At 68.7% G+C, this 461,373-nt stretch carries 394 protein-coding genes, 7 tRNA genes and 2 pseudogenes (1 of these 403 only partly in view); 237 read left to right on the top strand and 166 right to left on the bottom strand.

Annotated features, from left to right (window positions below; translation table 11 throughout):
- Positions 1-176: the 3' portion of a hypothetical protein gene (locus I4U41_RS18275; protein ID WP_242524979.1), read on the top strand. Its footprint begins 268 nt before the window's first position; the window shows 176 of its 444 coding nt (coding positions 269-444); its start codon lies beyond the left edge, outside the window; its stop codon occupies positions 174-176.
- 87 nt (positions 177-263) lie between these two features.
- On the opposite strand, the gene kbl is transcribed toward I4U41_RS18275, so the two are convergent.
- Positions 264-1,457, bottom strand: a complete 1,194-nt coding sequence (gene kbl / locus I4U41_RS03690) for a glycine C-acetyltransferase (RefSeq protein WP_206859780.1) — start codon at positions 1,455-1,457, stop codon at positions 264-266.
- Positions 1,458-1,468: 11 nt separating this feature from the next.
- Positions 1,469-2,503 (bottom strand): L-threonine 3-dehydrogenase, encoded by a 1,035-nt coding sequence (gene tdh / locus I4U41_RS03685; RefSeq protein ID WP_206859779.1) that lies wholly within the window; start codon positions 2,501-2,503, stop codon positions 1,469-1,471.
- Positions 2,504-2,662: 159 nt separating this feature from the next.
- Here tdh and I4U41_RS03680 point away from each other — a divergent pair, with 159 nt between their 5' ends.
- The gene (locus I4U41_RS03680; protein ID WP_206860395.1) at positions 2,663-4,816 is read left to right on the top strand and encodes a S46 family peptidase; all 2,154 of its coding nucleotides are present in this window, start codon (positions 2,663-2,665) and stop codon (positions 4,814-4,816) included.
- Positions 4,817-5,032: 216 nt separating this feature from the next.
- Entirely contained in the window at positions 5,033-7,129 is a 2,097-nt protein-coding gene (locus I4U41_RS03675) for a S46 family peptidase (RefSeq protein WP_206860394.1), read from the top strand.
- Between the two features lie 121 nt (positions 7,130-7,250).
- Here I4U41_RS03675 and I4U41_RS03670 read toward each other — a convergent pair whose 3' ends face one another.
- Complete coding sequence (locus I4U41_RS03670) at positions 7,251-7,649, bottom strand: DUF3224 domain-containing protein (RefSeq protein ID WP_206859778.1); 399 nt, start codon at positions 7,647-7,649, stop codon at positions 7,251-7,253.
- A 142-nt stretch (positions 7,650-7,791) separates the two neighbouring features.
- Here I4U41_RS03670 and I4U41_RS03665 point away from each other — a divergent pair, with 142 nt between their 5' ends.
- From I4U41_RS03665 to I4U41_RS03635, 7 genes are all read left to right on the top strand, one after another.
- A complete protein-coding gene (locus tag I4U41_RS03665; RefSeq protein WP_206859777.1) occupies positions 7,792-8,433 on the top strand; it encodes a histidine phosphatase family protein in 642 nt (213 codons plus the stop codon).
- Between the two features lie 150 nt (positions 8,434-8,583).
- Positions 8,584-9,891, top strand: coding sequence for a bifunctional tetrahydrofolate synthase/dihydrofolate synthase (gene folC / locus I4U41_RS03660; RefSeq protein ID WP_206859776.1), 1,308 nt, complete (start codon positions 8,584-8,586; stop codon positions 9,889-9,891).
- An 81-nt stretch (positions 9,892-9,972) separates the two neighbouring features.
- Positions 9,973-11,004: an SPOR domain-containing protein gene (locus I4U41_RS03655; protein ID WP_206859775.1), complete on the top strand. Its 1,032-nt coding sequence runs from the start codon at positions 9,973-9,975 to the stop codon at positions 11,002-11,004.
- Between the two features lie 25 nt (positions 11,005-11,029).
- Entirely contained in the window at positions 11,030-11,608 is a 579-nt protein-coding gene (locus I4U41_RS03650; protein WP_206859774.1) for a CvpA family protein, read from the top strand.
- Positions 11,609-11,648: 40 nt separating this feature from the next.
- Positions 11,649-13,115, top strand: a complete 1,467-nt coding sequence (gene purF / locus I4U41_RS03645) for an amidophosphoribosyltransferase (protein WP_206859773.1) — start codon at positions 11,649-11,651, stop codon at positions 13,113-13,115.
- Position 13,116: 1 nt separating this feature from the next.
- The gene (locus tag I4U41_RS03640; RefSeq protein ID WP_206859772.1) at positions 13,117-13,473 is read left to right on the top strand and encodes a ribonuclease E inhibitor RraB; all 357 of its coding nucleotides are present in this window, start codon (positions 13,117-13,119) and stop codon (positions 13,471-13,473) included.
- Positions 13,474-13,477: 4 nt separating this feature from the next.
- Positions 13,478-14,281, top strand: a complete 804-nt coding sequence (locus tag I4U41_RS03635; RefSeq protein ID WP_206859771.1) for a ferritin-like domain-containing protein — start codon at positions 13,478-13,480, stop codon at positions 14,279-14,281.
- A gap of 89 nt (positions 14,282-14,370) precedes the next feature.
- Here the strand turns inward: I4U41_RS03635 and lpxH are convergent, their stop codons facing one another.
- Positions 14,371-15,111, bottom strand: coding sequence for a UDP-2,3-diacylglucosamine diphosphatase (gene lpxH, locus I4U41_RS03630; RefSeq protein ID WP_206859770.1), 741 nt, complete (start codon positions 15,109-15,111; stop codon positions 14,371-14,373).
- A 108-nt stretch (positions 15,112-15,219) separates the two neighbouring features.
- Here lpxH and gltX point away from each other — a divergent pair, with 108 nt between their 5' ends.
- Together gltX and I4U41_RS03620 are read left to right on the top strand one after the other, a co-directional pair.
- Positions 15,220-16,626 (top strand): glutamate--tRNA ligase, encoded by a 1,407-nt coding sequence (gene gltX, locus I4U41_RS03625; RefSeq protein ID WP_206859769.1) that lies wholly within the window; start codon positions 15,220-15,222, stop codon positions 16,624-16,626.
- A gap of 30 nt (positions 16,627-16,656) precedes the next feature.
- Complete coding sequence (locus I4U41_RS03620; protein WP_206859768.1) at positions 16,657-17,145, top strand: transcriptional repressor; 489 nt, start codon at positions 16,657-16,659, stop codon at positions 17,143-17,145.
- 23 nt (positions 17,146-17,168) lie between these two features.
- On the opposite strand, the gene I4U41_RS03615 is transcribed toward I4U41_RS03620, so the two are convergent.
- From I4U41_RS03615 to I4U41_RS03600, 4 genes are all read right to left on the bottom strand, one after another.
- Positions 17,169-17,543, bottom strand: a complete 375-nt coding sequence (locus tag I4U41_RS03615) for a cupin domain-containing protein (protein WP_206860393.1) — start codon at positions 17,541-17,543, stop codon at positions 17,169-17,171.
- A gap of 2 nt (positions 17,544-17,545) precedes the next feature.
- Complete coding sequence (locus I4U41_RS03610; protein WP_206859767.1) at positions 17,546-18,796, bottom strand: MFS transporter; 1,251 nt, start codon at positions 18,794-18,796, stop codon at positions 17,546-17,548.
- Positions 18,793-19,233 carry a MarR family winged helix-turn-helix transcriptional regulator gene (locus I4U41_RS03605; protein WP_206859766.1) on the bottom strand — a complete coding sequence of 147 codons (441 nt, stop codon included), beginning with the start codon at positions 19,231-19,233 and terminating at the stop codon, positions 18,793-18,795. The genes I4U41_RS03610 and I4U41_RS03605 overlap by 4 nt, the downstream gene beginning before the upstream one ends.
- 100 nt (positions 19,234-19,333) lie before the next feature.
- Positions 19,334-21,505: a TonB-dependent receptor gene (locus tag I4U41_RS03600; RefSeq protein WP_206859765.1), complete on the bottom strand. Its 2,172-nt coding sequence runs from the start codon at positions 21,503-21,505 to the stop codon at positions 19,334-19,336.
- An 88-nt stretch (positions 21,506-21,593) separates the two neighbouring features.
- Between I4U41_RS03600 and I4U41_RS03595 the strand changes: the two genes are divergently transcribed.
- Together I4U41_RS03595 and I4U41_RS03590 are read left to right on the top strand one after the other, a co-directional pair.
- The gene (locus I4U41_RS03595) at positions 21,594-22,004 is read left to right on the top strand and encodes a MerC domain-containing protein (protein WP_206859764.1); all 411 of its coding nucleotides are present in this window, start codon (positions 21,594-21,596) and stop codon (positions 22,002-22,004) included.
- Between the two features lie 205 nt (positions 22,005-22,209).
- A complete protein-coding gene (locus I4U41_RS03590) occupies positions 22,210-22,401 on the top strand; it encodes a 30S ribosomal protein THX (protein ID WP_206859763.1) in 192 nt (63 codons plus the stop codon).
- A 228-nt stretch (positions 22,402-22,629) separates the two neighbouring features.
- Here the strand turns inward: I4U41_RS03590 and I4U41_RS03585 are convergent, their stop codons facing one another.
- Entirely contained in the window at positions 22,630-23,829 is a 1,200-nt protein-coding gene (locus I4U41_RS03585; RefSeq protein ID WP_206859762.1) for a dipeptidase, read from the bottom strand.
- Positions 23,830-23,859: 30 nt separating this feature from the next.
- The gene (gene hutI / locus I4U41_RS03580; protein WP_206859761.1) at positions 23,860-25,086 is read right to left on the bottom strand and encodes an imidazolonepropionase; all 1,227 of its coding nucleotides are present in this window, start codon (positions 25,084-25,086) and stop codon (positions 23,860-23,862) included.
- Positions 25,087-25,162: 76 nt separating this feature from the next.
- Here hutI and I4U41_RS03575 point away from each other — a divergent pair, with 76 nt between their 5' ends.
- A complete protein-coding gene (locus tag I4U41_RS03575; RefSeq protein ID WP_206859760.1) occupies positions 25,163-26,512 on the top strand; it encodes a formimidoylglutamate deiminase in 1,350 nt (449 codons plus the stop codon).
- A gap of 137 nt (positions 26,513-26,649) precedes the next feature.
- On the opposite strand, the gene I4U41_RS03570 is transcribed toward I4U41_RS03575, so the two are convergent.
- Positions 26,650-27,150, bottom strand: a complete 501-nt coding sequence (locus tag I4U41_RS03570; protein ID WP_206859759.1) for a methylated-DNA--[protein]-cysteine S-methyltransferase — start codon at positions 27,148-27,150, stop codon at positions 26,650-26,652.
- Positions 27,147-28,703 (bottom strand): DNA-3-methyladenine glycosylase 2 family protein, encoded by a 1,557-nt coding sequence (locus tag I4U41_RS03565; protein ID WP_206859758.1) that lies wholly within the window; start codon positions 28,701-28,703, stop codon positions 27,147-27,149. Before I4U41_RS03565 ends, I4U41_RS03570 begins: the two co-directional genes overlap by 4 nt.
- Positions 28,704-28,867: 164 nt before the next feature.
- On the opposite strand from I4U41_RS03565, the gene I4U41_RS03560 reads away from it, so the two are divergent.
- Positions 28,868-30,583, top strand: a complete 1,716-nt coding sequence (locus I4U41_RS03560) for a methyltransferase regulatory domain-containing protein (RefSeq protein ID WP_206859757.1) — start codon at positions 28,868-28,870, stop codon at positions 30,581-30,583.
- Positions 30,584-30,628: 45 nt separating this feature from the next.
- On the opposite strand, the gene I4U41_RS03555 is transcribed toward I4U41_RS03560, so the two are convergent.
- Positions 30,629-31,864: an alkaline phosphatase family protein gene (locus I4U41_RS03555; RefSeq protein ID WP_206859756.1), complete on the bottom strand. Its 1,236-nt coding sequence runs from the start codon at positions 31,862-31,864 to the stop codon at positions 30,629-30,631.
- A gap of 127 nt (positions 31,865-31,991) precedes the next feature.
- On the opposite strand from I4U41_RS03555, the gene I4U41_RS03550 reads away from it, so the two are divergent.
- The 3 genes from I4U41_RS03550 to I4U41_RS03540 all read left to right on the top strand — a co-directional run bounded on the left by I4U41_RS03550 (position 31,992) and on the right by I4U41_RS03540 (position 33,525).
- Complete coding sequence (locus tag I4U41_RS03550; RefSeq protein ID WP_206859755.1) at positions 31,992-32,558, top strand: YybH family protein; 567 nt, start codon at positions 31,992-31,994, stop codon at positions 32,556-32,558.
- 99 nt (positions 32,559-32,657) lie between these two features.
- A complete protein-coding gene (locus I4U41_RS03545; RefSeq protein ID WP_206859754.1) occupies positions 32,658-33,032 on the top strand; it encodes a hypothetical protein in 375 nt (124 codons plus the stop codon).
- A 16-nt stretch (positions 33,033-33,048) separates the two neighbouring features.
- Positions 33,049-33,525, top strand: a complete 477-nt coding sequence (locus tag I4U41_RS03540; RefSeq protein ID WP_206859753.1) for a hypothetical protein — start codon at positions 33,049-33,051, stop codon at positions 33,523-33,525.
- 219 nt (positions 33,526-33,744) lie between these two features.
- On the opposite strand, the gene I4U41_RS03535 is transcribed toward I4U41_RS03540, so the two are convergent.
- Positions 33,745-34,341 (bottom strand): TetR/AcrR family transcriptional regulator, encoded by a 597-nt coding sequence (locus I4U41_RS03535; RefSeq protein ID WP_206859752.1) that lies wholly within the window; start codon positions 34,339-34,341, stop codon positions 33,745-33,747.
- Between the two features lie 158 nt (positions 34,342-34,499).
- Between I4U41_RS03535 and hutU the strand changes: the two genes are divergently transcribed.
- From hutU to I4U41_RS03510, 5 genes are all read left to right on the top strand, one after another.
- Positions 34,500-36,164, top strand: a complete 1,665-nt coding sequence (gene hutU / locus I4U41_RS03530) for a urocanate hydratase (protein ID WP_206859751.1) — start codon at positions 34,500-34,502, stop codon at positions 36,162-36,164.
- Positions 36,165-36,271: 107 nt separating this feature from the next.
- Entirely contained in the window at positions 36,272-37,336 is a 1,065-nt protein-coding gene (locus I4U41_RS03525; RefSeq protein ID WP_206859750.1) for a phosphotriesterase family protein, read from the top strand.
- 97 nt (positions 37,337-37,433) lie between these two features.
- Positions 37,434-38,867 carry an MATE family efflux transporter gene (locus I4U41_RS03520; protein WP_206859749.1) on the top strand — a complete coding sequence of 478 codons (1,434 nt, stop codon included), beginning with the start codon at positions 37,434-37,436 and terminating at the stop codon, positions 38,865-38,867.
- Between the two features lie 4 nt (positions 38,868-38,871).
- Positions 38,872-39,555, top strand: a complete 684-nt coding sequence (locus tag I4U41_RS03515) for a GNAT family N-acetyltransferase (RefSeq protein WP_206859748.1) — start codon at positions 38,872-38,874, stop codon at positions 39,553-39,555.
- A 74-nt stretch (positions 39,556-39,629) separates the two neighbouring features.
- Complete coding sequence (locus tag I4U41_RS03510) at positions 39,630-40,148, top strand: hypothetical protein (RefSeq protein ID WP_206859747.1); 519 nt, start codon at positions 39,630-39,632, stop codon at positions 40,146-40,148.
- Positions 40,149-40,227: 79 nt separating this feature from the next.
- On the opposite strand, the gene I4U41_RS03505 is transcribed toward I4U41_RS03510, so the two are convergent.
- Positions 40,228-41,121, bottom strand: coding sequence for a c-type cytochrome (locus I4U41_RS03505; RefSeq protein WP_206859746.1), 894 nt, complete (start codon positions 41,119-41,121; stop codon positions 40,228-40,230).
- 276 nt (positions 41,122-41,397) lie between these two features.
- Here I4U41_RS03505 and I4U41_RS03500 point away from each other — a divergent pair, with 276 nt between their 5' ends.
- The 3 genes from I4U41_RS03500 (at position 41,398) to I4U41_RS03490 (ending at position 46,382) form a co-directional block, all read left to right on the top strand.
- The gene (locus I4U41_RS03500; RefSeq protein WP_206859745.1) at positions 41,398-43,062 is read left to right on the top strand and encodes a PQQ-dependent sugar dehydrogenase; all 1,665 of its coding nucleotides are present in this window, start codon (positions 41,398-41,400) and stop codon (positions 43,060-43,062) included.
- Between the two features lie 133 nt (positions 43,063-43,195).
- Positions 43,196-44,950 carry a DUF885 domain-containing protein gene (locus I4U41_RS03495; protein WP_206859744.1) on the top strand — a complete coding sequence of 585 codons (1,755 nt, stop codon included), beginning with the start codon at positions 43,196-43,198 and terminating at the stop codon, positions 44,948-44,950.
- 268 nt (positions 44,951-45,218) lie between these two features.
- Positions 45,219-46,382 (top strand): COG3904 family protein, encoded by a 1,164-nt coding sequence (locus I4U41_RS03490; RefSeq protein WP_206859743.1) that lies wholly within the window; start codon positions 45,219-45,221, stop codon positions 46,380-46,382.
- A 211-nt stretch (positions 46,383-46,593) separates the two neighbouring features.
- Here the strand turns inward: I4U41_RS03490 and I4U41_RS03485 are convergent, their stop codons facing one another.
- A complete protein-coding gene (locus I4U41_RS03485; protein ID WP_206859742.1) occupies positions 46,594-48,309 on the bottom strand; it encodes an alkaline phosphatase in 1,716 nt (571 codons plus the stop codon).
- Positions 48,310-48,451: 142 nt separating this feature from the next.
- On the opposite strand from I4U41_RS03485, the gene I4U41_RS03480 reads away from it, so the two are divergent.
- From I4U41_RS03480 to I4U41_RS03470, 3 genes are read left to right on the top strand one after another with little or no spacing between them, the layout of a single operon-like run.
- Positions 48,452-49,750 carry a dicarboxylate/amino acid:cation symporter gene (locus tag I4U41_RS03480; protein WP_206859741.1) on the top strand — a complete coding sequence of 433 codons (1,299 nt, stop codon included), beginning with the start codon at positions 48,452-48,454 and terminating at the stop codon, positions 49,748-49,750.
- Complete coding sequence (locus I4U41_RS03475; protein WP_242524978.1) at positions 49,750-50,175, top strand: GNAT family N-acetyltransferase; 426 nt, start codon at positions 49,750-49,752, stop codon at positions 50,173-50,175. Before I4U41_RS03480 ends, I4U41_RS03475 begins: the two co-directional genes overlap by 1 nt.
- A 28-nt stretch (positions 50,176-50,203) precedes the next feature.
- The gene (locus I4U41_RS03470; protein ID WP_206859740.1) at positions 50,204-50,749 is read left to right on the top strand and encodes a hypothetical protein; all 546 of its coding nucleotides are present in this window, start codon (positions 50,204-50,206) and stop codon (positions 50,747-50,749) included.
- 3 nt (positions 50,750-50,752) lie between these two features.
- On the opposite strand, the gene I4U41_RS03465 is transcribed toward I4U41_RS03470, so the two are convergent.
- From I4U41_RS03465 to I4U41_RS03455, 3 genes are all read right to left on the bottom strand, one after another.
- On the bottom strand, positions 50,753-51,241 hold the full coding sequence (locus I4U41_RS03465) for an NUDIX hydrolase (RefSeq protein WP_206859739.1): 489 nt from the start codon (positions 51,239-51,241) through the stop codon (positions 50,753-50,755).
- Entirely contained in the window at positions 51,241-52,119 is an 879-nt protein-coding gene (gene bla / locus I4U41_RS03460) for a subclass B3 metallo-beta-lactamase (RefSeq protein ID WP_206859738.1), read from the bottom strand. Before bla ends, I4U41_RS03465 begins: the two co-directional genes overlap by 1 nt.
- 79 nt (positions 52,120-52,198) lie before the next feature.
- Complete coding sequence (locus I4U41_RS03455) at positions 52,199-52,624, bottom strand: hypothetical protein (RefSeq protein WP_206859737.1); 426 nt, start codon at positions 52,622-52,624, stop codon at positions 52,199-52,201.
- Positions 52,625-52,758: 134 nt separating this feature from the next.
- Here I4U41_RS03455 and I4U41_RS03450 point away from each other — a divergent pair, with 134 nt between their 5' ends.
- Together I4U41_RS03450 and I4U41_RS03445 are read left to right on the top strand one after the other, a co-directional pair.
- On the top strand, positions 52,759-53,370 hold the full coding sequence (locus I4U41_RS03450) for an NADPH-dependent FMN reductase (RefSeq protein ID WP_206859736.1): 612 nt from the start codon (positions 52,759-52,761) through the stop codon (positions 53,368-53,370).
- The gene (locus I4U41_RS03445) at positions 53,367-53,867 is read left to right on the top strand and encodes an acyl-CoA thioesterase (protein WP_206859735.1); all 501 of its coding nucleotides are present in this window, start codon (positions 53,367-53,369) and stop codon (positions 53,865-53,867) included. Before I4U41_RS03450 ends, I4U41_RS03445 begins: the two co-directional genes overlap by 4 nt.
- A 150-nt stretch (positions 53,868-54,017) precedes the next feature.
- Here I4U41_RS03445 and I4U41_RS03440 read toward each other — a convergent pair whose 3' ends face one another.
- On the bottom strand, positions 54,018-54,608 hold the full coding sequence (locus I4U41_RS03440) for a C40 family peptidase (protein ID WP_425492503.1): 591 nt from the start codon (positions 54,606-54,608) through the stop codon (positions 54,018-54,020).
- Positions 54,609-54,831: 223 nt separating this feature from the next.
- Complete coding sequence (locus I4U41_RS03435) at positions 54,832-55,386, bottom strand: C40 family peptidase (protein ID WP_425492468.1); 555 nt, start codon at positions 55,384-55,386, stop codon at positions 54,832-54,834.
- A gap of 92 nt (positions 55,387-55,478) precedes the next feature.
- Here I4U41_RS03435 and I4U41_RS03430 point away from each other — a divergent pair, with 92 nt between their 5' ends.
- The 5 genes from I4U41_RS03430 to hutG all read left to right on the top strand — a co-directional run bounded on the left by I4U41_RS03430 (position 55,479) and on the right by hutG (position 60,907).
- Entirely contained in the window at positions 55,479-55,958 is a 480-nt protein-coding gene (locus I4U41_RS03430) for an FKBP-type peptidyl-prolyl cis-trans isomerase (RefSeq protein ID WP_206859733.1), read from the top strand.
- A 216-nt stretch (positions 55,959-56,174) separates the two neighbouring features.
- A complete protein-coding gene (locus tag I4U41_RS03425) occupies positions 56,175-57,443 on the top strand; it encodes a DUF418 domain-containing protein (protein ID WP_206859732.1) in 1,269 nt (422 codons plus the stop codon).
- Positions 57,444-57,453: 10 nt separating this feature from the next.
- On the top strand, positions 57,454-58,710 hold the full coding sequence (locus tag I4U41_RS03420; protein WP_206860390.1) for an NAD(P)/FAD-dependent oxidoreductase: 1,257 nt from the start codon (positions 57,454-57,456) through the stop codon (positions 58,708-58,710).
- Between the two features lie 24 nt (positions 58,711-58,734).
- Positions 58,735-60,084, top strand: coding sequence for a glutathione-disulfide reductase (gene gorA / locus I4U41_RS03415; RefSeq protein WP_206859731.1), 1,350 nt, complete (start codon positions 58,735-58,737; stop codon positions 60,082-60,084).
- 22 nt (positions 60,085-60,106) lie between these two features.
- The gene (gene hutG, locus I4U41_RS03410) at positions 60,107-60,907 is read left to right on the top strand and encodes an N-formylglutamate deformylase (protein ID WP_206859730.1); all 801 of its coding nucleotides are present in this window, start codon (positions 60,107-60,109) and stop codon (positions 60,905-60,907) included.
- A 155-nt stretch (positions 60,908-61,062) separates the two neighbouring features.
- Here the strand turns inward: hutG and I4U41_RS18270 are convergent, their stop codons facing one another.
- Complete coding sequence (locus I4U41_RS18270) at positions 61,063-62,706, bottom strand: outer membrane protein assembly factor BamB family protein (protein ID WP_206859729.1); 1,644 nt, start codon at positions 62,704-62,706, stop codon at positions 61,063-61,065.
- A gap of 85 nt (positions 62,707-62,791) precedes the next feature.
- Positions 62,792-64,699 carry a DNA topoisomerase IV subunit B gene (gene parE / locus I4U41_RS03400; RefSeq protein ID WP_206859728.1) on the bottom strand — a complete coding sequence of 636 codons (1,908 nt, stop codon included), beginning with the start codon at positions 64,697-64,699 and terminating at the stop codon, positions 62,792-62,794.
- Positions 64,700-64,984: 285 nt separating this feature from the next.
- On the opposite strand from parE, the gene I4U41_RS03395 reads away from it, so the two are divergent.
- The 9 genes from I4U41_RS03395 (at position 64,985) to I4U41_RS03355 (ending at position 72,591) form a co-directional block, all read left to right on the top strand.
- Entirely contained in the window at positions 64,985-65,215 is a 231-nt protein-coding gene (locus I4U41_RS03395; protein WP_206859727.1) for a hypothetical protein, read from the top strand.
- A 205-nt stretch (positions 65,216-65,420) separates the two neighbouring features.
- On the top strand, positions 65,421-67,085 hold the full coding sequence (gene pyrG / locus I4U41_RS03390) for a CTP synthase (protein WP_206859726.1): 1,665 nt from the start codon (positions 65,421-65,423) through the stop codon (positions 67,083-67,085).
- A 134-nt stretch (positions 67,086-67,219) separates the two neighbouring features.
- Positions 67,220-68,053: a 3-deoxy-8-phosphooctulonate synthase gene (gene kdsA, locus I4U41_RS03385; protein WP_206859725.1), complete on the top strand. Its 834-nt coding sequence runs from the start codon at positions 67,220-67,222 to the stop codon at positions 68,051-68,053.
- A gap of 183 nt (positions 68,054-68,236) precedes the next feature.
- Positions 68,237-69,523, top strand: a complete 1,287-nt coding sequence (gene eno / locus I4U41_RS03380) for a phosphopyruvate hydratase (protein ID WP_206859724.1) — start codon at positions 68,237-68,239, stop codon at positions 69,521-69,523.
- A gap of 18 nt (positions 69,524-69,541) precedes the next feature.
- Entirely contained in the window at positions 69,542-69,886 is a 345-nt protein-coding gene (ftsB, locus tag I4U41_RS03375; RefSeq protein ID WP_206859723.1) for a cell division protein FtsB, read from the top strand.
- The gene (gene ispD / locus I4U41_RS03370; RefSeq protein ID WP_206859722.1) at positions 69,883-70,584 is read left to right on the top strand and encodes a 2-C-methyl-D-erythritol 4-phosphate cytidylyltransferase; all 702 of its coding nucleotides are present in this window, start codon (positions 69,883-69,885) and stop codon (positions 70,582-70,584) included. The genes ftsB and ispD overlap by 4 nt, the downstream gene beginning before the upstream one ends.
- A gap of 83 nt (positions 70,585-70,667) precedes the next feature.
- A complete protein-coding gene (ispF, locus tag I4U41_RS03365; protein WP_206859721.1) occupies positions 70,668-71,147 on the top strand; it encodes a 2-C-methyl-D-erythritol 2,4-cyclodiphosphate synthase in 480 nt (159 codons plus the stop codon).
- Positions 71,144-72,196: a tRNA pseudouridine(13) synthase TruD gene (gene truD / locus I4U41_RS03360; RefSeq protein WP_206859720.1), complete on the top strand. Its 1,053-nt coding sequence runs from the start codon at positions 71,144-71,146 to the stop codon at positions 72,194-72,196. The genes ispF and truD overlap by 4 nt, the downstream gene beginning before the upstream one ends.
- Positions 72,197-72,348: 152 nt before the next feature.
- Positions 72,349-72,591, top strand: a complete 243-nt coding sequence (locus I4U41_RS03355) for a hypothetical protein (protein WP_206859719.1) — start codon at positions 72,349-72,351, stop codon at positions 72,589-72,591.
- A gap of 31 nt (positions 72,592-72,622) precedes the next feature.
- On the opposite strand, the gene I4U41_RS03350 is transcribed toward I4U41_RS03355, so the two are convergent.
- Positions 72,623-73,192, bottom strand: coding sequence for a Smr/MutS family protein (locus tag I4U41_RS03350; RefSeq protein ID WP_206859718.1), 570 nt, complete (start codon positions 73,190-73,192; stop codon positions 72,623-72,625).
- Between the two features lie 179 nt (positions 73,193-73,371).
- Between I4U41_RS03350 and surE the strand changes: the two genes are divergently transcribed.
- The 5 genes from surE to I4U41_RS03325 all read left to right on the top strand — a co-directional run bounded on the left by surE (position 73,372) and on the right by I4U41_RS03325 (position 77,235).
- A complete protein-coding gene (gene surE / locus I4U41_RS03345; RefSeq protein ID WP_206859717.1) occupies positions 73,372-74,175 on the top strand; it encodes a 5'/3'-nucleotidase SurE in 804 nt (267 codons plus the stop codon).
- Positions 74,172-74,849, top strand: a complete 678-nt coding sequence (locus I4U41_RS03340) for a protein-L-isoaspartate(D-aspartate) O-methyltransferase (RefSeq protein WP_206859716.1) — start codon at positions 74,172-74,174, stop codon at positions 74,847-74,849. The genes surE and I4U41_RS03340 overlap by 4 nt, the downstream gene beginning before the upstream one ends.
- A 48-nt stretch (positions 74,850-74,897) precedes the next feature.
- Complete coding sequence (locus tag I4U41_RS03335) at positions 74,898-75,512, top strand: YqaA family protein (protein WP_206859715.1); 615 nt, start codon at positions 74,898-74,900, stop codon at positions 75,510-75,512.
- Between the two features lie 23 nt (positions 75,513-75,535).
- Positions 75,536-76,345, top strand: coding sequence for a peptidoglycan DD-metalloendopeptidase family protein (locus I4U41_RS03330; RefSeq protein ID WP_206859714.1), 810 nt, complete (start codon positions 75,536-75,538; stop codon positions 76,343-76,345).
- A 68-nt stretch (positions 76,346-76,413) separates the two neighbouring features.
- On the top strand, positions 76,414-77,235 hold the full coding sequence (locus I4U41_RS03325; RefSeq protein ID WP_206859713.1) for an endonuclease/exonuclease/phosphatase family protein: 822 nt from the start codon (positions 76,414-76,416) through the stop codon (positions 77,233-77,235).
- On the opposite strand, the gene I4U41_RS03320 is transcribed toward I4U41_RS03325, so the two are convergent.
- Entirely contained in the window at positions 77,232-77,606 is a 375-nt protein-coding gene (locus I4U41_RS03320; protein WP_206859712.1) for an Mth938-like domain-containing protein, read from the bottom strand. The genes I4U41_RS03325 and I4U41_RS03320 overlap by 4 nt on opposite strands.
- 95 nt (positions 77,607-77,701) lie before the next feature.
- On the bottom strand, positions 77,702-78,007 hold the full coding sequence (gene yhbY / locus I4U41_RS03315; RefSeq protein WP_206859711.1) for a ribosome assembly RNA-binding protein YhbY: 306 nt from the start codon (positions 78,005-78,007) through the stop codon (positions 77,702-77,704).
- Between the two features lie 72 nt (positions 78,008-78,079).
- Between yhbY and rlmE the strand changes: the two genes are divergently transcribed.
- The 10 genes from rlmE to I4U41_RS03265 all read left to right on the top strand — a co-directional run bounded on the left by rlmE (position 78,080) and on the right by I4U41_RS03265 (position 89,275).
- Positions 78,080-78,727, top strand: a complete 648-nt coding sequence (gene rlmE / locus I4U41_RS03310; RefSeq protein WP_206859710.1) for a 23S rRNA (uridine(2552)-2'-O)-methyltransferase RlmE — start codon at positions 78,080-78,082, stop codon at positions 78,725-78,727.
- An 86-nt stretch (positions 78,728-78,813) separates the two neighbouring features.
- Complete coding sequence (gene ftsH / locus I4U41_RS03305; RefSeq protein WP_206859709.1) at positions 78,814-80,715, top strand: ATP-dependent zinc metalloprotease FtsH; 1,902 nt, start codon at positions 78,814-78,816, stop codon at positions 80,713-80,715.
- Between the two features lie 232 nt (positions 80,716-80,947).
- On the top strand, positions 80,948-81,847 hold the full coding sequence (gene folP / locus I4U41_RS03300) for a dihydropteroate synthase (protein WP_206859708.1): 900 nt from the start codon (positions 80,948-80,950) through the stop codon (positions 81,845-81,847).
- Between the two features lie 799 nt (positions 81,848-82,646).
- Positions 82,647-83,621 (top strand): tRNA (adenosine(37)-N6)-dimethylallyltransferase MiaA, encoded by a 975-nt coding sequence (miaA, locus tag I4U41_RS03295; RefSeq protein ID WP_206859707.1) that lies wholly within the window; start codon positions 82,647-82,649, stop codon positions 83,619-83,621.
- A gap of 134 nt (positions 83,622-83,755) precedes the next feature.
- Positions 83,756-84,031: an RNA chaperone Hfq gene (gene hfq / locus I4U41_RS03290; RefSeq protein ID WP_206859706.1), complete on the top strand. Its 276-nt coding sequence runs from the start codon at positions 83,756-83,758 to the stop codon at positions 84,029-84,031.
- A gap of 114 nt (positions 84,032-84,145) precedes the next feature.
- Positions 84,146-85,471, top strand: coding sequence for a ribosome rescue GTPase HflX (gene hflX / locus I4U41_RS03285; protein WP_206859705.1), 1,326 nt, complete (start codon positions 84,146-84,148; stop codon positions 85,469-85,471).
- A gap of 101 nt (positions 85,472-85,572) precedes the next feature.
- The gene (gene hflK / locus I4U41_RS03280; RefSeq protein ID WP_206859704.1) at positions 85,573-86,685 is read left to right on the top strand and encodes an FtsH protease activity modulator HflK; all 1,113 of its coding nucleotides are present in this window, start codon (positions 85,573-85,575) and stop codon (positions 86,683-86,685) included.
- Complete coding sequence (gene hflC / locus I4U41_RS03275) at positions 86,682-87,545, top strand: protease modulator HflC (RefSeq protein ID WP_206859703.1); 864 nt, start codon at positions 86,682-86,684, stop codon at positions 87,543-87,545. The genes hflK and hflC overlap by 4 nt, the downstream gene beginning before the upstream one ends.
- Before the next feature lie 8 nt (positions 87,546-87,553).
- Positions 87,554-87,742, top strand: a complete 189-nt coding sequence (locus tag I4U41_RS03270; RefSeq protein WP_425492466.1) for a DUF2065 domain-containing protein — start codon at positions 87,554-87,556, stop codon at positions 87,740-87,742.
- Positions 87,743-87,982: 240 nt separating this feature from the next.
- Positions 87,983-89,275, top strand: a complete 1,293-nt coding sequence (locus I4U41_RS03265; RefSeq protein ID WP_206859702.1) for an adenylosuccinate synthase — start codon at positions 87,983-87,985, stop codon at positions 89,273-89,275.
- A gap of 89 nt (positions 89,276-89,364) precedes the next feature.
- On the opposite strand, the gene I4U41_RS03260 is transcribed toward I4U41_RS03265, so the two are convergent.
- Entirely contained in the window at positions 89,365-89,763 is a 399-nt protein-coding gene (locus I4U41_RS03260) for a hypothetical protein (RefSeq protein ID WP_206859701.1), read from the bottom strand.
- A gap of 84 nt (positions 89,764-89,847) precedes the next feature.
- A complete protein-coding gene (locus tag I4U41_RS03255; RefSeq protein ID WP_206859700.1) occupies positions 89,848-91,956 on the bottom strand; it encodes a methyl-accepting chemotaxis protein in 2,109 nt (702 codons plus the stop codon).
- Positions 91,957-92,205: 249 nt separating this feature from the next.
- On the opposite strand from I4U41_RS03255, the gene I4U41_RS03250 reads away from it, so the two are divergent.
- Positions 92,206-92,394 (top strand): hypothetical protein, encoded by a 189-nt coding sequence (locus I4U41_RS03250; RefSeq protein ID WP_206859699.1) that lies wholly within the window; start codon positions 92,206-92,208, stop codon positions 92,392-92,394.
- Positions 92,395-92,409: 15 nt separating this feature from the next.
- Here the strand turns inward: I4U41_RS03250 and I4U41_RS03245 are convergent, their stop codons facing one another.
- Entirely contained in the window at positions 92,410-93,054 is a 645-nt protein-coding gene (locus I4U41_RS03245; protein WP_206859698.1) for an exopolysaccharide biosynthesis protein, read from the bottom strand.
- Positions 93,035-94,375 (bottom strand): hemolysin family protein, encoded by a 1,341-nt coding sequence (locus tag I4U41_RS03240; RefSeq protein WP_206859697.1) that lies wholly within the window; start codon positions 94,373-94,375, stop codon positions 93,035-93,037. Before I4U41_RS03240 ends, I4U41_RS03245 begins: the two co-directional genes overlap by 20 nt.
- 251 nt (positions 94,376-94,626) lie before the next feature.
- Between I4U41_RS03240 and I4U41_RS03235 the strand changes: the two genes are divergently transcribed.
- Together I4U41_RS03235 and I4U41_RS03230 are read left to right on the top strand one after the other, a co-directional pair.
- Positions 94,627-95,253, top strand: coding sequence for a DUF47 domain-containing protein (locus tag I4U41_RS03235; protein WP_206859696.1), 627 nt, complete (start codon positions 94,627-94,629; stop codon positions 95,251-95,253).
- A gap of 12 nt (positions 95,254-95,265) precedes the next feature.
- A complete protein-coding gene (locus I4U41_RS03230) occupies positions 95,266-96,393 on the top strand; it encodes an inorganic phosphate transporter (protein ID WP_206859695.1) in 1,128 nt (375 codons plus the stop codon).
- Positions 96,394-96,508: 115 nt separating this feature from the next.
- Here I4U41_RS03230 and I4U41_RS03225 read toward each other — a convergent pair whose 3' ends face one another.
- Positions 96,509-96,919 (bottom strand): hypothetical protein, encoded by a 411-nt coding sequence (locus tag I4U41_RS03225; RefSeq protein WP_206859694.1) that lies wholly within the window; start codon positions 96,917-96,919, stop codon positions 96,509-96,511.
- A gap of 38 nt (positions 96,920-96,957) precedes the next feature.
- Between I4U41_RS03225 and I4U41_RS03220 the strand changes: the two are divergent.
- Both I4U41_RS03220 and I4U41_RS03215 read left to right on the top strand, forming a co-directional pair.
- Positions 96,958-97,290 (top strand): annotated as a pseudogene (locus tag I4U41_RS03220) (MGMT family protein); the annotation flags it as partial.
- Between the two features lie 213 nt (positions 97,291-97,503).
- Entirely contained in the window at positions 97,504-98,160 is a 657-nt protein-coding gene (locus I4U41_RS03215; RefSeq protein WP_206859692.1) for a rhomboid family intramembrane serine protease, read from the top strand.
- A 198-nt stretch (positions 98,161-98,358) separates the two neighbouring features.
- Here I4U41_RS03215 and I4U41_RS03210 read toward each other — a convergent pair whose 3' ends face one another.
- The gene (locus I4U41_RS03210; protein WP_206859691.1) at positions 98,359-100,374 is read right to left on the bottom strand and encodes a M13 family metallopeptidase; all 2,016 of its coding nucleotides are present in this window, start codon (positions 100,372-100,374) and stop codon (positions 98,359-98,361) included.
- 165 nt (positions 100,375-100,539) lie between these two features.
- Entirely contained in the window at positions 100,540-102,639 is a 2,100-nt protein-coding gene (locus I4U41_RS03205) for a M13-type metalloendopeptidase (protein ID WP_206859690.1), read from the bottom strand.
- A gap of 290 nt (positions 102,640-102,929) precedes the next feature.
- Between I4U41_RS03205 and I4U41_RS03200 the strand changes: the two genes are divergently transcribed.
- From I4U41_RS03200 to I4U41_RS03180, 5 genes are all read left to right on the top strand, one after another.
- The gene (locus I4U41_RS03200; protein ID WP_206859689.1) at positions 102,930-104,042 is read left to right on the top strand and encodes an alpha/beta fold hydrolase; all 1,113 of its coding nucleotides are present in this window, start codon (positions 102,930-102,932) and stop codon (positions 104,040-104,042) included.
- A 26-nt stretch (positions 104,043-104,068) separates the two neighbouring features.
- Complete coding sequence (locus I4U41_RS03195) at positions 104,069-104,392, top strand: thioredoxin family protein (RefSeq protein WP_206859688.1); 324 nt, start codon at positions 104,069-104,071, stop codon at positions 104,390-104,392.
- A gap of 143 nt (positions 104,393-104,535) precedes the next feature.
- Positions 104,536-105,612 carry an ROK family protein gene (locus tag I4U41_RS03190; RefSeq protein WP_206859687.1) on the top strand — a complete coding sequence of 359 codons (1,077 nt, stop codon included), beginning with the start codon at positions 104,536-104,538 and terminating at the stop codon, positions 105,610-105,612.
- 90 nt (positions 105,613-105,702) lie between these two features.
- On the top strand, positions 105,703-106,008 hold the full coding sequence (locus I4U41_RS03185; RefSeq protein WP_206860441.1) for a hypothetical protein: 306 nt from the start codon (positions 105,703-105,705) through the stop codon (positions 106,006-106,008).
- Between the two features lie 154 nt (positions 106,009-106,162).
- Complete coding sequence (locus I4U41_RS03180; RefSeq protein ID WP_206859686.1) at positions 106,163-107,551, top strand: MBL fold metallo-hydrolase; 1,389 nt, start codon at positions 106,163-106,165, stop codon at positions 107,549-107,551.
- A 73-nt stretch (positions 107,552-107,624) separates the two neighbouring features.
- Here I4U41_RS03180 and I4U41_RS03175 read toward each other — a convergent pair whose 3' ends face one another.
- Complete coding sequence (locus I4U41_RS03175; protein ID WP_206860388.1) at positions 107,625-109,451, bottom strand: monovalent cation:proton antiporter-2 (CPA2) family protein; 1,827 nt, start codon at positions 109,449-109,451, stop codon at positions 107,625-107,627.
- Positions 109,452-109,795: 344 nt separating this feature from the next.
- Between I4U41_RS03175 and I4U41_RS03170 the strand changes: the two genes are divergently transcribed.
- The gene (locus I4U41_RS03170) at positions 109,796-111,103 is read left to right on the top strand and encodes a DEAD/DEAH box helicase (protein ID WP_206859685.1); all 1,308 of its coding nucleotides are present in this window, start codon (positions 109,796-109,798) and stop codon (positions 111,101-111,103) included.
- 81 nt (positions 111,104-111,184) lie between these two features.
- Here I4U41_RS03170 and I4U41_RS03165 read toward each other — a convergent pair whose 3' ends face one another.
- Positions 111,185-111,610 (bottom strand): YybH family protein, encoded by a 426-nt coding sequence (locus tag I4U41_RS03165; RefSeq protein WP_206859684.1) that lies wholly within the window; start codon positions 111,608-111,610, stop codon positions 111,185-111,187.
- Positions 111,611-111,624: 14 nt separating this feature from the next.
- Positions 111,625-112,662: a L,D-transpeptidase gene (locus tag I4U41_RS03160; RefSeq protein WP_206859683.1), complete on the bottom strand. Its 1,038-nt coding sequence runs from the start codon at positions 112,660-112,662 to the stop codon at positions 111,625-111,627.
- 184 nt (positions 112,663-112,846) lie between these two features.
- Between I4U41_RS03160 and I4U41_RS03155 the strand changes: the two genes are divergently transcribed.
- Both I4U41_RS03155 and I4U41_RS03150 read left to right on the top strand, forming a co-directional pair.
- Complete coding sequence (locus tag I4U41_RS03155; protein ID WP_206859682.1) at positions 112,847-113,608, top strand: FkbM family methyltransferase; 762 nt, start codon at positions 112,847-112,849, stop codon at positions 113,606-113,608.
- A 32-nt stretch (positions 113,609-113,640) separates the two neighbouring features.
- Entirely contained in the window at positions 113,641-116,724 is a 3,084-nt protein-coding gene (locus tag I4U41_RS03150; protein WP_206859681.1) for a hypothetical protein, read from the top strand.
- A 99-nt stretch (positions 116,725-116,823) separates the two neighbouring features.
- Here the strand turns inward: I4U41_RS03150 and I4U41_RS03145 are convergent, their stop codons facing one another.
- From I4U41_RS03145 to I4U41_RS03130, 4 genes are all read right to left on the bottom strand, one after another.
- Entirely contained in the window at positions 116,824-117,600 is a 777-nt protein-coding gene (locus tag I4U41_RS03145; protein ID WP_206859680.1) for a murein L,D-transpeptidase catalytic domain family protein, read from the bottom strand.
- A gap of 573 nt (positions 117,601-118,173) precedes the next feature.
- Positions 118,174-119,991: a DUF885 domain-containing protein gene (locus tag I4U41_RS03140; protein WP_206859679.1), complete on the bottom strand. Its 1,818-nt coding sequence runs from the start codon at positions 119,989-119,991 to the stop codon at positions 118,174-118,176.
- A gap of 201 nt (positions 119,992-120,192) precedes the next feature.
- Positions 120,193-122,019: a DUF885 domain-containing protein gene (locus I4U41_RS03135; protein WP_206859678.1), complete on the bottom strand. Its 1,827-nt coding sequence runs from the start codon at positions 122,017-122,019 to the stop codon at positions 120,193-120,195.
- An 84-nt stretch (positions 122,020-122,103) separates the two neighbouring features.
- Positions 122,104-123,030, bottom strand: a complete 927-nt coding sequence (locus I4U41_RS03130) for a TolB-like translocation protein (RefSeq protein WP_206859677.1) — start codon at positions 123,028-123,030, stop codon at positions 122,104-122,106.
- A gap of 147 nt (positions 123,031-123,177) precedes the next feature.
- On the opposite strand from I4U41_RS03130, the gene I4U41_RS03125 reads away from it, so the two are divergent.
- Both I4U41_RS03125 and I4U41_RS03120 read left to right on the top strand, forming a co-directional pair.
- Complete coding sequence (locus I4U41_RS03125; RefSeq protein WP_206859676.1) at positions 123,178-124,257, top strand: sensor histidine kinase; 1,080 nt, start codon at positions 123,178-123,180, stop codon at positions 124,255-124,257.
- A complete protein-coding gene (locus tag I4U41_RS03120) occupies positions 124,254-125,039 on the top strand; it encodes a LytR/AlgR family response regulator transcription factor (RefSeq protein ID WP_206859675.1) in 786 nt (261 codons plus the stop codon). Before I4U41_RS03125 ends, I4U41_RS03120 begins: the two co-directional genes overlap by 4 nt.
- A 3-nt stretch (positions 125,040-125,042) precedes the next feature.
- Here the strand turns inward: I4U41_RS03120 and I4U41_RS03115 are convergent, their stop codons facing one another.
- The 5 genes from I4U41_RS03115 to trxA form a co-directional block, all read right to left on the bottom strand.
- Positions 125,043-125,813 (bottom strand): queuosine precursor transporter, encoded by a 771-nt coding sequence (locus I4U41_RS03115; protein WP_206860387.1) that lies wholly within the window; start codon positions 125,811-125,813, stop codon positions 125,043-125,045.
- An 87-nt stretch (positions 125,814-125,900) separates the two neighbouring features.
- Positions 125,901-126,608 (bottom strand): DUF502 domain-containing protein, encoded by a 708-nt coding sequence (locus I4U41_RS03110; RefSeq protein WP_206859674.1) that lies wholly within the window; start codon positions 126,606-126,608, stop codon positions 125,901-125,903.
- A 66-nt stretch (positions 126,609-126,674) separates the two neighbouring features.
- Complete coding sequence (locus I4U41_RS03105; protein WP_206859673.1) at positions 126,675-128,687, bottom strand: bifunctional serine/threonine-protein kinase/formylglycine-generating enzyme family protein; 2,013 nt, start codon at positions 128,685-128,687, stop codon at positions 126,675-126,677.
- Positions 128,688-128,858: 171 nt separating this feature from the next.
- Positions 128,859-129,329, bottom strand: a complete 471-nt coding sequence (locus I4U41_RS03100; RefSeq protein WP_206859672.1) for a DUF4442 domain-containing protein — start codon at positions 129,327-129,329, stop codon at positions 128,859-128,861.
- Between the two features lie 247 nt (positions 129,330-129,576).
- Positions 129,577-130,452, bottom strand: coding sequence for a thioredoxin (gene trxA / locus I4U41_RS03095; RefSeq protein WP_206859671.1), 876 nt, complete (start codon positions 130,450-130,452; stop codon positions 129,577-129,579).
- A gap of 102 nt (positions 130,453-130,554) precedes the next feature.
- Here trxA and I4U41_RS03090 point away from each other — a divergent pair, with 102 nt between their 5' ends.
- Entirely contained in the window at positions 130,555-131,175 is a 621-nt protein-coding gene (locus I4U41_RS03090) for a DUF998 domain-containing protein (RefSeq protein ID WP_206859670.1), read from the top strand.
- Between the two features lie 114 nt (positions 131,176-131,289).
- Here I4U41_RS03090 and I4U41_RS03085 read toward each other — a convergent pair whose 3' ends face one another.
- On the bottom strand, positions 131,290-132,612 hold the full coding sequence (locus tag I4U41_RS03085; RefSeq protein WP_206859669.1) for an amidohydrolase family protein: 1,323 nt from the start codon (positions 132,610-132,612) through the stop codon (positions 131,290-131,292).
- Between the two features lie 180 nt (positions 132,613-132,792).
- Here I4U41_RS03085 and leuS point away from each other — a divergent pair, with 180 nt between their 5' ends.
- The 5 genes from leuS to rsfS all read left to right on the top strand — a co-directional run bounded on the left by leuS (position 132,793) and on the right by rsfS (position 138,778).
- Positions 132,793-135,558, top strand: coding sequence for a leucine--tRNA ligase (leuS, locus tag I4U41_RS03080; RefSeq protein ID WP_206859668.1), 2,766 nt, complete (start codon positions 132,793-132,795; stop codon positions 135,556-135,558).
- Between the two features lie 358 nt (positions 135,559-135,916).
- Complete coding sequence (locus I4U41_RS03075) at positions 135,917-136,549, top strand: LPS-assembly lipoprotein LptE (RefSeq protein WP_206859667.1); 633 nt, start codon at positions 135,917-135,919, stop codon at positions 136,547-136,549.
- Entirely contained in the window at positions 136,549-137,616 is a 1,068-nt protein-coding gene (holA, locus tag I4U41_RS03070) for a DNA polymerase III subunit delta (RefSeq protein ID WP_206859666.1), read from the top strand. Before I4U41_RS03075 ends, holA begins: the two co-directional genes overlap by 1 nt.
- A gap of 14 nt (positions 137,617-137,630) precedes the next feature.
- A complete protein-coding gene (nadD, locus tag I4U41_RS03065) occupies positions 137,631-138,308 on the top strand; it encodes a nicotinate-nucleotide adenylyltransferase (protein ID WP_206859665.1) in 678 nt (225 codons plus the stop codon).
- 38 nt (positions 138,309-138,346) lie between these two features.
- Positions 138,347-138,778, top strand: a complete 432-nt coding sequence (gene rsfS, locus I4U41_RS03060; RefSeq protein ID WP_206859664.1) for a ribosome silencing factor — start codon at positions 138,347-138,349, stop codon at positions 138,776-138,778.
- Positions 138,779-139,263: 485 nt separating this feature from the next.
- On the opposite strand, the gene I4U41_RS03055 is transcribed toward rsfS, so the two are convergent.
- On the bottom strand, positions 139,264-140,805 hold the full coding sequence (locus tag I4U41_RS03055; RefSeq protein WP_206859663.1) for an alkaline phosphatase PhoX: 1,542 nt from the start codon (positions 140,803-140,805) through the stop codon (positions 139,264-139,266).
- Positions 140,806-140,935: 130 nt separating this feature from the next.
- Between I4U41_RS03055 and rlmH the strand changes: the two genes are divergently transcribed.
- On the top strand, positions 140,936-141,406 hold the full coding sequence (gene rlmH / locus I4U41_RS03050) for a 23S rRNA (pseudouridine(1915)-N(3))-methyltransferase RlmH (protein WP_206859662.1): 471 nt from the start codon (positions 140,936-140,938) through the stop codon (positions 141,404-141,406).
- Positions 141,407-141,570: 164 nt separating this feature from the next.
- Here the strand turns inward: rlmH and I4U41_RS03045 are convergent, their stop codons facing one another.
- The 4 genes from I4U41_RS03045 to I4U41_RS03030 all read right to left on the bottom strand — a co-directional run bounded on the left by I4U41_RS03045 (position 141,571) and on the right by I4U41_RS03030 (position 147,258).
- Positions 141,571-145,311, bottom strand: coding sequence for an autotransporter outer membrane beta-barrel domain-containing protein (locus tag I4U41_RS03045; protein WP_206859661.1), 3,741 nt, complete (start codon positions 145,309-145,311; stop codon positions 141,571-141,573).
- Positions 145,312-145,509: 198 nt separating this feature from the next.
- On the bottom strand, positions 145,510-146,181 hold the full coding sequence (locus tag I4U41_RS03040) for an energy transducer TonB (protein ID WP_206859660.1): 672 nt from the start codon (positions 146,179-146,181) through the stop codon (positions 145,510-145,512).
- A 130-nt stretch (positions 146,182-146,311) separates the two neighbouring features.
- Positions 146,312-146,509: a hypothetical protein gene (locus I4U41_RS03035; protein ID WP_206859659.1), complete on the bottom strand. Its 198-nt coding sequence runs from the start codon at positions 146,507-146,509 to the stop codon at positions 146,312-146,314.
- Positions 146,510-146,511: 2 nt separating this feature from the next.
- Positions 146,512-147,258 (bottom strand): SIMPL domain-containing protein, encoded by a 747-nt coding sequence (locus I4U41_RS03030; RefSeq protein ID WP_206859658.1) that lies wholly within the window; start codon positions 147,256-147,258, stop codon positions 146,512-146,514.
- 140 nt (positions 147,259-147,398) lie between these two features.
- Here I4U41_RS03030 and I4U41_RS03025 point away from each other — a divergent pair, with 140 nt between their 5' ends.
- From I4U41_RS03025 to tldD, 4 genes are all read left to right on the top strand, one after another.
- Entirely contained in the window at positions 147,399-147,983 is a 585-nt protein-coding gene (locus I4U41_RS03025; protein ID WP_206859656.1) for a Maf family protein, read from the top strand.
- Positions 147,980-149,473 carry a ribonuclease G gene (gene rng, locus I4U41_RS03020; protein WP_206859655.1) on the top strand — a complete coding sequence of 498 codons (1,494 nt, stop codon included), beginning with the start codon at positions 147,980-147,982 and terminating at the stop codon, positions 149,471-149,473. The genes I4U41_RS03025 and rng overlap by 4 nt, the downstream gene beginning before the upstream one ends.
- A 206-nt stretch (positions 149,474-149,679) precedes the next feature.
- Positions 149,680-153,540 (top strand): YhdP family protein, encoded by a 3,861-nt coding sequence (locus tag I4U41_RS03015; RefSeq protein WP_206859654.1) that lies wholly within the window; start codon positions 149,680-149,682, stop codon positions 153,538-153,540.
- A gap of 190 nt (positions 153,541-153,730) precedes the next feature.
- Positions 153,731-155,173, top strand: a complete 1,443-nt coding sequence (gene tldD, locus I4U41_RS03010) for a metalloprotease TldD (RefSeq protein ID WP_206859653.1) — start codon at positions 153,731-153,733, stop codon at positions 155,171-155,173.
- 149 nt (positions 155,174-155,322) lie between these two features.
- Here tldD and yjgA read toward each other — a convergent pair whose 3' ends face one another.
- On the bottom strand, positions 155,323-155,898 hold the full coding sequence (gene yjgA, locus I4U41_RS03005) for a ribosome biogenesis factor YjgA (RefSeq protein ID WP_206859652.1): 576 nt from the start codon (positions 155,896-155,898) through the stop codon (positions 155,323-155,325).
- Between the two features lie 154 nt (positions 155,899-156,052).
- Between yjgA and pmbA the strand changes: the two genes are divergently transcribed.
- Positions 156,053-157,438 (top strand): metalloprotease PmbA, encoded by a 1,386-nt coding sequence (pmbA, locus tag I4U41_RS03000; protein WP_206860386.1) that lies wholly within the window; start codon positions 156,053-156,055, stop codon positions 157,436-157,438.
- A 94-nt stretch (positions 157,439-157,532) separates the two neighbouring features.
- Positions 157,533-157,973: a DUF4870 domain-containing protein gene (locus tag I4U41_RS02995; RefSeq protein ID WP_255541974.1), complete on the top strand. Its 441-nt coding sequence runs from the start codon at positions 157,533-157,535 to the stop codon at positions 157,971-157,973.
- 424 nt (positions 157,974-158,397) lie between these two features.
- Here I4U41_RS02995 and I4U41_RS02990 read toward each other — a convergent pair whose 3' ends face one another.
- The 3 genes from I4U41_RS02990 to tilS are packed head-to-tail and all read right to left on the bottom strand — an operon-like array spanning position 158,398 to position 160,916.
- Positions 158,398-159,273 (bottom strand): polyprenyl synthetase family protein, encoded by an 876-nt coding sequence (locus I4U41_RS02990; RefSeq protein ID WP_206859651.1) that lies wholly within the window; start codon positions 159,271-159,273, stop codon positions 158,398-158,400.
- Complete coding sequence (locus I4U41_RS02985; protein ID WP_206859650.1) at positions 159,266-159,565, bottom strand: exodeoxyribonuclease VII small subunit; 300 nt, start codon at positions 159,563-159,565, stop codon at positions 159,266-159,268. Before I4U41_RS02985 ends, I4U41_RS02990 begins: the two co-directional genes overlap by 8 nt.
- Positions 159,566-159,596: 31 nt before the next feature.
- Positions 159,597-160,916: a tRNA lysidine(34) synthetase TilS gene (gene tilS / locus I4U41_RS02980; RefSeq protein WP_206859647.1), complete on the bottom strand. Its 1,320-nt coding sequence runs from the start codon at positions 160,914-160,916 to the stop codon at positions 159,597-159,599.
- Positions 160,917-161,031: 115 nt separating this feature from the next.
- Between tilS and I4U41_RS02975 the strand changes: the two genes are divergently transcribed.
- Positions 161,032-162,093 (top strand): NADH:flavin oxidoreductase/NADH oxidase, encoded by a 1,062-nt coding sequence (locus I4U41_RS02975; protein WP_320415136.1) that lies wholly within the window; start codon positions 161,032-161,034, stop codon positions 162,091-162,093.
- Positions 162,094-162,220: 127 nt separating this feature from the next.
- Here the strand turns inward: I4U41_RS02975 and I4U41_RS02970 are convergent, their stop codons facing one another.
- Entirely contained in the window at positions 162,221-163,180 is a 960-nt protein-coding gene (locus I4U41_RS02970; RefSeq protein ID WP_206859643.1) for an acetyl-CoA carboxylase carboxyltransferase subunit alpha, read from the bottom strand.
- A 180-nt stretch (positions 163,181-163,360) separates the two neighbouring features.
- On the opposite strand from I4U41_RS02970, the gene I4U41_RS02965 reads away from it, so the two are divergent.
- Positions 163,361-165,817 carry a glycoside hydrolase family 31 protein gene (locus I4U41_RS02965; protein WP_206859641.1) on the top strand — a complete coding sequence of 819 codons (2,457 nt, stop codon included), beginning with the start codon at positions 163,361-163,363 and terminating at the stop codon, positions 165,815-165,817.
- A gap of 170 nt (positions 165,818-165,987) precedes the next feature.
- Here I4U41_RS02965 and dnaE read toward each other — a convergent pair whose 3' ends face one another.
- The 3 genes from dnaE to I4U41_RS02950 form a co-directional block, all read right to left on the bottom strand.
- On the bottom strand, positions 165,988-169,566 hold the full coding sequence (dnaE, locus tag I4U41_RS02960; RefSeq protein ID WP_206859639.1) for a DNA polymerase III subunit alpha: 3,579 nt from the start codon (positions 169,564-169,566) through the stop codon (positions 165,988-165,990).
- Between the two features lie 150 nt (positions 169,567-169,716).
- Positions 169,717-170,343, bottom strand: a complete 627-nt coding sequence (locus tag I4U41_RS02955) for a YkvA family protein (RefSeq protein WP_206859638.1) — start codon at positions 170,341-170,343, stop codon at positions 169,717-169,719.
- A gap of 304 nt (positions 170,344-170,647) precedes the next feature.
- Positions 170,648-171,286 (bottom strand): DUF1232 domain-containing protein, encoded by a 639-nt coding sequence (locus tag I4U41_RS02950; RefSeq protein ID WP_206859636.1) that lies wholly within the window; start codon positions 171,284-171,286, stop codon positions 170,648-170,650.
- Between the two features lie 141 nt (positions 171,287-171,427).
- On the opposite strand from I4U41_RS02950, the gene I4U41_RS02945 reads away from it, so the two are divergent.
- The gene (locus tag I4U41_RS02945) at positions 171,428-173,653 is read left to right on the top strand and encodes a tetratricopeptide repeat protein (RefSeq protein ID WP_206859634.1); all 2,226 of its coding nucleotides are present in this window, start codon (positions 171,428-171,430) and stop codon (positions 173,651-173,653) included.
- A 55-nt stretch (positions 173,654-173,708) separates the two neighbouring features.
- Positions 173,709-174,170, top strand: a complete 462-nt coding sequence (locus I4U41_RS02940) for a hypothetical protein (RefSeq protein WP_206859632.1) — start codon at positions 173,709-173,711, stop codon at positions 174,168-174,170.
- A 7-nt stretch (positions 174,171-174,177) separates the two neighbouring features.
- On the opposite strand, the gene I4U41_RS02935 is transcribed toward I4U41_RS02940, so the two are convergent.
- The 13 genes from I4U41_RS02935 to pyrH all read right to left on the bottom strand — a co-directional run bounded on the left by I4U41_RS02935 (position 174,178) and on the right by pyrH (position 187,961).
- Positions 174,178-174,831, bottom strand: coding sequence for a ribonuclease HII (locus I4U41_RS02935; protein ID WP_206860384.1), 654 nt, complete (start codon positions 174,829-174,831; stop codon positions 174,178-174,180).
- Between the two features lie 25 nt (positions 174,832-174,856).
- Positions 174,857-176,059, bottom strand: coding sequence for a lipid-A-disaccharide synthase (lpxB, locus tag I4U41_RS02930; protein WP_206859630.1), 1,203 nt, complete (start codon positions 176,057-176,059; stop codon positions 174,857-174,859).
- 187 nt (positions 176,060-176,246) lie between these two features.
- Positions 176,247-177,032, bottom strand: a complete 786-nt coding sequence (gene lpxA, locus I4U41_RS02925) for an acyl-ACP--UDP-N-acetylglucosamine O-acyltransferase (RefSeq protein WP_206859628.1) — start codon at positions 177,030-177,032, stop codon at positions 176,247-176,249.
- Between the two features lie 4 nt (positions 177,033-177,036).
- Positions 177,037-177,492 (bottom strand): 3-hydroxyacyl-ACP dehydratase FabZ, encoded by a 456-nt coding sequence (gene fabZ / locus I4U41_RS02920; protein WP_206859627.1) that lies wholly within the window; start codon positions 177,490-177,492, stop codon positions 177,037-177,039.
- Between the two features lie 138 nt (positions 177,493-177,630).
- Positions 177,631-178,647, bottom strand: a complete 1,017-nt coding sequence (gene lpxD, locus I4U41_RS02915; protein ID WP_206859624.1) for a UDP-3-O-(3-hydroxymyristoyl)glucosamine N-acyltransferase — start codon at positions 178,645-178,647, stop codon at positions 177,631-177,633.
- Between the two features lie 11 nt (positions 178,648-178,658).
- On the bottom strand, positions 178,659-181,142 hold the full coding sequence (gene bamA, locus I4U41_RS02910; RefSeq protein WP_206859622.1) for an outer membrane protein assembly factor BamA: 2,484 nt from the start codon (positions 181,140-181,142) through the stop codon (positions 178,659-178,661).
- An 86-nt stretch (positions 181,143-181,228) separates the two neighbouring features.
- Positions 181,229-182,593: an RIP metalloprotease RseP gene (rseP, locus tag I4U41_RS02905; protein ID WP_206859620.1), complete on the bottom strand. Its 1,365-nt coding sequence runs from the start codon at positions 182,591-182,593 to the stop codon at positions 181,229-181,231.
- A 27-nt stretch (positions 182,594-182,620) separates the two neighbouring features.
- Positions 182,621-183,787, bottom strand: a complete 1,167-nt coding sequence (locus I4U41_RS02900; RefSeq protein WP_206859616.1) for a 1-deoxy-D-xylulose-5-phosphate reductoisomerase — start codon at positions 183,785-183,787, stop codon at positions 182,621-182,623.
- 47 nt (positions 183,788-183,834) lie between these two features.
- The gene (locus tag I4U41_RS02895; protein WP_206859613.1) at positions 183,835-184,686 is read right to left on the bottom strand and encodes a phosphatidate cytidylyltransferase; all 852 of its coding nucleotides are present in this window, start codon (positions 184,684-184,686) and stop codon (positions 183,835-183,837) included.
- Positions 184,683-185,450 (bottom strand): polyprenyl diphosphate synthase, encoded by a 768-nt coding sequence (gene uppS, locus I4U41_RS02890; RefSeq protein ID WP_206859612.1) that lies wholly within the window; start codon positions 185,448-185,450, stop codon positions 184,683-184,685. Before uppS ends, I4U41_RS02895 begins: the two co-directional genes overlap by 4 nt.
- A 21-nt stretch (positions 185,451-185,471) precedes the next feature.
- Positions 185,472-186,029 (bottom strand): ribosome recycling factor, encoded by a 558-nt coding sequence (gene frr, locus I4U41_RS02885; protein WP_206859608.1) that lies wholly within the window; start codon positions 186,027-186,029, stop codon positions 185,472-185,474.
- Between the two features lie 105 nt (positions 186,030-186,134).
- Positions 186,135-187,094, bottom strand: a complete 960-nt coding sequence (locus tag I4U41_RS02880; protein WP_206859605.1) for a cation diffusion facilitator family transporter — start codon at positions 187,092-187,094, stop codon at positions 186,135-186,137.
- Positions 187,095-187,235: 141 nt separating this feature from the next.
- Positions 187,236-187,961 carry a UMP kinase gene (gene pyrH / locus I4U41_RS02875; protein ID WP_206859603.1) on the bottom strand — a complete coding sequence of 242 codons (726 nt, stop codon included), beginning with the start codon at positions 187,959-187,961 and terminating at the stop codon, positions 187,236-187,238.
- Between the two features lie 422 nt (positions 187,962-188,383).
- Between pyrH and I4U41_RS02870 the strand changes: the two genes are divergently transcribed.
- From I4U41_RS02870 to I4U41_RS02850, 5 genes are all read left to right on the top strand, one after another.
- Complete coding sequence (locus tag I4U41_RS02870; protein ID WP_206859601.1) at positions 188,384-191,323, top strand: TonB-dependent receptor domain-containing protein; 2,940 nt, start codon at positions 188,384-188,386, stop codon at positions 191,321-191,323.
- A 64-nt stretch (positions 191,324-191,387) separates the two neighbouring features.
- Positions 191,388-192,935: a tetratricopeptide repeat-containing sulfotransferase family protein gene (locus I4U41_RS02865; RefSeq protein WP_206859600.1), complete on the top strand. Its 1,548-nt coding sequence runs from the start codon at positions 191,388-191,390 to the stop codon at positions 192,933-192,935.
- Between the two features lie 54 nt (positions 192,936-192,989).
- Positions 192,990-193,859, top strand: a complete 870-nt coding sequence (locus I4U41_RS02860; RefSeq protein WP_206859599.1) for an RNA polymerase sigma factor — start codon at positions 192,990-192,992, stop codon at positions 193,857-193,859.
- Positions 193,856-194,833 carry a FecR family protein gene (locus tag I4U41_RS02855; RefSeq protein ID WP_206859598.1) on the top strand — a complete coding sequence of 326 codons (978 nt, stop codon included), beginning with the start codon at positions 193,856-193,858 and terminating at the stop codon, positions 194,831-194,833. Before I4U41_RS02860 ends, I4U41_RS02855 begins: the two co-directional genes overlap by 4 nt.
- Before the next feature lie 144 nt (positions 194,834-194,977).
- Entirely contained in the window at positions 194,978-197,818 is a 2,841-nt protein-coding gene (locus I4U41_RS02850; protein WP_206859597.1) for a TonB-dependent receptor, read from the top strand.
- 576 nt (positions 197,819-198,394) lie between these two features.
- Here the strand turns inward: I4U41_RS02850 and tsf are convergent.
- Positions 198,395-199,276 (bottom strand): translation elongation factor Ts, encoded by an 882-nt coding sequence (gene tsf, locus I4U41_RS02845; RefSeq protein ID WP_206859595.1) that lies wholly within the window; start codon positions 199,274-199,276, stop codon positions 198,395-198,397.
- 135 nt (positions 199,277-199,411) lie between these two features.
- Entirely contained in the window at positions 199,412-200,218 is an 807-nt protein-coding gene (gene rpsB / locus I4U41_RS02840) for a 30S ribosomal protein S2 (RefSeq protein WP_206859594.1), read from the bottom strand.
- A 334-nt stretch (positions 200,219-200,552) separates the two neighbouring features.
- Between rpsB and map the strand changes: the two genes are divergently transcribed.
- The 5 genes from map to dapE all read left to right on the top strand — a co-directional run bounded on the left by map (position 200,553) and on the right by dapE (position 206,482).
- Positions 200,553-201,347 carry a type I methionyl aminopeptidase gene (gene map / locus I4U41_RS02835; RefSeq protein WP_425492461.1) on the top strand — a complete coding sequence of 265 codons (795 nt, stop codon included), beginning with the start codon at positions 200,553-200,555 and terminating at the stop codon, positions 201,345-201,347.
- Complete coding sequence (gene glnD / locus I4U41_RS02830) at positions 201,344-203,980, top strand: [protein-PII] uridylyltransferase (protein ID WP_206859591.1); 2,637 nt, start codon at positions 201,344-201,346, stop codon at positions 203,978-203,980. Before map ends, glnD begins: the two co-directional genes overlap by 4 nt.
- Positions 203,981-204,877 carry a 2,3,4,5-tetrahydropyridine-2,6-dicarboxylate N-succinyltransferase gene (gene dapD, locus I4U41_RS02825; RefSeq protein ID WP_206859590.1) on the top strand — a complete coding sequence of 299 codons (897 nt, stop codon included), beginning with the start codon at positions 203,981-203,983 and terminating at the stop codon, positions 204,875-204,877.
- A 98-nt stretch (positions 204,878-204,975) separates the two neighbouring features.
- Positions 204,976-205,341 (top strand): Spx/MgsR family RNA polymerase-binding regulatory protein, encoded by a 366-nt coding sequence (locus I4U41_RS02820; protein ID WP_206859589.1) that lies wholly within the window; start codon positions 204,976-204,978, stop codon positions 205,339-205,341.
- Positions 205,334-206,482 (top strand): succinyl-diaminopimelate desuccinylase, encoded by a 1,149-nt coding sequence (dapE, locus tag I4U41_RS02815; protein ID WP_242524976.1) that lies wholly within the window; start codon positions 205,334-205,336, stop codon positions 206,480-206,482. Before I4U41_RS02820 ends, dapE begins: the two co-directional genes overlap by 8 nt.
- 209 nt (positions 206,483-206,691) lie before the next feature.
- Here dapE and I4U41_RS02810 read toward each other — a convergent pair whose 3' ends face one another.
- A complete protein-coding gene (locus I4U41_RS02810) occupies positions 206,692-209,040 on the bottom strand; it encodes a penicillin acylase family protein (RefSeq protein WP_206859585.1) in 2,349 nt (782 codons plus the stop codon).
- 332 nt (positions 209,041-209,372) lie between these two features.
- Between I4U41_RS02810 and asnB the strand changes: the two genes are divergently transcribed.
- From asnB to bfr, 3 genes are all read left to right on the top strand, one after another.
- Entirely contained in the window at positions 209,373-211,064 is a 1,692-nt protein-coding gene (gene asnB, locus I4U41_RS02805) for an asparagine synthase B (RefSeq protein ID WP_206859583.1), read from the top strand.
- A gap of 67 nt (positions 211,065-211,131) precedes the next feature.
- Positions 211,132-212,301, top strand: coding sequence for a threonine aldolase family protein (locus tag I4U41_RS02800; RefSeq protein WP_206859580.1), 1,170 nt, complete (start codon positions 211,132-211,134; stop codon positions 212,299-212,301).
- 96 nt (positions 212,302-212,397) lie between these two features.
- Positions 212,398-212,886, top strand: coding sequence for a bacterioferritin (gene bfr / locus I4U41_RS02795; RefSeq protein ID WP_206859578.1), 489 nt, complete (start codon positions 212,398-212,400; stop codon positions 212,884-212,886).
- 203 nt (positions 212,887-213,089) lie between these two features.
- Here bfr and I4U41_RS02790 read toward each other — a convergent pair whose 3' ends face one another.
- From I4U41_RS02790 to rnk, 3 genes are all read right to left on the bottom strand, one after another.
- Positions 213,090-213,749: a thiopurine S-methyltransferase gene (locus I4U41_RS02790; protein ID WP_206859576.1), complete on the bottom strand. Its 660-nt coding sequence runs from the start codon at positions 213,747-213,749 to the stop codon at positions 213,090-213,092.
- A gap of 195 nt (positions 213,750-213,944) precedes the next feature.
- Positions 213,945-216,188: a DNA topoisomerase IV subunit A gene (gene parC / locus I4U41_RS02785; protein ID WP_206859574.1), complete on the bottom strand. Its 2,244-nt coding sequence runs from the start codon at positions 216,186-216,188 to the stop codon at positions 213,945-213,947.
- An 81-nt stretch (positions 216,189-216,269) separates the two neighbouring features.
- Entirely contained in the window at positions 216,270-216,683 is a 414-nt protein-coding gene (gene rnk / locus I4U41_RS02780; protein WP_206859572.1) for a nucleoside diphosphate kinase regulator, read from the bottom strand.
- 252 nt (positions 216,684-216,935) lie between these two features.
- Between rnk and I4U41_RS02775 the strand changes: the two genes are divergently transcribed.
- A tRNA-Leu gene (locus I4U41_RS02775) sits at positions 216,936-217,020 on the top strand.
- A 264-nt stretch (positions 217,021-217,284) separates the two neighbouring features.
- Here I4U41_RS02775 and I4U41_RS02770 read toward each other — a convergent pair.
- A complete protein-coding gene (locus tag I4U41_RS02770) occupies positions 217,285-217,446 on the bottom strand; it encodes a hypothetical protein (RefSeq protein ID WP_206859570.1) in 162 nt (53 codons plus the stop codon).
- A 118-nt stretch (positions 217,447-217,564) separates the two neighbouring features.
- Here I4U41_RS02770 and I4U41_RS02765 point away from each other — a divergent pair, with 118 nt between their 5' ends.
- Genes I4U41_RS02765 through I4U41_RS02755 form a run of 3 tightly spaced genes read left to right on the top strand, consistent with a single transcriptional unit; the run spans position 217,565 to position 220,737 of the window.
- Positions 217,565-218,890, top strand: coding sequence for an inositol-3-phosphate synthase (locus I4U41_RS02765; RefSeq protein ID WP_206859569.1), 1,326 nt, complete (start codon positions 217,565-217,567; stop codon positions 218,888-218,890).
- 20 nt (positions 218,891-218,910) lie between these two features.
- On the top strand, positions 218,911-219,795 hold the full coding sequence (locus I4U41_RS02760) for a glycosyl hydrolase (protein ID WP_206859568.1): 885 nt from the start codon (positions 218,911-218,913) through the stop codon (positions 219,793-219,795).
- Positions 219,796-219,804: 9 nt separating this feature from the next.
- Complete coding sequence (locus I4U41_RS02755) at positions 219,805-220,737, top strand: glycosyltransferase family protein (RefSeq protein WP_206859567.1); 933 nt, start codon at positions 219,805-219,807, stop codon at positions 220,735-220,737.
- Here the strand turns inward: I4U41_RS02755 and I4U41_RS02750 are convergent.
- Positions 220,715-222,022, bottom strand: a complete 1,308-nt coding sequence (locus tag I4U41_RS02750) for a Coenzyme F420 hydrogenase/dehydrogenase, beta subunit C-terminal domain (RefSeq protein WP_206859566.1) — start codon at positions 222,020-222,022, stop codon at positions 220,715-220,717. The two genes, I4U41_RS02755 and I4U41_RS02750, sit on opposite strands and share 23 nt — an antisense overlap.
- A gap of 59 nt (positions 222,023-222,081) precedes the next feature.
- Positions 222,082-223,152, bottom strand: a complete 1,071-nt coding sequence (locus I4U41_RS02745) for a polysaccharide pyruvyl transferase family protein (RefSeq protein WP_206859562.1) — start codon at positions 223,150-223,152, stop codon at positions 222,082-222,084.
- A gap of 55 nt (positions 223,153-223,207) precedes the next feature.
- On the opposite strand from I4U41_RS02745, the gene I4U41_RS02740 reads away from it, so the two are divergent.
- The 20 genes from I4U41_RS02740 (at position 223,208) to I4U41_RS02645 (ending at position 246,867) form a co-directional block, all read left to right on the top strand.
- Positions 223,208-223,807: a histidine phosphatase family protein gene (locus I4U41_RS02740; protein ID WP_206859561.1), complete on the top strand. Its 600-nt coding sequence runs from the start codon at positions 223,208-223,210 to the stop codon at positions 223,805-223,807.
- A gap of 549 nt (positions 223,808-224,356) precedes the next feature.
- Positions 224,357-225,394 carry a UDP-glucuronic acid decarboxylase family protein gene (locus I4U41_RS02735; RefSeq protein ID WP_206859560.1) on the top strand — a complete coding sequence of 346 codons (1,038 nt, stop codon included), beginning with the start codon at positions 224,357-224,359 and terminating at the stop codon, positions 225,392-225,394.
- Complete coding sequence (locus I4U41_RS02730) at positions 225,381-226,538, top strand: NAD-dependent epimerase/dehydratase family protein (RefSeq protein ID WP_320415135.1); 1,158 nt, start codon at positions 225,381-225,383, stop codon at positions 226,536-226,538. The genes I4U41_RS02735 and I4U41_RS02730 overlap by 14 nt, the downstream gene beginning before the upstream one ends.
- On the top strand, positions 226,535-227,638 hold the full coding sequence (locus I4U41_RS02725; protein ID WP_206859556.1) for an SDR family NAD(P)-dependent oxidoreductase: 1,104 nt from the start codon (positions 226,535-226,537) through the stop codon (positions 227,636-227,638). The genes I4U41_RS02730 and I4U41_RS02725 overlap by 4 nt, the downstream gene beginning before the upstream one ends.
- A complete protein-coding gene (locus tag I4U41_RS02720; protein ID WP_206859554.1) occupies positions 227,635-228,594 on the top strand; it encodes an MDR/zinc-dependent alcohol dehydrogenase-like family protein in 960 nt (319 codons plus the stop codon). Before I4U41_RS02725 ends, I4U41_RS02720 begins: the two co-directional genes overlap by 4 nt.
- Positions 228,591-229,604 carry a Gfo/Idh/MocA family protein gene (locus I4U41_RS02715; RefSeq protein WP_206859552.1) on the top strand — a complete coding sequence of 338 codons (1,014 nt, stop codon included), beginning with the start codon at positions 228,591-228,593 and terminating at the stop codon, positions 229,602-229,604. The genes I4U41_RS02720 and I4U41_RS02715 overlap by 4 nt, the downstream gene beginning before the upstream one ends.
- The gene (locus I4U41_RS02710) at positions 229,594-230,733 is read left to right on the top strand and encodes a glycosyltransferase family 4 protein (protein WP_206859551.1); all 1,140 of its coding nucleotides are present in this window, start codon (positions 229,594-229,596) and stop codon (positions 230,731-230,733) included. Before I4U41_RS02715 ends, I4U41_RS02710 begins: the two co-directional genes overlap by 11 nt.
- Positions 230,730-231,866 (top strand): CgeB family protein, encoded by a 1,137-nt coding sequence (locus I4U41_RS18545; protein ID WP_206859550.1) that lies wholly within the window; start codon positions 230,730-230,732, stop codon positions 231,864-231,866. Before I4U41_RS02710 ends, I4U41_RS18545 begins: the two co-directional genes overlap by 4 nt.
- The gene (locus I4U41_RS02700; RefSeq protein ID WP_206859549.1) at positions 231,859-232,953 is read left to right on the top strand and encodes a CgeB family protein; all 1,095 of its coding nucleotides are present in this window, start codon (positions 231,859-231,861) and stop codon (positions 232,951-232,953) included. Before I4U41_RS18545 ends, I4U41_RS02700 begins: the two co-directional genes overlap by 8 nt.
- A complete protein-coding gene (locus I4U41_RS02695; protein WP_206859548.1) occupies positions 232,950-234,110 on the top strand; it encodes a CgeB family protein in 1,161 nt (386 codons plus the stop codon). Before I4U41_RS02700 ends, I4U41_RS02695 begins: the two co-directional genes overlap by 4 nt.
- Positions 234,107-234,385: a hypothetical protein gene (locus I4U41_RS02690; protein WP_206859547.1), complete on the top strand. Its 279-nt coding sequence runs from the start codon at positions 234,107-234,109 to the stop codon at positions 234,383-234,385. Before I4U41_RS02695 ends, I4U41_RS02690 begins: the two co-directional genes overlap by 4 nt.
- Before the next feature lie 2 nt (positions 234,386-234,387).
- Positions 234,388-235,155: a TIGR04290 family methyltransferase gene (locus I4U41_RS02685; RefSeq protein ID WP_206859546.1), complete on the top strand. Its 768-nt coding sequence runs from the start codon at positions 234,388-234,390 to the stop codon at positions 235,153-235,155.
- Between the two features lie 137 nt (positions 235,156-235,292).
- Positions 235,293-237,752, top strand: coding sequence for a ribonuclease R (gene rnr / locus I4U41_RS02680; protein WP_425492459.1), 2,460 nt, complete (start codon positions 235,293-235,295; stop codon positions 237,750-237,752).
- 324 nt (positions 237,753-238,076) lie between these two features.
- Entirely contained in the window at positions 238,077-238,823 is a 747-nt protein-coding gene (gene rlmB / locus I4U41_RS02675) for a 23S rRNA (guanosine(2251)-2'-O)-methyltransferase RlmB (protein ID WP_206859536.1), read from the top strand.
- Between the two features lie 53 nt (positions 238,824-238,876).
- Positions 238,877-241,891 carry a ligand-binding sensor domain-containing diguanylate cyclase gene (locus I4U41_RS02670; RefSeq protein ID WP_206859534.1) on the top strand — a complete coding sequence of 1,005 codons (3,015 nt, stop codon included), beginning with the start codon at positions 238,877-238,879 and terminating at the stop codon, positions 241,889-241,891.
- Between the two features lie 120 nt (positions 241,892-242,011).
- Entirely contained in the window at positions 242,012-242,329 is a 318-nt protein-coding gene (gene sugE, locus I4U41_RS02665; RefSeq protein ID WP_206859533.1) for a quaternary ammonium compound efflux SMR transporter SugE, read from the top strand.
- 98 nt (positions 242,330-242,427) lie between these two features.
- A complete protein-coding gene (locus tag I4U41_RS02660) occupies positions 242,428-243,183 on the top strand; it encodes a sterol desaturase family protein (RefSeq protein ID WP_206859531.1) in 756 nt (251 codons plus the stop codon).
- On the top strand, positions 243,180-244,082 hold the full coding sequence (locus I4U41_RS02655) for a fatty acid desaturase (RefSeq protein ID WP_206859529.1): 903 nt from the start codon (positions 243,180-243,182) through the stop codon (positions 244,080-244,082). Before I4U41_RS02660 ends, I4U41_RS02655 begins: the two co-directional genes overlap by 4 nt.
- Complete coding sequence (locus I4U41_RS02650; protein WP_206859527.1) at positions 244,082-245,974, top strand: iron-containing redox enzyme family protein; 1,893 nt, start codon at positions 244,082-244,084, stop codon at positions 245,972-245,974. The genes I4U41_RS02655 and I4U41_RS02650 overlap by 1 nt, the downstream gene beginning before the upstream one ends.
- Positions 245,971-246,867, top strand: a complete 897-nt coding sequence (locus I4U41_RS02645) for a DUF6999 family protein (protein WP_206859518.1) — start codon at positions 245,971-245,973, stop codon at positions 246,865-246,867. Before I4U41_RS02650 ends, I4U41_RS02645 begins: the two co-directional genes overlap by 4 nt.
- 8 nt (positions 246,868-246,875) lie before the next feature.
- Here the strand turns inward: I4U41_RS02645 and I4U41_RS02640 are convergent, their stop codons facing one another.
- The 12 genes from I4U41_RS02640 to pstS (I4U41_RS02585) all read right to left on the bottom strand — a co-directional run bounded on the left by I4U41_RS02640 (position 246,876) and on the right by pstS (I4U41_RS02585) (position 258,335).
- Positions 246,876-247,934 (bottom strand): lipid A deacylase LpxR family protein, encoded by a 1,059-nt coding sequence (locus I4U41_RS02640; protein WP_425492458.1) that lies wholly within the window; start codon positions 247,932-247,934, stop codon positions 246,876-246,878.
- A gap of 275 nt (positions 247,935-248,209) precedes the next feature.
- Positions 248,210-248,770 carry a sugar O-acetyltransferase gene (locus I4U41_RS02635; protein WP_206859514.1) on the bottom strand — a complete coding sequence of 187 codons (561 nt, stop codon included), beginning with the start codon at positions 248,768-248,770 and terminating at the stop codon, positions 248,210-248,212.
- Complete coding sequence (gene rnt / locus I4U41_RS02630; RefSeq protein WP_206859511.1) at positions 248,767-249,411, bottom strand: ribonuclease T; 645 nt, start codon at positions 249,409-249,411, stop codon at positions 248,767-248,769. The genes I4U41_RS02635 and rnt overlap by 4 nt, the downstream gene beginning before the upstream one ends.
- A gap of 83 nt (positions 249,412-249,494) precedes the next feature.
- Positions 249,495-250,268: an HvfC family RiPP maturation protein gene (locus tag I4U41_RS02625; protein WP_206859509.1), complete on the bottom strand. Its 774-nt coding sequence runs from the start codon at positions 250,266-250,268 to the stop codon at positions 249,495-249,497.
- Entirely contained in the window at positions 250,255-251,118 is an 864-nt protein-coding gene (locus tag I4U41_RS02620; RefSeq protein WP_206859501.1) for an HvfB family MNIO-type RiPP peptide maturase, read from the bottom strand. Before I4U41_RS02620 ends, I4U41_RS02625 begins: the two co-directional genes overlap by 14 nt.
- A gap of 72 nt (positions 251,119-251,190) precedes the next feature.
- Entirely contained in the window at positions 251,191-251,547 is a 357-nt protein-coding gene (locus I4U41_RS02615) for an EF-hand domain-containing protein (protein ID WP_206860382.1), read from the bottom strand.
- Positions 251,548-252,052: 505 nt separating this feature from the next.
- Positions 252,053-252,757, bottom strand: a complete 705-nt coding sequence (gene phoU / locus I4U41_RS02610) for a phosphate signaling complex protein PhoU (protein WP_206859499.1) — start codon at positions 252,755-252,757, stop codon at positions 252,053-252,055.
- 110 nt (positions 252,758-252,867) lie between these two features.
- Positions 252,868-253,683 carry a phosphate ABC transporter ATP-binding protein PstB gene (gene pstB, locus I4U41_RS02605; RefSeq protein ID WP_206859498.1) on the bottom strand — a complete coding sequence of 272 codons (816 nt, stop codon included), beginning with the start codon at positions 253,681-253,683 and terminating at the stop codon, positions 252,868-252,870.
- Between the two features lie 40 nt (positions 253,684-253,723).
- On the bottom strand, positions 253,724-254,623 hold the full coding sequence (gene pstA / locus I4U41_RS02600; protein WP_206859497.1) for a phosphate ABC transporter permease PstA: 900 nt from the start codon (positions 254,621-254,623) through the stop codon (positions 253,724-253,726).
- Entirely contained in the window at positions 254,623-255,594 is a 972-nt protein-coding gene (pstC, locus tag I4U41_RS02595; RefSeq protein ID WP_206859496.1) for a phosphate ABC transporter permease subunit PstC, read from the bottom strand. Before pstC ends, pstA begins: the two co-directional genes overlap by 1 nt.
- A 305-nt stretch (positions 255,595-255,899) precedes the next feature.
- Positions 255,900-256,994 (bottom strand): phosphate ABC transporter substrate-binding protein PstS, encoded by a 1,095-nt coding sequence (gene pstS / locus I4U41_RS02590; RefSeq protein WP_206859495.1) that lies wholly within the window; start codon positions 256,992-256,994, stop codon positions 255,900-255,902.
- A gap of 321 nt (positions 256,995-257,315) precedes the next feature.
- Complete coding sequence (gene pstS / locus I4U41_RS02585) at positions 257,316-258,335, bottom strand: phosphate ABC transporter substrate-binding protein PstS (RefSeq protein WP_206859494.1); 1,020 nt, start codon at positions 258,333-258,335, stop codon at positions 257,316-257,318.
- 228 nt (positions 258,336-258,563) lie between these two features.
- Here pstS (I4U41_RS02585) and I4U41_RS02580 point away from each other — a divergent pair, with 228 nt between their 5' ends.
- Positions 258,564-259,607, top strand: coding sequence for an acyltransferase family protein (locus I4U41_RS02580; protein WP_206859493.1), 1,044 nt, complete (start codon positions 258,564-258,566; stop codon positions 259,605-259,607).
- Between the two features lie 84 nt (positions 259,608-259,691).
- Here the strand turns inward: I4U41_RS02580 and I4U41_RS02575 are convergent, their stop codons facing one another.
- The 4 genes from I4U41_RS02575 to I4U41_RS02560 all read right to left on the bottom strand — a co-directional run bounded on the left by I4U41_RS02575 (position 259,692) and on the right by I4U41_RS02560 (position 262,975).
- Complete coding sequence (locus I4U41_RS02575; protein WP_206859491.1) at positions 259,692-260,852, bottom strand: OprO/OprP family phosphate-selective porin; 1,161 nt, start codon at positions 260,850-260,852, stop codon at positions 259,692-259,694.
- Positions 260,853-261,087: 235 nt separating this feature from the next.
- On the bottom strand, positions 261,088-261,804 hold the full coding sequence (nth, locus tag I4U41_RS02570; RefSeq protein WP_206859490.1) for an endonuclease III: 717 nt from the start codon (positions 261,802-261,804) through the stop codon (positions 261,088-261,090).
- Positions 261,801-262,193, bottom strand: coding sequence for a hypothetical protein (locus I4U41_RS02565; protein ID WP_242524974.1), 393 nt, complete (start codon positions 262,191-262,193; stop codon positions 261,801-261,803). The genes nth and I4U41_RS02565 overlap by 4 nt, the downstream gene beginning before the upstream one ends.
- Positions 262,193-262,975, bottom strand: a complete 783-nt coding sequence (locus I4U41_RS02560; protein ID WP_206859488.1) for an enoyl-CoA hydratase/isomerase family protein — start codon at positions 262,973-262,975, stop codon at positions 262,193-262,195. Before I4U41_RS02560 ends, I4U41_RS02565 begins: the two co-directional genes overlap by 1 nt.
- A 219-nt stretch (positions 262,976-263,194) precedes the next feature.
- Here I4U41_RS02560 and I4U41_RS02555 point away from each other — a divergent pair, with 219 nt between their 5' ends.
- From I4U41_RS02555 to I4U41_RS02535, 4 genes and pseudogenes are all read left to right on the top strand, one after another.
- Positions 263,195-263,878, top strand: a complete 684-nt coding sequence (locus I4U41_RS02555; RefSeq protein WP_206859486.1) for an FKBP-type peptidyl-prolyl cis-trans isomerase N-terminal domain-containing protein — start codon at positions 263,195-263,197, stop codon at positions 263,876-263,878.
- Positions 263,879-264,195: 317 nt separating this feature from the next.
- A pseudogene (locus I4U41_RS02545) lies at positions 264,196-265,016 on the top strand (CoA pyrophosphatase).
- Positions 265,013-265,876 carry a sulfurtransferase gene (locus I4U41_RS02540; protein ID WP_206859480.1) on the top strand — a complete coding sequence of 288 codons (864 nt, stop codon included), beginning with the start codon at positions 265,013-265,015 and terminating at the stop codon, positions 265,874-265,876. Before I4U41_RS02545 ends, I4U41_RS02540 begins: the two are co-directional and overlap by 4 nt.
- A 143-nt stretch (positions 265,877-266,019) precedes the next feature.
- Entirely contained in the window at positions 266,020-267,324 is a 1,305-nt protein-coding gene (locus I4U41_RS02535) for a substrate-binding domain-containing protein (protein WP_206859478.1), read from the top strand.
- Between the two features lie 99 nt (positions 267,325-267,423).
- Here the strand turns inward: I4U41_RS02535 and I4U41_RS02530 are convergent, their stop codons facing one another.
- Positions 267,424-268,197, bottom strand: coding sequence for an enoyl-CoA hydratase/isomerase family protein (locus tag I4U41_RS02530; protein ID WP_206859477.1), 774 nt, complete (start codon positions 268,195-268,197; stop codon positions 267,424-267,426).
- Positions 268,198-268,289: 92 nt separating this feature from the next.
- On the opposite strand from I4U41_RS02530, the gene I4U41_RS02525 reads away from it, so the two are divergent.
- Positions 268,290-268,733: a copper chaperone PCu(A)C gene (locus tag I4U41_RS02525; protein ID WP_206859476.1), complete on the top strand. Its 444-nt coding sequence runs from the start codon at positions 268,290-268,292 to the stop codon at positions 268,731-268,733.
- Positions 268,734-268,821: 88 nt separating this feature from the next.
- On the opposite strand, the gene I4U41_RS02520 is transcribed toward I4U41_RS02525, so the two are convergent.
- The 4 genes from I4U41_RS02520 to I4U41_RS02505 form a co-directional block, all read right to left on the bottom strand.
- The gene (locus I4U41_RS02520) at positions 268,822-269,205 is read right to left on the bottom strand and encodes an acyl-CoA thioesterase (RefSeq protein ID WP_320415145.1); all 384 of its coding nucleotides are present in this window, start codon (positions 269,203-269,205) and stop codon (positions 268,822-268,824) included.
- Between the two features lie 152 nt (positions 269,206-269,357).
- On the bottom strand, positions 269,358-272,366 hold the full coding sequence (uvrA, locus tag I4U41_RS02515) for an excinuclease ABC subunit UvrA (protein ID WP_206859474.1): 3,009 nt from the start codon (positions 272,364-272,366) through the stop codon (positions 269,358-269,360).
- A 313-nt stretch (positions 272,367-272,679) separates the two neighbouring features.
- Positions 272,680-273,516 (bottom strand): OmpA family protein, encoded by an 837-nt coding sequence (locus I4U41_RS02510; RefSeq protein ID WP_206859469.1) that lies wholly within the window; start codon positions 273,514-273,516, stop codon positions 272,680-272,682.
- Between the two features lie 79 nt (positions 273,517-273,595).
- A complete protein-coding gene (locus I4U41_RS02505; RefSeq protein WP_206859468.1) occupies positions 273,596-275,674 on the bottom strand; it encodes a S8 family peptidase in 2,079 nt (692 codons plus the stop codon).
- Positions 275,675-276,336: 662 nt separating this feature from the next.
- Here I4U41_RS02505 and rplU point away from each other — a divergent pair.
- From rplU to obgE, 3 genes are all read left to right on the top strand, one after another.
- A complete protein-coding gene (gene rplU / locus I4U41_RS02500; protein WP_206859467.1) occupies positions 276,337-276,645 on the top strand; it encodes a 50S ribosomal protein L21 in 309 nt (102 codons plus the stop codon).
- A gap of 16 nt (positions 276,646-276,661) precedes the next feature.
- Entirely contained in the window at positions 276,662-276,916 is a 255-nt protein-coding gene (rpmA, locus tag I4U41_RS02495; protein WP_115840783.1) for a 50S ribosomal protein L27, read from the top strand.
- A 185-nt stretch (positions 276,917-277,101) separates the two neighbouring features.
- Positions 277,102-278,187: a GTPase ObgE gene (gene obgE / locus I4U41_RS02490; protein WP_206859466.1), complete on the top strand. Its 1,086-nt coding sequence runs from the start codon at positions 277,102-277,104 to the stop codon at positions 278,185-278,187.
- Positions 278,188-278,308: 121 nt separating this feature from the next.
- Here obgE and rpsT read toward each other — a convergent pair whose 3' ends face one another.
- Positions 278,309-278,578 (bottom strand): 30S ribosomal protein S20, encoded by a 270-nt coding sequence (gene rpsT, locus I4U41_RS02485; RefSeq protein ID WP_115840781.1) that lies wholly within the window; start codon positions 278,576-278,578, stop codon positions 278,309-278,311.
- Positions 278,579-278,715: 137 nt separating this feature from the next.
- On the opposite strand from rpsT, the gene murJ reads away from it, so the two are divergent.
- The 8 genes from murJ (at position 278,716) to radA (ending at position 287,948) form a co-directional block, all read left to right on the top strand.
- Positions 278,716-280,308 carry a murein biosynthesis integral membrane protein MurJ gene (gene murJ / locus I4U41_RS02480; RefSeq protein ID WP_206860380.1) on the top strand — a complete coding sequence of 531 codons (1,593 nt, stop codon included), beginning with the start codon at positions 278,716-278,718 and terminating at the stop codon, positions 280,306-280,308.
- 61 nt (positions 280,309-280,369) lie between these two features.
- On the top strand, positions 280,370-281,320 hold the full coding sequence (locus tag I4U41_RS02475) for a bifunctional riboflavin kinase/FAD synthetase (RefSeq protein WP_206859465.1): 951 nt from the start codon (positions 280,370-280,372) through the stop codon (positions 281,318-281,320).
- Positions 281,321-281,392: 72 nt separating this feature from the next.
- Positions 281,393-284,206, top strand: a complete 2,814-nt coding sequence (gene ileS, locus I4U41_RS02470; RefSeq protein WP_255542010.1) for an isoleucine--tRNA ligase — start codon at positions 281,393-281,395, stop codon at positions 284,204-284,206.
- Positions 284,206-284,712 carry a signal peptidase II gene (lspA, locus tag I4U41_RS02465; protein ID WP_206859456.1) on the top strand — a complete coding sequence of 169 codons (507 nt, stop codon included), beginning with the start codon at positions 284,206-284,208 and terminating at the stop codon, positions 284,710-284,712. Before ileS ends, lspA begins: the two co-directional genes overlap by 1 nt.
- Positions 284,713-284,722: 10 nt before the next feature.
- Positions 284,723-285,673 carry a 4-hydroxy-3-methylbut-2-enyl diphosphate reductase gene (ispH, locus tag I4U41_RS02460; RefSeq protein WP_206859453.1) on the top strand — a complete coding sequence of 317 codons (951 nt, stop codon included), beginning with the start codon at positions 284,723-284,725 and terminating at the stop codon, positions 285,671-285,673.
- 136 nt (positions 285,674-285,809) lie between these two features.
- A tRNA-Thr gene (locus I4U41_RS02455) sits at positions 285,810-285,885 on the top strand.
- 295 nt (positions 285,886-286,180) lie between these two features.
- Positions 286,181-286,468: a hypothetical protein gene (locus I4U41_RS02450; protein ID WP_206859448.1), complete on the top strand. Its 288-nt coding sequence runs from the start codon at positions 286,181-286,183 to the stop codon at positions 286,466-286,468.
- Between the two features lie 76 nt (positions 286,469-286,544).
- On the top strand, positions 286,545-287,948 hold the full coding sequence (radA, locus tag I4U41_RS02445) for a DNA repair protein RadA (RefSeq protein WP_206859447.1): 1,404 nt from the start codon (positions 286,545-286,547) through the stop codon (positions 287,946-287,948).
- Positions 287,949-287,951: 3 nt separating this feature from the next.
- Here radA and I4U41_RS02440 read toward each other — a convergent pair whose 3' ends face one another.
- The 7 genes from I4U41_RS02440 to I4U41_RS02410 all read right to left on the bottom strand — a co-directional run bounded on the left by I4U41_RS02440 (position 287,952) and on the right by I4U41_RS02410 (position 295,379).
- Positions 287,952-288,398, bottom strand: a complete 447-nt coding sequence (locus I4U41_RS02440; RefSeq protein ID WP_206859440.1) for a hypothetical protein — start codon at positions 288,396-288,398, stop codon at positions 287,952-287,954.
- A gap of 49 nt (positions 288,399-288,447) precedes the next feature.
- The gene (purU, locus tag I4U41_RS02435) at positions 288,448-289,299 is read right to left on the bottom strand and encodes a formyltetrahydrofolate deformylase (protein ID WP_206859437.1); all 852 of its coding nucleotides are present in this window, start codon (positions 289,297-289,299) and stop codon (positions 288,448-288,450) included.
- Between the two features lie 239 nt (positions 289,300-289,538).
- Positions 289,539-291,095 carry a DHA2 family efflux MFS transporter permease subunit gene (locus I4U41_RS02430; RefSeq protein WP_242525032.1) on the bottom strand — a complete coding sequence of 519 codons (1,557 nt, stop codon included), beginning with the start codon at positions 291,093-291,095 and terminating at the stop codon, positions 289,539-289,541.
- Between the two features lie 211 nt (positions 291,096-291,306).
- The gene (locus tag I4U41_RS02425; RefSeq protein ID WP_206859430.1) at positions 291,307-292,497 is read right to left on the bottom strand and encodes an HlyD/EmrA/EmrK family protein; all 1,191 of its coding nucleotides are present in this window, start codon (positions 292,495-292,497) and stop codon (positions 291,307-291,309) included.
- Complete coding sequence (locus I4U41_RS02420) at positions 292,494-294,026, bottom strand: efflux transporter outer membrane subunit (RefSeq protein WP_206859429.1); 1,533 nt, start codon at positions 294,024-294,026, stop codon at positions 292,494-292,496. Before I4U41_RS02420 ends, I4U41_RS02425 begins: the two co-directional genes overlap by 4 nt.
- A gap of 2 nt (positions 294,027-294,028) precedes the next feature.
- On the bottom strand, positions 294,029-294,487 hold the full coding sequence (locus I4U41_RS02415) for a MarR family winged helix-turn-helix transcriptional regulator (protein ID WP_206859427.1): 459 nt from the start codon (positions 294,485-294,487) through the stop codon (positions 294,029-294,031).
- Between the two features lie 100 nt (positions 294,488-294,587).
- Positions 294,588-295,379 (bottom strand): cytochrome C assembly family protein, encoded by a 792-nt coding sequence (locus I4U41_RS02410; protein WP_206859425.1) that lies wholly within the window; start codon positions 295,377-295,379, stop codon positions 294,588-294,590.
- 119 nt (positions 295,380-295,498) lie between these two features.
- Between I4U41_RS02410 and ffh the strand changes: the two genes are divergently transcribed.
- From ffh to I4U41_RS02380, 6 genes are all read left to right on the top strand, one after another.
- Positions 295,499-296,866, top strand: coding sequence for a signal recognition particle protein (ffh, locus tag I4U41_RS02405; protein ID WP_206859422.1), 1,368 nt, complete (start codon positions 295,499-295,501; stop codon positions 296,864-296,866).
- 271 nt (positions 296,867-297,137) lie between these two features.
- Positions 297,138-297,395 (top strand): 30S ribosomal protein S16, encoded by a 258-nt coding sequence (gene rpsP, locus I4U41_RS02400; RefSeq protein ID WP_115840765.1) that lies wholly within the window; start codon positions 297,138-297,140, stop codon positions 297,393-297,395.
- Positions 297,396-297,432: 37 nt separating this feature from the next.
- Complete coding sequence (gene rimM / locus I4U41_RS02395) at positions 297,433-297,972, top strand: ribosome maturation factor RimM (RefSeq protein WP_206859420.1); 540 nt, start codon at positions 297,433-297,435, stop codon at positions 297,970-297,972.
- Positions 297,973-298,043: 71 nt separating this feature from the next.
- Positions 298,044-298,838 (top strand): tRNA (guanosine(37)-N1)-methyltransferase TrmD, encoded by a 795-nt coding sequence (gene trmD, locus I4U41_RS02390; protein WP_206859418.1) that lies wholly within the window; start codon positions 298,044-298,046, stop codon positions 298,836-298,838.
- A 115-nt stretch (positions 298,839-298,953) separates the two neighbouring features.
- The gene (gene rplS / locus I4U41_RS02385; protein WP_206859416.1) at positions 298,954-299,337 is read left to right on the top strand and encodes a 50S ribosomal protein L19; all 384 of its coding nucleotides are present in this window, start codon (positions 298,954-298,956) and stop codon (positions 299,335-299,337) included.
- A gap of 169 nt (positions 299,338-299,506) precedes the next feature.
- Positions 299,507-300,469: a Mut7-C RNAse domain-containing protein gene (locus I4U41_RS02380; protein WP_206859414.1), complete on the top strand. Its 963-nt coding sequence runs from the start codon at positions 299,507-299,509 to the stop codon at positions 300,467-300,469.
- A 32-nt stretch (positions 300,470-300,501) separates the two neighbouring features.
- Here I4U41_RS02380 and I4U41_RS02375 read toward each other — a convergent pair whose 3' ends face one another.
- A complete protein-coding gene (locus I4U41_RS02375; protein WP_206859412.1) occupies positions 300,502-301,983 on the bottom strand; it encodes an MATE family efflux transporter in 1,482 nt (493 codons plus the stop codon).
- Between the two features lie 154 nt (positions 301,984-302,137).
- On the opposite strand from I4U41_RS02375, the gene I4U41_RS02370 reads away from it, so the two are divergent.
- On the top strand, positions 302,138-302,548 hold the full coding sequence (locus I4U41_RS02370) for an RNA-binding S4 domain-containing protein (RefSeq protein ID WP_320415134.1): 411 nt from the start codon (positions 302,138-302,140) through the stop codon (positions 302,546-302,548).
- Positions 302,549-302,604: 56 nt separating this feature from the next.
- Here the strand turns inward: I4U41_RS02370 and I4U41_RS02365 are convergent, their stop codons facing one another.
- The 3 genes from I4U41_RS02365 to mutS form a co-directional block, all read right to left on the bottom strand.
- Positions 302,605-303,225 carry a DUF937 domain-containing protein gene (locus tag I4U41_RS02365; protein WP_206860378.1) on the bottom strand — a complete coding sequence of 207 codons (621 nt, stop codon included), beginning with the start codon at positions 303,223-303,225 and terminating at the stop codon, positions 302,605-302,607.
- A 164-nt stretch (positions 303,226-303,389) separates the two neighbouring features.
- Positions 303,390-304,907 carry a catalase gene (locus I4U41_RS02360; RefSeq protein ID WP_206859411.1) on the bottom strand — a complete coding sequence of 506 codons (1,518 nt, stop codon included), beginning with the start codon at positions 304,905-304,907 and terminating at the stop codon, positions 303,390-303,392.
- Positions 304,908-305,252: 345 nt separating this feature from the next.
- The gene (gene mutS, locus I4U41_RS02355) at positions 305,253-307,829 is read right to left on the bottom strand and encodes a DNA mismatch repair protein MutS (RefSeq protein WP_242524972.1); all 2,577 of its coding nucleotides are present in this window, start codon (positions 307,827-307,829) and stop codon (positions 305,253-305,255) included.
- Positions 307,830-308,002: 173 nt separating this feature from the next.
- Between mutS and I4U41_RS02350 the strand changes: the two genes are divergently transcribed.
- From I4U41_RS02350 to I4U41_RS02315, 8 genes are all read left to right on the top strand, one after another.
- The gene (locus tag I4U41_RS02350; protein ID WP_157029775.1) at positions 308,003-308,503 is read left to right on the top strand and encodes a CinA family protein; all 501 of its coding nucleotides are present in this window, start codon (positions 308,003-308,005) and stop codon (positions 308,501-308,503) included.
- A gap of 78 nt (positions 308,504-308,581) precedes the next feature.
- Entirely contained in the window at positions 308,582-309,238 is a 657-nt protein-coding gene (lexA, locus tag I4U41_RS02345; RefSeq protein WP_206859409.1) for a transcriptional repressor LexA, read from the top strand.
- Between the two features lie 215 nt (positions 309,239-309,453).
- The gene (gene recA / locus I4U41_RS02340) at positions 309,454-310,488 is read left to right on the top strand and encodes a recombinase RecA (RefSeq protein ID WP_206859407.1); all 1,035 of its coding nucleotides are present in this window, start codon (positions 309,454-309,456) and stop codon (positions 310,486-310,488) included.
- Positions 310,489-310,525: 37 nt separating this feature from the next.
- Positions 310,526-311,029 carry a recombination regulator RecX gene (recX, locus tag I4U41_RS02335; RefSeq protein ID WP_206859405.1) on the top strand — a complete coding sequence of 168 codons (504 nt, stop codon included), beginning with the start codon at positions 310,526-310,528 and terminating at the stop codon, positions 311,027-311,029.
- 292 nt (positions 311,030-311,321) lie between these two features.
- Positions 311,322-313,955: an alanine--tRNA ligase gene (alaS, locus tag I4U41_RS02330; protein WP_206859403.1), complete on the top strand. Its 2,634-nt coding sequence runs from the start codon at positions 311,322-311,324 to the stop codon at positions 313,953-313,955.
- 141 nt (positions 313,956-314,096) lie between these two features.
- The gene (csrA, locus tag I4U41_RS02325; protein WP_206859401.1) at positions 314,097-314,303 is read left to right on the top strand and encodes a carbon storage regulator CsrA; all 207 of its coding nucleotides are present in this window, start codon (positions 314,097-314,099) and stop codon (positions 314,301-314,303) included.
- 65 nt (positions 314,304-314,368) lie between these two features.
- Positions 314,369-314,461: transfer RNA gene (locus I4U41_RS02320), tRNA-Ser, on the top strand.
- Between the two features lie 201 nt (positions 314,462-314,662).
- Positions 314,663-314,739: transfer RNA gene (locus tag I4U41_RS02315), tRNA-Arg, on the top strand.
- A 266-nt stretch (positions 314,740-315,005) separates the two neighbouring features.
- Here I4U41_RS02315 and I4U41_RS02310 read toward each other — a convergent pair.
- Both I4U41_RS02310 and tviB read right to left on the bottom strand, forming a co-directional pair.
- On the bottom strand, positions 315,006-316,064 hold the full coding sequence (locus I4U41_RS02310) for an NAD-dependent epimerase (RefSeq protein ID WP_206859399.1): 1,059 nt from the start codon (positions 316,062-316,064) through the stop codon (positions 315,006-315,008).
- Between the two features lie 2 nt (positions 316,065-316,066).
- Positions 316,067-317,335: a Vi polysaccharide biosynthesis UDP-N-acetylglucosamine C-6 dehydrogenase TviB gene (tviB, locus tag I4U41_RS02305; protein ID WP_425492502.1), complete on the bottom strand. Its 1,269-nt coding sequence runs from the start codon at positions 317,333-317,335 to the stop codon at positions 316,067-316,069.
- Between the two features lie 341 nt (positions 317,336-317,676).
- Here tviB and I4U41_RS02300 point away from each other — a divergent pair, with 341 nt between their 5' ends.
- Both I4U41_RS02300 and I4U41_RS02295 read left to right on the top strand, forming a co-directional pair.
- Complete coding sequence (locus I4U41_RS02300; RefSeq protein WP_206859397.1) at positions 317,677-318,441, top strand: 4'-phosphopantetheinyl transferase family protein; 765 nt, start codon at positions 317,677-317,679, stop codon at positions 318,439-318,441.
- A 149-nt stretch (positions 318,442-318,590) separates the two neighbouring features.
- Positions 318,591-319,985 (top strand): TIGR03013 family XrtA/PEP-CTERM system glycosyltransferase, encoded by a 1,395-nt coding sequence (locus I4U41_RS02295; protein ID WP_242524971.1) that lies wholly within the window; start codon positions 318,591-318,593, stop codon positions 319,983-319,985.
- Between the two features lie 121 nt (positions 319,986-320,106).
- Here I4U41_RS02295 and I4U41_RS02290 read toward each other — a convergent pair whose 3' ends face one another.
- Entirely contained in the window at positions 320,107-320,805 is a 699-nt protein-coding gene (locus I4U41_RS02290) for a J domain-containing protein (RefSeq protein ID WP_206859396.1), read from the bottom strand.
- 443 nt (positions 320,806-321,248) lie between these two features.
- Here I4U41_RS02290 and I4U41_RS02285 point away from each other — a divergent pair, with 443 nt between their 5' ends.
- The 5 genes from I4U41_RS02285 to I4U41_RS02265 are packed head-to-tail and all read left to right on the top strand — an operon-like array spanning position 321,249 to position 337,827.
- The gene (locus I4U41_RS02285; protein WP_242524970.1) at positions 321,249-328,502 is read left to right on the top strand and encodes a polyketide synthase; all 7,254 of its coding nucleotides are present in this window, start codon (positions 321,249-321,251) and stop codon (positions 328,500-328,502) included.
- A complete protein-coding gene (locus I4U41_RS02280) occupies positions 328,499-334,618 on the top strand; it encodes a non-ribosomal peptide synthetase (RefSeq protein ID WP_206859395.1) in 6,120 nt (2,039 codons plus the stop codon). The genes I4U41_RS02285 and I4U41_RS02280 overlap by 4 nt, the downstream gene beginning before the upstream one ends.
- Positions 334,615-335,424 (top strand): hypothetical protein, encoded by an 810-nt coding sequence (locus tag I4U41_RS02275; protein WP_206859394.1) that lies wholly within the window; start codon positions 334,615-334,617, stop codon positions 335,422-335,424. The genes I4U41_RS02280 and I4U41_RS02275 overlap by 4 nt, the downstream gene beginning before the upstream one ends.
- Positions 335,421-336,326: a serine aminopeptidase domain-containing protein gene (locus tag I4U41_RS02270; RefSeq protein WP_206859393.1), complete on the top strand. Its 906-nt coding sequence runs from the start codon at positions 335,421-335,423 to the stop codon at positions 336,324-336,326. The genes I4U41_RS02275 and I4U41_RS02270 overlap by 4 nt, the downstream gene beginning before the upstream one ends.
- Before the next feature lie 4 nt (positions 336,327-336,330).
- Positions 336,331-337,827 (top strand): oligosaccharide flippase family protein, encoded by a 1,497-nt coding sequence (locus tag I4U41_RS02265; RefSeq protein WP_206859392.1) that lies wholly within the window; start codon positions 336,331-336,333, stop codon positions 337,825-337,827.
- 216 nt (positions 337,828-338,043) lie between these two features.
- Here I4U41_RS02265 and I4U41_RS02260 read toward each other — a convergent pair whose 3' ends face one another.
- Entirely contained in the window at positions 338,044-339,888 is a 1,845-nt protein-coding gene (locus I4U41_RS02260) for a right-handed parallel beta-helix repeat-containing protein (RefSeq protein WP_206859391.1), read from the bottom strand.
- Positions 339,889-340,005: 117 nt separating this feature from the next.
- On the opposite strand from I4U41_RS02260, the gene I4U41_RS02255 reads away from it, so the two are divergent.
- Positions 340,006-340,761, top strand: coding sequence for a YdcF family protein (locus I4U41_RS02255; RefSeq protein ID WP_206859389.1), 756 nt, complete (start codon positions 340,006-340,008; stop codon positions 340,759-340,761).
- A 124-nt stretch (positions 340,762-340,885) separates the two neighbouring features.
- On the opposite strand, the gene I4U41_RS02250 is transcribed toward I4U41_RS02255, so the two are convergent.
- The 11 genes from I4U41_RS02250 to I4U41_RS02200 form a co-directional block, all read right to left on the bottom strand.
- Entirely contained in the window at positions 340,886-342,133 is a 1,248-nt protein-coding gene (locus I4U41_RS02250; RefSeq protein ID WP_206859387.1) for a glycosyltransferase family 4 protein, read from the bottom strand.
- Between the two features lie 9 nt (positions 342,134-342,142).
- Complete coding sequence (locus tag I4U41_RS02245; RefSeq protein ID WP_206859385.1) at positions 342,143-343,291, bottom strand: glycosyltransferase; 1,149 nt, start codon at positions 343,289-343,291, stop codon at positions 342,143-342,145.
- Complete coding sequence (locus tag I4U41_RS02240) at positions 343,288-344,052, bottom strand: polysaccharide deacetylase family protein (protein ID WP_206859382.1); 765 nt, start codon at positions 344,050-344,052, stop codon at positions 343,288-343,290. Before I4U41_RS02240 ends, I4U41_RS02245 begins: the two co-directional genes overlap by 4 nt.
- A 22-nt stretch (positions 344,053-344,074) precedes the next feature.
- On the bottom strand, positions 344,075-345,115 hold the full coding sequence (locus I4U41_RS02235) for a polysaccharide deacetylase family protein (RefSeq protein WP_206859380.1): 1,041 nt from the start codon (positions 345,113-345,115) through the stop codon (positions 344,075-344,077).
- Complete coding sequence (locus I4U41_RS02230; RefSeq protein ID WP_206859379.1) at positions 345,112-346,473, bottom strand: O-antigen ligase family protein; 1,362 nt, start codon at positions 346,471-346,473, stop codon at positions 345,112-345,114. Before I4U41_RS02230 ends, I4U41_RS02235 begins: the two co-directional genes overlap by 4 nt.
- Positions 346,454-347,623 (bottom strand): glycosyltransferase, encoded by a 1,170-nt coding sequence (locus I4U41_RS02225; protein WP_206859377.1) that lies wholly within the window; start codon positions 347,621-347,623, stop codon positions 346,454-346,456. The genes I4U41_RS02230 and I4U41_RS02225 overlap by 20 nt, the downstream gene beginning before the upstream one ends.
- A 15-nt stretch (positions 347,624-347,638) precedes the next feature.
- Complete coding sequence (locus I4U41_RS02220; RefSeq protein WP_206859376.1) at positions 347,639-348,844, bottom strand: glycosyltransferase; 1,206 nt, start codon at positions 348,842-348,844, stop codon at positions 347,639-347,641.
- A complete protein-coding gene (locus I4U41_RS02215; RefSeq protein ID WP_206859375.1) occupies positions 348,810-350,171 on the bottom strand; it encodes an outer membrane beta-barrel protein in 1,362 nt (453 codons plus the stop codon). The genes I4U41_RS02220 and I4U41_RS02215 overlap by 35 nt, the downstream gene beginning before the upstream one ends.
- Before the next feature lie 64 nt (positions 350,172-350,235).
- A complete protein-coding gene (locus I4U41_RS02210; RefSeq protein ID WP_206859374.1) occupies positions 350,236-351,018 on the bottom strand; it encodes a P-loop NTPase family protein in 783 nt (260 codons plus the stop codon).
- Positions 351,015-352,619, bottom strand: coding sequence for an XrtA system polysaccharide chain length determinant (locus I4U41_RS02205; protein WP_242524969.1), 1,605 nt, complete (start codon positions 352,617-352,619; stop codon positions 351,015-351,017). Before I4U41_RS02205 ends, I4U41_RS02210 begins: the two co-directional genes overlap by 4 nt.
- A 5-nt stretch (positions 352,620-352,624) precedes the next feature.
- Positions 352,625-353,263 carry an XrtA/PEP-CTERM system exopolysaccharide export protein gene (locus tag I4U41_RS02200; protein WP_242524968.1) on the bottom strand — a complete coding sequence of 213 codons (639 nt, stop codon included), beginning with the start codon at positions 353,261-353,263 and terminating at the stop codon, positions 352,625-352,627.
- Positions 353,264-353,525: 262 nt separating this feature from the next.
- On the opposite strand from I4U41_RS02200, the gene galE reads away from it, so the two are divergent.
- Entirely contained in the window at positions 353,526-354,614 is a 1,089-nt protein-coding gene (gene galE / locus I4U41_RS02195) for a UDP-glucose 4-epimerase GalE (RefSeq protein WP_206859373.1), read from the top strand.
- Between the two features lie 191 nt (positions 354,615-354,805).
- On the opposite strand, the gene I4U41_RS02190 is transcribed toward galE, so the two are convergent.
- The 7 genes from I4U41_RS02190 to I4U41_RS02160 all read right to left on the bottom strand — a co-directional run bounded on the left by I4U41_RS02190 (position 354,806) and on the right by I4U41_RS02160 (position 362,527).
- Entirely contained in the window at positions 354,806-356,599 is a 1,794-nt protein-coding gene (locus I4U41_RS02190; protein ID WP_206859372.1) for a sulfatase-like hydrolase/transferase, read from the bottom strand.
- 153 nt (positions 356,600-356,752) lie between these two features.
- Complete coding sequence (locus I4U41_RS02185; RefSeq protein ID WP_206859370.1) at positions 356,753-357,610, bottom strand: alpha/beta hydrolase family protein; 858 nt, start codon at positions 357,608-357,610, stop codon at positions 356,753-356,755.
- The gene (gene thiD / locus I4U41_RS02180) at positions 357,603-358,424 is read right to left on the bottom strand and encodes a bifunctional hydroxymethylpyrimidine kinase/phosphomethylpyrimidine kinase (protein WP_206859368.1); all 822 of its coding nucleotides are present in this window, start codon (positions 358,422-358,424) and stop codon (positions 357,603-357,605) included. Before thiD ends, I4U41_RS02185 begins: the two co-directional genes overlap by 8 nt.
- Positions 358,421-359,101, bottom strand: a complete 681-nt coding sequence (locus I4U41_RS02175) for a YoaK family protein (RefSeq protein WP_206859366.1) — start codon at positions 359,099-359,101, stop codon at positions 358,421-358,423. Before I4U41_RS02175 ends, thiD begins: the two co-directional genes overlap by 4 nt.
- A gap of 795 nt (positions 359,102-359,896) precedes the next feature.
- On the bottom strand, positions 359,897-361,294 hold the full coding sequence (locus tag I4U41_RS02170) for a PhoH family protein (protein ID WP_206859365.1): 1,398 nt from the start codon (positions 361,292-361,294) through the stop codon (positions 359,897-359,899).
- A 160-nt stretch (positions 361,295-361,454) separates the two neighbouring features.
- Complete coding sequence (locus I4U41_RS02165) at positions 361,455-361,937, bottom strand: peroxiredoxin (RefSeq protein WP_206859363.1); 483 nt, start codon at positions 361,935-361,937, stop codon at positions 361,455-361,457.
- A gap of 29 nt (positions 361,938-361,966) precedes the next feature.
- Entirely contained in the window at positions 361,967-362,527 is a 561-nt protein-coding gene (locus I4U41_RS02160) for a glycine cleavage system transcriptional repressor (protein WP_206859362.1), read from the bottom strand.
- A 225-nt stretch (positions 362,528-362,752) separates the two neighbouring features.
- On the opposite strand from I4U41_RS02160, the gene dapA reads away from it, so the two are divergent.
- A complete protein-coding gene (gene dapA, locus I4U41_RS02155) occupies positions 362,753-363,658 on the top strand; it encodes a 4-hydroxy-tetrahydrodipicolinate synthase (protein WP_206859360.1) in 906 nt (301 codons plus the stop codon).
- An 18-nt stretch (positions 363,659-363,676) separates the two neighbouring features.
- Entirely contained in the window at positions 363,677-364,177 is a 501-nt protein-coding gene (locus I4U41_RS02150; RefSeq protein WP_206859358.1) for a hypothetical protein, read from the top strand.
- 168 nt (positions 364,178-364,345) lie between these two features.
- Here the strand turns inward: I4U41_RS02150 and fdxA are convergent, their stop codons facing one another.
- Both fdxA and I4U41_RS02140 read right to left on the bottom strand, forming a co-directional pair.
- A complete protein-coding gene (fdxA, locus tag I4U41_RS02145; RefSeq protein ID WP_206859357.1) occupies positions 364,346-364,669 on the bottom strand; it encodes a ferredoxin FdxA in 324 nt (107 codons plus the stop codon).
- A 149-nt stretch (positions 364,670-364,818) separates the two neighbouring features.
- Positions 364,819-364,894: transfer RNA gene (locus tag I4U41_RS02140), tRNA-Glu, on the bottom strand.
- Positions 364,895-365,008: 114 nt separating this feature from the next.
- Between I4U41_RS02140 and pcnB the strand changes: the two genes are divergently transcribed.
- From pcnB to pgi, 6 genes are all read left to right on the top strand, one after another.
- Positions 365,009-366,337: a polynucleotide adenylyltransferase PcnB gene (gene pcnB, locus I4U41_RS02135; protein WP_206859356.1), complete on the top strand. Its 1,329-nt coding sequence runs from the start codon at positions 365,009-365,011 to the stop codon at positions 366,335-366,337.
- Between the two features lie 9 nt (positions 366,338-366,346).
- On the top strand, positions 366,347-366,877 hold the full coding sequence (folK, locus tag I4U41_RS02130; protein ID WP_206859355.1) for a 2-amino-4-hydroxy-6-hydroxymethyldihydropteridine diphosphokinase: 531 nt from the start codon (positions 366,347-366,349) through the stop codon (positions 366,875-366,877).
- Positions 366,878-366,901: 24 nt separating this feature from the next.
- The gene (gene panB, locus I4U41_RS02125; RefSeq protein WP_206859354.1) at positions 366,902-367,720 is read left to right on the top strand and encodes a 3-methyl-2-oxobutanoate hydroxymethyltransferase; all 819 of its coding nucleotides are present in this window, start codon (positions 366,902-366,904) and stop codon (positions 367,718-367,720) included.
- A 145-nt stretch (positions 367,721-367,865) separates the two neighbouring features.
- Positions 367,866-368,714, top strand: a complete 849-nt coding sequence (gene panC, locus I4U41_RS02120; protein ID WP_206859353.1) for a pantoate--beta-alanine ligase — start codon at positions 367,866-367,868, stop codon at positions 368,712-368,714.
- A gap of 146 nt (positions 368,715-368,860) precedes the next feature.
- Entirely contained in the window at positions 368,861-369,241 is a 381-nt protein-coding gene (panD, locus tag I4U41_RS02115) for an aspartate 1-decarboxylase (protein ID WP_206859352.1), read from the top strand.
- A gap of 8 nt (positions 369,242-369,249) precedes the next feature.
- Entirely contained in the window at positions 369,250-370,764 is a 1,515-nt protein-coding gene (gene pgi, locus I4U41_RS02110; protein WP_206859348.1) for a glucose-6-phosphate isomerase, read from the top strand.
- A gap of 110 nt (positions 370,765-370,874) precedes the next feature.
- Here pgi and queG read toward each other — a convergent pair whose 3' ends face one another.
- Positions 370,875-371,945 carry a tRNA epoxyqueuosine(34) reductase QueG gene (queG, locus tag I4U41_RS02105; protein WP_206860371.1) on the bottom strand — a complete coding sequence of 357 codons (1,071 nt, stop codon included), beginning with the start codon at positions 371,943-371,945 and terminating at the stop codon, positions 370,875-370,877.
- Between the two features lie 52 nt (positions 371,946-371,997).
- On the opposite strand from queG, the gene I4U41_RS02100 reads away from it, so the two are divergent.
- The 6 genes from I4U41_RS02100 to I4U41_RS02075 all read left to right on the top strand — a co-directional run bounded on the left by I4U41_RS02100 (position 371,998) and on the right by I4U41_RS02075 (position 379,775).
- Positions 371,998-373,512: an NAD(P)H-hydrate dehydratase gene (locus tag I4U41_RS02100; protein ID WP_206859347.1), complete on the top strand. Its 1,515-nt coding sequence runs from the start codon at positions 371,998-372,000 to the stop codon at positions 373,510-373,512.
- Positions 373,509-373,985 (top strand): tRNA (adenosine(37)-N6)-threonylcarbamoyltransferase complex ATPase subunit type 1 TsaE, encoded by a 477-nt coding sequence (tsaE, locus tag I4U41_RS02095; RefSeq protein ID WP_206859346.1) that lies wholly within the window; start codon positions 373,509-373,511, stop codon positions 373,983-373,985. The genes I4U41_RS02100 and tsaE overlap by 4 nt, the downstream gene beginning before the upstream one ends.
- 87 nt (positions 373,986-374,072) lie before the next feature.
- Positions 374,073-375,731 (top strand): N-acetylmuramoyl-L-alanine amidase, encoded by a 1,659-nt coding sequence (locus I4U41_RS02090; RefSeq protein ID WP_206859345.1) that lies wholly within the window; start codon positions 374,073-374,075, stop codon positions 375,729-375,731.
- A 188-nt stretch (positions 375,732-375,919) separates the two neighbouring features.
- Positions 375,920-377,776, top strand: coding sequence for a DNA mismatch repair endonuclease MutL (mutL, locus tag I4U41_RS02085; RefSeq protein ID WP_206859344.1), 1,857 nt, complete (start codon positions 375,920-375,922; stop codon positions 377,774-377,776).
- A 36-nt stretch (positions 377,777-377,812) separates the two neighbouring features.
- The gene (locus tag I4U41_RS02080; RefSeq protein ID WP_425492501.1) at positions 377,813-378,721 is read left to right on the top strand and encodes a DUF1684 domain-containing protein; all 909 of its coding nucleotides are present in this window, start codon (positions 377,813-377,815) and stop codon (positions 378,719-378,721) included.
- A 16-nt stretch (positions 378,722-378,737) separates the two neighbouring features.
- Positions 378,738-379,775: a TraB/GumN family protein gene (locus I4U41_RS02075; protein ID WP_206859340.1), complete on the top strand. Its 1,038-nt coding sequence runs from the start codon at positions 378,738-378,740 to the stop codon at positions 379,773-379,775.
- 103 nt (positions 379,776-379,878) lie between these two features.
- On the opposite strand, the gene rnfB is transcribed toward I4U41_RS02075, so the two are convergent.
- The 4 genes from rnfB to I4U41_RS02055 form a co-directional block, all read right to left on the bottom strand.
- Positions 379,879-380,280 (bottom strand): Rnf electron transport complex subunit RnfB, encoded by a 402-nt coding sequence (gene rnfB / locus I4U41_RS02070; protein ID WP_206859338.1) that lies wholly within the window; start codon positions 380,278-380,280, stop codon positions 379,879-379,881.
- 91 nt (positions 380,281-380,371) lie between these two features.
- Complete coding sequence (metG, locus tag I4U41_RS02065; protein WP_206859337.1) at positions 380,372-382,465, bottom strand: methionine--tRNA ligase; 2,094 nt, start codon at positions 382,463-382,465, stop codon at positions 380,372-380,374.
- 206 nt (positions 382,466-382,671) lie between these two features.
- A complete protein-coding gene (locus I4U41_RS02060; protein WP_206859333.1) occupies positions 382,672-383,106 on the bottom strand; it encodes a DUF2147 domain-containing protein in 435 nt (144 codons plus the stop codon).
- Positions 383,107-383,243: 137 nt separating this feature from the next.
- Entirely contained in the window at positions 383,244-386,069 is a 2,826-nt protein-coding gene (locus I4U41_RS02055) for a TonB-dependent receptor plug domain-containing protein (RefSeq protein ID WP_206859331.1), read from the bottom strand.
- Positions 386,070-386,237: 168 nt separating this feature from the next.
- On the opposite strand from I4U41_RS02055, the gene apbC reads away from it, so the two are divergent.
- The 4 genes from apbC (at position 386,238) to I4U41_RS02035 (ending at position 389,527) form a co-directional block, all read left to right on the top strand.
- Positions 386,238-387,320 (top strand): iron-sulfur cluster carrier protein ApbC, encoded by a 1,083-nt coding sequence (apbC, locus tag I4U41_RS02050; RefSeq protein ID WP_206859329.1) that lies wholly within the window; start codon positions 386,238-386,240, stop codon positions 387,318-387,320.
- 132 nt (positions 387,321-387,452) lie between these two features.
- Positions 387,453-388,025 carry a dCTP deaminase gene (gene dcd, locus I4U41_RS02045; RefSeq protein WP_206859328.1) on the top strand — a complete coding sequence of 191 codons (573 nt, stop codon included), beginning with the start codon at positions 387,453-387,455 and terminating at the stop codon, positions 388,023-388,025.
- 75 nt (positions 388,026-388,100) lie between these two features.
- On the top strand, positions 388,101-388,601 hold the full coding sequence (locus tag I4U41_RS02040; RefSeq protein ID WP_206859327.1) for an RDD family protein: 501 nt from the start codon (positions 388,101-388,103) through the stop codon (positions 388,599-388,601).
- Between the two features lie 146 nt (positions 388,602-388,747).
- Positions 388,748-389,527, top strand: a complete 780-nt coding sequence (locus I4U41_RS02035; RefSeq protein ID WP_206859326.1) for a M48 family metallopeptidase — start codon at positions 388,748-388,750, stop codon at positions 389,525-389,527.
- A 76-nt stretch (positions 389,528-389,603) separates the two neighbouring features.
- Here the strand turns inward: I4U41_RS02035 and pcp are convergent, their stop codons facing one another.
- From pcp to I4U41_RS01990, 9 genes are read right to left on the bottom strand one after another with little or no spacing between them, the layout of a single operon-like run.
- Positions 389,604-390,263 carry a pyroglutamyl-peptidase I gene (gene pcp / locus I4U41_RS02030; protein WP_206859324.1) on the bottom strand — a complete coding sequence of 220 codons (660 nt, stop codon included), beginning with the start codon at positions 390,261-390,263 and terminating at the stop codon, positions 389,604-389,606.
- Complete coding sequence (locus I4U41_RS02025; protein ID WP_206859323.1) at positions 390,260-391,225, bottom strand: DUF979 domain-containing protein; 966 nt, start codon at positions 391,223-391,225, stop codon at positions 390,260-390,262. The genes pcp and I4U41_RS02025 overlap by 4 nt, the downstream gene beginning before the upstream one ends.
- Positions 391,212-391,946 carry a DUF969 domain-containing protein gene (locus tag I4U41_RS02020; RefSeq protein ID WP_242524966.1) on the bottom strand — a complete coding sequence of 245 codons (735 nt, stop codon included), beginning with the start codon at positions 391,944-391,946 and terminating at the stop codon, positions 391,212-391,214. The genes I4U41_RS02025 and I4U41_RS02020 overlap by 14 nt, the downstream gene beginning before the upstream one ends.
- Positions 391,943-392,698, bottom strand: a complete 756-nt coding sequence (locus I4U41_RS02015) for a 5-oxoprolinase subunit PxpA (protein ID WP_206859320.1) — start codon at positions 392,696-392,698, stop codon at positions 391,943-391,945. Before I4U41_RS02015 ends, I4U41_RS02020 begins: the two co-directional genes overlap by 4 nt.
- Positions 392,699-392,718: 20 nt before the next feature.
- Positions 392,719-392,883, bottom strand: a complete 165-nt coding sequence (locus I4U41_RS02010; protein ID WP_181902663.1) for a LiaI-LiaF-like domain-containing protein — start codon at positions 392,881-392,883, stop codon at positions 392,719-392,721.
- A 27-nt stretch (positions 392,884-392,910) separates the two neighbouring features.
- Positions 392,911-393,855 (bottom strand): 5-oxoprolinase/urea amidolyase family protein, encoded by a 945-nt coding sequence (locus I4U41_RS02005; protein ID WP_206859318.1) that lies wholly within the window; start codon positions 393,853-393,855, stop codon positions 392,911-392,913.
- Positions 393,852-394,610: a 5-oxoprolinase subunit PxpB gene (gene pxpB / locus I4U41_RS02000; protein ID WP_320415133.1), complete on the bottom strand. Its 759-nt coding sequence runs from the start codon at positions 394,608-394,610 to the stop codon at positions 393,852-393,854. The genes I4U41_RS02005 and pxpB overlap by 4 nt, the downstream gene beginning before the upstream one ends.
- Positions 394,607-395,035, bottom strand: coding sequence for an HIT family protein (locus I4U41_RS01995; protein WP_206859309.1), 429 nt, complete (start codon positions 395,033-395,035; stop codon positions 394,607-394,609). Before I4U41_RS01995 ends, pxpB begins: the two co-directional genes overlap by 4 nt.
- A complete protein-coding gene (locus I4U41_RS01990) occupies positions 395,032-395,700 on the bottom strand; it encodes a dienelactone hydrolase family protein (RefSeq protein ID WP_206859308.1) in 669 nt (222 codons plus the stop codon). The genes I4U41_RS01995 and I4U41_RS01990 overlap by 4 nt, the downstream gene beginning before the upstream one ends.
- A 185-nt stretch (positions 395,701-395,885) precedes the next feature.
- Between I4U41_RS01990 and rimO the strand changes: the two genes are divergently transcribed.
- Positions 395,886-397,217: a 30S ribosomal protein S12 methylthiotransferase RimO gene (gene rimO, locus I4U41_RS01985; protein ID WP_206859306.1), complete on the top strand. Its 1,332-nt coding sequence runs from the start codon at positions 395,886-395,888 to the stop codon at positions 397,215-397,217.
- Positions 397,218-397,256: 39 nt separating this feature from the next.
- Here the strand turns inward: rimO and I4U41_RS01980 are convergent, their stop codons facing one another.
- The 5 genes from I4U41_RS01980 to I4U41_RS01960 all read right to left on the bottom strand — a co-directional run bounded on the left by I4U41_RS01980 (position 397,257) and on the right by I4U41_RS01960 (position 401,692).
- A complete protein-coding gene (locus I4U41_RS01980; RefSeq protein WP_206859304.1) occupies positions 397,257-398,492 on the bottom strand; it encodes an MgtC/SapB family protein in 1,236 nt (411 codons plus the stop codon).
- Between the two features lie 34 nt (positions 398,493-398,526).
- The gene (locus I4U41_RS01975; RefSeq protein WP_206859302.1) at positions 398,527-399,009 is read right to left on the bottom strand and encodes a GNAT family N-acetyltransferase; all 483 of its coding nucleotides are present in this window, start codon (positions 399,007-399,009) and stop codon (positions 398,527-398,529) included.
- Positions 398,996-399,508, bottom strand: a complete 513-nt coding sequence (gene greB, locus I4U41_RS01970) for a transcription elongation factor GreB (protein WP_206859301.1) — start codon at positions 399,506-399,508, stop codon at positions 398,996-398,998. Before greB ends, I4U41_RS01975 begins: the two co-directional genes overlap by 14 nt.
- Positions 399,509-399,619: 111 nt before the next feature.
- A complete protein-coding gene (locus I4U41_RS01965; protein ID WP_206859299.1) occupies positions 399,620-400,123 on the bottom strand; it encodes a copper resistance protein NlpE in 504 nt (167 codons plus the stop codon).
- A 39-nt stretch (positions 400,124-400,162) separates the two neighbouring features.
- The gene (locus tag I4U41_RS01960; protein ID WP_206859297.1) at positions 400,163-401,692 is read right to left on the bottom strand and encodes a helicase HerA-like domain-containing protein; all 1,530 of its coding nucleotides are present in this window, start codon (positions 401,690-401,692) and stop codon (positions 400,163-400,165) included.
- Between the two features lie 220 nt (positions 401,693-401,912).
- On the opposite strand from I4U41_RS01960, the gene I4U41_RS01955 reads away from it, so the two are divergent.
- From I4U41_RS01955 to I4U41_RS01945, 3 genes are read left to right on the top strand one after another with little or no spacing between them, the layout of a single operon-like run.
- Complete coding sequence (locus I4U41_RS01955) at positions 401,913-403,466, top strand: transglycosylase SLT domain-containing protein (protein ID WP_206859295.1); 1,554 nt, start codon at positions 401,913-401,915, stop codon at positions 403,464-403,466.
- A gap of 57 nt (positions 403,467-403,523) precedes the next feature.
- Complete coding sequence (locus I4U41_RS01950) at positions 403,524-404,162, top strand: DUF6891 domain-containing protein (RefSeq protein WP_206859293.1); 639 nt, start codon at positions 403,524-403,526, stop codon at positions 404,160-404,162.
- Entirely contained in the window at positions 404,159-404,812 is a 654-nt protein-coding gene (locus tag I4U41_RS01945) for a lysoplasmalogenase (protein WP_320415132.1), read from the top strand. The genes I4U41_RS01950 and I4U41_RS01945 overlap by 4 nt, the downstream gene beginning before the upstream one ends.
- Before the next feature lie 91 nt (positions 404,813-404,903).
- Here the strand turns inward: I4U41_RS01945 and asd are convergent, their stop codons facing one another.
- Positions 404,904-405,749, bottom strand: a complete 846-nt coding sequence (gene asd / locus I4U41_RS01940; RefSeq protein ID WP_206859291.1) for an archaetidylserine decarboxylase — start codon at positions 405,747-405,749, stop codon at positions 404,904-404,906.
- A gap of 92 nt (positions 405,750-405,841) precedes the next feature.
- Complete coding sequence (locus tag I4U41_RS01935) at positions 405,842-406,510, bottom strand: SCO family protein (protein ID WP_206859290.1); 669 nt, start codon at positions 406,508-406,510, stop codon at positions 405,842-405,844.
- Between the two features lie 91 nt (positions 406,511-406,601).
- Between I4U41_RS01935 and prmB the strand changes: the two genes are divergently transcribed.
- The 8 genes from prmB (at position 406,602) to I4U41_RS01895 (ending at position 415,248) form a co-directional block, all read left to right on the top strand.
- Positions 406,602-407,543, top strand: a complete 942-nt coding sequence (gene prmB, locus I4U41_RS01930) for a 50S ribosomal protein L3 N(5)-glutamine methyltransferase (RefSeq protein WP_206859289.1) — start codon at positions 406,602-406,604, stop codon at positions 407,541-407,543.
- 198 nt (positions 407,544-407,741) lie between these two features.
- On the top strand, positions 407,742-408,845 hold the full coding sequence (gene aroC / locus I4U41_RS01925) for a chorismate synthase (RefSeq protein ID WP_206859288.1): 1,104 nt from the start codon (positions 407,742-407,744) through the stop codon (positions 408,843-408,845).
- The gene (locus I4U41_RS01920) at positions 408,838-409,932 is read left to right on the top strand and encodes a 2-hydroxyacid dehydrogenase (RefSeq protein ID WP_206859284.1); all 1,095 of its coding nucleotides are present in this window, start codon (positions 408,838-408,840) and stop codon (positions 409,930-409,932) included. Before aroC ends, I4U41_RS01920 begins: the two co-directional genes overlap by 8 nt.
- Positions 409,933-410,019: 87 nt before the next feature.
- Complete coding sequence (locus tag I4U41_RS01915) at positions 410,020-410,388, top strand: NIPSNAP family protein (protein WP_206859283.1); 369 nt, start codon at positions 410,020-410,022, stop codon at positions 410,386-410,388.
- Between the two features lie 85 nt (positions 410,389-410,473).
- Positions 410,474-411,499 carry an aspartate-semialdehyde dehydrogenase gene (locus I4U41_RS01910; RefSeq protein ID WP_206859282.1) on the top strand — a complete coding sequence of 342 codons (1,026 nt, stop codon included), beginning with the start codon at positions 410,474-410,476 and terminating at the stop codon, positions 411,497-411,499.
- A gap of 216 nt (positions 411,500-411,715) precedes the next feature.
- Positions 411,716-413,551: a motility hub landmark protein FimV gene (locus I4U41_RS01905; RefSeq protein ID WP_320415131.1), complete on the top strand. Its 1,836-nt coding sequence runs from the start codon at positions 411,716-411,718 to the stop codon at positions 413,549-413,551.
- Between the two features lie 225 nt (positions 413,552-413,776).
- Positions 413,777-414,613 (top strand): tRNA pseudouridine(38-40) synthase TruA, encoded by an 837-nt coding sequence (gene truA, locus I4U41_RS01900; RefSeq protein WP_320415130.1) that lies wholly within the window; start codon positions 413,777-413,779, stop codon positions 414,611-414,613.
- On the top strand, positions 414,610-415,248 hold the full coding sequence (locus tag I4U41_RS01895) for a phosphoribosylanthranilate isomerase (protein WP_320415129.1): 639 nt from the start codon (positions 414,610-414,612) through the stop codon (positions 415,246-415,248). Before truA ends, I4U41_RS01895 begins: the two co-directional genes overlap by 4 nt.
- Before the next feature lie 43 nt (positions 415,249-415,291).
- On the opposite strand, the gene I4U41_RS01890 is transcribed toward I4U41_RS01895, so the two are convergent.
- The gene (locus I4U41_RS01890; RefSeq protein WP_206860367.1) at positions 415,292-416,179 is read right to left on the bottom strand and encodes a LysR family transcriptional regulator; all 888 of its coding nucleotides are present in this window, start codon (positions 416,177-416,179) and stop codon (positions 415,292-415,294) included.
- Between the two features lie 79 nt (positions 416,180-416,258).
- Here I4U41_RS01890 and trpB point away from each other — a divergent pair, with 79 nt between their 5' ends.
- The 4 genes from trpB to glmM all read left to right on the top strand — a co-directional run bounded on the left by trpB (position 416,259) and on the right by glmM (position 420,768).
- Positions 416,259-417,467: a tryptophan synthase subunit beta gene (gene trpB / locus I4U41_RS01885; RefSeq protein ID WP_206859278.1), complete on the top strand. Its 1,209-nt coding sequence runs from the start codon at positions 416,259-416,261 to the stop codon at positions 417,465-417,467.
- 161 nt (positions 417,468-417,628) lie between these two features.
- Positions 417,629-418,444: a tryptophan synthase subunit alpha gene (trpA, locus tag I4U41_RS01880; protein WP_206859277.1), complete on the top strand. Its 816-nt coding sequence runs from the start codon at positions 417,629-417,631 to the stop codon at positions 418,442-418,444.
- A 99-nt stretch (positions 418,445-418,543) separates the two neighbouring features.
- The gene (gene accD / locus I4U41_RS01875; protein ID WP_206859275.1) at positions 418,544-419,431 is read left to right on the top strand and encodes an acetyl-CoA carboxylase, carboxyltransferase subunit beta; all 888 of its coding nucleotides are present in this window, start codon (positions 418,544-418,546) and stop codon (positions 419,429-419,431) included.
- Positions 419,428-420,768, top strand: a complete 1,341-nt coding sequence (gene glmM / locus I4U41_RS01870) for a phosphoglucosamine mutase (RefSeq protein ID WP_206859272.1) — start codon at positions 419,428-419,430, stop codon at positions 420,766-420,768. The genes accD and glmM overlap by 4 nt, the downstream gene beginning before the upstream one ends.
- Before the next feature lie 189 nt (positions 420,769-420,957).
- Here the strand turns inward: glmM and I4U41_RS01865 are convergent, their stop codons facing one another.
- Entirely contained in the window at positions 420,958-422,808 is a 1,851-nt protein-coding gene (locus I4U41_RS01865; protein ID WP_206859270.1) for a DUF3413 domain-containing protein, read from the bottom strand.
- Between the two features lie 178 nt (positions 422,809-422,986).
- On the opposite strand from I4U41_RS01865, the gene I4U41_RS01860 reads away from it, so the two are divergent.
- Positions 422,987-423,937, top strand: a complete 951-nt coding sequence (locus I4U41_RS01860) for an isopenicillin N synthase family dioxygenase (RefSeq protein WP_320415128.1) — start codon at positions 422,987-422,989, stop codon at positions 423,935-423,937.
- Here I4U41_RS01860 and I4U41_RS01855 read toward each other — a convergent pair whose 3' ends face one another.
- On the bottom strand, positions 423,938-424,489 hold the full coding sequence (locus tag I4U41_RS01855) for a DNA-deoxyinosine glycosylase (RefSeq protein WP_206859268.1): 552 nt from the start codon (positions 424,487-424,489) through the stop codon (positions 423,938-423,940). It lies immediately after the preceding gene.
- A gap of 91 nt (positions 424,490-424,580) precedes the next feature.
- Here I4U41_RS01855 and tpiA point away from each other — a divergent pair, with 91 nt between their 5' ends.
- From tpiA to I4U41_RS01715, 28 genes are all read left to right on the top strand, one after another.
- Entirely contained in the window at positions 424,581-425,333 is a 753-nt protein-coding gene (gene tpiA, locus I4U41_RS01850; RefSeq protein WP_206859267.1) for a triose-phosphate isomerase, read from the top strand.
- Positions 425,334-425,383: 50 nt separating this feature from the next.
- Positions 425,384-425,863: a preprotein translocase subunit SecG gene (gene secG / locus I4U41_RS01845; RefSeq protein ID WP_206859266.1), complete on the top strand. Its 480-nt coding sequence runs from the start codon at positions 425,384-425,386 to the stop codon at positions 425,861-425,863.
- Between the two features lie 138 nt (positions 425,864-426,001).
- Positions 426,002-426,086: transfer RNA gene (locus I4U41_RS01840), tRNA-Leu, on the top strand.
- A 159-nt stretch (positions 426,087-426,245) separates the two neighbouring features.
- Entirely contained in the window at positions 426,246-426,602 is a 357-nt protein-coding gene (locus I4U41_RS01835; protein ID WP_206859265.1) for an NADH-quinone oxidoreductase subunit A, read from the top strand.
- Positions 426,593-427,165 carry a NuoB/complex I 20 kDa subunit family protein gene (locus I4U41_RS01830; protein WP_206859264.1) on the top strand — a complete coding sequence of 191 codons (573 nt, stop codon included), beginning with the start codon at positions 426,593-426,595 and terminating at the stop codon, positions 427,163-427,165. Before I4U41_RS01835 ends, I4U41_RS01830 begins: the two co-directional genes overlap by 10 nt.
- Positions 427,166-427,187: 22 nt before the next feature.
- Positions 427,188-427,910 carry an NADH-quinone oxidoreductase subunit C gene (locus I4U41_RS01825; RefSeq protein ID WP_206860366.1) on the top strand — a complete coding sequence of 241 codons (723 nt, stop codon included), beginning with the start codon at positions 427,188-427,190 and terminating at the stop codon, positions 427,908-427,910.
- Between the two features lie 23 nt (positions 427,911-427,933).
- Complete coding sequence (locus I4U41_RS01820) at positions 427,934-429,214, top strand: NADH-quinone oxidoreductase subunit D (protein WP_320415127.1); 1,281 nt, start codon at positions 427,934-427,936, stop codon at positions 429,212-429,214.
- A gap of 30 nt (positions 429,215-429,244) precedes the next feature.
- Complete coding sequence (nuoE, locus tag I4U41_RS01815; protein ID WP_206859260.1) at positions 429,245-429,772, top strand: NADH-quinone oxidoreductase subunit NuoE; 528 nt, start codon at positions 429,245-429,247, stop codon at positions 429,770-429,772.
- A 12-nt stretch (positions 429,773-429,784) separates the two neighbouring features.
- Positions 429,785-431,152, top strand: a complete 1,368-nt coding sequence (nuoF, locus tag I4U41_RS01810; RefSeq protein WP_206859257.1) for an NADH-quinone oxidoreductase subunit NuoF — start codon at positions 429,785-429,787, stop codon at positions 431,150-431,152.
- A complete protein-coding gene (gene nuoG, locus I4U41_RS01805; protein ID WP_206859255.1) occupies positions 431,149-433,377 on the top strand; it encodes an NADH-quinone oxidoreductase subunit NuoG in 2,229 nt (742 codons plus the stop codon). The genes nuoF and nuoG overlap by 4 nt, the downstream gene beginning before the upstream one ends.
- A gap of 3 nt (positions 433,378-433,380) precedes the next feature.
- Positions 433,381-434,430: an NADH-quinone oxidoreductase subunit NuoH gene (gene nuoH / locus I4U41_RS01800; protein WP_206859254.1), complete on the top strand. Its 1,050-nt coding sequence runs from the start codon at positions 433,381-433,383 to the stop codon at positions 434,428-434,430.
- Between the two features lie 9 nt (positions 434,431-434,439).
- Complete coding sequence (gene nuoI, locus I4U41_RS01795) at positions 434,440-434,928, top strand: NADH-quinone oxidoreductase subunit NuoI (protein ID WP_206859253.1); 489 nt, start codon at positions 434,440-434,442, stop codon at positions 434,926-434,928.
- Between the two features lie 12 nt (positions 434,929-434,940).
- Positions 434,941-435,573 carry an NADH-quinone oxidoreductase subunit J gene (locus I4U41_RS01790; protein WP_206859252.1) on the top strand — a complete coding sequence of 211 codons (633 nt, stop codon included), beginning with the start codon at positions 434,941-434,943 and terminating at the stop codon, positions 435,571-435,573.
- Positions 435,574-435,593: 20 nt separating this feature from the next.
- Positions 435,594-435,896: an NADH-quinone oxidoreductase subunit NuoK gene (gene nuoK / locus I4U41_RS01785; RefSeq protein ID WP_206860365.1), complete on the top strand. Its 303-nt coding sequence runs from the start codon at positions 435,594-435,596 to the stop codon at positions 435,894-435,896.
- A gap of 13 nt (positions 435,897-435,909) precedes the next feature.
- Complete coding sequence (nuoL, locus tag I4U41_RS01780; protein WP_206859251.1) at positions 435,910-438,102, top strand: NADH-quinone oxidoreductase subunit L; 2,193 nt, start codon at positions 435,910-435,912, stop codon at positions 438,100-438,102.
- 51 nt (positions 438,103-438,153) lie between these two features.
- A complete protein-coding gene (locus I4U41_RS01775; RefSeq protein WP_206860364.1) occupies positions 438,154-439,650 on the top strand; it encodes an NADH-quinone oxidoreductase subunit M in 1,497 nt (498 codons plus the stop codon).
- 12 nt (positions 439,651-439,662) lie between these two features.
- A complete protein-coding gene (nuoN, locus tag I4U41_RS01770; protein ID WP_206859249.1) occupies positions 439,663-441,117 on the top strand; it encodes an NADH-quinone oxidoreductase subunit NuoN in 1,455 nt (484 codons plus the stop codon).
- Between the two features lie 78 nt (positions 441,118-441,195).
- A tRNA-Met gene (locus tag I4U41_RS01765) sits at positions 441,196-441,272 on the top strand.
- A 305-nt stretch (positions 441,273-441,577) separates the two neighbouring features.
- The gene (gene rimP / locus I4U41_RS01760) at positions 441,578-442,153 is read left to right on the top strand and encodes a ribosome maturation factor RimP (RefSeq protein ID WP_206859247.1); all 576 of its coding nucleotides are present in this window, start codon (positions 441,578-441,580) and stop codon (positions 442,151-442,153) included.
- 60 nt (positions 442,154-442,213) lie between these two features.
- Positions 442,214-443,701 carry a transcription termination factor NusA gene (gene nusA, locus I4U41_RS01755; protein ID WP_206859245.1) on the top strand — a complete coding sequence of 496 codons (1,488 nt, stop codon included), beginning with the start codon at positions 442,214-442,216 and terminating at the stop codon, positions 443,699-443,701.
- Between the two features lie 89 nt (positions 443,702-443,790).
- Positions 443,791-446,397, top strand: a complete 2,607-nt coding sequence (gene infB, locus I4U41_RS01750; protein WP_206859243.1) for a translation initiation factor IF-2 — start codon at positions 443,791-443,793, stop codon at positions 446,395-446,397.
- A gap of 111 nt (positions 446,398-446,508) precedes the next feature.
- Complete coding sequence (gene rbfA, locus I4U41_RS01745; RefSeq protein WP_206859241.1) at positions 446,509-446,889, top strand: 30S ribosome-binding factor RbfA; 381 nt, start codon at positions 446,509-446,511, stop codon at positions 446,887-446,889.
- A 195-nt stretch (positions 446,890-447,084) separates the two neighbouring features.
- Positions 447,085-448,053: a tRNA pseudouridine(55) synthase TruB gene (truB, locus tag I4U41_RS01740; protein ID WP_206859238.1), complete on the top strand. Its 969-nt coding sequence runs from the start codon at positions 447,085-447,087 to the stop codon at positions 448,051-448,053.
- A 197-nt stretch (positions 448,054-448,250) separates the two neighbouring features.
- On the top strand, positions 448,251-448,511 hold the full coding sequence (rpsO, locus tag I4U41_RS01735; protein WP_206859236.1) for a 30S ribosomal protein S15: 261 nt from the start codon (positions 448,251-448,253) through the stop codon (positions 448,509-448,511).
- Between the two features lie 193 nt (positions 448,512-448,704).
- Entirely contained in the window at positions 448,705-450,813 is a 2,109-nt protein-coding gene (pnp, locus tag I4U41_RS01730; RefSeq protein ID WP_206859234.1) for a polyribonucleotide nucleotidyltransferase, read from the top strand.
- A 268-nt stretch (positions 450,814-451,081) separates the two neighbouring features.
- Entirely contained in the window at positions 451,082-451,723 is a 642-nt protein-coding gene (locus tag I4U41_RS01725) for a DUF5671 domain-containing protein (RefSeq protein WP_206859230.1), read from the top strand.
- Complete coding sequence (locus I4U41_RS01720) at positions 451,720-452,154, top strand: hypothetical protein (protein WP_206859229.1); 435 nt, start codon at positions 451,720-451,722, stop codon at positions 452,152-452,154. The genes I4U41_RS01725 and I4U41_RS01720 overlap by 4 nt, the downstream gene beginning before the upstream one ends.
- Before the next feature lie 88 nt (positions 452,155-452,242).
- On the top strand, positions 452,243-453,115 hold the full coding sequence (locus I4U41_RS01715; RefSeq protein WP_206859228.1) for an RNA polymerase sigma-70 factor: 873 nt from the start codon (positions 452,243-452,245) through the stop codon (positions 453,113-453,115).
- 621 nt (positions 453,116-453,736) lie between these two features.
- Here the strand turns inward: I4U41_RS01715 and I4U41_RS01710 are convergent.
- The 4 genes from I4U41_RS01710 to I4U41_RS01695 all read right to left on the bottom strand — a co-directional run bounded on the left by I4U41_RS01710 (position 453,737) and on the right by I4U41_RS01695 (position 456,762).
- A complete protein-coding gene (locus I4U41_RS01710) occupies positions 453,737-454,186 on the bottom strand; it encodes a carboxymuconolactone decarboxylase family protein (protein ID WP_242524965.1) in 450 nt (149 codons plus the stop codon).
- A gap of 88 nt (positions 454,187-454,274) precedes the next feature.
- Entirely contained in the window at positions 454,275-454,694 is a 420-nt protein-coding gene (locus I4U41_RS01705; protein ID WP_206859222.1) for a hypothetical protein, read from the bottom strand.
- 95 nt (positions 454,695-454,789) lie between these two features.
- Positions 454,790-456,061 (bottom strand): ATP-binding protein, encoded by a 1,272-nt coding sequence (locus I4U41_RS01700; protein WP_206859221.1) that lies wholly within the window; start codon positions 456,059-456,061, stop codon positions 454,790-454,792.
- Positions 456,058-456,762, bottom strand: a complete 705-nt coding sequence (locus I4U41_RS01695; RefSeq protein ID WP_206859220.1) for a response regulator transcription factor — start codon at positions 456,760-456,762, stop codon at positions 456,058-456,060. The genes I4U41_RS01700 and I4U41_RS01695 overlap by 4 nt, the downstream gene beginning before the upstream one ends.
- 276 nt (positions 456,763-457,038) lie before the next feature.
- Here I4U41_RS01695 and I4U41_RS01690 point away from each other — a divergent pair, with 276 nt between their 5' ends.
- The 3 genes from I4U41_RS01690 to I4U41_RS01680 all read left to right on the top strand — a co-directional run bounded on the left by I4U41_RS01690 (position 457,039) and on the right by I4U41_RS01680 (position 461,134).
- Positions 457,039-457,782, top strand: coding sequence for a phosphatase PAP2 family protein (locus I4U41_RS01690; protein WP_206859219.1), 744 nt, complete (start codon positions 457,039-457,041; stop codon positions 457,780-457,782).
- Complete coding sequence (locus tag I4U41_RS01685) at positions 457,779-459,455, top strand: phosphoethanolamine transferase (protein WP_206859213.1); 1,677 nt, start codon at positions 457,779-457,781, stop codon at positions 459,453-459,455. The genes I4U41_RS01690 and I4U41_RS01685 overlap by 4 nt, the downstream gene beginning before the upstream one ends.
- Positions 459,456-459,628: 173 nt before the next feature.
- Positions 459,629-461,134 (top strand): ComEA family DNA-binding protein, encoded by a 1,506-nt coding sequence (locus I4U41_RS01680; RefSeq protein ID WP_206859211.1) that lies wholly within the window; start codon positions 459,629-459,631, stop codon positions 461,132-461,134.
- Positions 461,135-461,373 lie beyond the last annotated feature (239 nt).

Genomic DNA, 461,373 nt, shown 5'->3' with positions numbered 1-461,373 from the left:
ACACGCCGTACCGCTTCAACATGCACCAGAACGGCAAGAAGATGACGGCCGACGAATTCGATGCCTGGATGAAGTCGCGCGGCTTCCGCGTGGCGAAGGGCAACGGCGGCGGCGCTGCGGCGGCCGGTGCCGCTCCGGCGGGTAAGGAAGTCGCGGCGGAAGCGAAGGGCAAGTAAGCACCGCGCGCCAACCGGCTCGCAGGCACAAAGAAAAAGGCCGGTCATCGACCGGCCTTTTTCGTTTCCCGCGACGTGCGCGAAGGCTCAACCCTTCAGCACGCCCAGTTCGCGACCGATCTTCACGAAGGCCGCGATCGCGCGATCCAGATGTTCGCGCGTGTGCGCCGCAGACATCTGCGTGCGGATGCGCGCCTGCCCCTGCGGCACGACCGGGAAGAAGAAACCGATCGCGTAGATGCCCTCTTCGAGCAGGCGCGCGGCGAACTTCTGCGCCAGCGGCGCGTCGTACAGCATCACCGGCGCGATCGGATGCACGCCCGGCTTGATGTCGAAACCGGCCTTCGTCATCTGCTCGCGGAAGTACGCGGTGTTCTCCGCCAGCCGCTCGCGCAGCTCGCCCGCGGACGAGAGCATCTCGAACGCCTTGATGCCTGCCGCCACGACGTGCGGCGGCAGCGAGTTCGAGAACAGGTACGGACGCGAACGCTGGCGCAGCAGTTCGATCACTTCGCGCTTTGCCGTCGTGAAACCGCCGAGCGCGCCGCCCATCGCCTTGCCGAGCGTGCCGGTGAAGATGTCGATCTTCTCCATCACGCCCTTCACCTCGGCCGAGCCGCGGCCGTTCGCGCCGAGGAAACCGGTCGCGTGGCATTCGTCGATGTGCACCAGCGCGCCGTACTGCTTCGCCAGACGCGTGATTTCGTCGAGCGGCGCGATGAAGCCGTCCATCGAGAACACGCCATCGGTGGTGATCATGATCGTGCGCGCGCCGTCGGCCTTGGCCTGCTGGAGCTGCTTTTCCAGATCGGCCATGTCGCAGTTGGCGTAGCGGTAGCGCTTGGCCTTGCACAGGCGCACGCCGTCGATGATCGAAGCGTGGTTGAGCGCGTCGGAGATGATCGCGTCCTTCTCGTCCAGCAGCGGCTCGAAGAGGCCGCCATTGGCGTCGAAGCAGGCGGCGTAGAGGATGGTGTCCTCCGTGCCGAAGAAGTCGGCGATCGTCTTCTCCAGTTGCTTGTGCAGGTCCTGCGTGCCGCAGATGAAGCGCACCGACGCCATGCCGAAGCCGTGCGTGTCCAGCGCGTCCTTCGCGGCGGCGATGACGTCCGGATGATCGGCCAGGCCCAGGTAGTTGTTGGCGCAGAAGTTCAGCACCGTGCGGCCGTCGGCGAGCGTGATCTCCGCCGACTGCTTTGATGTGATGATGCGCTCGGACTTGAACAGGCCGGCGTCGCGGATTTCCTCGAGCGTGCGCTCGTAGCGTTCGGTCAGGCTCATGTGCGCTCCGGTCAGTTCCAGCTCAGCACGACCTTGCCGGCCTTGCCCGCTTCCATCAGGTCGAAGCCCTTCTGGAAATCCTCGACGGGAAGCTGGTGCGTGAGCACCTTGCCGAGCGGGAAGCCGCTGAGCACCAGCTGCGTCATCTTGTACCAGGTCTCGTACATCTTCCGGCCGTAGATGCCGTGGATGGTGAGGCCCTTGAAGATGATCTTGTCCCAGTCGGCGCCCGCGCCCTTGGGCATGATGCCGAGCATCGCGATCTTGCCGCCGTGGTACATGCAATCGAGCATGTCGTTGAACGCGCGCGGATTGCCGCTCATCTCCAGGCCGACGTCGAAGCCTTCCATGTGCAGGTCGGCCATCACGTCCTTCAGCGACGTATTGGCGACGTTGACGACGCGCGTGGCGCCCATGTCGGCGGCGAGCTTCAGGCGGAAGTCGTTGACGTCGGTGACCACCACGTTGCGCGCACCGATGTGCTTGCAGATGCCGGCGGCGATGATGCCGATGGGGCCAGCGCCGGTGATCAGCACGTCCTCGCCGACGACGTCGAATTCCAGCGCGCAATGCGCGGCGTTGCCGTAGGGATCGAAGAACGCGGCGAGTTCGGACGGGATCTGGTCCGGGATCGGCCACAGGTTGCTGGCCGGCATCACGATGTATTCGGCGAACGCGCCGTTGCGGTTCACGCCGATGCCGGTGGTGTTCGGGCACAGGTGCTGGCGGCCAGCGCGGCAGTTGCGGCAGTGGCCGCAGACGATGTGGCCTTCGGCCGAGACGCGCTGGCCGACGGTGTAGCCGGTCACGCCCGGGCCGAGCTCGACCACGCGGCCGACGAACTCATGGCCGATCACCAGGCCCGGCTTGATCGTGCGCTGGCTCCATTCGTCCCACAGGTAGATGTGCAGGTCGGTGCCGCAGATCGCGGTCTTCTCCAGCTTGATCAGCACCTCGTTCGGGCCGGGCGAGGGGATCGGCACCTCTTCCATCCAGATGCCCTTGCCGGCTTCGCGCTTGACCAGCGCCTTCATCGTTTGCGTCATGTGGGATTCGTCCGCGGAGTGGCGGTAAAGAAGGGCGAATTATACGCGCCGGCCCGGCCTTGACCGGGCGCGCCGTTTGCCGCAGGCGGGCGCCTTCGCCTATCGTCGCCCGCTTCCCCGAGCCGCGAAGACCCCGTCCATACCATGCGCCGCCGTCTGTTGAGCCTGTCCGTTTCGATCCCGCTGGCCCTTGGGCTGGCACCCGCCGGCGCCCGCGCCGACGAAGGCATGTGGATGCCCTCCCAGCTGCCGGACATCGCCGCGCAGCTCAAGGCGGCCGGTTTCAAGGGCGACGCCCGCGACCTGGCCGAACTGGCGAAGCCGCCGATGAACGCGGTGGTGAAGGTCGGCGGCGCCAGCGGCGCGTTCGTCTCGAAGGATGGCCTGGTGCTGACCAACCACCACGTCGCGTTCGGCGTGATCCAGTACAACTCCAGGCCCGGGCGCGACCTGATCCAGGACGGCTACATCGCCGCCGACCGCGCCGCCGAACTTCCGGCCAATCCCGATTACCGCGTGCTGGTGACCACCGGCTTCGACCGCATCACCGACCGCATCCTCGAAGGCGCGCGCGGCAAGCAGGGCCGCGCCTATTTCGATGCGGTGGACGCGGCGAGCAAGGCCGCCGTCGCCGAGTGCGAACGCGAGCCCGGCACGCGTTGCAGCGTCGCCAATATGTACTACGGCACCGATTTCTACCTGGTGCGCCAGTTCGAACTGCGCGACGTGCGCCTGGTCTACGCGCCGCCGAACGCCATCGGCAACTACGGCGGCGAGATCGACAATTTCATGTGGCCGCGCCACGCCGGCGATTTCACCCTGCTGCGCGCGTACGTCGGCCGCGACGGCAAGCCCGCCGACTACGCGCCCGACAACGTGCCCTACGTGCCGCCGGCGCACCTGCAGGTGTCCACGCGAAACGTGAAGGAAGGCGACTTCGCGATGCTCGCCGGGTATCCGGGCGTGACGTTCCGCCATCGCATGGCGTCGGAATTCGCCAACCAGATCGATTGGCAGCTGCCCTCGCGCGTCGCGCTGTACCAGACCATGATCGACGTGGTCGAAGGCACCGCGGCGAAGGACGAAGCCGCGCGCGTGGCCTACGCCTCGCAGGTGCGCGGCTTCAAGAACACGCTCAAGCGCGCGCAGGGCGAACTCGACGGCCTGCGTCGCAGCGACGCCACGCGCGTGCGCCGCGAGGACGAGGCGGCGATGTTCGCCTGGCTCGCCAGGCAGCCCGGTGCCGCCGCGACGCGCGCCGACATCGCCGCCGCGCAGGCGGTGCTCGACAAAACCGTGGCCACGCGCGAACGCGACCAGCTGGTCGGCCTGATCCAGTCGCAGACACAGCTGCTGCGCGCGGCGCTCACCGTCCAGCGTCTCGCGAACGAACGCACCAAGCCCGATGCGCAGCGCGAGAGCGGCTACCAGCAGCGCGACGAAGTGCTCATCACCGGCCAGCTGAAGCAGGCGCAGCGCCGCTATGCGCCGCAGGTCGAAAAGGCGCTGCTCACCGAGCTGCTCACGCAGTACCAGGCATTGCCGCCCGCACAGCACGTGCCCGAATTCGACGCGGTGTTCGGCACGACGCCGGCGCAGCTGAAGCAGAAGCTCGATGCGATGTACGCCGGTACGCAGCTGGGCGATGAAGCCCGGCGTCTGGCCGCCATGCAGGCCGATCGCGCGACGCTCGCCGCATCGAAGGACACGCTGCTGCAAGCCGCCGCCACGCTGCTGCCCGCACTGCTGCGGCTGGACGACGAAGCCAAGACCAGCGCCGGCGAGCTGCTGCGCCTGCGTCCGGCGTACATGCGCGCGCTGATCGCCTACCGCAAGTCGCAGGGCCGCGCGGTGTACCCGGATGCGAATTCCACCCTGCGCGTGAGCTACGGCCGCATCAGCGCGATGGATCCGCGCGACGGCGTGCATTACCGGCCGCTCACCACCGTGCAGGGCATCGTCGAGAAGCACACCGGCGAGGATCCGTTCGACGCGCCGAGGCCGCTGCTCGATGCGATCTCGAGAGGCGATTTCGGCAGCACCGCCGAGCCGAGCCTGGGCACGCAGACGGTCAACCTGCTCACCAACCTGGACACCACCGGCGGCAATTCCGGCTCGCCCGTGCTCGATGCGGAAGGCAAGCTCATCGGTCTGAACTTCGACAGCAACTGGGAAGCGGTCAGCGCGAGCTGGATGTACGACCCGCGCTTCAAGCGCGCGATCCACGTCGATGCGCGCTACCTGCGCTGGCTGCTGGCGAAGGTGTATCCGGCGCCGCATCTGCTGGAGGAGATGAACCTGCCGGCGGAGTGATCCGCCGGCGTTCCGCGGCGCCCGTTGCACCATGAACGGGCGCACGCCTTGCACGATCCGGCGCTGTGCGCCGCAGCATGGCGGCGCCGCGCGAACGCAGGCTAGACTCGGCCGCTCACCTTGAGCGAGGAGTTGCGCATGCGTCATATGGGGTTGGCGACGGCGGTGTCCTGTGCGTTGGTCGTGGCCGCGGGCATGGCCCATGCCGGCGAGGGCATGTGGGTGCCGCAGCAGTTGCCGGAGATCGCGGGGCCGCTGAAGAAGGCGGGCCTGAAGCTCAACCCCTCGCAGCTGGCCAACCTCACCGGCGATCCGATGGCCGCGGTGGTCTCGCTCGGCGGATGCACGGCGAGCTTCGTCTCGCCGCAGGGCTTGGTGGTCACCAACCACCACTGCGCGTACGGCGCGATCCAGCTCAATTCCACGCCCGAGAAGAACCTGATGCAGGACGGCTTCAACGCCGCCACGCAGGCGCAGGAAGTCTCCGCCGGTCCGAACGCGCGCATCTACGCGCTCGACACGATCCAGGACGTGACGAAGCAGGTGAAGGACGCGATCGCCTCGGCGCCCGATGCGCTCGGGCGCACGAACGCGCTGGAGACGATCGAGAAGCAGCTCGTCGCCTCGTGCGAACGCGAAGCGGGTTTTCGCTGCCGCCTGTACAGCTTCTCCGGTGGCAACGAATACCGCCTGTTCCGCAACCTCGAGATCAAGGACGTGCGTCTGGTCTACGCGCCTCCGGGCAGCGTCGGCAACTACGGCGGCGAAGTGGACAACTGGATGTGGCCGCGCCACACCGGCGATTTCGCGTTCTATCGCGCCTATGTCGGCAAGGATGGAAGGCCCGCGGCGTACTCCACGGACAACGTGCCGTACCAGCCGAAGCATCACCTGCAACTCGCCGACAAACCGCTGCGCGAACGCGACTTCGTGATGGTCGCGGGCTATCCCGGCCGCACCGCGCGCTACGCGCTCGCCGAGGAATTCGACGAGACCGCGAACTGGACGTATCCGACCATCGGCGAGCATTACAAGAAGCTGGTCGCGCTCGTGCAGCGCGAAGGCAGCCGGAATCCCGACATCGCGGTGCGTTACGCCAGCACGATTCGCGGCTGGCAGAACACGATGAAGAATTACGACGGCCAGCTGGCGGGCTTCGAACGCATCGGCGCGGCGGAGAAGAAGCAGGCCGAGGAAGCGGCGGTGCTCGACTGGCTGCGCTCGGAAGGTGCGGAGGGCGAGGCGGCGCTCGCCGCGCACGCCAAGCTCGTCGCGCTGGACGAAGCCGCGCGCACGCATCGCGAACGCGACCTCGTGTTCGGCCAGCTGCGCAGCACCGGCACGCTCGGCGCGGCGACGCAGCTGTACCGCTTCGCGCTGGAACGCGCCAAGCCCGACGCGCAGCGCGAGCAGGGCTACCAGGAACGCGATCGCCCGACGATCGAAGGTGCGATGCGCCAGATGGAACGTCGCTACGTGCCGGCGATGGATCGCGAACTGCAGGCGTACTGGCTGCGCGAATACCTCAAGCTTTCCGATTCGCAGCGGGTGCCAGCGCTCGAAAAGTGGCTCGGCGGACGCGACGAGAAGGCGATCCAGGCCGCACTCGACAAGCTCGCCAAGACCAGGCTCGGCAGCACCGAACAGCGCGTGTCGCTGATGGGGGCCGACAAGGCCGCGTTCGAGAAGAGCAGGGATCCGGCGGTGCAGTTCGCCGTGGCGATCATGCCGACCGTGCTGCGGCTGGAACAGGAAGGCAAGGCGCGCGCGGGCGATGCGCTCGTCGCGCGTCCGGTGTACCTGCAGGCGGTGGCCGACTACAAGAAGAGCAAGGGCCAGTTCGTGTATCCCGACGCGAACTCGTCGCTGCGCATCACCTTCGGCAACGTCATGGGCTACACGAAGACCGACGGCACGAAGCAGGTGCCGTTCACGCGCCTGGAGGAAGTGGCGGCGAAGGCCACCGGCGAGGCGCCGTTCAATGCGCCGCAACCGCTACTGGATGCGATCGCCGCGAAGAATTACGGCGGCCTCGCCGATCGCAAGCTCAAGACGGTGCCGGTGAATTTCCTGTCGGACCTCGACATCACGGGCGGCAATTCGGGCTCGCCCGTGCTTGATGCGCGCGGCAGGCTCGTGGGCCTCGCGTTCGACGGCAACTGGGAATCGGTGAGCAGCAACTGGGTGTTCGATCCGGCGATGACCCGCATGATCGCGGTCGACCAGCGCTATATGCGCTGGATCATGCAGGAGGTCTTCCCGGCGCCGCAGCTGCTGGAAGAGATGGGCGTGCCGGAGAAGGCGGGGAAGTAGCGGCGCGGAAACCCGCTGGCGATCGAAGCTCTTGCAGCCCGGGTAAGCCAAGCGCACCCGGGGTCCTGTCACGCTCACCCGGGTGCGCTTGGCTTACCCGGGCTACAAAGGCGTGGCGGACTCAACCTTCCGCGATCTCGTAATCGAACGTATAGAAGTGCTTGCCCTCGACGATGTCGATCTGCATCCGTCCGCGCAGGCCTTCCAGTTCGCCCGTCGCCGAATCCGGCACCACCGTCAGCGACAGCGTCGGCGCGCCGCGATCCAGCGTGCCGTTGTGCTGGGTGAGGAAGGCGCCGCGCAGTCCGTCGAGCGTGCCGTCGATGCGTTCGACCGCGACGTAGGCCGCCGAGCCGTCGACCTGCGTGCCGACCGCGAGCATGTGCACGATGCCGGTCGCGTCCAGCGCGCCATGGAACTGCTTGTCGAAGCGGAAATGCCCCGCGACCGCGCCGCCGCCCAGATCGAAACCGCCTTCCGGCGTGCGCTTCACGTCGAACTCTCCCTTGACCTGTGCCATCGCCGTGCCTCCTGTGGTGAAGCGCGCATGGTCCCGCAGCGGCGCGGCGGTTGCCAGTGCAACCGTTGTGCGAGGCGCCGCTTTTGCTAGGCTGGCCCATTCGGCGCGACGCCTCCGTCGGCCGCCCCACACGGACCCGATCATGCGCATCCTGCTTGCACGCCACGGCGAAACGCCCTGGAACGCCGAAGGCCGTTACCAGGGCCAGGAAGACATTCCGCTGTCCGACGTCGGCATCGCGCAGGCGCGCGCGCTGGGCGAACGCCTGCGTGAAGTGCCGATCACGCGCGCGGTCGCCTCGCCGCTGGGTCGCGCGCGGCAGACGGCGGAATTCGCGCTCGGCGATCGCGACCTGCCGCTGACGCTCGATCCGGGCCTGATGGAAATCGCGCACGGCACGTGGGAAGGCCTGCTTGCCACCGAGATCCGCGAGCGCGATCCCGACCGCCTGCAAGCCTGGCGCGACACGCCGCACGAGGTGCTGATGCCGGAAGGCGAATCGCTGCAGCACGTCTTCGAACGTGCGTGGCCCGCGTTCGCGCGCGCGACCGAAGGCCTCGGCGCGAGCGACACGTTGCTGGTCGTCGCGCACGACGCGGTGAACCGCGTACTGCTGTGCCACGTGCTCGGCATTCCGCTCTCGCGCCTGTGGACCTTCCGCCAGGCCCCGACGACGATCAACCTGCTCGAAGGCCCCGACGTTGATCATCTGGAAGTGGTGCGGCTGAACGACTGCAGCCATCACACGGCGTTCTTTGGCGAGGCGGTGCATCGGGCGTTGTGAGAAGGGCGGCGGTAGCGCGGCCGTTGTAGCCCGGGTAAGCGAAGCGCACCCGGGGGCGGGGCTCGCCGGACGTGCGCAACCCGGGTGCGGCCTTCGACCTTACCCGGGCTACAGAAGCTACAACGGCGGGTCCCCGGCGATAATGCGCGGATGACCACCCGCACGCTCGCCGACTGGCTCCAGTACATCGAACGCATCCACCCCAGGTCCATCGACATGGGGCTCGACCGCATCCGCGTCGTCGCGCAGGCGCTGAAGCTCGGCAAACCGGGCAGGGCGGTGATCACCGTCGGCGGGACGAACGGCAAGGGCTCGACCGTCGCCTTCATCGAGTCGATCGCGCGCGCGGCGGGGTGGAAGGTCGGTGCGTACACGTCGCCGCACCTGCTCGCGTACAACGAACGCGTGCGCATCGACGGCGCCGACGCATCCGACGACGCGCTGATCGAAGCCTTCGAAGCGATCGAGGCCGCGCGCGGCGACACGCAACTGACCTACTTCGAATACGGAACGCTCGCCGCGTTGTGGCTGTTCGAACGCGCGAAGCTCGATCTGGCGATCCTCGAAGTTGGCCTCGGCGGACGGCTGGACGCGACCAACCTGATCGACGCGGACGTCGCGGTGATCACCACGGTGGACCTGGATCACCAGGACTACCTCGGCGACGAGCGCGAAGCCATCGGCGCGGAAAAGGTCGGCATCGCACGCGCATGGAAGCCGCTGGTGCTGGGCGACGACGATCCGCCGTCGAGCGTGCTGGGCCATGCGTATCGCATCGGCGCGCCGACGTGGCGCATCGCCAACGATTTCTTCTTCAAGCCGTTGCCGCCCATGCTGGACGCCGACGGCAACGCGCAGCCCGGGCGCTGGCAGTGGCGCGAGATCGGCAAGCGGCTCGAACTGCCCATGCCGCGGCTCGCCGCGCCGGTGCAATTGCGCAACGCGACGGTCGCCATCGCGGCGCTGCGCGCGCTGAAGAATCGGCCGAAGCCGCTGCCGCGCGAGGCCTACGGCGACGGCATCGCCAACGCGCACATCGGCGGGCGGCTGCAGCGGTTCGAACGCGATGGCGTGGAGATCCTCGTGGACGTCGGCCACAACCCGCAGGCCGCGCGCGCGCTCGCCGACTGGCTCCGCGCCGCGCCCGCGCGGGGTCGCATGATCGCCGTGTACGCCGCGCTGTCCGACAAGGACGCCACCGGCGTGGTGGAGGCGCTGGCGCCCCGCGTCGACGAGTGGCACCTGGCCGGGCTCGCCGATGCGGGGCCGCGCGGCGCCGACGTCGATGCGCTCGCCGCGCGCCTGGCCGGTACCGCCGCGGCGAACGGCGCGAGGCACGCGGACGTCGCGCAGGCGCTCGACGCGGCGCGAGCCGGGGCGGAGGCGGGTGATCGCGTGCTGGTGTTCGGCTCCTTCCACACCGCCGCGACCGCGCTGGCGTCGCTCGCCCGCGACTGAACGTGACCGCCGCCGCGCCGGTCCCGGCGGGTCGCGAGGGTATAATTCGCGCGGCAATCCGCCTGCGGTAAACGAGAACCGATGGAACCTGCCCTGAAACAGCGCGTCATCGGTGCGGTCGTGTTGATCGCACTGGCGGTGATCTTCCTGCCGATGCTGATCAAGGGGCCGGCGCCCGAAAGCGGGGCGTCCAATGTCCCGCTCGAACTGCCCAACGCGCCCGGCGGCGACTTCGAGACCCGCGAACTGCCGCTGGTGAGCCCCGGCCAGGCGCCGGCCGGCGGTGCCGTCGGCATGAACGCCGATGCCGGTGAAGACGCCGGCGACACGCTCCCGACCGTCGACACCACCGCGACCGCGCCCGCGCCGACCCAGGATGCGATGCCGGCCGCCACCGGCGGCGGCAACTACGCCGTGAGCTTCGGCAGCTACGCCTCGGCGGCCGACGCCGACCGCGTGATCAAGGCGCTGCTGGGCGCGCAGCTGCCCGCCTACCAGGAACCCGTCCCCGGCAACGGTCGCACGCTGCACCGGGTGCGCATCGGGCCGTTCGCCACCCAGGCGCAGGCCGAGGGCGCGCGCCTGCAGTCCGGTCGCGTACGCAGCGATGTCGGCGCGAAGGTCGTCGTGCTGGACGCCGAGGCCGCCGAGCCCGTCGCCAGCGCGTCGCAGCCCGCTCCCGCCCGGACGGCGCCGGTGTCCGCGCCGGTCCCGCTGTCGGAGGCTTCGGCGGCCGCTCCGCGCCCGTCGACGTCGGCCCCCTCGCCGCTGCCGGCGGAACCCGCCAGGCCCGCGGCCAGCAAACCCGTTGAGAAGCCCATCGCGAAGGTCGAAAAGCCCGCCGGGACGCCGGCCCCCGCGCGCCCGAGCGCGCCCGGTGTGGGCTTTGCCGTCCAGCTGGGCGCCTTCGGCAGCGCCGCGGATGCCGACAAGCTGCGTGATCGCGCGCGTGCGTCGGGGTTCAGCGCGTTCGTCGAGCAGGTCCGCACCGACAAGGGCGTGCTGAACCGCGTTCGCGTCGGGCCGGTGGCCAGCCGCGGCGAAGCCGACCAGCTCAGGGCGCAGGTCGCGGCGAAGCTGGGCGTGAGCGGCATTGTCCGCCCGCACCCCTGACCCCATCTCGGCGGTGAGCTGACGCATGGGCGCGATCGACTGGGTGCTGCTGGCGGTGGTCGCGGTATCGGCGCTGTTCGGGCTGATGCGCGGCTTCGTCGGCGTGCTCGCCTCGCTCATCGCGTGGTTGCTGGCGGGCTGGGCGGCGTTCCATTTCGGCGCCGACGTCGGGCTGATCCTGTCGGGCGACGGCGACATCGGCCCGGGCGAGCTCTTCGGCGGTTACGCGTTGTGCTTCATCGGCGTGCTGGTCGTGGTCGGCCTGGTCGGCTGGCTGGTGCGCAAGCTGGTGCAGTCGGTCGGGCTGTCCGGGCTCGACCGCATGCTCGGCCTGGTGCTCGGCATCGCGCGCGGGGCGTTCGTCGCCTGCGTGCTGGTGCTGCTGGCCGGCCTCACCGCGATGCCGCGCGAGCCGGAATGGCAGCGCTCGCAGGTGGTGCCGGTGTTCGTGCCGGGTGCGCGGTGGATGCGCGCGTGGCTGCCCGAATGGGCCGCCGAACACGTCGACCTGGACGGTCATGCGCCGGCGGATTCCGGCGGACTTCCCCCGGCGGTGACGCCGGAGACCACGCCGGCCCTGCCGGCGCCGGTCAGCGAGGCCTGACGGCCGCGCACCAAACAACTTCACAGCAGGACTCATCATCATGTGCGGCATTCTCGGTATCGTCGGCCACAACGACGTCGCGGCGCAGCTCTACGACGGCCTGACGGTGCTGCAGCATCGCGGCCAGGACGCCGCCGGCATCGCCACGGCGAACGGCAGCAAGCTGCGCGTGCACAAGGGCAACGGGCTGGTCAGCGACGTGTTCGACGAGAACTCGATGTCGCTGCTGGAAGGTCGCGTCGGCATCGCGCACTGCCGCTATCCCACCGCGGGCAGCGAAGGCTCCGACGAGGCGCAGCCGTTCTACGTGAACTCGCCGTTCGGCATCGCGCTGGCGCACAACGGCAACCTGATCAACACCGACACGCTGCGTCGCGAGGTGTTCGAACAGGATCGCCGCAACGTCAACACCGAATCCGATTCCGAAGTGCTGCTCAACGTGTTCGCGCACGAGCTGGACGCGACCAAGGCGCTGAACCCCGACGCCGCGTTCCGCGCGATCGAAGGCGTGCACCGTCGCTGCGTCGGCGGTTTCGCCGTGGTCGCGACGGTGCTGGGCCTGGGGCTGGTGGCGTTCCGCGATCCCAACGGCATCCGTCCGCTGGTGCTGGGCAAGCGAAACAGCGGCGGGCAGGACGAATATGCCGTGGCGTCGGAATCGGTCGCGCTCGACCTGCTCGGTTTCGAACGCGTGCGCGACGTGCGCCCCGGCGAGGGCATCGTCGTCACGCCGCGCGGCGAGCTGTTCACGCGCCAGTGCGCCGAGCCTCGCGAGCACACGCCGTGCATCTTCGAATACGTGTACTTCGCGCGTCCGGATTCGATGATGGACGAGGTCTCGGTGCACAAGGCGCGCATGCGCATGGGCCAGAAGCTCGGCGAGAAGATCCTGCGCCTGCGTCCGGACCACGACATCGACACGGTCATCCCGATTCCCGACACCTCGCGCGATGCGGCACTGGAAATCGCCAACGTCATCGGCGTGAAGTACCGCGAGGGCTTCATCAAGAACCGCTACGTCGGCCGCACCTTCATCATGCCGGGGCAGGGTGAGCGCGCGAAGTCGGTGCGCCGCAAGCTCAATCCGATCCCGCTGGAATTCCGCAACCGCGTCGTGCTGCTGGTCGACGACTCGATCGTGCGCGGCACGACGTCGAAGCAGATCGTGCAGATGGCGCGCGACGCCGGTGCGCGGAAGGTGTATCTCGCCTCCGCCGCGCCCGCCGTGCGCTATCCGAATGTGTACGGCATCGACATGCCGTCGGCCGAGGAGCTCGTCGCGCACGGCCGCACGGACGACGAAGTCGAGAAGCTGCTCGGCGTGGACTGGCTGATCTACCAGGACCTGTCGGACCTGGAAGAAGCCGTGTCCGGCCCGAAACAGCGCATCAGCCACTTCGATTCGTCCTGCTTCAACGGCGAATACGTCACCGGCATCGAGCCGGGTTATTTCGAGCGCATCCAGCAGCTGCGTTCGGACGAGGCGAAGAAGACGCGGAGGGCGTGAGGTGCGCGAACTGCAGCGGGCGATGATTCCGGACGACGAAAACGGCGAAGTCCTGCGCCGCATGCTCGACGACGGCGACGACCTCACGCTGGAACGGCCGATCGAGTTCTTCCACGTTTTCGACGACGAATCGCAGGCGGAGGCGTTCGCGGCAGCCGCGGCGGAGAAGCCGTTCGTGTCGGTGGACGAACCCGAGGTCGACGAGGAAGACGTGTGGCAGGTGTGCGTGGTGCGCATCATGGCGCCGTCGCATGCGGCCATCACCGCGATGGAGCGCGAATTCGCCGATCTGGCCGGAACCTTCGGCGGATTCGCCGACGGCTGGGGCTGCTCGCCGGCCGATCCCGCCGCGCACTGACGCCATGACGTCGCTGTTCGACGCCGCGCGCGCCTGCCTCGATGCGGCGTCGCCGGACGCGAAGGTCGCGGCGACGTTCGCAGCCGCCGAAGCGTTCTCGCGCGGAGAACTCACGATTCCCGGCGATGCGCCGGAACCGGAGGCGATCCGCATGCCGGGCCGCCCCGGGCGTCCGCTGCTCGTGCATCCGCGCGATCTTCCCCGGCGCGGCTTCGGCAGCAACGAAGGACGCGCGGCGTTCATCCACGCCATCGCGCACATCGAGTTCAACGCGATCGACCTGGCGTGGGACGCGGCGTACCGCTTTCGCGGCCTGCCGCATGATTTCTATGCCGACTGGGTAAGCGTCGCGAACGACGAGGCGCGGCACTTCACGATGCTGCGTGCGCGGCTGCGCGAGTTCGGCCACGACTACGGTGATTTCGACGCGCACAACGGCCTGTGGGAAATGGCCGAGAAAACCGCGCACGACGGCCTGGCGCGCATGGCGCTGGTGCCGCGCGTGCTGGAAGCGCGCGGCTTGGACGTTACTCCGGGCATGATCGTGAAGCTGCGCGCGATGGGCGACGAAGCGACGGTCGCGATCCTCGAAGTCATCCTGCGCGAGGAAGTGGCGCACGTCGCCGCGGGTTCGCGCTGGTTCCGCTGGTATTGCGAACGCGCGGGCGTGGATCCGGTGCCGCGCTTCCGCGAATTGCTGGCCGAGTACGCGCGCGCGGTGTTGTACGGGCCGTTCAATCATGAAGCGCGCAGTGCGGCGGGCTTCGGGCCTGAGGAACTGGAAGCGTTGGAGAAGCTGGCGGGCTGATGCGGCGGCTGGTTGCCGGGCTGATCCCGGCGAAGACGTCACGTCATCCCGCCCTTTACCGGGACGACGCTGTCAGGGCGACAAACCTGTCACTGCATCGCCAACCCGCATAACTCGAACCCTTTCCGGCTCACCCGCAGCACGGACCCGTGGTCGTACCAGTCGCCGAGCACGATGCGCTCGCACGGGCGACCTTCGATCATCAGCTCATGCACCGCCGGGCGATGCGTGTGGCCGTGGATGATGCGCGACAGTCCATAACGGCCGAACGTGCTTTCCACCGTCGCCGGCGAGACGTCGGTGATGGTTTCCATCGTGCCCTGCTGCTTCAGCCCGCTCTGGTGCGCGCGGCTCGCGGCGCGGGCCTGTTGCGCGAAGGCGACGCGCGCCGCCAGCGGCTGCGCGAGGAACTGCGCCTGCCACTGCGGATTACGGGTCTGCGCGCGGAACTGCTGGTAGGCGAGATCGTCGGTGCACAGCGTGTCGCCGTGCATGATCAGCGTCGGCTCGCCGTAGAGCATCACCACCGACGGGTCCGGCAGGATTCGCATGCCGGCGCGTTGCGCGAAGTCCTCGCCAAGCAGGAAATCACGGTTGCCGCGGATGAAATGCACCGGCACGCCGGAGGCCTGCAGTTCGTGCAGTTCGCGCGCGACGAAGGCGCCGGTTTCGGACGGGTCGTCGTCGCCGACCCACGCCTCGAACAGATCGCCCAGGATGTACAGCGCGTCGGCGCCGTAGGCTTCGGAGCGGAGGAAACGGCCGAACAGTTCGGTAATCTGCGGACGCTCGGCGTCGAGGTGGACGTCGGAGATGAACAAGGTCGTCATGCCGCGATTCTAGGGCCTGCCGCCGGAGCCCGTCCCGTGACCGCCGGCATCCGGCCCCGGCGGGCCGGCTCCGGTTAAAATCGCCGCTTTCCGCCGCACGAACGCCCCATGACCAGCCGCACCCGCTTCGCCCCCAGTCCCACCGGCTACCTGCACATCGGCGGCGCCCGCACCGCGCTGTACTGCTGGCTGGAAGCGCGTCGCCACGGCGGGCAGTTCGTCCTGCGCATCGAGGACACCGATCGCGAGCGCAGCACGCAGGCGGCGATCGACGCCATCCTCGAGGCGATGGCGTGGCTCGGCCTGGATTACGACGAAGGCCCGATCTACCAGACGCAGCGCCTGGAGCGTTACCGCGAGGTCGCCGAGCAGATGGTCGCGGCCGGCACCGCGTACTACGCATACGAAACCAAGGAAGAACTGGAGGCCATGCGCGAGAAGGCGATGGCCGCCGGCGACAAGCCGCGCTACAACGGCGCGTATCGCGATCGCAACGAAGGCTTCCGCGACGATCCCAACCGCGTCATCCGCTTCAAGAACCCGCAGGACGGGACCGTCGTGTGGGAAGACAAGGTGAAGGGCCGCATCGAGATCGCCAACAGCGAACTCGACGACCTGGTGATCTTCCGCTCCGATGGCTATCCGACCTACAACTTCGCCGTGGTCGTCGACGACATCGACATGCGCATCACCGACGTGGTGCGCGGCGACGACCACGTCAACAACACGCCGCGCCAGATCAACATCTATCGCGCGCTGGGCGCCACGGTGCCGCATTTCGCGCACCTGCCGATGATCCTGGACGAGCAGGGCGCCAAGCTGTCCAAGCGCACCGGCGCGGCCGACGTCATGCAGTACCGCGAGATGGGCTACCTGCCGCACGCGCTGCTCAACTACCTCGTGCGCCTGGGCTGGTCGCATGGCGACCAGGAGATCTTCTCCATCGCGGAGATGACCTCGCTGTTCGACCTGAAGGACGTGAACGCCAAGGCCTCGCGCCTGGATCCGGCCAAGCTCGGGTGGCTCAACCAGCAATACCTGAAGAACGACGCGCCGGCCGACGTCGCCACGCATCTGGAATGGCACCTGCGCGCCGCCGGTTACGACCTTGCGAAGGGCCCCGCAGCCGGCGACCTCGTCGTCGCGCTGCGCGACCGCGTGCAGACGCTGAAGGAGATGGCCGAGCGCTCGGCCGTGTGGTTCCAGCCGCTCACGCAGTACGACGATGCAGCCGTCGCCAAGCACCTGACCGCTGCCGCGCGCGCGCCGCTGGCCGACGCGCGCGAGCGTCTGGCCGCGCTGGGCGCGTGGAGCGCCGATGCCGTCTCCGGCGCGCTGCATGCGACCGCCGAGGCGCTGGGCATCGGCATGGGCAAGGTCGCCCAGCCGATGCGCGTGGCGATCACCGGCACGCAGGTCTCGCCGGACATCTCGCACACCGTCTACCTGGCAGGGCAGGACGAAGCCCTGGCGCGCATCGACGCGGCCCTTGCAAAAGTGCCGGCCGGGGCCTAAATCCTCGGTATCCCGAGCGGGAACGCGCCCATGAGCCACCATCACGCCTGCACCGACCCGACCCACCACGTCCACGACGGCGACGCCTTCGTGCACGAGGTCGAGCGCGCGTGCGAGGCCCGCGGCCTGCGCCTGACTCCGATCCGCGCGCACGCGTTGCGCCTGATCGCCGATGCCGGCCGCCCGGTGAAGGCCTACGAGCTGCTCGACCAGATGAAGGCCACGCACGACGCCGCGGCGCCGCCGACGGTGTATCGCGCGCTGGATTTCCTGCTCGAACACGGCTTCATCCACAAGCTCGCCTCGATCAACGCCTTCGTCGGTTGCCACCACCCGGGCGCGGCGCAGCATGCGGTGCCGTTCCTGATCTGCGACCGCTGCCAGTCGGCGACGGAGCTGGAGGACGAGCGCATCGTGGAAACGCTGGACCGTCGCGCGCGCGAACTGGGCTTCACGCCGCAGGCGCAGACGCTGGAAGTGCATGGCGTGTGCGCGGCGTGCGCGCGCGCCGAGGCCTGAGTCGCCGGGAGCGCAAAGCGCCCCTAGATCACCCGACGCTGCGCCGCCGTGGCTGCATTGCCCGTGTTCGGCGTGCCGGTCGGTTCGATCAGCATCAGGTGCGCTTCCTCGACGGCGACCGGACGATGCTCGACGCCGCGCGGCACGACGAACAGCTCGCCCGGGCCGAGCTCGACGTGGCGGTCGCGCAGTTCGATGCGCACGCGGCCGTGCAGCACCAGGAAGAGATCGTCGGTGTCCGCGTGCGAGTGCCACACGAACTCGCCCTTCACCTTCACCACCATGATGTCGTGGCCGTTGAAGGTCGCGACGGTGCGCGGCCGCCAGTGTTCGTCGAACGTGGCGAGCTTCGCCTCCAGGTCGATCGCGCCTTCATCGCGTCTGTCTTCGTCATGCATGCTCACGTGGCCTCCGGTTGCGGCGCGGGGGCGCGCATCGTCATCGGCGCGGCCTCGCGGATGGGCAGGTTCGCGGCGGCGGCGATCAGCGCCAGTGCCATGTCGGCGTACCACATCCAGCTGTAATCGCCGAAGCGCTCCAGCACCAGTCCGCCGACCCACGCGCCGAAGAAGCCGCCGAGCTGGTGCGACAACAACGTCAACCCGAACAGCGTGCCGAGATAACGCGCGCCGAACAGCTTGCCGACCAGGCCCGCCGTCGGCGGGACCGTCGCCAGCCAGGTCAGGCCCAGGCCGGCGGAGAACAGGAAGAACGTCAGTGGCGTCGGCGGCGAGACGAGGTAGATCGCGATCAGCAACGCGCGACTGGCGTACATCGCGGCGAGCAGGGTCTTCATGCGGAAGCGCTGGCCGAGCCAGCCCGCCGCGAGGCTGCCGCCGACGTTGAACAGCCCGATCAGCGCGAGCGACACGGCCGAGACGCTCGCCGGCAGGCCGCACAACGCGATCTCGCCCGGCAGGTGCGTGACTAGGAACGCGATGTGCACGCCGCAGGTGAAGAAGCCCAGGTGCAGCATCCAGTAACTGCGATCGCGCGCGGCGATGCGCAGCTGTTCGCGCAACGAAATGCCGGGCGCCGCCGCGCGCGCGACGTGCACCGCATCGCCCGCGCGGCGACGCAGCGGCCATGCGAGCGGCAAGGTCGCCAGCGCCGAGACGGCGAGCGTCCACATCGCCGCGGCCCATCCGGCGGCGCTGATCACCGCCTGCACCAGTGGCGCGAACAGGAACTGGCCGAACGATCCGCCGGCGTTGATCACGCCCGCCGCCATCGAGCGTTTTTCCGCCGGCATGTGCTGGGCGGTGGCGCCGATCAGGATGGAAAAACTGCCCGCGCCCGCGCCGGCCGCGCTGAGCACGCCCAAGGTGAGCAGCAGTCCCCATTCCGATGCGAGCGCGGGCGCCAGCACCATGCCCGCGGCCAGCAGCACGCCGCCGGCGACGAGCACGCGACCGGGGCCGCGCTGGTCGGCGATCGCGCCGAACACCGGCTGCACCGCGCCCCAGACGAACTGTCCGATCGCCAGCGCGAAACTGATCTGCGCGACGGTCAGGCCCGTGCTGCGGCCGATCGGCGCAACGAACAGGCCCATCGATTGCCGCACGCCCATGGTGATCATCAGCATCGCCGTGGCGGCGAGCACCAGCGGCCAGTAACGCATGGCGTGCGGCGCGGCGTGGGACGTGTTCATTCGGCTTCCATCCGCGCCATCGCGCGATCGAGGTGGGAGTGCAGCGCCGCGACGGCGGTGGCGCCGAGACGCGTGTCGATTTCGTCCTGCGCCCTGCGCCACAGCGGCTGGGCGCGTTCCAGCAGACGTTTTCCGGCCGGTTTGACGCGCACCAGCTTCGCGCGCGCGTCCTCGCCGCTGCTGGCCAGGTCGATCCAGCCGGCGGCGATCAGCGGCTTGAGATCGCGGCTGAGCGTGGTGCGGTCCATGCCGATCTCGCGCGCCAGTGCGCCGACCGTCTGCGGCGTGCGCGCGGCGCGGCGCAGGATCGAATACTGGTTGAGATTGATGCCGGCCGCGGCGAGCTCGCGGTCGTAGCGCTGCGTCACCAGGCGCGAGAGTTTGCGCAGGCGGAAGCAGGTGCACAGGCTGGGGGGCGGGGGGGAAGCTTCTGGCATAAGCGTGTATATACACCTATTCCGGCAAAAGAAAAGCGCCGCGGGTGAGGCGGCGCTGTTCAGGCTCGATCGCGAGGCTGTGGTACGCCCGCTCACGTCATCAGAAGAACGCCCGGACCCCGAAGCCCACGCCACGGCCCGGCAGCGGCGCCACGTCCTTGAGGAAGGAGGTGTGCACGCGCGCTTCCTCGTCGAGCAGGTTGCTGCCGTCGAGGAACACTTCCCACGCATTGCCCGCCGGCGTGTCCCTGTGCCATGCGATGTGCGCGTCGACCAGCGTATAGCCCGGGGTTTCCGTCTCGTACGCGGCGACATCGTCCTGGCGTGCGTAACGCACGGCACCGAGCGAGGCGCGCCAGTCGCCGAGTTCCCACCGCACCTCGCCGCCCACGCGATGCGGCGCGATGCGCGGCAGGTTGCCGCCGCGCGCGAGCTGCGCCGTGTAATCGTGCGAGTGGTCGCCATGCGGCACGGCGAACGCGACCTCGCGCGTGCCGCTGCCGGTGAGCTCGCCGCGCACCATGTCGCCGAACACGCGCAGGTTCCAGCTGCCGCTCGCGTTGTCGGCGAAGTTCCAGTCCACTTCCGCTTCGGCGCCGTTGAACCGCGCATCGTCCTGCGTCCACAGGCGCACCGGGCTGCCGTCCTCCACCACGCCGGTGTCGGCGAGATAGATGAAGTCGTCGTACTTCACGTGATAGATCGACGCGCTCGCCTTGAACGGGCCGCCATGCCAGTGCAGGCCGATCTCCGCGCGGTTGGCGGTTTCCTCGTCCATCGTCGGCGTGCCGAGTTCGATGCTGCTGGTCGCCACGTGCAGGCCGTTGGAATACAGCTCCTCCGCGGTCGGCGCTCGCTGCGCGCGATCCAGGCCGAAGGAGAGGTGGAAGGCCTCGTTGATGTCCCACTTGAACGCCGCCGACAGGCTCGTCGTGTGGAAATCGCGATCCGGACCGATCGCCTCCGCTTCGTTCACGTCGATCTTGTTGCGATCCACGCGTGCGCCCAGTTCGGTCTTCACCGGGCCGAAGTTGCGTTCGCCGAGCCAGAACACGCCCGCATCGTTGCCCTTGGACGGCGGCACGAAGGCTTCCTCGCCGATCGCCTCGAAGTCGCGCTGGGCCCATTGGGCGCCGATCGCGCCATCCCAGCCGAACAGCGGCTTGTGCACGAGTTCCACGCGCGCCTCGGTGCTGGTGTTGTCGAAGACGGTGCCGGTTTCCTCGCCTTCGTATTCGGTGTGCGTGTATTCGGTGCGCGCGACCTTGGCGCGCAGGGACTTGAACGCGCCCAGGTCGTCCAGCCCGCCACGCACTTCGTAGCGATGCTGGGTCATGCCGATGGTGACCGGGCCTTCCTCTTCGTGCGCTTCTTCCTCTTCGCCTTCGTGCTCGTGGTCTTCCTCGTGCTCGTGTTCGTGCGCGCCGGCCGGCACGCCGTAGCGGGTGTCGAACAGGCTCGCGCCGACGCCGATGAAGCCGCGTTCGCCGATCCAGCTCACGCCCAGCGCGCCGGCGTCGGTGCGCACGAAGCTGTTGGGCAGCGTGCCCTTTTCCGACGGATCGGGCGTTTCGCCTTCTTCTTCCATCAGGCGGCGGCTTTCGGGATAGCCGGGGATGTCGTAGTCGCCGGTCTCGCGATGCAGGCCGTCGATGTGGAACACGACGTTGCCCGAGGCCGACGTGCCGTCCATGCGGAACATGCCGGTGCGTTCGTCGTTGACGGTGTTGCCGCGCAGTTCGGCGCGGCCCTGCAGCGGTTCGTCGGTGACGGCTTCGGGAATGCGGCCGTCGACCACGTTCACCGCGCCGCCGATCGCGCCGCTGCCGTAGAGCAGGGTGGCGGGGCCCTTGAGGACTTCGATCTGGTCGGCGAGGAAGGGTTCGATGCTGACCGCGTGGTCGACGCTGACCGTGGACACGTCGCCGGAGCCCAGGCCGTCGCTCAGCACCTGCACGCGGGCGCCGTCGAAGCCGCGCACGATCGGACGGCCGACGCCGGGGCCGAAGTAGGACGACTGCACGCCGGGGAGTTTTCCGACGGTCTCGCCGAGGGAATTCGCCTTGACCTCATCGAGCCTGGCGCCGGCCAGTATCTCGACGGGGCGGACCAGATCCTCGGCCGTGCCGACCAGCGGGGTGGCTTTGACTTCGACGCCGGCCAGATCCTTGGGCTGGTGGGCATGGTCCTGGTCGTCGGCCTGGGCGGCCAGGGGGAGGGCGGCGGCGAGGGCGAGGGCGAGCGGGAGGCGATTCAGCAGGCGCTTTGACATCGGTCGGGTTAAAGTAGGTGGCTCGAGTTGCGCAATGTTATATTATAACGAAGTCGGATCCACCCCCTCCCAGAAGTCACGTTCGCGCATGTCTTCCAACCGCCCCCGCAGCCTGCTCGACCGGATCGGCGCCACCGGCTCGCTGCTGTGCGCGATCCACTGCGCGCTGTTGCCGCTGGTGATCGCCGTGCTGCCGTCGCTGGGCGTCGCGGCGTGGCTGGGCGACGGCTTCGAGGGGGGTTTCGTGCTGTTCGCCACGGGGCTGGGCCTGTTCAGCATGATCGGCGGCTATCGCCGGCATCGCGCCGTGCAGGCCCTCTCGCTGATGGTTCCGGGCCTGGCGGTGCTGTGGTTCGGCGTGCTGTACACGCCGCTGCACCACAGCGTGATTCCGCATGCGATCGCGATGACCTTCGGCGGCACCCTCGTCGGGCTGGCCCATCTGGCGAACCTGCGGCTCAGCCATGGGCACGTGCACGACGCCAGTTGCGCGCACTAGCGCGTCGATCGGACGCCGCGCGTCCGATCGATCCCGAAACGTGCCGCGCGAGTTTCCGGGCCCGCCGGGCGCCCCTTGCCAGGGAGGCTCGTCTCCAGACGACGAGAGGGTGCGGCGCCCGTGCTAGACTTCGCGACCTCGCGCGAACGCGATTCTCGTAACCCCCGCACTCCGGTGCGGATCCGGACAGTTTCAGGAGCACAACATGGGCAAGGGCGACCGCAAGACCGCCAAGGGCAAGCGCTACAACTCCAGCTACGGCAACGCCCGCGGCAAGGCCACGACCAAGGCCGCCGGCACCGCCGCCGCGCCGGTCGCGAAGAAGGCGACCAAGACCGTGGCCAAGGCCCCGGCCGCCAAGAAGGTCGCGGTGAAGAAGGCCGCCACCAAGGAGTAAGCGCCCCGGCGCTCCTCCGAATGCAGAAAGCCCCGCTCCGGCGGGGCTTTTGTTTTGGCTTGTTGCTCCCTCCCCTGCGAATGCAGGGGAGGGCTGGGGAGGGATGAAGTGTCCGCGCCGAGCGCTCCGCCGCAGGATGGGTTCTGCTGACCTTGGGCACGCGTCAGTGGCTTACGAAAGCGGGTCGCCCGGATATTGCGCCTTACTGAAAGGAGATGGACTCGAACCTCAGCCCTTCGCCGCCTTCTCCACCTCGCCCCACACCCGCAACAGGTTGCCGCCCAGGATCTTGCGGATGTCCGCATCCGAATATCCGCGCTTTTGCAGGCCTTCCACCAGGTTCGGGTAGTCGGCGACCGAGCGCAGCTCCACCGGCAGGTTGCCGCTGACGCCATCGAAATCCGAACCGATGCCGACGTGGTCCGCGCCAAGCAGCTTCACCGCGTGGTCGATCTGGTCCAGCACCGCATCGATGTGCACGACCGGCACCGGGTGCTCATCCTTCCACTGCTTCTCGAACGCATCCTTCGACTTCACCGGCTTGCCGGCCGCGGCGAGCTTCTCGTTTTCCTCGTCGAACGCCGCGGACGCCGCGAAATATGCCTGCATGTCGGCCGCCGCCTTCGCGCTCACGAAGCCGGTGCCGAACACCAGCTGCACCACGCCGCCTTCCTTCGCCACCGCCAGCGCGAGTTCGTCGCTGATGTTTCGCTCGAAGCCCGGGGTGAAGTGGCGCATGCCGGAATGGCTGGCGATCACCGGCACGTCGGTCACGCGCAGCACGTCGCGGATGGCGTCGTCGGAAATATGCGAGACGTCGACCATGATGCCCAGACGGTTCATCTCGGCGACGACCTGCTCGCCGAACGGACTCAGCCCGCCCCACTTCTTCTTCATCGCATAGGACGAATCGGCGATGCGGTTGTTCTCGCTGTGGGCGAGGGTGACGTAACGCACGCCGCGCGCGTGGAAGTCCGCGAGCCTGGACAGGTCGTCGCCGATCGGCGCGCCGTTCTCCATGCCCGGCGTCAGCAGCACGCGACCGCCCTTGCGCAGCTTCTCGACATCGCCCGGCGAGCGCAGGATCGCGAACTTGTCCGGATGCCGCGCGACCATCGCCTCGACGGCGTCGAGCTGCGTGTTCGCGGTCTGCCACGCCGTGCCGGCGGCGTCCTCCTCGGGCGAGGTGTAGATCGACATGAAGGCCACGTCGAGTCCGCCTTCACGCGCGCGCGGGTAGTCGAACTCCTTCTTCGGCGCGGCCACGCCGAGGTCGTCCCAGTGCGAGAGCAGCTCGCCCGGCGCGTCGATGTGCGTGTCGACGATGATCGCGTCCTGCGCGAGTCGGCGCGCCGCATCGTTCGCGGCGGATGCGGAGGTGACGGCCATCGACAGCGACAGGCCCAGAACGGCGTAACGCAAGCGCATGCTTTCTCCCCTTGGCAGGTGTTCGTTCGATCAGATGACGCGATGGCCGCCGGCGTGCACCGCCTGGGCGAGGCGACCGCCGAGCCAGTAGCACAGTTCGGCCGGATGCTGGATGTTCCACAACACGAAGTCGGCGCGCGCGCCCACGCGCAGCACGCCGCGATCGTGCAGGCCCAATGCGCGCGCGGCGTTGATCGTCGCGCCGCGCAGCGCTTCTTCCGGCGTGAGGCGGAAATGCGTGCACGCCAGCTGCATCGCGTGGCGCAGCGATTGCAGCGGCGAGGTGCCGGGGTTGCAGTCGGTGGCGACCGCCATCGGCACGCCGTGCGTGCGGAACGCCTCCAGCGGTGGCAGCTTCGTTTCGCGCAGCACATGGAACGCGCCCGGCAACAGCACCGCGACGGTGCCGCGACGCGCCATCTCGCGCACGCTGTCCTGGCTGGTGTGTTCGACGTGATCGGCCGAAAGGCCGTCGAACGCCGCCGCCAGCGCGCCGCCGCCCAGGTCGCTGAGCTGGTCGGCGTGCAGCTTCACCGGCAATCCGAGCGCGCGCGCGGCTTCGAACATCCGCCGCGTCTGCTCCGGAGTGAAACCGATGCCTTCGCAGAACGCGTCCACCGCATCGACCAGGCCTTCGGCGTGCAGGCGCGGCAGCCATTCGATCGCCGCGGCGATGTAGTCGTCGGCGCGACCGGCGTACTCCGGCGGCAGCGCATGGGCGGCGAGGTACGTGGCGCGCACGCCGATGCCGAGCTGCTCCAGCCGGCGCGCCACGCGCAGCATCTTGCGTTCGTTGTCGAAGTCCAGGCCGTAGCCGGACTTGATCTCCAGCGTCGTCGCGCCATCGGCGATGAGCGCGTGCGCGCGCGGCAGCGACTGGCGCAGCAGTTCGCCTTCGTCGGCCATGCGCGTGGCGCGCACGGTCGACAGGATGCCGCCGCCGGAACGCGCGATCTCCTCGTAGCTGGCGCCGAGCAGGCGCAGCTCGAACTCGCGCGCGCGGTCGCCGGCGAAGACCAGGTGCGTGTGGCAGTCGACCAGGCCGGGCGTGATCCAGCCCTTGGTCTCGATCACTTCGCGTGCCAGCCGTTGCGGCGCGTCGGGCAGGCCCGAACGCGGGCCGACGTAGGCGAGCACGCCGTCCTTCCACGCCAGCGCGCCCTCCAGGATGTCGGCATAGCCGTCCGGCGCATCGAGGGTGGCGAGGGAGGCGCCGAGGATCAGTCCATCCCAGGCCGGATGCGCGTTGGAGGTCATGGGGTCCGATTCTAGCCGTGGCCCGGCGTCCGCGGGGCCATCGCCACGGCCGTCCCTGCGGGCGACAATGCGGGCCATGAAGACCCTCGACGCCGCGATGCTCTGGACCCCCGAAGGCTGGCGTTCCGACGCCGGCTTCGACATCGACGACCACGGCCGCATCCGCGCGCGGGTGGCCGCCGAACCGACCGGCAGTTCCAGCTGGGTCGTGCCGGGCGTGGCGAACCTGCATTCGCATGCGTTCCAGCGCGCCATGGCGGGCATGGCGGAGCGGCAGACGAACGCCGCCGATTCGTTCTGGACCTGGCGCGAGACCATGTACCGCTTCGCCGCGCGCTTCACGCCGGAGCTGCTGCAGGCGGTGGCGACGCAGCTCTACGCGGAGATGCTGGAAGCCGGCTACACCACGGTGTGCGAATTCCACTACCTGCACCACGCGCCGGACGGCCGCGCCTACGACGATCCGGCCGCGATGTCGCGTGCCTTGATCGCCGCCGCGCGCGAGGCCGGCATCCGCCTGACGCTGTTGCCCGTGCTTTACATGACCGGCGGTTTCGACGGCCGCGCTCTGGGCGAACGCCAGCGCCGCTTCGGCCACGACCTCGACGCCTACCTGCGCCTGATCGACACGCTGTGCGAGGACGCCGGTCCGATGCTGCACGTCGGCTGCGCGCTGCACAGCCTGCGCGCCGTTCCGCCGGATGCGATGCGCGCGGTGCTCGACGCGTTGCCGCCGTCGATGCCGGTGCACATCCACATCGCCGAGCAGGTCGGCGAGGTGCAGGACTGCCTGGCGCTGCGCAATGCGCGGCCGGTCGAATGGCTGCTCGCGAACGCGGACGTCGATGCGCGCTGGACGCTGGTGCACGCGACCCACCTCACGCCCGCGGAAACGCAGGGCATCGCACGCAGCGGCGCCACGGTGGCGATCTGCCCGACGACGGAAGCCAACCTCGGCGACGGCCTGTTCCCGCTGCGCGATTACCTCGATGCGGGCGGACGCTGGGGCATCGGTTCGGATTCGCACATCTCCGTCTCGCCCGTGGAGGAGTTGCGTTGGCTCGAATACGGCCAGCGCCTGGCCACGCGCCATCGCAACATCGCCGTGCGCGCGGATTCGCCGAGCGTCGGCGAGACGCTGCTGCGCGATGTCGCGCGCAGTGCGCGGCATTCCAGCGGCCATGCGATCGGCGCATTCGCGCCGGACGAATACGCCGATGCGGTGGTGCTGGACACGGATGCGCCGGCGCTGTTCGGCCTGGCGCCGGAGGATGCGATCGATCGCTGGATCTTCAGCGGGAATCGTCCGCTGGTGCGCGACGTGTACGTGGGCGGGCGGCGCGTGGCGGAAGGCGGGCAGCACCGGCAGCGTGGTGAGATCGCGCTGCGGTATCGCGCGGCGATGGCGGAGTTGATGCGCGACTGACGCGATGGCATCCACGCCTTTGTAGCCCGGGTAAGCGAAGCGCACCCGGGTTGACGCATCCGCGATGATTACGTGTCCCCGGGTGCGCTTCGCTTACCCGGGCTACAGGAGCTACAGGAGCCCGTTCGCAGCGAGATTCAGCCGAACAGATCCACCGTCGCCGGCAACGCGCCTTCCATCCGCAACAGGAACACCTTCGTCGGCAATCCACCGCCGAAACCGGTCAGGCTGCCGTCGCTGCCGATCACGCGATGGCAGGGCAGCACCAGCGGCAACGGATTGCGGCCGTTCGCCGCACCCACCGCGCGCATCGCCGACGGCTTGCCGACGCGCTGCGCGAGTTGCGCGTAGCTGATCGTCTCGCCGTACGGAATCGTCGCGAGCGTGCGCCACACGTCCAACTGGAACGTCGTCCCGCGTGGCGCGAGCGGCAGTTCGAAGTCGCGCCGTCCGCCTTCGAAATACTCGTGCAGCTGCGCGGCCGTTTCGCGGATGACCTCGCATTCGCGCGGCTCCCACGAGTCGCAATGCGACATCGGATGGCGCGGGTTCTGGAATTCGATCTGGTGCAGGCCATCGTCGCTGGCGGCGAGCAGCAGCGGGCCGACCGGGCTGGGCATATGCGCGTAGCGGATCATGCGGTCGCATCCACGACGCCGCCGCGCACGGCGCCGCGCTTCGCCCGTGCGGGTTTCTCCGCACGCATCGCGGGCGCAGGCACCGAATCGCGCCAGAGATGGATCACCGCATAACCGCGCCACGGCCGCCACTGTTCCGCACGCGCCGCCAGCGCCTTCGCGGTCATGCGCGTGCCATCTGCGGGCAAGGCCTTCTGCAGCACCAGGTCCTCGACGGGGAACGCGTCCGGATGCCCCAGCGCACGCAGCGCGATGTACTGCGCCGTCCACGGCCCGATGCCGGGCAGCGAGACCCATCGCGACACGAAATCCTCCAGTGTGCGCTCGGCGCGGAAATCCACGCGGCCTTCGAGCAGCGCCCGCGCCACGCCGCGCACGGTCTGCGCGCGCGAACGGATCAGGCCGATGGATTCCAGCTCGGCATCGACCAGCGCCTCGGGCGTCGGGAACAGGTGCGCGAGGCCCTCCGCGAACGGTTGCGGCAACGCCTGTCCGTATTTCTGCGCGAGGCGCGAGGCGAGCGTGCGCGCCGCGGCGACGCTGACCTGCTGGCCGATGATCGCGCGCACGGCGATCTCGAAGCCGTCCCAGCCGCTGGGCAGGCGCAATCCGGGACGCTGCGCCAGCAGCGGCGCCAGTCTCGCATCGCCCGAGAGCGTCTCGGCGATCGCCTGCGGATCGGCGTCCAGGTCGAACATGCGGCGCAGGCGCTGGACGATCTCCAGCAATCGCGACGATGCGGGCCCGTGCAGTTCGAGTTTCAGGGCGTGCTCGCCGCCCGGCCATGCGCTCACGCGCAGCCAGCCGGGGCGTTCGATCGGACCGATCACGCGCGCGTAGCTGCGATCGTCCACGACCTCCACGCCGGGCAGCGCACGGCCGCGCAGGAAATCCAGCATCGCGGCGAAGTCGTACGGCGGCCGGTAACCGAGCCGCAGCGTGAGCACGTCGCCGGCGTCGCTCGCCTCGCGCCGGCTCTTGCGCAGATCGCGCGGCGCCATCCGGTAGGCGGTGCGGAATGCGTCGTTGAAGCGGCGCAGGCTGGCGAAGCCGGACGCGAGCGCGACCTGCGTGATCGGCAGGTCGGTTTCGGTCAGCAACTGCTTGGCGAACAGCAACCGGCGCGTGCCATGCACGCCCATCGGCGCGACGCCGACGCGTTCGACGAACAGGCGGCGCAGCTGGCGCTCGCCGACGCCCACGCGCTGCGCCAGCGCCGCCAGCGGCTGTTCGGCCAGCGCGCCGTCGTCGATTAGCTTCAACGCGCGCGCCAGGGCCGCGTCGCCGCGCCGCCAGCTGCCGTCGTCGGGCGAAAGCTCCGGCCGGCAGCGCAGGCACGGGCGATATCCGGCGGCTTCGGCCGCCGCGGCGTGGCGGAAATACACCACGCGCTTGGCGGTCGTCGCCGGGCAGACCGGACGGCAGTAGATGCGCGTGCTGAGCACGGCGGTGAAGAACAGCCCGTCGAAGCGCGGATCGCGCGTGCGGCGGGCCTGTTCGCACACCTGGAAGGCGGGCAGGGCGTCGGCGTGGATGTGGTCGGAGGCGGGCATGGGGTCAGGCTAGCACCGTCGGGCGGGGCGAACTGGCCGGATTCGGACATGCACGTGGACGGCTCCGGCCCCGCAAATCCGGCCCGCCCAAATTCAGATGCATCTGATTCCGGCGCGCCGGTCGCGCTACCCAGAATGCGGGCCTCTTCGAACAGGCCATAACCATGACAGCTCTGATTGACCGCATCGGTAAAACCTACGATGAAGTGCCATACACCTCCGCCGCCTTCGCCGGCAGCGCGCCGGAGCACCTGCGCGCGGTGGCGCACCTGTTCGGACTGGAGGCGCCCGTGCCCGGTCGCGCGCGCGTGCTCGAACTGGGCTGCGCGGCCGGCGGCAACCTGATCCCGTTCGCGGTGCGTCACCCGGAGGCCGACGTGGTCGGCATCGACCTCTCGCCGGTGCAGATCGACGCCGGTCGCCACATCGTCGAAGCGATGGGCCTGTCGAACGTCCGCCTGATCCAGGGGAGCCTCGCCGACCTCGATCCGGCGCTGGGCAGGTTCGACTACATCGTCTGCCACGGCGTCTACAGCTGGGTGCCGGACGACGTGCGCGCGGCGATCCTGCGCGTGTGCAACGAGTTCCTCGCGCCTGACGGCATCGCGTACGTCAGCTACAACACGTATCCGGGCTGGAAGGCGAAGGAGATCGTGCGCGACGCGATGCTGCTGCGCGGCGGCGATCGCGCCAGCGCGCAGGAACAGCTGGCCTACGCGCGCGGGATGATCGAGTTCCTGCACGAGCAGGCGGCGCAGGGCAGCGTGCTGTCCACCGTCATGAAGGAACACATCGACATGATCCGGGGCGGCGAGGACTTCTACCTCAGCCACGAGTACCTGGAGCTGTGCAACGCGCCCTGCTATTTCCGCGATTTCGTGGCCGGTGCGCGCGCGCAGGGGCTGGAATACCTCGGCGATGCGACGATCGCCTCGATGTTCGCCAGCAACTACGGCGTCTCCGCGGCACCGGCGCTGCTGGCCGAATGCGGCGGCGACCAGGTCGTGCTGGAACAGCTGATGGATTTCCTGCAGAACCGCACGTTCCGCCAGACCCTGCTGGTGCATGCCGACCGCGCCGCGCGGATCCGCTACCAGCTCGATCCCGAACGCACCGTCCGCCTGCACGTCGCCGGCCGCTACGTGCGCGACGAGGCCGACGCCAACGGCGCCGACCGCTGGACCTACATCGGCGGCGCCACCGTCACCACGTCTTCGCCGGTGACGCGCGCGGTGATCGAACGCCTCAACGCCGCATGGCCGGCGACCGTGCCGGTGGCCGAACTGCTGGCCGATTTCACGATGGAAGACGCCGCCCGCGCGCTCGACCTGGTCACCAACCTTCTCATCGGCAATGCCGTGCGTTTCCGCAGCGAACCGGTGGTGGCGGGCGCGTTGTCCGGGCGCCCGTTCGCGCGTGCGCCGCTCCGTGCGCTGGCCGCGGCCGGTGCGCAGCCGATGGCGCTGTTCAACGAATGGCACCAGTCGGTGCAACCGGGCCCGCTCGAACGCTTCGTGTTGCCGCTGCTGGACGGCAACGTCGACGTCGAGGCGATGGTGGGCGCCGTGCTGCAGGCGGTGGCGCAGGACGGGCTCGCCGTCATGCGCGATGGCCAGCCGCTGGAGGATGCCGATGAAGTCGCCGCGTCGGTGCGCAGGCAGGTGGATGCGGCGCTGGAGTCGCTGAAGCTCAACGCCATGCTGGCGACGCCGCCGGCGCAGGCGGCCGAGGTCGCGAAGCCGGCCGCGAAGGCCGCGACGAAACCGGCCGCGAAGAGCGTCGAGAAGGAAGCGGCGAAGCCCGCCAAACCGGCGGCGAAGGCCAAGCCGCCGAAGGCCGAAGCCTCGGCCGAAAAGCCGGCGAAGCCGCGCGGTAAGTAAACCACTGGCGACGTCCACGCGGCCCATCGCCGCGTGGACGCGCACTCAGCGCCCGCGCAACGCGGGCAGCAGCGGCGCGACGTCGCCGTCGTTCGGCGCGGCTTCGATATCGAGCAGTCGCGCCAGCAGCGGGTACACGTCCACGTTGTCGAACGCCGGCAGCCGCGTGCCCGGCACGAACGACGGCCCGCGTGCGACGAACAGCGCACGCATCGACGGCAGCGCCGGATCGTAGCCGTGCGAACCGCGCGTCGCCTCCGGCGAACGCCTGGCGAGTTTCTGCGGATACAGCGCGTCCCAGCCTTCGTGCATCTGGCACACGATCGGCGGTATGCGCGGGTTCGTCCCGTAATGCCAGCGCGCCGGCAATTCCTCGCGCCTGTAGCAATCGTAGTGCGCGTGAGCGCCAAGCAGCCGTGCTTCGGCCTCGCGCTCGCGGCCGGGCAGCGGTTGCACGCCGATCGACTGGCCATCCGACACCACCGTCGCGATCGACGGCGCGATCATCTGCTCCACGCCGATCGCGCGACCCGGACCGACCTTCGCCATGCCGTGGTCGGAAACGACGACCAGGTCCGTCCAGTCCAGCAGCCCGCGTGCGTCCAGCCCGTCGCGCAGCCGGCCGATCACCGCATCGAGTTCGCCGAGCGTGCGGCGCACCTGCGGCGAGTCGGGGCCGTGGTCGTGGCCGGCCTTGTCGAGCTGTTCGAAATACACCGTGACCAGGCGCGGGCGCTGCGCGGGCGGCGCGTCGAGCCAGACGAGTACGTCGTCGATGCGGCGCGCCGGCGACACCGTGTCGTTGTAGGCGACCCACTGGCTCGGACGGATGCCGCCGATCGGCGCGCTGCTGCCCGGCCACGCCCAGCTCGCGCTGCGCACGCCCTGTTTCTCGGCGGTGACCCAGATCGGTTCGCCGCCCCACCAGCGGCTGTCGTCCACGGCGCTGCGGTCGGCCACCGCGAAATCGCCGATGTCCGCATCGCTCATGCGGTTGTGGATCACGCCATGCCGGTCGGGGCGCAGGCCGGTCGCCAGCGTGTAGTGGTTCGGGAAGGTGAGCGAGGGGTACGACGGGTTCATCCACTCCGCCCGCACGCCTTCGTCGGCGAGGCGCACGAGATTCGGCGTGGCGTCCTTCGACAGGTAATCGGCGCGGAACGCGTCGATGGAAACCAGCACCACGGTGCGCGGCGCCGCTTGAGCGGGGCGCGGAGCGTGGGCGCTGCAGGCGGACAGGACGAAACAGGCGGCGACGGCCGCGGCACGAAGGAAAGGCATCCGCCGATGATAGCGAGCGTGTGTTGCGGCATGACTTTAGTCGCTGGCGCCGCCGCGCCGCCTTGCCAATAGTGGCCGCAATCCAGTGGCCGCAAGCCGGCGACGTCCGCCGGCACCGGAGCCCGCCATGCGCCAGCCTGCCGTGATCCGCCTGTCCGCCGCCGTGTCGCTCGCCGTGTCCGCCGCGGCATTCGCGCAGACCGCGCCGAAGCCCGAGCCGGCGCGCATGAGTTCCGCCGAATGCGAGGTCTGGGCGCGCGAGCTGAGCTTCGCGCAATCGGTCGCCGATCACGACGCGGCGGCGTTCGCTTCGCACATCGACGCCAACGCCGCGTTCGGCGCGAGCCAGGCGCAGCCCACGCGCGGGCGCGAGGCGATCGCCAGGCGCTGGGCCGGCATCGTCGAAGGCAAGCGGTTCAGGCTGTCGTGGTATCCGACCCGGACCACGATCGGCGCGGCCGGCGGGGACGGCGTCGCGAACGTGGCCTGGTCGAGCGGCCCGTCGCTGTTCGAGGACCTGGACCCGAAGACGACGCAGCGTTTCCGCATCGGCGCCTTCCATTCGGTCTGGCACCGGGGTGCCGACGGCGTCTGGCGCGTGCTGTTCGACGACGGCATCGACCCGCGTCCGGCCACGGAGGCCGAGGCGACGGCTTTCCGCGAGGGCCGCCAGGTCGCGTGCCCACAAGCCTGACGATGGCCTAAATCCGGTCGTTTCCGCTCACTTTCCGCTTGGGATGGTGGGCGTATGGTGGAGGTACGGCGATGACGCCGTTCCATGCCAGGTGACGTCATGAACTCCAGCAACCGCAATCGCAGCCCGGCGATCGCCGCGCTCGCGGTCGTGCTCGGCATGTGCGCCTTCGGTGCGACCGCGCAGACGGCGGTCGACGCCCAGGCCCAGGCCCAGGTGCAGGCGGCCCCCACGCAGGTCGACGCGGCCGTGTCGGCCGACGCGCAGGCCGCATCCGACCCGCCCGCGAAGGAGCGCAACTCCAACGTCGGCTGCGTCAAGAACACCGGCACCAACATCCGCCCGCGCGATCCGAAGACCGGCAAGGCGTTGTGCATCGGCCCGGGCCGCAGCTACAGCCGCGAGCAGATCGACCGCACCGGCGAGACCGACCTGGCCGACGCGCTGCGCCGACTCGACCCGTCGGTGCGCTGATCGCATGAAGCGTTCGATGCGCGCATGGCGATCCGTGCCGGCGCTCGCGCTGGCGCTGGCCGTCGTGCCGGCGCTGGCGCAGCAGCCGCCGGTCAACACGCTGCAACCGCCGCCGCGCATGGCGCCGATCTCGCCGTCCTCGCAGCCGCGTTTGCCGCGCGGGGTGGACAGCTCGCGCGACACCTCGTTGCAGACCTTGAACCGCCAGCTCGATGCGTCGAGCCGCCGCGTGCAGGTAGACACACTGCGCAGCCAGATCGACCGCCAGGACCGCCTGATGGAAGCCGACCGCGCGCAGACCGACGCCCGCCGCGCCGCCGCGGCGACGCCCGCCGACTCGGCGCGCATCCTGCAGGATTACCAGGCCCGCCGCGCCACGCACGAAGCCTGGCGCGCGGGCAAGGAAGCGCAGGCACAGCGGCTGGAAACGATCGAGATCCCGCCTCCGCCGCCGGTGAACGAGCTGAAGCCGGCGATCGAGCCGCGGCGTTGAGTTCCCGCGTGCGAGTGGAGGGGCGGAAGGTGGGGCATCCGTCATCCCGGCGAAGGCCGGGATCCGGCCCGTAACCCCCGGGCACTCCCGCTGGGGCAAATCACCTCACCGTCGTTCCAGCTTTGGGGACCGCGTGTCAGCCTGGATCCCGGCCTTCGCCGGAATGACGGATGCCACGACAACGATCGGGCGTCCCTGCATCGCCGCCGCACACGTCACTCACCCCACCAACCCCCGCAACAACCGCTGCAACGACGCCTCGTAATACCGGCGAAACGCAACCTCGTCGAAGTTGAACCGCCCCGCGCGATACAGCGCGATCAGTCCGTGCGTGTGCGCCCACAGCGTCACCGCCACGTCCCACACGTCGTCCTCGCGCAGCACGCCCGCGCGCATCGCGTCCTCCACCGCATCGGCGACCACGTTCAGCGTGGGCGAACGGCGCGCGTGGAAATCCTCGGGAAAACGCCGTGCATCCGTGCGCGCGGTGGAGAACGCGTGATCGAACAGGTGCGGATGCGCGAGTGCGTAATCCAGATAGATCCGCTGCACCGCGAGCAGGCGTTCGAGCACGTCGCCGCCGCGCGCACGCGCATGCCAGTGCCGGGCGATCGCATCGAAGCTGTCGTCGCCGATGCGCTTGAGCAGCGCCTCGCGATTGGGAAAATGCCGATAGATCGCCATCGGCGTCACGCCGACCGCCGTCGCCACCCGCCGCATGCTCACGCCCGCCGCGCCCTCGCGTTCGAACAGCGTGCGCGCGGCGCGCAGGATGCGATCGGCGGTGTGCTCGGACGGGGTGCGGCGACGGCTCATGTGTACAGCGTATACAAAACGGTCGCGGCAGACGGGAATTCGCCCCGGATCGCCGCCCCGCAGGCCCGACGGCGCTTCCGGCCGCAAGGCGCGGCGCGATAATTCCGGAGCCTGTTCCGCGCGTCGCGATCGCGACGCCCAGCCGACGGAGTTGTCCGATGTCGACCCGCAAAGATCCTTCCCGCGTCATCCGTGCCCCGCGTGGCACCGAGAAATCCTGCAAGTCGTGGCTCACCGAGGCCGCGTACCGGATGATCCAGAACAACCTCGACGCCGAAGTCGCCGAAAGCCCGACGGACCTCGTCGTGTACGGCGGCATCGGCCGTGCCGCGCGCGACTGGGAAAGCTTCGACGCGATCCTTGAATCGCTGCGCGAACTCGACGACAACGAAACGCTGCTCGTGCAGTCCGGCAAGCCCGTCGGCATCTTCCCGACGCATCCCGATGCACCGCGCGTGCTGCTCGCCAACTCGAACCTCGTGCCGCACTGGGCGACGTGGGAACACTTCAACGAGCTCGATAAAAAGGGCCTGATGATGTACGGCCAGATGACGGCCGGATCGTGGATCTACATCGGTTCGCAGGGCATCGTGCAGGGCACGTACGAAACCTTCGTCGAGATGGGCCGCCAGCATTACGGCGGGAACCTCACCGGCAAGTGGATCCTCACCGCGGGCCTGGGCGGCATGGGCGGCGCGCAGCCGCTGGCCGCGTCGCTGGCCGGTGCGTGCTCGCTCAACATCGAATGCCAGCAGAGCCGCATCGACATGCGCCTGCGCACGCGCTACGTCGACGAACAGGCGACCGACCTCGACGACGCGCTCGCGCGCATCGAGAAGTACACGGAAAGCGGCGAGGCGAAGTCGATCGCGCTGCTCGGCAATGCGGCGGAAATCCTGCCGGAACTCGTGCGTCGCGGCGTGCGCCCGGATGCGGTCACCGACCAGACCTCCGCGCACGATCCGGTGCACGGCTACCTGCCGATCGGCTGGACGGTCGAGCAGTGGCAGCGCATGCAGACCGAGGATCCGGCGCGGGTGCGCGACGCGGCGAAGAAGTCGATGCGCGTGCACGTCGAGGCGATGCTCGCCTTCGAGGACATGGGCATTCCCGTGTTCGACTACGGCAACAACATCCGCCAGATGGCGAAGGACGAAGGCTGCCAGAACGCCTTCGATTTCCCGGGTTTCGTGCCGGCGTACGTGCGCCCGCTGTTCTGCCGCGGCGTCGGTCCGTTCCGCTGGGTCGCGCTGAGCGGCGATCCGGAGGACATCTACAGGACGGACGCGAAGGTGAAGGAGCTCATTCCGGATGATGCGCACCTGCACCGCTGGCTCGACATGGCGAAGGAGCGCATCAGCTTCCAGGGCCTGCCCGCGCGCATCTGCTGGGTCGGCCTGGGCCTGCGCCACAAGCTGGGCCTGGCGTTCAACGAGATGGTGCGCAATGGCGAGCTGAAGGCGCCGGTCGTCATCGGCCGCGATCACCTCGACAGCGGCAGCGTCGCTTCGCCGAACCGCGAAACCGAAGCGATGCGCGACGGTTCCGATGCCGTGTCCGACTGGCCGCTGCTCAACGCGATGCTCAACGTCGCCGGCGGCGCGACGTGGGTGTCGCTGCATCACGGCGGCGGCGTCGGCATGGGCTATTCGCAGCATTCCGGCGTGGTGATCGTGTGCGATGGCAGCGAGGAAGCCGACAGGCGCATCGCGCGCGTGTTGTGGAACGATCCGGGCACCGGCGTGATGCGTCATGCCGATGCGGGCTACGACATCGCGAAGCAGTGCGCGAAGGAGCAGGGATTGAAGCTGCCGATGGTGTGATCGTCGGCGAGCTGTGGCCCTGATGCGACGAACGGCCCGGGAAACCGGGCCGTTCGCGTTCTTGAGGGCGCTAACATCGGGCGTCCATCGGTACGGAGGTCCGCGCCATGCATCGCAGGGAATTCCTCGGCACCGTGGCGGCATCGGCGTTCGCGATGGCATTGCCGGCGTGCAGCGGTCGCGGTGCAGCGGGTGGCGGCGCCACGGTGATGACGGTGCGCGGACCGATCGACGCCGATGCGATGGGCGTGACGCTCGCGCACGAACACCTCTACGCCGACCTGCGCCCCCATGCCGAACAGGCCGCAACGCCTTTGCCGCCTGACGCGAATGCCGTCGTCGCGACGTTGCTGCCGCACCTTCGCGCACTGCGCGAGGCGGGCTGTCGCACGCTGGTCGATTGCACGGCGACCACGCTGGGTCGCGATGCCGCCTTGATCCGGCGTCTTTCCGAAGCGAGCGGATTGCACATGCTGACCGTCACCGGCGCCTATCTCGCCGCCGGCGGTCGTTTCATTCCGCCCTATGCGATGCGCGAAACCGATGCGCAACTCGCCTCGCGCTGGACCCGCGAATGGCGCGAGGGCATCGACGGCACCGGCGTGCGTCCAGGACTGATCAAACTAGGCATCGAGAACGACCCGCTCGCCGAACTCGATCGCAAGGTCCTGCGCGCAGCGGCACGCACGCACCTGGAAACCGGGCTGGTGATTGCCGCCCACACCGGTCCGTGGGGCGAGGTGGAGCCCGGTCGCAACGCGCGATGCGCCTTCGCCCAGCTTGAAACGCTGGACGCCGCCGGGCTCGCTCCGTCGGCCTGGATCTGGGTGCATGCGCAGAACGAGGTCATGGGGGAGCACCACGTGCAGGCGGCGAGGCGCGGGGCGTGGGTATCGTTCGACGGCTTCCGCCCCGGTCAGGAAAGCCAATACCTCTCAATGCTCGGGCGCATGCGCGAGGCCGGGCTGCTCGAACACGTACTGATTTCGCAGGACGCCGGCTGGTACAACGCGGGCCAGCCGGGCGGCGGCGAGTTCAAGCCTTACGATCCGCTGTTCACCGTGCTGGTGCCGGCACTGCGCGGCGCCGGATTCGACGAGGACGCGATCGCGACCCTGCTGGTCCGCAATCCGGCGCGTGCCTTCGCCATCGGCGTGCGGAAACGGGCGTGATGTGCCGCAGTGCGCATCACGAAGATTCATGCGGATGTCGATCGGGAGCGGCCCCGTTCGTCGTTTAACATCTCCGCACACGAGAATGGACGCCCCGATGAGCACCGAACCGCAGTCCCCCACGGCCGCGATGCCGGCCGATGCCACGCATTCCCTCTGGTCCGAACTCCGCGACGCGATCCGCGGCACCAACGCCGACTACACGAAGATCCCGCTGCGCCGCGCGGTGTTCCTGCTCGCGGTGCCGATGGTGCTGGAGCTGGTGCTCGAATCGACCTTCGCGGTCGTCGACATCTGGTTCGTCGCGAAACTCGGGCCTTCGGCGGTGGCGACGGTCGGTCTGACCGAAACCTACCTCTTCTTGCTGTATTCCATCGCGATGGGCCTGGCGATGTCGGTCACGGCGATCGTCGCGCGGCGCATCGGCGAGAACCGGCGCGAGGACGCGGCGATCAGCGCGGTGCAGGCGATCCTCATCGCGTTGCTGGTGTCGGTGCCGTTCGCGGTGGTCGGCATCGTGTGGGCGAAGGACCTGCTGCGCCTGATGGGCGCCGATGCGTGGAGCATCGAGCACGGGTATCGCTACACGCAGTGGATGCTCGGCGGCAACGCGATCATCATGCTGCTGTTCGTGATCAACGCGATCTTTCGCGGCGCCGGCGATGCGGCGATCGCGATGCGCGTGCTGTGGCTGGCGAACGGATTGAACATCGTGCTGTGCCCGCTGCTGATCTTCGGCTTCGGGCCGGTGCCGGCGCTGGGCATCGAAGGCGCGGCGATCGCGACCAACATCGGCCGCGGCGCCGGCGTCGCGCTGCAGCTGTACGTGCTGTTCCATGGCGGCAAGCACATCCGCGTGGCGTGGTCGCAGATCGCGGTACAGGGCGCGGTGCTTTGGAACATCGTGCGCACCTCGCTGGGCGGCATCGGCCAGATGATCGTGTCGATGACCTCGTGGATCTTCCTGATGCGCATCCTGTCGAGCATGGGCAGCGAGGCGGTGGCCGGCGCGACCATCGCCATCCGCATCATGATGTTCACGCTGATGCCGGCGTGGGGCATGTCGAACGCGGCGGCGACGCTGGTCGGCCAGAACCTCGGCGCGCAGCAGCCCGAACGCGCGGAAGCGGCGGTGTGGCGCATCGGCTGGTACAACATGGCCTTCACGATGGCGATCTCGGTGGTGTTCTTCTTCTTCCACCACGATCTCATCGCGCTGTTCACCAGCGACGCCAAAGTGATCGATGTCGGCGGCGAATGGCTGCAGATCCTGTCGTACTCGTACTTCGTCTACGGCTGGTGGATGGTGTCGGTGCAGGCGTTCAACGGCGCGGGCGATACGGTGACGCCGACCAAGATCAACGTGGTGTTCTTCTGGCTGATCCAGATCCCCCTGGCGTACGCGCTGGCGGTGTCGATGGGCTGGCAGGAACTGGGCGTGTTCTGGGCGGTATTCGTGTCCGAAACCTCGGTGGGCCTGTTCACGCTGTGGCTGTTCTCGCGCGGAACGTGGAAGACGGTCAAGGTGTAACGGCATGACGAGCGACGACGTGCTCGACAACCCGATCTGGGAAGCGCTGCGCAGCCGGCATCGCGATCTCGCGCTCGCGCGCGGCGAAGTGGCGCGTTACCCCGCGCAGGTCGCGCCGTTCCTCGGCGTGCCGCGCGAAGGCCTGGACGTGTCCGATGCGCTGGCGGCGCTGATCGAGCCGGGCGAGACGACGCTCGTGCTCGACCGGATGCCGCGGGTGCCGCCGGGCTTCGAGGCGAAGAAGCTTGCGATGCTGGCGCAGATGGTGTGCACGCAGCCGGTGGAACGTGTCGATGGGCCGGAGATCGTCGAGCTCGACGAATCGCACCGGCAGGACGTGCTGGCGCTGACCGCGCTCGTGTACCCGCATTACTTCCGCCCGTACACGATGCGGCTGGGACGGTACTTCGGCATCTACCAGGAAGGACGACTGGCCGCGATCATCGGCGAACGCATGGGCATGGATGGCTGGCAGGAAATCAGCGCGGTGTGCACGCATCCGGATTTCCTCGGCCGCGGTTACGCGCGCCAGCTGCTGGCGATGCTGGGCAACGACAACCTCGCGCGCGGGCGAACGCCTTTCCTGCACGTCGCGCACGAGAACTCGCGCGCGAAGGAGTTGTACCTGCGTTGCGGTTACACGTTGCGGCGCGACATCGCGTTCTTCTCGCTGCGGCGCGGGGATTGACGCATCGCGGACGGTGTCACGCGTCTGTCACGAAATTGCAGCATCGTGGCGCGATCGAAGCCCGGGATCCGCCGATGAAGTTCACGCTCCTGTCCGCCCTGGCGCTGGCCTTCGCGACGCTGTCGCCGGGCGCGTTCGCGCAGTCGTCCTACGTCGGCATCGAGGAGCGATTGACGCCGGAGCAGCTGCGGTCGGTGGGGCTCACCAGCGAGCAGATCGAACAGCTCGATCGCATGCTGCGCAAGGCGCACGAGCGGCAGGGGGCTTCGGCGGTTGCGAATGCGTCGGTGCCTTCGGTGGCGAACGACGCCGGCGCCTCGCGTCGCGACGATGACGGCCGCGACGAGACCACGCTCATCGGCTTCAGCGACAAGCCCATCGAGAGCCGGCTGAAGGGTTCCGTGAGCGGATGGGAACCCGGCACCGTGTTCGAACTGGAAAACGGGCAGCGCTGGAAGGTGCTCAAGGGCGCGCTGAAACTGTCCGCGACGCTGGAGTCGCCCGAGATCGTCGTCGTGCCGGGCATCGCCGGGCGCTGGTTCCTCCAGGTGGTCGAGGAGTTGCCGAAGGCGCGGGTGTATCGCATCGATTGATGCATGGGTACCTGAAACACACGCCTTTGTAGCCCGGGTAAGGCGAAGCCGCACCCGGGGCGCGTTCCGGCAGTGAGCCTCACGAGCGGGTTTTCCCTTCCGCTGGCGGCAACGACTGCAGATACGTCCACACCGCGCGCAGCTCCACCTCCTGCATCGCACTGTAGGACTTCCACGGCATCATGCGGTGCAGATGGCGACCATCGGGGCGCTGGCCGGTGCGCATCAGGCGCATGAAATCGGCTTCGTTCCACGCCTGCAATCCGTTCGCATGCGGGGTGAGGTTGGCCGACGGTGGCGTGCCGGGTTCGAGCACGAAACCGCCCGCGAAGTCGTTGCCGTGGCAGCCGGTGCACACCTGCGCCACGTACTTTCCGTAAGCGACGCTCACCATCGCCGGTGGCGCGCGGCGTTCGCGCGGCGTGTGGTCGACGCGTTCGGCCGGCACCAGCGGGAATTTCCCGAACATGTAGAGCACGCGCCCGAGCGGACGCACCTGCGTGAGCCCCGGATCCGCGTCCACCGCCGGCAGCGTGCGCAGGTAGGCGAGGATCGACGCGATGTCGTGGTCGTCCATGTCGGTGTAGTCGCCGGTGGGCATGATCATCAGCGGCGTGCCGTCGGGACGCACGCCATGGCGGATCGCCGCGGCGAGGCGGTCGTCGGTCCAGGCTTCGTCGCGAACGCTGCGCGTGAGGTTGCTCGGCACGATGCGCACCACGTGCGGCGCATCGACCAGCAGCTTTCCCGCGCCGTCGGCACCGTGGCAGTCGGCGCAGCCACGCGTCGCGTAGAGATGGCGGCCGTGTTCGAGCGAGGCGGACCCCATCGCGTCGGCGATCGGCGGGTCCTGCACGGCCCAGGTGCGCGACAACGCGCGTTCGCTCAGCGCCCAGGCGGTGGCGAACACGCCGCCCACCAGCACCGCAATCACTACCACGCTCCACCCCAGCCATTTCGCGACACGCCGCATTGCCCTGCACTCCGGTGATGTGAACACCGGATACGGGAAGCGGACGCGGGGGAGGACATCGCGGGCCGGGCAGACCGGGTGAATGCGTGTTTCCGGGGCGCAAGCGGAACGACATCCGCCCCGACCACGGCCGCACCGACGAACGGAGCCGCCCCGCCGATCACCGAATCGTGAATCCCGCAGCCCTTCACGGACCGCCACGCCGGCCTCTGACACGCTGTCGGCCGCCCGCAGGCGCGCCGCTCCGGCGTGTCGCGAAGGTCCGGGAGCGTACGCATGGAGCTCGCACGACTGGCAGTGACCGGCGTCCTGGCCGCGATGCTCGCGGCCTGCGGCGGCGGTGGGGGATCCGACGACAACGAACAGATTCCCGGCGCGCCGACGGACGATCCGCCGACCTTCACCTCGGCCGCCGCGGCGACCGTGCCGGAAGGCACCGCGGGCGTCTTCTACACGGCGACGGCGAACGACCCCGAAGGCAGGCCCGTGTCGTATTCGCTGGGCGGCGGCGCGGACCAGGCGCGCTTCATCCTCAGCGCGGCCGGCGCGCTGCAGTTCCTCTCGCCGCCGGATTTCGAGGCGCCCACCGACGCCAATGCCGACAACGTCTACCTCGTCTCGATCACCGCGAGCGACGGCGCCAGGACGGCCACGCTTCCGTTGAGCGTCACCGTCACCGACGTCACCGGCGCGCAGCTGCGCGTGCGGCGCGTGGTGTCGGGCATGGACTTCCCGACCTTCCTCGCCCCCGTGCCGGACGCGACCGGCCGCGTGTTCGTGGTCGAACGCGCCGGGCGCATCCGCATCCTCACGCCGGCCACGGGTGCGATCGCGGCGACGCCCTTCCTCGACCTGACCGGGCAGGTGTCCACCGATGGCGAGCGCGGCCTGCTCGGCTTCGCGACGGCGCCGGACTTCGCCACCAGCGGACGCTTCTACGTTTACCTGACGGTGCTCGATGGCACGATCGAACTGCGCCGCTACGACACGCTGTCGAACAATCGCGACCAGGCCGACGCCGCCAGCGGCGACACGATCCTTCGCATCGCGCACCCGCGCAGCAACCACAACGGCGGCTGGATCGGCTACGGTCCGGACGGGATGCTCTACGTCGGCGTGGGCGATGGCGGCGGCGAAGGCGATCCCGACAACAACGCACAGGACCGCGCGTCGCTGCTCGGCAAGATGCTGCGCATCGACCCGGCGACCGATGACTTCCCGAGCGATCCCGCGCGCGATTACGCGATTCCCGACGGCAATCCCTTCACCGCGCCGGATGCGCCGGAAGTGTGGGCGTACGGATTGCGCAATCCGTTCCGCAACAGTTTCGATCCGCTCACCGGCCACCTGTACATCGGCGACGTGGGGCAGGGCGCGGTGGAGGAGATCGACCTGGCGCGCTCGGGCGAAGCCGGGGTCAATTTCGGCTGGCCGATCATGGAAGGCACGCAGCCGTTCCGCGGCGGTTCCACCACCGGGCTCACCGCGCCGATCGCCGAATACCTGCACGGCAGCGGTCCGCGCGAGGGCGACTCGGTCACCGGCGGCGTGGTGTATCGCGGGCCGCTGGAATCGCTGCGCGGCGAGTACCTGTTCGGCGATTTCGTGCAGCCGAACCTGTGGTCGATCCAGACCGGCGTGATCCAGCAGGGCACGACGATTCCGTCCTCGCGCTTCCAGCTGCGCAACGCGGATTTCGCGCCGGACGCGGGCGTGATCGACAACGTCGTCGCCTTCGGCACGGACTCGGCGAACAACGTGTACATCGTCGATTTCGACGGCGAGATCTTCGTGATCGAACCAGTGCCGGGCACGGGCGGCGTGTTGTCGGTATCGCAACCGGCACCGGCGGCGACGTCGCAACCGGAGCCCGCGATGTCGCGCGAGCAGATGGTGCGCCGCGCGCGCGAGGCGCTGCTCGAAAGCCTGCGACGGCGCTGACAGGGTCACGATTGCGCCCCTCGCGAGCGGGCAGGCCCGCAACGTCGTGTCGAAGAGACCTGACCGTGCGGCACATCCGCCCGCGCCCGCCACCCACTACCATCGCGTGACTTACCACGGCAGGAGGCAGGTCATGCGGATGGCAGGCGGTTGGGGCAGTGCGGCGGTGTTGGGGCTGGCGGTGGCGATGCCCGCCATCGCGGCGGAAGGAATGGCGAACGACGAGGTCATGGCGATGGCCGACGAAATGGTCGCGCTGTCGCTCCAGTACGATCCCACGCCGGCGTATTACGAGATCCTCCCGCTCAAGCGCCACGACTACCTGCCGCGCAATTCGGCCGCCGACCACGCGCGGCTGGACGAACGCGAGGACGCGTTGTGGACGCGGTTGCAGGCGGTGGATCGCGATGAACTCGACGATCGCGGCGCGCAGCTCGCCTACGCGCAGCTGCGCGAGATCCTCGAAACCAACCGCGCGCTGCGCATCTGTCGGGCCGAGCAGTGGAACGTGAACCACATGTTCGGCTGGCACACCGCGTTCACCGATCTGGCCGACCGCCAGCCCGTCGCCACCGCCGACGAACGCCAGCAGGCGCTGGCGCGCTGGCGCACGCTGCCGGCGTACGTCGATCACGAGATCGCCAACCTGCGCGCCGGCATCAAGGGCGGCTACACCGCGCCCAAGGCGGTGGTGGCGCGCGTGGTGAAGCAGCTCGACGGCATGGTGGATCTGGAACCGCGCAAGTCGCCGTATTTCGCGCCGGGCGAAAAGGCGAAGGACGAGGCGTTCGCGAAGGCGTTCGAGGTGGTCGTCGCGCAGCAGGTCCAGCCCGCGCTGCGTCGCTATCGCGATTTCCTGGTGAACGAATACCAGGGCGCGGCGCGCGAGACGATCGCCCTGTCCGCGTTGCCCGATGGAGCGCAGTGCTACCAGGCGATGCTGCGGTCGTACACGACGCTCGACCGTTCGCCGCGCGCCGTGTACGAACTGGGGCAGCGCACCGTTGCCGACAATCTCGCCTACGTGCAGACGCTGAGCCGGGAGATGTTCGGCACCACGGAACTGGACGCCATCGTCAGGCGCGTGGACGAAGCGCCGGACAACCGCTTCGCCTCGGCGGACGATCAGCTGCGATTCTCGCGCGGCCTGCTCGAATCGGCGCGCGCGAAGAGCGCGAAGTATTTCGCGACGATGCCCGTGCAGCCGGCCGTCGTCGAACCGCTCAAACCCGAGCAGCGCGGCACCGGCGTGAGCTCGCATTACGAGCCCGATCCGGACGACCGCAAGCCGGGCGTGTATCGCATCAACCTGGATCATCCGGACGCGGATCGTCGCGGCGCGGCGGAAATCACCCTCGTGCACGAAACCTGGCCGGGGCATCACCTGCAACTCGCGCTGGCGCGCGGCCTGGGCAAGCGCCATCCGCTGTCGGCGCTGGCGTTCAATTCGGCCTATGCCGAGGGCTGGGCGCGCTATTCCGAGGCGCTGAGCGAGGAAGCCGGCATCTACACCACGCCCTACGCGCGGATCACCCGTCGCCTGTGGCCGGCGCGCGGCATGGTGGTGGATCCGGGCATCCACGTGTTCGGCTGGACGCGCGAGCAGGCGGTGAAGTTCATGGCCGAGAGCGGCCGGTTCCCGCCGGAAACCTCCGCGGACATGGTCGATCGCATCGCCGCGATGCCGGGACAGCTCACGGCCTACGATTCGGGCGGGCTGGAGATCGTCGCGCTGCGCAGGGAAGCGGAAGCGGCGCTGGGCGATCGCTTCGACCTCAGGCAGTTCCACGAGCGCGTGCTCGGCGACGGCGTGGTGCCGCTGGCGTTCCTGCGCGAGCGCGTGCAGGCGTGGATCGCGGAACGCGAGGCCGCATCGAGCGGGAAGTGACGTCGTGACGAGGATGCGGGAGCGTTGAGGGAACGGCGCTCCCGCGCTGCACGCGCCGGTGCGGAACCGCTTCGCCGATCTGCCGACGCCGGAGAGAATCGCGTGCGGCATTGATGAATGCGCGCGATGAGCCCGCTTCGTCGGGCATCGTGGGCCCGCGCCGCGCGCGGTCCGCGCAGAGTCAGCACGCACGCCGTAAGCTGTGGTTTCGTCTTTCGCGGTACGCCCGTTCAGGCGCACGCCGCCCCAGCTTCGAGTCTTTTCCCGCATGTCCCTCCGTGCCGTCGCCCTGCTGTCGCTCTGCCTCGCCACCATCGCCTGCCAGCGTCCGTCCGAACCGGTGACGCACGGCATGGTGATCGAGGAGAACGTCGGCCCGCAGGACGGCGGCGCGATCAGCACCGCGCCGGTGAAGGTGGTGCCGGTCGAGCCGGAAACCCGCCAGCGGATCCTGCGACCGCGTGCGGCGGCGCGCCCTGAACCCGTGGCCGAGCCGCGCAAGCGCTGGGATGGGCCGCTCGAGCTGACCGCCGGCGCGGCGTCGATCAGTTGCGAGCTCGATTACGCGCAGCAGGGCGATGGCGAGGTGCTGGCGAAGTTCGACCGCGAGGGCCTGGAGGCCGCGCTGAAGCCGTGCGAGGACGCCGGCGTGGCGCGCCTTCGCTACAAGGGCAAGATCACCGGCGAATTCGGCACCCTGGTGGAGCGCGTCACCGACGTCGCCGACGAACTGGACATCCACAAGCGCGTGCTCGACATCGACTCGGCCGGCGGCCAGGTCGAGGACGCGATCCAGGTGGGCGATTTCATCGCCGAATCGCGCTGGACGATCTGGGTGCGCGAAGGCGCGATCTGCCACAGCGCCTGCGTGTTCATCCTCGGCGCGGGCGACACGCGGATGATCGCGGGGCAGGTGGGCATCCACCGCATCATCCGCATGAGTTCCACGGCGACCACGCGCGCGCAGCTCAACGCCGAACTGCGCGTGGTCTACGACCGCGTGCGCGAGTACCTGGAGCGCAACGGCGCGGCGACCGCCGTGGCCGACCTGATGATGGCGGTGCCGAACCGCAGCCTGCGCCTGCTCACGACCGAGGAACTGGAGCTCTACGGCCTGGACGGCGTGAACCCGGCGCAGGACGACCTCGACCGGCTGCGCCTGATGCGCAAGTGCGGCGAGGATTTCGTCAGCCGCCGCGATTCGTTCGTGCGCGCGTTCGACAAGCGCTGCAAGACGCCGGACACCGATCTGGATGCGCTGAACGACTGCGGATTGAAGCTGCGCACGGATTACGGCTTCCCCGACAAGGCGTGCCCGGCGGAAAGCCCGCTATCGGAATTCGACCGGGATACCGCGGCACTGGAACCGCCGAAGGGCGCTGCGCGGAGCGTGTCGAAGGCGGGCGAGGGGAAGCGGGACGGGGATAGCTGAGGGGTGTTGCGGCGCGGTCACTTCCTCGCCGGTGGCTTATCTGTCAGCGGAGTGCCCGTGCGTTGCGGGCCTGGATCCCGGCTTTCGCCGGGATGACGATCCCGTCGGGACGACGGTGTTCTCGGACGGCGATGTTCTTCGTAGCCCGGGTAAGCCAAGCGCACCCGGGTTTGAGAGTCGAGCCCGCCACCGGACTACAACGACAACAACATCACCCCCGGAACTTCCCGGGCTCCGGCAAGCCCACCGGCACGCCGTGGTCGTCGCAGTCGCCGACCTTGCACAGCTCCTCGCGCAACGCAGGCATCGACTGCAGGAGGAAGTGGAAGATCGTGTTCTGTTCGACGCTGCCGCGCACCGCTTCGCTGCCCGGACCGCGCGCCCAGATGCCGACGTCGTCGCCGCCGTGCGTTTCGCTCCCGGTGGGCACCAGTGCTTCCTGCAGGTAATCGGGGTCCTGGGTGTCGACGTTGCGGAGGTCCGGGCGGCCGTGCTTCGGGATCTGCACACCGCTGGGCGAGTGCAGGAAACGCTTCGGGCCTTCCGGCTGCTGCGCGCCGCCGCCGACGTAACCGGGGCCATTGCTGTAGCTGAGCGTGGTGTACGGCAGGCCGAGCTGGTCGAGTGCGTACTCGCCGAAGCCGCCGTCCTCGCCGCTGCTGCCGCGCACCTTGTCCAGGATCGGATTGCCGCGCGTGGGATAGCCGACGAAGCTCAGCGTGTGCGAGTGGTCGGCGGTGACCAGGATCAGCGTGTCCTGCGCCGAGGTCGCATCCACCGCGGCCTGCACCGCTTCGCTCAGCGCGATGGTGTCGGTGAGCGCGCGGTAGGCGTTGCCGTAGTGGTGGGCATGGTCGATGCGACCGCCTTCGACCAGCAGCACGAAGCCCTTGTCGTTCTGCCGCAGGCGGGCGATGGCGGCGCGCGTCATCTCGGCCAGCGTCGGCTCGCCCGCGCCATCGCGCGGACGATCGGCGGAGAACTGCATGTGGTCGGGTTCGAACAGGCCCAGCAGCGGGCCGCTGGACGGCGCATCGATCAGCTGCTGCGCGTTCCACACATAGGTGCCGCCGGGATGGCGCTGTTTCCACTGCGCGATGAGGTCGCGGCCGTCGAGGCGTTCGCCGACCTTGTCGTCGTACTCGGGATCGCGTTCGGACACCGGCATGAAGTTCTTGCGACCGCCGCCCATCAACACGTCGGGACCGTGGCCGAACGGCGTTTCCACCAACTGGCGCGCAATGTCGACGCAGCCGGCGGCACGCGCCTGGTCGCTCAGTTCGGTGTCGTTTTCCCAGTTGCGCTCGGAGGAATGGGTGAACGTCGCGCCCGGCGTCGCGTGGGTCACGCGCGTGGTGGTGACCACGCCGGTGGCGAAGCCGCGGCTGGCCGCGATCTCCCACAGCGTGAGCGTCGGCGCGGCCTGCGCGCCGGCGCAGTCGCCGCGCCGCGGCTGCTGGGCGACGCTGAGAACGCCCGCGCGCGTCTTCACGCCGGTGGCCATCGCACTCATCGTGCCGGCCGAGTCGGGCGTCTGCGAATCGGTGTTGTAGGTCCGGCTCAACGCCGTGGCCGGGAAATTTTCCCAGCTCAGGCGATTCTCCTCGCCCGGGCCGCCCTTGCGCTGGCCGTCGAGGATGCGCGCGGCGGCGACGGTCGTCAGGCTCATGCCGTCGCCGACAAACAGGATCACGTTCTTCGCGCGTCCGCCCATCGCGCCGCGCCGGGCGGCCTGCGCGGCGCCGTCGCGGAACCACCACTGCGGGGTCTCGTCGGCCGGATGGCGGATCGACGGGACGTCGACGTCCACTGCGTTGGGCTTTGCCGGATCGGTCGTCGTGCCGCCGGTGGCGCAGGCGGTGGCGAGCAGGGTGGTGGCGAAGGCGAGGGCGGCGTGCTTCAAGCGGATCTGGGACAGTCGGTGCATCGAGGGGCGTCGTGGAAAGGCGAACCGCAATTATGGGCCGCGTTATTGCAGCCACGGGACACCGGCGTTGCATTCGCGGGGTCGTCACCCCCTTCGGGGTCCGCTATCGTGCCAAGCCGACAGTTTGGGTAAAGAGGTCCGGATGAAGCTGGTCACCGCCTGGTTGCGAATCCCGTTCTGGCAGCGCGTGCTGGCGGGCTTCGTATTGGGCGCGCTGGCGGGCTGGGCCTTCGGCCACTCCGCCGAAACCTGGTTCGGGCCGCTGGGCACGATCTACGTCACGCTCATCAAGATGATCGCCGTGCCGCTGGTCTTCTTCGCGGTGATGAACGCCATCGGCAGCCTGCACGGGCAGAAATCGGTCGCGGCGCTCGGCGGACGCACGTTCGTGTGGTTCGCGATCACCGCCGCGCTGGCGGTCGGCGTCGGCCTGCTCATCGGCTGGCTGCTGCAGCCCGGGCACGGCGTGAGCGGCCTGACCATGGCCGCCGATTACACCGTGCGCGTGGTGCCGTCGCCGAAGGACGTGCTGCTCGACGTCATTCCGACCAACCCGTTCAAGGCGTTGAGCGAAGGCAAGATCCTGCAGGTGATCGTGTTCGCCGGGCTGGTCGGTTTCGCGCTGGTGAAGCTGGGCGAACGCGTCTCCGGCCTGCGCAAGCTGGTCGGCGAAGCCAGCGACACGATGGTGCAGGTCACGCGCTTCGTGCTGGAAATGACGCCGCTGGGCACCTTCGGCCTGATCGCCTCGCTGGTGGGCGCGTACGGATTCGAGAAGCTGCTGCCGCTGGGCACGTTCGTGTTCGCGCTGTACCTGGCGTGCGCGATCCACATCGTGTTCGTCTACGGCAGCCTGATCGCGCTGCACGGGCTCAATCCGCTGAAGTTCTTCCGCGGCGCGGCGCCGGGCATGCAGGTGGCGTTCGTCGCCTCGTCGAGTTTCGCGGCGATGCCGGCGGCGATCCGCTCGGTCACGCACAACCTCGGCGTCGACAAGGACTACGCGGCGTTCGCCGTGCCGCTGGGCGCGAGCATCAAGATGGACGGCTGCGGCGCGATCTATCCCGCGCTGACGTCGATGTTCGTCGCGCAGTACTTCGGCCTGCACCTGGAGCCGGGGCAATACGCGACGATCCTCATCGCCTCGGTGCTCGGCAGTTTCGGCACGGCGGGCGTGCCGGGCACGGCGATCGTGATGGTGACGCTGGTGCTCTCCGCCGCGGGATTGCCGCTGGAAGGCATCGGTTATCTCGTCGCGATCGACCGCGTGCTCGACATGATGCGCACGATGACGAACGTGACGGGCCAGATGGTCGTGCCGGTGATCGTGGCGAAGGAATCCGGCCTGCTCGACCGCGACGTGTACGAAGCCGCATCCAGCAACCTCGGCGTGGCCGCGGGCGAGAAGGCCGAGGTCCACGCGACGCGGGACACCGCCTGATGGACGCCGCCCGGGTCGAACTGGTCGAACTGGTCGAACGTTTCCCGGGCGCTGCGGACTACTGCCGCCTGCGCGCGGAGGCCGGCATGGCGCCGCGCACGCTCGAAGCGGCGCGACGCGGGCTGCCGAACACGCTGTACGGCGTGAGCCTGCTGCTCGACGGGCAGGTGGTCGGCATGGGCCGCGTGATCGGCGACGACGGCTGCTTCTTCATCGTGGTCGACATCGCGGTGACGCCGGCGCTGCAGGGGCAGGGCCTGGGCAAGCGGATCATGACCGCGCTCGATGGCTGGCTCCGCGCCAACGCGCCGCCCTCGGCGGTGGTCTCGCTGGTGGCCGATGGCGACGCGAAGCACCTTTACGCCAGATTCGGCTTTGTCGAAACCACCCCGTTTTCGGTAAACATGGAGTACCAGGCCGGATAGCCCGGCCGCGCCTTCACGGAGGAAGCCCATGCGTCACCGCTGCTGGATCCTGTCCACCCTGCTGCTCGCCGGATGCGCGACGCAGGCGCCCATCGCGAACGACGGGGCCACGCGTTCCGGCCAGGTCGGCATGAACGAGATCAGCGCGCTGATTCCCCAGCCCTCGCGCATGGAGCTGGCGGACAACGAATCCTTCCTGATGCCGATCGAGGACGACGCGAACCCGATGCCGGCGTATCCCGAAACGTTGCTCGCGCGGCGCCTGCCGCTGCAGGCGGTGTGCGTGCGCGTCGGCGTGGATCGCGACGGCGGCGTGCTGTCGTCCGCGCCGGCCATCGCGCCGCCGAATTGCCCGGAACCCGCGGACCCGGCGTTCTTCGAGGCGGTGCGCGGCGCGGTGGCCGGCTGGCGCTACGATCCCGCGCTGCGCTGCGTGTTCCCCGATGCGAAGACGAAGGACGACACCGTGGGCAGCTGCGGCGGTTACACGGAGATCCGCGAGGCGGTGACGCTCACCTACCGCTTCATGTTCGAGCAGAAGGACGGGCGCGGCAGCGTGCGGATGGCGAAGTAGCGATCACACCCGCGAGTACGACCACGACACCATGCGCCCGTCGCGGTACGGCATCACGCCGTGGAACGCGCGCGGGTCGTCGTCGAACACCAGCGGCAGGAAGTTGCGGTCGCCTTCCCACATCGGCAGTTCGTCGAGCTTTTCGATCGGCACCCATTCCAGCGTGCCTTCCGGATTGCTCGAATGCGGCGTGCCCCGATAACGCGTGACCACGAAGACGAAGCCGAGCCAGTCCTCGCCGTGCTTGCCGAAGCCCGGCCAGCTGATCGTGCCGCGCAGCTGCATCGCCTCGCATTCGATGCCGGCTTCCTCCAGGATCTCGCGCCGCATGCCGGCGACGACGTCCTCGTCGGCTTCGAGCTTGCCGCCCAACCCGTTGTATTTGCCGAGCTGGTGGTCGTCGGGCCGCGCGTTGCGATGGACCATCAGCACTTGGCGGCCGTCGGGCGAGAGCACGTAGCCGAGCGTGGCGACGATGGGCGTGTACGGCATCAGCGTGCGCCCTTGCCGGCGGCGGCCTGTTGTTCCTTCAGCGTCCTGTCGAACGCGGCCTGCGCGCGGTCGGCGTAGGCGCGGCAGGTGAGCGTCGTCGGCGTGGTCGATTCGCCGAGCTTCCAGCCCGACGCATCCGGATGCGGCGTCAGCAGCAGGTCGCACGGAAGCGTGCGCACTTCGGCGAACGCGCGGCGGTAATCGTCGACGATGCGCGGCTGGCGCGGATTGCCGACGAGTTTGTAGCCCGGTGCGCTCAGGCTGTCGACGTAGGCGATGCGCAGCGGCTTGCCGGCCTTCGCGTCGGTCCAGGTCCAGCTCAGGCTTCCCGGCGTGTGGCCGGGCGTGAAGTGCGCGGTGAATGCGACGCCGCCGAGTTCGACCACCTCGCCATCCATCACGATGCGATCGGCATGCACCGGCGGGAACAGCATGCCGTCGCCGAAATGCAGGTCGTCGAAACCGCCACGTTCAAGCAGTGCGGCCGATTCGGCGTTCGTCGCGACCCGCGCGCCGGTCGCGCGCCTGATCGCGGCGATCGGGCCGGCGTGATCGATGTGCGCGTGGCTGTGCAGGATCAGCTTGAGGTCCGACGGCGCGACGCCGAGATCGCGCATGTGCGCGAGCAGCATGTCGGCCGCTTCCGGCAGGCCGCCGTCGATCAGCACGGCGCCGGCATCGGTCTTCACCAGCACCGCACTCAGGCCTTCGGTGCCGATGTACCAGCTGCGATCGCCCAACGCGAACGGCGCGATGGGACGGCGCCAGGCGTCGGGGGATTCGTACGCGCGCGCCTTCGGCAGCAACGGTTCGGCAGCGTGCAGCGGCAGGGAGGACAACGCGGTCAGCAGGACACAAAGCGCGGTGGGCAGGCGCATGGCGAAGTCGAAGCGTGGGAAGCGCACAGTGTAAGCGCCCGCGTCGCGCGGACGATCACGCCGGGCGCGGCGGCGCGCGTCAGGACACGCGCGGCAATGTCGAACGCCGGTACACCAGCCGCACCGCGAGCAGCGCCGCCGGAATCGGCAACAGCAGGCCGGCCACCGCGAGCCAGGTCGGATGCGGCACCTTCATGATCATGCCCACCACGCCGGACATCACCACCAGCGCGACCAGCAGCGCGGCGGCGGTCTGATGCCGCGCGAGCTTCGCGCCCGCCAGCGCGCCGACGAAGGTGCCCAGCACCCACGCGATCAGCACCAGCAGCTTCGCGCCGAACGGCATTGCCGCGACGAACGCGGCGAAGGCGGCTTCGTTGGCCGGATCGGTGGGATCCAGTCCGGTCGGCGGCGGCCACGCGCGATGTCCGAGCGCCTCGACCGCCGCGATCACCGCGATCGCGACCACCACGCCGACCAGCATCCCAAGGATCGTGCGTCCCATCGCGCTGCCTCCCTCGAAGCCGGCGCGCGGGCGCCGGCGGTGCGGCGAGGATCGCGCGCGCGCGTTGCCGCCGCAAGCGCGCGCCGGCCGCGCATAATCGAACGCCTTGGTATCGATGCCACACGGAGCCCGCGATGACCGATTCACCGCCCCGCCTGCTCGCTTTCGCCGGCAGCCTGCGCCAGGGCTCCTACAACCGGCGCCTGGTCCACGTGCTGGCCGAAGGCGCGCGCTCCGCGGGTGCGCAGGTCACGCTGATCGAACTGCGCGATTACCCGCTGCCGGTCTACGACGGCGACATCGAAGCCGACGGCATGCCCGCGCCCGTGCGCGAACTGCAGGCGCTGATGGCGAACCACGACGGCCTGCTCATCAGCACGCCCGAGTACAACGGCTCGATGCCGGCGCTGGTGAAGAACACGCTGGACTGGATCTCGCGACCGCTCGAGTCCGGCCGTTCCGGCGTGACGCTGTTCCAGGACAAGGTGGCGGGCATCGTGTCCGCCTCGCCCGGCCCGCTGGGCGGATTGCGTTCGCTGCTGGTGCTGCGCGACGCGCTTGCGAAACTCGGCCTGCTGGTCGTGCCGCAGCAGGTCGCGGTGGGGCAGGCGGCCGACAAGCTGACCGACTACGGCGTCCTCAACGACGACCGCCTGCGCACGGGCGTGCACGGCGTGGGCGCGGCGGTGGTGCGCCACCTGGGCGTGATGAACCGGATGGACGATCGGAAAGGAGCGACGGCATGAGCGGACGTCAGCGCGAACTCAACCTGCGGTTCCTCGCCGAACCGACCGACGTGAACTACGGCGGCAAGGTCCACGGCGGCATGGTGATGAAGTGGATCGACCAGGCCGGCTACGCGGCGGCGGTCGGCTGGAGCGGCACCTACAGCGTGACGGTCGCCGTTGGCGGCATCCGCTTCGTCGCGCCGATCCGCATCTCCGACCTGGTGACCGTGCACACCAAGCTGGTCCACACCGGCACCACGAGCATGCACTTCGCCGTCGACGTGAAGGCGCGTGATCCGATGGAAGGCCCCGAGCAGGAGCGGCTGTGCACGCACTGCATCATCGTCTTCGTCGCGCTGGACGCGGTGGAGGGCAAGCCCACGCCGGTACCGCCGTGGACGCCGGTGAACGAGGACGACAAGCGCCTGGCCGAGTACGCGCTCAAGGTGATGGACCTGAGCAAGGGCATCGAGCAGACCGTCGAACGCCTCGCCGCGGTGAACGAAGGCGCCTGAGCCCCGCTGTCGTAGCCCGGGCAAGCGAAGCGCACCGGGGATTGACCTTCAGCCGCGCTTGAACCCGCACCGGTCCATCCAGGACGAGGTCCACCTCCAAACAAAAAAGGCCGCCAACGGCGGCCTTTCCTTCACGCGCTTGCCGACGGATCAGATCCCGTCGATACGGCGCGCTTCCATGAACTTCTGGCTCCAGTAGCCCGTCTCCAGGCTGGACACCTGCACGTCCTTGCCACGGCTGGGCGCGTGGACGAAGCGGCCTTCGCCGACGTAGATGCCGACGTGGTCGACGCGGCCACGGCGGCCGAAGAACACCAGGTCGCCGGCGCTGAGCTTGGCGCGATCGGAGACCAGTTCGCCGGTCTTGGCCATCTCGCGCGAGACGCGCGGCAGTTCGATGCCCAGGGCGTTGCGGAACACGTAACCGACCAGGCCGCTGCAGTCGAAGCCCTTGTTCGGATCGCTGCCGCCCCAGCGATACGGCGTGCCCAGCAGGGCCATCGCGCGCTGCAGGACGGTCTTGATCTTGCTCTGCTCCTCGGCCGGCAGGTGCGCCACCGGATCGGCGGCAGCGGCGGCCGGTGCGACCACGCGGTTCATGTCGGTGGCGAGCAGCAGCGCGCGGTCGGACAGGCTCATCGCCTCCGTCAGCGTGTGGCGTGCGACCGGGGCCGGGGCGTCGGCGGAATCGCCGGCCAGCGAGGACGACGGCATCTGCTGCGCGAAGGCGGGAGCGGCCATCAGGGCCAGCGCGGCGGCGATCGCGAACCGGATCGAGGTCCGGTGTCGGCAGGTCGGGGCGGCGGTGGCGCCAATGGTCGGAAGGGACATCACGCAGTCATCACGCAAAAGAATCGCGGGGATGATGCCTGCGTGAGCGACGAATGTCGTTCGAATTTCGTAAGTTTTTCGTTATCTGAACTCGCCGCCTGTCACAAATCGTGCCAACGGGTTCACCCGACCTTCACCGCAGGATCCGTTTGGCCCCGGTGTAGTGGTCGCGCCAGTAGCTGCCGTCGAGGTGATCCAGGCGCACCGTCCCGCCGGTGCTCGGGGCATGCACGAAGCGGCCTTCGCCGACGTAGATGCCCACGTGGGTCACGGTTCCGCTCTGGCCGAAGAACACCAGGTCGCCCGCGGCGAGGCGCTCGGGCACGATCCTGGGACCCTGGTACGCGGCGAGGTCGCGCGAGGTCCGGGGCAGGCTCAGCGACAGCATGTCGCGGTAGACGTAATTGACCAGCCCGCTGCAGTCGAAGCCGCCCTCGGGGGTGTTGCCGCCGTAGCGATAGGGCGTGCCGACCAGGCTGATCGCCCGCATCAGCACGGCGTTCGCCGCCGCCGGATCGGCCGGCTCGACCACCGGCCAGGCGCGCTGCTTCGGCGGTGCCTGGCGCACGGTTTCGCGACCGCCGCCGCAGCCGGCGAGCGCCGCCGCGAGGCCGATCGCGAGAAAGAGGCGGAGGCCGCGCGCTGGCGCGGGAATGAGCTTGCCGGGATAATGCCGAGCTTTCGTCACGGCCGGTACTTTGGCCGTTCATGTCGCCGACGGCAAGCCTGCCGCCGCATCCGCGCCGCCGCCGTCGCGGCCACCAGCCGAGTTCCAGTCCTATGAAGATCGAGAAAGACCGCGTCGTCCGTTTCCATTACACCGTCTCCGAAGTCGGCCAGGAGCCGCTGGAAACCTCCGAGGGCCGCGATCCGCTGGCGATCCTGATCGGCCACGGCAACATCATCCCGGGCCTGGAGAAAGCGATGGATGGGCGCGAGGCCGGCGAAAAGTTCGAAGTGGACGTCCCCGCCGCCGAAGCCTACGGCGAGCGTCGCGAAGGCCTGACCCAGCGCGTGCCGAAGAAGCACTTCAAGGGCGCCCGCCTGGAGCCGGGCATGCAGGCCGTGCTGCCGACCAACTTCGGTCCGCGCGCCGTCACCATCCAGAAGGTCGGCATGAGCGTGGTCGACGTCGACCTGAACCACCCGATGGCCGGCAAGGACCTGCACTTCGCCATCGAGCTCGTCGACGTGCGTGAAGCCACGCCGGAAGAAATCGAGCACGGCCACGTGCACGGCGACGGCGGTCACCACCACTGATCCGCGCTTCGATCGATCCGGAAGGCCCGCGCAAGCGGGCCTTTCTTTTTCGGACGAAGGTGACGCACCGGCGGACGCGGCCGGTTCCGATCCACGCGTGCGGCGTTCTCCGACCGCGTGCTTGCCGTCTTTCGCAGGATCGCCGACGCACCGCATGCTCTAATCGTTCAGCGGCAAACGGGGGAGACCGATGCAGGGGAAGGACGGATGCTGACCATGCGATCCGGCGAAGACGCGCGACCGGCCGTGCCGGTCGCCGCCGGCGAGCGTCTGGTGTCGCTGGACGTGTTGCGCGGACTCGCGCTGCTGGGCATCGGCCTGATGAACGTGGAGTACTTCGGCCGCCCGTTGCGCGACATGGGGCAGGGACTCGAACCGGGGCAGGCGCCGTTCGACCACGCGCTTTCGTGGCTGGTGTACGTGTTCGTGCAGGGCAAGTTCTGGATACTGTTCTCGCTGCTGTTCGGCATGGGGTTCGCGCTGATGGACGAACGCGCGCGGGCCGCCGACACCGACTTCCGGACGCTGCACCTGCGCCGGGCGACGGGGCTGCTGGTGATCGGGCTCGCGCACGCGCTGCTGGTCTGGGCGGGCGACATCCTCGTCCCGTACGCGCTGGGTGCGTTCGTGCTGCTGTGGTTCCGCGATGCCGCGCCCGAACGGCAGGGGGCCTGGGGCGCGGCGCTCTACGGACTGCCCGCGCTGGCGATGGTCCTGATGGGCGCGTTGTGGATGTGGGTCGATCCGGCGTCGGTCGCGGATACCGGCAACGTCACCGATACGGCGCGGCGTGCGCTGGAGGAATCCCGTCGCGCCGGAGAGATCGCCGCGTATACGACCGGCTCTTGGCCGGACGCCGTGCGGGAGCGTGCGCGTTTCCTGGTCGGCAACCTGGACGAGACGCTCGTGTTCGAGGTCTTCGCCATCGGCGTGTTCCTGCTGGGCGCATGGCTGCTGCGCAGCGGGGCGATCGCCGAGCCCGCCGCGCACGCCGGTCTGCATCGCGCACTGCGGTTCGTCGCGTTGCCGGCCGGCGTGGCGCTCGCGTTGGCGAGCGCGTCGGTCGCGGTCCAGTTCGACCTGGAGGCCAATGCCGGCCGCGCGCTGCTCGCGATGTCGCTGATGCTGGTCGCCTCGCCGCTCATGAGCCTGGGCTATCTGTCGTGGACGCTGCGCGCGCTGCACACGCGCACGGGGGCGCGCCTGCTGGGAGCGCTCGCGCCGGCCGGCCGCATGGCGCTGACGAACTACCTGCTGCAGTCGCTGGTCGGCACATGGGTGTTCTACGGCTACGGCCTGGGGCGGTGGGGGCAGGTGCCGCGTCGCTGGCAGTTGCTGGGCATGGTGGCGCTGTTTCTCGTGCAGGTCGTCGCGAGCCGGGCCTGGCTGGCCCGGTTCCGCTTCGGTCCGGTGGAATGGCTCTGGCGGGCTTGCACGTATGGGCATCTTCCGCCCATGCGGACCGCGACGGCCCGGAGCCCCTAAACTCATGCCCATGGAACAGCGCGAAGATGTGGTGATCGTCGGCGCCGGCGTGATCGGTCTGGCCAGCGCCCTGGCTCTTCTGGAGAGCGGACGAAGCGTCCGCGTGATCGACGCCGGCCGCGTCGGCGGCGGCAGTTCGCACGGCAATTGCGGCACCATCACGCCCAGCCACGCACCGCCGCTGGCCGCGCCCGGCGTCGTCCTGCGCGCGCTGCGCTGGATGCTCACGCCCGACGCGCCGCTGTACGTCGCACCGCGTTTCGATCCCGCGCTCTGGTCGTGGCTGCTGCGCTTCGCGGTCCGCTGCAACGACCGCGACTGGCGCAGCAGTGCGCGTGCCAAGTCCGCCATCCTCAACGACTCGCGCGATCGCCTGGCCGACTGGGTACGCGATTACGGCCTGGCCTGCGAATTCGCCCATTCCGGCGAGGATTACGTCTTCCGCGATCCGCACGAGTTCGAGCATTTCCAGGACGAAGTCGGATTCCTGCGCGAGCTGGGCGTGCGCGTGGACGTGGTGGACGGCCCGACATACGAACTGATGGAGCCGGCGCTGAAGCCCGGCGTCGCCGGCGCGATCCGCTTCGATGGCGATGCGGTGCTGCGACCCGACCGCTACGTCGGCGAACTCGCGCGCGTGGTGCGGGCGCGCGGCGGCACCATCGTCGAACACTGCGCGTTCACCGGCGTGCGCGAGGACGGCGACGGCGTGCGCGTGTCCACCTCGCAGGGCGAGCTGGCGGCCCGCGAGATGGTGATGGCGCTGGGCGCGTGGTCGCCGAAGCTCGCCGATGCGATCGGCGCACCGGCGTTGAAAGGCGCGATCCAGCCCGGCAAGGGCTACTCGATCACGTACTCCACGCCCTCGCGCGTGCCGCGCCGGCCGCTGGTGCTGCGCGAGCGCCAGGTCTGCGTGACCGCGTGGGAAAGTGGCTACCGGCTGGGCAGCACCATGGAATTCAGCGGCTACGACGACACGCTCAATCCGCGCCGCCTGGCCGCGCTGGAGCGCGGCGCGAGCGAATACCTGCACGAGCCCTACGGCGCGCAGAAGCAGGAGCAATGGTTCGGCTGGCGGCCGATGAGCTGCGACGACGTGCCGATCATCGGCCGCGTGCCCGGCAACGACCGCATCGTCGTCGCCACCGGTCACGGCATGATGGGCGTGAGCATGAGCGCGGCGACCGGCCAGCTCGTCGCCGACCTCGTCATCGGGCGCCGGCCGGACATCGATCCGGCGCCTTACGCGCTCGAGCGCTTTTCGTGAGCGCGCACGCATGAGCCTTCGCACATGAACATCGACGCGACCGGTTTCGACCTGATCGTCATCGGCGGCGGCTCCGGCGGCCTCGCCGGTGCGTTCCGCGCGGCCGGGCATGGCGCGCGCGTCGCGCTGCTGGAACCGCACCTGCTGGGCGGCACCTGCGTGAACGTGGGCTGCGTGCCGAAGAAGGCGATGTGGCTCGCGGCGGACGTCGCCGGCCGGCTCCGGCTGGCGCAGACGCTCGGCTTCGACATCCCGCCGGCGACCCTCGACTGGCCGGAGTTCATCGTCCATCGCGAGCGCTACATCGCCAACATCCACGCCAGCTACCGTCGTCGGCTCGACGAGGCCGGCATCATGGTCGTGCCGAGCTTCGCCCACTTCGTCGACGCGCAGACGGTCGAATGCGAGAACGGCACGCGGTTGCGCGCACCCCGCATCCTGATCGCCACGGGCGGTCGGCCGCATCGTCCCGCCATCCCGGGGGCCGAATGGGGCGCGGTGTCGGACGATTTCTTCCAGTGGCGCGCCGCGCCCGGACGCGTGGCGATCGTCGGCGGTGGCTACGTCGCGGTCGAACTGGCCGGCCTGCTGCAGGCGCTGGGCAGTCGCGTCGAGCTGTTCGTGCGCGGTGATCGCCTGCTCAACGGCTTCGATCACGAACTGGCACTGCAACTGGGCGAGGACTACCGGCAGTCGGGCATCCACCTGCATTTCGGTCATTCCGTCGCGGCGCTGGAAGACGACGGCAAGCGCGTACGCTGCGACGACGGATCGCTCAGCGGGCCGTTCGACGCGGTGCTGTTCGCCACCGGCCGCAAGCCCAACAGCGAGCGCCTCCAACTCGACCGCGCGGGCGTGGCCACCGACGTCGGTGGCCACGTCGCCGTGGACGTGCGGCACGCGACCAACGTCGAGGGCATCTTCGCGGTGGGCGACATCACGCCCGATCCGCCGCTCACGCCCGTCGCCATCGCCGCCGCGCGCCGGCTGATGGACCGCCTGTACGGCGGCGCGACCGCGTTGCTGGATCCGCGCGACATCCCGACCGTGGTGTTCTCGCACCCGCCGATCGGGCAGGTCGGGCTGACCGAACGCGAGGCGCGCGAAGTGCATGGCGATGCGGTGCAGGTCTATCGCGCGGGATTCCGCCCGATGCTCGCCGCGCTCGCCGACATTCCGCAGCGCAGCCTGTTCAAGCTGGTGTGCGTGGGCGACGAGCGCCGCGTCGTCGGCATCCACCTGCTCGGCGAAGCGGCCGACGAGATCCTCCAGGGCTTCGCCGTCGCGCTCAAGCGCGGCATCACCCTGGACCACCTGCGCGACACCGTCGCCATCCATCCGACCAGCGCCGAGGAAGTGGTGCTGATGCGCTGAGCGCGCGCACCGAGACCCTACGATGAACGTTTCGCACGACACCGACGTCTTCACCCTGCATCGCGGCACCGCGCCGCTGCTGGTGAGCCTGCCGCACGACGGCAGCCACATTCCCGAGGAACTGGCCGCGCGCATGGTGCCGGCGGCACGTCGCGCGCCCGACACCGACTGGCACGTCTCGGTGCTGTACGACTTCGCGCGCGAACTGGGCGCGTCGATCATCGTGCCGCGCCACTCGCGCTACGTGGTCGACCTGAACCGCCCGCCGGACGACACCTCGCTCTATCCTGGCCAGAACACCACCGGCCTGTGCCCGGCGGTGCAGTTCACCGGCGAACCGGTCTACCTGGACGGGCAGGCCCCGGACGAGGCGGAAGTGGCGCAGCGCGTCGAACGTTACTGGCGCCCGTACCACGAGGCGCTGGCCGGCGAGATCGAACGCATCCGCGCCCTGCACGGTCGCGTCGTGCTGTGGGAAGGTCATTCGATCCGCGGCAGCGACCTGCCGTTCCTGTTCGAAGGCCGCCTGCCGGACCTCAACCTCGGCACGTCCGGCGGCGCGAGCTGTTCGCCCGCTCTGCAGCAGCGACTTGAAGCCGTGCTGGCGGGGCAGATCGACTTCGACCATGTCGTGAACGGCCGCTTCAAGGGCGGCTACATCACGCGCCATTACGCTGATGTGGCGCGCGGCATTGAAGCGGTGCAACTGGAAGTCAGCCAGCGCAACTACATGGACGAGGACAGCTTCGCGTACGACGCCGGCAAGGCGGCGGTATTGCAGGCGGTGATCCGCAACCTGCTGCTGGCGACGCTTTCGCGCTGAGGCAGACGCCGCGGACTTGGAACGGGCGACGCATGCTGCGTCGCGTGGGGAGATGCCGCTCGGCCGGGTTCCCTGGCGCCTGATCTCGTGACGTCACCGCGCAGCCAGGCATCCATCCGGAACGCCCCGCCGCCTGCGCGGCGGGGCGTTTGGGCTCACCGCATCCGCAACGCGCGCACGCGGTTCATGAGGCCGCCCGGCGGGCCGGAGCACAGGTACACCGTGCGGCTGCCGGAGATCACGATGTAGCCGGCGCCGGGCGTGCGCCAGACGTCCTTGCGCTGCGCGGTGTCGACCGCCCACACCCAACTCGTGCCGCCCGTGTTGTCCTGTGTGCCGAAGAACACCATGCCTTGCGTCGCCACGACGTTCCCGAGGGTGTTCTTCTGGGTGGCGTACTCCGCCGGCGGGCTCCACGACCACAGCACCTGTCCGTTGCGTTCGTCGATCGCATCGAGCGTCAGCGAATAGCCTCCGCGAAGCGCGTAGATCACGCCGTCCGCGACGGCGAAGAACTGGTTGTAGTTGGAGGTGGTGGTCCATTCCCAACTGCGGTCGGCGATGCTGAAGCTCGACAGGCGTGCACCGTAACCGTCGCGGTACGAGCGCGCGATCAGATTGCCCCGCCCACCGAGCACCACCGCACCCGATCCCGGAAGCGGCGTTCCGTCTGCCGACGGGTCGAAGATGCTGGCGACGTGGGCGCCAGTCCTGCGATCCAGCATCTCGATCGTCTGCCCGGCCGGGTAATACACGTACGTATCGTCGATCGTCGGGGTGGCCGACAGCAGGCCCACGCGCGGCATCGCCCAGTCGCGCACGCCGGTTTCGGCGTTGGCGGCGTGGAGTTCGTCGCCGTTGTAGCCCGCGAAGAAGTACATGGTGCCGTCGCGACGCGAGGGAGCCAGCGTGGTCGCGAGCGGCTGCGTCGTCTCGGCGTAGGTGAAGGCCACTGCGCCCGTTTTGCCGTCGAGTGCGGTGATCAGCTCGTTGCCGCCCACCTTGGCGAGGTAGACCAGTTTCCCGTTGCTGCCGGGCGCGACCCCGTGCAATTCGTCCGAAATCGGACGGTTCCAGCGCGAGGTGCCATCGGCTTCATCGAACTGGACGACCGTGGAGCCGCGCTGGCTGCCATCGCTCATGGTGTTGCCGCTGATGACCAGCAGCGAGCCGCTCGTGGTGGTCGGACGAGCGATGTAGCTCTCAACGGCCGAGGGCGCCATCGGCGCCGTCCATTCCCACGCCAGCTTCAATCGCGCCGGATCGATCCGGGTGGGCACGTAACTGGTGTGCGAGGCATCGCGCATCAGCGTTTCCCACTCGCCGAGCGATGTGATCTCGATGCGGTAATCGACCTGGACCGGCGTGCCATACGTCTGCGAGCAGGCTGTGTCGGCGCACGCGGTGATCTGCAGCCGGTCGGCGTGCATTCCCGCGATCAGGTCGTTCCGGATCGCGAGCTCGTAGCGGAAGGTGCCGTTCGTTGGCGCCGGTTTCACGCCGGGCGCGTTGAAGGCGTCACCGAGGTCGACCACCTTCAGGTGCACCGGCGCGCCGGCGGCGCCGTCGCTCGCCTTCCACGTGCCTTCCAGGATCGCCGTCGCCGTTTCCCCGACGGTGGCGGTCGCGGTGACCGGCCCCCTGGGCGTGATCGTCACCGTGCCGCTCGGGCCCGGCGCCGGCGGCGGGGTCGACGAGCCTCCGTCGTCTCCGCTGTCGCTGCCACCCCCGCCACCACAGCCGGCCAGCGCGAAGCCGACCAGTACCGCGGCCAGAATCCCTGCGTGTCTCGAAGCCACGACTCCCCCTTGTGTCCATGAGTTTTCGCGCCGGCGTCGTGCTCGGCGCGTTGTTGCCCGGGGCTCCCCAGCCCCGTCTACCGCATCAGACTTCCAGCGTCGCCAGGTCGCCCTTGGTTTCGAGCCACTGCTTGCGATCGCCCGCGCGCTTCTTGGCGAGCAGCATGTCCATCAGCGAATGCGTCTGCGTGTCGTCGTCGACAGTGAGCTGCACCAGCCGGCGCGTGTCCGGATGGATCGTCGATTCGCGCAGCTGCGAGGGGTTCATCTCGCCCAGGCCCTTGAAGCGGGTGACGTTGACCTGGCCGCTCATGCCCTTCTTGCGGTCGCCCTTCTCGCGCTCGATCTTCTCCAGCAGGATGCGCTTTTCCTCTTCGTCCAGCGCGTAGAACACGTGCTTGCCCACGTCGACGCGGAACAGCGGCGGCATCGCGACGAACACGTGCCCGGCCGCGACCAGCGACGGGAAATGCTTGAGGAACAACGCGCTGAGCAGCGTGGCGATGTGCAGGCCGTCGGAGTCCGCGTCGGCCAGGATGATCACCTTGCCGTAGCGCAGGCCCGACAAATCGTCCTTGCCCGGATCGCAACCGATCGCGACGGCGAGGTCGTGCACTTCCTGCGAGGCGAGCACGCTGCCGGAGGCGACTTCCCAGGTGTTCAGGATCTTGCCGCGCAACGGAAGAATGGCCTGGAAATCCTTGTCGCGGGCCTGGCGCGCGCTGCCGCCCGCCGAGTCGCCTTCGACCAGGAACAACTCGGTGCGCGAGAGGTCCTGGCTGGAGCAGTCGGCCAGCTTGCCCGGCAGCGCGGGGCCCTGCGTGATCTTCTTGCGGACGACCTGCTTTTCGGTCTTCAAACGCGCTGCGGCGCGCTCGATCGCCAGCTGCGCGATCTTCTCGCCCAGTTCGACGTGCTGGTTGAGCCACAGCGAGAACGCATCGTGCGCGGCGCCTTCGACGAACGCGGCGGCCTGGCGCGACGACAGGCGTTCCTTGGTCTGCCCGCTGAACTGCGGGTCGGTCATCTTGATGCTGAGCACGAAGGCGACGCGGTCCCACACGTCTTCCGGCGCGAGCTTCACCCCGCGCGGCAGCAGGTTGCGGAAGTCGCAGAACTCGCGCAGCGCATCGGTGAAGCCGGTGCGCAGGCCGTTGACGTGCGTGCCGTGCTGCGCGGTCGGGATGAGGTTGACGTAGCTTTCCTGCACCAGCTCGCCTTCCACGACCCACGCCACCGCCCAATCCGCGGTCTCGGTGTCCTTGGTCAGCTTGCCGACGAAGAGTTCGGGCGGGAGCAGTTCGCGTTCGGCGAGTTCGCCCCGCAGGTAATCGCGCAGGCCGTCCTCGTAGTACCACTCGTTGCGCTCGTCGGTCGCTTCGTCGAACAGCTTCACCGTGAGGCCCGGGCACAGCACGGCCTTGGCGCGCAGCAGGTGGCGCAGCGCGCGCGCGTTGAACCTGGGCGTGTCGAAGTACTTCGCGTCCGGCCAGAAATGCACGCGCGTGCCGGTGTTCTTCTTGCCGACGCTGCCGACGACTTCCAGGGGCGTGGCGCGGTCGCCATCCTTGAACGTCATGCGGTATTCGTTGCCGTCGCGCTTGATGCGCACTTCCACGTGCTTCGACAGCGCGTTGACCACGCTCACGCCGACGCCGTGCAGGCCGCCGGAGAAGGTGTAGTTCTTGTTGCTGAACTTGCCGCCCGCGTGCAGGCGGGTGAGGATCAGCTCGACGCCGGGGATCTTCTCCTCCGGGTGGATGTCCACCGGCATGCCGCGGCCGTCGTCGGACACCGAGCAGCTGCCGTCGCTGTGCAGCGTCACCTCGATGGTGCGCGCGTGGCCGGCCAGCGCCTCGTCGACGGCGTTGTCGATGACTTCCTGCGCCAGGTGGTTCGGGCGCGCGGTGTCGGTGTACATGCCGGGGCGGCGCTTGACGGGGTCAAGGCCGGAAAGGACTTCGATGTCTGCGGCGTTGTAACGGGAACTCATTCTTCGACGACTTCTTCGACGACGTGCAAGGCGGAGCGGGGATGGTCGGTGGCCCGGGCCGGAAATTCAACACGGCGTGTAATGCCGGCAGGGTCGGTCAGCATCGCCGGCGTCCGTCACGCCGGGTGAGACGCGCCTGGGCGCCCCTTGTGTTGGCGCGGCGGCCACCCCACATCGGGTCCGGCGCCCCCGTTCAGTGCAGGCTCGGCGCCGCGAGGGTAGGGTGCCCGCCAGCGTCGCGGGCCCGCCCGCTGCGCCGTTTCTCTCCCCCTGGAGGTCGTACCGATGAACATCCGCAAGCTCGTCCTTCCCGCCGTGATCGCCGCCGCGCTGGCGACGCCCGCCTTCGCCCAGCAACAGCCGCCGCAGGCCGACAAGGCGAAGAGCGCGCAGTCGCAGGAGCCGCGCGGCAAGGCCGGGCAGAAGGCCGACGCGCCCAAGTCCGACACCGGCAAGTCCGGCAAGGACCGCAAGCCCGATCCGACCCGCGAGCCGGAGGAAGAGGACGATCGCTGAGAAGATCGCGAGCCGTTCGCGTCCGTTTGCAGGAAGAACAACGCCCCGCCTCGTGCGGGGCGTTTTCGTTGGCGGCTCCGCGACGCGACGACGGATACGCTTTTCGCGGCGCCATCGTGCCGCCGGCCGGCCATCGTGAACGCCGCCCGGCTCGCCCTGGCCGGGCCGAGCCGGTAAACTACGGCTTTCCAGCGGCAGTAAAACCATGACTCCCCTGATTTTCGTCACCGGCGGCGTGGTGTCCTCGCTTGGCAAGGGCATTGCGGCAGCCTCGCTGGCGGCTGTCCTCGAAGCGCGCGGCCTGCGCGTGACGATGATGAAGCTAGACCCCTACATCAACGTCGACCCGGGCACCATGAGCCCATTCCAGCACGGCGAGGTGTACGTCACCGACGACGGCGCCGAGACCGACCTGGACCTGGGCCACTACGAGCGCTACCTGCGCACGCGCCTGTCCCGCAAGAACTCCATCACCACCGGCCGGATCTACGACAACGTGATCCGCAAGGAACGCCGCGGCGATTACCTAGGCGGCACGGTGCAGGTGATCCCGCACATCACCGACGAGATCAAGCGCTGCATCGTGGAGGCCACCGACGGCTTCGACGTGGGCCTGGTCGAGATCGGCGGCACGGTGGGCGACATCGAGTCGCTGCCGTTCCTGGAGGCCATCCGCCAGATCCGCTCCGAGCGCGGTCCGGACGGGGCCATCTTCATGCACCTCACCCTGGTGCCGTGGATCGCCGCTGCCGGCGAGCTGAAGACCAAGCCCACGCAGCACTCGGTGAAGGAACTGCGTTCGATCGGCATCCAGCCCGACATCCTGCTGTGCCGCAGCGAGCAGCCGCTGCCCGACAGTGAGCGCCGCAAGATCGCGCTGTTCACCAACGTCCCCGAACGTGCGGTCATCTCGGCCGTCGACCTGGACAACATCTACAAGATGCCGCGCCGCTTCCACGAGGAAGGACTGGACGCGATCGTGCTCGACCGCCTGCGCATCGAGGCCGGCCCGGCCGACCTGTCGCAGTGGGACGAGGTCGTCGATGCCAGCGAGCATCCGGTGGATACCGTCACTATCGCCGTCGTCGGCAAGTACGTCGACCACCAGGACGCGTACAAGTCCGTCGGCGAGGCGCTCAAGCACGGCGGCCTGCGCCAGCGCACGCGCGTGAAGCTGAAGTGGCTGGAATCGTCCGACATCGAGCAGCAGGGCGTGGACGTACTCAAGGACGTCGACGGCATCCTGGTGCCGGGCGGCTTCGGCGATCGCGGCTTCGAGGGCAAGGTGCTCACCGCGAAGTTCGCGCGCGAGACGGGCCTTCCGTACTTCGGCATCTGCTACGGCATGCAGGCGGCGGTGGTCGATTACGCGCGCCACGTCGCGGGCCTGCCCGGCGCCAACAGCACCGAGAACGACAAGGCCAGCCCGCATCCGGTGATCGGCCTGATCACCGAATGGCGCACCTCGTCGGGCGAGATCGAACGCCGCAGCGAGGAGAGCGACCTGGGCGGCACGATGCGCCTGGGCCTGCAGGAGCAGCGCCTCAAGCCCGGCACGCTGTCGCGCGAGATGTACGGCCGCGACGTCGTCGCCGAGCGCCATCGCCATCGCTACGAATTCAACAACCGCTACCGCACGCAGCTGGAAGACGCCGGCCTGACCATCAGCGCCAAGTCGATGGACGACCTGCTGGTGGAGATGGTCGAACTGCCGCGCGACATGCATCCCTGGTTCCTGGCCTGCCAGGCGCACCCGGAATTCCTGTCGACCCCGCGCGACGGCCATCCGCTGTTCGTCGGCTTCATCCGCGCCGCGCGCGAGCGCAAGGCGCAGGCGGGCGGGCGGTTGCTGAAGGAAGCGACGGCTTGATGTTTTTCTCCTTCCCCTTCAAGGGGAGGGCGGGGGGAGGGGAGGGTGCTTCCCTCCCCGCCGGAAACGCGACAAGCAACACCCTCTCCACCCAACCCTCCCCTTGAAGGGGAGGGCCAAGAGCGAAGAAGCGAATGAACCTCTGCGGATTCGAAGTCGGCCTCGACCAACCCTTCTTCCTGATCGCCGGTCCGTGCGTGATCGAGTCGATGCAGCTGCAGCTCGACACCGCCGGCAAGCTGAAGGAAATCACCTCCGAGCTCGGCATCAACTTCATCTTCAAGTCGAGCTTCGACAAGGCCAACCGCACCTCGGGCACGAGTTTCCGCGGCCCGGGCCTGGAGGAAGGCCTGAAGGTGCTGGCCGAAGTGAAGCGCCAGATCGGCGTGCCGGTGCTGACCGACGTGCACGAGTACACGCCGATGCAGGAGGTCGCCTCCGTCGTCGACGTGCTGCAGACGCCGGCCTTCCTGTGCCGACAGACCGATTTCATCCAGAACGTGGCCCGCGCCGGCAAGCCGGTGAACATCAAGAAGGGCCAGTTCCTCTCCCCGTGGGAGATGAAGCACGTCACCGACAAGGCCAAAGCCACCGGCAACACGCAGATCATGGCCTGCGAGCGCGGCGTGTCGTTCGGCTACAACAACCTGGTGAGCGACATGCGCTCGCTGAGCGTGATGCGCGACACCGGCTGTCCGGTGGTGTTCGACGCCACGCATTCGGTGCAGCTGCCCGGCGGCGCCGGCGGCAAGAGCGGCGGCCAGCGCGAGTTCGTGCCGGTGCTGGCGCGCGCGGCAATCGCGGTCGGTATCGACGGCATCTTCATGGAAACCCATCCGGTGCCGGACGAAGCGTTGTCCGACGGCCCCAACGCCTGGCCGCTGCCGAAGATGCGCGCGCTGCTGGAGACGCTGATGGAGCTGGACCGCATCACCAAGAAGAACGGCTTCCTCGAATCGAGCGTCTGATGCTCCGCTCCCTCCGCTGCGCGCAGGGGCGGGTTGGGGAGGGGTGAGAGCCGCTTCGCGGCGAGCTCGGCGCTTGTGCGCCTCACGCCCCCTCCCGACCTCCGCTGCAAGCAGGGGAGGAGCAGAGCATCCAGTTCTGCTTTAATCCGTGTCCAAACCGCTTTCGCCCCTACGACGAAACCCATGACGACCATTGCCAAGATCCACGCCCGCGAGATCCTCGACAGCCGCGGCAATCCGACCCTCGAAGCCGAGGTCACCCTGGTCGACGGCAGCTTCGGCCGCGCCGCCGTTCCCTCGGGCGCCTCGACCGGCACCAAGGAGGCCGTGGAATTGCGCGACGGCGACAAGACCCGCTACCTCGGCAAGGGCGTGCGCAAGGCCGTGGAGAACGTCAACACGACGATAGCGAAAGCGCTGGAAGGCTTCGACGCCGCCGACCAGGCGGGCCTGGATCGCCGCATGATCGACCTGGACGGCACGGAGAACAAAGGCCGCCTCGGCGCGAACGCGCTGCTGGGCGTGTCGCTTGCCAACGCCCACGCAGTGGCGGCGTCGAAGAAGCTGCCGTTGTGGAAGTACCTCGCCGGCAACCGCGAGGCCGTGCTGCCGGTGCCGATGATGAACATCATCAACGGCGGCGCGCACGCCGATAACAACGTTGACCTGCAGGAATTCATGATCCTGCCGGTCGGCGTGGACAGCTTCGCCGAGGCGCTACGTGCCGGCACCGAGGTGTTCCACGCGCTCAAGTCGGTGCTCAAGGGCCGCGGCCTGAGCACCGCCGTCGGCGACGAGGGCGGCTTCGCGCCGGACCTGCGTTCGAACGAGGAAGCGCTGGAAACCATCCTGGAAGCCATCGGTAAGGCCGGCTACAAGGCGGGCGAGGACATCCTGCTCGGCCTGGACGTCGCCTCCAGCGAGTTCTTCGACAACGGCAAGTACAACCTCACCGGCGAAGGCAAGCGCCTGACCAGCGAGCAGTTCGTCGACTTCCTCGCCAACTGGGCCGCGCAGTACCCGATCGTCACCATCGAGGACGGCATGGCCGAGCACGACTGGGCCGGCTGGAAGCAGCTCACCGACAAGATCGGCAAGAAGGTGCAACTGGTCGGCGACGACCTATTCGTGACCAACCCGAAGATCTTCAAGGAAGGCATCGACCAGGGCGTGGCGAACGCCATCCTCATCAAGATCAACCAGATCGGCACGCTGACCGAGACGCTGGAAGCCATCGCGATGGCCGACGCGAACCGCTACGCGGCGATCGTCTCGCACCGTTCGGGCGAGACCGAGGACACGACGATTTCCGACATCGCCGTGGCCACGACCGCCACGCAGATCAAGACCGGCTCGCTGTGCCGCAGCGACCGCGTCGCCAAGTACAACCAGCTGCTGCGCATCGAGGAAGCGCTCGGTTCGGCCGCGAAGTACGCCGGCCGCGACGCCTTCGTTTCCCTCAAGCGCTAAGGCACGGGGCACGCGCGCATGCGCTGGTTGCGACTGCTGCTGGTGCTGCTCGCCGGATTGCTGGCGTTCCTGCAGTACCGCCTCTGGGTAGGCGAGGGCGGCAGCCGCTCCGTCGCCCGCCTGGACCGGCAGGTGCAGCAGCAGACGCGCGAAAACGCCGGCCTGCAGCAGCGCAACGACGCACTCGCGGCCGAGGTCGAGGACCTCAAGTCCGGCGAAGCGGCCGTCGAGGAACGCGCGCGCAGCGAGCTGGGCATGATCAAGCCCGGCGAGACGTTCTACCGCGTGGTCGAGCCGGAAGGTTCGACCGCGCCGGCCACCGACACGCCGCCTGCCGAAGACGCGCAGGCCCCCGCGCCGTGACACCGCGCATCTGGGCGGTGTTGCCCGCCGCCGGCCGCGGCACACGATTCGGCGGCGAGGTTCCCAAGCAATACCTCGAAGCGGCCGGCAAGCCGCTGATCGCGCACGCGCTCGACGCGCTGCTCTCCCATCCGCGCATCGACGGCGCGATGGTCGCGCTGGCGGCCGACGATCCGCGCTGGCCGGGTTGGACTTCGCGCCAGGGCAAGCCGCTGCTGCGCTGCACCGGCGGCGGCGAACGCGCCGATTCGGTGCTCGCCGCGCTGCACGCGTTGCCGACCGATGTTGGCGACGATGCCTTGATCCTCGTGCACGATGCCGCGCGTCCGAACCTGCGTGGCGCCGATCTCGACCGTCTCATCGACATCGCCAGCGCGCACGCCGACGGCGCGATCCTCGGCGCGCCGGTGCGCGACACCCTCAAGCGCGCCGACGCGGACGCGCGCATCGTCGCGACCGAACCGCGTTCGGCGCTGTGGCGCGCGTTCACGCCGCAGGCGTTCCGCCGCGGCGCGCTTACCGCCGCGCTGGAACGCGCCCGCGCCGCCGGCATCGTCGTCACCGACGAAGCGATGGCGATGGAGCGCATGGGCGTGCATCCGGCGCTGGTCGAAGGCCGCGAGGACAACCTGAAGGTGACCACGCCGGCGGATCTCGCGCTGGCGGAGTATCTTCTCGCGCGAGGCAGTGCGGGCTGACGCGTTCGTCCTTCGCGGACGCATCGTCTTCGCCCGATTTTTCTCATGCGCGCCCTGCGCGCGAACGTTCGAAAGGCAACTTCATGAACATCCGCATCGGCCAGGGCTACGACGTGCACGCGTTCGGCGACGGCGACCACGTCGTGCTTGGCGGCGTGCGCGTGCCGCACGATCGCGGCGTGCTCGCGCATTCCGACGGCGACGTCGTGATCCACGCACTGTGCGATGCGATCCTCGGCGCGCTCGCGCTGGGCGACATCGGCAAGCACTTCCCGCCCAGCGATCCGCAGTGGAAGGGCGCCGACAGCCGCGCCTTCCTGCGTCATTGCGATGCGCTCGCACGCGAACGCGGCTGGCAACTCGGCAATGCGGACGTGACCGTGGTGTGTGAGCGTCCAAAAGTCGGTCCGCATGCGACGGCGATGCGCGAGGCGATCGCGCAGGAACTGGGCGTGGACGTGGACGCGATCAGCGTCAAGGCGACGACCAGCGAGCAGCTCGGTTTCACCGGGCGCGGCGAAGGCATTGCGGCGATGGCGGTGTGCCTGCTGGTGAAGCCGTGAACGAGCCCGCCCTGGCCCGCGCGCATGGCGACGCCGTGCTGTCGGCGAACATGCGCGCCACGCCGGAGGATTTCGCCGTCGAGGAACTGCCGGGCTTCGAAGCCTCCGGCGCCGGCGAGCACCTGCTGCTCACCGTCGAGAAGCGCGGCATGAACACCGCGTTCGCCGCGAAGCGCATCGCGCAGTGGGCGGGCGTGGGCGAGGTCGCGATCGGCTACGCGGGTTTGAAGGACCGCCATGCGGTCACGCGTCAGCGCTTCAGCGTGCACCTGCCGAAGAAGGTTGCGCCGGACCTGTCCACGCTGGATTTCGCCGAAGGCGAGGAGCGCCTCACCGTCGTCGAACACGCCTGGCACGCGAAGAAGCTGCCGCGCGGCGCGCTCGCCGGCAACCGCTTCGTGCTGACGCTGCGCGCCGTGAACGGCGATCGGGGCGCGATCGAACAGCGCCTGCAGGCGATCTGCGAACGCGGCGTTCCCAACTATTTCGGCGAACAGCGCTTCGGCCGCGACGGCGACAACGTCGCCAACGCGCGCGCGATGTTCGCCGGCCGCCGCGTGCGGCGCGAGCAGCGCACGTTGCTGGTGTCGGCCGCGCGCTCGGAACTGTTCAACCGCGTGCTCGACGCGCGCGTGCGTCGCGGTTGCTGGGATTCGCCGCTCGAAGGCGAGGTGTGGATGCTCGACGGCAGCCGCAGCGTGTTCGGGCCGGAGCCGTTCGACGAGGCACTCGCGCAGCGGCTCGCGTCGTTTGACATCCATCCCACCGGCCCGCTGTGGGGACGCGGCGAACCGCGCACGACAGGCGAGGCGGCGCAGCTGGAAAGCGACGTGCTGTCCGACGGGGAAGCACTCGCGTTGCGCGCGGGACTGGAGTCGGAAGGCTTGCGGCAGGAGCGCCGCGCGTTGCGCCTGAAGCCTGTCGACCTTGCGTGGTCGTGGCGTGAAAGCGATGTCCTCGAACTCGCGTTCGCGCTGCCGCCGGGAGCGTACGCGACGGTCGTGCTCGCCGAACTGGGCGACGTGCGTGCGGTCGGTCGCGTCGGCTGAGCACGCTCGCAGGCGACTCACGACCGTTCGTCGGAAAGGATCGGCCGGCACTGGCCCCTTGTGGGCGCCGGCGTATAAGCCGGAATTGCAGCGTCGCAACGCGCTGCCGCCACGCCGCATGGCGTCGCGGAAAACGTCATGGAGATGTCGTCATGAACGCATCGCTTCGCATGATTGTGTTGCTGTCCGTCGTGGGCCTGTCGGCCTGCGCAGGCATGGAGGCCAGGTCCACCTACAGCCCGGAACCGCGCTCGCCGACCATCATGGACGCCGACGAGGAATACATCGCGTACGTCGAACGCGTCGCGCGTCGTCGTGGACTGGAAGTGGTCTGGGTGAACGTGCCGCGCGTGTCGGCTGAACAGGTCGAGCAGACCGCCGGAGAGCCCAAGTAAACCCTGCCGACGCCCTGCGTCGGCGCTCCGCTCAGGAGCGCAGGCGACGGGGCGCGAGCAGCACCAGCACCGCACCGGTGCCGCCCTGCGCCGGCGGCGCGGAGTGGAACGCCAGCACGTCCGCGCGATGCCGCAGCATGCGGTCCACCAGGTTCTTCAGCACCGGCTGCCCGCCCGATGCGATCGAGGCGGCGCCGTGCAGGCCCTTTCCGTGCACGATCCGCACGCAGCCCACGCCGTGCTGGCGGGCATCGTGCAGGAAGGCGCGCACCAGTTGTTCGGCCTCGCGCGTGTCCGCGCCGTGCAGGTCGAGTTCCTCCTGCACCGCGATTTCGCCGCGCTTGAGCTTCTGCAGCAGGCGCGGCGTCACTTCGTCGCGCCGGTAGCTCAGCGCATCGCCGGCTTCCAGCAGGCTGTCCTCCAGCGCATGGCGGAACTGCTCGCGCGCGTGCGCCTCGTCGCGTTCGGCCATGCGCGCGCGCGGGCGCGGCTTCGGCGCGGATGGCGGCGGCGCCGCGGTGTCGCGCATGGGCCGCACCGGTCCGATCGCGGAGCGGAACAGCTCGGCGTCGTCTTCGTCATCGTCGCGTCGTTCGGACATGCGACAAGCCTAGCGTCGCGAGTCCGTTCCGCAACCGGGTAACGCCACGTTCGCAAGCCGTGCACGCCGTCCCCGGGCGCGCGGGCGGCATCGGCTATCATGGGCCTTCGCGCGGCGCGGGCCCGACCCGCGCCGGCGCCGTGTTCCGGCAAGCACCAAAGGCATTCACAAGGGAGTCCATGCGAGTACTGGTGAGCAACGACGACGGCGTCGACGCGCCCGGCATCCGCGTCCTGGCCGATGGCCTGCGCGCGGCGGGGCACGAAGTCCTGGTGGTGGCGCCCGACCGCGACCGTTCCGGCGCCAGCAATTCGCTCACCCTGGACGCGCCGGTGCGCGTGCAGCAGCTCGACGACTCGACCTGGCGCGTGTTCGGCACGCCGACCGACTGCGTGCACGTGGCCATCACGGGGATGCTCGAGGTCGAACCGGACATCGTCGTCTCCGGCATCAACAACACCGCCAATCTCGGCGACGACGTGATCTATTCCGGCACCGTCGCCGCGGCGATGGAAGGCCGCTTCCTCGGCCTGCCGGCGGTGGCGATGTCGCTGCAGACGGTCGATCACACCGGCCGGCACTACGAGACCGCGGCGCGCGCGGCGGCGGAGATCATCGCCCGCCTGCGCGTAGATCCGCTGCCGGCCGACACCATCCTCAACGTGAACGTGCCCGACATCCCGTGGGATGAAGTGCGCGGCTTCGAGGTCACCCGCCTGGGCAACCGCCATCGCGCCGAGGCCTGCATCCCGCAGCAGGATCCGCGCGGGCGGCAGTGGTGGTGGATCGGTCCCGCCGGCGCCGAACAGGATGCCGGTCCCGGCACCGATTTCCACGCGCTGCGCACCGGGCATATTTCGATCACGCCGATCCAGGTGGACCTCACGCGCTACCACGCGCTCGACCAGGTCGCCAGCTGGGTCGACGGGCTGGCGACGTCGCTCGGCCATCGCGCGTCGCGCAAGCCGGAGCAGGCGGCATGACCCTGCGCATGCGCCTGCAACCCGAGGCGATCGGCTCGGGCATGACCTCGCAGCGCGTGCGCGACCGCCTGGTCGATCGCCTGCGCGACAACGGCATCCGCGACGAACGCGTGCTCAACGCGATCCGTACCGTGCCGCGCCACCTGTTCGTCGACGAGGCGCTCGCCACGCGCGCCTACGAGGACACCGCGTTGCCGATCGGCCACGGCCAGACCATCTCGCAACCGTGGGTGGTGGCGAAGATGACCGAGGCGCTGCTCGAATCCGAACCGAAGAAAGTGCTGGAAATCGGCACCGGCTCGGGCTACCAGGCCGCGGTGCTGGCGGCACTCGGCCTGGAAGTGCACACGGTCGAACGCATCGGCGAACTGCTGCGCACCGCGCGCAAGCGCTTCCGCCAGCTCGGCATGAATGTTCGCAGCAAGCACGACGACGGCCGCATCGGCTGGCCGGAGAACGGTCCCTTCGACGCGATCATCGTCACCGCCGCCGCACCCGCGCTGGTCGATGCGCTGACCGACCAGCTCGCGCCGAACGGCACGCTGATCGCCCCCGTCGGCGGCGCCGGATCGCAATCGCTGCTGAAGCTGCACAAGGACGCGGACGGAAATGTCACGCAGCAGACGCTCGCGCCGGTAGTCTTCGTGCCGCTGCTGTCGGGCATGGTCGATTGACCGCCGCGCAGCGCCCACACCGCACAACCTGAAGGACAGAGGCCCGCGTTGAAGATCTTCGGACCGTTGTACGAGCGCACCATCGGCTGGGCGCGTCACCGCCGCGCGCCCGCCTTCCTCACCGGGTTGAGCTTTGCCGAAGCGGTCGTGTTTCCGGTTCCGCCGGAAGTGATGCTGGCGCCCATGTGCCTGGCGCAGCCCAAGCGCGGGTTCTGGTTCGCGACGCTGAGCCTCCTGGGCTCCCTCGCCGGCGCGGTGGTGGGCTACGCGCTGGGCCACTTCGCCTACGAACTGGTCAAGCCGCTGCTCGCCGCGCTGGGCTGGATGGAGCGCATCGACGCGCAGGTGCAGCAGTTGCGCGAGATCGCCGCCCATTCGCCGTGGCAGGCGTTCTGGCTGCTGGTTCTCGCAGGGTTCACGCCGATTCCGCTGAAGATATTCACCTGGGCGTCGGGCATCGTCGGCGTGCCGTTGGTACCGTTCCTGGCCAGCATGTTCATCGGCCGCGGCAAGCGCGTGTACCTGGTCGCGCTGGCCATCCGCCTGGGTGGCGTGCGCGCCGAGGCGGCGCTGCGACGCTACATCGAGCCGATCGGCTGGATCGCCTCGGTGCTCCTCGTGGCGGCGATCGGCTGGCTGGTATGGAAGGCCCAATTTGGATGAGAGCGGGTCGGATGAGAGGACGCATGACCGGAACATGGCGATTTGATGGGGCGCGACTCGATGCGGCGCGACCGGATGCCGGCCGAAGGGCCGCGCGATTCGCTGCCGCTGCCGCCATCGCGGCCTCCGTCCTCCTGCTGGGCGGCTGCTGGAGCACCAAGGTCTACCGCGAGCCGGGCGCTTCGTCGCAGGCACCTTCGAAGGTCCGTCCGGGCGCCAGCACCACGGTCCGCCGCGGCGACACGCTGTTCGCGATCGCCTCGCGCAACAACGTCCGGCTGCAGGACCTCGCGGCATGGAACGGCATCGATCCGCCGTACACGATCTACCCCGGCCAGAAGCTGCGCCTGTACCCGGCGGGGAAGGGCGGCAGCACGGCGTCCACGCGTCCCGCAAGCAGTCCGGGCAAACCCGCGACGCCCGCCGCCCCCGCGCCGAAACCCGCCGCGCCTGCCGCGAGCGACATCAAGTGGCGCTGGCCAGCGGACGGTGAGCTGATCGGCCGCTACGTCGCGGGCGAACCGACCAAGCAGGGCATCGACATCGCCGGCGCCAGCGGCGCGCCGGTGCGCGCGGCGGCGGACGGCGTCGTCGTGTATTCCGGCTCGGGCCTGGTCGGCTACGGTGAGCTGATCATCATCAAGCACAACGAGCAGTGGCTTTCCGCCTACGGGCATAACCGCAACCGCCTGGTCAACGAAGGCCAGCTGGTGCGCTCGGGCCAGCAGATCGCGGAAATGGGCCGCAGCGGCGCGCCGCGCGAGATGCTGCACTTCGAGGTGCGCTACAACGGCAAGCCGGTCGATCCGCTGACGTACCTGCCGAAGCGATGAGCGCGACGTCCGCGCGATGCGGACGTGCTGGACGTGGCGCGGATCCGGCGCGGCACGCGTGGCGGTGGATGCTGCTGGTGTCGGCGGCGATGCTTGCCGGTTGCGCCACGCATGCGCCGCGCGAAGCGACGCCCGCGCTGGAGATCGTCACGTTGAACCTCTGGCACGACCGCGAGGACTGGCCGCATCGCCAGTCAATGATCGAAGCCGAACTGCGCCGCCTTTCGCCGGACGCGATCGTGCTGCAGGAAGTACTGCAGGACGACGGCCTTCCGAACCAGGCGCGAACGCTGGCGGAGCGGCTGGGCTATCACGCGTTCTTCGTGTCGGTCGATGCGACCGACCGCACGCGCCGTTACGGCAATGCCATTCTCACGCGCGAACCGGCGACGCAGCGCGGCTTCCGCAGGTTGCAGCCGCACGAGGCGTACCGCATTGCCGGCTGGGTGCGCGCGACGGTGCACGGCCGCGAAGTGAACCTTTATGTCGTGCATCTGGATTTCGAGGATCGCAGCGGCGTGACGCGTGGGCGGCAGATCGCGGATCTGCTTTCGTTCGTCGAAGCCACGCGCGGCGATGCGCCGGTGGTGATCGCCGGCGACTTCAACGTCGTGGCGGATGCACCGGAGATGGCGCCGCTACGCGCGGCGTTCGTCGATGCGTACGCGGCGGCGCATGCGGGCGAGCCGGTCGACACCCTCGCGCACGCCACGCTGAACCCGCGCTTCAATCCGCCGGCGCGGATCGACCGCATCCATGTCGGAAAGGGCGCCTTCGCGACACCGGAATCCACGCGCATCCTCGCCGCGCCCGACGCGGACGGCCGCTGGGCATCGGATCATTACGGCGTGTGGGCGCGGCTTCCGTTCCTGCCGCGCGAAGGCGACTAGCCCGGCAGCACGAACGCGGCGACCACGCGGCGGCCTTCGCCGGCCAGCACGTTGAACGTGCGCGCGGCGGCGGCGTTGGTCATCGTTTCCAGCCCGACCCCGGCACGCAGGCAGTGCGCGAGCACCGCCGCCGGCGGGAACACCTGCGTGGCGCCGCTGCCTAGCAGCACGACTTCCGGTTCCAGCGCGAGCACCGCGTCGAGATCCTGCGGCGTCATCGACTTCACCTCGCGCACCGGCCAGTGTTCGACCAGTTGGCTCGGCGCGAGCACGAAACTCGCGGACAGGCGACGTTCGTTCACCAGCGCGGATTCGCCGTCGGCGGCGCGCAGGAAGAATTCGTGGTCGGGGTGTTCGAGGTTGAGCTGCATGAGCGGCGGGATCGGGGATGCGGGACTGGAGATTCGCAGAAGCGCCGCGAGCGTCGCGGGAGATGGCCGTTAAGAATCCCGAATCCCGGAAGCGCTCAGGCCCGCGGCAGCACGATCTGGCGCTTGTCCCGGCTCGGGCGGTACAGCACGGCCGTGTGGCCGATGCGCTGCACCAGCGCGGCGCCCGTGCGCTGGGCGATCTCGCCGATCATCGCGTCGCGGGCGTCGCGGTCCTCGGCGCCGACCTTCACCTTGATCAGCTCATGGTGTTCCAGCGCCAGGTCGATCTCCGCCACCAGCGCGTCGGTGATGCCCTTGCCGCCCACCTGCAGCATCGCCTTCAGGTCGTGGGCCTGGCCGCGCAGGAAGCGGGTCTGGGCGGCGGTCAGGACGGTCTGCATCGGGGTACGGAAAACCTCTGGGGGGCGCGCAGGGTATCATGACCACCCCCACGCCCACCTCGACGCCGGCCGATGGCGAGCCGCAGCAAATCCAGCCAACGCTGGCTCAAGGAACACTTTTCCGACCCCTTCGTGAAGAAGGCCAAGGCCGAGGGCCTGCGTTCGCGCGCGGCCTACAAGCTGGAGGAACTGGTCGAACGCGACCGCCTGCTCAAGCCGGGCATGGTCGTGGTGGACCTGGGCGCCGCCCCGGGCGGCTGGTCCCAGTGGGTCCGGCAGGAGCTCGATCGCCTCGATCCGGCGCGTCCGGGCCGGGTCATCGCCCTGGACATCCTCGACATGCCGTCGCTCGCCGGCGTCGAATTCCTTCATGGGGATTTCAGGGAAGATGAGGTCCTATCCCGCCTGGTAGCGGCGCTGAACGGACAGCAGGTGGACCTTGTCCTGTCGGACATGGCCCCCAATAAGAGTGGCGTGGACGCGGTCGACATGCCCCGGGCGATGTACCTCTCGGAGCTGGCGATGGACTTCGCCGACCGGCACCTGCGCACCGGGGGCAACTTCCTGATCAAGTTGTTCCAGGGGGTCGGCTTCGACGAGTACGTGAAGGAGCTGCGCCGGCGTTACGACCGGGTCGTGATCCGCAAGCCCGAGGCCTCGCGCAAGCGGTCGCCCGAGGTCTACGCGCTGGCACAGGGCAAGCGCGCGGTAATGAAGTAAGGTTCGAAAGGTTGTACGGCGACGCGCCCGGGACGGGTGCGCGCCACCCCCGCTGCAATGCGCCAAGGGCGCCAGGTAGGAACTGAATGAACGATTTGGCCAAGAATCTGCTGCTCTGGGTGATCGTCGCCGTCGTGCTGATGGTGGTCTTCCAGGCATTCGGGCCGCGCGCGGGAGTTGCCGAAACGCTCCAGTACGACCAGTTCGTCCACCAGGTCCAGCAGGACCGGGTGAAGGAAGTGAAGATCGCCGACGACGGCGCCACCATCACCGGTGAGCGCAACGACGGCTCGAAGTTCACGACCTACAAGCCCAAGGACGACAAGGACCTGATCAACGACCTGATCAACCACAAGGTCGCCATCGACCAGCAGCCGCCGCAGAGCGGCCCGTCGATCCTCTACATCATCATCAACGTCCTGCCCTGGTTGCTGTTCATCGGCATCTGGGTCTATTTCATGCGCCAGATGCAGCAGGGCGGCAGCAAGGGTGCGATGAGCTTCGGCCGTTCGCGCGCCAAGCTGCAGGGCGAGGACCAGGTCAAGGTCACGCTGGCCGACGTCGCCGGCTGCGACGAGGCGAAGGAGGAAGTCGGCGAACTGGTCGAATTCCTGCGCGATCCCTCCAAGTTCCAGAAGCTGGGCGGCAAGATTCCGCGCGGCGTGCTGATGGTCGGCCCGCCGGGCACCGGCAAGACGCTGCTTGCGCGCGCCATCGCGGGCGAGGCGAAGGTGCCGTTCTTCAGCATCTCCGGTTCGGATTTCGTCGAGATGTTCGTCGGCGTCGGCGCCAGCCGCGTGCGCGACATGTTCGACCAGGCCAAGAAGCACGCGCCCTGCATCATCTTCATCGACGAGATCGACGCTGTGGGCCGCCATCGTGGCGCGGGCCTGGGCGGCGGTCACGACGAGCGCGAGCAGACGCTCAACCAGCTGCTGGTCGAGATGGACGGCTTCGAGGGCGGCGAGGGCGTGATCGTGATCGCCGCGACCAACCGTCCGGACGTGCTCGATCCGGCGCTGCTGCGTCCGGGTCGTTTCGACCGACAGGTCGTGGTCGGCCTGCCGGACGTGAAGGGCCGCGAGCAGATCCTGCGCGTGCACATGCGCAAGCTGCCGCTGCACGACGACGTCGATCCGATGACGATCGCGCGCGGCACGCCGGGCTTCTCCGGCGCGGACCTGGCGAACCTGTGCAACGAGGCGGCGCTGTTCGCCGCGCGCGAGAACGCCAAGGACGTGCGCATGGAGCACTTCGACCGTGCGCGCGACAAGATCCTGATGGGTGCCGAGCGTCGTTCGATGGCGATGAGCGAGGACGAGAAGAAGCTCACCGCCTACCACGAGGCGGGCCACGCCATCGTCGGCCGCATCGTTCCGGAGCACGACCCGGTCTACAAGGTCACCATCATCCCGCGCGGTCGCGCGCTGGGCGTGACGATGTACCTGCCGGAAGGCGACAAGTACAGCTACAACAAGACCGCGATCGAATCGCAGCTCTGCTCGCTGTACGGTGGCCGCGTCGCCGAGGAGCTGATCTTCGGTGCCGACAAGGTCACCACCGGTGCGTCCAACGACATCGAGCGCGCCACCAAGATGGCCCGAAACATGGTCACCAAGTGGGGCCTGTCGGACGAACTGGGTCCGATCGCCTACGGCGAGGAAGAGGACGAGGTGTTCCTGGGCCGTTCGGTCACGCAGCACAAGAACGTGTCGAACGAGACCGCGCGCAAGATCGACGAAGTGGTGCGCGGCATCCTCGACAAGGCCTACGGCCGCACCACGCAGATCCTCAAGGACAACCTCGACAAGCTACACATGATGGCCGACGCGCTGTTGCAGTACGAAACCATCGACGCGCACCAGATCGACGACATCATGGCCGGCCGCCGTCCGGGCCCGCCGGCCGACTGGTCGAAGTCCGGCAAGACGCCGAAGGACGACGGCGAGCGCCCGGGCACGATCGGCGGCCCTGCGGCGCAGACCTGATCCGCAGCCATCGCGAAGTCGTTCGAAGAGCCGGCCTTGCGCCGGCTCTTTTCTTGGTCGGGACGACGCGGCTCTTGCAGCCCGGGTAAGCGCAGCGCACCCGGGGACCTGGTCATTCACCCGGGCGTGCCGCGCTTACCCGCGCTACAACAACAAGGCGCGAGACCGGCGCCGCCGACCTCGCATCGCGCGGAGCCGTAAGATCACACCTTCCCCGCGACGACAGCCCGCCATGTTCGACACCACGCCCATCCTCGACTGCAACGGCCGTCCCCTCGCGCTGGATCGCGCGCGCGTCATGGGCATCGTCAACGTCACGCCGGACTCGTTCTCCGACGGCGGCGCGCACGACACGTTCGAGGCCGCGGTGGCGCACGGCCTGAAGCTGGCCGAGGAGGGCGCGGACATCCTCGACATCGGCGGCGAATCCACGCGGCCCGGGGCGGCCGACGTACCGGTCGAGGAAGAACTGCGTCGCACGATTCCGGTGATCGAACGTCTGGCGAAGGAAACCTCGCTGCCGATCAGCATCGACACCTCGAAACCCGAAGTGATGCGCGCCGCCGTGCAGGCCGGCGCGGGCCTGGTCAACGACGTCTACGCATTGCGCCGCGAAGGCGCGCTCGACACGGCCGCCGCGCTCGGCGTGCCGGTCGTGCTGATGCACATGCAGGGCGAACCGCGATCGATGCAGGAGGCGCCGCACTACGACGATGTCGTCGCCGACGTGCACCGCTTCCTCGCCGAGCGCATCTTCGCCGCGGAAATGGCCGGCATCGCGAAGAAGAAGATCGTCGTCGATCCGGGTTTCGGCTTCGGCAAGAACACGCAGCACAACCTCGCCTTGCTCGCGCAGCTGGAGCGTTTTGCCGAACTCGGCGTTCCGGTGCTCGCGGGACTTTCGCGCAAGCGCACGATCGGCGAGATCACCGGACGCAACGAGCCGCGCGACCGCGCGACCGGTTCCGTCGCCGCGCACCTGATCGCCGCGCAACGCGGCGCGAAGCTGCTGCGCGTGCACGACGTGGCCGCCACCGTCGACGCGCTGAAGGTGTGGAACGCGATCGCCTCGCAGGCGATGCCGCGCGCGAAGCCGGCGCCGTCGATGCCGAAGTGGCCCGACGACGATTGACATCGCGACATCGCCGCGTGGCGATTTTTTGATCAAACATGCCGCGCGCCTTGTGGCGCAAGGGCTGCGACGCGATACGCACACCGCTGTCCGCATGCTTGTCCACAGCTTGTGTGGATACCGCGCGTTTCGATGCCCGAATCGCCCTCCCCGTCAAGCGATTCGAGTGGTCAATTTCTAGCCAGATCCCGGAAACGCTTGCGCTGCAAGGCTTGCGGCATCGTCTCCACAACGATGTCCGCATGCTTGTCCACAAGCGGTGTGGATATCGAAATGCATCGTGCGCGAATGCGATGCGGCGCGATGCCGAAATGGACGCGCAAGTCAAACGTTTCCTGCGGTCAGTTTTTCGCCAAACCCCTTGCGGTGCTTGCACCGCAAGGGGTGCAGCCACGTCTCCACATCGATGTCCGCAGGCTTGTCCACAGGCGATGTGGATAGTTGCGATTGTGGCGTCGGGACCTGTTCCCGGAGCATGGGGCGGTGATGCCGAAACGGACGCCGTCGTCAAGAAGAATGTGTGGTGATTTTTTGTCCAAACCTGCGGCAAGCCCCGTGACTGCGAGCGATGCGGGGACTCTCCACACCGCTGTCCGCAGGCTTGTCCACAGGCGGTGTGGATAGCCGCGGCGGGCTGGCCAAAATTTCGCCATTCACCCGGGAACGCTTGCGACGTCTGGGCTGCGGCGTCTTATCAACAGCCTTGCCCCAGTGGTTCTCCACACCTTGTGTGGAAAGCGGCGAGTTTCGCGCGCGGTGCCGCTGTGCGAGGCTACGCCCCCGAGTTGCCGCCTCCGACATGCCCGCCGACACGCGCCCCATCGCGATTGCCCTGATGGGCCCGACCGCCTCGGGCAAGACCGCGCTCGCGCTCGACTGGGCCGAACGCTTCGGCGGCGAGATCGTCAGCGTCGATTCCGCGCTCGTGTACAAGCGGCTCGACATCGGTTCGGCCAAGCCGACGCTGGCGGAGCAGGCGCGCGTGCCGCACCACCTGATCGACCTGCGCGAGCCGTGGCAGCCGTACTCGGCGGCGGAGTTCGCGCAGGACGCGCGCCGTGCGGTGGACGACATCCTCACGCGCGGGCGCCTGCCGATCCTCGCCGGCGGCACCGGCCTGTATTTCCATGCGCTGCTGCGCGGCCTCTCGCCGATGCCCGAGGCCGACGCCCGCGTGCGGGCGCAGCTGGAAGCCGAGGCGCAACGCCACGGCTGGACGGCGCTGCATGCCGAACTGGCCGGCATCGACCCGGAGGCCGCCGCGCGCATCCACGCCACCGACGCGCAGCGCATCCAGCGGGCGCTGGAGGTGTTCCGCCTCTCCGGCCGCACCATCAGCGACTGGCGCCGCGAGCCGCCACCGCCGCGCCTGCCGGTGCGGGTGCTCAGGCTGATCCTGGCGCCGGCCGATCGCGCGACGCTGCACGAGCGCATCGCGCGGCGGTTCGACCTGATGCTGGCGGATGGCTTCCTGGACGAAGTCCGTGCGCTGCGGGCGATTCCGCAGCTGCGCGACCATCCGGCGCCGCTCGACCTGCCGGCCCTGCGCGCGGTGGGGTACCGGCAGGCGTGGGAGCACCTGGAGGGCGATACCGAGGCCGCGGAGTTCCGCGATCGCGGCGTGTACGCCACCCGGCAGCTCGCCAAGCGCCAGCTCACCTGGCTGCGCGGGGAACTCGACGCGCTCTGGTTCGACCCACTGGTCCAGCGCGACGCGCTGGAGGCGGTGCTGTCGGCCTTCATGCGACCGCCCGGCGGACCGGCCGGGCGTTGAATCCGGTGCGCGTGCACCGTGGCGGGTTTGCGCTACCATCGGGCGGTCGCCGCTGTGGGGACGGACCGGCGATGCGCCCCCGTCTGACGCCGGGCTGCAACACCACTGATAACTAGAACGAGTTGGGGAACAACATGTCCAAAGGACAGTCTTTGCAGGATCCTTTCCTGAACGCGCTCAGGCGCGAACGCGTGCCGGTGTCGGTCTACCTGGTCAACGGCATCAAGCTGCAGGGCACGATCGAGTCCTTCGACCAGTTCGTCGTCCTCCTGCGCAACACCGTCAGCCAGATGGTCTACAAGCACGCGATTTCCACCGTGGTGCCGGCGCGCAACGTGCGCGTGGGGCCGGGCGGCGGCTACGTCCAGTCGTCCGAATCCGGCGCCGAGGGTGCCGACGATGCCGAGTAAGGCCCCGCGACCGGCCGGGTCGCACCCGGCCGGCGGCGCGATGACCTGCGGCCCTTGTGCCGCCGCGGGTCGGCGCCCATCTTGTCTTCCTGCCCCCGTACAGGTCGACCTGGTTTGTTCGAACGATCCCGCAAAGGCGAGCACGCCCTCCTGATCCAACCCCATGCCGGCGGTCCGCCGGACGAGGGATTGCTGGAGGAGTTCGCCGATCTCGCCCGTTCCGCGGGCGCGACGGTCGCCGCGGTGCTCACCGCGCGCATCGACCGCCCCAACGCCGCCATGCTCATCGGCAGCGGCAAGCTGGAAGAGGTGAAGGCCGCGGCCGATGCGACCGGCGCCGACCTCATCCTCGTCAACCATCCGCTGTCGCCCGGCCAGGAACGCAACCTCGAACGCGCGCTTCAGCGCCGCGTGGTCGACCGCACCGGTCTGATCCTGGACATCTTCGCCCAGCGCGCCCACAGCCATGACGGCAAGCTGCAGGTCGAACTGGCCCAGCTCAAGCACATGGCCACGCGACTGGTGCGCGGCTGGACCCACCTTGAGCGCCAGCGCGGCGGTTCCATCGGCTTGCGCGGTCCCGGCGAAACCCAGCTGGAAACCGACCGCCGCCTGCTGCAGAAGCGCCTGGAGCAGCTGCAGAAGCGGCTGGAGAAGGTCGAAGTCCAGCGCACCCAGATGCGTCGCGCGCGCGTGCGCAGCGAACTGCCGCGCGTGGCGCTGGTGGGCTACACCAACGCCGGCAAGTCGACCCTGTTCAACGCGCTGACCGGCGCGGAAGCCTATGCCGCGGACCAGCTGTTCGCGACGCTGGACCCGACGGTGCGGCGCATCGAGCTGTCCGGCGGCGGCGTGGTGCTGGCCGACACCGTCGGTTTCGTGCGCGATCTTCCGCACGAACTGGTCGCCGCGTTCCGTTCGACCCTGGCCGAGGCGCGCGAGGCCGACCTGCTGCTGCATGTCGTCGATGCCGCCGATCCGCTGCGCGACGAACGCATCGCGCAGGTCGACGAAGTGCTCAAGGACATCGGCGCGGGCGATCTGCCGCAGGTGCTGGTGTTCAACAAGATCGACCGGCTCGGCAACGACGGCGAGGCGGTCGCGCCGCGCATCGACCGCCCGGCCGAAGGGCGCTTGCGCGTATGGCTGTCGGCGCGCGACGGCTCGGGCCTGGACCTGCTGCGTCAGGCGCTCGCCGAAGCGCTGGAGCTGCGCCACGTCGTCGGCGAAGTGCGCCTGCCGCCGCAGGCGGCGAAGCTGCGCGCGCGCCTGCACGACCTGGGCGCGGTGCGTGGCGAGGAGCACGACGAACACGGCTGGCGCATCCGCGTCGACCTGCCGCTGGCCGACGCGCAACGCCTGTTCGTGCAGGCGCACGGCGAGGCGCTGCGTCCGCTGTTGCCCGAGCAGGAAGACGAGGACGCGGCCTGGGCGAGTTAGGCGCTTCGGCCGCCTTGCTTGAGGCACATCGCACCCCCACCTAGAATCGACGCACGTCCGCGCGGCTGAATGCGGACGCGGATCCTTCCTTTGGAGCAGGCATGGCCTGGAACACCCCTGGCAGTGACAATTCCGGCGGTTCGAACGGACGAAACCCCCGCCGCAGGCCCGGCGGGCGCGGCCTCGACGCGCTGCTCGATCCGCTGCGCGGCATCTTCGGCGGCGGTGGCGGCAGCGGCGGCATCCTGCGCTGGGTCGGCATCGTCTTCGCGCTGTGGCTGGCCTTCAACTGCTTCGTGCTGGTGACCGAACAGGAACGCGGCGTGGTCCTGCGCTTCGGCCAGTTCTCGCGCGTGCTGCAGCCGGGCCCGCATTTCAAGATGCCCTGGCCGATCGAGCGCGTGACCAAGGTCAACGCGACCCAGAGCAACGCCTACAGCGACACCGTGCCGGTGTTCACGCGCGATGCGAACATCGTGAACGTCGACATCAACGTGCAGTACCGCATCGGCGATCCGCAGATGTACCTGTTCGGTTCGCGCGATGCCGACCGCGTGCTGAAGGAAGCCGCGCAGAGCGCCGTGCGCGAGCAGGTCGGCCGTTCCGATCTCGACACCGTGCTCAACGCGCGCGCCGAACTCACCACCACCGTGCGCGAGCGGCTGCAGTCCTCGCTGCAGGCCTATCGCACCGGCCTGGTGGTCACCGAACTGAACCTGCCCAACGCGCGTCCGCCGGACGAGGTGAAGGACGCGTTCGACGAAGTGCAGCGCGCCGCGTCCGACAAGACCACGCAGATCAACCAGGCCCAGGCCTACGCGAAGCAGATCGTGCCGGAAGCCCGAGGCGAGGCCGCGCGCGTGCGCGCCGGCGCCGAGGGTTACAAGACCGCGACGGTCGCGCGCGCGCAGGGCGATGCCGCCCGCTTCTCGCTGATGGTCGACCAGTACAAGGCCGCGCCGGACGTCACGCGCAAGCGCCTGTGGCTGGACACGGTGCAGGACGTGCTGTCCGACAACCGCACGATCGTCGGTGCCGATTCCCGCCAGATCCTGTACGTGCCGATCGGCGAGCGCCGCACGCCGGCGCCGGCACCGAATTCGCCGCTGCTCACGCCCGACCTGCTCGCGCCTCCGGCCAGCACGGAACCCGTCGAGACGCCCCGACCCGCTCGTTCGCCCCGGCCGTCCGGCCGTGAGGAGGTGACGCGATGAAATTCTCCCTGTGGATCGCCGCCGTCGTCGCGGCCCTGTTCGCGCTGCTCGGTTCGGTGTTCGTGGTGAGGGAAGGGCACAGCGCGATCGTGCTCAACCTCGGCCGCGTGGTGCGCACCGACATCGGCCCGGGCCTGCACTTCAAGTGGCCGCTGGTCGAAAGCGCGCGCGTGTTCGACCGCCGCCTGCAGGTGCTCGACGCCGAACCGGAGCGCTACCTCACCTACGACAAGCAGAACGTCAGCGTCGACTTCTTCGCGCTGGGCCGCATCCAGGACATGCGCACGTTCTACCGAGCCACCGGCGGCGACGAGACCACCGCGGTCGAGCGTCTGGCGCCGATCATCCGCGACTCGCTGCGCAACGAGATCAACTCGCGCACGCTGCAGCAGGTGGTGTCGGGCGACCGCACGTCGGTGATCGGCCGCCAGCTCGACGCGATCAACCAGGGCGCGCAGACGCTGGGCGTGAAGATCGTCGACATCCGCATCAAGCGTATCGACCTGCCGCAGGACAGCAACGTCGTCGGCTCGGTCTACAACCAGATGCGCAGCCAGCGCCTGCAGGTCGCCAGCCAGCTGCGCGCCGAAGGCCTGGAGCAGGCGCAGGCGATCCGCGCCAAGGCCGATCGCGACAAGGCGGTGATCGTCGCCGAGGCCGAGCGCGACGCGCAGAAGCTGCGTGGCGAAGGCGATGCCGAGGCCACGCGCCTGTTCGCCGAGGCGGCGAACAAGGATCCGGGCTTCTTCGCGTTCCAGCGCAGCCTGGATGCGTACCGCAAGTCGTTCGCCAATGGCGACGGCGTGATCGTGCTGAGCAAGGACGACCCGTTCCTGCAGTACCTGCGTTCGGATCGCTGACCGCCCGCATGCTGGAACAACTGGTGTCGGCCCTGTGCCTGGTCGCGGTGCTGGAGGGCCTGTTCCTCTTCGCCGCGCCGCGCGGCTGGAAGCGCGCCGCCGAGCAGCTCCACGCCCTGCCGGACCGGCAGCTGCGCGTGGTCGGCGGGGTGGTGGTCGGGATCGGACTGCTCTCGCTGTGGCTGGTTCGCGGTTGAGTCACGCCCGGAGCGTGCCGATCGAGGCCATTGGACGTTGATCGCGGCCTGGGCCGGCCAGGGTGAAGGCCGGCCATCGCGGCGGGGTGGTCCCGCCGACCCAAAACCCGGATAATGCACAAAAGCCGGACGGGGCCCAGCGCCCCGCCGGCTTTCTTGCTGTTTGCGGGCCCCATCCGGAGTCCCCGCGAGCGGCCCGGCCGTGCGGCCATCCAAAGCAACGGAGTCAGGAGCTTCGAAATGGGTCAGTCAGTCGTCGTTCTCGGTGCCCAATGGGGCGATGAAGGCAAGGGCAAGATCGTCGATCTGCTCACGCAGGACATCGGGGCGGTGGTGCGTTTCCAGGGCGGCCACAATGCCGGCCACACGCTGGTCATCGGCGGCAAGAAGACCGTCCTGCACCTGATTCCTTCCGGCATCCTGCGCGAAGGCGCGCTGTGCCTGATCGGCAACGGCGTCGTGCTGTCGCCGGCGGCGCTGCAGAAGGAAATCGCCGAGCTGGAAGCCAACGGCGTGGAGGTCCGCTCGCGCCTGAAGATCAGCCCGGCCACGCCGCTGATCATGCCGTACCACATCGCGCTGGATCAGGCCCGCGAGAAGGCCGCCGGCGGCAAGGCCATCGGCACCACCGGCCGCGGCATCGGCCCGGCGTACGAGGACAAGGTCGCGCGTCGCGGCATCCGCGTGGCCGACCTGCATTACCCGCAGCAACTGGCCGACAAGCTGCGCGCGACCATGGACTACCACAACTTCGTGCTGACCAAGTACCTGGGCGTGGACGCGGTCGACTTCCAGCAGACGCTGGACGAAGCGCTGGCCTTCGGCGAATACGTCGAGCCGATGAAGTCCGACGTCGCCGGCATCCTCCACGAGCTGCGCAAGCAGGGCCAGAAGGTGCTGTTCGAAGGCGCGCAGGGCTCGCTGCTCGACATCGACCACGGCACCTATCCGTACGTGACCTCCTCCAACACCACCGTCGGCGGCGCGTATGCCGGCACCGGCGTGGGCGCGGACGCGATCGACTACGTGCTCGGGATCGCCAAGGCTTACGCCACGCGCGTCGGCGGCGGTCCGTTCCCGACCGAACTGGACGACGACATCGGCCAGGGCCTGCGCGATCGCGGCCAGGAATACGGCGCCACCACCGGTCGTCCGCGTCGCTGTGGCTGGATGGACATCGTCGCGCTGCGTCGCGCGGTGGCCGTCAACGGCATCACCGGCCTGTGCATCACCAAGCTCGACGTGCTCGACGGCATGGAGAAGCTGAAGATCTGCATCGCCTACGAATACCGCGGCAAGCGCACCGAGTACGCGCCGCTCGATGCGGCGGGCTGGGAAGAGTGCACGCCGGTGTACCTGGAATTCCCGGGCTGGGAAGAGAGCACGCACGGCATCACCGAGTGGGACAAGCTGCCGCCCGCCGCACGTGCCTACCTGCGCGCGCTGGAGGAACTGGCCGGCTGCCCGATCGCCATCGTCAGCACCGGTCCGGACCGCGACGCCACGATGGTGCTGCAGGATCCGTTCGCCTGATACGCAGTTTCAACGTCTAAGGAAAAGGCCCCGCACCGCGGGGCCTTTTCGCTTCCGTCCCCTCGGCGAGGCGTGAAGAGGACGTCGGATCAGCGCCCTTGACCGTTCATGCCGCGCTCGATGATCTCCAGGATCGTGGCCAACGGCACGCCGAACGAGCCCGCGCGGCCCGCATCGAAGGCCTGCTTCCATTCCCGGTAACCTTGCTGGAAGATCGGGTCGATCGGTCGCGTGCCTTCCAGCGCCGTGGTGCTCTGTTCGAGCACGTCGCGCGTGACCGGCACGTGCATCAGTTTGTCCATGATTCCGCCCGGCAGGCGCGGATTACGTACACGCACGCCGTAGACGGTCGCGTGGAAGATCTGGCCGCCGAGCGGATGCTCGTCGATGCGGTTGATCAGCAGCTTCGGCGTCTCGACGAGCGAGCGGCCAGTGCAGCGCCAGAGCTGGCCGACGGCGAAGTCCGGGGTGGGGGCAGGCGTGTTCATGCAGGCACGTCGTGCGGAAAGGAGGCGATCATGATGCCTCGCGCTCCCGTCGCGCGAACGTGCCGAAGCGGTCGCTTCGACGTGTCACGCTGCCGCGGCGAATGCGTGGGTGCCCTGCGTGCGGAACACCGACACCGCGCCGCCCAGCTGCGCCGCCTGGTCGACCATCGACTTCGCCGTCGCCGAAGCTTCCTCCACCAGCGCGGCGTTCTGCTGCGTCGCCTCGTCCATGTGGACGACGGTGCGGCTGACCTGCTCGATGCCGGCGGCCTGTTCCTGCGAGGCCGCGGCGATTTCGGTCACCAGTCCGGTCACGCGCTGCACCGACTCGACGATGCGCTGCATCGTGCCGCCGGCCTGCGACACCAGCGCCGAACCGGTCGTCACCTGGCTCACCGAATCCTCGATGAGGCCCTTGATCTCCTTCGCCGCGCTCGCCGAACGCTGCGCGAGCGCGCGCACTTCACCGGCGACCACCGCGAAGCCGCGGCCCTGTTCTCCCGCGCGCGCCGCTTCCACGGCCGCATTGAGCGCGAGGATGTTCGTCTGGAAGGCGATGCCGTCGATCACGCCGATGATTTCGGCGATGCGGCGCGACGACTTCTCGATGCCTTCCATCGTCGCGACGACGTCGCCGACGACGCGGCCACCGTCGCGCGCCACGTCGGCCGCTTCGCCGGCCTGCTGGCTGGCCTCGCGCGCGCTCTGCGCATTCTGGCGCACGGTGGTGGTCAGTTCCTCCATAGACGCCGCGGTTTCCTCCAGGCTCGCCGCCTGCTGTTCGGTGCGCTGCGCCAGGTCGTTGTTGCCGGCGGAAATTTCGGCGGCGGCGCCGTTGATCGCGCGCGTCACCTCGACGATGCCGCCGACGATTTCCAGCAGCCGTTCGACGGTCGCGTTCGCGTCGTTGCGCATCGTCGCGAACACGCCGTGGTGTTCGCCCTGCATGCGCGCGGTGAGGTCGCCGTCGGCGATCGCGCGCAGCAACGTCGAGAGCTGCTGCAGGTTGCCGTGGGTGCCGGCCATCAGGCGGTTGAGGCCCGCTACCATGTCGCGGAAATCGTGCTGGAACGCCGCTTCGTCGCCGCGCGTGGCGAAATCGCCTTCGGCCGCGCAGGCCACCAGGCGGCGGATTTCCGCGTTGATCGCGCCGAGGTTGCGCTTGGAGGCGGCCATCGCGCGCGTGATCGAAGCCTTTTCGCCCGGTAGTTCGTCCATGTCGACCGACAGGTCACCCACCGCGTAGCGCTGCATCACGCCGAGCATGCGTTCGATCAACGACACCTGCGCGCCGACGAGCGCGTTGGTGTCCTCGACCATGCGGCCGTAGGCGCCAGGGAAACGCGCGGCATCCATGCGGAAGCCCATTTCGCCGGCGTCGTGGCGCGCGGCCATGTCGGCCTGCGCGGCGGAGACCGCGGTCAGCGTGCCGGTGACGTCGAGCATCGCGCGGGCGAGGGTGCCGATCTCGTCGCGCGTGGTCACCGAGAGACGCGAATCCAGTTCGCCGCGCGACACCGCCTGCGCGGCGAGCGCGACCTGCACGATGGGCTGCACGATCGAGCGGCGCACCCACCAGGCGATGGCGATCACCAGCGCCAGCGCGGCGAGCACGGTGAGCGCGGCGGCGACGACCAGCCCGCGACGGGCGTCCTGCGAGGTCTTCAACACCGCCGCGTCGGCGAGCGTCTTGGTGCGATCGATCAGCGACTCCAGGACGCGCGTGGGCTCGCGATCCATGCCTTGCACCGCGGCGTCGCCGACGTGCGTGTCGTAACCGGATTCGGCGAACGCCTCCAGCGCGTCGAGGTAATTCGCCTGCAACGCCGCGTGCTGCTGCACGAACTCGCGGGCGATCTTCGCCGCGTCCGGATCGTCGATGCCGTCGGCCAGCTGGGTCGCGAGCGTCTGCACCTGCGCGCCGTTGTCCTTGAAGGCCTTTAGGTGTTTTTCCAGCATCGCCGGGTCATTGCCGCGGATCAGCACGTTCTTCCATTCCTGCACCTGCGCGCGGAACTCGCGGCCGACGCGTTCGGCGTCGGCGGCGCGCTGCACCTGTGGCGGCACTTCGGTGGACAGGCTGAGCCACGCGGAGGCGAGACCGCCGAGCGCGCAGAAGAGGATGACGGTGAGGCCGAGCGCGAGCGCGCCCAGCAGCTTGGTTTGCACGCTGGTCGAACGTGAGGTGGACATGGGAGTTCCGGAGGCCAAGGGACGCGGGACCTCCGTTCCCCGCGATGCTTCTATCGGCGCGGAATGTTGCGTCTTGAGGCGTGTGCGCTGTTCAGTTCGCGCGGCAAGCGCGCGTCGCGGTACGGCCTGTCAGGCCACGCCCGACAGCCGGAGCCAAGCGACTTTTTCCCGACCGTTATTTGACCCGGCGCATCACCGCGCCGTCCGCGGCGCGCGACCCTGCCGGCAGTCCATCAGGTGGAGAGTGCCGTGATCGAGTTCAGCGACGCCGATCTGATCATCGGCGGCGACGTACGGGTGACGAATCCGCGCCGCGACCAGTTCGGCCAGACCGGCCAGGTGATGAGCATCCATGCCGACACGCACCCGACGATGATCGAGGTGTGCTTCGACGGCGATGCGCACTTCTTCGAGTGGGCGGATCTGGTTCTGGCCTGAGCGCGTCACCGCGCCTCAGAACAGCATGTCGATCCAACCCGCAGCCGCCGTCGCAAGGCTTCCCGACAGCACGCCGAACACGGTGATCGCCACCGCGCCCGCTGCCCAGGCGACGGCCATCAGCCAGCCGTCGCGCTCCAGCAGCGCGAAGGCGAACAGCAGCAGCAACGCGCCGAACAGGTAGTTGGTGAACGGAATCGGCAGCGAAAGCAGCAGTCCGAGCAGCACCAGCAGCGCGCCGGTGAAGAAGTCCGCCAGGCGATGGTCGAGCAGCACCGGCAGGCGCGGTTTCACGACCTTCTCCAGCCGGGTCAGCCACGGCGCGAGCAGGTCGCGGAAGCGCTTCATCGCGTGGCGATGCGGCCCGCGCCGGGCGAGGAACTTCGGCAGCCACGGCTGGCGCAGTCCGATCAGCAACTGCAGTCCGATCAGGATCACCAGCGGTCCGCTGATCGCACCGCCGACGCCGGGAATCGGAATGAACGCCGGAATGGTCGAGACGAACAGCAGCATCCCGAACGAACGGTCGCCCAGGCCGTGCAGCACGTCGCCCATGCGCAGCTGTTCGTCGGGATCGCCCGCCGCGAACACGTCCAGCAGCAGGCGCGTTCCCGCCTCGCGGGGCTTGTCGCGGTCGTGGTCAGCCGGAGGTGGCGTCATCCGTCACCGGCTCCGGCTCGGGCCGCCTGTACAGCAGCAGTTTGTCGATGCGCGGACCGTCCAGGTCCACGACTTCCACGCGCCACTGCGCCCAGTCGAAATGCTCGCCGACGTAGGGAATGCGGCCGAAATGCGCGATGACCATGCCGGCGGCGGTATGGAAGTCGTGCTCGTCCTCGTCGGGCAGGCGCCCGCCGCCGATGAGTTCGCGCAGGTCTTCCACCGGCAGCGAGCCGTCGATCAGGAACGAGCCGTCCGCGCGCTCCACCACCGGCGCATGGCTGTCGTCCTCGGCCTCGCCGAGCACACCGCCGATGGCGTGCACGCGGCCGACGATGGCATCCATCAGGTCGGCGACGGTGACCATGCCGGTGACGTCGCCGTATTCGTCAACCACCAGCGCGAGCGATTGCTGCTCCTCGCGGAAGATCTCCAGCAGCTTCATCGCATGCGTGGATTCGGACACGAACAGCGGCTCGCGCAGTTCCTTGAACAGGTCCGGCGCCTTCTCGTCGAGGCGGTCGAGGAGCGACTTCACCTCCAGGATGCCCAGCACCTCGCTGTCGTTCTCGCGGTAGACCGGATAACGCGAGAACGGCGTCTCGCGCATGGTCGCCAGGTTCTCGGCGAACTCCACCGCCGCATCCAGCCAGGTGATGCGCGTGCGCGGGGTCATCAGGCTGTCGGCGGTGCGGTCGCCCAGCCCGAGCACGCGGTTCATCATCTTGCGCTCGTCGGCGTCGATCACGCCCTGCTCGTGGCCTTCGCTCACCAGCAGGCGGATTTCCTCTTCGCTGATGGCGCTGCGGGCGTCGTCCTTCACGCCCAGCAGGCGCAGGAAGAAGCGGTTGATCATGCCCAGCATGGCGACGATCGGCCGCGCGATGCGCGACAGCCAGTACAGAGGGATCGACACCGTGCACGCGATGCGTTCGGACGCGGTGAGCGCCAGGCGCTTGGGGATCAGCTCGCCGAAGATGACCTGCGCGGCGGTGATCAGGCCCACGGCGGTGCCGATGCCGATGCCGCGCGCGTATTCGCGGGCGTTGGGCAGCACGCCTTCCAGCCAGCCGGCGATCGCCAGGCCGATCGCTTCGCCGCCGAACAGGCCGGTCAGCACGCCGATCAGCGTGATGCCCACCTGCACGGTGGACAGCAGGTTGTCGGGGTGCTCGGCCAGCTCCAGCGCGACCTGCGCGCCGCGGCTGGACTCGGCCATCTGCTTGAGCTTGATCTTGCGCGAGGTCATCAGCGCCATCTCCGACATCGCGAAGAAGGCGTTGAGGAAGATCAGGGCAATGACGATCAATAGTTCCAGCATGCGCTCAGTCCGTCAGGATGGCAGGCTGGGGTGCAGGGGCCGTGAGGGCATGCGAAGGCGGGGGCGGGCGGCCTTTCCGGGTCGTCGTCCATTGCGTGGAGGCAGGGTGAAATGGGGGATCAGGCCTCAGGATGGTAGCAGCCCGACCGAAATCAACCCGTACCGGGCGCGCGACTTCGTCGCCAAACCGTCATAATTCGCCCCGCAGACCCACCGAGCCGGGCGTTCCGGCAACACGAGGCCCCCTCCGCATGTTCTCCCTGCAAACGATCTTCGGCCAAGGCAACCAGTTCTACACGCTGCTGGAGGAGGCCGCCGTCGCCGCCCACGACAGCACCAAGGCCCTGCACGCCATGCTCAAGGCCGCCGATCGCCAGCCCGCGCTGGACGCCTTCAAGCTGGCCCGCCAGCGCGAACGCGAGGCGTCCGACAAGATCAGCCACGAGCTGGTCAACAGCTTCATCACGCCGATCGAGCGCGAGGACATCGAGGCCCTGGCCTCGGCGCTGTACAAGATTCCCAAGCAGGTCGAGAAGTTCGCCGACCGCTATTCCCTGGCCACGCGCCACCTGGAGCACATCGACTTCGCGCCGCGCGCGGCGATGCTCGAGCAGGCGTCGGCGGTGGTGGTGAAGATGGTGCACGAGCTGCGCAACCTGAAGCTGGAGCCGATGAAGGCGCTCAACGACCAGCTGCGGGCGATCGAGAACGAAGCCGACCGCCTGATGCTCGAGCTGTACCGCGACATCTACTCCGGCCAGCTCGACAACCTGCAGATGTTCCTGCTCAAGGAGTTCTTCGAGATCCTGGAGAAGGCCATCGACCGTTGCCGCGAAGCCGGCGTGGTCGCCTACGAAATCGTGTTGAAGAACTCGTAAGGGGCCGGGCCGATGCTGACCCTGGTCCTGGTCGTGGTGTTCGCGGCGCTCGCGTTCGAGTACATCAACGGCTTCCACGACACCGCCAACTCGATCGCCACGGTGGTGGCGACCAAGGTGCTCTCGCCGATGCAGGCGGTGATGCTCGCGGCGACCACCAACCTGCTTGGCGCCCTGTGGGGCACCGCGGTGGCCAAGACGATCGCCTCGGGCCTGCTCGACACCGGCGTGGTCGAAGTCACCTCGCAGCTGATCCTGTGCGCGCTGCTGGGCGCGATCGTGTGGAACCTGATCACGTGGTGGAAGGGCCTGCCGTCCTCGTCCTCGCACGCGCTGATCGGCGGCCTGTGCGGCGCGGCCGTGGCCGCGGCGAGCAACAACTTCCATTCGGTGATCTGGTCCAAGCCCACCGAGCCCCTCTACAAGAGCGCCGGCGTGCTGTGGAAGGTGATCGTGCCGATGGTGTCCTCGCCGCTGCTGGGCTTCGCGGCGGGCTTCCTGGTGATGGGCATCCTGTTCGCGATCATCTCCTTCATGGCGCGCAGCGGCGGCGTGCTGGCGCGCATGGCGCGTCCGCGCTGGGTCAACGCGTTCTTCGGCAAGGCGCAGTTGGCCTCCGCGGCCGGCATGGGCTTCGCGCACGGCATGAACGACGCGCAGAAGACCATGGGCATCATCGCGCTGGCGCTGGTCGGCGCGCAGTCGGCCGGCACGCTGGACAACCTGCCGTCGTGGCTGGCGTTCCTGCATCCCTCGCCGGCGGCGCTGGAGAACAACGACATCGACCTGTGGATCAAACTCACCTGCGCGATCGTGATGGCCGCCGGTACCGCCGCGGGCGGCTGGCGCATCATCAAGACGCTGGGCCACAAGCTGGTGAAGCTGCATCCGATCAACGGCTTCGCGGCCGAAACCAGCGCGGCCTCGGTGATCATGGCCGCCTCGACGCTGGGCATCCCGGTCTCGACCACGCACAACATCTCCTCGGCGATCATGGGCGTTGGCACGGCCAAGCGCTTCAACGCGATCAAGTGGACGGTCGTGGAGAAGATGATCTGGGCGTGGATCCTCACGATCCCGGCGGCCGGCGGCATCGCCTACGCGTTCTTCGAGCTGTTCCGGTTCTTCGGCTGGGCTTGAGTAGCCGGGATTCGTGATTCGGGATTCGTGATTCGCAGGATCACAAGCAAAAGCAAAGGCCCGCCGATCGGCGGGCCTTCTTGTTTCCACGACTTTTCGTATCCCGAATCCCGAATCAGAACAGATCACCACCCGCCGACAGCATCCGTTCCATCCGGTCGCCCAGCCCGCCGATCTCCAGCACGAGGCGGTCGATTTCGGCCGGATCGAGCCCGTCGTACGGACGGTTCTCGCACAGCTGCAGGTGCGGCACGCCGTCGAGGTCGCCGATCGCGAGGTAGCCCACGCGGCTTTGCCAATTGAAGATGAGCGCCCGTTTCGCGTCCAGGCCGGTGATCGGCGACACCGCGGTGCTCACGCGCAGGTAGGGGCGGCCGTCGTCGTCGTCCAGTTCGGACAGGAAGATCGCCTGGTGGCGGGTGCCGTGTTCGAGCGACAGTTCGATGCACAGCACATCGACGTCGTGGTCGGTCAGGCGGAATTTCGCGGCCTGCAGATGGCGGCGGATAGAGTCGAAGTTGCGCACGGGCGGCTCCTTCCGGGGGAGACCGGTATGCTACCGCGATGAGCAAGCCCGCTGCCGACGACGCACATGGACGGATTCTCGCCGCGATCCGGGCGATCCCGGCGGGCGAGGTCGCAGGCTACGGAGAGGTCGCCCGTCGCGCGGGCCTGCCGGGTCGGGCCCGCCTGGTCGCGCGCCTGCTCGGCCAGAACGACGACCCGCGCCTGCCGTGGCATCGCGTGCTGCGTTCGGATGGCCGCATCGCCTTCCCGGAGGGCTCGCGCGGCTTCCGCGAACAGAGCCAGCGGCTGCGCGCCGAAGGCGTGCATGTGGAAGCCGGCCGCGTGAAGGGCCAGCGCGCCGCGGCGACGCTGGACGAGCAGATGTGGGGCATGCCGATGTCGCCGCCCGACGCGCGCAAGCGCCGAGCTTCCACGCCGAAGTCCGCGGGAGCCGCGCGCAAGCCGCCCGCCAGGGGCGCGGCACGGCGCGGCGCCGGCCGCTGACCGGTCGCGCCCGACGGTCCAGGGCGCGGTGCGTGTATCGCGCGCGAACGCAGTCGCCCGTCGCGGCGGCTACCATGTAGCGCACTTGAAGGAGTCGCGATGTTCTCCAACCTTCCCCCCGTCACCAAGGCCCTGCTGATCGCGAACGGACTCGTGTTCGTGCTGCAGCTGATCATCGGTGACGTCGCACTCGCGCAGTTCATGCTCTGGCCGCCGAACAGCGATGCCGACCTGTACGGCGTCGGCTTCATGCCGTGGCAGCTGGTCACCTACGGCTTCATGCATGGCGGTTTCGCGCACCTGTTGTTCAACATGCTCGCGCTGGCGATGTTCGGCGCGCCGCTGGAACACGTCTGGGGCGACCGCCGTTACCTCACGTACTACCTGGTGTGCATTGTCGGCGCGGCGCTGTGCCAGCTGGCGGTGGGCATGTGGACGGTGTCGCAGGGCTCGGCGGCGTACCCCACGGTCGGTGCGTCCGGCGGCATCTTCGGCCTGCTGCTCGCCTACGGCATGCTGTTCCCGAACCAGCGCGTGATGCTGCTGATCCCGCCGATCCCGATGAAGGCGCGCACGCTGGTGATCGTCTACGGCGCGATCGAGCTGCTGCTGGGCGTCACCAACACGATGCCGGGCGTGGCGCATTTCGCGCATCTGGGCGGCATGCTGTTCGGCTGGTTGCTGATCCGTTACTGGCGCGGGCAGCCGCCGTTCCGGCGCAAGGGCGGGCCGCCGCGGATGCGGGTGGTGAGGTGATTTGATTGGGATGGGTGGGATGTTGCTGTTGCTCGTCATCCTGGCTTTCGCCGGGATGACGGATTTGCTCGGAAAGACGATGCCGCTCTTGTAGCCCGGGCAAGCGAACGCATCCGGGTTGAAGAGGCGACCGCGTCCCGGGTGCGCTTCGCTTACGCGGGCTACAACGTCAACATCGACCGCCCGCGATCCGCAGGCTCACGGAAACAGCCGTATCTGCTGGTCCGCCGCGAGCTGCATCGCATTGCCCGCCTTGCACGCATTCGCTTCGCCGAACGACGCCTGGTTCCGCAGCGGTCCATTGGTGCGCCATTGCCCCGGCGCATGCACGCTCGTGGCGGCGCGCTGGCGTGCGATGTCCTCGGTCATGCGCTGCGGCCACAGCGAGGCCCAGCCCTTGTAGAACGATTGCTGCGCCGGCTTCGCGGCAGCCGGTTCGGCCGCGCGGAAGGCGGACCACGCCAGTTCGACGCCGGCGAGATCGGCGATGTTCTCGTCCGCCGTCTGCGAACCGTTGACCTTCACGCCTTTCAGTTCCGGATAGTCGAAGGCGGAATACTGCGTCGCGACGCTCCGGCTCAGCCCGTCCCACGCGGTCGTTTCGGTCGGCGTCCACCAGTCGCGCAGTTCCTGCTTCGCATCGACGTAACGCCCGCGATTGTCGAAGCCGTGGCTGAGTTCGTGCCCGACCAGCGCGCCGTACGAACCGTACAGCCACGCGGCATCCTTGGTCGTGTCGAACACCGGCGGCTGCAGCATCGCGGCGGTCACGATCAGGCGGTTCTGCGTGATGTCGTAGGCCAGCGACGGATCCTGCGGCAGCACGTCCCAGCGGCGGTCGGCGTTGCCGCGGCCGATGCGTTTCATTTCCTCGCGATGGCGCCACGTCGAGGCGATCAGCATGTTGCTGCCGAAGCTGCCGCGACCCATCGGCTGCACGGTGTAGTCGAGATCGCGGTTCGGCGTGCCGACCTCGATCTTGACCTTCTCCAGCTTCGCCTTGGCTTCCGCCTTCGCCGCCGCGCTGAAACGCGTATCGCGATCGAGCGCCTGTCCCAGCGCGTCGCGCACCTGCGCGGCGATGTCCTCGGCGCGTTTGTCGGTCGCGGGCGAGTAATGGCGCGCGGCGTACTCGTGGCCGACCATCGGGCCGGCCGCCAGCGTGATCGCATCCAGCACCTGCTGCGGCCGCGACGGCGGCGCGGCAAGGCCGCGCAGCACACGGCCACGGAATTCGAACTCCGCGTCGCGGAAGGACTTCGCCAGATACGGCGCCATCGCATCGCCCACGCGCCAGCGCAGGTACGCCTTCCACTGCGCGGGCTTGAGGCCGCCGATGAGCGTGTCGAGCTGCGCGAACAACTGCGGGTTCGCCATCGAAACGCGATCGTCGGCGACGGCCTGCACCTTGAGGAAATCGCCCAGCTGCAGGCGTTTGTACTGCTTGGCGAGCGTCTTCGTCTCGACCGGCGCGTAGTTCGCGCGCGGATCGCGCAGGTCCACCAGCGGTTTTGACGCACGCGCAATGCGCGCTTCCAGGTCGAGCACCGCCTGCGCATCGGTCTTGATCTGCGCTTCCGGCGTGCCGGTCAGCGCGAGGATCTTCTCGATGTAATTGCGATAACGCCCCATCAGCGCCTGCGTATCCGCATCGTTGCGCGTGTAGTACGCCGGATCGGGCAGGCCCAGGCCGCCCTGCGCGAAATAGCCGATATGGCGGTCGAAATCCTGCAGGTCCACGTCCGCGCCGAAGTTGAACACCACCGGGATGCCCACCTGGTGCAACGCGGCGATCGACGGCGGGATGTCCTTCGCATTCTTTATCGCGTCGATGCGCGAGATCAGTGGCGCGACCGGCTGCGCGCCATCGCGCTCGACCGCCGCTTCGTCCAGGCCGCTCGCCCAGAAATCGCCAAGCAGTTTCTGCACGTTGTTCTGCGGCGACCTGGATGCTGCATCGAGCAGGTCGAGCTGCTGCTGGCGCGAGCGCGCGGTGAGCTGCTCCAGCGCGGACGTCGAACCCGACGCGGGCGGCGTCGTGTTGGCGCGCAGCCAGTCGGCGTTGGCACTGGCGTAGAAATCGCTGCACGCGGTCGGGGCGGCCGGCGCCTTGGATCGGGCGCGCTTCTTCTGCGCCTCGGCATGGGGCACGGCGATCAGGCAGGCGATCAGCGCACAGGCGAGCGGACGCAGGTTCATGACGGTACGGTTCATGGCGGCTCCGGACCTGGGGGGCAGGGTGGCCGGAGTCTAGCAACGCCGACGTGAGGATCCGCGCTCACGGCGATGGGCCAAGGCCAAAGAAAGAAGGCCCGGGGAAACCCGGGCCTTCGGCGGCCGACGACGAGAGCGGCCGTGTCCTGCGGTGTCGCTAGCGGATTACCAGATCACCACCTGCTTGTCGCCTTCGCGCACCATCGGCTGGCCCGGCTTGCACTCGAACGCCGCGGCGAACGCCGGCATGTTCGACGGCGCACCGATCGCGCGGAAGTTGGCCGGCGCGTGCGGGTCGGTCTTCAGGCGGACCTGCAGTTCTTCCGGCTTGAAGTTGCGGCGCCACACGGTGCCCCAGTTGAGGAAGAAGCGCTGGTCGCGGGTCAGGCCGTCGGTCTTCGGGTCTTCCTTGCCTTCGGTCGCCTTCTTCATCGCGTCGTAGGCCGTCGCCAGGCCGCCGAGGTCGGCGATGTTCTCGCCCAGCGTCAGCTTGCCGTTGACGTGCGCGCCCGGCTGCGCCTCGTAGCCGTTGAACTGCTGCACCAGCTTGTCGGTGCGGCCGGTGAAGCCCTTCGCGTCGGCATCGGTCCACCAGTTCTCGAAGTTGCCCGAGGCACCGAAGCGGCTGCCCTGGTCGTCGTAGCCGTGCGTCATCTCGTGGCCGATGACCGCACCGATGCCGCCGTAGTTGGTGGCGTCGTCGGCGTTCGGATCGAAGAACGGCGGCTGCAGGATGGCGGCCGGGAAGACGATCTCGTTCTGCAGCGGGTTGTAGTAGGCGTTCACCATCTGCGGCGGCATGCCCCATTCGGTGCGGTCGACCGGCTTGCCGATCTTGCCCAGGTTCCACTTGTAGTTGAACTCGTTGGCCGCCAGCACGTTGCCGATGTAGCTGTCGCGGCTGGTCTCAAGGCCGGTCCAGTCGCGCCACTTGTCCGGGTAGCCGATCTTCGGCGTGAAGGCGGCCCACTTCTCCATCGCCTTCTTCTTGGTGTCGTCGGACATCCAGGCGAGGTTCTCGATGCGCGTCTTGAGCGAGGCGGAGAGGTTCTTCACCAGCTCCTCCATGCGCGCCTTCGATTCGGCCGGGAAGGCGACCTTCACGTACATCTGGCCCATCGCTTCGCCGGCTTCGCTCTCGATCGTGTCGAGCACGCGCTTGCCGCGTTCCTTCAGCTCGGACTGGCCGCGCAGGGTCTTGTTGTAGAAGTTGAAGTTCTCCTGCACGAAGGCGTCAGACAGGAACGGCGAGGCGCTGTCCACGGTGTGGAAGCGCAGGTAGCTCTGCCACTGCTGGGCCGGCACTTCGGCCAGCATCTTGCTGACTTCGGCGTGGAATTCGGGGATCGACAGCGAGAACATCGCCGGCACCGCGACGCCCTGCGATTCGAAGAACTTCGTCCACGGGAAGTTCGGCGCGAGCTTGTCGGCGTCGGCCGGGCTGACCGGGTGGTAGTACAGCGAGACGTCGCGCGAGAGTTCCTCGCTCGACTTGGACACCTTCGCCAGGCGGGTTTCGAACGCGATCACGTCCTGCGCCTGCCTGGCGGCATCGGTGGCCGGCACGCCCGACAGTTCGAGCACCTTGGCGACGTGCGCCTGGTAGGCATCGAGCTTCTCCTTGTTGTCGGCCTTCGTGTAGTACTCCTTGTCCGGCAGGCCCAGGCCGCCCTGCGAGGCGTAGGCGATGTTGTTCCTGGAGTCCTTGAAGTCCGCTTCGGCGCCGAAGCCGAACAGGTAGTTCTCGCCCTTGGCGGCGCTGGTGCGGATGTAGTCGGCGATCTTCTCCGGGGTGTCGAGCGCGGCGATCGCGTCGAGCTTGCCCTGGATCGGCTTGATGCCCTGTTCGTTGATCTTCGCCGCGTCCATGCCGGTGGCCCAGAAGTCGCCGACGATCTTCTCCACTCCCTTGGCGCCGGTGTCGGCGGCGGCCTGCTCGGCGAGCTGGCGCTGGATGGCGGTGGAGCGCTCATCGAGCATCTCGAACGCGCCCCACGAGGTGCGGTCGCCCGGGATCGCGTTGGCCGCCAGCCACTTGCCGTTGACGTAGCCGCCGAAGTCGTCGCACGCGTTCTTGGAGGTGTCCAGGTCGGCGACGGTGAAGCGGTTCACGCCCGGGAGCTTGCTCTCGTCGAGCTTGTACGCGGTTTCGGCCGGCTTGGCGGCGTCGGCGGCCGGCGCGGCGTCTTCCTTCTTGCCGCACGCGGTCAGCGCGGCGGCGACGGCCAGGGACAGGACGAGGACTTGGGGTTTCTTGAGGCTCACGTAAGGGCTCCAGCCGGAAGGCGTATGGGAGTTGGGACAACCCCGGACGGGGCATCGGGCGACATTAGACCCGATTGTCCCAACCCGAGGGTGTCGAAGGTCACGTTGACGGGGCCGGCAGCAACTCCCGTTCGGGACCGGTTGGCCCGGAACGGCAAAGTCGGGCGCGGGGGCCGCGCGGCGCGGCCTCGCGGCGCACGGGCCCGCGCTGCAACCGCCCGGCCGCTGGGGGTATCCCTTGCGCAAGGTCGGAGCGATCGCCAGGCTCCGCCGATCAAAAAGGGGACCGCATGAACAAATTTCTCATGACACTGCTGCTGGCCGTGAGCGCCTTCGCCGCGAACGCACAGACCTGCAAGGACACCGCCGCCTACGAGCCGGCACGGAAGATCATCGCGGACCTGGGCCGCATCGAGACACCGAACGGCGTGCAGGAGTCCTACAAGGTCCACCTCAACGGCATCGACCAGTGGGTGAACGTGCGCGGCCAGGATCGCGCCAATCCGGTCGTCCTGTTCGTGCACGGCGGGCCGGCCTCGCCGCTGACGCCGACGCTGTGGCAGTTCCAGCGTCCACTGGAGGAGTACTTCACGATGGTGACGTACGACCAGCGCGGCGCCGGCAGGACCTTCGTCGCCAACGACGCAGCGAAGGTCGCCGACACCATCCACATTCCCAACTTCGTCGACGACGTCATCGCGATGGCCGAAGACGTCCGCACGCGCTACGGCAAGCGCAAGCTGATCCTGATGGGCCACAGCTGGGGCACGATCATCGCGATGCAGGCGGCGCTCAAGCGGCCGGATCTCTTCCACGCGTACATCGGCATCGGCCAGGTCATCAACGTGCGCGAGAACGAACGCATCAGCTTCGATTTCGCGATGGCGACGGCGAAGACGAAGGGCAACGCCGAGGCGGTGCGCGAGATGGAAGCGATCGCGCCGTATCCCGGCAACACGCCGATCACGCGCGAACGCATCATCGCCGCGCGCAAGTGGGCGCAGCATTACGGTGGACTCACCGCGTATCGCGACGAATCCACGTACTTCTACCGCGCGCCGCTGCTGTCGCCCGAATACACCGACGCCGAACGCTGCGCCGTGGACGGCGGCAACGTGTTCACGCTGGGGCGCATCCTGCCGGAGTTCCTCGAGGTGGACATGTCGGGCGTGCGCGAATTCCCGATCCCGGTGCTGATGTTCATGGGCCGCCACGACTACACCACGCCGTCCGAGCCGACCGACGCGTGGCTCGGGCAGGTGAAGGCGCCGTACAAGCAGGGCGTGTGGTTCGAGCACGCCTCGCACATGGTGCCGTGGGAAGAGCCCGGCAAGCTGCTGGTGAGCCTCGTGCAGTACGTGCGTCCGCTCGCGGCGGAGCCATCGGACGTCACGGCGAAGTAACGCCGCATCGCGTCTGCTTTGCGCCGATGGCTTACGCGCGTACCTACACTGCCGATGAACCCGCCCGCGCCGACGTGGACGCGTGGGCGGGCATCTCGGTGCTGGAATTCGGCACGAACTGGTGCGGCTTCTGCACCGGCGCGCAGCCGGCGATCGAAGCGGTGCTGGCGCCGCGCGACGACGTGCGCCATGTGAAGGTCGAGGACGGCCCCGGTCGGCCACTCGGTCGCTCCTATCGCATCAAACTCTGGCCGACGCTGGTCGTGCTGCGCGACGGCGAGGAGGTCGCGCGCGTCGTGCGGCCTTCGAATGCGGAAGAAGTCAGGCAGGCGTTGGCGGCAGTCGGCTGAATAATCCGCCTTGGTAGCCCGGGTAAGAGAAGCCGCACCCGGGGAACGCTTCCGTCACGTCACCCCGGGTGCGCTGTGCTTACCCGGGCTACCAAAGCGTCTGCTTTGACGTGGCGTAACCGTCGCGCGCCGGAAAATGGCGCATGGCCGACAAATCCGCTCGAAAACGCCCAGCATCCCGCCGCACGAACACGAGCGGCCCGCACGGCGTTTCGCGCATCACGGGCCTGACGATCGACAGCTACAACCTCGCGATTCCCGATCCCGACGGCGAGGGGTTCCTCGGCGATCGCGCGAGCCAGACCGCGTTCCGGCAGGTGCTCGACACCGTGCGCAAGGTGCACGCGACCGGCAAGGATCCGTTCGGCCGCGCACGCAGCGACGAGCTGTCGAAGAAGGACATCGACCTGGTGCTGGTGGGAGGCGACGCCGACGCCTCGCACGTGACGCACCTTGCAGTGGAGGAGTTCTCGCGCAGGCTCGTGCACGTCGTGCAGTGCTTCCGAGCGCAGCCGTCGTGGCAGGACGTGAAGCGCATCGTGCTCGGCGGCGGCCTTCCGGAAAGCCAGTTCGGCCAGCTCGCGATCCGTCGCGCGCAGCGCATGCTGCGGAGCGCGCGCAGCGGCGTGGAGCTGCACGTGATCAGCCACGATCCCGACGAAGCCGGCCTGATCGGCTGGACGCAGCTGCTGCCGGCGCGTTTCCGCCGTTTCGATGCGTTCCTCGCGGTGGATGTCGGCGGCACGAACATCCGCTGCGGCATCGTCGAGCCGCGCCGGGATGCGTCCGACGACGGCGCGAAGGCGCGCGTGATCGAAAGCATGCAGTGGCGCCACGCCGAGGACGACCCCGAACGCGGCGAAGCGATCGCGCGCCTGTCGGCGATGCTCAACGGACTGTCGGCGTTCTCGCGCACGCTCGGGCTGCGGCTGGCGCCGTTCGTCGGCATCGCGTGTCCGGGGCTGATCGAGGCGGACGGCAGCATCCCGCAGGGCGCGCAGAACCTGCCGGGCGACTGGGAGGCGCCATTCCACCTGCCGGACGAACTGGCCAGGCGGCTCGATCGCGTTGCGGGGCGCGCGATCACGGTGGCGATGCACAACGATGCGGTCGTGCAGGGTTTGAGCGAACGCCCGCGCATGCGCAACGCGGAGCGGTGGGGCGTGCTCACGATCGGCACCGGCCTGGGCAACGCAAGTTTCACCAACCTGGGCGGATGACGCGCCGTCACGCGCGTATCACGCGAAACTCCACATCGGAATCACGCCGGCTCGCCAAGACTTCCGTCGTCATCCAACTCGGAGCGCACGATGGACAGCACCGTCGCCAATGCCGCCTATGGCGCCAATACGTTCCTGTGGTTCTGCATCTTCGCCTTCGGCCTGATCCTGTCGATCCTGTGGATCCTGGTGCCGTTCGCGGTGTTCGGCATCAAGGGTCTGCTGCGACGCATCGCGCGCAGCCTGGAAGTCATCGAGAAGCAGAACGTCGACCTGCTCGCCGCATGGCGCGACACGCCGCGCGATTACGGCCGCGCGGGCGAAAGCGTCGTCTATCGCGACGTGCGCCCGGATGGCACGGTGGTGCGCGAGGAGCGCGTCGTTCCGCCGCGGTAAGCGGAACTGGAAGGCAGGAACGGGAAGAGACAGGAACGAGAAACGAGTAATGCCTCATCGACGCGTTTCCCGCTCCTCTCCACTCGTTTCTGCGCCGCCTCCACTCCCCACGTCCCCGGCTTCCTGCTAGCGTGCGCGCACGAGGAGGAATCCCATGCGCGTCCATTTCCACGGTGCGGCCGGCGAAGTCACCGGTTCCCTGCATGAAGTCGAGGCGGCGGGTCGTCGCGTGCTGCTCGATTGCGGGATGATCCAGGGCAGTCCGGAAGCCGAACGCCGCAACACCGATCCGTTCCCGTTCGAGCCCGCATCGCTCGACGCGCTCGTCGTCAGCCACGCGCACATCGACCACATCGGCCGCGTGCCGCTGCTGGTCCGACGCGGATTCCGTTCGCCGATCTATGCGCAGCAGGCCACCGCCGACCTGATGCCGGTGATGCTGATGGATGCCGCGTCGATCTCGGAAAGCGATGCCGAACGCCACAACCGCTACCGCCGCGCGGGCGAGCCCGAGGCGCAGCCGCTGTTCACGCGCGAGGACGTGGCGGCGGCGCTCGACCTCGTGCGTCCGCTGCCCTACGACACGCGCACGGCGATCCTGCCGGGCGTGGAGATCGCGTTCCGCGAAGCGGGCCACATCCTGGGTTCGTCCAGCGTGGAGCTGTGGGCCGATGACCGAAAGCTGGTGTTCTCGGGCGACCTCGGGCCGAAGGGGACGCCGATCCTGCGCGATCCGGCCAGCATCGACCGCGCCGACCTGGTGATGATGGAATCCACGTACGGCGACCGCCTGCATCGCGATCGCGCCGAGACGATCCGCGAACTCGGCGAGATTCTCGATGCCGCATGGCGCGGCGGCGGCAACGTGCTGATTCCCGCCTTCGCGGTGGGCCGCAGCCAGGAACTGCTGTACTGGTTCGCGCGGCATTGGGACGAATGGCACCTGTCGCGCTGGCGCATCTTCCTCGACAGCCCGATGGCGGCGAAAGTGGTGTCGATCTACGACCGCCACGCCGACCTGTTCGACGAGGACGCGCAACGGGTCTGGCGCGACAAGCCCAATCCGTTCCGCCTGCCGAACCTGCATTTCACGCAGACGCGCGAGGAATCGATGGCGATCAACCGCATCGAACGCGGCGCGATAGTGATCGCCGGCTCGGGCATGGCGAATGCGGGGCGCATCCTGCACCACTTCCGTCACCGGCTGGACCGGAAGCAGACGCACGTGGTGTTCGTCGGCTACCAGGCCGAAGGCACGCTCGGGCGGCGCCTGGTCGACGGTGCGAAGTGGGTGCGCATCCACGGCCACGACGTGCGCGTGAACGCGCAGCGCCACACCGTGGGCGGCCTGTCGGCGCATACCGACCAGCGCGGCCTGATGGCGTGGTACGGCGGGATCGGCGGCAGCGATGGCGCCGCGCATCCACCCCTCGCGCTGGTGCACGGCGAGGATCGCGCACGCGAGGCGCTGGCCGGCGAGATCGGCGAAAGCTTCGGCGTGCAGGCGGTGCTGGCGCGGCCTGGGCTTGTGCTGGATGCCTAGACGCGGGAAACGAGCGGAGAGAAGCGAGAGGCTAGTAAAGGCCGCTTGGCTCCTGCTCGTTTCTCACTCCTCCTCACTCGTTCCTGCCGTGCGTCGCTTCGGCCGTTTCCGCCGACAACGGCGTAGCCGCATGGCGCGGTCGCGTGAACGGCGTCGGCGTCGGGCCCGGCGCGAGGTTGCCGATGAGCAGCCGCGTCCCCGCCGTCAGGCCTTCGGACAACTCCAGCTGCACGCGTTCGGCATCGCGGCGGCGGACGTCCTCGACGATCTCCAGCGCCTCGTCCTTCGGCACGCCGAGCTGGCACAGCGCGTGGTGGCCGAACTTCATCGCCGATTCGAAGGTCTCGCGCACCTGCACGTCGACGCCGGCGTTGATCAGCTCCAGCGAATGCTCGCGATCGAACGAACGCACCAGCAGCTTCGCCTGCGCGAACTCGGACTTCGCCAGTTCGACGATGCGGTTGGCGGCGTGCTTGTTGTCGATGCACACGGCGATCACCTGCGCATCGTGCGCGCCGGACGCGCGCAGCACGTCCAGCCGCGTGCCGTCGCCGTAGTAGATCTTGAAGCCGAACGTGCCGGCGCTGCGGATCATTTCCACGTCGTTGTCGATGATCGTCACGTCCACGCCGCGCGCGAGCAGCGACTGGCTCACGACCTGGCCGAAGCGGCCGAAGCCGATCATCAGCACGTTGCCGGACAGGCCTTCGGCGACGTCGAGGTCGTCGGTTTTTTCCATCGCGCGCTTGAGCCACGGACGCACCGACAACACCACCAGCGGCGTCAGCGCCATCGACAGCACGACGATCGCGGTGAGGTTGGCGTTCTGCGCGGCGGCGATCACGCCGCTCGCGGCGGCCGTGGAATACAGCACGAAGGCGAATTCGCCGCCCTGCGCCATCAGGGTGGCGCGGTCGAGCGCTTCGCGGTGGCTGGACTCGGTCAGGCGCGCGACGGCGTAGATGCACAGCGCCTTGACCAGCATCATCGCCAGCACCGCACCGAGGATCGGCAGCCAGTTCGCGGCCACCACCGACAGGTCCAATGCCATGCCCACGCCGAGGAAGAACAGGCCGAGCAGCAGGCCGCGGAACGGTTCGACGTCGGCTTCGAGTTGATGGCGGAACGTCGATTCGGACAGCAGCACACCCGCGAGGAACGCGCCCATCGCCATCGACAATCCGCCCAGCTGCATCAGCAGTGCCGATCCGAGCACGACCAGCAACGCGGCGGCGGTCATCACCTCGCGCGCCCGCGCGGCGGCGAGCAGGCGGAAGAGGGGATTGAGCAACCAGATGCCCGCGGCGACCAGCGCGACCAGCACGCCGGCGGCGATGCCGATCGACGCCCAGCGTGACGCGGTGCTGCTCGCCTCGCCCGGCGCGAGCAGCGCCACCAGCACCAGCAGCGGCACGATCAGCAGGTCCTCGAACAGCAGCACCGAGACGATCTTCTGGCCGTGGGGCAGGGCGGTGTCCCCGCGTTCGGACAGCAGCTGCATGACGATCGCGGTGGAGGTCAGCACGAAACCCATCGCACCGATGAATGCGACGACCGGCTCGTAGCCGAACAGCAGGCCGACGCCGGTCAGCGCCGCGGTGCAGGCGGCGATCTGCAGCGTGCCCAGGCCGAAGATCTGCCGGCGCAGGCTCCACAGGTGCGAGGGGCGCATTTCCAGGCCGATCACGAACAGGAACATCACCACGCCCAGTTCGGCCACATGCAGGATCGCCTGCGGGTCGGAGAACCAGCCCAGCCCGAACGGCCCGATCGCCAGGCCGGCGGCCAGATAGCCCAGCACCGATCCCAGGCCCAAGCGCCTGAACACCGGCACCGCCACCACCGCCGCGCCGAGCAGCGCGACCACCTTGACCAGATCGTTCGATCCCGCATCCGCCATTTCCGTCCCCAATCGCATGAACCGCACCGGCCGACAAAGCCTACACGGCTGGCAAGAACGGACGGTTTCGCGTAGAGTCCGCCCCGTTCAGCGCACGGCTGCCTCCCCGCAAGGGTACGTTTCCCAGGTATGCCCGCCGTGGACCGCAGTCCGGTCCGAGCCAACGGCTTCTATCCCGCACGTCTTTCGTAGCGCAGACACGGCCCGGATCGTCCGGTCGCCGTCCAATCAGATCGCCGCCGGCGCGGTTCGAGGGAACGCCGGGGCCATCACGCGACATGACTTCGTCGCCGCCTTTCCGTGGCGGTGCGACGCGATGGCGCGCGACAAGGAGCAACACCCGCATGACGTTCGAAACTCTCGGGCTTTCGCCCGCGCTGCTGCGCGCCCTGGCGGAGCAGAACTACACCACCCCGACCCCGATCCAGGCGCAGGCCATCCCGCTGGCGCTGGCCGGCCACGATCTGCTGGGCGGCGCCCAGACCGGCACCGGCAAGACCGCTGCGTTCGGCCTGCCGCTGCTGCACCGCCTTTCGAAGCAGACCGCGCCGAACGGTTACCGCCGCCCGCGCGCGCTGGTGCTCGTGCCCACGCGCGAACTGGCCGTGCAGGTCGGCGACAACCTGCGTTCGTACGCGAAGCACCTGCGCATGAACGTCAGCGTCATCTTCGGCGGCGCCGGCATGGGCCCGCAGGTCGAGATGTTCCGCCGTGGCATCGACGTGCTCGTCGCCACGCCGGGCCGCCTGATCGACCATCTCGATCGCGGCACCGCGAAGCTCGACGCCGTCGAGCTGCTGGTGCTCGACGAAGCCGACCGCATGCTCGACATGGGCTTCCTGCCGGCGATGAAGCGCATCCTCGGCAAGCTGCCGCGCGATCGCCAGACGATGATGTTCTCGGCCACCTTCGAAGCGCAGCTCAAGGCGCTGGCGGTGGAATTCATGCGCGAGCCGAAGCAGGTGCAGGTGGCCGCGCAGAACACCATCGCGCAGACCATCAGCCATCGCGTGCACGTGGTCGATGCCGGTCGCAAGCGCGATCTGCTGGTGAGCGTGCTGAGCTCGCGCCATACGGACCAGGCGATCGTGTTCGGCCGCACCAAGCACGGCTGCAACCGCCTGGCCGAACAGCTGGAAGAAGCCGGCCTCGCCGCGGTCGCCATCCACGGCAACAAGAGCCAGGCGCAGCGGCAGAAGGCGCTCAACGCGTTCAAGGCCGGCAAGGCCCGCGTGCTGGTCGCCACCGACGTCGCCGCGCGCGGCCTCGACATCCCGAACCTGCCGCTGGTGATCAACTTCGAGCTGCCGATGGTGGCCGAGGACTACGTGCACCGCATCGGCCGTACGGGCCGTAACGGCGCCAGCGGCGAAGCGCTGTCGCTGGTCGCGCCGGAAGAGGGCGGCCTGTTGCGCCAGGTGCAGCGCATGTTGAAGGCCGACGTGGAGATGGTGGAAGTGGAAGGCTTCGCGCCGAGCCGTCCGATCCAGCTCAACGCGCCGCTGCCGAATCCGCGCCAGAAGGCACCGGCCCGCCGTCCCACGAACCGTCCGCACGGCAAGCCGGCGCAGCGCCACGCGCATGCCGGTCCGAAGCAGCATCGCGGCGGCGGTCAGGGTCGCGGTTCGCGCAGCGGCGTCGCCAACGGCTGACGTTCGACATCGCACGGTTCGGCACCTGCGTCGACATCAGCTCCAGAACGAAGCCCCGGCCCAGCCGGGGCTTTCGTCTTTTCAGGCGGGCCAGTTCAGCACGGCCTTCAGCGTGGCGTGTTCGATCGGCGCCGAGGTGTGCTCGTGCACGACCTTCCAACCATCGCCGTGCTGTTGCAGGACCACGGTCATCCGGTTCGACAGCGAGCGCAGGATCGCGCCATCGGCTGACTGTGCGCTGTAGGTCACCGTCGCATGCCCACAGGTCATCGCGTCGCCGACGATGGATTCGACGTCGTCGAACGTCACCCGCACGCGTTCGTCGCCCAGCGATCCGAACCAGCCTTCCGCCATGCGTCGCCATGCCGCGATGCCCCGCAGCGACCACTCGCCCCACATGTCGAACACGTGGACGTCCTGGTCGTACAACGCGGCGAACGCATCGACATCCCGCGCGAACACCGCGTCGCGGTAGCCGTCGAGCATCTGGACGAACGGATCGTTCATGGCGGTTCCCGGAATCAGGTCTGCGGAGGATCGGAATCGAGCACCTGCACGGGCGCGCCGCCGGTCGTCTCCGGGCGCACGCGCGCGTCGGTGACCAGCATGACGACGCCCGGCGTCAGCAGCGGCAGCACGGCGGCGACGAAATCGTGCGGGATCACCACGCGGTCGATCGTCTCCGGCCCGAGCAGGCGACCGGCGTCCGGCCCGCTGCCGGGAATGCCGATGGTGCTCCAGTTGGGCATCCGCGTGCCGGGCAGCAGCGGATTGTCGCCGTCGATGAAACCGTCCTTGACGATGTAGGCGCGCGTGCCCAGCGGCTGGCCGGGATTGCGCACCAGCACGCGCGAGCGGCCGATCTCGATGCCGTTGCGGAACACGATGATCTCCCCGTCCGCCGCGCTGAGCAGGATCGACACCGGCCCTTCGGTCGAAAGCTCCGGCCGCCAGCGGTACTTCTGCCCGGCCTCCAGCGGTGGGATCGCGGCTTCGGCGCCAGTGTGGGGATCGATCGGGATCAGCGCGCCCGGATGCGTCATGTCCTCCGGCGATCTGCCTTCCTGCGAGACCACCACGACCATGCCCATGTTCGACGAATCGAACAGCAGGCGCGCGAATTCCGACGGAAGGTGCACGCAGCCGTGAGACTCGGGATATCCGGGCAGGCCGCCCGCGTGAAGCGCCACGCCATCCCAGGTGAGCCGCTGCATGTAGGGCATGGGCGCGGCGTTGTACTTGTTGGAGCGGTGGTCCTTGTCCTTCTGCAGGATCGTGAAGACGCCGGTCGGCGTCTCGTAGCCCTTGCGCCCCGTGCTGACGGTCGTGACGCCGATGGGCAGACCGTTGCGATAGACTACGGCGCGTTGCTCGGTCAGGCTCACGATCACCGCCAGAGGTCCCGCGCGGTTGTCCCCGCCCCAGATCCACTCCCCGGGCTTGAGCTGCGACGGCGGCGTATTCGCCGGACTGGATTGGCGGGCTCCCCAGACGGGGACCGCGGCATCGGCGATGCCGCACAGCAACGACAGCGACAGCGTCAACAGGAGGCGGGTCATTGCGGAATCCATTCTCAGGGTCCGATCCAGCCTAGCCTGAAGAGAAGCCGCCCCGCCATCGGGCGAGTGAGGTTTTTTCAGACGGTTCTCATTCTGCGGGACGAGACCGGCCGCCAAGATTCCACACATGACGCAGGGCTTGTGGGCTCTGTCTTCCAGTGGCTTTCAATCGAGGCGCATCATCATGAACAACCTGCACAATCCGGCCGAGGTGGTCCCACAGTTGTGGAAGACCCGCTACGGCGTCATGAATTCCGTGCCCGGTCGCTGCCCTGCCTCGCGCTCGCTCGCGCAGTACGGGGAGTGGATCGAACAGGAACTCGACCAGCTCAGCGAAATCGTCGCCGACGACCAGCACGTGCTCGAATTCGGCAGCGAATACGGCGCGCACGCGCTGTGGTTCGCGCGCGCCGTGGGCGATCGCGGCAAGGTGCACGTGATCGAACCGCGCCGCATGGTGATGCAGCAGCTGTGCGCCAACGTGGCCCTCAACGGCCTGCAGAACGTGCACACGCATCCGATGTGGCTGGGCCGCAGCAGCGGCATGGTCGAACTCGGGTCGGTGCTGCCGGGTCTGGAAAGCGCGACCGAGCGCAAGGAGCGCGTGCCGGTGCGCACGCTCGACGACCTCGACCTGGAAGCGCTGCACCTGGTCAAGATCAACTACCCCGGCGAAACGATGCCGGTGCTGGAGGGCGCCGCCGGCACCATCCGTCGCCTGCGTCCGAACCTGTACTTCCGCATGGGCGAACAGGACGTCGCGGAAGAGGAAGTGCGTCGCGTGAAGGACCTGGGCTATCGCGTCTGGTCGCACCTGCCGTACCTGTACTCGCGCAACAACCAGGTCGGCAATGCCAACAACATCTTCCCCGGCCGCGTGTACCAGAACGTGATCGCGACGCCGCAGGAAGGTGGAGTCGCCTTCGACCGGCTGATCGAGCTCTGATCTCGCGCGCGGCGTCGGGACGGGCGGGCATCATGAACCGGGAGAGCAGGCGCGCGACCGGTGCCGCGCGCGGACGCATCCTCCGCTGGCGGTTGTCGGCCGTGGCGGTCGTGCTGCTCGCCGCGTGCGCGCGCTGGCCGATGCCGCTGCCGGGCGTGTCGCCGGCCGATGCAGCGCCGCAGCTGGTTGCGAAGTCCCGGGTGCCGCATGCGCCGGGCGTTGCCGCCCCGACGTCGGTTGCCTCAACGCAGGTCGATCACACCGACGGTTTGCGCTCGTCCGGTGCTGCGCGTGGACGCGGCGGCGTCGGCGATGGCGTCGCGTCGAAGCGGGGCGTCCCTGTTGGCGCACCGGATGCGCGGTCCGCGAATACCGCCGTGGGCGCAGGCGCGTCGGCGGCGCCGCCGGGTGCCGCGGATGCCGTGGACACTGCGGGCGTCGCTGGCGTCGCTGGCGATGAGATGGACCGCTCGTCGGCGGCCGTCGCCGGGCGGGACGAAGCGATGGGAGCCGAAGCGGGATCCTTCGCGTCGGGCGGAGCCGAGCGGCCACCGGTCGCCGAAGTCCAGGAAGTCCAGGTGTCATCCGCCGGGCAACGGGCGTTGTCCCGGCCGGTCGCGGCGTCGGTCTTCGGCGCGGGCGCGATCGCATCCGGGCGTCCCACCAAGGAGGAGATCGACGCGCGCGCCGCATGGTGGCTGGCCGGCATCGCCGCAGTGCTGCTGCTGTTATTCACCGTGGGCCGGCGCAAGCGCCGACCGCAGAGGGTCATCAAGATGAACACGCATCGAGCCGAACCGGTCGGGCCGCTGCCGCCGGCATCGCCCCAGCGCCTGTGCGCCAGCGAGAAGCCGCAGGTTCGCATGTTCTCCGCGTACGAGATCTACGCGCCCACGCACGCCCTGCATCGCGCGCCGTGGGAGGCGCCGGTGACGATGGACGGCGGTTTCGCGCATCGTTACCAGCTCGGCGATGAGGTCGGGGATGGGCTGTTGTTCGTTCCCGAGTCCGAATTCGAATCCGGCTTCGAAGCGGGCCGTGACTTCGGATTGAGTCCTGCAGCGTTCCTGCCGCACGGGGCCGATCCGGCGTCGCTGGCGATGGCGCCGCAGTTCCACGGCGATGGCGTGCCCGTGAATGCCTCCGGAGAGGCGGAAACACTTGCGGAAGCGCAGGTCACGAGCGAAGGCGCTGCGATGGCGCCGGTGTTCCCGGTCGAACCCGTGGTGCCGATCGCAGCGACGCCCCACGACGATGGTGGCGCCAGGGGAACGTCCGTGTTGCCGATACGACACCTGGTGACCGAAGGGTCGTCCAACGCCGAGTCGCCCCCGCCTCACGCCGAAATCCTGCCGAACGCCGGCGCGCCGCTGCTTCCGGCCGAAGCCGCCATCGCCGCACTGGGCGCGATCGCCGGCACCCACCGCGAAGCGACGGTCACCAATGCATCGTCGCCGCCGGTGGTCATGCAGCCGACCGGTGTGGCGATGCTGCATCCCGCCGAAATGGGGCTCTCCCCGAACATGGCGAGCGCGCCTTCCGTCGAAACGCGCGCCGCCGCGCCTGCCAGCGAACCGGTACCGGTCGCGACGACCGAACCGCGCCGGGAACAGCCCCCGGTCGCGAGCAGGCATGACGCGATCGCACACGCCCGCAAGCTCGTCGAAGCCGGTGCGTACGCCGAAGCGCTGACGCACCTGGACGAGGCGATGCACTCCGCGCGCCCGCCGGTCGAGGTCTGGGTGCTGGCGGCGCTGTGCTGGTGGCAGATCGCGCGCGCGGACGGTGGTCCGAAAGCCTACGCCAACGCGGCCGAGGCCATGGAACGCCTGCTCGAACGCGATCCCTCGCAGGAAGACATCTGGTACCGCGCGGGCAGCTGCCGCCTGCTGCAGGCGGCGGGCGAACGCGGCGCGGCACAACGCGCCACGCTGGATCTCGCCATCGCCGCGCTGCGCCGTGCGGCCATGGAAGGCGGGCAGGCCGATCCGCTGCGCGGCACGACGCTGGGCGATGCACTGTTCGAACGTGCCCTTGCCGCAACCGACGAAGACACCGCGTCGCGCGCAAAGCGCATGGCCGAAGCCGTGCACGTGCTGCGCGATGCCGCCCGCGTCGCTCGCGATCCTGCTTCGATGGCGGCGTGGAAGCTGCAACAGGCATTGCAGGCGCAGGCGCGCTTGTTGTCGAACACGCAGGCATCGAAGGTGCGCCTGGATGCCGACGCCGTGCTCGCCGCCGGCGTGGATGCCGCCAGCGAGCAGGACCGACCGGCGTGGTACGCGGCGAAGGTCGAGAACGAACTCGCGCACGCCGAACTCGCCGAAGGCGCGACGCGCACGCTGCACCTGCGCACGTTCCGCGAAAGCTATCGCGACGTGCTGACCGGTCCCGATGCGGCACCGGAACTGCTGCTCAGCTGGCTGGAACTGCTGGCGCTGGAAACCGCGCACCTGCGCGGCGACGCCGCGCGCTCGCGCTTCGATGAAGGCGAGGCGATCCTGAAACGCCTGGACGACCTGTTGCCCGGCAACACGCACGTCGCGATGGCGCGCTCGCGGATGCTGCGGCGTCGTGCCGCGCAGTCCAACGCGGTGTCGCGTCCTGCCGCGCTGGGCGATGCGATCGCCGGCCTCCTGCCGCTGGTCGAACGCGGCGATGCCCCGCAGTTGCGGATCGAAGCCGCCGAGTTGCTGCTCGAACGTGCCGCATCCCTGCCGACGGCGCAGGCCGGCGACGAATACGCGCGTGCCGAGTCGATGGCGTCCGGACTGCTGCAGCACCCCGCGTTCTCGCTGGCGGCGCTGCGCTGCGTGATGCAGGCGCGGCTGGGCCAGTCGTCGGCTGCGGTCGATCCTGCGTTGTATCGTCGCCTTGAAGAACTCGCGGGCAACGACGCCCGTTCGCGCGGGCTGCTGGCGCAGGCCGCACTGCGCAATGGCGCACCGCGTGATGCGTGCGTGCATTGCGAAGCGGCGGCGCGTTCGGGCGCGCGCCTCGACCAGGCGCTGGTGCAGTTGTGGGATCAGGCGAGCCGCCAGTGGAGCGCGACGCTTCACAGCCAGAAGGATCCGGCGTGGCTCGCCAACCGCCAGAGCCTGCGTTCGGCGAGTTGAGCCGACGCAGGCCGGTCGGCCCGCTCGTTTGCGCAGTCGGGCGCGTTCGTTTGATCGGAACGCGCCATCAACCAACCGGCGCCAACGGCAGCCGGTCGATCACCCAGAAGCGGACGTTCCCGCAGCGGGTTCGCGTGCGAGTGCCTTGCGAGCCGCCGGGCACTTGAGCAGCGCCGAACGCGACAGCCACGCCTGGTCGGGGTAGTACGAGAAAACGAACTGGCCGTCCTTGAGCAGGTCGATCATCGGCCGCGCGACCGCGCTTCGTACCGCCGGGCATCCCCAGCTTCGCCCCAGACGACCCATGCGCTGGCCCTGCGACGGATCGACGTAAGGCGCGCCGTGCATGACGATCGCGCGCGCTTCGGCGGCATCGTTCACGCCGGGCTCCAGCCCACGCATGCGCAGCGAGTAGCCGTTCCTGCCGACGTAGGTATCGGCCGTGACGAACAGGCCCAGGCTCGACTGATGGCTGCCATCACGATTGGAGAACCGCGTCGCCATGTTCTCGCCGGAACCCTGCCCATGCGCGACGACTTCCTCGTACAGCAGCCGGCCCGCGGCAAGATCGAACACCCACAGCCGTGGCATCAGCGACGGCCGGCTGTAATCGATGACAGCCAGGCGCTTCGCATCCGTACCGACACCGCTGGCCTGCGCGCACTCCATCGCCGCGACGGCCATGCCGAGCACCTGTGGATTTGCCGCGGGAGCGAGGCGCGCCAGCCAGCGTCCTCCGGCATCAGGCACGGAGGACGCGTGCGAAGGCGTCGATATGGCGACGGCGCGCGACCGGGCAGGTCGGTCCGCCTGCACCACCGCGGGGACGGAGAGCATCAGGGCGGCGACGGTGGCGATGCGCAGGACGGCGGACATGGCGGCTTCGGAAGTGCGGGGCCGGATCGGCGATCCGGCGGGGCACCCGATGCGGGCAGCCGCCCAGGCGCAGAGACCTTCCGAATATAGGGCGCGCGGCATCCGAAACAACCCGGAAGGGGGGCGTCGCCCCGGGCACGTTCAGCTCAGACCCTATGCGCGGGGGCCGTGCGGATCGGCCCCGCTCGTTCCGCTGCACCTCCGTGCCGGACGCATTCCGCAGCTTCGATGCTCTCCTTGCGCACGCTCTGTTCGAATGCCTCGCATCCGATGGCAAGCATGTAGAGAAGGGACAAAACCCGTGCGAGCTTCACCGAACGACTCCGACAAGAAACGTCCCCGGTCGACGGCCTGCGCCGCATCGCGAACGCGCATCGCAAGCGTTGCACAACGGGTCTACTGCCGACATCGACCAACGACGACGTGGGCGTGATGCGCCGTCGCGAGCAACGCCACGCGCGGGAAGCCCAGTCGTGAGGTCAACGCCGTCGCGCACACGAAATGAAGCTCGGCAAAAGGAAAGGCCGGGTCCGCAAGGACCCGGCCTTTCGATGCTGCGTCGAGGATTCGAACTCAGCCCTTCTTCGACGCGATCCAGCGATCGATCTTCTGCTCCAGCACCGCCAGCGGTACGGCGCCGTCCTTCAGCACTTCGGCGTGGAACTCGCGCACGTCGAACTTGCCGCCCAGTTCCTTCTCAGCCTTCGCGCGCAGTTCCTTGATCTTCAACTCGCCGATCTTGTACGCCAGCGCCTGGCCCGGCCACGCGATGTAACGCTCGGCTTCGGCCACGGCCGTGGTGTCGCTGACGGCCGAGTTTTCCTTCATGTACGAAATGACCTGATCGCGCGTCCAGCCCTTGCTGTGCAGGCCGGTGTCGGTGACCAGGCGGATCGCGCGCCACAGCTCGTTCTGCAGGTAGCCGAAGTACGAGTACGGATCGGTGTACACGCCCAGGTCCTTGCCGAGCGATTCGGCGTACAGGCCCCAGCCTTCGGCGAACGCGCTCTGGATGCTCCAGCGACGGAATGCCGGCAGGTCCTTCAGCTCGATCTGCGTGGCGATCTGGAAGTGATGGCCCGGAATGGCTTCATGCAGGTACAGGTCTTCCGCGTCCCAGATCTTGCGCGAGGGCAGGTCGTAGGTGTTCACGTAGAAGATGCCCGGGCGCGTGCCGTCCTCGCTCGGCGGGTAGTACTGGCCGCCGGCCGCGGACTTCTCGCGGAACGGTTCCACCGGACGGATTTCGAACGGCGACTTCGGAATCAGCGAGAACTGCGTCGGGATCTTCTCGTTGATCTTCGCTTCCAGGCCGCGGTAGTACTTGAGCAGTTCTTCCTGGCTCTTGAACTCGAACTTCTTGTCGGTCTGCACGTACTTGAAGAAGTCCTGCAGCGAGCCCTTGAAGCCCACGTCCGTCATCACCTTCTGCATCTCGCCATGGATGCGCGCGACTTCGTCCAGGCCGATCTGGTGGATCTGCGCCGGCGTGAGGTCGGTGGTGGTGCTCTGCTTGGCGTTGAAGGCGTACCACGCCTGGCCGTTGGGCAGCTTGTCCAGGCCGAAGGTATCGCGCGTCTTGGCCAGGTATTCGTCGTTGATGAAGGCGCGCAGCTTCCTGTACGCGGGCATCAGCTGGTCGGCGATCATCGTGCGGTAGGCGTCCGTCAGACGCTTTCTGTCGGCGTCGCTGAACTCCTTGGGCATGTTGGTGATCGGGCCCCAGAACAGCGTGTCCTCGGGCTTGTCCTTGATCAGCGCGTCCAGCTGCGGGACGACCTTCTCCATCAGCACGCGCGGCTGCGCGACGCCAGCGGCGATGCCCTGCTTCATGTTGGCGATCTCGGTGTCGAACAGCACCGGGATGCGCGCGCCGCGCTTGAGCCAGTTGTCGTAGTCCTGCACGGTCTTGAACGGCTGCGCGCCGCCGCCCGAACCGAACTGCACGGCGAGGCTCGCGGTGCTGTCCATCTGGTTCACCGGCACCATCCAGCCCGGGAACTGGAAGGATTCGATCTGGTCCTTCGCGTCCTTGGTGAAGATCTCGTAGTTCAGCAGGTCCTGCCCGGCCAGGCCTTCGGAGCCGATGGCCTCGGCCTTCGCCAGCCAGTCCTGCAGGAACTTCTTCGACTCGTCGCGATACTGCTGCGAGCCGAAGTCGGGCAGTTCGGCGTTGTAGCGCGTGTCGCCGGTGTAGGTCGCCAGCACCGGGTTGTGCTTCAGGTACGCCTCCCAGAAATCGGCGTAGAGCTTGTTCAGCTGGTCGGCCTTGGCCTGCGCGGTCTGCGCGGCGGCGGGCTTGTCGGTCGCGGCGGTGTCGGTGGCGGGCTTGGAGCAGCCGGCAACCGCGGCGGAGACGGCGAGGGCGAGCAACAGCGGGCGGAGCTTCATGCGGTTCTCCTGGTGGATGGTGTGCGTCTGGCCGATGGAGCGGGCACGTGGCGGAGCGTACGGCGGGCGGGCGATGGGAGCAAAGATCGCATTGCCTCCAGGCTCCTGTAGCCCGGGTAAGCGAAGCGCACCCGGGGAAGCGCCCCGGATGCGGCCTTCGGCCTTGTCCGGGCTACAAAAGCGCGACGAAGTGGACGAACCTCAGCCTTGCTTCTCCCCGATCCAACGATCGATCTTGCGCTCCAGGATCTCCAGCGGCACCGACCCGTCCTTCAGCACTTCGGCATGGAATTCGCGCACGTCGAACTTCGGGCCCAATGCCTTCTCGGCCTTCGCGCGCACCTGCTTGATCTTCAGCTCGCCCATCTTGTATGCCAGCGCCTGGCCCGGAATCGCCATGTAGCGCTCGGCTTCGGCGGTGGACTGCGTTTCGCTCTCGGCCGAGTTGTCGAGCATGTACTTGATGACCTGTTCGCGCGTCCAGCCCTTGCTGTGCAGGCCGGTGTCGACGACCAGGCGGATCGCGCGCCACAGCTCGTTCTGCAGGTAACCGAAGTAGTTGTACGGATCGGTATACACGCCCAGGTCCTTGCCGAGTGATTCGGCGTACAGGCCCCAGCCTTCGCTGAAGGCGATCTCGCTGCCGAAGCGGCGGAACTTCGGCAGGCCCGTCAGCTCCTGCTGCAGCGCGAGCTGGAAGTGATGGCCCGGAATCGCTTCATGCAGGTACAGGTCTTCGGCGTCCCACGTCTTGCGCGTCGGCAGGTCGTAGGTGTTGACGTAGAAGATGCCCGGGCGCGAACCGTCCTGGCTCGGACGCATGTACGAACCGCCCGCGGCGGACTGCGCGCGGAACGGTTCCACCGGACGGATCTCGAACGCCGCCTTCGGGATCAGCGAGAACTGCTCGGGGATCCTGCGGTTGATCTTCTCTTCCAGCCCACGGTAGTGCGCCAGCAGCGCGGGCTCGTCGGCGAAGGAGAAACGCGGGTCGGTCTGCATGAACTTGAAGAAGTCCTGCATCGAGCCCTTGAAACCGACCTGCTTCATCACGCCCTCGATCTGGCCGTGGATGCGCTTCACCTCGTCCAGTCCGATCTGGTGGATCTGCGCCGGCGTCAGGTCGGTGGTCGTCGAATTGCGCGCGTTGAACGCATACCACGCCGCGCCGTTCGGCAGCGCGTCCAGGCCCGACGTCGTGCGCGTCTTCGGCAGGTATTCGTTGGCGACGAAATCGCGGAGTTCGCGATACGACGGCATCAACTGCGTTTCGATCACCTGCCGGTACTGCGTGGTGAGGCGTTGCTTGTCCGCATCGCTGAAGCCGGCCGGGAAGTTCTTGATCGGCCCCCAGAACAGCGTGTCCTCGGCCTTGTCCTTGATCAGCGCGTCCAGCTGCGGGATCACCTTCACCATCAGCGCGCGCGGCTGCACGACGCCGTTGTCCATGCCTTCGCGCGAATTGGCGATGGCCTGGTCGAAGATCGCCGGCGCCTGCGCGGCGCGCTTGAGCCAGTTGTCGTAATCGGCGACGGTCTTGAACGGCTGTGCGCCGGTGCCCGAGCCCAGCTGCACGAACGTCGAGGCGAAGTTGTAGAACTGGTTGATCGGCTGCTGCCAGGTCGGGAATTTCTCCGCTTCCAGCGAATCTTCGCGATCGCGCACGAAGATCTCGTAGCTCAGCAGATCCTGCCCGCTCAGGCCGTCGCTGCCGACGTCCTTCACCTGCTTGAGCCAGCGCGTGTTGAAATCGTGCATCCGCTGGCGGTACTGCGCCGAAAGCGTGTTCGGCAGCTGGTCGTTGTAGCGGTTGTCGCCCTGGAACGTCGCCTGCAGCGGATTGAGCTTGAGCAGCTCTTCCCAGTACTGCTCGTACATCCGGTTCAGGCGCGCGGCTTTCGCATCCTGGACTGCATCAGCGGCGACGGGCGCCTGCGCGAACGCAGCGGAGGGCAGGGCGGTGGCGGCGCCGAGGACCAGGGCAATGGCGAGCGGAAGGTGGAGGATCGGACGCGCAGGGTGCGGCATGGGAAAAATCCGGGTTGACGGGCGACCCCGAAGGCTCGCCCGCCCACCCGGGGGCGGCATGGGCCGAAGGTCATGCGCGGGGCGTCAGTCGTCCAGCTTTGGCAGGCGCAGTGGCGTGACGTAGAAATCGCTCGGCTGGCCGATGTCGCGGGCATAGAACAGCAGGCCCCGGTCCCACAGCACGGTCGGATGGAACTCGTCCCATTCGGTGTTCACGCAGGGGCCGAGGTTCCGCGCCGGCGTGAACGTTCCGTCGCGCAGGCGGCTGACGTGCAGATCGCCGAAACCGTAGCCCAGGTCCGGCAGCGGGTCGCCGGGGAAATCCAGACGCGTGAACACCAGCGTGCGTCCGTCGGGCGAGATCTCCGGATTGAACTCCCAGCGCTCGGCGCTGTTGACGCCGTCGCCGAGCGGCTCCGCCGGCGCATGGAGGCCGTTGGCGAGGCGGCGCGCGCGATAGATGTTCCATTCGCCGCTGCGGTCGCTGCCGAAGTACAGGTTGCCGTGACGATCGGTGCTGGCGTACAGCTCATCGCCCGCGCTGTTCACCGCCGCGCCCAGGTACATCGGCTGGCTCCAGCCGCGACGTGTGCGTTCGACCTTCCACAGGTCCATCCGGCCGCCGCTGTTGTCGGGCGACGGGCGTTCGGAGGAGAACACGATCGTGCGCCCGTCCGGCGAGACGTGCGGGTCCATGTCGCTGTGGATGCCGGAGAACGGGGCGACTTCCGGTTCGCCCCAGCCCCATGGCGACCATCGCGCGGTGAGGATCGTCGCCTGCTCGCGGGTGCCCGGCCACCAGCCGGCGGTCGTGGACCAGTATGCGCGCAGCCGGTTCGGGGCGAAGCTCAGCCGCCATTCCCAGCGATCGGTGGAAATCGTCCCTTCGGCGTACTTGCGAACGGGCGGGCAGCGATCCCCGCCGTCGCCCGCGTGAACGGGGAGGGCGATGCAGGCGAGCAGGGCGAAGACCAGGGCGGACGTGCGCGAATGCGGTGTGCGTTGCGGCATGACGGACTCCTTCGTCGGGGATGGCGGGGCGACTGTGCCGCGTCCGCGCGATGCGATGCGCACATGCGGGACGAACCCGCCGGATCGCGGGACGAACGCGCCGCCTGCGATTGCAAGCGCCCCCGCGCGGGTCTAGCTTCGCTGTCCATGCGCATCCGATCGCCCCTGCTCGTGCTGCTGGTGACGGCCTGGTGGACCTTGAACGCCCTGGTGTGGTCCGGCCAGGTGCTGAACATGCGCGAGGCGACGGGGCAGGCGCTCGATGTGGCGCAGGTCCTGCGGCTCGAACTGGCGAGCGCGTGGTTGTGGATTCCGATCACGTTCGGCCTGTTCTGGTGCGTCCGGCGCTGGCCGATCGAATGGCCGGGCGCGCGCGGACGCATCGCGAAGGCGCTGTTCGTGCATGCGCTGGCGGTCGCGCTGGTGATCGTCGCGCGTGCGCTGGCGGTGGTCGCGCTGAACGGCTTCATCGGCTGGTACGCGACGCTGCCGTCGTTCGGCGCGGTGCTGGCGACCAGCGCGCTCAACAACCTGTTGATGTCGTGGATGATCGTCGGCATCGCGCACGCGCTGGTGTACGCCGAGCGCGCGCGGCATCGCGAACGGCAGGCGATCGAGCTGGAATCGCGCCTCGCGCAGGCGCGGCTGGGAGCGCTGTCGGCGCAGCTCAACCCCCATTTCCTGTTCAACGCGCTCAATTCGATCGCCGAGATGATCCACCGCGACGCCGAAGTCGCCGACCGCATGCTGGTCGACCTCGGCGCGTTGCTGCGCCACAGCCTGGGCGCGTCGCAGCAACAGGAAGTCGCACTGCGCGAGGAGCTGGTCGCGCTCGACCACTACCTCGGCATCGAGAAACTCCGCCTGGGCGAACGGCTGCGGATCGAATGGGGCATCGATTCGGCCTCGCTCGATGCACGCGTGCCGCACCTGGTGCTGCAGCCGCTGGTCGAGAACGCGATCCGGCACGCGATCGCCACGCGAACCACGCCAGGCGCGCTGTCGGTGCGCGCCGAGCGCAATGCCGATCGCCTGATCCTCGAAGTCCGCGACGACGGCGGTGCGCATCCGACGCCGCACGGCGCGGGCATCGGTCTGCGCAACACGCGTGCGCGGCTGGCCTGCCTGTACGGCGCCGACCATCTGCTGGAGATCGTCGCGCTGGTCGCCGGCGGAACGCTGGTGCGGCTGGATCTTCCCTATCGCGCGGCGGGTGTCGCGCCATGACCGCACGCCTGCGCGCCATCGTGGCCGACGACGAAGCGATGTCGCGCGCGCGGCTGTGCCGGCTGCTCGGCCAGATGACCGACGTGGACGTCGTCGCCGAATGCGCCGATGGCGACGCGGCGGTCGCGTCGATCCGCCGGCTGCGACCGGATGTCGCATTCCTCGACGTGCGCATGCCGGCCCTGCACGGATTCGGCGTGATCGAGGCGCTGCCGGCGGACGTGCGGCCCCGCGTGGTGTTCGTCACCGCGCACGCCGAACACGCGCTGCGCGCCTTCGACGCGGACGCCGCGGATTACCTGCTCAAACCTTTCTCTGCCGAACGCCTGCGCGCGGCGCTGGCACGGGTGCGGCGCGCGCTGGGCGATGCGTTGCCGAGCGGGATCGACGCCTCACGCGTGCAGGCGTTCGCGGGAACGCCGACGGAGCGGCCCACGCAATGCGTCGAACGCATCGCGGTGCCGGTGGGCGCGCGCCTGCAGATGCTGAACGTGGACGAGATCGACTGCGTGCTGGCGCAATCGAACTACGTCGAACTGTGCGTCGGTCCGCAGCGTTATCGCCTGCGCGAAACGCTCACCGCGCTGGAAACGCGCCTGGACCCGCGCAGTTTCGTGCGCGTGCACCGCTCGCGGTTGGTGCGCCTGCAGGCGATCCGCGACGTCGAGGTGCTCGGCGGCGGCCGCTACCTGCTGCGCCTGCACGGCGGCCTGCGCGTGGGCACCGGCACGCGCTATCGCGAACGCGTGCGAGGCATGCTGGGCCTGTGCTCGACGCCGTGACCCTCAGGCCGCGGCCTGTTCGCGCAGCTCCCGCGCACGCGCTTCCCCGAGGTAATGCGTGATGCCCGCGCGCACCAGGTAGATCAGCGGGATCAACGCGATCGCCGCGAGCATCTTGTACGCGTAGTTCACCGTGCTCACCGCGAGGAACAGCGAGGTCGGCCACTTCTGCGGCCCCAGCACGAAGGCGATGTAGAGCACGACGAAGCTGTCCACCAGCTGCGAAACGGCGGTCGAACCGGTCGCGCGCAGCCACACGTGCTTCTCGCCGGTGACGCTGCGGATGCGGTGGAACACCGCCACGTCGATCAGCTGCCCGATGATGAAGGCGACCAGCGAGCCGGCGATCGTCCACATGCCCTGGCCGAACACCGCCGCGAACGCCGCCTGGTAATCGGCCACGCCCTGCGCCTGCGCGGCCTTCACCCACCAGTCCGCCGGTGCGATCGCGATGGCCGCGAAGGCGAACAGGAAGCCGTACACGATCAGCACGGCGGCGAGCCACGAGATCATCCGCACGCCGCGCCGGCCGAAGAATTCGTTGATGACGTCGGTCATCAGGAACACCACCGGCCACAGCAGCGTACCCGCGGTGAAGCTCAGCGAACCGGTCTGGCCGAACAGGTTCCAGTGCAGCGGCGCGATGCCGAGGGTTTCCTCAAGCGCGAAGATCTTCACGCCGATGAACTCCGCCAGTACCGCGTTCACGCAGAAGAACGCGCTGAGCACGATGAACAACCGCAGCGCGCGGTCGTCGATGGTGCGAGCGGGCATGGGGGCGATGGACGGCGACGCGGCTTCGTTCACGGTGCGCTTCTCCCCTTCGGCGCGGACGCGGTGGTGCGGATCAGGAATGGCGGATCACGGACGGTCGTCTCCGACCGGCGGCGGCGAGAACGGAATGCTCTCCGGCGACACCGCGCCGCCGGAAATGATGAAGCTCATCGCCTGGTCGACGCTCCAGTCGGTCGGCGTGATCTTCTCCACCGGCACGATTTCCAGGTAGCCCGACGTCGGATTCGGCGTGGTCGGCACGTACACGGCAGCGAGTTCGCGGCCGGTGCCGTGTTCGCGGATCACGCGCGTGACGAAGCCGATGGACTTCATCTCCCTGTGCGGAAAATCCACCAGCACCACGCGCTGCGTGCCGTCGGGCTTGGTCTGCAGGATGTCGAGGAGCTGCCGCGCGCTGGAATACACGATGCTCGCCAGCGGAATGCGCTGGATCAACGCCTCGAACCAGCGCAGCAGGCGCTGGCCGATCACGCGGCGCGCCATCATGCCGGAGAACAGGATCACGGCGACCGTCGCCAGCAACGCCAGCACGGTGCGCACCCATGGTTCGTCGAGCCAGCCCAGCTGGCGATAGCTGTCCGCCAGGTTCTGCAGCACCGGGCCGATCAGCGGCGCGCTGATGTCCGACAGCAGCACGAACACGAACTTGACCACGACCCACGTCAGCCAGATCGGCAACAGGGTCAGGAGGCCGGTGAGGAAGAGCTTCTGCAGGCTCGGCTTGGGCGCCGCGGGCCGTGGCGCGACGGCGGGCGATTCGGGGGCATTGGGCATGGCGCGGATTGTAGAACCGAACGGGCGCGCAATCGCGGCCCATGCGCCGTGGAAGCGCGATGGACCTCAGCGCTCGCGGACGAGGCGGAACCCCACGTCGTCGTAGCCGCGCGAAGCGGCCAGCGTGCGCTGGTCCTCGCGGTTGCGCCACGAGCTGCCGGCGACCTGCCGCTGCTGGCAGTTCTGGCCGCAGTCGCGCAGCCACAGCGACACCGTGCGACCGTCGATCTCGACAGGCGACTGGCCGATTTCCTCGGCGCTGGGCAGGCGATAACGGCGGCCGGTCTGCGCGCTGTACCACCGCGCGTACGCCTGCGCATCCTCCAGCGAGATGCACACCACCGGGTCGTTGTCGGCCTGCTTGAAGCCGGGCTGCTGCCAGTCGCGCGGATCGAGCACGCGCAGCAGCGAGGCGCGTTCGCGGCACAGCGCCGGCTCGCGGCCATTGGCGGCGGCGAAGCGCGCGTACTCGCGACGGCTCACCGGGCGTGGCGTCAGCGCGACGCTGACCTTCGCGCTGCTCTGCGAAGTGGTGTCGAGCGTCGCGCCGCGCGCGAGGCCCTTCGGCATCGCCTTGGCCTGCGCGAGAAGGCGGGCGTCGAACTTGTTGCGCGGCAGGTCCAGCTGATGGGCCAGCGCGGTAAGGCGCTGCACGTCGGCGCCGTCGCGGCGCTTCACGGCCAGTTGCAGGCGCGCTTCCACCGCGTCGCCGGTGGCCTCGCGCAGTTTCTGCTGCGCGGGCGAATTCGCGGTGCCGGTCTGCTGGCCGAGCGCGATCGCGCGCGAATGCAGGTCGCGTGCGCGTTCGTCCTTGCCATCCTTCACCGCGCGCACGATGTGCTCGGAGAACGCGCCGGTGAGCTGGTCGATGGCCTTGGCGACGTCCGGATGCGTGCTGTCGGTGTGCCAGGCGAGCAGCACGCTGTCGAAGGCGTTGGCGTCCTGCGGTTCGGTCAGGCGGCCACGTGCGATCTGCTGGCGCGCGTCTTCCAGCGCGTGCTGCAGCGGCGCCTCGGGCAGTGGCTGCAACATCGCGGCGGTCGGATCGACCGACGGCGTCGCTTCCGGCGCGGTCGCCATCGGCACGGCCGGCACGGGCGCGGGCGTGCCGTCATCGTCGCGATTGAAACTGAAGGCGAGCACCACCAGCGTCACCGCGGTCACGCCGACGCTCGCCCACACCGGCATCGCCCAGCGCTGTGCGGGGCGCAGGCGCCGCACGGCTTCCAGCGCGGGCGTCCACGGCTTGCGCTGCTGCACCGCGCGGATCGCGTCGGCCATCTGCGCGGCGTCCTGGAAGCGGTGGGCCGCCTGCTTCGACAACGCGCGATTCATGAAGCGCTGCCAGTGGCGCAAAGGGTGCGGCAGCTTCGGAATCGGATCCTGCGCGTGCATCACCGCCATCGACAGCGCGTCGGCGGCTTCGAACGGCAGGCGCCCGGTGAGCATTTCCCACAGCAGCACGCCCATGCTGTAAAGATCGGCGCGGCCGTCGACGTCCTCGCCGCGCGCCTGTTCGGGTGCCATGTACGCGGTGCTGCCCACCGCCAGTCCGGCCGTGGTCACGCGCGGACCGAAGCCGCGGCGCAGCGCGATGCCGAAGTCGGCCAGCAGCACGCGTTCGCTTTCGTCGAACAGCACGTTCTCGGCCTTCACGTCGCGATGCACGACGCCGCGCGCGTGGGCGTATTCCAGCGCCGACAGCAGCGTCAGCGCGATCTCGATCGCGCGCGGCTCGTCGCGGCTCAGGTCGCGCTGGCCGAGATGGCCGCGCGGCAGGTACGGCATCGCGTAGTAGGGCAGGCCGTCGAAGGTGCGGCCGACTTCGAAGATGCCGACGATGTTGGGGTGTTCCAGGCGCGCGATCGTGCGCACTTCGTTCTCGAAGCGGCGACGGCTGACTTCGTCCGCGAGTGCGACAGGCAGCATGACCTTGATCGCCACCTCGCGCGCGAGCGCAAGCTGGTGACCCAGGTACACGGTCGACATGCCGCCGTGGTTGATCACCTTGTGCAGGCGATAACCGGCGATCTCCGGCAATGGCGATGCGTTGTCGTTGTTGCTTGCAGAACCGGACATCGCGGCCCCCTGTCGCGAAGCAGGAGCATACGCCGTGAGAGGGGAAAGCTCACGACGTGCCCATCACAACAACGATGTGCGCACAATCGTTGGTTCAGCGTGATGACGCGTTGTGTCAGTTTTTGCCGGAATTGGCTTGTTTTGGGCCGTGTTCACGGCCATCGGCCACGCTCAATCGCCGTTGCCGTTGTCGCGATGCGCCGGCTTTCGACGCACGTACAGCTGCTTGCGCACGCGCGCGACGACCTCGCCCTGCGCGTCGGTGACATCGGTGTCGAACCAGCGCAGCGCCTTCCCGCCGTTGGCGGTCGCGGCGCGAAGTTCGTCGAGGACGTCCCCGCCCAGGCGGAAGTCGGCGTGCACCGTGCCGCGGCCGGGCTTGACGAACTCGATCGCGCCGGCCTTGTCCCACACCCAGTACTCGCGACCCAGCGACTGCATCGCCAGGAGCATCCAGAACGGATCGGTCATCGCGAATAGGCTGCCGCCGAAGTGCGTGCCGACGTAGTTGCGGTTCCAGGGCCGCATGCGCAGTTCGACGTGCGCGTGGCGGTAGTCGTCGGAAATCGTGGTGACGTGGATGCCGCTGAAGAGGAACGGCGGCCAGAGGTTCAGGCCGCGGCGCAGGACGCTGGCTTTCATGCGGTGGGGCGTGCGTGAGGGATGCACAGCCTGCCATACGGATGCGTATTGATCCAGGCCGGCGCTCCCTCTCCTGCGAATGCAGGGGAGGGTTGGGGGGGGAGAGAGCGACGTAGACGCCGGATACGACGTGGTGGCGAGCCCTGGTGGCCCGGGTAAGCGAAGCGCACCCGGAGGAGCGGCGCGACGTCCCCGGGTGCGCTTCGCTTGCCCGGGCTACAAGAGCATCAATGCCGAATCCCGAAAATCAGAACAACAACGACGACATCTTCCGCCGATACCGCCCCACCAGGTCCTGGTCCTCGACCACGCGGAAGGCGTCGATCAGCGTCTTGCGCGGCAGGCCGTCCTCGTAGGTCTTGTCGCGGCGAAGCATCTCCAGGAACTGCTCCAGCCCCGCTTCGGCGTCGCCATCCACCAGCTTCAGCGCGCCGAGCAGGTGACGGGCGCGCAAGTCGTCCGGGTTGCTGGCGATGGCCGCCTCGAGCACCTCCGCCGGCGGCGCATCCTTCAGCAGCGCCGCGAAGCCCAGCCGCGAGCGGGCGCGGACCGAGCGGTCGTCGGTGGCGAGGTTCGCCGGAAGCGCGTCGAGCAGTTGCTCGGCTTCCTGCGCCGCGCCGATGCGCAGCAGGGCGAGGGCGAGGTCCAGGCGCAGTTCGGCGTTGTCCGGCGCGGCTTCGGATTCGTGGCGCAGGCGCACGACCTCGGCGTGCGGATCGAGCGGCGCGGTAGCGGCTTCCGGCACCTCTTCGATGGCTTCGGCCGGCTGGATGCCGTGATGCGTCAGGAATTCACGCAGCTGGCCCTCGGGCAGCGCACCGGGGAAACCGTCCACCAGCTGCCCGTCCTTCACCAGGAACACGGTCGGGATCGAGCGGACCTGGAAGGCGCCGGCTAGCTGCGGCTCCTTGTCCACGTCGACCTTCGCCAAGCGGAACGCGCCGTGGTAGTCGGCGGCGAGCTTCTCCAGGATCGGGCCCAGCGTCTTGCACGGCCCGCACCATTCGGCCCAGAAGTCCACCAGCACCGGCGTCTGCAGCGATTTCTGCAGGACTTCGGTCTCGAAGTTGTCGGCCGTGGCGTCGAAGACGTGGGCGTTGGCGGTGGCGTCGGAAATCGTCATTCGGATGGCTCGCGGGGCTCGTTCGGCGATGCTGGGGAGATGGGGGCGGCGCGCGCGCCTGCCAAGCGGGCGCAGAGCGGGTCGTCACGCTAGCATGCCGGGATGAACCGTCCGTTCCCGTCGCGCCTCGCCGCGTTCGATCGCCATGCCGGCTGGCTGGCCGCCGCATGCTGCGTGCTCGCGGCGCTGGGTTTCGGCGCGGCGCTGCCGGAGTTCTCGCACGCGCTGCATCCGCTCGGATTGCTGGGAGCGGCCGGCGTTCCAGGTGCGGCGCCATTCAACGTGCTGGGCTTCGTGGTGCCGGGGCTGCTGGCGGCGTGGGTGTTCGTGCGCGTGCGCGGGCGGTTGCCGGTGGGCGCCGAGCGGTGGGCGGGCATCGGCTGCTGGATGCTGGCGCTCTCGGCGCTGGCGTTCGCGGCGCAGGGCGTGTGGCGGCTGGATCCGTCGGACCTGGATGGCCCAATCAGCCAGCGTCACGCCACGATGTGGCTGCTGTGGTGGCTGGCGTTCGCAGCCGGTGCGCTGATGCTGGGGCTCGGCCTGTTGCGGGACCGGGCATGGCGGAATGGGGCGATCGCGTTCGTCGTCGCAGGCGCGATCGCGGTGTTGTTGAACGTCTTCCCGGTAATCGCCGGGCCGATCGCGCAGCGCGTGGTGCTGCTGGCATGGCTGGCGTGCGTGGTGGTCGCTTCGCGTTGCGGCGGAATCATCCGCATCGCGTGATCGCGATCCGCACGGCGCCTTTGTAGCCCGGGTAAGGCGTAGCCGCACCCGGGAGGCCCTTGCCGGCGGCTCCCGGGTGCGCCTCGCTTGCCCGGGCTACAAGGGCATGACGCATCAGGCCTCCGGTGCGCGGTACACCGTGCCGTCCTTCATCACGAAGTCGACCTTCATCACCTGCTGGATGTCCTCCAGCGGATTGCCCGGCACCGCGACGATGTCGGCGCGCTTGCCCGCTTCGATCACGCCCTGGTCGTCGGCGCCGAGCACCTCGGCGGCGCGGATGGTCGCGGCCTGGAAGGCCACCGGAGCGGGGATTCCCGCCTCGACCATGTAGATGAACTCGCGCGCGTTGTCGCCGTGCGGGCCCACGCCCATGTCGGTGCCGAAGGCGATCTTCACGCCGTTCCTGTAGGCCTTGCCGGCGGTTTCCTGGATCAGCGCGCCGATGCGCTGCGCCTTCGGGCGCACGACGTCGGGGAAGTAGCCGTCGATCTTCGCCTTGTCGGCGACGAAGCGGCCGGCATAGATCGTCGGCACGTACCAGGTGCCGTGCTGTTTCATGAGCTTCATGACGTCGTCGCTCATGTACGTGCCGTGCTCGATCGTCGTCACGCCGCCGAGCACCGCGCGCTTCATGCCTTCCTCGCCGTGCGCATGCGCGGCGACGCGGTAGCCGTAGTCCTTCGCGGTGTCGACGATCGCCTTTACCTCGTCGACGGTGAACTGCGGCGCGTCGCCGGATTTCGCGTACGACAGCACGCCGCCGGTCGCGGTGATCTTGATGACGTCGCTGCCTTCCTTGTAGCGCTGGCGCACGGCCTGGCGCGCGTCGTCGATGGAGTTGATGACACCTTCGGTCGGACCCGGCGGGCCGATCAGGTGCGAGAGCGCGTCGTTGTAGCCGTTGGTGGGATCGGCGTGGCCGCCGGTCGTCGCGATGGACTTGCCCGCCGCCCAGATGCGCGGGCCGGACACCAGGCCCTGGTTGATCGCGTCGCGCAGGTGTGGGCTGACTTCGCCGCCGAGGTCGCGCACGCTGGTGAAGCCGGCCATCAGCGTCTTCTTCGCGTAATCGACCGAACGGAAGGCGTAATCGACATCGTCGAGGCGGAAGCCTTCGGAATAGCTCTGCGGGCTCGACTGGCTGCCCAGGTGCACGTGCAGGTCGGTCCAGCCGGGCATGCAGGTGTGGCCGCCCAGGTCCACGCGCGTGGCGCCGGCGACGTCCGCACCGGTGCCACCGATGACCTGTTCGATCTTCCCCTGGCGCACGATCAGCGTCGCGGGACCGGTGAGCCTGCCCGTGCGGGCGTCGAACACCTGTCCGCACTGCAGCGCCTGGGTCGCATCCTTCGCGGGCGTGGCGGTCTGGGCATCGGCATGGACCGGAAGGCTGGCGATGGCGGCCAGCAGGGCAAGATTGAGCGGCTTGAACACGTACGACTCCCCGAATGGTTCGGATCCCCTGGAGGGCCGATTGAAGCACACGTCGCCCGGGCCGAAGGGCGACCGGTGACGCAGCTTTCGCGTCGGACCGGCCGCTGCGGCGCGCTCGCATGGCGGCCCTTGCTGCGCTGCGGTAGGCTTGACGGTCTTTCCCCACGCCTTCCGAACGCCGTGTCCGCCGAAGCCGCAAACGAAACCCGTCCCTACGACCCGCAGGCCATCGAGGGTGATGCGCAGCGCTTCTGGGAGGGCACGCGCGCCTTCGAGGTGAACGAAGCGTCGGACAAGCCCAAGTACTACTGCCTGTCGATGCTGCCGTACCCGTCGGGCGCGCTGCACATGGGCCACGTGCGCAACTACACGATCGGCGACGTCATCAGCCGCTACAAGCGCATGACCGGGCACAACGTCCTGCAGCCGATGGGCTGGGACGCCTTCGGCCTACCGGCGGAAAACGCCGCGATCAAGAACAAGACGGCGCCGGCCAAGTGGACCTACGCCAACATCGCGCACATGAAGGCGCAGCTGCAGCAGATGGGCTACGCGATCGACTGGTCGCGCGAGTTCGCCACCTGCCAGCCGTCGTACTACGTGCACGAGCAGCGCATGTTCGTGCGCCTGATGAAGCAGGGCCTGGCGTACCGCAAGAATTCGGTCGTGAACTGGGATCCGGTCGACCAGACCGTGCTCGCCAACGAGCAGGTGATCGACGGCCGCGGCTGGCGCACCGGCGCGCTGGTGGAAAAGCGCGAGATCCCGCAGTGGTTCCTCAAGATCACCGACTACGCGCAGGAACTGCTCGACGGTCTGGACGCGCTGCCCGGCTGGCCGGATGCGGTCAAGACGATGCAGCGCAACTGGATCGGCCGCAGCGAAGGCCTGGAAATCCGCTTCGACGTGGTCGACGGCGACGGCAACGCGCTCGAGCCTCTGCACGTGTTCACCACGCGCCCGGACACGCTGATGGGCGTGACGTTCGTGTCGATCGCCGGCGAGCATCCGCTCGCACGTCTGGCCGCGCAAAAGGATGCCGAACTCGCCGCGTTCCTCGACGACCTGAAGAAGGGCGGCGTCACCGAGGCCGAACTTGAAACGCAGGAAAAGCGCGGCCGCTACACCGGCCTGAGCGCGATCCACCCGATTACCGGCGAGAAGATGCCGGTCTACGTCGCCAACTTCGTGCTGATGAACTACGGCACCGGCGCGGTGATGGCGGTGCCGGGCCATGACGAACGCGACTGGGAATTCGCGCGCAAGTATTCGCTGCCGGTGCGCATGGTGATCGTGCCGCCGGAAGTGCGCGACGCGGTGAACGAGATCGCCGGCGACCTCGCCAAGCACGAGGACGCGATGAGCAGCGCGCTCGGCGAAGGCGCATCGGCCGACGTGTACGGCACGACGGCCGCGGTGCAGGTCGTGAAGGAATTCGAACGTCGCATCCAGGAAGAGGGCGCGTACACCGAACGCGGCTGGCTGGTGAATTCGGGCGAATTCGACGGCATGGATTTCCAGCAGGCGCTGGACGCGTTCGCCACGCGTTTCGAAGCCGACGGTCGCGGCCAGCGTCGCGTGAACTACCGCCTGCGCGACTGGGGCGTGAGCCGCCAGCGCTACTGGGGCTGCCCGATTCCCGTCATCCTGTGCGCCAAGTGCGGCGACGTCCCGGTGCCGGAAGACCAGCTGCCGGTCGTGCTGCCGGAAGACGTCGCGTTCTCCGGCGTCACCTCGCCGATCAAGTCCGACCCCGAGTGGCGCAAGACCACCTGCCCGCAGTGCGGTGGCGCGGCCGAGCGCGAAACCGACACCTTCGACACCTTCATGGAGTCGAGCTGGTACTACGCGCGCTACACCTCGCCGGGCGCGCAGCAGCAGGTCGACGAACGCGCGAAGTACTGGACGCCGGTGGACCAGTACATCGGCGGCATCGAGCACGCGATCCTGCACCTGCTGTATTTCCGCTTCTACCACAAGCTCATGCGCGACCAGGGCCTGGTCAACAGCGACGAGCCGGCGACGAACCTGCTGACGCAGGGCATGGTCATCGCCGAAACCTTCTATCGCGATCACGAAGACGGCTCGAAGGACTGGATCAACCCCGCCGATGTCGAGGTCATCCGCGACGAACGCGGCCGCATCACCGGCGCGACGCTGAAGGCCGACGGCAAGCCCGTCGTCATCGGCGGCACGGAAAAGATGTCGAAGTCGAAGAACAACGGCGTCGATCCGCAGCTGATGGTCAGCAAGTACGGCGCGGACACGGTGCGCCTGTTCTCGATGTTCGCCGCGCCGCCGGAGCAGTCGCTGGAGTGGAACGAAGCCGGTGTCGAAGGCATGGCGCGTTTCCTCCGCCGCTTCTGGCGCGAAGTGGTCACGCACGTGTCGCAGCCGGATCACCCGGATATCGCCACGCTGCTCGCCGGCGGCGTGCAGCTGGATGCCGCGCAGAAGACGCTGCGTCGCCAGCTGCACGAGACGATCCAGAAGGTCGGCGACGACTACGGCCGCCGCCACAGCTTCAACACCGCGATCGCCGCGCTGATGGAGCTGCTCAACCACGTGTCGAAGTTCGACGACATGAGCGATGCCGGCCGCGCCGTGCGCCACGAGGCGCTGCAAGCGATGGTGCTCCTGCTCAATCCGGTGACGCCGCACGTCTGCCACGCGCTGTGGCAGGCGCTGGGTCACGCGGAAACGCTGCTGGAGGACGTGCCGTTCCCGGTTGCCGATCCCGCCGCGCTCACGCGCGACGCGGTGACGCTGGCGGTGCAGGTCAACGGCAAGCTGCGCGGCACGATCGAGGTGCCGGTGAACCTGGACAAGGCCGAAGTCGAGCGCCTCGCGCTGGCCGAACCGAACGTCGCCAAGTTCATGGAAGGGCTGTCGGTACGGAAGGTGATCGTGGTGCCTGGGAAGATCGTCAACGTCGTCGCGGGCTGACCGCGTGCGGCGAGGCGCCGTCTCCCCCTCACCGTCTCCCCCTCACCGTCATCCCCTCACCGTCATCCCCTCACCGTCATCCCGGCGAAGGCCGGGATCCAGGCCCGTACCGCACGTGCACCGCTGCTTTTGTAGCCCGGGTAAGCGAAGCGCACCCGGGGGCTGTCACGCTCACCCGGGTGCGCTTCGCTTACCCGGGCTACAAGGGCGGCCGTTGCTGTCCACGCGGGATGCGCTCAGCGCATCGGCCGGGTCGCGTGCGCTCTGTCCGACCCATGTGTCTGTCGTGCCCATGTGAATGAATGAAACCGCCCCTCCGCGGCTTGCCCGCGCTGGCGGCGTCCTCCAGACTTCCCGCATGACCCTTCGCACCCTGCTCAAGCGCGCCATCCCCGTCGCCCTCGCGCTGACCCTGACGGCCTGCGGCTTCCATCTGCGCAGCGCGCTCGTCCTGCCGCCAGACCTCGGCCCGGTCCGCGTCGTGTCCGTCGATCGCTACAGCCCGCTCGCCGAGTCGCTCGCGCAGGCGCTGACCCGCGCCGGCGCCGTGCCGGCCACCGAGGAAACGACCGATGCCACCGTGCTCGACCTGATCGCCGAGCGCTGGGGCGACCGCCCGATCAGCCTCGACGAACTCGGCCGCGCGCAGGAGTACTCGCTGCGCTACGCGGTCACCTTCGAACTGCGTCGACCCGATGGGAGCGCGATCGTGCCGCGCCAGACCATCGAACTGGCACGCGATTACGTGTCCAACCCGGTGCAGGCCATCGGCACCGAAGGCGAGCGCGAGATCCTGCAGGGCGAGATGCGCCGCGAGATGGTCGCCTCGGTGCTGCGCCGCCTCGACGCGGTCGCGCGTCGCGCCACCGAGCAGGCCGCCACCCAGGCCGATCAGGCCGTCGCGCCGGGAGCGGAAGCAGCGCCCGACGATCCGACTGCAACGCCGGCCGAGCTGACGCCGCCGCCGACCTCGGACACCACCACGCCCTGATGGAACTGCGTCCGGAGCAACTCGTCGCCCAGCTCGGCCTGGATCGGCCCGAGCCCGCATCGTTGCATCCGGCCTACCTGATCGCCGGCCCCGAACCGCTGCGCGTGCTCGAAGCGGCCGACGCCGTGCGCGCCGCGGCGCGTCGTGCCGGCATCGCCGAACGCGAAGTGTTCGAGGCCGAAGGCAACCAGCGCGAACCGGACTGGAACGCGATGTCCGCCAGCTTCCGCGCCCCGAGCCTGTTCGCCAGCCGGCGCCTGGTCGAGCTGCGCCTGCCCAGCGGCAAGCCGGGCAAGGAAGGCGCGGAGGTGATCGCCGATTTCTGCGCCGACCCGCCGTCCGACGTGACCCTGCTCATCACCGCCGGCGAGTGGAGCAAGCAGCACGGCGGCAAGTGGAGCGAGGCGATCGGCCGGATCGGCCAGATCGCCATCGCGTGGCAGATCAAGCCGCATGAACTGCCCGACTGGATCGAGCGTCGCCTGCGCGCGCGCGGACTGCGTGCGGACTTCGATGCCGTGCAGAGCCTGGCCGAGCGCGTGGAAGGCAACCTGCTCGCCGCCGCGCAGGAAATCGACAAGCTCGCCTTGCTGTCCGATGGGCAATCGCTCGATCGCGATCGCATGGCCGAACTCGTCGCCGATGCGGCGCGGTTCGACGTGTTCCGCCTGGTCGATGCGGCGATGAACGGGCAGGGCGCCCAGGTCTCGCGCATGCTCGCCGGATTGCGCGCCGAAGGCGAAGCCGTGCCGGGCCTGCTCGGCATGATCGTGATGGAACTGCAGCGCGCCGCCTCGCTGGCGCGCGTGCAGGCGCGCGGCGGCAATCTTTCGGCCGAGTTCAAGGCCCAGCGGATCTGGGATTCCAAGCAGCCGATGTACAAGCGCGCGCTGGCGCGCCATGCGTCGCCGCGCTGGGACGCGTTCGTCGCCGAAGCCGGACGCGTGGACCGCATCGCCAAGGGGCGCGTGCGCTACGGCGAAGAACCGGCGGACGCGTGGCTGGCGCTGGAACGCCTGCTGCTCGCCGTCGCCGAACCGCGCGCGACGCGGCTGCTCGCCGGCTGACGCGCGGGCGGCGCATGGCACTGCGCATCCATTACGGCGGCACCTTCGACCCGGTGCACGCGGGACATCTGTCGGTTGCGCGCGAGGTGCGCGATGCGCTGCAGGCGCAGGTGTTCTTCGTGCCGGCCGCCGATCCGCCGCACAAGGACGCCACGCATGCCGACGCCGACGCGCGTGCGCGCATGCTCGACCTTGCCATCGCGGGCGAGCCCGGGCTCAAGGTCGATCGCCGCGAACTGCATCGCGCAGGCCCGTCCTATACCGTCGACACGTTGCGCGAACTGCGCGCCGAAGCCGGCCGCGACGTGCCGCTGGTGTGGATGATCGGCGGCGATTCGCTGCTGCAACTGCACACCTGGCACCGGTGGCGCGAGCTGTTCCAGCTGGCGCACGTACTGGCGGTGGCGCGTCCGGGATCGCACCTGGAGCCGGTCGCGGTGGCGGCGCTGGCCCCGGAGGTGGAGGCGGAGATCGGGCCACGACGTCGCGCTCCGGCCGACCTGAACAGCAGCGCGGCGGGCGGGCTGGCGATTTTCCCGCTGCAGCGTGAACGCCCGGAGTCGTCCACGGAGCTGCGCCGGCGCATCGCCACCGGAGAATCGTGGGAGGACGGCGTCGCACCGGCCGTCGCCGAATACATCCGCCGCCATGGCCTGTACGGCGTCCGGGGCGTCACGCCGGCTTCGTTATAATCCCCGGGCACCGCAATCCCCCAGAGAGTCCCCGCCCCTTGAGTACCGAAGCGCAAGTCATCAAGACCCGCCTGCCCAACCCGCCGCCGCCGGTGGATGCCCTGCTGAAAACCGTGCATGCGGCCGTGGAGGAACTCAAGGCGCGCGACGTCACCGAAATCGACGTACGCGGCAAGAGCAGCGTCACCGACTACATGGTCATCGCTTCGGGCACCTCGACCCGTCACGTGAAGTCGATCGCCGACGAAGTCGTCAAGTTCGCCAAGAACCTCGACGTCCAGCCGCTGGGCGTGGAAGGCGAGCGCGAGGCCGAATGGGTGCTGGTCGACCTGGGCGACGTGGTCGTCCACGTCATGCTGCCGCGCGTGCGCGAGTTCTACGCCCTGGAGCGCCTGTGGACGGTGGGCGACCAGCCGCCGGAAGCGGATGAGGACGATGAGGTCGAAACGGACGCGGAAGAGCGGTTCTAGTTCGCTGCCTCTCTTACGTCGGCCGCGTTTGGTCGCGGTTGAAACGATGCGGATTCTGGACGGCGCCTTCGGGCGCCGTCTGCGTTCTGGTGGATGTTTGAGTAACGCGCGGGCACTCCCTCATCGGTGACCAATTTCACCGTCGATGACGGTGTCGTCGCGGCGACGATGTTCTCGGACGACGATGCTCTCTTGTAGCCCGGGTAAGCGAAGCGCACCCGGGGAGGGAGGCGACCGCGCTCCCGGGTGCGCTTCGCTTACCCGGGCTACAAGGGCAACGACCACAACAACCTGTCTTGCAGTTTTCGCTGGAATGATGGTGGCTGTTTTATCGGTAGCGGAGTGCCCGTAGCGCCACGCGCTCCCATCAGCCCGCGCAACTTCACTTCTCGAAGCAGCACGCAGGCGAAGACCGCAACGCCAAAGCGGCGCGCGTCACCGGCATGGAGAAGAGCGGCCCGCCCCTGCAGGCCGCTCCAACCGCCTCACAGATGCCCACGCTCCCACGGCCCCGTGATCGCGAACGTGATTCCCGGCGTCTGGATGTTCACGAACAGCGTCCGGCTCCACGGATCCCAGCACGCGCCGCAGAACTCGCTTTCGCGGTAGTCGCCTTCGGCGATCGTCTTGTCCGCGTTGGCGATCTGCGTGGACGTCAGCTCGATGTTGTTCTTGCAGAAGTAGAACGACTCGCCGCGTCGCGTCAGCCCGATCAGGCGCGCGCCCGGGCCGTATTCGTCCGGGCTCTCGCCGCCGTCCTCGCACAGCAGCACGCCGCCGCGCGCGCTCACGGTGATGTTGTCGGGATTGTGCGCGGCCAACTGGTTGCCGCTGACGAACAACGCGCGGATGCGCTGCGTGAGCAGGTCGAGCACCCACACCGCGCCGTTGCCGCGGCCACGGCGGCCCTGATCGTCCACGCCGGTGCTGGTGTCGACGATGAACATCTTCCCGTAGCTGTGCCAGATGCCTTCGCCGCGGCTCATGCGCAGCGCGCCATCGGCCCACGCCTGGGCGAACGGGCCGCTGAGCGTTTCGCCCGCGGAGATGTCGGGAAAGCCCGCCGGAGCCGCGATGGTGTCGAGGTCGGGATCGGCGATGTCGATCCATTCCAGCGCGTATTCGTCGCCGATCTTCGCCACCGTGAGGTCCGCGTTGCGCCTGCCGCGCACGCGCGCGGCCTGCAGGCGACCGCCGTGTTCGAGCGAGCCGTAGCGGCCGGCGCGATCGTTCGGGATGAAGCGGTACAGGCCGGCCTTGTTCCGGTCGTCCTCGGTCAGGTAAACGATGCCGGTGCGCGGATCGACCGCGACCGCCTCATGGCTGAAGCGTCCCAGTCCGACCAGCGGACGCCCGCTGGTGCGTTCCGCGTCGGCATGCACTTCGAACACGTAACCGTGCTTGCGGCCGGTGCTGGACGCGTCGTCGGTCTTGATCTCCTCGCAGCTCAGCCACGTGCCCCACGGCGTCGGGCCGCCGGCGCAGTTGACCAGCGTGCCGCCGAGGCTGGCCTCGATGCTGTGCCAGTCGCCGTTGCGATGGATCAGCGTGGTGGTGCCGCCGCCCGCGCGCTGGCCGCCGCCGATGTCGCCGGTGTCGTACATGCCCGGCGCGTTGATCGGCGTGGCGCCGCCGCGCTCGTGGTTGCGGATGAGCACGAGCTCGTGCCCGTGGCCACGGCCCGGATGACGATCGAACCTGCCGCGGCCGGGCTTGCGCACGGCGACCACGGCCATGCCGTCGTGGCGGTCGGGGCAGGGCTGGCCGTCGCTCATCACGTCGCCCGACCAGCCGAAGGAGCGATAGCTGAAGCCGCGCGGCAACTGCAGCAGCGGCAGGCCCGTGCTGCGATCGGCGACCGGCGCGAGCGGGCCGTAGCGGCTGGGGATCGGGGCCAGGCGGGTCGGATCGCCACCGGCGAGCGCCTGGCGCGTGTAGAGCGCGCCAAGGCTGCCGATGGCGCCGACCGCCATCGCGGCGGCGCTGCCTTTGAGGACCTGGCGGCGGGAGGAACCGAATGCGTCCATCTGCGTCTCCTGCGGGGCTGGGGGAAGCCCGAATGCTGGGAGCGCGGCATGGCCGTTCGATGACACCTGCGCGTCAGCGCGCCGGATCGTGACCGTGCGCGGTTACCATCTCACCGATGGAAGCGAAACGATGAAAGCCAAGCTCATCGCCGTGGGCGAACGCGCGCCGCGCTGGGTCGCCGAAGGTTTCGGCGAGTACCAGAAGCGCCTGTCGCACTGGCTGCCGCTGGAACTGGTCGAGGTCGAACCCGGCCTGCGCGGAAAGGGTCGCGATGCCGCACGCGCCATGCAGGACGAAGGCGCGCGCGTGATCGCCGCGCTGCCGAAGAACGCGCTGGTGGTGACGCTCGACGGACGCGGCAAGCCTTGGTCGTCCGAACAGCTGGCGCAGCGCCTCGAACACTGGCGCGCGCAGGGGCGCGACCTGGCGTTCCTCATCGGCGGACCCGAAGGCCACGCACCGGACGTGATCGCGCGCGGCGACGAGTCCTGGTCGCTCGGCCCGCTCACGCTTCCGCACATGCTGGTGCGGCTGGTCGCCGCGGAGCAGTTGTATCGCGCGGCGGCGTTGCTGGCCAATCATCCGTATCACCGGGCGTGATGCCGCTTCGGTTCTGAAGCGAATCCCGCCGGGCCTCCGGCTTCGCCTGCATGACGGAGTGAAGCGGACGTTCGCGATGGGAGCGCATGCGTGATGCGTTGAAGCCCGACAAAAAGCCACCCCGATCGCTCGGGGTGGCTTCGATGCCGCGATGACGCGACGGCTTACCAGCGATAGTTCAGCCCAAGCTGGCCGGTGACATCGTGGTAGTCGCCTGCGCCGTACGCGAGGCCGAGGTTGCCCCAACCCGTCCAGCCGCTGCCGAGCTGCGTCTGCAGGCCGAGCTTGGCTTCGTAGCGGTCGCGCGGCAGTTGCAGTTCGAGCGTGGTGGTGTTGAACGCCATGCGGTTGCGGTCGTCGTCGTGCCACCAGTTCAACGTGACGAACGGCTGCACGAGGTTGCGCTGCGCACTGGCCGCATGCCCGTAGAACCGCACGCCCAAACGCGTGGTCAGGCCACCGGCATCCACGTCGTCGATCAGCGTGCCGTTCTCCTCGCGGTGCTGCGACATGGTGTAGTCGGTGAAGATCGCCTGCGCCTGCGGCTCCACGAAGAAGCGCGTGCTGTCGCCGTCGTTCAGCGCGAACGCGTAACCGGCTTCGATCGAGCCCGCCCAGGTCGACGAGTCGTAACGCTCCGACGCGAGGTAATCGCCCTGCACCTTGTTGTCGTAGCGGCCGTACTGCAGCCAGCCGTCGAGGTACAAGCCGGTGGTCGTATTCGCGTTCGCGAACCACGTGCCGTACAGGCCCAGGTTGTAGCCGACGACCTTGCCCTTGGCGCGCCAGGGCAGCGGGTTCGACGTCACGTCGGTGTTCGCGCGACCGGTGCCGCCCATCAGGCCGACATGGAAGCGGCGGTCACCGGTCCCGCGTGCGATCTCGCCGCCGATCTGCAGCACCGAGGTATCGGTGCCGGCATCGAGCTGGCCTTCGCCCGTGACGCCGTCCATCTGGTTGCGCACCACGCGCACCCACGCCGCCGACGTGCGCCCGTCGTCGCCAGGCGCGCCGAGGTTCGGCTCGCCCATGCGATCGTGCATGGAGTGCTCGAACATGCCCACGGCCGCGGCCTGGTTGGCAAGGTAGGCGGCGGGTTCGGGGCGGTAGAGCGGGGCGGTCGGGACGACGGGGGCGACCGGCGCGGGACCGGGAGCCGGATCGTTGGTATCGGTCGGATCGGGCGTTACCGGCGTCGGGACCACCGGAGTCGGAACGACCTGCACCTCGGAGCGCAGGTACCAGTCGCCGTCGGTCGGCGTCGCGACACCGCCCTTGTAGAGGAGGTACTCGTACGCGCCGGCGGTCGCACGCTTCGCGAGCGCAAAGGTGCCGTTCGATGCACCATCGACCTGCACGACCTGGATGCCATTCGACGTCTGCGCGCCGGCGCCGCCCACGTTATTGACGGTGACGGCAGTGGCCCCTTCGGTATCGCCGTGGACGATGAGCTTGTCGGTGGCGGACGCGTCTCCGCCGAGGGCGGTGTTCAGCACCAGGCGACCGCCGTCGCCCACGTAATCGCCGGTGACTTCCAGCGTCTTGAAGCCCGCGCCTGCCGGTGCGGCGAACCCGATGGTGCCGCCATTGCGCATGGAAGCGACCACCGAGTTGCCGGTCAGCGTCCACAGGCTCGTCGAATCGATGGTGGCGTGGCCCGCGTTCGTCGCCGTGCCCGTGAGCGCCGAGCCGTTCGACAGATTGAAGTCCAGCGTTGCGGAAGGACCGGCGATCAGATCGCCTGCCGTCCGTACGTTGTCCATGTTCAGGGTAAGGGCCGCATCCGGGTTGACCTGCGCGAGCACGCCGTTGTCGCTGGTGATCTTCACGCCGTTGGAGAGCGTCACCGAGCCCTTGCCCGACACCACGCCGATCGTGGCTTCGGCCGAATGCAGGCGGCCGCCATCGACGGTGATGGTGGCGGGGGCATCGAGCGGTGCCGGCGGAGCTTCGTAGCCGAGGGCGTTGCGACCCGCCTCGACGGTCGTGTTCGTCAGCCGCGCGGTGGCGCCGCCGTTGATCGCGACACCGGCGCCATGGGCACTGACGAGCGTGGAATCGGTTGCTTCGAACGTGCCGCCGGGTGCGTTGGCCGCGGTGGTGATGGCCATGGCAGCGTGGCTGTAGGGCGTGCTGCCGGTGCTCTCGATTCGCGAACCATTGCTTACGCGGACGGTGCCTCCCGACACGGCGGTGGCGCCGGCCGCATCGGCGCCCGACACCTTCACGTTCACGTTATCGCCTTCCACCAGGCTGTTCTGACGAACTGCGCTGAGACCATCCGCCGCTTCGCCGCTGGTGGTCACACTGCTGTTGCGGATGCGCACTTCGCCGCCGGTGTTCGCGGTCGCACCGTCTGCCAGCGGGCCATCGGTGACGATGGTGGCGCCGTCGACGTCGATGCGGCTTCCAGCACCAAAGGCCGAGACCGCCATCGATTGCTCGCCATGCGTGGTGACGGTGACATCGTTCGCCGTCACCGTGGCGCCGAGGTAGGCGTCCAGGCCGTTGGCTGTCTTTCCTGCGGTAGTGATGCTGCCGCCGGTGATCGCGACGCGGCTGTCAGGGTCGACAGCACCGATGCCGTATGCGAGCTCACCCTGCGTCGCGATGTTGGTGTTGTCGAGGGTTGCCGAGCCCGCGTCGTAAACGTACACGCCATAGGCGTCGTCCTTGCTCGTCTCGAGCGTCAGGTCCGTGCCGTTCACGACCGCCTTCCCGCCGACCTGCACGGCGTCTGCGAGTACGCCCGAAGTCGTGATCTTCGTCCCGGTCAAGGTCACCTGCGCCGAGTCCGTCGAGTGGACGCCGTCGGAATGGTCGCCGCTGGTGGCAATGCTCCCACCCTGGAAGTCGACCTTGCCGGATTGCGTGGCATACACGCCATACGCGGTTTCTCCCGAGGTCGAAACGGTGGTTCCGTCAGCCTCGATGCTACCGCCCTCGAACGCACGGAGACCGTCCGCATCGGCGTTACTGGTGGAAAGGGTCGCGTCATCGAGTACGACGGTGCCTTCGTCACGCGCAAGGACGCCGACCGCGCTTGCGCCCTCGGTCGCGATCGTGGTTCCGGACGCCGTGATCCGGCTGCCGCCGCCTTCAGACCACAGGCCATTCGCGTAGCTGCCATAGGTGTGCGCGTTGGCGCCCTCGAGCGCCACCTGTCCACCGGACTGGGCGACGGCGACGGCGTTGGGCGCCTCGAGCGTACCGCTCCCGAACGCCTCGATGGCGACGCCGTTCGCATCGATGCGGCTGCCTTCGCCTGCGGCGTGCAGGACCGCGGCGTAGTTGCTGCCGTTCGACTCGATGGAGCCCCCGTTGATCGTGACGCGGCCTGAGTCGACGCTCGACACGACCGCCTGTCCGTTGCCGCTGCCCACGATTGTCGTGTCCTGGGTCGTGATCAGGCTGCCGGCTCCCGACGCCACAAGAGCGGTTCCCTGCGAGCTGCGTACCGTGCCGCCTTCGACCAGCACGCTGCCGCCCAGCGCCACAATGGACGCCGTACCGGTGTTGGTGGTCGTGACCCTGGTGTCGCGAAGCTTCAGCGATCCGCCATCTGCGGCGATCGCACCAAAGCTGGATGGGCCGCTCGCGACGATTTGGGAGTCGCTCAGTTCGATGGTGCTTCCATCATCTGCCACCACGACGGTAGCGGTGTTCTCGCCACCGGAGCGCGCGACGACATCGCTGCCGGTGATCTTGCCGCCGGACAATGCGAGCACCGCGACGCCAGCGTCCTCGGCCTCGATCCCGGTATCGAACGTCTTGCCGTCGGCATTGGCGGCCGGTTCGCCAATAACGATCAGTTGTTCCGCATAAGCGACGGAAGGCGCGCCGACAGCGATGGCCAGATGCAACGCGAGAGCGAGAGGCCGCTGCCTCAGGGGATGAAGCTTCATTGACACTTCCTGGTGAGTTAGGACGAGAGGTGCACGCCCCAACACGGGAAGCCAGGCGTGCGCGATGGACGTCGTGCCGACGTCCGGTCGCGCAGTCTGAAAGTCGTCGGAATGCTGCGAAATAAGAAAAGATCAGCGAGAAAGATTCATGAGTAAGGATTTTCTGACAGCGGTTCTGCGGCCTTTCCGATGCAGTTTCTACAGCGTGAACACCACCGGCAGCCGCCCCAGTGCCTCCACCGCACGTCCGTCCCGCATCGCCGGCACGAAGGTCCACTTCGACAACACGGTGCGACGTGCCGCCTGGTCGAGCATGCGATGGCCGCTGCTGCGCACGATGCGCACATCGAGTGCACGGCCGTCGGTGCCGACGAGGATTTCCAGCTCGACCGTGCCGCTCAGGCCAGCGCGCATCGCTTCGGCGGGATAGGGCGGCGGCGGTGCGCGCAATGCCTGCAGTTGCGCGATGGGCGAAGTCGTCGCAGGTTCGATCGTGGCGGGTCCTTCATCGACAACGTTCGCGGGCGCCTCGATCGCCATGTCGCCCGGCTGCGCATCGACCACCGGTTGTTCGAGTTGCGCGACGACGGGCCGCGTCTGCGGCGAGGGGCGCGTCACCGGCGTCGGTGGCCTGCGCGTGATCTCGACGCGTTCCGGCGGTGGCGGATCGACCGGACGGATCTTCGGCAACTGGATGATCGTGATCGCTTCGTGCGGTGTGGCGGGCGCGTCGGGCGCGCGCTGCGAGAGCGGCACCAGCAGCGCGAGCAGCAACGCGCCGTTGATCAGCAGCGTGCCGGTGTTCGCGGCGATGCGTCCGCCGTCGATGGACTCATGGGCAGCGGAAGGAAGGTGGATCGCGTGTGCCATGGCGGAACCTCCTGGGGTGTGCCATGGCGTCGAACGCGCGGAGGCGTCCGTCGGGGTTCCGCGTGTGTATCGACGCAAAAAAAATGGACCCGCCGAGGCGGGTCCATTCGTGAGGCGCGATGTGTGCCGCTCAGTCCGGCGTCGGTCGCTCGCTCAGGTCGTCGTTGCCGCCGCCCTCATCCGGGTTCGGCTTCTCGCGACGCTTCGGGTAATGCGCGTCGTCGCGATCGCGCGGCTCGGTCTCGGCGTAGCCGGGATTGCGGCCGGATTTCGGATCGGCAGCGGGCGGAGCGTTTTTTCCGGACGCGTTTCTTCGCAGCGGGGACATCGTCAGTTTCCGAGTTCGAACACGACGTCGAGATTGACCGAAAGGACGTTTTCGCCGGGTGAGATCGGCGTGGACTCGGCGCGATCCATCGCCTTCATCGCCATCATCGGCATCGGACGCGGCGGGGCGAAGCTGCCGCCCTCGCTGATGCTGACGATGCGGCGCACCTTCCTGCCCAGCGTCTTGGCGTACATCTCGGCGCGGGCCTGGGCCTTTTCGACCGCCGCACGGCGGGCTTCGTCGTAGGCGGCTTCCTTCTTGGCGTCGTCCAGGTCGAAGGTCGGGCCGTTGATCTGGTTGGCGCCGGTGGCGACCAGCGCATCCATGATCTTCCCGAGCTTGGCGATGTCGCGCACGGTGATGTTGACGTTGTTGATCGCCTGGTAGCCGGTGATCGTCGGCGGCTGGTTCTCGCCGTACTTGTACTGCGGGTTGAGGTTGACGCCGCTGGTCTGCACGTCGCGCTCGGCGATGCCGGCGGCCTTGATCGCCGCGACGACCTTCGCCATCTGCTCGGCGTTGGCGCGCATGGCGGCGTTGGCGTCGGCGGCCTGCGTGACCACGCCGGTGGACAGCGTGGCGATGTCGGGCGCGCGGCGGGCCTCGGCCTGGGCGGACACGTTGAGCAGCGTGCCTTCGGTGGCTACGTAGGGCGTGGTCTGGGCGGGGCTCACGGCGGGGACGGCTCCGAGGGCGAGGACGGCGGCAAGGACGAGCGGACGCAGGGAGAGGCGGGACAGCTGGGGCATGACAACTCCTTGGGTTGGAAGGGCCGTCTGCGTGACGGACCCTAGGGTCTGGACGATCCGGTGAACGATTCGTGAGCTTCGTCGGGGTTGCAGATGATGCCCCACCCTGTGCCCCAGTCAGCGCGGGTTATGCTTCGCCGATGCTGTATCTCGCCTCCAAATCCCCTCGTCGTCGTGAACTGCTGGGCCGGCTCCTGTCCGGCCGGCCGGGTGCCGAATTCGGCCTGCTCGACATCGACATCCCCGAACATCCGCAGCCCGGCGAGCCCGCCGAGGACTACGTGCGCCGCGTCGCGCGCGAAAAGGCAGGCGCCGGCCTGCTGCGGGTGATGTCCAACCCGTCGGCCGTCGTGCTCGGCTCCGACACCGAGGTCGTGCTCGACGGCGAGGTCTTCGGAAAACCCGTCGACGACGCCGATGCCGCATCGATGCTGCGCCGGTTGTCCGGCCGCACGCACGAGGTCGTCTCGGCCGTGTACGTGGTCTCGGCCTCGCGCGAACTGCACGCCGTGTCGCGTTCGGAGGTCACCTTCGCCGAACTCACGCCGGCACGGATCGACGCCTACGTCGCCAGCGGCGAGCCGCACGGGCGTGCCGGCGCGTATGCGATCCAGGGCCTGGCCGAAGCCTTCACCGTGCGGCTGTCGGGCAGCTATTCGGGTGTGATGGGCCTGCCGCTGTACGAGACGGCCACGCTGCTGCGCGAATTCGGGGTCATCGAGTGAGCGAAGAGATCCTCGTCAACGTCACCCCGCGCGAGACGCGCGTCGCCGTCGTCGAGAACGGCATGCTGCAGGAACTGCACATCGAACGCGGCTGGCGTCGCGGCGTGGTGGGCAACATCTACAAGGGCAAGGTGCAGCGCGTCATGCCCGGCATGCAGGCGGCGTTCGTCGACATCGGGCTGGAACGCGCGGCGTTCCTGCACGCGGCCGACATCGTCAAGCCCGTGCCCGTCGCCGAAGGCGAGAACGCCGGCGAGGAAGCCCCGCTGCCGCCCGCGCCGACGCGGCCCATCGCCGAACTGCTGCGCGAAGGCCAGGAAATCGTCGTGCAGGTGGTGAAGGACCCCATCGGCAGCAAGGGCGCGCGGCTCACCACGCAGCTGAGCATTCCCTCGCGGTACCTGGTGCTTCTGCCGCGCACGCGCGTGGTCGGCGTGTCGGCGCGCATCGAGGACGAAGCCGAGCGCGCGCGCCTGAAGAACCACATCACCTCGCTCTCGCCCTCGGGGGAAACCCACGGCTACATCGTGCGCACCAACGCCGAGGGCCAGCCGGAGGAGCAGCTCGCCGAGGACGTCGCGTACCTGGGCCGCGTGTGGGGGCTGATCGAAGAACGCGCCCGCAGCGCGAAAGTCGGCGAGCGCGTGTACGAGGATCTCAACCTCCCGCTGCGCGCGGTGCGCGACCTGATGCGCAAGGACGTGGAGAAGGTGCGCGTGGATTCGCGCGAGACCTGCGAGCGCCTGCGCGTGTTCGCCGCGCAGTACATGCCGGGGCTGGACGAGAAGATCGAGCACTACACCGGTGCGCGTCCGATCTTCGACCTGTACGGCGTCGAGGACGAAATCCAGCGTGCCCTCGACAAGGAAGTGCCGCTGAAATCCGGCGGCTACCTGGTGATCGACCAGACCGAGGCGATGACGACGGTGGACATCAACACCGGTTCGTTCCTCGGCCAGCGCAACCTCGAGGAGACGGTGTACCGCACCAACCTCGAAGCCGCGCAGTCGGTCGCGCGCCAGCTGCGCCTGCGCAACCTGGGCGGCATCATCATCATCGACTTCATCGACATGACCGACGCCGAGCACAAGCGGCAGGTGCTGCGTCAGCTGGAGAAGTCGCTCGCGCGCGACCACGCCAAGACCACGGTGTACGACTTCTCGCCGCTGGGCCTGGTGGAGATGACGCGCAAGCGCACCACCGAGAGCCTGGAGCGCCAGCTGTGCGAGCCATGCCACGAATGCGGCGGTCGCGGCACGCTGAAGACGCCGGAAACGGTGACGTACGAGATCTTCCGCGACATCGTCCGCCAGGTGCGCCAGTTCGACGCGCAGCGGCTGATGGTGATCGCGTCGTCCAAGGTGGTCGCGCGCATCACCGACGAGGAGTCGGCGGCGGTGGCCGAGCTGGAGGAATTCCTGGGCAAGTCGATCCGCTTCCAGGCGGACGACCAGTACGCGCAGGAGCAGTTCGATGTCGTGCTGCTCTGAGCGGAACGGTAACGGCGAGGCGGGAGAGGACGGTCCAGTAACGCTGCGTTGGCGCGGCCGGTCGGACAATGGCGGGCGCCATCCGTCCCGCCGTGCGATGTCCCGCCGCCCGTGCGCGTCCGCATCGCCGGATCGCGCGGCCGGGGCGTTCCCCGGTTCCCGCCCTCGCACCCGCATCCCGCGCCATCTGGAAAGCCGCTGATCCCATGCCCACCCCGCTGCGTCGCCGCATGCGCATGGCCCGTCGTGGACTGGGCTATCTGGTCGCGCTGTCGCTGGTGCTCATCGCGCTGGTGCTGGCCGTGGCCAGCCAGGTGTTGCCGCTGGCCGAGAGCAATCCGCAGCGCGTCGCCGCCTGGCTGAGCGAGCGCGCCGGGCGACCGGTCGCGTTCGATCGCGTGGAAACCGCCTGGACCCGTCGCGGCCCGCTGTTGCGCCTGGACAACCTGCGCGTGGGCGCCGGGGATCGGGCCTTCACGATCGGCGACACGGAAATGCTCGTGTCCGTCTACGCCGGCCTGCTGCCGGGGCATGCGTTTTCCGAACTGCGCCTGCGCGGGCTCGACCTGACCCTCGAACGCGCCGGCGACGGTCGCTGGCAGGTGCGCGGCCTGCCCGGACAGGCGCAGCCGCAGCAGGCCGATCCGTTCGCCGCGCTGGAAGGGCTGGGCGAACTGCAGGTCATCGACGGCAAGATCACCGTGATCGCGCCGAGCCTGGGCATCGACGCGCACGTGCCGCGCATCAACCTGCGCCTGCGCGTGGACGGTCCGCGCGTGCGTGCCGGCGTGCGTGCGTGGCCGAGCGTGAACGTGCCCGGCGCCGCGTCCTCGCCGCTGGACACGGTGCTCGACTTCGATCGCGTGAAGGGCGACGGCCGCGCCTATATCGGCGCACGCCGCGCGGATCTGGCCGCGTGGGCGCCGCTGCTGCAGATCGCCGGCGTCGGCAGCGAATCCGGCGAAGGCCGCGCCGAAGCCTGGGCCGACCTGCGCGACCACCGCATCACGCAGGTGATCGCCGACGTCGCGCTCGATCGCGTCGGCCTGCGCGGCGCGCCGCTCGCCGGCGGCGCGGTCCCGCGCGTGCAGTTCGCGCGCGTAGCGGCGCTCGCGCGCTGGCGCACGATCGACGGCGGCTGGCGCGTGGACGCGAAGACCCTGCGCATCGAAACCGGCAAGGACGCGCAGAAGCTCGACGGCCTCGTCGTTGCCGGCGGCACGCGCTACGCGCTGCTGGCCGACCGCATCGACGCCGGCCCGCTGCTCACCGCCGCCTCGCTCAGCGACCGTCTCGCGCCGGGCCTGCGCGTGTGGCTGCACAACACCCGTCCGCGCGCTTCGCTGCGGGAGGTCGAAGTCACCGGCGTGCGCGGCGGTGCGCTGCGCGCGCAGGCACACATCGATGCGTTCGGTTTCGATGCGGTCGGCAATTCGCCCGGCCTGAACGGACTGGCCGGGCAATTCCTCGGCGATGCGGACGGCTTCGCGCTCCAGTTCGATCCCGCCTCGCCGATGCGCTTCGACTGGCCGCGCGGTTTCGGCATGTCGCATGCGGTGACGCTGCAGGGTTCGGTCGGCGGCTGGCGCGAAGGAGAGGGCTGGCGCATCGGCACGTCCTCGCTGGCGGTGAAGGGCCAGGGCTTCGGCGTGCACGCGCGCGGCGGGCTGTGGTGGCAGGGCGACGGCTCGCGTCCGCGCATCGACCTGGCCGCCGACATCGACGAAGCGCAGGTGCCGGTCGCGAAGGGCTTCTGGATCCGCCACGTGATGGCGCCGAAAGTCGTGGCATGGCTCGACAACGCGCTGCTCGGCGGGCGCCTGCACGACGGCCGCGCGGTGGTGTCGGGCGATCTGGATGACTGGCCCTTCCGCGACCGCAACGGTCTTTTCGAAGCGAGCGCGAAACTCGACGGCGCCGTCATCAAGTTCCAGCCCGACTGGCCGGCAGTGGAAGGCTTGAACGCCGATGTCGCCTTCGTCGCCGACGGCTTCACCGTGCAGGGGCAGGGGCGTCTTGCGGGCGTCGCGATCCCGCAGATCCGCGCGGGCATCGACCACTACAAGGGCGGCGCGCTGACCGTGCAGGCGCAGGGCAATGCCGATGCGGCGCAGCTGCTGAACCTGCTGCGACACAGCCCGTTGCAGAAGGAACATGCCGACACGTTGAAGAACGTCGTCGCCAGCGGGCCGGCCAAGGTCGGCTTCGACATGGAGATGCCGCTGCGGCCGAACCAGGTCACGAAGATCGCCGGCACCGTGCAGCTCGACCGGGCGAAACTCGCCGATCCGCGCTGGAAACTCGCGTTCGAACAGGTCAGCGGCAAGGCCGAATACGCACGCGGCGGCTTCCGCGCCGATGGCCTGAAGGTGCTGCACGAAGGCCAGCCCGGCGCGCTGTCGCTGCGCGCGGGCAACGAGTTCGTGCGCGACAAGGGCAACGTGTTCGAAGCCGGGCTCGATGCGCAGATGTCGGCGAAGGAACTGCTCGACCGCGCGCCGGAAATGGCATGGCTGAAGCCGCATGTCGACGGACGTTCGGCGTGGACGGTCGGCATCGCGATCCCGAAAGCCGCGCCGGGCCGGACCGCGCCGACGCTTCTGCAACTTCAGTCCAACCTGGTCGGCACCGCGCTCACGCTGCCCGAGCCGCTGGAAAAGCCGGCCGGCGAATCGCTCGCGACGTCGGTCGAAACCCCGTTGCCGATGGGCAGCGGCGACATCCGCGTGAACCTCGGCAACGTGATCGCGGTGCGCGCGCGCACGGCGACCGACGCGGCCGGCAAGAGCCAGACCGGCGTGCGACTCGCGCTCGGCACCAACCGCGTCGACGACGTGCCGCCCGCGCACGGGCTGGTCGCGACCGGGCGCGCGGCGCAGCTGGACGCGATCGACTGGATCGCGCTGCTGGAAGGCGGCGGCAGTGGCGGCGACGGCCTCTCGCTGCAACGCATCGACGTCACCGCCCAGAAGTTGAACCTGCTCGGCGGCGTGTTTCCCGACACGCATCTGGTCGTCGTGCCGGCCGCGAACGGCGCCACCGCCGTGCAGGCCGAAGGCGCCGCGTTGCAGGGCGCGGTGCTGGTTCCCGCGGGCGAGGGCGCGACCATCGCCGGGCGTTTCGACCGCATGTACTGGCGCGCGCCGAAGCGGGCCACGCCGGGTGCCGCATCGCGGGCGTCGCCCGTCGCGGCGCCCGCGGACGATGCGTTCAACCCGGCGAAGATCCCGCCGCTGACCATCGACATCGCCGACCTGCACGTGTCCGACGCCCGCCTGGGCGAAGCGAAGCTGCGCACCCGACCGACCGCGACCGGCATGCGCATCGAACAGGTGCAGATGCGCGCGCAGAAGCAGCGCATCGACGCGAGCGGCGACTGGGACGGCCGCGGTGCGTCCGCGCGCACGCAGCTGGACGTGAAGATCGACAGCCAGGACCTGGGCAGCCTGCTCGCCGGCTTCGGCATGGGCCAGCAGCTTGGCGGCGGCACCGGCACGATGCATTTCGCCGCCGGCTGGGCGGGAAGTCCGGCGGCGTTCAACGTCGCCTCGCTCGACGGCAGCCTGGAGGCCGACATCCGCGACGGTCGCCTGCTCGAAGTCGAACCCGGCGCCGGACGCGTGCTCGGCCTGCTCAGCCTCGCCCAGCTGCCGCGCCGGCTGATGCTGGATTTCCGCGACTTCTTCAACAAGGGCTTCGCCTTCAACCGCGCCGGCGGCAAGGTGAACTTCGCCGGCGGCATGGCGCGCAGCGACAACCTCTCCATCGACGGGCCGGCCGCGTCCATCGGCATCCGCGGCACCGCGAACCTGCGCGCGCAGACGTTCGACCAGACCATCGAGGTGCGCCCGAAGGCCGCGAACCTGCTCACCGTCGCCGGCGCGCTGGCGGCTGGCCCGGTGGGCGCGGCGATCGGCGCGGCGGCGAATGCGGTGCTGCAGAAGCCGATCGGCGAGATGGCCTCGCGCACGTACCGCGTGACCGGGCCGTGGAAGGAGCCGAAGGTCGAGGTGGTGAGCGGGCAATCCGGCCAGGCGAAGGCCGAGGAACCGCCGCCGGAAACGTGAGGTCCGGCCGCCGGAACTCGCCTGAATCCCGCCCCGGCCGTGCCGCGCGAGCCGTTGCGTTCGCCCGTTGTGCCACCATCTCCTTCCTGATCATCCCCCATCGCCGCCGGGGATTTCCCCGGCTGGATACGCAGTGCCATTGCCGGCCGCATGCCCGCTGCCGGCCGGCGTTCCACTCCAGAGAGCCCGCATGACCCTTCCCATCCAGATCGCCGAAAACCGCCTGTTGTTGCCCGCCGGCCTCGATGCGGGCGGCCTCGAACGCACCTTCGGCACGCTGCTCGGCCCGGGCGTGGATTTCGGCGATCTGTATTTCCAGCACGCGCGCCGCGAGAGCTGGACGGTCGAGGACGGCATCGTCAAGGACGGCGCGCATTCGATCGAGCAGGGCGTCGGCGTGCGTGCGATCAGCGGCGAGAAGACCGGCTTCGCGTATTCGGACGAAATCAACACGCAGGCGCTGCTGACCGCGGCGAAATCCGCGCGCGCCATCGCGCGCGACGGTTCGGTGCAGGCGCCGCATTCGCTGGTGCGCGGCGGCGGTCGCGAGCTGTACGTGCCGGAAGACCCCATCGACGGCTACGCGAACGAAGCCAAGGTCGAAGCGCTGCGTCGCGTCGACCGCATGCTGCGCGCCGCCGATCCGCGCGTGAAGCAGGTGATGGTGTCGCTCTCCGGCGGCGTCGACACGATCCTGGTCGCGCGCAGCGACGGCGTGCTCGCCGCCGACGTGCGCCCGCTGGTGCGCCTGAACGTGCAGGTGATCGTCGAACACAACGGCCGTCGCGAAAGCGGCTACGCCGGCGGCGGCGGGCGTTACAGCTATTCCGAACTGCTCGACGGCGACAAGCCGGAAACGCTCGCGCGCGAAGCGCTGCGCCAGGCGCTGGTGAACCTGGAGGCGATCGATGCGCCGGCCGGCGTGATGCCGGTGGTGCTCGGCAACGGCTGGACCGGCGTGCTGCTGCACGAAGCCGTCGGCCACGGCCTGGAAGGCGACTTCAATCGAAAGGGCACCTCGACCTACGCCGGCCGCCTCGGCCAGCGCGTGGCATCGCCGGGTGTGACCATCGTCGACGATGGCACGTTGCCGGGACGTCGTGGTTCGCTCAACGTCGACGACGAAGGCACGCGGACCAACTGCACCACGCTGATCGAGGACGGCGTGCTCGTGGGTTACATGCAGGACACGCTCAACGCGCGCCTGATGGGCATGGCGCCCACCGGCAACGGTCGTCGCGAATCGTTCGCGCATTTGCCGATGCCGCGCATGACCAACACCTACATGCTCGCCGGGCAGGACGACCCGCAGGACATGATCCGCTCGGTGAAGAAGGGCCTGTACGCGGTGAATTTCGGCGGCGGCCAGGTCGACATCACCAACGGCAAGTACGTGTTCTCGGCGACCGAGGCCTACCTGATCGAGGACGGCAGGATCACCGCGCCGGTGAAGGGCGCCACGCTGATCGGCAACGGCCCGGAAACCATGCAGCGCGTGAAGATGATCGGCCACGACCTCGCGCTGGACGAAGGCGTCGGCGTGTGCGGCAAGGACGGCCAGAGCGTGCCGGTCGGCGTGGGCCAGCCGTCGCTGCTGATCGACCAGTTGACGGTGGGCGGGACGCAGGCGTGAGCCTGCGGACACCGGGAGCGTCGAATATCCGAGCGTTTGTGGCCCGGGTAAGCGCGGCGCACCCGGGTGCTTTCCGCCGCTCGCCGTGCATCGTTCGAGCAATGCGTTCCCCGGATGCGCTGCGCTTATCCGGGCTGCAAGGGCAGGCCTCAGCGCGCGTCGTCGAACGTCTCGTCCGCACCCTCGAGGTCGTCGTCCCCCGACGCGCCGCCCACGATCAGTTCGCGCAGCGCCCGGTACAGCTCTCGGAACGCGCGCGGCGGCTTGTTCTTCCGGCGTTCGTCCAGCGCGCTGCGCACCAGTGCGCGCAGGTGCTGGCGATCGGCGGTGGGATGTTCGTCGAGCAGCTGCGCCAGCGCCGCGTCGCCATCGGCGAGCAGGCGCTCGCGCCAGGCTTCCACGCGATGCATCGCCGCGACTTCGCGCCGCGCCGCTTCGCCGCTTTCGTCCAGCGCGTCGCGGATCGCTTCGAGCACCTCGTCGTCCTCGCGGCGCATCTGCTTGGCCAGGTACGCCAGCTGGCGCTTGTGCGCGATGTGCGAGGTGATGCGCCTGCATTCGCGGATGTGCGGCAGCAGCGATTCGGGCACCGGCAGTTTCGCCAGCTGCGCCTCGGTCAACGCGACCAGCTTTTCGCCCAGCGCCAGCACTTCCAGCGCGTCGCGCCGGTTCTGGCTCCGGCTGGGGCTGAAGAACTCGCCGGTTTCCTCGTCTCTACCGCGCATGGCGCACCTGCCGCAAACAAAAGATCGGACGCGGATTTTCGCGGATGCCCGCGCATAAAGCACGTTTGAACCGCCATCCCGCTCCCGCATTATCCGCATTCATCCGTATGGATCCGCGTCAAGAAAGCATTCCCAAGGAACGACAGTGAGCCAGATCGCCGCCCCGAACCTCCCCGCCTACGCCGCCTCCCTTGGCGACAGCCACGCGCGCCTGGACGCGCTGGCGGACCTCTCGCAACGCCTGCTCGAGCGCGCCCGCGCGCGCGGCGCCACGCAGGCCGAGGTGTCGTGCTCGGAGGAGTCGGGCCTCAACGTCAACGTCCGCATGGGCGAGGTGGAGACCGTCGAGTCCACTCGCGACCGCGGCATCTCCGTCACCGTCTATTTCGGCCAGCGCAAGGGCAGCGCGAGCACCGCCGACCTGCGCGAGGAAAGCCTCGACGCCACGGTCGAGCAGGCCTGCGCGATCGCCCGCCACACCGAGGACGATGCCGCCGCCGGTCTCGCCGAGGCCGCACTGATGGCGACGGACCTGCGCGAATTCGACTCCTGGCATCCGTGGCCGATCGACGCCGACCGTGCGCTGGACCTCGCGCTGGCCTGCGAACAGGCGGGCCGCGATTCGGATTCGCGCATCGGCAACTCCGACGGCGCCTCGCTCGGCACCGGCGAAAGCATCAGCGTCTACGCCAATTCGCACGGTTTCATCGGCCGCGAGCGCAGCACCCAGCACAGCCTGGGCTGCGCGCTGATCGCCGGCCGTGGCGACGCGATGCAGCGCGACGGCTGGTACAGCATCGGCCTGTCGGCCGACGACCTGGAGCCGGCCGCGAGCATCGGCCGCAAGGCCGCCGCGCGTGCGGCTTCGCGCCTGGCGCCGCGGCAGATTCCGACCGGAGACTACCCGGTGCTGTATTCGGCCGAGATGGCGCGTTCGCTGATCGGCCATCTGCTCGGCGCGGTGTCCGGCGGCGCGCTGTACCGCCGCGCGAGCTTCCTCGTCGACAGCGCCGGGCAGACGCTGTTCCCGGACTGGTTCGGCATCGAGGAACTGCCGTTCCTGCCGCGCGGCTTCCGTTCCGCGTCGTTCGACGCCGAAGGCGTGGCCACGCGCGAATCGCCGCTGGTGAAGGACGGCGTGCTGCAGCGGTACATCCTGGGCAGCTATTCCGCGCGCAAGCTCGGACTGCAGACCACCGCCAACGCCGGCGGCGTGCACAACCTGCAGGTCGCCGCGAACGCCGGCGACTTCGAGTCGATGCTGCGCGGCATGGGTCGCGGCCTGCTGGTCACCGAGCTGATGGGGCAGGGCGTCAACAACGTCACCGGCGATTATTCGCGCGGCGCGGCGGGGTTCTGGATCGAGGGCGGCCAGATCCAGTACCCGGTCGACGGCATCACCGTCGCCGGCAATCTCCGGTCGATGTTCGCGGCGATCGAGGCGGTCGGCACCGACGTGGACCCGCGTTCGCACGTGCGTACCGGCTCGATCCTGATCGGCCGCATGACCGTGGCGGGCGAGTCCGAATCGGACGATTGATCGGTTTGGTGCTGTTGCGCAGGTTTGCTTGACCTGCTCGACGGCTCGGCGGAAAGTGGCCTGGTCCATTCAGGAAACCCCTGGGAGCCAGGCCATGAGCGAGAACCCGATCGACCCGAGCCAGTCCTCCGCACCCCCGCCGCCGCCGGGCCATCCGAGCGGCGTGGCCGCCGACCAGCGCCAGTGGGCCATGTTCGCGCACCTGTCGGCGATCGCCGGCGCGGTCCTGACCTCCGGCGTCGGCGGCTGGGGCACGTTCCTCGGCCCGCTGATCATCTGGCTGGTCAAGAAGGACACGATGCCCTTCGTCGACGATCAGGCGAAGGAAGCGCTGAACTTCAACATCACCGTGGCGATCGTGTTCTTCGCGCTGTGGGTGCTGGTGTTCGTGACGCTGGGCATCGGATTGCTGATCGCGATCCCGGCGTGGTTCGTCATCGGCATCGCGTGGCTGGTGTTCACGATCATCGCCGCGATCAAGGCGAACGATGGGGTGACGTACCGGTATCCGTTCGCGCTGCGGCTGGTGAAGTAGCGCCCGCCTTGAGGTCTTCGCGATGCAGGACGCCCGCTCTTTGAGCGGGCGTTTTGTCTTGGGTAACCACGGGCACTCCATTGACGGTTCCCCGGCTCACCGTCATTCCAGCGAAAGCCGGAAGCCATTTTGCTGTTGCTGTTGCCCGTCATCCAGGCCTTCGACGGGATGGCGGTGAACGTGGTTCACCGATGCGGGAGTGCCCGTGCGTTACGTGGCCTGGATCCCCGTCGTCGGGATGACGATCTTCTCCGGAAGGCGATGCTTGCTCTTGTGGCCGGGTAAGCGAAGCGCACCCGGGTTTGGAGAAGGGGTCGCGCCCCGGGTGCGCTTCGCTTACCCGGCCTACAACAGCAACGGCGACGCCGTCAGCAGCACCAACGCGGACGCCATCGCTGCCGCCGCAACGCAAGCGCAGCAGACCTCAACGATCCCGTTCGATCGCCATCCGCCCCAGCGCCGCCAGCGCATTCGTGCGTTCCCCGAACGAAGACAGCGCTTCATCCATCCCGCGACGCAGCTCTTCCAGCCGCGCACGCGACGCGTCCAGGCCGATCAGCGCCGGGAACGTCGCCTTGTCCTGCGCGACGTCCTTGCCGGCGGTCTTGCCAAGGGTGGCGCTGTCGCCTTCGATGTCGAGGATGTCATCGCGCACCTGGAAGGCCAGGCCGAGCGCCGCCGCATAGCGGTCGAGGGCATCGAGTTCATCGGCGCGAGCGCCGCCGCACAGCGCGCCCATGCGCACCGCCGCGCGGATCAGTGCACCGGTCTTGAGCGAATGCAGGCGCTCCAGCGCCTGCACCGACAGCGAACCGCCGTTCCCCGTCGCGGCAAGATCCAGCGCCTGGCCGCCGCACATGCCGGCAGCGCCGGACGCCGTCGCCAGCGTGCGCAGCAGTTCCACGCGCGTGGTCGCGGCGACGTCCGCATCGGCGAGCACTTCGAAGGCCAGCGATTGCAGCGCATCGCCGGCGAGCACCGCCGTGGCTTCGTCGAAGGCGATGTGCACCGTCGGCTGGCCGCGGCGCAGCGCGTCGTCGTCCATCGCGGGCAGGTCGTCGTGCACCAGCGAATAGGCGTGGATCAGCTCGACCGCCACCGCCGGCGCGTCCAGCACGTCGGCGTCCGCGCCGAGTGCGGAACCGGCCGCGTACACCAGCAGCGGGCGCATGCGCTTGCCGCCGAGCAGCACCGCATGCCGCATCGCCGCGTGCAGGCGTTGCGGCGGCGAATGCGGGTCGGGGAGGGCGCGTTGCAGCGCGGCGTCGGCGCGTTCGCGCCAGCGCGCGAGGTCAGACATCGCCGCGGTTCGACGAGCCGGCATCCTGCGGCGGGGGCGCGGAGAACGGTTCTCCGGACGCCGGATTCTGCGGATCGCTGAGCAGGCGCACGCGCAGTTCGGCTTCCTCCAGCGCGCTCTGGCAGCGGCGGTACAGGCCGACGCCGCGTTCGTACGCGGCCAGCGAGTCTTCCAGGCTCATCTCGCCGTGTTCCATCTTCTCGACCAGCTGCTCGAGCGCGTCCAGGGACTGCTCGAAATCGCTGACGGGCGAGGTGGACGGCGTGTCGTCTTGGGCGGGTGTGCGTGCCATGCGGGAAGTGTGCGACCCGCCCCGGCGAGGGTCAATTGCCGGCCACGGCGGTTGCGGCGTGCGTCGCGTCTTCGCGGCGCCAGGTGAGCCGCGCGCCGCGTTCGCGCAGCCAGATGTCGAAACGGGCCGAATGGACGAGGTCGCCGGCGGCGAGCAGTTCGCCGTCCGGATCGCCCAGCAGCGGCAGGCGCTCCCGCTCCCACGGCGGCACGCCGAGCTCCTGCAGCACGTGCTTGAGCGCGTGCGAATGCGTGCGGCCGGGGCGCACCAGCCGTTCGCCGCCCTGGCGGGTGTGCACCCGCAGCGGGGTGTCGAATCCGGTCGCCCCTTCCAGCATCAGCACGTCGCCGCCGGGAAGCGCGAGCGGCGCGCGTCCGTCCCATTCGATCTGCCACTCCTCCGGCAGCGGCGGACGTGCCACGTCGGCATGCAGCAGGTCGCGCCACGCGCGCAGCACGGCGCCATGCCAGTGGAAGACGGGATCGGCATCGTCGCGTGCGGCGAGGATCTCGCGTTCGACGCGTTCGATACCGTTGCCCGGCAACGGAGGCAGGGCGAGCGTGTCGATCCACCGACGCAGCACGCGCGCACGCCGCGCCGGTGGCAGCGCGAGCAGGCGCGTGCGCGAGAGGCAGTGCGGATCGGCGGTGGCTGCGTCGGCGAACGCCTGCGCATCGCCGTCGTCGAGCAGCGCGTCGGCCTGCCCGCACAGCATCGCCGAACGCGCCAGCGCATCGGAGGCGTGCGGCCAGCGTTCGCGCAGCAGGGGCATCACCCGTTGACGCAGGAAATTGCGATCGAACGCGGTGTCGGCGTTGCTGGGATCGTCGATCCACGAGAGCGCATGCGCCCGTGCGTACGCGAGCAGCGCGTCGCGGTCGACCTCGAGCAGTGGTCGCCACAGATGCCCGGGCCCGAACGCACGCCAGCGTCGCATCGCCGCGAGCCCGTCCGGCCCGGACGCGCGAAGGGCGCGCAGCAGGAAGGTTTCGGCCTGATCGTCGCGATGGTGCGCCAGCACCAGCACTTCACCCGGCGCGAGCGCGCGTGCGAACGCGTCGTGGCGCGCCGCGCGCGCGGCGGCTTCCGGGCCGTCGCCGCGCATCGCGACGTTCACGCGGATGACCGTGAGCCGAACGCCAAGCGCTTCGCAGGTGCGCTCGCAATGAGCGGTCCAGCGGTCGGCGTCGGCGTGCAGGCCGTGGTGGACGTGGATCGCGCGCAGCCGGTCCAGCGCCCCGGTGCCCGCCAGCAGATGCAGCAGCACCGTGGAATCGAGGCCGCCGCTGTAACCCACGCAGACGGGCGCCGCCGGGCGGTCGTGCAGGGCGGTGGCGAGCGGGGCGGGCATCGCGCGATGGTGCCACGGTCGTGGAATGCAGCAACCCATCGATGGGGGCTGCATCGCCCGCGTCGCGGACGCACCATTCCTCCATCCCCCGCATTGGTCTTCACAGGAGTTGCCCGTGTCCCGGCTTTTCACCCCGTTCGAGCAGCGCTCGCTCACCCTGCGCAATCGCCTGGTGGTGGCGCCGATGTGCCAGTACTCCGCGGTGGACGGCGTGCCCAACGACTGGCACCTGGTGCACCTGGGCAGCCGCGCGGTGGGCGGCGCGGGCGCGATCATCGCCGAGGCCAGCGCGGTCTCGGCCGAAGGGCGCATTTCCCCGGCCGACACCGGCCTGTGGAACGACCGCCAGGCCGAGGCCTGGTCGCGCATCGCGCGCTTCGTCGCGTGCCAGGGCACGGTGCCGGGCATCCAGCTGGCGCACGCCGGGCGCAAGGCAAGCGTCGCGCCGCCGTGGCTGGGCGGCATCGGGGTCACGCCGGACGACGGCGGCTGGACGCCGGTCGCGCCGAGCGCGGTGGCCTTCAGCGAAACCTCACCGCATCCGCGCGCGCTGGAAACCAGCGAGCTGCGCAACGTCGTCGACGATTTCGCCTGTGCGGCGTGGCGCGCGCAGGCAGCGGGATTCCAGATCGCCGAGATCCATGCGGCGCACGGCTATCTGCTGCACCAGTTCCTGTCGCCGTTGTCGAACCATCGCACCGACGAGTACGGCGGTTCGTTCGAGAACCGCACGCGCCTGCTGCTGGAAGTGATCGACGCCGTGCGCAAGGTGTGGCCGGAGCGCCTGCCGCTGTGGCTGCGCGTGTCGGCGACGGACTGGATCGAGGGCGGCTGGGATATCGAGGAAAGCGTCGAACTGGCGCGCCTCGTGAAGCAGCGCGGCATCGACCTGATCGACGTGTCCACCGGCGGCGTCGCGCTGGGCGGGAAGATTCCGCTGCATCCGGGCTACCAGGTGCCGTTCGCGTCGCGCATCCGGCGTGAGGCGGGCATCGCGACGGGGGCGGTCGGGTTGATCACGAAGTCGGATCACGCCGAAGCGATCGTCGAGGAAGGTGACTCGGACGTCGTGCTCATCGCACGCGAGCTTTTGCGCGATCCGTATTTCCCGCGGCGTGCGGCGAAGGAGCTGTCCGGCGAGCTGCATGGGCCGGAGCAGTATTTGCGGGCCTGGTGAAGCGCGCGCCGGCAGCTTGCTTGATCCGAAAGCTGCTTTCGTAGCCCGGGTAAGCGAAGCGCACCCGGGGACGGTCACGTCCAACCCGGGTGCGCTGCGCTTACCCGGGCTACCACAACAGCCAGCCTTACGCCGCCTCGTACGCCCCGTAACTGCGCAGCCGCTGATAGCGGCGTTCCAGCAGTTCGTCGACCGGCAGCGGCGCCAGCGCGTCGAGTTCGTTGAGCAGCACGGCCTTCAGGCGCGTGGCCATCTGCTTCGGGTTGCGATGCGCACCGCCGATGGGCTCGCGCACGATCTTGTCGATCAGGCCCAGGCCGAGCAGGCGCTTGGCGGTGAGGCCGAGTTGTTCGGCCGCATCCTTCGCCTTGGCCGCGTCCTTCCACAGGATCGACGCGCAGCCTTCCGGCGAGATCACCGAATACGTGCTGTATTCCAGCATCAGCGTGCGATCGCCCACGCCGATCGCGAGCGCGCCGCCGGAGCCGCCTTCGCCGATCACGGTGCAGATCACCGGGACCTTCAGCTCGCTCATCTCCAGCAGGTTGCGGGCGATGGCCTCGGACTGGCCGCGCTCCTCCGCGCCCACGCCCGGGTACGCGCCGGGCGTGTCGATGAAGGTCAGCAGCGGCAGGCGGAAACGTTCGGCCAGCTTCATCAGGCGCAGCGCCTTGCGGTAGCCCTCGGGGCGCGGCATGCCGAAATTGCGCTTGATCTTGCTCTTGGTGTCGCGGCCCTTCTGGTGGCCGATGATCACCACGCTGCGGCCGTTGATACGGCCCAGGCCGCCGACGATGGCGGCGTCGTCGGAATAGGCGCGATCGCCGGCGAGTTCCTGGAACTCGTCGCACATCACGCGGATGTAGTCGTTGGTGTACGGGCGCGCCGGGTGGCGGGCCAACTGCGAGACCTGCCACGGGGACAGGTCGCGGAAGATCTGCGCGGTGCGGATGCGCAGCTTGTCCTGCAGCGCGTGCACTTCGGCATCCACGTCCACGGCCGGGCCATTGCTGGCGTGGCGCAGTTCCTGGATCTTGGCTTCCAGGTCGGCGATGGGCTGCTCGAAGTCGAGGTAGTTCGGATTCATGCTCGGGCCGGTGGCCGGAAAGTGGGACAGTCTAGCCGAGGCCGGGTGACCGTACCGAGAGGTGTGTTGCTGGTATGGAGTTCCGGGAGAAGCCGACCGCTGCCCACTGAAAACGACTTCATGGACCGGCCCCGCCACCCGCGTGCTTGAATCCGGGCTGGGCATCGGAGGGGAGAGGGGATGAAGGCCACGCATTGGGCGCTCGTCGCCGCACTGCTATTCGCGGTCGCCGGGCCGGCCGCCGCCGCCGGCTGGCGCCACCTGGGCGATGCCGACAGGGTCGAGCGCCGCCCCGACGGCGTCGTCGTCCACAGCGGCACCGCGCGGCTGGAGGTGAGGGTCCATGCCGGCGGCGTGTTCCGCGTCCGCCTCGCCCCGGACGGCACGTTCGACGCCGATCCCTCCTGGGCCGTCGTGCAGGGTGCCGAGCCCGTGCGCGTGCGGATCGACGAAACCCGCGCCGCCGTCCGCGTCGTCGGCGATGGCGTCGCCGCGATCGTGCAGCGTTCGCCGCTGCGGGTGGATTTCGTCGATGGCAACGGCCGCACTCTCCTCGCCGACGAAGCGTCGCTGCCGCTGGCCTGGCTGCCCGGCGAACACGGCACGCGCGTGCGCGTGTGGAAATCGATGCCGGAGGACGAGCATTACTACGGCCTGGGCGACAAGGCCGGGCCGCTCGACCGTCGCGGCCGCGCGTTCGCGATGTGGAATCGCGATGCGTATTCGTGGCAGGGCCATACCGATCCGCTGTACAAATCGATCCCGTTCTTCATCGGCCTGCGCGGCGGCATCGCGTATGGCGTGTTCTTCGACAACACGCATCGCAGCAGCTTCGATTTTGGCACGGAATCCGACGGCGTGCTGTCCTTCGGCGCGGAAGGCGGTGCGCTCGATTACTACTTCATCGCCGGCCCGCAGCCGGCGCAGGTGATCGAACGCTACACCGCGCTGACCGGCCGCACGCCGTTGCCGCCGTTGTGGTCGCTGGGGTTCCAGCAGTCGCGCTACAGCTACAACCCGGAAGCGAAGGTGCGCGAAATCGCGAAGCAGTTGCGCGAACATCGCATTCCGGCGGACGCGATCTACCTCGATATCGACTACCAGAAAGGCTACGCGCCGTTCACCGTCGATCGCGCGCAGTTCCCCGGGTTCGAGCGGATGATCGCCGACCTGCGTGGCGAAGGGCTGCGCACGGTGCTCATCACCGACCTGCACATCAAGCACGATCCGGGCAACGGCTACGCGGCGTTCGATTCGGGACTGCGCGCGGACGCGTTCATCCGCAATCCCGACGGCTCGCTGTACGTCGGCGAAGTGTGGCCGGGCGACGCGGTGTTCCCGGACTTCACGCTGTCGCGCGTGCGCGGCTGGTGGGGCGGGCTGTATCGCGATTTTGCGGCGATGGGCGCCGCCGGCTACTGGAACGACATGAACGAGCCGGCGGTGTTCGACGGTCCCGGCGGCACGATGCCGCTGGATACGCCGCATCGCATGGACGACGGCACGACGCGCGAGCATCGCGAGATCCACAACGTCTACGGCATGTTGAATGCGCGTGCCACCTACGAAGGGTTGCTGGAACTGCAGCCGGCGCGGCGGCCGTTCGTGCTCACGCGCGCGGCCTATGCGGGCGCGCAGCGTTACGCGGCGACGTGGACCGGCGACAACACCGCGAGCTGGCACCACCTCGCGCAGAGCACGCCGAACCTGCTGAGCCTGGGGTTGTCGGGCATGGCGCTGGCTGGCGACGACGTCGGCGGCTTCATCGGCTCGCCGCCGCCGGACCTGCTGACGCGATGGTTCCAGCTGGGCGCGTTCAACCCGGTGTTCCGGAATCACGCCGCCACCGACACGCGCCCGCACGAAGCATGGGTCGACGGCCCGCAACACGAAGTGCTGAGGCGCGAGGCGATCGAGCTTCGTTACCGCCTGATGCCGTATCTCTACACCGCGGCCGAGGAGAACGCGCGCACCGGCATGCCGATCATGCGGCCGGTGTTCCTGCGTTATCCGCAGGCGGAGGCGTTCTACAGCAACGATCGCGATTTCCTGTTCGGCGGCGATCTGTTCGTCGCGCCGGTGGTGGACGAACGGCTGGATGCGCATGCGGTGTCGTTGCCGCCGGGTGCGTGGTATGCGTTCGGAACCTCGCAGCGATTCGTCGCTTCGAAGGAGCCGGTGAGGATCGATCCGCGCCCGTCGCGCACGCCACTGTATGCGCGTGCCGGCGCGATCGTGCCCATGCAGGCGCTGGTGCAGCATACGGGCGAGGTGCCGGCGGGGCCGCTGGAATTGCAGGTGTATCTGCCGGAGGCGGGTTCGGAGGAGTGCCGGGGCGCGTTGTACCAGGACGATGGCGAGACGTTCGGGTATCGCGACGGGAAGTTCCTTCGCGTGACCTATGCGTGCTCGGCCGAGGCGGCGGTCGCGTCGGTGAGCGCGCAGGTCGCGCATGACGGATTCACGCCCTGGTGGAGTGCGACGCGCGTGACGATGTTCGGCGTGCCGCAGCGGCCGTCTGCCGTGCGCGTGGATGGGAGGGCGATCGCGGGGTGGAAGCACGACGCGTCGGCGAAGACGGTCACGCTGGAAGTGCGGGGTGGGGTGCGCGATTGGACGGTCGAGGTTCTGCGCTGAGCGGTTGCGACGTCCGGCGAAGGCCACGTACACGAGCTGCGAAGCTTCATCGAGCGCACGCGGCCACATCGTTGCATCGCGTGTCCCGACCCCAACCCCTCTCCCGAGGGAGAGGGGCTCAATATCGGGTGCTCAAGCGTTCCGGCAAAACCACGCGTTCCCGCTAGCGATCAATTCGCCCAAGGCTTGGAAAGCGCCAGCTTCACCGCCCGCACCCCCGGCGTCGCGCGCAGGCGCGAGGGTAACTCCGCGTCGGCGCGGATCGACTGCGTGCCGTTGAGGTCGAGCGAGCCGGCGGCGCCGCGGCGCACCAGCAAATCCATCCGGATCGGCGTCGAGCCCGGGCGGAACGACGACAACAGCGCGTCCACGCGCTGCATCGTGCCCGGTTCGCGCAGGTCCAGGCGCAGCATCAGCCGTTGCGCGTGCTTCTCGCAGATCTGCTCGAAACTCCAGCAACGCGACGCGCGCAGTGCGAAGCCGCCGCTGAAGCTGTCCTCGCGCAGGCCGCCCTGGATCACCAGCAGGCGATCGCGCACCAGCAGCTGAGCGTACTCGCTGTAACTTTCATTGAAGAACGCGCATTCCAGACGACCGCGACCGTCCTCGATCTGCACGAACATCTGGCTGTCGCCCTTCTTGCGCAGGCCGACGACGAGTCCGGCGACGATCGTCTCGACTTCCTGGCGCCAGCCGCCGCGTTGTTCGGGGCGGTTTTCCCAGATCTTCTCCAGTGCGCTCAGGTCGTTGCCGATCAGCCCGCGCACTTCCTCGCGATACGGGTCGAACGGATGGCCGCTGAGATAATGGCCGAGCGTTTCGCGCTCGCCGTGCAGGATCTGCGTCAGCGGCCACTCGTCGGTTTCGGGCAGGTCCAGGTGCAGCGCGGGCGCGGCGGTTTCGAAACCGCCGAACAGCGACACCTGTCCGGCTTCGCGTTCCTTCGCGAGTTGGTCGGTCGCCTTCAGCACTTCCGGCAGCTGCAGCATGATGCTCGCGCGGTTCTTGCCGAGCTTGTCGAGCGCGCCCGCCTGCGTCAGCGCTTCCAGCGCACGACGATTGAGCTTGCCGCTGTCCACGCGCTTGCAGAAATCCAGCAGGTCGGCGAATTCGCCGGCGCGGCGCGCCTCGACGATCGCCTCGCACGCGCCGCGGCCGACGCCCTTCACCGCGCCCAGGCCGTAGCGGATCGTGGCGGCGTCCTTCGCCTCGAACATGTACGCCGACGCGTCCACGTCCGGCGGCAGCACGTTCAGGCCCATCACGCGGCATTCGTCGAGGAAGCTGGTGACCTTCTCGGTGTTGTCCATGTCGGACGACAGCACCGCGGCCATGAATTCGGCCGGGTAGTGCACCTTCAACCATGCGGTCTGGTAGGCGACCAGCGCGTACGCCGCCGAGTGCGACTTGTTGAAGCCGTACTCGGCGAACTTCTCCATCAGGTCGAAGATCGGCGAGGAGGTCTTCGGATCGATGCCGCGCTCCTTGCAGCCGGCCTCGAACTTGGCGCGCTCCTTCGCCATCTCCTCGGGCTTCTTCTTGCCCATCGCGCGACGCAGCATGTCGGCGCCGCCGAGCGTGTAGCCCGCCAGCACCTGCGCGATCTGCATCACCTGTTCCTGGTACACGATGACGCCGTAGGTCGGCGACAGCACCGGTTCCAGCAACGGATGCGGGTAGGTGACCTCGGTATGCCCGTGCTTGCGATCGACCCATTCGCGATCCATCCCCGAGCCCAGCGGGCCGGGGCGGAAGAGCGCGGCGAGCGCGATGATGTCCTCGAACGTGTCGGGCCTGGCGCGCTTGAGCAGTTCGCGCATGCCGCGCGATTCGAACTGGAACACCGCCACCGTGTCGCCGCGCGCGAACAGCTCGTAGCTCAGCTTGTCGTCGAGCGGCAGCGCGGTGATGTCGAACTGCGGCGTGGCGACGTTCTTGAACGTGTGGTTCATCGCCGGGCCGGCGTCGATGCCCTTCGCCGCGGCATCGGCCAGGCGCTTGTTGATCGCCTTCACCGCCCAGTCGATGATCGTCAGCGTGCGCAGGCCGAGGAAGTCGAACTTCACCAGGCCGACCGCTTCGACGTCGTCCTTGTCGAACTGCGTCACCGGGTTGCGACCGCGGCCCTCGCCGTCGTGTTCGGCGAACAGCGGGCAGAAGTCGGACAACGGGCTCGGCGCGATCACCACGCCGCCGGCGTGCTTGCCGGCGTTGCGCGTGAGGTCTTCCAGGCTGCGTGCCAGGTCCAACAGGTCGCGCACGTCTTCTTCGGCGTGGTAGCGCTGGATCAGGTCGGCCGAAGCGAGCGTGTTGTCGGACTTCGCCGCATCCGATTCGCCCAGCGCGTCGTCGAGCGAAATGCCGAGCGTGTTCGGGATCAGCTTGGCGATGCCGTCGACGAAGCCGTACGGGTGGCCGAGCACGCGGCCGGAGTCGCGCACCACCGCCTTCGCGGCCATGGTGCCGTAGGTGATGATCTGCGAGACGCGATCGCGCCCGTACTTGCGCGCGACGTAGTCGATGACTTCATCGCGCCGGTCCATGCAGAAGTCGATGTCGAAGTCGGGCATCGACACGCGTTCGGGGTTGAGGAACCGCTCGAACAGCAGGTCGTACGGCAGCGGGTCCAGGTCGGTGATGCCCAGCGCCCACGCGACCAGTGAACCGGCACCCGAACCACGGCCCGGACCGACCGGGATGTCGTGGTCCTTCGCCCAGTTGATGAAGTCCGCCACGATCAGGAAGTAGCCGGGGAACCCCATCTTGATGATGACGTCCAGCTCGATTTCCAGGCGCGCGTCGTAATCCTCGCGCGACTTGCCGGGCGCGAGCGGGTTCTTCTCCAGGCGCCGGGCGAGGCCGTCGCGCGCGCTGCCACGCAGCCAGCTCTCGATGGTGTGCTCGCTCGGCACCGGGAAGGCGGGCAGCGCGTATTCGCCGAGCTTCATCTCGACGTTGCAGCGCATCGCCAGCGAGAACGCGTTGTCGATCGCGTCGGGCACGTCGTGGAAGAGCGCCTGCATGTCCTGCGAGGACTTCAGGAACTGCTCGGCGCTGTAGTCCTTCGGCCGCTTGGGATCGTCGAGCACGCGGCCCGACGCGATGCACACGCGCGCTTCGTGCGCGTCGAAGCCTTCGGCGTCGATGAAGCGCACATCGTTGCTGGCGACGACCGGCATCGAGCGCGCGACGGCGGCGTGCAGCGCGAACGCGTTGAACGCGTCCTCGCCATCGCGGCCGGTGCGGGTGAGTTCCAGGTGCAGTCGTTCGCCGAACACGCCGCGCCAGTCCATCAGCCAGGCTTCGGCGAGTTCGTGGCGGTTGCCGATCGCGAGGCGTCCGGCAAGGCTCTGCCGTCCGGCCAGCGCGAACAGGCCGCCGTTGTCCTCGCGCAGCCATTCCGGGCGAAGCGCGACGCCATCGGTGCGATGGCCCTCCATCCACGCGCGCGTCAGCAGGCGCGAGAGCGTGAGGTAGCCGGCGCGATCGCGGCACAGCAGCGTCATGCGCGAGGCGGCTTCGTTGCCGTCGGCGAGGCCGACATCGGCGCCGATGATCGGCTTGATGCCGGCGCCTTCGGCGGCCTTGTAGAACTTGACCGCGGCGAAGAGGTTGTCGAGATCGGTCAGCGCGACCGCGGGCTGCGAAAGCGCGACGCAGCGCTTCACCAGCTCGCCGATCCGGATCGTCGAGTCGGCGAGCGAGTATTCGCTGTGGAGATGGAGGTGGACGAAGGGGACTGCGGACATGCTGACGGCAGGTTATCAGCACCGGCGCGTGCTGCGCAGACTTGCATTTGCGCGGGACCGGGGACCCGGGACGGGGACCGGGAACAATCAGGAGCGCCGCGCGCTTTTCGCCTTTCCACGAGTCCCGGGTTCCCGGTCCCCGGTCCGGCTTCATGAAACCCTGAACAACCCCCGCGGCAGATTCCACGGCGCGTAATGCTGCTCGCGCACCCACATCGCGTGCTGCCACAGCGCGACCTCGTCCAGGCGTTCGCGGACCCAGGCGGCGCGGCGTTCGTCGGCGCGGCCGGCGGGGTGGTGGGCGTAGCGGTAGGCGGTGAAGTCGCGGTAGTCCTCGGCTTCCTCGGCGAAGGCCGGCCAGGCCAGTTCGATCAGCAGCACGTCGTCGAGTTGGCCCAGCACCGGGATGCGGTCGGCGATCAGGTCGTCCTCGCGGTCGATGTACGCCAGCAGCTTGCCGATGCGCGCATGCGCGGCTTCGTCGGCGTCCCAGTCCTCGTCCTCGAGCAGGGCGCGCAGTTCCTGCACGCTCTGGAGGCGACTTTCGATCACCTCGCGCGCCTGTTCGGTCGGAAGCTTCAGCAGCCAGGCGGCGAGCTGCTGGAGACGGTCGGCGTTCACGCGCGGGGCGTCGGCGTGGATCTCGTGCAGGAGCTGGTCGAACTGGACGACGGCGGCGTCGGAAAGCGGAATCGCGCCGGCGTTCTCGCGCGCGCCCATGCCGCTGTACATGTGGTCGAAGGGCAGCGGCTGCGCGGTGGGAGTGGGATGGAACATGCGCATGGCACACCTCGCTCGCCGGCCAGGGCCGGACCCGCGCCGCGGCCGGCGACGTCGCGCGGGCCGTCCCGCCGCAGGGAAGGCGGGATGCAGGGCAATGATGCGCCTGATGGTGCGGTGCGGGGAACGGTGGTTTTCGCTTGATGTGCGTGTTTATCCGGGTGAATCCGTCTGATGCGTGGTGCGCAAGTGGTTGCCATCCATGGCGCGACGATGTGGGCTTCGGAAAGCCCCGCCCGGCCATCCATGGCCGGGCGTTCAGCGGGTCACGCGGCGGTGCGTCGCAGGCGACCTGCTTCACTCAATGCACCCGGAAGATCGGCGCCGCGACCGGCAGGAAGCTGGTTTCGCGGATGCGCTTCTCGTACTGGGCGAGCACGGCTTCCTCATAGCGGACCTCTTCCCAGTCGGCGCGCGAGAAGGCGAACGCCGACGGCGTGCGGTCGCGCCGGTGCGCCTGGTGGCTGCGCACGCGGACGTAGTCGAGGTAGTCGTCCACTTCCGCGGCCAGCTTCGGCCAGGCCGTCTCGACCACGATCGCGTCGTCCAGCCGGCCGACCTGCGGCAGCCAGTCGGGGATCAGGTCGTCGCGGCTGCGCGCGTAGCCGACGATGGCGGCGGCGGTATCGACCGCATCGTTCGCCGGCTGCCAGCGGCGATCGGCCAGGAGCTGCTCGACCGCGGCGATCCAGCGCAGGCGCTGGCGGATGCACGGCGGGGCCGCGTCGGTCCGGCCGGGGCGGGACAGTTCGCGACCGGCGGAGGCGAGCTGGTCGGTCTCCAGCGCGTGGCCACCGACGCGGGCCAGCAAGGTGTTGAAGCGATCCACTTCGGCCGGGCTGAGCTGGAAACCGTTGATCGAGCGGCGGCGGGTCGGGCCGTCGAACGGCGTCAGCAGGATCTTCGGGAGCGGGTTGGCGGTGGAGAACAGGGCGTTCATGGCGGGACTCCGGGGGAGGGTGGCACCGTTTTTTCCGGTGCGGGGTCAGGTTCCACCCCCGCCTCCCATGAGTCATGATGGCCGTGCACGCCTTTGCGCATCGTCCGCTCCGGATGATGAGGGAACCATGAGGTTTTCCCGATGACCCCCCACGGGAACGCAGGCCACGGCGGGCCGAACGGCGAACGGTATCGATTCGGCGACATCCTCGTCGATGCGGCCGCGCACACCCTGTCCCGCGCCGGCGCGCCGCAGACGGTCGAACCCAAGGCGTTCTCGGTGCTGCTGATCCTGTTGCGCCACGCCGGCGAACTGGTCGGCCGCGACGACCTGCTCGATCAGGTCTGGGGCCATCGCCACGTCACGCCGGGGGTGCTGACGCGGGTGATCGCGCAGCTGCGCCACGCCCTGGGCGATGACTCCCAGCACCCGCGCTACATCCAGACCCAGCACGCGCTGGGCTACCGCTTCATCGGCGACCTGCACGAGTCCGTCGCGCCCGTTCCAGCGGCCGAGCCGGAGGAGCACGAGGAGGTCGCCGTGCTCCGTCACGCGATGCCCGAGGCGGCGGCCGTCGCCGCCAACGAAGCGATCGCGCCGTTCGCCGCGCCCGTTCCGACCGCCGGCGCCGACTTCACCACCCGCCGCAAGACCTCCGACCAGCGACGCTGGTGGCTGGCTGTCGCCGCGTTGCTCGCGATCGCCGCCGCCGGCTACTGGTTCGGCCAGCGCGATACGGGCGTGCTGGCGCCCTCCGCCGCTTCGGTCGCGGTGCTGCCGTTCGCCAGCCTGGGCGAGCGGCAGGGCGGGGACTACTTCGCCGAGGGCCTGGGCGTGGAGATGATCGACGCCCTGGCCGGCGTGCCGGGGCTGAAGGTGGTGGCCGCGCCGAGTCCGGGCGGCCGGGGCGAGGTCGACGTGAAGCGACTCGGCGCGCAGCTCGGCGTGGCGACGGTGCTGGGCGCCAGCGTGCGCCGCGAGGGCTCGCGCGTGCGGATCAGCGCGCGTTTGTCCGATGCGCGCACGGGTTTCACGTTGTGGGCCCATAGTTACGATCGGGAAACCGGCGACGTGTTCGCACTGCAGAGCGACATCGCGAACGAAGTGGTGCAGGCGCTAGTCGGCGTGCTGCCGGCGGGCGAGATCGAGGCCGCGCGCCAGTCGTTGGCACGGCGTTTGACGCCGACCCGCAACGTCGCCGCCTACGACGCCTACCTCAAGGGCGAGCAGCGCATGCGCGAGCAGGCCGGCGGCGATGCGCGCGGCGCCGACAGCGCGATCAACTTCTACCGCGGCGCGCTGGCGATCGACCCGGGCTTCGCGCGCGCGCAGGCGGGCATCTGCCAGGCGGAAATCACCCGGTTCGAGGATGCGCGCGACAGCGCCGCGTTCGCGCGCGCGCAGTCCGCGTGTGAGCAGGCGTCGAAGATGGACCCCTCGCTGCGCGAGGTCAGCCTGGCGATGGGCGACCTCTACCGCACGCAGGGCAACGCGAAGGAAGCCATCGGCTACTACGAGCGCGCGGTGTCCGATCCGGCGCTGCGCGTGCACGCGTACCTGGGCCTGGCCGCGGTCGCGAGCACGCAGGGCCACGGCAAGCAGGCGATGGCGTACTTCGAACGCGCGCGCCAATGGGCGCCGCGCGATCCAAGGGTCGCGCAGAAGCGCGGCTACCACCTGATGGTCAACGGCGACCTGGCCGGCGCGATCGCGTCCTATCGCGAAGCGCTGGAATACGCGCCCGACAACCCGGACCTGTGGTCGAGCCTGGGCGGCCTGTACGCGATCAGCGGCGAGGCGCAGCAAGCGAGCCGGGCGTACGAACGTTCGCTGGAAATCAAACCGAGCTACGAGGCGCTGAACAACCTGGGTTCGCTGAAGTTCGAACAGGGCGCCTACGAGCAGGCCGCCGCGCTGTTCCGCCACGCGAGCGAGATCGATCCCGGCGACTTCCGCACCTGGGGCAATCTGGGCGATGCGCTGACCGCCAGCGGCAGCACGGCCGCGCAGACGCGCGCGCAGTACGAGCAGGCCGCGACGCTGGGCCGGCGCTATCTCGAACTCAAGTCCGACGACGCACAGAGCCTGGCGCTGGTGGCGTGGTACGCGGCCAATCTCGACCGCGCGGGCGAGGCGCGCGCGCTGCTGGGCAAGGCCGAATCGCTGGGAACCGAACGCGGCGAGGTCGCGCTGCTCGGCGCGCAGACGATGGCGCGTTTGGGCGATCCGGCCGCCGCACGCCGGCACATCGATTTCGCACGGAAGCACGGCATTCCGCAGCAGCGCATCGAGGCGTTGCCGCTGCTGCGATCGCTGACCGCGACGGTGGAGCCGTCATCCGAACGCGAACCCGGCGCGGCGCGGTAGCCGTCCGTCGATCCCCGCCCGTTCCCCCCGGGCGCCATCCCCAAGGAGAAGAACAATGAAAACGATCCCGTCAGCGCTGGCGGTCGCCGCCGTCGCTGCGCTCACGTTCGCGGCAGGGTGCAGCACCAGCTCGGCCATGCAGGCGTCCGTCAGCCCCGCCGCGCTGCCCGCGGACGACGGCGTGCTGTGTCCGGACCAGAAAGAGGGCAAGGGCGGCCCGACGGTCTACGTCGACGTGAAATACGCGGCCGACGGCACGCCTTCGGCCGAGCCGAACAAGTGCTTCATCGACAGCGGCACGATCGTGGTGTGGCGCGATCCACCGGACCGGACGACGATGTTCAATCTCGTCTTCAGCGAGAGGAGAACGGGAAGGAAGATCGCCAACCTGAGGTCGGCGAAGGCGACCACCCGCTACAAGCTCTCCAGCGAGATCACCGGCAATCCGGGCGACGAGATCAAGTACGGCATCCAGGCCAACGGCAAGACCGTCGATCCGGCCGTGATCATCAAGTAACCGCGCGTCAGGTAAGCGCGGCCAGCGGCAGTTCGTCGACGGTCGGCGGCGCGGCCTCGCCGCGGCAGGCCGCCTGCACCGGCGCGAAGCTGCGCCGGTGTTCCGGGCAGGGGCCGTGCTCGCGCAGCGCCGACAGGTGCACGGGCGTGCTGTAGCCCTTGTGCTGGTCGAAGCCGTACAGCGGGAAGCGCGCGTGCAGCGACTGCATGTAGCGGTCGCGCGCGACCTTGGCGAGGATCGACGCGGCCATGATCGAACGATCGCGCGCGTCGCCGTTCACCCACGCCTCGGCGGCGCACGGCAGGCCGCGCGGCAGCGCGTTGCCGTCGATGCGCACGACGTCGACGCGATGGTGCAGGCACGCGATGGAGCGGCTCATGCCGGCCATCGTCGCGTGGTAGATGTTGAGGCGGTCGATTTCCTCATGCGTGACGAACTCGATGTGCCAGGCGAGCGCGCGCTCGATGATGCGCTCGTACAGCACTTCGCGACGCTGCGCGGTGAGTTGCTTGGAATCGTCCAGCCCGTTGATCGGCGTGCGTCCCGGCGCGAAGACCACCGCCGCCACGACCACCGGCCCCGCGAGCGGGCCGCGTCCGGCTTCGTCCACGCCCGCCACGCGCAGCGTCGCGCCGTCGCGTGCGGCGAGTCCCAGTGCCATCTGCGGACCCGGCTGCGAGACGTCGTCATGCGACATGGCGCGCTCCGATCAGTTCGGCGACCGCATCGGCGGCGCGCGCGGACGCGTCCTGCCGCAGTTGTTCGTGCAGTTCGCGGAAACGCGGTTCGAGCGCGGCGCCGGCGGCGGGATCGCGCAGGAACGGCGCGATCGCGGCGACGAGCTTGTCCGGCGTGCAGTCGTGCTGCATCAGCTCGGGCACGAGCGGCTCGCCCGCGAGCACGTTCGGCAGCGAGTAGTGGTCGACCTTCAACAGGCCGAGCCCCTTCACCAGCGAATAGGTCAGCGGCGCGACCTTGTAGGCGACGACCATCGGCCGCTTGGCGAGCATGGCTTCCAGCGTGGCCGTGCCGGAGGCGAGCAGGATCGCGTCGCTGGCGATCATCAACGTGCGCGCCTGGCCGTCCAGCACCTGCAGCGATGCGCTCAGCGAGAGGCTGTCCGGATGCGCCGCCAGCACGCGCTGGAAGGCCGCGCGCGCATGCTCGTTCGCCATCGGCACCACGACCTGCAGCGCCGGATCCTGCGCGAGCAATTGCGAGGCGGCGGAAAGGAAATCGGGGCCGAGCCGCTCGATCTCGCCCACCCGCGAACCCGGCAGGAGCGCGAGCAAGGGGCGTGCCGCATCGAGGCCGAGCCGATGGCGGGCGGCGTCACGGTCGGGTTCCAGCGGCATCTCGTCGGCGAGCGGATGGCCGACGAAACGCGCGTCCACGCCGTGGCGTGCGTAGATCGCCGGTTCCATCGGGAACAGGCACAGCACGCGGTCGGCGGAGCGGCCGATCTTCCCGGCACGCTTCTCGCGCCACGCCCACACCGACGGACTCACGTAATGCACGGTGCGCAGGTCGCGTTCGCGCAGCCAGCGTTCGACGCCAAGGTTGAAGTCGGGGGCGTCGATGCCGATGAACACATCCGGTTTCCACGCCAGCAGGCGTTCGCGGAACTCGCGGCGCAGGCGCAGCAGGCGCGGCAGGTGGCGCAGCACTTCGGCCAGGCCCATCACCGCCAGTTCGGAGGCGTCGAACCAGCTGTCGAATCCGGCCGCGCGCATCTGGTCGCCGCCGATCCCCGCGAATTCGGCGTCGGGGAAGCGCTCGCGCAGTTCGGCGATCAGGCCCGCGCCGAGCAGATCGCCCGACGCTTCGCCCGCGCACAGGGCGATGCGGACGGGGCGGTCGACGGGAGCGGGAGATTCGGAGCGGTTCAAGGCGTTCGGACGATGGTGCGCGGCGGCGCCGCGATCACGTCGGGATGATAGCGGCTGTGGGCGCGATTGGCCTGAAGCGGCGTCGCGAACGAAGTCAGCCCCGGTAGCCCGGGTAAGCGGAGCGCACCCGGGACACGATCACTCCTCCAACCCGGATGCGCTTCGCTTATCCGGGCTACGAAACCGATCAGCGCAACAGCGGACGCTCGCTGCCCTCGATGAACGCCAGGAACGTCCGCGCGTCCTCGCTGCCCTGCGCCAGTTCCGCCAGCTTCGCCCGCGCGTCGTCCAGCGAACCGCCGGACATGTACACGGCGCGGTACGCGCGCTTGATCGCGCTGATGCGGTCGGCATCGAAACCGCGACGCTTCAGGCCTTCGCTGTTGATGCCGCGCGGCCGGCCGTAGCCGTCCTGCGCGACCATCAGGAACGGCGGCACGTCGCCGTTCACCAGCGCGCCCATGCCGACGAACGCATGCGCGCCGATGCGGCAGAACTGGTGCACGCCGGCGAAGCCGGACAGGATCACGTGGTCGCCGATGGTGACGTGGCCGGCGAGCGTGGCGTTGTTCGAGAACACGCAGTGGTTGCCGACCATGCAGTCGTGCGCGACGTGCGTGTAGGCGAGGAACCAGTTCTCGTGGCCGATGCGCGTGACGCCGCCGCCGGTGCCGGTGCCGCGGTTGATCGTGGTGAATTCGCGGAACAGGTTGCGGTCGCCGATTTCCAGCTCCACGCGTTCGCCACGGAATTTCTTGTCCTGCGGCTCGCCGCCGATCGCGCAGTGGCCGATGAAGCGGTTCTCGCGGCCGATGCGGGTCGGGCCGTGCACGCTGCAATGCGGGCCGAAGGTGGTGCCGTCGCCGACCTCGACCTCCGCGCCGATGTAGCAGAACGCGCCGACTTCCACGCCGTCGCCCAGGCGGGCACCGGCTTCGACGACGGCGCTGGGATGGATGCGCGGCGCGGTCATGGCCTCAGCCCTTCGCTTCGGCGCAGACGACTTCCGCGCAGGCGACCTGCTCGCCGTTGACGCTCGCGATGCCGGTGTAGATGGCGACGTTGCGGATCACGCGCTTGATCGACACTTCCAGGTCGAGGCGATCGCCCGGCACGACCATCTTGGAGAACTTCGCGTTGTCGATCTTCACCAGGTAGAACAGCCGGCCATCGGCGGTGGCGTTGTTCGACAGCTGCGTGAGCACGCCGCCGGCCTGCGCGAGCGCCTCGACCACCAGCACGCCCGGCATCACCGGGTGGCCGGGGAAATGGCCCTGGAAGAAGGGCTCGTTGCAGGTGACGTTCTTGTACGCCAGCACGCGCTTGTGCGGCTCGAACTCGACCACGCGATCCACCAGCAGGAACGGATAGCGGTGCGGCAGCAGCTTCTGGATCTCGGTGACGTCGAGCGGGAGTTGCACGTTGTGGCTCATGGAAAATCCTGGCAAGCGCATCCCGCGCGTAAGGGCCGCGCCTCGTGCGCGGCGTGTCCGGTGCCGGCGTCGGCCGGCCTTCGTGAAGACCGAATCGTACCGCGACTGGTGCGCCGACGCCCGGACTGCCGGGTACGGTCAGTCGGTTCCGCCGCGTCCGACGCGGCGGGCGAGGGCGTCGAGCTGCTTGAAGCGCGCGGCGTTCTTGCGCCAGCTGCGGTTGTCCATCAGCGGCGTGCCGGAGGAGTATTCGCCCGGCTCGCGGATCGAACTGGTGACCAGGCTCATCGCCGTGACGACGACCTTGTCGCAGATTTCCAGGTGGCCGACCACGCCGGCGCTGCCGCCGATGAGGCAGTAGCGGCCGATGCGCGCGCTGCCGGCCACGGCCGCGCAGCCGGCGATGGCCGTGTGCGCGCCGATGAAGACGTTGTGGCCGATCTGGATCTGGTTGTCGAGGCGGACGTCCTCTTCGAGCACGGTGTCCTCGATCGCGCCGCGGTCGATGCAGGTGTTGGCGCCGATCTCGCAGTCGTCGCCGATCACCACGCCGCCCAGCTGCGGCACGTTGAGCCAGCGTCCGGCTTCCATCGCCAGGCCGAAGCCCGCGGCGCCGAGCACCGCGCCGGGATGGATCACCACACGCTTCCCCAGCCGCACGCGTGCGACGAGCGTGACGCGTGCGATGAGTTCGCTGCCGGCACCGACGACGCAGTCCTCGCCGATCACGCTGCCGGGCCCGACGATCGCGCCGGCCTCCACGCGGCTGCGCGCGCCGATGCTGGCGAAGGGGCCCACGTGCGCGGACGGATCGACGCTCGCGGAGGCATCGATGACGGCCGACGGATGCACGCCGGCGTCGCGCACCGGGCGCGTTTCGAACAGGGCGGAGATCTTCGCGAACGCGGCGTAGGGATCGCGCGCGATCAGCGCGGTGCGATCAAGGCCGGCCGCGTCGTCCTCGCGCATGACCACGACGCCGGCCTGGCTCTGCGCCAGCTGGCCGCGGTACTTCGGATTGGCGAGGAACGCCAGCTGCGAGGCGCCGGCGCGCGCGAGCGTGCCGACACCGTCGACGCGGCGCGCGCCATCGCCGTGGAGGCGCAGGCCGAAGCGCTGCGCCAGTTCGTCTGCCGTGTACGCGACGGACGCCATCGGCGGCGCCGTCAGAACGTACCGCCGAAGGTGAACTGCAGGCGCTCCAGCTCGTCGCCTTCGCGCAGCAACGCGCCGTTCGGGGCGTACTCGGTCTCCTGCTTCTTGATCGGGAACGCGTAGCTGATCGAGATCGGTCCCATCGGCGAACGCCACATCAGCGCGATACCCGTCGACATGCGCAGCTCCCCGGCGTCGAAGGCGTCGTAGTCCTTGTAGACGTTGCCGACGTCGAAGAACGCGGAGACGCGCGCGGCCGGCGTGTCGAGCAGGGTCGGGAAGTACATTTCCAGCGAGCCCACGGTCTTGAACGCGCCGCCGATCGGCTGCTGGTAGTTCGGGTTGCCGGCCGGCGAGTCGCGCGGACCCAGCGTGTTGTCGGTGAAGCCGCGCACCGAGCGCACGCCACCGGCGTAGAAGTTCTCGAAGAACGGCAGGCCCGTCGCGGTGATCGTCCGGATGAAGTCGTCGTCGCCTTCCACGCAGCTGTAGTTGCCCGGCGTCCTGCAGAGATTGCGGGTCTTGTCGTTGCCGTAGCTGTCGCCGTAGCCCAGTTCGGCGCGCGTGTTGAGCACGAAGTGGCGCGACAGCGGCCAGAACTTGGAGATGTTGTAGTTGAGCTTGTAGTACTCGGCGGTCGAGCCGGGCAGCGTGGTTTCCAGCCACACGCGCTGCTGCATGCCGCGCGTCGGGGTCAGGTAGCTGTCCAGCGAGTTGCGGCCCCAGCCCACTTCCGCGCGCCAGGCGTGGAAGGTCTGCTGGTCCATCGCGAGGATGTAGTCGACGATGCTCTGCGGCGTGGATCCCGGGAAGACCAGGATCTCGTTGGTGTCGATGCCGAGCATCGCGGTGACCGTGTCGGTCTCGGTGATCGGCAGGCCGAACACCGCCTGCGCGGCGCCGCTGTTGGTCGAGTACTGGGCGGTGTTGAAGTCGGAGTAGTCGAGTTCGCGCCACCACAGGTTGTAGCCCAGCGACAGCCCGTTGTCCGTGAAGTACGGATTGCGGAACGAGAAGTCGTAGCGCTGCATGTAGTCGTTGCGCTGCGCCTGCACCGACACCTGGTTGCCGCTGCCCAGGAAGTTGGACTGCGACAGCTGGATCTGCGCGGTGAGGCCCGACAGCTGCGAGAAGCCCAGGCCGAACACGAAGCTGCCCGAGGTGGTTTCCTTGAGGTTGTAGACCACGTCGACCTGGTCGTTGGTGCCCGGCACCGGCACGGTCTCGACGTCGACGGTCTCGAAGTAGCCCAGCTGCTGCAGGCGGATCTTCGAGCGGTCGATCGCGGCCTGCGAGTACCACGAACCTTCGAACTGGCGCATCTCGCGACGGATCACTTCATCGCTGGTGCGGCTGTTGCCCTTGTAGGTGATGCGGCGCACGTTGACGCGCGGGCCCGGCACGACCTGCATGTTGATGCCGACGGTCTTGTCCTCGCGGTTGACGTCCGGGATCGGATTGACCTGCGCGAACGCGTAACCGACGTTGCTGAGCGTGTTGATGATCGCGTCGGAGCTGATCTCCAGCAGGCGGCGCGAGAAGATCTGGTCGGGCTTCACCAGCACCAGGCGCTCGATCTGCTCCTTCGGCAGGACCGTGTCGCCGGTGACCTGCACGCTGGCGATCTTGTACTGCTCGCCTTCGGTCACGCCGGCGGTGATGAACATGTCCTGGCGGTCCGGGCTGATCGCGACCTGCGTGGAGTCCACGCTGAAGTCGACGTAGCCGCGGTCCAGGTACCAGGAGTTGAGCTTTTCCAGGTCGCCGGAGAGCTTCTCGCGCGAGTACTGGTCGTCGCGGCGGTACCAGCTCAGCCAGTTGTGCTCCTTCGACTCCCAGGTGTCGAGGATGTCCTCGTCGCCGAACTTCTCGTTGCCGATCAGGTTGACGTGGCGGATCTTGGCCGCCTTGCCTTCCTTCACCGCGATGGTGATGTCGACGCGGTTGCGGTCCAGTCGCGAGACCGTCGGATTGATCTCGACGTTGTACTTGCCGCGGTTGTTGTACTGGCGCGTCAGTTCCTGCGTCACGCGGTCGAGCGCGAGGCGGTCGAAGGTGTCGCCTTCGGACAGGCCGGCTTCCTTGAGGCCCTTGAGCAGGTCCTCGGTCTTGATGTCCTTGTTGCCGGTCAGGGTGAGCTTGTTGATCGCCGGACGCTCGGTGACGGTGACGACGAGGATGTCGTCCTGGCGGCCGATGTTCACGTCCTCGAAGAAGCCCGTCCGGTACAACGCGCGGATCGCATCGCCGACGCGCGAGGCGTCGATGGTGTCGCCGCGCTCGATCGGCAGGTAGGTGAACACCGTACCGGCGGCGATGCGCTGCAGGCCGTCCACGCGGATGTCGCGAACGGTGAAGGAACCGATCGCCGTGGTCTGCGGCGAGCCTGCGAGCGCGAACGGATCGGCCGACTGCGCCAGCGCGGGCAGGGCGGTCGTGCCCATCGCCGCGATCAGGGCGAGGGCGAGCAGGCGGCGGGTCGGCGTTGGCGTCATTGATACGTCCGGTTGGGGGTCGTGGAGGCCCGGGTCCGGGCGTCGGGTCGAGGCGGAAGCGAGTCTGCGCAAGCAGGTGTCCGGCATCAGCGCACCAGGTTGTTCATGATGTCGTTGTAGAACGCCAGGCCCATCAGGCCGGCGATCAGCGCCAGGCCCACGTACTGCCCGGCGGCCATCGCTCGTTCGCTGACCGGGCTGCCTTTGACCAGCTCGATAAGGTAATACAGCAGGTGACCGCCGTCCAAGATCGGGATCGGCAGCAGGTTCAGGATGCCCAGGCTGAGCGAGAGCATCGCGAGCATCTGCAGGAACCACGCCGTGCCGTGCTGGGCCGACATGTTCGCTGCGCGCGCGATGGTGATCGGGCCGGCGACGGTGTTCTGCACCGACACGCGGCCGGTGAAGGCGCGGCCGATCATTGCGAACAATTCGTGCGCCTGGTGGACACTTTCGCGGAACGCGGCCGGGACCGCGGCGACGGGGCCGTAGCGCAGCACCGCGTCCTTGGCCGGTTCCGGCGGGCGCGCCGCGCCCACGCCGAGGCCCCAGTATTCCTGCCCGGTCTCCGGCTGCTTCATGCGCTGCGGGGTGATCTCCAGCGCGAGGCGGTCGCCCTTGCGCTCCACCTCGATCATCGCCGGGCCGTTGCGCGCGCCGAGCGTCTGCACGCGCGGGCCGATGTCGTCCCACGCGGCGATCGGCTGGCCGTCGATGGCGGTGATGCGGTCGCCTTCGGCGAGCACGCCCCAGGCGGGCGTCTGCGGCACGACGCGTCCCACGAGCGCCGGCACCAGCATGTGGCGCGGCGTCAGGCCGATGACCTCCACCGCGCGCCGCTCGTCGAACGTGGCGGGCAGGTCGGACAGGGGCAACTGGCGCGTGGCCTCGTCGCCGGCGGCGGTACGCACGCGGACCTTCGTGTCGGCGTGGTCGAGCGCGGCGGGGATCAGCGCCAGCACCGCCTCGCTCCAGGTCGGCGTGTCGCGTTCGCCCACGGCGAGGATCGTGTCGCCCTGGCGCAGGCCGGCGGAGGCGGCGATGCCCGTGGCGTGGCCGACGACCGGCGCGTAGTCGGCGCGGCCGACCACGAACATCGCCCAGAACAGCGCCACGCACAGGATCAGGTTCGCGATCGGGCCGGCGATGACGATCGCAATGCGCTTCCACACCGATTGCCGGTTGAACGCCTGCGCAAGCAGCGCGGCCGGCACGGTGGACTCGCGCTCGTCGAGCATCTTGACGTAGCCGCCGAGCGGGATCGCGGCGATCACGTACTCGGTTCCGTCCTTGCCGCGGCGCATCCACAGCGGCTTGCCGAAGCCGACCGAGAAGCGCAGCACCTTGACCCCGCAGCGGCGCGCCACCCAGTAATGGCCGAACTCGTGGAACGTGACCAGCACGCCGAGGGCGACGATCAACCACCAGATGGAGCCGAGGAACTCACTCATGACGATGCGGGCTCAGGCGGGCGGTGATCATGCACGGGCGGCGACGGCCTGCGCGGCGTGGCGTCGTGCCTGGGCATCGGCATCGCGCAGGGCCGCCAGCGACGTCGCCGGGGTGGAAGGAAGCGCGGCGAGGGTGTCCTCGACCAGCGCGGGTATCGCTAGGAAACCGATGCGGCGCTGAAGAAACGCTGAAACCGCGACTTCGTTGGCGGCGTTCAGGACGGCCGGCGCGGTGCCGCCCGCCGACAACGCCTCGAACGCCAGGCGAAGGCAGGGGAAGGCGTCCAGGTCCGGCGGTTCGAAATCGAGCCGGCCGTGCGCCAGCATGTCCAGCCCGGACACGCCGGACTCGATGCGTTCGGGCCAGCCGAAGCCCACGGCGATCGCCGTGCGCATGTCCGGCAGGCCGAGCTGGGCGAGGGTGGAACCGTCGACGAATTCCACCAGCGAATGCACCAGACTCTGCGGATGCACCAGCACCTGGATGCGGCCGCCGTCGACGCCGAACAGGTGGTGCGCCTCGATGACCTCCAGGCCCTTGTTCATCAGCGTGGCCGAATCGACCGAGATCTTCGGCCCCATCGACCACTTCGGATGGGCGACGGCCTGCTCGGGCGTCACATCGCCCAGCGTCTCGCGACGGCGACCGCGGAACGGCCCGCCCGAAGCGGTGAGCAGGATGCGTCGCAGGCCCGCGTGCGCGTGCGCGTCGGGCAGGCACTGGAAGATCGCGTTGTGCTCGCTGTCCACCGGCACGATGGTCGCGCCGCCGGCGTGCGCGGCCTGCATCAGCAGTTCGCCGGCGAGCACGAGGGATTCCTTGTTCGCCAGCAGGATGCGCTTGCCCGCGCGCGCGGCCGCGAGCGTGGACGGCAGCCCGGCCGCGCCGACGATGGCCGCGACCACGATGTCGCAGGCATCCCCGGCGACGAGCTGCTGCAGCACGTCGTCGCCGCAATGCGGCTGCGTCGGCAGTTCCGCATCGCGCAGGCCGTCGCGCAGCGCGGCGAAGCAGGCCTCGTCGGCGATCACGGCGTGCTCGGGACGATGGCGGCGGCACAGTTCGACCAGCGCGCCTGCATTGCTGCCGGCGGCCAGCACCGTGGCGCGCAGGCGCTGCGGATGGCGCGCGATCACGTCCAGCGCGGACGTGCCGATCGAGCCGGTGGCTCCAAGGACGGCGACGCGACGCATGTCAGTTCACGCTCATGTGCAGGGCACGTTTCATCGCAGGCCGATCATCAGAAACCGAACATGGCCTTGCCCACGGCGAACACCGGCAACGCCGCGAGCACGCCGTCGATGCGGTCCAGGATGCCGCCGTGGCCGGGGATCAGGTTGCCCGAGTCCTTCACGCCGGCGTGCCGCTTGAGCAGGCTCTCGAACAGGTCGCCGATCACCGAGAACAGCACCGCCACCAGCGCCACCAGCGCGACGGCTGGCAGCTGGTTCGGCGAAGCGCCGGCGATCAGCGCGAACGCGATGCCCACCGCGATGCCGGCGACCACGCCGCCGAGCAGTCCTTCCAGTGTCTTGTTCGGGCTGATCCGCGGCGCGAGTTTGCGGTCGCCGAACAGCTTGCCGCCGAGCTTGCGGCCGGCGAAGTAGGCGCCGCTGTCGGCGGCCCAGACGATCGCCAGCGCGGTGAGCAGCCAGCGGTGGCCGGCGGGTTCGCTGGCGTGGATCCAGGCCAGCGCGCACCACGCGGGAATCACGCTCAGCGCGCCGGCGGCGAGCTTGAAGACACGCGCGTAGGTGTCGTGGTCGCTGGCGAACCCGTACCGCCCCAGCCACGCGAGCGCGAGGAGCCACCACACCACGCCGATCACGCAGGCGAGCTGGAACAGCACCATGCTGTAGCCGGTGCTCGAACGCGACGCCCACACGATGGCGACCATCACCGCCAGGTTGGCCACCAGCAGCACGGTGCGGGCGAGGGTGTCGTCGATCTCGGCCAGGTCGAACCACTCCCACAGTCCGGCCAGGAACAGCACCGCCGCCACCGCGACCATCCAGGGGGTGGGCAGCAGCAGGATCGCGGCGATCGCGACCGGCGCCATCACCAGTGCGGCGAGCAGGCGGGTTCGGGTCATTCGGAAATCTCGTTGGTCGGGGCCGGCGCGACCTGCGCGCCAGTGAGGCCGAAGCGGCGCTGGCGGCCGGAATAGTCGTCCAGGGCGCGTTGCAGTGTGGCCGCATCCAATTCGGGCCACAACAGGTCCGTGAACCACAGCTCGGTGTATGCCAGCTGCCAGAGCAGGAAGTTGCTGACGCGCGTCTCGCCGCCGGTGCGGATGAACAGATCCGGCGGCGGGAGTTCGGCCAGCGACATGCGCGAGGCGAGCGCGCGTTCGTCGATCTCGTCCGGATCCAGGTGGCCGGCGGCGACGTCGCGCGCGAGCGAGCGCGCGGCCTGTGCGATGTCCCAGCGACCGCCGTAGCTGGCGGCGATGGTCAGGTGCAGGCGAGTGTTGGCGCGCGTGCGGTCCTCGGCGGCGCCCATCTGGTTGCGGATCGCTTCGCTGAAGCGTTCGCGTTCGCCGATGAAGCGCACGCGCACGCCGCGACGGTCGAGTTCGTCGACCTCGCGCTCCAGCGCGCCGAGGAACAGCTTCATCAACGCGCCGACCTCATCCTCGGGGCGGCCCCAGTTCTCGCTGGAGAACGCGAACAGGGTGAGCGCCTCGATGCCGCGTTCGAGGCAGAAGTCGATGCACACGTTGACCGCGCGCGCGCCGGCGCGGTGGCCGATCGCGCGCGGGCGACGACGACGCTCCGCCCAGCGGCCATTGCCGTCCATGATGACGGCGAGGTGGCGCGGGACGCGTGCGTCTGCGGTGGCGGGTTCGGATGACATGGCGCGACGGGGTCTGACCCGTCAGACGGCCATGAGTTCCTGCTCTTTGGCCTTGACCACTTCGTCGACGTCCTTGATCGCCGCGTCGGTGATCTTCTGGATCTCGGTCTCGGCGCGGGCGACGTCGTCCTCGGTCACCTGCTTTTCCTTCAGCAGTTCCTTGACCTGGTGGTTCGCGTCGCGACGGATGTTGCGGATCGCCACCTTGGCGTTCTCGCTTTCCGAGTGCACGAGCTTGGACAGTTCCTTGCGGCGCTCTTCGGTCAGCGCGGGCAGGTTGAGGCGGATGACGGTGCCGGCGGTGTTCGGGGTCAGGCCCAGGTCGGAGGCGAGGATCGCCTTCTCGACCGCGCCGACCATCTGCTTCTCCCACGGGGTGATGGTCAGCGAGCGCGCGTCGGAGACGGCGACCGTGGCGACCTGCGAGAGCGGCATGTCGGAACCGTAGTAGTTCACCTTGAGGTGGTCGACCAGCGCGGTGGAAGCGCGCCCGGTGCGGATCTTGATCAGATCGTGGCGAAACGCTTCGACGCTCTTGGCCATGCGGGTCTGTGCGTCTTTCTTGATGTCGTTGAGCATCGCCGGCTCCGGTCCTGTTGCGGTAATCGCGGGATTATATAGGCAGGGCGCGCGTCCCCGCCCGGGGCGGGGGCCGGGCGCCGGGAGCGTAGCGTTCAGACCCGCCTAGTGGGCGTGACGGTGGCCGTCGTGGTCATGATCGTGGTCGTGGCCGCCGTGCGGCGCGCGATCGTGGCGATCGTGTTCGCAGGCGCGGCCCAGTTCGACCTGCAGGGTCGGATGGTTGATGCCGAAACGCTGGTCGAGCTCGCGGTTCAGCCGGTCGATGAAGGCGTCGTGGTCGCCGCCGTCGGACGCCGTGGTCGGACGCACGAGGTGCGCGGTCATGGCGATCTCGCCCGCGCCCAGCGACCAGATATGCAGGTGATGCACGGCCTGCACGCCGGGCTGGGACGCGAGGAAAGCCTGCACGTCGGCCTGGCGGATGCTCGGCGGCACGGCGTCCATGGCGGCATTGAACGCATCGCGCAGCAGGCCGAAGGCGCCGACCGCGACCACCACGCTGATCAGCAGCGCGATCGCCGGATCCAGCCATTCCCACCCCAGCCACCACATGCCCATGCCGGCGAGCACCGCGGCCAGCGAGACGGCGGCGTCGGCGATCAGGTGCAGGAACGCGCCGCGCCGGTTGAGGTCGTGCTCATGGCCCTCGCGCACCAGCCAGGCCGCGCCGAGGTTCACGACGATGCCGACGGCCGCGACGACCATCACCGGCAGCGCGGGGATTTCCGGCGGCGCATCGAAACGGCGCACCGCTTCCCACATCAGCGCGCCGGAGAAGCCCACCAGCAGCAGCGCGTTGGCGAGCGGCGAAAGCAGCGTCGCGCGGCGCCAGCCGTAGGTGTGGCGATCGGTCGGCGCGCGCCGGGCGAGCACCGCCGCGCCCCAGGCCAGGCCAAGGCCGAGCACGTCGCCGAGGTTGTGCAGCGCATCGGACAGCAGCGCCAGCGAATTGGTCGCGAAGCCGTAGCCCGCTTCGAGCGCGGTGTAGGCGAGATTGATCAGCGTGACCGCGGCGAAGGCGCGCGTGCTGCTGGCGTGGTGGTGGTGATGTCCGTGGCCCATGCGGCGGATGGTGGCATGGGCGTTGTGGCGGACGCTATTACGCAAAGCGAGGAACGAGTGGCGAGGAACGGGAAAACAGTGGGACACGCCGGCCTGGAGCGGGCCTGACCCCCCGTTCTTTCGTTCCTTTTCCCTCGTTCCTCAGCCGTTACGTCCTTGCACCAGCGTTCCGATGTGCTCGCCGCGCAGGATCTTCAGCAACTGGCCCGGCTGGCCCATGTCGAAGATGCGCAGCGGCAGGTCGCTGTCGCGGCACAGGGCGAAGGCGGCGGTGTCCATCACCTGCAGGTCGCGGGCGATGACCTCGTCGTAGCTGAGCTTCTCGAAACGCACCGCATCGGCGTGCTTCTTCGGGTCCTTGTCGTACACGCCGTCGACCTTGGTCGCCTTCAGCAGCAGGTCCGCGCCGATCTCGATCGCACGCAGCGCCGCGCCCGAATCGGTGGTGAAGAACGGGTTGCCCGTGCCGGCGGCGAAGATCGCGATGCGGCCCTTTTCCAGGTGTCGGATGGCGCGGCGGCGGATGTAGTCCTCGCACACGTCGTTGATCTTGATCGCGCTCATCACCCGGCACTTGGCGCCGAGCTTCTCCAGCGCGTCCTGCATGGCGAGCGCGTTGATGACCGTGGCGAGCATGCCCATCTGGTCGCCGGTCACCCGGTCCATGCCGCCGGCGGCCAGGCCGGCGCCGCGGAAGATGTTGCCGCCGCCGATCACCAGGGCGACCTCGGCCCCGGCCTGCTGCGCCTCGATCACCTCGCGGGCGAGGCGGCCGATCATCTTCGGGTCGATCCCGTAATCCTCGTCCCCCATGAGCGCCTCGCCGGAAAGTTTGAGCAGGACACGGCGATAGGCGAGCTGGGACATGGGGGCCTCGGAAGAGAGTGGGCAAACGGCGGAATTGTACGGGATCGGGGGTGAGGCCCGCAGGCGCGGCGACGGGACGCGCCCGGACCCGATCGAGAGGCGGTAATGCAATCGCAACGTACGGGCAAGTGCGTTTTTGACCGGATGGCCATTGTGAACTTTGCTGACTTTGCCTTCAGATCTTTCCAGATCCGCCGGTTATGGCTCGATTAAGACAATTTCACGTCGCGTGGATTGAACGGGCGGGATGCCGAAAGTCATATTCGGCTCGCCTTCGGGGGGAAGGCACCCAACTCCATTAGGGGATCCAAAACGTGGCAAGAACAACGATGAATCGTGCGCTGCGACGCAGCGCGCTGACGGTAGCGCTTGGCCTTTGTTTTGCGACGAATGTTCACGCCCAGTCGAACACGGCCGGTGCCGTGTTCGGCCAGGCAGCGGCCGGCGACACCGTGGTGGTCGAGAGTCCTTCGACCGGCTTCAAACGCGAGATCCGCGTCGGCAACGACGGCTCGTATCGCGCTTCCGCACTGCCGACCGGCAGCTACCGCGTCACCCTGCAGCGTGCCGACGGCACGACCTCGGTACGCGAGAACGTCACCGTCAACGTCGGCACCGGCACCTCGGTGAACTTCGCGGCGGCCGCCGCGGGGGCGACCACGCTGGACGCGGTGCAGGTCACCGCCGCGGCGATGGTGAACCCGATCGACGTGTCCTCGGTGGAGTCCACCACGATCCTGACGGCCGAGCAGATCGCCAAGATCCCGGTGCCGCGCGACGTCACCAGCGTCGCGCTGCTGGCGCCGGGCACGGTGAAGGGCGATGCGGCCTTCGGCAACCTGGCGTCGTTCGGCGGCGCGTCGGTGGCCGAGAACGCCTACTTCGTCAACGGCTTCAACATCACCAACTCGTTCAAGGGCCTGAACTTCGCCACGATCCCCTTCGAGGCGATCGGCGAGCAGCAGATCAAGACCGGCGGCTACGGCGCCGAGTTCGGCCGCGCACTGGGCGGCGTGGTCAACCTGATCACCAAGCGCGGCACCAACGAGTTCCACGCCGGCGGCAACATCTTCTACACCGCCAGCAGCCTGCGTGCGACCGGGCGCGACATCTATTCGCCCGACGGCCAGCTGATCTCCGACAACTCGCGCGACCGCGACCCGACCGAGACCATCGTCTCCGCGTGGGCCAGCGGCGCACTGGTGAAGGACACGCTGTTCGGCTACGCGCTGGTGCAGTACGGCCGCGAGAGCGGCCAGCGCAGCTTCGGCAACAACCTCAGCGTCGCCAACGACAGCACGACCTCCAAGAACCCGAACTGGCTGGTCAAGCTGGACTGGAACATCAACGACTTCAACCTGCTCGAATTCACCGCGTTCTCCGACAAGGAGGAATCCGAGCGCGACGTCTACGCCAACCCGCAGGGCGTGAGCGAGCGCCAGAACTTCCTGGGCACCGTCCACGACGAGACCGGCGGCGACAACTACGTCCTGAAGTACACCGGCTATCTCACCGATACCTTCACGCTCAGCGCGCTGTACGGCATGGGCGAATACAAGCGCAACAACTACGCGGTGAACGCCGACGGCCAGCGCCTGGTGTACGACGGCCAGGTGAGCCCGGACAACGCCACCGGCATCATCGGCGCCGCAGGCTGCCCGGTGGTGACCGACGGCCGTCCGGACGCGGTCGCCGGCCTGATCCCGGCGTACACGAGTTCGTGCGCCTTCCTCACCGGTTCGTCCGACACCGCGCGCAACCTCGGCCTGGCCGACGCGCGCGACAAGCGCGAGCAGTTCCGCATCGACGCCGAATGGCAGTTGGGCTCGCATCTGCTGCGCTTCGGCTACGACACCGACACGTTCAAGTCGCGCGACGGCGAGGCGAGCGAGGGCGGCGTCGCGTGGCGCTACGTCACCCGTCGCGGCGAGGACATGGTGCGTCGCCGCGTGTTCCAGACCGGTGCGGACGTCGAGGTCGAATCCGAGGCGTTCTACATCGAGGACAGCTGGAGCATCACCGACAACTTCATCGCCTACGTCGGCCTGCGCTGGGACAGCTTCGAGAACAAGAACGGCGAGGGCCAGACCTACGTCAAGCAGGACGACCAGTTCGGCCCGCGCCTGGGTTTCTCGTGGGACGTCAACGGCGATTCGTCGCTGAAGATCTTCGGTAACGCCGGCCGCTACGCGCTGCCGATCGCCGCCAACGTGGCGGTGCGCGGCTCCAGCCCGTCGCTGTACAGCCAGGAATACCTGCACTACGACGGCGTCGATCCGGTGACCGGCGCACCGATCAACCCGACCGCCACGGGCGACGCGCGCGACGAACTGTCGTACCTCAACAACGAGTTCGGCACCGCGAAGGACCCGCGCACGATCGCGTCCAACAACCTGGACCCGCAGTACCAGGACGAATACATCCTGGGTTTCCAGAAGGCGCTGACCGACAACTTCTCCGGCGGCGTGCGCGCGATCTACCGCGAGCTCAAGCGCGGCATCGACGACCACTGCGATTACCGCGTGTTCGAGGAGTGGGCGTCCGACAACGGCTACGCGATCGACTCCTACAACCCGGCGTTCACCTACTGCCACATCTACAACCCGGGCAGCGACCTGGACGTGCAGATCGACATCGACGCCGACGGCACGCTGGAGCACGTGGTGATCCCCGCCGACAAGCTCGGCCCGAAGGCCAAGCGCACCTACACGGCGGTGGAACTGTTCGCCGAGGGCCAGCTGACCGACAAGTTCTTCCTGCAGGGTTCCTACACCTGGTCGAAGAACAAGGGCAACGCGGAAGGCGGCGTGAAGTCCGACATCGGCCAGGATGACACCGGCGTCACCCAGGACTTCGACTACCCCGAGCTGATGGTCGGCGCCGACGGCTACCTGCCGAACGACCGCCGCCACACGCTGAAGCTGTTCGGCAACTACGAGTTCAGCGACCAGTGGTCGATGGGTGCGAACTTCCTGTTCCAGAGCGGTCGCCCGATCAACTGCTTCGGCGTGTACGCCGATGATCCCACCGGCTATGGCGCGAGCTACTTCTCTTGCGATACCGGCCCGGTGGATCCGGAGACGGGCAGCAACGGCACGACGATCGTGCGCCGCGGCTCGGCCGGCCGCACGCCGGACATCTGGAACGTCGACCTGAACGTGGCCTACCGGCCGTCGTTCGCCGAGGGCCGCCTGGCGTTCAAGATGGACGTGTTCAACGTGTTCAACCGGCAGAAGGCGCTGGCGGTGGACGAGTTCGGCGAGGACAGCACGGGCAATCCGCTGTTCGGCATCACCTACCTGACGCCGACCGTGTACCAGGCGCCGCGCGCGGTGCGTTTCATGGTGCAGTACGACTGGTGACAACCGCAGCACGCCGTGGCCGTCCCGTGCGGAAGCACGGGGCGGTCGCGGCCTTCCGGATGAAATGGACCAGAACATAGATTCGTTGCTGGAACGCGCCGAAGGCCTCGCCGCCACGCGCGATTTCGCCCACGCCCGGCAGGCGTTGCAGGCCGCCGAAACGCTCGCGCCGGACGATGCGCGGGCGCCGTTGCAGTTGTCCTATGTCGAATCGCTGGATGGCCGATACCGCGCCGCGCGCGAGGCCGCGCTCCGCGCGCATGCGCTGCGCCCGCGCGGCGACGCCGTCGTGCAGGAACTCGTGCGCCGGCTGCGCACGTTCAACGAAGCCGGCGCGCTTCGCGAATGCATGCAGCGTCTTCCGCCGTTGCGTGAAGTGAGCATCCCGCTGCTGCTGACCTTCGCCGCGCAGCTGAGCTACCTCAATCGCCAGGAAGAAGCGCTGGCGCTGCTCGACGAGGCGTATCGAGGCGATCCCGATTACCCGCCGACGCTGGCCTCGCGCGGCCAGGTGCTCACGTATCTCGGACGGTTCGACGAGGCCGAAGCGGACCTCATGCGCTGCGTGCGGCGCGCGCCGGAACTGGCCTCGGCATGGTGGTCGCTGTCGCGCCTGCGCAGGCAGACGCCGGAGTCCAACCACGTCGATGCGATCCGCACGCAGCTTTCGCGACCGGGCCGCCGCGCGGAAGATGTCGCGCTGCTCGCCTTCGCGCTGCACAAGGAATTCGACGACCTCGGCGACGTGCCGGCCGCGTGGCAGGCGCTGGAGCTGGGCTGCCGTGCGAAGCGGTCGACGCTGCGTTACGCGGCGTCCGAAACGCGTGCGGTGGTCGACGCGCTGTTCGCAGCGCCGACGCCCGCCGTCGCGGAACGCGATGCCGAAGGCCCCACGCCGATCTTCATCGTCGGCATGCATCGCTCCGGCACCACGCTGCTGGAGCAACTGCTCGCCGGACATCCCGGCGTCGCCGCGCTGGGCGAGCTGTACGACTTCACCTCGCGCATGCGCGAGGCGACCGATCGCCACTGTCGCGGCGTGATCGACACGACCGTCGTCGTGCGCGCGGGAGCGGTCGATTTCGCGCAGGTCGGGCGCGGTTATCTCGACGGCGTCGCGTGGCGGCTGGAGGGCGCAACCGCCTTCACCGACAAGCTGCCCACCAATTTCTTCCACGTTGGACACATCTGCCGCGCGCTGCCGCACGCGAAGATCCTGCACATGCGGCGCGACCCGATGGAGACGTGCTTCTCCAACCTGCGCGAGCTGTTCTCCGACGCGAATCCGCATTCCTACGGGCAGCACGAACTGGGCGATTACCACGCGCAGTACCGGCGGCTGATGGCGCACTGGCACGCGCGGTTCCCGGGCCGCGTGCTCGACGTGGACTACGCCGGGCTCACCACGCACCCGGATGTCGAAATGCGCCGGGTCGCGGCGTTCTGCGAGCTGGAGTTCACGCCGGCGATGCTGGACCCGCGCGGGCGGGATCGCGGCGTCGCGACGGCGAGCGCGGTTCAGGTCCGTGAAGGCGTGCGCGCCCGCGCCGAGCCCAAGTGGCGCCGGTACGCGTCCTGGCTGGAGCCGCTGCGAACCGCGTTGCAGTCCTGAACGGACGCCGGCCGCGCCGGGTGGGGTAGGGCCGGCCGCCTGCGTTGATGAGGCATGGACGGACGCTCGTACCACGCGCTCGCGACGGATGCCGTCGGCCCCTTGGCCGGCGAGGGCTCCGCATGGGCCGTGCGCGCGTGCTACAAATTCGCATTGCAGCAAGCGCAGTCCGGTGTTTGCGGCTCGGTTTCGGAGGACGAAACCGGCCTGGAGTGGGGCGATCCGGACCGCGTCGAGCTCGATGCCGCCCCCGCAGGAGCCCCCGGTCCCTACCATGCGTTCGAATCGTTTTCGGCCTTCGGGCTGGCCCTGCCCACGGGCGAGGCGATCGGCATGACCCCCTCGGGCGCGACGACCCACGCCAGCCCGCCGGACGAGGACGTGCCGCCCGCCGTGGGCGAGGGCGCGGACGGCTTCGACCGGTTCCTGCGCGAGCACCGGCCGATGCTCGTCGCCTGGCTCAGTCGACGCATCGGCGAGGACGACGCGCAGGACGTGGCGCAGGAAGCGCTCGTGCGCCTGATGCGCTACCGCGAGCAGCCGGTCGAACAGCTGCGCCCGCTGATGTACCGCATCGCCATCAACGTGATCCACGATCGCGGCCGGCGCGATTCGACGCGGCAGGTGTTCGCGCACGTCAGCCTCGACCAGGATTTCGTCGGCCTGCCGTCGCTGGAGCCCAGCCACGAGACGCGCATCGGGCACGAACAGGAGCTGGCGCTGGTGCGCGCGACGATCCTGCAGCTGCCCGACCGCTGCCGCCAGGTGTACCTGCTCAACCGCATCGAGGGCCTGAGTTACAGCCAGATCGCGCAGCACTGCGGGATCTCGGTGAAGGCCGTCGAAAAGCACATCGGAAAGGCGCTGTCGCTGCTTCGTTCGAAGCTCCGCGACGAGGGCGCCGATCGCGAGGAACGCACATGAACACACGGACGTCGCAACCCGCCGACGGCCAGGCCGAAGCATGGATGGCGCGCCTGATGGCGCCCGACTGCACGCCGGCCGACCGCGCGGCCTTCGAGGACTGGCTGGCGCAATCGCCGCGGCACATCGAGGCCTGGCTGGAGGTCGAACGCGTGCAGGCGCTGTCGGCGCAGCTGCAGTCGGACGAGATGGTCCGCGCCGCCGCCCGTGCGGTGCGCCGCGCGCCGGCGATCACCGCACGGCGCGCGTGGATCCCGGCCGCCGCCGCCGCGATGCTGGTCGTCGCCGTGGCCGCGATCTGGTGGCGCTACGAGCCTGAATCCACCGTGGTTCCGCAGCATTACGCCACCGCGATGGGCGAGCAGAGCGAAGTCACGCTGGCCGACGGCACCGTCGTGCTGCTCGATACCGGCACGCAGCTCACCGCGATGTTCGATTCGCGCGAACGTCTCGTCGAACTGGCGAAGGGCCGCGCGCAGTTCGTCGTCGGGCACGACGAGCAGCGGCCGTTCCGGGTGAAGGCCGGGCCGAGCACCGTGCGCGACATCGGCACGACGTTCCAGGTCGCGCACCGCGACGGCGCGGTGGACGTGGGCCTGCTCGAAGGCCGCGTCGACGTGAGCGCGAAGGGCGATCGCAACGTCGCCACGCTCTCGCCGGGCGAGCAGGTGCGCGTGGACGCCAACGGCCGCATCGGCCCGAAGGCGCCGCTCGACGTGACGGGCGCGCGCGCCTGGCCGCAGGGCGACCTGGTGTTCAGGGAGCGTCGTCTCGACGAGTTGCTGATCGAAATGAACCGCTATTCGAAGCAGCAGGTGCGCCTGGCCGATCCCGCTCTGGGCGGTCTGGTGGTCAGCGGCGTGTTCCACGCCGGCGACCAGGACGCGCTGGTCGCGGTGCTCGAACGAGGCTGGTCGCTGCGCGCGGAACGTCGCGGCGCGGACGAGATCGTGCTGCATCGGCGCGATCGCTGAGCGGTCGGCCGCGCGTCGCATCTTTCCCGCGCGAAACCACAGATCCGGCAAGGTATGGCGCCGGATCGTTAAGCAAACGTTGCGTGGCGGAGCCGCGCTCTCGTATCGTGTGAGCAACTTTCACGTTGACTCGCGCAAGCAACAATGGCCAGGAAGTTCCGACTCGCCCTCGCCATTGCCGGTGCGCTTTCGCTCGCCTGCGCCGCCGCACCGGCGCTCGCCGCCGAATCCGCTTCATCGGCCGTGCGCTTCGTCATCCCGGCGGGCACGCTCGACCACGCATTGCAGACGCTCGCCACGCAGGGCCGCGTGCAGCTGATGTATGCGCCGGGTCTCGTCGCACAGCGGCGTTCGTCCGGCATGCAGGCGGACCTGCCGCCCGCGCGCGCGCTCGAAATACTGCTGCGCGACAGCGGCCTGCAGGCGGTGCAGGTCACGCCCAACACGTTCCTGATCGAACGCGCGCCCACGCCCGACATCGCGCCGCCCACGCCCGTGGTTTCGCGCGAGCCGGTCGAACTGGCGACGGTGGAAGTCACCGGCACGCACATCCCGCGCGCGTCCATCGACGTGGTGACGCCGGCGCCGCTCACGCGCATCAGCCGTGCGCAGATCGAGGCCAGCGGCTACCAGACGGTGTTCGAACTGCTGAGCTACCAGCCCGGCATGATCAGCCACCACCCGGTGGACGTGGCGACCGATGGCGGCTTCAACTCGCAGCAGCCGTTCGCCGCCGCGGCGACGACCAGCCTGTACGGACTGGGTCCGCGCGCGACGCTGATCCTGATCGACGGCCGGCGCGTGGCGAACTACGGCCTCGCGTCGGCGGACCTGGGCGGACTCACCGATCTCAACGGCATTCCGCTGACGATGGTCGACCGCATCGAAGTGATGCGCGGCGGTGCGTCGGCCATCTACGGCGCCGATGCGATGGCCGGCGTCATCAACATCATCCTGCGCAAGGAACAGCAGGGCGCCGAGGTGACCGCGCGCTACGGGCTGTCGGAGCAGGGCGATGCGGAGCAGCGCCGGCTGTCGCTCAGCTACGGCCAGGCGACCAGGAACGACGGCAATTTCTTCCTCGGCGCCGACTATTTCCATCGCGACGCGCTGCAGGGCGACGCGCGCGACTGGCGCACCGCGGACCAGAGCCGCATGGGGTTGACCGATCGCCGCATCCCGCTGGGGTACTTCAGCCTGATCGACCTGACGATCGTGCAGCCGGCCTGCCCGGATGCGGTGCGCGATGCCGAAGGCGGGTGCTTCCTCGACGTGCCGCAGTACCTCACGCTGCAACCTGAAATGGAAAGCGGCGCGGTCTACGCGCGCCTGCGCCAGCCGTTGGGCGGCACGCTGGAGTTCGATGGCTCGTTGCGCCTGGGCCAGGTGCAGCAGCGGCTGCAGGGCGCGCCGCTGTACGGATCGATCCGGTTGCCGGCGGTGCATCCGGACAATCCGTTTCCGCCCGAGACGCCGGTGCAGCTGGACTACGCGTTCTTCGACGTCGGGCCGATCCGCAGCCGCAGCAGTTCGCAAAGCGCCGACCTCGACCTCGGCCTGTCCGGCCTGTGGGGCGACTGGGAATGGCGCGCGGGCGCGTCGCATCATCGCAACCGCGTCGACAACCAGATCGACGGCCTCATCAGCACCGCGGCGTTGTCGCAGGCGCTGGCGGATTTCAGCTATCGCTTCAACTCGCCGGACAATCCGCCCGAGGTGATCCGCGCGATGTCGCCCCGGATAGAAGTGGAGGGCGACGCGCGTTTCGACCAGGTCACCTTCGCCACCAACGGCGCGTGGTTCACGCTGCCGGGCGGGCAGGCGCAGGTCGCGCTGGGCGTGGAGTGGTCGCGCGATGCGCTGCGCAACGCGCCGGACCAGCGCATGCTCGACGGCGACGTGGCACTGGGCGCGCAGAAGAGCCGGCTCGACGATCATCGGACCAGCTCGGCGTTCTATGCCGAGATGAGCCTGCCCATCACGACCTGGCTGCATGCCGATGCCGCGTGGCGCATCGATCATCGGCAGGGATATGGCAGCGAAACCTCGCCGATGTTCGGCCTGAAGTGGATGCCGCTGGATACGTTGACGGTGCGTGCGACCTCGGCGACCGGTTATCGCGCTCCGTCGCTGTTCGAACTGCGCCGCCCGAGCATCGGCGGCGGCACGTTCGAGGTGGTCGAAGCCACGCCTGCGCTGGCGCCCTGCGCCGTGCCGGTCAGTTTCATGGGCGTGGATTACTGCCTCGTCACGCATGGCGCGATCGAGAATCCCGACGTGCAGCCGGAAACCTCGCGCAGCCAGACGCTGGGACTGGTGTGGGCGCCGACGGCGTCGTTCGACGTCAGCCTCGACCGCTTCCGCATCCGCCGCCGCAACGAGATCGTCACCACCGATGCGTTGTCCGATCCGGAGTCATTCCCGCTGTCCTGGCAACGCGACGCCCAGGGTGGGCTGATCGCGATCAACGACTACTTCACCAACGTCGGTCGCACGCAGGCCGAAGGCTGGGAACTGCAGTCCGAGTACCGCCTCGACACTGCCGGCGCCGGACGTTTCACCTTCCGCCTCGCCGCGAGCTATCTGTCGTCGCTGGAGCGGCAGGCGAGTCCGGATGCGCCGGTGCTCGATTACGCCGGCCACGGCTCGCCGAAACGCTCGGTGCTGGCGGGGATCGAATGGCTGTACGGCGACTGGATCTCCACGCTCAACGTGCACCAGCTCGGCCCGGTGGAGATCGCATCGCCCGGCCGCCCCTGTCCGGCCCCGAACGCGGAGGCGGGGAAATGCCGTACCCCGGCTTCGACGACGGCGGATGTGTACCTGGCGTACGTCGGTTTCGAACACTGGCGCCTGTCGCTGAACATCGACAACGTCACCGACCGCGAACCGCGCAACTACGACCCGTTGAAGGGCGGCTACGACATCGCCTACGACGACCCGCGCGGGCGCTATTACCTGGTGAGTGCGACGTACCGGTTCTGAGGCGGGGACGTACGTCGCTCGCCGTTCCATTCGTCATTCCCCGCCGGCGCGGGGCCAAGCGCTTGTAGCTCTTGTAGCCCGGGTGCGCTTCGCTTGCCCGGACTGCAACAGCTGGGCGCTTCGGCTTTCTCGCGCGCTGACCCTCCGCTGCCCCAACCCCTCCGCACTCCCTCCGGTCGCCGATGGGAGAAGGGCTTGGGAAGCCCGCCCATGACGAGCCCCGAAAAAATATGTCCGCCGGGGGTAGGGGGGAGGCGCCCCGGCCCCGTTATGGAGGTCGTAACGGGATCAGGACGACGGATACGGATGTCTCCGCGCCATGGATGGCGCACTTTTTCGGCGGTCCATCCGGGCAGCCACGTTTCATGCGTACCAGGAGGGTGCGTACCTGGCGGGAACCACGGGACTCGCCTGCGGATCGAAGCGGACCCTGCCGCGGAGATCCCTTCTGGAGAAGCCCCGGACGGCTTCTCCAGACCTTCCCCCGCGGCGCGCTCCTCTCTCCCCTCGCGCCGCAGAAAAGGAAAAGGCCGCGATCGCTCGCGGCCTTTTCTCTGTCCGAAGGGACCGGAGGCTTTACGCCAGGCCGGCCTGCTTCATGACTTCGGCGGCGTAGTCTTCCACCACCTTCTCGATGCCTTCGCCGACGGCCAGGCGCTGCATGCCGACCACTTCGGCGCCGGCGGCCTTCAGGACCTGCTCGACGGTCTGGTTGGTGTCCAGCACGTACGGCTGGCCGTACAGCGTGACCTCGTTGACGATCTTGGCGATCTTGCCGCTGATGATCTTCTCGAGGATGTCGGCCGGCTTGGCCTTGTCCTTGTCGGACATCTTGGCCAGCTCGATTTCCTTTTCCTTCGCCACGAAGTCGGCCGGGACGTCCGACGCCTTGATGTGCGGCGGGTTCATCGCGGCGACGTGCATCGCCAGGCCGCGGGCCAGGTCGGCGTCGCCACCCTTGACCTCGACCAGCACGCCGATCTTGCCGCCGTGCACGTAGGCCGCGACGTTGTTGTTGCCGTCGACCAGGGCGAGGCGACGCACCTGGATGTTCTCGCCGAGCTTGGCGATCGCGGCGGCGCGGGCTTCCTCGACCGTTTCGCCCGAAGCGAGCTTGGCGGCCTTGACGCCTTCGACGTCGGTCGCGCCGGAGCTCAGCGCGGCGTTGGCGACGGCGTTGGCGAAGGCGAGGAAGTTCTCGTCCTTGGCGACGAAGTCGGTCTCGGAGTTGATCTCGACCAGCACGGCCTTGCCGCCGTTCTGGGCGACGGCGATGCGGCCTTCGGCGGCGACGCGGTCGGCCTTCTTGTCGGCCTTGGCCAGGCCCGACTTGCGCAGCCACTCGGCCGCGGCGTCGATGTCGCCGTTGTTCTCGGTGAGCGCCTTCTTGCACTCCATCATGCCGGCGCCGGTGCGCTCGCGCAGTTCCTTGACCAGGGAAGCGGTGATTTCTGCCATGGGGGTACCTCTATGGTGTAGGGCGGGTCGCGACCCGCCTTTTGCGATTCCGGACATCGCGGCGGGACCTGGCCCGCGCGACGCAGAAACTTCGGACGTGGCCGCGCAGCTTGGCGCGGCCACATGACGCGGTCCTTACTCGGCCGCTTCGGCCTTCTTGCCGGCGGCCTTCTTGGCCGGGGCGCGGCGCGGAGCCTTGCCTTCCTCGCCCTCGGCGGCTTCGGCGAAGTCTTCCTCGCGAACCGACGCGGCCGACGGAGCGGCGGCCTTGCCTTCCAGCACGGCGTCGGCGGCGGCACGGGCGTACAGCTGCACGGCGCGGATGGCGTCGTCGTTGCCCGGGATGGCGTAGTCGACCAGGGCCGGGTCGTAGTTGGTGTCGACGACGGCGATGACCGGGATGCCGAGCTTCTTGGCTTCCTTGATCGCGATGTCTTCGTGGCCGATGTCGATCACGAACAGCGCGTCGGGCAGGCGGTTCATGTCCTTGATGCCGCCCAGCGAGGCTTCCAGCTTCTCGCGCTCACGGCGCAGGCCCAGCACTTCGTGCTTGACCAGCTTCTGGAAGGTGCCGTCGGTCTCGGCCGCTTCCAGCTCCTTCAGGCGCTGCACCGACTGCTTCACCGTGCGGAAGTTGGTCAGCGTGCCGCCCAGCCAGCGCTGGGTCATGTACGGCATGCCGCAACGCTCGGCCTCTTCCTTGATCGCCTCGCGCGCGCTGCGCTTGGTGCCGATGAACAGGATCATGCCGCGCTTCTGGGCGACGCCCGAGATGAAGTTCATCGCGTCGTTGAACAGCGGAACGGTCTTCTCGAGGTTGATGATGTGGATCTTGCCGCGCGCGCCGAAGATGTACGGACCCATCTTCGGGTTCCAGTAGCGGGTCTGGTGGCCGAAGTGGACGCCGGCTTCGAGCATCTGGCGCATGGTGATCTGGGGCATTGCTTTGACTCCAGGCAGTGGAACCGGCCGCCCGCGTGAACAAAGCACGGTGTGAAGGGCGGTGCCGCCGGCAGGGCCGGGGGCAGGGGTTCCGGGGTTGGGCCTCCCCGCAGCGTTCGTGGCCGAACCAGACGTCCTGGTGGACGTCCGGCACCCCGGCACGACGTGTGGCTGCGGGTGTGTATTCGCCTGCGTTCCGGACGGGGCCGGTGCGCTCTCGCCCTGGCGTGGGCGGTCAGGATCGGACGGAGCCGGTCGCTGAGCCGCGGGATTGTAGCCGTAACAGTGCGTTACGGGCAACTTCGGGCGTCGGGAAAGCCTGAACGGACCGCGGATGGGCCATAATGCCGCCATGCCCATCACCATCAAGACCCCCGAAGAGATCGAGAAGATGCGCGTCGCCGGCCGCCTGGCCGCCGAGGTGCTCCAGGTCGTCGCCCCGCACGTCAAGGCGGGCGTGACCACCGAGGAACTGGACCGCATCTGCCACGATCACATCGTCAACGTGCAGAAGGCGATCCCGGCCAACGTCGGCTACAAGGGATTCCCCAAGACCGTCTGCACCTCGGTCAACAATGTCATCTGCCACGGCATCCCGAGCGAGGCCAAGGTCCTGAAGGACGGCGACATCGTCAACATCGACGTCACCGTCATCAAGGACGGCTGGCACGGCGACACCAGCCGCATGTACGTCGTCGGCACGCCGTCGGTCATGGCGAAGCGCCTGGTCGACGTGACCCGCGAGGCGATGTTCCGAGGCATCCGCACGGTGAAGCCGGGCGCGACCCTGGGCGACATCGGCGCGGCGATCCAGCAGTACGCCGAAGCCGAGCGCTTCAGCGTGGTGCGCGAATACTGCGGCCATGGCATCGGGCGGATCTACCACGAGGATCCGCAGGTCCTGCATTACGGCCGCAACGGCGAAGGGCTCGTGCTCAAGCCGGGCATGACTTTCACCATCGAGCCGATGATCAACGAGGGCACGCGCTACACCAAGCTGCTGCCCGACGGCTGGACCGTGGTCACCAAGGACCGCAAGTTGTCCGCGCAGTGGGAGCACACCGTCGCGGTGACCGAGAACGGCGTGGAGATCCTCACCCGCGTGCCGGGTGACGACAACGACCTATGAGCGACCGCTCCGCCGCCGTCGATGAGCCTTCGGCGGCGCAGGGCAGTGCCGACCCGGCCGCGGCGATCCGCGCGGCCCTCGCCACGGTGGACGCCGGCCTCGCCAAGGCCTTCGACGGGGACCCCAACGCCGACATCGACCGCCTGCTCGCCGCGCGTGCAGGCGCGATGGATGCGCAGGTGCGCGCCGCGTGGAAGGCGTGCCTTCCGGACGACGCCCCGCTGGCGTTGTTCGCCGTCGGCGGCTACGGCCGCGCCGAACTGTTCCCGCAATCCGACGTCGACCTGCTCGTGCTCGCCGAACCCGACGCGCAGGCCGCGCACGCCGAAGCGCTGTCGCGTTTCGTCGCGCTGCTGTGGGACGGCGGCGTGCCGGTCGGCCATGCGGTGCGCTCGCCGGTGCAGTGCACGGAAGCGGCGGCCGACATCACCGTGCTCACCGCGATGCTGGAAGCGCGTCCGCTGGTCGCGCAGGTCGAACACCTGCACGCATTGCAGGCGGCGATCGCGCCCAGCCTGGTGTGGCCGGCGCGCGAGTTCTTCGCCGCCAAGCGCGAGGAACTGCGCCTGCGCCACGCGCGCTACGAAGACACCGCCGACAACCTCGAGCCCAACCTGAAGGAAGGCCCCGGCGGACTGCGCGACGTGCAGACGCTGCGCTGGATGGCGCTGCGCATCGTCGGCACGGGCGATCTGGAGTCGCTGGTCGCCATCGGCCAGTTCGGCGCGGACGAACTCGCCACGCTCGAACGCGAACGCCGCGCGCTGTCGCGCCTGCGCTTCGGCCTGCACCTGGTCGCCGGCAAGCGCGAGGAACGGCTGCGTTTCGATTACCAGAAAGTGCTGGCCGAGCGCCTGGGCCACGTCGACAACGCCGACAACCTCGCCGTCGAGCAGATGATGCAGGGGTTCTATCGCAGCGCCGCGCTGGTGCTGCGCATCGGCGAGCGGCTGCTGCAGCGTTTCGAGGAACAGATCGAAGGCGAAAGCACGCCGGTCGCGATCGACCACGCGTTCGAGCTGCGCCGCGATTACCTGTGCGCACGCGATCCGCACTGGCCGCGCGACGCCTACGACGTCTTCGCGCTGTTCGCGGTGTGGGCTTCGCACGATGCCGTCCGCGGACTGCATTCGCGCACGGCGCGCGCGCTGGCCGAATCGCTGTCGCGCGTGCCGGCGTTCCAGCAGGCCGAACCGGCCTTGCGCGAGCGTTTCATGGCGCTGCTGCGCGGCCCGCATCCGGTGCACGCGCTCGAACGCATGGCGCGCCTGGGCGTGCTCGGACGCTGGATCCCGGCGTTCGCGAAAGTCTCCGGCCGCATGCAGTTCGACCTGTTCCACGTATTCACGGTCGATCAGCACACGCTTGCGGTCCTGCGCAATCTCGCGCGCTTCGCATCGGGTATCGCCGACGAGCGCTTCAGCATCGCGCACGAGGTCTGGCCGCGCCTGCGCAAGCCGGAACTGCTGCTGCTCGCCGGGCTTTTCCACGACATCGGCAAGGGACGCGGCGGCGATCACTCCGAACTCGGCGCCGAGGATGCACGCATCTTCTGCAGCACCATGGGCCTGTCGCAGGCCGACGGTGCGCTGGTGGAATGGCTCGTCCGCCAGCACCTGCTGATGTCGGTGACCGCGCAGAAGCAGGACATCGCCGATCCCGAAGTCATCCACCGTTTCGCCGGCAAGGTCGCCGATCGCGAACGCCTCGATCATCTCTACCTGCTGACCTGCGCCGACATCGCCGGCACGTCGCCCAAGTTGTGGAACGCGTGGAAGGACCGGCTGCTCGCCGATCTCTACACCGCCACGCGCCTGGCGCTGCGACGCGGGCTCGAACATCCCGTCGCCGGCGACGAACGCGCGAACGAAACGCGCGACGCCGCGCGCGCGATGCTCGCCACGATGGGCATCGGCGACGAACAGGTCGATGCGCTGTACGCGCGCATGCCGCAGATCGGTTTCGAGCGCGGACGTCCCGACCAGATCGCGTGGCAGGCCGCTTCGCTGCGCGGCGTCGAACCGGGGCAGACGCGCGTTCGCGCTCGTGCGCTAGGCGAGCATGCCGGTGCGCTGGAAGTCTTCATCCATTCGCCCGATCGCGACGGCCTGTTCGCCGCGATCGTCGCCACGCTCGACCGCCTGGGCCTGGCAATCCAGCAGGCGCGGGTGCTCGACGGCCCGAACGGCATGGTGTTCGACAGCTTCGAAGTCGTGCCGATCGATCCGCGTTGCCCGCCGACGAGCGAAGAGGTCGAACAGCGCCTGGGCGCCGCGCTCGCCGGCGACCTGGATCGCATCCGGCCGGCGCGTCGCGCGCAGCCGCGTCATCTCAGGCATTTCCGCATCGCGCCGCAGATCGGTTTCGACACGCTGGAAAGCGACGCCGGCACGCGCACGATGCTCAGCCTGGTGTGCACCGACCGCCCCGGCCTGCTTGCGGACGTGACGCACGCGATCCGCAGCCAGGGCCTGCGCGTGCACGATGCGCGCATCGCGACCTTCGGCGAACGCGCCGAGGACGTGTTCCAGATCACCCATCCCCATCACGACGGGCGCGACGGCGCGCTCGATGAAACAAGGCGGCAGGCGCTGCGCGAAGCCTTGCTCGCCTGCCTCGAAGGAGACTGTTGAATGGCCCTGCAGAAGAAGACCGCCCGCAAGACCGCGCGCAAGAAGGCCGTGCCCGCCGGGCCGGGCGTGGACGAGCTGAAGTTCATGATCGACAGCGCCTTCGAGCGCCGCGCGATGCTGACGCTGGACGAGATCGAAGGCTCCACGCGCCCGACGGTGGAACGCGTGATTTCCGGCCTGGAGACCGGCGAATTCCGCGTCGCCGAGCCGGACGGCAAGGGCGGCTGGACGGTCAACGAATGGCTGAAGAAGGCGGTGTTGCTGTACTTCCGCGTGAACGACATGCAGGTCGTCGACGGGTATCCCGCGCCGTACTGGGACAAGGTGCCGGCACGTTTCGCCGGCTATGGCGAGTCGGACTTCCGCAAGCTGGGCGCGCGCGTCGTGCCGGGCGCCGTCGCGCGTCGCGGCGCGCACATCGGCAAGGACGTCGTGCTGATGCCGAGCTTCGTCAACATCGGCGCGCACGTGGGCGAGGGCACGATGGTCGACACGTGGGCGACGGTCGGTTCGTGCGCGCAGGTCGGCAAGCACTGCCATCTTTCCGGCGGCGCGGGCATCGGCGGCGTGCTGGAGCCGCTGCAGGCGAGCCCGACGATCATCGAGGACCACTGCTTCATCGGCGCGCGTTCGGAAGTCGTCGAAGGCGTGGTCGTGGGCCACCACAGCGTGATCGGCATGGGCGTGTTCCTCGGCCAGAGCACGCGCATCTACAACCGCGCGACGGGCGAGATCTCCTACGGTTTCGTGCCGCCGTACAGCGTCGTCGTCTCCGGCCAGCTGCCGGCGAAGGACGGCTCGCATTCGCTGTATTGCGCGGTGATCGTGAAGCAGGTGGATGCGAAGACGCGCAGCAAGACGAGCATCAATGATCTGTTGCGCGGGTTGGCGGAGTGACGCGGGAGCGGGGTTGAGGAAGTGAGGAGTGAGTTCGCTCCGCCTTCCGATATCACACTGCATCCTGCGCCCACTTCTCACTCTCGAGTCTTACTCCCATGACAACGCTCTACGGACTCAACAACTGCGACACCTGCAAGAAGGCCCGCAAGTGGCTGGATCGCTTCGGCGTCGCGCATTCCTTCGTCGATTACCGCGACCAGCGCCAGGCGCCGGACACGCTGGTGGAGTGGAAGGACCGGCTCGGCGGCTGGGACGCGATGATCAACAAGTCGTCTACGACCTGGCGCACCCTGCCAGACAACCGCAAGACGCCGGGCTCTGACGCGGAATGGAAGCTGCTGCTGAAGGAGTATCCGCAGCTGATCCGCCGCCCGGTGGTGATCACCGGGGACGGCGCGATCGCGCAGGGCTTCAGCGACAACGGCTTCAAGAAGCGCTTCGGAGTGGGCACCCTTGGCTGATGCATCCGCTGCCGACGAGGTGCTGGCGCTGGCGCTGGACCTGATCGCGCGTCCATCGGTCACGCCCGACGACGCCGGCTGCCAGGCGTCGATCTCGCGTCGCCTGGCGGCCGCGGGTTTCCGCTGCGAATCGCTGCGCTTCGGCGACGTCGACAACCTCTGGGCAGTGCACGGCAGCGAAGGCCCGACGCTGGTGCTGCTGGGTCACACCGACGTCGTGCCGCCGGGGCCGCGCGAGGCGTGGAGCAGCGATCCGTTCGTGCCGGAGATCCGCAACGGCGTGCTCTACGGGCGCGGCGCGGCCGACATGAAGGGCAGCGTGGCGGCGTTCGTCGTCGCGCTGGAGCGTTTCGTCGCCGCGCATCCGGACCATCCGGGCCGCGTCGCGCTGCTGGTCACGTCCGACGAGGAAGGCGATGCGGTCGACGGCGTGCGCCAGGTCGCCGAGGTCTTCCGCAAGCGCGGCGAGCGCATCGACTGGTGCATTACCGGGGAGCCGTCGTCGAAGGCGACGCTGGGCGACCTGCTGCGCGTGGGACGTCGCGGCACACTGTCGGCGACGCTCAACGTGATCGGCGTGCAGGGCCACGTGGCGTATCCGGAAAAGGCGCGCAACCCGATCCATCTCGCGATGCCGGCGCTGAGCGAGCTCGCCGCGCGGCGTTGGGACGACGGCTTCGAAACCTTTCCACCGACGAGCCTGCAGATCAGCAACATCCACTCGGGCACCGGCGCGAACAACGTGATTCCGGGCGAACTGCAGGCGCTGTTCAACCTGCGCTTCAATCCGAACTGGCGCGCCGAGCAGCTCGAACGCGAGTGCGAGGACGTGCTGCGTCGTCACGGCCTGGACTACACGATCCGCTGGCATCGCGGCGGCGAACCGTTCTACACGCCGGAAGGCCCGCTGCGCGCGGCGGCGCGTTCGGTGCTCGGCCGTTATTGCGGCCGCGCGCCGGAGGAGAGCACCGGCGGCGGCACGTCGGATGCGCGTTTCATCGCGCCGCTTGGCGCACAGTGCATCGAGATCGGACCGGTGAACGCGAGCATCCACAAGGTGGACGAAAACGTGTCCGTCTCCGATCTGCAGCGGTTGCCGGAACTGTATCGGGAGTTGATCGAGCGGATGCTGCTCGACTGAGTATCGCGATAGCGGTGATAGCCCGGGCAAGCGAAGCGCACCCGGGGAGCTGTCGCGTCTGAACCCGGGGGCGCTTCGCTTACCCGGGCTACAGAAAACTGCTCGAACGATATAACGCGTCGCGGCGCGGTCATCGTTGACACGACCGTATTGCCCGGGGGCGCGGTGCGCTTCGCTTACCCGGGCTACAAAAGCACGTTGCGGGAACGTCAGCCGTTCCCCGGCACCAGCTTCATCGTGTAACGCGTCTCGCCCGGCAGGAACGGCGTCGGCCGTCCCTGCACCCAATCCTCGTGCCCCGCGCCCCAGAACGGCGACATCGGATGCCCGCTCTGTCCGCCCGGCATGTGGATGATTCCGTCGGCCTCGTGGCCCGGCGCCACGACCATGCGCTCGGAGGCGCCGAACTCCGGTCCCTGCACGCGCGGCATGGCGCTGTCGCCGGGCAGTTCGTCGGCGGGCATGCACAGCTGCGGCTCGAGGAAACCGGGCAACGCACGCCACAGCGGATGGCAGATGCGCGCGGTGTTGCGCTCGCCCCAGGTGCGCTGCGCGATCGGGCCGCTCTTCGCCAGTTCGTCGCGCACTTCGCGTGCGGCGTCCTCGAACAACGCGTCCCACGACGCGAACCGGCGCGGCAGCAGGTTCGCCGGACGCTGCGTGACCAGCGGCCACGCAACGCCTTCGAAATGCGAAAGGTTCGGCATTTCGAACGCCTCACCCAGCGCGGCATGCGCGGGCGCGGTCAGGCCGTCGAGCAGGCGGTCGTGCACCGCGAGACGCCACGCGCGCACGATGCGGTAACTCGTCGAGTCCGCACTCGCGCGACCCTGCCACGTGGATGCGGCGACCGCGAGCTCGTGTAGCGCGGGCGTGTTCGCAACGCCATCGCGTTCGCGCAGCAACGTCCACCACCGCTGCAGGAACAGGGCGCGATCGTCGAGCTGGATCGCGAGCAGGTCGCGTTCGGCGAAACGATCCTTCGCGAACAGGCCGTCGCGGATCTGCTTCGCGCGCGCGCCGTTGGCGTAACCGCCATCGCCCACGCGCGACAGCAGCGTTCCATCGACCACGCGCGAATTCGCCGTCCACAGGCGCTGCACCGTGCCGATCGGCAGCGCGGTGCCGTGCGCGGTGGTGATCGGCCACGGCGCGCAGGCGTCGGGTTCGACGACCTGCGTCGCATCGCAACCGGCCCCACGCTGCGGCATCGGGCCGAGCAGGCGCCAGGTGATGCGCCCCTGCGAGTCGCCGATGGCGAGGTTCTGCGCGGGAATCGCCGTGCGATCGGCCATCGCGAGCGCGTCGTCGAGCGAGCGCGCGTGCAGGAATTCGGAAAGGCCGAGGTTCATCGAGCCGGGCCGGTGGGCGATCCAGCGCAGCGCGAGGCCGCTGCCGTCGCGTTCGCGGTGCAGGATCGGGCCCCACGCGGTTTCGTCCACCGGGAACTCGACGTCGTCGCTTCCCGCCACGCGAATGATCTCGATGTTGCGCGTCGCGCCCGCGCAGGTCTTCTCGCCGCAATCGGCCACGCGCTTCCAGTCGAGCCAGTCGCCGTAGCTGTTGGTGAAACCCCACGCGACGTGCCCGTTGCTGCCGACCACCAGCGCCGGCAGGCCGGGCAGGGTGAAGCCGTTCGCATCGACGCGACCGCCGTCGGCGCGCGGATCGGGATAACGCAATCGCGCGCGGAACCAGATGTTCGGTGCGCGCAGGCCCAGGTGCATGTCGTCGGCGACGATCGCGCGGCCGTCGGCGGTGAGCTGGCCGGACACGGCGAAATTGTTGCTGCCGACATCGGAACGTTCGGGTACGTCGGCCGGGCGCGACCCTTCCCGCATCGGCAGCGTGCGCAGGTCGACGGTCGAGGCGTCGGGCAGCGTCGCGTCGCCGCGCGGGCGGCCGGCGAGTGGCGCATCCCAGCTCGTGCCGTCGTGCGCGAGCAGCGCGAACAGCGCCGGCGGCAGATGCGGACGAAGGCGCCACATCGCCAGTTCGCGCTCGTTCTGCGCGTCCTGCAGGTCGAAATACATCGCGTAGCCGGTCAGCGCCGAGTCGGCCAGCGTCCAAGGCTCGGGCTGCGTGCGCAGAAGCAGGTAGGGCCACGGCCGCACCTTCAGCGCGGCGCGTCCGGCGTTGACGCCATCGACGTACGCCTGGGCCATCCCGCGCTTGTCGCCCAGGATCGCGTCCATGTGCTGCATCACGCGCGCGCGCATGCGGTGCACGCGGTGCCGCTTGTCCGTGTCGATGGCGACGGGCCCGAACAGCGCGGCCAGTTCGCCCGCGGCCGTGCGCCGCAGCAGGTCCATCTCGAAATAGCGTTCCTGCGCGTGCACGTAGCCGAGCGCGCGCATGGCGTCGTTCTCGTTGGCCGCATCGACCGTGACCACGCCGTTCGCATCGCGCTGGACCGTCACCGGGGCCGACAGGCCGGGCAGGGCGAGTTCGCCGTCGAGCCGCGGCAGGCTGCCGCGCATCAGCCACCAGCCGGCGAGCACCGCCGCCAGCAGTACCAGTACCAGCGCGACGAGCACGCGCCTGATCCACTTCGTCATGGGCCTGTCGCCTGTGGTGTCCCCGCGCCGAGCTTATCCGATGAACGGCGGCGCCGGCGGGCGGATGTCCCCTTGCAAGCGGGCCCGACCTCTTGCACGATCGAGCCATGACCTTCGTCCAGGCCACCGCCTACGCCGCCACTGCCGCCCTGCGCGGCGGCGCGCCCGCGCAGGGCCTGAACAACAACAACCGCAATAACGCCAGCCTCCCGCGGGCCGGTGATTAGCGCGTTGTAACCGCACTGAGCACCCACGAAGCCCGCGCCGCAAAGCGCGGGTTTTTTGTTTTTGTCCTCCCGAAAACCCCACCCCCGACCCCAGGAGTCATCGTCATGTGTTCCATCCTCGGCATCTTCGGCCTCCAACCCGGCGACGACGTGCAGGCCCTGCGCCGCCGTGCGCTGGAACTCTCGCAACGCCAGCGCCATCGCGGCCCTGACTGGAGCGGCGTCCACCTCGACGACGGCGCGATCCTGGTGCACGAGCGGCTGGCCATCGTCGATCCCGCCGGTGGTTCGCAGCCGCTGCGCTCGGCCGACGGCGAACTCGCGCTGGCGGTCAACGGCGAGATCTACAACCACCGCGAACTGGAGCAGGCGCTGGCGCAGCCGTACGCGTTCCAGACCGGTTCGGACTGCGAGGTCATCAACGCCCTGTACCGCCAGCGCGAGGACGTCGGCGAGTGGCTCGGCGAATTGAACGGCATCTTCGCCTTCGCGCTGTGGGACCGCGCGCGCGGACGGGTCCTCATCGCACGCGATCCCATCGGCGTGTGCCCGCTGTACTGGGGCCACGATCGCGACGGCCGCCTGTGCGTCGCCTCCGAGATGAAGGCGCTGGCCGACACCTGCGCCGACGTCGCGCAGTTCCCGCCCGGGCATTACTACGACAGCGAACGCGGCGAACCCGTGCGCTATTACCAGCGCCCCTGGCGCGACCACGCGGCGACCGAAGGCGTGGAGGTGTCGAAGCAGGAGCTGCGTGAAGCCTTCGAACGCGCCGTGCATCGCCAGCTGATGAGCGACGTGCCGTATGGCGTGCTGCTCTCCGGCGGCCTGGATTCCTCGCTTGTCGCCGCGGTGGCCGCGCGCTTCGCCCGCAAGCGCGTGGAGGACGACGACACTACCGAAGCGTGGTGGCCGCGCCTGCATTCCTTCGCGATCGGGCTGGAGGGTTCGCCCGACCTGGCCGCCGCCGAAATCGCGGCGAAGGCGCTGGGCACCGTGCATCACGGCTTCACCTACACCTTCGAGGAAGGCCTCGATGCGTTGCCGGAGGTGATCCGCCACATCGAAACCTTCGACGTCACGACGATCCGCGCGTCCACGCCGATGTTCCTGCTCGCGCGACGCATCAAGGCGATGGGCGTGAAGATGGTGCTCTCGGGCGAGGGCAGCGACGAGGTGTTCGGCGGTTACCTCTACTTCCACAAGGCGCCGGACGCCCGCGAATTCCACGAGGAAACCGTGCGCAAGCTCGACGCGCTGCACAACTACGACTGCCTGCGTGCGAACAAGTCGATGATGGCGTGGGGCGTGGAGCCGCGCGTGCCGTTCCTCGACGTCGAATTCCTCAACGTCGCCATGCGCATGGACGCGGCGCACAAGATGGTGCGCAAGGGGCCGAACGGCCGCTCGATCGAGAAGGCGATCCTGCGCGAGGCGTTCGAGGGCTACCTGCCGGATTCGATCCTGTGGCGGCAGAAGGAGCAATTCAGCGATGGCGTCGGCTATGGCTGGATCGACGGGCTGAAGGCGCATGCGGAAGCGCAGGTGAGCGACCGCGTGTTCGCGGCGGCGGCCAGCCGCTTCCCGGTGAACCCGCCGCAGACGAAGGAGGCATACCTCTACCGCCACATCTTCGAGCAGTTCTTCCCGGGCGTGGCCTGCGCGCAGACGGTGCCGGGCGGGAAGTCGATCGCGTGCTCGTCGCCGGTGGCGATCGCGTGGGACGCGGCCTTCGCGAAGATGGCCGACCCGTCCGGGCGGGCGGTGGCGGACGTCCACGAGGCGGCGAACGCGTGACGCGACGCCGTGCACGCGCGCGCGGCAACGGATACCTTGGGCGCTCTCCAACCGATGAGGTGCGCCGATGGATCGTCGCCGGTTCCTAGCCACGGGTGGTCTGGTCGCGGGCGGCCTGGCCGTTGCATCGCCCGCGCCGGCCGCGCAGGCCACCGGCGGTGGCCTCGCTGCGGACCCGGCGTTGTTCCGCGAGGTGAACTTCGTCCACGACGGACTCGGCCTGTCGCCGCGCGAATACGCGACGTTGCTGGACGAGGCGGCATCGAAGCGCGACCTGCCCGCGGACAACTACTCCAACGGCGGTGTCGTGGAGGAACTGGAAACCGCCTTCGCGAAGAAGCTCGGCAAGCAGGCGGCGATGTTCGTGCCGACCGGCACGCTCGCCAACCACATCGCGTTGCGCAAGCTCGCCGGCGAGAACCGCCGCGTGCTGGTGCAGGCCGAGAGCCATTTCTACGCCGACAGCGGCGATGCCGGCGACGTGCTGAGCGGCCTCAACCTGATCCCGCTCGCACAAGGGCAAAGCACGCTCGCGCTGGATGAGGTGAAGCGCTGGGTCGGGCTCTCGGCGAGCGGGCGCGTGCCGATGAGGGTCGGCGTGCTGTCGATCGAATCGCCGGTGCGTCGCTGCGATCACGCGATGGTCGATTTCGACGAACTCCAGCGCGTGTCCCGGTACGCGCGCGAGCAGGGCATCCGCCTGCACCTGGACGGCGCGCGCCTGTTCAACCTGCCGTACCACTCCGGGCGCGGCGTGCAGGAGTACGCCGCGCTGTTCGACACGGTGTTCGTGTCGCTGTGGAAGCACTTCAATGCGGCGTCGGGCGCCATCCTTGCGGGCGATTCGTCGTTCATCGAGGGGCTGTACCACATGCGGCGGATGTTCGGCGGTTCGTTGCCGCAGGCGTGGCCGGTGGCGGCGGTGGCGACGCAGTTCGTCGAATCCTACGAGGCGGACTATGCGCGTGCGTGGGAGGCGACGGACCGGGTGCTCGCGCTGCTCAAACCGGAGCGGCGTTTCAAGGTCCGCAGGGTACCGATGGGCACGAGCCGGTTCTTCCTGTCGGTCACGGGCGTGGATGCGACGGCATTCCGGACGCGCACGCGCCAGCGCGGCGTGTGGCTGCCACGTCCGGATCCGGACACGGGCGAGTTCGCCATGCAGGTGAACCCGAGCGTGCTGCGCGCGGCGCCGGATACCATCGCCCAGGCGCTGATGGCGGCCGTGAAGGCCTGATGCGCGGCCCGCGCGCATGCGACTGCGAGTGATTCCGATTCGGACGCGGTGCTTTCCGATCGGGCACCCTATGCGCCTGGCAAGGAGAGTCCCCCCATGAAAGGCCATCCCGAAGTCGTCGATTACCTGAAGATGCTGCTGCGCGGCGAACTGGCCGCGCGCGACCAGTACTTCATCCATTCCCGTCGTTACGAGGACATGGGCCTGCAGTCGCTGTACGAGCGCATCGACCACGAGATGCAGGAAGAAACCGAGCACGCCGACGCGTTGCTGCGGCGCATCCTGTTCCTGGAAGGCGATCCGGACATGCGTCCGGAACCGTTCGTCGCCGGTCATACGGTGGAGGAAATGCTGCAGCGCGACCTCGACGTCGAGTATCGCGTGCGCGCCGCGCTCGCGCAGGGCATGGCGCTGTGCGAGCAGCAGGGCGATTTCGTCAGCCGCGAAATCCTGCGCGTGCAGCTGCAGGACACCGAGGAAGATCATGCGCACTGGCTGGAGCAGCAGCTTGGGCTGATCCGCCGCCTGGGCATCCAGAACTACCTCACGGCGCGGCTGGCGCAGAAGTCCGCGTCCGCGGAGTGACGACGCTCCTGTAGCCCGGGTAAGCGGAGCGCACCCGGGGATCGCGCAGATCCAAAGAACGGCTGCTTGAACGATGTAACGCGCTGCGGCGCGGTCATCGTCGACATGACTGAATTACCCGGGGGGGGGCGGTGCGCTTCGCTTACCCGGGCTACAGAAGCTCGTTTCTCGTTCCCGACTCTTTCCCGTTCCTCGCTTGAAGGTCAGCGCTTCCGGTCCAGCCGATACACCGAGGTATGCAGCGCGGTCACGCCTTCCTCGACGAACCTCGGCTGCGATTCGAGGATGTCGCGGCGTTCCAGCGTTTCGACGTTCCAGTCGCGCCCGTAGAGCACGCGCACTTCGTCCTCGACCACGCTGAAAGGCGGGCCGGCCTTCTCATGCTGCGGGTATTCCAGTGTGATCAGCAGGCCACGGCTGTGCGAGGGCAGGCGGGCGTAGAGCTCGTGCACGTAGCGGCGGCGAAGCTCGGCGGGAAGCGCGATCAGCGCCGCGCGGTCGAACACCGCCCCGCAATCGGCCAGCGCCGCTTCGTCCAGGCCGAACGCATCGCCGCAGATCAGCTCGATGTCGCCGGCGCGGTAGTGCGTGCCGTACTTCGATTCGCTCACCTCGGGCGTGACGCCGTGGCCGGCGAAGAACGCCTCGATGGCGATGCGCGACAGCTCCACGCCCAGCACGCGATAGCCCTGCGCGGCGAACCACGCCATGTCGAGCGACTTGCCCGCCAGCGGCACGAACACGCGCGTGCCCGGCACGATGCCGAGCGACGGCCAATGCTTGAGCATCAGCGGTGTCGGCGCGTCCTGGTGGAAGCCGATCTGGTTGTCGGCCCAGCGTTGATGCCAGAAGTCGGGGTGCATGATTCGTCCTTGTGCTGGAGCAGCGACAACGCTTCGCACCGTCCCGTCATCCGGCGAAGGCCGGAATCCAGGCTGTCACGGTACCAGTGTCGGTGTCGTCGCGTTCGTAATGGTTGCCGGCCTGGATCCGGGCCTTCGCCGGGATGACGGGATGGGGTGGGTACGTCGCAGCGAGCGCGAGGCGCTCGCTGCGCCTTACTCGACCGCCAGGCCTTCGACCTTCTGCCACCCGCGCGGCAGCAACCCGCCGCGCGTCGCGCGTGCGCCGAGGTAGGTGTCCAGGTCCTTGAACGTGATCGACATCGTGCGCGCACCGGATTTCACCACCAGCGTGCCGCCCGGCGACACGACCGCGACGGCGACCACGCGCTCGGTGCCGAGCTTCGCCTTCGGGATGTCGATGAGCTTGTTGCCCTTGCCCTTGTCGAGTTCCGGCAGCTCGCCGACCGGGAACGCCAGCAGGTGGCCGACGTTGGTCACCACCGCGATGCGGTCCTGTTCGACGCTGTTCACCGGCGCCGGCTGCACCACCTTCGCGCCCGGCGTGAGCGAGAGCATCGCCTTGCCGGCCTTGTTGCGGCCGGTGAGGTTCTCGAAGCGGGTGACGAAACCGTAGCCATGGCTCGACGCGAGCACGAAACGCGTGTCGTTGTCGCCGCTGGCGAGCGCCTGGAACGACGCGCCCGGTGCTGGCGAGAAGCGGCCCGTCAGCGGTTCGCCGTTGCCGCGCGCGGACGGCAGCGAATGCACGACGGTCGAGTACGCACGGCCGGTCGAATCCAGGAACGCGACCTGCTGCGTGCTGCGGCTCTTCACCGCGCCCAGGAGCTCGTCGCCTTCGCGGTAGTTGAGCGCGCCGGCGTCGATGTCGTGGCCCTTCGCCGCGCGCACCCAGCCCTTCTCGCTGAGCACGACGGTCATCGGCTCGCTCGCGACCAGTTCGGTCTCGCTCAGCGCCTGCGCGGCGCCGCGCGCGACCAGCGGGGAGCGGCGCGCATCGCCGAACTTCTTCGCATCGGCCAGCAGTTCGTCCTTCACCAGCTTCTTCAGCTTGGCGCGGCTTTCCAGCGTGGCGACGATGCGTTCGCGCTCGGCCTTGAGCTCGTCTTCCTCGCCGCGGATCTTCATCTCTTCCAGGCGCGCCAGCTGGCGCAGCCGGGTTTCGAGGATGTAGTCGGTCTGCTCCTCGCTGAGCTTGAAGCGCTTCATCAGGACGGGCTTGGGCTCGTCCTCGGTGCGGATGATGCGGATCACCTCATCGAGGTTGAGGAACGCGGCCAGCAGGCCTTCCAGCAGGTGCAGGCGGCGCTCGACCTTGTCCAGGCGATGCTTGAGGCGGCGCGTCACCGTTTCGGTGCGGAACGCCAGCCATTCGGTCAGCAGCGCCTTCAGGCCCTTGACCTGCGGGCGGCCGTCGCGACCGATGATGTTGAAGTTGACGCGATAGCTCTTCTCGAGGTCCGTCGTCGCGAACAGGTGGCCCATCAGCTGCTCGGCGTCCACGCGGTTGCTGCGCGGCACGAGCACGATGCGGGTCGGGTTCGCGTGGTCGGATTCGTCGCGGATGTCCTCCAGCCACGGCAGTTTCTTCGCGCGCATCTGCGTGGCGATCTGCTCGATCACCTTGCCCGGCGAAGTCTGGTACGGCAGGGCGGTGATGACGAGGTTCGGGCCGTCCTTCTCGTAGACGGCGCGGGCACGCACGCTGCCCAGGCCCGTTTCGTACATCTGGATGAGGTCCGCCGCCGGCGTGATGATCTCCGCCGTGGTCGGGTAATCCGGGCCGCGCACGTGTTCGCACAGGTCGCGCGTGGTGGCGTCGGGGTCGTCGAGCAGGCGCACGCACGCACTGACGACTTCATTGAGGTTGTGCGGCGGCACGTCGGTCGCCATGCCGACCGCGATGCCGGTGGTGCCGTTGAGCAGCAGGTGCGGCAGTCGCGCCGGCATCCACGAGGGCTCTTCCAGCGTGCCGTCGAAGTTGGGCGTCCAGTCGACCGTGCCCTGGCCGAGCTCGCCCAGCAGCACCTCGGCGATCGGCGTCAGCTTGGCTTCGGTGTAGCGCATCGCGGCAAAAGACTTCGGATCGTCGCTGGAACCGAAATTGCCCTGGCCTTCGATCAGCGGATAGCGGTACGAGAACGGCTGGGCCATCAGCACCATCGCCTCGTAGCAGGCGCTGTCGCCGTGCGGGTGGTACTTGCCGATCACGTCGCCTACGGTGCGCGCGGACTTCTTCGGCTTGGACGCCGCGTTCAGTCCCAGCTCGCTCATCGAATAGATGATGCGGCGCTGCACCGGCTTGAGCCCGTCGCCGAGGAACGGCAGGGCGCGGTCGAGCACCACGTACATCGAGTAATCGAGGTAGGCGCGCTCGGCGTACTCGCGCAGCGGGATCTGTTCGAAGCCGTGGAATGCCGGACGGACGGTATCGTTCATGTAGCGGTACGGACCAGGTGAGTCGGGGATGCGGTGATTCTAAGCGGCGCGCGCGGGAAGCGGCCGGCGCGCCGGCACGGTTCAGCGATGCAGTTCGCCGGCGGCTTCGGGCTGGTAGCGGATCGACAGCACGCGCAGACGGATCGTGCGACCGCCGGGCAGCGGCCATTCGATGGAATCGCCCACGTGCAGGCCGAGCAGGGCGCTGCCGACCGGCGCGAGGATCGACACCTTTTCCGCGCTGCCGTCGGCGTCGCGCGGGAAGACCAGCGTCAGTTCGCGCTCCTCGCCGCTGGTTTCGTCGAGGAAACGGGCGGTGGAATTCATGGTGATGACGTCCGGCGGCATCTGCGCGGGCTCGACGATGGTCGCGCGCTCCAGTTCGGCCTCCAGCGCGGACGTGTCCACGTTCTGGGCGGCCGGGGTTTCCAGCAGCGACTCGATGCGCTCCACATCCAGGCGCGACATCAGCAGCAGGGGCTTGGGTTCGGACATTGCGGCTCTCCAAAGCAACGCGGGCGCCGCACCGGATGCGCCGCCCGCAGACGAAAATGTCCGGCGACCATAGCCCCGAGCGGGTCGGGCTTTCAAGCCGACAATGCCGGACCGGGCGGGGCGCGGGGGGCTCCGGCGGTCGGCCGCCGTCCCAGGCTGCATCGAAGGTGAAAATTTTCGTGACGGGGCGTTGACAAGCCGCCCGTCGCACCGCAACATACGCGGCCTCGCACGGCGAAACACCGTAGCGATGCCCAGGTGGCGGAATTGGTAGACGCACTAGTTTCAGGTACTAGCGGGTAAAACCGTGGAGGTTCGAGTCCTCTCCTGGGCACCAGATGATTCACGCTGAATGGCCTTCGGGCCCGGCACAAGAACCCGCGCATTGCGCGGGTTTTTTGTTTTCTGCGGCTGGCGAATCGGCTTGCGGTGAGCCTGCGGTGGTCCTTGCGATGCCGAGGGCAGGCACTCCCTCCCCGCGAATGCTGGGGAGGGCTGAAGTGCAGCACCTCTGCCTGTGTAGCCCGGGTAAGGCCGCAGGCCGCACCCGGGACAGCGTCACCGGAGACGTAACACCCCGGGTGCGCTTCGCTTACCCGGGCTACAACAGCTTCGGCGCGGGCAGCGTGAATCGCCCGGCGAACGCGGGAATGACAAGCAGGAGTGAAAGCAAGAACACGGACGGCCCCAAGTCCGCTTCTTCTTCTTCATCTTCATCCCTTCGCTTCACCATCCCGTCCCGCAGCTTCTTCCTCTTCTTCATCAGCAACGCCCAAGCGTGCGCCATACCGCGCACACGCGTGAACGTCCCCGAACATCCACTTCACAGCCACATACCCCTGCGTCCGCAAGCTGGTTCCGTCCCATCGAACGGCACCCTCATGCGTACTGGAATCGATACGCCCGAAGGCCGCCTCGGCATCGTGATGCCGGGACTGGGCGCGGTGGCCACGACTTTCATCGCCGGCGTGGAGGCGATCCGCAAGCACGGCGCGCAGCCCATCGGATCGCTCACGCAGATGGGCAACATCCGCCTCGGCAAACGCACCGAGAACCGCTGCCCGCGCGTGCGCGACTTCGTGCCGCTCGCGCCGCTGGACGACATCGTGTTCGGCGGCTGGGACGTCTACGACGACAGCGTCTACGAGTCCGCGCGCAACGCACGCGTGCTCGACGCGGCGCTGCTCGATTCGGTGAAGGACGAACTCGACGCGATCCGGCCCATGCCGGCGGTGTTCGATCCCGCGTTCGTGCCGAACCTTGGAGGTCGCCACGTCAAGCGCGAGACGCATGCGATGGAACGCGTCGAAGCCGTCGCCGACGACCTGCGGCGTTTCCGCCGCGAACACGATTGCTCGCGCATGGCGATGGTGTGGTGCGGATCGACCGAGAAATACCTCGAACGCCACGACGTGCACGCCACGCTCGACGCATTCGAGCAGGCCCTGCGCGACAACCATCCGGCGATCGCGCCGTCGATGATCTACGCCTACGCCGCGATCTCTCAGGGCATTCCCTTCGTCAATGGCGCGCCGAACCTGACGTGCGACATCCCGGCGATGGTCGAACTCGCGCTGAAGACCGGCACGCCCATCGGCGGCAAGGATTTCAAGACCGGGCAGACGCTGATGAAGACCATCCTCGCGCCAGGTTTGCAGGCGCGCGCGCTCGGCATCCGCGGCTGGTTCTCGTCGAACATCCTGGGCAACCGCGACGGGCTGGTGCTCGATCATCCCGACAACTTCCGTACCAAGGAAGTTTCGAAACTCGGTGTGCTCGAGGACATCCTGCGCCCGGAACTGAGCCCGGAGCTCTACGGCGACCTGTACCACAAGGTGCGCATCAACTATTACCCGCCGCACGGCGACAACAAGGAAAGCTGGGACAACATCGACATCTTCGGATGGCTCGGCTATCCGATGCAGATCAAGATCAACTTCCTGTGCCGCGATTCGATCCTCGCCGCGCCGATCGTGCTGGATCTTGCGCTGTTCATCGATCTGGCCAAACGCGCCGGGATGTCCGGCATCCAGGAATGGCTGTCGTTCTATTTCAAGTCGCCGCAGACGGCGCCCGGCTTGCGGCCGGAACACGACATCTTCCGCCAGCTGATCAAGCTGCAGAACACGCTTCGCCACCTGATGGGCGAGGACCTCATCACCCACCTGGGCCTGGACTACTACCAGGAACTGGTGGAAGCGCTCTGACGAACTGCGGACGTGCAGCGATGATCGAAGCGGTCACCTTCTGGAACGAGCCGAACAACAAATCGCACTGGGACCTCGAACTCGACCCCGAGTGGCGCCTGTACGCGCAGATGGTGAAGACCGCCGCGCAGGCGGTGAAGGCCGAACGTCCGCAGGTGCTGCGCGTGCTGGGCGGCATTTCGCCGATCGATCCGGGTTTCATGTTGCGGCTGCAGGAATTCGATGCCGTCGCCGACCTCGATGCCGTCGCCGTGCACGGCTTTCCGCTCGACTGGAACCTGTGGCCGATCCACGACTGGCGCGGGAAGGTCGCCGAGATCGAGGCCGTCACGCAGCTTCCGGTGTGGGTGACGGAAGTGGGCGTGTCCAGCTTCGGCGCCGAGGAAGTGCAGGAGTTCGGCCTGCGTCGCACGGCCGAGCTGCTGTGCGGACGCGTGGATCGCATCCACTGGTACAGCCTCTACGACCTGCCGCGCGCATGGGAAGCGACCACCCGCCATCGCGAAGCCGAAGGTTCGTCGTACTACCGGCATTTCCACATGGGCCTGCTGCTGGAGGACGGAACGCCCAAGCGCGCGCTGGAACAGTTCGCGCAGTACACGCCGGAACTGGGCATCTGCCAGTGGTTCCACTTCGAGGATCACCGGCTGGACGCCGCCGTGGAGTGGCTGAAACGGCTGGGCGTGAGGCGCCTTCGGACAGGCCTGAGCTGGGCCGACCACCTGCGCCCGGATGCACAGCGCTGGTTCGATCGCATGATGCTGTCGCTGGAGGATTTCGATCTCACCGTGACGTTCTGCTTCACGCCCGAGTCGAAGGGTCTGCGCCCGCACCACACCAGTCCGCCGCAGGAACCTCGAGAGTTCGCCGACTTCTGCGTCGAGATGATGCGTCGTTATTCCTGAGCCGATGACATGAACGCCGGCGCGCCCGCCGCCACGCCACTGGAAACATGGCTCGACCACATGCGCGATGGGCGCTGGGAAGAAGCGTGGCGCGTCACGGACGCGCAGTTGCTGCAGCGTCGTCGTGCATCGTGCTGGCATTGGCCGCGACACGAACAGTACGTGTGGAAGGGCGAGCCCGTCGACGATCGGCGCGTGCTGGTGCGCTGCTATCACGGCCTCGGCGACACGATCCAGTTCGTCCGCTACATGCCGCTGCTGCACACGCGTGCGCGCGAGGTGATCGTGTGGGCGCAGCCGGGACTCGTTCCGCTGCTCGCGCGCACGGACGGCATCGATCATGTTCTCCCATTGCACGATGGCGTGCCTGATGTTCGGTACGACGTCGACGTCGAGATCATGGAACTCGCGCACGTGTTCCGCACGACGATCGAAACGATTCCAGCTGGAGCGCCATACCTTCACGCCGAGCCGCTGCCGTTGCGCGTCGATCCGAAACGGCCGGCAGTCGGGCTCGTGTGGCGCTCCGGCGCGTGGGACGCGCGGCGTTCGATCGGGTTCGCCCGTGTACGACGGCTGCTCGAACTGCGCGGCATCGACTGGTTCATCCTGCAGCCCGACGCGATCGAAGCGGGATGGGATGGCGAGTCGGGCACGTTCCCGGGAGAACTCGACCTCGTTTCCTACGCACGCGCGGTGCGTGCGATGGACCTGCTGGTCACCATCGATTCGATGCCCGCGCACATGGCCGGCGCGCTTGGCGTTCCGGTGTGGACGCTGCTCTCGCACGATCCCGACTGGCGCTGGATGCGCGAACGCGAGGACAGTCCGTGGTATCCGACGATGCGCCTGTTCCGCCAGGCGAAACCCGGCGCATGGGACGACGTGCTCGATCGCGTCGCCGCGCGCCTGCCGAAGTTCATCCAAGCCCGAGCCGGTTGACCAGCGCACCAAGGCGCCCGCGCCGGTATGCGAAGGCGTGGTAGATGGTGAGTGCGGCGCGCGCCCACAGCAGGTAGATCGTGCGGATGCGAAGCGCACGGGCGATGCGGAACATGCGATGGCTCCAGCGCGAGATCGATGCGCGCAGCGCGTAGATCCGCCGTCGTTGCGGCGTCGGCGCGGGCGCGTCGGGCTGCACCCGCTTGCGCGGTGGATCGCTACAACGTGCGAGCCGGAAGGCCAGTCCTTCGCGACGTTGCCGCAGACCCGCCGCCTGCGTCGCGGCCACGAAAGCCGCATCCACCGGCGTGAGTTCGATGCGCCCGGCGTCGCTGGCTTCGCGCAACAGGGCATCGAGGTCCGGCGTACGCACGACCACGACGTTATGGCCCTGCCAGCTCGATGCATACGGCTCGACCCACGCGTCGCCGAAAGACACATCGGCGGTTTCCGCCATCACGTCGTCGCAGGAATTGCATGCCGAATCCATGAAGAATCCCGCGCCCCAGTCGCCATCCACTAGCGGCCACCAGTCGTGACCGCGCGTCTCTCCGTTCTTCAATGCGATCGCGGCGTGATACCAGTTCGCGGGGCGGTCGGGATGCTTCTTGCGGAAATCGATGCGCTGCACCTCGCGCGCGTCGACGCCCATCTGCCATGCAAGGCTCTCGGCGAAGCGCGCGCTCTTCATATGCCCGCAGAACAGGCCGATGGTGCAGGCGATGCGTTCGCGCAGGCGCGGATGACACCGCCGCATCAGCTGCACGGCCTTGACGAAGCAAGGAATCCCGACGATCGCATAACGCCCCGGTTCGCCGAGCATCGTGCGCAACACCCCGGACATCTCCACCGGGTAATAGCGCGAACCCGCACCGGCGCGCACTTCGGCTTCGGTGCGCGAAAGGCGGTATTCGAACAAACGCCCGCTCGCCCCCGGATCCTCGCAGGCGTGCACATGCGCGACGGCGTCCACGCGCCCGCTGCGCAACAGCTCCGACGCCATCCAGCTGGCCAGCCCGCCGGAACTTCCTTGTTGCCGGTAGTCGCCTTCGATCACATGGCCGACGTAGGCCGTGACATGGCGGCCGGTCGCCGGATCGTGCGCCGGCGCATCGGGAAACAGCGCCGACGCGAGCTCGTCCTCGTCCACTGCATCCGACGAGAACGGACAGGTTTTCCCGACGATGGAACCAGCGTTGCGATTCCACGCCCGGGAGCCACTGGGCTTCAGCTGTCCATAGGCATCGAATCGCATCACGGCCGCGCCCGCTTCGGACTGCGCCACGCATCCGCCGCATCCGATGCAGCGGCCCGCGCGAACCATGGCCTGGGGCGTCGGCGCGTTCACGACACGGCCGCCTGCGCCAGCACCGCCTCGCGCAGGAACTCCCGGGACGCCAACCGCAACCGTTCGATACGCGCATCGACGCATGCGGATATCGGCACGTCGAGCACGCCCGCGATGTCATCCGGCGTCATGGCGGGGGCAAGAAGATGCCGCTCGCCGCCGACCTGCTGCATCAGGCAGCGAAGTTTGGTTCCGCGGTACCACGACGCCTCGCAGACGAACGGCCGCCGATGGCGCAGCGCGAACACGCAGCCGTGGAAGAAGTTGGTGACGACGGCGTCGGCGTTCGCGATGAACGGAGCGAACTCGAGGGGGCCCGCCTCGATCCACTGGCGATCCGCCCAATCGTTGCGATAACCGATGCTGACGATCGGCAGGCCGCGTCGATGCGCCCAACCGCGAACCGCGTTCGCGAAACCGGACGAGAATCCGTGGCCGTACAGCGCGACGTAAGCGTGCTCTTCCGTACGGCTTTCGTAAGCATCGAATCCCGGCGGGAATGCCAGGCAGGGATCTAGCACGACGTCGACATCCGCGCCGATCGCGGCGGCCACGAGCGCGCGCGACGCTTCGTCGCGCACGGCAATCGCCTCGAAACCGCGCAGGCGTCGCGCCCATGCCGGATCGAGCCCGCTGGATGTGTCGTGATGGCCGAAACTCGCCGCATACGCGAGCGCCCGCTGCGTCCGCAGTCCCTGCCCATAGAACAGCGGAACGCCGCCGTACCATGGGTGCGAGAGGTTCCACACTTCGTCGCTGCCGACGACGATCGCTTCGTACTCGTCCATGAACCGCGGCGCGTCGAGCGGAAAGCGCGGCGACAGCGGCAGCGTCGCGAACGCCTGGAAGAACCGCAGCATCTTCCGCCGATATGCCGCGCGATCGCCCGTCTGCCCGGGTACCGGACGCAGCGCGCATCGCCATTCAGCGCGATCGACTCGTGCGCTCGCATGATCCAGCAGTTCGGCGCGGTGTCCGAGCGCGCCCAGGCCTTCCACCAGGCATCGCGCCTGCCAGTAGCTGCCGTAATTGATGCAGCGATGAAAGGTGAGTACGCCGATCTTCACGGGCCCGTCCATGCGAAGTGTCGAAGCTTCAACGGTCGCGTCCGCTCATGCCGCCATGACCCGCCTGCTGCTCGTCCGGCACGCCAACACCGAAGCCAACGGCAAGCGCCTGTCCGGGCGCGATGCCGGCATCGGACTCGACCCGGAAGGGCGGAAGCAGGCGCAGTGGCTGGCCGCGCGCCTGGCGCGCCTCCCGGTCGCCAGGGTGTACAGCAGCCCGCTGCGCAGGGCGATGGAAACCGCCGAAGCGATTGCGACGGTAGTGCGTTGCGATGTCGAGCCTCGTGAAGAGTTTCTGGAAATCGAGTTCGGCCGTTGGAGCGGGCTCGACTTCGATGAACTCGCGCGCGACGTGCGCTTTCGCCGCTTCAACGCGTTCCGCAGCTGCGCCGACGTGCCGGGTGGAGAAAGCATGCTGCAGGCACAGGCGCGCATGATCGCGGGACTCTCGCTGGTGCGCGCGCGACACCCCCACGAACGTGTCGTCGTGGTGAGTCACGGCGACCTCATCCGCGCGGCGATCGCGCATTACGCGGGCATCGCGCTCGACCTGTTCCAGCGCATCGAGATCTCGACCGGCTCCCTCAGCGAGATCGAACTCGACGAAGACAATGTCCGCATCCTTCGGATCAACGAAGCGGACGCCAGAGTGTGAAAGCCGCGTCGGTCGAGCCCATCTGTTTCTTCTCGCCGGTTTAAAACCAGGCATGGGACACTCGCTTCCAACCTGAAGGGGCGACCCCTGCGTTACGAAGCGTGGAGTCACGAAGCGGAACCGATGACGTGACAACGTACGGTCGTCCATCCACTCAGGTCATGGAGGTGGACCGGCGAGATCACACGGCATCGAATCCCTTTTTCTCCAACCCCAAGATGGTTTGTGTCGCAAGACGGTTCCTGGTTGGCGTCGATCCGTTGAAGAAGCAACAACAACGCATCGAATCGGACGAAGAACCGTCGCCTCGTATGGACGAGGCTGGTGTTGAGCTTCAGCCGGGCGGGCGCCCGGCGACGACAAGAACGCTACAGCCGCCCGTTACCCGCCGGCGTCAGGACGTGTGAGTCCCGTCCGCGCCGGCGGATCAACCAGCCCGAACGACGTACGCAGGTCGATCCTGCGGCGGTTCCGTTCGGCTCCCCCAGATCACCGGGACGACGCATGCGAACCACGCGCGCGCATTCCCGAAGCACATAGGGAACGGATATGGACGGCGTTGAACGGTCGAAACACAAGGGGCGTCGCCGCGCACTGGTCGCTGGCGGCGCGGGGTTCCTCGGGGCGCACCTGTGCAGGCGCCTCGTCGAAGAGGGGTACGAGGTGGTCGCGCTCGACAGCCTCGTGACGGGGCGTTTGACCAACCTGAGCGGGCTGATGGACGACACCGCGAACGGTCACCGCCTGCGCTTCGTGCGCCATGACGTGACCGAGTCGTTCGACGGTGCTTCCTTCGATCCGATCGCGGACATCGTGTTCAACCTCGCATGCTGCGCCTCGCCCATCCATTACCAGGCGCAGCCGGTGCACACGTTGAAGACCTGCCTGGAGGGCGCGCTCAACCTGCTGCAACTCGCGCACCGCAATCGCGCGCGCATCTTCCAGGCGTCCACCAGCGAGGTCTACGGCGAGCCGGAGACGCATCCGCAGAAGGAAGCCTATCGCGGCGCGGTGAGCACCACCGGCCCGCGCGCGTGCTACGACGAAGGAAAGCGTTGCGCCGAAACGCTGTTCTTCGATTACCGCCGCGAGCATGGCGTGCAGATCAAGGTCGCGCGCATCTTCAACACCTACGGCCCGTTCATGCGCGAGGATGACGGACGCGTGGTGTCGAACCTGATCGTGCAGGCGCTGCGTGGCGAGCCGATGACGATCTATGGCGAAGGCCGGCAGACGCGTTCGTTCTGCTACGTCGACGACCTCGTGCAGGGCATCATGCGGTTGATGGAAACGCCGCCGGGCTTCACCGGTCCGGTGAATCTGGGAAATCCGGTCGAAGTCACGGTGCTGGAACTGGCCGAGCGCATCCTCGCGCTCACCGGCTCGCATTCACGGCTGGTGCGCAAGCCGATGCCCACGGACGATCCGACACGGCGTTGCCCCGACATCTCGCTCGCGCGCACGCAACTGGGCTGGGAACCGCGCATTCCACTCGATGAGGGCCTGCGCCGCACCATCGCCTGGTTCGCAGCGCAGGAGGCCTCGCGCAACGCGCGCGCGATGGAGGTGGATCGTGACTGCGCATGAGACCCGTGGCAACGGCGGTTCCGCCGCGCGCGGACGCGTGCTCATCACCGGCGGCGCGGGTTTCGTGGGCTCGCACCTGGCCGACGAACTGCTGGCGCAAGGCTACCAGGTGCGCGTACTCGATGCACTCGCGGCGCAGGTGCACGGCGAGTCCGCGCAGTGGCCGCAGTACCTGTCCGGCGAAGTCGAACGCATGCAGGGCGACGTGCGCGACGCGCATGCGGTGCGTGAGGCGCTCGACGGCGTCGACCGCGTGTTCCACCTCGCGGCGGCGGTCGGCGTCGGGCAGAGCATGTACGAGATCGAGCACTACACCGATGTGAACAACCGCGGCACGGCGGTATTGCTCGAAGCACTCTCGCGCGCACCGGTGAAGCGGCTCGTCGTCGCGTCGAGCATGAGCGTGTACGGCGAAGGCCTGTACACGGACGCGTCAGGCCGCGCCGTCGCGCCACCCGAACGCGATCCGCACGCCCTGCGCCACGGCGGCAGCTGGGAGCTGCATCTCGACGGCGAGCCGCTCACGCCCGTGCCCACGCACGAAGGCACGCCGCCGATGCCGACATCGGTGTATGCGTTGTCCAAGCTCGACCAGGAGCGCTTGTGCCTGATGGTCGGACAGGCCTATGGCATCCCGACCACGGCGCTGCGTTTCTTCAACATCTACGGCACGCGGCAGGCGTTGTCGAATCCGTACACCGGCGTGCTCGCGATCTTCGCCGCGCGCTACATGAACGGCAAACCGCCGCGCATCTTCGAGGATGGCCGGCAGCGTCGCGATTTCGTGCACGTGAGCGACGTCGCGCGCGCGTGCCGGCTGGCGCTGGAATCCGACGCCGCCACGGGCCGTGCGATCAACGTCGGCAGCGGCGTGTCCCTGTCCATCGCAGAGGTCGCGCACGCGATGGCGCGGGCGCTGGACGTCGAGGGTATTGAGCCGGAAATCACCGGGCAATACCGCGTCGGCGACATCCGCCACTGCTTCGCCGACATCACGCTGGCGCGCGAGCTGCTCGGCTACGCGCCGCGCATGACGCTGGAGCGGGGATTGGCGGAACTGGTCGATTGGATGCAGGGGCAGCAGGCGATCGATCGCGTCGACGCCGCCACGGCGGAGCTCTCCCGGCGGGGATTGCAGCGATGAGCGCGCGTGCGAACGTGCGGCATCCGCGGCGCGAGGGTCCGGTGCTGATCACCGGTGGCGCCGGTTTCATCGGCACCAACCTGGCGACGCGGTTGCTGGAAGAAGGCCATCGTGTCGTGCTCTACGACAACCTGTCGCGTCCCGGCGTGGAGGCGAACGCGCGCTGGCTGCACCAGCGCTTCGGCGAGCGGGCGCGCATCGACGTCGCCGACGTGCGCGACACCGCACGCGTGCGGGCAGCCGTGTCGGATGCATCGCAGATCTTCCATTTCGCCGCGCAGGTCGCGGTGACGTCGAGCCTGCTCGATCCGCGCGACGACTTCGAGACCAACCTCGGCGGCACGCTCAACGTGCTCGAGGCGATGCGCGGGCTCGATGCGCCGCCGACGCTCGTGTTCACCTCCACCAACAAGGTGTACGGCGCGCTGGACGACATCGCGCTGGACATCGCGGGCGAACGCTACCAGCCGCGCGATGCGACGCTTCGTGAGCGCGGCGTGGGCGAGTCCCGGTCGCTGGATTTCCACAGCCCCTACGGCTGTTCGAAGGGCGGGGCGGACCAGTACGTGCTCGATTACGCGCGCAGTTTCGGTCTTCCCGCGGCGCTGTTCCGCATGAGCTGCATCTACGGTCCGCACCAGTGCGGCAACGAGGACCAGGGCTGGGTCGCGCACTTCCTGCGCCGCGCGCTGCGCCGCGAGGCGATCACGATCTATGGCGACGGCCGGCAGGTGCGCGACATCCTGTTCGTGCAGGATCTGGTGGACGCGTTCGTGCGCTGCCAGGCGCAGATGCACGAGCTCGCCGGCCGCGCGTTCAACATGGGCGGTGGACCGGCCAATGCGTTGAGCCTGCGCGAGGTACTCGCGGTCATCGCCGCGCTGGTCGGCCGCGCGCCGCGCACGGAATACGGCCCCTGGCGCGTCGGCGACCAGCGTTACTACGTGTCCGACACGCACGCGTTCCGGCTCGCCACCGGCTGGGCGCCGGTGGTCGACGCGCGCGAAGGCATCGCGCGGCTGCATGATTGGATGATCGAATCGGGCGTTCCCACCCGCGCCCCTGCGACGACGGCAAACACACGGACGCACGCCGCATGAACACGATGCGCTCGGCGGTGTTCGACGGCGACGGACGCATCCACGTGGAGCGCACGTCGCGACCGCAGCCATCGAGCGGCGAAGTGCGCGTGCGATTGCAGGGCTGCGGCGTGTGCGCGTCGAACCTGCCGGTGTGGGCCGGACGGCCGTGGTTCCGCTATCCGTTCGAACCCGGTGCGCCGGGGCATGAAGGCTGGGGCGAGATCGACGAGGTCGGCGATGGCGTCGATGGCTGGCACGTCGGCGACCGCGTCGCCCTGCTGTCGGGCAGGGCATATGCGGAGTACGACGTGGCCGGCGTCGATTCGCTCGCGCGCCTGCCTTCGAACGCGGCAACGCGCCCGCTGCCGGGCGAGCCGCTGGCCTGTGCGATGAACATCTGGCGGCGCAGCGACATCCGTGTGGGACATGTCGTCGCCATCGTCGGCGTCGGCTTCATTGGCGCCTTGATGATCCAGCTGGCGCACCGCGCCGGCGCGCGCGTGATCGCGCTGTCGCGACGTCCTTTCGCACTCGATGTCGCACGCGCGTGCGGTGCCGACGAGGTGCTGTCCACGGAAGACGTGCATGCCGGGATCGGTGCGGTGAAGGAACTCAGCGTTGGCGGCTGCGCGCGCGTGATCGAAGCGGCGGGCGAGCAGGCGACGCTCGACATCGCCAGCGGCATCAGCGCCGAAGGTGGGCGGCTGATCATCGCCGGCTATCACCAGGACGGCCCCCGCCAGGTCGACATGCAGCAGTGGAACTGGCGCGGACTCGACGTGATCAACGCGCACGAACGCGATCCCGTCGTGGCGTTGCGTGGATTGCGCGAGGCGATGGACGCGGTGGAGCGCGGCGCGATCGATCCGTTCCCGCTGCTCACGCACCGGTTTCCGCTCGACCGCATCGGCGATGCGTTCCACACGCTCTCCACCCGTCCGGATGGTTTCCTCAAGGCGATGGTGCTCGCATGAACGCGCGACTGCGACCTTCGACCGACGCGCCGCGGCTGGGCTTCCTTGGCCTGGGCTGGATCGGCGGACAGCGCATGCAGGTGCTGGCCGACAGCGGAATCGCGCAGGTAAGCGCGATCGCCGACAGCAATCCGGAGTGCCTCGATCGTGCCGTGGTGCATGCGCCACAGGCGCGCCGCTGTGGCGACATCGCCGAGCTGCTCGCGATGGACGAACTGGACGGCGTGGTCATCGCGACGCCCAGCGCGGCGCACGCGGTGCAGGCCGTGGCGGCACTCGATCGCGGCCTGGCGGTGTTCTGCCAGAAGCCGCTCACGCGCACCGCGCTCGAGGCGCGACAGGTGATCGACGCCGCGCGTCGCGCGGACCGCCTGCTCGACGTCGATTTCAGCTACCGCCATCTGAACGGCGTCGCTGAACTGCGCGAACGCATCGGCAGCGGCGCGTTCGGCGAAATCTTCGCGATCGACCTGGTCTTCCATAACGCCTACGGGCCGGACAAACCGTGGTTCTACGATCTCGCCCAATCCGGCGGCGGTTGCGTGATGGACCTGGGCATCCATCTGGTCGATCTGGCGCAGTGGATGTGCGGTGCGACGGGGCATGCGGACCTGAACGCGACGCTGCATGCGGGGGGGCACGTGCTGTCGCGCCCTGTGACCGAGATCGAGGATCACGCGTGCGCGCAATGGCGACTCGGCAACGGCACTGGCGTGCGCATCGCGTGTTCGTGGCGGCTCCACGCCGGCCGCGACGCGGTGATCGAGGCCGCATTCCACGGAACGCGCGGCGGCGCGGCGATCCGTAACGTGGACGGCTCGTTCTACGATTTCACCGTGGACGTGTTCGATGGAACGCGCGCCACGCGCATCGCGTCGCCGCCGGACGCATGGGGCGGACGCGCACTGGTGGAATGGGCGCGGCGCCTGCGCGAAGGCACCGGCTTCGATCCGCAGGCGCAGGCGCTGCTCGACGTGGCGCGAACGGTGGATGCGATCTATGGCCGCTGAACGCCTGCGCGTGCTGATGACGGCCGACACGCTCGGCGGCGTGTGGCCGTTCGCGATGGAGTTGTGCGCTCAACTGTCCGCATGCGGCGACCGCGTGCTGCTCGCGGCGATGGGACGCGAGCCCGACCAGGCGCAGCGTGCGCAGGCGGAGGCGATCCCCGGACTCACGCTGGACGCGCGGCCGTACAGGTTGGTGTGGATGCCGGACCCATGGCGCGACCTGCGCGAAGCGGGTGAGTGGCTGCATGCGCTGGCGCGCGGGTTTCGCCCCGACGTGGTGCACCTGAACGACCTGTCGCATGCCCAGCTTCGCTGGACGGCGCCGGTTGTGCTCACCGCGCATTCGTGCGTGTGTTCGTGGTGGCGGGCCGTGCACGGCGAAGCGGCGCCATCGGGATGGAACCGCTACCGCCGCACCGTGGCCGCGACGCTGCACGCGGCGGATCGCGTCGTCACGCCTTCGCGCGCGATGCTGACGGCGCTGATGCGCGAGCATGGTGCGTTGGCGTCGACGCTGGTCGTCCATAACGGTCGCGGCGCGATCGCCGGCGAAACCGCGAAGGAGCCGTTCGTGTTCGCGGCGGGCCGGCTGTGGGATGAGGCGAAGAACCTCAGCTCGCTTGCCGCTGTTGCGTCGGGATTGCCATGGCCGGTGCATATCGCCGGCGATGCACGGCATCCCGGCGACGGGAGCGACGCGGCGTTCGACGGCGTGCATGCGCTTGGCAAGCTCGACAGCGACGAAGTGCGGAAGCAGATGGCGCACGCATCCATCTATGCATTGCCCGCGCGGTACGAACCGTTCGGTCTTTCCGTCCTCGAAGCCGCGCAGGCCGGCTGCGCGCTGGTGCTCGGCGACATCCCGAGTCTGCGCGAAGTGTGGGGCGATGCCGCGCTGTTCGTGCCGCCCGACGAGGCCGGTCTTCTCGAAACGTCGTTAATCAAGCTGATCCGCGACGACGCGCTGCGGCAGGACTTCGCCACGCGTGCACGCCTGCACGCCGCGCGCTACACGCCGGAAGCGATGACGATGCGCTATCGCGCCGCGTACATCGAGCTGATCGCACGACATCGCACCGACACGCGTCTCGTCATGCCCGAGGCCGCCAACGCAGGAGTCCATCCGTGAAGTTCGTCCTGTTCTATCACTCGCTGGTGTCCGACTGGAACCACGGCAACGCGCATTTCCTGCGCGGCATCGTCGCGGAACTGCAATCGCGCGGCCATGAGGTGGCGGTGTACGAGCCGCACGACGCGTGGAGCGTCCGCCAGCTCGTCGCCGATCATGGCGCATCCGCGATCGAGGAATGGCAGGCGCGCTACCCGGACCTGCGCAGCCATCGCTACCGGCGCGAGGGCTTCGACTTCGACGAGGCGCTGGACGGTGCCGACGTCGCGATCGTGCACGAATGGAACGAGCCCGCGCTGGTGGCGTCGGTCGGCGAACACGCGCCGGCGTCGTGCCGCGTGCTGTTCCACGACACGCACCATCGCAGCGTCAGCGCGCCCGATGACATGGCGCGTTACGACCTGCGCGGTTACGACGGCGTCCTCGCGTTCGGCGAGGCGGTACGCCAGCGTTATCTCGAACACGGCTGGTGCGCGCGCGCCTGGGTCTGGCACGAAGCCGCCGACACGCGCGTCTTCCATCCGCTGCCACGACCGGAGGACCACGACGGCGATCTGGTGTGGATCGGCAACTGGGGCGACGGCGAACGTGCCGCCGAATTGCGCGAATTCCTGGTCGAGCCCGTGCGCGACCTCGGCCTGCGTGCGCGGCTGCACGGCGTGCGCTATCCGGCCGATGCGCTGGCGATGCTGAAGGAAGCCGGCATCGACTACCGCGGATGGCTGCCGAACTGGCGCGCGCCGGAGGTGTTCGCGCGCTTCAGGGCGACCGTCCACGTGCCGCGCCGGCCTTACGTGCGCCTGCTGCCCGGTATTCCGACGATCCGCGTGTTCGAGGCGCTGGCCTGCGGAATCACGCTGGTGAGCGCGCCGTGGGACGACGCGGAGCATCTGTTCTCGCCGGGCCGCGATTTCCTCGTCGCGCGCGACGGCGCGCAGATGCGCGAGCAGCTGCGCGCGATCGTGAACGATGCCGACTACGCATCCGGAATTGCCGCGCACGGCGTCGCCACCGTGCTCGCGCGCCACACCTGCGCGCATCGCGTCGACGAGCTGCTTTCGATCGCGTCCTCGATGGATTCCGCCGCGATGGACCGCGCCACGCCCAACGTCCGGAGCCTCTCCCATGCCTAGCCCCCTTCGCATCGCCTTCTTCGGTTCCAGCCTCGTGTCCTCGTACTGGAACGGCGCGGCCACGTACTACCGCGGCATCGTGCGAGCGTTGCACCAGCGCGGGCACCGCGTGACGTTCTTCGAGCCGGACGCGTTCGAGCGGCAGCAGCATCGCGATATCGACGATCCCGGGTGGGCGCAGGTCGTGGTCTATCCGGCCAATGGCGAGGACGACGCGGCACGCGCGCTCGAACGCGCGCGCGGCGCCGATCTCGTCGTGAAGGCGAGCGGCGTGGGTGTGTTCGACGAGTTCCTCGAACGCGAAGTGCTGGCGTTGCGTTCCCCATCGACGTGGGTGGCGTTCTGGGACGTCGATGCGCCGGCGACGCTGGAGCGCATGCTCGGCGATCCCGCCGATCCGCTGCGGGCGCAGGTGCCCAGGTACGATCTGGTGCTCACCTACGGCGGCGGCGATCGCGTGGTCGATGCGTATCGCAGCCTGGGCGCGCGCGAATGCGTGCCGATCTACAACGCGCTGGATCCCGACACGCACCATCCGGTCGAGCGCGACCACCGCTTCGCCGTGGACCTCGCCTTCCTCGGCAACCGGCTGCCGGACCGCGAGGCGCGCGTGCAACGCTTTTTCTTCGATGCCGCGCGGCAGGCGCCGGAGTTCGATTACCTGCTCGGCGGCAGCGGCTGGGACGACGTCGAACTGCCGAGCAACGTCACCCGGCTCGGCCACGTGTCCACGCGCGAGCACAACGCGTTCAATTCGAGCGCGCGCATGGTCCTCAACATCAATCGCGACAGCATGGCGCGCTTCGGTTTCTCGCCGCCGACGCGGGTGTTCGAGGCGGCCGGCGCGGGCGCATGCCTGATGACGGACGCGTGGGACGGCATCGACATGTTCCTCGAACCCGGCCGCGAGGTGCTGATCGCCGACAGCGCCGAGCAGGTGAACCAGCACCTTCGCGCGATCGGCCCCGTGCTCGCGCGCCAGATCGGCGAACGCGCGCGTGCGCGGATGTTGCGCGAACACACCTACGCGCATCGCGTGGTGCAGCTGGAGTCGTTGCTGGAGGCGCGCCTGCGCGCGGCGGCATGATGCGCGCGCCGCTCGACATCGTGGTGATCGGCCTGAGCCTGCGTTCGGCGTGGGGAAACGGACACGCGACCACGTATCGCGCGCTGCTCGGCGCGCTGGAAGCGCGCGGCGATCGCGTGCGATTCCTCGAGCGCGACGTGCCGTGGTACGCGCAGAACCAGGACGCGGCGGGCGAGTGGCCGGGACGGCTCGCGCTGTATTCGGGGCTCGACGAGTTGCAGGACCGGCACGCGGACGAGGTCGCGCACGCCGATCTGGTGATCGTCGGCTCGTACGTGCCGCAGGGCATCGAGGTCGGACGATGGGCGCAGCGCACCGCGCGCGGCATCGTGGCCTTTTACGACATCGACACGCCGGTGACGCTGGCGGCGCTCGCGCAGGAGCGGTGTGGATACGTCGATGCGGACACGATTCGCGGCTACGACCTCTATCTCTCGTTCAGCGGCGGCCCCGCGCTGGAAACGCTGGAACAGCGCTACGGTGCGCCCATCGCCGCGCCGCTGTACTGCTCGGCCGATCCGAAGCGCTATTTCCCGGAAGAACGCGAAGCCGACCATGACCTCGGTTACATGGGCACCTACAGCGACGACCGCCAGCCCGTGCTCGAACGCCTGCTGATGCGGCCCGCGCGCGAATGGCCGGACGGCCGGTTCGTCGTCGCCGGGCCGCAGTATCCGGACGCGATCGAGTGGCCGGGAAACGTCGAACGCATCGAACACCTGCCGCCTTCGGCGCATCGCGCGTTCTACAACCGCCAACGCTTCACGCTGAACGTCACGCGCGCGGACATGGTGGCGATGGGGTTCTCGCCGAGCGTGCGGCTGTTCGAAGCCGCCGCCTGCGGAACGCCGATCGTGTCCGATCACTGGACCGGGCTCGACGCGCTGTTCGAGCCGGAAAGGGAAATCCTGGTCGCGCATTCGGGCGCGCAGGTCGTGCATTGGCTGCAACGCGTTCCCGAGCCGATGCGGCGACGCATCGGCCGCGCCGCGCGCGAGCGCTTCCTCGCCGAACACACGCCGGCGCATCGCGCGCAGGCATTGCACTCGTATTTCGAACGGGCCGCCTCACGGCGCGCCCACGCCGCATCGACGCGCGTGTCCAACGACGCGCGCGTCGTGCACGCACATGCCGGAAGGAAGGAGGACATCGCATGAGCACGCATTCGTCCCATCGGACCACCAACCACGACGAGATCCGCCGCTGGACCGAAGAACGCGATGGCCGCCCCGCGACCGTGCGCGGTACCGCCGATCGCGGCGAGGAAGCGGGATTGCTCCGCATCATGTTCCGCGACGACGAGGACCTGGAGGCGATCGAGTGGGAGGACTTCTTCGAGAAGTTCGACGAGGAGAAGCTCGCGTTCCTCTACCAGGACCAGACCGCCGACGGCGAGGTGAGCCGGTTCTTCAAGTTCGTGCAGCGGGAGTGAACATGGATGCGCGCGCGACGGGCGGCGTCGAGGCGACGATCCGCGAGCTCGGTCCGTGGTTCCACAACCTGCATCTCCCCGGCGGCGTGCAAACCGCGCCGCAGCACGAGTACGGCGATTTCCCGGCGTTCAAGTGGCGGCAGATCGCGCCGCACATTCCCGATGATCTCGAAGGCGCGACCGTGCTCGACATCGGCTGCAACGCGGGGTTCTACAGTTTCGAACTGGCCCGGCGGGGCGCGCGCGTGACGGCGATCGACATCGACCCGCACTACCTCGACCAGGCCCGCTGGGCGGCGGCGCAGTACGGCCTGCACGACCGCATCGAGTTCCGGCGCATGCAGGTCTACGAGGTGGCCGATCTGCCGGGCCGGTTCGACTGGGTGTGGCTGATGGGCGTGCTGTACCACCTGCGCCATCCGCTGCTCGCGCTGGACCTGGTGCGGCGCAAGGCGCGCGACCGGATGGTGTTGCAGACGATGACGATGCCGGAGACGGAGCACGTCGTGACGCCGCCCGACGTGGGCCTGGACGATCGCGACCGCCTGCGTGCGCGCGGCTGGCCGCGCATGGCCTTCATCGAGCATCGCCTCGCCGGCGATCCGACCAACTGGTGGGCGCCCAACGACGCCTGCGTGCTGGCGATGCTGCGCAGTTCGGGCTTCTCGATCGAACGCCAGCTCACGCACGAGACGTGGATCTGCCGGGCCAGCGGCGAGCCGGATGCGTTCGTCCGGCGTGAACTGGAGGCGATCCTGGCGCGGCGGTGATGTATGCACATCGCTTTCATGCGTGCCCCTGATCCGCTCTGATCCGCGTCGAAGGCATCGCACCCTTCGTCGCCGGCTCCCGCGCCCGTCGCGCCGCCAAGACGCCGTATTCATGCGGATGTGCGACCATGCGTGGCATGAAACGTAAAGCCTCCGGCTCGTCCAAGTCCGGCGCCAGGCCTGGCGCCAAGTCCGCTGCCAAGTCCGGCAAGAACGCCTCCCGCAAGGCCCCTTCGCACAGCGGAAAACCCGCGAAATCCGCCAAGTCCGCAGGCGGCGGTCGCAAGCTTCCCGCGTGGATGCCCGAATCGCCGCCCCCCGTGCGCCGCGCGCGCGGCGGTGCCGCCCCGGCCTTCCACGATCCCTACGCCGCGCGCGAAGCCGCCCGTTACGAGCAGCCCATCGCCAGCCGCGAGATGATCCTGCAGCTGCTCGTGCAGGCCGATGGTCCGCTGTCCGCCGACGATCTGGCGCAGCGCCTGGACCTCACCGAGGAAAGCCGCTTCGACGCGCTGGGCAAGCGCCTGGGCGCGATGGTGCGCGACGGCCAGCTGCTGCGTAACCGCATGGGCGAGTTTCTGCCGGCACAGCAGCTCGACCTGATTCCCGGCGTGGTGATCGCCAATCCCGACGGCTTCGGTTTCCTCCGTCCCGAATCCGGCGGCGGCGACGACCTGTTCCTGCCGCCGATGGAAATGCGCAAGGCGATGCACGGCGATCGCGTGCTCGCGCGCGTCACCGGCGTGGATCGTCGCGGCCGCCGCGAGGGCGCGGTCCTGCGCGTGCTCGAACGACGTCTCAATCGCCTGATCGGCCGCTTCTGCCTGGAAGCCGGCATCAGCTACGTGGTGCCCGACGACCGCCGCATCCAGCGCAACGTGCAGGTGCCGCCGGACGAGCGCCTGGGCGCGCAGAACGGCCAGCTGGTCGTGGTCGAGCTGATCGAGGCGCCCGACGAACACGGCCCGCAGCGCACGCCGATCGGCCGCGTGCTCGCGGTGCTCGGCGATCGCCTCACCGCATCGCTGGCGGTGCAGGCCGCGATCCACGGGCATGAGATCCCGCACGAATTCCCGCAGGCGGTGCTCGACGAAGCCAGCGACGTGCCGCTCACCGTGCCGGAGGAGATCGCCGCGCAGCGCGTGGACCTGCGCGAACTGCCGCTGGTGACCATCGACGGCGAGGACGCGAAGGACTTCGACGACGCGGTGTATTGCGAATCCAACCGCAACGGCTTCCGCCTGGTCGTCGCCATCGCCGACGTCTCGCATTACGTGCGCCCCGGAACGCCGCTGGACGATGAGGCGCAGAAGCGCGCCACGTCGGTGTATTTCCCAGGCTTCGTCGTGCCGATGCTGCCGGAGACGCTGTCCAACGGCATCTGCTCGCTGAATCCGAAGGTCGACCGCCTGTGCTTCGTCTGCGACATGCAGATCGATCGCGAAGGCGAGGTCACGAAGTCGAAGTTCTACGAAGCGGTGATGAACTCGCACGCGCGCCTCACCTACACGCAGGTGTGGAACGCGGTGGGCGAGGACGTGCGCGAGGAAGACAAGCGCGATGCGATCGAACGCATCGGCTCGCTGATGCCGAACGTGGAGCGGCTGCACCAGCTGTACCAGATCCTCGCCAAGGCGCGCGAGCGTCGCGGCGCGATCGAATTCGAATCCAGCGAAGTGCGTTTCGTGCTCGGCCCGAAGGGCGAGGTCGTGCAGGCCGGCATGCTCCAGCGCAACGACGCGCACAAGCTGATCGAGGAATGCATGATCGCCGCGAACGTGGAGGCGGCGAAGTACCTGATGGCCAGGCACGTGCCGTCGCCGTTCCGCATCCACGAGCGCCCGCCGGAGCAGAAGTACGCCGACCTGCTGGAGTTCCTCAAGGAGTTCAAGCTGCGCATGCCGGCATGGGGCCGCGTCGAACCGCGCGATTTCACCGCGCTGCTGAAGAAGATCCGCGAGCGTCCCGATGCCGCGCTGATCGAATCGGTGCTGCTGCGCAGCCAGTCGCTGGCGGTGTATTCGCCGGAGAACGTCGGCCATTTCGGCCTGGCGCTGGAGGCGTACACGCACTTCACCTCGCCGATCCGTCGTTATCCCGATCTGCTGGTGCATCGCGCGATCAAATACGCGCTCACCGGTGGCAGGCCGGAGAAGTACCGCTATTCGCCCAGCGAAATGGCCGCGCTCACCTTGCAGTGTTCCGAGCGCGAGCGTCGTGCCGACGAGGCCGAGCGCGAGGTCGACGAGCGTTACCGCGCCGCGTGGATGGAACAGCACGTCGGCGGCGAGTTCGATGGCGTGATCAGCGGCGTGACCAGCTTCGGCCTGTTCGTCGAACTGGTGGAGTCGAAGGTGACCGGCATGGTCCACGTCACCCAGCTGCCGCACGACTACTACCAGTTCGATCCGATCCGCAAGACGCTGTCGGGCGAGCGGTCGGGACGCGAGTTCCGCCTGGGCGACCGCGTGCGCATCGTGGTGATGAAGGCGAGCGTCGAAGACCGGAAGATCGACTTCAAGCTGGTGGAAGAGCGCGGCGCGAAATCGCTGCCGCCGCGCGGGCAGCCGGCGCGCCGGGTGAAGCAGAAGTATTGAGGCGCGGTTAGCCCACGGAATTGCTCCCTCCCTTGCGAATGCAGGGGAGGGTTGGGGAGGGGTGAAGTGCCGTGCGATGGCGCTTGCTGTGGACGTGCGCTTTCCCGGGTGCGCTTCGCTTGCCCGGGCTACAAATGCGGTAAGCGGCGCGCCTCGGCACGCCTTGCCTGATCGGGCCGATCCGTTCAGGAATACCGGGTTGGTGCGCCACCCAGGCCCCCAATCCGCGACCTCCCGCACAAAACACTGGACCGCCGCCCCCGGCCGGCCCGACGATACGGACCTTCTGGCGCCCGCCCGGCGCCCCGCAATCCCGGAATTCCCATGAGCCAGAAACAATGGATCGCCGGCATCAACGCTGTGTCGGCGGCGCTCGAACACGACGCCGAACACGTGCGCGAGGTGCTGATCGAGGCCGGCGCGAAGAACCCGCGCATCACCGAGATCGAGAGCAACGCGCGCCGGCTCGACATCGACGTGCGCCGCGTCGCCACGCAGGCGCTGGACGGCGTGGTCGGCAACCTGCGCCACCAGGGCGTGGTCGCGCGCTATGCCGCGGCGAAGACGTGGAACGAGAACGAACTCGAAGCGCTCGTCGAAAGCGCGGAAGGCCGTGCGTTGCTGCTGATCCTCGACGGCGTGCAGGACCCGCACAACCTCGGCGCGTGCCTGCGCAGCGCGGCGGCGGCGGGTGCGACGGCGGTGATCATCCCGAAGGACAAGTCGGTGCAGGTGAATGCCACGGTGCGCAAGACCTCCGCGGGCGCGGCCGACAGCGTCGCCGTCATTCCGGTGACCAATCTGGCGCGCACGATGCGCGATCTGCAGAAGATGGGCGTGTGGCTGTACGGCCTGGCCGGCGAGGCGGAAGGCTCGCTGTACGCGCTGGACCTCAAGGGCAACGTCGGCCTCGTGCTCGGCGGCGAGGCCGATGGCCTGCGCCGGCTCACGCGCGAGAACTGCGACCAGCTGGTGCGCATCCCGATGCCGGGCGGCGACAGCGTCGAAAGCCTCAACGTGTCGGTGGCCGCCGGCGTGACGCTGTTCGAAGCGGTACGCCAGCGGGGTTGAGCGTGGGGGCAAAGGGCCGATAACGCCTGCGGGACGACGGAACCGGGATCGCGATGGGGGCTACGCAGACACGGGGAGAACGCCGCGGTTGGCGGCGATGGCTCGTCGTGTGCGCGTCGTGGGTGGCGGCGTGCGGCATCGCGAACGCCCATCCCGTCGTGGGACCGCCACCGCTGCGCGATTACGTCGTCGACGCCTGGACCACGCGCAACGGCCTGCCGCACAACTCGCTGCGCGACATCGCGCAGACGCCCGAAGGCCACCTGTGGTTCGCCACCTGGGAAGGCGCGGTCCGCTACAACGGCATCGACTTCACCGTGATCAACCGCGGCACCACGCCCGCGCTGCGCGACAACGGCGTGGGTTCGCTCTACGTCGATCCGGAGGGCCGGCTGTGGCTGAGCGATTCGCGCGGCAATCTCGGGCGCCAGCAGCCCGATGGCCAATGGCGTTTCCTGGAACGCACGAAGGACTGGCCGCAGGCGCTGATCCACGACATGGCGATGGACAGCCACGGGCGCCTGTGGCTGCTGTTCGAGAACCATGGCATGGGGCGGCTCGATCCCGACGAGCGCTTCGCCTACTTCCCGCCGCCGGCGGGCATCCCGTTGCCGGCGAGCTACCCGCGCATGGTCATCGACCCCGAGGACCGCATCTGGGTCGGCACCATGGACGGGCTGGTGATCCGCCAGCCCGACGGCCGCTGGGAACGCCCGCCGCCGCGCTGGAACCTGCCGCGCGGGCTGGCCTGGCCGTATCGCGGCACCGGCGGTTCGCGATGGGTGGTGGCGGGCGAGGGCATCCATCGCGTGCAGGGCGGCGAAGCGACGCTGGTGCGCCGTCTGCCGGGCATGGGCCACTTCACCGCGATGCTGCGCGACCGCAACGGCGACCTGTGGCTGGGCACCGAGAACCACGGCCTGCTGCGCATCGGATCGCACGGCGTCGAACGCCTGCCGGCCGGCGAAATCCTGCCGAACGGGCGCATCGCCAGCCTGCTCGAGGACGCCGAGGGCAGCATCTGGGTCGGCGCGAACGGCGGCCTGTTCCGCCTGCGCGAAACCCTCTTCAGTGCGATCACCCGGCGCGACGGGCTGTCCGGCGAGTACGTCCGCGCGGTCCTCGAGGACCGCGACGGGAACCTGTGGATCGGCGGCGGTGGCGGGCTCGACCGGCTCGGCAACGACGGAGGTATCGAACACATCGAGGTGCGTGGCCGCAGCCCCGATGCGCTGTCGGTGTTGAGCATCGCGCAGGGGCCGGACGGCGACGTGTGGGTCGGCACGTATGCCGACGGCGTGTTCCGCCTGCATGAGGGCCGCCTGCGGCAACGCTACGCGCAGGACGAAGGCGTGCCGAGCGGGCACGTGCGCGCGATCGCCGTCGACGACGCCGGCACCGTCTGGGCCGGCACGCGCCGCGGCCTCGTCGTGCTGGGCGGGGAGGGCGCGCGCGTGCCGTCGATCCCCGGCCTGCCGCAGGGCCTGATCACCGCGCTGGCGAGCATCGACGGCGCGCTGTGGATCGGCTCGGTCGAAGGTGCGCACGTGTTGCGCGGCGATCGCGTCGAACGCATCGACGTCGACGCGATGGGCGGCGCGCGTTCGGTGTTCGGTTTCCAGGGCGTCGGTCGCGACGTGTGGATTTCCACCGATCGCGGCCTGTATCGCCATCGCGCGGGCAAGCTCACGCGCGTCGGCCTGGAGCAGGGCCTGCCCGTGGATGCGGTGTTCCAGCTGGTTCCCGATCGCCTCGGCAATGCGTGGGTGACCAGCAATCGCGGCGTGCTGCGCATCCGCATGGACGCGCTCGACGCCGCGGCCGACGGCCAGAGCACGCCGGTGCCGGTCGAGCACTACACCGAGGCCGACGGCCTGCCCAGCGCGCAGGGCAACGGCAGCTCCTCGCCGTCGGCGATCCTGCGCCGCGACGGCAGCGTGTGGATCGCCACCGCGGCCGGTGTCGCGGCGGTGGATCCGGCGAGATTGCAGCGCTACCTCGACCGCCGCGCGCCGCCGACGGTGATCGAACGCGTCGAACTCGACGGCCGCGTCGTGCCGTTCAACGCACGCGCCGCGCTGCCCGGCGGCAAGCGCATCGGCGTGTCGTACGTCGGGCTGAGCTACGTGATGTCCGATCGCATCCGCTATCGCACGCGGCTCATCGGGCTCGACGCGGACTGGGTCGAACGCGGTCGCCAGCGCACCGTCGAATACATGGGCCTGCCGCCCGGCGATTACGTGCTGCAGGTCGCCGCGGCGCATCCGGGCGGCGCGTGGACGCAGGATGTGGCGAGCTGGGCGTTCACGATCAAGCCGCTGTGGTGGCAGCGCACCGACGCGCGCGTGGTCGCCGCGCTGCTGCTGCTCGCGGGCCTGTTCGCGCTGTACCGCTACCTGCTGCATCGCTATCGCACCAAGAACCTGCGACTGGCCCGGCTGGTCAACGAGCGCACGCGCGACCTGCAGGCGCAGGCCGAACGCCTGCTCGCCGTGGATCGCGAACGTGCGCAGCTGCTCGAACGCGTGCGCCGCCAGGCCGTGGCGTACGAACGCCAGGCGCGCGAGGACGCGCTCACCGGCCTGCCGAATCGTCGTCGCTTCGACGAGGTGCTCACGCGCGACATGGCCGTGGCGCAACGCGCGGGGCATCCGCTGTGCCTGGCGCTCATCGACCTGGACCATTTCAAGCGCATCAACGACACGCACTCGCACGCGGTGGGTGATGCGGTGCTGCGCGAGGCGGCGATCCGGCTCGCCGGCGGCAGCCGCGCCGCCGATCTGCTCGCGCGCCTGGGCGGCGAGGAGTTCGCGCTGCTGCTGCCCGACACCACGCTGGACGAAGCGATCACGATCCTGGAGCGCCTGCAGGAAACCTTCGAACGGCACGCGACGTGGGCGGGCGTTGCCGGATTGCGCGTGACCTTCAGCGTCGGCGTCGCCGCATGCCGGTTCGACGACACGCCCGCGCGGCTGCTCGAACGCGCCGACGCGGCGATGTACCGCGCGAAGAACCAGGGCCGCAACATCATCTGCGTGGATGCGAACCCGCCGGAAGCGCGCCTGTAAGGGCACGCGGCGTTAAGCCGGCGCCTCGCATCGTGTGAAACAATCCGGTTTCTTCAGGAAGCGGGGACGACCCCGCCGCTCCATCCGCCCGGGGACGGCCCCATCCGATTGGAGACTGTCATGTCCTGGATCATCCTCGTTCTCGCCGGCCTGTTCGAAGTGGGCTGGGCGATCGGCCTCAAGTACACCGACGGCTTCACTAAGCCGTGGCCCACGGTCGGCACCGTGGCGGCGATGGCGATCAGCCTGGGACTGCTCGGCATCGCGATGAAATCGCTGCCGGTGGGCACGGCGTATGCGATCTGGGTCGGCGTCGGTGCGGTCGGCACGGTGATCCTGGGGATCGTGCTGTTCAACGAGCCGACCAACCCGCTGCGCCTGGTGAGCGTGGGCCTGATCGTGGCAGGACTGGTGGGGTTGAAGCTGGCCAGCCCCTGATCGGGGCGCGTCGCCGGGCCGGCGACCTCCCGAATCTTTCGTAGGACGACCCGCCCCCGGCGATGCTACCGTTCGCCATCGCCGTGCCCGGGGGAGCAATGGAACACTGGTTCGTCGCGCTGGATGCGTGGCAGGTCATGGCCGTGGGCGTCGCGTATTTCGCGGCGCTGTATTTCGTGACCGGTGCAACGACATGGTGGCTCGTGCGCCGGCTGTGCCCCGCGCTGGGATTCGGACGCACGATCGATACGCGCCGCCTCGCGCCGGGCCAGCTGCGCCGCGAAGTCGCCGCTTCGTCGCGTTCGATCCTGGTGTTCGGGCTCGGGCTGGTCGTGCCGTGGGGACTGCTGCGGCTGGGCTGGGCGGGGCTTGCGGTGGATCCTCCGGGTTGGCGCATCGCCATCGAGATCGTCGCGCTCTTCCTCTGGAACGAGCTGCACTTCTACGTCAACCATCGCCTGCTGCACACGCGACGGTTGCGGCGTTTCCATGCCGCGCACCACCGTTCCACCGTCGCCACGCCGTTTTCCACCTACGCGTTCCACCCGGTGGAAGCACTGATGCTGGGGAGCGTGCCGCTCATCCCGATGCTGCTGCACGACTTCAGTTTCGCCGCGCTGGCCACGCTTCCGGTGATCAGCATCGTGCTCAACAACCTGGGGCACGCGAACTACGAGTTCAGCGCGAACGAGCCGGCGCGCGGCTGGCTCGGCGCGAGTCGTCGCCACCAACTGCACCATGCGCAAAGCCGGGGGAATTTCGGGTTCCTGCTGGGGGTGTTCGATCGCGTGTTCGGATCGGCGATTCCATCCGCGGCGGAGCGCCCGCAGGACCGCGACGGGGATCGCGCATGACGCCGCCCACACGTCGACCCGCCTCCCTCGGCGCATTGCGCCACTGGCGCGACATCCAGAGTCTGGCCTATCTCTCGATGCAGCCCATGCTCATGGGATGGCAGTGGCTCCATGGCTTCGACGCATGGCTGCTCGCGGCGAGCCTGTTCCTCGCGGTCGCCATCAGCGTGATCCACCACAACCACGCGCACCTGCCGTTGTGGCGAAGCCGCCTGGCGAATCGCGCCACGGACCTGGCGATCACGCTGCTGCAGGGGCATCCGACGTTCGTCTTCCATCCCGCGCACAACCGCAACCATCATCGCCACAGGCACGGCCCGGGCGACGTGAGCCGAACGTGGCGGTTCGGCGACCACAACCACCTGGCCGGCTGGATGCTGCATCCGTTCCAGGCCGCGTTCGCGGTCTATCCGCTGGTGTCGCGCTGGCTCGAAGGCATCCACAAGCGCGCACCGCGCGTGTTCCGCTGGTACGTGCTGCAGTACGTGCTGTGGCTGTCGTCGTGGGCGTTGCTGCTGTGGATCGATGCGGGCAAGGCGCTGGTGCTGGTGATCGTGCCGCAGCTGGTCGGACTGCACTGGCTGCTGGGCGCGAATTACCTGCAGCACGCGCATGCGGACGATCGCGCCCGCTACGGTTACGCGCGCAACTTCGAAGGCGCCATCAACCCGCTGCTGTTCAACATCGGCCTGCATACCGCGCACCACGAACATGCCCGCGCGCACTGGTCGGAGCTGCCGGCACTGCACGCGCATTATCGCCCGCGCGTGGACGAGCGCCTGGTCGAGCGCGGCTTCTTCCTCTACGTCGGGCGCGTGTTCGTGCTCGGCGCCTGCATTGCCCGCTTCCGCACGCAGTCGATGCGTTCGCCGGCGGGCGCCATCCTTCCGGAGACTTGATGCCTACCCAGTTCGAGCGCGTTTGGATACAGGGCAGCGGCCGATTCCTGCCGGGCCCGGCCATCGACAACGAGGCAATGGACGCCTACATCGCGCCATTGAACCGGATTTCCGGCCGCATCAAGCGGCGCATCCTGTCCGAGAACGGCATCCGCTCGCGCCACTACGCGGTCGATACCGAAGGACGCACCGTGCACTCCTGCGCAGGCATGGCCGCGGCTGCGATCCGCGCTTGCCTGCACGATGGCGGCCTGCGGCTGGACGACGTCGGCCTGCTGGCCTGCGGCACGTCGGGCGGCGATGCGCTGATGCCGGGCTTCGCGTCGATGGTGCAGGGCGAACTCGGCGCACCGCCGATGCAGACCTTCTCAAGCCACGGCATCTGCGCATCGGGCGTGGGCGCGTGGGAGAGCGCCGCAGCCGCGCTGGAGCTGGGCTCGCATCGCAATGCGCTGGTCGCCGCGGCGGAAATGCCGTCGCGCCTGTTCAAGCGCTCGCGCTATGCCGCCCGCGACTACGATGCCGACTTCGACGCGCATTTCCTGCGCTGGATGCTGTCCGACGGCGCCGGCGCACTGTTGCTCACCAGTACGCCCGGCGAAAGCACCGGCGTGCGCCTGCGGCTGCGCTTCATCCACCAGCGTTCGTTCTCCGGCGATTACCCGGTCTGCATGCAGCTGGGACTGACGCCCGACCGCGATCGCTCGCACCTGGACTTCGCCTCCTGGCGCGAGGCCGAGGAGAGCGGCGCGTTGTTCCTGCGGCAGGACATCCGCCTGCTGCCGCACCTGTTCGACATCGGCGTCCACGAGTACGCGGAGCTGGCGCACGCCGGCTGGATCGACGTGCCGCGGATCGACCATTTCCTCTGCCACTACTCCTCGGAACGTTTCGCGCCGGTGGTCGACGAGCTGATGCACAAGGCCGGCCTGGCGATCCCGCGCGAGCGCTGGTACAGCAACCTCACCGTGCGCGGCAACACCGGCGCGGCGTCGATCTTCATCATGCTCGACGAGTTCCTGCGCACGCACGCGCCGAAGCCGGGCGAACGCATCCTGTGCTTCGTCCCCGAATCGGGCCGGTTCACCGTGTCGTTCGCGCTGATCGAGGTCGAGGCGGCCGATGCGCCGGTTCGAGCCGCGCCCGTTCCGGCCGGCGTTGCCGCGCCGCAACCGGACGAAGAGGCGATCGCGCCGCCGCACGATCCGGCCGACGCCGCGCCCGGATTGCAGCACCTGCTGGGCGAACTCGCATCGATCTGGCACGACTACCGTTCGCGCGCGTGGCGGACGCCGGTCATCCGCAAGCTGCGCGATCGCCGCTTCGACCGCGACGATTACCTGCAATGGATGCAGCACTGGATCCCGCAGGTGCGCGAAGGCAGTCGCTGGATGCGCGAAGGTGCGGCCTCGGTGCGCGCGCCCTACGAGGCGCTGGCCGCGCTGATCGAAACCCATGCGGGCGACGAGCAGGGCGATTTCCTCATCCTGTTCGAGGACTATCGCCGCTCCGGCGGCACCGTGGAGGACATCGATCTCCTTCGCCGCAATCCCGGCGGCGAGGCGCTCAACGCCTACCTGCATGCGCTGGCCGCCACGCCCAATCCACTGGGCCTGCTCGGTGCGATCTACATCATCGAGGGCACCGGGCAGCGCATCATTCCGGCGCTACTCCCGTTGATGAAGGCGAGCCTCGACCTGCCGGCCGATGCGTTCCGCTTCCTGGAGTACCACGGCGCCAACGACGAGCATCACCTGCTGCGCTGGCTGCGCGCGGTGGAGATCGTCCTGCAGCACGATCGAGACGGCACCGGCGCGCGGTCCATCGTCGACACGGCGCGGCGGACGGCGGAGCTCTACCTGATGCAGTTCGACCACGTGGTGAAGCCATGAAGCGCGATCCCCATTTCCTGTCGAAAGGCCATGACGCGGGCGATCCCAGCCCGTGGCTGGCGATGTACCTGGACCTGAGCACGCCGCTGGACGAGGACGTCAAGCGCGCGTGGCTCGCCGATTCGAGTTCGCGATCGCGCCAGTTCATCCTGCCGTTCATGCGGCCGTTCGCGCGCACGCTGATCGTGCTGTTCCAGGTGCTCAAGGTCGTGCTGCCGCGCAGGCTCGCCTTCTCGCGCGCGCTGCACCGCCTGCTGGCATGGGGCATGGAGAACTTCATCCGTCCCGAAGCGAACTGGCTGATCCTGCGCCACTTCCACCTGGGGTCGCAGGTGTTGCAGTTCATCGCCGCCAATGCGCCGGTCGAGGTGCCGACGAATCCGCTGAAGCCGGCCAGGATCGAGGACGTGCGCGAGGAAATGTTCCTCATCCACGACCTGAACCTGTTCAATTTCGTGATCCGCCTCAACCAGGCGCTGCGCGAATCGGGGCAGCGGCTGCAACGCGTCGAGCACGCGGACCTGTCGATGATCGAACAGCCGTCGCTGCGGCTGGAGGACATGCCGCGGCGGCGCCGCAATTTCCTCGACCTGCAGAGTTCGATCGAGCTGTTCACGCCGATCTACCAACTGCTGCTCACCGACAGCGACTTCTGGCGCGCCACGCATTCGCTGCAGCTGGACGAGACGATCGGCCTGTACGCCGCGACGATCCTGGACGCGCACGCGCACCTGATCCTGCTCAACAACCGCCACCCGCTGGTGCCGATGTCGACGCTGCGCGCCGGCTTCCGCCTGACGCTGCACGGGCTGTCGACGGAGATGCTGCACGCGTTCCTGCTCGACCTGCGCCGGCAATCGGAAGCCCGGGCGAGGACGGCCACCGTGGCCTGACGCGGGTCTCAGAACGCCCGGCTGATCGTGAAGCTGCCGAACACCGGCGTTTCCTTCTGCCCGTCGAACTCGCGCGTGCCGTGGTAGCGCGCCAGCGCGAACTTCCAGCGGTTGAACATCACCGCCACGCCGTAGCCGACGTTGGCCACGGCGTGGCGCTTGTCGACGCTGTGGCTGTCGCGGAAGGTGTTGCCGTCCAGGGTGATGTCCCACAGCACCCAGCGCGCATCCATGGTCAGGAACAGGTGCGCACTCGGCGTGTACTGGCTCTGCGGTTCGCGCGTGGGGGCGGTGTTCTCGCCGGCGGGGCGCAGCGGGGTGCTGCCGAAGTCGTCGGGCAGGTTGCGGCCGAAACGGAATTCGGCGCCGGCGTTGGCGTACGTCGCCAGGTTGCCGAAGCTGCCGCCGTAGTGCGCGATGGTGTCCCAGCCCCAGCCCGGCATGCCGTCGTTCGACGAGAACCGCCGCATGCGCTCGTGGACGATGCGGAAGACCGGCTCGTTCTCCAGCTGGTTGTCCCAGCCGCGGAACTTCTCGCTGCCGGTGATCTGGTGCACGGCGTCCTGCGCTTCCTTGCCGAACGCGGCAGGCCCGACCACGCCGAACTGCAGCTGCGTCGTGCGCAGGCGGTCGCCTTCGCGCGCGTTGTAGCCAAGGCCGACGAGCAGCGCGGCGGCGTAGGGGCGGTCGTCCTCGATCAGGTCGCTACGGCTGAAATCGGTGGGCGTGTAGATGCCCTGCGCGAAGGTGGCGATCATGTTCTGCTGCTCGAACGTCGCCGGCTGCAGCGCTTCGAGATGGCGGTTCACCCAGCGCGCCAGGCGCGGGATGCAGGGATCGTCGGTGTAGTCGCGCAGGTTCGGCGACACCAGCGTGAGCTGCACGCCGTTGCTGTAGCCCTGGTCCTGGCCGCCGAGCAGGTCGTTGTCGACGCGCAGATTGACGATCGGCGGCAGGCGCGTGGGGCCGTGGGTGCAGTCGGCGCGGCCGTCGGCCTGCGCGGCGCCGGCGATGGCGTACAGCAAGACGGCCGGAAACAGCCATCCGGAACGGTTCATGGGGGACATCCAGTCTGGGCGACGGCCGGCGCGGTCGTGGACACGCGCGGGGCCGACGGTGGGGTGCGAAAGGATCGCATCGAGGTTCGCGTCGCCGCGATGCGCCGCCTGCGACGGAGCATTCCAGCAGCGGTTCTTTAAAACGGTTTTAAGCCATCACGGCGCTCTCTCGCATCCGGTGCCATGTGGGCATCGGCGGAGCATTCTCGGTGCGCGAGCACGCAAGCGGAACGCCCCGCCGGGGCGACAACGCGTTGCGCGCTGCGAAACACTGCGCGGGCTGGCTACGGGCCCTTGGACACCATGCGCGCGGGATTGCCAGCCACGGTCGCGCCGGCCGGGACGTCGCGCGTGACCACGCTTCCGGCACCGATCAGCGCATCGTCGCCCACGGTCACGCCCGGCAGCAGGATCGCCCCGCCGCCGATCCACACGTTGCGGCCGATGACCACCGGCTTGCCGAACTCCCAGCCTTCGCGGCGCACCGCCGGATCGCGCGGGTGGTCGGCGGTGTAGATCTGCACCGCCGGGCCGATCTGCGTGCCGTCGCCGATCTCCACGCGGACCACGTCCAGGATCACGCAGTCGAAGTTGAGGAACACGCCGCGACCGAGATGCACGTTGAAGCCGTAGTCGCAATGGAACGGCGGGCGGATCTCGCTGCCTTCGCCGGCCGCGCCCAGGCGTTCGGCCAACAGCGAATGGCGCTGCGCCGGCGTCATCCCCAGCGCCGCGTTGTAGCGCACCAGCCATTCGCGGGTCGCGGCCTGGGCAGCCTGGATTTCCGCGTCGTCGGCGCGATACAGCTCGCCGGCGAGCATGCGCTGCATCGGCGTCGCGCTCATGGCGCCACCACCGGCGGCACCGGCGACGGCCACGCGTTGACGATGCGGCAGAACAGCTGCGCCGTGCGCTCGGTGTCGTACACGGCCGAGTGCTGTTCCTCGCTGTTCCACTGCAGGCCGGCGGCCTGCACGGCGCGCGCCAGCACGGTCTGCCCGTAGGCGACGCCCGCCAGGCTGACCGTGTCGAACACGCTGAAGGGATGGAACGGATTGCGCTTGTGCCCGCTGCGCGCGACGGCCGCGTTGAGGAAATTCAGGTCGAAGTGCGCGTTGTGCCCGACCAGGATCGCGCGCTGGCAGCCGTGCTTCTTCAGCGCCGCGCGCACCGGGGCGAACACGGTTTCCAGCGCCACGCGCTCGGGTTTCGCATCGCGGAACGGGTGGTCGATGACGATGCCGGTCACTTCCAGCGACTTGGGATCGATGTCCAGTCCTTCGGCCGGCACGACGTGGCTGCTGGTGATCTCGCCGACGACGAGCAGGCCGTTCTCGTCCATGTCGATCGGCGCCACGGCGATTTCGAGCAGGGCGTGGCGGTTCCAGTCGAAGCCGCCGGTTTCCACGTCCACCACCACGGGCAGGAAGCCCCGGAACCGGTTGCAAAGGCGGGTGGGCGGGGCGGGTGCGTCGGCGTTCTGCATGCGGGAAAGGGTAGCAGACGGGGCAAGTGCGGCCTGCGCGTTGGCGGGCTCGTCCGCGGTCTGCCTGGAAGCCGCTGCGTGCGCTATGCAGCGGTGCGCGTCCCCAGCACCACGCCGGCGCCGCGCATCTGCTCGAACAACGCGCGGCCCTGTTCGACGAACGCGGCGGCATCCGCGTGTCCGGCTTCCGACGCCAAGGCCTCCAGCTGCGCGCGGCCGGTCAGGTCGGGCGACTCGTCCAGCCGCTGCAACAACCGGAACGCCAGCGGGCTCAGCTGCGAGAACCGCACTTCGCCATCGGCGACGCGGCGCACCAGCAGCAGCGTTGGTTCCGGCGGCGGCATGGCGGAGCGATGATCCGGCCCGATGCGATGCACAGGCCATGCGTACGCCAGCGGCCAGGCCAGCGGCGACAGCACCGGCACGCCGTCGAGCAGGTCGCCGCGCGCGTCGGACGAAGGCAGTTCGGCGTCGCTGATCTGCAGCGCGAGTTCGACCCATTCGTAATGCGCCAGTTCGCCGGCGAACGGAGGCAGCGTGGGCGCGAGGTCTTCGCGCGCGTCGAGGAAGCGCAGGAATTCGCGGCCGAGCTCGGGAAACAGCGGCGTCTGCGCGCGATGCACGCGGAAGAAACCGCGCACCAGCGCGCGCCAGTCCGCATCGCCGAGCACCTGCTTCAGCACCGGGAAATTGCCGGCCAGCAGGCTTTCGACGTTGTTGTAGACCAGGTCGCGATAGATCGACAGGCGCCGGTCTTCCACCCCGTCCGGCGCGGGCGCGGCCTGCGGATCGCGCAGGTGGCGCGTCAGTGCGAGTTGCTGCGCGCGCAGGCGCGGCGGTGCGTCAGGCGTGCGCATGCGTGATCGATGCGGGCGCGTGTTCGCGCATGAGGCGACGCACGATGTCGAGTTCGCCGAGCAGTTCGGCGTAGGGCGGGATGTTGAAATCGCGCTCCAGCAGCGTCGGGCGCGCGCCGAAACGCCGATACGCCTCGCCGAGCAGCGACCACACGGCGTCCTTCACCGGCGCGCCGTGGGTGTCGACCTTCAGGTCGTCGGCTTCGTCGTAATGGCCGGCGACATGGAAACAGGCGATGCGTTGCGCCGGCATCGCGGCGAGGAAGTCGTGCGGGTCGTAGCGATGGTTGATCGCGTTGACGTAGACGTTGTTGACGTCGAGCAGCAGGTCGCAGTCGGCCTCGTCCAGCACCGCGTTGATGAAGGCCGCCTCGTCGAGCGCGGTTTGATCGCGATCCACCGGCATCGTCGCGTAGTAGGAGACGTTCTCCACCGCGATGCGGCGGCCGACGATGTCCTGCGTCTGGCGGATGCGCGCGGCGACGTGGTGCACCGCTTCGTCGGTGAAGGGCAGCGGCAGCAGGTCGTAGAGCTGGCCGTCGTCGGCGCAGTAGCTCAGGTGTTCGCTGTACAGCGCGACGCGGTGGCGGTCGAGGAACCGGCGCACCCGCGCGAGGAAGGTTTCATCCAGCGGCGCGAAACCTCCCAACGAAAGCGAGAGGCCGTGACAGGTGAGCGCATGGCGCGCGGCGAGTTCGTCGAGCGCTTCGCCGAGCCTGCCGCCGACGCCGATCCAGTTTTCCGGGGCGCATTCGAGGAAATCGAAGTCGCCCGCGGCGGCGTCCCGCAGCGGGCCCAGCAGGGCCCGCCGCAGTCCGAGTCCGACCGAAGTGTCAGCCAGGCAGCTCATTGCCTGTCCATGAGCGACGCACTATTGAAGAGCCCGCACATGGATGTGCGGGCTTTTGCGAGGGACTCGCATTCAATGCATGCCGCCGCACTTGCCCTCGCCGCACTTGCCTTCCATCTTGTCGCCCTTCTTCGCCTTCAGTTCGTCGGCGGAGAGGAAGCCGTCCTGGTTCGCGTCGTGCGTGGCGAACTTGCTGGTGTCGCCGTTGTGCGCGGCGCCGAATTCGGCCTGCGACACCTTGCCGTCCTTGTCGGCGTCCATCTTTTCCATGCCGCACTTGCCTTCGCCGGCCTTCTTGCCTTCGCCGGCGCTGAGCATGTAGCCCGAGGCCAGGTCGGTCATGGCGAACGCCGAGCCGGAAAGGGCGATCCCACCGGCCAGGGCGGCGCCGGCGACGAGGACGACGGTCTTGCTGGTCTTGCTGGACATGAGTGAACTCCTGTGCGCGATGCGGGGGACCCCGCGGAGGATGGCCCGGTTTCAGGCCTGGGAACGATGACAGGGCAAAGGATAGCGACCGGTGAAATCCGCTTCACGTGACGCAGTGCAGCACGTGATGGAAGCGGTTTCCGCGCGAACGCATCCGCGCAGCGGGACTTTGCGCAATCCGGCGCGTCGCGTCATAGGCCATGAGTCGTGGGCCGCGGCGGTGAATGCGCCGAGGCGGGCGGGATACGCGGTGAAATGAATGCCGGGCGTTTGTCGCCCGGGTAAGCGAAGCGCACCCGGGGCGGTTTGGCCCAAGCGCAGCCTGTCATCCCCGCGCAGGCGGGAATCCGACCGTGAACGCGTCACCTCATCTGGAGCGCATGAAGTTCGCAGGATTGGATCCCCGCCTGCGCGGGGATGACGGTGTTTGTGAACTTGCCGCGTCGTTGACGCTTGCTGCTTCGTTCGCCCCGGGTGCGCTTCGCTTACCCGGGCTACAGAAGCGTTACGGCGCCGCCGTCGTGCTGCTGCCGTCGCGCTTCTCGCGCGGCGGGAGGGCTTCCTCGCCGCGCACGAGGAACCACACGTTCTCGGCGATGTTGGTGGCGTGGTCGCCGATGCGCTCGATGTTCTTCGCCATGAACAGAAGATGCGTGCACGGCGTGATGGCGCGCGCGTCTTCCATCATGTAGGTGAGCAGTTCGCGGAACAGCGCGGTGTAGGCGACGTCCAGGTCGGCGTCGCGCGCGCGCACGCGCTGGGCGAGTTCGACGTTGTTGTCGCGATACGCCACCAGCACGTCGCGCACCTGCTGCACGGCCAGCGTGCCGATCGCATGCAGCCCGCTCACGTGCGGCAGCGGCGGCGACAGGTTCAGCGCGAGCGAGCGCTTGGCGACGTTGGCCGCGTAGTCGCCGACGCGTTCGATGTCGGAGGCGATGCGGATCGCCGCGAGGATCTCGCGCAGGTCGCGCGCCATCGGTCCGCGCAGCGCGAGCTTCATCACGTCGTGGCTGACTTCCTGCTCCAGCGCGTCGATGGCTTCATCGTTGGCGATGATGCGTTCGGCGGCCTTGTCGTCTCGGCGCTGGACCACGTCGAGCGCGGCCTCCAGCTGCGAGGCGGCCATTTCGCCCATGCGCAGGGTCTCGTTGAGCAGCCGGCGCTGCTCGTCGTCGTAGCTCTTGACGATGTGGTCGTGCATGGTCATCTGTCTTGGGAACCGGGAATGGGGAATGGGGAATCGCAGAAGCGGCAGGGCGGGAGGGAGTGAGGAGACGAGCTCTTCCGACTCTCGATTCCCCATTCCCCGTTCCCGGCTTATCCGAACCTGCCGGTGATGTAATCCTCGGTCTGCTGCTTCGTCGGATTCGAGAAGATCATGTCCGTCGTGCCGTGTTCGATCAGGTCGCCCAGGTACATGAAGGCGGTGAAGTCCGACACGCGCGCGGCCTGCTGCATGTTGTGGGTCACGATGACGATCGTGTAGTCCTTCTTCAGCTCCTCGACCAGCTGCTCGATGCGGCTGGTGGAGATCGGATCGAGCGCCGAGGTCGGTTCGTCGAGCAGCAGCACGTCGGGGCGCAGCGCGACGGCGCGCGCGATGCACAGACGCTGCTGCTGGCCGCCGGACAGGCCGAGCGCGCTCGCGTTGAGCTTGTCCTTCACCTCGTCCCACAGCGCGCCCTGGCGCAGCGCGTGCTCGACGCGCGCGTCCATCTCGGACTTCGACAGCTTCTCGTGGTGGCGGATGCCGTAGGCGACGTTCTCGTAGATCGTCATCGGGAACGGCACCGGCTTCTGGAACACCATGCCGACCTTGCTGCGCAGGCGGTTCATCGGATAGCGCGCATCGAGGATGTTCTCGCCGTCCAGCAGCACCTCGCCGCGCGCTTCCAGCTTCGGATACAGCGCATAGATGCGGTTGAAGATGCGCAGCAGCGTGGACTTGCCGCAGCCGGAGGGGCCGATCAGCGCGGTCACGCGCTTCTCGGGGATCTCCAGGTTGATGTCCTTCAACGCGTGGAACTTGTCGTAGTAGAAGTTCAGGCCGCGTGCGGCGAGCTTCACCGGCGACGCGGCAGCGGCGACGGTGTTGCGCTCCGGCGTGGCGAGGGCGATGCGGGCGTCGTTCATGGCGGTGGTCCGGGGCGAAAGGCCCGAGAGGTTCGAAAGGTCAGTCATGGCTGATCCGGTTGCGCAGCACGATGGCGCGCGCGACGAGACTGATGAGGAGGACGAAGACGGTCAGCACCAGCGCGCCGGCCCAGGCCAGCACCTGCCACGACTCGTACGGGCTGCCGGCGAACTGGTTCATCACCACCGGCACCGAAGCCATCGGCTGCAGCACGTTGGTGGACCAGTACTGGTTGCCGAACGCGGTGAACAGCAGCGGCGCGGTTTCGCCTGAGATGCGGGCCAGCGCGAGCAGCACGCCGGTGACGATGCCCGCCGACGCGCTGCGGTAGAGCACCTGCACGATCACCTTCCACTGCGGCACGCCGAGCGACAGCGCGGCTTCGCGCATCTGCGCCGGCACCAGGCGCAGCATCTCGTCGGTGGTGCGCACCACCACGGGCAGCACGATGAAGGCCAGCGAGATCGCACCGGCGAGCGCGGAGAAGTTGCCGCCGGTCTGCATTACCACCAGCGTGTACACGAACAGGCCCAGCACGATCGACGGCGCCGACAGCAGGATGTCGTTGACGAAACGCACCACCGTGCCGAACCTGCGTGCGTGGCCGTATTCGGCGAGCCACGTGCCGGCGGCGATGCCCAGCGGCGTGCCGATCAGGATGGCGATGACGCACATCACGGCGCTGCCGAAGAAGGCGTTCATCAGGCCGCCTTCCTGCATCGGCGGCGGCGTGTTCTGCGTGAACAGCGCCCAATTGATGCCGCCGATGCCCTTGGCGATCAGCGTCCACAGGATCCAGCCCAGGAAGAACAGGCCGAACAGCGCCGCCGCGCAGGCCAGCACGAGGGATACGACGTTGACGATGCGACGGCGGCGGTACAGCGCGTCGGCGACCTTGAATTCGCGTTCGGTCTTCACGGACACGGTGGGGGCGCTCATCAGTTGCCCTCCTTGCGCGCGAGCTTGAGCAGCATGAAGCGCGCGATCGCGAGCACCACGAAGGTGACGATGAACAGCACGAAGCCCAGCAGCAGCAGCGCGGAACGGTAGGTTTCGGTCGCCTCGCCGAAGTCGTTGGCGATCAGCGCGGCGATGGTCGTGCCGGGTTCGAGCAGGGATGCGGAGAAGTTCACGCTGTTGCCGATGACAAAGGCGACCGCCATCGTCTCGCCCAGTGCGCGGCCCAGGCCCAGGAAGATGCCGCCGATCACCGCCGAGCGCGTGTACGGCAGCACGATGTCCCAGCTCACTTCCCACTTGGTCGAACCCAGCGCGTAGGCCGATTCCTTCAGGCGCGTGGGCACGGTGAGGAAGACCTCGCGCATCACCGACGAGATGAACGGGATCACCATGATCGCCAGCACGATGCCGGCGGTGAGCATGCCGATGCCCAGCGGCGGGCCCTGGAACAGGGCGCCGATCACCGGCAGCGTGCCGGCGTGGTCGTTGAGCCACGGCGTGACGTATTCGGTCATCACCGGCACGAGCACGAACAGGCCCCACATGCCGTAGATGATCGAGGGAATGCCGGCGAGCAGTTCGATCGCCGTGCCGATCGGGCCGCGCGCCCAGCGCGGCGCGACTTCGGTGAGGAAGAAGGCGATGCCGAAGCTCACCGGTACCGCGATCAGCATCGCGATGAGCGCGGTGACGACGGTGCCGTAGATCGGAACGAGCGCGCCGTACTGGTCCTCGACGGGATTCCATTGCGCGCTGAAGAAGAAGCTCAGGCCCTCGCTCTCAAGGACGTGGCGCCCGCCCCACAGCATCGACAGCGCCGCGCTGGCGAGCGCGACGAGCACGAAGACCACGGTGCCGGTGAGGACGTAGCGGAACAGCCGGTCGTTGCGCGCGTCCTTGTGGTCGCGCGATGCGGGGACTTCGACGGCGGGGAGGGTGGTGGCGTTCATCCGAAGGTCGTGGCCGCGTGGTGGTGCCGCGTTGGGGATTCGTGAACCGGAGCGGGTCCGGTGTGGCTCGTCATTCCCGCGAAGGCGGGAATCCATGGACGTTTCGCCGACTCGCCGGGAGAGAGGGAGTGCGGGCCGGTGCTGCGTTCATGGGTTCGCCGCTTCGCGGGATGACGGTGACGCGGGTAATCGTTGCTTCGCTTGCGCGTGGGTGGAGCTTGAAGTGTTGGAACGGTGGAGCCCCGCGTTCGCGGGGATGACGATTTGGCAAAGGCCTGCGCGCAAAGCGCGCAGGCGCCAAATCGTCACTTGAACTCAGCCGCCCAGTAAGCCTCGACCTGCTGCACCAGCGCCGGCGGCAGCGGGACGTAGTCCAGCGCCTGCGCCTGCGACTGGCCGTTCTCGAAGGCCCACTTGAAGAACTCGCGCGTGTCGGCCGCACGCTTGGCGTCCTTCGGCGTCTTGTACATCAGGATGAAATTGGTCGCGGTGATCGGCCACGCCTGGTCGCCCGGCGCGTTGGTGATCACCAGGTTGAAGTCCTTGGCGCTCGCCCAGTCGGCACCCGCGGCGGCCGCCTGGAAGGTTTCGGCGCTCGGCTGCACCCAGTTGCCCGCGGCGTTCTGCAGCGAGGCGAAGGCCATCTTGTTCTGCAGCGCGTAGGCGAGTTCGACGTAGCCGATCGAGCCCTTGATCTGCTTCACGTAGGAGGCGACGCCTTCGTTGCCCTTGCCGCCCACGCCGCCCGGCCACTGCACCGAGGTGCCTTCGCCGACCTTCGACTTCCACTCCGGCGAGACCTTGGAGAGGTAGTTGGTGAAGTTGAACGTGGTGCCCGAACCGTCGGAGCGGTGGACGATGTTGATCTTGGTCGACGGCAGCGCCAGGCCCGGGTTGACCGCGGCGATCGCCGGATCGTTCCAGGTCGCGACCTTGCCGCTGAAGATGTCGGCCAGCAGCGGGCCGGTGAGGCGCAGCTTGCCGGGCTCGATGCCTTCGATGTTCACCACCGGCACGACGCCGCCGATCGCCGACGGGAACTGGCCGAGGCCCGCGGCGGCGAGCTCGTCGGACGGCAGCGGCTTGTCGGACGAACCGAAGTCCACCGTGCCGGCCTTGATCTGCGCGATGCCGCCGCCGGAACCGATGGACTGGTAGTTGACCTTCGCGCCGGTGGCCTTGTTGTAGTCGTCCGACCACTTCGAGATCAGCGGGTAGATGAAGGTCGCGCCGGCGCCGGTGATCTGCGCGGCGACCTTGTCGCCGGCCTGCGTGGCGGCGCCCGCGCCCGCGTCGGCGGCGCTGGCCGGTGCGTTGTTCTCGCCGGCCGGCTTGCACGCGGCGACGGTCAGGGCGATGGCGAAGGCGAGGGCGGCAATGCGGGCCGACGACGGGTTCATGCGCAACTCCAGGTGTGGTGGATCCGGCTGCGTGCCGGGCTGCGCCATTTGATGATCTTTTTGTTACAGCGCTATGACATCCAGTCGTCACATTTCTGCAATGGGGCGTGGGCGGGCGGCAGCTGTCGAGGCTGTTGTGGTGCGGCTAAGCTGTTGTAGGCCGGGTAAGCGAACCGCACCCGGGGCATGCGACTTCTCCGGAGCTTGCGACACCCCCGGTGCGCTCCGCTTACCCGGGCTGCAAATGTGCGGCGCCCCTCCCCAAAAGCGAAAGACGGGCCTCGCGGCCCGCCTTTCTTGGCACCTTAATCCGCGGGCGGATCAGTAGTTCATGTTCGTCGACCAGTAGGTCTCGATCTGCTGCACCAGCGTGTCCGGCAGCGGAACGTAGTCCAGCGCCTTGGCCTGCTGGTCGCCGTTGGCGTAGGCCCAGCGGAAGAATTCCTTGGCGTTCTTCGCGCCGTCGGCGTTCATGGGCTGCTTGTACATCAGGATGAAGTTGGTCGCGGTGATCGGCCAGGAGTTCGCGCCCGGGGCGTTGGTCATCACCAGGTAGAAGTCCTTCGCGTTGCCCCATTCGGCGCTGGCGGCGGCGGCCGAGAAGGTCTCGTCCGACGGCAGCACGTAGTTGCCGGCGGCGTTCTTCAGGCGCGAGTAGGCCATCTTGTTCTGCAGCGCGTACGACAGCTCGACGTAGCCGATGCCGCCGACGATCTGCTTCACGTACGCGGCCACGCCCTCGTTGCCCTTGCCGCCGATGCCGACCGGCCACTTCACGGCCGTGCCTTCGCCGACCGTGCTCTTCCAGTCCGGCGACACCTTCGAGAGGTAATTGACGAAGTTGAACGTGGTGCCCGAACCGTCGGAGCGGTGCACGACGGTGATCTTGCGCTCCGGCAGCTGCACGCCGCCGTTCAGCGCGACGATCGCCGGGTCGTTCCACATCTTGATCTTGCCCAGGAAGATGTTGGCCAGCGTTTCGCCGTCCAGCTTAAGCGCGCCGGAGGCGACGCCCGGGACGTTGATGACCGGCACCACGCCGCCGATCACCGACGGGAACTGCGCAAGGCCGTGCTGCGCCAGTTCTTCCGGCTTCAGCGGCGCGTCGGAGGAACCGAAGTCGACCGTCGCGGCCTTGATCTGCGCGATGCCGCCGCCGGAACCGATCGACTGGTAGTTGACCTTCTTGCCGTTGGCCTTGGCGTAGTCGGCCGACCACTTCGACATCACGGGGTAGACGAACGACGCGCCGGCGCCGGTGACGTCGGCCGCCTGCGCGTTGATCGCGAAGGTACCGGCGACCGCGAGCGCGGCGATGCGGAACTGGATGGACTTGAACACGATGCTCTCCTGGAGTGACGACGGGCCGTGCCCGTGCGTGGCGCATTTGATAACCGTTGGATGACAGCGCCGCGTCGTTCATGTGTCAGTGCCATGACGTGGCTTCCGCCGGCGTGGCACGCGATCGTCACGCGGCCCTCACGGCGCAAGGCGTGTATGGCCGCCTGAGCCCGGCTGTTGCGTTTGCTTTCCGACTGGCGACGGATCGCCCCATGAAGGAGCCGAACCGTGCCCGCAGCGCCGTTCTGTCCCGCCGAGAAACTCGACAGCGTGCAGGTGCTCCGCGCGCTGGCCGCGGTCGCGGTGGTGACGCACCACATCAGCCTGTTCGGCAACGGGGCGTGGGGCGTCGACCTGTTCTTCGTGATCAGCGGCTTCATCATGTGCTTCGTCACGGAGAACTCCGGCCGGCACTTCTTCGCCAAGCGCGTGATCCGCGTGGTGCCGCTCTACTGGGCGGGGACGATCGGCCTGTTCTGCGTGGCGGTGTTCCTTCCCGGCTTCCTGCGCGAGACGCGACCGGACCTGCTGCAGCTGCTGAAGTCGCTGTTCTTCATCCCGTACCGGAACGGCGACAACGTCTTTCCCATCATGTTCCTGGGCTGGACGCTGAACTACGAGATGTTCTTCTACCTGCTGTTCGCCCTGTCCATGGCGATCAGCCATGCGTATCGGGCGGCGATCTGTTCGGCGCTGCTGGTGGCGCTGGCGCTGATCGGGTGGGCGGTGGATTCCACGTCGGTGGTGTTCGAGTTCTATACCGCGCCGATCCTGGTGGAGTTCGCGTTCGGCATGGCCTGCTACCGGATCCACGCGCTGCTCCGGCAATCGCGACCGCAGGGCCCGGGGAGGATCGCGCGAACGGTCATGGGCGTGGTGGGGATCGCGCTGATCGCATGCATGCCGGTGCTGGCCGATGACGCGAAGGACCTCGGAAGGCTCGTCGCCTGGGGACTGCCGGCGGCATTGGCGTTCCTGCTGCTGGTGCGCGCGCTGTCGAACCGGCGCCTGCCGCGGCTGGCGGTGCTCGTCGGCGATGCGAGCTATTCGCTGTACCTGTTCCATCCCTACGTGCTGAACGTCGCGAACCGCGTGCTCCGCGCCATCGGCGTGCACGAGACGTACGCCGTCGCGCTGCTGAAGGTCGCGCTGTGCTGCACGGTGGCGGTCGTGCTGTACCGCCTGCTGGAATTGCCGATGACGGCCTGGCTGCGTTCGCTGTTCCTCTCGCGCGCTCCTTCGCGTGCGACGGAAGAGGGCGCCGCCGCCTAGCGTTGCGTCCGCGTCGGGCAAAAAAAGGGCGCGACTCGCGTCGCGCCCGGAGGGGGAGGAAACAGAAGCGGTGTCGCGTTGCGATTACCAGAAGAACTGCATGCGGGCTTCGAGGATGTTCGGGTCGTCCTTCAGCTCGCCCTTCTCCTGCTTCACCGCGACGTAGTTCAGCATGAACTTGAAGTTGGAACGCCAGTACCAGTTGACGCCGGCGGTCCAGCTGTCCATCTCGCCGCCGACGACGTCGCCGTCGGTCAGGTCGATCGTGTCGTAGCGCAGGCCCAGCTGCCACATGCCGACGCCGGGGTTGTCCGGCAGGCCGGTGGTCGGCACGCCGCCCTTGTAGCCCCAGGTCTCGCCGGTGATGTTCCACAGGCCCGAGACGTAGAAGCCGTCGCCGCTGAAATCGTCGGAGGTGCCGTAGCGCTTGACGTCGGTGGTCATGTACTCGGCCTGCAGCTTGACCGGGCCGGTCACCCACAGGGCCTCGGCGCCGATCACGCTGTTGCGGTCGGCATCTTCGAGGGTGCGCGTGTCGACGAAGCGGGTGGAGACCATGTCGGCCATCGGGCGCGCGCGCAGGCGGATCGCATCGCCATCGGTGTCCTTGTCGGTGTAGGACGCGCCGATGTGGAAGATGTTGCCCTGCTCGTTGATCGGCGCCCAGTAGCCGCGCACGCTGTAGCCGTTTCCGTGCTCGCGGTTGCGGGTCAGTTCGCGGGTGAAGTAGCTGCCGGTCAGGCCCCAGTTCGAATCGCCGACGTTGTACTGCATGCCCAGGCGGCGCGCGGTACCGATCGAGTTGGTGATCGACGACTTGGAAATGAAGTCGTTGTTCTTGGTCGACGACAGCTCTTCCATCGTCGCGCCCGGCTGCTTGAACTGGCCGAGCTGGATGAAGTGGTTGGAGTTGTTGCCGAACTTGTACTTGGCGTTCACGTCGAGGAACTTGTCGTCCTTGGCGTCGTAGCCCAGCACCCACTCGACGTTGCCCGGGCCCTTGCCCTTGAGCACCAGTTCGGCGCGGCGCAGTTCGTTCAGGTAGTCGTCGCCGTCGAGGTCGGACGAGGAGTCCGCGCCGTAGTCGATGGTGTCGGTGTCGAACTTGTAGAAGTCGGCCTGGACCAGGCCTTCGAAGGAGACTTCCGAACCGCCGATCACGTCGAGGGTGATTTCGGCGTGCGCGGCCGGCGCGACGAGGGCGGCGAGCAGCGCGACGGACAGGGTGCTGCGGGACAGTTTCATGGACGTAGCCCTTGGAGGCGTTGGTGAAGGAACGCTGCGCAGGCTAGGGTGTGAAAGTTGCGTAAATGTGACAGCGCTGACTTATTTCGCTGCGATGACCGGGCGATGACGGTGTTCGCATCCGCCTTTGTAGCCCGGGTAAGCGAAGCGCACCCGGGGAACCCGGCGACCTCTCACCCCGGGTGCGCTTGGCTTACCCGGGCTACAAGGGCCGGTCGCGACGGCTGGCGACCGCTCAGGTCGCGATCGCGTCCGGCTCGCCCCGCGTCTTGTCGGGGAAGCGGCAGATGTCGCGGATGACGCAGTGCGGGCAGTCCGGCCGACGCGCCTTGCACACGTAGCGGCCGTGCAGGATCAGCCAGTGGTGCGCATCGTGCAGGTATCCGGGCGGGACGACCTCGAGCAGGCCGTCCTCGACCGCGCGCACCGTCTTCCCCGGCGCCAGGCCCGTGCGGTTGGCGACACGGAAGATGTGCGTGTCCACCGCCATCGTCGGTTCGCCGAACGCGGTGTTGAGGACCACGTTCGCGGTCTTGCGCCCGACGCCCGGCAACGCTTCCAGCGCCTGGCGATCGCGCGGCACCTCGCCGCCGTGCCGTTCGATCAACTGCTGCGCCATCGCGACGACATTGGCCGCCTTGGTGTTGTACAGGCCGATGGTGGAGATGTACGGCTTGAGGCCTTCGACGCCGAGCTTCGCGATCGCCTGCGGCGTGTTCGCCACCGGGAACAGCTTGCGCGTGGCCTTGTTGACGCCCACGTCGGTGGCCTGCGCCGACAGCGTCACCGCCACCAGCAACTCGTAGGGCGTGGAGAATTCCAGTTCGGTCGAAGGCTTGGGATTGAGCGCCTTCAAGCGCGCGAACATCGTCTCGATTTCCACCGCGGACAGGCGGCTCACGCGCCGCGCGCGCTTGCTCGCGGCCTTCTTCTTCGTTGCGGCGGGCGTCATGGCTTGTGGCGTTGCGCGGCCTTTTCGCGCGCGCGTGCGAGCGCGGCGGCGGCGGCGGAGGGCAGGGCGGAAGGCGGGGGCGCGGCGACGTCGCTCGGCGGAGGCGGCATGCGCGTTTCCGCGCGTTCGCGCGCGCGGCGTTCGAGGCGGGCATTGCGCGCGCGGTAGCGTTCGCGCGCGGCGAGCGCGGTCTCCCGTTCGCGTCGCGCGTCCGACAGTCGCGCACGGCATGCTTCATCGCACGAGGCGCATTCGATGGCGCGTTCGAGCAGGCCCAACCCGATCGCGGCGTCCACGTCGCCGACGGCCAGCGCGGCGTTGATCGCGTGCGCCGCGTCGCCGCGCGGATCGGCGCAACCGCACACGCAGGCGTCGGGCGCGTCGTGCATCACTGGCCGCTGAAGGCCGGCTTGCGGCGTTCGAGGAACGCGCTCGTGCCTTCGCGCATGTCCTGCGTGGCGAACATCAGGCCGAACTGCGCGGTCTCGTATTCCAGCCCTTCCTCGATACCGCATTCGCCGCCGACGTTGACGCAGTCGAGCACGCCGCGCAGCGCGAGCGGCGCGGAGTTCGCGAGCTGGTCGGCCAGCTTCATCGTTTCGGCTTCCAGCTCCGCCGCGGGGACCACGCGGTTGACGATGCCCAGTTCGCGCGCGCGGCTGGCGTCGATGGGCGCGCCGACCAGGCACAGCTCCAGCGTCGCCGCGCGGCCGGCCAGCCGCAGCAGGCGCTGGGTGCCGCCGAAGCCGGGGATCAGGCCGAGGTTGATCTCCGGCTGGCCGACCTTGGCGGTGTCGGCCGCGATGCGCAGGTGGCAGCCCATCGCCAGCTCCAGCCCGCCGCCGAGCGCGAAGCCGTTGATCATTCCGACGACCGGCTTGGGCATTTTCTCGACCCGCCGCATCAGCTTCTGGCCACGCAACGAAAAGTCGCGACCCTGGACCGGCGTCAGCCCGTTCATCTGGGCGATGTCCGCGCCGGCCACGAAGGCCTTCGGGCCGGCGCCGGTCAGGACCACGCAGCGGACCGCCGGATCGGCCGCAGCCGCCTCGAACGCCGCCAGCAGGGCGTCCAGGGTCGCGGCGTTGAGCGCGTTCAGCTTGTCGGGGCGGTTGACGGTGATGACGCGGACGGCGCCGCGGTCGGCGGTGATGACGGGCGTTTCGGACATGAAAGGGGCGGTCCAGGAGACGGGAAAAAGGGTGGAATTTGTCGTCCCGGCAGGCGCGGAACTTCGGCCGGGAGGCGGTGTCTGAGCCGGTCGGCGTCAGTGGCGATTAAGCACGGGCGCCGGTATCCTAGCGCGTCCATCCGGGTCCATTCGACCGGTGCGGGCCTTATCACTAAGGAGCGGTAGTCCCGCCCCGATCCATTACGGAGATTCATTCGAATGAAGTTGCGTTTGATCGCTGCCGCCGTCGCGGCCCTGGCCCTGACCGGCACTGCCGCCGCGCAGAACACTTCGACCGAGCAGGGCAAGCTGAGCTACGCGCTCGGTTACGACCTGGGCCGCAACGCCATCGAAAGCGGCGAGCAGGTCGACGTCAACACCATCATCAAGGGCCTGCAGGACGGTTACGGCAAGAAGCAGCCGTCGGTGCCGGTCGACCAGCTGCGCACCGCCGTGCAGAACATGCAGCAGCGCCAGCAGGCCAAGGCGAAGGCCGCATGGGACAAGGCCGCTTCCGAGAACAAGACGAAGAGCGACCAGTTCATCGCCGCCAACCGTTCCAAGGCCGGCGTGAAGTCGCTGCCGAGCGGCGTGCAGTACCGCGAGATCGAGAAGGGCACCGGCGCCAAGCCGACCCAGGCCAGCACCGTGCAGCTGGAAGTCGCCGGTCCCTACGCGTGGGGCGAGCGTCCGCAGCAGGCGCGTCCGGCGCAGCAGATCCCGTCGATCAAGGTCAGCGACATCGAGATGGCCGCCATGCGCGAAGCGCTGCTGCAGATGCCGGCCGGTTCGAAGTGGGAAATCACCCTGCCGGCCGACAAGGCCTATGGCGCCGACCCGCGCACGCCGTTCCCGCCGAACGTCGCCGTGCAGTTCGAAGTCAAGCTGGTCAGCGTGAAGTGACGTTCCGGCCCGCTCGCGCATGGCGCGAGCGGCTTTGCCGGACCGTCATCCCCGCGAAGGCGGGGATCCAGGGCAGTAACGCCTGAAGACGTGTATCACCCATCGAGCCGGCACTGCCGGCTCGATGTGTTTTGCGACCCGATCACCAGAGGCTCGGCTTGCACGCCCGAGTCATCGCGATCGCGTACGTCCAACATCACCGCTGAAACGGCATCGGCCAGGATCCCGGCCTTCGCCGCGATGACGGGAAGCGCTTGCGAAGCGCCGCACCGAGACAGGTTGAATCCCACGCACTCCCGCCTTACGTTGATCGATCCATGAACACCTTCTTCCGCGCCGTGCTGAGTCCCTGCATCGGCATCTGCTCGCTCGACGACGACGGCCTCTGCATCGGTTGCCATCGCACGACCGCGGAAATCGCACGCTGGTCGCAGATGAACGACGACGAACGCCTGCGCCTGATGGAAACCGTCCTGCCCGAACGCGAGTCGCGCCGCCGGTGAACCGGACGGCCGCCATGCCCATCGTGCTTCCCGACTGGCCCGGCCTCGCGTCCGCGCTGCATCCGCTGGCCGAACCGCCGCCCGGTCCCGGCTGGAACCTCGCCGAACTGCACGACCTGGTGCCCGACGATGCGGTCAGCATCGAAGCCGCCGTGCTGGTCGGCCTGGTTCCGCGCGACGCCGGCACGCAGGTGCTGCTCACGCGCCGCACCGACGCGCTGCGCCAGCACGCGGGGCAGGTGAGCTTCCCCGGCGGTCGCGTCGAACCCGACGACGCCGACGCCGTCGCCGCCGCACTGCGCGAAACGCACGAGGAAATCGGCGTCGGCGCGGGGCAGATCCAGCCGCTGGGCTATCTCGACCCGCTTGCGACGATCACCGGCTACCGCGTGCAGCCGGTCGTCGCGGTGCTCGCGAACGACTACGTCGCGCGACCCGATCCGAACGAAGTCGCCGACGTGTTCGAGGTGCCGCTGGCCTTCCTGCTCGATCCGGCCAATCTCGCCACGCACACGCTCGATTTCCGCGGCCGACCGCGCCAGGTCTTCGAGTACCGCTATCCCGCGCAGCGCATCTGGGGCGCGACCGCCTCGATGCTCTACAACCTGCGCCAACGCCTGGAGGCGATCCGATGAGCGATCCGAATGCAACGTGGACCACGCTGGTGTCCGCCGAGGACCTGGCCGCCGCGCTCGGCCGCGAAGACCTGGCGATCTTCGACACGCGGCACAGCCTGGCCGAACCCGAAGCGGGCGAAGCCTCTTACGACGCCGCGCATGTTCCGGGCGCGTTCTATGCGCACCTCGATCGCGAGCTGTCGGATCACCGCAAGGCGCATGCGGGACGTCATCCATGGCCGGAACTGCAGGACTTCGCCGCCGCGCTCGGCCGCTGGGGCGTGACTCCGCAAACGCAGGTCGTGGTGTACGACGCCGCCGACGGCGCGCTCGCCGCCGCGCGCATGTGGTTCCTGCTGCGCGCGCTGGGGCACCGGCGTGTCGCCGTGCTCGACGGTGGCCTGCAGCGCTGGCAGACGCTCGGCCTGCCGGTCGATGCGAACCGGCCGGTCGCGAAACCCGCGCCGCCGTATCCGGCGACGTTCGACGAAAATCGACTGCTCGATGCCGCGCAGGTGCAGGCGCATCTCGATGCCGGCGGCGTGCTGGTCGATGCGCGCGCCGCCGAACGTTTCCGGGGCGACGTCGAGCCGATCGACCGCGTCGCCGGCCACGTGCCCGGCGCGATCAACCGTCCTTATGCGATGACGATGCGCGACGGCCGTTTCCGTCCCGCGCAGGAACTCGCGCGCGAGTTCGCCGACGTCCTCAAGGGGCGCGACCCGCGCGATGTCGTGGCGATGTGCGGCTCCGGCGTGACCGCGTGCCACCTGCTGCTCGCGCTGGAGCATGCGGGCCTGGAGGGTGCGCGACTGTTCACCGGTTCGTGGAGCGGTTGGATCGACGATCCGTCGCGACCGGTCGCGCGCGGGTCCTGATGTTCCGATCCGGCCGGTTCGACGCTCCGGCCGCCATGAAGCGCGGGCGGTAACCTGCGCGTCATTTACGTCCCCGATCCTTGCGCGATTTCGCACAGGGGGCGTGCGCGATGTCACGCGTCGCTAGTTGGTTTGTTGCAGTTGTGTTGTTCGTCGCGAGCGCGCACGCGCACGCCCAGGTGGATGCCGAACGCGTCCGCATCCACGGATCGCAGACCCTGGCCGCGCGGCTGGTGCCCGCGGTCGCCGAATCGTGGCTGCGCGATATCGGCTACCAGGACATCCGTCGCCAGCAGCCGAGCCCCACGCTGACGGAGATCCACGCGCAGCGCGACGGCATGCCGCTGATCGTGGAAATCCAGGCGAACAGTTCGGCGCAGGGCTTCCAGGACCTGGTCGACGGCAACGCGCACGTCGCGATGATGACGCGCCGGCCCGACGCCGCAGAACTCGACGCGGGCTGGCAGCTGGGCGACCTGGCTTCGCACGACCAGGAATTCGTACTGGCGCTCGACGGCGCGGCGGTGGTCGTGAATCGCGAGAACCCGCTCGCCCGCCTGAGCTTCGCGCAGCTGCGCCGCGTGCTGTCGGGACAGGTGCGCGACTGGCGCGAGTTCGGCGGTCGCGGCGCGGTGCGCCTGCACATGGTCGCAAGCGCCAATTCCGCGCGCGATCTCATCGACGAACGTGTGATGCGGGGAGCGGCCTACGCGCCCGCCGCGCAACTGCATGGCGATGGCGAATCGCTGGTGCGCGCGATCGCGAAGGATCCCGGCGGCATCGGCTTCGTCACGCTGCGCCAGCCGTGGGGCGCGGGCGTGCGTCCGCTCGCATTGTCCGATGGCGGTCGTGCGGTCGCGCCGACGCGGCTGGCGGTGCAGAGCGAGGATTACCCGCTCACGCGCCGCTTCCATCTTTATGGCAGCCAGATGATGGGCGCGCTCAGCCGCAGCTTCGCGCTGTACGCGATGGGCCAGCGCGGACAGGACGCGGTGACGCGTGCCGGCCATTTCGCCGTGACGCTGCGCCCCGGCTACGCACCGCCGACGCTGTTCGGGCCGAAGGATTATCGCGACCTCGTCGCCAGCGCCACGCGCCTGCCGCTGAGCCTGCGCTTCAATCTCACCGGCATCAACGAGAGCGGCGTCGCGGCGAGCGTGTACGACAGCCGCGCGGTGCGCGACGTCGAGCGCATCGTCGCCTTCATGCAGTTGCCGGTGAACCGTGGTCGCCGCCTGCTGGTGGTGGGCTTCGCCGACGTGGCCGGAAGTTCGGTGGCGGCGACGATGATGAGCAACGATCGCGCCGACCTCGTCGCGCACGAGCTGATGGCGCGCGGCGTGCCGGTGCTGCATGCGCGCGGCGTCGGCGCGCAGGTGCCGCTTGCGGCCTCCGGCACGCCGTCGGCGCGTTATCGCAACGAGCGGGTGGAAATCTGGGTGCTGTGAGTTCGCCGCATTTGTAGCCCGGGTAAGCGAAGTGCACCCGGGGCGGCGTGACAGGTCCCGGGTGCGCTGCGCTTACCGGGGGTTACACAAGCGCGGCTCTTACTTCCCGAGCTTCGCAACGAGCGCCTTCAACGCGCCCTGCGTCGCCGGATCGCTCCACGCGGCGATGAATTTCGGCAGTTGGATCTGCTCCGGCTGCATCGCGGCGACCAAGTCCGCGCGGGCGATCGCGCGGGTCTGGCGCATCACCGGCTGCGGCAATTTCAGCAACTGCGCGAGCCATTCGCGCGCACGCGCCGCGACCTGGTCGGCGGGCACGAGCTCGTCCACCAGCCCGATGCGTTCGGCGCGTTCGGCCTCCACCATGTCGCCGGCGACGACGAGGCGCTCGGCGCGATACGTGCCGACGACGCGCTGCATCAGTCGCAGGATGCCGACCGGCACCACCAGTCCGACCTGCGTTTCGTTGAGGCCGATGCGGAAGGGCTTCGCGGAATCCTCGCTGCGCGCCATCACGCGGTAGTCGCAGCACAGCGCCAGCACGCAGCCGCCCGCGGGCGCGTGGCCGCCGATCGCGGCGACGACCGGCACGGGGCATTCGGCGATGGCGCGCGCGGCATGGAAGAAGCTTTCCCACGCCGACATCAGCGCATCGCGGTCATCGCCGAGCGACAGCAGGTGCGGCACGTCGAGGCCCGCCGAGAACACCTTCGCGCCACCCGCCAGCACGATGCCCTGCGCGCCGCCATCGATCGCCTGCGCGAGCGCGGCGACCAGGTCGTCGCACAACTGCGGATTGAGCGCGTTGACCGGCGCGCGCGCCAGCCGGAGTTCGACGATGCCGTCGGCGGAATGGGATTCGACTAGGCTCATGGGCGGTGTTCCCGGAAGTGGCGGGCGGACGATGCGTGAACGGCGCGGCCCAGCGACGGAGCCGCGCGGACGACCGCGGGTATCATAGGCCCATGAACGCGACCTCGATCCGACTCGGCCTGCTGGCCCTCACGCTGGCGGCATCGTCCGCCGCTTCCGCTGCAGATTGCAGCCTCAAGGTGGTCGAAGGCTGGGTGCGCATGCCACCGGCCGCGATGCCGATGATGGCCGGCTTCGCCCGCATCGAGAATCCGTGCGCGAAGCCGCTGACGATCGTCGGCGCAAGCAGCGCGGCGTTCGGCGAGGTCGAGATGCACGAGACGCGCGTGGTCGAGGGCGTCAGTCGCATGCGCGCGGTGCCGGAAGTGCGCATCGCGCCGGGCGAGGCGGCGGTGTTCAAGCCGGGCGGCCTGCACCTGATGCTGATGGAGCCGGGCGCGGCGCTGAAGCCGGGCAGCAAGGTGGCCATCGAGTTCGCCACGAAGGACGGCGGGAAGGCGTTGGGCGAGTTCGTGGTGAAGAAGGCGGGCGAATAGGCGCCTGATCGCTTCTTCGAAAACAGGGACGGAAACAGAAACGGCGCCTTGGCGCCGTTTTTTGCCTGGGGCGATGCGCAGCCGCGCCTTACGAGCACGCCTCGCGGACCGCCACCGGCAATTCCGCCGCACGTCCGGTGCCGCGATCGATCCAGACCATCACGACGTTGCCGTCGCAATAGAGCACCGACTCGTCGTGCGCATCGACGATGCGATGGCCGATGCTCACGCTGGTGTTCCCCAGGCGTTCGACGAACAGCTCGATGTCCACTTCCGCCGGCCATTCGATCGGGCGGCGATAGTTGAGGTGCGCGGCGGCGACGACGGGCGCGACGTGGTCGTCCAGTCCCTGTCCCGGCACGCCAAGCATCCAGCGCAGGCGCGCTTCCTCGAGATAGCTCAGGTACTTCGAATTGTTGACGTGGTTGAACGCGTCGAGGTCGCGCCAGCGCACGGAGAGCGGGACGCGGATGAGTGCAACGGGCGCGTCGTGCGCTTCCGCCGCAGGCCCTTCGGGGGCTTGCGGCTTCGGGGCGGCGGGCACCGCGCTTTCGCGGGTCTTCTTCGCCGCCGGCTTGCGCTTGCGCGCCGGCGTCTTGCGGGGCTTCGGTGTCGCGGTGTCGCTCATGCGGCGGATTTCTTCTTCGTGTTGTTCTTCTTGGCGGCGACCGTCTTCGCGGCCTTCGTCGTCTTCGCCTGCACGCGCTTCGATGCGGTCGTCTTCGCAACCGCCTTGCCGCCGGCCTTCGCCGCAGCCGGCTTCGCCTTGCGCGCCGGCGCTTCGGGCTTCGTGCCCAGCAGCGGTGCGAGGAAGCGTCCGGTGTGCGAGTGCGGCAGCGAGGCGATTTCCTCCGGCGTGCCGCAGGCCAGGATGGTGCCGCCGCGATGGCCGCCTTCCGGCCCGAGGTCGATCACCCAGTCGGCCGTCTTGATGACGTCGAGGTTGTGCTCGATCACCACCACCGTGTTGCCGTCGTCGCGCAGGCGATGCAGCACCGTGAGCAGGTGTTCGATGTCGTGGAAGTGCAGGCCGGTCGTGGGTTCGTCGAGGATGTACAGCGTGCGGCCGGTGTCGCGGCGCGAGAGTTCCTTCGACAGCTTCACGCGCTGCGCCTCGCCGCCCGACAGCGTGGTCGCGCTCTGGCCCAGCTTGATGTAGCTCAGGCCCACGTCCATCAGCGTTTCGAGCTTGCGCGAGATCGCCGGGATGGCCTCGAACAGGTTCAGCGCATCCTCGACGGTCATCTCCAGCACGTCGTTGATGTTGTAACCCTTGTAGAAGATCTCCAGCGTTTCGCGGTTGTAGCGCTTGCCGCCGCAGACGTCGCACGGCACGTACACGTCGGGCAGGAAGTGCATCTCGACCTTGATCAGGCCATCGCCCTGGCACGCCTCGCAGCGACCGCCGCGCACGTTGAAGCTGAAGCGGCCCGGCGAATAGCCGCGCGCACGCGCCTCGGGCACCTGCGCGTACAGCTCGCGCAACGGCGTGAACAGGCCGGTGTACGTCGCCGGGTTCGAACGCGGCGTGCGGCCGATCGGCGACTGGTCGATGTCGACGACCTTGTCCCACAGCTCGATGTTCTCGTACTCGCGGTACGGCGCCGCCGTGTGCGAGGCGCCATTGAGCTCGTTGGCGGTGATCGCGAACAGCGTGTCGTTGATCAGCGTCGACTTGCCCGAGCCGGACACGCCGGTGATCGCCGTGAACAGCCCCGACGGGATCGCCAGATCGACGTCCTTCAGGTTGTTGCCGCTGGCGCCGCGCAGGTGGAAGGTGGTCTTCGGATCGGGCTTGTGGCGCCGGGCCGGGATCTCGATGCCGCGCTTGCCCGACAGGTACTGGCCGGTGAGCGAACGCGGCGCCTTGAGGATGTCCTGCAGCGTGCCGTGCGCGATCACTTCGCCGCCGTGCACGCCCGCGCCGGGACCGATGTCGACGACGTGGTCGGCCAGGCGGATCGCGTCCTCGTCGTGTTCGACCACGATCACCGTGTTGCCCAGGTCCCGCAGGCGCGTGAGCGTGCCCAGCAGGCGCTCGTTGTCGCGCTGGTGCAGGCCGATCGACGGCTCGTCGAGCACGTACATCACGCCGACCAGGCCGGCGCCGATCTGCGAGGCGAGACGGATACGCTGCGCCTCGCCGCCCGAAAGCGAATCGGCCTTGCGTTCGAGCGTGAGGTAATCCAGGCCGACGTCCACGAGGAAACGCAGGCGGTCGGAGATTTCCTTGACGATCTTGATCGCGATCTCGCCGCGCCAGCCCGGCAGGTTGAGCGCCTTGAAATGCGCCAGCGCTTCGTCCACCGGCATCACGACGATGTCCGGCAGCGGACGCTCGGCCACGAACACGTTGCGCGCGGCGCGGTTCAGGCGCGCGCCGCCGCAATCGGTGCAGGCGCGCTCGCTGATGTACTTGGCCAGTTCCTCGCGCACCGCCGCCGATTCGGTTTCGCGATAGCGGCGCTCCAGGTTCGGCACGATGCCTTCGAAACGATGCTTGCGCTGGCTGCGCCCGCCGCTTTCGGTGAGGTAGGTGAAGGTGATGGTCTCGTCGCCGCTGCCGAACAGCACCGCGTCGCGCGCCTTCTTCGGCAGCGACTGCCACGGCGCATCGACGTCGAACCTGTAGTGTCGCGCCAGCGACTGGATCAGCTGGAAGTAGTAGGCATTGCGGCGATCCCAGCCGCGCACCGCGCCGGCCGAGAGCGAGAGTTCCGGATGCACCACCACGCGGTTCGGATCGAAGAACTGCGCCACCCCCAGGCCGTCGCACGTCGGGCACGCGCCCACCGGCGAGTTGAACGAGAAAAGGCGCGGCTCCAGTTCCGGCAGCGAGTAGTCGCACACCGGGCAGCTGTACTTGGACGAGAACAGCAGCGGCGCGGCTTCGCTGTCGTCGAGCGACATCACCTGCGCCATGCCGTCGCCGAGCTTCAGCGCGGTCTCGAAGGATTCGGCCAGGCGCTGCTTGATGTCCTCGCGCGGCTTGAAGCGGTCCACGACCGCTTCGATGGTGTGCTTCACGCGCAGCGCGAGCGGCGGCACGGCGTCGATCTCGTGCAGCACGCCGTCCACGCGCACGCGCACGAAGCCCTGCGCGCGCAGCTGTTCGAACACCTGCGCATGCTCGCCCTTGCGTTCGCGGATCACCGGCGCCAGCAGCATGTAGCGCTGCTCGCGGCCGGCCTCGGTGGCGCCGAGCGCGACGACCTGGTCGACCATCTGGCTGACCGTCTGCGCTTCCAGCGGATAGCCGTGGTCCGGACAGCGCGGCGTGCCCACGCGTGCGTAGAGCAGTCGCAGGTAGTCGTAGATCTCGGTGATCGTGCCGACGGTGGATCGCGGGTTGTGCGAGGTCGACTTCTGTTCGATCGAGATCGCCGGCGACAGGCCCTCGATGTGGTCGACGTCCGGCTTCTCCATCACCGAGAGGAACTGGCGCGCGTAGGCCGACAGCGACTCGACGTAGCGACGCTGGCCTTCGGCGTAGATCGTGTCGAACGCGAGCGAGGACTTGCCCGATCCCGACAGCCCCGTGATCACGATGAGCTTGTCGCGGGGGAGGTCGAGGTCGATGTTCTTGAGGTTGTGCGTCCGCGCGCCGCGGATGCGGATGTAATCCAGCGCCATCGGTTGCCTGTATGGGGAGGGTCGCCGCCGCGGAGCGCGGGGCGAACAGGGGAGCGTATCGACAGGCGTAGATGGGGGCAAATCGCCGGAACCAAAGGCACGCGCGGCGGGGCGTGGAGCAGGGTTCAGGGGTGTTCCACGCGGGGTGGCTGAACGATGTGCGCGCACGCGGTGCGGGCGACAGCTCCCTCCCGTGCGAATGCCAGCGGGCCATGTCCCGATGGCCCGGGGGAGGGGCGAAGTGGCGTGCGGCAACGCCCGGTTCGCGCGTGCCTCGTCCCGGGTGCGCTCCGCGTATCCGGCTACAACAGCGTCAGAGCAGCTGGAACGACGCCGCCTCGCCGCTGCCCGCCTGCGCGGTGGTTTCCAGCGCCGCCGGGCTCACGCCGTTGACGATCAGCTGGACCTTGATGGCTTCCGCGCGCTGCTGCGCCAGCGACGGATCGTCGGCCGCAGGCCCGGCGATCTGCAGCCGCGTGCCCTCGTCGGAGGCCTGGATCACCTGCGCGGCCTTGCTCAGCAGCGCCAGGCTGTCGGGCGCGACGCGCGCGCTGCCGGGCTCGAAGCGGATTGGCGTCTGCGTCACGGCCTCGTTCAGCGCCTTCACCAGCGATGCACCGGAAGTGCCGGGCTTCACCTGCGCCAGCACCGCGCTCGCAGCGTCCGTGGGCGCACCGTCGCCCACGCCCTGGAACAGGCCGGTGTAGGCGTAACCGGGGTAGAGCAGTTCGGCGCGGGCGAGCAGCGCGTTGCGGTCGGTCTCGGTGGCGTGGCCGTGCAGTTCGATGCGGCGGCCTTCGAACGACACCGCCGCGCCGGGCTGGATGAACGATTCCAGGAACTTCGGCAGCGCGTCCTGCCACGGAGCGGGGCGGGCGCCGCGATCGACCTTGAGCTCGCCGGACACGCGGCCGTAGGCGCGTGCGAGCGCGGCCTCGATCGACTGCCGCGCCTCGTCGCTGCCGACCGTGCCGTCGTAGCGCACGGCGCCGTTGTTGTTGACCAGGTTCAGGGTCGCGTCGAACTGCGCGACCGGCGCGGCTGTGACCGGCGGCGGCGTCTGGGAAGCGGGGGTGTCGCGGTTGCAGGCTGTCGTCGCGGCGACGGCCGCCATCAGCATCATCGGGAGGATCGAACGGGAACGGACCATGGGCACTCCATCGCGGGGCATCGGGAGGAAGGGCCCGGCGGACCGGGCCCTTCCCGTCTTGCTGTACTTCCAGGACCGCTTACCGGTGCGAGGCGTACTCGATCTCGACCGGATCCGCGCACTCCTGAGTGCCGTTGTTGCACAACTTGTAGCTCATCGTGCCGCTGCCGATGACGCGGAACGTATCCGTCGCCGTGCCGTTGTTCCTCACGGTCTTGAGGATCGCGCCATTGCGGTAGATGTCGATGTTCCGCTTGCCGTGCGTCCAGTTCAGCTTCACCTGGGTGCGGTGGTTGGCGAGCTGGATGGCGTCGGCTTCCACCGAACGCGGCCAGTTCGCATCGACGAAGCTCGGATACAGCGACACGCCGGCGGCGTTGCTGTAGCCGCGGATCGTCACGTACCAGGTGCCGCCCTGCGGTGCCGGGAAGAAGCAGTTCTCGTTGTTGCCGCCGGCGAACGGACGGCAGTCGTACGCGGTCGTGGTCGGCTCGGCGCCGCGGCGCACGTACATGTCGGCATCGCCGGTGCCGCCGTACATCGCGAACAGCAGGTTCGACGCGCCGTTGGGCACCAGCAGCTCATAGCGCACGGTGTCGCCGGCCAGCACTTCGATGCCGGTGACGGTCACGCCGTTCTCCAGCTCGATGGCCGGCGGCGGCGGCGGCGGCGGCGGGACGTCCGGCGGCAGCGGTTCGTCGCCGTTCGCGACGGCCACGGCGTAGCGCGCGTCGATGATGCCGGCACCGCACCACTTGTTGTAGCCGCAACCGGTGGCGAAACCGCCCGACGCGTAGGCCGTGTTCTCGAGGATCTTCTTGATCTCGTCCGGCGTCTTCGGCGTCGCCGCGGCCGACTGCATCAGCGCGACCACGCCGGCCACATGCGGCGCCGACATCGAGGTGCCCGCGTACCACGCGTAGCCTTCGGCCCCCTGGCCCTGCGCGCCGAGGTTCAGCGTGGACAGGATGTTGTCCTCCGCCGGCGTGTAGCCCGAACCGCCCGGCGCGGCCACGTCGACGACGGTGCCGTAGTTGGAGAAGTCGGACAGCTCGCCGGTCGGGCCGACCGACGCCACGGTGATGACGTCGTTGCAGCTCGCGGGGGAATAGCCCGCCGCATCGGCCGACGAATTGCCGGCGGATACGACGACCGTCGTGCCCCGCGCCTTCGCCGCGGTGTAGGCCGCCTGTTCGGCGACCGAGCACGCGCCGCCGCCGCCCAGGCTGAGGTTGATCACTTCCGCCGGCGTCGCGTTGTCCGGCACGCCCGCGACGCTGCCGCCGGACGCCCAGGTCACCGCGTCGATGATGTCGGACTCGTAGCCGCCGCACTTGCCCAGCACGCGCACCGGCTGCACCTTCGCGCCGAACGCCACGCCGGCCACGCCTGCGTTGTTGTTCGTCGCCGCCGCGACCGTGCCGGCCACGTGCGTGCCGTGCCAGCTGCTGTCCTCGGGGATGCCGAAGATGTTGCATTCGCCGTCGTGCCAGTCGCCCGGATCGTTCGGGTCCGCGTCGCGGCCGTCGCCGTCCACGCTGACTTCGGTGTCGATGATGAAGTCGTAACCCGCCACCGTCTGCGCGTTGAGTTCCGAATGCGGCGTGATGCCGGTATCGAGCACCGCGACCACGATGCCGTCGCCGGTCGCCAGGTCCCACGCGGGTTCGGCGTTGATGCCACCCGGGCCGTCCTTGTAGTGCCACTGCTGCGCGTACAGCGGATCGTTCGGCACCATCATCGGCTTGCGCAGGCGGTCGGGCTCGACCGCGAGCACGTTCGGATCCTTCATCAGTTCGATCGCCAGCGCCTTGCTGGCGGCGCTGTCGAGCTTGCGGTCGGTGCGGATCAGCGAGCTGCCGGTGGCGAGCGTGCGCATCGGCGCGATGCCGAGGTTGAGGTTCTTCGCTGCGGTGGCGAAGCGCTGGTTCGTCGCGGCGATGCCCAGCCGGCGGGTCCCTTCGCGATAGGTGACGATGAAGCGGTCGAACTGCTGCGGCTGCTGCTTCGCGGCCTTCGCCGCCTGCGGCGAAAGCGTCGAGACCTTCACCTTGTTGGCGACGGGCAGCTTCCCGCCCGAGTAGGCCGCCGGCGCGGCGATGAGCGCGGTGGCGACGGCGAGGGCGGTCCACTTCAGGGTGCGTGCTTTGCGGGTCATGTCAACGTCCTTTGTTGGCTGCTGCAGGAACGCCCGGCGCCTCCCCCTGCGCGGCGCCGGGTGCGAGTCCGCGACGGTCGATCCGGCGCGCGACTTGGGTGGGTGCGCGCGTACGAACGCCTTCCGGGCGTCGTGCGCGTGCACGCGGATGGGGAGGAATGCGGGAAGTGCCAGCCACGCGGCAGGCGGAGGAGGGCGGTGCGGCATCGGGCGCGTCGCCCGACGGAGCGCCATCGCCCGGGCAGGCGGACGGGATCATGTCTTCCGATGACATCAGGGCGTGCGAAGGCACAGCGACTGCTCCCAGGCCCGCGCATCCGGCGCCGGCCGATCGAGTTGGCTGGACGTGGACGGAGCCCTGTAGCCGTCCACGTCGGCCGACCGTAAGGGAACTGTCGAAACGCCGCAAGAGGTTCGTAAGTGCTAACAAAATCAATACGTTGCTGAACGCGGGACAGAGTGTGGCGGGGGTCTCGGTTTGAAGCCCCGGCCCCGGAATCGCCGACGGTTCCGCGCGATCATGGGGATCGCCGGAAGCCGCGTCGCTCCCCGGCGAAGCGACCGTCGGACTTGCTCCAACTCCCTGAAAGCCCTACAATTCCGCTTCTGTCCGCCCGCCTCGGGTGCGGCAGCGACCAAAATAACTACAGAGGAATCTGGTCATGTACGCAGTTGTAGTCACCGGCGGTAAGCAATACCGCGTGATGCAGGGCGAAACCCTGCGCGTCGAGCTGCTCGATGCCGAAGTCGGCAGCGAGATCAAGCTGGACAACGTCCTGATGCTGGGCGGCAGCGATGGCGTGAAGGTTGGCGATGCCCTGAAGGGCGCGTCGGTCTCCGCCAAGGTCGTCGGCCACGGCCGCGCCGACAAGGTGCGCATCGTGAAGTTCCGTCGCCGCAAGCACCACCGCAAGCAGATGGGCCACCGTCAGCATTACACCGAAATCGAAATCACCGGCATTGCCGGCTAAGTGAGGAGAAGCAGCCATGGCACACAAAAAGGGCGTAGGTTCCACCCGTAACGGCCGCGACTCCAACCCGAAGTACCTGGGCGTGAAGATCTACGGCGGCCAGGCCATCGAGGCCGGCAACATCATCGTTCGCCAGCGCGGCACCCAGTTCCATCCGGGCGCCGGCGTCGGCCTGGGTCGCGACCACACGCTGTTCGCGCTGGTCGACGGCAAGGTCGAGTTCTCGACCAAGGGTCCGAAGAAGCGTCGCACCGTCAGCGTCGTCGAGTAATCGCCGAACGCTGTCCGCGAAGGGCCCCGCTTCGGCGGGGCTTTTCGTTTCGGTCTGCCGGGAATGGAGAATCGGGAATCGCAGAAGCGAAATTCCTGCGATTCGTTGCCTCCCTGCTCCCGAGCAGCCACGATGCTTTGCATCAGACGATTCCCGATTCTCCATTCCCGATTCCCGGCACCCCCATGAAACTCGTCGACGAAGCCGAAATCCAGGTCAGCGCAGGCAACGGCGGCAACGGCTGCGTCGGTTTCCGCCGCGAGAAATTCATCCCGCTTGGCGGCCCCGATGGCGGCGACGGCGGCGATGGCGGCAGCGTGTGGCTGCTGGCCGATGAAAACCTCAACACGCTCGTCGACTTCCGTCACCAGCGCCAGTTCCGCGCCAAGCGCGGCGAGAACGGCATGGGCCGCCAGATGTATGGCAAGGCCGGCGACGACCTGGTCATCACCGTGCCGGTCGGCACCGTCGTGACCAACGTCGAGACCGACGAAGTCATCGGCGACCTCACGCGCCACGGCGAACGCCTGCTGGTCGCGAAGGGCGGCAAGGGCGGGCTGGGCAACATGCATTTCAAGAGCTCGGTGAACCGCGCGCCGCGCAAGGCGCTGCCGGGCCTGCCGGGCGAGGAGCGCGTGCTCAAGCTCGAACTGAAGCTGCTCGCCGACGTCGGCCTGCTCGGCTTTCCGAACGCCGGCAAGAGCACGCTGATCCGCGCCGTGTCGGCGGCGACGCCGAAGGTCGCGGACTATCCGTTCACCACGCTCTATCCCAACCTCGGCGTGGTCAGCGTCGAGCCGCATCGCAGCTTCGTCATCGCCGACATTCCCGGCCTGATCGAAGGCGCGGCGGAAGGCGCGGGCTTGGGCACGCAGTTCCTCAAGCATCTCCAACGCACGCGCCTGCTGCTGCACCTGGTCGACATCGCGCCCGCGGGCGGCGTGTACGACGAAGGCGCGGAAGAGGGCGTGAGCCCGGCCGACCAGGTGCGCGCGATCGAGCGCGAACTGGAGAAGCACGATCCGGAATTGTTGAACAAGCCGCGCTGGCTCGTGCTCAACAAGGCCGACCTGTTGCTGGAGGAAGAGCAGCAGGCGGCGGTGAAGGCGATCCTCGACGAACTGGGCTGGAAGGACCGCTGGTACCTGGTGTCCGCGATCGGCCGCGAAGGTACCTGGCCGATCATGCTCGACGTCATGACGTTCTTCGACCGCCAGCGCGAAGCGGCGTTGGAAGCCGAACGCGCAGGCGAGGGCCATGCCGCACCGTGACGCCTTCGCGCAGGCAACAAAAAACCCGGCACCGGCCGGGTTTTTGTTTGCTGCCTGGAGTGCCTTGGGCGAAGGCGCCATGCGGCGCCGCGCCGTGGACTCCCGTCCCCGTTACGCCGTATCAGGCGGCCTTGAGGGCCTTGATGCGGGCGTTCAGGCGAGCCTTGTGGCGGGCAGCCTTGTTCTTGTGGATCAGGCCGCGCGAGCTGAAGCGATCGAGGATCGGCTGCGCGACGGCGAAGGCGGACTCGGCGCCGGCGGCGTCGTTCTCGCCCAGGGCCTTGAGCACCTTCTTGACGGCGGTACGCAGCATCGAACGCTGGCTGGCGTTGCGGGCATTGCGGACCACGGTCTGCTTGGCGCGCTTCTTGGCGGACTTGATGTTGGCCACGGCGAATTCCTGGAAACTGTAAGTGAAGAGGGTCTGGGGACAATCAGACCAGAAAGTATGGAGGATTCAGTGGGTTGCGTCAACAACAACGCCGGCGGCCGCCGGACTCCGGGAGGGCGGGCTTGAGCGCGCCGAAGATGCTGAAAGGGCTGCTCTCGTTCAGCAGCATGACCATGGTCTCGCGCGTGCTGGGCCTGGTCCGCGACATCGCCATCAACCAGGTCTTCGGCGCCAATGCCGGTACCGACGCGTTCTGGGTGGCGTTCCGCATCCCGAATTTCATGCGGCGCCTGTTCGCGGAAGGTTCGTTTTCGACGGCGTTCGTGCCGGTATTCACGGAAATCAAGGAAACCCGCCCGCACCAGGACCTGAAGGAACTGGTCGCCCGGGTGTCCGGCACGCTCGGCGGGATCCTGATGGTGCTGACCGCGCTGGGGCTGATCTTCACCCCGCAGATCGCGGCGGTGTTCACCCCGGGCTCGCTCGACGACACCCACAAGTTCGGCCTGACCGTCGACCTGCTGCGGCTGACCTTTCCCTTCATCCTGTTCGTCTCGCTGACCGCGCTGGCGGGCGGCGCGCTGAACAGCTTCCACCGCTTCGGGCTGCCGGCCTTCACGCCGGTGATCCTCAACCTTTTCATGATCGCCGGCGCGCTGTGGCTCGCGCCGCATCTGGAGGTGCCGATCCTCGCGCTGGGCTGGGCCGTGCTGGCGGGCGGCATAGCGCAGCTGGTCTTCCAGCTGCCGGCGATGCGCAAGCTCGATCTGCTCACGCTGCCGAAGTGGGGCTGGAGCCATCCCGACGTGCGCAAGGTGATGCGCCTGATGGTGCCGACACTGTTCGGCTCGTCGGTGGCGCAGATCAACCTGCTGCTCGACACGGTGATCGCCTCGCTGCTGTTCGTCGGTTCGCAGACGTGGCTCTCGCAGGCCGACCGTTTCCTCGAGCTGCCGCTGGGCGTGTTCGGCGTGGCGCTGGGCACGGTGATCCTGCCGGCGCTGTCGCGGCACCACGTCAAGACCGATACCGAAGGGTTTTCGAAAGCGCTCGACTGGGGCCTGCGCACCACGTTGCTGATTGCGATGCCGGCGATGCTCGGCCTGATGTTCCTGGCCGAACCGCTGGTGGCGACGCTGTTCCAGGGCGGCAAGTTCACCGCGTTCGACACGCGCATGGCGGCGATGTCGGTGTTCGGCCTGAGCTTCGGCCTGCCGGCCTTCGCGCTGGTGAAGATCGTGCTGCCGGCGTTCTATGCGCGCCAGGACACGCGCACGCCGGTGCGCGCGGGCATCGCCTCGCTGATCGCGAACATGGTGCTCAACGTGGTGTTCCTGTGGGTGCTGTACCTGCTGTGGACCACGCCCGAGGTGCGCGCGCAGGGCGTGTTCGCCGCGCTGGAACGCACGCCCGGCCTGCACCTGGCGCTGGGTTTCGCGAGCGCCGCGGCGAGCTACCTCAACCTCGCGCTGCTGTGGCACTGGCTGCGCAAGGCCGGCGTGTACGAACGCCAGCCCGGCTGGCTGCGTTACCTGATGCGCCTGCTCGTCGCGTGCGCGGCGATGTCGGCCGCGCTGTGGGCGGGGCTGCAGTGGGCGCCGGCGTTCACACAGATCGGGCAGTGGGCGCGCGTGGGTTACCTCGCGGTGCTCGTCGGCGGCGGTGGACTGGTCTACCTGCTGGCGCTGCTGGCGCTGGGCTTCCGTCCGCGCGATCTGCGCGAGCACTGAGCCGGCCGTGGACCGTACGCCCAGCCTTGGAGACGGGCCTTGCCGGCTATACTTCGGACCGATGAGCAGGCTGTTTCGTGACGTCGAAGGCGGGCCCCGGTGCCCGCACGGCAGTGTGGTCTGCATCGGCGCATTCGACGGCCTGCACCTGGGCCACCAGGCGCTGGTGCGCCACGCGCTCGTCCGCGCGCGCGCGCTCGACGTGCCCTGCGTGGTGCTGAGTTTCGAACCACTGCCGCGCGAGTTCTTCGCGCCCGACGACCCGCCGCCGCGCCTGATGCTCCCGCGCACGAAGGCCGGGCGCCTGTTCGCGATGGGCGCCGACCAGCTCGGCCTGCTGCGTTTCGACCGTCGCCTGAGTTCGCTTACGGCGCAGGAGTTCGTGCGCCAGGTGCTGGTGCATCGCCTGTCCGCGCATGAAGTCTGGGTCGGTCCGGAGTTCCGCTTCGGCAAGGCACGGAGCGGCGACATCGACGTGCTGCAGGCGATGGGGCTGGAGCACGGTTTCGTCGCAGGCGAAATCGAACCGGTGATGCTCGATGGCGAGCGCGTCTCCGCCACGCGCATCCGCCAGGCGCTGCGTGCAGGCGATTTCGCGACCGCCGAACGTTTCCTCGGCCGCCCGTATTCGATCGCTGGCCACGTCGTGCCCGGCAAGCAACTGGGTCGCACGCTCGGCTTTCCCACCGCGAACCTGCGTTTTGGTGGCCGGACGCCGGCGCTGTCGGGCATCTACGCCACGTGGGTGCACGGCGTGGGCGACACGCCGCGCGCGTCGGTGTCGAGCCTGGGCACCCGGCCCACGGTGGACGGCGTCGAGCCGCTGCTGGAAGCGCATCTTTTCGATTTCGATGGCGATCTGTACGGGCGCCGCATCGAAGTCGAGTTCGTCGCGAAGCTGCGCGATGAACTCAGGTTTTCCGATCTGCCGGCACTGACCGCGCAGATGCATCGCGACGCCGAGCAGGCGCGCGAGATCCTCTCCAAAGAACAACACCACGCCTTCGCCTGAGCGCCGCTTGTGACCGCCCAAGACCCGAACCAGTACAAAGCCACCCTGCACCTGCCCGCGACGGAATTCCCGATGCGCGGCGACCTGCCCAAGCGCGAACCGGAAACGCTCGCGCGCTGGGAAAGCGAAGGCCTGTACGCGCGAATCCGCGAGAAGGTCGGCAAGCGCGAGCGCAGCTTCGTGCTGCACGACGGCCCGCCGTACGCCAACGGCGCGATCCACATCGGCCACGCGGTCAACAAGGTCCTCAAGGACCTGGTGGTGAAGTCCAAGCTGATGGCCGGCTATGACGCGCCGTACGTGCCGGGCTGGGACTGCCATGGCCTGCCGATCGAGCACCAGGTCGAGAAGAAGTTCGGCAAGGTCGGCGAGAAGCTCGACGCCGCCGCGTTCCGGCAAAAGTGCCGCGAATACGCCGCCGAGCAGATCGACCTGCAGCGCCGCGACTTCAAGCGGCTGGGTGTGGTCGGCGACTGGGAACAGCCGTATCGCACCATGGATTTCCGCTACGAGGCGGACATCATGCGGTCGCTGGCGAAGATCGTCGAGCGCGGCCATCTGGTGCGCGGCGCGAAGCCGGTGCACTGGTGCTTCGATTGCGGCTCGGCGCTGGCCGAAGCCGAGATCGAATACGCCGACAAGCAGTCCTGGGCGATCGACGTCGCCTACGACGCGCGCGATCCGCAGGCCGTGGCACGCCTGTTCGGTGCCAGCGCGGACGACGGCGTGCGCGTCGCGATGCCGATCTGGACCACCACGCCGTGGACGCTGCCGGCGAGCCTGGCGATCAGCGTTGGCCCGGAACTCGACTACGTGCTGGTCGAAGGGCCGAACACGCCCGATGGCGGCCGGCGTCTGCTCGTGCTGGCCGAGGCGCTCGCCGGCAAGGCGCTGTCGCGTTACGGCGTGGACGAGGTGACGATCCTCGGCCGCGCGCTGGGGCGCGATCTCGAGAACGCGCTGATGGCGCATCCCTTCTACGCCGAGCGCGACATCCCGGTGCTGGTCGGCGACCACGTCTCCGCCGAGGACGGCACCGGCATGGTCCATACCGCGCCGGGCCACGGCCCGGACGACTACACGATCGGCCTGAAGTACGGCCTGACCGACAAGTACACCGCCGCGCAGATCAACCCGGTCGATGCGAAGGGCGTGTACCTGCCGACCACGCCGCCGGCCGACGGCGTCGTGCTCGCCCGCCTGCACCTGTGGAAGGCGAACGACATCCTCGTCGACGTCGTCCGCGCCAGCGGCCACCTGCTGGCCGCGCACAAGCTCACGCACAGCTACCCGCATTGCTGGCGCCACAAGACGCCGGTGATCTTCCGCGCCACGCCGCAGTGGTTCATCTCGATGGAGCAGGCCAACCTGCGCCGCGATGCGCTCACCGAGATCGGCAAGGTCGCGTGGGTGCCCGAGTGGGGCGAGGCGCGCATCTACAACATGATCGAAGGCCGCCCGGACTGGACGATCTCCCGCCAGCGCTACTGGGGCGTGCCGATCGCGCTGTTCTTCCATCGCGAGACCGGCGAGATCCACCCGCGTTCGCCCGAGCTGATGCGCAAGGTCGCCGAGAAGGTCGAGCATGCCGGCGCCGACGCGTGGTATGCGATGACCGCCGAGGAACTGCTGGGCGATGAAGCCTCGCAGTACGAGAAGGTCACCGACATCCTCGACGTCTGGTTCGACTCCGGCGTGAGCCACGAGTGCGTGCTCGCACAGCGTCCGCAGGACGGCCTCTACAAGCCGGCGGATCTCTACCTGGAAGGCTCCGACCAGCATCGCGGCTGGTTCCATTCCTCGCTGCTCACCGGCGTGGCGATGGACGGCGTCGCACCGTACCGCCAGGTGCTGACGCACGGATTCACCGTGGACGAGCAGGGCAAGAAGATGTCCAAGTCGCTCGGCAACACGGTCGAGCCGCAGAAGGTCATCAACGCGATGGGCGCCGACGTGCTGCGCCTGTGGATCGCCTCCACCGACTACCGCAACGAGATGTCGGTGTCGGACAACATCCTCAAGCGCACCTCCGACGTCTATCGCCGCATTCGCAACACGGCGCGCTTCCTGCTGGCGAACCTTAACGGTTTCGAGCCGGCGACGCACCTGCGTCCGCTGGAGGACATGGTCGCGCTCGACCGCTGGATCGTGCATCGCGCCGCCGAGCTGCAGGACCGCATCGCCAGCGCGTACGAGCGCTACGACTTCGCCGAGATCGTGCAGGCGCTGTCGAACTTCTGCTCGGTCGACCTGGGGTCGCTGTACCTCGACGTCACGAAGGACCGCCTCTACACGATGCCGGAGGACTCGCGCGGCCGCCGTTCGGCGCAGAGCGCGATGTACCGCATCGCCGAGGCGTTCGTGCGCTGGATCGCCCCGATCCTGGCGTTCACCGCCGACGAGATGTGGCGCCATCTGCCGGCCGTTACCGAGCACGGCCCGCGCGAGGACAACGTCCTGTTCGTCACCTGGTACGACGGACTGGCGCTGCTGCCGGAAGACGCGCCACTGTCGGCGGAGGATTTCGACCGCCTGCTCGTGCTGCGCGAGGAAGTCAGCAGGACGCTGGAGCCTATGCGCGCGGCCGGCGAGATCGGCGCGGCGCTGGAGGCCGAGATCTCGCTTCGCGCCGGCGTCGCCGACCAGAACTGGCTGGCGCCGTTCGCCGACGAGCTGCGTTTCCTGTTCATCAGCGGTGACGTGGAAGTCGTCGCCGACGACGGCATCAAGGACATCGCCGTGCTCGCCACGCCGACCGCGAAAACCAAGTGCGTGCGTTGCTGGCAGTACCGCGGCGACGTCGGCAGCGATCCGGCGCATCCGGACATCTGCGCCCGTTGCGTCACCAACGTGACCGGCGACGGCGAGCACAGGGAGTGGTTCTGATGGCGCCGGTCCGTCCCAACGCGCTGCCGTGGCTGCTCGTCTCGGTGGCGGTGATCGTCCTCGACCAGGCCACCAAGATGTGGGTGCTCGGCTCGCTGCCCGAGTACACCGCGATCCCGGTGATCGACGGCTTCTGGAACTGGTACCGCACCTACAACACCGGCGCGGCGTTCAGCTTCCTCAGCGACGCCGGCGGCTGGCAGAAGTACTTCTTCGTCGTGCTGGCGGTGGCGATCAGTGGCCTGCTGGGCTGGTGGCTGGCCCGCACGCCGCGCCGCGACTGGAAGAGCGCGCTGCCGTACGCGCTGGTGATCGGCGGTGCGCTGGGCAACGTGATCGACCGCCTGATGCACGGCCACGTGGTCGATTTCATCCAGTGGTACTGGCGCGATTACTACTGGCCGGCCTTCAACGTGGCAGACGCGGCGATCGTCGCCGGCGCCGTCGGCATCGCCCTGTTCGGGCTGTTCAGCAAGCCGGCGTCGGCTTCCAGCAGGCGCCGGTAGAATAAGTCTCATGGAAGTCCTCCTCGCCAATCCCCGTGGTTTCTGCGCCGGCGTCGACCGCGCCATCGAGATCGTCAAGCGCGCCATCGAGACCCTCGGCGCGCCGATCTACGTGCGCCACGAAGTCGTGCACAACCGCTTCGTGGTCGACGACCTCAAGCATCGTGGCGCGATCTTCGTCGAGGAACTCGACGAGGTGCCCGACAACGCGACGGTGATCTTCAGCGCCCACGGCGTCGCACGCGCCGTGCGCCTGGAAGCCGAGCGCCGCGGGCTGAAGGTGTTCGACGCGACCTGCCCGCTGGTGACCAAGGTGCACCTGGAAGTCGCGCGCCACTGCCGCGCCGGTCGCGACGTGGTGCTGATCGGGCACGAGGGCCATCCGGAAGTGGAGGGCACGATGGGCCAGTGGCGCCGCGAGGCGGGCGCCGGGCGCATCTACCTGGTCGAGGACAGCGAGGACGTCGCCGCGCTGCACATCGACCAGCCGGAAAACGTCGCCTACACCACGCAGACGACGCTGTCGGTGGACGACACCCGCGGCGTCATCGAGGCCCTGCGCGCGAAGTTCCCGGCGATCCAGGGCCCGAAGAACGACGACATCTGCTACGCCACGCAGAACCGCCAGGACGCCGTGCGCGAACTGGCCGCCCGCTGCGACCTGGTGCTGGTGGTCGGCTCGGTCAACAGCTCCAACTCCAACCGCCTGCGCGAGCTGGCCGAGCGCGAAGGCGTGGAGGCCTACCTCATCGACGGCGCGATCGAGATCGACCCGAAGTGGGTGGCCGGCCGCCAGCGCATCGGCGTCACCGCGGGCGCATCCGCACCGGAGGTGCTGGTGCGCGGCGTGATCGACCGCCTGCGCGAGTTGGGCGCCGCGCACGTGTCCGACCTCGACGGCGAGCCGGAGAACATGGTCTTCGCCCTGCCGAAGGAACTGCGGCTGCAGCTGGTGGACTGAGGGTGTGCTGGCGGGGCATGTCGCGCGGGCGCATGGACCGGGCACGTTGACCGAAAAGCGCCCCCGCCCTAGAATTCCCGTCTTCGCGGAGCTCCCTCCGGCCCATCGGCCAGGCAGGCGCTTCGCGGCAAGATCCGCCGGAATAGCTCAGTTGGTAGAGCGGCGCATTCGTAATGCGTAGGTCGCAGGTTCGACTCCTGTTTCCGGCACCAGATTTTTTAGAGCCCCGCTTCGGCGGGGCTTTTTTTTGCGCCGGATATCGCGTGGTCAAAGGTACGGGGCGAACGCTTGGCAACGGATGACTCGTGAAGTTCGTTTCCTTTGGTGACCATGCGTTCGCATTCCGCGAACCCGAATCCCGAAAAGCACACCCGCCCTGAACTCATCCATCACACCCGACGCCTGAACGATTCATCTCCCGGCAATCTGATGTTCACCGTTTTTTAGCGGCGCCATCGCCACCATGCCGCCAGTTTTTTTCGACAGGGGCAGGAGCAGGTGTCGAACATGCAGGTGGACGTCTTCGTGGTGGGACAGAACGAAGGTTTCGTGGTGGCGCCGTGCGGCACGCGGCTACCCGGCGATGAGATGGCGGCGCTGGGCGACGTGCGATTCGGCTGGTCGGTGGACAGCGACCACGTGGTGCCGAAGCTCGACTGGATGGGCATCGTCAAGGACATCGACGCGCGCGGCTACAGCATCGTGCCGCACGGTGACGTGGGTGGCCTGCTGGGCCTTCCACAGCACGAACTGACGGCGCATTACCCCGAGCGCCACATCCGCTACGCCGCGTAGCGTTCAATCGCCCGCGTCTCGCTTTCCGCGACGTGGGCCGGGTAGAGTGCCGGCAGTCTCGTCGCCGCATTCCCCCATGTCGAAACCCGCGAAATCCGCCTCCAAAGCCCGCACCGCCTACGTATGTTCCGAATGCGGCGCCGACCACAGCAAGTGGCAGGGCCAGTGCGGCGAATGCGGGGGCTGGAACACGCTGGGCGAATTCGTCGTCGAACCCGCCGCGAAGGCGGGCGCCAGCGTCGCCGCGAGCCGTCGCGGCAGTTGGGCCGGCAAGGCCGACGCGCCCACCGTCACCGCGCTGCGCGACGTGCGCCACACCGAGGAGGACCGCGTCAGCACCGGCATCGGCGAGTTCGACCGCGTGCTCGGCGGCGGCCTGGTGCACGGCTCGGTGGTGCTGGTGGGCGGCGATCCGGGCATCGGCAAGTCCACGCTGCTGCTGCAGGCGATCAGCAAGATGGCAGGCACGCTGCCCGGCCTGTACGTCACCGGCGAGGAATCGCTCGCGCAGGTGGCCGGTCGCGCCGCGCGCCTGGGCGTGCCGGTCGATGGCGTGCATGCGCTGGCCGAGACCGGCGTCGAACGCGTGCTCGAACATGCCGCGAAGATGCGTCCGGGCCTCATCGTCGCCGACTCCGTGCAGACGCTGTGGACCGAAGAACTCAGCGCCGCCCCGGGTTCGGTGAGCCAGGTGCGCGAAAGTGCGGCGCGCCTGGTGCGTTACGCGAAGGAAACCGGCACCGCCGTGTTCCTCGTTGGTCACGTCACCAAGGAGGGCGGCATCGCCGGCCCGCGCGTGCTCGAGCACATGGTCGACGCGGTGCTGTATTTCGAGGGCGAGAGCGGCAGCCGTTTCCGCGTGTTGCGCGCGTTCAAGAACCGCTTCGGCGCGGTCAACGAACTGGGCGTGTTCGCGATGGGCGAGAAGGGCCTGCGCGAAGTGCCCAATCCCTCGGCGATCTTCCTCTCCGGCAGCCAGCGTCCGCAGCCGGGCAGCTGCGTGATGGTCACGCGCGAAGGCACGCGCCCGCTGCTGGTGGAAGTTCAGGCGCTGGTCGATGCCTCGCCGCTGTCGAACCCGCGTCGCGTCGCGGTCGGCATGGAAGGCAACCGTCTGGCGATGCTGCTTGCGGTGCTGCATCGCCACGGCGGCATCGGCGTGGGCGACCAGGACGTGTTCGTGAATGTGGTAGGCGGCATCCGCGTGCAGGAAACCGCCGCGGACCTGCCGGTGCTGCTCGCCGTGCTGTCGTCGCTGCGCGATCGGCCGCTGGCCGAGCAGACCGTCGCGTTCGGTGAGGTCGGTCTGTCGGGCGAGATCCGCCCGGTTCCCAACGGCGAGGAGCGCCTGAAGGAAGCCGCCACGCACGGCTTCAAGCGCGCGATCGTGCCGAAGTCGAATGCGCCCAAGGGCGGGCGCGTCGGCGAGATGGATGTGATCGCGGTGGAGCGGCTGGCGGACGCGCTCGAACAGGCGTGAGGCTCAGGCCTCGATCGCCTCCCCGAACGCCAGCATCTGCGCGCGCGCGTCGTCGGTCAGCGCGGCGCGCATCCGCGCCTCGTCCAAGCGTCGCACGATCCAGCGCGGCGCCAGCTCCGACGCATGTGCGTCGAGCGTGCAGATCGCGAGGAAGTAGCTCGGCCCCGGTCCCGCCGCGTACCACAGCGAATCCCAATGCGCCGGGCCTGCGCGCGCGCCGAGCGACGGATCGGGTTCGTCGAGCTGGTAGGCGATCTTCACCACGGTGAGCGCTTCGCCCATCACCGGCCCGGCCGGCGTGGGAAAGCAGAGGGCGTCGAACGCGGCCTGCAGGCGCAACGCTTCGCGCTGCAGGAGGAGGCGGTGCCACAGTACGATCCAGCCCACGAGCACCGTCGAAACGATGACGGTTCCCAGCCAAATCGCGATGATCCAGCGTGCGGCGCCCATGGCCGCACCTTACCCAACGCATGTGTGCGTGCGGCGAAAGCGCGTTCATTCACACGGCGAATACCACCGTGCGATGGCCGTTGAGCAGGATGCGGTCGTCGAGCCAGTAGCGCAGCGCCTGCGCGAGCACGCGACGTTCGATGTCGCGGCCGATGCGGACGAGGTCGTCGGGCGTGTCGTGGTGGCTGACGCGTTGCGTGTCCTGTTCGATGATCGGGCCTTCGTCGAGGTCGGCGGTGACGAAATGCGCCGTCGCGCCGATCAGCTTGACCCCGCGCGCATGCGCCTGGTGGTACGGCCGCGCGCCCTTGAAGCCGGGCAGGAACGAGTGGTGGATGTTGATGCAGCGTCCGGCGAGCGTGCGCGCCAGTTCCGCCGACAGCACCTGCATGTAGCGCGCGAGCACGACGAGTTCGGTGCCGGTGTCATGGATCAATGCGGCCAGCGCGGCTTCCTGTTCGTGCTTGCGACCTTTTTCCACCGGAAGGTGGTGGAAGGGAATGCCGTCGAAATCCAGATGCCGGTAGGTCTCGCGCGGATGGTTGGTGACGACGGCGGTGATCGCCATCGGCAATTCGCCGATGCGCCAGCGGTACAGGACGTCGGCGAGGCAGTGGTCGAACTTTGAAGCGAGCAGCATCACACGACGCGGTTCGCTGCGATCGCGCAGCGACCATTCCATGCGGAACGCCTGCGCGAGCGCATCGAAGCCCTCGCGCACCTGCGCGTGCGCCTGCGGCGCGAGCGCGAACACGGTGCGCATGAAGAAGCGGTCGGTTTCGCGGTCGTTGTACTGCTGCGCTTCGAGGATGTTGCCCTCGAACCGCAGCAGATGCCCGGTGACGGCATTGACGATGCCCGGGCGATCAGGGCAGGAGAGGGTGAGGACGTAGTGGGGCATCGGGGTGGGAGGATGTCCGATGACCCTTACAACGGCGTGGCTCGCCGTGGGCGGCCTATGTGGAATGGGATCTTGGTGCGCTTCCTGCGGGCGTCCTGGGAAGGACGGTCATCTCGCGCTGGCGGTGCCGCCCTTGCAGCCCGGGTCAGCGAAGCGCACCCGGGGACTGTCACGCCCAACCCGGGTGCGCTTCGCTTACCCGGGCTACAAAGGCTACAAGCGCTGAAAAGGCATGAGCCTCAATGCCCACCCGCCGCCGCGCCGCCCACCTTCGCCGAGAACGGCGGCCTGGCGAACCAGACGAACACGATCACCACCAGGAACAGGATGCCCAGCAGGTGGAAGATCTCGTTGAAGCCGATCTGCACCGCCTGCTGCGAGATCATCTGGTTCATCACCACCGCGCCGCGCTGCAGGTCGCCCTGGCCCAGCGAGGTCACGGTCTGCTGCATCGCCGGATCGTAGGCGCCGATGTTCTCGGTCAGCCGCGCATGATGGATCGTGCTGCGCTGGTTCCAGGCCCACGTCGTCAGCGACGCCGCGAAGCTGCCGCCGAGCGTTCGCACGAACGTCGCCAGGCCCGAACCCGCCGCGATCTCATGCGGCTCCAGGTCCGACAGCAATATCGTCAGCACCGGCATGAAGAACAGCGCCACGCCCAAGCCCTGCCACAACTGCACTTCGGCCACGCGTGCGAAGTCCACGTCGAGGTTGAAGCCGGAGCGGTAGAAGCTGGTGGCCGCCATCACGATGAAGGCGAATGTCGCCAGCATGCGCAGGTCGAACTTCGACGCGTACTTGCCCACCAGCGGCGTCAGCAGCACCGGCAGGATGCCGATGGGCGCGCTGGCGAAACCGGCCCAGATCGGCGTGTAGCCCAGGTTGCGCTGCAGCCACAGCGGCACCAGCAGACCGACGCTGAAGAACGCCGAGTACGCCATCACCATTGCCGCCGTGCCGCTGGCGAAATTGCGATGGCGGAACAGGCGCAGGTTGACGATGGGGTCCTTCTCGGTGAGTTCCCAGATCACGAACACCGCCAGCGCGATCACTGCGATCACCGTCAGCCACACGATCTTGGTCGAGTTGAACCAGTCCTCGTCGTTGCCCAGGTCGAGCATGATCTGCAGCGCGCCCACGCCCAGCACCAGCGTCGCCAGGCCGATGTAGTCCATCTTCGGCTTTTCCAGCTTCTCCGGGCGACCCTTGAGCTGCCGCCCGACGACGATGCTGGAGAAGATGCCGATGGGCACGTTGATGAAGAAGATCCATTCCCAGCTGTAGTTGTCGGTGATCCACCCGCCGAGAATCGGGCCCGCGATCGGCGCCACGACCGTCACCATCGCCAGCAGCGCGATCGCCTGTCCGCGTTTGTGCGGTGGATAGATCGAGATCAGCAGCGCCTGCGTGACCGGGTACATCGGGCCGGCGACGAAGCCCTGCAGCGCACGCGCGGCGACCAGCAGGCCCATCGAGTTCGCCAGGCCGCACAGCAGCGAGGCGATGACGAATGCGAGCGTCGCCCAGGTGAACAGCTTGCGCTCGCCGAAGCGGCGCGTGAGGAAGCCGGTGAGCGGCAGCGCGATCGCGTTGCTCACGGCGAAGGACGTGATGACCCACGTCGCCTGGTTCGCGCTCGCACCGAGGTTGCCGGAAATGGTCGGCAGCGAGACGTTGGCGATGGTGGTGTCGAGCACCTGCATGAACGACGCCAGCGCGAGGCCGACGGTCGTCAACGCGATGTTGGGCGGACGGAAGGCGGTCTTGGGCGGTTCCGGCGTGACCGGCAAACCCATTTCCTCTTCCTGTTGCGCGATGGTGGACATGGCGTCGTCTGGAGGTGTGCGACGCGAGCGGCTGGCGACGCGTCGTGGGAAGAAGGGCCGTCATTCCCGCGAAGGCGGGAATCCTGCGACGTTCGGGGGAGGGATCGGTCGGCAGGCCCCCGCTTTCGCGGGGATGACGGCAAAGAAGACGTGGAGCGTTGCGCGCATCGATGCGCGCCGATCAACCGTGGCGCGTGCCCGGCAGGTTCTCGCGGATCACCTTGTCGATCAGCGCGTTCGCATCGTTGAGCTGCTTTTCGTACGCGGCGGTGGTGAACAGCGGCTTGTCGTTCCTGCGCGCCGGCACGAGCACGGGGCCGGCCTGGTCGCGCACGGTGACGTCCACGTTCATGCTCAGGCCCAGGCGCAGCGGATGTTCGGCAAGCTGCTTCGGCTCGACTTCGATGCGCACCGGCACGCGCTGCACGATCTTGATCCAGTTGCCGCTGGCGTTCTGGGCCGGCAGCAGGGAGAACGCGCTGCCCGTGCCCATGCCGAGCGAGACGACCTTGCCGTCGTATTCGACATCGCTGCCGTACAGGTCGGCGTGCACCTTCACCGGCTGGCCGATGCGCATCTTCGCCAGCTGCGTTTCCTTGAAGTTCGCCTCGACCCACAGCTGTTCCAGCGGAACGATGGTCATCAGGTTCACGCCCGGCTGCACGCGCTGGCCAAGCTGCACTTCGCGCTTGGCGATGTAGCCCGACACGGGCGCGACGATCGCGGTGCGCTGCAGGTTGAGGTACGCCTGGCGCAGCTGCGACGCGGCGGCGGCGACCTGCGGCTGCGTGCCGACTTCGGTGGCATCGACCAGCGCACGGTTGCGCGAGAGGTTGCCGCTGGAGGCACGCAGGCCGGCTTCGAGGACGGCGAGTTCGTTGCGCGCATGCGCGAGTTCTTCCGCCGACACCGCGCCGTTGCCGACGAGGCCTTCGCGACGCTTCAGGTCGGCGCGCGCACGCGCGACCTGCGCTTCGCGAGCGGCGAGATCGGCCGCGCCCGCATCGACCGCGCTGTACAGGCCGCGCACCTGGCGCACGGTGTTGGCGAGGTTCGCGACGGCCTGGTCGCAGGCGACCTGCGCGTCGTTCGGATCCAGGTGCACGAGCGGCTGGCCGGCTTCGACCTTCATGCCGTCGTCGGCGTCGATGCTCACCACCGTGCCCTGCGTCTGCGGGACGATGCTGACGACGTTGCCCTGCACGTAGGCGTCGTCGGTGTCTTCGTGGAAACGCGCGACGAGCACGTACCACGCCGCCCAGCCGATGCCCGCCAGGGCCACCACGGCGGCGAGGATCGTCAGCGCCTTCTTGCGCTTGCCATTGGACTGCGGCGCAGCCGCCTTCGCATTGGGATTGTGTTCGGTGGTCATGGCGTGGGGGCCTTGGCGATGTCGGAAGTGGAGTCGGAGGTGGGAGCCGTCAGGACCAGGCCGCCGCCGAGCGCGCGGTCGAGGTCGATGGACGCGGCGAGCCGCTGCGCGCGCAACACCGTCAGCTGGCGATCGCTGTCGAGCAGCGGACGCTGCGCGGCGAGCACGTCGAGCTGCGTGCCCAGGCCGGCCTTGTAGCGCTGCGTCGCGATGTCCCACGCGCTGCGCGCGGCATCGCGCGCCCGCGTGGCGGAGGCGATCTGCGCGTCGAGCGAACGCGCCGAATGCACGGCGTCGGCGACTTCGCGCAGCGCGCCGACCAGCGACTGGTTGTAGTTGGCGACCGCGAGGTCGTAGGTCGCATCGCTGCTGGCGAGGTTGTTGCGCAGCCGGCCGCCGTCGAAGATCGGCAGGCTGATCGCCGGGCCGCCCTGCAGCAGCAGCGCGTCGCTGCCGAACAGGTCGCCGAGGTTGCCGGCGGCGACGCCGGCCATCGCGCTCAGGTTGATGGTCGGATAGAACGCGGCCTTGCTCGCCTTGATGCCGTGCTGCGCGGCTTCCACGCGCCAGCGCGCGGCGACCACGTCGGGGCGGTGGCCCAGCAGTTCGCTCGGCAGCACCGACGGCAGCGTCGGCGTGGCGGCGTGCAGGATCATCGGACGCGCGATGTCGCGACCGCGATCCGGGCCCTTGCCCAGCAGCGCGGCGAGCGCGTTGCGCGTCACTTCGATCTCATGCTCGCTGGCCTGGATCTGCTGCTGCGCGCTGGCGACGGCGCTTTCGGCGTTGCGGATCTGCAACTGGTTGTCCAGGCCCGCGGCGACGCGCTGGCGACCGAGTTCGAGCAGGCCGCTGGCGCGGTCGAAATCGGCCCTGGCGACGTCGTTCGCATCGAACGCCTGCGCCAGCGCGACATACGTGCGGGCGATGCCGGAGGAGAGCGTCAGGCGCGCGGCCTGCGCATCGACTTCCGCCGCGCGCGCCTGGCCGAGCGCGGCCTGCCACTTCGCGCGTTCGCCGCCCCACAGGTCGAAGGTGTACTTGAAGTTGAGGCTCAGCAGGCCGACGCCCTGGTAGGAACCGCCAAGCGGCTCGGGCGCGACCGTTTCGGGCAGTTGGAGGCCGGAGTACTGCGCGCTCGCGCCGAGCGTCGGCTTGCGTTGCGCATCGGCGAGTCCGGCCTGCGCGACGGCCTGGCGCAGGCGCGCGTCGGCGGCGGCGAGGCTCGGCGTGCCCTGCAGCGCTTCGACGATCAGCGAGTCCAGCTGCGCATCGCCGAGCGTGGTCCACCAGTCCTGTGTCGGGAAGGCCGCATCGGACACCGCGACGCCGGACAGCGAGCGCTGCGCCTGCAGGCTGTCCGCGTCGAGCGGGCGGCCTTCCGGCGCGAGGCCGCGCGAACTGGCGCAGCCGGCCAGGACCAGCGCGCTCGCCAGGGCGATCGCGAGCGTGGCGGCGGCTTTCGGAGACGTACCCGTCGAAAGCACGGGCTTCAGCCCGCGGAGCGGGCGAGGATGGGAAAGGGCCATGGTCAGGTGTCGGAAAGGGAAAGGTTGTCGCGGACCTGCTCGAGCATCCGCATGAGCTGCTCGCGTTCGGCGTCGCTCATGCCGTGCATCGCACGCTCGCGCACGCGCTGGCCGCACTGGTTCACGTCCAGCCACATCGCGCGTCCGGCCTCGGTGAGCTGGATGTTCACCGCGCGGCGATCGGCCGGGTCGGCTTCGCGCGCAATCAGGCCGCGCGCTTCGAGCTTGTCGAGCAGGCGGGTCATCGCGCCCGGGTTGAGCTCGGCGGCGCGGGCGAGGTCGGTGACGCCGTGCGGGCCGTCGGAGAGCTTCTTCAGCGCGATGTACTGGCTGAAGGTGAGTTCATGGCCGGCGACGCCCAGCTCGTGCTCCATGCGCGCCCACATCGCATCGCGGACCTGCCGGAAGAGCAGTCCGAGCGTGGACCCGCTGCAGGCGGACGGAGGAAGGGAGCGCGACATGGCTGCGCATGTTCTTCGCCTGGGCAATATTTGTCAATGCAAATATTGTTTCAGCAAACGAAACGGGCTGTTGTCGCGCGTGCAACAACCTGAATGGGGCTCAGGCAGGTTGGCGCAGGATCAATTCCAGGACGAACTTGCTGCCGAAGAAGGCGAGGATCAGCAGCGCCATGGCGGCCAAGGTCCAGCGGACGGCCACCGCGCCGCGCCAGCCGTAACGCCAGCGGCCGAGCAGCAGCCCGCCGAACAGCAGCCACGACAGCACGCTCAGCACCGTCTTGTGCACCAGGTGCTGGGCGAACAGGTTTTCCACGAACAGCAGGCCGGTCAGCAGGGTCGCCGTGAGCAGGGCGAAACCGACGGCAATGGTCCGGAACAGCAGGCTCTCCAGTTCCACCAGCGGCGGCAGGGCGCGCAGCCAGCGGTGGAATTCGCGCCGGCGCAGGGCGCGTTCCTGCGCCCACAGCATCACCGCCAGCAGGGCGGCGATCGCCAGCGTCGCGTACGCCAGCAACGCCAGCCACGCGTGCAGTTGCAGGCGCCAGTCGAGCCGTTCGCCCAGCACGTGGCCGTGGTGGTGGTAGCCGAACAGCGCCAGCGCGGCGATCGGGAACACGATCACCCCCAGTGCCGCCATCCGCCCGCCCGCGCCGACCAGCGCGGTGAGCGCCGCCATGCCGAGCCCGACCAGCGACAGCGCCGCGTAGAAATGCATGTCCGCGCCGCCGCTGGCATGCCAGGCGAGCAGGTGCGCGAGCCCGTGCAGCGCCACGCCACCCACCGCCGGAACCAGCCACAGGCGCGATGGACGGGGCGGTTCCTGCCGCACGCCGCCGACGAGCAGGGCGGTCGCGACCAGATACAGGACGATGGCGATGAGAACGATTGTCATCGCGGCAGTGTCGCACAGCGGCGAGACGAACCGCATGGGCCGGATGCGCACCGGGTCGCAGTGCGCGAAGGGCTATACTTCGCGGCCCAGTTTTCTGCTTCCGACCAGGTCGCGTCCGCATGTTCGAATCCCTGACCCAGCGCCTTTCCGGCACCATCGAGCGCCTGCGCGGCCGCGGCCGCCTGACCGAGGAGAACATCCGCGAGTCGCTGCGCGAGGTGCGCATCGCCCTGCTGGAGGCCGACGTCGCGCTGCCGGTGGTGCAGGCGTTGATCGAGCGCATCAAGGTGCGTGCGGTCGGCCAGGAAGTGCTGAAGTCGCTCACGCCCGGCCAGGCGCTGATCAAGGTCGTGCGCGACGAAATGACGGCCGTCATGGGCTCGCAGGCCGCCGACCTGAACCTCAACGTGCCGGCGCCGGCGGTCATCCTGATGGCCGGCCTGCAGGGCGCGGGCAAGACGACCACCGTCGGCAAGCTCGCCAAGCACCTGAAGGAAAAGCGCAAGAAGAAGGTGATGGTGGTGTCCGCCGACGTGTATCGCCCGGCGGCGATCGAGCAACTGAAGACGCTCGCGCAGCAGGTCGACGTGCTGTTCTTCCCCTCGAGCGCGGACCAGAAGCCCGAAGCGATCGTGAAGGCCGCCATCGACGACGCGAAGAAGTCCTTCGTCGACGTGCTGCTGGTCGACACCGCCGGCCGCACCAGCATCGACGAAGCGATGATGGCCGAGATCAAGGCGCTGCACGCCGCGGTCAAGCCGGTCGAAACGCTGTTCGTCGTCGACTCGATGACCGGCCAGGACGCGGCCGTCACCGCGAAGCATTTCGGCGAAGCGCTGCCGCTCACCGGCGTGGTGCTCACCAAGACCGACGGCGACGCGCGCGGCGGCGCGGCGCTGAGCGTTCGCTACATCACCCAGCGCCCGATCAAGTTCATCGGCGTGGGCGAGAAGCCCGACGGCCTGGACGTCTTCCATCCCGACCGCATCGCCAGCCGCATCCTCGACATGGGCGACGTGCTGTCGCTGGTGGAGCAGGTCGAATCGCAGGTCGACAAGGACAAGGCGCAGAAGCTCGCCGAGAAGGTCGCCAAGGGCAAGAAGTTCGACCTGAACGACATGAAGGACCAGCTCGAGCAGATGCAGAACATGGGCGGCATCCACGGCCTGATGGACAAGCTGCCGGGCATGGGCCAGATCCCCGACCACGTGAAGAACCAGGTCACCGGCAAGGAAGTGCCGCGCATGGTGGCGATCATCAATTCGATGACGAAGAAGGAGCGCCGCAACCCGGGCCTGCTGAACGGCTCGCGCCGCGCCCGCATCGCCAGGGGCGCCGGCCTGACCCCGGCCGACGTCAACAAGCTGATGAAGCAGTACCAGCAGATGGAAAAGATGATGTCCAAGCTGTCCGGCGGCGGCATGAAGGGCCTGATGCGCGGCATGAAGGGGATGATGGGCGCGCGCGGCGGAATGCCGTTTCGCTGATTTTCAGGCTTTGCCGGAAAATCCCCCAAGGTTTGCTGCGCAAACCTCGGGCCCCGCGGCGCGCTTCCATACCCCATTCGCGCCTTCGGCGCGAATCGCCCCCTAACTAAGGGGGCTGGAAAGGCGTCGTTGTCGCCAGGGCCCGGGCGTATCGCTGGTCCGCGGCCCTGAACGGGCTCGGCGGCGGGGTTTCCCGAGCGCAATCAACCCTTTATACTTGCCGGCTTACCCTGCCATTCCGGCAGCTGGGCAACACAGGAACTACCGAACCATGGTCAAGATTCGTCTCGCTCGCGGCGGCGCCAAGAAGCGTCCCTTCTACCACGTCATCGTCACCGACAGCCGCAACGCCCGTGACGGCCGCAACATCGAACGCGTGGGCTTCTACAACCCGGTCGCCCAGGGCGCCGAGAAGCGCGTTGAGCTGAACGTCGAGCGCGTGCAGCACTGGATCAAGAACGGCGCGCAGCTGACCGACAAGGTCGCCGTGCTGTACAAGGAAGCGGCCAAGGCCGCGACCGCCGCCTGATCCGCGGGCCGCGCCCCCGCGCGCGGCCAGACCGATCATGACGGGCGCCTCCTCGGAGCGCACCGGATCCCAAGAGCGCCGGATCCTGTTAGGCAGGATTTCCGGCGCTTTTGGCATCAGGGGCGAAGCAAAACTGGAATCCTGGACGGAACCGCGCGACGCGATCTTCCGCTACCAGCCCTGGATCCTGCGCGACCCGCAGGGCAACGAACGCGAACTGCGCGGCGTGCGCGGCAGGCAGAGCGGCAAGTACACCGTCGCCACGTTCCCGGACATCACCGACCGCGACGCCATCGAGGCGATGCGCGGCACCGAGATATACGTGCCGCGTTCGGCGCTCCCGCCGCCGAGCGAAGGCGAGTACTACTGGGTCGACTTGGAAGGCCTGCGCGTGGTAACCACCGAAGGCGTTCCGCTCGGCACCGTCTCGCACCTGTTCGCCACCGGCGCAAACGACGTGCTGGTCGCGCGCGACAACGAGCGCGAACGCATGATTCCCTTCGTCCAGCCGCAGTACGTCACGTCCGTGGATTTCGAGGCGGGGGTGGTGACGGTGGATTGGGACCCTGACTTCTAGTGAAGCGAGGAGAGGAGCGGGCAACTACGCTGCGGCTCGTTTCTCGTTCTTCGTCTCTCGCTTCCAGCCCCATGCGCATCGACATCATCAGCCTCTTCCCCGATTTCGTCGCGCAATGCGCGGCGTTCGGCGTGGTCGGCCGGGCGGTCGAGCGCGGGCTGCTGTCGGTGCACGGCTTCAATCCGCGCGATTACGCCGAAGGCAATTACCGCCGGGTCGACGACCGTCCGTTCGGCGGCGGCCCGGGCATGGTGATGCTGGTCGATCCGCTGCGGGCGAGCCTTCGGGCCGCGCGCGAAGCCGATCCGACGCCGGCGAAGGTCGTCTACATGAGCCCGCAGGGCGCGCCGCTCACCCAGGCCAAGGTGCGCGAGCTGGCCGGTCGCGAGCGCCTGATCCTGCTGTGCGGCCGGTACGAGGGCATCGATGAGCGGCTGATCCAGGCCGAGGTCGACGAGGAAATCTCCATCGGCGACTACGTCCTGTCCGGCGGCGAGCTGGCCGCCGCGGTGATCGTGGACGCCGTGGCGCGGCTGCGCGAAGGCGTGCTGGGCGACGCCGAGTCCGCCGTGCAGGACAGCTTCGAGGGCGGCCTGCTGGACTGCCCGCACTACACCCGGCCGGTCGAGCACGAACTGGGCACCGTCCCCGAGGTGCTGATGTCCGGCAACCATGCGGAAATCGCCAAATGGCGGCGGATGCAGTCGCTCGGCCGGACCTGGCAGCGTCGCCCGGACCTGCTGGACGAGGCGGCCCTGTCGAAGGCCGACCGCAAGCTCCTGGACGCCTACCGGGCCGCGCTCGTCGCCCGGGAGGCCGCCGGGACGGTCTCCGAGCCGGCCGCGGACGCCCCCGAAGCGCCGTAACCGCTAGCCACGCAAGGAAAAATGCCGCTATAATCCGCGGCTTCCATTCGTTCCACCCATGCCAGACGCGGGTCCACGTGCACTCGCGCTACAACGACTCCAACAGGCCAAAGCCATGAACAAGCCCTCCATCCACACGCTCGTGCAGAATTTCGAAGCCGAGCAGATCCAGCGCCAGCTTCCCGACTTCAGCCAGGGCGACACCGTCGTCGTCAACGTGAAGGTCAAGGAAGGCAACCGCGAGCGCGTCCAGGCCTACGAAGGCGTGGTCATCGCGATCAAGAACGCCGGCCTGAACTCGTCCTTCACCGTGCGCAAGATCTCGCACGGCTATGGCGTCGAGCGCGTGTTCCAGACCCACAGCGCCACCATCGCCTCGGTCGACGTGAAGCGTCGCGGCAAGGTGCGCGCGGGCAAGCTGTACTACCTGCGCGGTCTGCAGGGCAAGAAGGCGCGCATCAAGGAAGACCTGTCCGCCTACGCCAAGAACGCCGAGTAATCCTCGCGCGGCGGGCCATTCGCCCGCGCGTTCCGACGGCCGCCTCCGGGCGGCCGTCGTCGTTTCCGGTCCACGAATACCCGCGCGCGTTCCCTTCTTCCCGCGATGCCCACGCGCAGCGGCGTAGCGTGGCCGCTGCGATCGCGTGATCGTGCGACGGAGGCCCGCCGTGGCCAGCCTGCTTCCAGCGACTCCGCAATCCACGTGCGAGTTCCGCTTCTACGAGGAACTCGGCGAATTCCTCGCGCCCGAACGCCGCAAGCGCAGTTTCACCCATGCCTTCGACGGGACGCCGTCGGTGAAGGACCGCATCGAATCGCTCGGCGTGCCGCACACCGAAGTGGACCTGATCCTGGTCGACGGCGAACCCGTGCCGTTCTCGCACAAGCTCACCGGCGGCGAACGCGTCGCGGTCTATCCGATGTTCGAACGCTTCGAGCTGGGCGAATCCAACCGCCTGCGTCCAACGCCGCTGCGCGAGCCGCGCTTCGTGCTCGACGTGCACCTGGGAAGGCTCGCCTCGTACCTGCGCCTGCTCGGGTTCGACACGCTGTACCGCAACGATTACCACGACGACGAACTGCTGCGGATTTCCCGCGCGCAGCACCGCATCCTGCTCACCCGCGACACCGGACTGCTGAAGCGTGCGGCCGTCACGCACGGTGCATTCCTGCACGCGACCGATCCGCGCCGGCAACTGCGCGAGGTGCTCGACCGGTTCCAGCTCGACGCGCGCATCGCGCCGTTCACGCGCTGCGCGCGCTGCAACGGCAAGGTGGATTTGCTGGTCGACGCGCCCGACGAACACGATCCCGATCGCCAACCTCCCGAAGAGCGCGACCCGTCCCCCGGCGAACGCGAGCGGCGCGATCCCGGTCCGGGCGAGCCCGAGCGTCGCGACCCCGGCCATGCACCGCCCGAACGCGACCCCGGTTCGCCGCCGGAGATCCGCGACCCGGGGAAACCGAAGCCTCCGAAGCACGGCCTCGCATCCAGCGCCGTCCCGCCGCGCGTGCTGGCCGGATACGGCGGCTCGCTCAGCCGCTGTCGCGATTGCGGCCAGATCTACTGGCCGGGCAGTCATCTCACGCGTCTGCGCCAGCGGCTCGCGGAAGTGGGCGTGTCGATCTGACGTTCGCCGCGCCGGGTTGAACGGGCCGGCGTTCAACGCGCCCGTTCCAGCATGTCCAGTTCGTCGTCCGGGTCCGCACTCGGATCGGCCACCGGCGAGGGCGGCGTCGCCGGCACTTCCGCCGGCACTGCGACCTCGTGCCGATCCGGCACCAGCATCCGCGCCTTGCGCCAACGGCCGTAGCGGTAATACGCCAGCGCCATCAGCATCGAACATAACGCGCTGATCGGGAAACTCCACCAGATCGCATCCACGCCGATGCGCGGCTGCATGAAATTCGCGAACGGCACGCGGATGCCCCACAACGCGGCGGCGAGGATCAGCAGCGGCGGCACCACCGCGCCAGTGGAACGCACCACGCCGGACACGACGAAGGTCACGCCGAAGAACAGGAACGACCACACCGCGATGTGGTTGAGATGGCGCGCGACCTCCAGCGCCGTGCTGTCCGGCGGCAGGAACAGCGACAGCGTCCAGCGGTCGAACACGATCAGCGGCACGATCAGCGCGCCGGTCATGAGGAAGTTCATCAGCACGCCGGCACGCGCGGTGGCCGACACGCGATCCCACCGGTGCGCGCCGACGTTCTGCGCGGCCATCGAGGAGCACGCCGCGCCCACCGCCATCGCCGGCATCTGCACGTAGGTCCACAGTTGCAGCGCGGCGCCGTAGGCCGCGGTGGTGTCGGTGCCGTGGTGGTTGACCATCGACATCATCGCGATCATCGCCAGCGAGATCAGCACCATCTGCAGCCCCATCGGCACGCCCTTGACGATGAGCGAGCGCAGGATGGTGCGGTCGATGCGGAACATGCGGGCGTCCTGGCGGCCGAGCCACAGGACATGCCGCTTGTGGCGAAGGTAGAAGAGCAGCGCGACCAGCGTCGTGGTCTGCCCGATGAGCGTCGCCCACGCGGAGCCGGCGATGCCGAGTTCCGGGAAGGGCCCGATACCGAAGATCAGCAGCGGATTGAGCACGATGTCCAGCAGCACCGCGATCAGCAGGAAACGGAACGGCGTGCGCGCATCTCCCGCGCCGCGCAGCGCGGCCGACAGGAACGCGAACGCGTACAGCGCCGGCATCGCGAGGAAGATCACACGCAGGTAATCCTCGGCCAGGTGCAGCGAGGTGGCCGGCGTGCCCATCGCGGCAAGCAGATGCCGCGACAACCATTGCCCGAGCGAGGCGATCACCACCGACAGGCCGATGAAGAACGTCGCGCTGGTGCCCATCACGCGTCGCGCCTGGGTGAGGTCGCGCGCGCCCATCGCCTGCGCGATCAGGATCGTCGCCGCCATGCCGATGCCGAACACCGAGCCGATCAGGAAGAACATGATGTTGTTGGCGTTCGCCGTCGCGGTGAGCGCTTCCTCGCCGAGGAAGCGGCCGACCCAGACCGCGTTGACCGAGCCGTTGAGCGACTGGGCGACGTTGCCGGCGAGGATCGGCAGCGCGAAGGCGAACAGGTTGCGGCCGATGGGACCTTCGGTGAGGTTGTGCGACGTGGGCGCCATGCGATGCGGGCCATCCAGCGACGTGAAGAGGCGGCACGGTAGCACCGTTCGCGCGAACGCCGCGCCATGTCCGACCGCACGCGCGACGACGACACCGACCCTGCGATAATCGCCCCAAGCCAACGAAGCCGAGCAGGCATCACCGGACCGAGCAGTGAGCGACGTACCTGATTCTTCCACGCCCTCCGTGCGCCTGGACCTGTGGTTGTGGGCGGCGCGATTCTTCAAGACGCGATCGCTGGCCAAGCAGGCGATCGAAACCGGCAAGATCGACATCGGCGGCCAGCGCGCGAAGCCTTCGCGCGCGGTGCGGGTGCACGATGCGCTGCGCATCGTGCGCGGCGAGGAAACCTTCGAGATCGAAGTGCGCGGCCTGAGCGACACGCGCGGGCCGGCGAGCGTCGCGCAGGCGCTGTATCAGGAAAGCGATGCGTCGCGTGCGGCGCGCGAACAGGCGCGCGCGCTGCGCGTCGCCGAACGCACGGGATATCGCCCGCCGGAAACCAGGCCCGACAAACGGGCGCGGAGACTCATCCGCGCGCTGGGCGATATCGACGCGATGTAGTCGAGGTCGCGCTCCCGCGCGGCAGCGCGACCGGTGCGAGGGCAGGGCGCGACGCCTCAGCGCCGCCCGCCGCCCAGGAAGGATCCGGCCAGTCCGATCAGGTCGGAGAAATCGGTATCGCCGTCGCCGTCGCGATCGAGCACGGCGCCCATCAGCGAGCCACCGATGCCGCCCTGTTGCGCGATGGTCTGGCGTTCCTGTCCCAGCACATCGCCCAACTGCTGCGGCGAGCCCGCGAGTCCGCCGCCGCCATTGCCGGCGAACATGCGCTTGGCGAGGTAGGCCATCACCAGCGGCGCGAGCATCTGCAGCAGCGAACTCGCCTGACCCTGGCCCAGGCCCGTTGCCGCGCCCAGGCCCTGCGCCGCGTTCTGCTGGCGTCCGCCGAGCACGTGGTCGAGGATCGAACCGCCCTGGCCGCCGCCGCCAAGTACCGAGCCGAGCACGCTGCCGATGTCGAGGCCCGCATGATCGCGCTGCAACGCACCGAACAGCGCTTCGGCGCCCTGCGGCTGGCTCGCGTTCCGGCCGAGCGCGCCGAGCAGCAGCGGCAGCGCCGCCGACACCGCGCCCTGTGCCTGCGTGGGCGAAAGACCGAGCTGGTTGCCGATGTCGGCGAGCGGTTGCCCCTGCAATTGATCGAGCAGGTCGCGGGTCATGGGAGCGCTCATGGCGATGGGCCTCGAAGTGGGGGCTCGATGCTAACGCCGCCACGTTCAGTTGTCGTGATGGCGTGAAGAGACGATGTCTCGTCCAACATCCGCCAGATGATGTCGCCCCTCTCGCGTTGTGCGGGAGAGGGGCGAATGCCTGCCGCGAAGGCGTCGGACGCGATCGCCGATCAACCCGCCTCGACCGGATGATTCACCGTGCCGCTTTCGGTATGAGCAGGGTTGGCCGCTTCCATCCTCAGCGCCTTCGCCACGCCCGCGCCGTATGCCGGATCGGCCTTGCTGCAGTTGTCGATGTGGCGCTGCTTGATGAAGTCCGGCGCATCGCCCATGGCGCGTGCGGTGTTGTCGAACAGCACCTGCTGCTGCGCCGGCGTCATCAGGCGGAACAGGTCGCCGGGCTGCTTGAAGTAATCGGCGTCGTCCTCGCGGAAGTTCCAGAAATCCGCGTTGCCGTTGATCTTCAGCGCCGGCTCGCGGTACTCCGGTTGCGCCTCCCACTGGCCGTAACTGTTGGGCGTGTAGTGCAGGTTCGCGCCGTAATTGCCGTCCACGCGCATCGCGCCGTCGCGATGGTTGCTGTGCACCGGGCAGCGCGCCGCGTTCACCGGGATCTGGTGATGGTTCACGCCCAGGCGATACCGTTGCGCATCCGAATACGCGAACAGCCGCGCCTGAAGCATCTTGTCCGGCGACACGCTGATGCCCGGCACCAGGTTGTTCGGCGCGAACGCGCTCTGCTCGACGTCGGCGTAGAAGTTCTGCGGATTTCGGTTGAGCTCCATCACGCCCACTTCGATCAGCGGATAATCCTTGTGCGGCCACACCTTGGTGAGGTCGAACGGGTGGTACGGCACCTTTTCCGCGTCGGTTTCCGGCATCACCTGGATGTACATCGTCCACTTCGGGAATTCACCGCGCTCGATCGCATCGAACAGGTCGCGCTGGTGGCTTTCGCGATCGCGGCCGATCAGCTCCTGCGCTTCCTCGTCGGTAAGATTCCTGATGCCCTGCTGCGTGCGGATGTGGAACTTCACCCAGAACCGCTCGCCATGGTTGTTGTAGAAGCTGTAGGTGTGCGAGCCGAAACCGTGCATGTGGCGATAGCTCGCCGGGATGCCGCGATCGCTCATCACGATGGTGACCTGGTGCAGCGCCTCCGGCAGGCTGGTCCAGAAATCCCAGTTGTTGCGCGCGCTGCGCAGGTTGGTCTGCGGATCGCGCTTCACCGCCTTGTTGAGGTCCGGGAACTTGCGCGGATCGCGCACGAAGAACACCGGCGTGTTGTTGCCGACCAGGTCCCAGTTGCCTTCCTCGGTATAGAACTTCAGCGCGAAACCGCGGATGTCGCGCTCGGCGTCGGCCGCGCCGCGTTCGCCGGCTACGGTGGTGAAGCGGGCGAACATCTCGGTCTTCTTGCCGACCTTCTCGAAGATCTTCGCGCGGGTGTATCGGGTGATGTCGTTGGTGACCGTGAACGTCCCGAACGCGCCGGAACCCTTCGCGTGCATGCGGCGCTCGGGAATGACTTCGCGGTTGAGGTTGGCGAGTTTCTCGATCAGCCATACGTCCTGCATCAGCAGTGGCCCGCGCGGACCCGCGGTCAGGCTGTTGTCGTTGTCGATGACCGGGGCGCCGAAGGCCGTGGTCAGCGGCGTCTTGGCGGGCTTGTCGGGGGGCTGGCTCATGGCTGACTCCGTTCCTGTCGTGTGGAGTGAGAGAGTAGGAAGCGCGGGCGATCGGGGAAAATCGTTTGTTGCGAACGCTTCGATAGGAGCTGGCTATCAGGCTCGACACGCGCGGTACGTTGCGCGCTCCCTGCGCCCGGTCGCCGCGTTGCACGGCGAAACGGCTTCGGTGGGGCATGCATGAGCACGCTCCGACGCGGGGCGATCATGAGCCCCGATCCATTTCAATCGCGTGATGCCAAACGGCCGCCGCGGCGGTCGTAGCCCGGGTAAACGAAGCGCACCCGGGACGGGCTGCGATCTGTTCCCCGGGTGCGCTTCGCTTACCCGGCTACAGGCACAAATTCAGGACAGCGCTTTCAGGCGATACAGCGCTTCGAGCGCCTGCTTCGGCGTCAGGTCGTCCGGATCGATCGACGCCAGCGCCTCGAGCGCCGCCGAGGACGGCGCGAACAATCCGAACTGCTGCGGCGCATCCAGCGCCGCCGGCGCCAGCGACGGGGAAGGCGCGTCGCGGCTCTGCTGCTCCAGTTCCGCAAGACGACCACGCGCCTGCTGCACCACGGCCTTCGGCAGGCCGGCGAGCGCCGCCACCTGCAGGCCGAAACTGCGGTCGGCCGGGCCGTCCTTGACGGCGTGCATGAAGACCAACTGGTCGCCATGTTCGATCGCATCCAGATGCACGTTCGCGATGCCGCTGCCCGGTTCGGCCAGGCGCGTGAGCTCGAAGTAATGCGTCGCAAACAGCGTGTACGCGCGATTGTGATGCGCCAGGTGCCGCGCGCAGGCTTCGGCGAGCGCGAGGCCATCGTAGGTCGACGTGCCGCGTCCGATCTCGTCCATCAGCACCAGCGACTGGTGCGTCGCGTGATGCAGGATGTAGCTGGTTTCGCTCATCTCGACCATGAAGGTCGACTGCCCGCGCGCGAGGTCGTCGCCCGCGCCGATGCGCGTGAGGATGCGGTCGATCGGCCCGATCACCGCGCGCGAGGCCGGCACGAAACTGCCGATGTGCGCGAGCAGCACGATCAGCGCGTTCTGGCGCATGTAGGTCGATTTACCGCCCATGTTCGGGCCGGTGATCACCAGCATGCGGCGGTCTTCGTCGAACACCAGGTCGTTGGGCTCGAACGGATCGCTACGCACGGCCTCCACCACCGGATGGCGACCGCGTTCGATGCGGATGCCGGGTTCGTCGTCGAGCTGCGGCTGCGACCAGTCCAGCGACTGCGCGCGTTCGGCGAAACACGCGAGCACGTCGAGTTCAGCCAACGCGGCAGCGCAGCGCTTGAGCGGCTGCAGGCGTTCGTTCAGGGCATCGAGCAGCTGTTCGTACAGCAGGCGCTCGCGGGCCAGCGCACGTTCGCGCGCGGACAGCACCTTGTCCTCGAACTGCTTGAGTTCCTCGGTGATGTAGCGCTCGGCGCCGGTCAGCGTCTGCCGGCGCGTGTAGTGCGTCGGCGCCTTGTCGGACTGGCCCTTGCTGATCTCGATGTAGTAGCCGTGCACGCGGTTGTAGCCGACCTTCAGCGTCGCGATGCCGGTGGCGGCCTTCTCGCGCGCTTCCAGGTCGATCAGGAACTGGTCGGCGTTGGTCGAGAGCGTGCGCAGTTCGTCGAGTTCGGCGTCGTAGCCTTCGGCGAAGATGCCGCCGTCGCGCGCCAGCACCGGCGGCTGCGGCACGATCGCCGACTTGAGCAGGTGCGCGTGGTCGTCGTGCTCGCCGAGCTCCGCCGCGAGTTCGGCCAGGCACGGCGAATCCAGCGGCGCGAGCGTCGCGCGCACGTCGGGCAGCATGCCCAGGCCATCGCGCAGCGTGGAAAGATCGCGCGGACGCGCACTGCGCAGTGCGATGCGCGAAAGAATGCGTTCCAGGTCGCCGAGCGCGCGAAAACCTTCGCGCAGCGTGTCACCGCAGCGCGATTCGATGAGCGTGGCGACGGCCTGCTGGCGATGGCGCAGCACGCTGCGATCGCGCAGCGGACGATGCAGCCAGCGGCGCAGCAACCGGCCGCCCATCGGCGTGATGGTCGAATCGAGGATGCCGAGCAGGGTGTTGCGCGTATCTCCATCGACGCGGGTGTCGAGTTCGAGATGACGACGCGTCGCGGCGTTCATCGCGATCGCACCGTCGCCGGATTCCACTGCGATCGAGGTCAGGTGCGGCAGCCGCTGCTTCTGCGTTTCCTCGACGTAGCCGAGCAGCGCGGCGGCGGCGGCGATCGAAAGCGGCTTGTCTTCGAGGCCGAAACCGGAGAGGTCGTGCAGGTTGAAGAAACGCAGCAGCTGGCGACGGCCGCTGTCGGCGTCGAACAGCCACGGCGCGCGACGGCGCACGCCGGTGCGTTCGGCGATCCACGGCTGCCAGCCGTCCTCGTCGGCGACCAGCGTTTCGGCCGGTTCCAGGCGCGCGATCTCGGCTTCCAGCGCGTCCTCGTTCGCCACTTCGTTGACGAGGAAACGTCCGCCGGCGAGGTCCGCCCATGCAAGCCCGTACCCCGTCTTGCCGCGCGCGATGGCGAGCAGCAGCGTGTCGCGGCGCTCGTTGAGCAGCGCCTCGTCGGTCACCGTGCCCGGCGTGACGATGCGCACCACCTTGCGTTCGACGATGCCCTTGGCGAGCGCGGGGTCGCCGATCTGCTCGCAGATCGCCACCGACTCGCCCAGCGCCACCAGCCGCGCCAGGTAGCCTTCGGCCGAATGGTGCGGCACCCCGGCCATCGGAATCGGTTGCCCGGCGGACTGTCCGCGCTGGGTCAGGGTGATGTCGAGCAGCCGCGCGGCCTTGCGCGCGTCGTCGTAGAACAGCTCGTAGAAATCGCCCATGCGGAAGAACAGCAGCACGTCCGGGTGCTCCGCCTTGGCGGCGAAGAACTGCTTCATCAGGGGCGTGTGTTCCTGCGGCCGTTCGGCTTGGCTCATGGATCGCGGATCTGCTGCTGCGTGGGACGGCGCCGGCGGGCCGGCGAAAGGGGCATTAGGCTAGCAGCCGACGGCGATTTCGCCGAAGCCTTCGCTGTCGAGTCGCCGGTCATCCGGGGCAGCGGGCCGCGGAGCGGGCGCGAGGGAAACGGGCGACGGGCTATCATCGGCCCATGAAGAACGACGTCACCGATGCCTCCCTGCTGCGCCTGGCGCAACAGGTCGCCGAAGCCGCCCGCGCCCATCGCCAGACCCTGGTCACCGCCGAAAGCTGCACCGGTGGCTGGATCGCCAAGATGCTGACCGACATTCCCGGCTCGTCCGGCTGGTTCGAATGCGGCATGGCCGCTTACAGCTACGAAGCCAAGCAGGCGCTGCTGGGCGTGCGCCCGCAGACGCTGGAAACGCACGGCGCGGTCAGCCGCGAGACGGTGATCGAGATGGTGTCCGGCGCACTCGTGCACTCGGGTGCGACCCTGGCGGTGGCGGTCACCGGCATCGCCGGGCCGGGCGGCGGCACCGAGGACAAGCCGGTCGGCACGGTGTGGATCGCCTGGAAGCGGCGCGGCGGCTACCCGACCGCGGTGACCTTCCATTTCGACGGCGACCGCGACGCGGTGCGCCGGCAGACGGTCGCCGCGGCGCTGCACGGGCTCGCCGAACTGATGGCGTAGGCCGGGAAGGAGCGCAGGGCGGGGACCCGTTTCCCGCTCCTCTTGACTCTCCACTCGCCGTTAGTAGTATTGCTACTAATGGACATCACCGACACCCAGCGCGCCATCCTCGCCCTCATCGCCGAGCGCATCGAGGCCGAGGGCGTTCCGCCGTCGCAGACCGAGATCGCCCGGGCCATGGGCTTCAGCAGCGTCCGGGCGGCCCAGTACCACCTGGAGGCGCTGGAACAGGCGGGCGCGATCCAGCGCATGCCCGGCCGGGCGCGGGCCATTCGCCTGTGCGCGGCGGTCGAACCGGTGTCCGAAGCACTGCCGGTCCGGCATGTGGAGGCGGGCGACGCCGCCAACGATGCGTTGCGCCTTCCGGTGCTGGGGCAGGTGGCCGCCGGCCGTCCGATCGGTGCGGACATCGGCTCGGACGACTTCGTCCTGCTCGACCGCGTGTTCTTCTCGCCCACGCCCGACTACCTGCTCAAGGTGAAGGGCGATTCCATGCGCGACGAAGGCATCTTCAGCGGCGACCTCATCGGCGTGCATCGCACGAACGACGCGCGCTCGGGCCAGATCGTGGTCGCGCGCATCGACGACGAGATCACCGTCAAGCTCCTCAAGATCGGCAAGGACCGCATCCGCCTGCTGCCTCGCAATCCCGACTACGCACCCATCGAGGTCGAGCCGGGCCAGGACTTCGCGATCGAAGGCCTGTACTGCGGGCTGGTGAGGCCCAACCGATGAACTTCCGGGCGTTTTTCCGGGCCAGCGTCAGTGGCGTTCCGGGGCAGGGTGCGGGGTTTTCCCACACCCTGTCCCGGACACCCCTCATGGTCGGCCGGGGATCGCCCACGCAATCTGGACACGACCGCCGGCGCGTCTCAGCCCGTGCGATACGCCACCGCTAGATTGCTTCCACGCAACGACTTCCGCCACTGACACTGAAGGAAAACTCCACGATGGACGACAACAAGAAGCGCGCCCTTTCGGCCGCACTGGGCCAGATCGAAAAGCAGTTCGGCAAGGGCTCGGTGATGCGCATGGGCGATCGCACGATCGAAGCGACGGAAGTCATCGGCACCGGCTCGCTGATGCTCGACATCGCGCTGGGCATCGGCGGCCTGCCGAAGGGCCGCGTCGTCGAGATCTACGGTCCGGAGTCCTCGGGCAAGACCACCCTCACGCTGCAGGCCATCGCCCAGTGCCAGAAGGCCGGCGGCACCTGCGCCTTCATCGACGCCGAACACGCGCTCGATCCCATCTATGCCGCCAAGCTCGGCGTCAACGTCGACGACCTGCTGGTCAGCCAGCCGGACACGGGCGAGCAGGCGCTGGAAATCGCCGACATGCTGGTGCGTTCGGGCGCGATCGACATGGTCGTGGTCGACTCGGTCGCCGCGCTGACGCCGAAGGCCGAAATCGAAGGCGAGATGGGCGACCAGCTGCCGGGCCTGCAGGCCCGCCTGATGAGCCAGGCGCTGCGCAAGCTCACCGGCAACATCAAGCGCTCCAACTGCCTGGTGATCTTCATCAACCAGCTGCGCATGAAGATCGGCGTGATGATGCCGGGCCAGAGCCCGGAAACCACGACCGGCGGCAACGCACTGAAGTTCTACGCCTCGGTGCGCCTGGACATCCGTCGCATCGGTTCGATCAAGAAGGGCGACGAGATCATCGGCAACCAGACCCGCATCAAGGTCGTGAAGAACAAGTTGGCGCCGCCGTTCAAGCAGGTCGTCACCGAAATCCTCTACGGCGAAGGCATCTCGCGAGAGGGCGAACTGATCGACATGGGCGTGGAGGCCAAGCTGGTCGAGAAGTCCGGTGCCTGGTACAGCGCGTACGACGAGCGCATCGGTCAGGGCAAGGAGAACGCCCGCCAGTACCTGAAGGAAAACCCGCAGGTCGCCGAGCGCCTGGAAGCGGCGCTGCGCGAAAAGTTCGTCCCGGCCGAAGCCGGCCGCGGCGAGGACGACGACGGTCAGGACGACTGATCGTCGGAGTCGCATCGCATGAAGTCGGGCTCTCGCCATGCATGACGATCCCCGCGATGGCGGCAGCGGGGAGGCTTCCGGCCGCCGCCGCCGGGTTCGCGAGCAGACCCCGGTGCAACGCGCGCTGGGGTTGCTCGCGCGTCGCGAGCACTCCCGCAAGGAGTTGAACCGCAAGCTGACCTCGCGCGGCCTGGATCCCGGCGAGGTACAGGCTGCGGTGGATCGCCTGGCAGGCGAGGGCTGGCAGAACGATGCGCGGTTCGCCGAAAGCCTCGTCCGCAGTCGCGCAGTCAGCGGCTACGGCCCATTGCGCATCCGGGCGGAACTGTCCACGCATGGATTGGACGGCGAGGCCATTGCCCATGCCATGGGCACGTTCGACGGCGATTGGACGGAGAACGCCCGCGATCTGGTCCGCCGCCGCTTCGGCAAGTCGCTGGACGAGCTGGCGCAGCGGCGCAAGGCGGCCGATTTCCTGATACGCCGCGGTTTCGATGGCGACAGCGTGCGAGCGGCGACCCGGCTGGATCTGGGCGACTGAGTCCAGCACGGGGCTCGACCATGCGGGCCGCGTCCAGCCGTTCCGACAATCCGTCGCGGCGGATCACAAGCAGGCCGGCGTCGCTTTCCCGAAGCGGCAGCCCCGCCAGCATGAACGCGGGAATGTCCGCGAAAGTCCGGAAAGGCATGCGCCACGGGCCAAGCGCGTGGGCGCCCGTCCTGCTACGCTAGCCGGCTTTCGGGTTCGGGTTGCCTGCTCCTGTCGACGCCCCCACTAGGAGGGCATGGGCCGGTCGGGCAGTCCGGCCCTGTCACCGACTTCGCGCGCAGGCATGAAAACCACTACCGAAATCCGCAGCGATTTCCTCGAATTCTTCCGCGGAAAGGCCCACACCATCGTGCCGTCGGCACCGCTGGTGCCGGCCAACGACCCGACGTTGCTGTTCACCAACTCGGGCATGGTCCAGTTCAAGAACGTCTTCCTCGGCAGCGAGAAGCCCGGCTACGTGCGCGCGGCCGATGTGCAGCGCTGCCTGCGCGCCGGCGGCAAGCACAACGACCTCGACCAGGTCGGCTACACCGCGCGCCACCACACGTTCTTCGAAATGCTGGGCAACTGGTCCTTCGGCGACTACTTCAAGGAAGACGCCATCGCCTGGGCCTGGGAACTGCTGACCAAGGTCTGGGGGCTGCCGGCCGAGCGCCTCACCGTCACGGTCTACCACACCGACGACGAAGCCTACGAGATCTGGAACAGGAAGATCGGCGTGCCGGCCGAGCGCATCGTGCGCATTGGCGACAACAAGGGTGCGCCGTTCGCCTCCGACAATTTCTGGCAGATGGCCGACACCGGTCCGTGCGGCCCGTGCACAGAAATTTTCTACGATCACGGCGCGCACATCGCCGGTGGCCCGCCGGGTTCGCCCGACGAGGACGGCGACCGCTACATCGAGATCTGGAACCTGGTGTTCATGCAGTTCGACCGCCAGCCCGACGGCACGCTGCTGCCGCTGCCGGCGCCATGCGTCGACACCGGCATGGGCCTGGAGCGCCTGGCGGCCGTGCTGCAGGGCGTGCACGGCAACTACGAGATCGACCTGTTCCGTCACCTGATCGCCAAGGCCGCGGAGTTCACCTCCACGCCGGACCTCGACAACAAGTCGCTGCGCGTCATCGCCGACCACATCCGCGCCTGCGCCTTCCTCATCGTCGATGGCGTGCTGCCGAGCAACGAAGGCCGCGGCTACGTCCTGCGCCGCATCATCCGACGCGCGCTGCGCCATGGCTGGATGCTGGGCCAGAAGGGCCCGTTCTTCCACCGCATGGTCGCGCCGCTGGTCGAGGTGATGGGCGATGCGTATCCGGAGCTGACCGCCAAGCGCGAGTTCGTCGAACGCGCGCTGCTGGCCGAGGAAGAGCGCTTCGCCGAAACGCTTGACGCGGGCATGCGCATCTTCGATGAAGTCGCCGCGCGCTCGAACACCACCATTCCGGGTGTCGACGCGTTCCGCCTGTACGACACCTACGGCTTCCCGGTCGACCTGACCGCCGACATCGCGCGCGAGCGCGGCCTGTCGGTGGACATGGAAGGCTTCGAAGCCGCGATGGAACAGCAGCGCGAGACCGCGCGTGCCGCCGGCAAGTTCGGCAACACCGCGACGATGCCGGCCGAACTCGCCGCGCAGCTCGCGCCGACGCAGTTCCTGGGTTACGAACGACTCGCCGACGAAGGCCTGGAAGTCGTCGCGTTGCTGAAGAACGGCCGCGCGGTGGACCGCATCGAGGCGGGCGAGGAAGCGGCGGTGATCCTCGATCGCACGCCGTTCTACGCCGAAAGCGGCGGCCAGGTCGGCGACACCGGCGATCTGGAAGCCGGTGCCGCACGCTTCGAAGTGCGCGACACGGTGAAGTTCGCCGGCCAGTTCCACGGCCACGTCGGCATGCTTGCCAGCGGTTCGTTGCAGCGCGGCGATCGCGTGCGTGCGAGCGTCGACGCCGTGCGCCGTGCCGCGACCGTGCTCAACCATTCGGCCACGCACCTGTTGCACTCCGCGCTGCGCAGCGTGCTGGGCGACCACGTCGTGCAGAAGGGCTCGCTGGTCGCGCCCGACCGCCTGCGCTTCGACTTCTCGCATTTCGCGCCGGTGGGCGCGGGCGAGCTCGCCGAAATCGAGCGTCGCGTCAACGCCGAGATCCGCGGCAACCACGCCGCCGAAGTGCACCACATGGGCATGCAGGAAGCGCTGGATTTCGGCGCGATGGCGCTGTTCGGCGAGAAGTACGGCGACCGCGTGCGCGTGCTGCGCATGGGCGGCACCTCGACCGAGCTGTGCGGCGGCACGCACGTTTCGCGCACCGGCGACATCGGTCTGTTCAAGATCGTCTCCGAAGGCGGCGTGTCCGCAGGCGTGCGCCGCATCGAGGCGCTGACCGGGCAGGGCGCGCTGGACTTCGTGGCCGAGGAGGAACGCCGCCTCGACGAGGCCGCGCGTCTGCTGGGCGGCAACGCGGCCGACGTCTCCGACAAGCTGCGCAGCCTGCTCGATCGCCAGAAGAAGCTGGAGCGCGAGCTTGAGTCTCTGAAGGCCAAGGCCGCGTCCGGCGCGACCTCCGACCTGGCGGCCTCGGCCGCGCAGGTGGCGGGCGTCAAGGTCGTGGCGACGCGGCTGGAGGGGTTCGACGCCAAGGCGCTGCGCGAGGCGGTCGACCGCCTCAAGCAGCAGATGGGCGATGCGGTGATCGTCCTGGCCGGGGCGAGCGAGGGCAAGGCTGCCCTGGTAGCCGGCGTGAACGGAAGCGCGGCAGGCAAGGTCAAGGCGGGGGAACTCCTCGCGCACGTGGCCAGTCGGATCAACGGCAAGGGCGGCGGGCGTCCGGACATGGCCCAGGGCGGTGGCGAGGATGGCCCGGCGCTGGTCCAGGTGCTCGCGGAGGTGCCGGCCTGGGTCGAGGCCAAGCTTGGCTGAATTGAATGGTGAACGTTGACCACTTGCGGTTGCGGGGGCGTTTGGCCCGCCGCTAAGATGATCCACGTTTGTGTTTCGAAATCGGGGAGCTCCGGGAGCTCCCGCATGCCGACCCCGAAGGGCGGCCATAGGAGATGTTAGATGCTGATCCTGACGCGTCGCGTCGGTGAGACCTTGATGATCGGCGACTCGGTGACCGTCACCGTGCTCGGCGTCAAGGGAAACCAGGTGCGCATTGGTATTACCGCGCCGAAAGATGTTGCGGTTCACCGTGAAGAGATCTACCAGCGCATCCAGCGCGGCGAAGAGCCGGCGGACAGCGAGTCCGGCAAGCACGGCGCGGGCTGAGAAAACCGTTTGCCGTAATCGGAGCGAGCCGCTATCCTTGCGCCCGCACCGTTTTGATGTTCCGCGGAGACTTGCCCGAGAGGCCGAAGGGGCTCCCCTGCTAAGGGAGTATGGGGTCAAAAGCTCCATCGAGGGTTCGAATCCCTCAGTCTCCGCCAGTTCCATCGGCCGGCCGGATCGGCCCCAGGATGCAACGCATGCTGGTCGTGCATGACGCCACCGGCGATGTGCATGAGATCCAGACGGTCGCACGAATCCGCGCGGTTCGTGCATGGTTGAAGCGCCTTCAACGGCTTCGATCAAAGTGTTCGAAAAATGTTTGACGAATCGGCAACGATCCTTCATAATTTTTCAACTCAGCGCCCGTAGCTCAGCTGGATAGAGCACCAGGCTACGAACTTGGTGGTCGGGAGTTCGAATCTCTCCGGGCGCGCCATACAAGACAAAAAGGCCGATGCGAAAGCATCGGCCTTTTTGTTTGTGTTCTTTTCGCGGGAATCGGGAATCGGGAATCGGGAATCGGGAATCGCCTCCAACCCGTCGTCCCGGCGCAGGCCGGGATCCAGGCCCGCAACTCACGGGGCACTCCCACGACGAAAACCGCATCCCCGTCATTCCAGCGAAAGCTGGAACCCATTTTCGCTTTTTGCCCGAGACAACGCTTGCTCGATGTCGCGATCGGAAAACGAAAACACACAACCCTCAAGCCACCACGGCCCCCGCACCCGCCGACCCGGGCTCGCGCGCAGCGCCATCGCCGTAATACCCGCGATACCACGCAACGAACCGCGCCACGCCTTCCTCCACCGTCACGCCCGGCGCATACCCCATGTCGCGTGCGAGATCGGTGCAGTCCGCTTCGGTGGCCGGCACGTCGCCGGGTTGGAGAGGGAGCATGCGCAGGCTCGCCTTGCGACCCAGGCACCGCTCCAGCATTTCGATGTAGCGCAGCAGTTCGACGCTTTCGCCGCTGCCGATGTTGTACAGCCGATACGGCGCGACGCCGCTGCTCGCCGGATCCGGCGATGCGCCATCCCAGGCGTCATCGACGCGAGGCACGCGATCGAGCGCGCGCACCACGCCCGCGACGATGTCGTCGATGTAGGTGAAGCTGCGCTTGTGGCGGCCGTGGTTGAACACCGGGATCGGCTCGCCCGCGAGGATCGCGCGCGTGAACAGGAACAGCGCCATGTCCGGCCGGCCCCATGGCCCGTACACCGTGAAGAACCGCAGCCCCGTGCACGGCACGCCGTACAGGTGCGCATAGCTGTGCGCCATCGCCTCGTTCGCCTTCTTGGTGGCGGCGTAGAGCGTGAGCGGATGTTCGGTGTGCTGGTGCTCGGAGAACGGCATCGCGGTGTTGGCGCCGTACACCGAACTGGTCGAGGCATACACCACATGTTCGACACCGTGCCGCCGCGCGCCTTCGAGCACGTGCAGGAAGCCGGTGACGTTGCTCGCCACGTACACGTGCGGGTTCTCCGCCGCATAGCGCACGCCCGCCTGCGCGGCCAGGTGCACCACGCGCGCGGGGCGATGCCGTTCGAACAGCGCCTCCACCGCATCGCGATCGGCCAGGTCCCCGTGCACATGCGTGTACGCCGGATGCTCCGCGAACCGTGCCAGCCGCGCGCGCTTGAGCCCCACATCGTAGTAATCGTTGAGATTGTCGAAGCCGATCACCTCGTCGCCGCGCGCGAGCAGGACCTGCGCGACGTGCGACCCGATGAAACCGGCCGTGCCGGTGACGAGCACCCTCATCGTCACAGCCGACCGTCCACCGCATCGCGCGGCAGCACGTACTTGACGTCGTAGACCACCGACACCGGCTTGCCGTAGGCGCGCACGCCCCGCGCGCCCAGCTGCGCGAACTGCCGATGCGCCACAGCGACGATCACCGCGTCGTACCCGCCTTCATCCGGCGAGGCGACGGTGTCCAGGCCGTACTCGTGCGCCGCGTCGCCCGCGTCCACCCACGGGTCGTGCACGTCGACCTGCGCGTTGTAGCCGCGCAGCGCCCGCACGATGTCGACCACGCGCGTGTTGCGAAGGTCCGGACAGTTCTCCTTGAACGCCAGCCCCAGCACGAGGATGCGCGCCTGCACCGGGTTGATCCCCTTGCGCACCATCAGTCGCACGACTTCGCTGGCGATGTACGCACCCATGCCGTCGTTGGTGCGGCGGCCGGCGAGGATCACGTCGGGGTGGTGGCCGATTTCCTGCGCCTTGTGGGTCAGGTAGTACGGGTCCACGCCGATGCAGTGGCCGCCCACCAGCCCCGGGCGGAACGGCAGGAAATTCCACTTGGTACCGGCGGCCTGCAGCACTTCCAGCGTGTCGATGCCAAGCTTGTTGAACAGGATCGCCAGGTCGTTGACGAGCGCGATGTTGAGATCGCGCTGCGTGTTCTCGATCACCTTCGCCGCTTCGGCGACCTTGATCGAACTGGCCTTGTGCGTGCCCGCCTCGATGATCGAACCGTACAGCGCATCGACGAAATCCGCCGCCGCCGGCGTGGAGCCGGAGGTGATCTTCAGGATGCGCGTGAGCCGATGTTCCCGGTCGCCCGGATTGATGCGCTCCGGGCTGTAGCCGGCGAAGAAATCGCGATTGAACACCAGGCCCGACGCGCGTTCGAGGATCGGCACGCACACTTCCTCGGTGCAGCCCGGGTACACGGTGGACTCGTACACGACCACGTCGCCGCGCTTGAGCACCTGGCCCAGCGCCTCGCTCGCGCGCATGAGCGGGCCCAGGTCCGGGCGCTTGGCGGCGTCGATCGGCGTCGGCACGGTGACGATGTAGACGTTGCAGCGCTGCAGCATCCCGAGGTCGTTGCTGCAGCGCAGGCGCTGCGCCTGCGCGAGTTCGGCCGCGTCGACTTCCAGCGTGCTGTCGCGCCCTTCGCGCAGTTCGACCACGCGCTGTGCGTTGATGTCGAAGCCGACGGTGTCGTAGCGCCGGCCGAACGCCACCGCGAGCGGCAGGCCGACGTAGCCCAGCCCGATCACGCCCAGCCGCGTCGTTTCCAGCGTCGGCAATGCCGCCGATGCCGGCGCGCCGTGCACCGCCGCATCGGCGGCCAGGAGGGTGTCTCGCGGGCCGGCGTCGCGCAGTTGCGCATCGCGCATGGCCCGCTGGACCAGCCGTTCCCCAATCTCGGTCGTGTCCATTCGTTGTGCTCTTGGTTTGACGTGACGCCGCCCGGTCCGGCGCGGTCGCCTTGATGCACCAAACGCAGCGACGGCCCGGGACAGGACGTGTCCGCCTTCGATCCATGCCTGCGTTGGTGTTCGTTGAATCCAGAACCGGCCGGACCGGACAGGGGGCGAGGGTGGCGGTCGCATGGCGACAGGCAGCATCGGCGTGCTCGTTGCGCGACGCGTTCGCGTGCGGGCCGATGGCGCCCGGCGCCTGTGCGACCGCCATCGTCGAGTTGCGCGCCTGGCGACCCTGGCGCGACGAGGCCTGGGCGCTGCTCGATGCCGCCGAACGCCAGCGCGTGGCGCAACGCCGCTTCGCGGACGACCGCGAGGCGCTGGCGATGACCTACGCGCTGCACCGCCTGTTCGTCGCGCGGTCCCTGGACCTCGCGCCCGATGCGGTGAACATCGCGCGCGATGCCGAAGGCGCGCCGCACCTGCCCGGCATCGCGCGCGACGGAAAACCCGTGCGCACCAGCCTCAGTCACGCCGACGGCGTGGCCGCGTTCGCGCTGTGCGCGATGGGGCCGGTGGGCATCGACGTCGAAGCGGCATTCCGCGCCACGGAGCTGCCGGGCATCGCGGAGAGCGTGTGCCACGCGTCGGAATGGCAATCGCTGTCGAACTTCGCCGAACCCGCGCGCAGCCGTGCGTTGCTGGCGTTGTGGGTGCGCAAGGAAGCGCTGCTCAAGGCCGAAGGCATCGGCCTTGCGCGCGAGATGTGCAGTTTCCGCGCCGCCGCCGGCGCGGAGTTCATCCTGGCCGGGAGCGCGCGGGAATCTCCTGCGGCGTGCAGCGTGCGCCTGGCCATGCTCGATGTGGGCGAGCGATGGACCGCGGCCGTAGCGGCGCCGCGCGAGGCCGCGGTCGAATGCCTGCATCTGCAGCCGATATCCGATGCGACTGGCCGGAGCGCCGGCGCAAGGTCGTTGTAACGGTGCAGTGGAGGGGAAGCGGGAAGCGGAGCAGGGCGTAAGGGACGGGAAGCGTGGCGGCTGGATACGCCGTTTCCCGTGGCTCCTGCGCATCCCCAGGTCGGAGACAACATTGCGCGCCCCTGGGCGCGCATCGCTGGAGTGCGGTCATGATGTTCGGCAAGGCGAGTCTGAAGAACCGGGCGTTGCTGCTGCTTTGGCTGCTCGAGGTGCTGCTGGTGATCGCGGCGGTGATGGGCGCGGCGTGGCTGCGCTTCATGAACGATCCCGAAGGCCATGAGATCTTTTCCGAGAACCTCAGCCTGCGCGCGTTGCTGGTGGCGATGTTCGTCACCACCGCGATGGCGGCGCTGGGGCTTTACCAGGTGCACGTGCGGCTGAACCGTTTCGAGTTCGCGCTGCGCCTGCTGGTGTCGTTCTCGATCGGCGGCATCGGGCTGATGGTGCTGTACTACCTGGTGCCCATGGCGTACATCGGCCGCGGCGTCATCGTCATCGCGATGATCCTGGGCCTGCTCGGCATCGCGCTGTTGCGCTATTGCGTGATGCACGTGTTCCGCGGCGACCTGTTCAAGCGCCGCGTGCTGGTGCTGGGCGCGGGCCACAACGCGGACCTGATCAACACGCGCATGCGTCGCGGCAGCGACCGCCGCGCGTTCACGCTGATCGGCTTCGTGCCCATCGCCGGCCAGGACGCCTGCGTGCCCGAATCGATGCGCATCGCCGCGCCGGACGGGCTTTCCGATGTCGTGCACCGGTTGCAGATCAGCGAGGTCGTGGTCGCCCCCGACGAGCGTCGCGGCGGCCTGCCGATGGAGGAAATGCTCACCTGCGTGCAGCGCGGCGTGGCGATGACCGACCTTTCGACCTTCTTCGAGCGCGAGGCGGGACTGGTCACGACGAACCTGTGCGATCCGTCGTGGCTGGTGTTCTCCGGCGGTTTCGATCATTCGACGTCGCGCTGCATGAACAAGCGGCTGTTCGACGTGCTCGCCGCGTCCGCGCTGCTGCTGATCGCGTGGCCCTTCATGGTGCTGGTGGCGGCGCTGGTCCGCCTGGAATCCAGCGGCCCGATCCTCTACCAGCAGACGCGCATCGGCGAAGGCGGGCGCCCGTTCGAGCTGATCAAGTTCCGCAGCATGCGCGTGGATGCCGAAGGCGATGGGGTGGCGCGCTGGGCGCAACGCGGCGACGATCGCACCACGCGCGTGGGCAAGTTCATCCGCCTGACGCGGCTGGACGAACTGCCGCAGCTGTTCAACATCCTGCGCGGCGAGATGAGCATCGTCGGCCCGCGTCCGGAACGCCCGCAGTTCGTCGACATGCTCAGCCGCGAGATCCGCTACTACGCCGTGCGCCATTGCGTGAAGCCGGGCCTGACCGGCTGGGCGCAGCTGCGCTATCCGTATGGCGCCTCCGTGCGCGATGCGGAGGAGAAGCTGAAGTTCGACCTGTTCTACGTCAAGAACCACGGCCTGGTGTTCGACCTGATCATCCTGTTGCAGACGGTCGAGGTGGTGCTGTTCCAGCGCGGTTCGCGCTAGGGGTTCCCGTGTTTCTGTAGCCCGGGCAAGCGAAGCGCACCCGGGCCAGGCGCCGCAAATCCCGGGTGCGTTTCGCTTACCCGGCTACAAACGCTGGCTCGCGTCGGGTGAGCCGCGATCGTTACGGCCCGAACACGTCCGCGTCGCCGCTTTCTTCCTGGCGAACCGGTCGCGGCGTGGGCACCAGCAGCCGGTTCGGCGGCACGCTGGCCCAGTCGGCCAGATGGCCGTCCTCGAAGCGCACCCACGACGAGCCGTAATTCCACACGCCGTCCTGCACGCGTTCCGGCGGACCCTGGATCGCGACGACGGCCGCTTCCTCCATGCCCAGTTCCAGGCGCGGCGCATTCGGATCGGCGACCTCCGCCACCGCGCCGTTCGCCTCGGCCTGCGGCGCGAGCTGCGTGCTTTCCGACCAGTGCAGCACCACCATCACCACCACCAGCACGAGCACGCTGAGCACCGCGATGCGCGGCGTCGCGCTGGGCGGCGCATTGCGTCCGGTGGTGGTCATCGTGCGTGATGGCGACGAAGGGCCATTGCTTTCCGACGCAATGCCGGACGCAGGACGCGGAGCCGCCGCGCCGCGCGGCGTCGAACCCGGCAACCGCCCATGCAGGCGATGGAAACGGATCGCGCCCGAATACAGCGCGGTGAGTTCGGTGAGTGCGTCGTGCGCCTCGTCCGATGCGGTGCGGTCGAGATGCCGGTCCGGATGCAGTTCGGCCACGCGGACGCGATACGCGCGCTTGAGGTCTTCGAGGCTGCAGTCCGGATGCAGACCAAGCTGCATGTACAGAAGCGCGAAGTCCTGGCTCATGGGGCCCCCTTGTCGGCGCCATCCTAGCGCGCCTGCCGGCGCCGTGCATCGGCGCACGAACGTGGCCGCTCGCGCGCGCGCGCGCCGTTTGGATCGACGAGAGGGGCAGGGAATGGCCGGTGCGGGTTCGTCACCGGTCGTGCCGCACGAGGGGCAGGCGATGTCGTGGAATTCCGGCAGCAACCGATCGCGCGAGGCCAGGGCGGCCCGCGTCGCGGCGCCGGACGTCCGGCGCGCGGCAACCGGTCCGTTGCCACGTCGCGTCGCGACGACCTGCCTGCGGACGTGCCTGCAATTCGCCGCACGACGCATCCGCGCGCAATGACGCCGCGGAGCCGGCGCGGCAACCGGCGTTGACGCAACCGGCGGCCGATCGCCGCCGGTTTGCACGTGATCGTTGCCGACGGCGCCGCGCGCCGTCCGCATTGGAGAGGAGCAGGTGCATGGGTACCCGGGCTGAAGCGGCACAGGACATTCGCGGCGCGACGCCGGCCATCGATTCGCCGCTGCTCGACGTGCTTCCGCAGCACGCCGGCGCAACCGATGGCGCCACGCAGCCGCTCGTCCTCACGCTTCCGGACGACGTGGCCGGCGCATCGCGCGATGCGCGCACGATGCTCGTCGCCGCGCTCGCCTCGGTGGATGCATGGCTGTCGGGCGCGGGTGAAATCGTGGCGACGGTGAAGCGCGGCAACGCGTGGCGGCAGCTGCGCATCGCCATCGACGGCATCGATGCGGGTCGCCTTGCGACCGCGATCGACACGGCCGATGCGATCGACGCCCCGCAGCCGTGCGCGTGGTGCGTGCCGGAGGCCGACGACGCGCCCGCGTTCGCCGCCTCGTCCTGGCGCATCGACGGAGCGCAGCTGCACGTCACGTTCCGCGACCCGCTGTCGCGCGAAGCCATCGTGCTGCTCGGCGATGCGACCGTCCGCGCACTCGCGACGCTCGCATCCGACCCCGCATCGCCGCTTTCGAGGATCGGCACTCCGGATGCCGCCGACCGCTCGCACCAGATCGACGACTGGGCCCTCGCGCCGCCCGCCCGCACGCAGCACGAAACCGTGCACGCCTGCTTCGCGCAGGCACTCGCGGCGTGGCCGCAGAACACCGCCGTCGTCCATCGCGATGCCGCCATCACCTACGCCGAACTCGACCGCCGCGCCGCCTCGCTCGCCACGCGCCTGCGCGAGGCGGGCGTCGTCGCCGGGGACATCGTCGGCGTCGCGCTGCCACGCTCCCTCGACGCCGTGGTCGCACTGCTCGGCGTGATCAAGGCCGGCGCCGCGTACCTGCCGCTGGACCTTGCGCTGCCAGCCGACCGCGTCGCCTTCATGATCGACAACGCGCGCGTGCGCGTGCTGGTCGTCGATCCCGCGATCGAAGCCGCCGCGATGCCGCGCGATGCCGCGCGCGTGAACGTGCACGGCGACGATGCCCCGTTCGACGGCGAACCCGCCATCGACGGCGATTCGCTCGCGTACGTGCTCTTCACCTCCGGCTCCACCGGCGTGCCGAAGGGGGTGGAGATCCGCCACCGCTCGCTGGTCCGCCGACTGCACGGCGTCGATTACGTCGCCCTCGACACCGGCACCCGCCTGCTGCACCAGGCGCCGCTGGGCTTCGACATTTCCGGGCTCGAGATCTGGGGCGCGCTGTTCAACGGCGGCACGATCGTGGTGCACGATGAAGTGGCGCCGACCGCGGCGCGCCTGCGCGAAACCATCGCGCGGCACGACGTCAACGCAGGGATCATGGCCGTCGCGCTGTTCAACGCCGTGGTCGACGAGGACGCGATGATCCTGGCCGGGATGCGCGATCTGATCGTCGGCGGCGAAGCGCTGTCGGTCGATCACATCCGCCGCATGCAGGCCGCCGCGCCGGCGCTGCGCCTGCACAACGGCTACGGCCCGACCGAGTGCACGATCATGTGCACCTCGCATCCGATTCCGCGCGACCTGCCGGCCGATGCGGCGACGATCCCGATCGGCCGTCCGCTGCAGGACACCAGCGCGTACGTGCTCAACCGTCGCCTGCAGCTGCTGCCGACGGGCGTGATCGGCGAGTTGTGCGTGGGCGGCGTCGGCGTCGCGCGCGGCTATCTCGCGCGGCCGGAGCTCAATGCGGAGCGCTTCGTGCCCAATCCCTTCATCGAAGGCGACGTGCTGTATCGCACGGGCGACCAGGTGCGCCTGCGCGAGGATGGGCTGATCGAGTTCGTCGGCCGCACCGATGCGCAGGTGAAGATCCGCGGGCACCGCATCGAGCTGACCGAGGTCGAAGCCGTGCTCGCGCGGCATCCGTCCGTCGCTTCGTCCATCGTCGTCGCGCGCGCGGATTTCCCCGGCGAAAAGCGCCTGGTCGCGTACTACGTCGAATCCGGCATCGAAGCCCACGCGCCGCAGCTGCGCGCGCATTTGGCCGCCGCGCTGCCGCCGTACATGGTGCCGACGCGTTACGTGCGGCTGGACGAACTGCCGCGCACGGTCAACGGCAAGATCGACCGACGGGCCTTGCCCGCGCCGGATCGCCGCCGTCCGGAACTCACCGTCGACTTCGCCGAGCCGGCGACATCGCTCGAGCGCCGATTGTGCGATGCGTTCGGCGCGCTGCTCGACGTCGAGGGCGTGGGCCGCGACGACAACTTCTTCGAACTCGGCGGCAGCTCGCTGCTCGCCGTGCGCCTGGCCGAGCAGATCCGCGTGGAAGGCTGGCAGGCCGACGGCAGCGGTCCGCGCGTGGCGGCGCCGACGATCTTCCAGCACCCGACGCCGGCGCGGCTCGCGATCGTGCTGGAAGGCGGGCAGGCCACGCATGCGCCGACCCGCCGCACGGTGGATGCGCGCGAGCCCATCGCCATCGTCGCGATGGCCGGGCGTTTCCCCGGCGCGGACGACGTCGAAGGCTTCTGGAACAACCTCTGCGAAGGCCGCGATTCGATCACCAAGTTCCGCATCGACGAGCTCGATCCGGCCGTCAATGCGAGCGAACGCAACGATCCGGCCTACGTCGCCGCGCGCGGCGTGATCGACAACGTCGAGCTGTTCGACGCGGCGTTCTTCGGCATCGGCCCGCGCGAGGCGGAGCTGATGGATCCGCAGCAGCGCATCTTCCTGGAGCTGTGCTGGGAATGCCTGGAACGCGGCGGCCATGCGCCGGACGCCGCCGGCGTCACCGGCGTCTTCGCGGGAATGAACAACGCCACCTACTTCCAGCGCCACGTGTCCGCGCATCCGGACCTGGTGAGCCGCGTCGGCGCGTTGCAGGTGATGCTCGGCAACGAGAAGGACTACATCGCCACGCGCGTGGCGCACAAGCTCAACCTCACCGGCCCGGCGGTGGCGGTGCACTCGGCGTGCTCGACGTCGCTGGTCGCGATCGCGCAGGCGGTGGAAAGCCTGCAGGCCGGCCTGTGCGACATGGCGCTCGCGGGTGGCATCGCGGTGACGTGCCCGCCGCGCAGCGGTTACCTGTACCAGGAAGGTTCGATGCTCTCGCCCGACGGCCACACGCGCACATTCGACGCGAACGCGAAGGGCACGGTGTTCGGCGATGGCGCAGCGGTGGTGCTGCTGAAGCGATTGTCGGATGCGATCGCCGACGGCAATCCCGTGTACGCCGTGATCCGTGGCAGCGCGCTCAACAACGACGGCGCCAATCGCGCCAGCTTCACCGCGCCGAGCAGCGAAGGCCAGGCCGCGGTGGTCGCGCTCGCGCACGACAAGGCCGGCGTCGATCCGCGCAGCATCAGCTACGTCGAAGCGCATGGCACGGCGACGCCGCTGGGCGATCCGATCGAGATCGAGGGCCTCACCCGCGCGTTCCGTCGCGGTACGCAGGACAGCGGCTTCTGCCGCATCGGTTCGCTCAAGAGCAACGTCGGCCACATGGTGACCGCGGCCGGTGCGGCGGGCGTGATCAAGACCGCGCTCTCGCTGCACGAGAAGCGCATCCCGGCGAGCATCCATTTCGAGTCGCCGAACCCGACCATCGATTTCGCCAGCACGCCGTTCGTCGTCAACGCGCGCATGAGCGCATGGGAACGCGACGGCGACGCACCGCGCCGCGCGGGCGTGAGTTCGTTCGGCCTCGGCGGAACCAACGCGCACGCCGTGCTGGAGGAAGCGCCGCCGCTGCCCGAGTCCGGCGAAGCCGAAGGCCCGCAGCTGCTGGTGCTGTCCGCGCGCACGCCGGCGGCGCTGGGCGCGGCCGTGAACCGGCTGGCCGATCACCTCGACGCGCATCGCGATGCGAACCTCGCCGACGTGGCGTGGACGCTCGCGGTCGGGCGCAAGGCATTCGCGCATCGCATCGCCATTGCGGCCGACGACGTGCCGTCCGCGATCGAAACCCTGCGCGCGCCCGACACGCAGGCCGACGCCGCGCGCAGCCGGCCGGCCCGCGCGGCCGGCGTCGTCTTCATGTTCCCGGGGCAGGGCGCGACGTACCCCGGCATGGGGCGCAGCCTGTACGAAGCCGAGCCCGTGTTCCGCGACGCGCTGGACGAATGCGCGAAGCTGCTGCGCGCCGACCTCGGCTTCGATCTCCGCGAGCGCCTGTTCGCGGAAGACCCCGAGGCCTTGCTGCCGACCTCGATCATGCAGCCGGCGACGTTCGTCATCGAATACGCGCTGGCGAAGCTGTGGATGGCGCGCGGCATCGAGCCCGTCGCCATGATCGGCCACAGCATCGGCGAGTTCGTCGCCGCGACCCTGGCCGGCGTGTTCGAACTGCGCGATGCGCTGCACCTCATCGCGCGCCGGGGTGCGTTGATGCAGGCGCAGCCGGCCGGTTCGATGCTGTCGATCCGCCTGCCGGCCGACGCCGTGCGCGAACGCCTGCCGCAGGCGCTCTCGCTCGCGGCGGAGAACTCGCCGCTGGCCTGCGTGGTCGCCGGGCCGTCGGACGCGGTAGCCGCGTTCCAGGCGCAGCTGGAAGGCGAGGGGATCGCCTGTCGTGCGCTGCGGACGTCGCACGCGTTCCACTCGACGATGATGGAGCCGGTGGTCGCGCCGTTCCGCGAGGCCGTCGCGGCGGTGAGCCTCGGTCCGCCGACGCGGCCCATCGTGTCCACCGTCACCGGCGCGCCGCTGCGCGACGACGAAGCGACGTCGCCCGACCACTGGGCGCGCCACCTGCGCGAGGCGGTGCGTTTCTCCGGCGCGTTGCAGGCGCTGGTCGAGGATCCCTCGCGCGTGCTGCTGGAAGTGGGCCCGCGCGGCACGCTGAACGCGCTCGCGCGCCAGCAGCCGGCCGTGCAGAAGCAGCGCATCGCCACCGTCGCCAGCCTGTCGGACAACCCCGCGAGCGAGCGCCGCGACCTCGTCGACGCAGCCGGCCGGCTCTGGAGCCAGGGCGCGGCGATCGATCCGGCCGCGTTCGACACGCGCGCGATCCGCCATCGCCTGCGCCTGCCGACCTATCCGTTCGAGAGACAACGTTATTGGGTGGAGGCGGTTGCCGCGAGCCCGGGCAACGTCGTCCCGCACCCGGCGGTCGCCACCGCCGCACGAACCAACACCGTACTGGAGACCGTCATGCCGCAGTCCCTGCCCGCCGCCGCCGCCGTCCCCGCCGTGCCCGCTCCCGGCCGTCGCGAACGCCTGGTCGGGCAATTGCGCGGCCTGTTCGAGAACATCGCCGGCTTCGACATGAGCGACGCCGACGCGGACACCAACTTCATCGAACTGGGCCTGGACAGCCTGATGCTGACGCAGGTCGCGGTGCAGTTGCAGAAGACCTTCGAGGTACCGGTGAACTTCCGCCAGCTGATGGGCGATTGCAGCAGCCTGGATCGCCTGGCCGGCATGCTCGACGCGACGCTGCCCGCCGACCCCGCGCCGGCGCCCGTGCAGGCGGCGACTGCCGCGCCGATGGCCCTTTCGCCGGTTGCGGTCGCGCCCGTCGCGCTGCCCGCGCTGGAAGGCGGCAACGACTTCACCCGCCAGGTGATCGCCCAGCAGATGCAGCTGATGGCGCAGCAGCTGGCGTTGCTGTCGGGCGGCGCAGTCGCTCCCGTGGCCACTGCTCCGATCGCCGTACCTGCGCCCGTCGCCGCCGCACCCGCCGTCGCCGCGCCCACCGCAGCCGCGCCGGTGCAGAAGCCGGCCGTCGAAGGCGAGGAAGACACCGGCGCCGTGCAGCAGAAGTACGACGTGAAGAAGGCCTTCGGCGCGATCGCGCGCATCGAGAACCACGTCGATACCGACCTGTCGCCGCAGCAGAAGGCCAAGCTCGATGCATTCATGGACCGCTACGTCGCGCGCACGCGCAAGTCGAAGGAATACACGCAGGCCAACCGTTCGCAGCTCGCCGATCCACGCGTCGTCAATGGCTTCCGTCCGCTGACGAAGGAGATCGTCTACCAGATCGTCGTCGAACGTTCCAAAGGTTCCCGCGTCATCGACATCGACGGCAACGAATACGTCGACGCGCTCAACGGCTTCGGCATGAGCCTGTTCGGCTGGCAGCCGGACTTCGTGCTCGATGCCGTGCGCGAACAGCTCGACAAGGGGTACGAGATCGGCCCGCAGCACCCGGTCGCCGGCGAAGTCGCGCAGCTGGTGTGCGAACTCACCGGGCACGATCGCGCCGCACTGTGCAACACCGGTTCCGAAGCCGTGCTCGGCGCGCTGCGCATCGCACGCACGATCACCGCGCGCAGCACGGTGGTGCTGTTCACCGGGTCGTACCACGGCATCGTCGATGAAGTGATCGTGCGCGGCACCAAGTCGCTGCGCGCCGTGCCGGCGGCGCCGGGCATCCTGCGCAACACCGCCGAGAACGTGCTCGTGCTCGATTACGGCACGCCCGAGGCGATGGAGATCATCAAGTCGCGCATCCACGAGATCGCCGCGGTGCTCGTCGAACCCGTGCAGAGCCGCCGCCTGGACTTCCGTCCGGTCGACTTCCTCAAGGAACTGCGCCAGCTCACGCAGGACAACGGCGCGCTGCTGATCTTCGACGAAGTGGTCACCGGCTTCCGCTCCAACCCGGGCGGCGTGCAGGCGATCTTCGGCATCAAGGCCGACATCGCGACCTACGGCAAGGTCGTCGGCGGCGGCTTCCCCATCGGCGTGATCGCCGGCAAGCGCGAGTACATGGATGCGCTGGATGGCGGCCACTGGCAGTACGGCGACGATTCGGTGCCCACCGTCGGCGTGACGTACTTCGCCGGCACGTTCGTGCGCCATCCGCTCGCGCTGGTTGCGGCGAAGGCGGTGCTGGAGCACTTCAAGGCCGATGGCGGCGAACTGCAGAAGCGCCTGAACGCGAAGACCGAAGCGCTCGCCGCGGACATCAACGCGTTCTGCGCCGACGTTGGCGCGCCGGTGTCGGTGAAGCAGTACGCCTCCGCGTGGAAGACGCACTGGCACGAGGCGCACCCGCTGCAGGACCTGCTGTTCGCGTCGATGCGCATGCGCGGCATCCACATCCTCGACAACTTCCCGTGTTTCATCACCACCGCGCACAGCGATGAGGACATCGCGCGCATCGCTACGGCGTTCAAGGAAGCGGTCGCCGAACTGCAGGACATGGAACTGCTGCCGCGACGCGCGGCGACGCCGAAGACGGTGATGGACGCCAGCAGGCCCGTCGTGCCCGGCGCGCGCCTGGGCCGCGAACCGGACGGCACGCCGGCGTGGTTCGTGCCCAATCCGGAGCAGCCCGGCCGGTACATGAAGGTGAGCGCATGAATGCAGCCATGTTCGACAGGAGCCGGGACAAGGCCGGCGGCGCCGATACCGCCGTCGATTACGACCCGTTCGCCGACGGCCCGCTGGCGCGCGTCGCGCCGACGACCGAACCGCAGCGCGAAGTGTGGCTCGCCGACCAGCTCGGTCGCGATGCGTCGCTGGCGTACAACGAGTCGATCTCGCTGGATTTCCGCGGCCCGCTCGACGCCGACGCGCTGCGCGAGGCGCTGCGCGGCCTGGTCGCGCGCCACGACATCCTGCGCGCGAACTTCGGTCCCGACGGCAAGACGCTGTGCGTGGCCGACGAACGCGCCATCGAACTGTCGCTGACCGACCTCTCCGCGCTGGAAGACGCCGCGCGCGACGCGCGCATCGCCGCGCACGCGCGCGAGGCGGTGGAAACGCCGTTCGATCTCGACCATGGCGTGCTGTTCCGCGCGCAGCTGCTGCGTCTGTCCGACGATCACCACCACCTCGTGCTCACCGCGCACCACATCGTGTGCGACGGCTGGTCGTGGTGGGTGATCGTGCGCGAGCTCGGCGCGCTGTACTCGCAGGCGCGGGGTCATGCGTCGCAGACGCTGCCGCCGGCCGAATCGTTCGCCGATTACGCGCTGGCCGAAGCCGAACATCCGCACGGCGCGACGTACCGGGCCGACGAGGCGTACTGGCTCGGACGCTTCGCCGACGGCGGACCGGTGCTCGACCTTCCGACCGATCGCACGCGTCCGTCGCGTCGCACGTTCCCGTCGATCCGCGAGGATCATCTGCTCGACAACGATCTCGTCGCCGCCGTGCGCCGCCTCGGCGCGCGCCAGGGCGCGAGCCTGTTCGCGACCCTGCTCGCCGGTTTCGCCGGCCTGCTGTCGCGCCTGACCGCGCAGAACGACGTGGTGATCGGGATTCCGGCCGCCGGCCAGTCGGTCGATGGCCACGACCATCTCGTCGGCCATTGCGTGAACCTGCTGCCGCTGCGGTTCGAGCTGGACCACGCGCAGCCGTTCGAACAGGCACTGGGCGGCGCGCAGTCGACGCTGCTCGACGCGATCGAACACCAGCGCTACACCTTCGGCACGCTGCTGAAGAAGCTGCCGTTGCAGCGCGATCCCGCGCGCCTGCCGCTGTGCAGCGTGATGTTCAACATCGACCAGGCGATGGACCAGGAAAGCACCGGCTTCCACGGCCTGGGCATGCGCCTGATCACCAATCCGCGCAGTTACGAGAACTTCGAACTGTTCGTCAACGCGGTGCAGGTGCAGGGCGGCATGCGGCTGGAATGCCAGTACAACACCGACCTGTTCGACAACGCGACGATCCGCCGCTGGCTCGCCGCGTACGAGACGCTGTTGCGCGAAGCCGTCGCGCGGCCGGACCTTCCGTTCGGGCGGCTGTCGGTCGTGTCCGAAAGCGCGCGCGCGGAACTCCAGGCGTTGCAGCCCGCGCCGGTGGCGTTCGACCGCGAATGCCGCATGCACGAGGCGTTCGAACGCCAGTGCGACCGCACGCCCGATCGCATCGCCGTCGAGTTCGACGGCGCGCACGTGCGCTACGACGAACTGGAAGCTCGCGCCAACCGCATCGCGCACTTGCTACGAAAGCGCGGCGTGCATCGCGGTTCGCTGGTGGGGCTGGTGCTCGATCGCGGCGTGGACATGCTCGCCGGCCTGCTCGGCGTGCTGAAGGCGGGCGCGGGTTACGTGCCGCTGGACCCGAATTTCCCCGCCGAACGCCTGGGCTACATGGCCGGCGACGCGGGCCTGGCCGCGCTGCTGACGACAAGCAAACACGCAGGCAACTTCGACCTGCGCGGCCGTCCGGTGTTGTCGCTCGACACGCTGGACGATGAACTCGCCACGCTGCCGCATTCGCGCATCGGTCGCGACGCAGGCGCAGCGGAGCCGGAATCGATCGCCTACGTCATCTACACCTCCGGTTCGACCGGCCGCCCGAAGGGCGTGCAGGTGCCGCATCGCGCGGTCAGCAATTTCCTGTCGAGCATGGCGAAGGAACCGGGCCTGGGCGCGGACGATCGCCTGGTCGCGGTGACCACGCTTTCGTTCGACATCGCCGTGCTTGAACTGCTGCTGCCGCTGTCGGTCGGCGCGCGCGTCGTGCTCGCCGATCGCGTGACCGCCGCCGATGGCGTCGCGCTGAAGGCGCTCATCGCCAGCAGCGGCGCGACCGTGATGCAGGCGACGCCGGCGTCGTGGCGTTTGCTGCTCGATGCGGAGTGGCAGGGCGATGCGGACTTCAAGATCCTCTGCGGCGGCGAAGCGCTGCCGCCGGATCTGGCGACACAGCTGCTCACGCGCTGCGGTTCGCTGTGGAACGTGTACGGCCCGACCGAAACGACGGTGTGGTCGACGTGCTCGCGCGTGCTGGATGCGTCCGACATCCATATCGGGCGGCCGATCGACAACACGCAGGTGTGGATCCTCGATCCGCGCGGCGAGCTGTGCCCGCTCGGCGTGCCGGGCGAGATCTGGATCGGCGGCGATGGTGTGACGCTGGGGTATCTCAACCGACCCGAACTCACGTCCGAACGTTTCGTGCCCGATCCTTTCGCGGGCTCGAGCGGCGCGCTGCTGTATCGCACGGGCGATCGCGGGCGCTGGCGCCCGGATGGCGTGCTCGAACACCAGGGACGCCTGGATTTCCAGGTGAAGGTGCGCGGCTACCGCATCGAGCTGGGCGAGATCGAAGCGCTGCTGGCGGCGCATGCGCAGGTCGCGCGTGCGGTGGTGGTCGCGCGCGAGGATCGTCCGGGCGACGTGCGGCTGGTGGCGTACGTGGTGGGCGAAGGTGCGTCCTCGCTGGACGAAGCCGCGCTCGCGTCGTACCTCAAAGGCTCGCTGCCCGATTACATGATCCCGCAGCACATCCTGTTCCTCGACGCGATCCCGCTGCTGCCCAACGGCAAGATCGACCGCAAGTCGCTGCCGGCGCCGGACCTCACCGCGAAGCTCGCCGGCGAACGCGTGGCGCCGCGCAACGCGCTGGAGCGCACCATCGCCGACGCCATGGCGAAGGTGCTCGGCCTCGCGGAAGTCGGCGTGGACGATGATTTCTTCTCGCTCGGCGGGCACTCGCTGCTCGCCGCGCAGCTGACTTCGCGCATCAACAAGGAGCTGGGCATCGCACTGTCGCTGCGTGCGCTGTTCGACGGGCCGACCGTCGCCAAGCTTGCGCGCATGGTGCAGGGCATCGACGGCGAAGCCGCGCCGAAGCGCGAGCCGATCAAGCCGCTGGAAGATCGCACGCGCGGTCCGATGTCGGTGATGCAGGAGCGCCTGTACCTGCTCGAACAGTTCAATCCCGGCCAGATCACCTACAACACGCCGAGCGCGCATCGCCTGCGCGGGCCGTTGCAGCTGGATGCGTTCCAGGCCGCGCTCAACGCGATGATCCAGCGCCAGAGCGTGCTGCGCACGACGATCGGCCTGGTCGATGGCGAGCCGATGCAGATCGTGCACGACGCGGTCGACGTCGATATCACCGACGTCGTCGACGTGAGCCATCTGCCGAAGGACGAACGCGAAGCGGAAGTGTCGCGGCTGATGGATGCACTGATCCAGACGCCGTTCGAACTGGACCGTGCGCCGCTGATCCGCTCGCGCCTGTTCCGCCTTGGGCCGGAAGAGCACGTGTGGTTCTTCATGACGCACCACCTGATCTGGGACGGCTGGTCGTTCGACCTGATGTACACCGACATGGCCGAGCTTTACGCCGCGCAGCTGGAGCAGCGCGAGCCGAAGCTGCCGGAACTGCCGGTGACCTACGCCGATTTCTCCGCGTGGCATCGCGAGTGGCTGCAGGGGCCGGAGTACGCGAAGCAGCTGGCGTTCTGGCGCGAGCGCCTCGGCGGCGCCGGCCACGCGATCGAAGCGCTGCCCACCGACATGCCGCGTCGCCCGGGCATGTCGGGGCGCGGCGTCACGCATCGCATCACCGTCGGCAACGACGTGACCGCGGCGCTGCACGACACCGCGCGCAAGGTCGACGCCACGCTGTACATGGTGCTGCTCACCGCATATTTCGCGCTGATCAGCCGTACCTCGAACCTGCGCGAGCTGATCGTCGGCACGCCGGTGCGCGGGCGCAACACGGCCGAGGTGGAGAACCTGATGGGGTATTTCACCAGCCTGTTGCCACTGCGCATGGAGATCGATCCGTCGATGACCTTCGCGCAGGCGGTGAAGCAGGTGAAGGACGTGGTGCTCGACAGCTTCGCGCATCCGGACGTCCGCCTGGAGGACCTGGTGCGCGAGTTGAGCGTGCGCAGTCGCGAAGGCGGCGCCGTGCTGTACCACGCGCTGTTCTCGTTCCAGGACATCCGCCAGCGCATGTGCGAATGGGGTCCGCTCACGCACGAGCGCTATCCGGTGTTCCAGACGGCATCGACGCAGGACCTCGGCCTGTGGTTCGTCGAACAGGACACGGGCCTGTCGGGCGGCTTCATCTACAACGCGGACATCTTCCTCGACGAAACCGCGGCGCTGCTGCGCGATCGCTACGTCGCCGTGCTGAAGGCGCTGGGGCGCGATCCGTCGCTGACGCTGGAGCAGATCACCCGGTTCGACGACGGCCAGCCGCTGTGCTTCGGACGCAGCATCGAGGCCGAACCACTTGCCGCGGAAACCCCGGCGACCATCGACGCCGAATTGTACGAGCCGCTCGACGCACTGGGCGAACAACTGCTCGAGATCTGGCGCGACCTGCTGCGCAAGCCGGACATCGGCGCGGACGACGATTTCTTCGCGCTGGGCGGGCATTCGCTGCAGGCGGTGCAGATGTTCCACCGTTTCAACCGCCAGACCGGCGTGAACCTGCCGCTGGCGACGCTGCTCTCCGCGCGCACCGTGCGTGCGCTCGCGCGCGAGTATCACCGCGCGAAGAACGATGCCGACGTGCAGGCCGACGGCGCGCGCCCGGACCCGTGGGCGCCGCTGGTGCCGATCCGTCCGCAGGGCGACGCGGCGCCGCTGTTCCTCGTGCATGCGGTCGGCGGCAACGTGCTGAACTACCGTCCGCTCGCCGACGCGATGCCCGCGGGCATTCCCGTCTACGGTCTTCAGGCGCTGGGGCTCGACGGCCGCACGGCGCCGCTGGAACGCGTGGAGGCGATGGCCGAACGCTACGTGCGCGAGATCCGCAGCGTGCAGCCGCACGGTCCGTACCACCTGGCGGGCGGTTCGATGGGCGGCATCATCGCCTTCGAGATGGCGCAGCAACTGATGGCGGCGGGCGAAACCGTCGGCATGCTGGGGCTGATCGACACGTCGGCGGAATTCGGCATCCGCTATCGCGCGCAGGCGCAGCGTGGATTCACCGGACGCGTGCAGCGGCTGCATCGTCGCATGCAGGGGCAAACGCTGGGCGAGCGCATTGCGACGATCGGCGGCGTCGTCAACGGCCGCCTGCAGGCGTCGAAGCTGCGCCAGCAGGCGCAACAGGCGCGCGATGCGGGCGAGGCGCTGCCGCACAGCGTGCGCTATGCCGAACTGGAAGCCACCCACATGCGCGCGTACGTGCAGTACATCGTGAAGCCGTACGCGGGGGCGATCGTGCTGTTCCGCGCGGAAAACCAGCCGCCGGAACTGAGCGCGAAGCCGAAGCTCGGCTGGGAAGCGATGTGCGGTGCGGTGGAGGTCGTGCCGGTGCCCGGCGATCACCGCGGCATGATCGAATCGCCGTCGCTGGTGGCGAAGCTCAGCGCGGCGATCCTGCGCGCGCAGGGCGGGGCCGCGTCCGTCGATGGCGCGGAGACCACTCCGGCCCAAGCGCGTGCGAAGCGATACGACGACACGGTCGCCGACGACGATCCGCGCGCGACGTACCTGCGCGGACTGTGGAAGGAACTGCTCGGCGTGGACGTCGGGCCGCAGGACAACTTCTTCGACCTGGGCGGCAACTCCATGCTCGCCGTGCAGATGTCAAGCCGCGTCGCGAAGGACACCGGCGTGCGCATCCAGTTGATGCGCCTGGCCGCGACGAATCTCGTGCAGATCGCCGCGGACCTGCCGTCGCACATCGTCCCGGAGGAACGCGGCGGCGTCGGCGCGCGCATGGCGCGCAGCATGAAGCGCCTGCTGCGCACGCCGGGAGCGGTGGAATGAGCGCGCCGTTCTTCTTCGGTGCGCCGGGCCGCAGCCTGTTCGGCCTGCTGCACGCGCGCGACGACGCGGAGCCTGCGTCGAAGCACGCGCTGCTGCTGTGCGCACCGCTGCTGCAGGACGGCATCCGCAGTCATCGTGCGCTGTGGTCGCTCGCGCAGACGGTGGGGCAGTACGGCATTCCGGCGCTCACGTTTGACTGGTACGGCACCGGTGATTCCGCCGGGCAGGACGCCGAGCTGAGCCTGTCGGGCATGCTCGATGATCTCGATCGCGCGAGCGTGGAGGCGATGCGTCGCGGCGAAGTGTCGCAGGTGCAGTTCCTCGCGCTGCGCAGTGCGGCGCTTCCGCTGCTGGCCGCGCTGGAGCGGCGCGTCGATCCAGTCGATGTCGTGCTGTGGGATCCGCAGCTCGACGGCGACAGGCTCGTCGCGTCGTGGAGGGAACAGCATCGCCAGCAGGTGCACGAAAGCGGCCGTTACGTCGGCGTGGTGCACGAATCCGACGGCGGCGAGCTGCTCGGCTTCGGCGTGAGCGATGCGTTGCTGGATGCGCTCGCGGCGCTCGACGCCGCGCAGCTGCGCCTGCCGCACGGAAGCCGCGTGCGCATGGCGGTGTGGGAGATGGACGAGGAACTGGACCGCTTCGCGCGCGAGCAGCGCGCCGGTGGCGTGGCGGTGGAGGCGGTGCTGCTCGACGAAGGCGAGCGCCCGGAATGGAGCGTGCCGTCGCGCTTCGGCGGCCAGGTGTTCCCGCGCCGCGCCGTGGCCCAGCTCGCGCAGCGCATGACCGGACAGGTGCCGTGGTGAACCTGCAATTCAACCAGAAACGACTCGACGCGCGCGTGCCCGAAGCGCGCCTGGAATCCGCGCCCGCGCCCACGCGCGAACGCACGCCTGGACCCGCGCAGGACGCCTGCATCGAAACGGCGCATCGCTTCGGCGATGGCCTCGTCGGCGTGATCACGCGCCCGGACGGCGTCGCATCGAAGATCGGCGTGTTGCTGCTCAACGCCGGCCTCACGCGCCACACCGGCCCGTTCCGCGCACACGTCGACATCGCGCGCATGCTCGCGGCGCAGGGCTTCGCGGTTCTGCGCTTCGATCAGTCGGGGCTGGGCGACAGCGAGCTGCCGGGCAAGGCGTCCGGCGAACGTCGCCACCGCGAAACCGACGCGGCGATGCGCCTGCTCGCACAGGAGGCGGGCGCCGAACGCTTCGTGCTGTGCGGCCTGTGCTCGGGTGCGGACGATGCCTTCCACGTGGGCGCGGTCGATCCGCGCGTGGCCGGCGCGATCCTGCTCGACGGCGTCGCGTATCCCACGCCCGGCTTCTGGGTGCGGCATGCACTGCCGCGGCTGCTGGATTTCGGCAAGGTGCTGCGCTTCCTCATGTCGCGCCGCAATCCACGCCCTTCGCTGTCGGATTTCCGCGACTGGCCCGCGCGCGCGCAGGCGCAGCGCATGGTCGCCGACATGGTCGCGCGCGACACGCGGCTGCTGTTCGTCTTCACCGGCGGCGCCTATCACTACTTCAACCATCGCGCGCAGTTGCCCGCGAGCCTCGGTCGCGCCGCGCAGGAGAAACAGGTGAGCCTGGAATTCTGGCGCGAGTACGACCACACCTTCTACCTGCGCAAGCATCGCCGCGTGCTGCTCGCGCGCATCGCGGCCTGGATGCGCGAACAGTTCGGCGACGCGGGGACGCCCTGACCCGATGACCGCGTCCACGCCCGGCCTGGCCCGGCATTACCTGCGCTATTCCACCGCCAACCTGTTGGTGATGATGGCGGGGCTGGTGTCCTTCCCGCTGCTCACGCGGCTGCTCGACAACACGCAGTACGGCATCCTGGGCTACTACGAAACCTGGGTGCTGATGGCGGTGGCCGTTGCCAAGCTCGGCGCGCAGCATTCGATCCAGCGCTTCTATCCGCACGGCGGTGACGACGCGCGCATGCGTTCGTTCGCCACCAACCTGTTCTACCTGCCGATGATCGGCTCGCTGGCGTTGTGGGCGTTGGTCGGCGCGATCGTGATCGTGCACGGCTACGTCACCGGCGAGGGGCATGCGCCGGTGTTCTGGATGGCGCTGGTGATGACGCCGATGCTGGTCTATTCCAGCCTGGTGGAAACCGTGCTGCGCGTGACCGAGCAGTCGCGCACGGTGATGCTCACGCGCGTGGCGTGGCGGTGGCTGCAGCTGGCGCTGATGCTCGGCGCGGTGCTCGCCGTGCAGCACACCGCCGCGGCGGCGTACGGCGGAAAGCTGCTGGCGGTGGTGATCGGCATGGTGTTCTACCTCGCGTGGGCGCGGCGGCACCTGCATTTCGCGCGACGCTCGATGGATCCGGCGGAGCTTCGCCAGTCGTTCGCGTACGGCATGCCGCTGGTGGCGACGGAGATCCTCGCCGTCGCGCTGGTGTCGATCGATCGCATCATGCTCAAGAGCCTGTCCGGCGATTTCGCGGTGGTGGGCATCTACAGCGTCGGCGCGGCGCTGGCAATGCAGGTGCACATGTTCATGAACCTCACCGTGTTCGAGTCGTTCACGCCGGCGGCCAACCGCGTGTTCACCACCGACGGCGCGGCGGCCGTGCGCGCGCTCAAGCGAACGATGCTCGTGCCGATGACCTATGCCGCGATCGGCGTCGCGATGTTGCTGTGGTGCCTGGGCACGGACCTCATCATCGCGCTGAGCGGCGCGGACAAGTCGCGATCGGGCCCGGTTTTCGAGTGGATGGGCGCGATGAACGCGGTGCTGCCGGTGGTGCTGGTGTGCGGCTTCGGCCTGGTGCTGGAACGGCGCACGAAGACGGTGCTGGCGTTGATGGGCCTGGCGGTGGCGGTGAACTCGCTGCTCAACCTGCTGTGGATTCCCGCGTACGGCGTGATGGGCGCGGCGTACGCGACCCTGGTGAGTTCGACGGTGTCGAGCGTGGCGGCATGCCTGCTCGTGGATCCCGCGCTGCGCCAGTTCCCGGATCGACGCACGTTGGGAACGGTGGCGGTCGCGGCGTTGGCGGCGCTCGCCGGTGAATGGCTCACGCTGCAGCTGTCGCTGCGCCCCGGCTGGCAGCGGATGCTGGTCGGCGGAATGCTGATCGGCGGGCCGTATCTGCTGGTGCTGCTGACACTGGACGCCCGGCTGCGCGGGATGCTGCATCCGAAGCTGCGCGCGGTGCAGCGGCGGGTGGGGGAGGGGGTGGCGGGGTAGCGGCTTGGAGTTGTCGTTGCTGTTGCTGTTTGTTGTTGGTGTCGGCGTTATGCCGTTGTTGCTGCTGTTGTAGCCCGGGTAAGCGAAGCGCACCCGGGTCGGAGGCGCCCCGCGCTCCCCGGGTGCGCTGCGCTTACCCGGGCTACAAGAGCTTACCCGGGCTACAGGAGCGCCACTCCGATGAGCGTGCAGGTCATCGGCGCAGGCATGCCCTCGTCACGCCGTCTTCCGCCCCCGCATCTTCCGCAGCGCCGCCGCCACGCCGGCGGTCAACAACGAAGCCGCCGCCAGCGTGCCGATCATCCACGTCGACGACTGCTTCGGCGCCGCTGCGCCGGTCGTGTCGTCGATCGCAGCATCTTCCGCACGCGAGCCAGGTTCCCGCGCGGCAGGCGCACCCGCGGCCGGCGCGCCCACCGTCGGCGCGCCCGCCTGGCCGTCCTGGAACTCCACCGCCCCGATGTCCGCCGCCGAGCCCTTCGGCCGCGACTGGCGCAGGAAATCCGAGGTCACGCTGGTCTGCTGCGTCGCGCGGTCGATCAGCGGGCTGCCCGCGAGCGGCATCGGATCGAACGTCGAAAGCTCGATGCTCGCCAGCTTCGGCTCGCGCCCGCACACGTTGCCGGCCGGGCACATGTCGTCCTTGACGTTCCAGAACGCGTTGCCTTCGAAGCTCACCACCGCCGTGCTCTTGTCGGCGTAATGCGCGCAGCTGCGCATGTCGCCGTCGCTGGCGGTGACGTCCTTCTGGCCGATCAGCGCATTGTTCTGGATTTCCACGCGCGAGCTCGCGTTGCCCCCGGCGGTGAGGATCAGACAGTCGCCTTCGCCGGTGATGGTGTTGTGGCGCACGGTCGCGGTTTGTTTCGGACCGACGCCGACCGACAACGCATTGCCGTACGCGCGGCACATGTCGCCGTCGCTCATGTCGTATTTCCCGTGGAAGTACGCGCACTGGCCGACGATCACCGAGTTCTCGACCAGCGCGTTCCCCGCGGTCTTCACCTGGTTGCCCGCGTTCGCCGCGGCGTACACGCGGCGCACGACGACGGTGGCGGTCTTCGATTCGTCGGTGTACAGCAGATCGAGTCCGTCGGAGGTGTTGTGGTGGATGCGCGAATCTTCCACCAGCCAGTGGCCGTTGGTCCGGCCGGTGCCGAGGCCGTCGCCGTAGCCGCCTTCCTCCTGCGCCCAGCACGCGAACGGTTCGCCGGTCTGCCAGCGCTCGGCGCAGCCGTTCCAGGCGATTTCCACGTTGCGGAACACGATGTCGCCTTCGTTGGAACTCTCGCCTTCGCCCACGTCGCCGTCCCAGCCGGCCCAGCCGTTGGCGTGGATGCGCACGCGTTCGATCGTCCAGTCGCGCAGGCCGCCGGCCATGATGCCGCGGCCCGACAGGCCGTGGATGTCCAGATCGTGCAGCCACACGTTCTTCGAACGCTTGGCGCCGATGCCGATCGACGCCCATTGCCCGAACGGCGGCGAGTCGCGCTCGCAACGCACGGCGTCGTTCGCGTGGAATTCGACGCAATCGCTCTTGTCGGTGATCTCGAGGCATCCGACTTCGACGTTGTCGGCGTCCTGCAGGTTGAGGACGAGGTCCACGCGGTTGGTGCCCCACAGTTTCGGTGGCGCCTTGCAGCCGCTGTCGAAACCCGCGCCGAGGATGCGCGTGCGCGCCTGCGGCGTGCCGCTCGGCGGCGCGGCCGGATAGCAGTCGTAGGGCGCGCTCGAATCGCAGCGCGTGCTTTTCGTCGAAAGGCCTGGCGATTCCCAGCCGATCATGTATTCGCCCGGGCCGATGATCAGCGTGTCGCCGCCGTCGATGCGCGGGCGATCGCTGGTCGGCAACGCGTAGTTCGGATGACGCCATGCGCAGTCCACGCCGCTGCCGCTGCCGGGATACGGCGCGTCGGCCCGACCGTTGCACTGTTCGTCGTCGCCGCCGTCGGTGCGGACGTAGTACGTGTCGGCGAACGCGGGCACGGGCATCGCCATCGCGGCTAGCGCGCACGCGGGCAGCAGGGCGAAGGCGAGGGGACGAAGCCGCAGGATGGCCATGTCGGATTCCGGCGCGGGGGAGGGATCGGGCAGGGCCCGTTACCGTGGAGAACGCGTTGCGCGCGCATGTTCGGCCGCCTCGCGCCCATGGCCCGTTCATGCAAGACTGCGCCGGCCATGCACTCCCTCCTGCTCTCGCCGATGACCTGGGCCCTGCTGTGGATGGCGGCCACGTGGCTGACGTGGGCGCGGGCCCGCGCGTGGTGGCGCGTGGTGCTGGCGATCGCGGGCATCGCGATCGTGCTGCTGTGCACGCCGCTGGGCGCGAATACGCTGATCCGCATGGTCGAAGGCGGCGTTCCCCGCGAGGCGCGCTGCGATGCGCGGGATGCGCAGGCGCCGATCGTGGTGCTCGCCGGTGGCCTGCAGGACGAACCACGCGCGCACGACGATTACATCGCGCTGACGCCGTCGAGCTGGCGTCGGCTGCGGGGCGGCGTCGAACTGTGGCGCCGTGGCGCGCCGGTGACGATGACCATCGCCGGCGGCGGGCCGTTCGCGATCAGCGAGGCGGCGGTGCTCGCGCGGCTCGCGCAGGACTGGGGCGTGCCGGCGCAGTGGCTGCGCGAGGAAGCGCAATCGACCACCACCTGGGAAAGCGCGATGGCGTTGCGCGGCACGTTGCCGGCGCGCGTGCGCGTGGTGAGTTCGGCCACGCACCTGCCGCGCGCGGCGGTGGCGTTCCGCGCGGCGGGCTTCGTGCCGTGCATGGTGGCGAGCGATTCGGCGTATGTGCCGATGGGAAGCGTCGGGTACTTCCTGCCGCAGCTGTCGGCGATGCAGAAGACGCAGGTGGCGCTGTATGAGGTGATGGGGGTGGTGAGTTATCGATGGCGGGCGCGGGGGCGTGGGCCTGGTTTGTCGGCCCGATAGTCGTGGTTGGCTTCTGTAGCCCGGGCAAGCGAAGCGCACCGGGTTGGAGAAGTGGCCGCGCCCCGGGTGCGCTTCGCTTACCCGGGCTACAACGGCCAGGAGAAATGGCGAACGCGGGGTTGCGCTAGGCCTCCACCGCCCCCAGCGTCGCCGCAGCCGCGCGCACCGGCCGCAGGTTCCCGCCCAGCAACGGCTCGTACGCACGCAGCAGCCGCGTGCCGATCGCATCCCAGCCGTACTCGTCTTCCGCCAGTCGACGCGCCTGGATGCCGAGTGCGGTCGTGCGCTCCGGGGACTGGAGCAGCGACAACACGGATTCGGCGAAGGCCTCCGCATCGTCCGCATACAACGCGCTGCGGCCATGGCGAAGCGCGATGCCTTCGCTGCCGATGGTAGTGGTGACGATCGCCTTGCCCAGCGCCATCGCCTCGAGCACCTTCAGCCGCGTGCCGCTGCCCGCGCGCAACGGGACGACGTAGACCGACGCGTCGTGCACGTGCGGACGCAGGTCGTCGACGAAACCGGCGAGGTCGACGTTCGCGCGCACGTTGGCGGGAACATCGAAGCCTTCGGCCTTGCCGACCAGTTCGAAGCGCGCCGTCGGGCGGCGCGCGAGGATGCGCGGGAACACCTCGCGCAGGAACCAGTCCACGCCATCGCGATTCGGAAACCAGCCCATCTGGCCGACGAACACCAGCCGTTCCGCATCCGGCGCGTGCGCGGCGGGGCGGTTCGTTTCCAGATCGACGCCATTGGCGACGACGTGCACGTTGCAGTCCGGCACGAGTTCGCGCAGCCCCTGCGCATCCACCTGCGAGCACGCCAGCACCGCGTCGGCGCGCTCGCAGGCGCGACGCTCGAACGCCTGCAGCCTGTCGACCTGGCCGGAAAGGAAGCGCCGCGCCCACGGTCGTGTTTCGATCCCGGCGCGCGCGGCGAGCAGGCGATGCTCGACGTTGTGCGCGTTCAGCGCGATCGGCACGCCGTCGGGCACGCAGTCCGCGTGCGCGATCAGCGGCAGCATGTCGAAGTGCACCAGATCGGCATCGCGCGCGAGAGCGCTCAGCCGCGCGCGCAGCGCGGGCGAGTCGTACTTGGCGACGAGGAAAGGCGTCGGCGTGAGCGTGCCGCGCAGCACCGCGCGCGCGAGCGCGCCACGCGAGCGTTCGCCGGGAATGCGGAAGGTTTCCACGCGCGCCATCGCCGCGTGCAGCGTCGCGGCTTCGTCGGGGAGATCGTCCTTGCGCTGGAAGCTCAGCAGCGTCACCTCGTGCTTCGATGCGAGCGCGCGCAGCACGTGCCACGCGCGCAGCTGGTGACCTTCGCGCGGCGGGAAGGGAAGGCGGCTGGTCACGGCAAGGATGCGGGCCATCGTGCGTCCTCAGTGTTTCTTCCACAGCCGCGCCGGGTCCATCGCCAGCGACGCGGGAAGCGACAACAGCGCGGCGAAGTTGAGCATCACGAAACTGCTCGCCGCCGGCAGCAACGGCAATCGCGCGGCCACGCGCGGCAACACCAGTCCACCCAGCGCGCCCGCGTAGGCGAGCAATTGGAGGCCGAAGGCGATGCGATGCAGGGCGCCTTCCGCGAACGCGGACGCCGCCAGCGCGACCAGCAACGCCCACGGCACCAGCAGGCGCAGGAACTTGTGCGAGAACCACGCGAAGAACGCCGGGTTCGCGAACGGGTCCAGCAGCCACGGCAGGCGCGCGATCAGCTGCCAGTTGCCCGCGAGCGTGCGCAGCTTGCGCTGGAATTCCTCGTCCACGCTGTGGCTGGCCCGGTCGAACGCGAGCGCCTCGCGCGCCATCCACACGCGATGGCCCGAGCGCAGCACCTGCAGCGGCATCCACATGTCGTCGAGCACGGTGTTCGCGGGAATCGGCACGAACAACGTGCGGCGCATCGCGTGGATCGAGCCGCTGACGCCATGCAGCCACCCCAGCTTCGCTTCGTCCGAACGCAGGCGTTTTTCCATGCGCCAGTACAGTCCGACGCCTTCGCCGGTGCCGTGATCGGCGGCGGCGATCACCAGCTCGCCGCTCACCGCGCCGATGGACGGATCGGCGAACGGCGCCGCCAACGCGCGCAGTGCGCCCGGTGCGAAGCGTTGCCGTGCATCGGTGAAGGCGACCAGCGGCGTGTCGACCTGGCGCATGCCCAGGGTGAGCGCCGCCGCCTTGCCGACGTTGTGCGGCAGATCGAGCACGCGCACGCGATCGTCGCCGAGCGATGCGGCGGCGCGCGCGGTGCCGTCGCGGCTGCCGTCGCTGATCGCCAGTACCTGCAGCCTGTCGGCGGGGTAGTCCTGGTCGAGGATGTCGCGGATGCGCGCGGCGACGCGCGCTTCCTCGTCGAAGGCGGCGATGACGACGGTCATCGGTTCGCATTCGTCATCGTCGCCGCCGCGCGGATCGTGCAGCGGCGCGTCGCCATAGCGTCGCGCAAGCAACGCCGTGAACAGCGGATAGCCCGCGTACGCCCAGGCGACCAGCGCGATGCACGACCAGAACAGCAGCGCGGCGTTCACAGCAGGCGCTCGCGCAAACGCTGGTAGCCGTCGTTGCCGAGCACGCGCTTGGGCAGCGCGAGCGCGGCGTGACGTGCCTGCATCCAGCGTGCCGGCAATCCGCGCCAGTGCACCAGCGCGGCGAAATCGTCCAGCGAGAGCGTGCGCGTGACCGGCAACCGCTGCAGCCACGCATCGCCACGACGACGCCGGTTCGGCCCCGGCACGGAGCCGAGCAGATGCCGGTAGCCGAGCCGCTGCGCTGCGTTCAGTTCGCGCTCGCCGCCACGACCGCCGGGCAGCGCGAGCGAATCGATCGGCCGGCCGCAGATTGCCTGCAACCGGCAGCGGCTGTCGTCGAGTTCGGCCATCAGGTCGGTCGTGTCCAGGTCCGACAGGAACGCATGCGTGCGTCCGTGCGAGCCGATGCCCATGCCGTGGGCCGCGAGGCGGCGGATGTCGTCCGGCGCGAGCATGCCGCACTGGCCGATGAAGTCGGTGGTGACGAAGAACTCCGCGCGCAGCCCGCGTTCGAGCAGCAGCGGCAGCGCGATCTCGACGTTGGACACGTCGCCGTCGTCGAAGGTGATGATCACGTCGCGTGCATCGCCGGAACCCGACAGCGCGTCTTCCAGCAACGGCGCGCGATGGCCCTGCTGCACCAGCCAGTCGAGCTGCCGCGCGAACATCTCCGGATGCACGCTGTACACCGGATCGAAACGCCCGCGCGAGGACGTCTCGCGGTGCAGGCCGTGGTACATCAGGATGGGAAGCGCGCTCATGTCGATGCCCTCGCCACGGGTCTCATGCGGCGGCGCGCAGTCCGCGCAGCCAGCCGAGCATGCCGCTGGTCTCGCTGAAGAACAGCGCCTTCGACAGGCGCCCGGACGGCGCGCGGAAACGCGCTTCGTGCACGTTGAAGCGCAGCAGGCGGTAGGGATCGGCGCCGGGACGGTTCACGCCTTCGATCGACGTGGTCGCGGTGGCGAAACCCGCGTCGCGCACCAGGCGCGCGTCGCGTTCACCGAAATCGGTACGGCCGCCATTGGGATAGGCGAAATGGCGCGGCGCGTGCCCGAGTTCGGCGGCGATGCTCGCGCGCGACAGGCCGATTTCCTCGCCAGCGGCGGCGTCGTCGAGGCGGCTGAGAATCGCGTGGCTGCACGTGTGGCCGCCGATCTCGATGCCGCCGTCGGCCAGGCGACGCACGTCGTTCCAGTCGAGCATCTCGCGATCCTCGTGCGGCAGCGGGCGCGGACGCGCCTGCTCGCAGACGTGGTCGACCCACGCTTCCAGTTCGGCAGGTTCCAGCGTTTTCAGGCGCGGTGGCAGCAGCGTGTAGAGACGATGGCGATCGTCGGCGAGCGACAGGTCGAAGTGTCCGAGCCCCAGGCCGCCGAGGTCGATCTGGTCGCGACTGCGCGATTCCACCGCGTGCACGAGGCGGTACGCCCAGATCGGTTCGCCGCCGATGTGGCCGGTGGCGACGTAGACGACCGCCGGGACCGGCCCGCCGAGGTTCGCGTCGATCAGGCCGAGGTTGTCGCGATAGCCGTCGTCGAAGGTGAGCGCATAGCGGGTCTTCTGCGCGCGCTCGGGCGAGAGTTCGCGCAGGCCGTCGTCCAGCCCGACCAGCGCGCCGCGCGCGCGCAGCCACGCGAGCATCTGCCGCAGTTGCGTGCGCGAGACGCTCAAGGGGTAGGGGTCGTGGTCGTCGCGCAGGCGATGCAGCATCAGGATCACCAGCCCCGCGCCGCTGAGCTTGCGGTACAGGCCATCGAGCCCGCTGTAATGGCTGCACAATGCGAGGCAGTAACGCACCCAGGTGCGAAGCAGGACGGTCATCGCGTGGAATCCTCCGGCGGCAGGTGGCGCGCCTTCACGACCAGGGCCACATAGGCCCAGAAGTAGGCGATCACCGGGTAATACGTGAAACGGTCGCCGAACAGGTTGCTGATGATCATCGACACCCAGGCGCCCATCATTCCCAGGGCCAGCGCGTAGCGCCAGGTGCCGGTGCGCGCCTGAGCGACCTCGCGCAACGAGGTCCTCAGCACCGCCAGCAGGATGCCCAGCAGCGAGATCGCGCCGAGCACGCCGCCTTCGCTGAGCATGCGGATGTAGAGGTTGTGGGTGTCGCGGCCGTAGGGATTGATCTCGCGATGGTGGAAGGTGTGGTAGCCGGTGCCGACCACCGGATTGCGTACGAAGTTCGACCACGCGATCTTCCAGTACTCGATGCGCAGCTCGGTGCTTTCGTCGCGCTTGCCTTCCTCCACCGTGGTGCTGTCGAAACGTTCGACCACCGACTTGGGAAGCACCGCCGGCAGCACCACGACCGCCAGGCACAGCGGCAGGATCAGCTTCATCCGTCCGCGCCAGACCAGGATCACCACCACCATGCCCATGATCAGGCTGATGTAGGCCGTGCGCGAGTAGGCGTACAGCACGCCGACGATCATGCAGCCGATGCCGCCGAGCAGCAGCAGCTTCCACTTGCGCGACAGCCGGCACGCGAGCAGCAGCGCGAACAGCACCACCGCCACGGTCACGCAGAACGCGGCGAACTCGTTGGCGCCGAGCAGCGCGAAGGTGCCGCTGATGCGCAGGTCGTCGGTGTAGTGCGTGCTGGCGACGCTGCGGTGCTGGTTCCACACCACCTTGGCGATGTACGGCAGCGGCAGCAGCGTGGCCAGGACCACCATGCGCACGCCGTTCCAGTCGCGCACGCTCATCTGCACCACGTACACCACGAACAGCCCGACCATGTGGTCCTTGAGCTGGTTGAAGTGGTTGGTCGGCTCGTTGACGAAATGGAAACCGATGAGCATCGACAGCGTCATGTAGATCGCGTAGATCGCCGTCCACGTGTTCACCGGCTCGTTCGGCGCGAGCTTCCCGCCCTGCGCCATCGCGGTGAACAGCGAGACCAGGAACATGAGGTTGAGGAAGTTCAACCCACCGCCGATGTTCGGCAGATAGCCGGCGGTGATGTTCTGCAGCGGCAGCAGGATCAGGAACACGAACAGCGGCCAGTTGCGCGGCGCGCGTGCGGTCGCCGGCCGGGCGCTCGCCCGCGCGGCACTCGGTGCGCCCGGAAGCACGGGCAGGCGCGTGCGCGTGCCGGCCGGCATCGCGCCGCGCAACGCACGCGCCGCGAGCGGGAATCGCGATCCACCAGCGTCAGGATGCGCGCCGCGCATGGCGTTTCTCCAGCAGTCCGCGGTACAGCGCCAGGTACTCGGCCGCCATCGCCTGCGCGCTGTGGCGTTCGCGCACGTGATCGCGCGCCACGGTGTCGCGGACACGGGGTGCGCTCATCGCGTCGTCCAGCGCCATCTCGAGGGCGACCACATCGCCCGGCGGAACGGTGCGCCCATGCGCGCTGCGTGCGAGCAGGCGCGGGATGTCGCCGACGGCGCTGGCGATCACCGGAACTTCGCAGGCCATCGCTTCCAGCACCACCAGCGGCATGCCTTCGGTGAGCGAGGGCAGCACGAGGTGATCGGTGAGCGTGTGGACGGCCGGCATGTCGTGGCGCATGCCGAGGAAGCGGACGCGCTGCGTGATGCCGAGCTGCGTCGCCAGCGTTTCGAGTTCCTCGCGCAGCGGGCCATCGCCGACGACCAGCAGCACGGCGTCCGCATGGCGCGCGGCGACCGGAACGAAGGCGCGCAGCAGCATCGCGATGTTCTTCTCGCTCGACAGCCGCGCGACGGCGGAGAACACGCGCGAGCCCGGCGAAAGGCCCAGTTGCGCGCGCAGCATCGCGGCGCCGGCTTCATCGCGCACCGGGCAATCGATGCCGTTGTCGATGTGACGGATGCGCGCGCGCGGAACGCCGGCACGCGCGAGGCGGTCGACCTGCTCGCCGGCCACGACCACCAGCGCATCGAAGCGGCGCAGCAGCGCGAGTTCCAGCTGCGTGTACAGGCGCAGCGACGCGGAGGATTCGACCCAGCCGTGCAGCGTGGCGACCAGCGGCGCGGGCTTTCCGAGGTGATGTTCGCGGCGCGTGGCGAGCCAGGCGTAGAAGGCGCTCTTGTAGTCGTGCACGTGCACGACCGGCGGCGTGCCGGCGCGGTCGCGCGTGGCGCCGATCTGCGCGGCGATCGCGCCGATGGTGGCCGCATCGACGCGGCCACGGCAGGGCAGCAGGACCGTGTCCTGGCCGGTCGCGGAGGCGACGTCGTGCAGCGCCTGTTCGTGCATGCGGTAGTTGTTGATGCTCAAAAGGCGGCTGCGTGCGCCGCCGCGATCGAGCGCGCGATTCAGCGCGAGCACCACGCGATCGGCGCCATACAAGCCGGCGCTCGAGCGGACCTGCAGGACGAAGGGGCGCGATTCGTTCATGGCGTCCTCGCGGCCTCAATCGCGTCCAAGCAGGCGGCGATACAGGCGGTCGAACGCGAGCACCATCGCGTCGAGCGAGAACTCGCGCTCGATGCGCGTGCGCGCGGCCAGCCCCATGCGCCGGCGCGCATGCGGCGATTGCGCCAGCCATTGCAGCGCCGCGGCCAGCGAGATCGGATCCAGCGGCGGCACCAGCAACCCGGTCTGTTCGTGCTGCACCAGGTGCAGGTTTCCGCCGACCGCGGTCGCGACGACCGGCAGGCCGCATGCCATCGCCTCGAGGATCGCGTTGGACATGCCCTCGCTGGAGGAGCACAGCACCAGCGCGTCCATCGCCGGCAGCAGATCGGCGACGTCGTCGCGGAAGCTCAGCAGGTGGACGTCCTCGACCAGGCCCTGCCCGGCGATGCGGGCGCGGATCATCGGCAGGTCCGGGCCGTCGCCGACCAGCAGCAGGCGCGCCTGCGGCACGTTGCGTCGCACGCTGGCGAAGGCGTCGAGCAGGTCGACATGGCGCTTCACCGGCTGCATGCGCGCGACGCAGCCGAACACGATGGCGTCCGCGTCCAGCCCGAGCACCGCGCGCGTGTCGAGCCGGCGCTGCAACGGCGCCGGCGCGTAGTGGCGCGTGTCCACGCCGTTGGGGATCCACGTCATGCGCAACGCGTCGAGCTTCTCGCATTGCGCGAGCCCGGACAGGATCTGCCGCGCCGGCGCCACCACCGTATCGAAGCGCGGATTGAGCCAGCGGAACGCCTGCTGCAGCTTCGGGCTCTTCTTGAAGCCCATGTCGCGCCGGTTGGAGATGTGCACCGTCCCGGGCCGGCGCGGAAGCAGCGCGTTGAGCACGTCGGCCTTCTCGTGCTGCGACTGCACGACGTCGAAACGCTCGCGGCGCAGCATCGCCGACAGTTCGCGCCACGCGCGCAGGCCGGTGCGGTCGTACACCGCATGCACCGGCAGCGAGAGCATGCGCAGGTGCGGTTGCTTCAACAGCTGGCGGCCGTGGTTGCCCGGCATCGACTGTTCGTGCAGTTGCACCAGCGTGATGCGGTACGCATCCGCGGGCAGGCGCGTGGCGAGGTTCTGCAGGAACCGTTCGCTGCCGCCGGGCGCGAGCACCGGCGTGTCGGTCACCAGCAGCAGCGCGATGCGCTCGTCGGCGACGCGCGCGAGGGCGCGCGGCTCAGCGGGTATAGCGAACGCTGAAGATGGCGGCATTCTCGTCATAGCTCGCTTCGTTGGCGTTGCTGTCGCGTTCCTGGTGGCGCAGGTCGAAGCCCAGGCTCCAGTGGCGGGTGAGGATCTTCGTCATGCCGATGTAAACGGAGAAGTCGTCGTCGTCGCGGTCGAAGCTGTCGAAACTGCGGAAGCCCGCCGACACCGAACCGTTGAGGTACAGCGACGGCGTGATCGCCCAGCTCAGCCCCACGCCGATGCCGTAGCTGCCTTCGCTCTCGGCGGTGGGGTCGATGTAGTCGTTGTCCTCGTAGTACGGCCGGATGCTGGCGTCGAGGCGTTCGCCGTTGTAGCGGTAGCCCACGTCGACGCGGCGCTGGCGGTACAGGTCCGGGCCGATGGTGACGTCGGTCGGATCGGGCGTCGGCGCGCCGCCGGGCGCCGTTGGACTGGCGGTCGGATCGACGGCGTTGGTCATCAGTTCCTGCGCGGCGTCGGAGAACTGGTAGTACACGCCCATGTCGAGCGTGCTGCGTGAGGTCGCCCGCCAGGTCAGCACGGTGCGGAACAGCGGCGCGTCGTCCTTGGTGTTGTAGTCGGTGAGTTCGACCCACGAGTAACCCGCGCGCACTTCCAGGTCGATGTTGGCGAGGTTGCGGTTCCAGGTGAGGTAGCTGTCGAGGCGGCGGTAATCGGCGCCGAGCGTGTCCAGGCTCACCTGGTCGTACTGCACTTCGCTGCCTTCCACGGTGAAGGCGATGCGCGTGGTCGGGCCGGGTTCCTGCCACAGGGTGAAGGCGGCGTTGTAGCGATCGCCGTTGAAATCGTCGCTTTCCTCGGCCCAGTAGTTGTTGTAGCGAAGATCCACGCGCACGCGGGTGGCATCGCCCGGGCGCAGGTTGAACTGCGTGCCGGCGACGAACACGTTCACCTGCTGCTGGTTGTTGGGCGCATCGGCGGCGAGCACGTCGATCGGCTCGTAGTTCGCGTAGTCCTCGATGATGACCTTCATCCGGTCCTGCCAGGTGTTCCAGTTGAACGTGCCCACCAGCGAGGCGCGCACGTCGTCGTCGAACAGGTCGCCGGTGTAGTACAGGTATTCCACGCCGCCGCTCGCGGCCAGCGTGGTGTTGCGGCCGGTCTGGGTCAGGTCGAAGGCGACGTCGGTGGCGAGCGTGCTTTCCTCCTGCGGATTGGTCTGCGTCAGCGCGATGTTGTCGCTGTGCTCGACGCGTCCGCCGATGGAGTAATTGATCTGCGCCGCGCGCGCGGCGTGCGGCAGCATCGCGGGAAGCGCGGCCAGCAGGCCGATGCAGAGCGCGGATCGCGGGGATGGCCCTGCGACCGGTTGGATTCTTGCGCTGGCCATTCGATCTCCCTGATGTCTTGTGGCCGGACGGTCCTGAAGCCGCGGGTGCCGAAGCTTGCGTCGTTCAAACGCCTTCGTTGAACACCACGCCGGCGAACTTGGCCGGATCGAAGTTCGCCGCGGCCTGCGCGATCGTCGACGCCGTATCGCGCCCGTATCCGGCGACGAGGATCACCACGTCGGCGATGTCGGCCAGGATGCGTGCGTCCGGCGTGCCGCGCACCGGCGGCCCGTCGAGGAACACGTAGCAGTTCGGGTGCCGGCTGCGGATCGAATCCAGCAGAAGCCGCATGCGCACGGACGAGAAGTACTCCGCGCCGATCTCGCGCGTGGTGCCGGCGGGAATCAGGCGAAGCCCGGTGACGCCGGTTTCGTAGATCACGTCGGACAGATCCGCATCGGCGTTCTCGAGGTATTCCACGAGCCCGCCGTTGTCGGCGTCGATCTTCATCGTGCGCTGCTGCGAGGGATGGCGCAGGTCGCAGTCGACCAGCAGCGCGCTCCTGGTTTCGTCGAAGGCCATCGCCGTGGCGAGGTTGCGCGCTACGAAACTGCCGCCGCTGCCGCTGCTCACCGGCGCCACCAGCGCGACGAAGCTGCCTTCGACCGCGGAAAGCAGGCGCGTGCGCAGTTCGCGGAACGCATCGACCTCCGGCCTCGACACGCCGCCGCGATGGATGATCGCGCGGTCCTCCAGCTGCGAGGGCGTGAGCGCGGCAACGCCGGCGCTGCGCGGGATGGTCGGACGCAGGTCGCGTTCGGGCGCGTCCTCGCGATCGGTCGCGGCGCTTCCGGTGGCGCGGTCGTCCGTGGTGTCCAGTACGGCTTCGGAAGGAGCGGCGCTCATTGCAGGGTCACCATCTTGAGGATGAGGGTCAGGCCGTAAACGAGCGGCACCACCAGGAAAATCATCGCGGCGATCACGAAGCGGCGCATCGCCATGCGGCGCGAGGTCACGGTGCGGTAACGCGGCACCGTGCCGAGCACCGGCAACGCCGATGCGGTTTCGACCTGGTAGGGCGAACGCACGCGCGGATCGAGCCGCACGAAGCCGAACAGCAGCACCAGCGGCGCCAGCGCGGCGGCGCCGAGGCCGGCGCCCGCCACGTGCACCAGGCGCAGGCCGACGCCGCGCAGCGGATACGTCGCCGGTTCCTGGATGCGGAAACTCAGGCCGCGCTGCTCGGAATCCAGGCTCATCGACACGCGCGCGTTCTCGCGGCGCTTGAGCAGGTCCTGGTAGAGATCGCGGTTGACTTCGTAATCGCGCGACAGCTCGGCCATCGTGCTTTCCGATGCGGCGATGTGGCGGCTGCGGGCCAGTTCCTGGTCGAGCAGCGCCTGGCTGGTGTTGATGCGCGAGGTCACCGCGGCGGCCTGGCGGCGGTTCTCGGCGAGCTTGCTCTTGAGTTCGCCGTACAGCGGATTGAACGAAGCCACGCCGCCCAGCGCGGTGCCGCCGGTGCTGGTGTCGTTCGCCGCGCCGGGCGAGGGCGGTGCGCTCTTGCGCGCGGCCTGGCGCGCGTCCTCGCGGCGCACTTCCTCTTCCAGGTCGCGGATCTGGTGCGCCACGCGGACCACGTCCGGATGCTGCTCGGTGTAGTTCATCAGCAGGCGGTCGTGCTCGGATTCCAGCTCGGCCATGCGCGCGAGCAGCTGGCCCGAGCGCGTCTGCACCACGTTCACCTCGTTCTCGCCGTTGAGCTGGCCCTGCAGCGCGTTGCCCTGCGATTCCAGGTCCATCAGCTCCATGCGCGAGGTGTCGACCATGCGGCGCAACTCGGCGATGCGCGAGTTCACGTCGCCGTCGATGCCCGGGCGCGCGTCCGGATTGGACTTGCGATACGCCTCCAGCTTGGATTCGGCGTCGGTGAGCTTCTTGTGGTAGGCGCGCACCTGCGAGTCGATGAAGTCGTACGCGTCGCGGCTCTCGCGTTCCTTGGTCGCCAGGCTCTGCTCGATGATCAGTTCGGCGAAGCGCTTGGTGACGGCGTGCGCGCGCGCCGGGTCGGTGTCCGTGTACGACACGCGGATCAGGTTGTCGCGCGGGTTGGAGATGATCGTGCGGCCGGTGATCACCTCGATCAGCTGGTCCTGCTGCACCGGCGTCGGATTGGATTTCATCCAGCCGCCGGTCTTGAGGATCTCGTCCATCGTCCTGCGACTGAAGGCGACCTCGCGCGTGATCGCCGCGCGGCTCACCACGCTGGTCGGCACGGCGCGGCCTTCCATCAGCGGCTTGATGATGTTGCTTTCCTCGACCAGGATCGTCGTCTGCGAGTTGTATTTCTTCGGCAGCAGCATCCCGAAGACGAGCGCGCCCAGTGCGATCAGCGTGAACACCGTCGCCAGCAGCACCGGGCGGCGGCGCCATTCCTCGAACGCCACCGGCACCATCGCCGCGATCGCGGAGGGACGGGTCTCCGGGACCGTGAGTTCCGTCGACATGCCGTTCACAGCGTGCGTTCCGGAACGGTGATGACATCGCCCGGCGCGACCTTGAAGTTGGTCGTCAGGTCGCCGTCTTCCAGGATGTGGTCCAGCCGCACCGCATAGCTGCGCGTGCTGTCGCCGGTTTTGCGATACAGGTCGGACTTCGCGGGCGCGGCGAACTCGGTGACGCCGCCGGCGGCGAGCACGGCGTCGAGCACGGTCATGCCCTGGCGGAAGGGAATGGAGATCGGCTGGCGCACCGCGCCGGTGACGCGCACGCGCGAGAGGTATTCGTGGCTGCGAAGGTCGGTGAGGATCACCGCGACCTGCGGATCGCGCACGAACACGGCGAGGCGTTCCTGGATTTCCTTCGCCACCGCGTTCGGCGTGCGTCCGCCTGCGGCGACGTCGCCGACCAGCGGGACGGAAATCCTGCCGTCCGGACGCACCGGAACGGTGATGCCCAGCTCCGGATTGCGCCACACCGACACCTGCACGATGTCGTCGATGCCGATCTGGTAGGCGTCGACCAGGTTTTCCGATTCCGCCGGCGGCGGTGCGTTGGCGCTGCCGCCCGAAGACGCGCAGGCGGAAAGGAAGAGCATCGTGGCGAGGACGGCGACGAAGGTGCCGATCGTGCGGGTACTGAACGTGCGCATACGCAAAACCCCCTTGCATTCGACATGAGCGAACGGCGCGGGGGCGGATTTCCGGCCACCTGCGCGTGCGGCGAACACGCTTGCCGGATCCTTGCCGGAGCGAGCGGCGCTTTGCGTTGGAAGGGTCAGGACGCCGGACGACCGGTGTCCGGGGAGCCGTCGTTCGCGGCGGAGCGTGCAGGGCGGCCGCGTGTCGCGGCGGCCCTGCTTCGACTTGCAAGGGCCGACTTGTCCGGAAGTCGCCCGACACATCGGGATCCTCATGCGAATCCTCGTCTGCGGAGGCGCCGGTTACATCGGCAGCCACACCTGCCTGGGCCTGATCGAGCGCGGTCATTCCGTGGTGATCGCCGACAGTGGCGTGAACTCGTCGCCGCGCGTGATCCCGCGACTGCGCCGGCTCGCCGGCGTGCCGATTCCCGTGCACCGCGCGGACCTGCGCGACCGCGCGGCGATGACGGCGCTGTTCGCGACGTACCGCTTCGACGCCGTGCTGCACTTCGCGGCGCTCAAGGCGGTGGGCGATTCCTGCCGCCGGCCGCTGGACTACTTCGACAACAACATCAGCGGCACCATCGTCCTGCTGCAGGCGATGCGCGGAGCGGGCGTGCGACGGCTGGTGTTCAGTTCGTCCGCGACGGTCTACGGCGAGCCGGAGCGCGTGCCGGTGCGCGAGGACGCGGGGCTGTCGGTGATGAATCCGTACGGCCGCACGAAGTTGGTGGCCGAGCAGCTGATCGGCGATCTGTGCACGGCCGATCCCGAATTCCGCGCCGCGAACCTGCGCTATTTCAATCCGGTCGGCGCGCATGCGTCGGGCCTGATCGGCGAGGACCCCTGCGGCGAGCCGACCAACCTGATGCCCTACATCTGCCAGGTCGCGGTGGGCGCGCGCGAGAAGCTGCGCGTGTTCGGCGGCGATTATCCGACCGTGGACGGGACCGGCGTGCGCGACTACATCCACGTGGTGGACCTGGCGCGCGCGCACGTGGACGCGCTGGAGTACATGGTGCGAGCCGATGCCAGCGTGACCGTCAACCTCGGCACCGGACGCGGCGTGAGCGTGCTGGAACTGGTGCATGCGTTCGAACGCGCGAGCGGACGGCGCATCGCCTACGAGATCGTCGGGCGTCGCGCGGGCGATGCCGCGTCCGTCTACGCCGATCCGTCGCTCGCGCACGCGTTGTTCGGATGGCGCGCGCAGTTCGACGTGGATGCGATGTGCCGCGATGCGTGGCGCTGGCAGGCGATGAATCCGGAAGGGTATCGGACGGTCGCGCGGCGCGAGCCCGCGTCGTCGCGTGGACGGCGTGCGCGGATTGGCGGGTCCCGGGCGGTGGATGTGGTGTGAACGGCCTGCGTCGCTCCGCGGTGCGGGCATCGTCGAAGACGCCGTCATTCCCGCGAAGGCGGGAATCCCACTGTCGGGCGGATCACGCTCTCCGGAAAACGCGATGGCCCGGAGCGTTGGGTCCCGGCCTGCGCGCGGACGTCGTCTGAAAAGCGGAGGCCTCGGATAAGGAGCGGAAGCGAGGCCGCGCGTTACGGCGCACCGCTCGCCGTGCTCGCATCCAGCTCCGCGCGCCGGCGGTCGTCCGCCAGCGCCTGCTGCAATCCGTCGCGGAGTTGGCCGCCCTGGCCGATCGAATTCCACACCGGTTCGCGGCCGAAGCGCACGAAGTAGGTGGAGAGGAAGCGGTTGCCGTGGTCCGGCAGCGCGTCGAACAGGCCCGCTTCGAAGCGGCTTTCGGCGGAGGGTGGGGCATAACCCATCGACGCGAGCAGCGTGGGATAGACGTTGAACGCGCTGGCGCGGTCGTGGTTGCGTCGCGCGGCGTCGCGCAGCAGCGGCGAGAGCTCGGCGTTGCGCGTGATCGCCGCCAGCGGCACGCGGCCTTCGCTCGGCGAGGCGGGGCCGATCGTGCAATGCGTCTGCTCGCCGGGGCTGCCGTCCTCGTGGAAATTCTGGCCGTGGTCGGCGGTGTAGAGGATCAGCGTGTCGGCGAGGTCCACGTTCGCGAGCGCTTCGCGGAAGAAGCCGCGCGTGTTCCAGGCCAGGCAGTTGCGGTAGCTGTTGACCTGGCGCCAGCGCTGCTCGGCGTTCTCGGCCTGTCGATAGCCGGAACCGTCGTCGGCCTCCTTCGACACGAACGCGCGCGACAACGTCGGCGAATACAGCGTGTTCGCGGCCGGATACTTGCCTTCGTACGGGAAGTGGCAGCCCATCTTGTTGACGTAGGTGAAGCTGGGGCGGTCGCGCAGCAGCACGCGGTTGAGCAGGCGCCCGGCCTCGATGTCCTTCGCGTCCGGCGCGAACGCCGTGCCGACCTGCACGAACTCGTCGATCTCGCCGACCTCGCGCCGGTCCATGAAGTTCTGCAGCTTGCCGTCGTGGCGCTGCGCGTCGATGTAGATCGTGCGGTAGCCCGCACGCGCGGCGTAGCGCCAGAAGGACGGATTGACCTGCAGGTCCTTCAGGTACCGCTCGCGCGTGACGCCGTAGCGCACGCTCGCGTTCGAGGTGGACGAGCAGTTCGCCGTGGACGCCGCGACGCCGAAGTTCGCCAACGCGCTTCCGAGCGGACGCAGGCCGGTTTCCACGCCGTCCTCGACGTTGAGGTCGACGTAATCGCCGCGCACGCTTTCGTCCATCACCAGCACGATGTGGCGGAACGGCCGTTGGCCCAGGTGCGCCAGCGCGATGTCCTCGCGTTCGGGCGCGGGCGGCGCGAGCAGTTTTTCCGCGCCGAGCACGCCGGCGAACGCGGCGGTGTTGTATTGCCCCGGAAACCCGTTGGAGCCTTCGCCGCCGCGCAGGTAGAGAAGCACGCCGATCGCCACCACCGGCAGCAGTTGCAGCAGCCCCGGATTGCGTTGCGGCCAGCGCAGCAGCGATGGCGAATCCGGCGGCGCGAGCCACGGCGGCAGGTTGATCGCGATGACCCCGAGCGCGGACCACGCGACCGCCTGCAGGATCTGCGCGTCGTGGAAACCCTTCAGGTTCCCGGCGAAACCGACCAGGCCGAGGAGCTGTTCGAACTCGATCAGGCCCAGGTGGCGCGACACGATCAGCGCGTGGGCGAGGGTGAAACTGCTGCCGAGGAAGAAGACCGCGCTCCACACGACGCGCGCGGGCGTGCGCGCGTGGAACGCGAGTACCAGCATGGTGACGATGCACAACAGCCAGACCGCGGCGAACACCGCCAGGCCGGGTTGCAGCCCGATGTGGGCCACGCGCTCGGCGAGCAGGCGGTTGGTGCCCAGCAGATAGGTGCCGATCAGCACGAGCTTCACCGCGATCCATGCAGCCGGTGCCCTGGAAACCCATCCGCCCATGCGATCTCGCCCCCCGTTGCGCCGCCTTGCGGCGGAACCGCGTGTATGCCCGGCGCGCGGCCGGGTTCCGGCCCACTCCCCTCGGCGAGGGAGCGGCCTCATTGCGGGTAACGCAGGCGGGCGGCGGGAACGGTCGCCGCGCGGATCGGGCGGTCAGCGCAGCAGCGCGTCGACCACCGCGTAGGGCTGCTTCATCCAGGCGTAGTGATCGGCGCGCGCGCCCAGCGCGGCGGCGTCGAGCACGTCGATGCGCGTCGTCGCGCGGCGCAGTTTCGACAGCAGGAAACGCAGCGAGGATTCCGGCCCGAGCCAGTCGCGCGCGAGCACCACCGCGTGCGCGTCGAGGGTGAGGGCGGCCATCGCCGATTCCAGGTCGACGTCCACGCCGCGCGCGGCATAGCGGCCGGACAGGCCGGTGAGGCTCCAGTCGCGGATCACGCCGCGCGCTTCCTGTCCGCCGAAACCGATGCGGCGGCCGGGCAGGGCGCCGTGGAAATCGGCGAGCCACGCGAGGAACCGGTACACGAACGGCAGCCACCACGCGGTCTTCATCGGGAACGCGCGCCAGTACGGCGCGCCGCTGCCGACCAGCCACAGGCGTTGCGCGCTTTCCGGCGAAAGGGCGAGCCGGCAGCACGCCAGTTGCCCACCCAGGCTGTGGCCGCCGAGGATGCGCGGCACGTCGGGGGCGTGCGCGGCGACCAGCGCTTCGCTGGCGGGGAGGTCGAGCGTGAGCAGTTCGCGATAACCCCAGCCGGTCTGGCGGTCCGCACGCACGCTGCTGGAGCCGCCGCCGCGCCATTCGTGCACGAACACCGCGATGCCGCGTCGTGCCAGCGCTTCGGCGAAGGGCACGTAATGCTTCGCGCCGATGCCCATGGCCGGCAGCCAGAGCAGGCTGGCACGCGGCGCTTGCGGGATGCGCGCGATCGGTTTGAAGCGATGGCCGTCATCGGCCGTCGCCTCGGGTTCGAGCGCGCGGAGGTCCTGCGGCGGCGAGGCGTCATCCATGCGGTGCGGCTCCGAAGTGGTCGAGCACGAGCACGTCGCCGCGACCGGGTCGATAACCACGGCGCAGCGCGGCGTGCACGTAGTCGGTGGCGGCGGTGCTGGCCTCGCGCAGGTCGCGGCCGAGGCACAGGTTCGCGGCGACCGCGGACGCGAGCGTGCAGCCGGTGCCGTGCGCGTCGATCTGCAATCGCGTGTGCGACATCGGATGCACGACGTCGCCGTCGGCGAACAGGTCCACCACGTCCTCGCGCGAGGCTTCCACCGGAAGATGGCCGCCCTTGAGCAGCACCGCGCGCACGCCAAGGGCGCGCAGGGCGTCGATCGCGCCGTGCATCGCATCGAGGTCCTCGATGCGTTCGCCGATCAGCAGTTCGGCTTCGGGCAGGTTCGGCGTGACCAGCGTCGCCATCGGCAGCAGGCGCGTGCGCAACGCGTCCAGCGCGCTGGATTCGAGCAGGCGCGCGCCGGAGGTGGACACCATCACCGGATCGAGCACGACGTGCGCGGGACGATGGTGCGAGAGCGCGTCGGCGACGGCGTGGATCACCTCGGCGTTGGCGAGCATGCCGAGCTTCACCGCACCGATGTCGAAATCGTCGAAGCAGGCGTCGATCTGCGCGCGCAGGAAGGCGACGTCCGGCACGTGCACCGCGGTGACGGCGCGGGTGTGCTGCGCGGTGAGCGCGGCGAGCGCGCTGAGGCCGTGCACGCGATGCGCGGCGAAGGTTTTCAGGTCGGCCTGGATGCCGGCGCCGCCGCCGGAATCCGAACCGGCGATGGTGAGGGCGCAGGACGGGAGAGTCGCGTCGTTCATGGCGACAGTGTGCCTGCCGGACCGCGGTGCAGGCGATAGGCGACGTAGGCGACGCCGGTGACGCCGGTGATCGCGGCCGGCACGTACAGCGTGCGGTAGGCCAGGTGCGGGAACAGCGACGCGCCGACCACGCCGCCGAGCAGGAAGCCGCCGACGATCGCCAGGCACAGCCAGAGCCGGCGCGGTTCGGCCGGCACGCCGCGCAGGCGATGGCCGAGGAACACGCCCAGGTCGGTGAACATGCCGGTGAGGTGCGAGGTGCGCACGAGCGTGCCGCTGTAGGTCGCGGTCATCGCGTTCTGCAGGCCGCAGGCCATCGCGGCGAGCGCGGCGCCGGCGATCTGCTGGCGTTCGAACAGCGGCACCGCCGCGACCAGCAGCGCCGCTTCGATGGAGAGCGCCACGCCGTAGCGCCGGCCCAGGCGCAACGTGCTGTCCTGGATGATGAACCCGCTGAGCACCGCGCCGCCGACGAACGACATCACCACGAGCACCAGGTGGCCGCTCGCGCGCGCATCGCCATGCGCGATCGCCGCGCCGAGCAGCGTGGTCGTGCCGGTGAGGTGCGTCACCGCCTGGTGTTCGAAACCGAGGTAACCCACCACATTCACCATCCCCGCGACCATCGCGAGCGTGGCGGCGCCGAGCCAGACCCAGGTGGGGAGGCGGGTGATCATGGGTGCGCGTGTCCCGTTGGAGGATTGCGGTTGGAGGATTGCGTCATTGTGCCGTGTTGCGGCGGCGTTGATGGGCGCGGGGTGCTGGGGGGGGTTTTTCAGTGCGCTGTGGGGATCGGCGTCGCCCCGTGGGGCATTGTCGTTGTCGTTGTGGTCGAAGCGCCGGCGTTCCCAACGCCAAGGTCGTTTCCCAAAAAAATGCACCGTCATCCCGGCGAAGGCCGGGATCCAGGCTCGTGACGTTTGGGCACTCCATTGACGGTTCCCAAGCTCACCGTCATTCCAGCGAAAGCTGGAACCCATTTGCTGTTGGGCTTCGTCGTGACTTCGAAAGCACACATCGCGAGCGCCGGCGTTACCGCACGCCCCGCCCCTCACCCAATCCCTCTCCCGCAGGGAGAGGGGCTAAAAGCACCGCCCCTCACTCCCGGAGGTCGAGGGGCTCAGAACTCCCTCCCCGGCGAATGCAGGGGAGGGTTGGGGAGGGGTGAAGTGGCAAACGGTGCGCCTGGTTCGAGCGTGACAGGCCCCGGGTGCGCTCCGCTTACCCGGGCTACAGAAGCGCTTCGAAAGCGCACATCGCGAGCGCGGGCGTTGCCGCACGTCCCGACCCTCCCACCCCAACCCTCTCCCGGAGGGAGAGGAGCTGGAACTCCCTCCCCGGCGAATGCAGGGGAGGGTTGGAGAGGGGTGAAATGGCACACGATGCGCGTGGTTCAAGCGCGACAGGCCCCAGGTGCGCTTCGCTTACCCGGGTTACAGGAGCGGCACGGTTTCCTGCAAACACCCAAAGCCCTACAGAACCTCCGACGCATAATCCGCCAACCGCGACCGCTCGCCGCGGCGCAGCGTCACGTGCGCGCTGTGCTCCCAGTTCTTGAAGCGGTCCACCGCGTAGGTCAGGCCCGACGTGGTTTCGGTCAGGTACGGCGTGTCGATCTGCTCGACGTTGCCCAGGCACACGATCTTCGTGCCCGGGCCGGCGCGCGTGATCAGCGTCTTCATCTGCTTGGGCGTGAGGTTCTGTGCTTCGTCCAGGATCAGCCAGCGGCTCAGGAACGTGCGGCCACGCATGAAGTTCAGCGAGCGGATCTTGATGCGGCTGGCGAGCAGGTCGTTGGTCGCCGCGCGGCCCCAACTGCCGCCGTCCTGATTGTGCGTGAGCACTTCCAGGTTGTCGGTCAGCGCGCCCATCCACGGCGTCATCTTTTCCTCTTCCGTGCCGGGCAGGAAGCCGATGTCCTCGCCGACGCTCACCGTCGCGCGGGTCATGATGATCTCGCGGTAACGCTGCTGGTCCATCGTCTGCGCCAGGCCCGCGGCCAGCGCGAGCAGGGTCTTGCCGGTGCCGGCGGTGCCGAGCAGGGTGACGAAGTCGATCTCCGGGTCCATCAGCGCGTTGAGCGCGAAATTCTGTTCGCGGTTGCGCGCGGCGATGCCCCACACGGCGTGCTGGTGATGGCGGTAGTCGTCGACGATCTGCAGCACCGCCTTCTCGTCGTCGACGCGCGCGACCTTGAGTTCGGATTCCTCGTCGCCGGGCAGGAAGAGGAACTGGTTGGGGTGGAAGTCGTCCTCGTCCTTGCGGCGGATCTCGTAGAACGTGCGGCCCTTCTCGGTCCACGACTTGAGGTCCTTGCCGTAACGCTGCCAGAAATCCTCCGGCAGCGCGGTGGCGCCGGTGTAGAGCAGGCTGAAGTCGTCGAGCGCGCGGTCGTTCTCGTAATCCTCCGACACGATGCCGGCGATGGACGCCTTGATGCGCAGGTTCACGTCCTTGGAAATGAACACCACCGGCACGCCGGGTTCGGCTTCCTTCAGCGCCAGGATGGAACCCAGGATGTGGTTGTCCGGGATCACCGCGCCGAAGCGCTTGCCCGAATCGAAGTCGCGCGTCTGGAACCGCAGCCGGCCGATGCTCTGCGCGCCGCGCAGCTGCAGGCCCTGCGGGCGGTTGAGCGGGATGCCTTCGGCGATCTTGTCGGTGCCGGCGGCCTCGATCAGCTCGTTGAGGAAGCGGCTGACCTGGCGCGCGTTGCGACTGGCTTCGGAGGTGCCTTTCTTGGCGTTGTCGAGTTCTTCGATGACCTGCATGGGCAGGTAGACATCGTGTTCCTCGAATTTGAACAGCGCGGTCGGGTCGTGCATGAGGACGTTGGTGTCTAGCACGTAGATCCGCTTGCTTCTGGTCATCGACTGCTCCGATGCGGGTGGGACTGCCTGGAGAACGGGGTGTTGCCGTGTGGTGTACTGCTTCGCGGGACGGGAAACCTGACTGCGCTACCGCGCGCGCACGGCGACGCCGCCGTGGCCCGCGGTGCGGGACGGCGGCGTTGCGGGCGGGCGGCGGGGATCACTGCGTTGCGTGTTCCTTGAGCGAATCGAGCACGGCCTGCGCATGGCCGGGCACTTTCACCGGGCGCCATGACTGGGCGATGACGCCCTTGGGATCGATCAGGAAGGTGCTGCGCTCGACGCCGACGTACTCGCGGCCGTACAGCTTCTTCGGCTTGATCACGCCGAAGGCGTTGCACAGCGCTTCGTCGCCGTCGCTGACGAGGTCGAACTTGAAACCCTGCTTGGCGCAGAAGTTCTGGTGCGACTTGATCGAGTCGCGCGACACGCCCAGCACGGTGGCGCCCAGCTTCCTGAACTTCGACAGCAGCGCGTTGAAGTCGATGCCTTCGGTGGTGCAGCCGGGCGTGCTGTCCTTCGGGTAGAAGTACAGCACCAGCCAGCCGCCTGCGAAATCCTTCAGTTGCGCGGTTTCGCCGCTGGACAGCGCCAGGGGCAGGGTGGAAACGTTCTTCGGGATTGCGTCGCCGGTATCGAGCATCGTCGTGTGCAGTTCGTATCGCGGGGCGATCAGAACTTCATCGGGTCCATGATCGCGTCGAGGTTGAGGTGGTCGCAGAATTCGAGGAAATCGTCGCGCAGCGCGGCGATGTGCATGCTCGAGGGCACGCCGATGGTGATCTGCGCGGAGAACATCTCCGCGCCGGTCTGCATCGCGCGGTAACGCGAGGAATGCAGGCTTTCGATGGTGATGCCCTGGCGGTCGAAGAAATCGGCCAGCTGGAACAGGATGCCCGGCTTGTCGGCGGCGACCACTTCCACCACGTACGGCAGCAGGTTCGACTGCACCTGCTTGGCGCCGGTGCGGTACCACACCAGCTTGAGGCCTTCCTCGCGCTCCAGGCGCGTGAGCATGGCTTCCAGCTTGGCGACCGCGTCCCACGAACCCACGGCGAGCGTGGTCACCGACACGTCGCGGCCGACGGTGGCCAGGCGCGCGTCCACCAGATTGCAGCCCGAATCGGCGATGCGGCGCGTCACCGAAAGCAGCGGCGACTCCGGATGCGTCGTGTAGGCGTTGATCAGGAGGTGGTTTTCGTTCGGCGACGGCCGGGATGCGGAATCGGTCAAGGCGGCGCCTGTCCTGGTGAGCCTGGGCTCGGATACTGAATGGTGGCCCGTGAGGGGCCCGTGCTTGGCGGGGAGCATACTTGCCCGCGCTTTCGGGCCGCAAGTAACATCTCAAGGCGCTGCGCGCGCGTTCGACATCGTTCGAACGCCCGCTCCGACGCTTCGACCAACCCCCGCGCGCACCGGCGCGGACTTCCCAGCAAACGCGGCCTCGGACCTTCGACCTTGCGACTTTCCGGCAGCATCACCGCGCTGGCCACGCCTTTCACCGCGGCCGGCGAAATCGATCTCGACGCATGGAACCGGCTGCTCGACGCGCAGCTCGCGGCCGGCACCCAGGCCATCGTCGTGGCCGGCTCGACCGGCGAGGCGGCGGCGCTGTACGACGCCGAATACGACACGCTGCTGCGCACCGCGGTGGAGCGCGTGGGCGGACGCATTCCGGTCCTGGCCGGCACCGGCCTTTCGAACACCGCCAAGACGATCGAACTCACCCGTCGCGTCGCCGCGCTCGGCGCCGATGCCGCGCTGGTGGTGACGCCGCCGTACGTGCGCCCGACCCAGGCCGGCCTGGTCGCGCACTACCGCGCCATCGCCGACGACGGCGCGCTGCCGGTCGTCCTGTACAACGTGCCCGGCCGCACCGGCGGCGACCTGCTGCCGGAAACCGTGGCCGAACTCGTCGCGCATGCGCGCATCGTCGGCATCAAGGAAGCGCGCAGCGAACCCGAGCGCATGGCCGCGCTGCTGGCGCTGCGCAGCGAGGATTTCGCGGTCCTCAGCGGCGACGATCCGACCGCGTGCCGCGCGATGTTCGCCGGCGCCGACGGCGTCATCTCGGTGGCTTCGAACGTGGTGCCGCATGCGTTCCGCAGGCTCGCCGACCTGGCGCGTGCCGGCCAGCGCGATGCCGCGCTCGCACTGGATGCGCGCCTGCAGACGACCTACGACTTCCTCGGCGTCGAGCCCAACCCGATCCCCGTCAAGGCGCTGCTGGCGCGACAGGGCATCGGCCATGGGCTGCGCCTGCCGCTGCTGCCGCTCTCGGCCGCACATGCCGGCACCGCCGCGGCCATCGCCGCGCTGGTGGCCGAACTCGAACTGGAATGCCGCGAATCGCTCGTGGCCTGAACCCTGCAGGAGACCTACATGCGTCCTAACGTTTCGATGTCCCGCGCCGCCGTGGCCGGCCTGTTGCTGGCGGGCGTCGCGCTCGGCTCCGGCTGCAGCTGGTTCCGCAAGGGCAGCGACCTCTACGCGCAGAGCCCGGAAACGCGCCCGCTCGAAGTCCCGCCGGACCTGGACCTGCCGCGCACCGACACCGCCGTGAACGTGCCTTCGGCCGCCGCCCGCCAGGCGGTGGAGTCCGGCCAGGCCTCGGGCGGCTTCGGCATGGCGACCAACCGCGAGGACGCCTTCGCCAAGGTCGGCGAAGCGCTGGCCGCGGTGCAGGGCGTGACCATCACCAGCCGGGCGGAAGCGCTGGGCGTGTACGACGTCAGCTACGAGGGGGCCAACTTCCTCGTGCGCGTCGCCGGCGCCGACACCGGTGCGTACGTGACCGCCGTCGATCCGCGCGGCCTGCCGGCCACGGGCGCGGCGCCGAAGAAGCTCATCGACACGCTGCGCACGGCGCTCGGCGCGCAGTAAGCGGCGCGTCAGCCATGAAACGCGAAACGGGCGCCGGATGGCGCCCGTTTTCGTTTGCGACGTTGCTGCCTTGGTAGCCCGGGTAAGCGAAGCGCACCCGGGTCGAACGATGGCTGCCGCGCTATCCCCGGGTGCGCTTCGCTTACCGGGCTACAAGAGCACGGCGCCTCAGCGCTCCAGCAGATCCAGCTTCCCCGGCTTGCCTTCCCACTCCTTGGCGTCCGGCAGCGGGTCCTTGCGCGTGGTGATCACCGGCCAGGCCTTCGACAGCTCGGCATTGAGCGCGACGTAGACCTCCTGGCCGGCGGGCACATCGTCCTCGGGGTAGATCGCGTTGATCGGGCATTCCGGCTCGCACAGGGTGCAGTCGATGCACTCGTCCGGATCGATCACCAGGAAGTTCGGGCCCTCGTGGAAACAGTCGACCGGGCACACCTCCACGCAGTCGGTGTACTTGCACTTGATGCAGTTCTCGGTGACGACGAAGGGCATGACGACGGTTCCGTGAAGATGGCGCGCGAACGGGCGCGCCGCATCGCGCTAGTTTAGCGATTCGCCGGCGCGGGCCCCAACCCGTCCTTGGCGGATGGGCCCGGTGGGGCAAAGAAAAAGCCCGCGCATCGCTGCGCGGGCTTCGGAATTGGTACTCCCAACGGGATTCGAACCCGTGTTACTGCCTTGAGAGGGCGGTGTCCTAGGCCTCTAGACGATGGGAGCTTTGGAGCGGTGAACCCCGCGCAGGCTCTCAACACAACGCGGCTTGCTAGTATATGCGGCGCTGTTGCCGGCGGCAACGGCCTACTTTCCAAGGACCCGCGGCGCGCCCGCCTGATGCAACCCGACATCCGACCCCAATTGCAGATCATCCCGCGCGACCAGCACAACGTCTCGCGCCGCGACATCAGCCCCAACGCCCTGCGCGTGCTCTACCGGCTGCGGGAAGGCGGTTTCGACGCCTACCTGGTCGGCGGCGCCGTGCGCGACCTGCTCATCGGCGGCCACCCGAAGGACTTCGACGTCGCCACCAACGCCACGCCGGAAGAGGTCAAGGGCCTGTTCCGCAACTGCCGCCTGATCGGCCGCCGCTTCCGCCTGGCGCACGTGGTCTACGGCCGCGAGATCATCGAAGTGGCGACGTTCCGCGCCAACAGCGACGACGGCAGCGGCGACCGCGAGCTGCACGAAGGCGGGCGCGTGCTGCGCGACAACGTGTACGGCACGATCGAGGAGGACGCGATCCGCCGCGACTTCACCGCCAACGCGCTGTATTACGCGATCGAGGACTTCTCGGTGCGCGACTACACCGGCGGTTTCGACGACGTGCGCAACCGGCTGATGCGCCTGATCGGCGATCCGGAGACGCGCTACCGCGAAGACCCAGTGCGCATGCTGCGCGCGGTGCGGCTGGCGGCGAAGCTGGATTTCGAGATCGAGGACGCGACCGCCAGGCCCATCCCGCAACTGGCGCCGCTGCTGCGCGAGGCGGCGCCGGCACGGTTGTTCGAGGAATGCCTGAAGCTGTTCCTCTCCGGCCATGCGGTGAAGAGTTTCCTGGGGCTGGAGCGCCACGGCCTGCTGCCGGCGCTGTTGCCGGAAACCGCCGCCGCGTTGAAGTCCAACCGCAGCGGCGCGCTGCGTCGCATGCTGCTGGCCGGCCTGCGGGGCACCGATGCGCGCGTGGCGAACGACGAGCCGGTGTCGCCGGCGTTCCTGTTCGCGCTGCTGCTGTGGCCGGCGTACTGCCGCGCCCTGATCTCGCTGCAGGCGCAGGGCGTGCACGCCGCCGAGGCGCAGCGTCGCGCGGCCGACCGCGTCACCGTGCACCAGTTGGAAACCATCGCGCTGCCGCGCCGTTTCTCGCTGCCGATGCAGGAAATCTGGCTGCTGCAGTCGCGGTTCTCGCAGCGCCAGCGCAAGCGCGTGTTCCGCACGCTCGCGCATCCGCGGTTCCGCGCGGCGTTCGACTTCCTCAACCTGCGGCTGGCCGCATCCGACGAGCACGCCGAGGACGTCGCGTTCTGGCGCGAGGCGCAGACCAATCCGGGCGACGCGCTGGCCGCGCAGCTCGACGCGCATCGCGAATCCGAGTCGACCGAAGAAGGCGACGCGCCGCGCAAGCGCCGTCGCCGTCGCCGCAAGACCGCGAACGGCGGCGAATAACCCTGGCGAATGAACGAAGCGCTCCCGTGCCCGGCCTTCATCGGCCTGGGCAGCAACCTCGGCGACAGCGTCGCCACGCTGAGAGCGGCGCTGCGGGCGCTCGACGCGCTGCCTGACACTCGCCTCGTGCGTGCCTCGAAGCTGTATCGCACGCCCGCCTGGGGCGTGACCGAACAGCCGGACTTCATCAACGCCGTCGCGATGCTGCACACCCGCCGCGCGCCGCGCCGGTTGCTGGAGGACCTGCTGGAGATCGAGCGCCATGCCGGCCGCCAGCGCCTGGCCGATGGCAGCGATCGCTGGGGCCCGCGCACGCTCGACCTCGACCTGCTGCTCTACGGCGAGACGCGCATCGACGAACCCGGCCTGCACGTCCCGCACCCGCGCCTGCACGAGCGCGCCTTCGTGCTGGTGCCGCTGGCCGAAATCGCGCCGGACGCGTGCATCCCCGGCGTCGGCACCGCCGCACAGGCGCTGTCGAGGATGGCACCGGCGCAGGTCGAGGGGGTAACGTATGCGGACCCCCTCGACTCCGCCTGAGCGTTCGCGCCAGCGCACATCCCCATGTACAGCGGAACGCCGAACGAAAAGCCCTGGACCGTGCCCGCGCTCGCGCAGGCCAAGCGCGACGGCCGCAAGCTGGTCATGCTGACCTGCTACGACGCCGGGTTCGCCCGCACGATGGATGACGCCGGTATCGACCTGGTGCTGATCGGCGACTCGCTGGGCATGGTGGTGCAGGGCCACGACAGCACGCTGCCGGTGACGGTGGCCGATGTCGCCTATCACACCGCCTGCGTCGCTCGCGGACTCGGCAAGGCGCTGCTGATCGCCGACCTGCCGTTCGGCGCGGACGCCACGCCGGAACGCGCGCTGGAGGCATCCGTCCGGCTGCTCCAGGCGGGTGCGACGATGGTCAAGCTGGAAGGCGCCGCGCACAAGCTGGACGTGATCCGCTTCCTGGTCGATCGCGAGATTCCCGTCTGCGCGCATCTCGGCCTGACGCCACAGTCGGTGCTGCGCCTGGGCGGCTACAAGGTGCAGGGGCGCGACGAGGCTGCCGCCAGGCGCCTGCGCGAAGACGCGCGCGCCGTGCAGGAGGCGGGCGCGACGCTGCTGGTGCTCGAATGCGTGCCGACGCCGGTCGCCGCGGCGATCACCGGCGATCTCGACATTCCCACCATCGGCATCGGCGCCGGTCCGCAGTGCGATGGCCAGGTGCTGGTGCTGCACGACCTGCTCGGCGTGAACTCCGGCCATCGCCGTCCGCGCTTCGTGAAGGATTTCCTTGCCGAAGGCGGTTCGATCGCAGGCGCCTTCGCCGCGTATGCGCAGGCGGTGCGGGACGGCTCGTTCCCGGATGCCGGGCATTCGTACGCCTGACCGCAGGATTGGGCGGACAAGCCGATAGAAGCGGATGAAGGCGGGGCGGTCGCACAGCGATTCATCGTCCCGTTCCGCGTATCGCTTCGCCTTGCCCGTGTGATCCGTGCTCCTTCCGTGTAATCCGCGTCCAGAACACTCCGACATGATCGAAACCTTCACCGACCTCGACCCGCTGCGCGAACGCGTGCGCGGCTGGAAGCGCGATGGCCTGCGCATCGCCTTCGTTCCCACCATGGGCAACCTGCACGCCGGGCATTTCTCGCTGGTGAAGCGCGCGCGCGAACTCGCCGACCGCGTGGTCGCCAGCGTGTTCGTCAATCCGACGCAGTTCGGGCCGAACGAGGATTTCGCGCGCTATCCGCGCACGCCGCAGGCCGATGCGGACGGACTGGACGCGGCCGGTTGCGATGCGATGTGGCTGCCGTCGGTGGAAACCATGTACCCGTACGGCGTGGAAGCGACCGTGCGCGTGCAGGTGCCCGGCGTCACCAGCACGCTGGAAGGCGCGCACCGGCCGGGCCATTTCGATGGCGTGGCCACCGTGGTTTCGCGGCTGTTCAACCAGGTGCAGCCGGACGTGGCGGTGTTCGGTCGCAAGGACTACCAGCAGCTCGCCGTCGTGCGTTACATGGTGCGCGACCTGGCGTTTCCGATCGAGGTGGTCGGCGCCGACATCGTGCGCGAGGCGAACGGGCTGGCGATGAGTTCGCGCAACCAGTACCTGTCCGCCGGGGAACGCGCGCAGGCGGCGGAGATCAGCCGCTGCCTCGCGGCGATGGCGCAGGCGCTGCGCGATGGCCAGCCCCGCGAGGCGGTGGAGACGCAGGCGGACGAGCGCCTGGCCGCCGCCGGGTTCGTCCCGGATTACGCCGTCGTTCGCCGGCCCGACCTGACCGAACCGGCGGCCGGTGAAACCGGTTCCATGGTCGCGCTGATCGCGGCCCGGCTCGGCCGGACCCGCCTGATCGACAACCTCGAGTTCACGGTCTGAACGGGCGCGCCGCGGTGATCCGGAGCGTTCCAGCGCCGGCGCCAATCGCGAAGGCCGGATGATGTTGCACCGCGCCATGCGCTGCTAGACTTGCCCAAATCCCTTGCACGCCCGGCGCCCGAGCGCTGCGGCCGGAGCCGAACCCCATGCAACTGAACATCCTCAAGGCCAAGATCCACCGCGCCACGGTGACCCACGCCGAGCTGCATTACGAAGGCTCGTGCGCGATCGACGGCCGCCTGCTCGACATCTCCGGCATCCGCGAATACGAGCAGATCCACATCTACAACGTGAACAACGGCCAGCGCTTCGTCACCTACGCCATCCGCGGCGAAGAGGGCAGCGGCGTGATCTCGGTGAACGGCGCCGCCGCGCACTGCGCGCAGCCCGGGGACCTCGTGATCATCTGCGCCTACGGCGTGTGCGACGAGGCCGAAGCGGCCAAGTACAAGCCGACGCTGGTGTACGTCGACCGCGACAACGCGCTGACGCACACGAACCGTTCGATGCCGGCCCAGGCGGCCTGACCCCGCCCATGGATGCCGCCGCCCGTCTGAGCCAGCTCCGCGCCCAGGCCGGGCGCGTCGTCCAGACCCCGCTTGCGAAGCTGATCGCCGGCGATCCGGCGCGCGCGCAGGAGTTCGCGCTGCGCGTCGGCCCGATCTACGCCAACTTCGCCCGCCAGCATTACGACCGCGACGCGCTCGCCGCGTTGTTCGCACTCGCGCAGTCGGTCGATGCCCCCGCGCGACTGAAGGCGCTGTTCGACGGCGAGAAGATCAACCTCACCGAAGGCCGCAGCGTGCTGCACACGTCGCTGCGCAGCGACCTGTCGGACGCGCCCGTCGCAAAGGCGGCCCACGCGCAGGCGCTCGAAGCGCGCACGCGGATGCGCGCGCTGGTCGAATCGCTTTCCAGCAGCGGCATCACCGACGTTGTCAGCGTCGGCATCGGCGGTTCCGATCTCGGTCCGCGCCTGGCCGTGGATGCATTGGGCGGCGCGAAGCCCGGCCGCCTGCGCGTGCATTTCCTCAGCAACGTCGACGGCCATGCGGCGCAGCGCGTGCTGGCCGGGCTCGATCCCGCGCGCACCGCCGCGGTGCTGATTTCCAAGACCTTCGGCACGCAGGAAACGCTGCTCAACGGCGCGATCCTGCGCGACTGGCTCGGCGGCACGGAGCGGCTGTACGCCGTGTCGGCGAACGTCGAGCGTGCGGCGCAGACGTTCTCGATTCCCGCCGAACGCATCCTGCCGATGTGGGACTGGGTCGGCGGCCGTTATTCGCTGTGGTCGGCGGTGGGTTTACCGATCGCGCTGGCGATCGGCATGGACGCCTTCGAGCAGATGCTCGCGGGCGCCGCCGAAATGGACGCGCACGTCCTGCGCACGCCGGCCGAATCGAACCTTGCGTTCTGGCACGCGCTGACCGGCGTGTGGAACCGCAACGGCCTGGGCTATTCGACGCAGGCCGTGCTGCCGTACGACGAACGCCTGAAGCTGCTGTCGAACTACCTGCAGCAGTTGGTGATGGAAAGCCTCGGCAAGTCCACGCGCACCGACGGCACGCCGGTCGGCGTGGAAACCGTGCCGGTATGGTGGGGCGGCGCCGGCACCGACACGCAGCACAGCTTCTTCCAGGCGCTGCACCAGGGCACGTCGATCGTGCCTGCGGACTTCATCGGTGTGATCCGCGCCGATGCGCCGTATCCGCAGAACCATCGCGCGCTGCAGGCCAACCTGCTCGCGCAGACCGAAGCGTTCGCGAACGGCCAGGCGAGCGACGACCCGCACCGCGCGTACGCCGGCGGTCGCCCGACGACGACGATCCTGCTCGACGCACTGACGCCGCACAGCTTCGGCGCGCTGCTCGCGCTGTACGAACACAGCGTGTACCTGCAGTCGCTGGTGTGGGGCATCAACGCCTTCGACCAGTTCGGCGTGGAGCTGGGCAAGCAGGTCGCGAACCGGCTGCTGCCGGCGCTGGAAGGTCAGGCGCAGGCGGACGATCCGGTGACGCGCGCGTTGCTGGAACAGCTGCGCGGCCGATAGCGGACGCATTCGTAGCAAGGTTCTTGTAGCCCGGGTAAGCGCAGCGCACCCGGGTCATGCGCCAAAGTCCCCGGGTGCGCTTCGCTTACCCGGGCTACACAAGCGCGGCGTCAGCTCGCCGGACCCACCCCATGCCGCCGCAGCGCCCACTCGATGTGCTCGCGCACCATCGGGCTCGCGGACGTCCATCGCCCACGCAGCGCGCCGATCACCTCCGGCGTCGAGGGTGCATTCCCCAGCGCGACGGCGATATTCCGCAACCACCGTTCATGCCCGCTGCGACGGATCGCCGTACCCTCCGTGCGTTGCAGGAACTCCTCCTCGCTCCACGCGAACAGATCCACCAGCGTCGCCTTGTCCAGGTCGTTGCGTACGCGGAAATCCGGCTCGTCCGTGCGTCGGGCGAACTTGTTCCAGGGGCACGCCAGCTGGCAGTCGTCGCAACCGAAGATGCGGTTGCCGATCGGCGCGCGCAGGTCTTCGGGAATCGTGCCTTCGTGCTCGATCGTGAGATACGCGATGCAGCGCCGCGCATCCAGCCGGTACGGCGCGACGATCGCCTGCGTCGGGCATATGTCGATGCAGCGCCGGCACGTGCCGCAGTGCGCGCTCGCGGGCGCGTCGATCGGCAGCGGCAGGTCGACGTAGATCTCGCCGAGGAAGAAGAACGAACCGCCGTCCTTGTCGATCAGGCAGGTGTGCTTGCCGATCCAGCCAAGTCCCGCGTTGCGCGCGAGCGCGCGCTCCAGCACCGGTGCCGAATCGACGAACACGCGATGGCCGAACGGACCGACGACCTCGGCGATACGGTCGGCGAGACGTTGCAGGCGCTGGCGCATGAGCTTGTGGTAATCGCGGCCCAGCGCGTAACGCGCGACGTACGCGCGTTCGGCGTCGTCGAGCGTGGCCCAGGCTTCATCGGTGTCGCGCCCGTAATCGAGGCCGACCGAGATCACGCGCACCGTACCCGGATGCAGTTCGTGCGGACGCGCGCGCAGTTCGCCATGGCGCGCCATCCAGTCCATCGAACCGTACAGCCCCTGTGCGAGCCAGTCGCGCAGGTGCGCTTCGTCCTCGCCGAGTTCGACGCCGGCGATGCCGCAGCGCTGGAAGCCGAACTCGCGAGCCAGTTCGCGCACGCGCGCAGCCAGCACGCCGTAATCGGGCGCGGGGGCGGGCAGGGACGGGGGCGAAGCGGCGGGATTCACGGCATGCCAAGTATAGAATCGCGCGATGGCCCACGCCGCCCATCCCTCCCACGCGCTGTTCGACGCCGCCGCGCTGCGACGGCTGGAGGCACACGCGACGCAGCGCCTGGGCGACGGGTTCGAACTGATGCGCCGCGCCGGCCAGGCCGCATGGCGCGATCTCCTCATGCGCTGGCCGCAGGCGATGCGGATCGTCGTCGTGTGCGGCCCCTGCAACAACGGGGGAGACGGTTACGTGCTCGCACGCCACGCGCGCGAGTCCGGACGCGACGTGCGCGTCGTCCGTCTGCCTGAACACGCTCCGCGAAGCGAGCTCGCGCGCCGTGCCGCCGATGAATACGCGCAATGCGGCGGCGCGAACGAAATGTTCGACCACGCCTTGCCGCCGTGCGACGTCGTCATCGACGCGCTGTTCGGCATCGGCTTCGCACGCGCGCCGGATGCGGCGACGCGGGCGCTGATCGCCGCGATGAACGCGAGCCGTGCGCCGGTGTTCGCGCTCGACGTTCCCAGCGGCATCGATGCCGATCGTGGCGGCGCGCCGGGCGAGGCGGTGATCGCCGCGCGCACGATCGAATTCATCGCGCCCAAAGCCGGGTTGCGCACCGGTGTCGCGCTCGATCATGCCGGCACGCTGGCGCTCGCATCGCTCGATCTCGGACCCGCCGATTTCGACGGCGTCGCCGCCATCGCCGAACGCCTCGCCGCCGCCGATCTGCCGCGCTGGCTCGCGCCGCGTCCGCGCGACAGCCACAAGGGCCGCAACGGCCGCGTGCTGTGCATTGGCGGGGATCACGGCAGCGGCGGCGCGATCATGCTCTGCGCGGAAGCGGCACTGCGCAGCGGTGCGGGACTGGTGGAAGCCGCCACGCGCGAACGTCACGTCGCGCCGCTGCTCGCGCGATTGCCCGAAGCGATGGCGCACGACGTCGGCGATGCAGATGCGCTGCATGCCGCGCTCGATCGCGCGGATGCGGTCGCGCTCGGCCCCGGGCTCGGGCAGGGCCCATGGAGCCTGCCGCTGTACGAGCGCGCGATCGCCAGCGGAAAGCCGCTGCTGCTCGATGCCGATGCGTTGAACCTGCTGGCGACGCGCCCGTTCGCGTTGCCGGCCGATGCGGTGATCACGCCCCATCCGGGCGAAGCAGCGCGCCTGCTCGATGCGAACACCGCCGACATCCAGCGCGATCGCTTCGCCGCCGCACGTGCGTTGTGCGATCGCTATGCGTGCGTGGTCGTGCTCAAGGGTGCGGGCACGATAGTCGCCGCCGCGCACGAAACGCCGCGCGTGATCGGCGCGGGCAATCCCGGCATGGCGGTCGGCGGCATGGGCGACGTGCTCAGCGGCGTGATCGCCGCACTGCGCGCGCAGGGGCTGAACGCCTTCGATGCCGCCGCGTGCGGCGCGCTGCTGCATTCGGCGGCGGGCGACGCCGCCGCGCACGACGGCGGCGAACGCGGGCTGCTTCCCAGCGATCTCATGCCGTGGTTGCGGCATTTCGCCAATCCAGAACCGTACGTCCCGGAGCCGATGCGATGACCGAACTGTGGTTGCCCGATGCCGATGCCACCGACGCGTTGGGCGCGCGCCTGGCGTTGACGCGTCCCGCGCAGGCGGTGGTGCATCTGCACGGCGACCTGGGCGCGGGCAAGTCGACGATCGCGCGGGCGTTGTTGCGCGCGCTTGGCGTGCAGGGCGCGATCCGCAGTCCGACGTACACGCTGGTCGAACGTTATCCCTTGGCCGATGGCGGCGAGGCGTGGCATCTGGATCTCTATCGCATCGCAGATCCTGGCGAGCTGGAATTCCTCGGTCTCGACGGCGCGGAAGTGCGGCTGTGGCTGGTCGAATGGCCGGAGCGGGGCGTCGGTGCGCTGCCGGCGCCGGACCTGACCGTCGAGCTGTCCATGCGTGGACCGGGGCGGATCGCCCGCCTGCACCCGGGCTCGCCGGTCGGCGACGCCTGGGCCGGGCGGGTGTCTTCGGGGCACGAAGTTGCAGGCGACTCCTGAACGGATTTGCAGGAAAAGTCGCCAGGTGCCGGATTCGTAAGGGAAAAGTGCTTGCAAATTTAATATCGCGGTGCTTGACTACCGGCCATGCGTGTCAAGGCCGCCACCGTCCAGAAATGCCTGCTCGGCCTCGCGCTGCTCGCGGCGCTGGCCTGGAATCTCGCCCACGCCAGTGAAATCAAGGGCTTGGAACTGCGCGACGGCGCCACCGGCACCCGCGCCGAAATCGCCCTGGACCGTGCCGCCGAATTCAAGGTCATCAGCCTCAAGGGGCCGGATCGCCTCGTCATCGACCTTCCGTCCTCCGCGCTGGCCCGCGGCCTGCGTCTGCCGTCCGCTGTCGGCGTGGTGAAGTCGGTCCGCACCGGCGAACCGACGCCCGGGACGGCCCGCATCGTGTTCGATCTGGCCCAGCCGGTCGCCGTGCTCAAGCCGCGCATCGAACAGGCCGGCGACGGTCCGCGCCTGGTGCTGGAATGGCCGGGCGACGGCGCTTCGTCCGCCGCGGCCGTCGCCTCCGCGCCCGCGCAGCCCGCTGCCGTCGCGCCGGCGGTCGCAACCGCTGCCGCACCGCCGGCCGAATCCCTGGCACCGAAGTTCGACCCGGCCGCCTCGTCGGCGGCGACGACGCGCCTGATCACCGAGATCGTCGCGCGCAACGAGAGCACCGCCGCGCCGACGCCGTCCGCCGCGCCGGCGTCCGCCGCGACCGTTCCGCCGTCGGCGATGCCGAGCGTCACGCCGATCGCGTCCGCAGCCACGCTGCTGCCGGCGACGGCTTCGCAGAACACGATCGCGCCGGCGAAGCCGCCCGTCGCGACCACCATCGCCACCGGCGTTCCGACCCGCATCGCCACCGGCGTACCGACGCCCATGCCAGGTTCGGCGCTGGCCGCGTCGGGTAACGCGACGGCAGCCGAAGCCGAAGCGCCCGCGAAGCAGGCGCCGGTCAAGACGATGAAGGACGTGATGCGCGGTCGCGGCATGCGTCCGCTGGTCATCGCCATCGACGCCGGCCACGGCGGGCAGGACCCGGGCGCGATCGGCCCGTCGGGCAAGCGCGAGAAGGACGCGACGCTGGCGATCGCCCGCGAACTGGCGCGGCAGGTCAACGCCACCCCGGGCCTGAAGGCCTACCTCACGCGCGACACCGACGTGTTCATCCCGCTGCCGCGTCGCGCGCAGCTGGCGCGCGCGGCCAAGGCGGACATGTTCATCTCCATCCATGCCGACGCCGCGGAAAACCGCGCCGCGCGCGGCTCGTCGGTGTACGTGTTGTCGCTCAAGGGCGCGTCCTCGCAGCGCGCCCGCTGGCTGGCCGACAAGGAAAACGCGTCCGATCTCATCGGCGGCGTGCGCCTGGAGCAGACCAGCAACACGCTGGCCTCGGTGCTGCTCGACCTTACCCAGAGCGGCCACATGAAGGCCTCCGAGGACGCCGCCGGCCATGTGCTCGACGGCCTCAAGCGCGTGGGCAACAACCACAAGCCGAACATCGAGCGCGCCAACTTCGCCGTGCTGCGCACGTCCGACATGCCGGCGATGCTGGTCGAAACCGCCTTCATCTCGAATCCCGAAGAAGAGAAGCGGCTCAACGATCCCGGCCACCAGCGCAAGCTCGCGCGTGCGGTGCTGGATGGCGTCAACACCTATTTCACCCGCCAACCGCCGCCGGGCACGCTCTACGCGGCGCGCGCCGACGCGCAGTACGCATCGGGTGGCGAAGCGAGCGGCGGCAGCCTCTGAGCCGCGGATCCAATCGGACCTGAAAGCGCGGACACGCCTCGCCGTATCCGCCCCATCGACGTTGATCCGTATCGAAGGCGGGCCCAGCGTTCCGCAGGTTTTTTTCCGTCCGGCACGGCGAGCGGGGCGGCGCCGTCGGCTATCATGCGTGGCGATTCTTCCGCGATTCCGGACCGCTTCGCCCAGCCGTGACGATCCGCCAGCTCCCCGACACCCTCATCAACCAGATCGCCGCCGGCGAGGTCATCGAGCGTCCCGCTTCGGTGGTCAAGGAGCTCGTCGAGAACGCGCTCGACGCCGGCGCGCGCCGCATCGACATCGACCTGGAAGAAGGCGGCGTCCGCCTGATCCGCATCCGCGACGACGGCAAGGGCATCGAGCCCGGCGAACTGCCGCTTGCGGTCTCGCGCCACGCGACCAGCAAGATCGCCTCGCTCGACGACCTGGAAGGCGTGGCGACGCTCGGTTTCCGTGGCGAGGCGCTGCCCTCGATCGCCTCGGTCAGCCGCTTCGCGCTCACCTCGCGCCGCGTGGGCAGCGATCGCGCGGCGACGCTGGAAATCGACGGCGGCCGTCCCGGCGAGGTCATGCCGAAGCCGCACCCGCCGGGGACGACGGTCGAGGTGCGCGACCTGTTCTTCAACGTGCCGGCGCGGCGCAAGTTCCTGAAGGCCGAGCGCACCGAGCTCGGCCACATCGAGGAATGGCTGCGGCAGCTGGCGCTCGCGCGTCCGGACGTCGAACTGCGCGTCTCGCACAACGGCAAGCCGTCGCGTCGCTGGAAAGGCGAGGGCGACCCCGGATCCGGTCCGGGGCAGGCCCTGTTGTCCGAAGTGCGCCTGCACGAAGCGCTTGGCGAGGAATTCGCCCGCAACGCGCTGCGCGTCGAACACGCCGGCGCCGGCCTGCGCCTGCACGGGTGGATCGCGCAGCCCGCCTACAACCGCGCCAGCGCCGACCAGCAATACCTCTACGTCAACGGCCGCGCGGTGCGCGATCGCAGCATCGCGCACGCGATCAAGCAGGCGTATGCCGACGTGCTCTTCCACGGCCGCCAGCCGGCGTACGTGCTGTTCCTCGAACTCGACCCGCGCCGCGTCGACGTCAACGTGCATCCGGCCAAGCACGAAGTGCGGTTCCGCGACGCGCGGCTGATCCACGATTTCGTCTACCGCACCCTGCAGGACGCGCTGGCCGAAACGCGCGCCGGCACGGTCGCGGGCGTCGCCGGCATGCCGGCGAACGACGCGGTGGCGACGCCCGCATTCGGCGGTCATGCCAGCGCGGCGCCGGCCTACGGGTATCTCGATCGCGCCACGCAGTCGCCGCTGCCGATGCAGGTGGCGGACACCCGCGCCGGTTACGCGGCGCTGTACGGCGGCGGGGCCGCGACCGCGGTGGCGCCGTCGTTCGCGCAGGTGTCGCAACCGGCGACGTTGCCGCACGGCGAGGACGCCACGCTGCCGCCGCTCGGTTATGCGATCGCGCAATTGCATGGCATCTACATCCTCGCCGAGAGCGCGGAAGGCCTGATCGTCGTCGACATGCACGCCGCGCACGAGCGCATCGGCTACGAGAAGCTCAAGACAGCGCACGACGGGGAAGGCCTGCGCACGCAGCCGCTGCTCGTCCCGGCGACGCTGGCGGTATCCGAGCGCGAGGCCGAAGTCGCCGAACGCGAGGCGCGGACGCTGGCCGAACTCGGCTTCGAAGTGACCCGCAGCGGCCCGCAGTCGCTGACCTTGCGCGCGGTGCCGGCGCTGCTCGCGCACGGCGACGTCGAGGCGCTGCTGCGCGACGTGCTGGCCGACCTCCGCGAACATGGCGAATCCCGCCGCGTCGCCGCCGCGCGCGACGAACTGCTCGCGACGATGGCCTGCCACGGCGCGGTGCGCGCGAACCGGCGTCTCACTCTGCCCGAGATGAATGCCCTGTTGCGCGAGATGGAAATCACCGAGCGCTCCGGCCAGTGCAATCATGGCCGTCCCACCTGGGCGCGGTTCACGCTGCCCGACATCGACCGCTGGTTCCTGCGAGGACGTTGAATGGCTTCAGTCGCGAAGGGGGCACTGATCCTCATGATGCTGGGTGCGATCACCGCCTGCGGGCCAGGCCGGGACGATGCCGCGAGCGCCGAACAGGCGAAGGCGGCGCAGGTGGCCTTCCAGCGCGAGCTGGACGTGGTGCGCCAGACGCGCATCGCCGAGCTGACCCGGCCCGACGGCTGGACCAGTCTGGTCGGGCTGCACTGGATCGACCCGGGCGCGCATTACGTCGGCGCTTCCGCCGGCAACGGGATCAAGCTGGCGGTCGGTCCGGCGCACCTGGGCATGATCGACCTGGGCAAGGGCGGCATCCGCTTCGTCGCGGAGAAGGGCGTGGCGATGACGCTCGATGGCCAGCCGTTCACCGGCGAGACGTTCCTGCGCGCCGACGACGCGCCGGCCGGGCCCAGCGTCATCGCGTTCGATGAAGGCAAGGGCGTGGCGACGGTGATCAAGCGCGGCGATCGCTACCTGCTGCGCGTGAAGCACGCCGACGCGCCCACGCGCACCGGCTTCCGCGGCATCGAGTACTGGCCGACCAGCGCCGACTGGCGCGTGGAAGGCCGCTTCGTGCCGCATCCGGCGGGCAAGACGCTGGAGATCGCCAACATCATCGGCACCACCGACGCGGTGCCGAATCCGGGCGCGATCGAGTTCCAGCACGGCGGCAAGACCTTCCGCATCGAAGCGCTCGACGAGGGCGGCGACACGCTGTTCCTGGTCTTCGCCGATCGCACCAGCGGACACGGCAGCTATCCGGCCGGACGCTTCCTCGACGTCGCCAAGCCCGGCGTGGGCGGCACCGTCGTGCTCGATTTCAACCAGGCGCACAATCCGCCGTGCGCGTTCACCCCGTTCGCGACCTGCCCGCTGCCGCCGCCGGAAAACCGGCTGGACGTGGCGATCCAGGCCGGCGAGAAGACCTACGCCCACTCCGCTCCCTGATCCGGACCACCACCCGATGCGCCGCCTGAAGCTGCTCTGCCTTTCGCTCCTCGCTGCCGCGGGCCTGATGTCGATGGCCCTCGCTGTCGAGCAGGCGCGCTCGCCGTCGCAGCCGGCTCCGGTCGCACCAGGCGCAGGCGTCGCCACCGCGACGGCAAAGGCGCCGCCGGTGCCGCTGCTGTGGAAGGTGTCCGATCGCGACAACGCGGTGTACCTGCTCGGCTCGTTCCACCTGCTCAAGGCCGACGATTACCCGCTCTCGTCCGACATCGACCAGGCGTTCGCAAGCGCCGACAAGGTCGTTTTCGAAGTGCCGCCGGAGCAGTTGCTGGATCCGGCGACGGGGCAGAAATTCCTCGCCGCCGCCGGCTATGCGGATGGACGCACGCTCAGCCAGGTGCTGCCGCCGACCATGCGCGAGAAGTTCAACCGCATCCTTGCCCGTTACGACGAATCCATCGCGCAGTTCGACGCGTACGAGCCGTGGTTCGTGAACCTCTCGTTGATGCTGGGCATCTCGCAGCAGATGGGCTTCCAGCAGGAAAAGGGCCTGGACCAGGTGCTGATGCAGCAGGCGCGCGCGAGCGGAAAGGCGACCGGCGGACTGGAGTCGATCGACCTGCAGCTGAGCGTGCTCGATTCCACGCCGATGGACGAGCAGGTGAAGTCGCTGAAGGAATTCCTCGACAAGCCCATGGAAATGCCCGGCATGCTCAGCGACCTGCACAACGCGTGGCGCGACGGCGACCTCGCGCGGCTGGACACGCTCACGCGCGAGGAAATGCGCGAGAAAACGCCCGAGACGTACCGCATGGTCAACGTCGAGCGCAACGACGCGTGGGTGCCGCAGATCCAGCAGATGCTCGACGGACAGAAGAAGGGCGACACGCTGGTGGTCGTCGGCGCGCTGCACCTGCTCGGCGAGGATGGCGTGGTCGAGAAGTTGCGCGCGAAGGGCTATGCGGTGGAGCGCGTGTGCTCGGTGTGCGTGCCGGAAGCAGCGCCTGCGGGTGGGGCGACGCAAGGCGCGCCTGCGAACGCGTCGGCGAGGTAACGCTGTTTCTCCTGCGCTTCCGGGGCGTTCACTTCACCCAGCTCATCCCGGTTCACCCAGCGTCTCCCGGTCTTCGCCGGGATGACTTTTCGGGGGCGAACGCCTACGCCGCCACCATCACGATGCAATCCACCGGGCACGCCGGCACGCACAGCTCGCAGCCGGTGCACAGCGGGTCGATGACGGTGTGCATGTGCCTGGAACCGCCGACGATCGCGTCCACGGGGCACGCCTGGATGCATTTGGTGCAGCCGATGCAGTCCGCTTCGACGATCAGCGCCACCTGTGGCGGCTTGTGTTCGCCGCGCGTCCGGTCGAACGGTTTCGCCGGCACGTCCAGCAGCTTCGCGAGCGCACGCGCGCCCTCGTCGCCGCCGGGCGGACAGCGGTCGACCTCCGCCTCGCCGCGCGCCATCGCCTCCGCATAAGGACGGCAGCCCGCGTAGCCGCACTGCCCGCATTGGGTTTGCGGGAGCAGGCGGTCGAGGCGTTCGGTCAGGTCCATGAGCGGGAAAAAACGAGGGGAGAGGAACGAGAAACGAGTAGGAGTGCCGGCGTCACTCGCTTCTCACTCCTGATCACTCGTTCCTGGTCGTTCAGCGCACCGGCGCCCCCGGCTGCACGCCTGCATCCGCATCGAGCAGGTGCAGCGAGCCGCCGTCGAAACCGGCCGACAGGATCATTCCCTCGCTGGTGCCGAAGCGCATCTTGCGCGGCGCGAGGTTGGCGATGAACACGACGCTGCGGCCGACGAGCTTTTCCGGTTCGCCGTAGGAACCGCGGATGCCGGAGAAGATCTGGCGCGTGCCCAGCTCGCCGGCGTCGAGTTCGAAACGCAGCAGCTTGTCGGAGCCTTCCACGAATTCGCACGCGACCACCTTGCCCACGCGCAGGTCGAGCTTGGCGAAGTCGTCGATGCCGATGGTCGGTGCGGCATCGCCCGCGGCAGGCGCCGGTGCGGCGGCGGCCTTGGGTTCGGCCTTGGCGGTGGTTTCAGTCCTGGCGTCGGCCTTCGGGGCCAGCGAATCCTTGGAAGCGTCGATCATGGTCTGGATCTGTTTCGGGTCGATGCGGGTGAACAGCGGGGTGTACTCGTTGATCCTGTGATTGAGCAGGAGCTGCGAGTAATTCAGTTCATGGAAATGCTGCACTGGCTTGTTGAGGAACTGCTCGCCGCGGCAAGCGATTTCCGGGACGATCGGCTTCAGGCATGCATTCAATACGTGGAACGCGTTCAACGCAGTCGTGCAGACGATCTGCAGTTCTGATCGCCTGGATTCGTCCTTCGCCAGCTGCCATGGCGCGCGTCGCGCGATGTACTCGTTCGTCCGGTCGGCAAGCATCATGACGGTGCGTGCTACGTCGGCGAAATCGTCTTCGGCGTATTTTGCGGGGATGTCGTCTGCCAGGGAGTAGATGTGACGAAGCAGTGCCGCTTCCTCGCTGTCCTCCAATGGCCGTTCGGTGGAAAGCTGGCCGTCGAAGTACTTTCCGATGAATCCGGCGCATCGGCTCGCGATGTTCACGAGCTTGCCGACCAAGTCCGAGTTGACGCGCTGAACGAAGTCCTCGAGGTTGAGGTCGACGTCGTCGACGCTGCCGGCCGACTTCGTGGCGTAGTAGTAACGCAGCGCTTCGGGATCGAGGCCGGCGTCGAGATAGGTGCGCGCCATGACGAAGGTGCCGCGCGACTTGGACATCTTGGCGCCGTCGACGGTGAGATAGCCGTTGACGTGCAGCCGCGTCGGCGCGCGGAAGCCCGCGCCGTGCAGCACCGCCGGCCAGAACAGGCCGTGGAAGTTGACGATGTCCTTGCCGATGAAGTGGTGCAGTTCGGCCGGGCTGTCGCGGCGCAGGTAGGACCAGAAGTCCAGGCCTTCGCGCTCGCACAGCGCCTGGAAGCTGGACAGGTAGCCGATCGGCGCGTCCAGCCAGACGTACAGGTACTTGCCCGGATGGCCGGGGATCTGGAAACCGAAGTACGGCGCGTCGCGCGAGATGTCCCACGCGCGCAGGCCGCCCTCGGCGTCCAGCCATTCCTGGAGCTTCGCCTTCACGCCGGGAAGCGCGACGTCGCCGGCGAGCCATTCGCGCAGGAAGCCGGCGAACTGGCCGACCTCGAAGAAGAAGTGTTCGGACTCGCGCAGCTCCGGCGTGGCGCCGCTGATGACCGAGCGCGGTTCCTTCAGTTCGGTCGGCGAGTAGGTCGCGCCGCAGTTCTCGCAGTTGTCCCCGTACTGGTCGGGCGTGCCGCAGTTGGGGCAGATGCCCTTCACGTAGCGGTCGGGCAGGAACATGCCCTTGACCGGGTCGTACAGCTGCGCGACCGAGCGGCGCGCGATGTGGCCGTTGTTGTCGAGCTTGGCGTAGATCGCCTCGGTCAGGACGCGGTTGCGTTCGGAATTGGTCGAGTCGTAATGATCGAAGGCGACGCCGAAATCGGCGAAGTCGCGCTCGTGGCTGGCCTGGATGCCGGCGATGAAGGCTTCCGGCGACTGCCCGGCCTTCTCGGCGGCGAGCATGATCGGCGTGCCGTGGGTGTCGTCGGCGCACACGTACCAGGCCTTGTGGCCGGCCATGCGCTGGGCGCGGCACCAGATGTCGGCCTGGGTGTAGCCGACCAGGTGGCCCAGGTGCAGGTGCCCGTTGGCGTAGGGCAGGGCGCAGGAAACGACGAACTCGCGGGACATGGGGGACCGGAATGCGAAGAGAGCCGGGGATTATCGCATGCGCGTCGCACGCCCCCGACGACGCACGGGCCTTTGTAGCCCGGGTAAGCGAAGCGCCCCCGGGGAAACGTGACGGTGGCTTCCCGGATGCGGCCGTCGATCCAGCCCGGCCCACAAAAGCAGAACGCCCCGGCATGCCGGGGCGTTCGTCGAAGCCGGGAGCGCCGTCAGCGGCGGTTCCAGGTCTGCGTGCGGCCCAGCAGCGAGAAGCCCATGAAGCCGCGCACTTCCAGCTTGTTGCCGTTGTCCACCGGGGTGACCTTGACCGAATAGACCTTGCCGCTGGCCGGGTCGAGGATCTGCCCGCCTTCCCAGGTCTCGCCCTTCTGCTTGATGCCCCACAGGATCACCATGCCCTTGACCGGCTTGTTCTTGCGCTCGCCGGAGCACTTGTCGCAGACCGGGTTCGGGCCGCGATCGGACTGGAGGATCTCCGTCACGCGGCCGGCGAGGCTGCCGTCCTTCGCTTCGTAGATCTCGACCACCGACTTGGGCTTCTGCGTCTTGTCGTCGATGGTGGTCCACTGGCCCACGGGCGAGGTCTGGGCGAAGGCGCCCAGCGGCAGGGCCAGCAACAACAGGGTGAGCAACTTGGTGCGCATGTGTCCCCTCCCAGGGATCGAATTCCGCCCAGTTATACCGCATCCGATGGCGTACGGAACCCCGTCCCGGACGCCTGCCGCACGCAAAAAAAGACCCCGCCTCGCGGCGGGGTCCGGGACTTCGCGAAGCGAAACGTTTACTTGCCGAAGTTGTAGCGCATCTCCACGTACATGGAGCGGCCGTACGCGCTGTACAGGTAGTTGTTGTACGGCGTGTCCTCCGTGCCCGGGAAGTTCGACGCCTGGTCTTCCGGCGTCTTGTCGAGGACGTTGTTGACCAGGAGCGACAGGCGGATGTTGTCGGTCGCGTCGTAGTTGAACGTCAGGTTGTAGGTCGAGTACGGCGCGAACCAGCCGGCGCGCGCACCGTTGATCTCGTCGTCCCACGAGCCGGTCGCGTAGGCCACGTAGTTCGGCGTCTTGCCGATGCGGTTGGCGTACACGGTGGTGGTCAGCTTGCCGATGTTCCAGCCCACCGACGCGTCGGCGCGGGTCTTCGCATAGGCGTCGTACACCCACATGTAGTACGGATCGCGCAGCAGGTCGATCTCGTCCTCACCCGGCAGCGGCGTGACCGTGTGCTTGAGGTTGTTGGTGTAGTTGCCGGCGAAGGCCAGCGAGCCCCACTTGCCGATGTCCAGCACGTAGTTGAGGCTGGCGGTGACCGCTTCCAGCTTCTGCTGCGAGACGTTGATCTTCGGTGTGTAGATCTGCTGGATCTCGTTGTTGGCGCCGCGGGTCACCCAGGCGAGGGCGTTGTCGCAGCTGGCCGAGGCGGTGTTGGCCTGGCCGGTGCGGCAGAAGTACTCGGCCAGCAGCAGCTGGTCGCTGCTGAGCTGGTCGACCTCGTCGCGGATGTCCCAGTGGAAGTAATCCATCGAGAACGAGAGGTTGTTGATCGGCGCCCACACGAAACCGGCGTTCCACACGTCGGCCTCGATCGGCTGCAGGTCCGGGTTGCCCGACTGCTGGCCGAAGTACTGCGTGCTGTCGTACGCGCAGTCCTGGGTGTTGCCCGGCGTGTAGCCTTCCAGCGAGCAGCGGTAGTAATCGGTGTCGGAGCTGTAGTAGCCGCTCAGGCCCTGGAACACGTCCGACAGCGTCGGCGCGCGGAACGCCGTGCCGTACTTGCCGCGCAGCAGGAAGCTTTCGACCGGACGGTATTCCACGCCGATGCTGTAGGTGGGCTTGTCGATGGTCTGGCCGGCGACCTTGAACGCGTCGTAGCGGCCGGACACCGTCACCGTCAGCGGCTCCCACAGCGGCAGGCGCAGTTCGCCGGTCACCGCATAGCGGTCGCGATCGCCCGAACCGTTCACCGAGGTCAGGCCCCAGATCTCCGATTCCAGCGTCTCCGGATCCTGCATCAGGCGCGCGTCGGGCGTGTAGTCCCAGCTCTGCGTGCCGCCCTCGACCACCACCGCCAGGCCGGCATCGCCGCCCGGCAGCGAGAACAGCGCCGAGTTGGTCAGCTGCGCACGCAGGGTGTTGTCGGTGGTCTTGCTGCGCGTGTCGACGAAGCCGGTGAAGCTGGCGAAGTCGGACGGCGACATCGGCGTGTAGAAGGCCGCGTAATTCGGACGGAAGATCGGATAGCCGCTTTCCGTGCCCAGCTGCGGGCCCAGCACGTGGTCGAGGAAGTAGTTGTCGATCGCGTCGGCGAAGCGGACCCACTGGTGCTCGGTCAGCTTGTACTCGGTGCGGGTGAAGCCGACGTCCCAGTCCCAGTTGCTGCCGAACATGCCGCTCGCGCCCAGGGTGACCTGGTAGGAACGGTTGCGGTCGGTGTTCATGATGTCCTTGAAGCCCTGGCCGCCGATGTCCTCGGGCGAGAACGCGCGCTGCAGGTTCAGGAACGCATCCTGGTCCGGATCGTAGTAGTAGCCGTACTTCGCGCTGGTGCCCCACCAGGTGTAGCCCGAACCGGTGGCGTACTCCACGTCCTCGTGGTTGGTTAGCACGTCGGCGTAGAGCTGGACGTTGTCGGTCAGGTCGTACGTGCCATGCCCGTAGATCTGCGTGGCTTCCTTGCCGTTGAGCAGCGTGCGGTAGCCCGGCGTGCTGAACGAACCGCAGTACTGGCCGAGGTTCGGCCGCGACTGCAGGCCCTCGGTGCCGCCGAACTGGCCGGTCACGTTCGCGCAGTTGGCCGGATCCAGGAACAGGTACGAGTTGCCGGCCGAGCCGTTGATCACCACGTAGTCGCGGCTGGCCGCAGCGGCGGAATAGCCGTTGGGGTTGTACTGCTTGGTGAGGTCGCGCTGGTAGCCCCAGATCGGATCGCGGGTCTCGTACTGCAGGCCGCCGATCAGGTTCAGGCGGCCGTCGGCGCTGGTGAAGCCGTCGGACACGCTGACGCGGAAGCTGTCGCCGCCGCCGTCGCTGTACGCGCCACCGCGCAGGTTCACCGACAGGCCGTCGACGTTCTTCTTCAGGATCACGTTCACCACGCCGGCGATCGCGTCGGAGCCGTACAGCGACGACTGGCCGCCCGGCAGGATCTCGATGCGCTCGACCAGGTCGACCGGGATGCCGCTGATGTTGTTGAAGGTGTCCGAACCGTTGTACAGGGCCGGATAATTGGCCATCGGGCGGCCGTTGATCAGGTACTTGGTGTAGCCCGGATCGAGGCCGAACATGCCCGACGCTTCGGCGCCCTGCGTGAACGAGGCCGAGGTCTGGCCGCCCTGCAGGCCGCCGGTCTGGAACGTGGACTGCTGCAGCACGTCCGACACGCTGGTGAAGCCGCGCATCTGGATGTCTTCGGCCGAGATCACGGTGACCGGCGTGAAGTTCTCGATCTGCGTCTGCGGAATCAGCGAACCGGTGACCGTGACCTTGTCGAGGTCGGTGGCGGATCCGGCTTCCTGGGCCATCGCCACGCCGGCGACGGGCATGAGCGATGCGACGAGCAAAGCGGTGCTCAGTCGGCTGCGGCGCAGCCGATTGTTGGATACTGGCATCTGGTTGAACCCCTAAATGGACGTCAAGGAGAGAGCAGGCACGTGCTTCCGTTCATTCCGGACTCGTATCCCTCGTCATGGCCCGGTCATCGGACCGTAACATGTGCTTAACGGGAAATTAGCCGCGTTTTCCTTGTCGCCATAACTGGCAAAACAGAAGGTTGCGACGTGATCAATCAGCTTCTGGAGCAGCGCATCGGCGCGCTCCGCGTTTTCGATGCGGACCTCTCGCTCAATGACGCGAACGCGCGCGTTCGCGTCGCCGTGGCGGACGGCCGCGCGGTGGTAGAAATCGTCCCTGGGTTCCCGTGCGCGTCGTTGCGTCCGCGGCTCGAAGCGGACGTGCAGCGGCTGCTCGCCGACGAAGGACTGGCGTTGACGCGGCTCGACCTGCATCCGCGCATCGCCTCGCATGCGGTGCAGCCGAATCTTTCGCCGCTGCCGAACGTGCGCAACCTCATCGCGGTGGGATCGGGCAAGGGCGGCGTGGGCAAGTCGACCACGGCGGTGAACCTGGCGCTCGCGCTGGCGGGCGAGGGCGCGCGCGTGGGCGTGCTCGATGCGGACATCTACGGCCCCAGCATCCCGACGATGCTCGGCCTCGATGGCCGCCCGGACAGCCCGGATGGCAAGACCATCGAACCGATGCAGGCGCACGGCGTGGAAGCGATGTCCATCGGCCTGCTGGTGGACCAGGACACGCCGATGATCTGGCGCGGCCCGATGGCGACCTCCGCGCTCACCCAGCTGCTGGGCGAGACCCGCTGGGGCCATTCGCTCAGCGGGGACCTGGATTACCTCATCGTCGACCTGCCGCCGGGCACGGGCGACATCCAGCTGACCCTGGCGCAGAAGATCCCGGTCGCGGGCGCGGTGATCGTGACCACGCCGCAGGACGTGGCGACGCTGGATGCGCGCAAGGCACTGAAGATGTTCGAGAAGGTCCACGTGCCGGTGCTGGGCCTGGTGGAGAACATGGCGGTGCACGTGTGCTCGAACTGCGGCCACGCCGAGCACGTCTTCGGCGAGGGCGGCGGCCGTCGCATGGCCGAGCAGTACGGCGTCCCGCTGCTGGGCAGCCTGCCGCTGGAGATCGCGATCCGCGAGCAGGGCGATGCCGGCTCGCCGGTGGTCGTCGCCGCGCCGGCGAGCGCCGCCGCCGCGGCGTATCGCGCCACGGCGCTGCGCATGGCGGTCGAACTGGCCCGCCGGCCGCGGGTGGCGACGCCGCTTTCGGCCTCGCTGGTGTAAGGGACCGGAAGCGAGGGAGAGGAACGGAAACGAGTGGAAAGCCCGGCTTTTCCTCGCGTTTCCCATGCCTCGTCACTCGTTCCTGCTTTTCCGGCACAATCCCCCTTCCCACGCCCGAGCCGCGCCAACCGCATGAGCATCAAGTCCGACCGCTGGATCCGCCGCATGTCCGAGCAGCCCAACGGCATGATCGAGCCGTTCGAGCCCGGTCAGGTCAAGACCGCGGCGGACGGCCACCGCATCGTCAGCTACGGCACTTCCAGCTACGGCTACGACGTGCGCTGCTCGCGCGAGTTCAAGGTGTTCACCAACATCAACTCCACGATCGTCGACCCGAAGCACTTCGACAACGGCAGCTTCGTCGACATCGAAAGCGACGTCTGCATCATTCCGCCGAATTCCTTCGCGCTGGCGCGCACGGTCGAGTACTTCCGCATCCCGCGCGACGTGCTCGTCGTCTGCCTGGGGAAGAGCACCTACGCGCGCTGCGGCATCATCGTCAACGTGACGCCGCTGGAGCCGGAATGGGAAGGCCACGTCACGCTCGAATTCAGCAACACCACGCCGCTGCCGGCGCGCATCTACGCGAACGAGGGCGTGGCGCAGATGCTGTTCTTCCAGTCCGACGAAGTCTGCGACACCTCCTACAAGGATCGCGGCGGCAAGTACCAGGGCCAGACCGGCGTCACGCTGCCGCGCACCTGACCGCCCCCGGCCGGCGGCGGTGCACCAGGGGAAGCCGGCCAACGCAACGCACATTCACTCGAAGGGGAAATCGCAGTGGAACAGCACAATCCTTACCAGCGCCCGCAGGCGCAGGTCGCCGACGTGTTGCCGCCCGACGGGCTCGTGCCCGCCAGCCGCGGCAAGCGTCTCGCCGCGGCCATCGTGGACGGCCTCATCGCCCTCGCGGTGTTCATCCCGATCATGATCTACGGCGGGTATTTCACCGCGCTCGCGCAGGGCGCAGGGCTGATGACGCAGCTGGGCTGGGGCCTGTTCGGCCTGGTCCTGTTCTTCGCCATCCAGTTCGTGCCGCTCAACGCCAGCGCGCAGACCTGGGGCAAGAAAGTGGTCGGCATCCGCATCGTCGACATGGACGGGCAGCAGCCCGGCCTGGGCGTGTTGATGGGACGCCGCTACCTGTTCTCCAACGGCATCGGCCTGGTGCCGCTGGTGGGCGGCGTGTTGAGCATCGTAAACGTGCTCTTCATCTTCCGTTCGGACCGTCGCTGCATTCACGACCTCGTCGCCGATACGCGCGTGGTCGAAGCGGACTGACGTCGTTGCCGTCGAGGTAACGGGAAATCCGAAGGCCCGCACTGCGGGCCTTTTTCCTGCGCCATTCGGATTCCTCCGATGGGGCGGGCCGCGCGCACGATCGAAAATCCGCCCGACGCGCGATCCCCGCGCGATGGAGACGCCGCATGACACGCAACACGACACGACTCGCCCTGACGATGGCCGGCCTGCTGTGCATGGCCGGGAGCGCCAGCGCCGGAAAGCTCGCCGACCTGCTCGGCAGCCAGGGCCTGAAGGACGCCGGCACCACCGCGATCACCGGTCTCACGCTGACCGACGCGCAGGTCGTCGAACTGGGCGCGAAATCGGTCGCGCAGATGGACAAGGAAAACCCGGTCGCACCCGCCGGCAACGCCTATGCGAAGCGCCTGGCCAGGCTCTCGCAGGGCATGGAAGGCGAGGACGGCCTGCGGCTCAACTTCAAGGTGTACCTGGTGAAGGACGTCAACGCGTTCGCCGTGCCCGACGGTTCGGTGCGCGTGTTCGCCGGCCTGATGGACCTGATGCCCGACGACGCGGAGTTGATGTCGGTCATCGGCCATGAGATCGGCCACGTCAAGCACGGCCACAGCAAGGAACACTACCGCGCCGCGTACCTGTCCAGCGCCGCGCGCAAGGGCGTGGCCGCGATGGGCGGCGCGGTCGGCAAGCTGGCGGCGTCCGACATCGGCGCGATCGGCGAGGCGGCGGTCAACGCGAAGTTCAGCCGCGCGAACGAAACGCAGGCGGACGAATACGGCGCGGATTTCCTGCGCCGCCACAAGATGGACCCGAACGCCTCGGTGCGCGGGATGCAGAAGCTCGCCGCGCAGGACGGCAAGGTGAAGACGTCCTTCCTCGACGACCATCCGGCTTCGCAGGAACGCGTGACGCATCTGCAGAAGTACATCGCGCGGAAGAAGTGACGCGTCAGGAGCGAGAAACGGGGCGTGGGTGGGCACGAACGACGCCCACTCCTCGCTCCTCCTCACGCACTGCTGCTCAATGCGTGGCGCCACCGCCCATCCGCACGTCGCGCTCGATCGTGAGCGCGATCCCCACCGCAAGCCGCAACGCCTGCGCGACGACCGTCGCCGGCAGGCTCGGCGCACCGGCATGCAGTGCCGCCTGCGCGGGCGAGTAGGGGATGTGCACGAAGCCGCCGCGCACGCCGGGCCGCTCGCGCAGCGCGTGCATCAGGCCGTAGAACACGTGGTTGCACACATACGTGCCGGCGGTCTGGGAAATCTCCGCGGGAAATCCCGCATTGCGCAGCGCCGCCAGCATCGCCTTGACCGGCAATCCGGTGAAATACGCCGCCGGTCCATCCGCAGCGACCGGCTCGTCGATCGGTTGCGCGCCCGCGTTGTCGGGAATGCGCGCGTCGATCACGTTGATCGCCACGCGCTCCAGCGAGATCTGCGCGCGTCCGCCGGCCTGTCCGACGCAGATCACCAGCGTCGGTGCGAGCTCGTCCAGCGCCTGCGCGAGCGCGTGCAGCGATGCCTCGAACTCCACCGGCAGGCAGCGCGCGACGATGCGATGACCGGCGACGATCTCGCCTTCCAGCGCCTGCACGGCGTCCCAACTCGGGTTGGTCGCTTCGCCGCCGAACGGCGCGAAGCCGGTCAGCAGCACGTGCGGGAGGGGATTCGCGCTCATCGGAAGGCAAGCCAGTACATCAGGGCGAGGTTGACCAGCAGCAGCGGGATGGCCGTCGGCAACTGCGCGCGGATCACCCCGTTCGGATCGTCCAGTTCCAGCAGCGCGGCCGGAACGAGGTTGAAGTTCGCCGCCATCGGCGTCATCAGCGTGCCGCAGTAGCCGGTGAGCATGCCGATGGAGCCCAGGATCGCCGGTGCGGCGCCGTGCTGCTGGATGAGCAGCGGCAGGCCGATGCCGGCCGTCATCACCGGGAACGCCGCGAACGCGTTGCCCATGATCACCGTGAACAACACCATCCCGAGCCCGTAGGCCAGCACGCAGGCGAGGCGGCTGTCGGCGGGGATCAGCATCGACACGATCGACGCCACCGCGTCCCCGACGCCGCTCGCCGCGAACACGCCGCCCAGCGTCGCCAGCACGATCGGCAGCAGCGCCGCCCAGCCCATCGTGTCGAGCAACCGGCGGCCTTCGCCGAGCGCGGCGATGGGGCGCTCGCGCGTGACCAGCATCGCCGCGAACGTCGCGACGACGCACGCCAGTGCCAGCCCGATCAGCGTGATGCTGCCTTCGCCGAACACCGGCGTGGCGCCGAACGCGAGTTCCGGCCCGAACAGCACGATCAACACCGTGACGACCGGAATGATCAGCGCCGGCACGAACAGCTTGTGGCGCAGCCGCTGCGCCGAGGCGAGCCGCTGCGCGTGCGGTGCTTCGTCGATCGGTTCGCGGCGCATGCGCGTGGCGAGCAGTGCGAGCGCGATCACGGCGGCGCCGGCCACCTGCGCGGGCAAGCGGTCGCCGTCCTTCGATGCATCGAGCACCGGTTTTCCGGCTGCGAACAGCACCGCCAGCAGCGTCCAGAACGCCGCGTGCGCGAAACGGCGCTCGCGCAGGTTGCGCAGTCCCGCGTACAGCAGGAACAGCGCGAGCAGCAGGTAGAAGTGTTCAATCGACAGCATCGGCGTGCGCGCTCCCGCTGGTTTGTGCGGCGCGGTGCGCGGCGGTGCGGCGATCGAGACCGCGCTGGAAGAACACGATGCGCACGGCGTGGATCACGAACGCGGCGATGGCGGTGGGCAGCGCCCACAACGCGATCTGCAACGGCTCCAGGTGTATCCCGTGTTCGGCATAGAAGCCCTGGATCAGCAGCACCGCGCCGAAAGCCAGGAACACGTCCTCGCCGAAGAAACGTCCGACGTTGTCGGTGGCCGCGGCGAGCGCGTGCACCTTCTGCGTGTCGTCGCGCGAGATCGCGCCGTTCGGCTTGGACGCAGCGGATTCCGCCATCGGCGCGAGCAGCGGTCGCACGGTCTGCGCGTGGCCGGCGATGTCGATCAGGCCGAGCATGCTCAGGCCCTGCCGCGCGGCGAGGTAGCCCGCAAGCAGCCGCGACAGCGTGAGCCGGCGCCAGCCTTCGATCCAGCGCAGCGCGTGCTCGCGCAGGCCGGCGCGTTCGAGCAGGCCAATGGTCGGCAGCGTCATCGCGAACATCAGCAGCGCGCGGTTGGAGACGAAGCTTTCGCCGAGCAGCGCCAGCAGTTCGCCCATCGACTTGCCGGCCAGCAGACCGCTCACCAGCCCTGCGCTGACCACCACGATCACCGGATTGGCGCGCAGCACGAAGCCGACCACCACCCATGCGACGCCGATCAGCGGCCAGTAGTTGATCGCTTCGTTCATGCGGTGGCTCCGAACGCGCGCACCGCGATGCCGTCGGCTTCCAGCGCCTCGCGCACGGCGCGTGCGAACTGCACCGCGTCCGCGCGATCGCCGTGCAGGCACAGCGTGTCGGCGCGCAGGCGCACGACGCGGCCATCGTCGGCCAGCACTTCGCCGTGCAGCGCAAGGCGTCGCACCTGCGCGATGGAGTCGTCCAGCGCATCGATCACCGCGCCGGGCGTGCCGCGCGGACGCAGCCGCCCGCGCGCGTCGTAGCCGCGTTCGGCGAAGACTTCATGCGCGACGCGCAACCCCTGTGCGATGCCGGCCTCCGCCAGCGCCGAGCCCGACAAGGCATAGAGCACCAGCGTCGGATCGATGTCCGCGACGGTCGCGGCGATCGCGTCGGCGACGGCACGATCGTCCGCCGCGACGTTGTACAGCGCGCCATGCGGTTTGACGTGCGCGAGCGGCACGCCTTCCTCCTGCGCGATGACGCGCAGGCGTCGCACCTGCCCACGCACCATGCGGGCCACGTCGCCGGGCGGCACGTCGAGCGCGCGCCGGCCGAAGTGTTCGCGATCCTCGTACGAAGGATGCGCGCCCGCCGCAACGCCATGCGCGCGGCACAGGCGCAGCGTTTCGCGCATCGATGCATCATCGCCCGCGTGGCCGCCGCAGGCGATGCTCGCGGAGGTCACGTGCGGAAGGATGGCCGCATCGTCGCCGCAGCCTTCGCCCAAGTCGCAATTGAAGTCGATGCGCGTGCCCACGTGCTTGGGATCGCGCGGCCTCAGCCGCGCTTGAACAGCATGCCCAGGCCGACCACGATCAGGATCGCCGGCCACCAGGTCATCAGCAGCCGGCCGAGGCTCATGTCGGTGAAGCCGAGGTTGTTCAGCAGGAACAGGGTGCCGATCACGACCAGCACCAGCGCGCCGACGATGTTGGATTTCATTCGAGTCCGCCAGGAAGAGTGGAAGGTTCAGACCGCGGCGAGGCGCGCGTCGATCATCACGCCGATTCTGGCGATGCGCGCACGTGCCGCGCAAGCCAGCCGATGGGCGGTGGCGGCGTCCACGGGCGCGAAATGCAGCGGCTGTCCCGGAACGCACTGCGCCAGGCGCGGCAGATCGGCGGCGACCACGTGCCCGAGCTTCGCGTAGCCGCCGACGGTCTGCGCGTCGCGCAGCAGCACGATGGGGCCGCCGTCGGCAGGCAACTGGATCGTGCCGGGCGCGACCGGTTCGGAGACGCCGTCGCCGCCGGTCGACGCCAGCGCATCGCCCTGCAACCGCAGTCCCTGGCGATTGCTGCTGGCGCTGACGCTCCACGCGCGGCGGGCGAGGGCGGTCGCGGCGGGATGCACGGACGGGCAATAGCGGATCGGCAGCTGGGCGTCGTCGGCCGGATCGATCCACCACGCCGGCGCGCGCGGCGCATCGATCGGGCGCGCGTGCGTCGCGCCGAGCGGAAGCGCGTCGCCTGCACGCAGCGCGCGTCCTTCCCACCCGCCGAAGCCGCCGCGCAGGTCGGTGCTGCGGCTGCCGAGCACCGGGGCGACATCGATGCCACCGTCGATCGCCAGCCACGCGCGCGCGCCGCCGCGCAATGCGCCGAGTTCGAGCGTGCCCGCCGGAAGGTCGACCGGACGCCCGCAGGGCACGCATTCGCCGTCGAACCGCATGGCCGTCGCCGCGCCGGCCAGTGCGACGCGTGCAGGCGCATCGAAGCGCAGCGTCGGCCCGCGCAGGGTCAGTTCGAGCACGGCGGCGTCGGCCGCGTTGCCGACGAGCCGGTTGGCCAGCGATGCGGCGTCGCTGTCGAGCGCACCCGCGAGCGCGACGCCGAGATGGCGCCAGCCGCCGCGGCCGCGATCCTGCACCGTGGTCAGCAGTCCCGGCGCGAGGACGTGCAAGGTGCGCGTCACGATGCGGTGTCCTGCCCGCGTCCCAGACGCGCGAACTCGTCGGCGTCGATCGCGCGGAAACGCACGCGGTCGCCCGGCAGCAGGCGCGTTGGCGCTTGGCGGTCCGGATCGAACAGCACCCACGGCGTGCGCCCGAGCACGCGCCAGCCGCCGGGGCTTTCGCGCGGATAGATGCCGGTCTGCGCGCCACCGATCGCGACGCTGCCCGCGGCCACGCGTGCGCGCGGCGTCGCCAGGCGCGGCAGCGCGAGCGCGGGATCGAGGCCGGAGAGGTACGGGAAGCCGGGAGCGAAACCGATCATCGCGACGGTGTAATCGCCGGCGGTGTGGCGGGCGATCAGTTCGGCCGGGGAAAGGCCGAGTTCGCTTGCGGAGGATTCGAGGTCGGACCCGTGTTCGCCGCCGTAGAGCACCGGGATCTCAACGAGTCTCGGCACTCCCTCCCCTGCAAGCAGGGGAAGGGGCGAACAATCGCCGCCCGATGCACGTTGCCCGCTCACCGTTGGCGATGCTTCGTCGACCAGCGCCAGCAACTCACCATGCACCCGCGCCGCATCTTCCGCCGGATCGAAAAACACCCCGAGGCTCGCATACGCCGGCACCAGATCCCGCAACCACCCGGGCTGCCGCGCCCGCAGTCGCGCCGCCATCGCGTGCACGGCCGCGTTGAGCTCCGGATCGATCCGATCGCCGAAGCGCAGCAGCCACGCATCGTCGGCCAGCGCTTCGATGTCGCAGGCCGCGCGCGGACTCACTGTTTCAGCGCGTCCTGCAACTGCTGGATGCGCGCGACCAGGGCTTCGGGCGTGTAGGGCTTCGCGCTCGCCGTGCCCCATACCGGACGCGGCCAGGCGATGTCGTCGGCGAACCGCGCGATCACATGCACGTGCAGCTGCGACACCACGTTGCCCAGCGCGGCGACGTTGAGCTTGTGGGGCTTGAACGCCGCGCGCAGCGCGTGGCTGGCGAGGTTGATCTCGGCCAGCAGCGCGGCCTGCTGCGTGGCGTCCAGATCGACCAGCTCCACCGCATCGGCGACGCGCGGCACGAGGATCAGCCACGGATGGTTCGCATCGTCCATCAGCCGCAGCTCGCTCAGGCGCAGATGCGCGACCGGATGCGTGTCCTGTGCGAGCTGCGCGTGCAACTGCCAGCCGCCGTGATTCCCGGCGCGGTTCATCGCAGGTTCTCCTGCAGGAAATCGAGGGTGCGGCGCCACGCCGTCTCGGCGGCGGCCGGCGCATAGGCGTGGTTGTCGACGTCGCGATTGAACGCGTGGCCGGCGCCGGCGTAGAGGTGGATCGTCGCGTGCGGCTGCTTCCGGCGATGCTGTTCGATCGCTGCGGGCGGAATGCTCGAATCGGTTTCGCCGAAGTGGAACATCATCGGCGCGCGCAACGGCTCGTCGAGGAAGGGCAGGGTGCGCGCGCCGTAGTACGACACCGCGGGCAGGCCGAGCCGCGTGTTCGCAAGGAACGCCACGCTGCCGCCCCAGCAGAACCCCACCGCGCCCGCGCGCAGGCCTTCGGCGTGCAGCGTCTCGGCGGCGACGGCGACGATGTCCACCGCGCGATCGAAGCCCAGCTCGTTGCGCAGCGCCACGCCACGCTGGGTGCCGGCCTCGTCGTAGTCCAGCTCGATGCCGGGCGCCACGGGGTCGTAAAGCGCCGGCGCGAGCGCGATGAAGCCCGCGGCGGCAAAGCGCTCGGTCACGGCGCGGACGTGGGCGTTGGCGCCGAAGATCTCCTGCAGCACGATCACCGCGCCGTGCGACGGCCCGGCCGGCTCGGCGCGCCAGGCGCGGACGGGGCCATGGGGGGTGTCCAGTTCGGTCCAGTGGGCCATGGGCTGTTCAGTTTCGGCGGGGGAAGGGACCCGGACGATTCTAGCTCCGGGGCTATAATTCCCGGGATTCGAGATTGGGGATTCGGGATTCGCGCACCGCGCCGGCCCGCGGCCGCGAGTGCGCATGCGCTACCGGCGTTGCTCTGCCAATCCCGAATCTCCAATCCCGAATCCCGGTTTACTCCATGTCCCTTGCCAATCCCAAAGTCGGTTTCGTCAGCCTCGGTTGCCCGAAGGCGCTGGTCGATTCCGAACGCATCCTCACCCAGCTGCGCGTGGAGGGATACGACATCGTGCAGACCTACGACGACGCCGACGTCGTCGTGGTCAACACCTGCGGCTTCATCGACTCGGCGGTGGCCGAATCGCTGGACGCCATCGGCGAAGCGATCGCCGAGAACGGCAAGGTCATCGTCACCGGCTGCCTGGGCAAGAAGCCCGAGCAGATCCGCCAGGCGCATCCGGACGTGCTGTCGATCAGCGGCCCGCAGGATTACGGCAGCGTCATGACCGCCGTGCACGCGGCGTTGCCGCCGAAGCACGATCCGTTCCTGGACCTGGTGCCCGACACGGGCATCAAGCTGACGCCGAAGCACTACGCGTACCTCAAGATTTCCGAAGGCTGCAATCACCGTTGCAGCTTCTGCATCATCCCGTCGATGCGCGGCGACCTCGTCAGTCGTCCGGTCGACCAGGTGCTGCGCGAAGCCGAAAAGCTCGCGATGGGCGGCGTGAAGGAACTGCTGGTCATCTCGCAGGATACCTCCGCCTACGGCGTCGACGTGAAGTACGCCGAGCGCGAATGGCGCGGCAAGTCGTACCAGACGCGCATGAAGGCGCTGTGCGAAGGGCTGGCCGAACTCGGCATCTGGACGCGCCTGCACTACGTGTATCCGTATCCGCACGTGGACGACATCATTGCGCTGATGGCGGACGGCAAGCTGCTGCCCTACCTCGACATCCCGTTCCAGCACGCCAGCCCGCGCGTGCTGAAGCTGATGAAGCGTCCGGGCGCGGTGGAAAAGACGCTCGAACGCATCCAGCGCTGGCGTTCGGTCGCGCCGGACATCGCGATCCGTTCGACCTTCATCGTCGGTTTCCCCGGCGAGACCGAAGCCGAATTCGAGGAACTGCTGGATTTCCTCGACGAAGCGCAGCTCGACCGCGTCGGCGCGTTCGCCTATTCGCCGGTGGAAGGCGCCACGGCCAACGCGCTGCCCGACGCGATTCCCGAGGACGTGAAGCAGGAGCGCCTCGCGCGCTTCATGGAGAAGCAGGCGGAGATCTCCGCCGCGAAGCTGGAAGCGAAGGTCGGCACGACGCAGCGCTGCCTGGTCGACGCGCTCGACGGCGAACTGGCGATCGCGCGCACGATGTACGACGCGCCGGAGATCGACGGCCTGGTGCAGATCCAGAACGGGTTCATGGCCGGCGTGAAGCCCGGCGAATTCGTCGACGTTGAAATCATGGGCAGCGACGAGCACGACCTGTTCGGTGAGGTCGCGTTCGAGGATTGAGGCGTCTGGCGGTCGCCGTCGTCCCGAGACCGCCTTCCATCACTCCGCCACGCTTCCCGTCACCACCACGCACACCACCGCCATCCCGATCAACCCGGCGCCCACCAGCGCCCCGTAGCGGCGGTTCCCGCTCGCGAACGCCAGCGCCGTCTTCGCGATGGCGCTCGATGCGAGCAGCGCCGCCACGCCCCATTGCGCGTGCGCCATCGTCATCCCGCCCGCCGCGGAAAGCTGCGCGATGCTCGCCGCCGCCGCATGCAGTTCCACCACCGCGACCAGCACCGCCGTCGCCAGCGCGCCCAGGTCGCCGAACACGCTGCGCAGCCACGCCGAAACGACCAGCACGAGCGCGATCACCAGCGCCAGCAGCAAGGCGTGGCTCAGCTTGAACGCGCGCGCTTCCGGTTCGTCGGGCAGGGTGGGCGCCTGGCCCTGGCGACGCAGGCCGATCGCCGCCATCAACGCCAGCACGCCCGCCGCGGACGCGAGCGGCCACGCGCACGCGCGCAACAGCGCGGGCGCCGCGGTCGCGATGATGCCGATCATCAGCAACAACGAGGCGAGATTCGCCAGCAGTGCCGCGGACGCCGCGCCGGCCGTGAGTTCGCTTGCATCGCGCGTGCGCTGGCCGAAGCCCGCCACGGCGGCGGTGGACGATGCGAATCCGGAAAAGAACCCCGCGACCGGCAGCCCCCAGCGCGCGCCGACCGCGCGCAGCGCGACATGGCCGAGCATGCCCACGGCCATCACCAGCACCACCAGGCGCCACAGTTTCGACGGCACCAGCACGCCCCAGGGATCGATCGCCGAATCCGGCAGCAGCGGCAGGATCACCAGCGCCGAGGTGGCGAGCAGCAGCGCATCCTGCACCTCGCGCGCGCTGACGACGTCGCGCGCGAACCGTCGCAGCGGGTGCTTGGCGAACAGCAGCGCCGCGCAGATCACGCCGAGCGCGGCGGCCACCGCGGCGTTCGTGCGCGCGAGCGCCGCCAGCGTCGCGGTGACCAGCAACGCCATCTCGCCGGTGAGGCCCGGGTCGTCCGTGCGCGTTCGCAGGTAGGCGGCGACCGCGAGGACGCCGACCGCGATCACCACCGCGACCAGCACCGCCGGCCCGAGCCCCGCCGCGACCGCCGCGGCCGTCGCGACCATCGCATGCGTGCGGATGCCGGCCGCGACCGGGCCGCCGTCGTGATGCTGGCGTTCGCGCACCACGCCGATGAGCAGCCCGATGGCGATGGCCGTGAGCAGGCCCTGGAGGTCGTCGGAGTCCATGCGCACACGCTACCGCAGGCGCGTGCGAAGCGCGTCAGCGCGGTGCGCGGGTCATCGGCACGAAGCGCAGCCCGCGCTCGAACCGCGCCGGTCCCGCGGCTTCGAAGCCGAGCCGCCGGTAGGCCTCGACCGCGTGCAACGAGGCGTTCACCGTCACCGGCGCATCGGGCGCCGCGTGGTATCGCACGGCCTGCCACAGGCGCCGCGCGATACCGCGCCGTTGCATGTCGTCGGCCACGAACAGGTGGTACAGGTGCGAGGGAAGCCGCAGCACCGCGACGCCGACGATGCGGGTGCCGTGGTGCGGGGCGACCTGCTCCGCGACCACGTGGCGATGCCCTTCGCGCAGGCGCTCCTCGATGCGTGCCGGGACCATCGAGTCGACCAGCATCGCGATGCCGTCGTCCGTGCAGTCGGGCGCGATCCAGCGTCGCGTCGATGCGATCACGAGCGCGCTGATCGCCGCGGCATCGTCGGCGGTCGCGTCGCGCAGGACGATCGCGTCAGCCGGCGGCATCGTCGTAGGCCACCTCGACGATCACGAAACGTGCCGCGCCGCCGGGCAGCATCGCCTCGAACTCGTCGTCCAGCCGCTTCTTCAGCATGGCGCGCGCGAGCGGCGAGTCGATGCTGATCCAGCCGGCCTTCGCGTCGGTCTCGTCGGGGCCGACGATGCGGTAGCGCTGCGTTTCGCCGCTGGCGACGTTCTCGATCTCCACGCGCGCGCCGAAGAACACCGCATCCGGATCGCTCGGCACGGTATCGACCACGCGCAGCGCCGGCACGCGCTTGGACAGGTAGCGCACGCGACGGTCGATCTCAGCGAGTTGCTTCTTGCGGTAGGTGTACTCGGCGTTCTCCGAGCGATCGCCTTCGGCCGCGGCGGCGGCGAGCGCCTTCACCACTTCGGGACGCTTCACGCGCCAGAGCTCGTCGAGCTCGGCCTTGAGGCGGTCGTGTCCCTCGCGGGTGATGAGCGCGGTGCTTTTTTCGGGAGGTGGACGCCAGCGGCCCATGCGTGGTGTTTCCTGATGCTCTTGAAGCCCGGGTAAGCGAAGCGCACCCGGGTTGCAGCGACCGTGCGGCCCCCGGGTGCGCTTCGCTGCTACCCGGGCTACAACCGCGCCTTATCGGGAACGCCTGAGGGTGTACGGCAGCGCGCTGTCGATCGGCTTGCCTTCCGTGTCCAACTGGCGGATCCCGTCCTGCGACAGGATGGCGAACAACCGGTCGTTGTCCGACTTGCTGTTCGGATCCAGCCGCAGGCGCTGGTTGTTCTCCTCGACCGTCCACGTCCCGTCGCCCTTGATCTCCGGCGCCGAGCGCTCCTGGTAGGACTCGGTGATCGTGTACGTGCCGTCGGCCGCGAGCACGAGCCGCGTGTCGATGCCCGGGCAATCCGCGCAGGGCAGGGTGCCGGTGAACATGCCGGCGAAGGCCTTCGCGTCGAACGGCGCGCCTTGCGCCGACGGACGTGCATCGGCAGCGGGCGACACCGGTGCGGCTGCCGCTTCGGGCTGCGCGGGCGGCGTGGCGGTTTCGGCCGGCGCCTGCGGCTTGCACGCCGACAACGCGGCCACGACCAGCGCGGCGAGCAGGGCGGCGCGTGCGTTCACTGCGGACTTCGACATCGTGTGTTCCTTGCGTCTGGGGGAAGGAAATCGAACCGGTCAGCGCCGCGAACCGCCGAAGATGCTGCCGAGCAGTCCGCGCACGATCTGCTGCCCGATGCGGCTGCCGACCGTGCGCGCGGTCTGCTTGGCCATCGTCTCGACCATGCCCTGGCGCCGCTTCGTGCCGAACACCGCGTCCTTCACCGCCTGGCCGAAGCCGCTGTCCTCCGCCTCGTCCTGCGCGCGCGAACGCGCCGGCGGCGCCTTGCTCTGCAGCGTGGCGGCTTCGGCGCGCGCGGCGAGCATTTCGGCGGCCGATTCGCGATCCACGCGCTCGTCGTACTTGTGCCCGACCGGACTGCCATTGCGCACCTGCGCGCGTTCGGTTTCGGTGATCGCGCCCATCCGGCAGCGCGGCGGCGCGACCAGCGTCTTTTCCACCGGCATCGGCACGCCCTTGTCCTGCAGCGTGGACACCAGCGCCTCGCCGGTGCCGAGCTGCGAGATCGTCTTCGCCACGTCCAGCGCCGGATTGGGCACGAAGGTCTCCGCGGCGGTCTTCACCGCCTTCTGGTCGCGCGGCGTGAACGCACGCAGCGCGTGCTGCACGCGGTTGCCGAGCTGGCCGAGGATGTCGTCGGGGACGTCGTCGGGGAACTGCGAGCAGAAATACACGCCCACGCCCTTGGAGCGGATCAGCCGCACGACCTGCTCCACGCGCTGCTGCAGGGCCGGCGGCGCGTCGTCGAACAGCAGGTGCGCCTCGTCGAACACGAACACGAGCTTGGGTTTGTCCAGATCGCCGACTTCAGGCAGCGTCTCGAACAGTTCCGACAGCAGCCACAGCAGGAAACTGGAGTACAGGCGCGGCTTGAGGACCAACTGCTCGGAGGCGAGCACGTTCACGACGCCGCGGCCGTCCGGCGTGGTGCGCATCAGGTCGGCCAGTTCCAGCGCGGGCTCGCCGAAGAACAGCTCGCCGCCTTCCTGCTCCAGTCGCAGCAGGGCGCGCTGGATCGCGCCGATCGACTGCGCGCTGACCAGGCCGTAGCTGGTGGAGATGTCCTTGCGCTCCGCCGCGACCACGCCGAGCAGCGCGCGCAGGTCGTCCAGGTCGAGCAGCAGCAGGCCGCGGTCGTCGGCCAGCTTGAAGACGATGTCGAGCACGCCGGACTGGGTGTCGTTGAGTTCGAGCACGCGCGAAAGCAGGGTCGGTCCCATCTCGCTCACGGTGGTGCGCACCGGATGGCCGAGCTTGCCGAACAGGTCCCAGAACACCACCGGATTGGCTTCGTGCGCGTAGTTCGCCAGGCCGATCTCGGCCACGCGCGACTGCAGCTTCTCGTTCGCGGCGCCGGCGACGGCAAGGCCTGCAACGTCGCCCTTCACGTCGGCGAGGAACACCGGCACGCCCAGCCGCGAGAACCCTTCCGCCAGGGTCATCAGCGTCACCGTCTTGCCGGTGCCGGTGGCGCCCGCGACGAGGCCGTGGCGGTTGCCGAACTTCGGCTGCAGGAACACGTGGCCCTGCGAGTCGGGCAGCGATTGCGGCGTGGTGACGGCCTTGCCAAGCAGGATGGGGTCCATGGAGGAGTCTTTCCGGGAATGCGGCGATGGAGTTGCCGCGATTCTAGGCATGCCGGCGGTCGCCCGTGTTCATCTTGCGAATCCTGCGGGTTCGCGCCGGAAGCGGCCGTTCATCCGGACCTGCGGCGCAGATCAGCACCTTTTCGGACGTTTCCACCTTGTCGTGCTCGCTCGCGGGCGGCTACGCTGCGGTGCCTCCCGCCCCACGCCCGCGCTGTCCATGCATGTGATTGCCCGTACTTCCGCCGCAGCGCTGCTCGCGCTGGGCCTCGTCGCCGTGATGCCCGCCGCGCTCGCGCTGTCCAAACGCGACCAGGCCGCCGTGGACGCGCTCAACCAGCGCATGCAGGCCGCCGAGGCGCGCTATCGCGCCGGGCTGGTGAAGATCGGCAACGCCGACCCCGCCGGCCGCACCGAGGTCGACGGCGCGCTGGAGGACATGGAAGACGTGATGGCCGACTGCGTGAAGCAGAAGGGCTGTTCGCCCACGACCATGCTCGCCGCCTACAAGCGCCTGCTGAAGCAGAACGCCGACCTGGCCTCCGGCGACGAAGTGCCCGAGGACAACGACGAGGACGCCGCCGGCAGCATCACCGCCGACGTGCCCGAAGCGGCGCGCGCCGCCGCGCTGCTCAGCGCCGACGGCCAGCAGTTCGTGAAGATGGTGCAGTACAACCCGGCGGTGCAGGCGGGCATCCGCCGCTGGCTCACCGACATGCGTCCGTCGCTGATGGACAGCTTCGAGAACTACCAGTACCTGCGCCAGACGATGTGGCCGCAGTTCCAGCGCGCCGGCCTGCCCGAAGCGCTGCTGTTCGGCGTGATGGCGAAGGAATCCAACGGCCGCGTGCATTCGACCTCGCGCGCCGGCGCGGCCGGGCCGATGCAGTTCATGTATGCCACCGGTCGCCGTTTCGGCCTGGGCGACGACGGCACCGGTTTCGACACGCGCTACGACGCGCGCGCTTCCGCGGTCGCGGCGGCGGAGTATTTCAACGAACGCCTGGCGACGCTCAACCGCAACATCGAACTGTCGCTTGCCGCGTACAACGGCGGCGAGGGCCGCGCCCAGCGCGTGTACAACAGCACCGGCGGGCGCAACTTCTGGGATGAATCGGTCTACAACCAGTTCCCGGCCGAAACCCGCGACTACGTGCCGATGGTGATCGCCGCGGCGTGGCTGTTCCTGCATCCGAAGGAATACGGCCTGACGATCCCGCGCGTCGAGGCGCGACCGGCGCCGCTGCGCCTGTCCCGGCCGAGCTCGATCTACGAACTCACCATCTGCCTGGGCAACGGCGGCACGCGCGAGGGCTTCATGCGCGCGCTGCGCAACCTCAACCCGCGTTACCAGGCCGACCAGTACCTGCCGGCCGGCACCACGCTCGCGGCGACGACGAAGATCGTCGGACTGTACGGCCGCCACTGCACGCAGGGCCAGCGCGCCGAACTCGCGCACACGCTGGTGATGAGCGATGCCTCACGCGCCATCGTGCGCACCGGCCCGGTGACGCCGGTGCAGCCGGAAGACGCGGTGTACGAAGCCGAAAGTCCGGGCGTGGGCAGCGCCGGCGCGGCGGCGCCCCGCGCTCCGGTGCGCGCGAAGCGCTCCAAGCCGACGACCTACACCGTCAAGCGCGGCGAGACGCTCACCGGCATCGCGCAGAAGTTCGAGTGCGACACCGGCGACCTGGCCAGGTCGAACAAGCTCAAGGCGCCGCGTTTCGCGATCCGCCCGGGGCAGAAGCTCAAGCTCGACGCCTGCGACGGTTGAGTCGCGCCGCCGGACCCTCCATGCTGGCGCCCACCACAGGGAAGCAGGGGGTGGGGCATGGTGTGGCAGAAGCTCGTCGGTCTGTTCCGCAAGAATGAGACGCCGGCCGGGCCGGCGCTGCAGGCGCAACTGGACGAACTGCGCGACTACATCGCCCGCGATCTGCGCGGCGGCTACGTCGATCGCGATTCCATCGTCGACAACGCGCTGGAAGTGCTGGAACTCCAGCCGCACGGCGAAGACGTGCTGCGCGCGAACGCGCTGCGCATCCTCGACGAGGAAATCGCGGCGTACCGCCTCGACTCGGCCGACTGGCCGGACGTCACCGACCACGATCGCCTCGAGGAAGCCTTCGCCGCGCTGGAATCGCAAGGCGTGGTGTGCCGGCAGAACTTCACGTGCTGCGGCACCTGCGGCGTGGCGGAGATCGGCGACGAGATCGACGCCACGCGCGAACGCGGCGGCGACGTGCTCGGTTACGCGTTCTTCCACATGCAGGACACCGAGCGCGCCGTCGAAGGCGGCGGGCTCTGGCTGAACTTCGGGGCGACCGGCGACGGCGAGGCGCCCGCGCTCGCCGTGGCGGGCCGCATCGCCGAGGCCCTGCGCGCCACCGGCCTCACGGTGAACTGGGACGGCGACTGGAGCAAACGCATCCACGTGCCGCTGCAATGGCAACGCCGGCTGGCGCTGTGACGCGCGCGCCCGCGCTCGTGGCGGGCGTCGTGGCCGCCAGCGCGGTGCTCGCCATCGCCGGTGCGTACTGGCCGGCGATGCCGTGGCTGCACTGGATCTTCAAGCCGCTGACGACGCTGCTGATCGCCGCGATGGTGTGGCGCATGCCGTCGTCGCTGCCGCGTTATCGCGCGTGGCTGCTCGCGGGGCTCGCGCTGTCCACGGCGGGCGACGTGTTCCTGATGCTGCCCGTCGATGCGTTCGTCGCGGGGCTGGCGAGTTTCCTGCTGGCGCACGTCGCCTACCTGCTGGCGCTGCGGCAGCGCGAACGCCTGTTCGTCGTGGGCTGGCCGTTCGTGCTGTATGCGGTCGTCGCCGGCGGCGTGCTGTCGCAGCTCTGGTCCGGATTGCCCGGTGCGTTGCGCGCGCCGGTGATCGTGTACGTCGTCGTGCTCGCGGCGATGGCGGCGCAGGCGCTGGCGGTGTGGTGGCGCCGACGCGACGGCGCGGCGGTGTGCGGCGCGTGGGGCGGGGCGTGCTTCGTGCTGTCCGATGCGCTGCTGGCGTGGGACCGCTTCGTCGCGCCGTTCGCCGCCGCGTCGTTCGCGGTGCTCGCGAGTTACTGGCTGGCGCAGTGGGGGTTGGGGCGGTCTGTTCCCAGAACCGAGTAGCGCTTTTGTACCCGGGTAAGCAACGCGCACCCGGGACCCGTCACCGTCGCTGAAATCCGGGTGCGCTTCGCTTACCCGGGCTACAAGAGCATCAGGCCGTGCGCGTCGCGAGCTTCTGCCCCAGACGCACCGGCGATTCCGCGCCCAGCGACGGATCGAGCGTCGCCACGCCGCGCGGCAGCAACACGATCACCGTCGAGCCGTAGTTGAACCGCGCCATCTCGGCGAAACGGTCCAGCGTGATGTTCTCCGCGCGCCAGTCCTTCCGGTTGATGCGGTCGCCGTAGGCGGGGATTTCCTCGCCGCTCCACACGGTCTCGACGCCCGACACCAGCAGCGCGCCCACCATCACCATCGCCATCGGCCCGAAGTCGGTGTCGAAATGGCACACCAGGCGCTCGTTCCGCGCGAACAGGCGCGGCACGTTCGCCACCGCCGCGGTGCCGACGCTGAACAGACGGCCCGGCACGTGCACGGTTTCGCGCAGTCGGCCGGTCCACGGCATGTGCACGCGGTGGTAGTCACGCGGCGACAGGTACACCGTCGCGAACAGACCGTCGTTGAAGGGCGTGGCGTCGGCCTCGTCGCCGAGCAGTTCCGCCGCCGTGAACGACTGGCCCTTGGCCTGGAAGATGCGGCCGTCCTCGATCGGGCCGCACTGGCTGACGTGGCCGTCGGCGGGCATCAGCAGCGAACGCGGGTCCGCATCGGGCACGCGCGCGCCGGGCTTCAGCGCACGCGTGAAGAACGCATTGAACGTGGGGTATTTCGTCGGATCCGGCTGCGCGGCCTCGGCGAGGTCGACGCCGAACCGGCGCGTCACCGTGTCGATCAGCCACTGCTTCAGGCGCGGGTTGTCCGAATACGCGAGCGCGCGCGCCATCGACGACAGCAGCCGATGCGGAAGGACGTAGGTGAGGGCGGTGACGAGGCTCATGGAGTGCTTACGATGGCGTGCAGGCGTGATGGGGTCGTGCAGGGCACGTGCGGAAGGCGCGGAGCGGGCGGTTCATCCGCCCGTCGCGGCGGTCACTCGCGCTTGGGAGACGCGGCAGCGAAGCTCGCCTGCGTCAGTGCCGTCATGTCGGCGGCGATCGCGGCCGGGTCGAACGGCGGCTGCACGATGCCGGCCATGCGGCCCTGCGGATCGAGCACCGCCATCGACGCACTGTGGTCGACGCTGTACTGGTCGGCGCGCACGCCTTCCGGCGCCGGCACCTTCGCGAAGACCATGCTCAGCGACTTGGCGAACTGCTCCAGCGCCGGGATGTCGGCGGTGGCGGCGATCGTGTCGCGGTGGAAGGCGTGTGCGTACTCGCCGATGCGGTCGGGCGTGTCGCGCTCGGGATCGACCGACACGAACAGCACGCGCGGGCGCGTGGTTTCCGGCAGCGCGGCCCATTGCTTCTGCGCCTTGGACATTTCGGCCAGCGTGGTCGGGCACACGTCGGGGCAGTGCGTGAAGCCGAGGAAGACCAAGGTCCAGTGGCCCTTCAGTTCGCCCGGCACCAGCGGCGTGCCGTCGGACTGGCGCAGCGTGAAGGCCGGCAGCGTGCGGGCCGGTTCGAACAGGCGCACGGCGCGGGTCTGCGGCAGCGAGGAGCCCGCGGACGGCGCGAAGTAGTGCTGCGCGGCCCACAGGCCGAGGGCGGCGGCGAGGGCGGCGATGAGGACGTAGACCGTGGTGCGGTTGAACATGGCGGCTTCGAATCGCGCCCGGGAGCTGGGGCGCGGGCATGATACCGGGCCGGGGCCCGTATAATCGTCGCCCCCTTCGAAAGGCCCCGTCATGAACGGCTCCGCGACCCCGACCCCCGTCACGTTCGAGCAGGTCTCGATCATCGACCTGATCCGCTATGGCGGCAGCCGCTTCAACGAAGCCGGCCTGACCTTCGGCCACAGCTACGACAACGCACTGGACGAAGCGACGCAGCTGGTCCTGCACGCGCTGCACCTGCCGCACGACCTGAGCCCGGTGTACGGCGCCTCGCGCGTGACCGCGGCGGAGCAGGCGAAGGTGCTGGCGCTCTTCCAGCGCCGCATCGACGAGCGCGTCCCGGCGGCGTACCTGACGGGCGAGGCGTGGTTCGCGGGGCTCAGCTTCAAGAGCGACCGCCGCGCGCTGGTGCCGCGTTCGCCGATCGCCGAACTGATCCCGCACGGCTACGAGCCGTGGCTGGGCGGGCGCGAAATCGAGCGCGTGCTCGACCTGTGCACCGGCTCGGGCTGCATCGCGATCGCCACCGCGCACTACCACCCGCACTGGCAGGTGGACGGCGTGGACATCAACGACGAGGCGCTCTCGCTCGCGCAGGAAAACAAGGAACGCCTGCACGCCGACAACGTCACGCTGCGCAAGTCGGACCTGTTCAACCAGCTGCAGGGCCAGGTGTACGACCTGATCGTCACCAACCCGCCGTACGTCACCAACGACGAGACCGACGCGCTGCCGAAGGAGTATTCGCACGAGCCCGAACTCGGCCTGCGTGCCGGTGACGACGGCCTGGACCTCGCGCTGAAGATCCTGCGCGACGCACCGGACCACCTGACCGAGAACGGCCTGCTGATCTGCGAAATCGGCGAGGCCGAGCGCGCGCTGGTCGAACTGCTGCCGGAACTGCCGATGGCATGGGTGGAGTTCAAGGTCGGCCAGATGGGCATCTTCGTGGTCGAACGCGCGGACCTGGTCGAGCACCACGCGAAGATCAAGGCGCTGGCGGACGCGCGCTGACCGTCCCGTACTTGTAGCCCGGGTAAGCGAAGCGCACCCGGGATGCGTGAAGGGCCGTCACGCCGACACCCGCCGTCTCACCGTCATTCCAGCTTTCGCTGGAATGACGGGAGATGAAGGCCGCCACGAAACCGGCTGGTTCCAGCAGCAACCAATCCACGTTGCTAAAGTGAATACCTGCACCCCGCGGGCTTCCACGTGTCCAGCAACAGCTTCGGCAAACTCCTCACCGTTACCACCTTCGGCGAAAGCCATGGCCCTGCCATCGGCTGCGTCGTCGACGGTTGTCCTCCGGGCATCGCCATCGCGCCGGAGGACTTCCGCCACGATCTCGAACGCCGCGCCACCGGCCGCACGCGCCACACGTCGCAGCGTCATGAGGCCGACGAGGTGGAGATCCTCAGCGGCGTGTACGAAGGCCTCACCACCGGCACGCCGATCGCGCTGCTGATCCGCAACACCGATCAGCGCAGCAAGGATTACGCGAAGATCGCCGACCAGTTCCGCCCGGGGCACGCGGATTACACCTACTGGCAGAAATACGGCATCCGCGATCCGCGCGGCGGCGGGCGTTCGTCCGCACGCGAGACGACGATGCGCGTGGCCGCGGGCGTCATCGCCAAGAAATGGCTCGCCGACCGCCATGGCGTGCAGGTGCACGGCTGGCTGTCGCAGATCGGCGAGATCGTGCCGCACGGCTTCGATCTGTCGGCCGTGGAGAACAACCCGTTCTTCTGGCCCGACACGCGCCAGGTGACGGAGCTGGAGCTCTACATGGACGCGCTGCGCAAGTCCGGTGATTCGGTCGGCGCGCGCGTGGACGTTGTCGCAACGAACGTGCCGCCCGGCTGGGGCGAGCCGATCTACGGCAAGCTCGACGGCGAACTCGCCGCGGCGCTGATGAGCATCAACGCGGTAAAGGGCGTGGAGATCGGCGACGGCTTCGGCGTCGTGGCGCAGAAGGGCAGCGCGCACCGCGACCAGATGACGCCGCAGGGCTTCGCCAGCAACCACGCCGGCGGCATCCTCGGCGGCATCAGCACCGGCCAGCGGCTGCGCTGCTCGGTGGCGTTCAAGCCGACCTCCAGCCTGCGCCTGCCGATCGACAGCCTCGACACGCACGGCAACGTCGCCGAAGTGGTCACCACCGGCCGCCACGATCCCTGCGTCGGCATCCGCGCGACGCCGATCTGCGAGGCGATGGTCGCGCTGGTGCTGATGGACCAGGCGCTGCGCCATCGCGCGCAGTGCGGCGACGTGGGCGAGGTGACGCCGCGGATTCCCGCGCAACGCGATGGCTGACGTGCGTCCCCGCGTCTGGGTCTCGCAACCGCTGTTCGGCGACATCGTCGGGCGGCTGCGCGAACACTTCGACGTGATCGAGACCGCCGCAGTCGGCAAGCATTCGCAGGACGAAATTGCCGCGACGCTCGCTTCCTGCGATGGCGCGCTGGTCACGCTCAACGATCGCATCGGCGCGGCGGAAATCGCGAATGCGCCGCGTCTTCGCGCGATCGCGAACGTAGGCGTCGGCTACAACAACCTCGACGTTGTCGCACTCACGCAGGCCGGCATCGTCGTGACCAACACGCCGGACGTGCTGACCGAAACCACCGCGGACTTCGGCTTCGCACTGATGATGGCCACCGCGCGCCGCATCACCGAGGCCGAGCGCTGGTTGCGCGACGGCCAATGGAAACAGTGGAGCTTCGAGACGATGCTCGGCGGCGACGTGCACGGCACGACGCTGGGCATCCTCGGCATGGGGCGAATCGGGCAGGGCATCGCCCGCCGCGCGTCGGGCTTCCGCATGCGCGTGCTGTACCACAACCGCTCGCGGCTCGGTGCCGACATCGAAGGCACGTGCCGCGCCGCGTACGTCGATTTCGACACGCTGCTGGCGCAGTCCGATCACCTCGTGCTCGTGCTGCCGTATTCGCCCGCCGTGCACCACGTCTTCGATGCGGCGGCGATCGCGAAGATGAAGCCGACCGCGACGTTGACCAACATCGCGCGCGGCGGCATCGTCGACGAGGACGCGCTCTCCGACGCGCTGGAAAGCGGCCGGCTGGCCGCGGCGGGGCTCGACGTCTACGAAGGCGAGCCAGCGATCAACCCGCGCCTGCTCGCGCTGCGCAACGTGGTGCTGACTCCGCACATCGCCAGCGGCAGCCTCGCCACGCGCCGCGCGATGGTGTCGCTGGCCGTGGACAACCTCATCGCCGCGCTGGGTTTCGGCCCACATGCGGGCGACCCGCCGACGCCGGTGAATGCGACCGAATCGAGCCCCTCTCCCAACGGGAGAGGGGTTGGGGTGAGGGGCAACGAAGCCGAAGCGGGACCGGTCGCGAGCGCGGTGCAAAGCCGAAAACCCGGCATATCGAAATAACGCGAACGCATCAGCGTCCGCCGCCGCGTTGCGGGATCATCCGCGACGCGCCTTTCGAAACAGACCAAGCCCGCCGGAAACGTCGCCATGCCGCACAGCCAGCGCCTGATCCAGATCCGCACCTACCAGCTAGCGCCCGACGCACGCGACGCGTTCCATCGCGCCTTCGTCGACGAGGCAGTGCCGATGCTGCGCCGCTGGCAGCACGAGATCGTGGCGTTCGGTCCATCGCCGCATGCCGGCGACGCGTACTACCTGATCCGTGCCTACGACGACCTCGACGATCTGAATGCGCGGCAGGACGCCTTCTACGGCTCGCCGGAATGGCGCCAAGGCCCGCGCGAACGCGTGCTCGCGATGATCCTTCACTACCAGGATGCGGTACTGTGGGCGTCTCCCGAGACGCTCGACGACCTGCGCCGCCGCAATCCCGGCGACGCGGCGCCCACGGGCTGAGCCGCATCCGCGCTTCGCAACACCCGCCGGAATGGTTCCGGCCGGGCTTCAACGCTGTACCCCTCCAACCCGAAAGAAGGAACCAATGAACGCCAAGAACTCCTGCAACGTGGCCATCGTCGGTGCGACCGGCGCCGTGGGCGAGACGATGCTGCGCATCCTCGTCGAGCGGAAATTCCCCATTGGCAACTTGCACCTGCTGGCCAGCGAGCGTTCGGCCGGCGAGAAAATCGAGTTCGGCGCGAAAAAAATCACGGTGGAGGACCTGGCGACGTTCGATCCGAGCGGCATCGACATCGCGCTGTTCTCCGCAGGCGGCAGCGTGTCGAAGGAATACGCGCCGAAGTTCGCCGCGGCCGGCGCCGTGGTGATCGACAACTCCTCGGCATTCCGTTACGACGACGACGTGCCGCTGGTCGTGTCGGAAGTGAACCCGGAGGCCGCGAAGAACCGCCCGCGCGGCATCATCGCCAACCCGAACTGCTCGACCATGCAGATGCTGGTCGCGCTGGCGCCGATCCACCGCAAGGTCGGCATCGAGCGCATCAATGTGGCGACGTACCAGTCGGTGTCGGGTGCGGGCCGCTCGGCGCTGGAGGAGCTCGGCCGCCAGACCGCCGCGCTGCTGGGCTTCCAGGAGCCGAATCCGGAGCGCTTCCCGGTGCAGATCGCGTTCAACCTGATCCCGCACATCGACGAGTTCCAGGACAACGGCTACACCAAGGAAGAAATGAAGCTGGTCTGGGAGACCCGGAAAATCCTCGGCGACGACAGCATCCAGGTGAACCCCACCGCGGTGCGCGTGCCGGTGTTCTACGGCCACTCCGAGGCGGTGAACATCGAGACGCGCGAGAAGATCTCCGCAAGCGATGTGCGCAAACTGCTGGAAGCCGCCCCAGGCGTGGAAATCGTCGACGAGCCGAAGGCGGGCGGCTACCCGACGCCGGTGACACATGCGTCGGGCAACGATCCGGTCTACGTCGGTCGCATCCGCGACGACTTCTCGCACCCGCGCGCGGTGAACCTGTGGATCGTCTCGGACAACATCCGCAAGGGCGCCGCATTGAACGCGGTGCAGCTCGCCGAGCTGGTGCTGGCCGAGCGCGGCTGACGGCGTTCGGCACAGGGAGCGGCGCCTGGCGAAGAGCCGGGCACCGCTTCACCCGGAAGGCCTTTTCCACGGGACAGGGTCCCGGAATCCACCGGTTTTCATTGCCCCTTCCCCCGGCGAGGGCTTAGAGTCGCGCCCGGGGAAGGGCAGGGATCCGAAGTGAAACAACCCGAAGCAAAACAGCCAGTTGCCAGACAAAGTTCCGCCCGGCGCTACGTGCGCACGGCGCTCGGGCTGGCATTGGCCCTCGCCAGCGGCGCCGCCTCGGCGCTGGGGCTGGGGCAGATCGAGGTCAAATCGCGGCTCGGACAGCCGTTCCTGGCCGAGATCCCGATCATTTCCAGCGATCCGTCCGAACTGGAACACCTGCAGGCCGAGCTCGCCTCGCCGCTGGTGTTCGCCCGCGTCGGCCTGAAGCCTCCAATGGGCGTGGTCGCCGAACTGCAGTTCACCTCCGCGCTCGATGCGGCCGGCCGTCCGGTCATCCGCGTCACCAGCGCACAGCCGGTCAACGAGCCGCTGCTGACCTTCCTGGTCTCGGTCGACTGGGGCCAGGGCCGGCTGGTGCGCGAATACGCGGCGCTGGTCGATGCGCCCCGCACGGTGTCGGCGCCGATGCAGCCGGCGATCGAGGAGACGGTCGTTTCCGAACCCAACCTCATCGAGCGCGAGCCGGAAGCCGCTGCACCCGCCACGACGGCCGAAGCACCGCCGGCGACCGCGCCCGAGGAAGCCGTCGCGCAGGCGCTGGCCCGTGAAGAGAACGCCGCCGCCGATAGCGAGGTCCCCGCCGCGCCGCAGCCCGAACCGCAGCCGCAGGTCGCGGTGGCGACGCCGCCGCGTGCGCCGGTGCCCGAGGCCTCGCGCGCGCTGTCCGGCGACTACGCCGTGCGCCGCGGCGACACGCTGTCGGAAATCGCCAGCCGCATGGAAGGGCAGGCGAGCCTCGACCAGGCGATGATCGCGCTGCTGCGCGCGAATCCCGACGCCTTCATCGACGGCAACATCAACCTGCTGAAAGCCGGCGCGGTGCTCGAACTGCCGCCTGGCGACGAGCTGGCGAGCGTCGATGCCGGCGAGGCCCGACGTCTGGTCGCCCAGCACGTCCAGCAGTGGCGCGATGCGCGCCGCGCGGTGCCACAGCCGGCGCTGGAAGGCGGCGCGACCGCGGCGGGCGCGCCCGCAGGCGGCGACAACGCAACGGCGGGCGGCGCGGCGACGGCCGACGCCCGCCTGGAAATCGTCCCGCCGGAGGCCGCGCGTGCCGCCCAGGCGGGCACCCAGTCCGGCATCCAGGCCGGCGGCGAGGGCCAGATGCTGCGACAGGAACTGCAACAGAGCCAGGAAACGATCGCGGCGCGCGACGCCGAGGTCCAGGAACTCAAGAGCCGCGTCGCCGAGCTCGAACAGCTGCAGAAACAGCAGCAACAGCTCATCGCGATGAAGGACAGCGAACTGGCCGCCGCGCAGCAGCGCGTGGCCAAGACCAACGAACAGGCCGCCGCGCAGTCCGGCTCGCCGCTGCCGTGGATCATCGGCGGCGGTGCGCTGTTGCTGGCGCTGCTCGGCGGCTGGTGGTGGGGCAGGCGCCCGGGCAAGCCGGTGTTCCGTGCGCCGCCGGACTCCGCGTCCACGGCGCCGTCGATTGCCGATGCCTTCGCGCCCGGTCCGGATATCGACGCGCGCGAGGCGCACGAAACCATCGTCGAGCCGCCCGCGCCGGAAGAGCGTGCCGCGGACGCGCGCCCGTTCGAAGAGCCCGCGTTCGAGCTGACGCCCGAACCGCAGGCGCCCGCGCGACCGGCCGCGCCGAGCGCACCCGCGGCACCGATCGCCCCGGCCTGGCACATCGCCGCGAACGGCAACGGCCGCCGCGCGCACGTCGAGCCAACGCTCGCCACGCAACCGGGGCAGGAACGCCTGGAACTCGCCCGCGCCTACATCGACCTGGGCGATCGCGAAAGCGCGCGCCAGCTGCTGAGCGAAGTCGTCATCAACGGCGACCTCGCCGCCCGCCAGGTCGCGTCGCGGATGCTGCAGGATCTGGAGTGATCGCCGAACATCCGAAGTTCTGAACCCCACTCCCGACGGCGACCGAAGGGAGTGCAGAGCTGGGAAGGTTGGGGTGAGGGGCAACGAGGCGATCGCGCCCCCCATCGCCGCCACCGCACAGCGCCACCATTCCTGGCGGCGCGATTTGCTTCGCCCACCGTCGCGAAGCACGATGCCACATCGATAATCCGGTTCCGGATCGCTCCGGAACGCATGCCGCTTCCCGTGAACAGCCCAGACGAATCCACGCTCCCCGAGACCGCCCCGACGCAACGCTTCGCCCTCGGCATCGAATACGACGGCAGCGGCTTCTGCGGCTGGCAACGGCTGAGCAAGCACGGCGAACCCGAGCGCGAAGGCGAGGAAACCCTGCAGGCCGCGCTGGAATTCGCGATCTCCTTCGTCGCCGGCCATCCGGTGGAGACGATCTGCGCCGGCCGCACCGACGCTGGCGTGCACGCCGAGTGCCAGGTCGTGCATTTCGACAGCCACGCCGCGCGCGATCCACGCAGCTGGATGCTCGGCGTCACCAGTCGCCTGCCGTCGCAGATCGCGGTGCGCTGGTGCCGGCCGGTGGCGCACGACTTCCATGCGCGTTTTTCCGCGCGTGCGCGGCGCTATCGCTACCGCATCCTCAACCGCCCGGTGCGCGCCGCACTCGGCCGGCAATACCTCAGCTGGGAGCGCCGCCCGCTCGACGCCGACGCCATGCACCGCGCCGCGCAGGCGCTGCTTGGCGAGAACGACTTCTCCTCCTTCCGCACCGTGCACTGCCAGTCGCCGCACGCGTGGCGCGAGCTGCAGGAGATCCGCGTGACGCGCACGGGCGACGTCGTCGAGGTGGAAGTGCAGGCGAACGCGTTCCTGCACCACATGGTGCGCAACATCGTCGGCAGCCTGCTGATGGTGGGCAGCGGCGAGAAACCCGAGCGCTGGATCGCCGAGCTGCTGGAAACGCGCGACCGGACCGTCGCCGGACCGACCGCGCCGTCGACCGGGCTGGTGTTCCTGGGGCCGCGCTATCCGGCGCAGTGGAACCTGCCGGCGGAGATCACGTTGTGAGCGCCGCGGCGCACACGCGCATCAAGTTCTGCGGCATGACGCGCCCGCAGGACGTCGCCATCGCGAGCGACCTCGGCGTGGATGCGATCGGCTTGGTGTTCGCGCAGCGCAGCTCGCGGCGCTTGGACATCGCGCGTGCGGCGGCATTGCGCGCCGATGTTCCGGCCTCGCTCGACGTGGTCGCGTTGTTCATGGACAACACGGCCGAAGAAGTGGCGCGCGTGATCGAAGCGGTCGGCCCGACGCTGCTGCAATTCCACGGGCGCGAGGATGAAGCGTTCTGCGACGCGTTCGGCCTGCCGTACTGGAAGGCGGTCGCGATGGGTGGCGAAGGCGAGGCGGATGCGCTGTCGCGCCATCCCGCCGCGCGCGCGCTGCTGCTCGACAGCCACGCTCCCGGCGCCGCGGGCGGCACCGGCGAGCGCTTCGACTGGTCGCGGATTCCGCACGGGTCCGGGCGCGCGTTCCTTCTGGCCGGCGGATTGCATCCGGACAACGTCTTCGACGCCGTGCGTACCGTGCGGCCGTGGGGCGTGGATGTTTCCAGCGGCATCGAATCGGCGCCGGGCGAGAAGGACGCCGCGAAGATGCGGCGCTTCGTCGAGGAAGTGCGTCGGGCGGATGCGGCGCTTTAGAACGCGCGCGTCGTAGATCGAGCGTCATTCTTGCGAACGCAGCTCACCCTTCGAGCTCCCCACGCAGCCATCCCACCAGCGCCGCCACACGCGGGTCGCTCGCGCGCCTGCGCGTCACCAGCACCCAACGCGCATCGGTTTCGACGAAACCCCACGGTGCGACGAGCCTTCCTGCGGCGAGATCCTCCGCGACCAGGGGTTCCGGCGCGATCGCCACGCCGAGCCCCGCGTTCGCCGCTTCCAGCAGGTAATACAGATGCGGAAAGCCGGTGCCCATGCGCAATGCGCCTGCGTCGAGCCCGTTGCGGACCGCCCAGTCGGACCACGCCTGCGGACGCGACTGCGTGTGCAGCAGCGCTTCCCGCGCGAGCGCGTGCGGTGCTGCATCGCGCAGGTGTGCGAACCCCGCGAAACGCGGGCTCACCACCGGCCCGATGCGCTCCGGCGCCAACTCGTGCACCTGCCAGTCGGTGGGCCACGGGGGCGGGGCGATGAGCAGCGCGGCGTCGAGCCCGGTCAGTTGCGCGTCGGGCGGGTTATCGCTGGCGGCAAGGTGGAGCGTGAGGTCGGGGCGCTCGCGGGCGAGATGATCGAGTCGCGGAATCATCCACCGCGCCAGCACGCTGCCCGGACAGCCGAGCACCAGCGGCGCCTGTAGCGGGCGCCGCCGCAGATCGCTCCAGCTTTGGCGCAGCAGGGCGAACGCCCCGTCCGCGGCCTCGTGCAGCCGCCGGCCGGCCGGCGTGAGCGCCAGCCCCCGGCCTTCGCGGATGAACAGCGCGGTGCCCAGCGCCTCCTCCAGCGATTTCAGGTGCCGGCTCACGGCGCCGTGGGTGACGTGCAGCTCGTCCGCGGCGCGGCTCACGCTTTCCAGCCGAGCCACGGCCTCGAAGGCACGCAGGGCGTTGAGCGGGGGTAGGTCTCGGCTCATGCGGACATGTGAGGTTTTCTGACAGAACGATCCGATTTTATGCATGTTCCGGACGCGTGTCGTTCGCTAAAGTCACGCCATGTCCCGCTCCGACTTCCACGCCTTCCCCGATGCCGCCGGCCACTTCGGCCGCTTCGGCGGACGTTTCGTCGCCGAGACCCTGATCGGTCCACTGGAGGAGCTGGCCGCCGCCTACGACGCCGCGCGTGTCGATCCGTCGTTCAATGCGGCCTTCGACGCGGACCTGGCGCACTATGTCGGGCGCCCGAGTCCGATCTACTTCGCAGAGCGGCTCAGCCGCGAGGTCGGCGGCGCACGCATCCTGCTCAAGCGCGAAGACCTGAACCACACCGGCGCGCACAAGATCAACAACACCATCGGCCAGGCGCTGCTCGCCAGCCGCATGGGCAAGACCCGGATCATTGCGGAGACCGGCGCCGGCCAGCACGGCGTCGCCAGCGCGACGGTCGCCGCGCGCCTCGGACTGGAATGCGTCGTCTACATGGGCGCGACCGACATCGAGCGCCAGAAGATCAACGTTTACCGGATGAAGCTGCTCGGCGCGACGGTCGTGCCGGTGACCAGCGGTTCGGCGACGCTGAAGGACGCGCTCAACGAAGCGATGCGCGACTGGGTCACCCACGTGCGCGACACGTTCTACATCATCGGCACGGTGGCGGGGCCCGATCCCTATCCGCGCATGGTGCGCGACTTCAACGCCGTCGTCGGCCGAGAGGCGCGCGTGCAGATGCTCGCCGAATACGGTCGCCTTCCGGATGCGGTGACCGCCTCCGTCGGCGGCGGCAGCAACGCCATCGGCATCTTCCACGCCTTCCTCAACGATGCCGACGTACGGCTCGTCGGCGCCGAAGCGGCGGGCGAGGGCATCGCCACCGGGCGTCACGCCGCATCGCTCGCTGCGGGGCGGCCTGGCGTGCTGCACGGCAACCGCACCTACGTATTGTGCGACGACGACGGGCAGATCATCGAGACGCATTCGGTCTCGGCCGGCCTGGACTATCCCGGAGTCGGGCCGGAGCACGCGTTCCTCAAGGACGCCGGCCGTGCCGATTACGTCGGCGTGACCGATGCCGAGGCGCTGTCGGCCTTCCACCAGTTGTCGCGCACGGAAGGCATCCTGCCGGCGCTGGAGTCGAGCCACGCGATCGCGCAGGCGATCAAGCTCGCCCGCGAGCTGCCGCCGGATGCGATGGTGCTGTGCAACCTCTCCGGGCGCGGCGACAAGGATGTCCACACCATCGCCGCGCGCGAAGGGATTTCGTTGTAGCGCTGTCGCCGCGAGCCTGCGCGGACTCGCGGCAACGGCATCCACGCACTTCATGCGACCTCTCAAGGGGAAGGTCAGGAACGCGGCGGGACTCCCTCCCTCCCATCCCACGCTTTCCGGGCCTTCCCCTTGAGAGGCCGCGCACCGACCCCGGCATCGCCATGAATCGAATCGACCGACGCTTCACACAGCTGCGCTCCGATCGCCGCAAGGCGCTGATCCCGTTCGTCACCGCGGGCGATCCCTCGCTGGAGGCGACGGTGCCGGTGATGCACGCGCTGGTCGCAGCAGGCGCGGACGTGATCGAACTGGGCGTGCCGTTCTCCGACCCGATGGCCGACGGCCCCACGATCCAGCGCAGCTCCGAACGCGCGCTGTCGCGCGGGGCGGGTCTGTCGTTCGTATTCGACAGCGTGCGGCGTTTCCGTGAGCGCGATGCCGACACGCCAGTGGTGTTGATGGGCTATCTCAACCCGGTCGAGATCCGCGGAGCGGAGGCGTTCGCCCGCGAGGCGACGGACGCCGGCGTCGACGGCGTGCTGCTGGTCGATCTGCCGCCCGAGGAATCCGACGAGTTCCGCAGCGCGTTCGCCAGGCACGATCTCGCATTGATCCTGCTTGCATCGCCTACCACCACCGACGAACGCCTGCAGCGCCTGTGCGACGACGCGCAGGGCTATCTCTACTACGTGAGCTTCGCCGGCGTGACGGGTGCGGACCGCCTGGATACCGGCGCGGCCGGCGAACGGCTGCATGCCATCCGGCAGCGAAGCCGCGTGCCCGTGGTGGCCGGTTTCGGCATCAAGGACGCGGCCAGTGCAGCCGCGATGGCTCGCGAGGCCGAAGGCGTCGTCGTCGGCAGCGCACTGGTCGCCGCATTGGCCGACGCGAGCGACCCGGCCATACAGGCCCGCACGTTCCTGGCTCCCTTGCGTGCGGCGCTCGACGGGCTTCCGGCCCCCGCCGATCCGGCCTGAGGGACGCGCGGGCGCCGCCGTCCGCTGCGCTACACTGCCCCGCTTCCGCCGGGGCCCGCTCCGGCATTCTTCACGCCTGAACGGGAATACTCTCAACGCATGTCCTGGCTCAAGAAACTCATGCCCTCGGGCATCCGCACCGAAACCGGCGCCGCCAAGCGTCGCAGCGTGCCCGAAGGCCTGTGGGAAAAGTGCGACCGCTGCGGCGCGGTGCTGTACCGCCCCGAGCTCGAGGAAAACCTCGAGGTCTGTCCGAAGTGCAGCTTCCACATGCCCATCCGCGCCCGCGTCCGCCTGGCCGCGCTGCTGGATGAGGGCAGCACGCGCGAGATCGCCGGCGAGCTCGGCCCGACCGACGTGCTCAAGTTCAAGGACCAGAAGCGCTACGCCGACCGCATCAAGGCCGCGCAGAAGTCCACCGGCGAGCGCGACGCGCTGGTCGCGATGGAAGGCACGCTCAAGCAGCGCCCGCTGGTGGCCGCCGCGTTCGATTTCGCCTTCATGGGCGGCTCGATGGGTTCGGTCGTTGGCGAGCGCTTTACCCGCGCCGCCGAACGCGCGGTGGAGCTGGGCTGCCCGATGGTCTGCTTCACCGCCACCGGCGGCGCGCGCATGCAGGAAAGCCTGTTCTCGCTGATGCAGATGGCCAAGACCTCCGCCGCGCTCGGTCGCATGCGCGCCCGCGGCCTGCCGTTCATTTCGGTCATGACGCATCCGACCACCGGCGGCGTGTCGGCGTCGTTCGCGATGCTGGGCGATCTCAACCTCGCCGAGCCCGAAGCGCTGATCGGCTTCGCCGGCCCGCGCGTGATCGAGCAGACCGTGCGCGAGACGCTGCCGGAAGGCTTCCAGCGTTCGGAATTCCTGCTCGAACACGGCGCGCTCGACCAGATCTGCGATCGCCGCGAACTGCGCGACCGCCTGGCGACGCTGTTCGCGCTGATGATGAACCAGCCGCAGCCGCCGGCCGACGAGGTGGCTGCGTGAGCCGCCGGTATTTCGGCACCGACGGCATTCGAGGACGCGTGGGCGAAGGGCCGATCTCGGCCGACTTCGTGTTGCGCCTGGGCAACGCCTACGGCCACGCGCTGGCGCGCCGCGACTGGCGCAACCCGGTGGTGATCATCGGCAAGGACACGCGCATCTCGAACTACATGTTCGAGGCCGCGCTGGAAGCCGGCCTGGTCGCCGCGGGCGTCGACGTGCAGCTGATGGGTCCGATGCCGACGCCCGCCGTCGCGCACCTGACGCATTCGATGCGCGCCGACGGCGGCATCGTGATTTCCGCCTCGCACAACCCGCATCACGACAACGGCATCAAGTTCTTCTCCGCCGAAGGCGAGAAGCTCGACGACGCGACCGAACTGGCCATCGAAGCGGCGCTGGACCATCCCTTCCGCACCGTGCCGTCCGAGCAGCTCGGCAAGGCCGTGCGCACGCGCGATGCGCTGGGCCGCTACATCGAACACTGCAAGGCCTCGGTGCCGGCCGGCTTCGACCTGGGCGGCCTGCGCATCGCGATGGATTGCGCCAACGGCGCGACCTACCAGCTCGGCCCGCTGGTGCTGCGCGAACTCGGCGCGCGCGTTGACGCCATCGGCATCGATCCCAACGGCATCAACATCAACGACGGCGTGGGCTCGACCCATCCCGACACGCTGGTCCAGCACGTGCGCGCCTCCGGTGCCGACCTCGGCATCGCCTTCGACGGCGACGGCGATCGCGTGCTGTTCGTCGACGGCAACGGCGCGGTCTGCGACGGCGACGACCTGCTGTACGTGATGGCCACCGACTGGCAGCAGTCCGGTCGCCTGCGCGGTCCGGTCGTCGGCACGCTGATGACCAACTACGCGCTGGAGCGCGCCTTCGCCGAACGCGGCATCGGCTTCATTCGCGCGAAGGTCGGCGATCGCTACGTGCACCAGCAACTGGTCGCCAATGGCGGCGTGCTGGGCGGCGAGGCCTCCGGCCACATCCTGTGCCTGGATCGCGCCAACACCGGCGACGGCATCGTGAGCGCGTTGCAGGTGCTGGAAGTGCTCAAGCGCCGCGGCATCTCGCTGCGCGAGGCGCTCGACGGCTTTCGCAAGGTGCCGCAGAAGACGGTGAACGTGCGTTTCGCGGCGGGCTCCACGCCGACCGAGGCCGAAGCCGTGAAGGCCGCGCTGCGCGAGGCCGAGCAGGCCGTAGCCGGGCGCGGCCGGGCGTTCCTGCGCCCGTCGGGCACCGAGCCGGTCGTGCGCGTCACCGTGGAAGCGGACGACGCGACGCTGATGCAGGACACGCTCGACAAGCTGGCGGCGGCGGTTACTGCTGCGGCTTGAGTCGCATGAGCCCCTCTCCCGGAAGGAGAGGGGTTGGGGCGAGGGGCGGCGTGTGCGATGTGACGATGCGGCCGGTGCTCGCCCTTTGCGTCGGGACCCCATAGCTGCTTCGTTGGCGGCGCGGCGCTGTGCACCTCTCCCTCCCCAATCCTCGCAGGGAAGGGATCTGAAGCTACGCCGAAAGCCCCATCACCGCTTCTGGAACCGCGTCAACATCTCCCAGGATTCACGCACGGCATCGGCCGAGACCTCCGCGTCCTCCACCGGCCTGTAGTTGCGATCCACCACCGTCGCCGAACCGAAGTTGTCGAACAGGTAGATCAGCGCGCCGTCGCGGATGCCGCGCTGCGACCAGCTTTCCACCAGCAGCGGCCGTTTGCGCGGAAGCTCGCCGAACAGGTCGAGGCCGGTCGAGTACTCCGCGCTGTCGCCAGTGCAACCCAGTGCATGGCGCATCACGGTCGGCACGAAGTCCTCGTGCGACGTCGCCGCGTCCATGCGTCGCGCGGTACGACCGGGCCAGTGCAGCACGAACGGCGTGCGCAACTGGTAATCCGAGAAGTTGCCGTTGTGGCCCCAGTAGTTCCGGTGCAGGTCGTTGAATTCCTCGCCATGGTCGCCGGTGATGAGCACGACGGTGTTCGACGCCAGCGGGCTTTCCCCGAGCGTGCGCAGCAGTTCGCCGATGAGCGCGTCGCTGCTGTGCACGGCCGCGCGATAGCGGTTGAATTCGGGCGTGGGATCGTGGTCCGGGCCGAGCTTGAGGAAGTTCACGTCCTTCGCCATCGGCTGGAACGGCGACACGTAGCCGGGCGGCAGGTGGTAGGGGGCATGCGGCGAATCCAAGAACACGAAGCCGAAGAACGGCTGGTTCGCCGGATGGTTGCGGATGTCGGCCTGCATGCGCGACACCACGTAGCGGTCGCGTTGCGCGCTCTTCATCTTCGACGGCCCGTTGACGATGCGCTCGCGCACCTTCGCGAACACGGTGCGATCGAACTCCGGGCTGTACAGCGGCGCGCTGCCGTAGATGTGCATCGCGTAACGATTGGCGAGCATGCGGTCGATCATCACCGGTCCGCGCTGTTGCGCCAGCATCGCCTGCCAGTAGCCGCCGGGCAGTCCGTACATCAGGCCGAACAGGCCGAAGCGCGTCGCGTTGCCGCTGCTGTAGTGGTTCTGGAACCACTGCGCATCCTGCGCGTAACGCCAGGTGTTCGGCATCACGGCGGGATCGAGCATGTCGTGGCGCAGCGATTCGACCAGGATCACCAACACGTTCAGCGACGGCGATGCCGCGCATTGCGGCGCGCGTCGCGGATAGCCCAGCCGATCGCCCGCGTCCGGCAGTGCGGTGGCCTGCGCCGTCTGCACGCCGAAGCGGTGCAGCGCGTTCTTCAGCGTGATCGGCTGCGCCCACGGGATGTAGGTCAGCTGCGACATCACCGCGCGATCGCCGCGTGCGTCCGAGTACGCGACCATGCCCTGGCTGACCAGGAACAGGCCGATGGCGACCCACCAGGTCGCGCGGATGCGCAGCAGCCCGGGACGACGCCGCAGCGCCTGCCACCACAGCCGTGCCGCCGCGATCTGCAGCGCGAACAGCACGCCGGCGCCAAGCGCGATCAGCGCCCACATCTTCGCCGAGAAGGTGACCTGATCCTGCAGCGCCCCGCCGAAGATCATGTTCACCACCATCGCGTTGAGGTGGAAACGGTAGAGCGCGAATACCTTCGCGTCGGCGAGCAGCAGGCACAGCCATAGCGTCTGCATCAGCACGGCGAGCGCGATCATCCAGCGCGGATCGCGGACGATACGACCGAGCAGGTACGCCGGCAGCGCGACGATGGCGCCGAAGAAGATGAAATGGCCGGGCAGGGCGAGCAGCAGGAACAGCGCCGAATGCCAGCGGCTTCCGGCTTCGGTGAGCGGAATGTTGCTGAGCGTGATCAGGCACGCGAGCAGGGCGTTGCCGAGGACCAGGCCGGTCAGCCAGGCGAGCGCGCGCTGGCGCAGGGGTGGAGCGGTGACGGCTTCCATTCGTCGAGCGGGGCGTTAGAAAAAGGCGCGCCATTATCCGGGAATGCCCGATCGTCGGCCCCTGCGGAAAGCCATCCAGGCTGAACGGCCGCGAAGCCCGCGCGGCGCAAGCCGGCGCCGCGCCTGCGAGCGCTATCATGTGCGGCCCTCAACCGACCCGCCGCACAGGACCCCCGACGTGAACCGCATCCCGACCCTCGACATCCGCCGCTTCAGCGAACCCGCCAGCCCGGGCGATCGCGAGGCCTTCGTGGCCGAACTCGGCGCGGCGTACCGTGAGTGGGGCTTCTGCGGCATCCGCGGCCACGGCATTTCCGACGCGCAGATCGACACCGCCTACGACGTGTTCAAGCGCTTCTTCGCGCTGCCGGACGAGGTCAAGCGCAAGTACAACGTGCCCGGCAGCGGCGGCGCGCGCGGCTACACGCCGTTCGGCGTGGAAACCGCGAAGGACTCCAAGCATTTCGACCTGAAGGAGTTCTGGCACATCGGCCGCGAGATCCCGCGCGATTCGAAGTACGCGGACGTGATGCCGCCGAACCTGTGGCCGGAGGAAATCCCGGAGTTCCGCGAGGTGGGCTACGGCCTGTACGAGTCGCTGGACCGGCTCGGTTCGCGCGTGCTGAGCGCGCTGGCGCTGCACATCGGCCTGCCGGAGACGTATTTCGCCGACAAGACCAACTCGGGCAATTCGATCCTGCGCCCGATCCACTATCCGCCGATCACCACCGACGACATCCCCAACGTGCGCGCCGGCGCGCACGAGGACATCAACCTGATCACGCTGCTGGTCGGCGCCAGCGCCGAGGGCCTGGAAGTGCTGTCGCGCAAGGGCGAGTGGGTGCCGTTCACCGCCGACGCCGACACCATCGTGGTCAATATCGGCGACATGCTGCAGCGCCTGACCAACCACGTATATCCGTCCACGACGCACCGCGTGGTGAACCCGAAGGGCGAGAAGGCGCGCCAGCCGCGCTACTCCACGCCGTTCTTCCTGCATCCGAACCCGGATTTCCTGATCGACGTGCTGCCTTCGTGCGTGAGCGCGGAGAATCCGAGCCGCTATCCGGAAGCGATCACCGCGCACGGTTACCTCGAAGAACGGCTGCGCGAGATCAAGCTGAAGTAATCAGCGCTGCGGTTCCGATACCGCAATACCGGCCGCCTGCAGCGCTTCGCGCCAGGCGGCCATTTTTTTCGCGAACGCGACCGCCGCGTTCGCCGGACTGGTCGATGGCAACCGCACGCCGCGCAGTCCGAACGCCTCCAGCGGCGGCGCAGAACGCCGGTATGCGGCCTCCGCCTTCGCGCCATTGAACAGCACCGTCGACAGATCCGGGTGCCGCCCGAAGAACGTGGCGAAATCGTTGGCCTGCGCGGTCGCGTCGACGATCGCCGAGTCCAGGCTGCCCTCGCGTTCGCAACGGTCGAACACGTCCCACAGCGCGATGCGGGCGGCCTTCAGCTGCGCGACGCGGCGCGCGTAGGGCAGGGCGGGATGGGCGCCGACCAGCGCGCCCATGATCGGCCAGAACGCATTGCGCGGATGCGCGTAGTAGCGCCCCGCCTGCAGCGAAGCGACGCCCGGCATGCTGCCCAGCACCAGCACGCGCGCCTGGCGCGTGGCGATCGCCGGAAAACCTTGCAGCAATGGCGCATCCGCGCGCGGTCGCGTGTCCATGGGATCGATTCTCGCCCACGTGGAGTAAACTTGCCGCCGCTCGCGGCCGGCCCTCGCCGTCGCGATCCCGAAGGACGCAGAAGGAGTGGCCATGCGCCGCAGAATCGTTGCCGGAAACTGGAAGCTGCACGGCGATCGCCAGTTCGCCCTGGAGCTGCTCGACGCGATCGTCGCGAAAGCCGCGCCGCAGGGCGTGGAGCGCCTGATCCTGCCGCCGCTGCCGTACCTGGCCGGGCTGGTCGTGCGCTACGGCGAGAAGGGTCTCACCTTCGGTGCCCAGGACGTCAGCGCGAACCAGAAGGGCGCGTTCACCGGCGAGGTCTCCGCGACGATGCTCCGGGACGTCGGCGCTGGCTACGGCCTGGTCGGCCATTCCGAGCGTCGCCAGTACCACGGCGAGACCAGCGAGCTGGTCGCGCGCAAGTTCCTCGCCTGCAAGGCCGCCGGCCTGACTCCGATCCTGTGCGTGGGCGAGAGCCTGTCCGAGCGCGAGGACGACCAGACGCAGTGGCGCATCGAGAAGCAGCTGGCCCCGCTGTTCGAGCTGGGCGGCAAGGACGTGTTCGATGGCGCGATCGTCGCCTACGAGCCCGTCTGGGCCATCGGCACCGGCCGCACCGCGACGCCGGAGCAGGCCCAGGAGGTCCATGCATTCATCCGTAGCGAAATCGCCGCGCGCGATGCTAGAATCGCTGGCTCGCTACCGATCCTGTACGGCGGAAGCGTGAAGGCCGACAATGCCGCCGCGCTGTTCGCGCAGCCGGACGTCGATGGCGGCCTGGTCGGAGGCGCCTCGCTGGTGGCCAAAGACTTCCACGCCATCGCGGTCGCGGCGGCACCCTGACGCTCCATCCGGCGCGTCGAACCATTCGAACCCATTCGTAGAACCCCACGATGCTGTTGCTGCTCAACGTCATCTATGTGCTGATCGCGATCGCGATGGTTGCGCTGATCCTGATGCAGCGCGGCGCGGGCGCCCAGGCCGGTTCCGGTTTCGGCGGCGGCGCCTCCGCCACCGTGTTCGGCGCGCGCGGTTCGGCGAATTTCCTGTCGAAGGCGACGAAGTGGCTCGCCATCGCGTTCTTCGCGATCAGCCTCTTCATGGCCTGGAACGCCACCCGCAAGGCCACCGGCGACACCGGCGCCGCCCCCAGCGGCGTGATGGCCGACGTTCCGGCGGTGCCGAGCGCACCGGCGCCAGCGACCGGCAACGCCGCGGTCCCGGCCGCGCCGACCACGGCGCCCGCTCCGGCGACGACGGTGCCGCAGGCGCCCGCGCAGGAAGCGGTCCCGGCTGCTCCGGCGCCCGTGCAGCAGGCGCCGGCCCAGCAGTCGCCGGAACCGGCAAAGCCGCAACCCCCTGCGGGCGGCTGACTTAACGCGGTAAACTTGCATTTCATCGGCCCGGCACGGATTGCCGGGTACGGTCAGCGATGACCGGAGCGATCAACGCCCACACGGCACCGATCGCGTCAGGAAGACAAACATGCCAGCGATGGCGTGGGTTTGATTGCCCAGGTGGCGGAATTGGTAGACGCACTACCTTGAGGTGGTAGCGACGCAAGTCGTGGGGGTTCGAGTCCCCCCTTGGGCACCACACCGAACGACACTGCTGCAAGCGATTGCAGCGTTAGCACCACCGACGCAGGTGCGGCACGCACGGCGGGCCGAGTCTCGCGCGGGGATCACCCAGGCGGCTGCCGCCGAGCCAGGTCGCGGCAACGCGATCGAGCTAAACGAAGCGAGAGAACAACGAGTGCTGGCCGAATACCTGCCGACCCTGCTGTTCCTGATCGTCGCCGGAGGTATCGGCGTCGCCCTGCTGGTGGTGGGCAAGGTGCTCGGCCCCCAGCGTCCGTCCATCGAGAAGCTCTCGCCCTACGAGTGCGGCTTCGAGGCGTTCGAGGACGCGCGCATGCAGTTCGATGTGCGCTACTACCTCATCGCGATCCAGTTCATCATCTTCGATCTGGAAATCATCTTCATCGTGCCCTGGGCCACCGTGTTCCGCGAACTCGGTGTGGTCGGCCTGATCGAAATGGGCATCTTCGCCGGCATGCTGCTGCTCGGCTTCGTCTACGTCTGGAAGAAGGGAGCACTCGAATGGGAGTGATCCAGAGCGTCTCTGACCTCATGCACAACCCGCTGCCCGAAGGGCAGCTGGACGACATCCTGCGCCCCGAGGGCGACAACCCGCTGCTGCAGAACGGCTTCGTCACCACGAGCATGGACGCGCTGTGGAACTGGGCGCGCACCGGCTCGATGTGGCCGATGACATTCGGCCTGGCCTGCTGCGCGGTCGAGATGATGCACGCCGGCGCCGCGCGCCTGGACCTGGACCGCTACGGCGTGGTGTTCCGCCCGTCGCCGCGCCAGTCCGACGTGATGATCGTGGCCGGCACGCTGGTCAACAAGATGGCCCCGGCGCTGCGCAAGGTCTACGACCAGATGCCGGATCCCAAGTGGGTCATTTCGATGGGCAGCTGCGCCAACGGCGGCGGCTACTACCACTACTCGTATTCGGTGGTGCGCGGCTGCGACCGCATCGTGCCGGTGGACGTCTACGTCCCGGGCTGCCCGCCGACGGCCGAAGCGCTGGTGTACGGCATCCTGCAGTTGCAGAAGAAGATCCGCCGCGGCACGAACTTCGGCGAAAACATCCAGGGCGTGCGCTGACATGGCCTCCCCCTACGATTTCATGGATGCCCAGGCGCTTTCCGGGCGCCTGACCGCGCGTTTCGCGGACGCGATGGTCGTCGTCGCGCCGGGCCGCGCCGAAGTCACGCTCGACGTCGCTTCGTCGCAGTGGCTCGCCACCGCGCTGGCGCTGCGCGACGAGTTCGGTTTCGAGCAGTGCGTGGACGTCAGCGGCGTCGACTACCTCAGCTACGGCAGCGACGAGTGGGACACCGATGTGTCCTCCGAAGGCTTCTCGCGCGGCGTGGAAGGCAAGAGCGCCGGCCGTTTCGCCTGGGGCGAGCAGCCCAACGGCGCCGCCGCCGCACCGGAGCGCCGCTTCGCCGCGGTCGCGCACCTGCTTTCGTGCCAGCACAACCTGCGCGTTCGCCTGCGCACGTTCGCCGACAACGATGACCTGCCGGTGGTGGATTCGCTCACCTCCGTGTGGCCGGGCGTGAACTGGTTCGAACGCGAGGCGTTCGACCTGTACGGCATCGTGTTCGAAGGCCATCCGGACCTGCGCCGCATCCTGACCGACTACGGTTTCGTCGGCCATCCGTTCCGCAAGGACTTCCCGCTGATCGGCAACGTCGAAGTGCGCTACGACAACGAGCGCAAGCGCGTGGTGTACGAGCCGGTGACGATCGAGCCGCGCGTGCTGGTGCCGCGCGTGATCCGCGACGACGCGCGCTATGAGACCGCGCAGGGCGAGGCCGCCCAGCGCGCCGAGGTGAAGAAGTGAGCGCCCAGCTTTCCAACGGAACCGTGAGCAACACCTCCGGCCTCGGCAGCGGTGCCGAGATCCGCAACTACACGCTGAACTTCGGCCCGCAGCATCCGGCCGCGCACGGCGTGCTGCGCCTGATCCTGGAGATGGACGGTGAAGTCGTGCATCGCGCCGACCCGCACGTCGGCCTGCTGCATCGTGCGACGGAGAAGCTCGCCGAGTCCAAGCCGTTCAACCAGTCGATCGGCTACATGGATCGACTGGACTACGTGTCGATGATGTGCAACGAGCACGCCTACGTGCGTGCGATCGAGACGCTGCTTGGCGTCGAGGCGCCCGAGCGCGCGCAGTACATCCGCACGATGTTCGACGAGATCACCCGCATCCTGAACCACCTGATGTGGATTGGATCGAACGCGCTCGACCTGGGCGCGATGGCGGTATTCCTGTACGCGTTCCGCGAGCGCGAAGAGCTGATGGACTGCTACGAGGCGGTCTCCGGCGCGCGCATGCACGCGACGTACTACCGCCCGGGCGGCGTGCACCGCGATCTTCCCGACTTCATGCCGAAGTACAAGGAATCGCCGTGGCGCAAGGGCGCCAAGCTCAAGCGCTTCAACGAGTGGCGCGAAGGCTCGCTGCTGGATTACCTGGAAGCGTTCACCGACGACTTCCCCAAGCGCGTCGACGAATACGAAACGCTGCTCACCGACAACCGCATCTGGAAGCAGCGCACCGTCGGCATCGGCGTCGTGTCGCCCGAGCAGGCGCTGGCGTGGGGCATGACCGGCGCGATGATCCGCGGTTCCGGCATCGCCTGGGACCTGCGCAAGAAGCAGCCGTACGCCAAGTACGCGCAGATGGACTTCGACATCCCGGTCGGCGTCAACGGCGACTGCTACGACCGGTATCTCGTGCGCGTCGAGGAGATGCGCCAGTCTAACCGCATCATCAAGCAGTGCGTGAAGTGGCTGAAGGCCAATCCGGGTCCGGTCATGGTCGACAACTTCAAGGTCGCGCCGCCCAAGCGCGAGGCCATGAAGGACGACATGGAAGCCCTGATCCACCACTTCAAGCTGTTCTCGGAAGGCTACTGCGTGCCGGCCGGCGAGACCTATGCCGCGGTCGAAGCGCCCAAGGGCGAGTTCGGCTGCTACCTGGTCTCCGACGGCGCCAACAAGCCCTTCCGCGTGAAGCTGCGTGCGCCGGGCTTCGCGCACCTGTCGTCGATGGACGCCATCGTTCGCGGCCACATGCTGGCCGACGTCGTGGCGATGATCGGCACCTACGATCTCGTGTTCGGCGAAGTCGACCGCTGATCGCGGCGGCCCGTTGAGGAATCTGGACTAATGAAGGCGACCGGAAATTTCGAAGCCTGTCAGCACGTGGACCCGATGGTCGCGTTGTCTGACAAGACGCGCGCGCACATCGACCACTGGCTGGCCAAGTTCCCGCCGGACCGCAAGCGCTCGGCCGTGCTGCAGGGCCTGCATGCCGCGCAGGAACAGAACGGCGGCTGGCTCAGCGACGAGCTGATCGCGGCGGTGGCGAAGTATCTCGGCCTGCCGCCGGTGTGGGCCTACGAAGTCGCCAGCTTCTACTCGATGTTCGAGACCGAGCAGGTCGGCCGCCACAACGTCGCCTTCTGCACCAACATCAGCTGCTGGCTCAACGGCGCCGAGGACCTCGTGCGCCACGCCGAGAAGAAGCTCGGCTGCAAGCTGGGCGAATCCACGTCCGATGGCCGCGTCTACCTCAAGCGCGAGGAAGAGTGCCTGGCCGCGTGCTGCGGCGCGCCGGTCGTGGTCATCAACGGTCATTACCACGAGAAGCTCGACGCCGCGAAGGTGGACGAGCTGCTCGACGGACTGAAGTGAGGCCCGGCTGAGATGGCGCACGATCATCACGATTATTCCCAGGGCTACGGTCCGGTCGGCCCGGCTCCGCAGGAGCACAGCGTCGTTTACACGACGCTGCACTACGACACGCCGTGGTCGTACGAGAACTACCTCAAGACCGGCGGTTACGCCGCGCTGCGCAAGATCCTGACCGAGAAGATGGATCCGGCCGCCATCGTCGACCTGGTGAAGGCCTCGGGCCTGCGCGGTCGCGGCGGCGCGGGCTTCCCGACCGGCCTGAAGTGGTCCTTCATGCCCAAGGGCAGCGGCACGCAGAAGTACATCCTGTGCAACTCGGACGAATCCGAGCCGGGCACGGCGAAGGATCGCGACATCCTGCGCTACAACCCGCACGCGGTGGTGGAAGGCATGGCGATCGCCTGCTACGCCACCGGTTCGACCGTGGCGTACAACTACCTGCGCGGCGAGTTCCACCACGAGCCGTTCGAGCATTTCGAGCAGGCGCTGAAGGAAGCGTACGAACACGGCTGGCTGGGCAAGAACGTGCTCGGCAGCGGCGTGGACATCGACATCTACGGCGCGCTCGGCGCCGGCGCCTACATCTGCGGCGAAGAAACCGCGCTGATGGAATCGCTGGAAGGCAAGAAGGGCCAGCCGCGCTACAAGCCGCCGTTCCCGGCGAACTTCGGCCTGTTCGGCAAGCCGACGACGATCAACAACACCGAGACCTACGCGTCGGTGCCGGCGATCATCCGCAACGGCGCGGAGTGGTTCCTCAACCTGGGCAAGCCGAACAACGGCGGTCCGAAGATCTTCTCGGTCTCCGGCCACGTGGCGAAGCCGGGCAATTACGAGATCCGTCTCGGAACGCCGTTCTCCGAGCTGCTGCAGCTCGCCGGTGGCATGCGCAACGGCAAGAAGATCAAGGCCGTGATCCCGGGTGGTTCGTCGATGCCGGTGCTGCCGGGCGAGACGATGATGTCGCTGACCATGGACTACGACGCCATCCAGAAGGCCGGTTCGGGCCTGGGTTCGGGCGCGGTCATCGTGATGGACGAGGACACCTGCATGGTGCGCGCCTGCCAGCGCATCGCGCGCTTCTACTTCAAGGAAAGCTGCGGCCAGTGCACGCCGTGCCGCGAAGGCACCGGCTGGATGTACCGCATGCTCACCCGCATCGTCGACAAGCAGGCGACGCTGGAAGACCTGCAGATGCTGCGCGCCGCCGCCGGCCAGATCGAAGGCCACACCATCTGCGCGTTCGGCGAAGCCGCCGCGTGGCCGGTGCAGGGCTTCCTGCGTCACTACTGGGATGAATTCGAGTACGCGATCGTGAACAAGCGTTTCCTGGTCGACGACCAGCGCGCCGGCACGGTGGTGGAGAAGGTCGCCGCATGAGCGCACAGCCCGTAAATCCGAACCTGCCGCCGGACCACGTCACCGTCTTCATCGACGGCGTCGAGATGGCCGCGCCGAAGGGTTCCATGATCATCCAGGCCGCCGACAAGGCCGGCATTCCGATCCCGCGTTTCTGCTACCACGACAAGCTGGCCGTCGCGGCGAACTGCCGCATGTGCCTGGTCGAGGTGGAAAAGATGCCCAAGCCGGCGCCGGCCTGCGCCACGCCGGTCATGGATGGAATGAAGGTCTCCACGCGTAGCGACAAGGCGCTCAAGTCGCAGCGCAACGTGATGGAGTTCCTGCTGATCAACCATCCGCTCGACTGCCCGATCTGCGATCAGGGCGGCGAGTGCGAACTGCAGGACCTGTCGCTGGGTTACGGCCGCTCGGTGAGCCGCTTCGCCGAGCGCAAGCGCGTGGTGCCGGACGAGGACATCGGTCCGCTGGTCGCCACCGAGATGACCCGCTGCATCCAGTGCACGCGCTGCGTGCGCTTCACCGCGGAGATCGCCGGCACGTACGAGCTCGGCGGCATGTACCGCGGCGAGAACCTGCAGATCGGCACCTACGACGGCAAGCCGTTGACGACGGAACTCTCCGGCAACGTCATCGACGTGTGCCCGGTCGGCGCGCTGACCAACAAGGTGTTCCAGTTCAAGGCGCGCCCGTGGGAACTGATCGCGCGCGAATCGCTGGGCTACCACGACGCGCTGGGCAGCAACCTGTTCCTGCACGTGCGTCGCGGCGAAGTGCTGCGCACCGTGCCGCGCGACAACGAAGCGGTCAACGAATGCTGGCTGTCGGATCGCGACCGTTATTCGCACCAGGGCCTGTACGCGGAAGACCGCGCGACCGTGCCGATGGTGAAGGAGAACGGCGAATGGCGTGAAGCCTCGTGGGAAGAAGCGCTGGCGAAGGCCGCGAAGATCCTGCGCGACAACGGCGCCGACCAGCTCGGCATCCTCGCCGGCCCCGCGACGTCGAACGAGGAGGGCGCGCTGCTGGCCCGACTCGCCGAAGCGCTGGGCACGGGCAACCTCGACCACCGCATCGGCCAGCACGACCTGAGCGACGCCGCGCATGCGACGATGTTCGCCGCGCCGGTGGCCGACATCAACCACGCCGACGTCATCGTCATCGTGGGCTCCAACCTGCGCCATGAACTGCCGCTGGTGAACCAGCGCGTGCGCAAGGCCTGGACCCGCGGCGCGAAGGTGTACGTAGTCAACCCGGTCGATTTCGACTTCACCTACGACGTCGCGCAGAAGGCGATCGTGGCGCCGTCGCAGATCGCCGCGACGCTGGGCGACGACGGTCTGGTCGACATCGCGAAGAACGCGACGCGCGCCGTCGTGATCGTCGGTGCGCTGGCCGAGAACGGCCCGCATGCCGCGCAGATCCGCAAGGCCGCCGCCGATTTCGCCGCAGCCACCGGCGCATCGCTCAACCGCATCCCGCAGGGCGCGAACGCCGTCGGCCTGTCCGACTACGGCGTGCTGCCGACCTCGCGCGACGCGCAGTCGATGCTCGCCGATGCGCGTTCGGCGTACGTGCTGTACGGCATCGAGCCGGGCATGGACTTCGCCGACACCGCGACCGCGCTGAAGGCGCTCAACGCCGCGCAGGTCGTGGCGTTCAGCACCTTCGCGTGCCGTTCGACGCGCGCCGTCGCCGACGTGATCCTGCCGATCGGCCTGCTGCCGGAAATCGACGCGACGCTGACCAACCTCGACGGCCGCCAGCAGGCGACGGTCGCCGGCGGCAAGCTGCCGGGTCAGGCGCGTGCCGGCTGGCGCGTGCTGCGCGCGCTCGGCGGCGAACTGCAGGCGAAGGGATTCGATTTCGTCGATCTGGCCGGCCTGCGTGCGGGCATGCAGATGCGCGAAGTCAACGTCGTCGCCGGCAAGGCACCGACCGTGTCGGGCGAAGGCCTGGAAGTGGCTGCGAGCATGGCGATCTACCGCAGCGATGCGGTCGTGCGCCGCGCTCCCGCGCTGCAGTCGCATCCGCTCAACGTTGCGCCTGCGGCCGTGATGAATCCGAAGGATGCCTCCGCGCTCGGCTTCGCCGACGGCGTTGTGGGCAAGTTCAACACCGCCGCGGGCACCGCGACGCTGCCGGTGTCGGTCAGCGACAAGGTCGCGCCGGGTACCGTGTGGGTGGAATCCGGTCACGGCGCCACCGCGCCGATGTCGGGCCGCGTGCAGGCGGGGAGGGCATAAGCGATGTTTGATCCGTTCCGCGACTGGTTGCTGTCGTTCGGCAACATCGGCGCCATCCTCTGGATCGTGCTGAAGATCCTCCTGATCGCCATGCCGGTGATCATCACCGTGGCGTTCTACGTGGTCTGGGAGCGCAAGCTCATCGGCTGGATGCACGTCCGCCACGGGCCGATGTACGTCGGCATGGGCATCCTCCAGGCGTTCGCCGACGTCTTCAAACTGCTGTTCAAGGAAGTCATCCAGCCCACGCGGGCGGAGAACTTCCTGTTCAAGCTCGCGCCGCTGCTGGCCCTCGCGCCAGCCTTCGCCGCGTGGGCCGTGGTGCCGTTCGATTACCAGGTCGTTCTGTCGAACGCCAACGCGGGCCTGCTGTACCTGCTCGCGATGACCTCCCTGGGCGTGTACGGCATCATCCTCGCCGGCTGGGCGTCGAACTCGAAGTACGCGTTCCTTGGCGCGATGCGTGCCGCGGCGCAGGTGGTTTCGTACGAAATCGCCATGGGCTTCGCGATGGTCGGCGTGATGGTCGGCGCCGGCAGCCTCAACCTCACGGAAATCGTGATGGCGCAGTCCGGCAACGGCGGCTTCCTGGAGTGGTTCTGGGTGCCGATGCTGCCGCTGTTCGTCGTGTACTTCATCTCGGGCGTCGCCGAAACCAACCGCGCGCCGTTCGACGTGGTGGAAGGCGAGTCGGAAATCGTGGCCGGTCACATGGTCGAGTATTCGGGTTCGGCGTTCGCGCTGTTCTTCCTCGCCGAATACGCGAACATGATCCTGATCAGCTTCCTGACCTCGATCTTCTTCCTCGGCGGCTGGCTGAGCCCGTTCCACGGCTGGGGCATCCCGCTGCTGTCGGCCGACGGCTGGTGGTGGCTGCTCGCGAAGGTGTTCTTCTTCGCCAGCTGCTTCATCTGGTTCCGCGCGTCGTTCCCGCGCTATCGCTACGACCAGATCATGCGCCTGGGCTGGAAGGTCTTCATCCCGCTGACCATCGCCTGGATCTGCGTGGTGGCCGTGATGGCGTACTTCAAAATCTTCGAGCCCGGGGTGTAAGGGGCAGGCATGAACCGCATCGTTTCCTACTTCAAGAGCCTGCTGCTCATCGAGCTTTCGCAGGGACTCGCCCTCACGGCGAAGTACCTGTTCAAGCCGAAGTACACGCTGATGTACCCGATGGAAAAGACGCCGCAGTCGCCGCGTTTCCGCGGCGTGCACGCGCTGCGTCGCTATCCCAACGGGGAAGAGCGCTGCATCGCATGCAAGCTGTGCGAGGCCGTGTGCCCGGCGCTGGCGATCACCATCGATTCGACCAAGCGCGAGGACGGCACCCGCCGCACCACGCGTTACGACATCGACCTGTTCAAGTGCATCTTCTGCGGCTTCTGCGAGGAGTCGTGCCCGGTCGATTCGATCGTGGAGACGCACGTGCACGAATACCACTTCGACCGGCGTGGCCAGAACATCGTGACCAAGCCGCAGCTGCTGGCCATCGGCGACCGCCTCGAGGCGGAGATCGCCGAGCGCCGCGCGGCCGACGCACCTTACCGCTGAGGCCTGACGAACATGGATCTCGCCCAGATTGCCTTCTTCGTCTTCGCCGCCGTCGCCACGATGGCCGCGGTCGGCGTCATCAGCGTCAAGAACCCGGTGCATGCGGTCCTGCTGCTGGTGCTGACGTTCTTCTCCGTCGCCTGCACCTGGATCATCGCCGGCGCCGAATTCCTTGGCGTGGCGCTCATCCTGGTCTACGTCGGCGCGGTGATGGTGCTGCTGCTGTTCGTGGTGATGATGCTCGACATCGACGTCGCGCCGTTGCGCGAAGGGTACGTGCGCTACCTGCCGCTCGGCCTGGTCGTCGCCGTGATCATGCTGGTGGAAATGCTGACGCTGATCGGCGTCAAGGCGAACGTCGCCACCGGGTTCCCGGCCGACCCGTCGGCGGCCGGCAACACGCAGTGGATTGCGCGCGCGCTGTTCACCGACTTCCTGCTGCCGTTCGAGGTCGCCGCGGTCATCCTGACCGTCGCGGTCATCGCGGCGGTGATGCTGACCCTGCGTCGCCGCGTCGGCGCGCGTCACCAGAATCCGTCGGTCCAGGCGCGCGTGCGTGCGGCCGACCGCGTGCGCATCGTGAAGATGGACGCCGTCAAGCCGGCCGCGCCGGCGGAAACCCCGGCAGAGGAGGGCAAGCCGTGAGCGAATTCTTCGGCGCCGGGCTGGCGCTCGGCCACTACCTCGCGCTGGGCGCGGTGCTGTTCTGCATCAGCGTCGCCGGCATCTTCCTCAACCGCAAGAACGTGATCATGTTGCTGATGTCGCTGGAGCTGATGCTGCTGGCGGTGAACATCAACTTCGTCGCGTTCTCGCGCCAGCTGGGCGATCCGGCCGGCCAGGTGTTCGTGTTCTTCATCCTGACCGTGGCCGCGGCCGAAGCGGCCATCGGCCTGGCCATCCTGGTCACCCTGTTCCGCAACCGGCGCACGATCAACGTGGCCGAAATCGACACCATGAAGGGCTGAGGTGGAGCACGCAATGGAACACGCCATCTCCAAGTCCGTCCTGCTGGCGGTCGTCCTCGCGCCGCTGATCGGCGCGATCGTCGCCGGCCTGTTCCGCCGCCAGGTGGGACGCGCCGGCGCGCACTGGGTCACCATCCTCGGCGTCGCGGTCAGCTGCGCGCTGTCGATGTACACGCTGTGGCAGCTGCTGCAGGGCGCCTCGCCGTTCAACGAGAACGTCTACACCTGGTTCCAGGTCGGCGGCATCGAAGCGCACGTCGGCTTCATGGTCGACAAGCTGACCGCGATGATGATGGTGGTCGTCACCTTCGTCTCGCTGCTGGTGCACATCTACACCATCGGCTACATGGCCGAGGACGACGGCTACCAGCGCTTCTTCAGCTACATCTCGCTGTTCACCTTCTCGATGTTGATGCTCGTGATGAGCAACAACTTCCTCCAGCTGTTCTTCGGCTGGGAAGCGGTGGGCCTGGTGTCGTACCTGCTGATCGGCTTCTGGTTCAAGCGGCCGACCGCGGTGTTCGCGAACCTCAAGGCGTTCCTGGTCAACCGCGTGGGCGACTTCGGTTTCCTGCTCGGCATCGCCGGCGTGCTGTACACCTTCAACACGCTGGACTACGGCACCGTGTTCGCGCGTGCCGGCGAGCCTGCACTGGCCGCCGCACAGATGCAGAACGCGTGGCCGGCGCTGGCGGAAGCCGGCAGCTGGCTGGCGCCGGTGGGCGGCTGGTCGCTGATGACCTTCATCTGCATCTGCCTGTTCATCGGCGCGATGGGCAAGTCGGCGCAGGTGCCGCTGCACGTGTGGCTGCCGGACTCGATGGAAGGCCCGACGCCGATCTCCGCGCTGATCCACGCCGCGACGATGGTGACCGCCGGCATCTTCATGGTGGCGCGCATGTCGCCGCTGTTCGAGCTGTCCGAGACGGCGCTGACCTTCGTGCTGTTCATCGGTGCCACGACCGCGTTCTGGACCGGCCTGATCGGCATCGTGCAGAACGACATCAAGCGCGTGGTCGCGTACTCGACGCTGTCGCAGCTGGGCTACATGACCGTCGCGCTGGGCGTGTCGGCGTACAGCGCCGGCGTGTACCACCTGATGACGCACGCGTTCTTCAAGGCGCTGCTGTTCCTGGGCGCCGGCTCGGTCATCATCGGCATGCACCACGAGCAGGACATGCGTCGCATGGGCGGGCTGAAGAAGTACATGCCCATCACGTACTGGACGATGCTCATCGGCACGCTGGCGCTGATCGGCACGCCGTTCTTCAGTGGCTTCTACTCGAAGGACACGATCATCGAGGCCGCCGCGCACCACGCCCACGAAGCGGGCGGGTGGGTGGCGACGTACGCCTGGTGGGCGGTGCTGCTGGGCGCGTTCGTAACCTCGTTCTACAGCTTCCGCCTGCTGTACCTGACCTTCCACGGCAAGGAACGCTTCCACGATCCGGTGCCCGACCACTACGTTGCGCCGGAAGCGGATTCGACCGAGCACGAGGCGCAGCTCGCCGAGGAGCATGGTCACGACGGCCACGCCACGCACAACGCGCACAACGCGCACGGCGACAGCCACGGCCACGACGACCACCACGCGCACACGCCGCACGAGTCGCCGTGGGTGGTGACGGTGCCGCTGATCCTGCTGGCGATCCCGTCGGTGCTGATCGGCTTCTTCACCGCCGGTCCGATGCTGTTCGGCACCGACGTGATGGGCCATGCCGAACGCCTGCCGTTCTTCCTCGGTGCCATCGACCTGGCCGCGGCCCGCGACACCGTCGCGCTCGTCGGCGAAGAGGTGTGGCACGGTCCGGTCAAGTACGCGATCCACGGCTTCACCGCGCCGGTGTTCTGGCTGACCCTGGCCGGCTTCGTGCTCGCGACCATCATGTACTGGTGGAAGCCGGAGCTGCCCGCCAAGGCGCGCCGCATGTTCGCCTGGCCGGTGCGCGTGCTCGAGGAGAAGTACGGCTTCGACAAGCTCTGGATCGGCGGCTTCGCCGGCGGCGGCCTGGGACTCGGCAAGGCCTCGCGCGCCATCGATTCGCACGTCATCGACGGTGCGGTGGTCAACGGCAGCGCCCGCGTCGTCGACCTCGTCGCCAACCTGACCCGCCGTATCCAGTCGGGTTATCTCTACCACTATGCGTTCGCGATGATCATTGGCCTGATTGCGTTGCTGGCCGTGCTGATCCGCTACTGGCACTAACTAGGACAAGGACCCGACGTGAACCCCGAGCCCTTGCAGAGCACTTCCTTCCTGCTCAGCCTGCTGATCTGGCTGCCGATCTTCGGCGGCCTGGCCACCATGGCCTTCGGCAACGAGCGCGCCGGTGCGGCGCGCTGGTTCGCCACCGGCATCGCCTTCATCACGCTGCTGGCGAGCATCCCGCTGCTCACCGGTTTCGACATGGCGACCGCGGCAATGCAGTTCGTCGAGAACCGCAACTGGATCCCGGCGTACGACATCCGTTACCACCTGGGCGTCGACGGCATCTCCGTCGCGCTGATCGCCCTGACCACGCTGACCACGCTGCTGGCGATGATTGGCGCGTGGACCTCGATCGACAAGCGCGTGGCGCAGTACTACGCCGCGTTCCTGATCCTCGAAGGCCTGATGGTCGGCGTGTTCGCCGCGCTGGACGCGATGCTGTTCTACGTGTTCTTCGAGGGCATGCTCATCCCGATGTTCATCATCATCGGCGTGTGGGGCGGCCCGCGTCGCGTGTACGCGTCGATCAAGTTCTTCCTGTACACGTTCCTCGGCTCGCTGTTCATGCTGCTGGGCCTGATCTACCTGTACCTGAAGGGCGGCAGCTGGCAGCTCGCGGACATGTACGCGCTGCCGCTGACGGCGACCGAGCAGATGTGGCTGTTCTTCGGGTTCCTCATCGCCTTCGCGGTGAAGGTGCCGATGTTCCCGGTGCATACCTGGTTGCCGGACGCGCACGTGGAAGCGCCGACCGCCGGTTCGGTGATCCTGGCCGCGATCATGCTGAAGATCGGTGGCTACGGCTTCATCCGCTTCGTGCTGCCGATCGTGCCGGACGCCGGCGCGGAGTGGGCGTGGCTGGTGATCGCGCTGAGCCTGATCGCGGTGGTCTACGTCGGCCTGGTCGCGCTCGCGCAGGACGACATGAAGAAGCTGATCGCGTACTCGTCCGTGTCGCACATGGGCTTCGTCACGCTCGGCACGTTCATCGCCTTCGCGCTGGTGCGCGAGGCCGGCAACACCGACGGTGCGCGCCTGGGCCTGCAGGGCGCGATGGTGCAGATGATCAGCCACGGCTTCGTGTCCGGCGCGATGTTCTCCTGCGTCGGCGTGCTGTACGACCGCATGCACACCCGCATGATCAAGGATTACGGCGGCGTCGCGAACGTGATGCCGTGGTTCGCCGCGTTCGTCGTGCTGTTCGCGATGGCCAACTCGGGCCTGCCGGGCACGTCGGGCTTCGTCGGCGAGTTCATGGTGATCCTGGCCAGCTTCCAGCAGCACCCGCTGATCGGCTTCGTCGCGGCCACCACGCTGATCATCGGCGCGGCGTACACGCTGTGGCTGGTGAAGCGCACCATGTGGGGCGAAGTGGGCAACGCGCACGTCGCCGAGCTGGAGGACATCAACCCGCGCGAAGCCATCGTGCTGGGCGTGTTCGCCGCCGGCGTGCTGATCCTGGGCCTGTGGCCCAAGCCCCTGACGGACCTGATGGAACCCTCCATCGCGAACCTGGCGACGCAGATCGCCGCGTCGAAGCTCTGAGGTTGTAGCGCAATGAACATGCCTGTCCGCTCCGCCGCCGACCTGCTGCCGCTCCTGCCGGAGCTGGTGGTGATCCTCGGCGCGTTCGCGCTGCTGATGCTCGACCTGTTCATCGACGAACGCCGTCGCGTCGTCAGCCATCTGTTCGGCATCGCCGTGCTCGCGGTCGCGACCCTCCTGGTCGCCACCGGCGTGGGCGGCCACGGCACCGTGCTCGGCGGCATGTTCGTTCGCGACACCGCGGCCGACGTGATGAAGGTGACGATCGGCGTCGTCGGCATCCTGGCGATGATCTACACCTGGCCGTACCTGCGCGCCCGCGAACTGTACAAGGGCGAGGTCTCGGTGCTGATGCTGTTCGCCACCGCCGGCATGATGCTGCTGGTGTCGTCGGGCAGCCTGGTGATGGTCTACCTTGGCCTGGAAATGCTGGCGCTGTGCTCCTACGCGCTGGTCGCGGTGGATCGCGACAGCCCGCTCGCCTCGGAAGCGGCGATCAAGTACTTCGTGCTCGGCGCGCTGGCCTCGGGCCTGCTGCTGTACGGCCTGTCGCTGATCTACGGCGCCACCGGCTCGCTGCAGCTCGATGAGATCGCGGTCGCCACGCAGCAGCGCATCGCCGAAGGCAACACGCTGATGCTGATCACCGGCGTGGTGTTCATCGTCGCCGGCATCGCGTTCAAGTTCGGCGCCGCGCCGTTCCACATGTGGCTGCCGGACGTGTACCACGGTGCGCCGACGCCGATCACGCTGTTCATCGGTTCCGCACCGAAGCTGGCGGCGTTCGGCATGACGTACCGCCTGCTGGAGATCGGTGCGCCCGCGTTCGAAGAGCAGTGGCGCCTGATGCTGGCCGTCCTCGCGGTCCTGTCGCTGGCCATCGGCAATCTCAGCGCGATGGTGCAGACCAACCTCAAGCGACTGCTGGCGTATTCAACGATCTCGCACGTCGGCTTCCTGTTCGTCGGCCTGGCCGGTGGCGGGCGCGAAGGCTTCGCCGCGGCGCTGTTCTACGCGATCAGCTACGCGATCATGTCGGCCGCGGCGTTCGGCGCGATCGTGGTGCTGTCGCGTCGTGGTTTCGAAGCCGATCGCATCGACGACTACAAGGGCCTCAACGCGCGCAACCCGTGGATGGCCGGCCTGGTGCTGTGCGTGATGGCCTCGCTGGCCGGCGTGCCGCCGTTCCTGGGCTTCTGGTCGAAGCTGGCCGTGCTGCGCGCGGCGCTGCAGGGCGACATGCTGTGGCTGACGATCGTAGGCGTCGTGTTCGCGGTGGTCGGCGCGTTCTACTACCTGCGCGTGATCAAGGCGATGTATTTCGACGAGCCGGAAGGGCAGGCGGTCGAAGCCACCGACAACCGTCCGCTGCGCATCGCGTTCGGCGTGAATGCACTGGCGCTGCTCGCGCTGGGCCTCGCGTGGAATCCGATCATGGCGTGGTGCCAGAGGGCGTTCGCGGGCTGAGTTATTTCGCGCAACCCGATTTGATTCATGAATCGGGGTTGCGCATGTTTTAGTCGGCCGTTATCATGGTCGGCCTGATGCGGGGTGGAGCAGTCTGGCAGCTCGTCGGGCTCATAACCCGAAGGTCGCAGGTTCAAATCCTGCCCCCGCTACCAGCTTCGGCAGGCGCAGTCTTCACGACAGGCGCCGTGGAGAGTCCGGAACCGGACTCTTCCAGCCAAAGGCTCGGGCTTGGTGGTCGCGCACTGCTCACGCGACCACACCGACATCCAGCTGTACGGACAAGGGGCCCGCAAGGGCCCTTTGTCGTTTTCGCGCTTGTGGGCTCGCGATCCGGAAGTAACTGCTTTGGAATGCGTGCTTCGGAAGAACGTGTACGCAGTGGCGTTTTGCTGGGTATTGCATTGCATCGAGGCACCGGAGCGGCAACACGGTGCCGGTTTCATGGGAGTTGAGACGCGTGGCCGATAAAGCTGTCGAAATCGCGAACCTGCTCGCCCCGACCGTCGCGTCGCTGGGCGTGGAGCTGCTGGGCGCGGAGTACCTGCCGGCCCCGGGCAGCGCCGTGCTGCGCCTGTACATCGACGTCCCGGCCGAGGAGGCCGCGGGCGAGGACGGCCAGCCGCGTTCGGTGACCATCGAGGACTGCGAGGCCGTGAGCCGCGAGGTGTCGGCGCAGCTCGACGTCGAGGACCCGATCAGCGGCCAGTACACGCTGGAAGTCTCCTCCCCGGGCATCGACCGTCCGCTGTTCACCCTGGCGCATTACGAGCGCTTCCAGGGCGGGACCGCCAAGGTCGCGCTGAAGCTGCCGCAGGACGGCCGCCGTCGCCTGCAGGGCCGCATCGTGCGCGTGCAGGGCGACGACGTCGCCTTCGACGTGGACGGCAGCGAGTTCGTCGTCGCGTTCGGCAACATCGACAAGGCGCGCCTGGTCCCGGACTGGGCCGCGCTGGGTCTGGCTCCGGTCAAGCCGGGCAAGGACAAGCCGTCGAAGGGCGCCCCCAAGGGCGGCGCTTCGAAGGCGAAGAAGTAACCACCGAATTCACCACCCAATGCCGGCGGCGACAGTCGCCGACCGTGCGGAGTCAGAGAGATGAGCAAGGAATTGTTGCTGGTCGTGGACGCAGTCGCCAACGAGAAGGGCGTGCCGCGCGAGGTCATCTTCGAGGCCATCGAGGCCGCGTTGGCCTCGGCCGCGAAGAAGCGTTACCACGACCAGGACGTGCTGGTTCGCGTCACCATCGACCAGAAGGACGGCAGCTACGAGACCTTCCGCCGCATGGAAGTCGTGGCCGACGACGTCGTCATGGAATCGCCCGATCGCCAGATCCGCCTGATGGACGCCATCGACGAGGTCGAGGGCGTGGAGGTCGGCGACTACATCGAAGAGCAGATCGAGAACCCCGAATTCGGCCGCATCGCCGCCCAGGCCGCCAAGCAGGTGATCGTCCAGCGCGTGCGCGAGGCCGAGCGCCAGCAGGTCGTGGACGCGTGGAAGGATCGCGTGGGCGAGCTGGTCACCGGCGTGGTCAAGCGCGTGGAGCGCGGCAACATCTACGTCGACCTGGGCGGCAACGCCGAGGCGATCATTCCGAAGGACAAGGGCATCCCGCGCGACGTGCTGCGTACCGGCGACCGCGTGCGCGGCTACCTGTTCGACGTGCGCAGCGAGCCCCGCGGCCCGCAGCTGTTCATCAGCCGCGCGGCGCCGGAATTCATGATGGAGCTGTTCAAGCTCGAGGTGCCGGAAGTCGGCCAGGGCCTGGTGTCGATCAAGGCCTGCGCCCGCGATCCGGGCGACCGCGCCAAGATCGCCGTGGTCGCGCACGACAACCGCACCGACCCCATCGGCGCCTGCATCGGCATGCGCGGTTCGCGCGTGCAGGCCGTGAGCAACGAACTCAACGGCGAGCGCGTGGACATCGTGCTGTGGTCGGACAACCCGGCGCAGTTCGTCATCAACGCGATGGCGCCGGCCGAAGTGCAGTCGATCATCGTCGATGAAGAGAAGCATTCGATGGACCTGGCCGTGGCGGAAGACCGCCTGGCCCAGGCGATCGGCAAGGGCGGCCAGAACGTGCGCCTGGCCAGCCGCCTGTCGGGCTGGCAGCTGAACGTGATGACCCAGGACCAGGTCACGGCGAAGTCGGAGGCCGAGCAGGCGTCCGCCCGCCAGCTGTTCCAGGACAAGCTGGAAGTCGACGAGGAAATCGCCGGCATCCTGGTCTCGGAAGGCTTCAGCACGGTCGAGGAAATCGCCTACGTGCCGGTCGGCGAGCTGCTGGCGGTCGAGGGCTTCGACGAGGACATCGTCGAGGAACTGCGCTCGCGCGCCCGCGACGCCCTGCTGAACGAGGCGCTGGCGGCCGAGGAGCAGCTCGACGAGCACCAGCCGGCCGCCGACCTGCTTGAACTGGACGGCATGGACGAGGCCACGGCCTACGCGCTGGCCGCCCGCGGGGTGGTCACGCGCGACGACCTGGCCGACATGGCCACCGACGAGCTGACCGATATCGAAGGCATCGACGAGGCCCGTGCCGCCGCGCTGATCATGGAAGCGCGCAAGCACTGGTTCGAATGAGTACCGCGTCGGCCCGTCCGGCACCCCCGGGCTAGAATGACGCCAACACGCGCGGGACCCGTCCCGCGCCACGAGGACACCGAATCCGAATGTCGCAGCAAACCACCATCCGCAAGCTGGCCGAACTGGTGAACACGCCGGTCGAGAAGTTGCTGGAGCAGCTGGCCGAGGCCGGCATGACCTTCAGCGGCCCCGACCAGGTCGTCACCAGCATCGAGAAAGTCAAGCTGCTCGGCTTCCTCAAGCGCGCCCACGGCAAGGCCGACAAGGCCGAGCCGGGCGATGCGGCGAAGAAGATCACGCTCAACCGCAGCCGGAAGCAGGAAATCACCGTCGGCGGCGGCAAGAACAAGACGACCGTCGATGTCGTGGTGCGCAAGAAGGTCACGCTGGTGAAGCCGACCGAGTCGCAGCCGATGTCGGAGGACGACGAGCGCGCCGAGATCCTGCGCAAGCTGGAGGAATCCAAGCAGCGCAACCTCGCCGAGCAGCAGCGCCTGGCCGCTGACGACAAGCGCCGCGCCGACGAGCTCGACGCCGCCCGGCGCGAGGCCGAGGAAGCCGCGCGCCAGAAGGCCGAGGAAGAAGAGCGCGCGCGCCTGGCCGATGCCAGCGCCGTCGAGGAAGAGGAGCCGGCACGCAAGCCTGCCGGCGGCCATGGTCACGGTCACGGCCACGGTCATCCCAAGCCTGCCGCTCCGGCGCGCGCGCCGGAACCCGCCCGCGGCGCCCCGGCGCACAAGACGCGCGGTTCGCACGCGATGGTCGCGACCGTCGAGGACGACGACCGCACCAACCGTTTCGCCGGCCAGATGCACCTGAGCGCCTCCGAGCGCGCCCGTCGCGGCGCCAGCTCGCGCGGCAAGGCCAAGCCGACCCGCCGTCACGCCGAGCAGGCCCGTTCGGGCAGCGGCTTCATGCGCCCGACCGCGCCCATCGTCCGTGAAGTGGCGATCGGCGAGACCATCACCGTCGCCGACCTGGCGCAGAAGATGGCGCTCAAGGGCGGCGACGTGGTGAAGGCGCTGTTCAAGATGGGCGTCATGGCGACCATCAACCAGTCGATCGACTACGACACCGCCGCGCTGGTGACCGAGGAACTCGGCCACGTGGTGGTGAAGGCCGATGCCGCGACCGCCGAAGACGCACTGCTGGCCCACGTCGAGGAGACGCAGGGCGAGAAGACCCCGCGTCCGCCGGTGGTCACCATCATGGGCCACGTCGACCACGGCAAGACCTCGCTGCTGGACTACATCCGCCGCACGAAGGTGGCCTCCGGCGAAGCCGGCGGTATCACCCAGCACATCGGCGCGTACCACGTGGAAACCGACAAGGGCGTCATCAGCTTCCTCGACACCCCGGGCCACGCGGCGTTCACCTCGATGCGCGCGCGCGGCGCCAAGCTCACCGACATCGTCGTGCTGGTCGTGGCCGCCGACGACGGCGTGATGCCGCAGACGCGCGAGGCCATCCAGCACGCGAAGGCTGCCGGCGTCCCGCTGATCGTGGCGATCAACAAGATCGACAAATCCGATGCCGATCCGGGCCGCGTGAAGAACGACCTGCTGGCCGAGGACGTGGTCGCCGAGGATTTCGGCGGCGACACGCAGATGGTCGAGCTGTCGGCCAAGACCGGCCTGGGCGTCGACGACCTGCTCGACTCGATCTCGCTGCAGGCCGAAGTGCTCGAACTGCGCGCCGTCCCGACCGGCCGCGCGACGGGTACGGTGATCGAATCCGCGCTCGACAAGGGCCGCGGTCCGGTCGCCACCGTGCTGGTGCAGCAGGGCGAACTCAAGAAGGGCGACTACCTCGTGTGCGGCGTGCAGTACGGCCGCGTGCGCGCCCTGTTCGACGAGAACGGCAAGCAGGTCGAGAAGGCCGGCCCGTCGATCCCGGTGCAGGTGCTGGGCCTGTCGGGCGTGCCCGACGCGGGCGACGACTTCGTGGTCGTCGACGACGAGCGTCTGGCGAAGGACGTCGCGCAGCAGCGCGATGCGAAGCGCCGCGAATCGCGCCTGGTCGCCGCCGCCGGCAACCGCATGGAAGACATCATGGCCCAGATGGGCAAGGGCGAGGGCCAGCTGAGCCTCAACCTCGTCGTCAAGGCCGACGTGCAGGGTTCGGTGGAAGCGCTGCGCCAGTCGCTCACCGCGCTGTCCAACGAGCAGATCCGCATCAACGTGATCAGCTCCGGCGTGGGCGGCATCACCGAGTCGGACGCCAACGCCGCGCTCACCGCGAAGGCCACGATCATCGGCTTCAACGTGCGCGCCGACGCTTCGGCCCGCAAGGTGATCGAAGCCAACGGCCTGGACCTGCGCTACTTCTCGATCATCTATGACGTGATCGACCAGGTGAAGCAGGTGGCCTCGGGCATCCTGGGCGTGGAGATCCGCGAAGAGATCATCGGCACCGCCGAGGTCCGCGACGTCTTCCGCAGCTCGAAGTTCGGTGCCGTCGCCGGCTGCATGGTCGTGGAGGGCGTGGTCAAGCGGAACAAGCCGATCCGCGTGCTGCGCGACAACGCGGTCATCTTCGAAGGCGAACTGGAATCGCTGCGCCGCTTCAAGGACAACGTGGACGAAGTCCGCAGCGGTACCGAGTGCGGCATCGGCGTGAAGGCGTACAACGACGTCAAGCCGGGCGACCAGATCGAGTGCTTCGAGCGCATCGAGGTGCAGCGGACGCTCTGAAGCCGGGTTTCGTGATGCGGGATTCGTGATTCGTCAAAAGCGAGCAGCGGATCCCGATCACGGCCTGGCGGTCTTTCGAATCACGAATCACCAATCGCGAATCACCAACACGTGCCAAGCAAATCGTTCCACCGCACCGACCGCGTCTCCGCCCAGCTCCGCCGCGAGTTGGGCACGCTGGTGCACGAAGCCGTGCGCGAGCACGGCCTGCCGTCGGTCAGCGTCTCCGACGTGGAAGTCTCGCGCGATCTCGCGCACGCCAAGGTGTTCGTCACCGCGCTGCAGCCGGAGCGTTCGAAGGAGGCCGTGAAGGCCCTCAAGGAACTCTCCCGCGAACTGCGTTTCCAGCTCGGCCGCGCGGTGAAGATGCGTCACGTGCCGGAACTGCATTTCCACTACGACGATTCGGTCGACCGTGGCGAACGCATCGGCAACCTGCTGCGCGACAACCCGGCCGCCGGGCAGGACGACGCGGATCCCGCCAAAGACTAGCCGCCGTCCGCGTCATCGCGCACCGGGGGACTCACTGCCGTCCGTCAGCCCGTCTTCCATCCGATTCACACACCCGTTGCCCTGACCCGGGGATCCCCGCAGGATTCGCACGGAAGCGCGCGGTCCCGTGTCCTGCCGCACGGCAGGCATGGATCGCGCCCCGGTTGCGACCTGCGGACCCTCTGCGGACGATCCATGACGAAAGCCAAGACGCGCTTCCGCCCGCTCGACGGCATCCTGCTGCTGGACAAGCCGCAGGGCCTCAGCTCCAACCAGGCCCTGCAGCAGGCGCGCCACCTGTTTCGCGCGGAGAAGGGTGGCCACACCGGCAGCCTCGATCCGCTGGCGACCGGCCTGCTGCCGCTGTGCTTCGGCGAGGCGACCAAGATCGCCGGGCTGCTGCTGGGCTCGGCGAAGGCCTACGAAACCACGGCGGTGCTCGGGCTCACCACCGACAGCGACGACGCCGACGGCGCGCCGCTGCTCGAACGACCGGTCCCGACGCTGGACGACGCGTCGATCGAGGCCGCCCTGGCCCCGCTGCGCGGCCCGATCCGCCAGCGCGCCCCGATCTACTCGGCGCTGAAGCAGGGCGGCGAACCGCTCTATGCCAAGGCGCGCCGAGGCGAGGCCATCGAAGCGCCGGAGCGCGACGTCGTGGTCCACCGCTTCGAACTGATCGAACGCGACGGCCCGCGCCTGCGGCTGCACGTGGAATGCGGATCGGGCACCTACGTGCGCAGCCTGGTCCGCGATCTCGGCGAGGCGCTCGGTTGCGGCGCCCACGTCGCGACGCTGCGCCGGCTGTGGGTCGATCCGTTCCGCGAACCGCGCCTGTTCACCCTCGACGACCTGCGCGCCCTGCGCGAAGCCGGGGGCGAGGGCGCGCTCGAAGCCTGCCTTCTGCCGATCGAGGCGGGGCTGGCGCAGTTCCCCTGCGTGGAACTCGACGCGGCGGCGGCGCGGCGGATCGGGCAGGGCCAGAGCGTGGATTGCGAGCCGGGGACGGATGGGCTCGTCGCCGTCTCCGGTCCGGACGGCCGGTGTCTGGGAATCGGCCAGCGCACCGGCGCGCGGCTCGCGCCGCAACGCCTGTTCCGCTGGGCCGCACAGGGCGGGCCGCCTGAACAGGCCGCGGATCCGGCCGCGCGCCCGGCTCCGTGAATCGGCCGACCGTGGCCTTCACGCATCGCGGCGGTCGCATTCGCGTGGGCCTGCTGTTACAATTTCGCCGCTTTTCAAGCACCTAAGCAGTTCCCTTTCGCAACATCCCATCAGCAAACGGCGGGCCAGGCGGTGCGTCGGCGCGGGTCATTCCGGTCGATTCGCTTTCTGCAGGCCTCGCATCTACAAGGCACATCATGTCCATCGACACCAGCAAGATCATCGAAGACAACAAGCGCGGCGCCAACGACACCGGTTCGCCGGAAGTCCAGGTCGCCCTGCTCACCGCTCGCATCGAGCAGCTCACCGGCCACTTCAAGATCCACAAGCAGGACCACCACAGCCGTCGTGGCCTGCTGCAGATGGTCAACCGTCGCCGCAGCCTGCTCGACTACCTGAAGCGCAAGGACAACGAGCGCTACAAGGCCCTGATCGAGAAACTCGGTCTGCGCCGCTAAACGCAATACCAGCCGCGGCGCAGCGATGCGCCGCGGTTCGTTTTTGAGGTACGGCAACACGGAGGCGCACGGCGCTTCCACGCAAGACTTCGAACCATCCGGTTCGATCATCCGAATTCTGGCCGCCAACGCGGTCGCCCGGAGCGGGGCAGGGGCCTCGACCGGAACGCATCAGAAACGATAGGAACCCAACGTGGCAAAAATCACCAAGACCTTCCAGTACGGCGATCACCAGGTGACGCTGGAGACCGGCGAAATCGCTCGCCAGGCCAGCGGCGCCGTCATCGTCAAGATGGACGACACCGTCGTGCTGGTGTCTGCCGTCGCCGCCAAGAGCGCGCGCGAAGGGCAGGACTTCTTCCCGCTGACGGTGGACTACCAGGAGAAGTTCTACGCCGGTGGCCGCATCCCGGGTGGCTTCTTCAAGCGTGAAGGCCGTCCGACCGAGAAGGAAACGCTGATCTCGCGCCTGATCGACCGCCCGATCCGCCCGCTGTTCCCCGAGGAATACAAGAACGAAGTCCAGATCATCGCGACGGTGATGTCGCTGAATCCGGAAATCGACGGCGACATCCCGGCGATGATCGGCGCCTCGGCCGCGCTGGCGCTGGCCGGCACGCCGTTCCAGGGCCCGATCGGCGCCGCCAAGGTCGGCTACAAGAACGGCCAGTACATCCTCAACCCGACCGCCACGCAGCTGGCCGACTCCGACCTGGAGCTGGTCGTCGCTGGTACGTCCAACGCCGTGCTGATGGTCGAATCCGAAGCGAAGATGCTGTCGGAAGACGTGATGCTCGGCGCGGTGATGTTCGGTCATCGCGAGATGCAGAAGGTCATCAACGCCATCAACGAGCTGACCGTGGAAGCCGGCACCAAGCCGTCGACCTGGGTCGCCCCGGCGAAGAACGACGCGCTGATCGCCGCCATCGTCGAATCGGCCGGCGCTTCGCTGAAGCAGGCCTACCAGATCCGCAACAAGGCCGAGCGCCGCGACGCGATCTCCGCCATCCGCAAGGACACGTGGGAACAGCTCTCCGGCCGCGCCGAAGCTTCGGGCTGGACGGCTGGCGAGTACGCCAAGGAGTTCGGCGATCTCGAATACCGCACCATGCGCGACGCGGTGCTCGACACCAAGGTCCGCATCGACGGTCGCGACCTGACCACCGTGCGTCCGATCGAGTGCAAGACCGGCGTGCTGCCGCGTACCCACGGCTCGGCGCTGTTCACCCGCGGCGAGACGCAGGCCATCGTGGTCACCACGCTGGGCACCGCGCGCGACGGCCAGATCATCGATGCCGTCTCGGGCGAGTACAAGGAAAACTTCCTGTTCCATTACAACTTCCCGCCGTACTCGGTGGGCGAGACCGGCCGCTTCGGCGCGCCGAAGCGTCGCGAGATCGGCCACGGCCGCCTCGCCAAGCGCGGCGTGCTCGCCACGATGCCGACGCTGGAAGAGTTCCCGTACACGATCCGCGTCGTGTCGGAAATCACCGAGTCGAACGGTTCCTCGTCGATGGCCTCGGTCTGCGGTTCCTCGCTCGCGCTGATGGACGCCGGCGTGCCGGTGAAGTCGCCGGTCGCGGGCATCGCGATGGGCCTGGTGAAGGAAGACGACCGCTTCGTCGTGCTGTCGGACATCCTGGGTGACGAAGACCACCTGGGCGACATGGACTTCAAGGTGGCCGGTTCGCAGGAAGGCATCAGCGCCCTGCAGATGGACATCAAGATCCAGGGCATCACCGAGGAGATCATGAAGGTCGCCCTCGCCCAGGCGAAGGAAGGCCGCCTGCACATCCTCGGCGAGATGGCCAAGGCCATCACCGCGCCGCGCAGCGAGCTGAGCGAGTACGCGCCGCGCCTGCTGACGATGAAGATCCACCCGGACAAGATCCGCGAAGTGATCGGCAAGGGCGGTTCGACCATCCAGGCGATCACCAAGGAAACCGGCACGCAGATCGACATCCAGGACGACGGCACCATCGTCATCGCGTCGGTGAATGCCGCCGCTGCGCAGGCCGCCAAGGCGCGCATCGAGCAGATCACCTCCGACGTCGAGCCGGGCCGCATCTACGAAGGCAAGGTCGCCAAGATCATGGACTTCGGTGCGTTCGTGACGATCCTGCCGGGCAAGGACGGCCTGGTGCACGTCTCGCAGATCTCGAGCGAGCGCGTGGAGAAGGTCTCCGACAAGCTGAAGGAAGGCGACACGGTCAAGGTGAAGGTGCTGGAAGTCGACAAGCAGGGCCGCATCCGCCTGTCGATGAAGGCCGTCGAGGAAGGCGAGGGCGTGCCGGCCGAGTAAGTCGGGCGTTCGATCCTTCGGCGACTTCGCCGGACGTACGAAAAAGCGGGCTTCGGCCCGCTTTTTCTTTGCCGGCGTTCTTTCGGACGACCGGTCCCGAACCGCTTTTGCGCTTGCAGTCGGGATACGCGAAGCGCACCCGGCATGGGTGTGACAGTCTCCGGGTGCGCTTCGCTTACCCGGGCTACACGAGCGGTGATCGGGAACGCATGCGCCCGCACGTCACCGCCTTGCTACCCTTGCGTCATCCAACCGGAAGGGGAACCGCATGGCGTCGGGATCGCAGGAACTGGAGCGCTTCGTATACGAGGCGTTGGTACGCGGAGAGTCCAAGGCGTCCATCACCGCCGCGCTCGCCAGTGCAGGCTGGCGCGACGACCAGACGCGCGGCGTCATCGACGCATACGCCGACACGCCCTTCGTGGTTCCCGTGCCCCGCCCGCGCGCATCCGTGTCGGCGCGCGAGGCTTTTCTTTATCTCGTGCTGTTCGCATCGTTGTACTTCGCCGCGTGGCACCTGGGCAGCCTGCTGTTCGACCTGATCGAGCGTGCATGGCCCGATCCGGCCGAAGAATACGCGGCGTATCGCATTGCCCGCTCGATCCGCTGGTCGACGGCGGCGCTCATCATCGCCTTCCCGGTCTTCGCGTTCGTGTCGAACTACGTGGCGAAGGACGTGGCGCGCCACCCGATCAAGCGACTCTCGCCCGTGCGCCGCTGGCTGACGTACCTGACGCTGTTCGTGGCGGCGGCCGTCCTGATCGGCGACATGACGACGCTGGTGTTCAACGTCTTGGGCGGCGAGCTGACCACGCGCTTTCTGTTGAAGGTCGTCGTGGTCGCGCTGATCGCCGGCAGCGCATTCGCCTGGTACCTGCACGATCTGCGACGCGAAGAGGTGGACGCATGAGCGGCGCGACCGGCCGCTGGCTGCTGATCGCCACCGGCGTGGTGGTTGCCGCGAGCGTGGTGGCGGCGGTGGTGTCGATGGGGACGCCGGGCCAGCAGCGGATGGTGCGTCAGGACGAGCGTCGCGTGCGCGACCTGGATCGGCTGAAGGACGAGATCGAAAGCTGGGCCGAACGTACCGGTTCGCTGCCGGCGGACATGGGCGCGCTCGCACGGCCGGGCGTGCGCCTGTCCGCGCAGGACCCGTTCACGGGCAAGCCCTACGGGTACCTCGCGCAAGGCAGGCGCACGTATCGGCTCTGCGCGGTGTTCGAGACCGATACGGCGGCCGTCGAACAAGGTCGCTACGGTCGCGCCGACTGGCCGCATCCGGCCGGACGGTACTGCTTCGATTTGAAGCTGCCCGACAAGGCGAAGGTCGAGGTCGAATGAAAGGCATGCCCCACGAATGACGTGGGGCATGTCACAGGCCCGGTCTCGTGGCCGTCCTGTAGACATCGCACCTTCATCCGGCCACCCCATGTCCGAGACGCCCGACACCGCTTTCGAAACCCACCGCCCGCGCCTGATGGCGCTGGCCTACCGCATGCTGGGGAGCCGCGGCGACGCCGAGGAAATCGTGCAGGACGCGTGGCTGCGCTGGCACCAGGCCGACCGTTCGGCCATCCGCGACCCCGAGGGCTGGCTGGTGACGGCGACGACGCGGCTGGGCATCGACCGGCTGCGCCTGGCGCGTACCGAGCGCGAGGTCTATCCCGGCCCGTGGCTGCCCGAGCCGCTCAACGCCGACGATTCGCCCGGCCCGGAGCAGCAGGCCGACGTCGCGGGGCAGGTGTCGCTGGCGTTCCTCGCGCTGCTCGAAAAGCTCGGGCCCGAGGAGCGCGCCGCGTTCCTGCTGAAGGAAGTCTTCGACTACGACTACGCGCAGATCGCCGGGCTGCTCGGCCACACCGAGGCGAACTGCCGCCAGATGGTCAGTCGCGCGCGCACGCGCGTGCAGGCCGGACGCCCGCGTTTCGCCGTCGCGCCCGATACGCATCGCCGCCTGCTCGAGCGCTTCATGCATGCGATGCAGCGGGGCGATCGCGAATCGATCATGGCGCTGCTGCATGCGGACGCGCGCCTGGTGTCCGATGGCGGCGGCAAGGTCACCGCGGTGATCCGCCCGCTGGAAGGTGCGGCGCGCATCGCCGATCTCTACTGGACCGTCGCGCGCCGCACGGAGGGGGAGGCCGACCTCCGCCTGGGCCACGTCAACGGCGAACCGGCGCTGCTGCGTTTCCACGAGGGACGGCTGCATTCGATCAGCACGATCGGCGTGGATGAGAACGGCCGCATCACGCAGGTGCTGTCGGTGTTGAATCCGGACAAGTTGAGGGGCTTGGTGGCGTGAGTGGCCTGCGGCGGCTGCGGCTCGGGCCCCTCTCCTTCGGGAGAGGGGTGGGGTGAGGTCGGCGACGTAGTGGCGTTGGCAGGCTGGTTTCAACGATCGGCTTGCGTCTGCAGCTTCTGTAGCCCGGGTAAGCGAAGCGCACCCGGGGATCGGGCGTGCCAGCATCCCGGGTGCGCTTCGCTTACCCGGGCTACAAATGCAAAACCGGACGACGCAACGACGACGGCGCAGCAGATCGCCGAAGCGGCGACGTGGGTGCGCGCGCTTAAGTCCCTCTCCCAACGGGAGAGGGGTTGGGGCGAGGGGCAACGGAGTCACGACGTCCGACGGCCGGCTTCAATGATCAGCTCGCGCTTGTGATGCGCACGGAGGCGTGCTGGATTTTCCAGCGCACGCAGCGATGCCGAACGATGCAGCCATGAATCCTGCCTGCCCGAACAAGCAGAGCAGCAGGACATTCGTCCGACCGCGCTCGCCCCGATGCGGCTTGGCAACTTCCCTTCCAACCCCGCGGCCATCGGGCAAAGCCCGATGGCGTTCGTCGCGACGCGTGCCAGTGGCGCGCAAGCGTCCCTCCTCACCCCTGCAAGCTGGGGAGCGAGTCAAACAAACCGCAAAGCCTCAAACCTCCGGCAACTCTTTCCGAAGCCCCACGTTCAACACATTCCACGCACGGATCGCCGCGACCGCGAACGTCAGCTCAGCCATCTCGCGTTCGTCGAAATGCTCGCGGGCGCGCTCCAGCGCATCGTCCGGCACCGGCGTGGCGCCGAGCGCGTTGAGCGTCTCCGCCCACGCCAGCCCGGCGCGTTCGCGTGCGTCGAACAGCGGGCTTTCGCGCCAGCCGGGCAGGGTGTCGAGCTTGCGCTGGCTCTCGCCGTACTTGCGCAGGAGGCCGGCGTGCATGTCCAGACAGAACACGCAGCCGTTGATCTGCGAAACGCGCAGCGACACCCATTCCACCAGCTTCGGCCCCAGCGGGCCCTTGTGCAGGCCGGTGCTGAGCTGGAGCAGGTTCTGGAAGGCGCTCGGGGCGAGGGCGGTGTAGTCGAGGGGGAGGGCAGCGTTCATGTCGTCTCTCATCATTGCGGCCAGGAGAGCCGCTTCATCGACAAGGACGGACCCGCAGACGAAGTTGTGACAGCCGATCGAACGCGATTCAGCGCTCCCGCGACGTCGCCCGGGTGAGGAACGGCCACACGCCCGAAACCAGGCGCTGCATCACCGCCAATGCCAGCGACCCGAAGGAGAACGCCGCGACCACCGCGCTCCACGCGATCCACGCATCCCCGCGCGCACCGGAGAACACCAGCGCGAGATTCCCCGCCATCGCGATCGACACCGGCAACCACGCCGCCGCCGCGAACAGTGCGGCGAGCGCGACGCGACGCACGACACCTGGACGCGAGATCGCCACGCCACCGCCCGCGATCGCGCACAACCCGAGCGCCGCCAACGCATTGCCGAACGGCAGCCCGCCGGGAAGCTCGCCTTCCAGATACGGCGCGCCGCCCACGAGCGAGCCCATCGCGAACACGGCGAGCGCGAGAAGCCCGCCGATCTTCCAGCCCGGATGCATGCGTGTCCTCCGATAACCGAACGCCGAGCCTACGCAGCACGACCGGGCGCCTCAAGCGCGCGTGCCCTGAAGCGAGTGCGCATCGGGCGCGCGACTCACGGTGCCATGCGCAGCGTCGTGGTCGTGCCCCGGCCTTCGTCGGACGCGAAATCCAGCCGCCAGCCGAGGTGCTCGCACAATCGCGAGATCAGATCGAGCCCGATGCCGCCGCCATCGCGACCGCCGCCACGCGCCACGCGCGCGTAGATCTCCGCGATTTCCTCCGGCGTCATGCCGTGCCCGGGATCGTCGATCACCACCGTCGCGGGCCGTTCGAGCCGGATCGTGATGCGCCCGCGATCGCTGTGCTCGATCGCGTTGCGCAGCAGGTTGCCGATGGCGACCTGCACGATCGGCAGCGGCGCGATGATCTCGCACGGCGGCAGCGCCTGGATGTCCAGGTGCAGGTCCTTGTCGCGGGTGAGATGGCGGTGGTCTTCCACGATTTCCGGGATCAGCTGGTCCAGCGCGACGTGGTCGCTGGAGCGCGCCAGCCGCGCCGGATCCTTCGCCAGCACCAGCAGCAGCGAGACCAGTTGCTCCACCTCGCGCGTCGTGCGCTGGATGCGCAGCAGCTGGCCGCGTGCGGGTTCGGGCAGACCGGGCTGCTGCAACGCGATCTCGCTCGCGCCGGCGATCACCGCCACCGGCGTGCGCAGCTCGTGGCTGGCGCTGTCGATGAAGACGCGCTCGCGTTCGACGAAGCGGTCGTTGCGTTGCAGGTAGTCGTTGAGCGCGTCGGCGATCACCACCAGCTCGGCGCTGGCCGAATCGGGCGTGTCGATGCGTTGCCCCGCCTGGTCCGGACGCAATCGTCCGATCGACTGCGCCATGTCGCGCAACGGTTTGAGCAGGCGGTTCACGCTCCATCCGATCGCGATGCACAGCAGCACGACCAGCGTCACCGTCGAGCCCAGCATGGTCAGGCCCATGTCGAACTCGCGTTCCTCCAGGTCGGTGATGTCCAGCGCGAGCGCGAGCGGACGCCCATCGACCTCGCGCACCAGCGCGACGCGTTCGACGCCGTCGATCATGATCTCGTCGTACACGCCGGGCGCGACGCCGCGCAACGGCGCCGGCATGCCGGCCGGATCGCGCCCGTCGTAGAAGGCGAGGCTGCGCGTGTTGGTCCACGGATAGTCGGGGTCGCGCTCGCGCAGCTCCAGCAGATGGTCCATCTCCGAATCGAGCAGCGTCTGCCAGACGAGGCTTTCGGCATGCTCGTTCACGACGAAGCCGTGCACCACCACCGCCACGCTCAGCACGATCACGTAGCCGAGCAGGCCCAGCAGGATGCGCCGGCGAAGTCCGGTACGCGCACCGCTCACTCGATCGCCCCGCCGGCGCCCGCCGCGGCCTCGCCGGCGATGATGCGATAGCCCACGCGCGGCAGCGTCTGGATCAGCTTCACCGGGAAGGGGCCATCGACGCTGCGGCGCAGTTCGTAGATGTGCGAGCGGAGCATGTCGCCGTCGGGTGGATCGTCGCCCCACAGCGCATGTTCCAGGCGTTCGCGCGTGACCGCCGCGGGGCTGGCCTGCATCAGCACTTCCAGCAGCTTGCGGCAGGCGGGGTACAGGTGCAGCGAACGGCCGCCGCGCGTGGCTTCCAGCGTGCCCATGTCGAGCTTGAGATCGCCCACCTGCAGCACCTTGTTGCGTCCACGTCCACGTGCGCGGGACACCAGCGCTTCCAGCCGCACTTCGAGTTCGGGAAGGTGGAAGGGCTTGGTGACGTAGTCGTCGGCGCCGGCGCGGAAGCCGGCGATCTTGTCGGGCAGTTCGTCGCGCGCGGTGAGCATGATCACCGGCGTGTCGCGGCCCGCCTCGCGCATCCGGCTGAGGACCTCGCGGCCGTCCATGCGCGGCAGCATCCAGTCGAGCACGATCGCGTCGAAGTCCACCGTCACCGCCAGGTGCAGGCCGGTGGGGCCGTCGGGCGCCGCGTCGAGAGTGTAGCCGCGCGCATCGAAATACTCGAACAGGTTGGCGACCAGGTTGCGATTGTCTTCCACGACCAGCACGCGCATCGCGGTTCGTCTCCAATGCCGGCGCGGCGGCGCCACGGCCCATTCTGCGCCCCCTGGCGTGGGAATGGCGTCGGAATTCCACCCGACGCCGCCTCGGTGGAATGCCCGGTGAACGCGATCGCGCGAAAGCCCCGGATCCGACCGCATTCCGACATGCCCGGGCGGATCGTCCACGCCGGTCTTCCGTCGTCCCGCCGTGTCCCGCCCATGCGCAGTGCCTTCATCCCGTGGTCGTTCGCCCCGATGCACGCACCTTCCCGCCTCCAGAAGATTCCGATGGACGTCCTGCCGCGCGGCGACGGCCTGCGCTTCGCGCTGACGCACATCGTCGCTCCGCTGCTCGCTTTCGCCGCGCTGCTGCTGGTGATGCGATGGCTCGATGGCGACCAGTGGATCGCCGATCGCCTCTACGCCATGCAGGGTGGACGCTGGGCACTTCGCGACGCCTTCCTGACGCAGCACGTGATGCACACCTGGGGCCGTGGCTTCGGCATCGCGCTGTGGCTCGCGGCGCTGGCGACGTGGTTCGTGGCGCGGCATCGCGATGACATGGCGTCGCTGCGCGCGCCGCTGGCCTATCTGCTCGTCGCCGTCGTGCTGTCGGTGCTGTGCGTGGCGTGGGTGAAGTCGTGGTCGAACATGGACTGCCCGTGGGACCTCGTGCGCTACGGTGGCGATCGGCCCTTCGTCGGCCTGTGGCAGGTGCGCCCGCTGGGGCTCGAACGCGGCGCGTGCTTTCCGGCGGGACACGCCGGCGGCGGCTACGCGTGGATGGCGCTGTATTTCTTCCTCGGCGCGGCGCGGCCCCGGTGGCGCTGGGCGGGACTGGCGGCGGGCATCGGTCTCGGGCTCGCGTTCGGCATCGCGCAGCAACTGCGCGGTGCGCATTTCGCTTCGCACGACCTCAGCGCGGCGGCGATCTGCTGGGCCGTCGCGCTGATCACGTGGCGCGTGTTCCGACCGGCGCTGGTGCGCTCGCGCTGGCTCGCCGCCGGTTTCGGGCCGGAGACGAAGGCATGAGTTCCATCGCGTCGCGCCGTCCATTCGAGGACGCGCTGCGCCGTCTTCGCGAGTTCGCGGCGATCCGCCCGGAGATGACCGTCGAACGCCTCGCGTTCCGCGTCGCGGTGTTCTTCACCGTGTTCTGCAACGGCGCGTTCTTCCACGCCGTCGCGAAGACCGGAGCGCTCCACGGCCCATCGGGCTGGAAGACCGGCGTCAGCCTGGTGCTGATGATCGGCGCGCTCAACACGCTGCTGCTGAACCTGCTGCTCAACCGCTGGACCGTGCGCCCGGTGCTCACCGTGCTGCTGCCGTTGACCGCGATGGCCGCGCATTTCATGAGCCGTTACACGGTCTATCTCGATCCCGACATGCTGCGCAACATCCTGCACACCGACGGCAAGGAATCCGGCGAACTGCTCTCGTTCGGCATGCTGCCCAGTTTGTTGTGGCTCGGCGTGCTGCCGACGGTGCTGGTGTGGCGCGTGCGGCTGCGCGTGCGTCCGATCGGGCGCGCGTTGCTGGTGCGGCTGGCCTGCATCGCGCTGTCGCTGCTGGTGGCGGGCGGGGCGATGATGGCGTCGTTCCAGGACCTGTCCGCGCTGATGCGCAATCACAAGGAAGTGCGGCACCTGATCACGCCGGGAAACTACCTCGTGTCGCTGGCCCGCGTGCTCGAACACGACGGCGCACGCCATGCGCCGAAGGCGCCCATCGGACTCGGCGCGCACGTGGTCGGGCGCGCTCCGGCTTCGAAGCCGCGCCTGCTGGTGATCGTCGTGGGCGAAACCGTGCGCGCACGGAACTGGGGCCTGAACGGTTACGCGCGGCAGACGACGCCGCAGCTGCGCGACATCGGTCCGATCAACTTCACGGATGTGACGTCCTGCGGCTCGGCGACGGAAGTATCGGTGCCGTGCATGTTCTCGCCGTTCGGCCGCGCGCATTACGACGAGGACCGCATCGCTCACACGCAGTCGCTGCTGCACGTGCTCGATCACGCCGGCATCGCCACCCTGTGGCGCGACAACCAGACCGGTTGCAAGGGCGTGTGCGAAGGGCTCCCGTTCGAATCCTTCGAACACGCGCGCGATCGGCAGGCATGCACGGCGGAAGGCTGCCTGGACGAGGTGATGCTGCACGGCCTCGCCGGTGAAATCGCGCGGCGCCCGGGCGACACGGTGGTGGTGCTGCACCAGCTTGGCAGCCACGGCCCGAGCTATGCGAAACGCTATCCGGCGCGCCTGCGCCGCTTCACGCCGACCTGCGAGACCGCGGACCTGGGCGACTGCACGCGCGATCAGATCGTCAACGCCTACGACAACTCGGTGCTGTACACCGACGATTTCCTCGCGCGGACGATCCGCTTCCTCGCCGCGCAGTCCTCGCGCGACACCGCGCTGATCTATGTTTCCGATCACGGCGAATCGCTCGGCGAGAACGGCCTGTACCTGCACGGCGTGCCGTACGCGATCGCGCCCGAGACGCAGACCCACGTGCCGATGGTGATGTGGTTCTCGCCCGGCTTCGCCGCCGATCGCGACCTCGATCTCGACTGCATGAAGCGCGAAAGCCAAGCGCCGGCGAGCCAGGACAACCTGTTCCACTCCGTGCTCGGCCTGATGCAGGTGCGCACGCCCGAGTACGAGCGGAACCTGGATCTCTTCGACCGCTGCATCGCGTCGCGCTGAGGCCGGCCGCGGCGTCCGTTCCCGTTCGAACGTGACGGGACGCGGGCACTTCCAACCCGGAAGCGGCATCGCTCGCAAGTGTCCGCAGTGGGCGGTCCGCATGGCAGGCGTGCCGTGCCCGCATTCGCGCGATGCTGCGGACGGGCCTGCGCAAACCGAGGAGGGCGGCCACGATGTCGACATCATTCCGCTGGGCGGGCGTGCTCGTCCTCGCGCTCGCGACGGCGCCAGCGCCGGCGGCCGAGCTCGGCGTGCTCGCGCCGGTCCTCGCCGACGGCCAGCCGCAGACGCAGGCCGATCCGGCGGGGCGGCCCGCGCCGGTCGTCACGCGCGTCACGTCGGGCGGATTGTTCGACCGCATCCAGCGCGAGGCGCATGAGGGCTTCCTCGCCACCGTGCTCGCGCTGGACGAAAGCGCGCAGCGCATCGCCGGCGCGCGCACCACGGTGCCGACGTGGCTCTATCGGTCGGCCGAGGACGGCGGCTTCGCGCGACGCGGCTTCTGGCTGGAGGAGAGCGGCAAGCGACGCTTCGTGGACGAACTGTTCGTCGACCTGGTCGTCGATACCGACAGCATCGACGACGGCGACTTCGAGGAGATCTTCACGCACGAGATGGGGCACGTGTTCCTGCGCCGGCTCATGCCCGGCCTGCCGTCCGGCTGGTCGCGCACGCCGCACAGCAGCATGAGCGTGACCGATTATCCGACCGCGTTCGACGAGGGTTTCGCCACGCATTTCCAGAGCCTGGTGCGGCGTCATTCGCGCAATCCGCGGCTGGAGGAACGCACGCTCGGCCTGGATGCCAGGCCGTTCATTCCGCTGTGGCTGAGCAATCTCGATCGCGCCGGCCGCATCGACGGCGTGCGTCGCAACCTGTTCGTGCACCGGCAACTCGTGCCGCCCGGCAGCGATGCCGAAGCCTGGTCGCGCGCGAACGAAAGCACCGCCTTCGACATGGCGCGGCTGAAGAACGGGCAGCAGATGCTCGCGTCCGAAGGCGTCATCGCGACGCTGTTCCACCGCTGGCTGGTGCCGGGCGAGGGCACGCGCGATGCCATCGTGGCCCGCTATTCGCAGCTGTTCCGCACGATGGCCGCGGCGAGCGCGCGCGGCTGGACGATGGCGCCGGATACGCCGGTGTTCCTCGACCTGGTGGACCACCACTGCACCGACGTGCCGGCCGACTGCGCGCGCGTGCGCGGCCTCGTGCTCGACACGACCTATGGCGCCACCGCCGACGCGACGCTTCCGCGCGACACCGAAGCGATGGCCGAGCGCGGACGCATCGGCGACATGGGCGGATTCGTCGCCGGCTTGAAGCAGGCGCGCGCGCGGATGGCGCAGTTGCAGGCGGCGGTGGCGAAGGATCCGAAGCGCTTGCGTTCGATGCTGGGTCCGGACCTGTGGCTGCCCGGCCGCACGCCGGTGAAGCTGCCGGGCATGGCGTCGCAGGAGGTCGCGGTGAACCTCAACACGGCGGAGGTCGAACAATTGCGTACGTTGCCGGGGATCGATGCGGAGGTCGCCGAACGTGCGCTGCACAGCCGGCGCGAGCAGGGCGCATTCGTGGGCATCGCGGATTTCGCGCGTCGCGGCGGCTTGGACGCGGGGAAACTCGCGACGCTGGAGGCCTCTGCCGAAGCGCTGCGGAAGCAGCGCCCGAACGCGCGTCGATGAAGCTTTTGTAGCCCGGGTAAGGCCGAAGGCCGCACCCGGGTCGTGCGTGACGGTCGCGGCGAGGTTCCCCGGGTGCGCTTCGCTTACCCGGGCTACCAGAGCGTCGATCAGATCGCGGCGTCGGCCTCGGGAAACTCGCGACGCTGGAGGCCTCTGCCGAAACGCTGCGGAAGCAGCGCCCGAACGCGCGTCGATGAAGCTTTTGTAGCCCGGGTAAGGCCGAAGGCCGCACCCGGGTC

This window comes from Lysobacter changpingensis, from assembly GCF_017308985.1.
Lineage (GTDB): Bacteria > Pseudomonadota > Gammaproteobacteria > Xanthomonadales > Xanthomonadaceae > Lysobacter_J > Lysobacter_J changpingensis.
The sequence above is the reverse complement of the archived record's forward strand: the minus strand, read 5'-3'. Positions and strand labels throughout refer to the sequence as shown.

Bases quoted from the DNA above. Each gene is read 5' to 3' on its own strand.
- kbl (WP_206859780.1), bottom strand. From the start codon at position 1,457: ATGAGCCTGACCGAACGCTACGAGCGCACGCTCGAGGAAATCCGCGAC.
- tdh (WP_206859779.1), bottom strand. From the start codon at position 2,503: ATGACGCAAACGATGAAGGCGCTGGTCAAGCGCGAAGCCGGCAAGGGC.
- I4U41_RS03675 (WP_206860394.1), top strand. From the start codon at position 5,033: ATGTGGGTGCCGCAGCAGTTGCCGGAGATCGCGGGGCCGCTGAAGAAG.
- I4U41_RS03670 (WP_206859778.1), bottom strand. From the start codon at position 7,649: ATGGCACAGGTCAAGGGAGAGTTCGACGTGAAGCGCACGCCGGAAGGC.
- I4U41_RS03665 (WP_206859777.1), top strand. From the start codon at position 7,792: ATGCGCATCCTGCTTGCACGCCACGGCGAAACGCCCTGGAACGCCGAA.
- folC (WP_206859776.1), top strand. From the start codon at position 8,584: ATGACCACCCGCACGCTCGCCGACTGGCTCCAGTACATCGAACGCATC.
- I4U41_RS03655 (WP_206859775.1), top strand. From the start codon at position 9,973: ATGGAACCTGCCCTGAAACAGCGCGTCATCGGTGCGGTCGTGTTGATC.
- I4U41_RS03650 (WP_206859774.1), top strand. From the start codon at position 11,030: ATGGGCGCGATCGACTGGGTGCTGCTGGCGGTGGTCGCGGTATCGGCG.
- purF (WP_206859773.1), top strand. From the start codon at position 11,649: ATGTGCGGCATTCTCGGTATCGTCGGCCACAACGACGTCGCGGCGCAG.
- I4U41_RS03635 (WP_206859771.1), top strand. From the start codon at position 13,478: ATGACGTCGCTGTTCGACGCCGCGCGCGCCTGCCTCGATGCGGCGTCG.
- lpxH (WP_206859770.1), bottom strand. From the start codon at position 15,111: ATGACGACCTTGTTCATCTCCGACGTCCACCTCGACGCCGAGCGTCCG.
- gltX (WP_206859769.1), top strand. From the start codon at position 15,220: ATGACCAGCCGCACCCGCTTCGCCCCCAGTCCCACCGGCTACCTGCAC.
- I4U41_RS03620 (WP_206859768.1), top strand. From the start codon at position 16,657: ATGAGCCACCATCACGCCTGCACCGACCCGACCCACCACGTCCACGAC.
- I4U41_RS03615 (WP_206860393.1), bottom strand. From the start codon at position 17,543: ATGCATGACGAAGACAGACGCGATGAAGGCGCGATCGACCTGGAGGCG.
- I4U41_RS03610 (WP_206859767.1), bottom strand. From the start codon at position 18,796: ATGAACACGTCCCACGCCGCGCCGCACGCCATGCGTTACTGGCCGCTG.
- I4U41_RS03605 (WP_206859766.1), bottom strand. From the start codon at position 19,233: ATGCCAGAAGCTTCCCCCCCGCCCCCCAGCCTGTGCACCTGCTTCCGC.
- I4U41_RS03600 (WP_206859765.1), bottom strand. From the start codon at position 21,505: ATGTCAAAGCGCCTGCTGAATCGCCTCCCGCTCGCCCTCGCCCTCGCC.
- I4U41_RS03595 (WP_206859764.1), top strand. From the start codon at position 21,594: ATGTCTTCCAACCGCCCCCGCAGCCTGCTCGACCGGATCGGCGCCACC.
- I4U41_RS03590 (WP_206859763.1), top strand. From the start codon at position 22,210: ATGGGCAAGGGCGACCGCAAGACCGCCAAGGGCAAGCGCTACAACTCC.
- I4U41_RS03585 (WP_206859762.1), bottom strand. From the start codon at position 23,829: ATGCGCTTGCGTTACGCCGTTCTGGGCCTGTCGCTGTCGATGGCCGTC.
- hutI (WP_206859761.1), bottom strand. From the start codon at position 25,086: ATGACCTCCAACGCGCATCCGGCCTGGGATGGACTGATCCTCGGCGCC.
- I4U41_RS03575 (WP_206859760.1), top strand. From the start codon at position 25,163: ATGAAGACCCTCGACGCCGCGATGCTCTGGACCCCCGAAGGCTGGCGT.
- I4U41_RS03570 (WP_206859759.1), bottom strand. From the start codon at position 27,150: ATGATCCGCTACGCGCATATGCCCAGCCCGGTCGGCCCGCTGCTGCTC.
- I4U41_RS03565 (WP_206859758.1), bottom strand. From the start codon at position 28,703: ATGCCCGCCTCCGACCACATCCACGCCGACGCCCTGCCCGCCTTCCAG.
- I4U41_RS03560 (WP_206859757.1), top strand. From the start codon at position 28,868: ATGACAGCTCTGATTGACCGCATCGGTAAAACCTACGATGAAGTGCCA.
- I4U41_RS03555 (WP_206859756.1), bottom strand. From the start codon at position 31,864: ATGCCTTTCCTTCGTGCCGCGGCCGTCGCCGCCTGTTTCGTCCTGTCC.
- I4U41_RS03550 (WP_206859755.1), top strand. From the start codon at position 31,992: ATGCGCCAGCCTGCCGTGATCCGCCTGTCCGCCGCCGTGTCGCTCGCC.
- I4U41_RS03545 (WP_206859754.1), top strand. From the start codon at position 32,658: ATGAACTCCAGCAACCGCAATCGCAGCCCGGCGATCGCCGCGCTCGCG.
- I4U41_RS03540 (WP_206859753.1), top strand. From the start codon at position 33,049: ATGCGCGCATGGCGATCCGTGCCGGCGCTCGCGCTGGCGCTGGCCGTC.
- I4U41_RS03535 (WP_206859752.1), bottom strand. From the start codon at position 34,341: ATGAGCCGTCGCCGCACCCCGTCCGAGCACACCGCCGATCGCATCCTG.
- hutU (WP_206859751.1), top strand. From the start codon at position 34,500: ATGTCGACCCGCAAAGATCCTTCCCGCGTCATCCGTGCCCCGCGTGGC.
- I4U41_RS03525 (WP_206859750.1), top strand. From the start codon at position 36,272: ATGCATCGCAGGGAATTCCTCGGCACCGTGGCGGCATCGGCGTTCGCG.
- I4U41_RS03520 (WP_206859749.1), top strand. From the start codon at position 37,434: ATGAGCACCGAACCGCAGTCCCCCACGGCCGCGATGCCGGCCGATGCC.
- I4U41_RS03515 (WP_206859748.1), top strand. From the start codon at position 38,872: ATGACGAGCGACGACGTGCTCGACAACCCGATCTGGGAAGCGCTGCGC.
- I4U41_RS03510 (WP_206859747.1), top strand. From the start codon at position 39,630: ATGAAGTTCACGCTCCTGTCCGCCCTGGCGCTGGCCTTCGCGACGCTG.
- I4U41_RS03505 (WP_206859746.1), bottom strand. From the start codon at position 41,121: ATGCGGCGTGTCGCGAAATGGCTGGGGTGGAGCGTGGTAGTGATTGCG.
- I4U41_RS03500 (WP_206859745.1), top strand. From the start codon at position 41,398: ATGGAGCTCGCACGACTGGCAGTGACCGGCGTCCTGGCCGCGATGCTC.
- I4U41_RS03495 (WP_206859744.1), top strand. From the start codon at position 43,196: ATGCGGATGGCAGGCGGTTGGGGCAGTGCGGCGGTGTTGGGGCTGGCG.
- I4U41_RS03490 (WP_206859743.1), top strand. From the start codon at position 45,219: ATGTCCCTCCGTGCCGTCGCCCTGCTGTCGCTCTGCCTCGCCACCATC.
- I4U41_RS03485 (WP_206859742.1), bottom strand. From the start codon at position 48,309: ATGCACCGACTGTCCCAGATCCGCTTGAAGCACGCCGCCCTCGCCTTC.
- I4U41_RS03480 (WP_206859741.1), top strand. From the start codon at position 48,452: ATGAAGCTGGTCACCGCCTGGTTGCGAATCCCGTTCTGGCAGCGCGTG.
- I4U41_RS03475 (WP_242524978.1), top strand. From the start codon at position 49,750: ATGGACGCCGCCCGGGTCGAACTGGTCGAACTGGTCGAACGTTTCCCG.
- I4U41_RS03470 (WP_206859740.1), top strand. From the start codon at position 50,204: ATGCGTCACCGCTGCTGGATCCTGTCCACCCTGCTGCTCGCCGGATGC.
- I4U41_RS03465 (WP_206859739.1), bottom strand. From the start codon at position 51,241: ATGCCGTACACGCCCATCGTCGCCACGCTCGGCTACGTGCTCTCGCCC.
- bla (WP_206859738.1), bottom strand. From the start codon at position 52,119: ATGCGCCTGCCCACCGCGCTTTGTGTCCTGCTGACCGCGTTGTCCTCC.
- I4U41_RS03455 (WP_206859737.1), bottom strand. From the start codon at position 52,624: ATGGGACGCACGATCCTTGGGATGCTGGTCGGCGTGGTGGTCGCGATC.
- I4U41_RS03450 (WP_206859736.1), top strand. From the start codon at position 52,759: ATGACCGATTCACCGCCCCGCCTGCTCGCTTTCGCCGGCAGCCTGCGC.
- I4U41_RS03445 (WP_206859735.1), top strand. From the start codon at position 53,367: ATGAGCGGACGTCAGCGCGAACTCAACCTGCGGTTCCTCGCCGAACCG.
- I4U41_RS03440 (WP_425492503.1), bottom strand. From the start codon at position 54,608: ATGGCCGCTCCCGCCTTCGCGCAGCAGATGCCGTCGTCCTCGCTGGCC.
- I4U41_RS03430 (WP_206859733.1), top strand. From the start codon at position 55,479: ATGAAGATCGAGAAAGACCGCGTCGTCCGTTTCCATTACACCGTCTCC.
- I4U41_RS03425 (WP_206859732.1), top strand. From the start codon at position 56,175: ATGCGATCCGGCGAAGACGCGCGACCGGCCGTGCCGGTCGCCGCCGGC.
- I4U41_RS03420 (WP_206860390.1), top strand. From the start codon at position 57,454: ATGGAACAGCGCGAAGATGTGGTGATCGTCGGCGCCGGCGTGATCGGT.
- gorA (WP_206859731.1), top strand. From the start codon at position 58,735: ATGAACATCGACGCGACCGGTTTCGACCTGATCGTCATCGGCGGCGGC.
- hutG (WP_206859730.1), top strand. From the start codon at position 60,107: ATGAACGTTTCGCACGACACCGACGTCTTCACCCTGCATCGCGGCACC.
- parE (WP_206859728.1), bottom strand. From the start codon at position 64,699: ATGAGTTCCCGTTACAACGCCGCAGACATCGAAGTCCTTTCCGGCCTT.
- I4U41_RS03395 (WP_206859727.1), top strand. From the start codon at position 64,985: ATGAACATCCGCAAGCTCGTCCTTCCCGCCGTGATCGCCGCCGCGCTG.
- pyrG (WP_206859726.1), top strand. From the start codon at position 65,421: ATGACTCCCCTGATTTTCGTCACCGGCGGCGTGGTGTCCTCGCTTGGC.
- kdsA (WP_206859725.1), top strand. From the start codon at position 67,220: ATGAACCTCTGCGGATTCGAAGTCGGCCTCGACCAACCCTTCTTCCTG.
- eno (WP_206859724.1), top strand. From the start codon at position 68,237: ATGACGACCATTGCCAAGATCCACGCCCGCGAGATCCTCGACAGCCGC.
- ftsB (WP_206859723.1), top strand. From the start codon at position 69,542: ATGCGCTGGTTGCGACTGCTGCTGGTGCTGCTCGCCGGATTGCTGGCG.
- ispF (WP_206859721.1), top strand. From the start codon at position 70,668: ATGAACATCCGCATCGGCCAGGGCTACGACGTGCACGCGTTCGGCGAC.
- I4U41_RS03355 (WP_206859719.1), top strand. From the start codon at position 72,349: ATGAACGCATCGCTTCGCATGATTGTGTTGCTGTCCGTCGTGGGCCTG.
- I4U41_RS03350 (WP_206859718.1), bottom strand. From the start codon at position 73,192: ATGTCCGAACGACGCGACGATGACGAAGACGACGCCGAGCTGTTCCGC.
- surE (WP_206859717.1), top strand. From the start codon at position 73,372: ATGCGAGTACTGGTGAGCAACGACGACGGCGTCGACGCGCCCGGCATC.
- I4U41_RS03340 (WP_206859716.1), top strand. From the start codon at position 74,172: ATGACCCTGCGCATGCGCCTGCAACCCGAGGCGATCGGCTCGGGCATG.
- I4U41_RS03330 (WP_206859714.1), top strand. From the start codon at position 75,536: ATGACCGGAACATGGCGATTTGATGGGGCGCGACTCGATGCGGCGCGA.
- I4U41_RS03325 (WP_206859713.1), top strand. From the start codon at position 76,414: ATGCTGCTGGTGTCGGCGGCGATGCTTGCCGGTTGCGCCACGCATGCG.
- I4U41_RS03320 (WP_206859712.1), bottom strand. From the start codon at position 77,606: ATGCAGCTCAACCTCGAACACCCCGACCACGAATTCTTCCTGCGCGCC.
- yhbY (WP_206859711.1), bottom strand. From the start codon at position 78,007: ATGCAGACCGTCCTGACCGCCGCCCAGACCCGCTTCCTGCGCGGCCAG.
- rlmE (WP_206859710.1), top strand. From the start codon at position 78,080: ATGGCGAGCCGCAGCAAATCCAGCCAACGCTGGCTCAAGGAACACTTT.
- ftsH (WP_206859709.1), top strand. From the start codon at position 78,814: ATGAACGATTTGGCCAAGAATCTGCTGCTCTGGGTGATCGTCGCCGTC.
- folP (WP_206859708.1), top strand. From the start codon at position 80,948: ATGTTCGACACCACGCCCATCCTCGACTGCAACGGCCGTCCCCTCGCG.
- miaA (WP_206859707.1), top strand. From the start codon at position 82,647: ATGCCCGCCGACACGCGCCCCATCGCGATTGCCCTGATGGGCCCGACC.
- hfq (WP_206859706.1), top strand. From the start codon at position 83,756: ATGTCCAAAGGACAGTCTTTGCAGGATCCTTTCCTGAACGCGCTCAGG.
- hflK (WP_206859704.1), top strand. From the start codon at position 85,573: ATGGCCTGGAACACCCCTGGCAGTGACAATTCCGGCGGTTCGAACGGA.
- hflC (WP_206859703.1), top strand. From the start codon at position 86,682: ATGAAATTCTCCCTGTGGATCGCCGCCGTCGTCGCGGCCCTGTTCGCG.
- I4U41_RS03270 (WP_425492466.1), top strand. From the start codon at position 87,554: ATGCTGGAACAACTGGTGTCGGCCCTGTGCCTGGTCGCGGTGCTGGAG.
- I4U41_RS03265 (WP_206859702.1), top strand. From the start codon at position 87,983: ATGGGTCAGTCAGTCGTCGTTCTCGGTGCCCAATGGGGCGATGAAGGC.
- I4U41_RS03260 (WP_206859701.1), bottom strand. From the start codon at position 89,763: ATGAACACGCCTGCCCCCACCCCGGACTTCGCCGTCGGCCAGCTCTGG.
- I4U41_RS03255 (WP_206859700.1), bottom strand. From the start codon at position 91,956: ATGTCCACCTCACGTTCGACCAGCGTGCAAACCAAGCTGCTGGGCGCG.
- I4U41_RS03245 (WP_206859698.1), bottom strand. From the start codon at position 93,054: ATGACGCCACCTCCGGCTGACCACGACCGCGACAAGCCCCGCGAGGCG.
- I4U41_RS03240 (WP_206859697.1), bottom strand. From the start codon at position 94,375: ATGCTGGAACTATTGATCGTCATTGCCCTGATCTTCCTCAACGCCTTC.
- I4U41_RS03235 (WP_206859696.1), top strand. From the start codon at position 94,627: ATGTTCTCCCTGCAAACGATCTTCGGCCAAGGCAACCAGTTCTACACG.
- I4U41_RS03230 (WP_206859695.1), top strand. From the start codon at position 95,266: ATGCTGACCCTGGTCCTGGTCGTGGTGTTCGCGGCGCTCGCGTTCGAG.
- I4U41_RS03215 (WP_206859692.1), top strand. From the start codon at position 97,504: ATGTTCTCCAACCTTCCCCCCGTCACCAAGGCCCTGCTGATCGCGAAC.
- I4U41_RS03210 (WP_206859691.1), bottom strand. From the start codon at position 100,374: ATGAACCGTACCGTCATGAACCTGCGTCCGCTCGCCTGTGCGCTGATC.
- I4U41_RS03200 (WP_206859689.1), top strand. From the start codon at position 102,930: ATGAACAAATTTCTCATGACACTGCTGCTGGCCGTGAGCGCCTTCGCC.
- I4U41_RS03195 (WP_206859688.1), top strand. From the start codon at position 104,069: ATGGCTTACGCGCGTACCTACACTGCCGATGAACCCGCCCGCGCCGAC.
- I4U41_RS03190 (WP_206859687.1), top strand. From the start codon at position 104,536: ATGGCCGACAAATCCGCTCGAAAACGCCCAGCATCCCGCCGCACGAAC.
- I4U41_RS03185 (WP_206860441.1), top strand. From the start codon at position 105,703: ATGGACAGCACCGTCGCCAATGCCGCCTATGGCGCCAATACGTTCCTG.
- I4U41_RS03180 (WP_206859686.1), top strand. From the start codon at position 106,163: ATGCGCGTCCATTTCCACGGTGCGGCCGGCGAAGTCACCGGTTCCCTG.
- I4U41_RS03175 (WP_206860388.1), bottom strand. From the start codon at position 109,451: ATGGCGGATGCGGGATCGAACGATCTGGTCAAGGTGGTCGCGCTGCTC.
- I4U41_RS03170 (WP_206859685.1), top strand. From the start codon at position 109,796: ATGACGTTCGAAACTCTCGGGCTTTCGCCCGCGCTGCTGCGCGCCCTG.
- I4U41_RS03165 (WP_206859684.1), bottom strand. From the start codon at position 111,610: ATGAACGATCCGTTCGTCCAGATGCTCGACGGCTACCGCGACGCGGTG.
- I4U41_RS03160 (WP_206859683.1), bottom strand. From the start codon at position 112,662: ATGACCCGCCTCCTGTTGACGCTGTCGCTGTCGTTGCTGTGCGGCATC.
- I4U41_RS03155 (WP_206859682.1), top strand. From the start codon at position 112,847: ATGAACAACCTGCACAATCCGGCCGAGGTGGTCCCACAGTTGTGGAAG.
- I4U41_RS03150 (WP_206859681.1), top strand. From the start codon at position 113,641: ATGAACCGGGAGAGCAGGCGCGCGACCGGTGCCGCGCGCGGACGCATC.
- I4U41_RS03145 (WP_206859680.1), bottom strand. From the start codon at position 117,600: ATGTCCGCCGTCCTGCGCATCGCCACCGTCGCCGCCCTGATGCTCTCC.
- I4U41_RS03140 (WP_206859679.1), bottom strand. From the start codon at position 119,991: ATGAAGCTCCGCCCGCTGTTGCTCGCCCTCGCCGTCTCCGCCGCGGTT.
- I4U41_RS03135 (WP_206859678.1), bottom strand. From the start codon at position 122,019: ATGCCGCACCCTGCGCGTCCGATCCTCCACCTTCCGCTCGCCATTGCC.
- I4U41_RS03130 (WP_206859677.1), bottom strand. From the start codon at position 123,030: ATGCCGCAACGCACACCGCATTCGCGCACGTCCGCCCTGGTCTTCGCC.
- I4U41_RS03125 (WP_206859676.1), top strand. From the start codon at position 123,178: ATGCGCATCCGATCGCCCCTGCTCGTGCTGCTGGTGACGGCCTGGTGG.
- I4U41_RS03120 (WP_206859675.1), top strand. From the start codon at position 124,254: ATGACCGCACGCCTGCGCGCCATCGTGGCCGACGACGAAGCGATGTCG.
- I4U41_RS03115 (WP_206860387.1), bottom strand. From the start codon at position 125,813: ATGCCCGCTCGCACCATCGACGACCGCGCGCTGCGGTTGTTCATCGTG.
- I4U41_RS03110 (WP_206859674.1), bottom strand. From the start codon at position 126,608: ATGCCCAATGCCCCCGAATCGCCCGCCGTCGCGCCACGGCCCGCGGCG.
- I4U41_RS03105 (WP_206859673.1), bottom strand. From the start codon at position 128,687: ATGTCCGGTTCTGCAAGCAACAACGACAACGCATCGCCATTGCCGGAG.
- I4U41_RS03100 (WP_206859672.1), bottom strand. From the start codon at position 129,329: ATGAAAGCCAGCGTCCTGCGCCGCGGCCTGAACCTCTGGCCGCCGTTC.
- trxA (WP_206859671.1), bottom strand. From the start codon at position 130,452: ATGACGATTTCCGACGCCACCGCCAACGCCCACGTCTTCGACGCCACG.
- I4U41_RS03090 (WP_206859670.1), top strand. From the start codon at position 130,555: ATGAACCGTCCGTTCCCGTCGCGCCTCGCCGCGTTCGATCGCCATGCC.
- I4U41_RS03075 (WP_206859667.1), top strand. From the start codon at position 135,917: ATGACCCTTCGCACCCTGCTCAAGCGCGCCATCCCCGTCGCCCTCGCG.
- holA (WP_206859666.1), top strand. From the start codon at position 136,549: ATGGAACTGCGTCCGGAGCAACTCGTCGCCCAGCTCGGCCTGGATCGG.
- nadD (WP_206859665.1), top strand. From the start codon at position 137,631: ATGGCACTGCGCATCCATTACGGCGGCACCTTCGACCCGGTGCACGCG.
- I4U41_RS03055 (WP_206859663.1), bottom strand. From the start codon at position 140,805: ATGGACGCATTCGGTTCCTCCCGCCGCCAGGTCCTCAAAGGCAGCGCC.
- rlmH (WP_206859662.1), top strand. From the start codon at position 140,936: ATGAAAGCCAAGCTCATCGCCGTGGGCGAACGCGCGCCGCGCTGGGTC.
- I4U41_RS03045 (WP_206859661.1), bottom strand. From the start codon at position 145,311: ATGAAGCTTCATCCCCTGAGGCAGCGGCCTCTCGCTCTCGCGTTGCAT.
- I4U41_RS03040 (WP_206859660.1), bottom strand. From the start codon at position 146,181: ATGGCACACGCGATCCACCTTCCTTCCGCTGCCCATGAGTCCATCGAC.
- I4U41_RS03035 (WP_206859659.1), bottom strand. From the start codon at position 146,509: ATGTCCCCGCTGCGAAGAAACGCGTCCGGAAAAAACGCTCCGCCCGCT.
- I4U41_RS03030 (WP_206859658.1), bottom strand. From the start codon at position 147,258: ATGCCCCAGCTGTCCCGCCTCTCCCTGCGTCCGCTCGTCCTTGCCGCC.
- I4U41_RS03025 (WP_206859656.1), top strand. From the start codon at position 147,399: ATGCTGTATCTCGCCTCCAAATCCCCTCGTCGTCGTGAACTGCTGGGC.
- I4U41_RS03015 (WP_206859654.1), top strand. From the start codon at position 149,680: ATGCCCACCCCGCTGCGTCGCCGCATGCGCATGGCCCGTCGTGGACTG.
- tldD (WP_206859653.1), top strand. From the start codon at position 153,731: ATGACCCTTCCCATCCAGATCGCCGAAAACCGCCTGTTGTTGCCCGCC.
- yjgA (WP_206859652.1), bottom strand. From the start codon at position 155,898: ATGCGCGGTAGAGACGAGGAAACCGGCGAGTTCTTCAGCCCCAGCCGG.
- I4U41_RS02995 (WP_255541974.1), top strand. From the start codon at position 157,533: ATGAGCGAGAACCCGATCGACCCGAGCCAGTCCTCCGCACCCCCGCCG.
- I4U41_RS02990 (WP_206859651.1), bottom strand. From the start codon at position 159,273: ATGTCTGACCTCGCGCGCTGGCGCGAACGCGCCGACGCCGCGCTGCAA.
- I4U41_RS02985 (WP_206859650.1), bottom strand. From the start codon at position 159,565: ATGGCACGCACACCCGCCCAAGACGACACGCCGTCCACCTCGCCCGTC.
- tilS (WP_206859647.1), bottom strand. From the start codon at position 160,916: ATGCCCGCCCCGCTCGCCACCGCCCTGCACGACCGCCCGGCGGCGCCC.
- I4U41_RS02970 (WP_206859643.1), bottom strand. From the start codon at position 163,180: ATGAATCCGAACTACCTCGACTTCGAGCAGCCCATCGCCGACCTGGAA.
- I4U41_RS02965 (WP_206859641.1), top strand. From the start codon at position 163,361: ATGAAGGCCACGCATTGGGCGCTCGTCGCCGCACTGCTATTCGCGGTC.
- dnaE (WP_206859639.1), bottom strand. From the start codon at position 169,566: ATGTCCGCAGTCCCCTTCGTCCACCTCCATCTCCACAGCGAATACTCG.
- I4U41_RS02955 (WP_206859638.1), bottom strand. From the start codon at position 170,343: ATGTTCCATCCCACTCCCACCGCGCAGCCGCTGCCCTTCGACCACATG.
- I4U41_RS02950 (WP_206859636.1), bottom strand. From the start codon at position 171,286: ATGAACGCCCTGTTCTCCACCGCCAACCCGCTCCCGAAGATCCTGCTG.
- I4U41_RS02945 (WP_206859634.1), top strand. From the start codon at position 171,428: ATGACCCCCCACGGGAACGCAGGCCACGGCGGGCCGAACGGCGAACGG.
- I4U41_RS02940 (WP_206859632.1), top strand. From the start codon at position 173,709: ATGAAAACGATCCCGTCAGCGCTGGCGGTCGCCGCCGTCGCTGCGCTC.
- I4U41_RS02935 (WP_206860384.1), bottom strand. From the start codon at position 174,831: ATGGCACTGGGACTCGCCGCACGCGACGGCGCGACGCTGCGCGTGGCG.
- lpxA (WP_206859628.1), bottom strand. From the start codon at position 177,032: ATGACCGCGCCGCGCATCCATCCCAGCGCCGTCGTCGAAGCCGGTGCC.
- fabZ (WP_206859627.1), bottom strand. From the start codon at position 177,492: ATGAGCCACAACGTGCAACTCCCGCTCGACGTCACCGAGATCCAGAAG.
- lpxD (WP_206859624.1), bottom strand. From the start codon at position 178,647: ATGGCGTCCGTCGCGTACACGGCAGACGAACTGGCGCAGCGCTTCGGC.
- bamA (WP_206859622.1), bottom strand. From the start codon at position 181,142: ATGACGCCAACGCCGACCCGCCGCCTGCTCGCCCTCGCCCTGATCGCG.
- rseP (WP_206859620.1), bottom strand. From the start codon at position 182,593: ATGAGTGAGTTCCTCGGCTCCATCTGGTGGTTGATCGTCGCCCTCGGC.
- I4U41_RS02900 (WP_206859616.1), bottom strand. From the start codon at position 183,787: ATGCGTCGCGTCGCCGTCCTTGGAGCCACCGGCTCGATCGGCACGTCC.
- I4U41_RS02895 (WP_206859613.1), bottom strand. From the start codon at position 184,686: ATGACCCGAACCCGCCTGCTCGCCGCACTGGTGATGGCGCCGGTCGCG.
- uppS (WP_206859612.1), bottom strand. From the start codon at position 185,450: ATGTCATCCGAACCCGCCACCGCAGACGCACGCGTCCCGCGCCACCTC.
- frr (WP_206859608.1), bottom strand. From the start codon at position 186,029: ATGCTCAACGACATCAAGAAAGACGCACAGACCCGCATGGCCAAGAGC.
- I4U41_RS02880 (WP_206859605.1), bottom strand. From the start codon at position 187,094: ATGGGCCACGGACATCACCACCACCACGCCAGCAGCACGCGCGCCTTC.
- pyrH (WP_206859603.1), bottom strand. From the start codon at position 187,961: ATGTCCCAGCTCGCCTATCGCCGTGTCCTGCTCAAACTTTCCGGCGAG.
- I4U41_RS02865 (WP_206859600.1), top strand. From the start codon at position 191,388: ATGGACCAGAACATAGATTCGTTGCTGGAACGCGCCGAAGGCCTCGCC.
- I4U41_RS02860 (WP_206859599.1), top strand. From the start codon at position 192,990: ATGGACGGACGCTCGTACCACGCGCTCGCGACGGATGCCGTCGGCCCC.
- I4U41_RS02855 (WP_206859598.1), top strand. From the start codon at position 193,856: ATGAACACACGGACGTCGCAACCCGCCGACGGCCAGGCCGAAGCATGG.
- I4U41_RS02850 (WP_206859597.1), top strand. From the start codon at position 194,978: ATGGCCAGGAAGTTCCGACTCGCCCTCGCCATTGCCGGTGCGCTTTCG.
- tsf (WP_206859595.1), bottom strand. From the start codon at position 199,276: ATGGCAGAAATCACCGCTTCCCTGGTCAAGGAACTGCGCGAGCGCACC.
- rpsB (WP_206859594.1), bottom strand. From the start codon at position 200,218: ATGCCCCAGATCACCATGCGCCAGATGCTCGAAGCCGGCGTCCACTTC.
- map (WP_425492461.1), top strand. From the start codon at position 200,553: ATGGGCCATAATGCCGCCATGCCCATCACCATCAAGACCCCCGAAGAG.
- glnD (WP_206859591.1), top strand. From the start codon at position 201,344: ATGAGCGACCGCTCCGCCGCCGTCGATGAGCCTTCGGCGGCGCAGGGC.
- dapD (WP_206859590.1), top strand. From the start codon at position 203,981: ATGGCCCTGCAGAAGAAGACCGCCCGCAAGACCGCGCGCAAGAAGGCC.
- I4U41_RS02820 (WP_206859589.1), top strand. From the start codon at position 204,976: ATGACAACGCTCTACGGACTCAACAACTGCGACACCTGCAAGAAGGCC.
- I4U41_RS02810 (WP_206859585.1), bottom strand. From the start codon at position 209,040: ATGACGAAGTGGATCAGGCGCGTGCTCGTCGCGCTGGTACTGGTACTG.
- asnB (WP_206859583.1), top strand. From the start codon at position 209,373: ATGTGTTCCATCCTCGGCATCTTCGGCCTCCAACCCGGCGACGACGTG.
- I4U41_RS02800 (WP_206859580.1), top strand. From the start codon at position 211,132: ATGGATCGTCGCCGGTTCCTAGCCACGGGTGGTCTGGTCGCGGGCGGC.
- bfr (WP_206859578.1), top strand. From the start codon at position 212,398: ATGAAAGGCCATCCCGAAGTCGTCGATTACCTGAAGATGCTGCTGCGC.
- I4U41_RS02790 (WP_206859576.1), bottom strand. From the start codon at position 213,749: ATGCACCCCGACTTCTGGCATCAACGCTGGGCCGACAACCAGATCGGC.
- parC (WP_206859574.1), bottom strand. From the start codon at position 216,188: ATGAACGATACCGTCCGTCCGGCATTCCACGGCTTCGAACAGATCCCG.
- rnk (WP_206859572.1), bottom strand. From the start codon at position 216,683: ATGTCCGAACCCAAGCCCCTGCTGCTGATGTCGCGCCTGGATGTGGAG.
- I4U41_RS02770 (WP_206859570.1), bottom strand. From the start codon at position 217,446: ATGAAGAAGAGGAAGAAGCTGCGGGACGGGATGGTGAAGCGAAGGGAT.
- I4U41_RS02765 (WP_206859569.1), top strand. From the start codon at position 217,565: ATGCGTACTGGAATCGATACGCCCGAAGGCCGCCTCGGCATCGTGATG.
- I4U41_RS02760 (WP_206859568.1), top strand. From the start codon at position 218,911: ATGATCGAAGCGGTCACCTTCTGGAACGAGCCGAACAACAAATCGCAC.
- I4U41_RS02755 (WP_206859567.1), top strand. From the start codon at position 219,805: ATGAACGCCGGCGCGCCCGCCGCCACGCCACTGGAAACATGGCTCGAC.
- I4U41_RS02740 (WP_206859561.1), top strand. From the start codon at position 223,208: ATGACCCGCCTGCTGCTCGTCCGGCACGCCAACACCGAAGCCAACGGC.
- I4U41_RS02735 (WP_206859560.1), top strand. From the start codon at position 224,357: ATGGACGGCGTTGAACGGTCGAAACACAAGGGGCGTCGCCGCGCACTG.
- I4U41_RS02725 (WP_206859556.1), top strand. From the start codon at position 226,535: ATGAGCGCGCGTGCGAACGTGCGGCATCCGCGGCGCGAGGGTCCGGTG.
- I4U41_RS02720 (WP_206859554.1), top strand. From the start codon at position 227,635: ATGAACACGATGCGCTCGGCGGTGTTCGACGGCGACGGACGCATCCAC.
- I4U41_RS02715 (WP_206859552.1), top strand. From the start codon at position 228,591: ATGAACGCGCGACTGCGACCTTCGACCGACGCGCCGCGGCTGGGCTTC.
- I4U41_RS02710 (WP_206859551.1), top strand. From the start codon at position 229,594: ATGGCCGCTGAACGCCTGCGCGTGCTGATGACGGCCGACACGCTCGGC.
- I4U41_RS02700 (WP_206859549.1), top strand. From the start codon at position 231,859: ATGCCTAGCCCCCTTCGCATCGCCTTCTTCGGTTCCAGCCTCGTGTCC.
- I4U41_RS02695 (WP_206859548.1), top strand. From the start codon at position 232,950: ATGATGCGCGCGCCGCTCGACATCGTGGTGATCGGCCTGAGCCTGCGT.
- I4U41_RS02690 (WP_206859547.1), top strand. From the start codon at position 234,107: ATGAGCACGCATTCGTCCCATCGGACCACCAACCACGACGAGATCCGC.
- I4U41_RS02685 (WP_206859546.1), top strand. From the start codon at position 234,388: ATGGATGCGCGCGCGACGGGCGGCGTCGAGGCGACGATCCGCGAGCTC.
- rnr (WP_425492459.1), top strand. From the start codon at position 235,293: ATGAAACGTAAAGCCTCCGGCTCGTCCAAGTCCGGCGCCAGGCCTGGC.
- rlmB (WP_206859536.1), top strand. From the start codon at position 238,077: ATGAGCCAGAAACAATGGATCGCCGGCATCAACGCTGTGTCGGCGGCG.
- I4U41_RS02670 (WP_206859534.1), top strand. From the start codon at position 238,877: ATGGGGGCTACGCAGACACGGGGAGAACGCCGCGGTTGGCGGCGATGG.
- sugE (WP_206859533.1), top strand. From the start codon at position 242,012: ATGTCCTGGATCATCCTCGTTCTCGCCGGCCTGTTCGAAGTGGGCTGG.
- I4U41_RS02660 (WP_206859531.1), top strand. From the start codon at position 242,428: ATGGAACACTGGTTCGTCGCGCTGGATGCGTGGCAGGTCATGGCCGTG.
- I4U41_RS02655 (WP_206859529.1), top strand. From the start codon at position 243,180: ATGACGCCGCCCACACGTCGACCCGCCTCCCTCGGCGCATTGCGCCAC.
- I4U41_RS02650 (WP_206859527.1), top strand. From the start codon at position 244,082: ATGCCTACCCAGTTCGAGCGCGTTTGGATACAGGGCAGCGGCCGATTC.
- I4U41_RS02645 (WP_206859518.1), top strand. From the start codon at position 245,971: ATGAAGCGCGATCCCCATTTCCTGTCGAAAGGCCATGACGCGGGCGAT.
- I4U41_RS02640 (WP_425492458.1), bottom strand. From the start codon at position 247,934: ATGTCCCCCATGAACCGTTCCGGATGGCTGTTTCCGGCCGTCTTGCTG.
- I4U41_RS02635 (WP_206859514.1), bottom strand. From the start codon at position 248,770: ATGAGCGCGACGCCGATGCAGCGCATGCTCGCCGGCGAGCTGTATCGC.
- rnt (WP_206859511.1), bottom strand. From the start codon at position 249,411: ATGCAGAACGCCGACGCACCCGCCCCGCCCACCCGCCTTTGCAACCGG.
- I4U41_RS02625 (WP_206859509.1), bottom strand. From the start codon at position 250,268: ATGCGCACGCCTGACGCACCGCCGCGCCTGCGCGCGCAGCAACTCGCA.
- I4U41_RS02620 (WP_206859501.1), bottom strand. From the start codon at position 251,118: ATGAGCTGCCTGGCTGACACTTCGGTCGGACTCGGACTGCGGCGGGCC.
- I4U41_RS02615 (WP_206860382.1), bottom strand. From the start codon at position 251,547: ATGTCCAGCAAGACCAGCAAGACCGTCGTCCTCGTCGCCGGCGCCGCC.
- phoU (WP_206859499.1), bottom strand. From the start codon at position 252,757: ATGACCATGCACGACCACATCGTCAAGAGCTACGACGACGAGCAGCGC.
- pstB (WP_206859498.1), bottom strand. From the start codon at position 253,683: ATGAACGACGCCCGCATCGCCCTCGCCACGCCGGAGCGCAACACCGTC.
- pstA (WP_206859497.1), bottom strand. From the start codon at position 254,623: ATGAGCGCCCCCACCGTGTCCGTGAAGACCGAACGCGAATTCAAGGTC.
- pstC (WP_206859496.1), bottom strand. From the start codon at position 255,594: ATGAACGCCACCACCCTCCCCGCCGTCGAAGTCCCCGCATCGCGCGAC.
- pstS (WP_206859495.1), bottom strand. From the start codon at position 256,994: ATGAACCCGTCGTCGGCCCGCATTGCCGCCCTCGCCTTCGCCATCGCC.
- I4U41_RS02575 (WP_206859491.1), bottom strand. From the start codon at position 260,852: ATGAAACTGTCCCGCAGCACCCTGTCCGTCGCGCTGCTCGCCGCCCTC.
- nth (WP_206859490.1), bottom strand. From the start codon at position 261,804: ATGACGCCCGCCGCAACGAAGAAGAAGGCCGCGAGCAAGCGCGCGCGG.
- I4U41_RS02565 (WP_242524974.1), bottom strand. From the start codon at position 262,193: ATGCACGACGCGCCCGACGCCTGCGTGTGCGGTTGCGCCGATCCGCGC.
- I4U41_RS02560 (WP_206859488.1), bottom strand. From the start codon at position 262,975: ATGTCCGAAACGCCCGTCATCACCGCCGACCGCGGCGCCGTCCGCGTC.
- I4U41_RS02555 (WP_206859486.1), top strand. From the start codon at position 263,195: ATGAAGTTGCGTTTGATCGCTGCCGCCGTCGCGGCCCTGGCCCTGACC.
- I4U41_RS02540 (WP_206859480.1), top strand. From the start codon at position 265,013: ATGAGCGATCCGAATGCAACGTGGACCACGCTGGTGTCCGCCGAGGAC.
- I4U41_RS02530 (WP_206859477.1), bottom strand. From the start codon at position 268,197: ATGAGCCTAGTCGAATCCCATTCCGCCGACGGCATCGTCGAACTCCGG.
- I4U41_RS02525 (WP_206859476.1), top strand. From the start codon at position 268,290: ATGAACGCGACCTCGATCCGACTCGGCCTGCTGGCCCTCACGCTGGCG.
- uvrA (WP_206859474.1), bottom strand. From the start codon at position 272,366: ATGGCGCTGGATTACATCCGCATCCGCGGCGCGCGGACGCACAACCTC.
- I4U41_RS02510 (WP_206859469.1), bottom strand. From the start codon at position 273,516: ATGGTCCGTTCCCGTTCGATCCTCCCGATGATGCTGATGGCGGCCGTC.
- I4U41_RS02505 (WP_206859468.1), bottom strand. From the start codon at position 275,674: ATGACCCGCAAAGCACGCACCCTGAAGTGGACCGCCCTCGCCGTCGCC.
- rplU (WP_206859467.1), top strand. From the start codon at position 276,337: ATGTACGCAGTTGTAGTCACCGGCGGTAAGCAATACCGCGTGATGCAG.
- rpmA (WP_115840783.1), top strand. From the start codon at position 276,662: ATGGCACACAAAAAGGGCGTAGGTTCCACCCGTAACGGCCGCGACTCC.
- obgE (WP_206859466.1), top strand. From the start codon at position 277,102: ATGAAACTCGTCGACGAAGCCGAAATCCAGGTCAGCGCAGGCAACGGC.
- murJ (WP_206860380.1), top strand. From the start codon at position 278,716: ATGCTGAAAGGGCTGCTCTCGTTCAGCAGCATGACCATGGTCTCGCGC.
- I4U41_RS02475 (WP_206859465.1), top strand. From the start codon at position 280,370: ATGAGCAGGCTGTTTCGTGACGTCGAAGGCGGGCCCCGGTGCCCGCAC.
- ileS (WP_255542010.1), top strand. From the start codon at position 281,393: ATGCGCGGCGACCTGCCCAAGCGCGAACCGGAAACGCTCGCGCGCTGG.
- lspA (WP_206859456.1), top strand. From the start codon at position 284,206: ATGGCGCCGGTCCGTCCCAACGCGCTGCCGTGGCTGCTCGTCTCGGTG.
- ispH (WP_206859453.1), top strand. From the start codon at position 284,723: ATGGAAGTCCTCCTCGCCAATCCCCGTGGTTTCTGCGCCGGCGTCGAC.
- I4U41_RS02450 (WP_206859448.1), top strand. From the start codon at position 286,181: ATGCAGGTGGACGTCTTCGTGGTGGGACAGAACGAAGGTTTCGTGGTG.
- radA (WP_206859447.1), top strand. From the start codon at position 286,545: ATGTCGAAACCCGCGAAATCCGCCTCCAAAGCCCGCACCGCCTACGTA.
- I4U41_RS02440 (WP_206859440.1), bottom strand. From the start codon at position 288,398: ATGGGCGCCGCACGCTGGATCATCGCGATTTGGCTGGGAACCGTCATC.
- purU (WP_206859437.1), bottom strand. From the start codon at position 289,299: ATGCCCCACTACGTCCTCACCCTCTCCTGCCCTGATCGCCCGGGCATC.
- I4U41_RS02430 (WP_242525032.1), bottom strand. From the start codon at position 291,095: ATGGGTTTGCCGGTCACGCCGGAACCGCCCAAGACCGCCTTCCGTCCG.
- I4U41_RS02425 (WP_206859430.1), bottom strand. From the start codon at position 292,497: ATGACCACCGAACACAATCCCAATGCGAAGGCGGCTGCGCCGCAGTCC.
- I4U41_RS02420 (WP_206859429.1), bottom strand. From the start codon at position 294,026: ATGGCCCTTTCCCATCCTCGCCCGCTCCGCGGGCTGAAGCCCGTGCTT.
- I4U41_RS02415 (WP_206859427.1), bottom strand. From the start codon at position 294,487: ATGTCGCGCTCCCTTCCTCCGTCCGCCTGCAGCGGGTCCACGCTCGGA.
- I4U41_RS02410 (WP_206859425.1), bottom strand. From the start codon at position 295,379: ATGACAATCGTTCTCATCGCCATCGTCCTGTATCTGGTCGCGACCGCC.
- ffh (WP_206859422.1), top strand. From the start codon at position 295,499: ATGTTCGAATCCCTGACCCAGCGCCTTTCCGGCACCATCGAGCGCCTG.
- rpsP (WP_115840765.1), top strand. From the start codon at position 297,138: ATGGTCAAGATTCGTCTCGCTCGCGGCGGCGCCAAGAAGCGTCCCTTC.
- rimM (WP_206859420.1), top strand. From the start codon at position 297,433: ATGACGGGCGCCTCCTCGGAGCGCACCGGATCCCAAGAGCGCCGGATC.
- trmD (WP_206859418.1), top strand. From the start codon at position 298,044: ATGCGCATCGACATCATCAGCCTCTTCCCCGATTTCGTCGCGCAATGC.
- rplS (WP_206859416.1), top strand. From the start codon at position 298,954: ATGAACAAGCCCTCCATCCACACGCTCGTGCAGAATTTCGAAGCCGAG.
- I4U41_RS02375 (WP_206859412.1), bottom strand. From the start codon at position 301,983: ATGGCGCCCACGTCGCACAACCTCACCGAAGGTCCCATCGGCCGCAAC.
- I4U41_RS02360 (WP_206859411.1), bottom strand. From the start codon at position 304,907: ATGAGCCAGCCCCCCGACAAGCCCGCCAAGACGCCGCTGACCACGGCC.
- mutS (WP_242524972.1), bottom strand. From the start codon at position 307,829: ATGAGCCAAGCCGAACGGCCGCAGGAACACACGCCCCTGATGAAGCAG.
- I4U41_RS02350 (WP_157029775.1), top strand. From the start codon at position 308,003: ATGAAGAACGACGTCACCGATGCCTCCCTGCTGCGCCTGGCGCAACAG.
- lexA (WP_206859409.1), top strand. From the start codon at position 308,582: ATGGACATCACCGACACCCAGCGCGCCATCCTCGCCCTCATCGCCGAG.
- recA (WP_206859407.1), top strand. From the start codon at position 309,454: ATGGACGACAACAAGAAGCGCGCCCTTTCGGCCGCACTGGGCCAGATC.
- recX (WP_206859405.1), top strand. From the start codon at position 310,526: ATGCATGACGATCCCCGCGATGGCGGCAGCGGGGAGGCTTCCGGCCGC.
- alaS (WP_206859403.1), top strand. From the start codon at position 311,322: ATGAAAACCACTACCGAAATCCGCAGCGATTTCCTCGAATTCTTCCGC.
- csrA (WP_206859401.1), top strand. From the start codon at position 314,097: ATGCTGATCCTGACGCGTCGCGTCGGTGAGACCTTGATGATCGGCGAC.
- I4U41_RS02310 (WP_206859399.1), bottom strand. From the start codon at position 316,064: ATGAGGGTGCTCGTCACCGGCACGGCCGGTTTCATCGGGTCGCACGTC.
- I4U41_RS02295 (WP_242524971.1), top strand. From the start codon at position 318,591: ATGATGTTCGGCAAGGCGAGTCTGAAGAACCGGGCGTTGCTGCTGCTT.
- I4U41_RS02290 (WP_206859396.1), bottom strand. From the start codon at position 320,805: ATGAGCCAGGACTTCGCGCTTCTGTACATGCAGCTTGGTCTGCATCCG.
- I4U41_RS02285 (WP_242524970.1), top strand. From the start codon at position 321,249: ATGGGTACCCGGGCTGAAGCGGCACAGGACATTCGCGGCGCGACGCCG.
- I4U41_RS02280 (WP_206859395.1), top strand. From the start codon at position 328,499: ATGAATGCAGCCATGTTCGACAGGAGCCGGGACAAGGCCGGCGGCGCC.
- I4U41_RS02275 (WP_206859394.1), top strand. From the start codon at position 334,615: ATGAGCGCGCCGTTCTTCTTCGGTGCGCCGGGCCGCAGCCTGTTCGGC.
- I4U41_RS02265 (WP_206859392.1), top strand. From the start codon at position 336,331: ATGACCGCGTCCACGCCCGGCCTGGCCCGGCATTACCTGCGCTATTCC.
- I4U41_RS02260 (WP_206859391.1), bottom strand. From the start codon at position 339,888: ATGGCCATCCTGCGGCTTCGTCCCCTCGCCTTCGCCCTGCTGCCCGCG.
- I4U41_RS02255 (WP_206859389.1), top strand. From the start codon at position 340,006: ATGCACTCCCTCCTGCTCTCGCCGATGACCTGGGCCCTGCTGTGGATG.
- I4U41_RS02250 (WP_206859387.1), bottom strand. From the start codon at position 342,133: ATGGCCCGCATCCTTGCCGTGACCAGCCGCCTTCCCTTCCCGCCGCGC.
- I4U41_RS02240 (WP_206859382.1), bottom strand. From the start codon at position 344,052: ATGAGCGCGCTTCCCATCCTGATGTACCACGGCCTGCACCGCGAGACG.
- I4U41_RS02235 (WP_206859380.1), bottom strand. From the start codon at position 345,115: ATGACCGTCCTGCTTCGCACCTGGGTGCGTTACTGCCTCGCATTGTGC.
- I4U41_RS02230 (WP_206859379.1), bottom strand. From the start codon at position 346,473: ATGCGCGGCGCGCATCCTGACGCTGGTGGATCGCGATTCCCGCTCGCG.
- I4U41_RS02225 (WP_206859377.1), bottom strand. From the start codon at position 347,623: ATGAACGAATCGCGCCCCTTCGTCCTGCAGGTCCGCTCGAGCGCCGGC.
- I4U41_RS02220 (WP_206859376.1), bottom strand. From the start codon at position 348,844: ATGCCGCCATCTTCAGCGTTCGCTATACCCGCTGAGCCGCGCGCCCTC.
- I4U41_RS02215 (WP_206859375.1), bottom strand. From the start codon at position 350,171: ATGGCCAGCGCAAGAATCCAACCGGTCGCAGGGCCATCCCCGCGATCC.
- I4U41_RS02210 (WP_206859374.1), bottom strand. From the start codon at position 351,018: ATGAGCGCCGCTCCTTCCGAAGCCGTACTGGACACCACGGACGACCGC.
- I4U41_RS02205 (WP_242524969.1), bottom strand. From the start codon at position 352,619: ATGTCGACGGAACTCACGGTCCCGGAGACCCGTCCCTCCGCGATCGCG.
- I4U41_RS02200 (WP_242524968.1), bottom strand. From the start codon at position 353,263: ATGCGCACGTTCAGTACCCGCACGATCGGCACCTTCGTCGCCGTCCTC.
- galE (WP_206859373.1), top strand. From the start codon at position 353,526: ATGCGAATCCTCGTCTGCGGAGGCGCCGGTTACATCGGCAGCCACACC.
- I4U41_RS02190 (WP_206859372.1), bottom strand. From the start codon at position 356,599: ATGGGCGGATGGGTTTCCAGGGCACCGGCTGCATGGATCGCGGTGAAG.
- I4U41_RS02185 (WP_206859370.1), bottom strand. From the start codon at position 357,610: ATGGATGACGCCTCGCCGCCGCAGGACCTCCGCGCGCTCGAACCCGAG.
- thiD (WP_206859368.1), bottom strand. From the start codon at position 358,424: ATGAACGACGCGACTCTCCCGTCCTGCGCCCTCACCATCGCCGGTTCG.
- I4U41_RS02175 (WP_206859366.1), bottom strand. From the start codon at position 359,101: ATGATCACCCGCCTCCCCACCTGGGTCTGGCTCGGCGCCGCCACGCTC.
- I4U41_RS02170 (WP_206859365.1), bottom strand. From the start codon at position 361,294: ATGACCAGAAGCAAGCGGATCTACGTGCTAGACACCAACGTCCTCATG.
- I4U41_RS02165 (WP_206859363.1), bottom strand. From the start codon at position 361,937: ATGCTCGATACCGGCGACGCAATCCCGAAGAACGTTTCCACCCTGCCC.
- I4U41_RS02150 (WP_206859358.1), top strand. From the start codon at position 363,677: ATGCGTCCTAACGTTTCGATGTCCCGCGCCGCCGTGGCCGGCCTGTTG.
- fdxA (WP_206859357.1), bottom strand. From the start codon at position 364,669: ATGCCCTTCGTCGTCACCGAGAACTGCATCAAGTGCAAGTACACCGAC.
- pcnB (WP_206859356.1), top strand. From the start codon at position 365,009: ATGCAACCCGACATCCGACCCCAATTGCAGATCATCCCGCGCGACCAG.
- folK (WP_206859355.1), top strand. From the start codon at position 366,347: ATGAACGAAGCGCTCCCGTGCCCGGCCTTCATCGGCCTGGGCAGCAAC.
- panB (WP_206859354.1), top strand. From the start codon at position 366,902: ATGTACAGCGGAACGCCGAACGAAAAGCCCTGGACCGTGCCCGCGCTC.
- panC (WP_206859353.1), top strand. From the start codon at position 367,866: ATGATCGAAACCTTCACCGACCTCGACCCGCTGCGCGAACGCGTGCGC.
- panD (WP_206859352.1), top strand. From the start codon at position 368,861: ATGCAACTGAACATCCTCAAGGCCAAGATCCACCGCGCCACGGTGACC.
- pgi (WP_206859348.1), top strand. From the start codon at position 369,250: ATGGATGCCGCCGCCCGTCTGAGCCAGCTCCGCGCCCAGGCCGGGCGC.
- I4U41_RS02100 (WP_206859347.1), top strand. From the start codon at position 371,998: ATGGCCCACGCCGCCCATCCCTCCCACGCGCTGTTCGACGCCGCCGCG.
- tsaE (WP_206859346.1), top strand. From the start codon at position 373,509: ATGACCGAACTGTGGTTGCCCGATGCCGATGCCACCGACGCGTTGGGC.
- I4U41_RS02090 (WP_206859345.1), top strand. From the start codon at position 374,073: ATGCGTGTCAAGGCCGCCACCGTCCAGAAATGCCTGCTCGGCCTCGCG.
- I4U41_RS02080 (WP_425492501.1), top strand. From the start codon at position 377,813: ATGCTGGGTGCGATCACCGCCTGCGGGCCAGGCCGGGACGATGCCGCG.
- I4U41_RS02075 (WP_206859340.1), top strand. From the start codon at position 378,738: ATGCGCCGCCTGAAGCTGCTCTGCCTTTCGCTCCTCGCTGCCGCGGGC.
- rnfB (WP_206859338.1), bottom strand. From the start codon at position 380,280: ATGGACCTGACCGAACGCCTCGACCGCCTGCTCCCGCAAACCCAATGC.
- metG (WP_206859337.1), bottom strand. From the start codon at position 382,465: ATGTCCCGCGAGTTCGTCGTTTCCTGCGCCCTGCCCTACGCCAACGGG.
- I4U41_RS02060 (WP_206859333.1), bottom strand. From the start codon at position 383,106: ATGCGCACCAAGTTGCTCACCCTGTTGTTGCTGGCCCTGCCGCTGGGC.
- I4U41_RS02055 (WP_206859331.1), bottom strand. From the start codon at position 386,069: ATGCCAGTATCCAACAATCGGCTGCGCCGCAGCCGACTGAGCACCGCT.
- dcd (WP_206859328.1), top strand. From the start codon at position 387,453: ATGAGCATCAAGTCCGACCGCTGGATCCGCCGCATGTCCGAGCAGCCC.
- I4U41_RS02035 (WP_206859326.1), top strand. From the start codon at position 388,748: ATGACACGCAACACGACACGACTCGCCCTGACGATGGCCGGCCTGCTG.
- pcp (WP_206859324.1), bottom strand. From the start codon at position 390,263: ATGAGCGCGAATCCCCTCCCGCACGTGCTGCTGACCGGCTTCGCGCCG.
- I4U41_RS02025 (WP_206859323.1), bottom strand. From the start codon at position 391,225: ATGCTGTCGATTGAACACTTCTACCTGCTGCTCGCGCTGTTCCTGCTG.
- I4U41_RS02020 (WP_242524966.1), bottom strand. From the start codon at position 391,946: ATGAACGAAGCGATCAACTACTGGCCGCTGATCGGCGTCGCATGGGTG.
- I4U41_RS02010 (WP_181902663.1), bottom strand. From the start codon at position 392,883: ATGAAATCCAACATCGTCGGCGCGCTGGTGCTGGTCGTGATCGGCACC.
- I4U41_RS01995 (WP_206859309.1), bottom strand. From the start codon at position 395,035: ATGAACCGCGCCGGGAATCACGGCGGCTGGCAGTTGCACGCGCAGCTC.
- I4U41_RS01990 (WP_206859308.1), bottom strand. From the start codon at position 395,700: ATGGCCCACTGGACCGAACTGGACACCCCCCATGGCCCCGTCCGCGCC.
- rimO (WP_206859306.1), top strand. From the start codon at position 395,886: ATGTCCCTTGCCAATCCCAAAGTCGGTTTCGTCAGCCTCGGTTGCCCG.
- I4U41_RS01980 (WP_206859304.1), bottom strand. From the start codon at position 398,492: ATGGACTCCGACGACCTCCAGGGCCTGCTCACGGCCATCGCCATCGGG.
- I4U41_RS01975 (WP_206859302.1), bottom strand. From the start codon at position 399,009: ATGCCGCCGGCTGACGCGATCGTCCTGCGCGACGCGACCGCCGACGAT.
- greB (WP_206859301.1), bottom strand. From the start codon at position 399,508: ATGGGCCGCTGGCGTCCACCTCCCGAAAAAAGCACCGCGCTCATCACC.
- I4U41_RS01965 (WP_206859299.1), bottom strand. From the start codon at position 400,123: ATGTCGAAGTCCGCAGTGAACGCACGCGCCGCCCTGCTCGCCGCGCTG.
- I4U41_RS01960 (WP_206859297.1), bottom strand. From the start codon at position 401,692: ATGGACCCCATCCTGCTTGGCAAGGCCGTCACCACGCCGCAATCGCTG.
- I4U41_RS01955 (WP_206859295.1), top strand. From the start codon at position 401,913: ATGCATGTGATTGCCCGTACTTCCGCCGCAGCGCTGCTCGCGCTGGGC.
- I4U41_RS01950 (WP_206859293.1), top strand. From the start codon at position 403,524: ATGGTGTGGCAGAAGCTCGTCGGTCTGTTCCGCAAGAATGAGACGCCG.
- asd (WP_206859291.1), bottom strand. From the start codon at position 405,749: ATGAGCCTCGTCACCGCCCTCACCTACGTCCTTCCGCATCGGCTGCTG.
- I4U41_RS01935 (WP_206859290.1), bottom strand. From the start codon at position 406,510: ATGTTCAACCGCACCACGGTCTACGTCCTCATCGCCGCCCTCGCCGCC.
- prmB (WP_206859289.1), top strand. From the start codon at position 406,602: ATGAACGGCTCCGCGACCCCGACCCCCGTCACGTTCGAGCAGGTCTCG.
- I4U41_RS01920 (WP_206859284.1), top strand. From the start codon at position 408,838: ATGGCTGACGTGCGTCCCCGCGTCTGGGTCTCGCAACCGCTGTTCGGC.
- I4U41_RS01915 (WP_206859283.1), top strand. From the start codon at position 410,020: ATGCCGCACAGCCAGCGCCTGATCCAGATCCGCACCTACCAGCTAGCG.
- I4U41_RS01910 (WP_206859282.1), top strand. From the start codon at position 410,474: ATGAACGCCAAGAACTCCTGCAACGTGGCCATCGTCGGTGCGACCGGC.
- I4U41_RS01890 (WP_206860367.1), bottom strand. From the start codon at position 416,179: ATGAGCCGAGACCTACCCCCGCTCAACGCCCTGCGTGCCTTCGAGGCC.
- trpB (WP_206859278.1), top strand. From the start codon at position 416,259: ATGTCCCGCTCCGACTTCCACGCCTTCCCCGATGCCGCCGGCCACTTC.
- trpA (WP_206859277.1), top strand. From the start codon at position 417,629: ATGAATCGAATCGACCGACGCTTCACACAGCTGCGCTCCGATCGCCGC.
- accD (WP_206859275.1), top strand. From the start codon at position 418,544: ATGTCCTGGCTCAAGAAACTCATGCCCTCGGGCATCCGCACCGAAACC.
- I4U41_RS01865 (WP_206859270.1), bottom strand. From the start codon at position 422,808: ATGGAAGCCGTCACCGCTCCACCCCTGCGCCAGCGCGCGCTCGCCTGG.
- I4U41_RS01855 (WP_206859268.1), bottom strand. From the start codon at position 424,489: ATGGACACGCGACCGCGCGCGGATGCGCCATTGCTGCAAGGTTTTCCG.
- tpiA (WP_206859267.1), top strand. From the start codon at position 424,581: ATGCGCCGCAGAATCGTTGCCGGAAACTGGAAGCTGCACGGCGATCGC.
- secG (WP_206859266.1), top strand. From the start codon at position 425,384: ATGCTGTTGCTGCTCAACGTCATCTATGTGCTGATCGCGATCGCGATG.
- I4U41_RS01830 (WP_206859264.1), top strand. From the start codon at position 426,593: ATGGGAGTGATCCAGAGCGTCTCTGACCTCATGCACAACCCGCTGCCC.
- I4U41_RS01825 (WP_206860366.1), top strand. From the start codon at position 427,188: ATGGATGCCCAGGCGCTTTCCGGGCGCCTGACCGCGCGTTTCGCGGAC.
- nuoE (WP_206859260.1), top strand. From the start codon at position 429,245: ATGAAGGCGACCGGAAATTTCGAAGCCTGTCAGCACGTGGACCCGATG.
- nuoF (WP_206859257.1), top strand. From the start codon at position 429,785: ATGGCGCACGATCATCACGATTATTCCCAGGGCTACGGTCCGGTCGGC.
- nuoG (WP_206859255.1), top strand. From the start codon at position 431,149: ATGAGCGCACAGCCCGTAAATCCGAACCTGCCGCCGGACCACGTCACC.
- nuoH (WP_206859254.1), top strand. From the start codon at position 433,381: ATGTTTGATCCGTTCCGCGACTGGTTGCTGTCGTTCGGCAACATCGGC.
- nuoI (WP_206859253.1), top strand. From the start codon at position 434,440: ATGAACCGCATCGTTTCCTACTTCAAGAGCCTGCTGCTCATCGAGCTT.
- I4U41_RS01790 (WP_206859252.1), top strand. From the start codon at position 434,941: ATGGATCTCGCCCAGATTGCCTTCTTCGTCTTCGCCGCCGTCGCCACG.
- nuoL (WP_206859251.1), top strand. From the start codon at position 435,910: ATGGAACACGCCATCTCCAAGTCCGTCCTGCTGGCGGTCGTCCTCGCG.
- nuoN (WP_206859249.1), top strand. From the start codon at position 439,663: ATGAACATGCCTGTCCGCTCCGCCGCCGACCTGCTGCCGCTCCTGCCG.
- nusA (WP_206859245.1), top strand. From the start codon at position 442,214: ATGAGCAAGGAATTGTTGCTGGTCGTGGACGCAGTCGCCAACGAGAAG.
- infB (WP_206859243.1), top strand. From the start codon at position 443,791: ATGTCGCAGCAAACCACCATCCGCAAGCTGGCCGAACTGGTGAACACG.
- truB (WP_206859238.1), top strand. From the start codon at position 447,085: ATGACGAAAGCCAAGACGCGCTTCCGCCCGCTCGACGGCATCCTGCTG.
- rpsO (WP_206859236.1), top strand. From the start codon at position 448,251: ATGTCCATCGACACCAGCAAGATCATCGAAGACAACAAGCGCGGCGCC.
- I4U41_RS01725 (WP_206859230.1), top strand. From the start codon at position 451,082: ATGGCGTCGGGATCGCAGGAACTGGAGCGCTTCGTATACGAGGCGTTG.
- I4U41_RS01720 (WP_206859229.1), top strand. From the start codon at position 451,720: ATGAGCGGCGCGACCGGCCGCTGGCTGCTGATCGCCACCGGCGTGGTG.
- I4U41_RS01715 (WP_206859228.1), top strand. From the start codon at position 452,243: ATGTCCGAGACGCCCGACACCGCTTTCGAAACCCACCGCCCGCGCCTG.
- I4U41_RS01710 (WP_242524965.1), bottom strand. From the start codon at position 454,186: ATGAACGCTGCCCTCCCCCTCGACTACACCGCCCTCGCCCCGAGCGCC.
- I4U41_RS01705 (WP_206859222.1), bottom strand. From the start codon at position 454,694: ATGCATCCGGGCTGGAAGATCGGCGGGCTTCTCGCGCTCGCCGTGTTC.
- I4U41_RS01695 (WP_206859220.1), bottom strand. From the start codon at position 456,762: ATGCGCGTGCTGGTCGTGGAAGACAATCGCAACCTGGTCGCCAACCTG.
- I4U41_RS01690 (WP_206859219.1), top strand. From the start codon at position 457,039: ATGGACGTCCTGCCGCGCGGCGACGGCCTGCGCTTCGCGCTGACGCAC.
- I4U41_RS01685 (WP_206859213.1), top strand. From the start codon at position 457,779: ATGAGTTCCATCGCGTCGCGCCGTCCATTCGAGGACGCGCTGCGCCGT.
- I4U41_RS01680 (WP_206859211.1), top strand. From the start codon at position 459,629: ATGTCGACATCATTCCGCTGGGCGGGCGTGCTCGTCCTCGCGCTCGCG.